The sequence below is a fragment of the Pseudomonas piscis genome (genome assembly GCF_009380155.1).
GTDB classification, from domain to species: Bacteria; Pseudomonadota; Gammaproteobacteria; order Pseudomonadales; family Pseudomonadaceae; genus Aquipseudomonas; species Aquipseudomonas piscis.
Window position 1 is genome coordinate 113,416 of the sequence record NZ_WHUV01000001.1, and the last position, 452,297, is coordinate 565,712.

Below are 452,297 nucleotides of genomic sequence, written 5' to 3' on the forward strand. Positions count from 1 at the left end.
CCTGCGCGGCCAGAACCTGCTGGGCTACCGCCACTACAGCGACGACGTGGTCAAGGCCTTCGTGGCCAAGGCGGCGGTCAACGGCATCGACGTGTTCCGCATCTTCGACGCCATGAACGACGTGCGTAACCTGCGCGTGGCTATCGAAGCGGTGAAGGCCGCCGGCAAGCACGCCCAGGGCACCATCGCCTACACCACCAGCCCGGTGCACACCATCGAGGCCTTCGTGGCCCAGGCCAAGCAGATGGAAGCCATGGGTTGCGACTCGGTGGCGATCAAGGACATGGCTGGCCTGCTGACGCCGTTCGCCACTGGCGAGCTGGTCAAGGCGCTGAAGGCCGAGCAGTCGCTGCCGGTGTTCATCCATTCCCACGACACCGCCGGCCTGGCCGCCATGTGCCAGCTCAAGGCGGTGGAAAACGGCGCCGACCATATCGACACCGCCATCTCCAGCTTCGCCTGGGGCACCAGCCACCCGGGCACCGAGTCCATGGTCGCGGCCCTAAAAGGCAGTGAGTTCGACACCGGCCTGGACCTGGAACTGCTGCAGGAGATCGGCCTGTACTTCTATGCCGTGCGCAAGAAGTACCACCAGTTCGAGAGCGAGTTCACCGCAGTGGACACCCGGGTACAGGTCAACCAGGTGCCGGGCGGGATGATTTCCAACCTGGCCAACCAGCTCAAGGAGCAGGGCGCCCTCAACCGCATGAACGAAGTGCTGGCGGAAATCCCGCGGGTGCGCCACGACCTGGGCTATCCGCCGCTGGTGACCCCGACTTCGCAGATCGTCGGCACCCAGGCGTTCTTCAACGTGCTGGCCGGCGAGCGCTACAAGACCATCACCAACGAGGTGAAGCTGTACCTGCAGGGCGGCTACGGCAAGGCTCCGGGCGAGGTCGACGAGAAACTGCGGCGCCAGGCCATCGGCAGCGAAGAAGTCATCGACGTGCGCCCGGCCGACCTGCTGAAGCCGGAAATGACCAAACTGCGTGGCGAGATCGGCGCATTGGCCAAGTCCGAAGAGGATGTGCTGACCTACGCGATGTTCCCCGACATCGGGCGCAAGTTCCTCGAGGAACGTGAAGCCGGGACCCTGGTGCCGGAAGTCCTGCTGCCGATCCCCGAGGCCGGTGGCGTCAGCAAGCCGGGCGGCGAGGGTGTGCCGACTGAGTTCGTCATCGACGTCCACGGCGAGACCTACCGCGTCGACATCACCGGTGTCGGCGTCAAGGCCGAAGGCAAGCGCCACTTCTACCTGTCCATCGACGGCATGCCGGAAGAAGTGGTGTTCGAGCCGCTCAACGAGTTCGTCGGCGGCGGCAGCAGCAAGCGCAAGCAAGCCAGCGCGCCAGGCCACGTCAGTACCACCATGCCGGGCAACATCGTCGATGTACTGGTAAAGGAAGGCGACGTGGTCAAGGCCGGCCAGGCCGTGCTGATCACCGAAGCCATGAAGATGGAGACCGAAGTCCAGGCGGCCATCGCCGGCAAGGTCGTGGCCATCCATGTGGCCAAGGGCGACCGGGTCAACCCGGGCGAGATCCTGATCGAGATCGAAGGCTGATCCACGGCCTTCATCTGCAACGCTTTACCTCGGGGAGGCTACGGCCTCCCTTTTTTTTGCCTGTCATTCGGGGCTACGACTCTCGGTCTGGTCGTGGGCCGCCATGGACTCCGCTGTGCTTGCGGGCGCTTTCGGCGAATTCAGTAAGTGCATTTAAATGCAGATTTATTCTCGATTATTGTTGTATATACGCATTAAAATGCATGTTTACACCGATCAGCATGATAAGAGTGCATTAAATTGCAGGTAATAAGATGTATCGGCTGACGCTGCAACTCTACCGTTCGGGGGCATGGGCCGACGCCATGACCCTCTGCTTCGACAAGCCCGAGGAGGGCTTCAACAGCCCGTGCAGCTTCGGTTATGTGCGGCAGTATCTGGTGGATAACCTGGAGTCGGTCGCCAGTCCGTTGGCCTGCTCGGTCAGTGGGTCGCTGCCCCTGGGCTGGGAGCCGATACGCGAATCCCGGGCTCCGGCATTTCTCTATGACATTGCCCCGGCCGGTGATGCCCGGCGTTTCTTGCTCGGCCAGATCGGTCGCGAGTGCCCTGCGGGTGTCGCTGCCGAGCTGTTCCTGTTGGCTCGGGCGACCGCCGCGCCCATCGGTCATCTGCGCATCAAGGAATCCCTGGTCGGTTTGGCCGGGCGGCCCTTGCAAGGGTTTTCCCGGGAGGCGGTGGTGGCCGGCGACCAACGTTTCGTCGAGTACATGCATGAGCAGGGCGCAGCCAGGGGCGCCGGTGGCGAGGCTCCCAAGCTGTTGCTGACACAGAGCCGGGCCGGCTTGCTGTATCCCGATGCACTGCTGGAGGATGCCGCTGCAGCCCAGCATTGGCTGGTCAAGTTCCCTCGTAACCGGGCCGCCCAGAACGACTGCGACATCCTCAGGAGCGAGTTTCACTACTACCGCGCCTTGCAGCAGCTGGACATCGAGACCGTTCCTGCGGCCGGCCTGGCCCTGGAGGAGGGACACGTGCCCAGCTTGTGGCTGCCGCGTTTCGACCGTTGTGTCGGCCCGGCTGGCGTCGAGCGCCTGGCGCTGGAGTCGATCTATTCGCTGGCAGGGTTGGTGGGCTACGACCAGGGCATGCGCCATACCGAAGTGCTGGGGACCCTTGCCGAGCTATGGCGAGCGGCGGGGCAGGAGGCCTCGATCCCCGAGCTGGTGGCCGACTACCTGCGCCGGGAGCTGATCAACAAGATCCTCGGCAATCCCCATAACCATGGGCGCAATATCGCGGTGATCCGCGGTGAAGACGGCGTGCGCCTGGCGCCGATCCATGACCTGGCCCCCATGGTGATGGATACCGCGGGAATTGCCCGCGCCACCAAGTGGCCCGGACGCATGGAAGTGGCCGGAGAGGTGGACTGGCGCCTGGTCTGTGCCAGCCTGCGGCCGTTGCTCGATCCTGAGTTGGCCCTGGCGCGCCTGCGCGTGGATGCCGAGCGCCTGCGCGCCCTGCCGGACCTGCTCGATGCCGGAGGCCTGCCGGCGGCCACCATGAACCATCCAGGTGTCCACCTGCGTCACCTGGACCGACGCCTGCAAGAGTGGGGATTGCGATGAGTACGGCCCTGGACGAACGCGCTGGATTGATCGACGACATCCAGCAGGAGCTGGCCACCGGCCGCTTGCCGCTCGGCGATGCGGTACGACGCCTGCGCACCGAGGTCACCGGGCTGCACCAGAGCCAGTTCGCCAAGATGTGCCGGATTTCCTTGCGGACCCTGGTGCACATCGAGCATGGCGACGGCAATCCGACCCTCAAGTCGCTGAACGCGGTGTTCAAGCCCTTCGGCATGCAGATGGGAGTGGTGAAGGTGCAGCGCGCCAGCCGCGCCCGAGCCTTGCCAGGCGATTGAGGACACCCGCTGCGCATGGGGCGCGGCGGGTACCGTTCATTGCCCCGGGATCTGCTCCCGGCACTGCGCCAGGCTCCTGAGTTGCCCGTGCGGGTCCTGGTTGGCATCGCCCAGCCACTGCTCGAAACCCCTGGCGATGGCCGGCCATTCCGAGTCCAGGATCGAGAACCAGGCGGTGTCGCGATTCTGCCCCTTGGCCACCATGTGCTGGCGGAACACCCCCTCGAAGCTGAAGCCCAGGCGCTCGGCCGCATAGCGCGAACGGGCATTGGCGTTGTTGCACTTCCATTCCAGGCGCCGGTAACCCATGGCGAAGGCCTCCCGGGCCAGCAGGTACACCGCCTCGGTGCTCTTGGGCGAGCGCTGCATCGGTGCGCCGAAGGTCACGTGGCCGATCTCGATGCGACCGTGGGCCGGGACGATGGACATCAGGCTGAGCACACCCTGGGCCTGGCCTGTGGCGAGATCGATCACGGTGAAGAAGTACGGGTCGCTGCTGCGTTCATGGCCTGCCAGCCAGGCGTCGAAGGCCGGGCGCTCGGGGTAGGGGCCGTAGGGCAGGAAGTCCCAGAGCACAGGGTCGGCGTCCGGGCCTTGCAAGGCCTGGAACAGCTCATCGCCATGGCGCGCCGGATCGAGTTTCTCCAGGCGGATGAAGCGCCCTTGCAAGAGGGTGGCCGAAGGGGCGGGGACGCCTTGCCAATCGGTGAGGGAAGTCGACATTCAATGGCTCCTTGGCAGGTTCACAGAGGTTTGCGGAACTGGATGAAGCCCGGGCGCTCGGCGATGCGCTCGTAGAGTCGGATGGCCGTGGCGTTGGTTTCGTGGGTCAACCAGTGGACCTTGGCGCAACCGTCCTGCTTGGCCTGGGCGTAGACGAACTCGATCAGCTTGCGACCGACCCCGGTACCGCGCTGTTGCGGGGCCACCAGCAAGTCTTGCAGGTAGCAGGCGTTCTCGATGCTCCAGTTGGAGCGATGGTAGATGAAATGCACCAGGCCCACGGCGCGTTCGCCATCCCAGGCCAGGGCGGCATGGGTCGGCTCGCTGGCATCCAGCAAGCGCTGCCAGGTGCTCTGGGTCACGGCATCCGCCAGTTCGGTCTCGTAGAACCGCAGGTAGGCCTGCCACAGGGGCAGCCAGGCGGCGTGGTCGGCGGCGGTGACGGTGCGGATCTGGATCTGGCTCATGAAGGCTCCTTGATTGTTGAAGTATTAGCGCATCAGGTGGGATAGCTGCTGGTCGCGCAGGTCGGTGCTGGCCGCCAGGCCCTCGCGGACCCCGGCCATGTCCCGGGCGTCACGGTTCTGGCTGAGCTTGCGCTTGCCCTCCAGGCGCTGGATCGGCAGGGCGAAACCGACGATGGCCTTGAGCATGCCGTCGATGTAGTCGGCGGGGGCGTCCTCGACCTTCCAGGGTTGCTGGCGGCCAGCTTCGTGGCGCTCGGTGAGGGCCCCGACCAGCTTGAGCAGGCGCTGCGGGTCGTGGAACACCTCGGCCTGGCCGTAGGCATGCACCGCCACGTAGTTCCAGGTCGGGACCACCTTGCCGTGTTCGGCCTTGCTCGGATAGAACGACGGGCTGACGTAGGCATCGCCGCCTTCGAAGATCACCAGCGCCTCGGCACCGGCAGCCAGCTCCGCGCATTGCGGATTGGCCTTGGCCAGGTGGCCGTAGAGGGTGCCATCGGCCCCTTGGCCGGCCTCCAGCAGCAGCGGCAGGTGGCTGGCCTGCAGGCCCAGGGCGCCGTAGGTCACCAGGGTTGCCAGGCGGCAATCATGGATCACCTGGTGCAGGCGGGAGAGGTCTTGGTCAGCGAAAGCGCGAGGTAGGTACATGTGGAAAATCCTTGGCGATTGGCTGCATCCTAGGCAGGCTAATGGTTCATGGTAAGAGCCATTTCCGTTCTATTTCATAGGTCCAATTCCCTGGGTGTGCGCCAATGAACAGTGCCTTGCCTCCGCTGTCCTTCAACCCTGCCGGCATCGTGCTGGACCGCCGCCAGGGCCTCAGCCGCCAGCTCTACCAGGCCCTGAGCCAGCGGGTGCTGGACGGGCGCCTGGCTGGCGGTACGCGCTTGCCGGCCAGCCGTGAACTGGCCAGCGCCCTGGGCCTCTCGCGCAACAGCGTGGTCCGGGCCTACGACCAGCTGTATGCCGAGGGCTTTATCGAAGCACGGGTCGGCGACGGCACCTACGTGGCCCAGTTGCCGCAAACCCGATTGCCGGCCAAGAAATTATCCACAAAAGTATCCACAGGCTTTTCAACAGGCTTACCCACAGACTTATCCACAAAATCCGTCGATTTACCTGTGGTTACATCCAGTGGATTGGTCTCAAACAGCACTTTGCAGCGCCTGCAAAAACATCATCTGAGCACCCATCCCAGCGGTCCGCCCCGAGCATTCCGGGTCGGCGTGCCGGCCTTCGACCTGTTCCCGTTCGAGGTCTGGGCCAAGCTGAATGCGGCTTTCTGGCGCAAGCCAGAGTTACGCCACCTGTGCTATGGCGATTCGGCTGGCGAGGCGCGCCTGCGCAGCATGATCGCCGCCTACCTGCGCAGTACCCGGGGCCTGCAATGTACGGCTGAACAAATTGTGATCACCAGTGGCGCGCAACAGGGCATCAGCCTTTGTGCACAACTGCTGGTGGAGCCCGGCGACCCCGTGGCTGTGGAAAACCCGGGCTACCGCGCCGCCGGCCACGCCTTCGCCATGGCCGGTGCGCAACTGCACGGCGTGGCAGTGGACCAGGAGGGCATCGATTGCCGCCAGCTGGAACGACTGCAGAATTGCCGTGTGGCCTATGTCACGCCGGCCCACCAGTACCCCACCGGGGTGGTCATGAGCCTGGCCCGGCGTCTGGAGTTGCTGGCTTGGGCCGAGCGGACCCAGGGCTGGGTGGTCGAGGACGACTACGACGGCGAGTACCGCTACAGCGGTGCACCCCTGGCGCCCCTGGCGGCCCTGGATCGCCAGGGGCGGGTGATCTATGTCGGCACCTTCGGCAAGGTGGCCTTTCCGGCGCTGCGCCTGGGTTACCTGGTGTTGCCGCCGCACCTGGTACAGGCTTGTGTGCGGCTGCGGGCAGTGGAAATGCGCCACTCGGAAGTCAGTACCCAAGCGGTGATGGCCGAGTTCATGGCCGCCGGGCATTTCCAGCGGCATATCCGGCGCATGCGGCGCGCGGCCCTGAGCCGGCGCAATACCCTGCTCGAAGCCTGGCCCGAGGCCATCGACGGGGTCGGGCCGCTGCCCGGGGTGACCGCAGGGCTGCACCTGACGGTGCGCGTCGACAGTCTGGCCCGGGAGCAGGAACTGCAGGCCCAGGCCGCCAGCGTCGATGTCGAGGTCAGCGCCCTGAGCCGTTACTGGTTGCCGGACAGCGTGACGCCCGAGGACCAGCGGGCCGGCCTGGTGCTGGGGTTCGCGGCGGTGCCGGAGGCCGAGATCCGCGCCGCCGTGGCGCGCCTGCGCCGGGCCTGGCGGGTTTGACGGGTATACTGGGCGGCATTTCCCTGTCCGAGACGCCCTATGAGCCAGTCCCTTTCCCTGGCGCCTGAACGCAAGTTCGGCGCGCCGTTGTTCGCCTTGCTGCTCCTGGTGGCCGGCGCCCTGTTCCTGCAAGTGGAGGTGGGCGCGCGCCAGGTATTGCTGTTGCTCCTGGGGGCGGCCCTGGGTCTGACCCTCTACCACGCGGCGTTCGGCTTCACCTCGGCCTGGCGGGTGTTCATCCGTGATCGGCGTGGCGCGGGTCTGCGCGTGCAAATGGTCATGCTGGCGCTGGCGGTGCTGCTGTTCTTCCCGGCCCTGGGGGCCGGCACGCTGTTCGGCCAACCGGTGACCGGGCTGGTGGCGCCGGCCGGGGTATCGGTGATCTTCGGGGCCTTCATCTTCGGCATCGGCATGCAGCTGGGCGGCGGTTGCGCGTCCGGCACCCTGTTTACCGTTGGTGGCGGCAACGCGCGGATGCTGGTGACCCTGGCGTTCTTCATCTGCGGCTCGCTGATCGCCACCCATCATGTGGACTGGTGGTTCGCCCTGCCTTCGCTGCCGCCGATCTCCATCGTCCAGAGCTTCGGCGTGGGGCCGGCCCTGGGCTTGAGCCTGTGCCTGTTCGCCCTGATCGCGATGCTGACCCAGGTCCTGGAAAAACGCCGCCATGGCAGCCTCGAAGCGCCCGTGGGCAGTACGCACCAGGGCTGGCGGCGCTTGCTGCGCGGTCCTTGGCCGCTGGTCTGGGGCGCGGTGGCCCTGGCTCTGCTGAACTTCGCCACCCTGGCCCTGGCGGGGCGGCCATGGGGCATCACTTCGGCATTCGCGCTGTGGGGAGCCAAGCTCGCTGGCGGGCTGGGCCTGGATGTCAGCCAGTGGGTGTTCTGGCAAGGCGCGGCGAATGCCAAGGCCCTGGCGGCCCCGGTATGGCAAGACATCACCAGCGTCATGGACATCGGCATCGTCCTGGGGGCCTTGCTGGCCGCCGGCCTGGCGGGACGCTTCGCCCCGAGCCTGAGGATTCCCACCCGGTCCCTGGTGGCGGCGGTGATCGGCGGCTTGCTGCTGGGCTACGGTTCGCGCCTGGCCTATGGCTGCAACATCGGCGCCTATTTCAGTGGCATCGCCTCCGGCAGCCTGCACGGCTGGTTGTGGCTGGTGGCGGCCTTCATCGGCAATGGCGTGGGGGTACGGTTGCGGCCCTGGTTCTTCGCCGAGGAACGGGCGCCCCAGGGCCTGACCGGCTGCTGATGGCTGGTGGCGGCGAGGGAGCTTGCTCCCGCGCGGTCGTGTAGCACTCGTGAATCGGTTCTTGCGGGATGTCAGGTGCAGGCGGGTAGCCGGCCTTGGCTTGCTGCGCAATCCGCTGCGAGCAAGCCACAGGGGGTAATGATCAGGTGCCCGACTTGATCTTGGTCCAGGCCCGGGTCCGCGCCCGCTCGGCATCACGGGGCAGCGGCTGCAGCGTATACAGGGTGCTCATGGCCGCGGCCGTCGGATACAGGTTGGGGTTGTTGCGGATCGAAGGGGCCACCAGCTCGGTGGCGTCCTTGTTCGGGTTCGGGTATCCGACAAAGTCGCTGACCGGGGCAATCACCTGGGGTTGCAGCAGATAGTTGATGAAGGTGTAGGCGTCTTCCGGGTTCTTCGCGCCCTTGGGGATCGCCAGCATGTCGAACCAGATCGGCGCGCCTTCCTTGGGCAGGCGCATGTCCACGGTCACGCCGTTCTTGGCTTCCCGGGCACGGTTGGCGGCCTGTGAGAAGCTCCCCGAGTAGCCCACCGCCACGCAGATGTCGCCATTGGCGATGTCGGCCATGTACTTGGACGAGTGGAAGTAGGTGATGTAGGGGCGGATCTTCATCAGCAGCGCCTCGGCCTTTTCGTAGTCCGCCGGCTTCTGGCTGTTGGGATCCAGGCCCAGGTGCTGCAGGGCCAGGGGCAGGATCTCCGACGGCGAATCCAGCAGCGCTACGCCGCACTGCTTGAGCTTGCTGATGTTCTCCTCCTTGAAGATCAGGTCCCAGCTGTCCACCGGCGCTTGCTCGCCCAGGGCCGCCTTGACCTTGTCCGGGTTGAAGCCGATCAGGATGGTGCCGTACATGTAGGGCACGGCGAAGCGGTTACCCGGGTCGTTGGCCTCGATCAGCTGCATCAGCTTGGGGTCCAGGTGGTTCCAGTTGGGCAGCTTGGCGCGGTCCAGGGGCTGGAACACCCCGGCCTCGATCTGCTTGGCCAGGAACACGTTGGACGGCACCACCACGTCATACCCTGAGTTGCCGGTGAGCAGCTTGGCCTCCAGGGCTTCGTTGGTATCGAAGATGTCGTACACCAGCTTGACCTGGCTGTTCTGCGCCTTGAAGTCTTCCAGGGCTTTGGGGGTGATGTAGTCGAACCAGTTGTACACCCGCAGGGTGCGCTCCTCGGCGTGGGCGGCGGTGCCCAGCAGGCAGGCGCACAGGGCGGGAGCGATGAGGCGTTGGAGTCTTGGCATGTTGCGGGTTCCTTACTGGGCGCTCTGGAAGCCTTCGAGTACGTTGACGGCGTTGATGCCGATTTCCGCGACTGCATAACCGCCTTCCATGACGAACAGCGTCGGTTTGCCGAGGGCAGCGATGCGCTTGCCCATGGCCAGGTAGTCCGGGCTGTCGAGCTTGAACTGCGAGATCGGGTCTTCCTTGAAGGTGTCGACCCCCAGGGACACCACGATGACATCGGCGCCGTAGCGCTCGATTTCCCCACAGGCCTGCTCCAGGGCCGCACTCCAGGCCTCCCAGCCGCTGCCGGCGGCCAGCGGGTAGTTGAAGTTGTAGCCTTCACCGGCGCCTTCGCCGCACTCGTCGGCATACCCCAGGAAGAACGGGAACTCGGCTTCCGGATGGCCGTGGATCGAGGTGAAGAGCACGTCGCTGCGCTCGTAGAAGATCGACTGGGTGCCGTTGCCATGGTGGTAGTCGACATCGAGGATCGCCACCTTGCCATGGCCCTGGTCGAGGAAGGCTTGGGCGGCGATGGCGGCGTTGTTCAGGTAGCAGTAGCCGCCCATCAGGTCGCTGGCGGCGTGATGTCCCGGTGGCCGGCACAGGGCGAAGGCGCTGTGGGCGCCGCGCTGGACCACCGCCTGGGCGGTCAGGGCAACTTGCGCCGCGCTGTAGGCTGCTTGCCAGGTGCCGGCGGTGATCGGCGCGCCGCCGTCGAAGCTGTAGTAGCCGAGCTGGCCGTGCAGGCTGCTGGGGATCACGCTGCGCAGGGTGCGCGCCGGCCAGGTGTAGGGCAGCAGGTCGCCGTCGATGCCCTTGGCTGCCCAACGCTCCCAGGCGCCCTTGAAGAACTCCAGGTACTCGCGGCTGTGGACGCGCTGGATCGGCTCCAGGCCGAAATCCTTGGGCGCCTCCACCGGCCCCAGGTTGCGGTACTTCACTCGGTCCAGCACGTGGTCGGCCCGTGAGGGCATTTCGAAGCAGGGCATCAGTTGCCCGTCTATCAGTTCGCAACGGCCATGGTGCAGGTGGTGATCGTCCGAGTAGATCGTCAGCATTTTCTTGTTCTCCGCAGGCTGATTCGGTGGCTCACAGTCTTGCGGGGCGCGGGGTTTTGGAGAACGGCGGGAACGGCCAAAAGAGGATCGATATGGCCAGATTGCGTGACCGAAATTCGCCCCTGGAAGGGGCATGGCGCCCCATTGCGGGGCGCCACGTGTTTCAGCCTGCGGGCGCTGCCGGCACGAAGCGTTGCAGGACCTGGAGCATGTCCTCGCGTTTTTTCCGGGCGATGGCCTCCAGCAGCAGGGCGTAGCCTTTTTTCTCGCAGCGCTGGCCGACATTCGGGTCGGCGCCTTTTTCCAGCAACAGGGTGAAGACCTCCAGGGTGTCTTGCTGGCTGACGACGCGCGACGTGTCGTCGGCGGAGATCTTGTCGGCCAGTAAAGTCAGCAGGCTCTGCCCCATGGGCTGGTTGTAGCAGGTACCCCCGCCATAGCTCAGGTTGAGGTTGGCACCGGCGTTGATCAACAGCTTCATGGCCGGATAGTTGTTGCCCCAGAAGGCCCGGTACAGAGCGGTTTCCTGGTCTTTTGCGGTGCGCAGGTCCAGGTTCTGCGGGTGTTGCAGCAGCCAGGTGAAGCCCTTGAGGTTGCGCTCCTGCTCCGCCAGTTGCATCAGCGGAGTGCGGCCTTGGTAATCCTGTTCGTCAATGGCGACCCCGGCTTGCAGCAGGAACTTCAAGCGTCCGCCCTGTTCGAGGTCGGGGTCATCCTTGAGGTCGCGGCGCATGGCCAGCATGGCCAGGGTGCTCCAGCGATACTGGCCGCTGGTATGGGCGCCGTTGGCCAGCAACAGCCGGGCGATCTCCAGGTGCGGGGCATCCAGGGCATGCAGCAGGGCGCTGCGGCCGTCCTCGGCCATGACTTCGCCGCTGACGCCACTGGCCAGCAGGCGCTTTACCTCGGCTTCGTCACCGGCGTCCGCAGCGGCCACCAACGGCCAGAAGCCCTGGCACGCCTGTGGGTTGGCAGATTGCAGGCCCAGGCGCTGGAGCACCCGGGGCGGGATGCTCATCTGGCGTTGCAGGCGCATGCCGCAATACAGCCGATAACCTTCGATGGCCCGGCCCTGGGGAATGTTGTCCAGGGGCCGCTGTTCGAACAGCGCCCAGTCCAGGTCGGCCAGGTTGAGGTAGGTCGGCATGCGCGACATGTCTCGGCGCAGCACCTCCACCAGCCAGCCGCGGGCGACCTTCAGCTGGCCGGCCTCGCTGGCCCAGTAGGCGATGTCGTTGAGCAGGCCGGGGTATTCGCTGTGGTCGGTGGCGATGCTGCGGTAGTCATGAACCGCGAAGAAGTCCTCCACCTGGCGGAGCCCCGGCCCTTTGTCCTTGGCCTTGCGCAATTGCGCGTGGAGTTGGCGGAACTGCTTCCAGACAGCGTCCGCGTCCGCTGGCGGGACATAGGCCTTGAGGGTGATCGGGCCACCGCCGCTGTCGAAAGGCCGGAACCACGGTGGAAACTTCTGCAGGGCTTGCAGCCATTGCTGTCCGGTTTCGTCGCTGATGGGCTGCAACGGCGTGAAGTCCATCTGCGTCAGGTCCTGGCGATGACTGATGGCCAGCAGCGTGCGCTGGGGATCGCGCTGGTCGATCAGCAGGTAGCGCTGGCTGAGGTTCCATTGCGGCGGCACCGAACAGTCGAAGTCCAGGGGCGTCAGGGTGATGCCGGTATCCAGGGTATTGCTGGGTGGCCAGTTGTCCGTGACCTGGATGTCATTGTCCGGCGACACGCAGTTGCGCAGATCTTCCGGGCTGAACAGCGCTATAGGCGGCGACTTGTAGATGCGCTGCCGGTAATCCAGGTCCTGGTAGGCGTTGAGGTAGAACAGCCCGCGATACTGGCTCAGCACGATCCGCGCCGGCAGCTTGGCCAGGCCCGGCAGCGGGAAGGGCTTGATCTGCAGGGTGGCCGTTTCCGGCTCGTCGAGGGCGAAGTGGCTGGACATCTCCCACCACTTGAATTTCGCCAGGTCGAATGCCTGGGCGACGGGGGCTGCGGCGAGCATCAGCAGCGCCAGGCCGATTCGACGAAGGCCGATATGCCTGGCGGTGCTGCCTGTGGATAGATTCAACGTTGCCGTCCCTTGCCGGTATGAAAGGCCGGCAATGTAATGCAATTGGCGCCTTCATGCCGGGGTTTGTGTCAGGGCCGGAACTGGCTCGGCGCCACGCCGCTCCAGCGGATGAAGGCATGGCGAAAGCTTGCGGTCTCGCTGAAGCCCAGGGCTTCGGCGATGCGGTAGATCGGCAACTGGTCTTCGCAGAGCATCTGCTTGGCTCGCTCGAAGCGCAGTTCGTCCAGCAGTTCCTGGTAGCTGCAGCCCAGGTCCTTGAGGTGCCGACGCAGGGTCCGGGCCGAGCAGTTCATCTGTTCCGCCAATCCGTCCAGGCCGGGAGCGGCGTCCAGCTGCGCCGCCAGCAACTGGCGGATGCGCCCGAGCCAGGCCTGGCGTCCGGTGAACTCGGTGTTCTGCTTGCGACAGCGCTCGGCCATGGCCTGGTGGGTGATGGCATCCGCCAGGGGCAGCGGTTGGTCGAGCCAGCGCCGGTCGAAGGCGAAGGCATTGCTGGCGGCATCGAACTCTAGGGGGCAGTCGAAGCGTTCGCGATAACGAGCCTGGTAGTCCGGTGCCGGGTAGTCGAAGCGCGCGCCGATCAGCGGCAGCGGATGCCCCAGCAGGTCGTCGCAGATGACCTTCATCGAGACCAGGCAGAACTCGGTGTTGAACGCCGCCAGGGCCGGGCATTCGCGATAGTCGGCGGCCGTCAGCCAGATACGCGGTCCGTCGGCTTCCAGGGTCAGCTCGAAAAGTGTTCCCATCAGCGCCGGATAGCGCAGCGCCAGGCGCAAAGCGTCACCTAAGGTGGCACTGGTGAGCAGCGCGTAGCCGAGCATGCCGTAGGACGACACATGCATGCGCCGGCCCAGTTCCAGGCCGATATCGCGCTGCAAGGCCACGGCATTGGCGCACACCAGCATCTCCTGGCTGGTGGTGATGCGGGTGTCGGCGCGGCTCAGGTCGGTGGGGTTTATACCGCTGCCGGCCAACAACGCGCCGCCGTCCTGACCCTGGTCCTTGAAGGTGTTGAGGATCAGGGAAACCGCATTGAGGGTGGTGAGGTGCGAGTGCAGCATGCGCAGATTCCGACCAGGGAAAGACCCTTGACCGGAGCAAGTTGCATGCCGCCTTCGACAGGACCTGCGGTTTTCCAGCCAGCGGCATGGGGCATTTCGGGCGTTGCGTGGTTAGTGACTTGGCGCTTTGATTGGTGCAACCTGCCTGTCATTCACCGCCGGAGGTGGCGGTGCAGCAACCTCGATAAAGGATTATGTATGACCCTCACTCCTGCGCGTTCCCTGCTCCTGGTGTCCGGCTTGCTCCTGAGTTCGCTGTGCCTGGCCGAGACTGGGCCAGGCAGCGAAAGCACCCTCAAGGACTCTGCCAAGTCAGCCGTCTCGTCAGCCATTTCGGCAGGCAAGAACCTCTTGGGTGGCGTCAGCGAAGGCGTGCTCGATGGTCGCCAATCGGCGCAAGGCGTCGACGGCGCCTCGATCATTTCCTCCCGCGAGCAAATGAAGGGCCGTGTCGACGTCCAGGTATTGAAGACCGAAGCCGTCGGCGACAGCTTCAACGTCACCCTGGGCTTCAAGAACAGCAGCGACAGCCAGTTGCGGCTGATCAACCTCAAGCAGACCGGTGCCCTGCTGGCGATCGACCAGGACGGTTATGCCAACAACCTGACTGTCAGCCTCGACAACCCGGATGAAGTCACCATCCCGGCCAAGGCGGCAGTGCGGCAGAAGTTCGTGTTCGAAGGGCCGATCGAGAGTTCGAGCTCGGTGCGGGTCTGGGGCCAGGATTACTCGGTCAAGAAGTAACCTGGCCGTCACCCTCTGTTCGTCATCGAGCCGGCAGCTAGCGCAGTAGCTACCGGCTCCCGAGCCTGAGCTTCAGCTCAGCTCGCCACACAGGTCCAGTTCGACCAGGCGCCGTACCTCGGCGGCCGGCAACCCGGCGCCCAGCAGGGCATCGAGCTTGCCGAAGGCGGCTTCGCGGGTCATGCCGCCGCCGGACAGCACGCCCACGCCGCGCAGGCGGCTGCCGGCCTCGTAGATATCCAGCTCGACCCCGCCTTCATGGCACTGGGTTACCGCCACTACGACGATGCCCTGGTCCTGGGCGCGCTTGAGGCTGGCCAGGAACGCCGGGTTGTCGCTGGGGCCGGTGCCGCTGCCGAAGCACTCCAGCACCAGGCCCTGGATGCCGCTGGCGAGCACGCCATCGAGTACTTCGGCGCCGATACCGGGGAACAGTGGCAGCACGCCGACCTTGGCCGGCTGCCGGGCCTGGCGGTAGCCCAGGCTTGGCGGGATGGCCTCGACCTGGGTGCCGCCACCCTTGCGCCGCAAGGCGGCGAACGGGTGCCGGCCGAAGCTGCGGATCTTCGCGCAGCGGGTCGGTGCCAGCAGCTCGCCATGGAAGTACAACTGCACGCCGGGCGCCAGGCCACGGCCGAGAGCCAGCAGGGCGCCGCTGAGGTTTTCCCAGGCATCGCTGTCGGGCACGCCGGCCGGCAGCATCGAACCGGTGAACAGCACCCGTGCCGGCAGGCCCAGCAACTGGAAGCTCATGGCCGCGGCGCTGTAGGCCAGGGTGTCGGTGCCATGCAGGATCAGCACGCTGTCGCAGCCCTCGCTCTCGACGGCCTCGACCACCGCTTCGCGCAGGCGCTGCCAGTACTCGGGGGTCATGTTGGCGCTGTCGATCAGCGGCGCCATTTCACGAAAGCGCCAGGCCGGTACCGGCAGGTCGGGACGGGTGTCGAGGTAGTCGCGCATCCGGGCTTCGAAGCCGGACGCCGGGGCCAGCCCGTCGGCACTGGCCTGCATGCCGATGGTGCCACCGGTGTAGAGCACCATGACGTGCTGGGCGGCAGGGTAGGTCGAAGGGTTCATGGGATTCTCCGAAACGGTGAGTTCTTGTGGGAGCGGGCAAGCCCGCTCGCACATTTATCGAACTGTAACCGACGGGTGCAGAGGATGCGCCCGTCGTTCACCCGTCAGCGTTGCGCTGTGGGCGCGCCTTGCGGCTCGGCCTGGGCGGCGGCCGCAGGTTCGGCGGGCCAGGCCTTCAGGTCCAGGTCCAGGTCGGCGAATTTGCGCGAGTCGAACACAGGCTGGTCGACGCCGGCGCGGCGCTGCTCGTCGTAGTCGCGCATCACGCGCATGCCGACCTTGAACAGCATGGCCAGGGCCACCAGGTTGACGAAGGCCAGGCAGGTCATGGTGATGTCGGCGAAGGCGAACACGGTCGACAGGTCCTGCATCGAACCCCATACCACCAGCGCCAGCACCAGGCCGCGGAACAGCATCAGCACGGTGCGGTTGCGGGTGAGGAACTGCAGGCTGTTCTCGCCCAGGTAGTAGTTGTAGAGGATGCAGGTGAAGACGAACAGCGACAGCGCGACGCTGACGAACAGGCGACCCCAGTCACCGACCACGGCAGCCAGCGAGTTCTGGGTCAGGACGATGCCGTCGCCTTCGAAGCCCGGGGTGTAGAAGCCCGACAGCAGGATCAGCAGTGCGGTGCAGGTGCAGATCACGAAGGTGTCGAGGAACACGCTGAAGGCCTGGACCACGCCCTGGGCGCCCGGGTGCTGCACGGCGGCCACGGCGGCGACGTTCGGCGCACTGCCCAGGCCCGCTTCGTTGGCGAACACGCCACGCTTCACGCCCATGACGATGGCGCTGCCGAGCAGGCCGCCGAAGGCCGGGTCGAGGCCGAAGGCGCTCTTGATGATGGTCTCCAGCATGGCCGGCACTTGTTCGATCTGGGTGCCGATCACGTACAGGGTCACGGCGATGTAGGCCAGGGTCTTGATCGGGACCAGCAGGTCGGACACCGCGGCGATGCGCTTGATGCCGCCGATGAAGGTGATGGCCAGCAGCAGCGCCAGGACGATGCCGGTGTGGCTAGGGTCGAAGGCAAAGGCGTCCTGCAGCGAGTGGGTCACGGTGTAGGACTGCAGGCCGATGAAGGCGAAGCCGTAGGTGACCAGCAGCAGGATGGAGAACACCACCGCCATGCCTTTGAGCTTCAGGCCGTGCTGGATGTAGTAGGCCGGGCCGCCGCGGTACAGGCCGTCGCCGTCGGCGCGCTTGTAGACCTGGGCCAGGGTGCATTCGAAGAAGCTGCTGGACATGCCCACCAGTGCGGTCACCCACATCCAGAACACGGCGCCCGGACCGCCCAGGGTCACGGCGATGCCGACGCCCGCGATGTTGCCTGCGCCCACCCGGCCGGCGAGGCTGAGCATCAGCGCCTGGAACGAGCTGAGCTGGCCGCCGCTGCTTTTCAGGCTGTCGCGGAACACCGCGAACATATGGAGGAAGTGGCGCAATTGAACGAAACGCGAGCGGATCGTGAAGTAGCCGCCGAGCCCGACAATGAGCACGATCAGCACTTTCCCTGAGAGGAAGTCGTTGATGACTTCGAGCATGGAGTATTCCTCGCTGTTTTTTGTGTAGGCAAAAGCAGAGTGGACAGAAACACCTTGTTACACCGCTGATTGCACGCACGGCAAAGCGGTGGGGCGAGTGTTCGTCCCGGTTCTCTATTCGCGGGTTGTTATTAGTTCGGGTTTCCCGTGGGTTGGAGCCTCGTTACCGACGGCTGTCCACGCGAAGAGGGGGCGCACTATACCGGTGCGAGGGCTTGCCGTCTGCATATAGCGCGTCGAACCGAGGAACGGCAGGAGGGCGGGAGGCTGAATCGGTTCTTGTAGCGGCGGGCTTGGCCTGGCCTGCAGAAGCCCGGGACAGGGCCCTCTGGCGGCTGACGGAGCGGTCACGGTCGTCGGTCGCGTGAGCTTTGAAAAGGCGACAGAAGGGCGATTTTTGTGCTGTTTTAGCGATTGTTTACCGATTTTGTTCCGGTGCTTGCCAAGGCGTCGGTTACTTGTCGAGCCAGGTTGGGGGCGGGATACGGCTGATCAATAGTTCCATGTTCATGGTCGCAGCTTCAGGCCGGGAATTGTTCGAGGTGCTCTTGCACCCACTGCACCAGGCGTTCGTCCAGCTGGGGCAGGTGTTGGCGATAGGCGTCCTGGCAGGCGCAGAACCCTGGGTCCTGGTTGATCAGGTTCGTCAATTCGATTGGGGCTGTTGCGGGCATGTGTACAGCGCGTAGGTGGTCTTGGCGCTGGCTGGCCTGCTCCAGGCTATCGGCGAGGGCATGTTGTTGGAGCTGGCGAAATTGGGCGAGGGCTTCGGGCAGGTGGAAGTGCAGGGCGCTATCGAAGCCTTCCCAGCTTTCGTAGGCCAGCCACTCGTGGAGCACCATGAAGCAGCGCAGTGCTGGAGGCAGTTGCGCCAGCTGGTCGAAGTCCAGCCAGTACTGGCGGGGCAATGCCTGGGCGGTTTCGATGGCCTGGGCGATCAGGTCCACGGCCTGGCCCGGGTCCCGATGATGCTTGCGCAGGATGCGCTGGGTCAGGGTGAAGCGCGCTTCTTCTATAGCGTGCAGGGCGCGGCTCAGGTCGTAACCGGTGTTGAGCAGTTGTTCCCTGGCTTGCTCGGGGGGCAGGCCGGATTTGTCTACCAGCACCTGCAACAGCTCGGACTTGTAGAGCTCGGCGGCTTGTTGAGGGTTGCCTGCACAGCGGGCGAGCAGGGCTTGGGCGTGACGCAGGCCGATGGGGAGCAGGGCGCGTAGCTGTTGCAGGGCCTGGGTGGAGGTCGGGTCCATCGACTGTGCTGCCTCGGGGGTGGAGCGGCGGATTATCCACCGTGTTGGCCGATTGTGCTTGGTCAAAACCTGGATCGGTGGCCGTCGCCGCATGCGCGCAGCGTTCTTGCCGAGGGAATCGCGGTACCTGGTTTGCGGCCACTGCGGTGCCGTTCGCAGCCTCGCGCGCTTGGCAGCGGCTACAGGATCGAGGCACGGTTGGGGGCGGGCGAGTGCCGTGGCAGGGAAAATCCCAGGCAAAAAAAAGGGCCTGGAGACGAATCTCCAAGCCCTCAAAAGGTGAGAGGTGTCTAGTCCCTCAACCTGGTGAGCGGTGTTGCATGTTTCGGTGTCGCAGCGGTTACGCCTTCAGCGGAACCAGGCGCGGGGCAATCATGTTTTCCGGACGCAGGATGTCGTCGAGCATGGCGTCGTCCAGCAGGCCTTCTTCGCGAACCAGTTCCAGCACGCCGCGGCCGCTTTCCAGGGCGATGCGGGCGATACGGGTGGCGTTCTCGTAGCCGATGTACGGGTTCAGCGCGGTGACCAGGCCGATGGAGTGCTCAACCAGCTCGCGGCAACGGGTTTCGTTGGCGGTGATGCCGGTGATGCAGTGCTCGCGCAGCATGTCCATGGCGCGTTGCAGCAGGCGGATCGAGTCGAAGATCTTGAAGGCGATCAGCGGCTCCATCACGTTCAGTTGCAACTGGCCGCCTTCGGCCGCGATGGTCAGGGCCAGGTCGTTGCCGATGATCTGGAACGCCACCTGGTTGACCGCTTCCGGGATAACCGGGTTGACCTTGCCGGGCATGATCGAGCTGCCGGGCTGGCGCGCTGGCAGGTTGATCTCGTTGATGCCGGTACGCGGGCCGCTGGACAGCAGGCGCAGGTCGTTGCAGATCTTCGACAGCTTGACCGCGGTGCGCTTGAGCATGCCGGAGAACAGCACGAAGGCGCCCATGTCGGAGGTGGCTTCGATCAGGTCGGCCGCCGGGACCAGCGGTTGGCCGCTGATGGTGGCCAGGCGTTGCACGGCCAGGTTCTGGTAGCGCGGGTCGGCGTTGATGCCGGTGCCGATGGCGGTACCGCCCAGGTTGACTTCGGTCAGCACTTCCGGCGCCAGGGTCTTCAGGCGGGCCAGGTCTTCACCCAGGGTGGTGGCGAAGGCGTGGAACTCCTGGCCGAGGGTCATCGGCACGGCGTCTTGCAGCTGGGTACGGCCCATTTTCAGGACGTGGCTGAACTCTTCACCCTTGGCGGCGAACGACTGGATCAGGCTGTCGAGGCTGGCCAGCAGTGCGTCGTGACCCAGCAGCAGACCCAGGCGGATCGCGGTCGGGTAGGCGTCGTTGGTCGACTGCGCCATGTTCACGTCGTTGTTCGGGTGCAGGTACTGGTATTCGCCCTTGCTGTGGCCCATGGCCTCCAGCGCGATGTTGGCGATGACTTCGTTGGCATTCATGTTGGTCGAAGTGCCAGCGCCGCCCTGGATCATGTCCACCACGAACTCTTCGTGGAAGTCGCCGCGGATCAGGCGGGCGCAGGCCTCGCTGATGGCCGCATGCTTGGCCTCGCTCAGGTGACCCAGTTCGCGGTTGGCGTCAGCAGCTGCCTGCTTGACCATCGCCAGGGCCACGACCAGTTTTGGGTAATGCGAGATCGGAACGCCCGAGAGGCGGAAGTTGTTTACCGCTCGCAGGGTCTGGATGCCGTAATACGCTTGAGCCGGTACTTCGAGTACGCCAAGCAGATCTTTTTCTGTGCGGAAAGATGCAGCGGAGGACATGACGGAAATCATCTCGGTAGGGACCCGGTCAGTGCCGGGAGCGCTGCGAATCCTAGGGCTAAGGGAAATTTTGGGCCAATGCTGTTAAACACTGGCCTATGCATATTCGGCATAATGCCCGTGTGACGCCGCGTTGCCGGCAAGCGTGTGACCTAAAATGGTGCGTGTCCGGGAGGACGTGATGAATCTGGAAAGCAAATGGCTCGAGGACTTCAGTGCCCTGGCCGCCACCCGTAGCTTCTCGCAGGCCGCCGAGCGCCGCTTCGTGACCCAGCCAGCGTTCAGCCGGCGCATCCGCAGCCTGGAGGCCGCCCTGGGCCTGACCTTGGTCAATCGCTCGCGCACGCCGGTGGAGCTTACGGCCGCCGGCCAACTGTTCCTGGTGACGGCGCGCACTGTGGTCGAGCAGCTCGGCGAGGTAGTGCGCCATTTGCACCACCTGGAAGGCGGGCAGGGCGAGGTGATGCAGGTGGCGGCGGCCCACTCCCTGGCCCTGGGCTTCTTCCCGCGCTGGATCGCGCAACTGCGCAACGAGGGCCTGAACATTGCCACTCGGCTGGTGGCGACCAACGTCGGCGATGCGGTGCACGCCCTGCGTGAAGGCGGCTGCGACCTGATGCTGGCTTTCTATGACCCGGATGCAGCCTTGCAGATGGATTCGGAAATCTTCCCTTCGCTGCACCTGGGGCACACCGAGATGCTTCCGGTCTGCGCCGCCGACGCCCAGGGCAAGCCGCTGTTCGACCTGGAGGGCGAAGCCAGCGTGCCGTTGCTGGCCTACAGCGCGGGGGCCTTCCTCGGGCGTTCGGTCAATCTGCTGCTGCGCCAGCGCAACCTGCGTTTCACTACCGTTTATGAGACCGCCATGGCCGATAGCCTCAAGAGCATGGCCCTGGAAGGCCTGGGCATCGCCTGGGTCCCCCAGTTGAGCGTGCGCGCCGAGCTGGCCCGGGGCGAGCTGGTGGTGTGCGGTGGTGCGCAATGGCACGTGCCGCTGGAGATCCGCCTGTACCGCTGCGCCCTGGTGCGCAAGGCCAACGTGCGCCTGCTGTGGCGCAAGCTCGAGAGCGCTGCGGGGCAGGGCACGAGCAACCCATGACCTTGACCTGGCGAGCCTGCGACAAGGCCCGCAGGGCCTTCAGGCAGGTGGCCGGCTGGACCTTTTCTGCGGTCGCTGCGCGCCCTTGCGCAGCCTGCGGCAGCCGCTACGAGAAACCGCCAAGGCCGCAGGGATTTCCAATGCGGGCCGGCTGACTTCAAAGTCAATAAAACCGGGGCTTTGGGCAAAAAAGGCCAGGGTGTCGCAGGTGGTCGGTGAGCGTGCGTTGCGAACATTTTTTTGGGTATACTGCGCGGCCTCCAGCCGGTTCGCCTGGCTAGAATTCGTACAACAAGCCACGCCATTCGCGTGGCTTGTTGTTTTTTGACGCGCCTGCGGGCGCCCAGAGAGAAAGAGGCACGACGATGAGTGCACTGGTTGGCGTGATCATGGGCTCCAAGTCCGATTGGTCCACCCTTAGCCACACCGCGGATATGCTGGACAAGCTCGGCATTCCCTACGAGGTGAAGGTGGTTTCTGCACACCGCACCCCGGACCTGCTGTTCCAGTACGCCGAAGAAGCCGAGTCGCGCGGCATCGAGGTGATCATCGCCGGCGCCGGTGGCGCGGCCCACTTGCCGGGCATGTGCGCGGCCAAGACCCACCTGCCGGTGCTGGGCGTGCCGGTGCAGTCCTCGATGCTCTCGGGCGTGGATTCGCTGCTGTCGATCGTGCAGATGCCCGCTGGCATCCCGGTGGCGACCCTGGCCATCGGCAAGGCCGGTGCGATCAACGCCGCCCTGCTCTCGGCGAGCATCCTGGGCGCCAAGCACCCGCAGTTCCATGCGGTGCTGAAAAAATTCCGTGCTGAACAGACAGACAGCGTCCTGGACAATCCAGACCCGCGCGTCGCCTGAGGTCGTTGACGATGAAGATCGGTGTAATCGGTGGCGGCCAGCTGGGCCGCATGTTGGCCCTGGCGGGAACCCCGCTGGGAATGAACTTCGCTTTCCTCGACCCGGCGCCGGATGCCTGCGCAGCCGCCCTGGGCGAACACCTGCGGGCCGATTACGGCGACCAGGACCACCTGCGCCAGCTGGCCGACGAGGTGGACCTGGTGACCTTCGAATTCGAGAGCGTGCCGGCCGAGACCGTGGCCTTCCTGTCGCAATTCGTGCCGGTCTACCCGAGCGCCGAGGCGCTGCGCATCGCCCGTGACCGCTGGTTCGAGAAGAGCATGTTCAAGGACCTGGGGATTCCCACCCCCGAGTTCGCCGACATCCAGTCCCAGGCCGACCTGGACGCCGCAGTGGCGCGCATCGGCCTGCCGGCGGTGCTCAAGACCCGGACCCTGGGCTACGACGGCAAGGGCCAGAAGGTCCTGCGCAGCGCTGCCGATGTCGAGGGCACCTTCGCCGAGCTGGGCAGCGTGCCGTGCCTGCTGGAAGGCTTCGTGCCGTTCACTGGCGAAGTCTCGCTGATCGCCGTGCGTGCCCGTGATGGCGAGACCCGTTTCTACCCACTGGTGCACAACACCCACGACAGCGGCATCCTGCGCCTGTCGGTGGCCAGCAGCGATCACCCGTTGCAGGCGCTGGCCGAGGATTACTCCAGCCGCGTGCTCAAGCAACTGGACTACGTGGGTGTGATGGCGTTCGAGTTCTTCGAGGTGGACGGCGGCCTGAAGGCCAACGAAATCGCCCCGCGGGTGCACAACTCCGGGCACTGGACCACCGAAGGCAGCCAGTGCAGCCAGTTCGAGAACCACCTGCGGGCGGTTGCCGGCCTGCCGCTGGGTTCCACCGCCAAGGTGGGCGAAAGCGCGATGATCAACTTCATCGGCGAAGTACCGCCGGTGGACCAGGTGATCAGCATCGACGACTGCCATCTGCATCACTACGGCAAGGCCTTCAAGGCCGGGCGCAAGGTCGGCCATGCCAACCTGCGCTGCGCCGACCAGGCGACCCTGCAGGCGCAGATCCTCAAGGTCCAGGCGCTGGTCGCCAAGTAACAAATCCACCGGCTGGCGGGAACCTTCGTTTCCCGCCGTTCTCTGATAGCAGGATGCCAAGGCGCTGACTAGGCTTTGGTTTACCCACTCCTACAGAGGAACAGCCATGGGCATTATCGGAACCATTTTCATCGGCTTGATCGTTGGTCTGCTGGCGCGTTTCCTCAAGCCGGGAGACGACAGCATGGGCTGGATCATGACCATCCTGCTGGGTATCGGCGGTTCGCTGGCGGCCACCTACGGCGGCCAGGCGCTGGGTATCTACCAGGCTGGCCAAGGTGCCGGTTTCTTCGGTGCGCTGGTGGGCGCGATCGTGCTCCTGGTGATCTACGGCTTCATCAAGAAGAACTGAGCCGGTGCGTCGGTCCCCCTTCGCCGCTCGTGCGGAGGGGGCGATTTTCTTCATCTGAAACTTCAACGCAGCCCATGGTTTGGGCACTAGAATGCCCGCCTTCTTCCGTCCTTTCTCTTGACCGAGCCCCACCCTCATGCGTCGTCTCTTGTTGACCCTCGTTCTGCTGGGCTGCGGCCTGGCCCAGGCTGCCGAACTGCCGGAAACCGACTGGCTGGAACTGATGCCCAAATCGGACCAGAAAGCCCTGGAGCAGATGCCGGAAATCGATCACAACTCGCCTGAAGCCAACGGCACCTTCACCCAGAAAGGTGGCTTGAAGCAGAGCAAGGGCCTACCGGCAGTGATGTATTCGACCAAGACCGTGGCGGCCATGAACGGCAAGCAGATCCGCATCGGTGGCTACCCGGTGCCATTGGAGGCCGATGCCAAGGGTCACAGCACGCTGTTCTTCCTGGTGCCATACCCGGGGGCCTGCATCCACGTGCCGCCACCGCCGCCCAACCAGCTGGTGCTGGTGCGTTTTCCCAAGGGCGTGAAGCTCGATGATATCTACACCCCGCTGTGGGTGACCGGCACCCTGAAGGTCGAGAAGGTCAGCAACGACCTGGCGGACGCCGCTTACGCCCTGGACGCGGCGAAGGTGCGGGTAGTGCAGGATTCGGATCTGTAGCCGATAGGAACCGTAGCGAGGGAGCAAGCTCCCTCGCTACGCCCTGCCTGAACACCGGGCCCATCAGCGCAATCGTGGATCAGAGCGCGACGCTGTCGATGCTCACGCTCAAGGTATGGCTGGCGCCGGGAGCCAGGGTCACGATGTCATCCATCACGTTGGCGGTCTCGATGCACAGCATGCGCTGCCAGCCATCGTCGGCCATGTCACTGAACTGCGCGGCGCGACCGATCCATGGGTTCCAGATCACTGCGGTGCGCGAGCCCTGGCTGGCCAGGCGGATGCGCCGCTGCCACTGCGGGTCGATGATCGCCAACTGCGCCGGCGCACCCAGGTAGATGCGGTCGGTCTCCCCGGCAAAATGCAGGTCGCCGTCCTGGCGCTTGGTCGTCCAGTCTTCCAGGGTCTCGATGTAGTCCAGCCCGTCCACGCCCTCGACATGCACCTGGCGCACGTCGCTGACCGCGAAGTAGCTGTGCAGCGCCTGGCTGATGCTGACGCTTTGATTGCCCAGGTTGTAGCTGCTCAGGCTGATGTGCAGTTGCTGGTCGAGGCGGATGAGCAAGCTGGGTTCCACCTGGTGCGGCCAGCCGGGAAAACCTCCGGCGGGGCAGGGCAGGCGCAAGCGCACCAGCAGGCTGTCGCCTTCGCTCTCGATGCCTTGCAGTTCCCAGTCGGTGGCGCGTACCAGGCCGTGGGCCGGTGCCGCGTCGTCGCCCTGGCGCATGGCCTGCACGCTTTGCGGGTTGCGTGGCAGGTTGCCGAACCACGGCCAGCACACCGGAACGCCGGCGCGGATGTTCTTGCCGGTCTTGAACTGCGCTTCTTCGTTCAGCCAGATCAGCGGCGGTTGCCCGGCCACCTGGTAGCTGAGGATGTGCGCGCCCTGCTGGGCCACCAGCAGTTCGGCATCGCCGTGGCGGATGCGCCAGCAGTTCAGTTGGTCCAGTTGTACTGTTTCAACGTGGGGCGTAGGCATGGTGGTTCTCGTTCAGAAGGCTTGGGCTGCCATGGACTTCCAGGCAGCCTGCGGGTTCAACGTGCCCTGGGCGGGACCGAGCGGGTACGACCGCTGCCGTCGATGGCGACGAACACGAATACCGCCTCGGTGACCTTGCGCCACTCGCTGGACAGCGGATCGTCGCTCCACACTTCCACCATCATCTGGATCGAGCTGCGGCCGATCTCCAGGGTCTGGGTGTAGAAGGACAATTGCGCGCCGACGGCCACCGGTACCAGGAACGCCATGCGATCGATGGCCACGGTGGCTACCCGGCCACCGGCGACGCGACTGGCCATGGCGGTGCCCGCCAGGTCCATCTGGGCCACCAGCCAGCCACCGAAAATATCGCCGAAACCGTTGGTTTCACGTGGCAGGGCGGTGATTTGCAGGGCCAGGTCGCCTTGCGGGATTGGATCTTCTTGTTCGAGCTCTATCATGCCGAGGGGCCTCTGACCCGTGACGCTTCATGGGTACTTCAGGTGAATAGCCGTCTTCAGGAAAAACGATTCAGCCCGAACATACTACGTTCGTCACGTTCTTTCGAAGGCGTGCTAGCGGGAAACTCTGCGAAACCGGCTGCTCATGCACAGGAAGAAGCATTGCGCGCCGGGCACTTGGAGTGGGGCATGCACTGGTGTTCCTGTCTGGTCTTGCTGGCGCCGGGCGGTTGCCGACGGTCATGAGTACAACGACGTTTTCGCACAACAACCCTTGCCGGGAGCGGCTTTGCGCGCCGGGCCCTGCGAGTATATCGGTCGATAGACTCCGCGACGACCCGTCTGGTTCGCAATTTTGTGCGTCATTTGTGCGTCGCTGTGTAGGCATTCGAACAATTTGCTATCGTGCCGAACCTGCCAGGCCCCAACCAGAGCTGTTGCGGCTTCCAGAACCAACTAATAAGAGAAGCCCCTTGCCATGACCACTGTGCCCTCCAGCGCCGCGCAAGCAGCGCCTCCCGCTCGTCCCTTGACTCGTAGTGACTACAAGACTCTTTCGCTGTCCGCCCTGGGCGGCGCGCTGGAGTTCTATGACTTCATCATCTTCGTGTTCTTCGCCACCGTGGTGGGCAAGCTGTTCTTCCCGGCGGACATGCCCGAATGGCTGCGCCTGATGCAGACCTTCGGCATCTTCGCCGCGGGCTACCTGGCCCGACCCCTGGGCGGGATCGTCATGGCCCACTTCGGCGACCTGCTGGGGCGCAAGAAGATGTTCACCCTGAGCATCTTCATGATGGCGGTGCCGACCCTGATCATGGGCCTGCTGCCCACCTACGAGCAGATCGGCCTGTGGGCACCGGTGCTGCTGTTGCTGATGCGGGTGATCCAGGGTGCGGCCATCGGTGGTGAAGTGCCCGGGGCCTGGGTGTTCGTTTCCGAGCACGTACCGGCGCGGCACATCGGCTATGCCTGCGGCACCCTGACCTCGGGGCTGACTGCCGGCATCCTCCTGGGTTCACTGGTGGCCACGGCCATCAACAGCATCTATACCCCGGAAGACGTGGCGGCCTATGCCTGGCGCGTGCCGTTCCTGCTGGGCGGGGTGTTCGGCCTGTTCTCGGTGTACCTGCGCCGCCTGCTCCACGAGACCCCGGTATTCGCCGAGCTGCAATTGCGCAAGGCCCTGGCCGAGGAGCTGCCGCTGCGGGCGGTGCTGCGTGACCATCGCGGCGCGATCCTGATCTCCATGCTGCTGACCTGGCTGCTGTCGGCCGGGATCATCGTGGTGATCCTGATGACCCCCACCGTGCTGCAGACGGTCTACAAGTTCTCGGCCATCACCGCCCTCGAGGCCAACAGCCTGGCCATCGTGTTCCTGAGCCTGGGTTGTGTGCTGTTCGGCAGCCTGGCCGACCGTTTCGGCGCCGGGCGGGTATTCGTCTTCGGCAGCCTGCTGTTGCTGGCCTCGTCCTGGGTCTTCTACCACGTGCTGCAGGACAACCCGCACCTGCTGTTCCCGCTCTACGCCCTGACCGGCCTGTGCGTCGGCCTCGTCGGCGCGGTGCCCTACGTGATGGTCCGGGCCTTCCCGGCGGCGGTGCGCTTCAGCGGCCTGTCGTTCTCCTACAACCTGGCCTACGCGATCTTCGGCGGGCTGACGCCGATGGTGGTGACCTGGATGCTCAAGAGCAGCCCCATGGCGCCGGCCTACTACGTAGCGATCATCTGCTGCATCGGCCTGCTTTCGGGGCTGTATCTGTGGAAAAAGGACCGCTGAAACCTGCAGTCGTACCTGCATGAACGGCGCGCTGCGGCGCTTGTGAAAAAAAGGCCGGCTCGCGGGTATCGCGATGCTGGCCTTTCATCTAATTGTCATATTCCGGACATAGAGTGTTCACACGGCCTACAGATACTTGGCCCCGACTTAACACACCCTATCTGCTAGGAGTAAGGCATGAAACTGAAGCGTTTGATGGCGGCAATGACCTTCGTCGCCGCTGGCGTTGCGACTGCCCACGCGGTTGCCGCTGTCGACCCTGCTATCCCGAGCTACACCAAGACCACTGGTGTGTCGGGCAACCTGTCCAGCGTCGGTTCCGATACCCTGGCCAACCTGATGACCCTGTGGGCCGAGCACTACAAGAAAGAATATCCGAACGTAAACATCCAGATTCAGGCCGCTGGCTCCGCCACCGCGCCACCCGCGCTGACCGAGGGCACCTCCAACCTGGGCCCTATGAGCCGCAAGATGAAGGACACCGAGCTGGCCGCCTTCGAACAGAAGTACGGCTACAAGCCAACCGCCATCCCGGTTGCCGTGGACGCCCTGGCCGTATTCGTGCACAAGGACAACCCGATCCAGCACCTGACCATGGAACAGGTCGACGCGATCTTCTCCTCGACCCGCCTGTGCGGTGCCAAGGAAGAAGTGAAGACCTGGGGCGACCTGGGCGTGAAGGGCGACCTGGCCAACAAGCCAGTGCAGCTGTTCGGTCGCAACTCGGTATCCGGCACCTACGGCTACTTCAAGGAAGAAGCCCTGTGCAAAGGCGACTACAAGCCTAACGTCAACGAGCAGCCAGGTTCGGCTTCGGTCGTGCAGTCCATCAGCTCCTCGCTGAACGGCATCGGCTACTCGGGCATCGGCTACAAGACCGCCAGCGTGAAGACCGTGGCCCTGGCCAAGAAAGGCAGCAGCGACTTCATCGAAGACACCGAAGAAAACGCCCTGAACGGCAAGTACCCGCTGTCGCGCTTCCTGTACGTCTACGTCAACAAGGCCCCGAACAAGCCTCTGGCCCCGCTGGAAGCCGAGTTCGTGAAGCTGGTCCTGTCCAAGCAGGGTCAGGAAGTGGTCGTGAAGGACGGTTACATCCCACTGCCAGCCAAAGTCGCCGCCAAGGCCCTGGCTGACCTGGGTCTGAAAGAGGGCGCATAAGCCGCCGCCGAAGGTCCGGCCTGGCCGGACCTTCTTGCAGCAGCCGGCCACTGGGTCAACCGCCCCGGCCGGCTCCTGCCACCTCCATTTTCTGTCCGCTGCCGGCCCAGCCATGCGGCGGATTTGTTGCGTCACTGCATTGTCATCTTTCTGTCATACAGGATCGCTAGGGTGTGCGCATGAATGATCTGGCCAATTCCACCATGACTACGACTTCTCCCCCCAAGCGCATTGACTTCAATACGCCTGAATTGCAACGCAAGCGCCGCATCCGCGCGCTCAAGGATCGCCTGACCCGTTGGTACGTCCTCGTCGGCGGCCTGGCCGTCCTGGCGGCGATTACCCTGATCTTCTTCTTCCTGGCCTATGTCGTCGCCCCGCTGTTCCAGGGCGCCGAGCTGACCTCCAAGGACCCCCTGACGCCTGCCTGGATGCAAGACGCCGGCAAGCCCCTGATGTTCTCCCTGGAAGAGCAGAACCAGGTCGGCATGCGCGTGTCCGACAAGGGTCAGGCGCTGTTCTTCGATATCGATAACGGCGCCGAGCTGCGCAAGGTCGACCTGCCGATCCCGGCGGGCACCAGCGTCACCTCCATCGGCAAGGACCAGCCCGGTATTCCCATGGTGGTGGTCGGCTTGTCCAACGGCCAGGCCCTGGTGTTCCGCCACACCTACAAAGTCAGCTACCCGGATGGCAAGAAGACCATCTCCCCGGCGATCGAATACCCTTACGGCGAAGCCCCGATCACCCTCAACGCAGAAGGCGGCGCGCTGGAGCACGTCAACCTCAACGCCAGCGATACCACGCTGGTGCTGGCCGGTTCCACCGGCTCGCAGCTGCATGTGCTGAAGCTCTCGCGCGAAGAAAACATGATGACCGGCGAGGTCACCAGCGAGCAGAGCGCCATCGACCTGCCGCAGATGACCGAACCGGTCAAGGCCATGTACATCGACCCACGCCAGCAGTGGCTGTACGTGATCAACGGTCGCGCCCAGGCCGACGTCTTCAGCCTGCGGGACAAGAGCCTCAACGGTCGCTACAAGCTGCTGGAAGACGCCAACACCGAAGTCACCGCCAGTGCCCAATTGGTGGGCGGTATCTCGTTGATCATCGGTACTTCCAAAGGTGGCCTGGCCCAGTGGTTCATGGCCCGCGACCCGGACGGCGAGCTGCGCCTGAAGCAGATCCGCACCTTCCAGATGGGTACCGCGCCCATCGTCGAAATCACCGCCGAAGAGCGCCGCAAGGGTTTCGTCGCCCTGGACGCCGCCGGCAAGCTCGGGGTCTTCCACAGCACCGCCCACCGCACCCTGCTGGTGGACCAGGTGGTGGATGGCCAGGGCCTGTTCGGCCTGTCGCCTCGCGCCAACCGGGTGATCGTCGAGGCCGGTGGCAAGCTGCAACCCCTGGTGCTGGACAACCCGCACCCGGAAGTGTCCTGGAGCGCGCTGTGGAGCAAGGTCTGGTACGAGAACTACGACGAGCCCAAGTACGTCTGGCAGTCCACGGCGGCCAACACTGACTTCGAGCCCAAGCTGAGCCTGTCGCCGCTGACCTTCGGCACCTTGAAGGCCGCCTTCTACGCCATGCTGCTGGCGGCCCCGCTGGCCGTGGCCGCGGCGATCTACACCGCCTACTTCATGGCCCCCGGCATGCGCCGCAAGGTCAAGCCGGTGATCGAGCTGATGGAGGCGATGCCGACGGTGATCCTCGGCTTCTTCGCCGGCCTGTTCCTGGCGCCCTATGTCGAAGGCCACCTGCCGGGCATCTTCAGCCTGCTGGTGCTGCTGCCGATCGGCATCCTGGTGGCCGGCTTCACCTGGAGCCGCCTGCCCGAGTCCCTGCGCCTGAAGGTGCCGGACGGCTGGGAGAGCGCGATCCTGATCCCGGTGATCATCCTGGTCGGTTTCCTCTCGCTGTACCTGAGCCCGTTCATGGAGAACTGGTTCTTCGGCGGCGACATGCGCATGTGGATCTCCCACGACTTAGGCATCACCTACGACCAGCGCAACGCCCTGGTGGTGGGCCTGGCCATGGGCTTCGCGGTGATCCCGAACATCTACTCCATCGCCGAAGACGCCGTGTTCAGTGTGCCCCGTGGCCTGACCCTGGGCTCCCTGGCCCTGGGCGCCACCCCATGGCAGACCATGACCCGCGTGGTGATTCTCACCGCCAGCCCGGGCATCTTCTCGGCCCTGATGATCGGCATGGGCCGCGCCGTGGGCGAGACCATGATCGTGCTGATGGCCACCGGCAACACCCCGGTCATGGAAATGAACCTGTTCGAAGGCCTGCGCACCCTGGCGGCCAACGTCGCGGTGGAAATGCCGGAGTCGGAAGTCGGCGGCAGCCACTACCGCGTGCTGTTCCTCTCGGCGCTGGTGCTGCTGTTGTTCACCTTCATCATGAACACCCTCGCCGAGCTGATCCGTCAGCGTCTGCGCAAGAAATACTCGTCGCTTTAAGAAAGGTAGAAGTCTGTGAAACAGAACTCCCTCAAAGACTGGTTCAAGAGCGGCGCCCCCGGCGTCTGGATCAGCGGTGGCGCAGTGTCCATCGCGGTCATCATGACCATCGGCCTGCTGGCAGTGATCGCCGTGCGCGGCCTGGGCCACTTCTGGCCGGCGGACCTGGTGCATGCCAGCTACGACGTGCCTGGCCAGGCCAATCACCTGGTCGTCGGTGAAGTGGTGCAGAAGGAAGAAGTGCCCCGGGCCCGCCTGAAGAGTGCCGGCTTGCCGGTGCCCGACCAGGGCCCCGAGTTCATGACCCGCGAGTTGCTCAAGGTGGGCAACCGCGACCTGAACGGCAGCGACTTCACCTGGATCGTCGGCGAATGGCTGACCAACCAGAGCTACCCCAAGGAACTGATGGCCATCGAGCGCCGTGAGTGGGGCAACTTCTACGGCTACCTGGTCAACGTCAAGGAAAACGGCAAGGTGGTCGCCGAGGGCGAAGCCGCCTGGCCCGAGCTGCAGGCGCGGATCGACCGGGTGAACAAGCTGGCGACCCAGCTCAAGACCCTGGAGAAGTCCGACATCGGTGCGATCAACGCCGGCCTGGAGCGCATCCGCCTGCACGGTCGCAAGCTGGAGCTGGCTGGCAAGCTGGACGCCGCCGCCCAGGCCGACATGGATGCCGAGCGCGCCGAACTCAACGCCCGCTACCAGGACATCGAGGCCCGCCTGAGCGAGCTGCATACCCAGTTCAACCGCGACAGCCTGACCGCCCGCGATGCCAACGGCAAGGAAGTGGAGATCGGCCTGGGCAAGGTGGTGCATGCCTACCAGCCGAACGCCATGGGCACCTTCACCAAGGTTGGCTTCTACTTCAGCAAGGTCTGGGAATTCCTCAGCGACGATCCACGGGAAGCCAACACCGAGGGCGGGATCTTCCCGGCCATCTTCGGCACCGTGATGATGACCCTGATCATGGCCATGATTGTCACGCCGTTCGGCGTGCTGGCGGCGGTCTACCTGCGTGAATACGCCAAGCAGAACGCCCTGACCCGGGTAATCCGCATCGCCGTGAACAACCTGGCGGGCGTACCGGCCATCGTCTACGGCGTGTTCGGCCTGGGCTTCTTCGTCTACGTGCTGGGCGGGTCCCTGGACCGCCTGTTCTTCCCTGAGGCACTGCCGGCGCCGACCTTCGGTACCCCGGGCCTGCTCTGGGCATCCCTGACCCTGGCGCTGCTGGCGGTACCGGTGGTGATCGTGGCCACCGAGGAAGGCCTGGCGCGGATCCCGCGGACCGTGCGCGAAGGCTCCCTGGCCCTGGGCGCGACCAAGGCCGAGACCCTGTGGAAGATCGTCCTGCCCATGGCCAGCCCGGCGATGATGACCGGCATGATCCTCGCCGTGGCCCGTGCCGCCGGCGAAGTGGCGCCGCTGATGCTGGTGGGTGTGGTGAAGCTGGCGCCGTCGCTGCCGGTGGATGGCAACTACCCGTACCTGCACCTGGATCAGAAGATCATGCACCTGGGCTTCCATATCTACGACGTCGGCTTCCAGAGCCCCAACGTCGAGGCCGCGCGGCCGCTGGTGTACGCCACCGCGTTGCTGCTGGTACTGGTGATCGCCGTGCTCAACCTGTCGGCGGTATGGATCCGTAACCACCTGCGCGAGAAGTACAAGGCGCTGGACAGCTAAAGCCATTAGCCACAAGCGGCAAGCTACAAGCCGCTTTTGCTCAAAACTTGCGGCTTGCAGCTAGAAGCTTGCAGCTACGAACGGAGTGAGACCCATGCAACACGAAACCCATACCCACGGCATCAACATGTCCGCCCTGGGTCGCGACAAGCAGAGCCTGAGCCTGGAGCAGGAAACCGTGGCGATCGAAGTGCCCGGCCTGAGCCTGTTCTACGGCGAGAAGCAAGCGCTGTTCGACGTCAGCATGAACATTCCCAAGCAGCGCGTGACCGCCTTCATCGGCCCGTCCGGCTGCGGCAAGTCGACCCTGCTGCGCACCTTCAACCGCATGAACGACCTGGTGGACGGTTGCCGCGTGGAAGGCGCCATCAACCTGTACGGCAACAACATCTACCGCAAGGGCGAGGATGTGGCCGAGCTGCGTCGTCGGGTGGGCATGGTGTTCCAGAAGCCCAACCCGTTCCCCAAGACCATCTACGAGAACGTGGTCTATGGCCTGCGCATCCAGGGCATCAACAAGAAGCGCGTGCTCGACGAAGCGGTGGAGTGGGCGCTCAAGGGCGCGGCCCTGTGGGATGAGGTCAAGGACCGCCTGCACGACTCGGCCCTGGGCCTGTCCGGTGGTCAGCAGCAGCGCCTGGTGATCGCCCGGACCATCGCCGTGGAACCGGAAGTGCTGCTGCTGGACGAACCCTGCTCGGCCCTGGACCCGATCTCGACCCTGAAGGTCGAGGAACTGATCTACGAGCTCAAGTCCAAGTTCACCATCGTCATCGTGACCCACAACATGCAGCAGGCGGCGCGGGTCTCGGACTACACCGCGTTCATGTACATGGGCAAACTGGTGGAATTCGGCGACACCGACACCCTGTTCACCAACCCGGCCAAGAAACAGACCGAAGACTACATCACCGGACGCTATGGCTAGGAGCAGCTACAAGCCGCAAGCTTCAAGCGGCAAGACAGAAGCGGTAGGCGATATCCGGATCAATATTTAACTGCTTGAAGCTTGCGGCTTGAAGCTTGCAACTTTCGCGGAGCGAACCATGATTTCGAAGGAAGGCTTAACCCATCACATCTCTCAGCAGTTCAATGCCGAGCTGGAAGAGGTGCGCAGCCACCTGCTGGCCATGGGCGGGCTGGTGGAGAAACAAGTCAATGACGCCGTCACCGCACTGATCGAGGCCGACTCCGGGCTGGCCCAGCAAGTGCGCGAGATCGACGAGCAGATCAACCAGATGGAGCGCAACATCGACGAGGAGTGCCTGCGCATCCTCGCCCGGCGCCAGCCTGCGGCTTCCGACCTGCGCCTGATCATCAGCATCTCCAAGTCGGTGATCGACCTGGAGCGCATCGGCGACGAAGCCACCAAGATCGCCCGCCGGGCCATCCAGCTGTGCGAGGAGGGCGAGGCCCCGCGTGGCTACGTCGAAGTGCGGCATATCGGCGACCAGGTGCGCAACATGGTGCGTGACGCGCTGGACGCCTTCGCCCGGTTCGACGCCGAACTGGCCCTGTCGGTAGCCCAGTACGACAAGATCATCGACCGCGAGTACAAGACCGCGCTGCGCGAGCTGGCCACCTACATGATGGAAGACCCGCGCTCTATCTCGCGGGTTTTGAGCATCATCTGGGTATTGCGCTCGCTGGAGCGGATCGGCGATCACGCGCGCAACATCTCCGCGCTGGTGATCTACCTGGTGCGTGGCACCGATGTGCGCCACCTGGGCCTCAAGCGCATGAAGGAAGAAGTTGAAGGACCGGCTGGCGATTCGGCTAATGTTCCGGGTGAAGCTGACGATAATTAAGATTGCCCGAGAAGAGCGCCCGGCCTTTTGGCCGGGCGTTTTTGTTTGCGGTCCTTGAATTCGAAAAGCAGCACCCGCGAACGAAAAGTCCCGGCGTGACTGAAGAGTTTTGGCAAAGTGCCATCAGCCAGCGTTATGCTTGCCGGGATTTTTAGAGGGGTGGTCGATGAGTAAGGTAAGTGTGTTGGTGGTGGACGACGCGTCGTTCATTCGTGACCTGGTGAAGAAGTGCCTGCGCAACTACTTCCCCGGCATCAAGATCGAAGACGCGGTCAACGGGAAGAAGGCCCAGGCGATGCTCGCCCGCGAAGCCTTCGACCTGGTCCTGTGCGATTGGGAAATGCCGGAAATGTCCGGCCTGGAACTGCTGACCTGGTGCCGTGGCCAGGAAGCGCTCAAGGCCATGCCGTTCGTCATGGTGACCAGCCGGGGCGACAAGGAAAACGTGGTGCAGGCGATCCAGGCCGGGGTTTCCGGCTATGTCAGCAAGCCCTTCACCAACGAACAGCTGCTGACCAAGGTCAAGCAGGCGCTGAACAAGGTCGGCAAGCTCGACACCCTGATGAACAGCGCTCCGACCAAGATGAACTCCGCCTTTGGCAACGATTCCCTGAGCGCCCTGACCGGCGGCAAGGCCGAGGTGGTCGCCCCGGCTGCCCGGCCAGCCGCTCCGGCAGCCGCTGCAGCCCCGGCTGCGGCGCCATCCCGTGGTCTGCTCAACAGCCCACCGGTCAAGGCACCTGCCGCCGCCGCTGCCGCCAGTGGCGGCCGTGGCCAGGGCCAACTGCGCCTGCCTGGCGGCACCCAGCCTTGCGTGATCAAGGCCCTGAGCATCAAGGAAGCGCTGTTGGTGGTGAAGCGCACCGATAACCTGCCGCAGGTGCTGGACAGCGCAGTATTGGATCTGGAGCAGGGCGAGAACGCCGAAGTGGCCCGGCTCAATGGCTACCTGCATGCGGTAGTGGCGCACGAACCGAAGCCCGACAGCGATTGGCTGCAGCTGACCTTCCGTTTCGTCGACCAGGATGCGCAGAAGCTGGACTACATCTCGCGCCTGATCGCCCGCGGCACCGCGCAGAAGCACTTCGTTCCAGGCGCGGGCTGATCCTCGCCGACCGCTTCGCTGTAGGAACTGCCAAGCCCGCTCCTACAGCGAAGCGCAAATCTGCTGAAAACACTTTTCCACGCCGATTTTCTGCCAGCCACCCAGGCCAGCGGCTGCGTTATTCCCCAATCCCGCCAACAATCCGCACCTTCGGCTGCAACCCCCAGGGCACAGGGGCTTGGCCATTCCTCCCGCCACCTTCCGCCGTACGTCTGATTAACTGTCCTGCACTTGATTTATATCTATTTGGATATAAATTGCCGGAAGCGCTCTACCTGATTCACCCTTTGCAGCCATGCGTTGAAACAACCCCGTGCGGCCAGCCCTGGCAGTCTTGATTAGCCTTGTTCCTGGTCACTGACAGGAGAAGTTCGATGCCCAGGCACAAGGATGTGGTGTTTGTCGGGAGAGCGCTGCGGGATCTCAGGGCATTCCCTGAAGATGCCCGTCGGGCTGCCGGGTTTCAGCTGGATCTGCTGCAGCAGGGCGAACAGCCCTACGATTGCAGGCCGGTGAAAACCATCGGCCCGAGTGTCTTCGAAATCAGGATTCATGAAGATTCAGGGGCGTTTCGGGTGTTTTATGTGGTCAGGCGGCCTGCAGCCATCTATGTGCTGCACGCGGTGCGCAAGACTACCCGCAAGACCGAAGCGCGGGATATCGAGCTGGCTCGTGCCAGATTTCAGCAAGCAGGTTCATGCCATGACTGACCAACAGATCAACCCGCGCTTTGCCAGCGTCTGGGATGCCCTTGAAGCCACCCCCCAGGAGGCCGCCAACATGCGCCTGCGGGCCAAGCTGATGCTGGAGCTGGGCAAGACCGTGCAGGCCTGGGGGCTGTCGCAGAAGGAGGCGGCCAAGCGTCTCAACATCACCCAGCCCAGGCTCAACGATGTGCTTAGCGGCAGGATCAACAAGTTCTCCCTCGATGCGCTGGTCAACCTCTGCGAGGCCGCGCAACTGGGGGTGGAGATCCGCTTCGACGTGGGCGGCATTGGGCCCCTGGCACCCGCCTGATTCATACAAGCTCCATATCAGGCTGCTAGCATGGTTTTTCCCCTGCCAAGAAACTGCTCAATGTTCGTACGCCTGCTGTTCCTCTGCGGCTTGTCCATGGTCGCCAGCTCGCTGGCGGCGATGACGGTCTACAAGTCCGTCGACGCCGACGGCGTGGTGTCCTACAGCGACCGGCCTTCGCCGGGAGCGCAGGCGTTCGTGTTCCGCGATCGCATGGAGGAACACCTGGAGCGCCAGGTGCGGCTGGATATCCAGAAACACAGGGGCGTGGATGCGCTGTACGTGCGCAACGACCTGCATGGGCCGGTGGAGGTGGAGCTGGGGTTCGCCAGCCTGAGCAACGTCAGCGGCGCGCCGGCGCAGCCGATCCGCCGGGTGCTGCCAGCCCGCAGCAGGCAGCGTCTGGCGCTCTTGACGGCGACCCGGGCCGGCCAGCCCTTGAGCTATGTCCCAAGGTTTCGTTACTCCCTGGGCGACCCGGGAGGAGCCGTGCAGGCCTACCGCTACCCCTTGCCCTGGCGGGGCGGGCCGTTTCGCCTGACCCAGGGCGCCAACGGCCAGTACAGCCATTCCAGCCCCAAGAGCCGTTATGCGATGGACATCGCCATGCCGGTGGGTACGCCGATCATCGCGGCCCGAGGTGGGATGGTGGTCAAGACCGAGAACGCCCAGAGCGGTCGGGGCGACAACCCGGCCGGCAACTTCGTCCGGGTGCTGCACGACGACGGCACCATGGGCGTGTACCTGCATCTCAAGCAAGGTTCGGTGAGCGTGCGCGAGGGCCAGCGGGTGGCGGTGGGCAGCCCGCTGGGGCTGTCGGGCAATACCGGCAACAGCAGCGGGCCGCACCTGCACTTCGTGGTGCAGCGCAATACCGGGTTGGGGCTGGTGTCGATTCCCTATCAGTTCGACCAGCCCCTGGGGGATTTACCGAACTTCGCCCTGGGCAATAAATAGGGCGTGAGTGGCCGGCCGGCTCGCACAGGAGCCGACCGGTGCGGGCTCGATCAGTCGAGCATCAGGACCTTGGCCAGGATGATCTTCGGTCCCTTCATCTTCTTGATGATGATGCGCAGGCCTTCGACTTCCAGCACTTCTTCCTCTTCAGGCACCCGTTTCAGGGTCTCGTACACCAGGCCCGCGAGGGTTTCGGCCTCGATATGGTCCAGGTCGATGCCCAGCAGGCGCTCGACTTTGAACAGCGGGGTGTCGCCGCGTACCAGCAGCTTGCCCGGCTGGTAGGCGAGGATGCCGCGCTCGGTCTTGCGGTGTTCGTCCTGGATGTCGCCCACCAGCACTTCCAGCACGTCTTCCATGGTCAGGTAGCCGATCACCTTGCCGTCGGCTTCCTCCACCAGGGCGAAGTGCGAGCCGCCCTTGCGGAACTGCTCCAGCAGCTGGGACAACGGCATGTGCCGGGATACTCGCTCCAGCGGGCGGGTCAGCTCGGCCAGGTTGAACGACGCCGGGATATGGTCCAGCGCCGCCAGCTCCAGCAGCAGGTCCTTGATGTGCAGCAGGCCGACGAACTCGTTGCGCTCGCTGTCGTAGACCGGGTAGCGGCTGAACTTGTGGCGGCGGAACAGCGCCAGGACTTCCTTGAGCGGCGCCGTGGACTCGACGCTGATCAAGTCTTCCCGGGAGTTGGCCCAGTCCACCACTTCCAGCTCGCCCATCTCCACCGCCGAGGCCAGTACCCGCATGCCTTGGTCGCTGGGGTCCTGGCCACGGCTGGAGTGCAGGATCAGCTTGAGCTCTTCACGGCTGTAGTGGTGCTCGTGGTGCGGGCCGGGCTCGCCCTGGCCGGCGATGCGCAGAATGGTGTTGGCGCTGGCGTTGAGCAGGTAGATGGCCGGGTACATCAGCCAGTAGAACAGGTACAGCGGTACCGCCGTCCATAGCGACAGCAGCTCTGGCTTGCGGATCGCCCAGGACTTGGGCGCCAGCTCGCCGACCACGATGTGCAGGTAGGAAATGATGAAGAACGCGGTGAAGAACGATACGCCGCGGATTACTTCCGCAGAGTTGACGCCCACGGCGCCCAGCAGCGGTTCCAGCAGGTGGGCGAAGGCCGGCTCGCCGACCCAGCCCAGGCCCAGGGAGGCCAGGGTGATGCCCAGCTGGCAGGCCGACAGGTAGGCGTCCAGCTGGCTGTGTACGGTGCGCAGGATCTGCCCGCGCCAGCCGTTCTTGTGGGCGATGGCCTCGACCCGGGTCGAGCGCAGCTTGACCATGGCGAACTCGGCGGCCACGAAGAAGCCGTTGAGCAGGACCAGAAGCAGAGCGAAGACAATCATGCCGAAGTCGGCGAACAGAGACGCGAGGGTAAAACCAGGGGAAGGGTCCATGATGGGGTTTTGCGGATTCCATGTATTCGAAAAGAGGGTGACACGGTGCCTGGAGGGCAGGCACAAGCTACGCAATGTAGCGGCTGACAGGGCGGTTGCCTAGGGGGCAGGCCGCTGTCAGCGCTGGTCGGTCAGGCTGGCGATGCGGATTTTCTTCATCTGGGCCGGGGCGAAATGGCAGGTGAAGGTGCTGCCATGGCCCAGCACGCTGCTGATCTCCAGGCGGGCGCGGTGGCGCAGCAGCACATGCTTGACGATGGCCAGGCCCAGGCCGGTGCCACCGGTATTGGAGTTGCGGCTGGAGTCGACTCGGTAGAAGCGTTCGGTCAGGCGCGGCAGGTGCTTGCTGTCGATGCCGATCCCGGAATCCTGCACGCTCAGGTGCGCACCCTGTTCGTCGCCCCACCAGCGGATGCGGATATTGCCTTCGGCCGGGGTGTACTTCACCGCGTTGAACACCAGGTTGGAGAAAGCGCTGCGCAGTTCGGCCTCGCTGCCCTTGAGCAGTACCGAGGCATCGGCTTCCAGGGTGATGTGCTGGTTGCGTTCGCCGGACAACGCCTGGGCATCGCTCTTGATCGATTGCAGCAGCGTGTCGATGGGCACCGGATGGTTGTCCGAGGGGTAGTCGGTGGCCTCCAGCTTGGCCAGCAGCAGCAGGTCGTTGAGCAGGGTCTGCATGCGCCCGCCTTGCTGCTGCATCTGCTGCAGGGCGCGGCTCCAACGCGGGTTCACCTCGTCGACGTTGTCCAGCAGGGTCTCCAGGTAGCCGCAGATCACCGTCAGCGGCGTGCGCAGCTCGTGGGACACGTTGGCGATGAAGTCCTTGCGCATCTGCTCCAGCTGGTGGATGCGGGTGACGTCGCGCACCAGCATCAGGTGCTCGTTGTTGCCGTAGCGGGTGATGTACAGCTGGATGCGCACGCGGTCGTTGGCCGGGGAGGGGATCTCCAGCGGCTCGGCGTAGTTGTCCTGCTCGAAGTATTCCTTGAAGCGTGGATGACGCACCAGGTTGGTCACCGGCTGGCCGCTGTCCTGGGGCGTCTTGAGGCCCAGCAGGGTTTCGGCGGCGCGGTTCCACCATTCCAGGTTGCCGTCGCTGTCGAGCATGATCACCGCATCCTTGAGCGCCGCGGTGGACTCCTGGACGCGGTCGATCACCGCTTGCAGGCGCCCACGGACCCGCTGGTCGCGGCGTTGCAGGTGGTAGATGCTGTCGAACACCTCGCCCCACAGGCCGTAGCCATCGGGTGGCGCTTCGTCGGGCTGGTGCAGGCGCAGCCATTCGTGCAGGCGCAACAGCTGCTTGAGGGTCCAGGCCAGGTAGATCCCCAGGCCGGCGGCCAGGCTCCAGCCGTAGTAGCCGCTGACCAGCCCCACCAGCAGGCAGCCGGTAAGCAACAGCAACATGTGGCGAATCAGGGTGCCATGCCAGTTTTGATTCACAATCGGTCCTTCGGACGGTGAAAAGTTTCAAGCTGCAAGCTGCAAGCTGCAAGTCAAAGCAGACGGCTTCCTACTTGCCGCTTGTAGCTGGCAGCTTGCAACCGCTTTCAACCTTTGGTTGAAAACCGATACCCGGTGCCGCGCACGGTTTGTACCAGATTTTCGTAGGCATCCCCCAGTGCCTTGCGCAGCCGGCGGATATGCACGTCCACGGTGCGCTCCTCGACGTACACATTGCCGCCCCAGACCTGGTCCAGCAGCTGGCCACGGGTATAGGCGCGCTCCTGGTGGGTCATGAAGAACTGCAGCAGGCGGTATTCGGTGGGGCCCATTTCCGCCGGCTTGCCGTCGATGGTCACCCGGTGGCTGATGGGGTCCAGCAGCAAGCCGCCGACTTCGATGGGAGCCTCGCCGTCGGACGGGCCGGCGCGGCGCAGCACGGCCTTGAGCCGGGCCACCAGCTCGCGGGGGGAGAACGGCTTGGTGATGTAGTCGTCGGCGCCGACCTCCAGGCCCTGGATCTTGTTGTCCTCTTCGCCCTTGGCGGTGAGCATGATGATCGGGATGTCGCCGGTCAGCTCGTCACGCTTGAGGCGGCGCGCCAGCTCGATGCCCGAGGTTCCAGGGAGCATCCAGTCCAGCAGGATCAGGTCCGGCTTGCGGTCGACGATGATGGCATGCGCCTGCTGGGAGTTCTCTGCCTCCATGCAGTCATAGCCGGCCATTTCCAACGCAACGGCGATCATCTCGCGAATGGGCGCTTCGTCGTCAACGATCAGAATGCTTCTGCCAACCATGCTTGAACCTCTTGTCATTCAACTGTCTTGCGCCGCATTAGATAACGGAATTATTGCAGTCGTGTGACAGTATTTCAGGTCGCGGGGCGTGGCGCAGCTTCCTCGACTAAGCTTGGGGTCCGATTCCTGACAACCACAAAAGAAGGTTTCCATGACTCTGTTCAAGCAATCCCTGAAAGTCCTGCTGGTGGGCGCCGCCCTGGCCCTGCCGACCCTGGCCCTGGCCGCCGAGCCGGCGATGAGCAAGGACGGCATGCTGGTGGATCACAAGGGCATGACTCTCTACACCTTCGCCAAGGATGCCGATGGCAAGTCCATGTGCAACGACAAGTGCGCCGCCAACTGGCCGCCGCTGATGGCCGAGGCCGGCGACAAGGCCGAAGGCAAGTGGACGGTGATCAAGCGCGACGACGGCAAGATGCAGTGGGCCTATGACGGCAAGCCGCTGTATGGCTTCGTGATGGACAAGAAGGCCGGCGACATGACCGGCGAAGGCAAGATGGACGGCGCCTGGAAGGTCGCCAAGCAGTAACCCCACCTGTGGCGGCTACAGGTCCTGTAGCCGCTGCTGGGCCCGCGAAGCTGCGCAAAAGGCCCGTGGGGCCTTGCCTGGCGGTCCGGTCGAACCCCTGGCGGCCTCTCAAGTGCGCTGTGTCCCTTCAGGCCCAAGTCTGATCGCGGCCCGAGCCTTCGGCAGCGGCTATACGGCCCTAGCGCAGGGCGTAGTCCAGGACCACGCCGATGAAGATCGCCATGCCCGCCCAGTGGTTGTGCAGGAAGGCCTTGAAGCATTTCATCCGGTCGCGATCCCGGGTGTACCAGAATTCCCAGGCGAAGCATGCCGCCGCCACTACCAGGCCCAGGTGGAACCAGCCCCCCAGGTCGAACCGCGCGCCCGCCAGCAGCAGGCAGGCCAGGGACAGGCCCTGCAGGGTAAGGATGATCACCCGGTCGGCCTCGGCGAACAGGATCGCCGTGGATTTCACGCCGATCTTGAGGTCGTCGTCGCGGTCGGTCATGGCGTAGTAGGTGTCGTAGCCCACCGTCCACAGCAGGTTGGCGATGTACAGCAACCACGCCGTCGCCGGCAGTTGGCCGTCCTGGGCGGTGAACGTCATCAGGATGCCCCAGGAGTAAGCCGCCCCCAGCACCACCTGCGGGTAATAGGTGTAGCGCTTCATGAAGGGGTAGCAGGCGGCCAAGGCCAGGGCGCCGAACGACAACCAGACGGTGGTGGCGTTGGTGCACAGCACCAGCAGGAAGGCCGTACCCATGAGCACCGCGAACAACACCAGGGCCTCCTTGGCGCTGACCTTGCCGGTGGCCAGCGGACGCTGGTCGGTGCGCTTGACCTGGCCGTCGACCTTGCGGTCGGCGAAGTCGTTGATCGCGCAACCGCCGGCCCGGGTCAGGACCACGCCGAGGCCGAAGATCAGCACATGGCCCAGGGATGGCGCGCCCTTGGCCGCGATCCACAGGGCGCTCAGGGTCGGCCACAGCAGCAGGTAGATGCCGATGGGCTTGTCCATGCGGGTCAGTTGCAGGAAATCCCAGGTCCGCGGGTGCAGGCGGTTCAGGGACTGGAGCAGGCGCAGGTACATCAGCAAGCCTCCGATTGGGTCTCTATGGCGTGCCACAGCCCGGGCAGGAAGACCTCGGCCACCAACAGGCTAAGAGGCCCGCGATCGAAGCGCGAGCGCCGGCCCCACAGGTCGCTGGCAGCGACCTGGGTGGGCAGCCACGGCTGGGGATAGCGGCAGACTTCGATGGGCTGGCGGGTGAAGGCTTCGTCGCAGAACAGCAACTCGCCCAGGGACCGGCTGCCCAGTTCGTCGATGTTCAGCCCGCCGTCTTCGAGGGCACTGCGGGCGGCCACGCTGCGGGCGAATACCCAGGCCTCGCCATGCCCGCGCAAGTACACCTCGCGGACCCAGCCCTGGCTGTACTCGGGCAGGCCCAGGGCCGCGCACTCGTCGCTGCGCAGGGTTTGCCATTGTTCCACCAGCGGCGTGACGCTGAAGCCATTGTTGGACAGGCGAGTCAGGCGTCGGGTCAGCGATCCTTCGTCGAACAGCCAGTTGGCGACCAGTGCGCCGGGAACAGGGGACAGACGGCTTTGCACCAGCCAGGTCGGGGCCGGCGCGGGGGGCATTGAGTGCGGCACGGTGGTTCGTTATTGGCAGCAAATGAGGCGGCGAGCTTAGCACGGCCACCGGTGGTTTTGATTGACCGGGGACGCCAGGCGGCACGAACGTGCTTGCATCTGCCGGTAGCGACCAGTAAAAAACCCCAGTGCCGGAAGCTGATCAGCGTGGGGACCTTCCAGAGTCGACCCATCGACCGCCCCGCCGGCAAAGCCTGAATGCTCGAGGATATGCATCGATGAAGAAGTGGCAGTGTGTGGTCTGTGGCTTGATCTACAACGAAGCGGAAGGTTGGCCGGACGACGGTATCGCACCGGGCACCCGTTGGGAGGACGTGCCTGAAGACTGGCTCTGCCCGGATTGTGGCGTGAGCAAGACCGACTTCGAAATGATCGAGATCGCTTGATCGACTTTTGCAGACAATGACCAATAACAAGGAGCAGGGAATGAGCGCACCGGTAGTGATCGTAGGGACGGGCCTGGCGGGGTACAACCTGGCCCGGGAATTTCGCAAGCTCGACGGCGACACGCCGCTGCTGCTGATCACCGCCGATGACGGTCGTTCCTACTCCAAGCCGATGCTCTCCACCGGCTTCGGCAAGAACAAGGACGCCGATGGCCTGAGCATGGCCGAGCCCGGCGCCATGGCCGAGCAGCTCAAGGCCGAGGTGCGCACCCATACCCGGATCAGCGGCATCGACCCGGGCCACAAGCGCCTGTGGATCGGCGAGGAAGCGGTGGTCTATCGCGACCTGGTCCTGGCCTGGGGCGCCGAGACCGTGCGGGTGCCGGTGCAGGGCGATGCCGGCGAGCTGATCTTCCCGATCAACGACCTGGAAGACTATGCGCGCTTTCGGGCCGCCGCAGCCGGCAAGCGCCGGGTGCTGCTGCTGGGAGCCGGCCTGATCGGCTGCGAGTTCGCCAACGACCTGATCCTCGGTGGCTACGAGGTGGACCTGGTGGCGCCTTGCGAGCAGATCATGCCGACCCTGTTGCCTGCGGCGGCAGCGGCGGCGGTCCAGGCCGGCCTGGAAAGCCTGGGCGCGCGCTTCCACCTGGGCCCGGTGCTCAACCGCCTGCAACGCAATGCCGACGGCCTGGAGGCCCATCTGTCCGATGGCCAGGTGATCATCTGCGACCTGGTGGTCTCGGCCATCGGCCTGCGTCCGCGCATCGACCTGGCCGCCGCTGCCGGGCTGATGGTCAATCGCGGCGTCGTGGTGGACCGCGAGCTCAAGACGTCCCACTCCAATATCTACGCCCTGGGCGACTGCGCCGAGGTCGATGGCCTGAACCTGCTGTATGTGCTGCCGCTGATGAGCTGCGCCCGGGCCCTGGCGCAGACCCTGGCCGGCAACCCGACTGCGGTCAGCTATGGCCCGATGCCGATCACCGTCAAGACCCCGGTCTGCCCGCTGGTGGTGTCGCCGCCACCACGGGGCATGGAAGGCGTCTGGACCGCCGAAGGGCAGGGCGCCGACGTTCGGGCCCTGTGCCGCGACGCCAGCGGCCAGTTGCTGGGCTATGCCCTGACCGGGGCCGCGGTGATGGAAAAACTGGCCCTGAACAAGGAGCTTCCGGCGCTGCTGGCCTGAATACCGGTCGTTCTGTCGGAATAACCGGGTTTTTGCCTTCACAAAGCTCGCCGGGAGACTGGCGCCACTCTCCAGCGCGTGCCATCCTCACTCCCGTCTGCCGCAGTGTAGAGCCTGCGGCGCCTTGGGCGCTGTTCCCGTGAACAGCACGGACATAACAACAAAAAACCGTCAAAGAGGCTTCACACTATGCGTAAACCAGAACTCGCCGCAGCCATTGCTGAAAAAGCAGACCTGACCAAAGAGCAAGCCAACCGCGTGCTCAACGCCATCCTCGAGGAAATCACCGGGGCCCTGCATCGCAAAGACAGCGTCACCCTGGTCGGTTTTGGCACCTTCCTGCAACGTCATCGTGGCGCCCGTACCGGCAAGAACCCGCAGACCGGCGAGCCGGTGAAGATCAAGGCCAGCAACACCGTGGCATTCAAGCCTGGCAAATCGCTGAAAGACAGCGTCAATCCATAAGCATTGAGTGCTCTCCCGCCAGCGGGGGCGCACAGGGGGAAATAGGCACGCCGAGCGCATCGGGTGCCTATTTTTTTGCCTGCCACAAATCGCAGGCTTGGCTTGCGAAGGCCTGTGGGCGTGGCTAGGATGCCCGCCTGTTTGCGTCGCGACCCAAGGCCAAGGATGACCCGTTCGATCAACAATTCCCCGCTATCGACCGACCTGCTGCGCCGTCTGTTCGTCCCGGCCTGCGTCGCCGGTTTCCTGGCCCTGGGCCTGCCGTCGGCTCTGGCCGGCAGCCAGCCGCGCCTGGAACAGATTGGCTATCGCGAGGCCCTCAGCTGGTTCCACAGCCAGAAGTACGACGACACCGGCTCCTGGATCTGCGGTTACTCCCTGGCTCGCGAAGACTACAGCGTGGCGCCCAAGGCCCCGCGCTTGTTGGTGGAGGTGGCGCAGCGTTTTCTCTACCTCAAGACCGGCGGCCAGTTGCTGGAGCTCACGGGCGCGGTGCAAAGCCCGGAGCGTAGCGAGTACCAGAATCTGGGCGCGGGTATCCGGATCACCCTGGACATTCTCAAGCGCAACAATTTCAGCGAGTACCAGGAGTCCCACGATCGCCAGGTGCTGGCACGCATCGAAATCAACGATCAGGTCCAGACCCTGACCCTCAAGGGGCAATCATGCGGCACCTGAACCTGGCCGGCCTTGGCCTGCTGATCGCTTGCAGCGTTTTTTCCGTCCAGGCCGATGAGTCGGCTCCGGGCCAGGGCTGCTACGGCTACCTCACCGAGATGGTGCGTAGCAGTGATTATCCCTACCGTGACTTCACCACCCCGGACAAGCTCGAGCTGCTGGTCGATCGGGATGATGGCCAGCAGTTGAGCCTGCAGCTGTTCTATGAAACCTCCGGTAGCGGGATCATCGGCTGGGTCCGTTATGACGTGGCGCGACAAGCCTTGTGGAACGTCACCATCGATCCCGAGGAACCTCAAGCCCTGACGTTCGATCGGCGCTTGGCCAAGGCCTATGCATCCTGCCTGGATGCGCGCTGAGCCCTGGCCGTGCATCAGCACGGACGATGCTGTGTTAGTTCAAAGTTGCCGACGGGTTCCTTGATTGTTACCGGGCATTGCTTGAAGATTTGCCGCAGAACGACCCTCCCTTTTCAGCATGGAACGCCAGCCCTTGTCCTCTTACCGTCTCCAAGAAGCCGATCTCGACATTCCTGACGCCTGGCAGGACCAGAGCATCAACATCTTCAAGCTGCCCGCGGTCGGCGGTGCCCAGGAAGCCAGTTTCGTCATCAGCCGCGACCCGAGCCAGGGCGACGCCTCCTTCAGCGACTACGTAGCCCGGCAACTGAGCAGCGCCGAGCAGCAACTGCCAGGCTTCAGCCTGATCAAGCGCTGGGACTTCGACATGCACGGCCACGCCGCCGTGTTGCTGGACTACAGCTGGAAGCGCGAAGGCCGCGAGCTGATGCTGCGCCAGGTGTTTATCGAACGTAAGCCGGCGGTGTTGATCACCACCTTGACCACCACGGTCAACGATATGCCCCATCACGAGCCCGCCTGGAAGCAGGCCATGCAGAGCCTCAAGCCCGTGCCATCCGTGGCCTGATGACAAAGGCCAGGTAGTACGCGATGGATATGTTGGCAGCTGCACGCCTGGGGGATGAGATCGCCCATGGTTTTGGTGTCGCGGCAATGGTGGCCGGAGCCGTCGTCGGAGCCTTGATCGGGGCTGCGGTCGTCGCCGCTACCGTGGCCACCGGTGGTGTGGCCCTGGCGATCATGGCCGGTTCGATTGCCGCTGGCGGCTTGTCGATGTTCCAGATCGTCAAGGGGCTGAGCACCATCTTCAACCTGCCCGAACCCAGCACGGGGGTGCTGGTAGAGGGCAGCTTCAATGTCTATATCAACCGGCGCAACGCCATGCGCGCCGGGCAGGACCACTCGTCCTCGTGCAGCGGCCTGCCGCTGAACCATCCCATCTGGCCCTTTCCGGTATTGATCGCCGAAGGCAGCGCCAAGGTCACCATCAATGGCAAGCCGGCGGGCCGGCTGCAAAGCAAGATGGTGTGTGGCGCCCATATCAAGACGGGTAGCGAGAACACCTTCATTGGCGGACCGACGGTGCAGGTGGCCTTCGTGCTGGATATCGAGGGTTGGTTGCACAGCGGGCTCGAGATCCTCGGGCTGGTGGCGCTGGGGGCCGGCCTGGTGGTGGCAGCCATGGCCGGGCTGGCGTCGCTGGCCGGGTTCGTGGTGATCGGCGGTGCCATGATGGGGGGCATGGAGTTGCTGGGGCTGCTGGGCGACAGGCTGGGTCCGGGTTATCGCGACCTGCTGCAGGGTGTGGCCGGCATGGCGCTGCTGGGCTTGAGCCCGAAGATGGTGAAGAGCATCGAGGCGCCTCAGTTCAAGCCGGGCTTCAGCGAGGCGGACATCCTTGCCATTCCCAAGTACGATCGCCCCGATCCGTCCACCTACCTGAATCCGCGCTTCATTTCCCAGCACCTGGCCAAGTTCGACAAGGGCGCCTCGCGCCTGATGACCAAGGCCAACCTGGACAAGTACGGCATTGGCCAGAAGGACGGTACCTCATTCATTTCCCCCAGGCACGAGATCGACCAACTCCTGGCCAGGACCAAGGGCGACAAGCAGGCATTGGCGGATGCACTGGGTCTGCCGGAGAAGTTCTTCGAATCCGGTGGCGAGCTGGTGCGCATCGACCTGCCCAACCCCCGGGACCTGAACTTGCGCATTCCCTCGGGTAACGAGGCGGGAGCCAATGCCGACTGGATACCCGGTGGTAAGCTGCCCGAGGGGACCAGCGAAGCGGTAATCGATGCCGGGGGCCTCAAGACCAGCGACCTGGACTGGAAAATCCTCAACTTCTAAGGACCCACATGAAATTCAAAGATCTGTTCGTAAGCCGTGAAGAAATGTTCTCGATGGGCATCGAAGAAGTTTCCGGGCAGTACTACGTCTCCTTCCCGGTCAGCAACGGCATGGTCGATTACGAGGAGTACTACGCCATTGATCGGGCGACTTTCGAGTTGTTCGAGAGGGATATGCAGGCCGCGCTGGAATTCGTCACCCGCGCCCGGAAGCAGGAGCTGGACCAGTTGCTGATCATCAAGCCGGGCAAGAAGCGCGGTACGGCGATCTAACCCGGCATCTGCCGGGCTTCAGGCATTGTTGCGATAGGGTACGAAACGTCGTTCGGCGCTGTAGAGCCCCAGCCCCTTGTCGCCCCTGAAGCCCGCGTCGATCAGGCTGTCGGCCAGGGCCGCTCTGATCAGCAGGTCCCCGGACTCCGGCTCCCGGGCGATCTGGCCCATTTGCGGGGCGGCTTGAAGAAACCAGGTCTTGTTGAAGTAGAGCAGGGTGCCATCGTCGTCCCGCTCCGCTTCGGAGCGCGCGTGGTCTACGGCATTGACGAGCTTGATGGCATTGACGATGTAGTAGGGCTGGCTGACTTCCTGGGCGTCGGCAATGAGGCTCAGGGGCTGGATCAACTGGATATCGGCTCCCGCATGCTGGGTGAGAAAGTCCGCCAGCCGAGCTGAAACCAGGGGAACGGCCCCCAGCAGCCACAGGCAATCGTGCTCCAGCAGTTTCTTCGTCTTGCACTGGAAAAACACCGGCGGCTTGTCCATCGCCTCTGGGTGCGGCTGCCCGGCGAGCAGGGCCAGGTAGTCGAAGCTCGACCCAGGGGTTTCATAGGCACCGCTATCGACGTCGTAGGAACCGATCAGTTTCGGGTTGTATTGGGGCGGCGGTTTCCAGCTCAAGATCATCTTCTATCCCTAATCGTAATAGGCTCCGGAGTGATCAGGCGTCCTACATTCGGCCCATAGAAGCGGTTGAGCCAGCGGGATAGTCGACTAACAGGCGTACTACGCCACCAATCGCACGACCTTCGAGCGGTTTGAAAATGCGCTGGCCTTTGTCAGTGGCCGTCGTCGAACCTGATGCACTGGCATCGGCCTATTTAACGAACGTGGCATTGATGTCTTTGAGGCTATGGCTGTAGTGCTTCTTCTTCGGATGGAAGTAGACCTCTTTCAGGCTTTTGGAGGCCAGCAGCGGGCTCATGTCGCCGTCTTTCAGGTCCCAGAATTGCAGTGTTCTCAGGTGCTCCATTTTCGGGGTAAACGACACCGACTCGAGCTCGGAAATGAACACGTCCTCAAGAGTCTTGTTTTCCGACAGGAATCCGTAGTCCCGTAACTGGCTGCATTTTTCGACATGCAGGGTCTTCAGGCTCTTGAGCGCGTTGATGGCGCTGATATCGAGCATCTTCGGGCTGTGCTGGATTTGAATCGATGCCAGCTTGTCCAGTCTCTCGATGCCGGTCAGTCGCTCGATGCTGCCGCCGCTGATTCTCAGTTCCTGCAGAGCGGTGAGCCTCGAGAGAAACCTGCAGTCCTGGTTCTTCACTGCCACCAGCAACAGGTGCTTGAGTTGGGGCAGTTCCAGGGGCTCCAACGCTTCGTCGGCGCCGGTAATGTAGAGCGTCTCCAGGCTGGGCAGTCGCGAGAAGTCGATATGTTCCTTGAGGTAGGGGATCGATAGCAGCCTCAGTTGCGGCAACGAGTACAGCGGGCTCAAGTCGACCTGCCTCAGGTCGATGTCATCCGACAGATCCAGCGATTGCACGCTGCTGTACCCGTCCAGCGCACGCAAGTCCAGCGGCGTACTTTTGGCTTTGGCAGAGCCCATGACCCGGAGGTTGGCGTAGCCCTTCTTGCTGGCGTACTCGATGCCTGCGGCGAACTGGTGGGCTGGTATTTCCAGTGCGTCTATGTCTTCGTTGTAGCTGAAATTCTTCATTACTTACTCCCACATGATCCGGATTTCTTGAACTTGTTGTCCAACTTCGCGGCCAGCCTGTTCACTTTGCGCTGGGTCTTGGCATCCGCAGCTTCGTAATATTTTTTGCCTGGCGAGTTGATATTCGGGCTGTTGGCGAACTTCGCCGAGTTGCGTGCGTTGTACTTCTGCATCAGGCGATGCTCCACCATAAAGCCCATCTTGCTGTCGCCGAAGTCCAGATGGGCAAACTGCGTGGCATTGGCTTTGCCCTTGATGCGAGCGAGCATCGAGCTGTTCATGCGGGTCACCGGGCCCTTGCCGATGTAGGAGATCTTGCCGTTGGTGAAGATGTAGGTGCCTGTCCAGCCGAACGGATCAAAATACGTCAGCGGGTTGGGGCCGTAAGTGTAAAGGTTCAGGCCGCCTTCGAGCCCGATGGGATCGGGGCTGATATAGCGGCCGATATCCGGGTCGTAGAAGCGGAACGTGTTGTAGTACAGCCCCGTTTCACGGTCATGGTACTGACCTTGAAAACGCAGGTTCTGTTCCTCGAGGTAATAGGGCTCGCGCTCTTCTTTGGCAATATTCCCCCAAACCCGGTAACGGGCCTGCCAAACGCTGTGCCCATCTGTTTCCGTCAACTGCTGTGGCAGACCACTGAGATCGTTGTGATAGTGCCGGACCTTCTGCAGGGCGCCCGTACCATCGATCCTGGCCAGCACTTCGAAGCCATCGTCGACATACAGATAGAGGCTGGTAGTGCTGTTGCGCTGCTCTTGCAGCAAGCGCAAGCCATCCCAGGCGAAGCGGGTTTCGCCCAGTAGATAGCCTTGAGCGTCATGTTCGGTTTTCTGGATGCGGCGACCCAGGGGGTCGTAGCTCATTCTTACCGTTGTTTCCCGCTGGCCGGCTTGATTGCGCACCTCTATCAGGCGGTGTTCGGCGTCATAGCGCATGTGCTGTATCAGCTGGCCGGCGCTGCGCTTCTCGATCAGCCGGCCAAAGTCGTCATAACGCAAACGCTTGTCCTGGAACACGCGCTGTTGGTTATGCAGGACTGATCCGGGCGTGGCCGATTGGCCATCCAGCAGGTTGGCGGCAGCGTCGTAGGCAAAGGTTTCGGTATGGCCCAGGACATTGTCCTGGCTGGCGATAATGCGTTCGCTTGCATCGTAGTGATACAGCTGGTGGTACCCGCCGCCTGGGCGCTGTTCGAGCCGGCCAATGAGATTGTCGGCAGGGTCATACTCAAAGTGCTTGCGCACTGGCGCCGGCAACGCCGCAGGCTGCTGGGTCGGACGTTGCAGGCGTGAGCGCAAGCGTCCGGCGCGATCATATTCGCTGAGGGTCGTGAGGTGGCCCTGGGTCCGTAGCACTTCGCGGTGTAGGCGATCTCGCCCAAAGTCGCTGATTACCTGGCCGTCCACATTGATTTGGTGCAGGTGGCCGCTACCGTAGTACAGGCGGTTGATCCAGCGCTCATCAGGCAACTGGCTCTGGCATAGGTTGCCCAGTTCGTCGTAGTGATGTTGCAAGCAACCGACCGCACTCTGTTCCTCCAGCAACTGGCCAAGGGCGTCATAGGTGAAGGATAGGGTCTGCGACTGCTGGTCCTGGTCGGTAAAGACCACGCGTGTCAGTTGATCCAGTAGGTCATGCTGATACTCGGTCAATCCATCGGCGGTGACCTTGGCGAGAATCCGGCCCACGGCATCGCGTTCCAGGCGATGGACGATCCTCGGCTGCTCCACGTTGCCCCCGGGGGCTGGCAGATACTCCACGCCTACTACATTGTCCAGTACGTCATAGTGGTACTGCTGCACGCTGCCATTGAGGTCTTGTTGCCGGGTCAGCCGATCCCCGGCATCCCAGGCAAATCGGTAGCTTTCGGCGTTTTCGTTGCTGAGCGCCTGAAGACGGCCGTAGGAGTCGTAGCTGAACTGCACCCGGCGCCCATGGGCGTCGATGCGCACCTGAAGCTGGCCTTGTCGATCATACTGATAGTGGGTGGCGTGCCCGGCTGGGTCGATGTATCCCGTCAGTTGGCCGCTGTGGTCCCGCAGGAACTGCTCGACGCGACCGTCCGCGAGCTGGTTGCGCAGCAAGCGCCCACGAGCGTCGTGCTGATAGACCGTCTGTTCGCCCATGGCGTCAGTGATGGCCTGCAGATAACCACGGGGGTCATAGCTGAAGTGGGTCGGATAGCCGGAGCAATCGGTGAACCGCAGTAATTGCCCCAGGTCGTTCCACTGCAGATGCTTGGTTTTTCCGCTGGCATCGGTGATCTCGACCATTCGGCCCTGGCTGTCGTAGCGATAGCGGGTGGCATGGCCCAGAGGGTCGGTTTCACTGATGCAATTGCCGCGTGGATCGTAGTCGTAGGTCCAGCTGTTGCCGGCGGCGTCGGTTTCGATTCGCGGTAGCGACCAATGCTCCAGCCAAAGGGTCGACTCCCGCCTACCGAGGGGATCGAGGGTTTCGCTGAGGTTGCCGGCTTCGTCGTAACTGAGCTGGAATTGTCCGCCCAGAGGGTCCGTTGCGCCGAGTAGCTGACGTTCGTCATTCCATTGGAACTGCCAGGTCTGCCCGAGGTTGTCGGTGTATCCGGTGATTTGGTGCTGTTTGTCCCAGATTCGGGTGCTCTGGCGTTGCAGGCCATCCTCGATCCGAGTGATGCCCGCCTGCAAGTCATAGTCAAAGCGGTACTCTTCACCATTGTCGGTCCAGTGCCGGACCACGCGCCATTCGACGTCGTCAATCTGCGCCCACTGATAGAAGCAGCGCAGCCCACTGGGCAGTTGGTGCTCCACCATGCGCCTGCCTTCGTAGGCAAAGCGTCGCTGTACGTGTTGGCTGGCGTCCTGCACCTGAGCCAGATCGCCATTGGCGTCATAAGCGTAACGGGCGAGGATTTCCCGCTGCTGGTCCGGGTACAAGCGCTCTATCTGTTGGACCCGGCGAGGCCATTGCGCGTTGTAAATCAGTTCGACCTGAACCAGATCGAAGGTATCTCGCAGGCGGATCAACTGCCCGAGCGGGTCATAGTCGAGGTAAATGCGGTTGTCGTTGCGATCGCCGAACTGGCTCAGGCGCAGCCGCGAGCCTTGCACGGGATCGGGCTCGAAAAGACGGTACAGGCCGTTGTTGCTCTCAATCAGCAACTGACCGTTGCCGTTGCGCCTTACACTCAGTCCCTCGCCTGGGCTGAAGGCTGCCTCGCCCAAGGCAATCGAGCCCATGTCGATACGCCGGCCCTGCTCATCGAGGTATACCAGGTGTTCGCCGCCCTCGGGGTGGGGCTCGATCAGCACGCTAATTTCGTAAGGTACACTCCAGCCGCTACCGAACAGCCCGTCGCGGCGCTGATCGAGGCTGTTGTAGAAGCGCTGCCAGTCGATGGGTAGGAGGCCCGGCAGAACAAAGTCCATGTCTGTGGCACCACCCAGGACCTTGGCCCCGGTCGCGGCATGCACCGGGTTTGGCGAGCCCGCCACGGCATTGGTCAGGGCTCCCACGGCCTGGCTGACCACAAACGAGTTGACCCCCGCCAACAACATGCAGGGTAGGTTGGCCTTGAAGTTGCCCTTGCCGCCCTTGAGCATCATTAGCACGGTAATCGCCAGGCCTATCCCTGGGGTCTTGCCGCTGCGGATCTCGCGCACCACCACCGAGCCACCGCCGATGGATACGTTGGACGACACCATGCCGGCAGAGACCACCTTGGCATCGCAAGTGCTGCGATCGCCGCTGCGCACGGCCGGCTGGCCGTTGATGGTGACCTTTTCCGAGCCTTCGGCCAGAAACTGCGGCGGCATCGGCGGGTGCTTGGTGCACGTCACTAGGTCCAGCGGCTTGGGTTCTGTACCGGGGGCGGGGGTGGCGACGGTAGGGCGCCACATCTGCGAAAAGAAGCCTTTGGCCATGTCCAGGAAGCCGGGTTCCGCTTCCTCCGGCCCCGGTGGCTCGCTGGCGGGCTCCTGGCTTTCCGGGGTACCCGATGGCGGGGCAGGAGGTGGTGCCGTACCGGCGGCCCGTGCGGCCGGAATGTTATTGGTCAGGGTGTTGGTGGAGCCGCTGAGGACGGTGGCCTGCACGGAGGGCGGAAACAGCGCGTCGCCTATCCAGTCGCACATCTTCGTCAGGCCTTTATCAGCCCCGGTCTTGCTCATTGCCAACCCGACGATCACCCCCACTACGGCGCCCAGCAGGCAAGCCCCGAGGCCGCCAGTGGCCACGGTGATGCCGGTTGCGGCCACCACGGCGGCAGTGGCCAGTGCGGTAATTGCAATGTTGGCGGCGACCTCCAGCACACCGCTGAGGATGTCGGCCATCACCGAGGTGTGTTCGAGTCCGTCACCCAGGCGTGCGGCCCACAGAAGCGCGTCAGACATGCCAGAGGCTCATCATCAAGGTGTGTCGAAGTTCAGGGACTGCTTGATGGTGGCCCAGTGCGCGGCGTCGCTATCGCCCAGCGGTTGTGCCTTGACGTAGCTGAGGGCAAGCATCTTGTGGGTACCGGGCAGGACCAGGGCCAGTTGGTACTGAAAGACTTGCTCGCTGCCCTTGTTGAACTGGCTGCGCAGTTCCAGAGCATCGACCTCCTGGGCGCTGCCCACGCGAACAGCCACGCCGGGTTGGTAACGCAGTTCCTGAACCTGTTGCTCGAGTTTCTTGAGCTGGCTGTCGAAGCTGCTCTGCAGGGTTTCGTCCTTGGCTAGCTGGCTGCGGCTGACGATCAGAGAAGTACCCAGCTCCGGAAACTTGAGGATGTTGATCGACGCGTCCAGTAGCTCGCTTGGCGGCAAGGCGAACTGAAATTCATTGATACGGTAGGTCATGGCGCTGGGTTCTCGTTAGGTGTTGCCCTGGGGCTTGGGAAACATGGCTTCGACGCTAGCATCAATGCTGCCCTTGACGCCCTGGCCCTCAGGCGTCGCGCCGGCACCGCCGCCGTTGTTCAGATGCAGCACGCCGCCGGTATTGAATTCGGCATCGCCAGAGGCATAAAAGCTGATCTGCTTACCGCTCAGGTTGATCTGGCCACTGGCGTTCAACTCCAGCACGCTTTCGCCACAGACCAGACGCAGGTTTTCGCCGACCTCGATGACATAGCTCTGGCTGATGCTATCGGTCTTTTTGCCGCCGACCACCAGCACGTCGAGCTCCTTCACCGCACGCAGGCGAGCGGAGCCGATGGTCACTGTCTCATCGCGGCCAATGCTCTTGACCCGATCATTGCCCACCGAGTGGCTCTCGTTGACCTCGACCACGATGTCCTGGTTGCGCTCTGCATGGATGTACAGCTGCTCGGCGCCCTTCTTGTCCTCCATGCGGATTTCGTTGAAGTTGGCCGGCGAGCCGCCCTTGCTCGAGCGGCTCTTCATGCCGCTCTGGGTGGCGTTGGCCGGCAGGTCGTAGGGCACGCTCTGCTCGGCGTTGTATACGCGGCCGGTGATGATCGGCCGGTCGGGGTCACCCTCGAGGAAACTGACGATGACTTCCTGGCCGATGCGCGGGATCTGCATCGAGCCCCAGTTCTTGCCGGCCCAGGCCTGGGACACGCGGATCCAGCAGGAGCTGTTTTCGTTGGACTGGTCATGGCGATCCCAGTGGAAGTGCACCTTGACCCGGCCGTACTGGTCGGTCCAGATCTCCTCGCCGGAAGGACCCACCACCCGTGCGGTCTGCGGGCCCTGGACCAGCGGCTTGTGGGTGCTGGAAAGGGGCCGGAAGCTCTGCTGGGAGTCGATGCAGGTCAGGTGGCTTTCGAACTGCGCGCCACCGCCGCCGCCACCGCTCTCCAGGCTTTCCTGGACCACGTAGTAGCGGATGCCGACGATCAGGTACTCGCGGTTCTGGTCCTGGCGGCTGAAACCGGTGAGGCTGAACAGGTTGCCCACTCCCAGGCCACGGGCGTTGCCGCTGAGCTCGATGCGCTCGTGCAGGCTTTGCAGGGCCTCGATGCGGGTCTGCGCATAGTGCTCGCCGTCGCTGCTCTGCACGTAGGTGCCGGGATAGTCGTACAGCGGGTAGTCGCCGGCGGTGTGCGGGCGCGGCATGGCCGAGCGTACGTCGATTCGCGCGCTGGGCCGCTGGAAGTCGTAGTCGTTGAGCTCCAGGGAGCCGGGCTGGACTTCCTGGGCCAGGTGCCAGTCGAAGATGTGGTCGCGCTCGCGCTGCTGTTCATCACGCGGGTAGTAGGGCACCGAGGCGTAGCCGGGCACGCTGCTGTGGGCACCGTAGGCGTCGGCGAGCACCAGCACATGGCGGTCCTTCTCGTGGCGGAAGAAGTAGTAGATGCCTTCCTGCTCCATCAACCGGCTGACGAAATCGAAGCTGGTCTCGCGGTACTGCACGCAGTATTCCCACTCGCGGTAGGGACGGCTCAGGGCGTCTTCGAAATCCGAGAAACCCAGGTCGCGGAACACCTGCTTGATGATCTGCGGAATGCTCAGGTTCTGGAAAATCCGGCAGTCGGAGGTGCGGCTGAGCAACCACAGCCAGGGTCGCAGCGTCACCTGGTAGCTGGCGAACTGGCCGGTGTCGACGTTCTGGCTGCAACGCGCCACGATGCCGTGGAAATGCCGCTGGCCGCCGCCGTCCAGTTGCACGCTCAAGCCCATGGGCTTGCCCAGCAGCTGGTTGAGGTCGATGGCCGCGTCGCTGGAAGTCAGCTGCAGCTGGTAGTCGAACAGGCGCCCCAGCTCCTCGCCGCCGCCCATGCTCTTGAGCAGTAGGACATCCGGGCCCAGGGGGCAGTTGACCTGCGCCAGTCGTGTGGATTGCTGAAATAGCATCGTCAGTCTCGTTGAGGGGGAAAGCAGCGGCAAGCTGCAAGTTGCTGGCTACAAGCCTGCCGCTGATGCTTAGTTTGGCTCGCTGAAGTCGTAGTGCAGTTCGTTGTCCCGCTGGCTGATGCGCACTCCGGCCAGGGCCTTGCCTTCGAGCATGCGCGTGAGGAACTCGCGGCTCATGTCCGGCAGCAGGCTGTTGGTCAGGATGGCGTCGATCATGCGGCCACCGCTTTCGGTCTCGGTGCAACGCGAGACAATCAGATCGATGACGGCATCGTCGAAGTCGAAGCCCACCTTGTGGGTGCTCTCCACGCGCTTCTTGATCCGCCCCAGTTGCAGGCGGGTGATGGCCTTGAGCATCTCGTCGCTCAGCGGGTAATAGGGGATGGTCACCAGGCGGCCCAGCAGCGCCGGCGGGAAGATCTCCAGCAGCGGCTGGCGCAGGGCCTTGGCGATCTCTTCCGGCTCCGGCACGTCCTGCGGGTTCTTGCAGACATCGGCGATCAGCTCGGTACCCGCGTTGGTGGTGAGCAGGATCAGGGTGTTCTTGAAGTCGATCATGCGGCCTTCGCCGTCTTCCATGACGCCCTTGTCGAATACCTGGAAGAACATCTCGTGCACGTCCGGGTGGGCTTTTTCCACTTCATCCAGCAGCACCACGCTGTAGGGCTTGCGCCGCACCGCTTCGGTCAGCACGCCGCCTTCGCCGTAGCCGACGTAGCCGGGCGGGGCGCCCTTGAGGGTGGACACGGTGTGGGCTTCCTGGAACTCGCTCATGTTGATGGTGATGACGTTCTGCTCGCCGCCGTACATGGCTTCAGCCAGGGCCAGGGCAGTCTCGGTCTTGCCCACCCCGGAGGTGCCGGCCAGCATGAACACGCCGATCGGCTTGTTGGGGTTGTCCAGCCCCGCGCGGGAAGTCTGGATGCGCTTGGCGATCATCTGCAGGGCGTGGTCCTGGCCGATGATGCGCTTCTTCAGGTGCTGGTCGAGGTTGAGCACGGTCTCGATTTCGTTGCGGGCCATGCGACCCACAGGAATCCCGGTCCAGTCGGCCACCACCGAGGCCACCGCCTGGTAGTCCACGGTCGGCAGGATCAGTGGGTTCTCGCCCTGCAGGGCGCTGAGGCGTTGTTGCAGGTCCACCAGCTTCTCGCGCAGGCCATGGCCTTCATCGCCCGCATCGCTGTCCACCAGGCCGACGTTCTCGCGCAGTTGGGCACGGGTGGCCAGCAACTCGTCCACCAGGGTCTTTTCTTCGCTCCAGCGGCTTTCCAGCTCGGCCAGGCGCTCACGCTCGGCGGCCAGCAGGTTCTCGCTGTTGACCTGGCGCTGGCCGATGGCGACGCCGATCGCCTGTTCCCGGGCGATGATCTGCAGCTCGGTTTCCAGGGCCTCGATGCGCCGGCGGCTGTCGTCCACTTCGGCCGGCACCGCATGCAGGCTGATGGCGACCCGGGCGCAGGCGGTGTCCAGCAGGCTCACCGACTTGTCCGGCAACTGGCGCGCCGGGATGTAGCGATGGGACAGCTTGACCGCCGCCTCCAGGGCTTCGTCGAGGATCTGCACCTGGTGGTGCTGTTCCATGGTCGAGGCCACGCCGCGCATCATCAACAGCGCCTTGTCTTCCGACGGCTCGGCCACTTGCACCACCTGGAAGCGCCGGGTCAGGGCCGGGTCCTTCTCGATGTGCTTCTTGTACTCGGCCCAGGTGGTGGCGGCCACGGTGCGCAGGGTGCCGCGGGCCAGGGCCGGCTTGAGCAGGTTGGCCGCGTCGCCGGTGCCGGCGGCGCCACCGGCACCGACCAGGGTGTGGGCTTCGTCGATGAACAGGATGATCGGCTTGGGCGAAGCCTGGACGTCCTCGATGACCTGGCGCAGGCGCTGTTCGAACTCGCCCTTCATGCTGGCGCCAGCCTGCAGCAGGCCGACATCGAGGCTACGCAGTTCGACGTCCTTGAGCGCCGGTGGCACGTCGCCGGCGACGATGCGCAGGGCGAAACCCTCGACCACGGCGGTCTTGCCCACCCCGGCCTCGCCGGTGAGGATCGGGTTGTTCTGCCGGCGGCGCATGAGGATGTCCACCAGCTGGCGGATCTCTTCGTCACGGCCGACGATGGGGTCGAGCTTGCCGCTGCGGGCCTGTTCGGTCAGGTCCACGGTGAAGCGCTTGAGGGCTTCCTGCTTGCCCAGGGCGCTGGGGGCCATGGCGCCGCTGGCTTCGCCGGGCACCGCGCCGGCATTGAAGCCGTCGCTGGCGGCCAGGGCATTTTCCGGCGAGTCGCCGATGTATTCGTCGAAGCGTTCGGCCAGGGTCTCGACCTTGATCTTGTCGAACTCCTTGGACAACCCCAGCAGCGCATGGCGCAGGCTTGGGGTCTTGAGGATGCCGATCACCAGGTAGCCGGTGCGCACCTGGCTTTCGCCGAACATCAGGCTGCCGTAGACCCAACCGCGCTCCACCGCTTCCTCGACGTGGGACGACAGGTCGGTGATCGAGGTCGAGCCTCGGGGCAGGCGGTCCAGGGCCTCGGTCAGGTCCTTGGCCAGGCGCGCCGGCTCCAGGTTGAACTGGCGGATGATGCGGTGCAGGTCCGAGTCCTGCAGCTGCAGCAACTGGTGGAACCAGTGGGCCAGCTCCACATAGGGGTTGCCCCGCAACTTGCAGAAGACCGTGGCGGCTTCGATGGCTTTGTAGGCAACGCTGTTGAGTTTGCCGAACAGCGCCGCGCGACTGATTTCACCCATGCTCTGTGCTCCTTGGTGTTTGTGAGGTAGTGGCCTGATCGGCGTAGTGCCGGGCCAGAATGAGGTCTTCGGCATCGCTGCCGGGGCGCCCGAGCCAGGTGTTGAAGCCCAGGCGCTGGCGGCCGTCGAGTTGCAGTTTGGGGACCTCGTCCTTGCGCAGGACCAGGTTCAGGTCCCAGTCCAGTTCGTGGCCCAGGTATTCGGCGACCCAGGCCACCAGTTCCTTGAACTGCTGGCCGTCGGGGAGCATCCCCAGGTAGTCGTCCAGCTTCAGCGGGCCGAGGCGGATGCGGAATTTGTGCTGGCGATCCCAGACATGGCTGCCCAGGCAGAAGTCCACTCCCAGCTGGTGGGCCTGGACCCCGACCCGGCTGCGCTCGGGCAACTCCAGCCACTGGCCGACGTATTCCTCGATCGCCACCGGCAGGCCGAAATACTCGCCGATGATCGCCCGCAGGCCATCGGGGTAGCGGGTTTGGGCCGAGAGGTGGCCGCTGTAGTGCAGCTTGGCGGTGTCGGCGATCAGCCCCTGCTTGAGCAGGCTTTGCATGCCGCGCCCGCTCAAGGCCGCCAGGCGCGCCGACCAGTAGTCGTCGTCCGGGCGGTCGTGGCTGACCGTTGGCCGGGCTTCGGCCCAGGCGCGATAGAACAGGCTCAGCAGGCGATGGTGGAACACGTCCAGGAAGCGCTTGCTGGTGCTGTCGGCGTTGTTGCGCTGGCGCTCGCGCACGTATTCGGTGAAGTGCAGCGGCATCGGCCCGTTGGGCCCGCCCAGGCCGAAGAAGAACTGTTCCAGGCGGGTGCTGGCGCCATCGTTGCCGGGGGTGACCGAAGCCAGGGTCGCCGGGGCGAAGGTGCAATCGGCCTGCTGGCCCAGGCGCAGCGGATCGTCCGCCAGGCGCAGGGAGTGACCGAAGCGCGGCAGTTGCGGCGACAGGCATTCGATACGCCGCAGGGCCTGGAAGAAATCGTACTCCCAGGGCTCGGCGTGCATCGCCGCCAGCGTATTCAAAGAGTCGGACGACGTCCGGGCTTGGCTTTCCATCGCATGATCTCGCCGCGTTCGGTGGTACGGATCACCGTTTCGGTAAAACTGTTGATCGACACGTAGCGTGCCAGGAAGCGTTCGAACACTGCCCCGAGCAGGAACACCCCGGTGCCGCGAAACGCGTTTTCATCGAATTCCAGGGTGATCTCCAGGCCCCGTCCGAAGACGATCGGCCCGGGCATCGGCAGGCGTCGGGTCACCGCCTTGCTGCTGACTTCGCGCAGGCCTTCGATCTGCAGTTGCAGGGCCGCGTCGTTGCTGTCGCCATACAAGCGCAGCAATTCGCGCAGGGCCGCCGCGCCCTGGCCCTGCTCGCTCAGCGACAGGTAGTTCAGCGACAACTGGCTGATCAGGCGCCAGGCCTTGCCGTCATGGGCGTGGCTGGGACGTGGCCGGCTCGGTCCGGCCAGGCAGCGGATGGCCTGCACCGGAGCGCTGTCGGCCAGGGTGAAGTCGGTCTTGCCGCTGCCCACGTTCATGAACAGCGGCAGGTCGCGGTTGGTGCACAGGGCGCTGACCCCGAGCTGGCGCAGGTCATGGCGATAGGGTGCCTGCTGGCTGTCCACCAGGCTGACGAAGGATTCGCTGCCGATGTAGGTCGAGCGCGGGCCGTTGCGGCGTTGATCGCTGGACAACACCCGGGGCTCGCGCCGCAGGATGTAGTAGGCCTGGTCGCGGCCGTAGCGTGACGGGTCGCGCACCGCATAGAACGGCAGGAACGGCTGCTCCGGCCCGGTGCCGTGGCCGCTGAGGGTACTCAGCGAGTGCACTTCATAGTCCATCGGCCGGGTACGGTCGGCGATCACATGGTGCTCGTTGACCCGGTCGGACAAGTGGATACGGTCCAGGCGCTTGGGAAACAGGTTGATCGCCGGGGTGCAGAAGGGCACGAACTGGTTGCTGCCGACGCTGCCTTCCAGGCTCTGTTCGAAGCGCTCGAACAGCACGATCAGCTCCAGCTCCTGGCCGGTGCAACGCTGTACCGCGCGGCCCAGCTGGGCGAACTCGACGAACAGGAAGCGGTTGGGCAGGGCGAAGTATTCCTGCAGCAGGCGATAGCCCTGGAACGCCTGGGGCACCACCGGCAGCGCCGCGTCGCGGTCGTCGAAACCCCGCGAGCGCAGGGCGTCCTGGGGCAGGCGTTCGACCCAGTCGCCACCCGGAGCCCGGGCGAAGATCGCGCAAGCGTTGCCCAGCAGTTGTTCGTAGAGACGGAACGGCAGCTCGTCGTTGCCGTTCAGGTACAGCGGCAGCTCGTCCAGGGCCAGGCTGCAAAATGGCAGCTCGGCGCCGGTGCGCAGGGTCAGGCGCAGCCCGGCCTTGGCCTTGGGCTCGCTGGCGGCCAGGCGCCCGAGCACCGCCGAGGGGTTGCCGAAGTATTCGGCCTGGCTCACCTGCAGCGGCCACAGGGTCACCGGGTGGGCGGTGCGGTATTCGCAGCAGGTCTGGGTGTCGCGACCCAGGGCCGCGCGCAGGCTGGTGCCACGCTCCAGGGTGAAGCCGCTGCCCAGGCTGCCTTCATCGGGATCGGCCTGCAGTTGCACCACGGTCATCGACGGGGTCGGCGCCAGGTAGTGCGGGTAGGCGATCTCCAGCAGGTTATGGGTGAAGGTCGGGTATTCGGCATCGAGCTTGAGTTGCACCCGTGCCGCCAGGTAGGCGAAGCCTTCCAGCAGGCGCTCGACATACGGGTCGGCGCAGTCCATGCCTGACAGGGTCAGGCGGCTGGCGATCTTCGGGTATTCCTTGGCGAACTCCGCGGCGCTCTCGCGCACGTGGTGCAGTTCCTGGTTGTACAGGTCCAGCAGGCGCGGGTTCATGAGCGCCTCCGGGAGTCGCCCTGGACCACCCGGACATGTCCGGATTCCAGGTCCATGTCGGTTTGCAGCAACAGGCGCAGGGGCATCGGCTGCGCCCACAGGTCGCCTTCGATCTCGAAACTCAGGGCGTTGTGGTTCATCTCGCCAGGCGCGGTGCGCGCACGGACCCGCAAGGTGTTGCGCAGGATCCGCGGTTCGAAGGTGGCGATGGCCTGGTGGATCAGGTTCTCCAGGGCCGGTATATCGATGCTCGACGCGCTGTACCCGGCCAGGGCCGGCAGGCCGTAGTTGACCACCGAGGTGCCGGCGGGGGTGTGCAGGGTGGCATCGGCTTCGAGCAATGAGGTGGTATTGAGCAGCCAGGCGAGATCGCGCAGGACCGAGGCCTTGAGCTGGCTCAGGGACAGGACGCGCTTGTCCGGGCTTTCTTTCAGGTTGCCGGGTTCGTCGTCGGTCAGACGATCCAGCAGGGAAGGTTGCAAGCGATCGCGGGCGGCGATGTCGGTTACCACGGGGTTCGCTCCAGGATCGGATTGCGCAGGCAGGACGTCAGGAAAATGAATGCAGCCTCAAAACGCGCCAACCTGTAGCCGCTGTCGCAGGCCACGAGACCCGGGACGTTGCCCGGGCCGGTTGCCTGCGATGCGGCCGCAGTGGATCAGCGCTTGGTGTTCGAGCGGATGTTCCAGCCGTACTTGATCGGGCCGCCGTCCTTGGTGCCGTCGGCTTTCTGCGGCTGGTACTCGACCGCCACCTGGGCGAAGTTCAGGGTGATGTTTTCGGTCAGGCGATCATCGCTGCCCGAACCGCCGGTGCTCAGGGAAGTGATCAGCACTTCTTCCAGGTCGATGATCATGTACTCGACCTGGCTTTCACCGCCGGCCTTGCGCACGGTCAGGCGCACCTTGTCGATGTGCTTGCCGCTGGAGCAATGCATCATCAGGTTCGGCGAAGCCTTGTCGACGTACTTGGTCAGCGACAGGTCCTGGATGTTGACCTTGCCCGCGCCGCCGCCACCGCCTACGTGCATGTTGCCGGACTGGGACATGCCCCAGCTCCAGTTCAGCACGTCGATTTCGTCCTTGTGGGCTTTGTCCATGGACTCGCCCTTGATGTCACCGATCTTGATGAAAATATCAACAGCCATGTTTTCTCCCTGTGTGGCCCTTGCCACGATGTTTGTTCAGCTTGGCGGCCGCTGCCGGCGTTCGGGCAGTGGCCGCTAGTTGGGGGTGTCAGGCGCCTTTTGCCGATGGCAGCTTGGAAACCAGGCGCAGCGAAACGGTCAGTCCTTCGAGCTGGTAGTGCGGGCGCAGGAAGAACTTGGAGTTGTAGTAGCCCGGGTTGCCTTCGACTTCCTCGACCACCACTTCCGCCGCGGCCAGCGGGTGCTGGGCCTTGGTGGTCTCGGTGGAGTGCGCCGGGTCGCCATCGACGTAGTTGAGGATCCAGTCCTGCAACCAGCGCTGCATCTCGTCCTTCTCTTTGAAGGAGCCGATCTTGTCGCGCACGATGCACTTGAGGTAGTGGGCGAAGCGGCAGGTGGCGAACAGGTACGGCAGGCGCGCGGCCAGGTTGGCGTTGGCGGTGGCGTCCGGATCGTCGTACTCGGCCGGTTTCTGCAGCGACTGGGCGCCGATGAAGGCCGCAAAGTCGGTGTTCTTCTTGTGCAGCAGCGGCATGAAGCCGTTCTTGGCCAGTTCCGCCTCGCGCCGGTCGGAGATGGCGATCTCGGTCGGGCACTTCATGTCCACGCCACCGTCGTCGGTGGGGAAGGTGTGCGCCGGCAGGTTCTCTACCTCGCCGCCGGACTCCACGCCGCGGATCCGCGAGCACCAGCCGAAATGCTTGAACGAACGGTTGATGTTCACCGCCATGGCGTAGGCCGCGTTGGCCCAGGTGTACTTGGAGCTGTCGGCGCCGTCGGTGTTCTCTTCGAAGGCGAAGGCTTCCACCGGGTCGGTCTTGGCGCCGTAAGGCAGGCGTGCCAGGAAGCGCGGCATGGTCAGGCCGATGTAGCGCGAGTCTTCCGATTCACGCAGGGAGCGCCAGCCGGCGTATTCCGGGGTGGTGAAGATCTTGGTCAGGTCCCGTGGGTTGGACAGTTCCTGCCACGAGCCCATGCCCATCACGGTCGGCGAAGCCGCGGAGATGAACGGCGCGTGCATGGCCGCGCAGACCTTGGACAGCTCGCCCAGCAGCTCGACATCCGGTGGCGACTGGTCGAAGTAGTAGTCGCCCACCAGGCAGCCGTAGGGCTCGCCGCCGAACTGGCCGTATTCCTCTTCGTACATCTTCTTGAACATCGGGCTCTGGTCCCAGGCCGTGCCCTTGAATTTCTTCAGGGTCTTGTGCAGCTCCGGCTTGGAGATGTTGAGCACGCGGATCTTCAGTTGCTCGTCGGTCTCGGTGTTGTTGACCAGGTAGTGCAGGCCGCGCCAGGCGCTTTCCAGCTGCTGGAATTCCGGGTGATGGATCACCTGGTTGACCTGGGCGGTGAGCTTGGCGTCGATGGCCGCGATGATCGACTCGATCGACTTGATCGCGTCGTTGGACACCAGGTCGGTCTGCGCCAGGGCCTGTTCGGCCAGGGTGCGGACCGCGGTTTCCACGGCTTCGCGAGCGCGTTCGGTCTTGGGCTTGAACTCTTGCAGCAGCAGCGAGGCGAATTCGCTGGCCTGTTCGGTGGCGCCGGGTTGGGCCTGATTGTCACGCATCAATTCGGTCATGATCGTTGGTCCTGATTAAGCGTTAGGCTCGGAGTCCACAGGCTTTGGCGCACTCGCCAGGGCCTGGAGCAACGCCGGATCCTTGATGGCTTTCATGATGATTTCTTCGGCGCCGGTCTTGCCGTCCATGTAGGTCAGCAGGTTGGCCAGCTGGGTACGGGCTTCCAGCAGCTGGTTCAGCGAGTCGACCTTGCGCGCCACCGCCGCAGGGCTGAAGTCGTCCATGCTCTCGAAGGTGATGTCCAGGCTCAGGTTGCCTTCGCCGGTCAGCTCGTTGGGCACGTGGAACGCCACCCGTGGCTTCATCGCCTTGAGGCGCGAGTCGAAGTTGTCGACGTCGATTTCCAGGAACTTGCGGTCGGCCACGGCGGCCAGGGGCTCGGCCGGCTTGCCCGCCAGATCGGCCATGACACCCATGACGAAGGGCAGCTGGACCTTTTTCTCGGCGCCGTAGAGTTCGACGTCGTATTCGATCTGTACCCGGGGCGCGCGGTTGCGCGCGATGAACTTCTGAGAACTTTGCTTCGCCACGTTGTGCTCCTGGTCGCTGCTGCGACGGTGTTGGCGTCGGTCGGTGATTGCCGTTGACGTTACTGTTCGGTCCGTCCGCGATTAGTCGGATTCGGGGCCGCGCAGGTTTTCAAATTGGGACATGCCGTCGGGGATCAGATTGCGCACGATGGCCGCGAAGTCGGCGTTGACCAGGTTCTTGGCCCGGTTGAGCAACACCGGCAACGGGCTCGAAGGCTCGTGGCGGCTGTAGTAGGCCAGCAGCCGGTCGAGGCTGCGCAGCACGTCGTCGCGGCTGTTGATCTCCCCCGAAACCCGGGGCTGGGCCGGCGCCGTGGGGGCGCTGGGCTCTTGGCCGGGTGCTGGCTCGACCTCGGCTTCGGCGGGGCTGTCGGCCGCCTGCGGAGCGTGCTGGCCCAGCACCTGCAACGCCAGGCGCAGCGGTTGCTTGAGGGCGCTGAGGTCCACGCCACTGGCGGAGCCGACCTGTTCGCTGACCTGCTTTTCGATGGACTCGACCGCCGAGCGAGCGCTGCTCAAGGCGTGGCGAATGGCATCCAGGTGCTCCGGGTCGCTGTCTTGCAGCGCGCCGGCCAGATGGTCGGAGCCCAGGCTCTCCCCGGAAAAATGCTGCAAGCCGGCCGCATTCAGGGCGGCCCGCACGCTGACCGGGCCGAAGGTCCGGGAACGGGTGAGGATGGCGTCGCGCAGCAGGCCGATGGTGGTATCGGAAGCCAGGCCGGCGAGGGCGTTGATACGGACGGTAGGGTCGTTGTCGTCGTCGGCGTCCAGGCGTGGATGCAGTTGCTCCCAGTAGTCGCGCAACAGGCCGTCGATCAGCTCGAGGCTGGTGGCCAGGCCCGGCAGGCCTTCGAGGGCCAGGGTGCTCTGGAGCAGGAAATGGGTGATGCGCAGGTCCTTGCTGCGAGACAGCAAGTCCAGGCTCTGCTGCTGGATGCCGCGCCACTCCGGCGGTTCGGCCGGAAGGATCGAGTCGCCCATGCTGCGCTCGGGCTGGCCCTGGGCGGACCGCTCCAGATGCAAGAAATCCGCGTCGTATTCCAGGTCTTCGCCACAAGGCGAAGTTGCTGAAATCGCAGCGAGCAACATCGGTACATCCACCTGGTTCGATCTCCCTATCGGCCTGCAGGACAGTCAGGCAGTTAATGCGCTAGTTAATTGTGAACTCGCGCACATTTCTTGGTTTATATAGACTCGTTGATACTAGTGAGCCATCATCCGTGTTCAAGAAGTTGTGCATTTTTGGTGTAGTAGTTGTGCCTTGTCAAGGTAAGCTATTCGGCCTGCATGACAGTGTTATGTCGCCTTAATTGACCCCTTGACCGGTGGGTCAGACTTTGGCGGGAAGAAAGGCTTTTGTCATCTGTGTCGGTTAAGTTGAGCGGACGTGCTGTGAACTGCGCGATTTAAGGGATTTTTGCGGGTTTTTCATCTTTTTACGGAACTTTTTACCCAACGCCGGTTCGCACGCGGAAGTACAGCAAGGAGGCGCGATGTCGCTGTGTTTGACTATCACTAGTTATCATAAGATTACCCCCGGTCAATGCCCTGAGAAACTAATGGACCAGGGAATGATGGCAATTGGCCGTAGTTCTGATAACGACTGGGTACTTCCCGATCCCGAGCGCTTAGTCTCTGCGCGACATTGCGTCATCCAATACAAGGATGGTCGCTATTATTTGACCGATAACAGTACTAATGGTGTGGAGTTAGTCCGCGCCGGTATCCGCATGCGTCGAGGCGCCAGCGAGCTGCTGGAAGATGGCGAAGTCATTCGGATCGGCGATTACGAGATCAGCGCGCGAATCGATTTCAGCATGAGCCGGTCCCAGGCCGAGGCTTTCGCCGGGGACAACGCCAACAGCTTCGAGGCGCTGATGGGTCGCCAGGCGGCGCCGCCGACGCCGATCGAGCCGATCTCCATGGCGCCGGTGGCGCACTTCCAGGGCGCTTCGGCCCAGGACACTTTTCCCGATCTGTTCGACTTCCTGGCCCCGGGCGCGACCCCGCCGGCGACCCAGCCCGACCATGTCCCTGCCGAGCAGCACGACTTCCGGCCGCCGACGCCTACCGCCATTCCCCAGCCGCTGCCCCAGGTGCCGCCGGTGGCGCCAGCGCCCCAAGGGGTGGGGATGATCCCGGAAGACTGGGACCTGTTCGCCGAGACGCCGTCCAGGCCGGCACCCGCACCGCTGCCCGAGGCCGCCCCGCCAGTGCCGCCGGCAGCGACGCCGTTCCCTGATATCGGCGAGTTCGCCACGCCATTCGAGGAGCCGCAACCGCAACCCGTGGCCGTTGCGCCAGTCGCACCTGTTGCACCTGTTGCACCTGTTGCACCTGTTGCACCTGTTGCACCTGTTGCACCTGTTGCCGCCCCGGTCGCCCCGGTCGCTTCGCCGGCCACCGCGCCAGCCAGCGAGCCGGTGCCGCAAACCGACCTGCTGCAAGCGTTCCTGCGTGGCGCTGGCCTGGAGCATTTGCGTATCGATCCGCAACAGGCCGCGGCGCAGATGGAAAGCCTGGGCCGCAGTTATCGGCTGATGGTCGAGGGGCTGATCGACGTGTTGCGTGCCCGCAGTAGCCTCAAGGGCGAATTTCGCATGCAGCAGACGATGATCCGCCCGGTGGAGAACAACCCGCTGAAGTTCGCGCCGAATGTCGACGAGGCGATGCTTTTGCTGCTGCGTCACAGCAGCCAGGCGTTCATGGCCCCGGACCAGGCGGTGCAGGACAGCTTCGACGATTTGCGCGCCCACCAGCTGGCGGTCATGGCCGGCGTGGAAGCGGCCATCAAGCACCTGCTCGGGCGTTTCGAGCCCAGCGAACTGGAAGCCCGCATGAGCAAGCCCGGCGGCCTGGGCAACCTCTTCGGCGGTTCGCGCCAGGCGCAGAACTGGCAGCAGTTCACCGCGCTCTACAAGCAGATTTCCCAGGAGGCCCAGGATGATTTCCAGGACCTCTTCGGTCGCGAGTTCAGTCGCGCCTACGAAGAACACACCCACCGGTTGCGCCGCTCCTGAGCGCCCCTGGAAACCCCCAGACACGGATACACGGACAGCTGACACGTCATTGAGGACGCAGGATGATTCAACGATTACTGACATTGGTCGCCATGCTGGTACTGGCGGCTTGTGCCAAGGACACCCCGCCACCAGCGGCCGATCCGGCCAAGGACGGTCCCGGCGCCACTTCGGTGGAGCTGCATTTCCAGGCCACGCCCGGGCTCAATCCCAGCCCTGACGGCAGCAGCACGCCGGTGCGGGTACGGATCTTCGAACTGAAGAACCCGGCGGCCTTCATGCGTGCCGATTACTTCGCCCTGGCGGAACGCGCCCCGGCGACCCTCGGCCCCGACCTGATCGACCAGGATGAAGTGCTGGTGCAGCCGGGCGATCAGTTCACCCTCAAGCGCACCCTGGACCCGGCCACCCGCCAGGTCGGCTTGCTGGTGGGCTTTCGCGAGATCGACCGGGCCCAGTGGCGGGTCAGCGTCAATACCGCAGCACACCTGAACAACGCATATCAGATCAGCCTCGACCTGCGCGCGGTCAGCGCCGAACTCGCGGCGTCCCCATCCAGCCCCGCCCAATAGGCAATCGGAGCAACCATGTCCTGGAACAATCGAGTGGTCTGGTCGGAAGGCATGTTCATTGGAACCCAGCACTTCCAGCAGCACGACCGTTACCTGGAGAACCTCATCGACGCTCGCAGCCGTCCGCTGGCGACCGGCGCCTGGGGGTTTTCCGAGCTGCGTATCGACCAGGGCCTGCTGGCCCAGGGCAAGCTGGCGATCATCAGCGCCCGTGGCCTGTTGCCCGACGGCACGCCGTTCAACATTCCCCATGACGACCTGGCGCCGAGCCCGCTGAGCATCGACGACAACTTGCGCGATGGCCTGGTGTACCTGGCCCTGCCGCTCAAGCGCGCGGGCGCCCGGGACACCGTGGACGAAGGCGAGGAGCTGGGCGGGGCGCGCTACCTCAGCCAGGTGCGCGAGGTGCGTGACGATAACGCCGCCTTCGAAAACCGCGCACCGGTGGCCGTGGGGTCACGGGCCCTGCGCCTGCTCACGGCCCAGGACGGCTTGAGCGACTACGCCGCCGTCGGCGTGGTGCGGATCAAGGAAAAGCGTGCCGACCGCGCCCTGGTGCTGGACGACAGCTACATCCCGCCGTTGCTGGATGTGGCGGCTTCCAAGCCGTTGAGCGCCTTTCGCAGCGAACTGCTGGGGCTGCTGCACCAGCGTGGCGAGGCCCTGGCCGGACGCGTGGTGGCCTCGGGGGCCGGTGGCGCTTCGGAAATCGCCGACTTCATGCTGTTGCAACTGGTCAACCGCGCACAGCCGTTGATCAGCCACCTGAACCAGATCAGCCCGCTGCATCCGGAGCGCTTTTACAGCGAACTGGTGGGCCTGGCCGGCGAGTTCTCGACCTTTTCCAACAGCAGCCGGCGTCCGGCGGAGTACCCGCAGTACCAGCATGACGAGCTGGCGCTGAGCTACGCCCCGGTCATGCAGGCGCTGCGCGAGGCCCTGTCGATGCTGATCGACAGCAAGGCCACGCCGATCCCGATCGTCGAGAAGGCCTACGGCGTGCACGTGGCGATGCTGGCCGACCGGACCTTGCTGGACAACGCCAGCTTCATCCTGGTGGTGCGCGCCGACGTGCCCGGCGAGACCCTGCGCGGGCGTTTCGCCCAGCAGAGCAAGGTCGGTTCGGTGGAGCACATCCGCGACCTGGTCAACCTGCAACTGCCGGGCATCGGCCTGCTGCCGCTGCCGGTGGCGCCACGCCAGTTGCCGTATCACGCGGGTTCGACCTACTACGAACTCGATCGCGGCAGCGAGCACTGGAAGCAGCTGGCCCATTCCGGTGGTTTCGCCTTCCACGTCGCAGGGGAATTCCCGGGGTTGAACCTGGCCTTCTGGGCCATTCGAGGATAAGTCGCGATGCATCCGTTCGACGATTCGGCAGGGCAGCCGTCCCCGGCCAACGACCGCACCCAATTCATGCCGCGCCCCGGTGGTCGCGCGCCCGAGCCCGGACGCCCGGCAGCCGCTCCGGCGCCCTCGCTGGCGATGCCGGCGGCGCCGCTGGCTTCCGGCCAGGCCCAGGGCCTGAACCCCCTTGAGAGCGCTGCTGGCCCGTTGCTGGCATTGCTCACCCGCCTGCGCAGCACCCTGGCGCATCCGGCGCCGGCCAGCCTGAGGGCGCAACTGCTGGCCTACCTGCGCCAGTTCGAGGAGCGTGCCGAGGCCGCTGGCGTACCGCGCAACGATGTGTTGCTGGCCCGCTATGCGCTGTGTACCGCCCTGGACGAGGCGGTGCTGAGCACGCCTTGGGGCAGCACCAGCGACTGGGGCAAGCAGAGCCTGTTGATCACCGTGCACAACGAGGCCTGGGGCGGCGAGAAGGTGTTCCAGCTGCTGGAGCACTGCCTGCAGAGCCCGCGCGAGCGTTTGTACCTGCTGGAGCTTTTGTACCTGTGCATGTGCCTGGGTTTCGAAGGCCGCTATCGGGTGATGATCGACGGTCGCAGCCAGCTCGAGGCCCTGCGCGAGCGTACTGCGGCGACCATTCGCAGCGCCCGTGGCGAACATGAGCGCGAGCTGTCGCCCCACTGGCGCGGAGTGACCGTGGCCCGGGACCGCCTGGCCCAGTTCATGCCGCCCTGGGTCGGCATCGCCATCGGTGTGGCGTTGCTGCTGGCCCTGCTGTTCGGCCTGCGCCTGAAGCTGGCGGCGGATGCCGAGCCGGTGTTCAAGAACATTCATGCCCTGGGCGAGATCCCGGTGCAGACCCTGGACCGTCCGGTGATCCAGCCCAAGGTGGTGGAGCGTCCGCGCCTTTCCGGGTTCCTGGCCGACGATATCCGTGCCGGGCGCGTGGCGGTGGAAGACACCGCCGACCGCTCGGTGGTGACCATCCGTGGCGACGAGCTGTTCGCTTCCGCCAGCGCCAGCATCCGCGACGAGTACCAGCCGTTGATGCTGCGCATCGCCGATGCCGTGCGCAAGGTCAAGGGCCAGGTACGGATCACCGGCCATAGCGACAATCGGCCGATCGCCACCCTGCGCTTCCCCTCCAACTGGAAGCTGTCCCAGGCCCGCGCCGAATCGGTGCAGGAGATCCTCGTGGCGAAGACCGGGCAACCGGCACGCTTCAGCGCCGAAGGTCGCAGCGATACCGAACCGCTGGCCACCAATGCCACTGCCGAAGGGCGGGCGCGTAATCGTCGGGTAGAAATCAGCGTATTGGCGGAGGGGGTCGAGTGAAGGCGTTTTTCAGTTTTGTGATTCGCTGGGTGATCCCGCTGCTGGGCCTGATCGCCCTGAGCCTGATCATCTGGTTCATCGGCCCGCTGCTGGAGTTCCTGGTGCCGGAAGGCCGGCGCTGGGCCCTGATCATCTTCATCTTCGCGGTGTGGATCGCCTACCGGGTGTTTCGCATCATCCAGGCCCGCCGGCATGCGGCCAAGGTCTTGCAGAGCCTGGCGGCCGACACGCCACCGGACCCGGACAGCCTGGCCACCGCCGAGGAGCTGGCGGCCCTGCGCCAGCGCATGGACGAGGCCCTGGTGCTGCTGAAGAAGGCCAAGCTCGGCGGTGACGAGAGGCGCAACCTCTACGAACTGCCGTGGTACGTGATCATCGGTCCGCCTGGCTCGGGCAAGACCACTGCGCTGGTCAACTCCGGCCTGCACTTTCCGCTGGCGGCACAATTGGGTGCAGGCGCCGTGCGTGGTGTCGGCGGTACCCGCAATTGCGACTGGTGGTTCACCGACCAGGCCGTGCTGCTGGACACTGCGGGCCGCTACACCACCCAGGACAGCCATGCGAATGTGGACAAGGCGGCCTGGCTGGGCTTCCTCGACCTGCTCAAGACCCAGCGCTCGCGCCGCCCCATCGATGGTGCCTTCGTGGCCATCAGCCTGTCCGACTTGCTGTTGGGCAGCGAAGCGGAGCGGGCGGCCCACGCCGCGGCGATCCGCCTGCGCATCCAGGAGCTGTATACCCAGCTGGGCGTGCGTTTCCCGATCTACCTGATGCTGACCAAGTTGGACCTGGTGCCAGGCTTCATGGAGTTCTTCGACTCCCTGAGCAAGGAAGAGCGAGCCCAGGTCTGGGGCATGACCTTCGCCCTGGACGATGGCAAGGGCAGCGACAGCCCCCTGGCGCACTTGCCGGCGGAGCTGGCGGCCCTGGAGCAGCGCCTCAACGAACGCCTGGTGGAGCGCCTGCAACAGGAGCGCGACCCGGCACGGCGCGACCTGATCTACGGGTTCCCGCAGCAGTTCGCGGCGCTCAAGGAGTCCTTGCAGGGCTTCCTCGAAGGCGTGTTCAAGCCCAATGCCTTCGAAGAGCGGGTGCTGCTGCGCGGGGTGTACTTCACCAGCGGCACCCAGGAAGGCAGCCCCATCGACCGCCTGATCGGCGCCATGGCCCAGAGCATGAACCTGGACCGCCAGCACCTGGCGCGCCAGACCGGCACTGGCCGCAGCTACTTCATCGAGAAGCTGTTCAGTGCCGTGGCTTTCGCCGAGCGCGGGCTGGTGGGGGTCAACCCCAAGGTCGAGCGTCGGCGCAAATGGATCGCCCGTGGCGCCCTGGCCGCCAGCGTGGCCCTGGTGCTGGTGGTCGGCACCCTGTGGATCGTCAGCTACCGGGCCAACCAGAGCTATATCGCCCAGGTCGACCAGCGCGTGGCGCCGGTGCGCCAGGGCGTGCAGAACCTCAGCCCGGCCCAGCGCGATGTGCTGGCGGTGCTGCCGCTGCTCAACGCGACCCGCAACCTGGCCGGCGATGCCCCGGGCTGGGCCGAGGGTCTTGGCCTGTACCAGGGCGATATGCTCGAGGCCGAGTCCGCCAGCGTCTATCGCAAGCTGCTGGTGGCGGTGTTCGCCCCACGGTTGATGACCCGCATCGAAGAACAACTGCACAGCGGCGGCAACTCGGACTTCCTCTACGAGGGGCTCAAGGCTTACCTGATGCTGGCTGACAACGAGCATTACGATGCCGACTTCATCAAGGCCTGGATCACCCTGGACTGGGACCAGACCCTGTCCCGCGAGCTGCCGCCCGACCAGCGCCAGGCCCTGACCGGGCACTTGCAGGCGTTGTTCGAGAAGCATCCGCCCAATGCCCGCCTGGACCAGCGCCTGATCGACGACCTGCGTCGCCAGCTGCAGCAGTTGCCGGTGGCCCAGCGGGTCTACGACCGGGTCAAGCGCGCCAAGCTGCCGGCCGGCGTGCCGGACTTTCGCCTGAGCGAAGCCGGTGGCCGCGATGCGGCGCTGGTGTTCACGCGCAAGAGTGGCAAGCCATTGAGCGAACCCCTGAGCGGGCTGTTCACCGCCAAGGGTTATCGCGAGGGCTTCCTGCTGGCCAGCGTCAACCAGGCCGGCACCCTGGCCGAGGAGCAGTGGGTGCTGGGCCGCGACCAGGCCGAGCAGCAGAACGTCGCCAGCCTGGCCGCCGATGTGCGCCGCCTGTATTTCCAGGACTACCTGCGCCAGTGGGACGCGCTGCTGGCCGACATCGACTTCGTGCCGATCACCAGCGTGGCCCAGGCCGCCGACGTGCTGCGGATCATCTCCGGTCCCACCTCGCCGTTGAAAAAACTGCTGGTGGCGGTATCCAGGGAAACCGACCTGCAACAGGAAGAACGCCTGCTGGCGGCCCAGGGCCAGAAGGTCGAGGGCGGGGTCGACCAGCTCAAGCAGCGCCTGGGTTCGCTCCTGGGCCAGGAGCAGGCAGCGGGTCCGGCGGCCGTGGCCAGCGAAGACCCGGTGAGCCTGCACTTCGCTGACCTGATCAGCCTGGTGAGCAAGGGCGAGGGTGAGCCGGCGGCCATCGATGGCCTGCTGGCGGACATGAACGCCCTGTACGTGCAGGTCAGCGCCATGGTCGGCGCCAGCGGCGATGCGCTGCTGGGCGAAGCCAAGAACCAGGCCAGCGCCGCCGCGGCCCGGGTCAGCCTGACCGCCGCGCGCCAGCCGCCAGTGGTCCAGGGATTGGTCAAGTCGGTGGTCGGTTCCACCACCAACACCATGATGGGCGGGGTGCGCAACCAGTTGAACGCGGCCTGGGTCAGTGAGGTGGTGAATGTCTACCGCCAGTCCCTGAGCGGGCGCTACCCGATGTCGCCGGGCAGTTCGCGGGATGCGACCCTGGAGGACTTCGGCCAGTTCTTCGGTGCGGGCGGGGTGATGGACAGCTACTTCCGCAAGTACCTGCAGCCCTACGTCAACACCTCCACTGCCACCTGGAGCTGGCAGCCGGGAGCGGCGCAGAAGCTGGGGATTTCCCCCGGGGTGTTGCAGACCTTCCAGCGTGCTTCGAACATCCGCGATGCGTTCTTCCGCTCCAGCGGCGGCACCCAGCCGGCCGTGCGCTTCGAGCTCAAGCCGGTGGAGATGGACGCCAATATCAGCCAGTTCCTGCTCGACCTGGATGGCCAGCAACTGAGCTACGACCACGGCCCGAGCCGGCCGGTGGCCATGCAGTGGCCGAACCCGGGAAGCATCGGCGTGGTGCGCCTGTCGATCATGCCGCCGTCGGCCAGCGGGCGTTCGGGGATCACCCTGGACGGCCCCTGGGCCTGGTTCCGCCTGCTGGAGCAATCGGACCTTTCCGCCACCAACTCGCCGGACCGCTTCAACCTGCGGTTGCGGGTCGATGGCGCGAGCATTTCCTATGAGCTGCGTGCCAGCAGCGCCTTCAACCCGTTCAAGAGCCGGGTGCTCAGCGGCTTCAGCCTGCCGGAGCGGCTATGACGGCGCCCGGCCTGTACGGCAAGCTGGCCAGCCGTGGCGACTTCGTCAGCCGTGGCCTGCCGCAGAGCTTCATCGGCCCCTGGGACAGCTGGCTGGCGGCGGGTTTGCTGGCCAGCCAGAACGCCATGGGCGAGCACTGGCTCAACGCCTATCTGGTCAGCCCGTTGTGGCGTTTCGCCCTGGCCCCGGGCCTGTGCGGGCCCCAGGCGGCGGTCGGGGTGGTGATGCCGAGCATCGACCGGGTCGGGCGCTATTTCCCCCTGACGGTCGCCGCGCTGCTGGAGCCCGGCGAAGACCTGGCCTCGCTGGTGAGCGGCCCGGACCAGTGGTTCGAACAGGTGGAGGAGCTGTTGCTGGCAACCCTCGACGAGGGCGCCAGTTTCGAGACTCTGGAAGAAGGCTTGCAGGGCCTGGGGGCGCCGCTCGCGGCACCACGGGCCGAGGGCAGCCATTACGCCGGCCTGCAACGCTTCTACGTGAATGACCCACAGGCCCGGAGCGCGGTTCTCGCCGCCCTGGCCCTGGACGGGTCGAGTGTCTGGTGGGGACGTGGCTCGCAGTACATCAGTCCGATGCTGCTGCGTTGCCAGGGGCTGCCGCCAGCCAGTGATTTTGGGCAATTTCTGCTCGGGCAAGAGGGTGCCGTCTAAATGCGTTCAGCGCCACAACTGTCCTACCAGTCCGCCAGCTACAGCCATGTCGGCATGGTGCGGAAAATCAATGAAGACGCCTGGCTCGAAGCCCCGGAAACCGGCCTCTGGCTGGTGGCCGACGGCATGGGCGGGCACGCCGCCGGCGACTACGTCAGCAGCCTGATCGTCGATAGCCTGCGCGCGGTGCCGGGCGGCGACAGCCTGGAACACTACGTCGCGGCGTTGCGCAATGCCCTGGCGGCGGTGAATGCCGCGGTGCGCGAGGAAACCGCCAACCGTGGCGTGACCATGATGGGCAGCACCGTGGTGCTGCTGGCGGTACGCGGCGACCAGGCGGTGTGCCTGTGGGCTGGCGACAGCCGCCTGTACCGGCTGCGTGACGAGCAACTGGAGGGCATCTCCCGGGATCACAGCTACGTCCAGGACCTGCAGGACAGCGGCCTGCTCAGCGAGGCCGAGGCGCGGGTTCATCCGCGGGCCAACATCGTCACCCGTGCCATTGGTGTCGAGGCCCAGCTGGAGCTGTCCCAGGTCGACCTGCAAGTGCAGGCCGGCGATACCTTCCTGCTGTGCAGCGATGGCCTGAACAAGACCGCCGAGGACTTCGAGCTGCGCGACGTGCTCAGTCACAACGAGCCCAACGATGTGGTGCGCAGCCTGATCCACCTGGGCCTGACCCGGGGTGCGCCGGACAACATCACCGCGATCGTGATCAAGGCCGCAGGACACTGACCATGGACATTCTGATTCCCGGCTTCGATATCCAGGGCGAGATTGGCGAAGGCGCCATGGCCAGCGTGTACCTGGCGACCCAGCGCTCCCTGGAGCGCAAGGTGGCGCTCAAGGTCATGGCTGCCTCGCTGGCCGCCGACCCGAGCTTCTGTGAGCGCTTCCTGCGCGAGGGCAAGACCCTGGCGCGGCTGTCCCACCCGCACACCGTGACCATCCACGACATCGGCAATGTCGGCGAGCTGTACTACATGGCCATGGAGTACCTGCCCAACGGCACGCTCAAGGAGCGCATCGCCGCCGGGCTGACCCCGGAGCAGGGCCTGACCTACATCCGCCAGATCGCTTCGGCCCTGGGTTATGCCCACGCCCAGGGGTTGGTGCACCGTGACGTCAAGCCGGCCAACATCCTGTTCCGCGCCGATGGCACGGCGGTACTCTCGGACTTCGGCATCGCCAAGTCCCTGGATGATCGCACCCAGTTCACCCAGGCCGGCTTCGCCGTCGGCACTCCGAGCTACATGAGCCCCGAGCAGGCCCGTGGCCAGGACATCGACGGCCGCGCCGACCTCTATGCCCTGGGCGTGGTGCTGTACGAAATCCTCGTCGGCAAGCTGCCGTACAACGGCACCGATGCCTTGTCCACGGCCCTGGCCCACCTCACCGAACCGTTGCCGGAGCTACCGGTGCACCACGGCCGCTACCAGCACATCCTGGGCAAGCTGCTGGCCAAGGACCCGGCGGAGCGCTACCCGGATGCCGCAGCCTTGCTGGCGGCCCTGGACAACCTGCCGGCGGCGGCCCCGGAGGTCGAGGCGACGCTGATCCAGCCGTTGCCCTTGCCGCCCCTGGAGGTGCCCGCGGGCAACGACCTGGCCGGGCTGACCCCGGTCTCCATCGAAATTCCCCGGCAGGCCCCGCAACCGGCCCCGCGCCAGGAGCCGCGTCCGGAACCTGTGGCGCAGCCCCAGCGCGTCTCCAGCCTGCCGCCCCAGGGCGCCGAGCCGACCGGGCAGCGGCGTGGCCCGGTGCTGGCCCTGGCCGGCGTGGCCGTGGCGGTAGCCCTGGCCGTGGCTGGTGGTGGCTATTGGTGGTTGTCCGGGGACAGCCCGCAGCCAGCGCCCAAGACCGTGGCCGGCACCCCGGCCTCCGGTAGCGGCAGCACGTCCAGCGTGGCGCCGCCGGTGAACCAGCCCGTGGCGAGCGATGCCGATGGCGGCCAGCGGCCGTTGCTGATGGCGGGCAAGAAGACCCTGTTCCAGCGAGTGCTGAGCAAGCCTGGGGCGAGTTTCTCCAGCGAGCCCGGAGCTGCCCCGGGCGCGGCGGTGCCGGCGTTCTCGGTGTTGTACGTGTACCAGCGCAAGAGCCTCGACGGCCGCACCTGGTTGCGCCTGGGCGCGGCCAGCGATGGTCGCAGCGCCGGTTGGCTGCCTGAGGACCAGGTCAGCGACTGGAAGCAGAGCCTGGTGCTCAAGTTCACAGAGCGCTCCGGGCGGGCGCCGGTGATGTTCGTGCGCCAGGCCAGCCAGTTGGAACGCCTGCTGGCCGATCCTGCGGCGGCCAAGAACCTGCTGCTCAATGCGCAGAAGAATCCCCAGGACGACCAGCAGGTGCTGGCCCTGGAACCCAATGCCAGCGCGGTGCCCCAGGACCAGTTCTACCTGCTGCCGATCTTCGACGCCAAGGAGAGCTTCGACGAGAACGGCCAGCCGGTGCAGTTGCTCAATGTCGCTTCCATCGACCCGGGCAACAGCCCGCAGAGCATCAGCGACAACGCCGGCAAGCGCCTGCCGGTGAATACTGCGCCAGCCGCCGGTGACGCGTTTCGCACCGCCGTGGTGCTGGTGGTGGATACCTCGGTGTCGATGCAGCCCTACATCGACCGGGTCCGCGATGTGGTGCATGAGCTGCAAGGCAAGCTGGCCGCGCGCGGCGAGCTGGACAGCGTCAGCTTCGGCCTGGTGGGCTTTCGCAACAACATCAAGAAGACCCCGGGCCTTGAATATGTCGCCAAGACCCTGGTGACCCTGGACCAGGGCCGCGATCCCCAGCGGTTCCAGGAGCTGGTGAGCCAGGTCAAGGCCACCAGCGTGTCCAGCCACTCGTTCAACGAAGATGCCTTCGCCGGGATCATGCAGGCAGTGGAGGGCATGGACTGGAAGGGCTACGGCGGCCGCCTGATCCTGCTGGTCAGCGATGCCGGCGCCCTGCGCAAGAACGATCCCTACAGCCGGACCCAGATGAACGAGGCCGAAGTGCGCCAGGCGGCCCTGGGCAAGCAGATCAAGATCTATGCCCTGCACCTGCGCTCCGATGCCGGCAAGAAGAACCACGCCCAGGCCGAGACCCAATACCGGGTGCTGACCGCCGACGCCAACCCGAAGATCGGCGACCTGTACATCCCGGTACCCGGTGGCGACGTGGGCAAGTTCGGCGAGCGGGTCGACGAGATCGGCACGGTGTTCGCCGACCTGGTGCACCAGGTGCGCAGCAACCAGGAGCAGGCCGTCCCGCTGCTGGCGGCGAGCCCGAGCATCGCCGAGAAGTCGGCGGCCATCGGCTACGCCATGCACATGGATTTCCTCGGGCACAAATCCGCCAGCCAGGCGCCGCAACTGGTCAGCGCCTGGACCGCCGACCGCGACCTGACCAACCCGGCGCTGCCGGCGTTCCAGGTCTGCGTGATGCTCACCAAGCTGCAGCTCAACGACTTGCAGCAGTCGCTGAAATTAATCGTCGACGCGGCGCGCAAGACCCAGACCTCGCCCAAGGATTTCTTCCAGGAAATCGCCAGCGCCAGTGCCTACATGAGCCGCGACCCGGCAGCCCTGCGCAAGGGCGGCAATCTCGCCGATGGCGGCGTGCTGGGGGAATACCTGGAAGGCCTGCCGTATCGCAGCAAGTCGCTGAACATGACCCAGGACCTGTGGTTGTCGTTGAGCGTGGCCGAACAGGAAGACTTCATCGACGAACTGGATTCGAAGATCCGTCTCTACGAGACCTTCCACAACGACCTGGCCAACTGGGTGCGCTTCGGCGATGCCGAGCCGGGTGATGCCCTGTACCGCGTTCCCTTGTCGACCCTGCCCTGATGCTGAACCTTCTGGATGTGCGCAAGAGCCGCGGCGAGGGACGCCAACGCTACAGCCTGGTGATCCCCAGGCTGCAATTGCGCGCGGGCGACCAGTTGGCGGTGGTGGGCCCCAGCGGCTGCGGCAAGAGCACCTTGCTCGACCTGCTGGCGCTGGTGCTGGCCCCGGATTCGAGCCGGCGCTTCGATTTCGCCCCGGACCGGGAAACCCTCGATATCGCCGGGATCTGGAAGCAGGCCGGGCACAGCGCCCTGGCCGAGCTGCGCAGCCGGCACCTGGGTTATGTGCTGCAGACCGGCGGCTTGCTGGGGTTTCTCGATGTGCGGGGCAACATCAGCCTGCCGCGCAAGATGCTGGGCCTGGCCGACGAGGGCATTCCCCGGCGCCTGGCCGAGCGCCTGGAGATCGTCGACCAGCTCCACAAGAAACCCGTCGACCTCTCGGTGGGCCAGCGCCAGCGGGTCAGTTGCGCCCGGGCCCTGGCCCATGGTCCGCAGGTGCTGCTGGCGGACGAACCGACCGCGGCCCTGGACCCGTTGAATGCCCAGCGGGTGATGCAACTGCTGGTGCAACAGGCGCGGGACCAGCAGCTGTGCTGCGTGGTGGCGACCCACGATGAGCCGCTGGCGCGGGCCAATGGCTTGCAGATCCGGCGTATCGCCTGCCAGCGCGATGTCGATGGCGGCGTGACCGCGACCCTCGGGGAGGCGTGCTGATGCGTGCAGCCCTGATCGCGGCGCTGGCCTGGCAGGACTACCGGGCCGATACCTGGCTTTCGGCCTGCTCGGTGCTGGCCCTGGTGGCGGTGATCGCGCCGTTGCTGGTGCTGTTCGGACTCAAGTTCGGCCTGGTCAGCAGCCTGACCGAGCGCCTGGAGAAGGACCCGGCGGTGCGCGAGGTCATCCCCTTGGGTGGTGGTCGCTTCAATGCCGCGTTCATTGCCGAACTGCGCCAGCGCCCGGACGTGGCGTTCGCCTTGCCCAGGACCCGGCAGATCGCCGCCACGGCGGAGTTGGCGCGAGGCGAGGGGGATGTTGGCCTGACCGTGGAAATGCTGCCTACCGCGCCTACCGACCCCTTGCTGGGGTCGTTGCCGGCATTGCAAGGCATGAACGGGGTGGTGCTCAGCCGTACCGCCGCCGAGAAACTCGGGGCCCGGCCTGGGGATTGGCTGCAGGCCAGTTTCGGCCGCCAGGTGGCCGGGCGCAGCGAGGTGCAGCGGACCCGGGTCCAGGTCGAGGGCGTGTTGCCCCTGGAGGCTTTTGCCCGCGATGCCTTGCTGGCGCCGCTGGAGTTGCTGGAGGCCGCCGAGGACTATCGCGACGGCCGTGCGGTGCTGGCCATGGGCTGGGCCGGTGGCGCCCCGACCCAGGCCGGGCAGCGGGTGTACCCGGCGTTTCGCCTGTATGCACGCAGCCTCGACGATGTCGAGCCGCTGCGCCGCTATTTCGCCGAGCGCGGCCTGCTGGTGTCGACCCAGGCCCAGACCATCGCCCAGGTGCAGTCGTTGAGCCGCAACTTGTCGATCGTGTTCTGGATCATCGCCGGGCTGGCTCTGGCCGGGGCCTTCGCGGCGATCTTCGCGGGCGCCCTGGCGGCGGTGGAGCGCAAGCGCCGCGAGCTGTCGGTGCTGCGCCTGCTGGGTTTTTCCACCGGGGCTCTGCTGCTGTTCGTGGTGGCCCAGGCGCTGTACAGCGCCGCTTTCGCCGCCGTGCTGAGCGGCGTGTTGTATGCCCTGGCCCAGGCCGGGCTGAATCATTTGTTCATGCAGGTGCCGGGCGAGTACGCCAGCCATCTGCTGCCGGGCCACTTCGGCCTGGCCCTGTTGGCGACGCTGGGCGTCAGCACCCTGGCCGCCGCGCTGGGCGGCTGGCGGGTGGCGCGCATTGAAGCCTGTGAAGGAATTCGCGATGTATAAGTTGATCAGCGCCGTGCTGGCCATGACCCTGGCCGGGGGCGCGTGGGCCGATGAACCCGGCAACAAGATGGATAACCCCAAGCCCCTGGCCGGCGATGTCAGCCTGCCGTTGCCATGCGATGGCGAGATGGTGTTCCGCTACGTCTACGTGCTGGCCCAGGGCACCCTGGATGACCGCGAGATCAACCTCGGCTATCCCTTCGCCGAGGGCGAGAGCGGCTACCAGCAGTCGTTCATTTCCGGCTACCGGCGGGACTACATCAACGGCCAGTTCACCCTCAAGGACTTGCCGGGCCCCTGGGCCAAGACCATCGGCCCGCTGCTGCCCAAGGCCGGCACCGGGGTGCCGCTCAAGCCGATGATGTACTTCATCGGCAAGTACGAGGTCACGGCTCGCCAGTACGCCCAGGTGATGGCCCAGGCCCAGTCCCTGGCCAGCGGCGAACCGGCCCCGGCCTGCGAGGCGCCGCAAGGCATGCAGGGGCGCCTGCCCAAGGTCAAGCTGTCGCGCTTCGAGGCCGAGCGCTTCGCCGCTGTGTACAGCGCCTGGCTGATGAAGAACCATCGCGATCTGCTGCCGGTCAGCGGGCGTGGCGGCTCCGCCGAGGACGGCGGCCTGGGCTTCGTGCGCCTGCCCACCGAAGTGGAGTGGGAATACGCTGCCCGTGGCGGCCAGGCGGTGAGCCGCCAGGAGCTGGAAGGCCGGCTGTTCCCAAGGCGCGTGGAGGGCAGCGAGAGTGATGGCCCGCTGGGCGATTGGGCGGTGTTCAACCAGGTGGCTGGCGGTACCGGCCAGGCGGCACGACTGATGCCCATCGGCACCAAGCTGCCCAACCCCATCGGCCTGTTCGACGTGATCGGCAACGCCGCGGAGATGGTCCAGGAGTCCTTCCAGCTGGTGCACGCCGGCCGGCGCCAGGGCACCTATGGTGGTTTCGTGGTCAAGGGCGGCAACTACCTGGAGGGCGAGGGCACGTTGTTCACCGGCATGCGTCGCGAATACCCGTTGTTCGCCGCCGACGGCACCGAGCAGAGCAACGAGACCACCGGCTTCCGGGTGGCCATCGGGGCGCTGTCGGCGCCGCGCTCGCGCTACAAGGAACTGTTCGCCCAATGGCAGAAGGAAGGGCGCCTGGCGTCCCTGACCGACGCCATCGACGACGCCCAGGATCCGACCAAGCGCCTGGACAGCATCATCGCCGCCAGCGTCGACCCACGGCTACAGGCCGAGCTGGGGCTGGTCAACGAAGAGCTCAAGCGCAACGTTTCGCTGATCGCCCAACAGCGCGAGGAAGCGGCGGGCAACCTGATCCAGTCCTCGGCGCTGGTGGCCGAGACGATCAACAACTACAACATTCGCCTGACCAACCTGAAAAAGAGCCAGCAGCAAGCCCTCGATGCCAAGGACGAGCCCAGCGCCAAGCTGTTCGCCGAAGCCATCGACAACGGCCGCAGCGCCCTGGACGGGGCGGTGGCGATCTATATCGACAACCTGGCCACGGGCACCCGTTACACCGACGCGGTGATCCAGGCGCAATTTCAACGGATCAAGGAAGAGCTCAATCGCAAGCCGGTGCTCGGCAAGAGCCTGGTGACGCGCGCTACGTTATTCGTTCGCCATGTCGGGGACTACCGCCAGAAACAGCGGGCCGACCCGGCGACGATTTTGAAGGAACTGCTCGCATCGACCGGTCAGAAGTCGTGACCGGCCGCTGTCTGTCGAGCCTGGAGGATCTCGGACGACCTTGAGTCGCGCCGAGTTGGTCAAACTTAATCGAGATCACGAACATGCTTTTTTCCCGCAACCCATTTGCTTCAACGTCCAAGCGTCACCTGCTGTTGGTTGCCGCCGGGTTCAGCACCGTATTGACCGGTTGCGCGACCTCTCCGGTGTCCAAGGTGGCCTCCACCACCAAGGTCGAGTACTACCCGAGCTGCTACGAGCCGGTGCAGCACCTGCGTACCACTGATTCGGACATGACCAAGTCGGTCGTCACCGGCGCTGCCCTGGGCGCTGCTGGCGGTGCCTTGCTCGGGGTTCTTGCCGGTGGTGAGAATCGCGGTCGCAACGCGGCCATCGGCGCCGCCGGTGGTGCCCTGGCTGGCGGTGCTGCCGGCTATTACACCGAACGCCAGAAGCAGATCGCCGATGACAACCAGCGCATCGCGTCCTACGCCACTGACGTCAACAAGAGCGTGGCCGACATCGACCGCAGCACCGCTTATGCCCGTGCTTCGCAGACGTGCTACCAGCGCGCCTTCGACAGCCTGATCAGCGCGCGCAAGGCCAACAGCATCAATGACGTGGAAGGGCGCAAGCGCCTGGCGGAAATCGTCAGCGGGCTGAAGGAGTCCAACGACCTGATCACCGCGGTGAACGGTCGGGCCAGCGAGGACCTGAGCAAGTACAACCAGGCCTATGAGCAAGACCTGCAGCAGGTGGGCGTGCAGCGCACCGACGTGGTCAAGGTCGCCGCCGCCGATACCACTCCAGTGACCACCACCGGCAAAGGCAAGGGCAAAGGCAAAACCCCTCCGAAGGCGAAGCTGCCAGTGGTGCCCAAGGAAGCGGTGAGCACCGAGAAGTCGATGCAGCAGGCCAAGACCAAGCAGGCCGAGAGCAATAAGGTGGCCACCACCGGCCAGACCCAGGTCAACAGCATGTGCAAGAACCCGGACCTGGGCGACTGGGCACCGGTACCTTGCCCGAACGTCTGAGTCAGTGATTGTCTGACAAGATGTAGCGATAAGCGCTGAACGCCAGGCGATCTTCGAGCAATCGAACGGATCGGCTGGCGCTCGGCGAGTTACAGGTTACACTGCGCCGGCCATCCAATAATTCCACTGAGGCGCCGCGCATGAAATTTCGTTTTCTCCTCTGGGTGCTTGGCCTGTTGATGGGCAAAGCCAGTCGCAACAATCCCGCTTTCCAGCAACAGTTGGGCGACAAGGAGCTGGTTTTCCAGCTGCAGACGCTCGATGGCAAGGTTGCTCGGCATTTCTTCGTCAAGGACCAGCGTGTCACCAGTCGTTCGGGGTTCTATCCCGAGCCGGCGTTCGCCATCGCCTTCAAGGACGCGGCGTACGGCTTTGCCACCATGCAGGCGAAGAACAAGCAACTGGCATTCATGACCGGGATCCAGGACAAGTCGATCCAGATCAAGGGCAATCCGGCGCTGGTGATCTGGTTCCAGGGGCTGACCAAGTACCTGAAGCCCAAGAAGTCCAAGCCCAAGGCTTGAGGCGTTCGACGCGACAGTCGGCGGCAGGGCCGCGACCGGTCGCAGGAGATGATCCGGAAGGGATTCTGCAGGCCGCAAGGGCCTGCAGAAAGACTCAGGCCTGGCTGAATTGCGAGGCCAGTTCGCGCAGCAACACCTCGGCTTCAAGCACCTTGCTCACCACATCCTCGGCCTTGTCGCGACTGAGCCCCAGGCGTTCGAACAGGGCCTCGGGAATCTCTTCGCGGGGGCCGGAGCCGATACCCCGACTACGCAGCAGGCGCACTGCCAGGCAGACCAGGTTCGGGTACTCGGCATAGGCGCCGTCGTAGCTCGGGTCGTGCTGGAAGCGCAGGGCGGTGCACAACTCGTCCGGCATGTCCCAGTAGCGCATCAGCCAGGAGCCGATCTGCTCGCGACTGATGCCCAGCAGGTGCTGCTCGATGTAGCTGTGGCACAGGTGCGGGTTGACCTCCAGGTGCCGGCAGATCAGCGAGAAGTGCGGCGGGAACACATGGGCCAGCAGCAGGTAGCCGAAGTTGTGCAGCAGGCCGGCGAGGTAGGTCAGGCCGGCTTCAGGGCGCTGGGCCCGGGGCATGGCGCGGGTCAGGCCCTCGATCACCGCGGCGGTGTAGATCGACTGCTGCCAGTACGGCGTGGCGTGCTGCGGCTGGTCCTTGGGCAGGCTCAGGGTCTTGCCCAGGGCCAGGCCCAGGGCGAGGTTGATCACCAGGTCGAAGCCGAGCACGCGGACGATGGCGTCTTCCACCGAGCGGATCTTGCCCGGCGAGGCGTAGTAGGGCGATGCCGCCCAGCTCACCACCTGCGCGGCCAGTGCCGGGTCGGTTTCCACTACCCCGGTGATGTCGTCGATGGTGGCGTTGGGGTCGACCCGCAGCTTGATGATCTTCTGTGCGGTTTCCGCCAGGGGCGGGATCTCGATGGTGGCTTCCAGGCGCTGCTGGATGCGCCGGGCGGTGAAGGCCTGCATCGCCTGGGAGATTTCCTCGCGGTCATCGTCCGGGCGGTCGAGGTTGGGCCGGATGCTGCTCAGGGACTCGCCGAAGGTACCGGCGCTGGCCTTGCTGAGCATGCCCTTGAAGTCTTCGCGAGTGATTTCCAGCAGCACACCCGGCTCGCCCGAGTGGATCAGCAGGCTGGGCTCGTGCAGCAGGCTTTCTTCGTACAGGCAGGGCGAGCTGGTCAGGGCCGGCAGGCCAGGCAGCAGGCTCAGGCTGTGCTTGCCGAGCATGCGCTCCAGGCGTTCGGTGGAGACCGAGCGCAAGCGTCGGCCGGTGAGCTCGGCGAGGCGGTTCAGGTCCAGCAACTGGCTCTGTGGGAACAGCACCATCAGGGCGCCGACGGCGTCATCGAGCAACACCGCCTGGACTTTGCGCGAGGCGGGCAGTTCGGGGCGGTCGATGACTTCGTTATAGCCGATGGCCAGCTTGCCGAGCAGCAACCGGATGACAGATGGCGCGTGCGGGGTTGCAGTGGCGAGGGCAACTTCTGTCATGGCGTGGTATCCGTTTTTCTACAATGTGACCAGTATAACCAGCTTGGTCATTCCAATGGTTCACTAACTGAGGCTTGGTTCACACTTGACCGTATTGCTGGCCGTGGCGCAACCAGCGCTCCAGCAGCGGGCTGACGTGGGTCGGCCAGCGCTCCAGCAGTGCCTGGGCGGCGTCGCGTACGGCGGGCAGCAAGTCGGCATCGCGCATCAGGTCGGCGACCTTGAACTGCAGCAGGCCGGTCTGCCGGGTGCCGAGCATTTCCCCCGGGCCGCGCAATTCCAGATCCTTTTCGGCGATGACGAAGCCGTCGTTGGTTTCACGCATGATGCCCAGGCGTTGACGACCGATTTGTGAAAGCGGTGGATGGTAGAGCAGCACGCAGTGGCTGGCGGCGCTGCCACGGCCGACCCGGCCGCGCAATTGGTGCAGTTGCGCCAGGCCCAGGCGTTCCGGGTTCTCGATGATCATCAGGCTGGCATTGGGCACGTCGACCCCGACCTCGATCACCGTGGTGGCCACCAGCAGTTGCAGGTTGCCGGCCTTGAATTCGGCCATGACCGCGGCTTTTTCCGGCGCCTTCATGCGGCCGTGGATCAGCCCCACCCGCAGTTCGCCGAGGGCGCTGGAGAGGTCCTCGTAGGTGGTCTCGGCGGCTTGGCAGGTGAGCTCCTCGGATTCCTCGATCAGGGTGCAGACCCAATAGGCCTGGCGTCCCTCGGCACAGGCGGCGCGCACTCGCTCGATCACCTCGATACGCCGGCTATCGGTCACCAGCACGGTGTTCACCGGAGTACGCCCCGGCGGCAATTCGTCGAGGATCGAGGTGTCCAGGTCGGCATAGGCGCTCATGGCCAGGGTCCGGGGAATGGGCGTGGCGGTCATGATCAACTGGTGCGGGCAAAGCCGGCCGCCCACGCCTTTCTGGCGCAGGGCCAGGCGCTGCTGGACGCCGAAGCGGTGTTGTTCGTCGATGATCACCAGGGCCAGGTTCTTGAATTGCACTTCGTCCTGGAACAGTGCGTGGGTACCCACCACCATGGGCGCGCCGGCGGCGATCTGTTCCAGGGCGGCGCTGCGGCTCTTGCCCTTGAGCTTGCCGGCCAGCCAGGCGACTTCCAGGCCCAGCGGCTCCAGCCAGCGCTTGAAGGTGATGAAGTGCTGTTCGGCGAGGATCTCGGTGGGCGCCATCAGCGCCACCTGGTAGCCGGCCTCCAGCGCTTGCAGGGCCGCCAGGGCGGCGACCACGGTCTTGCCGGCGCCGACGTCACCCTGGATCAGCCTCAGCATGGGTTCGGGCTGGCTCAGGTCGTAGGCGATCTCGTTGCCTACTCGCTGCTGGGCGCCGGTGGGAGCGAAGCCCAGGTTCTTCAGGTAGCGGGCCGGCAGCTTCTTGGCCACTGGCAGCACCGGCGCGCGTTGGGAGCGCTGGCTGTCGCGCAGGCGCTGCTGGGACAACTGGTGGGTCAGCAGCTCTTCGAAGGCCAGGCGGTGCTGGGCCCAGTGATGACCCAGGGCCAGCTCATCGACATCGGCGTCGGCCGGTGGGTGGTGCAGGTAGCGGATCGCGTCGTCCAGGGGCGCCAACTGATAGTCCCGGGCCAGCTCCTCGGGCAGCCAGTCCGGCAGGCTGCGGGGGCCGAGCATGGCCAGGCTCTGCTGGCAGAGCATGCGCAGGCGCTGTTGGGTCAGGCCTTCGGTGAGCGGGTAGATGGGGGTCAGGGTCTGGTCCACCGGCGGTGGTTCGTCGCCGCTGATGGCGCGGTATTCAGGGTGGTAGATCTCCAGCCCCGAGGCGCCCGGGCGAGCCTCCCCGTAGCAACGTACCCGGGTGCCACGCTTGAGGCCTTCCTTCTGGGCGTTGCTGAAGTGGTAGAAGCGCAGGCTCAGGCCGCCGGTACCGTCCTGCAAGCGCACCAGCAGGCTGCGGCGCTTGCCCATGACCACGTCGGCGCCGCTGACGGTACCTTCGACCACCGCATCCTGGCCCGGGCGCAGGGCGCCGATGGGGACCACGCGGGTACGGTCCTGATAGCGCAGGGGCAGGTGGAACAGCACGTCCTGGAGGTTTTCCAGGCCGACCTTGGCCAGCTTCTCGGCCATGGCTTCGCCGACGCCCTTGAGCGCCGTCACCGGCACCTTCGACAACTCGGTCATGGTGACGGCTTAACTGGCGACGGGCGGCTTGGCCACGGAGCACAGGCGGATCGAGTCGGCGAGGATCTCGATGGCCTTGGGCCGCGGGAAGCTCGCGCGCCAGGCAATGGCCACGGTGCGAAATGGTGCCGGCGGGGTCAGCGGACGGACCTCGATGACCCCGGGGGCGTAGTGGTGGCTGTCCACCGCCGACAGCGGCAGGATCGAGACGCCCAGGCCCGAGGCGACCATGTGGCGGATGGTTTCCAGCGAGCTGGACTCCACGGTGGTGTGCTTGGCGCCGTCGTTGCCCTTGGTCAGGGTCGGGCAGGCTTCCAGGACCTGGTCGCGGAAGCAGTGGCCTTCACCCAGCAGCAACAGGCTCTTGTCGTTGAGCAGGCTGGCGTCGATGGTTTCCTTGCGGGTCCAGGAGTGGTCGCTGGGCATCAGCACATAGAAGGGTTCGTCGTACAGCGGCAGGGTCAGCACATCGGCTTCGTTGAACGGCAGGGCGATGATGATCGCGTCCAGCTCGCCGTTGCGCAGCTTGTCGCGCAGCACGTGGGTGAAGTTTTCCTCGATGTACAGCGGCATCTGCGGGGCGACCCGGTGCAGCTGTGGAATCAGGTGGGGGAACAGGTACGGGCCGACGGTATAGATGGCGCCGACCTTGAGGGGGGCGGTCAGCTGGTTCTTGCCGGCCTGGGCCAGCTCACGGATACCCTGGGCCTGCTCCAGGACCTTCTGCGCCTGGGCGACGATGGTTTCGCCTACCGGTGTCAGGCGCACGGCGCTCTTGCTGCGCTCGAAGATCAGCACGCCGAGTTCGTCCTCGAGCTTCTTCACGCCGACCGAGAGGGTGGGCTGGCTGACGTGGCAACGCTCGGCGGCATGGCCGAAATGCTGCTCCTGGGCAAGGGTAACGATGTAGCGCAGTTCTGTAAGGGTCATAGCGGGCGTCCGTGAGGTTGCGGCCAAGCATAACGGCTGCAATCGATAGACGCACGTTATCAGACTGAGGGAGGAGTGCGACACCCGCCAATGCCTGTGTCGGACGGGTTGTTGAATGCGAAGGGCACCCTGCGGTGCCCTTGCCTTGGATCAGCGGCGGCCGCGGCTGCGGTCGATCTCGTAGTTGTACGAGGCGGTGATTTCCACGCTGCCGTTGTTGAGCATGTCGGCGGGTGGCTTGGGCAGCGGTTGGGCGCGACGGATCATGTCCAGGGTGGCGCGATCCAGGTCGGCATTGCCTGAACGCCCGACCAGCTCGTAGGACAGTACCTTGCCTTCGGCATCCACCACGAAGCGCAGGGAGTTGGTGCCTTCCTTACCGCGTCGCTGGGCTTCGCTCGGGTAGCGCTTGTACTTGGCCAGGTGCGCCTGCAGCTCGCCCTGCCAGTTGGCCTTGGCGGCCGCCTGGGCTGGCGATGGACCCGGGGTCGCCGGTGCCGGGTTGCTCGACGTTGCCGGTGTCACCGGAGCGTCGCTGGGCTTTTCGTCAGAAGGTTTTTCCTTCGGCGGCTCCGGCTTTTCCACTGGCTTTGGTGGTTGTGGCTTGGGCTTCTGCTTGACCGGCTTGGGCACCGAGATGGTGGGCTTGGGCGCTTCGGCGAGTTTGGGCAGCGGCAGCTCTTCCACCGGAGCCGGTGGTTGTGGCGGGGTCACCACTTTCGGTGGTGCCGGAGGAGGCGGCACAGGGGCAGGCGCCAATTCGACCACCATGGCTTGGGGTGGAATGGGCATCGGCTGTGGCTTGGACCAGTTGAGGGCGAGTGCGATCGCCGCCGCGTGGACGCCCAGCACCACGGCCAGGCTACCGCTGTAACGCGTCAGTCTTTGGCGCGTCGTGATCATTTCTTGGCTGCCGTCTCGAGTCCGACCAGGCCGACCTTCAGATAGCCGGCCGCACGCAGGGTGTCCATCACGCTCATCAGGTCGCCGTAGTCAACGCCTTTGTCGGCCTGGAAGAAGATCGTGGTGTCCTTCTTGCCTTGGGTCTTGGCGTCGAGGGCGGCGCCCAGGGTCTCGGCCTTGATCTCGTCTTCGCCGAGGAACAGACGCTGGTCGGCCTTGACGCTGAGGAACACCGGTTTCTCAGGGCGCGGCGCCGGCTTGGCGCTGGAGGCGGGGAGGTCGACCTTGATGTCCACGGTGGCCAGGGGAGCGGCCACCATGAAGATGATCAGTAGCACCAGCATCACGTCGATGAACGGCGTAACGTTGATCTCGTGGTTTTCGGCCAGGTCGTCGCCTGCCCCTTCCTTCAAATGCAAGCCCATGGCCGATTACCCCACTTTCACCATGTGCGGTTGTGCGGAACGCTCGCCTGGTTGGTGGTCCAGGTCGCGGCTGACCAGCAGCAGGACTTCAGCCGAAGCGTCGGTCACCTGGGCCTTGTAGCCGGTGATGGAGCGGGCGAAGACGTTGTAGATCACCACTGCCGGAATCGCGGCGACCAGACCCAGGGCGGTGGCCAGCAGGGCTTCGGCGATGCCCGGAGCAACCACGGCGAGGTTGGTGGTCTGGGTTTTGGCGATGCCGATGAAGCTGTTCATGATGCCCCACACGGTACCGAACAGGCCGACGAAGGGGGCGGTGGATCCGATGGTGGCCAGCACGCCGGTGCCGCTGCTCATGTTGCGGCCGCAGGCGGCTACCAGACGCTCCAGACGGAAGCTTACGCGCTCCTTGATGCCTTCTTTCTCACGGCTATTGGCCGACAGGCGCATTTCTTCCAGGGCGTCGTGAACCAGCAGGTTGGTCAGCGTGCCTTGCTTGGTTGCGCTGGCGCTGGCTTCCTTGAGGTTGGTGGCCTTCTTCAGGGCAGCGATTTCATGGCGCAGGCGGCGCTTGGCGCCCATCAGCTCGAAGCCTTTGGCGATCCAGATGGTCCAGGTGATGATCGAGGCGATGGCCAGGCCGATCATCACCAGTTTCACGATGATATCGGCGTTCTGGTACATGCCCCAGGGCGACAGGTCGTGGGCCATGCCCAGGGTGTTGTCGGCTTCCAGGACTTCGGGGAGGTCCTGGGCGGCTACTGGCTGGCCTTCGACCGGAGCTTGTTCGTCGTTTGCCGCAGCTGCGGCGGGAGCCGTGGCAGGTGCTGCCGGATCGGTGGCTGGGTGCTCGGCGACCGGTGCGGAGGTGGCTGGAGCCGGGGCTGGTGCGTGCTGGTCGGCCCAGGCTGCGGTCGGGGCCAGCAGCAGGCTGCACAGCAGCGCGGCGGCTGCGCCCATGGTGCGCAGCGGGCTTGGGCGTGTGGTTGGCGAGACGGAGAATGGGTTGCTTGTCATGCTGGCCGGACCTGAGAGGAGAATAGGGTGAATGTCCTTCTAGGCCTCGCAGGGCCGAGAACAAAATGGGCGGTCATTATTGCAAGTAATTCTTGTTAACAGAAGTAATAGAGTATCTTTTTTTCTTCGATTGCTAGCCGTTCGTCCACTGCGAAAGCTAGGCTTGACCTTTGTGCAAGGAGTTTTCTGATGTCTGCCCCCTCTATTCTGATCGCCGGTTGCGGCGATGTCGGAAGTCGCCTGGCGACTCAACTGTTGGCCGAACAATGGCGAGTCCACGGCTTGCGTCGTACGGTGTCGCATTTGCCCCAGGGTGTGCTTGGCGTCGCCGGCGATTTGTTCAGCGAGCAGTGCCCTTCGGACTGGCCCCGGGAGCCCCTGGACTACCTGGTGTATTGCGCCGCGGCCACCGAGCATGATGAGGCCGGGTATCGCGCCGCCTACGTCGAGGGGTTGCAGCACGTGCTGGGCTGGCTCAAGCAGCACGGCCAGCGCCCCAAGCGCCTGTTGTTCGTGTCCAGCAGCAGCGTCTACGAACAGAAGGATGGCGAGTGGATCGATGAAAGCTCTCCCGCCGAGGCCAATGCCTACTCCGGACGCCTGATGCTGGAGGCGGAGCAAGTGGCCTTAAATAGTGGAGTTCCCGCCAGCCGGGTGCGCCTGACCGGCATCTATGGTCCGGGCCGCGAGTGGCTGTTGACCCAGGTGCGTCGGGGTTATCGGGTGGCGGTGGAGCCGCCTTTGTATGGCAACCGTATCCACGCCGACGATGCCGCCGGCCTGCTGGCCTGCCTGCTCAAGGCCGATCACGCGGGGGTAGTGCTGGAGGATTGCTACATTGGCGTGGACGATGCGCCTGCGCCGCTGGCAGAGGTGGTCGGCTGGCTGCGCGAGTACCTGGGAGTGACGGAATGGGCGGCGGACTCCAGCGTCCGGCGCACCGGGAGCAAACGTTGCAGCAACGCCCGGGCGAAGGCCCTGGGGTGGGTGCCACGCTATCCTAGCTATCGCGAGGGGTATGCGGCGATTCTTGAAGGGCAGGACTGAGGCAAGCCTTCTGGCTTGTCGCCTGCGCCAAGGCCGGGGCCGGCTCCCGAGGGGAGCCGCTACCGCTAAGGCGCAAGGCCTTGCGGGCCTTGTCACCGACTGCGGCAGCGGTCACCGGCGAATTACTGCTTCTCCAGCAGCCACTGCTGGTTGCCCGGGGTCAGCGATGGAACCTCGTCCGCCAGGGCGGTATTGACCGCCTGGAAGATCTCCAGTTGCTGATCCTTGCGCACGAAGATCCAGGAGTTGCCACGGCCATTGAGTTGCAGCCAGATGCTGTCGTTGCCGCCGCTCATCGAGGCGCAGTCGCCGGCCAGGCACAGGGCATAGCGGTCCACGCCCGGCAGGCCTTGTACTGCGCCGTCGGCCTGGAACTCCACGCCGTTGCCTAGGCCAGGTCCGTTGACGATCTTCCATTTGCCGCCCAGGTACGCCGAGTACAGGGCGCGCTCGAAGTTGGCGCCCAGGGGCGCGCCTTCGGGGGCTGGCTCCTTGGGGCGGTCGAAGACTTGCTCGGGTTCGTTGTCGTTGGCGACCTGGAGCAGGCGCTTGCCGTTGCGCTTGAGTTCGGTAGGGGTGCTGCCGTAGACCTCGATCTTGGCGGAGTCGGTGCTTTCGCTGGGCAGTTTGCCTTCGACGGTCTCGAAACCATTGGTGTAGCGGGCCTGGCCGGCCTTGGTGTTGATCTCCCACTCCAGGGTCGGGCCATTGGCCTGGAGGGCTTCACGCAAAGGTCCGCCCTTGGAGGCGGCGTCGATCGCTACCTGATTGATCCAGATGCCGCCGACATCGTGTTTGGCGGGGTCGCTGGCACAGCCGCCGAGCATTGCGGCGAGCAGCGAAACAGCTAGCGCTTTGCGCATGATGAAATCCTTTCAGAACGAAAACGGCGCGGCCTGGACGGCCGCGCCGAGGGTGTCACTCGATGACCAGAATGGCATCCATTTCGACCTGCGCGCCCTTTGGCAGGGCGGCCACGCCGATGGCGGCGCGAGCTGGGTAGGGCTGTTCGAAGTACTTGCCCATGATCTCGTTGACCTTGGCGAAGTGGCTCAGGTCGGTGAGGAAGATGTTCAGCTTGACGATGTCCTTGAACGAGCCACCAGCAGCCTCGGCGACCGACTTGAGGTTCTCGAACACCTGGACGGTCTGGGCTTCGAAGCCTTCGACCAGTTCCATGGTCTTTGGATCCAGCGGGATCTGGCCCGACATGTAGACGGTGTTGCCAGCCTTGATCGCCTGGGAGTAGGTGCCGATGGCGGCCGGGGCCTTGTCGCTGGTAATAACGGTCTTGGTCATGAATGACTCCTTGTAATGGGCGGGCTTTGAGGCGGGTTAGGCACGCATGCGGGTGATGCGGATGACTCCGATCAGGGCGCGCAGTTTCTTGATCACGCGGGCCAGGTGCACGCGATCGTGCACGCTGACCACCAGTTGGACCACGCTGATGCGGCCATCGCGTTCGTCCATGCTGATTTTCTCGATGTTGCCGTCGGCGGCGTTGACGCTGCTGGCCAGCAGGGCGATCAGGCCACGCTGATGCTCCAGCTCGACGCGCAGTTCGACGTTGAACTCGCCGGTGACATCCTTGGCCCAGGAAAGCTGGATGCATTTTTCCGGGTTGTGGCGGATTTCACTGATGTTGCGGCAGTTTTCCAGGTGCACCACCATCCCTTTGCCGGCCGACAGGTGGCCGACGATGGGGTCGCCCGGGATCGGTGTGCAGCATTTGGCATAGCTCAGCACCAGGCCTTCGGTGCCGCGGATGGCTAGTGGGCCTTCCGGGCTCGGTAGCTGTTCGCCCTCGCCCAGCAGGCGGCGGGCCACGACGTAGGCCATGCGGTTGCCCAGGCCGATGTCTTCCAGCAGGTCTTCGATCAGTTCCAGGCGGTATTCGTGGAGGATCGCCTGGATCCGCTCGGCCGGGATTTTCTCCAGGGCGCTGTCGAAGCCGTTGAGCACCTTGTTCAGCAGGCGCTCGCCGAGGCTGATGGACTCGGAGCGACGTTGCAGCTTGAGGGCATGGCGGATGTGGGTGCGGGCCTTGCCGGTGACCACGAAGTTGAGCCAGGCCGGGTTCGGCCGAGCTCCCGGGGCGCTGACGATTTCCACGGTCGAGCCACTTTGCAGCGGTTCGGACAGTGGCGCCAGGCGGCGATTGATGCGGCAGGCGATGCAGCTGTTGCCCACGTCGGTGTGCACCGCGTAGGCGAAGTCGACCGCCGTGGAGCCCTTGGGCAGCTCCATGATCCGGCCCTTGGGCGTGAAGACGTAGACCTCGTCCGGGAACAGGTCGATCTTCACGCTCTCGATGAATTCCAGGGAGTTGCCGGCCCGTTGCTGCATCTCCAGGACGCCCTTGACCCATTGGCGGGCGCGGGCGTGGGTGCCCTTGGGCTGCTCGTCGCCGCTGGACTTGTACAGCCAGTGGGCGGCGATGCCGTTGTTGGCCATCTCTTCCATTTCGCGGGTGCGGATCTGGATCTCGATCGGAACCCCGTGCATGCCGAACAGCGTGGTATGCAGCGACTGGTAGCCGTTGGCCTTGGGAATCGCGATGTAGTCCTTGAAGCGCCCGGGCAGCGGCTTGTACAGGTTGTGCACGGCGCCGAGCACGCGATAGCAGGTATCGACCTTGTCGACGATGATCCGGAACGCGTAGACATCCATGATCTCGTTGAAGGCCCGGCGCTTGCCGCGCATCTTCTTGTAGATACCGTAGAGGTGCTTCTGGCGGCCGCTGACTTCGCCCTGGATGCCGTCGATGGCCAGGCAGTGGCCCAGGGACTCTTCGATCTTGTTGACGATTTCCTTGCGGTTGCCCCGGGCGCGCTTGACCGCCTGGTAGATCCGCGCGGAACGCATCGGGTGCATGGCCTTGAAGCCCAGGTCCTCGAACTCGATGCGCACGGTATGCATGCCCAGGCGGTTGGCAATGGGTGCGTAGATTTCCAGGGTTTCCTTGGCGATCCGCCGGCGTTTCTCGCCGGACAGCACTTCCAGGGTGCGCATGTTGTGCAGGCGGTCGGCCAGCTTGACCAGGATCACGCGGATATCGCGAGCCATGGCCATGGCCATCTTCTGGAAGTTCTCGGCCTGGGCTTCGGCCTTGGTCTCGAAGTTCATCTGGGTCAGTTTGCTGACCCCGTCGACCAGTTCGGCCACGGTCTCGCCGAACTGGGCGCTGAGCGCTTCCTTGGCGATGCCGGTGTCTTCGATCACGTCATGCAGCATCGCGGCCATCAGGCTCTGATGGTCCATGTGCATGTCGGCAAGAATGTTCGCTACCGCCAGTGGGTGCGTGACGTACGCCTCGCCGCTGCGACGGCGTTGACCGTCATGGGCTTGTTCGGCGTAGAAATACGCTCGGCGGACCAGGTTCACCTGGTCCGTGCCGAGATAGGTCGATAAGCGATCGGCGAGGGCGTCTATGCTCGGCATGATGTCTCCTGCCGTAGGCTGTGATCCCGCGCCGTGCTACGTCGACCAGGCATAGGCTCAGACGGCCTCGTTGGACTCGTCCTCGAAAGCAGCGAAAAGCGGCTCGTCTTCGACGATCTCGGCTTCGGCGATGGCTGCATAGTCGATCAGGCCTTCAGCGATTTCGCGCAGGGCGACAACGGTAGGCTTGTCGTTTTCCCATGCTACTTTCGGCTCTTTGCCGCCGGTGGCCAACTGGCGGGCACGCTTGGTAGAGAGCATGACCAGCTCAAAGCGGTTATCCACGTGTTCTAGGCAGTCTTCAACGGTTACGCGGGCCATGGTCTTCCTCGTAGCAAATGCAATAAGCGCGGTGCCCGGATGGGCGAGCGGACTCAACAGTTTAAAAAATCACCAGCGTTTAGGGAAGCGCTGATTTTTTGACCAAGCCCTTCAACGCGCTGCAGGCACCAATGTAAAGCGCTTGCAGCGGTTTTGGGAAGTGCTGTTTTCAACCCAGCAATTCAGCCAGCAATTTGCCGAAACGCTGTTGCTGGCGCTTCTGCTGCAACTGGTTGGTGCGGAAAATCGCTTTCAGGTCGTCCAGGGCATGGGCGAAGTCGTCGTTGATGATCAGGTAGTCGTAGTCGACGTAGTGGCTCATCTCGCTGACCGCTTCACGCATCCGGCCTTCGATGATCTCGTCGCTGTCCTGGCCGCGATTGGTCAGGCGCTGGCGCAAGGCTTGCTGGGATGGCGGCAGGATGAAGATCGAGCGGGCCTGGGGCATCAGCTTGCGCACCTGCTCGGCGCCTTGCCAGTCGATTTCCAGGATCAGGTCGTGGCCTTCGTCCAGGGTTTGCTGCAGATGGCTCTGGGAGGTCCCGTAGAGGTTGCCGAACACCTCGGCGCGCTCGAGGAAGTCGCCGTGCTCGATCATCCGCACGAACTCTTCGCGCTCGACGAAGTGGTAGTTCACCCCGTTGGTCTCGCCCGGGCGCATGGCGCGGGTAGTGTGGGAGATAGAGACGCGGATGCTGGCATCGGCGTCGATCAGGGCCTTGACCAGGCTGGTCTTGCCCGCGCCCGAGGGGGCGGAAATGATGTACAGGGTGCCGGTGCTGTGGGTCATGTCAGTTGCCTTACTCAATGTTCTGCACTTGTTCGCGCATCTGCTCGATCAACACCTTGAGGTTGACCGCAGCCTGGGTGCTGCGCGGGTCGAAGGCCTTGGAGCCCAGTGTGTTGGCTTCGCGATTGAGCTCCTGCATCAGGAAGTCCAGGCGCCGGCCGGCGGCGCCGCCGGACTTGAGTACACGGCGAACTTCGATGATGTGGGTGCTCAGGCGATCCAGTTCTTCGGCGACGTCGCTCTTCTGCGCCAGCAGGACCATCTCCTGCTCGAGACGGGTCGGGTCCAGCTCGGCTTGCATGTCGGCGAAGCGATCGAGGATCTTCTGCCGCTGCGTCGCGAGCATCTGTGGAACCAGTTCGCGCAGAGTCGCCACGTCTTCTTCTATAGAGGACAGGCGCTCGTCGATCAGTCGGGCCAGCTCGGCGCCTTCGCGCTCGCGGCCACTCTTCAATTCCTTCAGGCCTTGGTTGAACAGCGCCAGGGCGTCGTTGTTCAGGGCCTGCGGGTCGTTGGCATCCGCGACCAGGACTCCGGGCCAGGCCAGGACTTCCAGGGGGTTGAGCGCGGCTGGTTGCTTGATCAGGCCGGCAACGGACTCGGCGGCGGCCACCAGCTGCGCTGCGCGCTCGCGGTCGACCTGCAGCGACTTGCCGGTGGTTTCCTCGGTGAAGCGCAGGGTGCACTCGACCTTGCCTCGCGACAAGCCCTGGCGCAGGGCCTCGCGGACCGCGCCTTCCAGGTCGCGAAAGGCTTCAGGCAGGCGCAGGTGCGGTTCCAGGTAGCGACTGTTGACCGAGCGCAATTCCCAGCTCAGGGTGCCTTGGGTGCCGGCCCGTTCTACCCGGGCGAAGGCGGTCATGCTGTGCACCATGGAGGTCCCTCCGATTCAGCGCCGGCGCCAACCATGAATGGATTGGGTGGGCTGATAGTGATGAATTAAAGCCGACAGGCTGCGAAGGCGCAGGATTGTAGCGCAGTGCGGTGGGAGCCCCCAAACCCTGGCGTGGGCTCATAGTGACAGGGCTTTGCCGGGGCAAATTGACCTTTGGCGGTTTTTGGTCTGCCCTGGCGCGGTCGCGGGCCTTATAATGTTCGGCAGTTTTCCGTCCTCGTACAGGTGTTCCTCTATGAAACGTCCAAGTGGTCGCGCTGCCGATCAGCTTCGCTCGATCCGCATCACCCGCAACTACACCAAACACGCCGAGGGATCCGTACTGGTCGAGTTTGGCGATACCAAAGTGATTTGCACGGTCAGCGTCGAGAACGGCGTGCCGCGCTTTCTCAAGGGCCAGGGCCAGGGTTGGCTGACCGCCGAATACGGCATGCTGCCGCGCTCCACCGGTGAACGTAACCAGCGCGAAGCCAGCCGTGGCAAGCAGGGCGGCCGGACCCTGGAGATCCAGCGCTTGATCGGCCGTTCGCTGCGTGCTGCGCTGGACATGTCCAAACTTGGCGACATCACCTTGTATGTCGATTGCGATGTGATCCAGGCCGATGGCGGCACCCGTACCGCATCCATCACTGGCGCCATGGTGGCCCTGGTGGACGCCCTGAAAGTGATCAAGAAGCGTGGTGGCCTCAAGGGTGGTGACCCGCTCAAGCAGATGATCGCCGCGGTCTCGGTGGGCATGTACCAGGGCGAGCCGGTGCTGGACCTGGACTATCTTGAAGATTCGGCGGCTGAAACCGACCTCAACGTGGTGATGACCAGCACCGGTGGTTTCATCGAGGTCCAGGGCACTGCCGAAGGCGCGCCGTTCCAGCCGGCCGAACTGAATGCGATGCTGGCCTTGGCCCAGCAGGGCATGACCGAGATCTTCCAACTGCAACAGGCCGCCCTCGCCGATTGATCCAGGCGGCCATGGCAAGGAGAGCGTTATGAGTGATGAGCAACTTCCGCTGCCTACGCCGAGCCATGAGGTTCGGCAATGGGCGATGTTCTGTCACCTGTCTGCCTTGCTGGGGCTGTGGATTCCGTTCGGTACGCTGATCGGGCCGCTGATCCTCTGGCAGATGAAGCGCGAGACCGATCCCTTCATCGACGCCCAGGGCAAGGAGGCGTTGAACTTCCAGTTGACGGTCGCCATTGCCTCGGCGGTGTGCTTCCTGCTGATGTTCGTGCTGATCGGCTTCGTCCTGTTCGGGCTGCTGGCGTTGGGCGCCCTGGTGCTGACCATCATCGGCGGCGTCAAGGCCGGGGAGGGCGTGCCTTATCGGTATCCCTTCACCTGGCGGCTGGTCAAGTAGATCGAGCGAGCACAAAAAAGCCGACACTGATGTCGGCTTTTTTGTGGGGTATGCAAGGGTGCTTAGATGGTCAGCGTCCAGTCATAGTCCACGATCAGCGGTGCGTGCTGCGAGAAGCGCGGCTGGCGCGGCAGGCGCGCGCTGCGTACGAAGCGCCGCAGGCCGGGAGTCAGCAGCTGGTAGTCGAAGCGCCAGCCCAGGTTGAGCATCTCGGCCTGCTCGTTGTCCGGCCACCAGCTGTACTGGTCGCCTTCACGGCTGACTTCGCGCAGGGCATCGACATAACCCATGTTGCCGATGATCTCGTCCATCCAGGCGCGTTCGGGCGCCAGGAAGCCCGGAGACTGCTGGCTGTCGCGCCAGTTCTTGATGTCCAGCTTCTGTTGCGCCACGTACAACGAGCCACAGTAGATGTACTCGCGCCGCTTGCGCCGCTGCTTGTCCAGGTAACGGGCGAAGTCGTCCATTAACTTGAACTTCTGGTTCAAGTCTTCATCGCCGTTCTGCCCTGATGGAAGCAGCAAGGTCGCGATGCTGACCTTGTCGAAATCGGCTTGCAGGTAGCGCCCGTAACGATCGGCTGTTTCAAAGCCGAGGCCGCTGATGACCGCCTTCGGCTGCAACCGCGAGTACAAAGCCACGCCACCTTGGGCGGGAACTTCGGCATCGCAGGCATAAAGGAAGTAGCCATCCAGTTGGAAGGCTGGGTCGTCCAGTTCAAAGGCGGAGGCGCGGGTGTCCTGCAGGCAGATGACGTCGGCATTCTGTGCCTGCAGCCAACTGAGCAAACCGCGCTCGACTGCAGCCTGAATACCATTGACGTTCACACTGATGATCCGCATAAATGGCCCCAAAAATCACGTGCGTGTATGATACCCGAGCTCTACCTAATTAGCTAAATCCGTGGTATCTGGGGTTTTTTCATGCAGGCGTATCAGCGCGATTTCATTCGTTTTGCCATCGATCGCGGGGTTTTGCGCTTCGGTGAGTTCACCCTGAAGTCCGGGCGTACCAGCCCCTACTTCTTCAATGCCGGCCTGTTCAACAGCGGCACGGCCCTGGCCCAGCTGGGGCGTTTCTATGCTGCGGCGATCGTCGACAGCGGCATTTCCTTCGATGTGCTGTTCGGGCCGGCCTACAAGGGCATTCCCCTGGCTGCGGCGACCGCAGTCGCCCTGGCCGAGCATCACCAGCGCGACCTGCCCTGGTGCTTCAACCGCAAGGAAGCCAAGGCCCATGGCGAGGGTGGCAGCCTGGTGGGCGCGCCGTTGACCGGCGATGTGCTGATCATCGATGACGTGATCACTGCCGGTACGGCCATTCGTGAAGTCATGCAGATCATCGGCTCCCAGGACGGCGCCAGGGCGGCCGGCGTATTGATCGCCCTGAACCGCCAGGAGCGCGGTAACGGCGAGCTGTCGGCGATCCAGGAAGTCGAGCGCGACTTCGGCATCCCGGTGGTAAGCATCGTCTCGCTGAACCAGGTCCTGGAGTTCCTGGCGGACGATCCGCAGCTCAAGCAGCACCTGCCGGCGGTGGAAGCCTATCGCGCGCAATTCGGCGTCTGAGTATTGCTGCGAGGCCTGTCCGTGATAGCGGCCTGCCTGGTGCGCCGATATCGCGGACAAGCTCAGCACCTGCAGAAGACGCAAAAAAAGACCCCGCCAGGCCAAGCCCGGCGGGGTCTTTTTCATTGCTGCTTTAAGGGCGCTTGCGATTGCTGATCAGGGTGCCCACGCCGGTGTCGGTGAAGATCTCCAGCAGGATCGCGTTGGGCACGCGACCATCGATGATCAGCGAGCTGCCCACGCCGCCCTGTACTGCTTCCAGGGCGCAGCGGATCTTCGGCAGCATGCCGCCGTAGATGGTGCCGTCGGCGATCAGCTCGTCCACTTGCTGGGTGCTCAGGCCGGTCAAGACCTTGCCCGACTTGTCCATCAGGCCGGCGATGTTGGTCAGCAGCATCAGCTTCTCGGCTTTCAGGGCCTCGGCCACCTTGCCAGCCACCAGGTCGGCGTTGATGTTGTAGGACTCGCCATTGGCGCCCACGCCGATCGGTGCGATCACCGGGATGAAATCACCCTTGACCAGCAGGTTCAGCAGGTCGGTATTGATCCCTTCCACTTCGCCCACATGGCCGATGTCGATGATTTCCGGAGTGGTCATTTCCGGCGTCTGGCGGGTCACGGTGAGCTTCTTGGCCCGGATCAGCTCGGCATCCTTGCCGGTCAGGCCGATGGCGCTGCCGCCATGGCGGTTGATCAGGTTGACGATGTCCTTGTTCACCTGGCCACCGAGGACCATCTCCACCACGTCCATGGTCTGCGCATCGGTCACGCGCATGCCATCGACGAAGTGGCTTTCGATCGACAGGCGCTTGAGCAGGTCGCCGATTTGCGGTCCACCGCCGTGTACTACCACCGGGTTTATCCCTACAGCCTTCATCAACACGATGTCGCGGGCGAAGCCGGTTTTCAGCTCCTCGCTTTCCATAGCGTTGCCGCCGTACTTGATCACCAGGGTCTTGCCGACATAACGGCGGATATAAGGCAGCGCTTCGGATAGGACCTTGGCGGTATTGGCGGCGGCGTCGCGTTCGATGGTCATTCAGGGCTCCGGTGCTTCAAACAATCAAAACGGTAGTTGGAGATCAGGTGCAACACGTTTCAGTTGGACATGGAACACGTCCTTAATCCGCTGCAGTTCGGCTGCATTGTCAGCCTCGAAGCGCAGCACCAGCACAGGGGTGGTATTGGAGGCGCGAACCAGTCCCCAGCCCTTGGCATAGTCGACTCGCACCCCGTCAATGGTGGTCAGGTTGGCACCCTCGCCCCACTGTGCGTCGTGCAAGGCATCAATGATGCTGAATTTGCTCTCTTCGGTCACATGGATATTGATTTCCGGCGTGGAAATATCGTTCGGGAAGGTGGCGAACAACTCTTCCGAAGTGGTTTTTTCCTTGCTGAGGATCTCCAGCAGGCGTGCCGCGCTGTAGATACCGTCATCGAAACCGAACCAGCGCTCCTTGAAGAACACATGGCCGCTCATCTCGCCAGCCAGCAGGGCGCCGGTCTGCTTCATTTTCTTCTTGATCAACGAGTGACCGGTTTTCCACATTAGCGGACGGCCGCCATATTCCTTGATCAGTGGAACCAGGCGCCGGGTGCATTTGACGTCGAAGATGATTTCCGCATCCGGATTGCGCGCCACCACATCCTTGGCGAAGAGCATCAGCAGGCGATCGGGGAAGACGATGCTGCCGGTGTTGGTCACTACCCCGACCCGGTCGCCATCGCCGTCGAAGGCCAGGCCCAGGTCGGCCCCGGTTTCCTTGACCTTGGCGATCAGGTCCTCGAGGTTCTCGGGTTTGCCCGGGTCCGGGTGGTGGTTGGGGAAGTTGCCATCCACCTCGCAGAACAGCGGGATGACTTCGCAGTTCAGGGCCTCGATCAGTTGCGGGGCAATGACTCCGGCAGCGCCGTTGCCGCAATCGACCACCACCTTCATGCGACGGGCCAGCTTCACGTCCCGGGTGATCTCCTCGAGATAGCGCGGCAGGATATCGACCTTGGTGACACTGCCCTGGGCGCTGCTCAGGTTGTTGCTCTTGAGGCGCTCGTGCAGGGCCTGGATCTGTTCGTTGGCCAGGGTGTCGCCAGCGATGACGATCTTGAAGCCGTTGTAGTTCGACGGGTTGTGGCTGCCGGTGAGCATCACCCCGGATTTGCCAGCCAGTACGTTGGCTGCGTAGTACAAGGCCGGGGTCGGAACCAGGCCGACATCGCTGACGTGGCAGCCGCTGTCATGCAGGCCCTGGATCAGCTGGGCCACCAATTCTGGCCCGGACAGGCGGCCGTCACGGCCCACGCAAACGTTGGGTTCGCCCTGGGCCAGGCTCTGGGAGCCAATGGCGCGGCCGATCCAGTAGGCGGTTTCGGCGTTCAGGGTTTCGGGTACAACGCCACGGATGTCGTAGGCTCGGAAGATGCTGTCGGGAAGTTTCGGGGCGACTTTGGCTGCGGTGCTCATCACTGAGGGTGCTCCATCTGAAGGGGGTGCAGTACGGCCGTGGAATGACAGGCCGGCAGGCTCAAACTGAAGGGTATGACGGCGTTTTCAGCATAGAGTTCGTACTGCGAAAGTGCCATCCGGGGGCTATGACCGGTGTGCCATCACCTCCGGAGCCGGGGCAGGCAGGGCAGAATCGCTGGCAATGGCCGGCGACCGTTCATCCTGAAATTTCCCAGGTGAGATGAACGGGCCGGGCAGGGCGCCCGGCCCGCAGCCAGCCTCAATGGCTGCCGGAGTGGCCGAAACCGCCAGCACCGCGCTGGCTCTCATCGAACGCCTCGACCACCTCGAAGTGGGCCTGGACCACAGGTACCAGCACCAGCTGGGCGATACGCTCGCCGACAGCGATGTTGAAGGCACTCTGGCCTCGGTTCCAGCAGGACACCATCAGTTCGCCCTGGTAGTCCGAGTCGATCAGGCCCACGAGGTTACCCAGCACGATGCCGTGTTTGTGGCCCAGGCCGGAGCGAGGCAGGATCAGGGCGGCCAGGCCCGGGTCGCCGATGTAGACCGACAGGCCAGTAGGGATCAGCAAGGTCTGGCCCGGTTCCAGTACGGTGTCTTCCTTGAGCATGGCGCGCAGGTCGAGGCCGGCGGAGCCTGGCGTGGCGTACTGCGGCAGGGGGAATTCGCTACCGATGCGTGGGTCGAGGATCTTGGCTTGTAAAGCGTGCATGCGAGTTAAACCTGGTTCAGCCGTTCGGCGATGAAGGAGATCAGCTGGCGGGCAATCTTGCCCTTGCTGGTCTGGGCGAAGAGGGTTGCGTGCAACTCTCGGTCAATCACGCTGCAGGCGTTTTCCTCGCTGTTGAAGCCAATGCTCGGGTTGGCCACGTCGTTGGCGACGATCAGGTCGAGGTTCTTGTCCTTCAGTTTGCGTGCAGCGTAGTCGAGCAGGTGTTCGGTCTCGGCGGCGAAGCCGACGCTGAATGGGCGGTCAGGACGGGTGGCGATGGTGGCCAGGATGTCCGGGTTGCGCACCATTTGCAGCAGCAGGCCGTCACCGTTCGTAGGGTCTTTCTTTAATTTCTGTGGGGCAACGACTTCCGGGCGGTAATCCGCGACCGCCGCAGAGGCGATGAAAATGTCGCATGGAATGGCCGCCTCGCAGGCCGCGAGCATGTCGCGAGCGCTGACGACGTCGATCCGCGTGACTCGGTCGGGGGTTGGCAGGTGCACCGGTCCGGTGATCAGGGTGACCCGGGCGCCGGCTTCGACGGCGGCCTCGGCCAGGGCGAAGCCCATTTTCCCTGAGCTATGGTTGGTGATGTAGCGCACCGGGTCGATGTTTTCCTGGGTCGGCCCGGCGGTGATCAGTACATGCTTGCCGGTCAGGGCCTGGTGCTGGAAGCAATCGGCGGCGCACAGTGCCAGGTCGTTGGCTTCGAGCATGCGACCCAGGCCGACATCGCCGCAGGCCTGGCTGCCGGAGGCCGGGCCGAATACTCGCAGGCCGCGGCTCTGCAGGAGCTGGGTGTTGGCTTGGGTGGCAGGATCGCGCCACATGGCTTGGTTCATGGCCGGGGCGATGGCCACGGTGGCGTCGGTGGCCAGGACCAGGGTGGTCAGCAGGTCATCGGCGATGCCCTGGGCCAGGCGGGCGATCAGGTCGGCCGTGGCCGGGGCGATCAGCACCAGGTCGGCCCACTTGGCCAGCTCGATATGGCCCATGGCGGCTTCGGCCGCCGGGTCCAGCAGGTCGAGGTGGACCGGATGCCCGGAGAGGGCCTGGAGGGTCAGCGGGGTGATGAATTCACAGCCGCCCCGGGTCATGACCACGCGCACTTCGGCGCCCTGGTCGAGGAGTCGGCGAACCAGCTCCGCGCTCTTGTAGGCGGCAATGCCGCCACCGACGCCGAGCACGATGCGTTTGCGATACAGCCGCTGCATAGGCCTGTCTTTCCGTTCAGAGATTACTGCGTGGAGTTCCCCTCCCCAGGTGAAATACCACGCAAAAAAGAGGGGGCTAAGATAGCACAGCGTCCGCCATGGAACAGCGGCGCCATGCACAGGGAGGTGTGATGAGCATTCGTGATTGGCCCGCGGCGGAGCGCCCGCGGGAACGGCTTCTGGAGCAGGGCGCGCTCAGCCTTTCCGATGCCGAGTTGCTGGCGATCTTCCTGCGTACCGGTATCGCCGGCAGGAGCGCGGTCGACCTGGCCCGGCTGCTGTTGCAGCGTTTTGGCAGCTTGCGCAGCCTGTTGGAGGCGGACCAGCTGACCTTTACCCGCCAGCCGGGGTTGGGGCCGGCCAAATATGCGCAGTTGCAGGCCGTGCTGGAAATGGCCCGGCGCAACCTCGCGCAGGAGCTGCATCGGCACTCCGCGTTGGAAAACCCACTGGTGGTGCGCGATTACCTGAAGTCGATGCTGCGGCACGAACCCCATGAGGTGTTCGGCTGCCTGTTCCTGGACACCAAGCATCGGGTCCTGGCGTTCGAGATCCTGTTCCATGGCTCGATCGATAGCACGACGGTGCATCCGCGCCAGGTGATCAAGCGCACCCTGGCCCACAACGCCGCGGCGGTGATCCTCTGCCACAACCACCCGTCGGGCATTTCCGATCCCAGCCCTGCGGACCGGGTGGTCACCCGGCGCTTGCAGCAGGCATTGGAGCTGATCGATGTCAGGGTGCTGGATCACTTCATCATCGGCGAGGGTGATCCGCTGTCGATGGCCGAGTACGGCTGGCTCTGAACCCGAGGCAAGCCCGCTACCCCGGGGCTTGCCATGGTGGGTAGGGGGAGGCTAGCGGAGGCTGACCTTGGAGTAGTCCTGGCGGCCGAAGGGGCTTACCTGGTAGCCCTGGACCTGCTTGCGAGCCAGGGCGAAGGCGGTCGGGTGGGCCAGGGGCAGCCATAGCGCCTGCTGCTGGATCTGGGTCTGGGCCTGCTGGTACAGCTTGCTGCGCACGCCTTGCTCGCTGGTGGTCTTGCCCGCGGTGATCAGCTTGTCCAGGTTCTGGTCGCAATAGCGGGCGAAGTTGGTCCCGGACTTGACTGCCGCGCAGGTGAACTGTGGCGAGAGGAAGTTATCCGGGTCGCCGTTGTCGCCGGCCCAGCCCATGAACAGCAGGTCGTGCTCGCCAGCCTTGGCCCGGCGGATCAGTTCGCCCCATTCGATCACGCGGATCTCTGCCTGGATCCCCACCTGGGCCAGGTCCGACTGGAGCATTTGTGCGCCCAGGCTCGGGTTGGGGTTGAGCAGGCTGCCGGAAGGGCGGGTCCAGATGGTGGTCTGGAAGCCGCTCTTGAGCCCGGCCTTGGCCAGGAGCTGGCGGGCTTTTTCAGGATCGAAGGCGTAGCCCGGCAGTTCCTTGGCGTAGCTCCAGGTGTTGGGCGGGTAGGGGCCATTGGCCGCTTCGGCAGTACCTTCGAAGACCGCCTTGAGGTAGTTGGCCTTGTCGAATGCCAGGTTGATCGCCTGGCGCACCTCGGGTTTATCCAGTGGCGGGTGCTGGCTGTTGATGGCGACGAAGGCGGTCATGAAGGCCGCGGTGTGCTCGACCTTCAGGGCTGGGTCGGCGCTGGCGGCCTGGACATCCAGGGGCTTGGGCGACAAGGCGATCTGGCATTCGTTGCGCCGCAGTTTCTGCAGGCGCACGTTGGCATCCGGAGTGATGGCGAAGATCAGCGTGTCCACCGCCGGCTTGCCGGCGAAGTAGTCGCGGTTGGCCTTGTAGCGGATCGCGGCGTCCTTCTGGAAGCGGCCGAAGATGAACGGCCCGCTGCCGATCGGTTGGCTGTTGAGCTTTTCCGGGGTGCCGGCCTTGAGCAGCTGGTCGGCGTATTCCGCGGAATAGATCGAGGCGAAACCCATGCTCAAGGTGGCGAGGAAGGTGGAGTCGGCATGGTCCAGGGTGAAGCGCACGGTCAGCGGGTCCAGGGCGTCGATCTTCCTGATCAGGCCGGGAAGCTGCAGGGACTGAGCGTGGGGGAAGCCGCTCTGGGCCACCTGGTGCCAGGGGTTGGCCGGGTCGAGCATGCGTTCGAAGCTGAACTTGACGTCCTCGGCGGTCATCTCGCGGCTGGGGCTGAAGTATTCGGTGCGGTGGAATTTCACCTTCGGATGCAGCTTGAACACATAGGTCAGCCCATCGGACGAAATCTCCCAGCTGTCGGCCAGGCTGGGGACAACCTTGCCGCTGCTGGCATCGAACTCCACCAGGCGATTCATCAATACATCGGCGGAAGCGTTGGTGGTGGTCAGCGAGTTGTATTGCACCACGTCGAAGCCTTCCGGGCTGGCTTCGGTGCAGACGCTCAGCGCGGCGGCCTGGGCCAATGGGCTCAGGAGGGGGGCGAGCAGGAGCGGGAGGGCGGCAAGACGCATGGTCGGGTTCCTTGTGCAGATCGAAAGCCCATCTGCGAGTGCAGTCTGGAATTGCCTTACCCTAGTGACCTCGTGGGAAAATGACTATCCCTTTCGTACCGTCCAACTGCCACCTGGAGGCTGCCTGTGGGCCTGCTGGAGGGTTGCCCTGCAGTGTTGGCGGCGTCTGGAAAGTATTCAGCGACGAGTGGTCATTTTCTGCGGTAGCCTTTGCCGCAGGCGTCCGGCGCAAGAAAATCAGCACTTTTCATCATCCCGAGCGCAGCGGCTGTTGTTGCTATGGGGTCTTTCTGGTATAAAGCAGCGCTCTTTTCTAGGGGCCCGGTTCCTTGCACCTGCAGGCGTAGCCGGTAAGACCCTAAAGAAACGCGGCGCCTGGCGCCAAATGACTGAGAGATTAAGCGGCCAACCCATGCCGGGTTGGGCATGTGGTTTTAGAGGGCTGAGGCATGTCTAGAGTCTGTCAAGTTACCGGTAAGGGTCCGGTGACTGGGAATAACATTTCCCACGCAAACAACAAAACCCGTCGTCGTTTCCTGCCGAACCTGCAGCATCACCGCTTCTGGGTTGAGTCCGAGAAACGTTTCGTGCGTCTGCGCGTATCTGCCAAAGGCATGCGTATCATCGACAAGCGCGGTATCGACGCCGTTCTGGTCGACATCCGTCGCGATGGCGGCAAGGTTTAAGGGAGCTAATCATGCGTGAATTGATTCGTTTGATCTCGAGCGCCGGTACTGGTCACTTCTACACTACCGACAAGAACAAGCGTACTACTCCGGACAAAATCGAGATCAAGAAATACGATCCGGTTGTTCGTAAGCACGTGATCTACAAAGAAGGCAAAATCAAGTAATTGATTTTTCTTCTGACAAAAAAACCCGCCTTCAAGCGGGTTTTTTTGTGCCTGCGATTCAGGATTTCTGTTCGAAGGCCACGTAGACCTTGCGGCAGGGTTCCAGCACTTCCCAGGTGCCCCTGAAGCCGGCAGGGATCACGAAACGGTCGCCCGCGCGCAGGGTCTTGGCGTTGCCGTCGTTGTCGCGCAGGACCGACACGCCCTGCAGGATCTCGCAGTATTCATGCTCGGTGAAGTTCACCGTCCACTGGCCTACGGCGCCTTCCCAGATCCCTGCATTGAGTTGGCCGCAGGGGCTGGCGTAGTGGTTGAGCACCGCTTGCTCGGGGTCGCCCTTGAGGATCTTTTCTGCGGCGGGCCGATAGCGTTCGACCTCGGTGGCGGCCTGGCTGAAGTCGACGACGTTGTGGATGCTCATTGCTGGATTCCCCCGTGATTACGGCGCGAGTGGCTATGAAGGGCAGAGTCTATGTTTATTAAAATGCACATAGCAATCCGGTTTGCCCGGGCTCTGTCAAATATATTGAAAGTACCGGTCCCGCTGGTTTAGGGTGGCGAGTGCCTCGGGCCGAAGACAGGCTGGCCGGGCAGAATTCTTCAAGAGTGCCAGCGTCGTTCGCGTGGCGCTTGCATCCACAACAAGAGGAGGCTACTCGCATGACCACCCTGACTCGTGCCGACTGGGAACAACGCGCCCGGGAACTGAAGATCGAAGGCCGCGCCTATATCAACGGTGAATACACCGCTTCGGTTTCCAATCAAACCTTCGAATGCATCAGCCCGGTAGACGGTCGTGTGCTGGCCACCATCGCCAGCTGCGATGCGGCAGACGCCCAGCGCGCGGTGGAAAATGCCCGCGCCACCTTCAACTCCGGTGCCTGGTCGCGCCTGGCCCCGGCCAAGCGCAAATCGGTGATGATCCGTTTCGCCGGCCTGCTCAAGCAGCACGCCCAGGAACTGGCCCTCCTGGAAACCCTGGACATGGGCAAGCCCATCACCGACTCCCTGGAGATCGACGTTCCCGGCGCCGCGCAGGCCCTGAGCTGGAGCGGCGAGGCCATCGACAAGATCTACGACGAAGTCGCCGCCACTCCCCATGACCAGCTTGGCCTGGTCACCCGTGAGCCAGTGGGCGTGGTCGCGGCCATCGTGCCGTGGAACTTCCCGCTGATGATGGCCTGCTGGAAGCTGGGGCCGGCGTTGTCCACCGGCAACTCGATAATCCTCAAGCCGTCGGAGAAATCGCCACTGACCGCGATTCGTATCGCTGCCCTGGCGGTTGAAGCCGGCATTCCCGCCGGTGTGTTCAACGTGCTGCCAGGCTACGGCCATACCGTCGGCAAGGCCCTGGCCCTGCACATGGACGTGGACACCCTGGTGTTCACCGGCTCCACCAAGATCGCCAAGCAGCTGCTGGTGTACTCCGGCGAGTCGAACATGAAACGCGTCTGGCTCGAGGCCGGCGGCAAGAGTCCGAACATCGTGTTCGCCGATGCCCCCGACCTGCAGGCCGCCGCCGAATCCGCAGCCAGTGCCATCGCCTTCAACCAGGGCGAAGTCTGCACCGCCGGCTCCCGCCTGCTGGTGGAGCGCTCCATCAAGGACAAGTTCCTGCCCATGGTGCTGGAGGCCCTCAAGGCCTGGAAACCGGGCAACCCGCTGGACCCGGCCACCAATGTCGGGGCCCTGGTGGATAGCCAGCAGATGAACACCGTGCTGTCCTACATCGAGGCTGGCCACGCCGACGGCGCCAAGCTGCTGGTCGGCGGCAAGCGCACCCTTGAGGAAACCGGCGGCACCTACGTCGAGCCGACGATCTTCGACGGCGTCAGCAACGCCATGAAGATCGCCCAGGAAGAGATCTTCGGCCCGGTGCTGTCGGTCATCACCTTCGACACTGCGGAAGAAGCGATCCAGATCGCCAACGATACCCCTTACGGGCTGGCGGCAGCGGTGTGGACCGCGAACATCTCCAAGGCCCACCAGGCTGCCCGGGCCTTGCGCGCCGGCAGTGTTTGGGTCAACCAGTACGACGGTGGCGACATGACCGCGCCGTTCGGTGGCTTCAAGCAATCGGGCAACGGCCGTGACAAGTCGTTGCACGCATTCGACAAGTACACCGAGCTGAAGGCGACCTGGATCAAGCTCTGAGTCCTTTGTGTCCAGCCCGTCCCTGAAGGGGCGGGCGATCGTAGCGCAGCCGGGCTTTCCGCAAGGGAAGTCCGGCTGTGTTGTCTGTGCCTTGCAGAACAATGATCCACAGGAGCGTGGAAATGCGTTGGGCGACCTATTTCGCCGTTTTGTCCGCTGTCCTGAGCGTGGGCCTGGCCCTGGGCATGACCATGCCGCTGGTGTCCTTCCGCCTCGAAGGCTGGGGCTACGGGCCCTTTGCCATCGGCGTGGTCGCGGCGATGCCGGCTATCGGTGTATTGCTTGGGGCGAAGATTTCCAATCGCCTGGCGGCCCGCCTTGGCACCGCCAGCCTGATGCGCCTGTGCCTGTGGGCGGGGGCGGTGTCCATCGGCTTGCTGGCGCTGTTGCCCAGCTACCCGGTGTGGCTGGTGCTGCGGCTGATCCTGGGCATGGTGCTGACCATCATCTTCGTGCTCGGGGAAAGCTGGATCAACCAGCTGGTTGTGGAGCAGTGGCGCGGGCGCCTGGTGGCGCTGTATGGCAGCGGCTACGCCCTGAGCCAGCTGGCCGGACCCTTGCTGCTGGGAGTGTTGGGCACCGAGCATGACTACGGCTTCTGGGTGTCGGTCGGCCTGTTGGCGGTGGCGCCCTTGTTCTTGCTGGGCCGCAGCGGCGCCCCGGCCACCGAGTCGTGCAGCGTGACCCTGGTGGGCCTCTGGCACTTCTGCAAGGCATTGCCGGCGATTGGCTGGGCGGTGGCGCTGTTCGCCACCTTCGAGGCGCTGATCCTCACCCTGTTGCCGGTGTATTGCCTGAGCCAGGGTTTCAGCGAGGACATCGCCCTGGCGATGGTCAGTACCGTGGTGGTGGGCGATGCCCTGCTGCAACTGCCGATCGGCGCCCTGGCCGACCGGATATCGCGCCGTGGGTTGTTCACCGGCTGCGCGGTGATCCTGCTGTGTTCCAGCCTGGCCATTCCGCTGCTGCTGGATAATCGCTGGCTGATCTGGCCGCTGTGGGTGCTGTTCGGCGCCAGCGCCGGCGGCTTGTTCACCCTGTCGCTGATCCTGATCGGCGAGCGCTATCGCGACGATGCACTGGTGCGGGCCAATGCCCATGTGGCCCAGCTCTGGGGGATCGGCTGCCTGGTCGGTCCCCTGGTGGCGGGAGCGGGCAGCCAGTGGGTCAGCGGCCATGCCATGTTGCTGCTGGTGGCGGCCGGTGCCTTCGGGTTGCTGCTCCTGCTGCTGCGTCCAGGCGCCTTCGGTAGCCCCCAGGCCCAGCCCTCGTAGTGGCTAGAGCATGCGTTCCAGGCCGATGCGGGTGCTCAGCCAGGCGTTGATCCGGCGCCACCAGCTGCCAGGCTCTTGATCCAGGCTGTGCAGCCGGCCCTGGTCCTCGGTGACCCAGGTCAGCTTGCCATCCTCCAGCCTGACCTCGTAGCTCAGGGCCGGGGCCATCCCCTGCCGGGCCAGCTCGCGTACGTGCCAGGCCAGCTCCGGACTGTCCACCAGCACCCCGACCTCGGTGTTCCACAGCACTGAGCGCGGGTCGAAATTGAACGAGCCGATGAAGCTCTTGCGCTGGTCGAAGATCATCGCCTTGCTGTGCAGGCTGGAGTCCGAGCCATGGATGGAGCCACCGTGAAACAGCCTGGGCCCGCTGCCGCCGCGCTCTCCAGGCTGGCGTCGCAGCTCGTAGAGCTTGACCCCGTGCTCCAGCAGTGCCTTGCGATAGGGTGCGTAGCCGCCATGCACCACCGGGACATCGGTGGCTTCCAGGGAGTTGGTCAGCAAGCTCACCGCGACCCCGGCATCGGCGCGGCCCGTCAGGTACACCAGGCCGGACTGGCCGGGGACGAAGTAGGCCGAGACCATGATCAGCTCCTGGCTCACGCGCCGTAGTTCCGGTGCCAGCTGGGTGGTCAGCAACAGTTGCGGATCGGGGTCGCCCTTGGCCAGGACCTTGGCCGGCGCGTCCCACAGGGCCTGGTTCCAGGCCCAGATCAGTTCCCTGCGCCAGAGCTCCATGCGCGGCTGGGTCTGGTAGGCCATCAGCTGTCGATACAGCGCCTGGTTCTGCCGGCGACTGTCCTGCAGCGATTGCTCCAGGCGTAGCCGGGTGTTGTCCAGGTCGTTGGCCGACGGGGCCCGGGACAGGAACTCATCCACCGGCTTGCTCAGAGCGCTGTTCCAGTATTGGTCGAAGCTGTGGCCCAACTGCTCGGCCACCGGGCCGACGCTGAGCATGTCGATGTCGGTGAAGTTCAGGTTGGGCTCGGCATCGAAGTACTCATCCCCCAGGTTGCGCCCACCGACGATGGCCACGCTGTTGTCGGCCAGCCACAGCTTGTTGTGCATCCGCCGATGTTGCTGCGAAAGGTTGAACAGGCGGCCCATGGAGCGGGTGAGGACGGTGCTGCGCCCCAGGTGCAGGGGGTTGAACAGGCGGATCTGGATCTGCGGGTGGGCCGCCAGGGTGGCGATGATCTGGTCCAGGCCGTCGCTGGTGGTGTCGTCCAGCAAGATGCGCACCCGCACGCCGCGATCGGCGGCCTTGAGCAGTTCGTCCACCAGCATCCGTGTGCTGATGCCGTCGTGGACGATGTAGTACTGCAGGTCGAGGCTGCTTTGCGCCCGGCGAATCAATTCGGCGCGGGCCATGAATGCCTCGGTGCTGTTGGGCAGCAGGCGGAAGCCCGAGCGCCCTTGGTAGGGAGCGGCCTGGGCCTTGATCGATTGAGCGAACGCCGAGTCAGTGGCGGCCAGGGCCTGGCTGGGCCGGGGTGGCGTTTGTGGAGTGGCGCAGCCGCCGAGCCCGAGGCCCAGCAGCAGAAGCAAGGAGAACGCCTGTTTACGGCTCAAGTCGGGTCATCTCGTATCACTGCACGGGGTACATGCCTGGCTTGGGACGAAAGGGGCAGGCGTCAGTCCTGGATGTCGCTGAGTAGCTGGCTGGCCGCGGCGCCGACCTTGCGTACCGCATCCTCGATCTGCGGGGTTGGCTTGGCAGCGTAGTTCATCCGCAGGCAATTGCGGTATTTGCCCGAGGCGGAAAAGATGCTGCCCACGGCGATCTGCACCCCCTGGTCCAGCAGGATGCGGTTGAGCTTCAGAGAGTCGAAGCGCTCGGGAAGTTCGATCCACAGCAGGAAGCTGCCTTGCGGGCGGCTGGCGCGGGTGCCGGCGGGAAAGTAGCGGCTGACCCAGTCCAGCATCAGGTCGCGGTTGCGCTGGTACTGGTTGCGCATCTTGCGCAGGTGGGGCTCGAAATGGCCGCCCTTGAGGAACTCGGCGATGGCCACCTGGGGCTGCGGAGCCGTGGAGCCGGTGCTGATGTACTTCATGTGCAGCACCCGTTCCAGGTAGCGCCCGGGGGCTACCCAGCCGATGCGCAGGCCCGGCGCCAGGGTTTTCGAGAACGAACTGCACAGCAGCACGCGGCCATCATCGTCGAAGGACTTGATGGTCCGTGGGCGCGGGTAGGTGTAGGCCAGTTCGCCATACACATCGTCCTCGATGATCGCCACGTCGAAGCGCTGGGCCAGGGTCAGCAAGGCGCGCTTGCGCTGCTCGGGCATGATGTAGCCCAGAGGGTTGTTGCAGTTCGGGGTCAACTGTATGGCCTTGATCGGCCACTGCTCCAGGGCCAGCTCCAGGGCTTCCAGGCTGATGCCGCTGACCGGGTCGGTGGGGATCTCCAGGGCCTTCATGCCCAGGCCCTTGAGGGTCTGCATGGCGCCGTGGAAGCTTGGCGAGTCCACGGCGACGATATCCCCGGGCTGGCAGATGGCGCGGATGCTGGTGGACAGCGCTTCATGGCAACCGGTGGTGATCACCAGGTCGTTGGCACCCACCTGGCAGCCTGAATCCAGCATCAACCGCGCGACCTGCTCGCGCAGCTCCAGCACGCCGTAGATGTTGTCGTAATGCAGGCCGGGCATGTCCTGGCGGCGGCTGAGCCGGGCCAGGGCCCGCAGCAGCGGCTTCATGGTCGGCGTGGTGATATCCGGCATGCCGCGTCCCAGCTGTACCACATCTTTGCGCGGCACCGCGCGAACCAGCTCCAGTACCTGGTCCCACTGGGAAATCTCCACCGGCCGCTGGGCCGGGCGGCCCACTGCGGGCAGGGCCGGCAGCTCGCGGCTGGGCGGCACGAAATACCCCGATTTGGGCTTGGGCATCGCCAGGCCGTTGTCCTCGAGCAGGCGATAGGCCTGCTGCACCGTGCTCAGGCTGACTCCATGCTCGAGGCTCAAGGCACGCACCGACGGCAGCCGGTCGCCGGGTCGGTAGAAGCCCTGTTCGATGCGGGTGCCCAGGAGTTCGGCGAGATTCACATAGAGGGTCATGCTGTTGCCTCGTAGTGGTGGGCGTGAGGACCGGTACAGATCGGCAAAAAATCCAGGATTCAGCAGGATTCTGGCTAAATCTGTATGGAGTTAATACAGATGCTTTGGCTCTGTATCGGTTTTTGCTTGCCACGCATCATGTCGGCTCATGGCAACTTGAGCAACAGGAGCGATGCAGATGAGCGGCTTGAGCGATGTGCGGCTGTCGTTACACAGTCAGGAACTGGTGGCGGAGCAGGAACAGGCAGTGGAGCGAGCATCGTCCCGTTCCGCGCCTTCCGGCCTTGGCCGCTGGGGCTTGTACTGGCATCGGCTGAGCACGCGCAGGGCCCTGCTGGAGATGCCGGCCGAGCAGTTGCGGGATATCGGCCTGAGCCCTGACGAAGCACGGGAAGAAGGGCTCAAGCCCTTCTGGCGGCGGTAGCGGCGCTTGCCTGCCAGGGGCCCTTGGCCCTGGCAGCGGGGAAGGTTCCTGGTGTTCAGGCCAGCTCTTTCAGGCGATGCCAGAGCATGCCCAGGGCCAGCAATGGCGAACGCAGGTGCTTGCCGCCGGGGAAGGTGATGTGCGGCACCTTGTCGAACAGGTCGAACCCCCCACCGTGCTGGCCGCTGATGGCTTCGCCCAACAGCTTGCCCGCCAGGTGCGTGGCATTCACTCCATGGCCCGAGTAGGCCTGGGCGTAATACACATTGGGCTGGTCCTTGAGCCGGCCGATCTGCGGCAGGCGGTTGGCGCCGATGCCGATCATCCCGCCCCACTGGTAGTCGATCTTCACGGCGGACAGCTGCGGGAACACGTCCAGCATCTTCGGTCGCATGTAGGCGGCGATATCCTTGGGGTCGCGCCCGGAGTAGTGGCAGGCGCCACCGAACAGCAGGCGCCGGTCGGCCGAGAGCCGGTAGTAGTCCAGGGCCACTCGCTGGTCGCAGACGGCCATGTTCTGTGGCAACAGCTCTTGGGCCTGGTCCGGGCTCAGGGGCTCGGTGGCGATGATGTAGCTGCCGGCCGGCAGGACCTTGCCGCCCAGTTGCGGATTGAGGTCGTTGAGATAGGCGTTGCAGCCCAGCACCAGGGTCTTGGCGCGCACCGTGCCGCGGGCCGCATGCACCTTGACCTCGGCCCCGTAGTCGATGCGGGTCACGCACGAATGTTCGAACAGGCGCACCCCCAGCCGTTGGGCGGCCTGGGCCTCGCCCAGGGCCAGGTTCAGCGGGTGCAGGTGGCCGGAGCCCATGTCGACCAGGCCGCCGACGTAGCGCTTGGAGCCCACCACGCTGTGCATTTCGCTGGCCTGCAGCAGGCGGGTCTCGTGGCGATAGCCAAGGCTGCGCAGTTCCTCGGCTTCTTCGGCAAAGCCTTCGAGCTCGGCGGGTTTGTTGGCCAGGTCGCAGTAACCCCAGGTCAGGTCGCAAGGGATCTGGAAACGCTCGATGCGCTGGCGGACGATCTCCACCGCCTCCAGGCCCATGAGTTTCATCTGCCGCACGCCTTCGCTGCCGATCACCTTGGTGAACTGCTCCAGGCCGTGGCCGACGCCGCGAATCAATTGCCCGCCATTGCGCCCACTGGCGCCCCAGCCGATTTGCCGGGCTTCCAGCAGAACCACGCTGAGGCCGCGCTCGGCCAGTTCCAGCGCGGTGTTGAGCCCCGAGAAGCCGCCGCCGACCACGCATACGTCCGCGACCTGCTCGCCGGCCAGGGCCGGATAGTCCGGTTGTGGCAGGCTGCTGGCGGCGTAATAGGAAGCGGGGTGCCGGTCGCTGGCGGCGTACTGGAGGCTGGCGGGCATGAAGGGCGTCGTCCTGATCGGGTCTGGAAAATGCACGGAGGATAATCCGCGCCTTTCCGGCGGGGCAACCGCAGGGCGGTCGGCGCTGACCTGGCGGGTGGATTTGAGGCAGAATCCACAGCCGTCCACGTGCCTGTAGGCCTTTTAATGAGCTGTAACCGCCAGATCGTCCGTAGCCTGCGCCAGCAGATTCCCTCCTTCGAGTGCGTGCCTGGCTGCCACGACTGCTGCGGCCCGGTCACCACGTCGCCGGAGGAGATGTCCCGCCTGCCACGCAAGACCGCCGCCGAGCAGGACGCGGCCATGGCGGCGCTGGACTGTGTGCACCTGGGCCCCGAGGGATGCACGGTGTATGACGAGCGACCGCTGATCTGCCGCCTCTTCGGCACCACGTCGAGCCTGCCGTGCCCCAATGGCCGGCGCCCGGTGGAGCTGATCCATCCGCAGGTCGAGAAGCAGATCCACGACTACATGGCCAGCCAGCGCCAGGTGCTGGTCTAGCAGGCTGTTGAAAATCTACCTGCGTTGCCATCGCTGCGTTGAAAACAGGCTGGTGCGCCAGCCCGGTCAAAATGCTCACTTACCACTCGTAAACCGCGCTTTTTCGCCTTGCGCTAGCTGCCTCGCCTACGTTTTTCAACGGCCTGCTAGCCTTCAGTCGGGAATCGGCAGGCTCAGGCTTTCCTTCACTTCCTCCATCACGATGTAGCTCTTGGATTCGCGCACGTGGGGCAGCTTGAGCAGGATGTCGCCCAGCAGCTTGCGATACGAGGCCATCTCCGAGATCCGTGCCTTGACCAGGTAGTCGAAGTCGCCGGAGACCAGGTGGCACTCCAGCACGTGGGGCAGCTTGAGCACCGCCCGGCGGAACTCTTCGAAGGTGTCGCCGGACTTGTAGTCCAGGCTGATCTCGACGAAGACCAGCAGGCTGCCCTTCAGATGCTGCGGGTTGAGGCGGGCGTTGTAGCCCATGATGATCCCTTCGCGTTCCAGGCGCCGTACCCGCTCGGTGCAGGGGGTGGTGGAGAGGCCGACCCGTTCCCCCAGCTCGGTGAAGGAAATGCGTCCGTCGGCCTGCAGGATGCGCAAGATGTTGCGGTCGATCTTGTCCAGGGCGCGGCGGGTCTGGTGGTTGGTTCTCATAGGGGATGCCCCTCCGTGAAAAGCGATATTGCCGAGAATTCTCGCCAAATATAGGCGGTTATATAGTGAAAATCACTGCCTGATGTTTCTTACACTGCGCGCATCTTTGCTTCGAATAACAATCGGCGGCGGTCAGCCGCGATGAGGATATGAAAATGCGCGTTCTGGTCTTGGGCAGTGGCGTTATCGGAACCACCAGTGCCTATTATCTGGCTCAAGCCGGATTCGAAGTGACCGTGGTGGACCGTCAGCCTGCCGTTGCCATGGAAACCAGCTTCGCCAACGCCGGCCAGGTGTCGCCTGGCTATGCCTCGCCATGGGCCGCCCCGGGCGTTCCGCTCAAGGCCATCAAGTGGCTGCTGCAACGCCACGCCCCGCTGGCGATCAAGGCCACCGCCAACGTCGATCAATACCTGTGGATGGCGCAGATGCTGCGCAACTGCACCGCCAGCCGCTATGCCGTGAACAAAGAGCGCATGGTGCGCCTGTCCGAATACAGCCGCGACTGCCTCGACGAACTGCGGGCGGAAACCGGCATCGCATATGAAGGTCGCAGCCTGGGCACCACCCAGCTGTTCCGTACCCAGGCGCAACTGGACGGTGCGGCCAAGGACATCGCCGTGCTCAAGGAGTCCGGCGTGCCTTTCGAACTGCTGGACCGCGACGGCATCGCCCGGGTCGAGCCGGCCCTGGCCAGCGTCACCAACATCCTCGCCGGTGCCCTGCGCCTGCCCAACGACCAGACCGGCGACTGCCAGATGTTCACCACCCGCCTGGCGGAAATGGCCGTCAAGCTGGGCGTCGAGTTCCGCTTCGGCCAGGACATCCAGCGCCTGGACTTCGCCGGCGACCGGCTCAACGGCGTGTGGATCGACGGCAAGCTGGAAACCGCCGATCGCTACGTGCTGGCCCTGGGCAGCTACTCGCCGCAATTGCTCAAGCCGCTGGGCATCAAGGCGCCGGTGTATCCGCTCAAGGGCTACTCCCTGACCGTGCCGATCACCAACTCGGCGATGGCCCCGACGTCCACCATCCTGGACGAAACCTACAAGGTCGCGATCACCCGTTTCGACAACCGTATCCGGGTCGGCGGCATGGCCGAGATCGCCGGTTTCGACCTGTCGTTGAACCCGCGCCGGCGTGAAACGCTGGAGATGATCGTCAACGACCTCTATCCTCAGGGCGGCGACCTGTCCCAGGCCAGCTTCTGGACCGGGCTGCGTCCCACCACCCCGGATGGCACGCCGATCGTCGGCGCCACGCCGTATCGCAACCTGTTCTTGAACACCGGCCACGGTACGCTCGGCTGGACCATGGCCTGCGGTTCGGGCCGCCTGCTGGCGGACCTGATGGCCAAGAAGAAGCCGCAGATCAGTGCCGAAGGCCTCGACATTTCCCGTTATGGCAACCCTCAGGAGTCAGCTAAACATGTCAATCCAGCGCCAGCTCACCAATGAGCGCATGAGCCAGATCGTTGTTCACGGCGGTACCGTCTACCTGGCCGGACAGGTCGGGGACAACCTGCAGGCCGGGATTGAGCAACAGACCCGGGAAACCCTGGCCAGCATCGAGCGCTTGCTGGACCTGGCCGGCACCGACAAGACCCGGCTGTTGTCGGTGACCATCTACCTGAAGGACATCGATGCCCATTTCGAAGGCATGAACAGTGTCTGGGACCAGTGGCTGCCCAAGGGCGTGGCACCGGCCCGGGCCACCGTCGAGGCCAAGCTCTGCGAGCCGGAAATCCTCGTCGAGCTGTCGGTAGTGGCCGCCCTGCCTTAAACGAAAAGATCCCTCTCCCGGTGCCGGTGGCGGTTCTGCGCCATCCAGCACCGGTTTTTATTCCCATGACCGCCTAGAAGTCTGCCGCCATGCGTCCTGCCCGTGCCCTGATCGATCTCCAAGCCCTGCGTCACAACTATCAACTGGCCCGCGAAGTCTCGGGTGCCCGTGCCCTCGCGGTGATCAAGGCCGATGCCTATGGCCATGGCGCGGTGCGCTGCGCCCAGGCCCTGGAGGATTGCGCCGACGGTTTTGCCGTGGCCTGCATCGAGGAAGCCCTGGAGCTGCGCGCCGCGGGCATTGGCGCGCCCGTGTTGTTGCTGGAAGGGTTCTTCGAGGCGTCGGAGCTGGCGCTGATCATCGAGCATGATTTCTGGTGCGTGGTGCACTCGCTGTGGCAGCTGGAGGCCATCGAGCAAGCGAGCCTGGCCAAGCCGCTGACGGTCTGGCTCAAGCTGGACTCGGGCATGCACCGGGTCGGCCTGCACCCCAAGGACTATCAGGACGCCTACCAGCGGCTGCAGGCCAGCGGCAAGGTCGAGAAGATCGTGCTGATGAGCCACTTCGCCCGTGCCGACGAATTGCATTGCACCAGCAGCACCGAGCAGATCGCGGTATTCGAAGCGGCCCGCGAGGGCCTTGGGGCCGAGGTCAGCCTGCGCAACTCGCCGGCGCTGATGGGTTGGCCGAGTGCGCCCAGCGACTGGGTGCGCCCGGGCATCATGCTCTACGGGGCGACGCCGTTCGAAGAGGCCAACTCGCTGGCCGAGCGCCTGCAACCGGTGATGACCCTGGAGTCCAAGGTCATCTGCGTGCGTGAGCTGCCTGCCGGCGAGCCCATCGGCTACGGCGCCAAGTTCATCACCGACAAGCCGATGCGGATCGGCGTGGTCGCCATGGGTTACGCCGACGGCTATCCGCGCCATGCGCCCACCGGTACCCCGGTACTGGTGGCCGGCCAGCGCAGCCGCCTGCTGGGCAGGGTTTCCATGGACATGCTGTGTGTCGATTTGACGGACGTGCCCGAGGCCGGCCTGGGCTCGACCGTGGAACTGTGGGGCAAGAACATCCTGGCCAGCGAGGTCGCCCTGGCGGCCGATACCATTCCCTACCAGTTCTTCTGCAACCTGCGGCGGGTGCCGCTGGTGTACAGCGAGGGCTGAGTTTCCGGGGCCTGCACCGAAAGTCGCCTATCCTGGGGGAATCCGGGGCAAGTGTTGTAAATACTGAACGCTGTCGCCATGATAACGCTCGATTACAACAACGCCTGATTCCCGCCTAGGAGACTGCCGTATTGGACGTCGGTGAACGACTGCAATCCATCCGTAAACTGAAGGGTTTGTCCCAGCGTGAACTCGCCAAGCGCGCGGGCGTCACCAACAGCACCATTTCAATGATCGAGAAGAACAGCGTCAGTCCTTCGATCAGCTCGTTGCGCAAGGTGCTGGGCGGCATCCCCATGTCCATGGTGGAGTTCTTTTCCGAGGAAGTTCTCCAGGAGACTCCTTCGCAGATCGTCTATAAAGCCCACGAACTGATCGACATCTCCGATGGCGCCGTGACCATGAAGCTGGTGGGGCGCGCACGCCCGAGCCGCGCCATTGCCTTTCTCAACGAGATCTACCCGCCGGGCGCCGACACCGGTGAGGAGATGCTCACCCATGACGGCGAAGAAACCGGGATCCTGCTCGAAGGTCGCCTGGAACTGGTGGTAGGCCTGGAAACCTTCATCCTCGAGGCCGGTGACAGCTACTATTTCGAAAGCACCAAGCCCCATCGTTTCCGTAATCCGTTCGATGCGCCGGCGCGACTAATCAGCGCAGCCACGCCAGCGAATTTCTAGACCAAGAGGCGTCCTGCAAGGCTTGCAGCGAGGCCCCAGCGACATTTCGCCGCGATCAAGACCCCTTCGACTTTGGGGTTGTTTCAGTGTGGCGGGCTAACCGTTATACTTTCGCCCGCCTGCGAAACCGTGGCCGCAGGCGTGACTAGCCACCATTGAGGGTGTACGCGTGAACCTAATTATGAAAATGCTGGCCGCACCAGCAACCGTATTGGCCCTTTGGGCAGTCAGCGCTCAAGCTGCGACCAATGACGATATCGCCAAGCGCCTCGAGCCCGTTGGCCAGGTCTGTGTCCAGGGTCAGGAATGCAAGGGGATGGAAGTCGCTGCCTCCGCAGGCGGTGGCGGTGGCGCCAAGTCGCCGGACGACGTGATCGCCAAGCACTGCAACGCTTGCCACGGCAGCGGCCTGCTGGGCGCACCGAAGATCGGCGATACCGCTGCCTGGAAAGAGCGTGCCGATCACCAGGGCGGCCTCGATGGCATCCTGGCCAAGGCGATTACCGGCATCAATGCCATGCCTCCTAAAGGCACCTGCGCCGACTGCTCCGATGAGGAGCTCAAGGGCGCGATCCAGAAGATGTCCGGCCTGAAATAAGCGGTCATCTGCAGCGAAAAAGCCGCTTGCGAGCGGCTTTTTTGTGGGCGCGATTTGACCTGCGCCCTGTTCAATGCAGCAAACTCCCGGCAAGCTCGGTCCAACCCCAATTCACGGACGGTTCCTGGAGGGTCAGATGCTGCAATCCTGTTCCATCGAGCAGGCGGTGGATGAAGTACTCGCCCGCTTGCCGCAACACATCCACATGGGCATGCCCCTGGGGCTGGGCAAACCCAATCGGTTCGCCAATGCCCTGTACCGGCGCATCGCCCAGTTGCCCGAGCGCCAACTGACCATCTACACCGCCCTGAGCCTGGGGCGCCCGGCCCTGGGTGATGGCTTGCAGCGGCGGTTTCTCGAACCCTTCGTCGAGCGGGTGTTCGGCGACTATCCCGAGCTGGACTTCCTCGCCGACCTGCACCGCGACAGCCTGCCGGCCAACATCCGCGTCGAGCAGTTCTTCATGCAGCCCGGCAGCCTGCTGCACAGCGCGGCGGCGCAACAGGACTACGTCAGCAGCAACTACAGCCATGCGGCCCGGGACATCAATGCCGCCGGCCTGAACCTGGTGGCCCAACTGGTGGCCCGCGATCCGCAGCGGCCTGGCCAGCTGAGCCTGAGCTGCAACCCGGACATCACCCTGGACATGCTGCCGCTGATCGCCAAGCGCCGCGCTGCCGGAGAGACCATCCTGATCCTCGGCCAGGTCCATGCGGACCTGCCCTACATGCCGGGCGACGCTGAAGTCCAGGCGAGGGACTTCGACCTGCTGATCGACGAAGAAGAGCGCAGCACGCTGTTTTCCACGCCGAACATGCCGGTGGGCGTGCAAGACCATTGCATCGGCCTGCACGCCAGTACCCTGGTGCGCGATGGCGGCACCCTGCAGATCGGCATTGGCTCCATGGGCGATGCGCTGACCGCCGCCTTGCTGGCGCGCCAGGCGGACAACCAGGGCTACCGTGCCTTGCTGGCGGACTTGCAGGTGGCTCATTGGCAGCCGCTGATCGATCGCGAGGGCGGCGTCGCGCCATTTGCCCAGGGGCTCTATGGTTGCAGCGAGATGTTCGTCAACGGCTTGCTGGCCCTGGCCGATGCCGGGATCGTGCGGCGCAAGGTCTACCCGAGCCAGGAGCTGCAGGAACAGGCCAATGCCGGAACCCTGGACCCCTCCACGCCGGGCGGGGTTGCGATCCATGGCGGCTTCTTCCTCGGGCCGCGCAGCTTCTACCAGCGCCTGCGCGAGCTGCCCAAGGAGCGGCTCGCGGAGTTCAACATGAGCGCCATCAGCTACATCAACGAGCTGTATGGCCATGAGGAGCTCAAGCGCCTGCAACGTCGCGATGCGCGCTTCATCAACAGCGCGTTCACCATGACCCTGCTGGGCGCTGCGGTGTCCGACCAATTGCAGGGCGGGCGGGTGTTGAGCGGCGTGGGCGGGCAGTACAACTTCGTGGTCCAGGGCCATGCCCTGGCGGATGCCCGTTCGGTGCTGATCCTGCGCAGTTGGCGGGAGTCGGCAGGGGAGGTCAGTTCCAACATCGTCTGGGAGTACGGCCATTGCACCATCCCGCGGCACCTGCGGGACATCGTCATCACCGAGTACGGGATCGCCGATCTGCGGGGCAAGTCCGATGCGAAGGTGATCGAGGCGTTGCTCAACATCAGCGATTCACGTTTCCAGCCCGGGCTGATGGAGCAGGCACAGAAAGCCGGCAAGTTGCCCAGGGACTTCCGCCTGGATCCGCGCTTTGCCGATAACACTCCGCAGCGCTTGCTGGACATACAGGCGCGCCATCGCCACCTGTTTCCAGAGTATCCGCTGGGCAGTGATTTCACCGCCCAGGAGCGCGACTTGCTGCGGGCGCTGAACTGGCTCAAGAGCAAGTTCAAGCTCAGCGAGATCCTCGAGCTGGGCAAGGCGGCCTTCGACGCGCCGGAGCCCGAGGCATTTCCCGAGCACCTGGAGCGCATGGGGCTGGAGCAACCCGAGGGCCTGCGTGAAGACCTGTACCAGCGCTTGTTGCTGGCCGGCCTGCAGGCCACTCGTCAGCCGTGAGCCTGGCGCCGGGTCACTCGATGAAAGTGACCACGCCGCCGGCCAGGGATTTGACCCGCGCCAGGGATTCCACGCGGTAGCCCTGGGAGTCCAGTTCGGCGCGGCCGCCCTGGAAGGATTTCTCGATCACGATGCCCAGGCCGGCCACGGTGGCGCCGGCCTGCTTGATGATCGAGATCAGGGCCTGGGAGGCCTTGCCGTTGGCCAGGAAGTCGTCGATGACCAGCACGCGGTCGCTGCTGGTCAGGTGCCGTGGCGAGATGGCCACGGTGCTTTCCACTTGCTTGGTGAAGGAGTAGACGGTGGCCGAGAGCAGGTTCTCGGTCAGGGTCAGGGACTGGTGCTTGCGGGCGAAGATCACCGGTACACCCAGGTTCAGGCCGGTCATGACCGCAGGAGCGATGCCGGAGGCCTCGATGGTCACGATCTTGGTGATGCCCGAGTCCTTGAACAGCCTGGCGAATTCGTCGCCGATCAATTTCATCAACTGCGGATCGATCTGATGGTTCAGAAAGGCGTCGACTTTCAGTACTTGATCGGAAAGCACGATGCCTTCTTCGCGAATTTTCTGGTGCAGTGCTTCCACGGAGCTTCCTCTGATGGCCACTTTGGGGCCAAGGGTCTGTTGAAAAATAGTCGATTTTACCGCTTTAGCATCGCGCGTATATCGGCCAAAGCGTTGTTGCCGCGAACGGCCTTGACCTCGATCGGCGTGTCGTCGTTGCCTTCCCAGGCCAGGTCGTCCGGAGGCAGTTCGTCGAGAAAGCGGCTTGGCGCGCAGTCGATGATTTCGCCGTACTGCTTGCGCTTGGCCGCGAAGGTGAAGGCCAGGGTCTGGCGCGCGCGGGTGATGCCCACGTAGGCCAGGCGTCGCTCCTCCTCGATGGTATCGGCTTCGATACTGGAGCGATGGGGGAGGATTTCCTCTTCCATGCCCATGATGAACACGTAGGGAAACTCCAGGCCCTTGGAGGCGTGCAGGGTCATCATCTGTACCCCTTCGGCGCCGTCTTCCTCTTCCTGCTGGCGTTCCAGCATGTCCCGCAGGACCAGCTTGCCGATGGCGTCCTCGACGGTCATCTCGCCGTCTTCGTCTTTTTCCAGGGTGTTCTTCAGGGCCTCGACAAGGAACCAGACGTTGCCCATCCGGTAGTCCGCGGCCTTGTCGCTGGAGCTGTTGGTGCGCAGCCAGTTCTCATAGTCGATGTCCATGATCATGCTGCGCAGGGCGCCGATCGGATCCTCGCCGGCGCATTGTTCGCGGACCCGGTCCATGAAGCGCTTGAAGCGTGCCAGGCGGTCGGTGAAGCGGCTGTCCAGGTGCTCGCCCAGGCCGATTTCCTCGGTGGCGGCGTACATGGAGATACCGCGTCCGGTGGCGTAGTTGCCGAGTTTCTCCAGGGTCGTGGAGCCGATTTCCCGGCGCGGCACGTTGATCACCCGCAGGAAGGCGTTGTCGTCATCGGGGTTCACGATCAGGCGGAAGTAGGCCATCAGGTCCTTCACTTCCTGGCGGCCGAAGAAGCTGTTGCCGCCGGACAGGCGATAAGGCACCTGGTGGTGCTGCAGCTTCAGCTCGATCAGCTTGGCCTGGTAGTTGCCCCGGTAGAGGATCGCGAAATCGCTGTAGGGACGGTTGGTGCGCAAGTGCAGGGTGAGGATTTCCATGGCCACCCGCTCGGCCTCGGCGTCCTCGTTCTTGCAGCGAATCACGCGGATCTCGTCGCCGTGGCCCATCTCGCTCCACAGCTGCTTTTCGAATTCGTGGGGGTTGTTGGAGATCAGCACGTTGGCGCAGCGCAGGATGCGGCTGGTGGAGCGGTAGTTCTGCTCCAGCATCACCACTTTCAAGGACGGGTAGTCGTCCTTGAGCAGCATCAGGTTTTCCGGGCGCGCGCCGCGCCAGGCATAGATCGACTGGTCGTCGTCGCCTACCACGGTGAACTGGTTGCGCGTGCCGATGAGCATCTTCACCAGCAGATACTGGCTGGCGTTGGTGTCCTGGTATTCGTCCACCAGCAGGTAGCGCACCTTGTTCTGCCACTTCTCGAGGATGTCGGCGTGCTCCTCGAACAGCTTCACCGGCAGCAGGATCAGGTCGTCGAAGTCCACCGCGTTGAACGCCTTGAGCGTGCGCTGGTAGTGGGTGTAGACGATGGCCGCGGTCTGCTCCTTGGGGTTGCGCGCGTTTTCCAGGGCCTGGGCGGGCAGGATCAGGTCGTTCTTCCAGGCGCCGATCATGTTCTTGATCTCGTCGACGCCGTCGTCCCCGGAGTACTCCTTCTGCATGATGTCGGTCATCAGGGCCTTGACGTCGGTCTCGTCGAAGATCGAGAAGCCCGGCTTGTAGCCCAGCCGCACATGCTCCTTGCGGATGATGTTCAGGCCCAGGTTGTGGAAGGTCGACACGGTCAGGCCGCGACCCTCGCCGCTGCGCAGCAGGGTGCCGACCCGCTCCTTCATTTCCCGTGCCGCCTTGTTGGTGAAGGTCATGGCGACGATGTACTGGGCGCGGATCCCGCAGTTCTGGATCAGGTGGGCGATCTTGCGGGTGATCACGCTGGTCTTGCCGGAGCCTGCACCGGCGAGCACCAAAAGAGGGCCGCCGACGTAGTTCACGGCTTCTTGCTGCCGGGGATTGAGTCGGGACATGACGGTAAAAAGGGATCGGTTGCGAAAAGGGCGGGCATTTTAACAGGATGAACGGATTCTGCTGCGTCTCTCCGACTTGTGACGCATAACGCTATCTAAATTTGCCGGTTTTGATACTTTCCCGCAGGATGCGCGCTAAATATGCGTCTAATGTTCGAATTAGAGCGGTACAAGAAATTGCGTATGATAATCAATATCAATTGATATTGTCCTTTTGCGCGCCATAATGCCCGCCGCCAACTTTTTTGCAGAGTCTAGGGAGCTAGCTTGTCCAAGCCTGTCGAACCCTTGCGTGTGCTGCTACTGGCCCTCGAGCCGGTATGGACAGCGTTGTTGCGCGAGTGTGTCGCTCCGTTGGGAGACTCGGTGGTATTGATCAACGCTCCCAGTTGGGAGTCGGTCAGCCGACTGTTCGAAGATGATCGCAACGCGGTCCTGTTGACCATTCCACAACTGCAGCCCGGACCCGGGCGTTGCAGCCTGCCCACGATCCTGTTGCTGGACCAGGAGCCCACGGTGACGCCGGTGGGGGCCAGCGACTGGCTGGTGGGTTCGAGCCTGAGCACCGACGCCTTGCGTCGTTGCCTGCGCCATGTGCGCGAGCGCGGAGTGCTGGAGAACACCTTGCAGCGCCTGGCCGAGCAGGACCCCTTGACCGGCATCGCCAACCGCCAGGGTTTCCAGACGCTGCTGGCGGCGCGCCTGGTGGAAAACGACGGGCGCGGCCTGGCCCTGGGTCATCTGGACCTGGACAACTTTCGCCACGCCAACGATGCCCTGGGCCATCAGGCCGGTGACCGGCTGATCCTGCAGGTGGTCTCGCGGCTCAAGAGCCAGCTGGAGGCCGGTGACCAGCTGGCGCGCCTGGGCAGCGATGAGTTCGCCTTGCTGATCGATACCCGCCGCGCTCCACAGCGCGCCGAATGGATGGCCGAACGCATCACCGAAGCCATGGCCGAACCCTATTGGATCGATGGTGAAAGCCTGTTGATCGGCTGCAGCCTGGGGATCGCCCACGCTCGCGCCAACGCCGGTGCCGACCCGCTGATGTGGCATGCGCACATCGCCATGCAGCAGGCCAAGAGCACCCAGGGCTGCACCTTTCATATCTTCAACGAGCGGATCAACCGCAACGCGCGCAGCCTGGCCGACCTGGAAAGCGAGCTGCGCCGGGCCCTGCGCCGTGATGAGCTGGAGCTGCACTACCAGCCGCGGCTGAACCTGCATGACGGCAAGATCGTCGGCCTCGAGGCCCTGGTGCGCTGGCGCCATGGCGAACGCGGCCTGTTACCGCCCAGCGAGTTCGTGCCCCTGGCCGAGCAGAGCGGACTGATCGTGCCCCTGGGCTACTGGGTCATTTCCCGCGCCCTGCGGGATATGCAAGCCCTGCGCGAGCGCGGGCTGGAGCCGCTGCACATGGCGGTCAACTTGTCGTTTCGCCAGTTCCAGGACAGCCAGCTGCTGTCGACGCTGGGGCGCTTGATCGCCGAGCATGGGGTGCAAGCGCAGTGGCTGGAGTTCGAGCTGACCGAAACCGCCGTGATGCGCCGCAGCGACCTGGTGAAGCAGACCATGGACGCCCTGGGGCGGCTGGGCGTGCGCTTTTCCCTGGACGACTTCGGTACCGGTTTCTCTTCGTTCGTGCACCTCAACAGCCTGCCGATCGCCCTGCTCAAGGTGGACAAGAGCTTTGTCGGCGGCATGGAGCAGCGCGAGGAAAACCGCAAGCTGGTCCACGCGATGATCAACCTGGCGCACAACCTCAACCTGGAGGTGGTGGCCGAAGGCGTGGAGACCGCCGAGCAACTGGCGCTGTTGCGCGACTTCGGCTGCGACCAGGCCCAGGGCTACCTGATCAGCAAGCCGCTGCCGCTGGCCGAGCTGGTGGAGTACCTGACCTTCGGCAACAGCCAGCACGCGCTCCACGAAGAAGTGGTCTGAGCCAGGGGCTCACTCGGGCTGCAGGTCCATGGCCGGCGTCGCCCCCTCGCGCTTGATCATGCGCCGCATCCGCCACTCGAACGCCAGGGTCAGGCTGATGGCGGCGCAAGCCAGGCCCAGGGCCAGGCCCCACCAGACGCCGGTCGGCCCCCAGCCCAGGGTGAAGGCCATCAGCCAGGCCGAAGGCGCGCCAATCAGCCAGTAGCAGCCCAGGCCCACCAGGAAGGTGGTCTTGGCATCCTTGAGGCCGCGGATCGCTCCCATGGCGATGGTCTGGGTGCCATCGAACAGCTCGAACCAGGCCGCCACCGCCAGCAGGCTCACCGCCAGATGGATCACCGGGGCGAAGGCCGGGTCGTTGTGATCCAGGAACAGTCCGATCAACTGGTTCGGCAGCAGCCAGAACACCGCCGCGAATCCCAGCATCACCACTGCGCCGAAAGCGATGCCGACCCTGCCTGCCAGGCGCGCGTCCAGCAATTGCCCGGCCCCGTAGTGCTGGCCGATGCGCATGGTGATGGCGTACGAGACTCCCGCCGGGACCATGAACGCCACCGAGACGATCTGCAGGGCGATCTGGTGCGCCGCCAGCTGGGTGCTCCCCATGGTGCCCATGCACAGCGCGGCGAAGGCGAACAACCCGACTTCCACGGCATAGGTGCCACCGATAGGCAGGCCCAGGCGCCACAGCTCCTGCAGGTAGCGGGTGTTGATCCGCGACAGCCCCTGGCGTAGCGGGTAGGCGGCATAGGCCGGGTGACGCTTGATGTGCCAGGCCAGGGCCACGGCCATGCAGTTGGCGACGATGGCGGTGACCAGGCCGATGCCCACCAGCCCGAGCTTGGGCAGGCCGAACATGCCGGTGATCAGCGCGTAGTTGAGCAGGAAGTTGGCGACCGTGCCGCACAGGCTGATGACCATCACTGGCGTGGCCCGGCCGATGGCGCTGGTGAAGCCGCGCAAGGCCATGAAGCTCAGGTAGCCGGGCAGGGCGAAGGGCAGGATCAGCAGGAACTGGCCGGCGGCCTGGACGTTACTTTCGGTCTGGCCGAACAGCAACAGCACTGGCTTGAGGTTCCACAGCAGCAGGCCGGCCACCAGGGCCATCAGCCAGGCCAGCCACACGCCGGCCTGGGTCAGGCGCGTGGCGCCCTCGATGTCGCCAGCGCCATGCCGGATCGCCACCAGGGTACCCACCGCGGCGATCACCCCGATGCAGAAGATCGAGACGAAAGAATAGCTGGCCGCCCCCAGGCTGCCGCCGGCCAGGGCCTCGGGGCTCAGGCGAGCCATCATCAGGGTGTCGGTGAGGACCATCAGCATGTGCGCCAGCTGCGAGGCGATCAACGGCCCCGCCAGCCGCAGGATGGCCCAGAGTTCGGTACGTGCAGGATGCTGCATGGTCATCAGGCTCGATCAGGTGGATATCGGTAGAGGCGCTGATTCTCGGCGCTCTTGGCCCGTTGCACAAAGCGATAAATATACTTGCTCGCATGATAAAAACTCATGCGAAGCGCTTTCTGGTAGCGTGGCGTCATTGCGCTGCCGGAGCCCGAGCATGTCCCGCCGTCTACCTCCTCTCTACGCCTTGCGGGCCTTCGAGGCCGCCGCCCGGCACAGTTCGTTCACCCGGGCCGCCGAAGAGCTGTCGATCACCCAGAGCGCCGTCAGCCGGCACATCCGTACCCTGGAAGAACACTTCGCCTGCCGATTGTTCCAGCGTAGCGGACGCAACCTGCTGTTGACCGAAGCGGCCCGCCTGCTGTTGCCGGGCGTGCGTGAAGGGTTCGCAGCCCTGGAACGGGCGTGCAGCATCCTGCACGGTGAAGATGGCATCCTGCGCATGAAGGCGCCGTCGACCCTGACCATGCGCTGGCTGCTGGCGCGGCTCAGTCGTTTCCGCCACTTGCAGCCGGGCAACGAAGTGCAGCTCACCAGTGCCTGGATGGATGTGGACTCGGTGGATTTCAACCAGGAGCCTTTCGACTGTGCGGTACTGCTGAGCAACGGCCACTTTCCCGCCGACTGGGAGTCCAGCTGCCTGTTCCCGGAACTGCTGATCCCGGTGGGCGCGCCGAACCTGCTCAACGACCAGCCCTGGGATGCGGCGCGCCTGGCGAGCGCCGAGTTGCTGCACCCGACCCCGGACCGTCGCGACTGGCGCAGTTGGCTCGAACAGATGGGGCTGGCCGACCGGGTTTCGCTCAAGGGCGGACAGGTGTTCGACACCCTGGAGCTTGGGATGATCGCTGCGGCACGGGGCTACGGTGTGTCCATGGGCGATCTGCTGATGGTGGCCGAGGACGTGGCCCAGGGGCGCTTGAGCCTGCCCTGGCCGACGGCGGTGGCCAGTGGCCTGCACTACTATCTGGTATGGCCCAGGACCCGGCCCGGCGGCGAGCGCCTGCGGCGCCTGAGCGACTTCCTGCAAGGGGAGGTTGCGGCCATGCAGCTGCCCCAGGTGGAGCGTCTGGGCTGAAACGTTGAAGCTCCCGGTTGGCGGGGCTGGAGATATATCCTTGCAAGCCGCTCAAGTATTGCCGGGCGCCGCCGAATCCTGGGATATGGAACCAGCGTTCAGGAAGGTCCTAACTCACTAGAAAAACTTGGAATTATTGCTGCCGAGCGTGCCACTTGATCAGGATGATCCGCCTTCTCGGCCAGGAGCCATCATGTCCCAACCCCGTGCCCGGATAGCCTCCCAGCTAGGGCTAGCCCTTGCCCTGGTACTCGCCCTGGTGATCAGCGGCAGCACCCTGTTTGCCTTGCGTTCGCTGGATTCGGCGAACCTCGATACCCGCGAAGAACACCTGGCCAGCGAAGCCCGCCTGCTGGCCGACCAACTCAACACCTTCCATGGCAGCCTGCGCGAGAGTACCCAGCGCCTGAGCGGCTTGTTCGAGAACCGCTTTCGCAGTGGCCTGAGCGTGCATCCCGACGAGCCGGTGACCGTCGCCGGGGTGCAGACTCCTGGCTTGCACCTGGGCAATGTGGTGCTGAACAACAACTTCGATGAAGTGGATGGGTTCAAGCAGATGACCGCCGGGGTCGCGACCCTGTTCGTGCGCAGCGGCGACGATTTCATCCGTGTCAGCACCTCCCTGAGCAAGCAGGATGGCAGCCGCGCCATCGGCACCCTGCTCGACCACGCCCATCCGGCCTACCAGAAGCTCATGGCCGGGCAGGGCTACGTTGGCCGGGCGCTGCTGTTCGAGCGCTTCTACATGACCCAGTACACCCCGGTGACGGACCGCAGTGGCCGAGTGATCGCCGTGTTGTTCGTGGGTTTCGACTACACCGACGCGCAGAACGCGCAGTTCGCCAATCTCAAGCGCTTCCGCATCGGCCAGAGCGGCTCCCTGGCCCTGCTCGACGAACAGCACAAGTGGCTGGTGCCGCCGGCCGGCGTGCAGGCCCTGGACCAGGCAGCGCAGGTCCTGGTAGACGCGGCGAAGGAGCCGGGCAAGGGGCGTTTCTGGAGCGATGGTGGCGAGGACTTCTACAGTCTGGCGATGCCTTTCGCCGATGGCCCCTGGTCGGTGGTGGCGAGCATGCCCAAGTCCGAGATCCGCCAGGTGACCTGGAGCGTGGGGCTGCGCCTGGTGATCGGCAGCCTTTTGGCGATGCTGCTGGCGGTGGGCGCCACGGTGTGGTTGCTGCGTAGCAAGCTGGCGCCCCTGGGCGACCTGGTGCGCCAGGCCCAGGCCCTGGGCGGTGGTGATCTGAGCGCGCGGCTGAATGTTTCCAGCCACGATGAGATCGGCCAACTGGCCCGCAGCTTCAACCAGATGGGCGAGGCCTTGTCGACCATGGTCGAGCACATCCGCCGCTCCGCCACCGAGGTCAGTGGCCGGGCCCAGGCGCTGTCCGGGCTGTCCAGCGGTGCCTACGAAGGCATGGAGCAGCAGTCCGGGGAAATCACCAGCATGGCCGGGGCCGTGGAGCAGTTCAGCGCCACGTCGCTGAACATCGCCGACAACATGGGCAGCACCCAGCGCCTGGCCGAGGAGAACGCCGAGCAGACCCATATCGGCCGCGAGTCCATGGAACAGGCTTCGTCGTCCCTGGAACAGATCGCCGGGGCCCTGGGCAGCACCGCGGCGGTGATCGACACCCTGGGCCAGCGCTCCGAGGAAATCGGCGGGATCGTCGGGGTCATCACCGCCATCGCCGACCAGACCAACCTGCTGGCCCTCAACGCAGCCATCGAGGCGGCCCGTGCCGGGGAGCAGGGGCGGGGCTTCGCGGTGGTGGCCGACGAGGTACGCAACCTGGCTTCGCGTACCCGCGAGGCCACCGCGCAAATCTCGCAGATGATCAGCAGCATCCAGCAGGAAACCGGCAATGCCATCCAGACCATGGAGCAGGGCAACCGCCTGATGCAGGAAGGTTTGTCACGCAACGCCGGAGTGGCCGCGGCGCTGGCCTTGATCGACGAGCAGAGCCAGAGTGCCGGCGAGCAATTCGCCGCCATCACCACCGCGACCCAGGAGCAGAGCAGTACGGCCACGGTCCTGAGCCGCAACCTGCAGAGCATCGCCCAGGCCAACAGCGAACAGCGTGAGGTGGTGTCCAACCTGGCGGTTACCGCACGCGAGCTGGAGGCCCTGGCCGCCGACCTGCGCCACGAGGTCGATCGCTTCCGTTGACGGCACCTGCCCTCCGGCCTGGCGTTGGAGGGCGCTGGTTGCAATGACGCATGATTGGACTAAAACAGATGAGCGGTTGATTGCCCTTCAAGGACTTACCTTTCAGCAGGAGCAAGCATGACTCGTCTATCCCGTTTCGTTCCCCCTCTATTGGCTGTGTCGACGCTTTTGCTCGGCCACGCAGCCTTCGGCCAGGAAAGCCCGGCGTTCATCGCCCCGGCAGCCTGGAACACACCGTTCAACCGCATTGCCCAGGTGGCCTGCCACAACTGCTATGAAAAGCAGTACGCAGGCACCTTCAGCAGTGTGCTCGACAGTGTGCGTACCCTGGAGCTGGACTTCTGGGACCAGCGCGACGCGGCCACCGGAGGCTCGCCACGGCATTGGTTCGTGCGGCATAACCCGGGCACCCTGTTCCAGTCCGGCAACGACAATAACTGCACGGGCGATGGCACCGGCAAGAACGACCTGGAAGCCTGCCTGAACGACATCAAGAACTGGAGCGACGGCCATCCGGGGCATTTCCCCATCACCGTGATCCTGGACAAGAAGCAGGGCTGGTCAAAAGCCAGTTCCGGGCGCACGCCGCAGGATTTCGACGATCTGGTGAGCCGGATCTTCCAGGGCAAGCTCTATACCCCTCAGGACCTGGCGAGCTCCATCGGCAGCAGTGCCGGGGCCTTGCAGAAGAACCTCAAGGGCAAGGACTGGCCCACCGCCAGCCAGTTGCAGGGCAAGGTTTTGCTGGTGCTCAACCACTCCGAGAACCAGAAGCTCTCGCAGTACGCCGAGGCCCGGACCTCCAGTGCCAAGGTGTTCATCTCCCCGGTCACCAATGGCCAGAACGATGTCAGCGGCAAGGTCAGTGGCATGTCCGACCAGTCATCGGGCTACGTGGCCATGAACAACATGGGCAAGGGCGACAAGAAGTGGGCGGCCCAGGCCTTTGCCTACAGCCATATCGGCCGGGTCTGGGGTGACGACGGGGTGTCCTTCGCCCAGCACATCGCCGAGCAGGTCAACCTGTCGGCGTACTACAAGTTCGCCGACCAGGGGGACGGTGGTGTGCGCATCCGGCCGTTCTGAGGCTTATTGGAGTTCGGTGGAGTCGCCGAGCCCCGGATCCACGCGCTTGCCGATATCCCGCAGGCGCGCCAACTGGTCGACCATGCTCGGCGCTTCGTCGATGCTGCTGACGAAGGTCCACAGGTAGGTCATGACTGCGTACACATGGCCGGCCTTGACCTCGGGTGACAGCGACAGCTGGGTGATGGCGATCACGAACAGCACTGCCGCCACCACGCCGAGGAACAGGTAGGCCGTGGCTTCCCGGTCCGAGAGCCAGATCCGCAGCCGCGACAGCAGGCGGTAGTGGCGCTGCAGGGATTGGGCACCGACCCTGGCCACCAGGCCGATTTCCTTTTCCAGGCGGTTGTTCAGGCGCTCGTGCAACTGCTGGTTGCGCCGGGCGAAACGCGGCAGCAACACCACGCACAGCACCAGCGCCACCAGGCAGGCCAGGCCGATCCAGGGTTCGATGGCCAACAGCATCACCGCCGCACCGATGATCGAGACCAGGGCGGTGGCGATGATCGGCACGTGCTTCTCGAAGAAGTCGACGAACTCCCGGGCCAGCACCACCCGCGCCGCCGCGGTCGAGGTGTTCTGCTGTTGCTGGCGCTGGTTGAGGATCACCGGTACGGCCAGGTCCGCATAGATGCGGGTGAAGGTCCGGGTATCCACGGCCCGCCGCGCCGCGCCGACGATCCAGAAACCCAGCACCACCATGGCGTAGACCAGGGCGTGGGTGGTATCGCCACGCAGGATCGAGTCCACCGCGAACCCGGCGAACAGCGGGTAGGCCAGCAGCAGGGCGTTCTCCAGGGCCACCAGCGACAAGGTGACGAACAGCTTGCCTGGATAGGCGCGAGCGATGGCCTTGAGGGTCTGGCCGGCGGACTGCTGGCCGAGTTTCTGGGTGGGATCCGCGATGGCGGGGCGAGTGACGACAGACATGACTGCACCACGAATGAGATAACGGTTAATATTGAGCGAGTGCTCAATTATCCTTGAGCGATCGCTCAAAATGCAAGTGCCGGTCATCCCGGCACCAAGAGGTTCGATTGCCGATGTCCCGTAACGACCGAAAGGACCAGATCATCGGCGCAGCCCTGGAACTGTTTCACAGCAAGGGTTTCGCCGAGGTTTCCACCCGTGACCTGGCCGAGCATGCCGGCCTGTCCCGTAGCCACATCTACCACTACTTCAGCGACTTCAAGGAACTGCGCCGCGAGGCCTTCGTGCGTTTCGCCGATGGCCAGTTGGCGGCGGTGGAGGGCCTGGTGCGCGATGCGCAACCGGCCGAGGCCCTGCGAATATTTCTCCTCGATTGCCTGACGGACTCCAACTCCGTCGGTTGGGGGCTGTGGCTCGATGCCTGGGATGAAGCCATGCACGACGCCGAGCTGGCCGAGGTCTACCTGCGAATCAATGGCCAGTGGCAGGCGTTGCTGGCATCGATCATCGCCGCTGGCGTCCAGGCCCAGGTGTTTCGCTGCGCGGATGCCGGGCGGGCGGCGCGGCAGATCTTCGCCCTGGCCATGGGCTACACCGACGATCTGCTGCTGCAGGCTTCAGCTGCGGCGCAACAGGCCGCGTTGGCGGAGGTCATGGAGGTTGCCGGGTTGCTGCTGGGTTTGGATGACTGAACCTTCAACCGCTGCCGTGGCGATAATGCAGTGCCTCCGCCAGGTGCTCGCGGCCGATGGCGGTGGCCTGTTCCAGGTCGGCCAGGGTCCGGGCCACCTTGAGCAGGCGGTGGGCCGCGCGCAGCGACAGGCCGAGGTTCTCGCAGGCTGCTTCCAGCCAGCGCTCGTCGGTTGTGGATAACCTGCAATGGCGCGCCAGGCCGGGCAGGTCGAGCAGGGCGTTGGTGCAGCCCTGGCGCCGCAGTTGCAGGTCGCGCGCACAGGCCACCAGGTCGGCGGCGCTGGCACTGTCGTTACCCGGTTGCGGCGCGGGGTTCAGGGCCGTGGCCTCGCGGGCGACGGTCAGGTGCAGGTCGATGCGATCCAGCAGCGGGCCGGAGAGCTTGTTGCGATAGCGCTGGATCTGCTCCGGCGTGCAACGGCAGCGGCCACTGGGTTCGCCCAGGTATCCACAGGGGCAGGGGTTCATCGCCGCCACCAACTGGAAGCGTGCTGGAAACTGGACCCGCTCGCGGGCCCGGGCGATGACGATCTGCCCGGATTCCATGGGCTCGCGCAGAACCTCCAGGACCTTGCGGTCGAACTCCGGTAGCTCGTCGAGAAACAGCACGCCATGGTGGGCCATGGTGATTTCCCCGGGCTGCGGTTTCGAGCCACCGCCCACCAGAGCCGCGCTCGACGCCGAGTGGTGGGGTTGGCGGAACGGGCGCTGTGGCCAGTGGTCCAGCGGGGCGGGGCTGCTCACCGACTGGATGGCTGCTACCTCAAGGGCCTCGTGTTCTTGCAGCGGTGGCAGCAGGCCGGGCAGGCGGCTGGCCAACAGGGTCTTGCCGGTGCCGGGCGGGCCGCAGAACAGCAGGTTGTGGGCCCCGGCCGCAGCCACCAGCAGGGCCCGCTTGGCGGCCAGCTGGCCCTGGACGTCGCGCAGGTCGGGGTAGGGCGCGCGGTCATGGGGCAGGCCCTGGCTGACGCAGGCCGGGATCGGCGCCTGCCCGTTGAGATGGGCCGCCGCCTCCAGCAAATGGTCGACCGCGATCACGCTCAGGCCCGAGGCCAGGCAGGCTTCCTCGGCATTGGCCCGGGGCACCAGCAAGGCATGGCCGGCATCCCGTGCTGCCAGGGCCGCCGGCAGCACGCCGCGCACCGGGCGCACGGCCCCGGACAACGCCAACTCGCCCAGGCACTCGACGCGGTCCAGCGCCGTGGCCGGTAGTTGCTGGCTGGCCGCAAGGATGCCCAGGGCGATCGCCAGGTCGAAGCGTCCACCGTCCTTGGGCAGGTCGGCGGGAGCCAGGTTGAGGGTGATGCGCCGGGCGGGGAAGTCGAAGCCTGCGTTGAGGATCGCGCTGCGGACCCGGTCCTTGCTTTCCTTGACCGCGGTTTCGGGCAGCCCCACCAGGGTCAGGCTCGGCAGGCCGTTGGCCAGGTGCACTTCGACACTGACGGCCGGAGCCTGTACGCCCATCTGGGCGCGGCTGTGGATGATGGCCAGGGACATGCGACGTTCTTCCTTGCAGCGGCGGGAACCGCATCCTGCGGTGTTGCAAGGATAGGCGAGGGGGGCAGCGCGAGCGCTGGGCAATGCAGACAGGATGTGTCGCCGGCCTGTCCTTCAGCCTTGATGAAGGCGCGCGGCCGGCGAGGAGGGTGTCAGCTCATTGATCCTTCGGCTCAAGCCTGGCTTCCAGCTCGGCGACCTTGGCTTCCAGGCTTTCCAGGCGGGCCCGGGTGCGCGCCAGGACCACCATCTGGCTGTCGAATTCTTCCCGGCTGACCAGGTCCAGCTTGCTGAAGCCGCTTTGCAGCAGGGCCTTGAACTGGCTTTCGATTTCGTTGCGCGGCAGGGGAGTTTCGCCGCTGAACAAGCGCGAGGCATGGCCGCTCAGGGCGTCGAGGAGATCTTTGGGGGCGAGCATGGGAATGTCCTGAATAGCTGATGGGCCGCAGTGTATCACGCACGAACCGAGGGCTTGGCGCCGCCCGGCCTGCACGTTTTTTGCGCATCGGGCCGCAACCGCGCGCACCGTTATCGTGCGTATCGGTGGCGGGTTTTCCCGCCCCTGGCCGCGGGCCGCGGGCAACTTCATGAAATCGCTGGTGTTTCCCGACCTGGCAAGCTTTCTGCTTAGACCCTGGTGACCCATGCACTGATGCAGTCGCTGTGACGAATGCAGTGCGACCGACGAAACGGGGAGTGTTTCGTCAGGGCGGCTAGCGTCGGTCCGGCTGAGGAGGGCCGACGATGCGTTACAAAGCCAGGCACTGCGCTTAGACTTGAGTCGGGTTTGTTTTCCTGGGGCAAGTCCACCAATTCGGGAGAGAGTTTCATGAAGCTAGTCACCGCCATCATCAAGCCGTTCAAGTTGGACGACGTGCGCGAGTCGCTGTCCGAAATCGGCGTGCAGGGCATTACCGTCACCGAGGTCAAGGGCTTCGGTCGGCAGAAGGGCCATACCGAGCTGTACCGCGGCGCGGAATACGTGGTCGATTTCCTGCCCAAGGTGAAGATCGATGTCGCCATCGACGACAAGGATCTGGACCGGGTCATCGAGGCCATCACCAAGGCTGCCAACACCGGCAAGATCGGTGACGGCAAGATCTTCGTGGTCAATCTGGAACAGGCTATTCGCATCCGTACCGGCGAAACCGATACCGACGCAATCTAAGCCGCCCCAAACCCAACGCCCCAGGAGAAAACAACATGACTCTGCGTAAATTCGCAGGGCTAGGAGCCCTTTTGCCCCTCGTAATGCCTGGCTTGGCCATGGCGGCAGACGAAGCGGCTGCTCCAGTCCTCAATTCCGGCGACACCGCCTGGATGCTCACCTCCACCGCCCTGGTACTGTTCATGACCATCCCCGGGCTGGCGCTGTTCTACGGTGGCATGGTGCGGTCCAAGAACATTCTTTCGGTGATGATGCAGTGCTTCGCCATCACTGGCCTGGTGACTGTCCTGTGGTTCATCTATGGCTACAGCATCGCGTTCGACACCAGCGGGATGGAAGCTGGCGTGGTCAACCTCAATTCCTTCGTCGGCGGCCTGTCCAAGGCCTTCCTCGCCGGTATCACCCCGGCCAGCGTGACCGGTCCGGCAGCGCTGTTCCCCGAGGCGGTGTTCGTCACCTTCCAGATGACCTTCGCCATCATCACTCCGGCGCTGATCGTCGGTGCTTTCGCCGAGCGGATGAAGTTCTCGGCGATGCTGATCTTCATGGGCATCTGGTTCACCGTGGTCTATGCGCCCATTGCGCACATGGTCTGGAGCGGTCCGGGTTCGCTGATGGGCGACTGGGGCGTGCTGGATTTCGCCGGCGGCACCGTAGTCCATATCAACGCCGGTATCGCCGGCCTGGTCTGCTGCCTGGTGCTGGGCAAGCGCAAGGGCTTCCCGACCACGCCAATGGCCCCGCACAACCTCGGCTACACCCTGATGGGCGCGGCGATGCTGTGGATCGGCTGGTTCGGCTTCAACGCCGGTTCCGCCGCAGCGGCCAATGGCACTGCCGGCATGGCCATGCTGGTGACCCAGATCGCTACCGCTGCCGCGGCCCTGGGCTGGATGTTTGCCGAGTGGCTCACCCACGGTAAACCCAGCGCCCTGGGGATCGCCTCGGGCGTGGTGGCAGGCCTGGTGGCGATCACTCCGGCGGCCGGTACCGTCGGCCCGATGGGGGCCCTGGTCATCGGCCTGACGGCGGGTGTGGTGTGCTTCTTCTGCGCGACCAGCCTCAAGCGCAAGCTGGGGTATGACGACTCCCTGGATGCCTTCGGCGTGCATGGCATTGGCGGCATTCTCGGAGCGATCCTGACCGGGGTCTTCGCCGCCCCGGCCCTGGGTGGCTTCGGCACCGTGACCGACGTTGCCGCGCAGGTCTGGGTCCAGGCCAAGGGTGTGGGCCTGACCGTGATCTACACCGCCGTGGCGACCTTCATCATCCTCAAGGTGCTGGATGCGATCATCGGCCTGCGGGTGACCGAGGAAGAAGAGGCTGTCGGCCTCGACCTGGCCCAGCACAATGAGCGCGGTTACAACCTGTAAGCACCCTGCTCGAAAAAGCCCGGCTTCGGCCGGGCATTTTTTTGCCTGGTGCTTGTCATTGAGGAAGGCTGAAAGGTTTTTATGATGAGCCTTGGCAGGTTTGCCAGACGATTTTTAGTAGGGCAAATGCTTACACTAAAGCAGGATTATTCGGCGCTTTGTTTTTTTCCTGAGCGCGCTAGAATGCGCGCCGAAGCGTGGAGATAGGTATGTGGCAACAGACCCTGATTACCCTGCGGGCCAGGCCCCGGGGCTTTCACCTGGTAACGGACGAGTTGCTCGCCGGCTTGCCTGAGTTGAAGGCATATCGAGTCGGACTGCTGCACTTGTTGCTGCAACATACCTCGGCCTCGTTGACCGTCAACGAGAATGCCGACCCGGCGGTCCGACGCGACTTCGAACGTTTCTTCAATACCCTGGTGCCCCAAGGCATGAGCGGGTACGAACACAACGACGAAGGCGCGGACGACCTCCCGGCCCACTTCAAGGCCAGTTTGCTAGGCTGTCAGCTGACTTTGCCGATCTCGGCGGGCCGGCTGGCGTTGGGCACCTGGCAAGGTGTTTACCTGGGCGAGCACCGTGATCACGGCGGTGCTCGTAAAGTCCTTGTCACCTTGCAGGGTGATAAGGCATAAGCCGCTGAGTATCAGTGGATGTTGATTTTTTCCGGCAGCCTTCGACAGATGGCCGAGCTGGGCTATAACTAATCTGCTTTTCGCAAGTCATGAGGTAGAACATGAGCGACGATGATCTGGAAAACGACGACCTCGAAGTAGGTGACGAAGACGATACCGAAGAAGGTCTTGAAGCGGCCGCCGAAGATGTGGCGGAAGACGATGGCGGTGATGCTCCCGCTCCGACCGCCAAAGGCAAGTCCAAGGCCGCTGTCTCGGTAGACGAGCTGCCGAGTGTCGAAGCCAAGAACAAGGAGCGCGATGCACTGGCGCGTGCCATGGAAGAATTTCTGGCCCGTGGCGGTAAAGTGCAGGAAGTCGAGGCCAACGTGGTCGCCGACCCGCCCAAGAAGCCTGATAACAAGTACGGCAGCCGGCCTATCTGAGCCTTGCTACTTGCTTGCTGAAAAAACCCGCCGTCGCTGCGGGTTTTTTCATGCCGGTGTAAAGAGCGGGCGGGCGTCTAGAGGGATTTCCAGCGTCCCAGCAGCGCGGGTAGTTCGGTCAGGCTGCGGATCTGCGCATCGGGTGCGCGTTCGGCTTCCCAGGCCTTGCCGCCCGGGTTGAACCAGATGGCGCGCAAGCCGGCCTGCTGGGCGCCGGCAATGTCGTCGCCCGGGTGGTCACCGATATGCACCGCGGTGTCGGCACTGGCGCCGCCGCGCTGCAGGGCCTCCTGGAACAGCCGGGCATCGGGCTTGGCGATGCCGATATCCTCGGCGCACAGGGCGAACTGGAAATAGTCCGCCAGGCCCAGGCGACGCACGTCGGCATTGCCGTTGGTGACCACTCCCAGGGCGAAGTGATTGGCCAGGGCCTCCAGGGTCGGTTGCACCTCGGGGAAGATGTCCAGCTGGTGCCGGGCGTGCAGGAACACTTCGAAGCCCTCTGCGGCCAGCCGGCTGGCCTCAGCCTGTTCATATCCCGCTTCCTCCAGTGCATGGAACAGCACGCGCCGGCGCAAGGCGCTGATCCGGTGCTTGAGCTCGGGCTCGCGCTCCAGCACTTGCGCGCGGATCGCCCACAGGTGCTCCACCGGCACGCCGCCCAGGTCTGGGGCATGTTCGGCCAGCCACTGGCGCAGGGTGGCCTCGGCGCTGACGATCACCGGAGCGGTGTCCCACAAGGTGTCGTCGAGATCGAAGGTGATCAGCTTGATGGTCATTGTTCACCGCCTTTGTTGCGTTTGGCCCGTGGATGGGCGCTGTCGTAGACCGCGGCCAGGTGCTGGAAGTCCAGGTGGGTATAGATCTGCGTGGTCTTGATGTCCGAATGACCCAGCAGCTCCTGCACGGCGCGCAAGTCCTGGGAGGACTCCAGCAGGTGGCTGGCGAAGGAGTGGCGCAACATATGCGGGTGCAGGTTCTGCCCCAGCTCGCGCTCGCCCGCGGCCTTGACCCGCAGCTGGATGGCCCGGGGGCCGAGACGCCGGCCTTTCTGGCTGACGAACAGGGCGCCGTCCGGCGGGTTGCTCAAGGCCCGCAGTGGCAGCCACAGCGCCAGGGCCTCGCGGGCTTTGCGGCCCACCGGCAGGACCCGGGTCTTGCTGCCCTTGCCGTGGACCTGCACCAGGCCGTCGGCCAGGTCCAACTGCGCAAGATCCAGGCTGGTCAGCTCGGACAGGCGCAATCCGCAGGAATAGAACAGCTCCAGGATCGCCTGGTCGCGGTGGGCCAGGAAGTCGTCTTCCACCGCGCCATCGAGCAGTTGCAGGGCCCGGTCGGTATCCAGGGTCTTGGGCAGCCGCCGCTCGCCCTTGGGCGGCGCCAGGCCGTTGGCCGGGTCGTGCTCGCACAACCCTTCGCGATTCAGGTAGTGATACAGCCCGCGTACCGCGGACAACAGCCGGGCCAGGCTGCGGGAGGACTGCCCCTGCTGGTGCAGGCGTACGATCAGGCTGCGCAGGCCCTGGATATCCAGGTCGACCCAGCTGCGTATCTGCTGCTTCTCGCAGAACCCCAGCACTTTGCCAAGATCGCGGCGGTAGGCCTCCAGGGTGTGGGGCGACACCTGGCGCTCACTGCGCAGGTGCGCGCAGTAGGCGTCCAGTTGTCCTTGCATGCTCAGCGGACCGAGCGCAGGGAGTGGGTGAAGCGCGGCAGTACGTGGCCGGTGACTTCGGCGATGTAGTTGAGGAACAGGGTGCCCACCGAACTCTTGTAGTGCTGTGGATCGCGGCTGGCGATGGCCAGTACGCCGTGCATGCCCTGGTGCGCCAGGGCCACCACTGCAGTGGAGCCGATCTGCTTGCGCTGTTCTTCGCCGAACAGGAAGTCCAGCTCATGCTCGCGCAGGCTGCCGCTGACGCTCTTGCCTTCGGACAACAAGCCGCCGATGGCGCCCTGGGCCTCGGCTGCCGATACCCAGCGGCCCACCGGCATGGGGTTGTCGCTGAACAGGATCAGGCTGACGAAAGGCACCTGGAACTCCTGGCGCAGGCTGTCCTCGACGCTCATCACCACTTCTTCGAGGCTGGTGGCGTCCAGCAGCGCGAGGATCAGGCGCCGGGTCTTGTCGAATAGCCGGTCGTTGTCCCGGGCCACGTCCATCAGTTGCGACAGGCGATGGCGCATCTCGATGTTGCGCTCGCGCAGGATCTTCATCTGCCGCTCCACCAGCGAGACGGTATCGCCGCGCTGGTGGGGAATGCGCAAGGCCGGAAGCAGTTCTTCGTGGGCGACGAAGAAGTCCGGGTGCGCCTCCAGGTAGGCGGCGACGGCCGCCGCTTCCAGGTTCTGCGCGGGGGATTCGTCGGGCGTTGTGCTGGGAACCTGCGGCTGGTCGGTCATGGATTTCGCTCACTCATAGACGCACCTGTCCTTCGTATACGCGTACTGCCGGGCCGGTCATCAGCACCGGTTGGCCAGGGCCTGCCCATTCGATGGACAGGCGTCCGCCCGGCAGGTCGATCAATAGCGGCGAATCCATCCACCCCTGGCTGATCGCGGCCACTGCGGCTGCGCAGGCGCCGGTCCCGCAGGCCTGGGTTTCCCCGGCGCCACGTTCCCACACCCGCAATTGCGCGCGCTGGCGATCCAGGACCTGGAGAAAACCGACATTGACCCGGGCCGGGAAGCGCGGGTGGTGCTCGATCTTCGGGCCCAGCTCGTGGACCGGTGCGCTGTTGATGTCATCGACCCGCAGCACCGCATGGGGGTTGCCCATGGAGACGGCGGCCAGCTCGACCTGGCGTCCGTCGACCTCCAGGGCATAGCTGGTGGCCTGGGCTGGCGCCTGGAACGGGATATCGGCCGGCACCAGGCGTGGCGGGCCCATGTCGACGCTGATCTGGCCGTCGTTGCGCACGTCGAGCTCGATCACGCCGCTCTTGGTCTCCACGCGGATCCGGCGCTTGGTGGTCAGGCGCTTGTCCAGTACGAACCGGGCGAAGCAGCGCGCACCGTTGCCGCATTGCTCCACCTCGGAACCATCGGAATTGAAGATCCGATAGCGGAAATCCACATCCGGGTTGGTCGGGGCCTCGACGATCAACAACTGGTCGAAACCAATCCCGGTATTGCGATCCCCCCATTGCTTGGCGTGCTTGGGTTGGATGTGCGCGTGCTGGCTGACCAGGTCGAGAACCATGAAGTCATTGCCCAGGCCGTGCATCTTGGTAAAACGCAGCAGCATGGTCTTACTCCGGCAGCAGGCTTTCGCCAGCGAATAACTCGGCCACCGTTTCGCGGCGACGCACTTGCACAGCCTGGTCGCCATCGACCAGTACTTCGGCGGCACGGCCGCGGGTGTTGTAGTTAGAGCTCATGACGAAACCATAGGCGCCGGCGGAATGCACGGCCAGCAGGTCACCTTCGGCCAGGGCCAGCGAGCGTTCCTTGGCGAGGAAATCGCCGGTTTCGCAGATCGGGCCGACGATGTCGTAGGTACGGGGTTCGGCATCCCGGGGCCGGACGGCGCTGACATCCATCCAGGCCTGGTACAGCGCCGGGCGGATCAGGTCGTTCATGGCGCCGTCGACGATGGCGAAGTCTTTGTGTTCGGTGTGCTTGAGGTATTCCACGCGGGTCAGCAGCACGCCGGCGTTGGCGACGATGAAGCGGCCCGGCTCGAACACCAGGGCCAGGTCGCGCCCGGCCAGGCGCTCGCGTACCGCCTTGACGTAGTCGGCGGCCAACGGTGGCTCTTCGTCGCGATAACGCACGCCCAGGCCGCCACCGAGGTCGATGTGGCGCAGGTAGATACCGCATTCGGCGAGGCGATCCACCAGGTCCAGCAGGCGGTCCAGGGCATCGATGAAGGGCGCCAGGGTGGTCAGTTGCGAACCGATGTGGCAGTCGACCCCGACGATCTCCAGGTTGGGCAGCTGTGCCGCGCGGATGTACACATCCTCGGCGGCGGCGATGGCGATGCCGAACTTGTTTTCCTTGAGGCCGGTGGAAATGTACGGATGGGTGCCGGCATCGACATCGGGGTTGACCCGCAGCGACACCGGGGCGCGCACGCCCAGCTCGGCGGCCACCTGTTGCAGGCGCTCCAGTTCCTCGGCGGATTCGACGTTGAAGCAGTGGACGCCCACTTCCAGGGCGCGGCGCATGTCGTCACGGGTCTTGCCGACGCCAGAGAAGACGACCTTGTCGGCCTGGCCGCCGGCAGCCAGCACTCGTTCCAGTTCGCCACCGGAGACGATGTCGAAGCCGGCGCCCAGGCGCGCCAGGACATTGAGCACTCCCAGGTTGGAGTTGGCTTTCACCGCGAAGCAGACCAGGTGCGGCATGCCGGCAAGAGCGTCGGCATAGGCCTGGTACTGGGCTTCGATATGCGCCCGGGAATAGACGTAGGTGGGCGTACCGAAACGCTCGGCAATGGCGGACAGGGCTACGCCTTCCGCGAACAGCTCGCCGTCGCGGTAGTTGAAAGCGTCCATGGCGGGCCCTTAGTAGGTGTCGTAGGTGTCGTGCTTGTGCGCCTTGGACTGCTCTTCAGGGGATTTGCTGTCGTCAGGCAGGTACAGCGGGCCTTTCTGGCCGCAGGCGGTTACAAGGCAGGCAACCGCGACGAGCGCAGCAAGGGCGGAGATCAGGCGCTTCATGGCGAAATCCTTGAGAATGCGTAAATTGCGCCCGAGTATACCGGCCACCCGGCAGCTTGCCTATGCAAGGCAAATCTCGCCGGGGGAGCCTTCGTCAACGGCTGCGGGGCCTGCCGGAGGATTGGTCGCCCCGGGTGGCTGCAGGTTCTGTATCCTTTGCATTCACCGGGAGGCGCCCGTATCTTGCGGCGCTTGAGCGTGACTAGACACTTTTCGAGGTTCCCGCAATGAGTTTGACCGAAGCCCGTTTCCACGACCTGGTGGACGCCACCCAGCAGGCGCTGGAGGATATTTTCGATGAGAGCGACCTGGACATCGACCTGGAAAGCTCGGCCGGCGTGCTCACCGTCAAGTTCGACAACGCCAGCCAGGTGATCTTCAGTCGCCAGGAGCCCCTGCGCCAGTTATGGCTGGCCGCGCGCTCCGGTGGTTTCCACTTCGACTACGACGAAGAAAGCGAACGCTGGGTGTGCGACAAGAGTGCCGAGCAACTGGGCGAGATGCTCGAGCGCATCGTCTTCGAGCAGGCCGACATCAAGCTCGAGTTCGACGGGCTCTGAGTCGTGAGCCAGAGCCCTGCGGTTCGCCCGCCCAAGCCGCTCTACAGCAACGTCAGCCCCGCCGTGGGTTCGCCATGCATCAGCCTGTGCCGCCTTGATGAGGAAAAGGTCTGTCGCGGCTGTTTCCGGCATGTGGAGGACATCCGCGAATGGCGCTCGGCCGACGACGAGCGTCGCCGGGTGATCTGCGCCCAGGCACTGCAGCGTAAACAGGTCGCTGCACCGGGGGACCTGTAGCGTATATCCGCACGGTTTGTTTATTGCGAATGCTGTGATAGTGTCCGACTTCGCCTCGCTACCTCGAGGCCGGTGAGAACCCCGTCTTATTTGGCGGGGTTTTGCTTTTTTGTGCAGAAAAAACAGGAGTCAGCCAGGATCATGAGTACTGCACCATCCATCATCCTTACCCGCCTTGACGTACAGCGTCTGGAGCGCCTGATCGATAGTCTGGACGACTCGCTGCCAGGCGTCATTGCCTTGCAAGCCGAGCTGGATCGCGCCGAAACGCTGGTGGGTCACGATGAGGTTCCGGCCGGTGTCGTCACCATGAACTCGCGAGTGCACTGCCGTGAAGAAAGCAGTGGCAAGGACTATCACCTGACCCTGGTCTATCCACAGGATGCCAATGCCGACGAAGGCAAGATCTCTATCCTGGCGCCGGTGGGCAGTGCGCTGCTGGGCTTGCAGGTCGGTCAATACATCGACTGGCCGGCCCCGGGCGGCAAGACCCTGAAACTGACCTTGCTGGAAGTCGAATACCAGCCGGAAGCCGCAGGCGACTTCCACCTCTGATACCTGCCTAGACCTGCTCCAGCGCCTCGTTCAGGGCCCGCTCCAGGCTGGCCTTGTAACGCAGGTAGAGAATGCTCGAGCTTTGCCCATCACCGAGCAGGCCGGACAGGTCCAGGTCGGTGATGTAGCAACGGTAGCGTTCCGGTTCGCGACGTTGCTCGACGATTTCCTGGACCACCGCACTGAACAGCTGGTCGCCATATTCCAGTTCGGAAAACTCCCGTTGATTGCAGTACAGCGAGACTTGCACCTGCCCCGGTGCGGCCTTGCCGATGATCGCCTGCACGTCGTAGAACCCCTTGTCGATCGGGGTCAGCGGCGCGGGGCGAGCCTCTACCCGGCGCGCCCTGCCCGTGCCTGACGGCAATATCTGGAAATAGAGTGTATCCAGAGGTTTCTCGCCGGGGCTGTTGTCCATGGGCAACAGGGCCTCGCGGCGGTAGAGGATCGATTGCAAGAAGCGCTGCAGTGGCACCAGCAAGCTCTGTTCGTCGTGGTAAGGCAGGGTCTGCTGCCATAGGGCGTTGTGCTCATCCAGGACATACAGCTCGGCCTGGTTCTCGACGATCCGGTAGAACACCTGGATGCAGTCCGGCTGGCCCATGGGCAGGACCAGCGCCAGGTCGTGCTCCTCCAGGGCCATGGGGTCCAGGTGCAGCGGGCTGTAGCGGGTTTGCTCCTGCCCCAGGTACTCCAGCAGCGCCGCGGGGGTGGCCATGGCACGGTGCCGGACTTGCCCAGGCAGCAGTTCGAGGACGTGATAGTGCTGCTGCACCTGGATCAGGTAGCGGTAGTTGAGCTGGCTGAGCAGCAGGTCTTGCGCGGTCTCGAACAATTCCTCCACCCGGCGTGCGATGAACTGCGCGCGGTTGTGGCAGAAACAGCGGACCCGCAACCGTGGCTGAGGCCCCGACGGCAGGTTGTTGAGGTAGTCGCGCAGGCACTCGAGCAGCGCATGTTCGCCATCGTGGCGGCCCACCATGACCTCGTTCCAGCTGTTGAGTGTGACCTGGTCCAGGGTCAGCACCAGGTTCTCGCGCACCCCGGCATAGCTCAGTGAGTCGGTGCGCTCGGTGGTCATGTGGATGTTCAGCTCGCGATGGTGCTTGAGCGGGTCCACTGCGACGTTCACCAGCACCAGCACCTCGCTGGGGACGCTGGCATGCAGCAACTGGTCCTCACTGACAGTGTTCAGCGGCAGGGCCACGGTCTGTTGCAGGCTGCCCAGCAGGTTGAACAGCTCGAACTCGCTGAGGTCGCTGCTGCCGGGGTGCAGGGCCAGGCGGGTGCTGCTGTCGATGACGCCGTTGCGATGGCACCAGGTGAGCAACTCCACCAACTCGCGACTGCGCTTGATCGGCGCGAAGTGCTCCCACTCCAGGGCCGTCAGGTTGCCGTTGTACAGGCCCCAGTGGGTTTGGCCGGGCTCCTTGCGGTTCGGCGACTGCACCAGGGTCAGGGTGTCTTCGGCCAGGTCCGGGGCGATGCCCGGGTTGATGAATTCGATTTTTCCGGCCTTGCGTTCGAAGGCCGCGTACAGGCGCCGTCCCAGCACGTTCAGGTCGCGCTTATTGATCAGGCTGGCGGCCTGTTCGGTACGGGCGAACTGGGTCAGGAAGCGATAGCTGTAGTTCAGTTCGTTGACCAGGGAGCGCCGCTCGGCGCCGACCTGGCGCACCTTCCACTGGCTGCGGCTGTCGAGCAGGGCCAGCTGGCGCTGGTCCCATCCCCATTCTTCGGCCAGGCGCTCCAGCAGCGCCCGCTGCCAGCTCGTATTGCGGGCGCCGTTGCCGGTAGTCAGCTTGCGGTTGACCTTGAGATACAGGCTGCGGCGCACCAGCTCCAGGCGCTCGGGTTCGCCGCGGGCCTTGAGGTATTCCTCGATACGCCGGTAGACCACGATGTAGGGGTCCAGCTCATCCAGGTCCAGGCGGTTGGCGAACACCGCCTGCTTGAAGCGCAGGCTCAGGCACTGGACCCGAGGGTGCTCGCTGGCGTAGACCTCGATCAGCAGCAGCTTGAGCACCGACTTGTAGGGCGACTCGATGCCCTTGAACAGCTGCCAGAGCCCCGCGCCGATGAATTCCCCCGGGGGAATGCGCGCCATGTGCCCCAGGTCGAGGTTTTCCTCGGCGGGCACGAAGCGCTTGGACAACAGCGTATGGATGTACTGCTCGTAGCGCGATTCCTCGTACACCGGCACCAGCCACCAGAGCGGCGTACGTCCGGCGAGCCAAATGGCGGTGCGATAGAACTCGTCCAGCAGCAGGTAGTGCTGGGTGGTGCCGCAGTCGTCAGAGCTCAGCTGGGTGTCGCGTTCGCCGCGGACGAAGCGGCTCGGATCGATGAGGAAGAAATGCGCTTCGGCGCCCTGGCCTTCGGCCCAGGCCTCCAGCAGTTGGCATTTCTTCTGTAGTTCGGCCAGTTCGTTCTCGTCCAGGTCCGGGGCATGGCAGACCCAGACGTCCATGTCGCTCTGGTCGGCCTGGGCCAGGGTGCCCAGGCTGCCCATCAGGAACAGTCCATGGATCGGTCGTGGCGGGTTGCCGTGGCGGGCCTTGTAGGAAAAGGAGCGAGTCAGGCGCTGGGCTTCGGCCAGTACCTGGGGATCGGGTTCGTAGTTGGACAAGCCCGCTGGCGTCGCCCCGGAGACGTAGCCGGGCAGCAGCGGGTGATTGACGTGGAAGAACAGCGGCAGCAGGTTGAGGACCAGTTGCTGGCGCGCCGACAGCCCCTCCATCGCCCGGGCCATGCGTCCTTCGTTGAGGGTCAGAAAGCGCGCGCGAAGTTGGCTGAGAACCTTGCGGTCGATTCCTTCATCCAGGTCGGGACGGATTTCATGGGTATGGGGCATTTCAAGCGGGGCTCGAACGTGGCGAGGTTCAGGGTCGGGGGCAGTTTACCGGCAGACGGGGCTGAGCCTTAAGCTGATTTTATTTTTTGACGCCGGATTTCTAACGCATTGGCGCGAGACGGCCTACGGAATCCCGACAGACGGGAGTCCCGCAGGCCCGGGAAGACTTCAGGCGGTTTCAGCGACGGTGAGGATGGTCAGCAGGCCCTGGGCATGCTCGGCGGCGTCGCGGCCAAGGCTGGTGAGGTAGCCGCCATCGGGCTGGGTGATCAGCTCCTTGGTGTACAGGCGCTTGGCAGCAGCGATGGCGGAAGGGGCGGCGGTCTGATGGATCTTCAGGCCTTCCTGGGAGCTGTCCAGGTTGAACAGTGCGAGGATTTCCAGTTCGGCAACCAACTCAGGGGTATACGACATAAGGACTCCAGACTTTCTAGGAATGAAAGGTCAGCGTTCTTAAGGTGACCGCACGGCGGCGGTGTGTCCAGCGTTCGCTGAGTTCTTTTGCGGCCCGGGACAGCGGTGTTTGGCCGCAGGGTGGTTGCAGTGTAGCCAGCGGCTGGAAGGTTGGTGGGGCACCGCATGAGGTGGCGCCCCGGCAAGCGAGGGTCACTGCTTCTCGGGAGGCAGCTGCGGCAGGGCCCGCAGGGCGGTTTCGTACCACTGGGTGTCGAAGGGGCGGTCTTCTTCGAGGATTGCATCGATCTCGATCGCCAGGACATGAGCCATCAGGTTGAGGATTTCTTCCCGCTCGTAGCCCACCAGGGTCAGCTTGTTGAACGTGGCCTTGGCCGCTGGCGGGTTGTCGCTGGCGATCTGGTTCTCGATCGCCTCGATCAGGGTGTTTTCGGCGAACTCTTCTTCGTCGTTGTCGATATCGGTTGGCTCGCTCATGGCAGGCTCCTCAAGGAAAGGCGCCAGTCTACCCGGATTCCGGGGCCGGGTGCTTGGCGGCCGGAGGGTTAAGCTTCTATGAAACAGCCGACCCCGCGCGGCCTGGAGGCAATGGAATGTTCAAGCTTTATGGGTTCGCCATCAGCAACTACTACAACATGGTCAAGTTGGCGCTGCTGGAAAAGGGCCTGCCCTTCGAAGAGGTGCTGTTCTACGCCGGACAGAGTCCCGAGGCCCTGGCCATCAGCCCCCGGGGCAAGGTGCCGGTGCTGGAGGTGGAGCAGGGTTTCATCAGCGAGACCAGCGTGATCCTCGATTACCTGGAGCAGGTCCGGCCCGAACCTGCGCTGGTGCCGAAGGAGCCTTTCGAGCGGGCCAGGGTGCTTTCGCTGGCCCGGGAAATCGAGCTGTACATCGAATTGCCGGCCCGCGCCTGTTTTCCCGAAGCGTTCTTTGGCGTGAGCGTGCCCGAGGCGATCAAGGAGAAGGCCGGGATCGAGCTGCTGCAGGGGTTCGCCGCGTTACAGCGCCATGCCCGGTTCGATCCTTACGTGGCGGGCAGCGACTTGAGCATCGCCGATCTGTATTTCCAGTACAGCGTGAGCCTTGCCCTGGTGGTTGGGGACAAGCTGTTCGGGATCGATTTCCTGGCCCGGATGCCCGAGGCCAGGGCGCTGTTGCAGCGCCTGGAACAACGCCCCCACGCTCGGCGCATCGCCGCCGACAAGGCTGCGCTGATGACCGCGCGAAGAGGCTGAAGGCGTGCCCGCCCGGGCGCTGGCCAGGGCGGCACGGGTGGGGCTTAGCGGCTGCCCAGCAGGGCCTGGCCGCGAGCCACGGCGGCGCGGACCTGGGCCGGTGCGGTACCGCCGATGTGGTTGCGGGCGTTGACCGAGCCTTCCAGGGTCAGCACGGCGAAAACGTCCTGGTCGATCTGGTCGCTGAACTTGCGCAGTTCCTCCAGGCTCATCTCGGCCAGGTCCTTGCCGGTGTCCACGCCGTATTTCACCGCATGGCCGACGATTTCGTGGCAGTCACGGAACGGCAGGCCACGACGCACCAGGTAGTCGGCTAGGTCGGTGGCGGTGGAGAAACCACGCAGCGCCGCTTCGCGCATGATGGCGTGCTTGGGCTTGATGGCCGGGATCATGTCGGCGAAGGCACGCAGCGAGTCGCGCAGTGTGTCGGCGGCGTCGAACAGCGGCTCCTTGTCTTCCTGGTTGTCCTTGTTGTAGGCCAGCGGCTGGCCCTTCATCAGGGTCAGCAGGCCCATCAGCGCGCCGAACACCCGGCCGCTCTTGCCGCGCACCAGTTCCGGCACGTCGGGGTTCTTCTTCTGCGGCATGATCGAGCTGCCGGTGCAGAAGCGATCGGGCAGGTCGATGAACTGGAACTGGGCGCTGGTCCACAACACCAGCTCTTCGGAGAAGCGCGACAGGTGCATCATTGCCACGCTGGCGGCGGCGCAGAATTCGATGGCGAAGTCACGGTCCGACACGCTGTCCAGGGAGTTGCCGCCCACGGCCTCGAAGCCCAGCAACTGGCAGGTCAGCTCGCGATCGATCGGGTAGGTGGTGCCAGCCAGCGCGGCGCTGCCCAGGGGCATGCGGTTGGTGCGCTTGCGGCAGTCCACCAGGCGCTCGTAGTCACGGCTGAGCATTTCGAACCAGGCCAGCATGTGGTGGCCGAAGGTCACCGGCTGGGCGGTCTGCAGGTGGGTGAAGCCGGGCATGATGCTGTCGGCTTCGCGCTCGGCCAGCTCCAGCAGGCCTTTCTGCAGGCGGGTGATCTCGCCCAGGATCAGGTCGATCTCGTCGCGCAGCCACAGGCGGATATCGGTGGCCACCTGGTCGTTGCGGCTACGGCCGGTGTGCAGCTTCTTGCCGGTGATGCCGATGCGGTCGGTCAGGCGCGCCTCGATGTTCATGTGCACGTCTTCCAGGTCCACGCGCCAGTCGAAGCTGCCGGCTTCGATCTCGCCCTGGATGGTCTTCAGCCCGTCGATGATGCTGTCGCGCTCGGCGTCGGTGAGCACGCCGACCTTGGCCAGCATCGTGGCGTGGGCGATCGAGCCCATGATGTCGTGGCGATACAGGCGCTGGTCGAAATTGACAGAGGCGGTGAAGCGGGCGACGAAGGCGTCGACGGGTTCACTGAAGCGGCCGCCCCAGGACTGATTGGTCTTGTCAGTGCTCATGAATTCGCTCGTGATCTGCTGAAGGAAGATGGCATAAAAAACAGGCGCCGATGATAGCAGGGTTGCCCGGGCTGTCGCTGGCACTGGTCGGCAGCTTTTTACCTGCGACCCCAGGACCGCTTGCCGCCGGCCCGGGCGGCGCGGAGACTGGAACCGGTGCGCCTGGACGAGGTCGGTTGCCTGAGTGCCGAAGGTGATATCGATCAAACGATATTTATCGATTGAGCAATATCGTCTTGGCAACCGTCTACAGTTGGACAAGAGGCACGGCGCAATCGCCTGGCATCCCTGTGGGGCGCCGCGATGGGCCGGCCATCGAGTTCATAACCGCGCAGGGCCATGCAACCCGTCCACTAAACGAGACGAGTGCGGCCAGGTTGGGCGCCGGCCACAAACGAGGGGGGCTTAGTGTTGAGTTCCAGCATTCCCTGCGACCTTGTCGCGCATCCAGCGGCCCGACGCGGCATCGGGCAGGTACGGGTAAATATTGGTGCCCGACTTGCGGCACTTTTTGGCCTTCGCACTAGTCTTAGCGTGGATCGCCGTGACGGACGTCACTCCACCTGTCTACGCTATCCTTGTGCGAGACTCACGCAGGAATCCAGCGCAATATGAATGTCCTGATCGTTGATGACGAACCCCAAGCCCGCGAGCGCCTGAGCCGTATGGTCGGCGAGCTCGAGGGATACAGTGTCCTGGAGCCCAGCGCCACCAATGGCGAAGAGGCATTGAGCCTGATCGACAGCCTGAAGCCGGATATCGTCCTGCTCGATGTGCGGATGCCAGGCCTGGACGGCCTGCAGGTCGCCGGCAAGTTGTGCGAGCGCGAAACGCCTCCGGCGCTGGTGTTCTGCGCGGCTCCGGATGAATTCGCCCTCGAGGCGTTCAATGACAGCAGCGTGGTCCACCTGGTCAAGCCGGTGCGCCCCGAGCTGTTGCTGGAAGCGTTGAAGAAGGCCGAGAAACCCACCCGCGTGCAGCTGGCCGCCCTGACCCGGCCTGCAGCGGAAACCGGCAGCGGCCCGCGAAGCCATATCAGTGCCCGTACCCGCAAGGGCATCGAGCTGATTCCCCTGGGCCAGGTGGTGTATTTCATTGCTGACCACAAGTACGTGACCTTGCGCCACGAGAGCGGCGAAGTGTTGCTGGATGAACCGCTCAAGGCCCTTGAAGACGAGTTCGGCGAGCGCTTCGTGCGTATCCACCGCAATGCCCTGGTGGCCCGCGAGCGTATCGAGCGCCTGCAACGAACGCCCTTGGGGCACTTCCAGCTGTACCTCAAGGGTCTCAATGGTGACGCGCTGATCGTCAGCCGGCGTCATGTGGCTGGCGTGCGCAAGATGATGCAACAGCTCTAGGGCGCTGGACGGAGCCTGCCAGCAAGGAAGCTTGGCAGCGAGAGGGCACCAGGTTCCTGATACAAGTCAAAGCTGCTTTGGCTGAGCTGTTATCATCTGCCGTATTTATTCAGTACGGATTGATCCATGTCCTCTCGCGAAATCCGCATCGCTACCCGCAAAAGTGCCTTGGCCTTGTGGCAGGCCGAATACGTCAAAGCCCGCCTGCAGGAGGCCCATCCAGGTCTTGTCGTGACCCTGGTGCCCATGGTCAGCCGTGGCGACAAGCTGCTGGACTCGCCACTGTCGAAAATCGGCGGCAAGGGCCTGTTCGTCAAGGAGCTGGAGACTGCCCTGCTGGAGAACCAGGCCGATATCGCCGTGCACTCGATGAAAGACGTGCCCATGGACTTTCCCGAAGGCCTGGGCCTGTTCTGCATCTGCGAACGTGAAGACCCGCGCGATGCCTTCGTCTCCAATACCTACGCCAGCCTCGAGCAGCTGCCGGCCGGCAGCGTGGTCGGCACCTCCAGCCTGCGCCGCCAGGCCCAGTTGCTGGCTCGCCGCCCTGACCTGCAGATCCGCTTCCTGCGGGGCAACGTCAATACCCGCCTGGCCAAGCTGGATGCCGGCGAGTACGACGCGATCATCCTGGCCGCTGCGGGCCTGATCCGCCTGGGCTTCGAAGACCGCATCCGTTCCTCCATCAGCGTCGAAGACAGCCTGCCCGCCGGTGGCCAGGGCGCGGTCGGTATCGAGTGCCGTAGTGCCGACAGCGAGATCCATGCGCTGCTGGCGCCCCTGCACCATGCCGACACCGCCAGCCGGGTGACCGCCGAGCGGGCGTTGAACAAGCACTTGAATGGTGGCTGCCAGGTGCCGATCGCCTGCTACGCCGTGCTCGAAGGCGACCAGCTCTGGCTGCGTGGCCTGGTGGGCGAGCCCAGCGGTGGTGTGTTGCTCAGCGCCGAGGCCCGGGCTCCACGAGCCAGTGCGGCCGAGTTGGGTGTGCAAGTGGCTGACGACCTGCTGGCCCAGGGCGCTGGCGATATCCTGCGCGCGGTCTATGGCGAGGCGGGCCAGGAGTGACTGGTTGGCGCCTGCTGCTGACCCGGCCGGCCGAGGATTGCGCTGCACTGGCGGCGATCTTGGCCGAGGCCGGAGTGGCCAGCGCCAGCCTGCCGTTGCTGGAGATCCAGCCCTTGCCCGTGACCCAGGCACAGCGTTCGACCCTGCTCGAGCTGGATCGTTACTGCGCGGTGATCGTGGTCAGCAAGCCGGCAGCCAACCTCGGTCTTGAGCTGCTGCGCCAGTATTGGCCGCAGCCTCCGGCCCAGGGCTGGTTCTGCGTGGGTGCCGGCACCGGCCAGATCCTCGCGGATGCCGGGCTGCCGGTGTTCTATCCCCAGGCCGGCGACGACAGCGAGGCCTTGCTTGAACTTCCCCAGTTGCGCGAGGCTATCGGCCAGCCAGAACCCAGGGTGTTGATCGTGCGGGGCGAGGGTGGTCGCGAACTGCTCTCCGAGCGCTTGCGCAGTCAAGGTGCTAGTGTCGATTATCTGGAACTCTACCGCCGTTGCCTGCCGCACTATGCCGAGGATGTGCTGCTGCGGCGGATCCAGGGGGAACGCTTGAACGGGCTGGTGGTCAGCAGTGGACAGGGTTTCAGCCACCTGCAGCAGTTGGCCGGCCAGGCCTGGCCGCAGTTGGCGAAGATGCCGTTGTTTGTTCCAAGCCCTCGGGTCGCCGAGATGGCGCGCGCCGCCGGGGCGGAAATAGTTGTGGATTGCCGCGGCGCCAGTGCCGCGGCTTTGCTAACGGCGTTACGGGAGCATCCCGTGCCCGTTCTCTAAACGCAAAGGATGGATACGTGAGCGAAACAGCCTTGCCTAAAGATGAACTCCAGCCGGTGCCCGAGACGCCGGCGCAACCCACGACCCCAGCCGTTGAGCGTCGTGGCAACGGGTTGGCGATACTGGCCCTGCTGCTGGGGGCGGCAGGGGTCGCTGTTGGTGGCTGGGGAGTCTGGCAGGTGCGCAACCTGCAGACCAACAACCAACAACAGTTGAGCCAATTGCAGGCACTGGGCGACCAGGCCCAGAGCTTCAAGCTCAGTGAGCAGCGCCTGAGCTCGCGACTGGAACAACTGCCCGCGGCCGATGAGCTGGAAGACCGCCGCCGCCTGGTAACGCAATTGCAAGGCGACCAGCAGCGCCTGAGCCAGCGCCTGGAGACAGTGCTCGGCGCCAGTCGCAAGGACTGGCGCCTGGCCGAGGCCGAGCACCTGTTGCGCCTGGCCAGCCTGCGCTTGTCGGCCCTGCAGGACATCAGCAGTGCCCAGGCCCTGGTCCAGGGTGCCGACGATATCCTGCGCGAGCAGAACGACCCGGGCGCCTTCGCCGCTCGCGAGCAACTGGCCAAGAGCCTGGCAGCCTTGCGCAGCACCGAGCAGCCGGATCGTACGGGCCTGTTCCTGCAATTGGGCGCCCTGCGTGACCAGGTACTGGAACTCAGCGCCGTGGCGCCGGAATACAAGGACCGGGGAGATTCGCTGCTGGGACTCACCGCCGACGGCGACGGCGCCAGCCGTTGGGCGCAGTGGTGGGACCAGGTTTCCCGCTACTTCCGCATCGATTTCAATGCCGACAAGAACATCCGTCCGCTGCTGGCCGGCCAGGGCCTGACCCAGGTACGCCTGGCCCTCAGCCTGGCGCTGGAACAGGCGCAATGGGCGGCGCTCAACGGCCAGGCGGCGGTCTATACCCAGGCCCTGACCGAAGCTCGTGACGTGCTGACCGGCAACTTCAACCAGGACAATCCGCAGAGCAAGATCATGCTCGAGCGCCTGGCCGAACTGGGCAAACAGCCGGTGACCGTGGTCACCCCGGACCTGGCCAAGACCCTGAGCACGGTCCAGGCCTACCTGGAGCGGCGTAGCCTCAGCGTCGAGGAATCGGTCAAGCCCCTGGCCAAGCCTGCGGCGAACACCGCCCGGGAGACCAGCCCATGAAGCGCGCCTATGTGATCGTCCTGCTGCTGATCGCCGCGATCGGCCTGCTGGGATTGGCCATTGCCGAACACCCGGGCTACGTACTGATCGCCTACAGCAACTTCCGCTATGAATCGAGCTTGTGGGCGACCCTGGCCCTGGTGGCGTTGGTATGGCTGGTGATCTGGGGCATCAAGCTGCTGGTTGAGCTGGTGATGGTTTCCGGCGGTGTGGTCAACCCCTGGTCGCGCCGCAATCGCAGCCGCCGGGTGCAGATCGCCATCGAGCAAGGCCAGATGGACCTTGCCGAAGGACGCTGGGCCAGCGCCCAGAAGCACCTGCACCGTGCCGCCGAGGCCGAGCGCCAACCGCTGTTGTATTACCTCGGCGCGGCCCGGGCGGCCAACGAGCAAGGCCACTACGAAGAGTGCGATAGCCTGCTGGAGCGGGCGCTCACCCGCCAGCCCCAGGCTGAATTGGCCGTTGCCCTGAGCCACGCCCAATTGCAGACCGACCGGGGCGACACCGAAGGTGCGCTGACCACCCTGCAAGCCATGCATGAGCGCCATCCCCATAGCGTCCAGGTCTTGCGTCAACTGCAGCGCCTGCACCAACAGCGTGGCGACTGGCCGGCGCTGATCCGCCTGTTGCCGGAGCTGCGCAAAGGCAAGGCCTTGCCGGCCAGCGAGTTGCAGGAGCTGGAGCGCCGCGCCTGGGGCGAGAACCTGGGGCTGGCCGCGCGCCGTGAAGAAGACCAGGCCACGTCCTTGCAGTCGCTCAACCGCTCCTGGCAGCAATTGACCGCCGCCCAACGTCAGGAGCCACAACTGGTGTTGGCCTATGCCGAGCAGTTGCGCCAGCTGGGTGCCGGGGCCGAAGCCGAGGAGACGCTGCGCACGGCGATCAAGCGCAAGTATGAAAGCCACCTGGCGCGGCTGTATGGCCTGGTGCGTGGCAGCGACCCTGCGCGTCAGTTGCAAACGGCCGAGCACTGGCTCAAGGAACATGCGGATGATCCGGGGCTGCTGCTGACCCTGGGCCGCCTGAGCTTGCAGAACAGCCTCTGGGGCAAGGCCCGCGACTACCTGGAGAGCAGCCTGCGCCTGGAGCGCAATCCCGAAGCCTGCGCCGAACTCGCCCGCCTGCTGGCACAGCTGGGAGATACCGAGCGCAGCAACCAGCTGTTCCAGGAGGGCCTGGGATTACTGGACGAGCGCCTGTTGGCCGCTCCCTTGCCGGTCCCGGCACGGGCCTGACGCAACTTGGGCCGGTTGCCTGTCGCGGGCAACCGGCCTTTTTACACTCCGCTTGCCCAGCCACAGCCGATCGGTCTTCGAGCGGACATGGCTTGGCGCTCCTTGAAAGGAGCGAGCGCTTTCTCTACCGTGGCTGCCTGTTTCTTCCGTTGCGGATATCCCATGTCGCTGGCCGGCTCTCGCTCGCTGTTCTCCCTGGTGTTCCTGGTGGGGGCCTTTGCCTCGTGGGCGGCCTTCAACCTGCAAGCCGGAGGTGGCCTGGAGTCGTGCCCGCTGTGGAGCGTGCAGCGCGGGCTGATGCTGCTGCTCGCCGGCACCAACCTGCTGGCTGCGCTGCAAGGGCCCATGCGCTGGGGGCGCCCTTTGTACTGGGGGCTGAACCTGCTGCTGGGAGTGTTGGGGGTGATCACCGCAGGGCGCCATGTACTGCTGCAGAACATTCCTTCCGAGCAATTGCTGGCGTGTCTGCCGGACATGCCATTCATGCTGCGCCACCTATCTTGGTGGCAAGCGCTGCAATTGGTCTTCATGGGGACCGCGGACTGCGCAGAGGTTTCCTGGACCCTGCTCGACATGAGCCTGCCGGAGTGGAGCCTGCTGTTTTTCCTGCTGGTCCTGGCCTTGAGCGGTTATCGCCTGCAACGCTCGCTACGGGCCGCGCGCCAGGCTGCAGCGTTGCCCTGAGTCAGTGTTTGGCGGGGGACAGCGGATTAAACGCTTGTATGAACTTTATCTCCTGCGTACCTTGAAGCTGTTGTCGTGCGGGCATAATCTGGCCCGCACCTGTCACTCTAATTCGCTTGCTCGATGCTGTTGCGCCTGACCTGATCCAGGGTCTCCATGGGGGACGGCGGTCAATGGCATGACCCTTGAGGGAAGAGAGATCACCATGCTCGAAAGTTGTCAGAATGCTCAGGAACGTTGGGGTGGAGTTCATCTGCTGATCGACCGCTGGTTGCAGGCGCGTCATGAACTGGTTCGAGCCTATGATGTGCTGGGCGCCGAACCCGAGGCGCTGAGCAAGAGCAAGAAACCCCTGCAAGAGTTCTGCGGAATCCTGGTGGATTATGTCTCCGCCGGACATTTTGAAATCTACGAACAGCTGACCAGCGAAGCCAAGGCCTTTGGTGACAAGCGCGGTCTGGAGCTGGCCGACACCCTCTACCCGCGCATCGACGTGATCACCGAGAAGCTCCTGGCCTTCAACGACCTGTGCGACGCCGGACAATGCGTGGCGCAAAAATTCAAGGAGCTGGGTGGCCTGCTGCACGAGCGCTTCGAGCTTGAAGATTGCCTGATCGAAGTACTGCACAACGCCCACAAGCAGGAGACGGTGGCCCAGGCCTGAGAGCCGGTCCGCCGGTACATGAAACGGCACGCCAAGGCGTGCCGTTTTCGTTTCCGGGTTTCAGCCGGCGACAGCCAGCAATTCGATCTCGAACACCAGTGGCGTGTAGGGCGCGATCAGGTCGCCGGCGCCTTCGGTGCCATAGGCCTGGCTGGATGGAATCACCAGGCGCCAGCGGGCGCCGGTAGGCATCTGCGCCAGGGCGCTGCGCCAGCCGGCGATCACGCTGTCCAGGCGGAACCACTGCGGCTGCCGGGCTTCGTCGAACACGGTGCCATCGGGCAGGCGGCCGGTGTAGCGCACCTGGACCGAGCCGTTGGGGTTGGGTTTTGTACCATTGCCGGGAGCCAGCTCAGTAAGCAGGATGCCGTCCGCCAGCTGGCGAACCCCGGGCCTGGCCTTTTCCTCGTCGAGAAAACGTCGTTCGTTTTCCAGTGCGGCTTCGATCTGCGACTTGGCCGATTGCTCGCTGATCTGCGCGTCGTGCTGGGTGAGGATCTGCTCGATGCGCTCGTTCTTGAGCGCCAGCGGCTTGCCGCGATATGCAGCTTTCAAACCCTCCACCAGGGCCTGGATCTGCAGGTCCGGAACTTCGTCGCGCAGCCGTTCGCCGAGGCTCGCACCGAGGCTGTAGGCAAGATCGTGGGCGTCGTCGGGCGGCGGTTCGGCGGTGGCGTGGGCCAACGGCAAGAACAGGCTCAAGGACAAAAACAGGTAACGCGACATGGGCACTCTCCGGCCTGAGTAGCGGTGGATTATGCCAGCGACGAAGCGCTCGTTGGTGGGCAACTTCCAGGGCGGCGAAGAACATTTTCGATCGGCTGCAACGCGCGGCTTTCGATACTGTCAACATGGCCTAGCGGCGGTAACAGCAGAGGTCTAGTATGAGCCGCAACTCACGTCAGCCAGGAGGTAAACCATGTCGGCCAATAAGAAGCCTGTAAATACTCCGTTGCACTTGCTCCAACAGCTGTCGGGCAGCTTGCTCGAACACTTGGAAAACGCTTGTTCCCAAGCCCTGGCCGATGCTGAAAAACTGCTCGCCAAGCTGGAGAAACAACGAGGCAAGGCCCAGGAAAAACTGCACAAGTCGCGCACCAAACTGCAAGACGCCGCTGCAGCTGGCAAAGCCAAGGCACAAGCCAAGGCCAAGGCCGCAGCGCAAGAACTCGAAGAGTTGCTGGACGCACTGAAAGAGCGTCAGGCACAAACCCGCAGCTACATCCTGCAACTCAAGCGCGATGCCCAGGAAAGCCTGAAGCTGGCCCAGGGCGTTGGCAAGGTGAAGGAAGCCGCCGCCAAGGCGCTGACCACTCGTGATGCCAAGCCAGTTGTGGTCGCCGCGAAAAAGCCGGCCGCCAAGCCAGCGGCTAAACCTGCCGCCAAGGCCGCCGCGAAACCAGCAACCAAACCGGCTGCCAAGGCTGCTGCGAAACCTGCCGCCAAGCCGGCAGCAAAACCCGCTGCCAAACCAGCACCGGCCAAGACTGCCGCAGCCAAACCTGCTGCGAAGCCAGCAGCCAAGCCTGTCGCCGCCAAGCCAGCGGCTAAACCAGCTGCCAAGGCCGCCGCGAAACCAGCCGTCAAGCCCGCTGCCAAACCGGCAGCCAAGCCCGCACCGGCCAGGACTGCCGCTGCCAAGCCAGCTGCAGCCAAGCCCGCTGCCAAACCAGCTGCGGCCAAGGCGCCAGTGAAGGCTGCGGCCAAACCGGCAGCCAAGCCAACTGCTGCGGCCAAGCCTGCTGCATCTTCGGCAGCCAAGCCTGCTGCCGCCAAACCTGCGGCCAAGCCCGCAGCGAAGAAGCCAGCCGCCAAACCTGCGGCCGCCAAGCCAGCTACCAAGCCAGCCGCCAAACCCGCTGCACCAGCCGCCAAGCCAGCCGCGGCAGCTCCAACCCCAGCGGCTTCGCCGGCTCCCGCGGCGACAAGCGCTCCGGCAGCTGCTCCAGCGACCCCGGCCGCCAGCACCCCCTCCAGCGCTTCCTAAGCGCTAGCCACCGCGGCGCTCAGCACCTGCAGTGCGCCGCGGTCGGTGGCTCCGTCCGCCAGTCCTTCCAGCCAGTCGTCCAGGCTCCCGGCCTGGTCTGCGGGCCAGTCCCGTACCTGCTCCTGCAAGCGCAACAGCAACCGGCGCTCGGCTTCCAGTTCCAGTGACTTGAGCTGCTCGCGCAGCGTGCCCAGGTCGGTATCGGTGGTTGCCGCCGTGCGCCAATCAATGCGCAACGCCCGCAGTGGTCGGATCACGTCTCGCTGCCATGGCCCGGCCAGCGCCATGAGCCGCGCCAGGCGCTGGCCATCGCACTTCACGCCGCGCCAGCCAAGCCAGGCGCCGCAGAGCAGCAGGCAGACATCGGCGCCGTCGTCCTGCAAGCGCAGGCAGGCTTCCTGCACGCCGGGCAGGGCATAGGTCTTGAGGGAAAAACTCCACAGGTCCGAGGACATAGTGCTACTCGCGCCAGTTGCGAGCGAAGCTGGTAGACTCCGCCGCCATTATGATTCGACTTCAGAACCTGACTTTACAGCGTGGTCCGCAACGTCTGCTAGAAGACGCCGAGCTGACCCTGCACGCCGGCCAGAAAGCCGGCCTGATCGGTGCCAATGGTGCCGGCAAATCCAGCCTGTTCGCCTTGCTGCGCGGTGAGCTGCATCCGGATTCGGGTGACTGCTTCCTGCCCGCCGATTGGCGTATCGCCCACATGCGCCAGGAGGTCGATACCCTCGAGCGCCTGGCCGTGGACTATGTGCTCGATGGCGACCTGCGCCTGCGAGAGGTGCAGCGCGACCTGGCCGCCGCCGAAGCGGCCCAGGACGGTGCCGCCCAGGCCCGCCTGCACGCCGAGCTCGACAGCGCCGATGGCTATACCGCCGATGCCCGGGCGCGCAAGCTGCTGGCCGGGCTGGGGTTCACCAACGAGCAGATGGATCGCCAGGTCGGCGACTTCTCCGGGGGCTGGCGGATGCGCCTGAACCTGGCCCAGGCCCTGATGTGCCCATCGGATCTGTTGCTGCTCGACGAGCCCACCAACCACCTGGACCTGGACGCGATCCTCTGGCTGGAAGACTGGCTCAAGGGGTATCCCGGTACCTTGCTGCTGATTTCCCACGATCGCGATTTCCTCGATGCCGTGGTCGACCATGTGGCCCATGTCGAGCAGCGCAAGCTCACCCTCTATCGCGGTGGCTACAGTGCCTTCGAGCGTGCCCGGGCCGAACGCCTGGCCCAGCAGCAGCAAGCCTACGAGAAGCAGCAGGCGCAGCGTGCGCACATGGAGAAGTACATCGCCCGCTTCAAGGCCCAGGCCACCAAGGCCCGCCAGGCCCAGAGCCGGATCAAGGCCCTGGAGCGCATGGAGGAGCTGTCGGCGGCCCACGTCGATTCGCCTTTCGACTTCGTGTTCCGTGAGTCGCAGAAGATCTCCAGCCCACTGCTCGACCTGTCCGATGCTCGTCTGGGCTATGGCGACAAGACGGTGTTGGAGAAGGTCAAGCTGCAGCTCACTCCGGGAGCGCGGATCGGCCTGCTGGGCCCCAACGGTGCTGGCAAGTCGACCCTGATCAAGAACCTCTCCGGCGAGCTGGCGCCGTTGGCCGGGCGCCTGACCCGGGGCGAGAACACCGTGGTCGGCTATTTCGCCCAGCACCAGCTGGACTCCCTGGATTCCAAGGCCAGCCCGCTGCTGCACTTGCAACGCCTGGCGCCCACCGAGCGTGAGCAGACCCTGCGCGACTTCCTCGGCGGGTTCGACTTCCGGGGGGCACGTATCGACGAGCCGGTGCTGAATTTCTCCGGTGGCGAAAAGGCCCGGCTGGCCCTGGCGCTGATCGCCTGGGATCGCCCCAACCTGCTGCTGCTCGACGAACCGACCAACCACCTGGACCTGGAGATGCGCCTGGCCCTGACCATGGCCCTGCAAGAGTTCAGCGGTGCGGTACTGGTGGTCTCCCACGATCGCCACCTGCTCAAGAGCACCACCGACAACTTCCTGCTGGTGGCCGACGGCAAGGTCGAGGAGTTCGACGGCGACCTGGATGACTACGCCCGCTGGCTGGTGGACTACCGCCTGCGCAGCGCGCCAGCCAGTAGTGCGCCGGTGAACGCCGACAAGACCGACAAGAAGGCCCAGCGCCAGGCCGCCGCGGCCCTGCGCCAGCAACTGGCACCGCACAAGCGCGAGGCCGAGAAGCTCGAGGCCGAGCTGGGCAAGGTCCATGCTCGCCTGGCGCAGATCGAGGCCAGCCTTGGCGACAGCGAGCTGTATGAAGCGGCCCGCAAGGATGAGCTGCGCGACCTGCTGGCCGAGCAGGCCAAGCTCAAGATCCGCGAGTCCGAGCTGGAAGAAGCCTGGATGGAAGCCCTGGAGCTGCTGGAGAGCATGCAGGCGGAGCTGGAGGCGTTGTCCTGATGGAGACCCTGCAACTGCCGTTGCCGGCGCAGTGGATCGGCCCGTTGTGGCTTGGCGTGCAGATCCTGCTGATCCTCCTGGCGGGCTACCTGGCCCAGCGTTTCGTGGCCCGTGGCCTGACCCGCCTGGGCCAGCGCTATCCATTCCCGCCGCAGTTGCTGATGCCCCTGCGTGGAGGGCTGCGCTGGCTGATCATGGGCAGCGCGGTGATCTTCGTGCTGGAGCGCCTGGGCGTATCGGCCACGGTATTGTGGACCGCCCTGTCCGGTTTCGTCGCGGTGGCGGCCGTGGCGTTCTTCGCCATGTGGAGCGTGCTCTCCAACCTGCTGTGCGCGATCCTGATCTTCACCGTCGGCCCGTTTCGCCTGGGCGATGTGGTGGAGCTGGTGGATACCCTCGACAAGCCGGGAATCAAGGGCCGGGTGGTGGCCATCAACCTGCTCTACACCACCCTGATCGAACCCGAGGAGGCCGGTACCGGCAGCGCCATGGTGCAGGTGCCCAATAGCCTGTTCTTCCAGCGCTCGGTGCGCCGTTGGCGTGGCACTGATGTGCTGCCTGTGGGGCTCGACGAGACGTAGCCGGCCATAGCCCGTTCGCTGTGGCCGTTGCCGAAGTCCGCGAGCAGCAGCGGCCCTTGGCCAGGCCCGCATCACTTCCCGATAAAAAAACATGGTCAGCCACGGATCGGAGGATTAGCTTAGGCAGTCACGTCCAATTCGATCCGAGGTGTGCGATGGTGCTTGAGACATGGCTGGCGTTCTTCGCCGCCAGTTGGGTAATCAGTCTTTCTCCGGGAGCCGGCGCGATCGCGTCGATGTCCTGTGGCCTGCAATACGGCTTCTGGCGTGGTTACTGGAACGCCCTGGGACTGCAACTGGGCCTGGCCATGCAGATCGCCATCGTCGCCGCGGGTGTCGGCGCGATCCTGGCGGCTTCCGCCACGGCCTTCTATGCCATCAAGTGGTTCGGCGTGGCCTACCTGGTGTACCTGGCGGTCAAGCAATGGCGCTCCGTACCCAGCGATCTTAGCGACGACGCAGCCATCCGGCCGATCGGCAAGCCCCTGGCCCTGGTGTTCCGCGGGTTCCTGGTGAACATCAGCAACCCCAAGGCGCTGGTGTTCATGCTGGCGGTACTGCCGCAGTTCATCGACCCCCACGCCCCCCTGCTCAAGCAGTACCTGATCCTCGGCGCCACCATGATCGTCGTCGACCTGATCGTCATGGCCGGCTATACCGGGCTGGCTTCCAAGGTCCTGCGCCTGTTGCGCACCCCGGTCCAGCAGCGGCGCATGAACCGTACCTTCGCCGGCCTGTTCCTGGGCGCGGCGGGCTTGTTGGCGACGATCCGCAAGGCTGCGGTCTAGCTGCCCCGGCCATAAAAAAGGCGACCTGCGGGTCGCCTTTTTCATTGCCTGCCTGCTCAGCGCAGGATCACCGGAGCGGTGTCTGCCGGCAGGTTGTTGCGGGTCGGCGCCTGGCCCTGGGGCGCGTAGCCGCCGCGGCCCAGTTGCTCGGCCATCTGCCGGGTGACGTCCTCGCCCAGGGCCTTGGAGACTTCGCGCACCACCCGTGGACGGTTCAGCGAGACACGAATGTCGCGGCTGTTCACCAGCTTGGTGTCCTGGCCTTCGCCCATGGCGGTGAACGCCGAGGTGATCTCGAAGGTGCGGGTGTTGATCAGGCTGAAATCCGCCACCAGGGTCAGGCCCAGGATCGCTGAGTAGCTGTTGGTTTCAGCAATCTCGTTGATGTCCTGGGTGAAGTCGATATCCGACACCGTGCCGAACAGCACGTAGTCGGCGCCCTTGAAGTTACCGGCCTTGATGCGCTTGATCACGTCGTAGACGTTGGCCTTGGACGCCTCGGTGTGGGGCGAGCCCTGCACCAGCTGGAACATCCCGGACTTGAGGATCCCGCCCTTGATGTCACCGGTGAACTTGCGCAGCTCGCCTTCCTCGATGTAGCTGGTGCTGGCTTCCAGCTCGTTGTAGCTGGATGAGCCACTGGCGCTGTAGTAGCCCTCGCGGTAGTTCTGCTGGGCCGAGACCACGTGGATGTATTCCTGCACACGTTCCTGGTAGGCCAGGTCCATGACTGCGACTTTGGGGGCCGCCTGCGCACCGAATGCGCAGGCCAGGGCCAGGATGCCGATCCATGCACGCATTGCTTAGCGCTCCGTGGTCTTGCGGATCTCTTTTTCGTCCATCCATTCAGCCAGACCGCTTTCGACGTCGATCAGTTGCAGGCTGAATTTGTAGAAGACGTCCTTGTAGTCGCTGCTGCGCTTGACGATGGAGCTGATGGAGCCCTCGAGGCGGTACTTGGCGGCGATCATGTTGCCGGTCTTGGCCACGCTGGACTTCTTGTACAGGCCGCTCTGGTTCTGCAGCTTGAGCTGGTCGACCTGGCTCTGCATGGCGTTGTTGTCGCTGGCGAAGCGGGCAGTGCCGGACTTCATCAGCTGGGTCTTGATCGACGTGGTGATCTCGCGGGTGTCGATGTATTCGCTGGTCTTGTTCTTCACGTCGTAGACCTGCACCACTGGGCGACCCTGGAGGATGCCGGACTGGGCCAGGGAGCGGGTCATGGATTCGGCGATCATCTGCAGGTCGGTGGAGCCGAACTCGTTGGTCACCAGTTCCACGGCCTTGCTGTCGCCGTAGCTGATGTTCTTGCCGCCCAGGACCGGGGAGTTGTTGGCGCAGCCGCTGGCCAGCAGGGCGGCCACGGCGAGGAAGGAAAAGCGTGCAAACATGGAAGTGCTCTCTTGATCGGGTTCAGGGACGACTTATTGGGTTTTGACTTCCAGGCGGAAGTCGGTGGCCTTGGGTACCGGGGCGATGGCCGGCAGGAAGCTGGCCTGGGAGCCGTACAGGTTGAAGACTTTCCAGCTTTCTTCATCGGCGACCGGGAAGCCGTCGTCGCCCAGCCAGGCAAAGCGGTAGTACATGGCCTTGTTGCTGCGGCTGGTGTTGTTCAGCGCCACCTTGACCGTCAGGAAGCCGTTCTCACGGGCGACCCGCATCGCACCGACGGTGATGTCGTCGAACTTGCCCATCACCACCACCTTGCTGGCGGCGCTGCCGGGGGCGGGAGGTGGTGGGGTGGCGCAGCCGGCCAGGAGGGCCAGGGCAGCGACGGCGAGAAGTTTCAAGCGCATGGGATGCTCCGCTCAGGGACGTTGGTTGCTGGCCATGTTCTGGCCGACGTTGTTCGGGATGACGTGGGCGGCCAGGCCGCTGCTGAACACCTGGTTGCCGACCACGCGCAGGGCGATCACCTGGTAGCGCTGGTCGACCTTGACCAGCACCTGGGTGCCGCCCAGGGCGCTGGGCAGGCTGAGCCTGTGCTCGCCCTGCTTGAGGCGCAGGCGTGTCACCTGGGTGGCGTCCGGCAGGGTGCGCCAGGTGCGGGTGTCGGCGCCTTCGGTGATGGCCGAGGCCAGGCCCACGGCGAGGCCGGCCAGGGGGTTGGCCTCGTTCAGGTTCTTTTGCGCGACGCCACGGGTCACGGCGCGCACGGTGGTGCGCAGGATGATGCCCGGCATGTCGTCGCGCAGGGCGCGGCGGGACATGGCAGTGGTGCTGTTGAGCAGGGTCAGGTCCTGCTGCCGGTCGTCGATGCCGATCTGGGCGAAGGCCTGGGTCGAGGTGTCGGCCTTGATCACCGGGAACGACAGCGGGGTGATCACCAGCTTGTCGTGGATCGGGATGGGCAGGGGGATGCGCACCGAGTCGCGGGCCGGGGCCAGGCCGCTCTGCACCACGATCAGCACTTCGCTTTCATCCGCTGCCAGGGCCGCTGGCGCCGGTGGGCGGACCGGGGTCTTGGCCGCGACCTTGCGTTTGTTCTTGCCCGAAGCCTTGGCTGGAGCCTCGGCCTGTACCGGTTCCACCGGGGCGTCCAGGTTCAGCAGGGCCTGTTCCAGCAGCGGTGTGTTGGGGCGCAACTCGGCGGCCTTGCGGTAACCGGGGGCCGCCAGGTCCTTCTCGCCCAGGGCCTCGTAGACGAAGCCCGCCAGGTAGTGGCTGAAGGCGCTCTGGTAGCTGTTCTTCAGGTTGGTCACTTCCGGGGCGTCGAGGGCGGCCACCGGGTAGCCCTGGAGGTCCTTGTACTGGGTCTTGATTCCTTGCTTCTCGGCTTCGTCCTCGCGCTTGAGGTATTCCTTGTCCCGCAGTTCGGCGATCACCGCTTCGCGTTCGTGGGTCTTCTTGATCGCCATGCGGGCGCCGTCGAAGTCGTTGCTGGCCAGCAGGTTCATGGCCATCTGGGTGGTCAGCATGACCTTTTCGTAGTCGTAGCCTTCGTAGCGGCGGACCTTGTCGTTGATCAGGAAACTACCGAACTGGGCCAGGTATTTCTCGCTGTCGAACTTGACCGAGTCTTCCCAGTTGCCCACCACTTGGTCGGCGTGGCCCCAGGCTGCCTGGCTGCCGGCCAGGTCGCCCTTGGCGCGCAGCAGTTCACCCTTTTCGAAGTAGTAGAGCAGGTCCTTGTCTTCACCCTGGTTGTTCTTTTCCAGCAGGGTCAGGGCGGCATCGAGGTTGCCGGCGCGCAGCTGCTGATTGGTTTCCTGGAGTTCGCTGTCGTAGCTGCGAAAGACCGAACAGCCGGCAAGCAGAGTGATTGCGCCGAGCGCAACCGTGGTGAGGGCGCGGGATGCCATGGGTACTTCTTCTTCCCTGAATGAAACAGCCTGGCTGCGGGTCGGGCTGGACGAACCCTCTGGCAGGAAAGCTGGGCACCTGCCAATTCCTCATTAAAAGAGGAGCTTAAATAGCGACTCGCGATAACGAGGGCGCGGCATTATAGACATCGGACCTGGCGCTGTAATGGCTTTTTAACGTTGTCTTGATTGGTGATTGCCAGTATCGGGCAACGACTTGCGGAGATCTTCGACGCGCAGTTGTGGGCTGTTGCGGCAGGCAGTGCAGAGGAAGCGTGAGCTTGTCGATGCTGAAACGCTTGATCGGCAATAGATGCCGACAATTTGCGTTAACCCGCTGAGTACCTGTGCCGGTGCCGTCGGCCTGGCCACGAGGCTGCACAAGAAACAGCAGAGGAGGAACCGCAGGGCTAGTGCTTGCGGGCTGAAGATGTTTCAGAGGGCCGATAACCCTTGAGTGAAACCGATTGGAAGGGAACAATATGTTACTTCGTATTTCCCTTTGAGAATCATTCATGACTGCCCCTTCCCGTTTACTGGCGCTGCTGGTACTGCCGGTACTGGTGTTCTGCAGCTCCAACCTCCTGGCCGATACCGTCGATGGCGCGCCCAAGGCCTTGCATTTGCTGGACTACATCGGCGCGGACTACCCGGCCACGGTGGCGGACGGCAAGGTCATCGATGAGTCCGAGTACCGTGAGCAGGTGGAGTTTCTCGGGGTCTTGCAGGGGTTGATCGCCGACTTGCCAGCCAAGCCGGAGAAGGCCGAGCTGGAGCAGGGCATCACCAGCTTGCGCAAGGCGGTCGCCGACCGTGTGGATGGCGGCCAGGTAGCGCATCAGGCGCGGCAGATGGGCGCTCGGCTGGCGGTGGCCTACGAGGTCAGCCAGGCCCCGGTCATCACCCCGGATCCTTCCCGTGGAGCGCCGTTGTACGCCCAGCACTGTTCGGTATGCCATGGCCAGCAAGGGGCCGGTGACGGTCCGGCGGGCCTGGGCATGACGCCGCCGCCGGCCAACCTGCGGGATACCGAGCGCCTGGATCGCCTGAGCCTGTACGCCATCTACAACACCTTGGGACTGGGAGTGGAGGGCACCGACATGCCGTCCTTCGCCGATCAGCTGGATGACCGCCAGCGTTGGGACCTGGCGACCTACATTGCCGGCTTCAGCGCCGATCCGGCAGCGGCCAAGGGCGAGCAGGACTTCAACTTGGCGGACCTGGCCCGGCAGACCCCGGGCGAGATCCTGGCCGCCCAGGGGGCACGGGCCGCGGCGACATTCCGGGCCCAGCGGGCCCAGCCACCGCAGGTCAAGCGCGGTCCGGGGCAATTGCTGGACTACACCGCGTCGACCCTGGACAAGAGCCTCGCGGCCTATCGCAACGGCGATCGTGAGCAGGCCTACGATCTTTCGGTGGCAGCGTACCTGGAAGGGTTCGAGCTGGTGGAAAGCTCCCTGGACAACGTCGACGCCGCCGTGCGCAAGGACACCGAGAAAGCCCTGATGGCCTACCGTCAGTCGCTGCAGGATGGGCTGGCGGTGGAACAGGCGGAGCAGCGCCTGGACGCAGCCAAGACCAAGCTCAAAGAGTCCGCGGAACTGCTGGGCGGCGACAGCCTGAGCTGGTCCCTGAGCTTCATCTCCGGCTTGCTGATCCTGCTGCGCGAGGGCCTGGAAGCCATCCTGGTACTGGCGGCGATCCTCGCCTTCCTGCGCAACACCGGCCAGCAGTCGGCGGTACGCAGCGTCAACGTCGGCTGGGGCCTGGCCCTGTTGGCCGGCCTGGGAACCTGGGCCCTGGCGGCCTATGTGATCGATGTCAGCGGTTCCCAGCGCGAGTTGCTGGAAGGCGCCACCGCGCTGTTCGCCAGCGTGATGGTGCTGTGGCTCGGAGTGTGGATGCACGACCGCCGGCACGCGGCGGCCTGGCAGGACTACATCAAGAGCAGCCTGGTGGGCGGCGGCGGTCGCTTCGGGTTCGCCGTGCTGGCGTTCTTCTCGGTCTACCGCGAGCTGTTCGAAGTGATCCTGTTTTACGAAACCCTATGGCTGCAGGCCGGTCCAGCCGGGCACAACGCGGTGCTGGCCGGTGGCGGCACCGCCCTGGTGCTGCTGGTGGGCCTGGCCTGGGTGATCCTGCGGGGTTCGGCCAAGCTGCCCCTGGCGCTGTTCTTCAGCATCAACGCCGCATTGCTGTGCGCCTTGTCGGTGGTCTTCGCCGGCCATGGCGTCAAGGCGCTGCAGGAAGCGGGGATCTTCGGTACCCGGCCGGTGCCGTTCTTTGACTTCGACTGGCTGGGCATCCATGCCGACGCCTACTCGCTGGGGGCTCAGGCCGTGGCGATCGTGGCGATCGCGGTACTCTACAGCCGCAGCCGGATGAGCGAGAAGCGCCGCCTGCAGGCCTCCTGAACCGAGGCCTGACCCTCGCGGGCAAGTCGCTCCTACAGTGGCTTGCCCGTTTTGCATTGTGTAAGGAGAAGATTCGATGCGTGTCTGGATCGATGCCGACGCTTGTCCCAAGGCGGCCAAGGAGCAAGTGGTGCGCTTTGCTCTCAAGCGCCAGTTCGAGGTGCTGCTGGTGGCGGGGCAGCCGCAGATCAAGCCGCCGTTCGCCTGCGTCAAGCTCATCGTGGTGCCCAGTGGCCCGGATGCCGCGGACGACTACCTGGTGGAGCACGCGGTGCCCGGCGAGCTGGTGATCTGCAGCGACGTGCCCTTGGCCGACCGGCTGGTGAAAAAGGGCGTGGCGGCCCTCGACCCACGGGGCAAGGAGTTCGATGCGCAGAACATGGGCGAGCGCCTGGCGGTACGCAACCTGTTTACCGACTTGCGGGAGCAGGGCCAGGTCAGCGGCGGGCAAGCGCCCTATGGGGATCGGGAGAAGCAGGCGTTCGCCAATGCCCTGGACCGGATCCTGACCAGGCTGGCGCGCCAGGGCTGATGCGGCGGGGGAGCACGCGCTCCCCGGCCGTTGGCGTAGTTGTTACTGCTGGCCTTCGTGGGTCAGTTCCAATACCCGGTCCACCAGCTTGTTGATGCCGGCGGCGGCCTGGCTGATGGACTGCGCCAGCATGTAGGCCGGAGTGGTCACCAGCTTGCGGGCCTTGTCCTCGATGATCTCGTCCACCGCGCACTCGGCATGGTTGGCGCCCATCTTGCCCAGGGCTGCGGCGGTGTCGACATCGTTGCCGATGGTGCACGTCACGCCGGGGCCATAGATCTTGGCGGCCATGGCCGGGGCGATGCACATCAGGCCCACCGGCTTGCCGGCTTCGGCGAAGGCTTCGGCCAGGGCCAGGACATCGGCCTGGACCGAGCAGGCCGCGCCTTCGGTGGCGAAGCTGGAGAGGTTCTTGGCGGCGCCGAAGCCCCCGGGAACGATCAGCGCGTCGAAGTCCTCGACCTTGGCCTCGCGCAGGTCCTTGACCTCGCCGCGGGCGATGCGCGCCGATTCCACCAGGACGTTGCGGGTCTCGGGCATGGTGTCCCCGGTCAGGTGGTTGAGTACGTGCATCTGCGGGATGTCCGGGGCGAAGCACTGCACCTGGGCGCCACGCTGGTCGAGGCGCAGCAGGGTGATCACGCTTTCATGGATCTCGGCGCCGTCGAAGACTCCGCAACCGGAAAGGATCACTGCAACTTTTTTGCTCATGGGTTTTCTCCAGGTTCATCGCGCTAAATGTCCGGCAGTTTGTCACCAGTCGCCGCAGAGGGGTATCACGATCGGGCCGGGATTTTTCCAGGCGCGTCGAGCAGCGGCCATACCGTCTTGGAAAACCGTTGGGTGCGCGAGTTCAGGAGTTCGAGGAGTAGGGCGGTTCGAGGAATCGAGAGTCGCGGCGCCCATGTCCAGGCGCCGCGTAGGGGCCGCTTACTCGGCCGGCTTGTTGTGCTGCTCGGCTTGTTCGGCTTCGTAGATCTGCTTGGCCAGGCGGGCATTCTTGAAGCGCCGCCGCAGCCACAGGCAGAAGCCCAGGACCAGCAGGGCGCCCAGGACCCACAGCTCGTACTTCTTGATGCTGCCGAGCATGCCTTCCATGACGGCGCCGAAGTGGAAGGCTGCCTGCGCCAGGGCCACCGCCCAGATCGCCGCGCCAATGCCGTTGAGCAGCAGGTAGCGTCCCGGCGGATAGCCGGACAGGCCAATGGCCACCGGCATCACGGTACGCAGGCCGTAGACGAAGCGGAAGCTCAACACCCAGATGTCCGGGTGCTTGCGAATGTGCTCCAGTGCCCGGTCGCCCATCATCTGCCAGCGCGGCCTGCGCGCCAGCAACTTGCGGCCATGCTTGCGCCCCAGGAAGTACCACAGCTGGTCACCGGCATAGCTGCCGAAGAAGGCAACCACCATCACCAGGTTGATATCCATGTATCCACGGAACGCGAGAAACCCGGCTAGAACCAGAATGGTCTCGCCTTCGAAGAACGTGCCGAGAAAGAGGGCGAAGTAGCCGAAATCCTGAAGAAATTGTTGGAGCATTGTCTGGATGCTGGCGAAATGAACGCGCAGCCTACCCCTTCGACGGCGTTGGGGAAAGTATCGAAATGTGTCTCGACGTGAACATTTCCCCTCAATGACAATGTGTGTTGCTGTCGGTCAACAGCTTGAGCATAACTGTCATCTGTTCGTCATAATGCCCGCTTATAACTGTCACGCTCGCCCGCCAGCGCGGGCCATGGAGTCCGTCGTGAGCTTTACTCCCGCCAATCGTCTGTTTCCGGCCACTCGTCTGCGGCGTAACCGTCGCGATGACTTTTCCCGACGTCTGGTGCGCGAGAATCGCTTGAGCGTGGACGACCTGATCCTGCCGGTGTTCGTGCTCGACGGCGAGAATCGCCGTGAGGCGGTGGCCTCGATGCCGGGCGTCGAGCGCCTGAGCGTCGACCTGCTGCTGGAAGAGGCGGCGCACTGGGTCGAGCTGGGGATTCCCGCCCTGGCCCTATTCCCGGTGACGCCCGGGGAACTCAAGTCCCTGGACGCTGCCGAAGCCTGGAACCCGGATGGCATCGCCCAGCGTGCCACCCGTGCCTTGCGCGAACGCTTCCCGCACCTCGGGGTGATCACCGACGTCGCCCTGGACCCGTTCACCACCCACGGCCAGGACGGCATTCTCGACGCACAGGGCTACGTGCAGAACGACGTCACGGTCGATGCCCTGGTGCGCCAGGCCCTGTCCCACGCCGAAGCCGGCGCCCAGGTGGTGGCACCCTCGGACATGATGGACGGTCGTGTCCAGGCGATCCGCGAGGCGCTGGAGCTGGCGGGTCATGTCAACGTGCGGATCATGGCCTATTCGGCCAAGTACGCCAGCGCCTACTACGGGCCTTTCCGCGATGCGGTGGGGTCGGCGCTGAACCTGGGCAAGGCCGACAAGGCCTCGTACCAGATGGACCCGGCCAATGCCGAGGAAGCCCTGCATGAAGTGGCGGGGGACCTGGCCGAAGGCGCGGACATGGTCATGGTCAAGCCGGGGATGCCTTACCTGGACATCCTCTGGCGGGTCAAGGACGCCTTCAAGGTGCCGACCTTCGTCTACCAGGTCAGCGGCGAGTACGCCATGCACATGGCGGCGATCCAGAATGGATGGTTGGCCGAGGGGGTCGTTCTCGAGTCCCTGACTGCTTTTAAACGTGCAGGTGCCGATGGCATCCTGACTTACTTTGCCGTTCGTGCTGCTCAATTGTTACGAGAGCAAAAATAGCCCTCCCAGGAACACGCGATGAATACCGAAGGACTCACAGAAGTTGCCGTAAAAGAAGCCCAGCCAGTGGTCGAGCAAGTAGCCGAGACCCCGCCGGAGCTGGAGCCCGTTCCCGCGGCCCCGGCCGCCGAGGCGCAACCGGTGCCGGCCATCGTCATCCCCAACCTGGACGACAGCAGCCTGTACATCCACCGCGAGCTGTCGCAACTGCAATTCAACATCCGCGTGCTGGAGCAGGCGCTGGACGAGTCCTATCCACTGCTGGAGCGCCTGAAGTTCCTGCTGATCTTCTCCAGCAACCTGGACGAGTTCTTCGAGATCCGGGTCGCCGGCCTGAAGAAGCAGATCACCTTCGCCCGTGAACAGGCTGGCGCCGACGGCCTGCAACCGCACCAGGCGCTGGCACGCATCAGCGACCTGGTGCACGGTCATGTGGATCGTCAGTACGCGATCCTCAACGACATCCTGTTGCCGGAGCTGGAGAAGCACCAGATCCGCTTCATCCGTCGTCGCTACTGGACCGCCAAGCTCAAGACCTGGGTCCGTCGCTACTTTCGCGACGAGATCGCGCCGATCATCACCCCCATCGGCCTGGACCCGACGCACCCCTTCCCGCTGCTGGTGAACAAGAGCCTGAACTTCATCGTCGAGCTGGAAGGCATCGACGCTTTCGGCCGCGACTCGGGCCTTGCGATCATCCCGGCCCCGCGCCTGTTGCCGCGGATCATCCGGGTGCCGGAAGAGGTGGGCGGCCCTGGCGACAACTATGTGTTCCTGTCGTCGATGATCCATGCCCATGCCGATGACCTGTTCCAGGGCATGAAGGTAAAAGGCTGCTATCAGTTCCGCCTGACTCGAAACGCCGACCTGGCACTGGATTCCGAGGATGTCGAGGACCTGGCCCGTGCCCTGCGCGGCGAGCTGTTCTCCCGCCGCTACGGCGACGCGGTGCGCCTGGAAGTGGCCGATACCTGTCCCAAGCACCTGTCGGACTACCTGCTCAAGCAGTTCAACCTGCACGAGACCGAGCTCTACCAGGTCAATGGCCCGGTGAACCTCACGCGCCTGTTCAGCATCACTGGCCTGGACAGCCATCCGGAGCTGCAGCACCCGCCGTTCACCCCGCAGATTCCCAAGCTGTTGCAGAACAGCGAGAACATCTTCAGCGTCATCAGCAAGCAGGACATCCTGCTGCTGCATCCCTTCGAGTCCTTCACCCCGGTGATCGACCTGCTGCGCCAGGCCGCCAAGGACCCCCACGTGCTGGCGGTGCGCCAGACCCTGTACCGCTCCGGGGCCAACTCGGAGATCGTCGACGCCCTGGTGGATGCGGCGCGCAACGGCAAGGAGGTCACCGCGGTGATCGAACTGCGCGCGCGCTTCGACGAGGAGTCCAACCTGCAGATGGCCAGCCGCCTGCAAGCGGCCGGCGCGGTGGTGATCTACGGCGTGGTGGGCTTCAAGACCCACGCCAAGATGATGCTGATCCTGCGGCGCGAGCAGGGCGAGATCGTGCGTTATGCGCACCTGGGCACGGGTAACTACCACGCGGCCAATGCCCGCCTGTACACCGACTACAGCCTGCTCACCTCTGACGACGCCTTGTGCGAGGACGTCGGCAAGCTGTTCAGCCAGCTGATCGGCATGGGCAAGACCCTGCGCATGAAGAAGCTCTTGCATGCGCCGTTCACCCTGAAGAAGGGCATGCTCGACATGATCGCCCGGGAGACCCAGTTCGCCCTGGACGGCAAGCCGGCGCACATCATCGCCAAGTTCAACTCGCTGACCGATCCGAAGATCATCCGCGCGCTGTACAAGGCCAGCCAGTCCGGCGTGCGCATCGACCTGGTGGTGCGTGGCATGTGCTGCCTGCGCCCGGGGATCGCCGGGGTGTCGCACAACATCCACGTGCGCTCGATCATCGGGCGCTTCCTGGAGCACACCCGGGTGTTCTACTTCCTCAACGGCGGCGAAGAGCAGATGTTCCTGTCCAGTGCCGACTGGATGGAGCGCAACCTCGACAAGCGGGTCGAGACCTGCTTCCCGGTGGAGGGCAAGAAGCTGATCCTGCGGGTCAAGAAGGAGCTGGAGAGTTATCTCACCGATAACACCCACAGCTGGAGCCTGCAGTCCGACGGGCGCTATGTGCGCAACACGCCGACCGGCAACCAGAACCCACGCAGTGCCCAGGCTACCTTGCTGGAGCGCCTTGGCAGCCCGGTCTTGCCGGTGCGCTAGGTTCAGCCGGCGCCAATGAAAAAGGCCAGCCCGAGTGATCGGGCTGGCCTTTTTGTTTGCCCGGTGCCGGGCTCAGCTGACGTTGAGTACGATGCCGACCCGGGTCAGCCACTCGGCCTCGAGGGCGAAGTCCGCCTGGGTCAGCTGGTTTTCATCCAGCCAGTTGGCCGGGAACTTCACGTCCAGCTGGTCGCCGTTGGCGCTGAGCTGCACCTGGGGCATCTGCTGGGTACCGCGGATGTGGTGGAACAGGATGGCGAAGCGCAGCAGCACGCAGAGACGGATCAGCTTGATGCCGTCGTCGCCGAACTCGGCGAACTTCTCCTTGGGAATATTGCGGCGGTGACCGCGTACCAGCAGGGCCAGCATTTGCTGGTCCTCACGGGAGAAGCCAGCCAGGTCCGAGTGTTCGATCAGGTAGGCGCCGTGCTTGTGGTAGTGATAGTGGGCGATATCCAGGCCCACTTCATGCACCTTGGCGGCCCAGCCCAGCAGCTCGCGCCAGATGCCGTCTTCCAGGTCCCAGTCGGCCGCCACCTGGTCGAAGGAGCGCAGGGCCTTGCCTTCGACCCGCGAAGCCTGTTCCAGGTCCACGTGGTAGCGCTCCATCAGCGAGCCCAAGGTGCGCTCGCGGACGTCTTCATGGTGATGACGGCCCAGCAGGTCGTAGAGCACGCCTTCGCGCAGGGCGCCTTCGCAGTGATCCATGCGCTGCAATTCCAGGGCATCGAAGATCGCCTCGAGGATCGCCAGGCCAGCAGGGAAGATGGCCCGGCGGTCGGGCTTGATGCCTTCGAAGTCGATTTTGTCGACGTCGCCGAGCTTGAACAGCTTGCGCTTGAGCCAGGCCAGGCCTTCGACGTTGATCTCGCCGCTGCCCTGGCCGCCGGCCTTGAGGGCCAGGCCGATGGCGCGAATGGTGCCGGAGGAGCCGATGGCTTCATCCCAGGTCAGGCGATGCAGCGCATGTTCGATGCTCATGATTTCCAGGCGTGCGGCGGTATAGGCCTGGGCGTAGCGGGCCGGGGTGATCTTGCCGTCGCGGAAATAGCGTTGGGTGAAGCTCACGCAGCCCATCTGCAGGCTTTCGCGCAGCAGGGGCTCGAAGCGCTGGCCAATGATGAACTCGGTGCTGCCGCCGCCGATGTCGGCCACCAGGCGCTTGCCGGGGGTGTCAGCGAGGGTATGGGAAACCCCGAGGTAGATCAGGCGCGCTTCTTCACGTCCGGAGATGACTTCCACCGGGTGGCCGAGGATCTCTTCGGCCCGGCGGATGAACTCGCCGCGGTTGCGGGCTTCGCGCAGGGCGTTGGTGCCGACGATGCGCACGGTGCCCTGGGGCATGCCGTTGATCAGCTGGGCGAAACGCTTGAGGCAGTCGAGCCCGCGTTGCATGGATTCTTCGTTGAGCTGGCGCTCTTCATTGATGCCGGCAGCCAGCTGAACCTTTTCACCCAACCGCTCGAGAATGCGGATTTCACCGTTCCGGGCCTTGGCCACGACCATGTGAAAGCTGTTGGAGCCCAGATCGATCGCGGCGATCAGGGACAGATTCTTGGCTTGGGATTGGGGCATGGCTGGGGGTCTCGGTCGATAACCTCGCCATCCTGCCACGATCAACGGCTCGCGCCAACGCGCAGTGGCCAATGCGTTGATTCATCGCATCAAACCTTGCGCCAGCCGGCATTCCCAGATGTGCCATGAGGGACTTGAGAGCGCTGGTGCTACCGCTCATCCGGTCGATATCCGTGCGCAGGATTGCCCGAAGGGCGCCTGGGCCGCGTTGAAAGGCACATGTAGCGGCCTCGACGACATTAATAGGAGATGCCGCACGAAGTTGTCCCGGCTTTTATAGGCATCGGTGGAATTCTCGCTTTGCGCCGGGCTGAGCTATACCCAAACTCAAGGGGCACCATAGTGAGAGTCAATCACCTGCGGCTTCCTGAACGCAGGAAGGGCAGATATGATGGGCCACGTTTTTTTGCTTACAACCTGGAGAATTCCATGAGCAGCGATCTCATCAAACACGTCAGCGACGCCAGCTTCGAGGCCGATGTACTCAAGGCCGAAGGCGCTGTACTGGTCGACTACTGGGCTGAGTGGTGCGGCCCATGCAAAATGATCGCTCCGGTTCTGGACGAAATTGCCGAGACCTACAAGGGCAAGCTCACCGTTGCCAAACTGAACATCGACGAGAACCAGGAAACCCCGGCCAAGCATGGCGTACGTGGTATCCCGACCCTGATGCTGTTCAAGAACGGTAACGTTGAAGCCACCAAGGTCGGTGCGCTGTCGAAGTCGCAACTGGCGGCTTTCCTCGACGCCAACATCTGAACCTCGGTTTCAGCATGTTAGAAAAGGCCCCGCAAAATGCGGGGCTTTTTCGTAATTGAGGGCTAGACGCTCCGAAACTCAGGTGTTACATTCGGCCCCGCACTGGTTTCTCCAGTGCCCCCTGCAAGCCGTCGCCGACGCTCTCCTTTTCGAATAAGTACGCGATCCTGTCGCCTTCTCCGCGGCGCGGCCTCATTAAGCCAAAAGCTTAATTTCCCCCTCTATAAATGATTACGTCATTCCTATATGAATCTGACTGAACTCAAGCAAAAGCCGATTACCGAACTGCTCGAATTGGCCGAACAGATGGGCATAGAAAATATGGCCCGTTCGCGCAAGCAGGACGTGATTTTCTCCCTGCTGAAAAAGCACGCGAAAAGCGGTGAGGAAATCTCCGGTGATGGCGTGCTGGAGATCCTCCAGGACGGCTTCGGCTTCCTTCGCTCCTCCGATGCCTCCTACCTGGCCGGGCCGGACGATATCTACGTGTCGCCAAGCCAGATCCGTCGCTTCAACTTGCGCACCGGTGACACCATCGTTGGCAAGATCCGCCCTCCGAAGGAAGGCGAGCGTTACTTCGCGCTGCTCAAGGTCGATACCATCAACTACGACCGCCCCGAGAACGCCAAGAACAAGATCCTGTTCGAGAACTTGACCCCGCTGTTCCCCAACGATCGTCTGAAGATGGAAGCCGGCAACGGTTCCACCGAAGATCTCACCGGCCGTGTCATCGACCTGTGCGCGCCGATCGGCAAGGGCCAGCGTGGCCTGATCGTCGCTCCGCCGAAAGCGGGTAAAACGATCATGCTGCAGAACATTGCGGCCAACATCACCCGCAACAACCCCGAGTGCCACCTGATCGTCCTGCTGATCGACGAGCGTCCGGAAGAAGTGACCGAGATGCAGCGCACCGTGCGTGGCGAAGTGGTCGCCTCCACCTTCGACGAGCCGCCAACCCGCCACGTGCAAGTGGCCGAGATGGTGATCGAGAAGGCCAAGCGCCTGGTCGAGCACAAGAAGGACGTGGTGATCCTGCTGGACTCCATCACCCGCCTGGCCCGTGCCTACAACACCGTGATCCCGAGCTCCGGCAAGGTCCTGACCGGTGGTGTCGATGCCCACGCCCTGGAGAAACCCAAGCGTTTCTTCGGCGCCGCGCGGAACATCGAGGAAGGCGGCTCGCTGACCATCATCGCTACCGCGCTGGTCGAGACCGGCTCGAAGATGGACGAAGTGATCTACGAAGAGTTCAAGGGTACCGGCAACATGGAACTGCCCCTGGACCGTCGTATCGCCGAGAAGCGCGTATTCCCGGCCATCAACATCAACAAGTCCGGTACCCGCCGCGAAGAGCTGCTGACGGCCGACGACGAGCTGCAGCGCATGTGGATCCTGCGCAAGCTGCTGCATCCGATGGATGAAGTCGCCGCCATCGAGTTCCTGGTCGACAAGCTGAAGCAGACCAAGACCAACGATGAATTCTTCTTGTCGATGAAGCGCAAGTAACATCAGCGGGTCGAGCGAAAGCCGGGGCAACCCGGCTTTTTGCTGTCTGCACTTTGGCCATTGCGGCCTGAACGGCGCTACACTCTGCACCCCGACCGATACGGCCAACACGAGGCTCTTGCATGCAGTATCGCGATTTGCGCGACTTCATTCGTGGCCTGGAACAGCGCGGTGAACTCAAGCGCATCCAGGTTCCCATCTCTCCTGTCCTGGAAATGACCGAAGTCTGCGACCGCACCCTGCGCGCCAAGGGCCCGGCGCTGCTGTTCGAAAAACCCACGGGTTTCGACATCCCGGTGCTGGGCAACCTGTTCGGCACCCCCGAGCGGGTGGCCATGGGCATGGGCGCCGAGTCCACCGACGAATTGCGCGAGATCGGCAAGCTGCTGGCCTTCCTCAAGGAACCCGAGCCGCCCAAGGGCCTGAAGGATGCCTGGTCCAAGCTGCCGATCTTCAAGAAGGTCGTGTCGATGGCGCCGAAGGTGGTCAAGGACGCGGTGTGCCAGGAAGTGGTGGTCGAGGGCGACGATGTCGACCTTTCGCAGTTGCCGATCCAGCATTGCTGGCCGGGCGACGTGGCACCGCTGATCACTTGGGGCCTGACGGTGACCCGCGGACCGAACAAGGACCGGCAAAACCTGGGCATCTATCGGCAACAGGTGATTGGGCGCAACAAGGTGATCATGCGCTGGTTGAGCCACCGTGGCGGCGCGCTGGATTACCGCGAGTGGTGCGAAAAGCACCCGGGCCAGCCATTCCCGGTTTCCGTGGCCCTGGGGGCCGACCCGGCCACCATCCTCGGTGCCGTGACCCCGGTACCGGACACCCTGTCCGAATATGCCTTCGCCGGCCTGCTGCGGGGTAACCGCACCGAACTGGTGAAGTGTCGGGGCAATGACCTGCAGGTCCCAGCCACCGCCGAGATCATCCTCGAGGGCGTGATCCATCCGGGCGAAATGGCCCCGGAAGGCCCCTATGGCGACCACACCGGCTACTACAACGAAGTGGACAGCTTCCCGGTGTTCACCGTGGAACGCATCACCCATCGCACCAAGCCGATCTACCACAGCACCTACACCGGGCGTCCGCCGGATGAGCCGGCGATCCTCGGCGTGGCGCTCAACGAAGTGTTCGTGCCGATCCTGCAGAAGCAATTCCCGGAGATCACCGACTTCTACCTGCCGCCCGAGGGCTGCTCGTACCGCATGGCGGTGGTGACCATGAAGAAGCAGTACCCGGGCCACGCCAAGCGCGTAATGCTCGGCGTGTGGTCGTTCCTGCGACAGTTCATGTACACCAAGTTCGTTATCGTCACCGACGACGATATCAACGCCAGGGACTGGAACGACGTGATCTGGGCCATCACCACGCGCATGGACCCCAAGCGCGACACGGTGATGATCGACAACACCCCGATCGACTACCTCGACTTCGCCTCGCCGGTATCCGGCCTGGGTTCGAAGATGGGGCTGGACGCCACTCACAAGTGGCCCGGAGAAACCACCAGAGAGTGGGGACGGGTCATCGTCAAGGATGAGGCGGTCACCCGCCGGATCGATGCCATCTGGAATCAATTAGGAATAGATTGATGCGTGTAACCTTGCAGCCCTCCGGAGCGGTGCTAGAGACACTGCCCGGCGAGCGTATTCTCGATGCGGCGAGGCGCCTGGGCTATGACTGCCCCCAGAGCTGCCGCAATGGCAACTGTCACGTCTGTGCTGCCCTGTTGGTGGAAGGCAGCGTGCGGCAGGCCGGCGATGTGCGTGACCACGGCGAGTTCTACACTTGTATCGCGGAGCCGCTGCAAGACTGCATCGTGTTGTGGGACGGCGTCCTTGCGCTGGGAGAGTTGCCGGTGCGCAGCCTGTCGTGTCAGCTCGTTGAATGCCTGGAAGTCGGCGGTGATGTCTGGCGGGTCCGGCTGCGGGCGCCGGCGGGCAAGCCGCCGCGCTACCACGCCGGCCAATATTTGCTGCTGGAGCGGGACAACGGCGAGAAGTCGGCGTTTTCCCTGGCCTCGGCGCCTCACTGCGGGCGTGACCTGGAGCTGCATGTGCTGGCCCGGGAAAACAGCGCGCAAAGCCTGATGGAACAACTGCAGCGCAACGGCATGGCCCGGGTCGAGTTGCCGTTTGGCGACACCCACCTGGCCGAGCTGCCCGATGGTCCGCTGGTGTTGATCGCCGCTGGCACCGGCATGGCGCAGATGCACAGCTTGATCGAGCATTGCCGGGCCAAGGGTTTCAAGCATCCGGTGCACTTGTATTGGGGGGTACGCCGGCCCGAGGACTTCTACCAGCTGGAGCACTGGGACCAGTGGCAGCAACTGCCCAATCTCTACCTGCACAAGGTGGTCAGCGACCTGTGTGGCTGGGAAGGGCGCTGCGGCATGCTGCATGAGGCCGTGAGCGAGGACATCGACGACCTGTCGTCGGTGCATGTCTATGCCAGCGGTTCGCCGGCGATGATCTACGCCACCCTCGACGCCCTGGTGAGCGCCGGCATGGACGCCCACCAGATGCGTGCGGATGTGTTCGCCTACGCTCCGCGGTCCTGATCCTGCCGACCCTGTACCGTGCGTTATAACTTGCTATATAGCCCATCGATATTTATCTAATTTGATAAATATCGGTAGGTTATATACCTGTCCTTCAAGTTAAGTAGCCTTGGTTATTTTTACTTAACTTGCCTTGTAACTTATGTGTCTTGTAGTTACTGCCGGGCGTTCTATTAAGTAACTTCTTTCTCGCGGGGAGCTGAACGCTATTCGCCATGACCGCCCTTGAATCCAGCTACCTGAACCTGGCTTACCCTCCGCGTCTCGATCTCGGGCCGCAGCTGACCCACGAACAACTTCGCAGCTCCATGCAAGCCACCATGGCCCGCCATCAGGGCGGGCCGGTCTGGTTGTTCGCCTACGGTTCGCTGATCTGGCGTCCGGAGTGCTCGGCGGTCGAACGGGTACGCGGGCGGGTACATGGTTATCACCGGGGCCTGTATTTGTGGTCCCACGAGCACCGGGGGACGCCCGAGCTGCCGGGCCTGGTCTTCGGCCTGGACCGTGGCGGCTCCTGCAGCGGTTTCGCCTACCGATTGTCGGAAGAGTGCCTGGAAGATTCGTTGTATGCGCTGTGGCAGCGGGAAATGCCTTATCCCTCCTACCGCCCGCACTGGCTCAACTGCCGCCTCGAAGACGGCAACCAGGTCCAGGCGCTGGGGTTCGTGCTGGAGCGGCACCTGCCCAGCTACGCCGGCAACCTGCCGGACCACGTGCTGAACCAGGTGTTCGAGAGCGCCTGCGGGCGCTACGGCACCACCCGCGACTATGTCGAGCAGACGGTCCATGCCCTGCGCAGCCACGCCATGCCGGATCGCAATCTGGAGGCGCGGCTCAAGCGTTGCAAGGCCTGCTGAGGGCGTAGCTCCTGTCGGCTCAGCGCACCTGCACCACCACCTTGCCCACGGCCTTGCGCTGGCCGAGGTCGTCGATGGCCCGGGCCGCCTCGGCCAGGGGATAGACTTGCGACACCAAGGGCTTGAGCTTGCCTTCGGCGTGCCAGGCGAACAGTTGCTGGAAGTTCGCCGCGTTGTCTTGGGGCTGGCGCTGGGCGAAGGAGCCCCAGAACACGCCTACCACCGCAGCACCCTTGAGCAGGGCCAGGTTCACCGGCAGCTCGGGGATGCGCCCGCTGGCGAATCCCACCACCAGCAGCCGGCCGTTCCAGGCGATGGAACGGATGGCCTGGTCGAATAGGTCGCCGCCCACCGGGTCGTAGATCACATCGGCGCCATTGCCGCCTGTCAGGCGCTTGATCTCGTCCTTGAGGCTGGCCTCGTTGTAGTTGATCAATTCGTCGGCACCGGCGGCCTTGGCCACGGCGAGTTTCTCGGCGCTGCTGGCGGCGGCGATCACCCGGGCCCCCATGGCCTTGCCGATCTCCACCGCTGCCAGGCCCACGCCACCTGAAGCGCCGAGCACCAGCAGGGTTTCGCCGGGCTGCAGGTTGCCCCGTTGCTTGAGGGCATGCATCGAGGTGCCGTAGGTCATGCTGAAGGCCGCGGCGGTGTTGAAGTCCATGGCCTGGGGAATCGGCAGCACGTTATAGCCCGGCACCGCCACCTGTTCGGCGAAGCTGCCCCAGCCGGTCAGGGCCATGACCCGGTCGCCGGCCTTGAGATGGCTGACCTTCTCGCCCACTGCACTGACCACGCCGGCCGCCTCGCCACCCGGAGAGAAGGGGAACGGTGGCTTGAACTGGTACTTGCCCTCGATGATCAGGGTGTCCGGGAAGTTGACCCCGGCGGCATGTACGTCCAGCAGGATCTCGTTCTTCTTCGGCACTGGGCTTGCGACCTCTTCCAGCACCAGCGTTTCGGCAGGGCCGAAGACTTTGCACAGCACGGCTTTCATCAGGGCTATTCCTTTGGGAGTGGTGGCCGATAAGTGTAGGAGTGTGAACCAGGTGGTCAACGAGCATGCCCGGCCCTGATAACCAGCCATAAGCTTGTGCTTGGGCTCAGGCTGGCGGGCCTTTATGCTAGGCCGCAAACCGGATTAAGGAGCGAATTGTGAAAGCGTGGATCATGTTGCTGCTGGCCCTCTCCCTGCCTGTGGCAGCGATGGCCGAAGAGGCTAAAGAAGGCGAAGCGCCGAAAGTCAGCTACATCAGCCTGACTCCGCCCTTCGTGGGCAACTACGGCCTGGATGGCGGCCCCAAGCTCAAGGTCTACAAGGCCGACGTGGCCCTGCGGGTGACCGGCGACCCGGCGGCCCAGGCGGTCAAGGCCAATGAGCCGCTGATCCGCAACCAGCTGGTGGCGCTGTTCGCCCAGCAGACCGCCGAGACCATGAACAATGTCGAGGCCAAGGAAAAACTGCGCCAGGAAGCCCTCAAGCAGGTGCAACAGGTGATGAACGACGAGACCGGCAAGCCGGTGGTCGAGGACCTGCTGTTCAACAACCTGATCATCCAGTAATGCTGGACCCGTAGGCGCGAGGCTTGCCCGCGATAGCGATATCGCGACCCCCGCCAGATTCCAGCCTTAAGGCTGATCGCGAGCAAGCTTCGCTCCTGCATGTCGGCGTCCCGAGGCAACCTCAGGACGCCAGGCTCTTGCGAAACCGCGCCAGGGCGATGGTGAAGAACGCCAGGCCAATCGCACCCAGGGCCAGCAGGTCGGGCCAGACCACGCTGACGCCGGCGTCGCGGAACAGGATCGCCGCGCTCAAGCTGACGAAATGCGTCGATGGCGAACCCTGCATCACCCATTGCAACCACTGCGGCATGCTGTCCAGCGGTGTACTGCCGCCGGATAACAACAGCATCGGAATGATCACCGGGATCGCCAGCAGGCCGAACTGCGGGGTCGAGCGGGCCAAAGTGGCGAGGAAGATGCCCAGGGCCGTGCTGGCGAACAGATAGAGCGCGGTGACTATCAGGAACAAGCCCAGGGAGCCGGCCAGCGGCACGCCCAGCAACCCTTTGACGACCACTTCCAGCGATATCCAGGTGCACAGCACCACCACCAGCATGTTGCTCCAGATTTTCGCCAGCATGATCTCCAGGGCTGTGAGCGGCAGCACCAGCAAGTGATCGAGAGTACCGTGCTCGCGTTCGCGCAGCAGCGCGGTGCCGGTGAGCACGATGGCCAGGATGGTGATGTTGTTGACGATCTGGATCACCGCCAGGAACCAGCCGCCCTGCAGGTTGGTGTTGAACAGCGCGCGGGTGGTCAGCAGGGCCGGGGCCTTGGCGGGTGTGTCTCCCTGGCCGGCGTAGTCGAGCAGCTCGCGCTGGAAGATCCGGCCGATGTAGCCCGCCCCCATGAAGGCCTGGCTCATGGCGGTGGCGTCGACGTTGACCTGTACCGCCGGCTGGCGCCCGGCCAGCAGGTCGTTCTGGAAGTTGGCCGGGACGTTGATCACGAAGGTGTACTGGCCGCTGTCCAGCACGGCGTCCAGCCGGTCGTAGGGCAGGGTTGCCGGGACCTGGAATTCCGGCGGTTGCAGGGACTCCCCCAGCAGGCGCGACAGCGCGCTATGGTCCTCGTCCACCAGGGCCACGCTGGCGTTGTGCACGCCTATCACCGAGCCGGCGGCTGGCAGGTAGATGGCCACGGTGAAGGCGTACATCAGGAACAGCAACAGTACGCTGTCATGGCGCAGGCTGGTGAGTTCCTTGAGGCCCAGGCGCAGGATATGGGCAAGCCGGTTCATCAGACCTCCTGCTTTTTCAACATGACCAGGCTCAGCCCAGTGAAGCCGAGGAAGAACCCCACCAGCGCCAGGCACTGGGGCCAGAGTTCACGCACGTCCAGGGCCTTGGTGAAGGTACCGACCGCGATGTCGAGGAAGTAGCCCGCGGGGAACAGCTGGCCCATGATCGCCGCCGAACCGTCCAGGGACGAGCGCGGCACGATCAGCCCGGAGAACTGGATGGTCGGCAGGCTGGTGATGATCATGGTGCCCAGGATCGCCGCGATCTGGGTGCGGGTGAAGGCCGAGATCAGCAGGCCCATGCTGGTGGTGGCCAGCACGTACAGCACCCCGCCCAGGGCCAGGGTCAGGCCGCTGCCCTTGAACGGTACGCCGAACAGCCAGCGGTTCATGGCCACCAGCAGCCCCAGGTTGATCAGGCTGACAGCCAGGTATGGCGCCTGCTTGCCCAGGAGGAACTCCAGGCGCGTCAGTGGTGTGGCGTAGAAGTTGGTGATCGAACCCAGCTCCTTCTCGCGGACGATGCCCAAGGCGGTGAGCATGGCCGGGATGAACGCCAGGATCAGCGCCATGACGCCGGGGCCGATGGCGTTCACGCTGACCACGTCCTGGTTGTAGCGGAAGCGGGTTTCCAGCTTGGCCGCAGGTCGTGAGTTGCGCGGCAGGCTGCTGTGCTCCGCCAGCAGTTCCAGGTTGCCCTGGTGCACGGCCTCGACATAGTTGCGGCTGGTCTCCGCGCGAAACGGCATGCCACCGTCGAGCCAGGCGGCGACCACGGGCTGGCGCCCGGCATAGAGGTCGCGGCCGAAGCCGGGAGGGATTTCCAGGGCCAGCTTGATCTCCGAGCGTTGCAAGCGCCGGTGCAGCTCGGCGGAGTTGCGGATCGTCGGTTTTTCCTCGAAGTAGCGTGAGCTGCGGAAGGCTTCCAGGTAGGCGCGGCTTTGCGGGGTCTGGTCCTGGTCGTAGACGGCGAAGGCCAGCTTCTCCACATCCAGGGAAATACCGTAGCCGAAGATCACCATCATGAAGATCGCTCCGAGCAGGGCGAACCCCAGGCGCACCCGGTCGCGCAGCAGTTCCTTGCCTTCGCGGGTGGCCACCGCCAGCAACCGCGCCAGGCTCAGGCCCGAGTGCACGGGGGCGCTGGCCGCAGCCGGGGCTGCTGGTTCCGGCTGGGAGGGAGGTGGAGTGTCCGGGGCGCCCTGGGCGTCTTCCAGGCAGCGCACGAAGGCCGCTTCCAGGGTCTCGCCGGCGTACTGGCGCTGCAGCGCCTCTGGGGTATCGCAGGCCAGTACCTTGCCGGCGTGCATCAGGGAAATGCGGTCGCAGCGCTGGGCTTCGTTCATGAAGTGGGTGGACAGGAAGATGGTCACGCCCTGTTCCCGGGACAGCTCCACCAGCAGGCGCCAGAAATCGTCGCGGGCCGCCGGGTCGACCCCGGACGTGGGCTCGTCGAGGATCAGTACTTCCGGCCGGTGCAGCACCGCCACCGCCAGCGACAGGCGCTGGCGCAAACCCAGGGGCAGGGCGCCGGACTGCTGCTCGGCGATTGCGCCCAGGTCGAAGCGCTGGATCAGTTCCTCGATGCGCGGGCCGCTCTGGTCCTTGGGCAAGTCGAACAGGCGGGCGTGCAGCTCCAGGTTCTGGCGCACGCTGAGCTCGCCGTACAGCGAGAAGCTCTGGGACATGAAGCCGACCCGCTTGCGGGTGGCCAGGTCCTTGGCATTCACCGGGTTGCCCAGCAGTTTGGCGCTGCCCTCGGTGGCCGGCATCAGCCCGGTGAGAACCTTCATGGTGGTGGTCTTGCCGCAGCCGTTGGAGCCTAGGAAGCCGAAGATCTCCCCGCGGCCGATGGCGAAGCTGACCTTGTTCACGGCGGTGAAGTCGCCGAAGCGCAGGGTCAGTTCATGGGCCTCGATGGCGATGTCCTGGTTGGCGCTGGAGCGGGGCGGGATCACCAGCGGCGGATTGTCCTGGCCGCCGTCGCCCTGGAAGTGGGTGAAGGCGTCGTCCAGCTTGCCGCTGGCGGTGACCTTGGCCAGCTCCTGGCTCAGGCCCTGGGCGATCAACCGGCCGCGATCGAGCATCAGGCAATGCTCGAACTGCTCGGCTTCCTCCATGTAGGCGGTGGCCACCAGCAGCGTCAGCTGTGGTCGTTGCTGGCGCACGTCCTCCACCAGTTCCCAGAAGCGTCGGCGCGAGAGCGGGTCGACGCCGGTGGTCGGTTCGTCGAGGATCAAAAGGTCCGGCTCGTGGATCAGTGCGCAACACAGGCCGAGCTTCTGTTTCATCCCGCCTGACAGCTTGCCGGCCGGGCGCTCGGCGAAGCGCAGCAGGTCGGTGGCCAGCAGCAGGCTGTGCATGCGCTGCGCGCATTCCTTGGCGGGCAGGCCGAACAGGGTGGCGAAGAAGCGGATGTTCTCGCTGATGGACAGCTCGGGGTACAGGTTGCCGCCCAGGCCCTGGGGCATGAAGGCGATGCGCGGATAGAGGCTGCTGCGGTGGCGCCGCTGGGTGATGTCGCCCCCGAGTACCTGGAGCTGGCCCTGCTGGAGTTTCTTGACCCCGGCGATCAGCCCCAGCAGGCTCGACTTGCCGGCGCCATCCGGACCGATCAGGCCGCAACGGGTACCTGCCGGCAGGCTGAAGGCGATATCGACCAGGGCCTGTTGCGGACCATAGCGATGAGCGATGCCGGTCGCTTGCAGCGCCAGGCCGCTCATTGCAGGTTAGCCGGCCAGTCCACGGGGGCGGTGCGCACGTAACCGGCACCGGGCATGCCCGGCTTGGCTTGTGGCACGGCGGCGGGTTGGGTCAGGCGCACCTTGACCCGGAACACCAGTTTCTGGCGTTCGTCGCGGGTCTCCACTTCCTTGGGGGTGAACTGGGACTTGGCCGCGACGAAGTTGATCTTCGCCGGTAGTGGCTGGTTGGGCAGGCCGTCGAGCAGCAGGCGTGCTTCATCGCCCACGGTCAGGCGCCCGGCGACGGAGGCGGGCAGGTAGAGGTTCATGTACTGGTCGTTGGGATCGATCAGCAGCAGCACCCGGCCACCCGCGCCCAGGACCTCGCCGGGTTCGGCCAGGCGCAGTTGGATGATGCCGTCGATGGGCGCGCGCAGGCTGCTGTCGTCGATTTCGCTGATGAGCTGGGCCACCTGGGCCTGGGCGGCGCCGATGGCGGCCTTGACCGAGGCGACCTGGGCCTGGGCCGCCAGCACTGCCGCGTTGCCGGTGCTCAGGCGGGCTTGCTGCTGGTCGATGATCTGCTGGCTGGCGAAGCCGCGACGGAACAGCTCCTGGGAGCGCTTGAGTTCCTGGTTGGCCAGTAGCAGTTCGCTCTGGCGCAGTTGCACATTGGCTTCGGCGGCAGAGAGGTTTTCCCGGGCCCTGGCCACTTCGGCCTCGGCCTGGGTGCGCTGGGCTTCCAGGGTCCGGGTATCCATGCGTGCCAGCAGTTGGCCCTGGAGCACCTTGTCGCCCTCATGGACTCGCACTTCGGCCAGGCGCCCCGGGATCTTGCTGGCGATCTGCACCTCGGTGGCCTCCAGGCGGCCGTTGCCCATGCTCAAGCCTTCGGGCAGGCGGTCCTGGAGGGACTTCCAGTAGCCGAAACCACCGGCAGCGAGCAATAGGATCAAGAGGGAAACAGCGAAAACACGGGAGGAACGGCGGTTCTTCGACATGGGGTCTGCGTCCTGCGGCTATAGCGTCCTAGTCTGACGAACCTCAAGCCTGGACCGCTTGATGCTCGTCAAATGTAAAGGGCGCTAGCCTAACCTCAATGTTTGCAGGCTGCATGATGGACGTGACAAAAAACCGGCAACGCTGCCATGGCTTGCATGGCCATGGCGTGCGCGGGGATCAGCGCAGCGCGAGCACCGCCGCCCACTGCTCGGCGGATACGGGCATCACCGAGAGGCGGCTGCCTTTGTGCACCAGGGGCATCTCGGCAAGGGCTGCCTGCTGCTTGAGGTAGTCCAGGCGCAGGACCTTGCCGAAGGTCTGCACATGGGCCACGTCGATGGCGCTCCAGGCGTTCTTCTCGGCGCTGGACTTGGGATCGAAATAGACGCTGTCCGGCTCCAGGGCGGTGGGGTCCGGGTAGGCAGCCTTGACGATCCGGCCAATCCCGGCGATGCCCGGCTCGGGGCAGCTGGAATGGTAGAAGAAGAACTCGTCGCCCTCGGCCATGGCCCGCAGGAAGTTGCGTGCCTGGTAGTTGCGCACGCCATCCCAGCGCGCCTGGCCGAGTGCCTGCAGGCCTTCGATGGAGAGCTCGTCCGGCTCGGATTTCATCAGCCAATAGGCCATGTGCTTGCCCTCCGACAAGGTGGGTGAACGGGTGATCTGGCAATTTTATGACAAACCGACGGTCGGTTGACGCCAGCATTTGCGTGTCGGTTCACGTTATCGCAAAATGCCGGGATTTTAAGCTTGACGCTGCCGCATGGCTGGTTATGGATGCCGTGCCGCCAGCGTGTGTGATGTGCCTGAGGGGGGGCAATCGATGAAACGCCAACCGGATTTGCTATGGATTTTGGTTATTTTGTTCGGTTTGGGCGTTGTGACCACCGGTTATGCACAGAGCCTATGGGCCAGCAAGACCGATGCTCCGGTCGAGATCGCACAACAGCAGCAACCTCTCAAGCGCTGAGTCAGCGTCGATAGAATGCGGCGCCTAGCGGGCGCCGTACCATCCCCGATCGGTCACCGTGCCCTGCAGCGGCACATCCCAGCTGGCCTGATCCAGTTTTCCAACTTTCTGGCATTCATGGGCCAGCCCCAGCAGCTTCGGCTTGCGCCATGTTTTCCGGCGCGCCAGATAGGCCAGGCTGCGGTCGTAGAATCCACCGCCCATCCCCAGGCGTCCGCCCTCTTCATCGAACCCCACCAACGGTAACAGCACCAGGTCCAGGGCCCAGACCTTGCGTTGGCGGGCGACATTGATTTTGGGTTCGAGAATGCGAAAGCGATTGGGCCGCAGCTGCTCGCCCGGACGAAGGCGCTGGAAGACCATCTTGGTACGTGGCCAGGCGCTGAGGACCGGCAGGTAGGTGGCCTTGCCCCGGCGCTGGGCGGCGCGCAACAGCAGGCGCGGGTCGATTTCACCATCGGTGGGGAGGTACAGCGATAGATGTCGCGCGCGGCGAAATACCGGATCCTGCGCCAGCTGTCGATACAAGCCACGGGCGGCCTGGCGCTGCTGGGCGGGTGTCAGGGCGCGACGGGCTTTGCGCAGCATGCGGCGAAGTTGCGGGCGGGAGGGCGGCGCAGGTGCGGTCATGGAGGAGGCTTTGCAAGTCGGGATGGCAGGACAGCCTACCCGGAAAAACCAATGCCAGCATGGATAACTGGCATTGATCGATGATTCAGGCTCCCCAGGCGAACCGCTGTCGACTTAGCCCTTGAACCCGAGAGTTCAAGGCGGGAGATGCAGCAGGCTTTAAGGCTTTCCGTCTAGCGGACATGCACACCAGCCCAACGTGCAACTTCCAGGGTAGTGCAAATCGGCTCAGGGACATCGCCAACTGGCAAGCACCCCAGGGAGTGGCGGGAGTATAACGCAACCGCTGTCAGGAATCAGCCTTGCTTGCGTCCGATTCTGTCGCCAGGACCAGATCGACCCGCTCCAGCAGGTCGCGTACCTGTTCGCGGGTGGTCGTGCTGGCCTGCACGTCCGGGCGCTCCTGGCGATGCAGCAGGTCGTGGGTGATGTTCAGGGCGGCCATGACTGCAATCCGGTCGGCGCCGATGACCTTGCCGCTGCTGCGGATCTCGCGCATCTTGCCGTCCAGGTAGCGGGCGGCGCTCACCAGATTGCTGCGTTCTTCCTGGGGGCAGATGATCGAATATTCTTTGTCGAGGATCTGCACGGTAACGCTATTGCTTGAACTCATGAGTCTTGCTCCAGGGCCTTGAGGCGCGAAATCATCGATTCGACCTTACGCCGGGCGATTTCGTTTTTTTCAATGAGGTGCGCGCGTTCCTCGCGCCAGGTCTTTTCCTGAGCTAGTAAGAGTGCGTTTTGACTCTTTAGTTGCTCGACCCGGGTAATCAGCAGTTCGAGTCTGGCCATCAGTGCGTGCAGGTCGGTGTCTTCCATTGTGTCCCACTGAATTTGATCTGATGAGTGGCAACTGGCAGGACAGCAGCCGGCGCATCCGGTGCTGTCCGCTCGGCGAACTGTCCGTCGCCCAAGGCCCCGCGCACCGTTGTGACAGGGCGCAAGGCACAACGCGACGCTAGCAATGAGTGATGACACGCCCTACGATACAAGGCCTTCATTCTAGACATTGCGCCGCTTGGCGCCTAGCTGCCCATGCCCATTCAGAACTCCCCTTACGATGCCTTCGCCACCCTGCTCAGCAGCAGCGGTCATTCTGTTTCTCCCGCCGAACTGCACGGCCTGTTACTGGGGCGCAGTTGCGCCGGCGCCGGCTTTGAAGTCGACGGCTGGCTGGTGGACGCTGCCGAGCTGCTCGAAGGCGAACCTCAGGAAAACGTACGCAACGCCTTGATTGGCCTGCAGGAAATGGTCAAGGGCGAGCTCACCAGCGACGACATGACCGTGGTCCTGCTGCTGCCCAGCGACGATGCTCCGCTGGCCCAGCGCGCCACCGCCCTTGGCCAGTGGTGCCAGGGTTTCCTCTCCGGTTTCGGCCTCAACTTCCGCGACAGCAGTGCCCTGAGCACCGAAGGTACGGAAGTGTTGCAGGACCTTGCAGCCATCGCCCAGGTCCAGGACGCGCTGGAAGAATCCGACGACGGTGAGAACGACTACATGGAAGTGATGGAGTACCTGCGGGTCGCGCCACTTCTGCTGTTCACCGAAACCAACAAGGCCGGCGCACCGGCTGCCAAGCCTTCTCTGCATTGACCTGACAGGGACCCGGGCCTGCCCATGATCCATATCCCGAAAGCTGAATACAGCCGGCGCCGCAAGGCGCTCATGGCGCAGATGGAGCCCAACAGCATCGCGATCCTGCCGGCGGCGGCCGTGGCCATTCGCAATCGCGACGTGGAGCACGTCTACCGCCAGGACAGCGACTTCCAGTACCTCAGTGGCTTTCCCGAGCCACAGGCGGTGATCGTGCTGATGCCCGGTCGCGAGCATGGCGAGTACGTGCTGTTCTGCCGCGAGCGCAATGCCGAGCGCGAGCTCTGGGATGGCCTGCGGGCCGGCCAGGAGGGGGCGATCCGCGACTATGGCGCGGACGATGCCTTTCCCATCACCGATATCGACGACATCCTCCCGGGGCTGATCGAGGGGCGCGACCGGGTCTATTCGGCCATGGGCAGCAACCCCGAGTTCGACCGGCACCTGATGGAATGGATCAACGTGATCCGTTCCAAGGCCCACCTGGGTGCCCAGCCACCGAACGAATTCGTTGCCCTGGATCATCTGCTGCACGACATGCGCCTGTATAAATCGGCGGCGGAAGTGAAGGTGATGCGCGAGGCCGCGCGGATCTCCGCCCAGGCGCATATCCGTGCGATGCAGGCCAGCCGTGCCGGCCTGTACGAATACAGCCTGGAGGCCGAGCTGGACTACGAGTTCCGCAAGGGCGGGGCGAAGATGCCGGCCTACGGGTCCATCGTTGCGGCTGGACGCAACGGTTGCATCCTGCACTACCAGCAGAATGATGCCGTGCTCAAGGACGGCGACCTGGTGCTGATCGACGCCGGCTGTGAAATCGACTGCTATGCCAGCGACATCACCCGCACCTGGCCGGTCAATGGCCGGTTCTCGCCGGAGCAGAAGGCGATCTACGAGCTGGTGCTGGCCGCCCAGGAGGCTGCCTTCGTCGAGATCGCCCCGGACAAGCACTGGAACCAGGCCCACGAAGCGACGGTCCGGGTGATCACCGCTGGCCTGGTGGAGTTGGGCCTGCTGGAGGGCGCTGTCGACGACTTGATCGCCAGCGAAGCCTACAAGGCGTTCTACATGCACCGCGCCGGGCACTGGCTGGGCATGGATGTACACGATGTCGGCGAGTACAAGGTCGGCGGCGAGTGGCGGGTGCTGGAGGTCGGCATGGCGCTGACCGTAGAGCCGGGGATCTACATTTCCCCGGACAACCAGCAAGTGGCGAAGAAGTGGCGCGGCATTGGCGTGCGCATCGAGGACGACGTGGTAGTGACCAAGCAGGGCTGTGAAATTCTGACAGGCGGCGTGCCCAAGAGCGTCGCCGAGATCGAGGCGCTGATGGCCGCGGCCCGGGGCCAGGCGTCATGAGTCGGGTCAATCTCGCCATCATCGGTGGCGGCCTGGTCGGCGCCAGCCTGGCCCTGGCCCTGCAAGCGGGCGCCAAGGCCCGGGGCTGGAAGATCGTGCTGATCGAACCCTTCGCTCCTGGCGACAGTTTCCAGCCCAGCTATGACGCACGCTCCTCGGCGCTGTCCTTCGGCGCGCGGCAGATCTACCAGCGCCTGGACCTGTGGCAGGCAATTTCCCGGCGCGCCGAGCCGATCAAGCAGATCCATGTGTCCGACCGTGGCCGTTTCTCCACTGCGCGGCTGTCGGCCATGGAAGAGGGCGTCCCGGCCCTGGGTTACGTAGTGGAGAACGCCTGGCTCGGCCAGTGCCTGTGGCAGGGGCTGGACCAGGACGTGATCAGCTGGCGCTGCCCGGCGGAAGTCACCCGCCTGGAGCCCCTGGAAGGCGGCTACCGCCTGACCCTGGATGACGAGACCACCCTGGAATGCGACCTTGCGGTGTTGGCCGATGGCGGTCGTTCCAGCCTGCGCGAGCAGCTGGGCATCGGGGTTCGCAAGCGCCCTTACAACCAGAGTGCGCTGATCGCCAACATCACCCCCAGCGAAGCCCACGGCGGCATGGCCTTCGAGCGCTTCACCGACGACGGGCCCATGGCCTTGTTGCCGCTGCCGGAAAACCGCTGCGCGCTGGTCTGGACCCGCCAGGGCATGGATGCGCAGCGCCTGGCCGCGCTGGACGAACGCGGCTTCCTCAGCGAATTGCAGGGAGTGTTCGGTTATCGCCTGGGCACTCTCAAGCAAGTGGGCGCCCGGCACCTGTACCCGCTTTCCCTGGTGGAGGCCGAGGAGCAAGTGCGCCCGCACCTGGTGGTGCTGGGCAACGCCGCCCACAGCCTGCACCCGATTGCCGGCCAGGGATTCAACCTGTCCCTGCGCGACGCCCAGGCCCTGGCCGATGCCCTGCTCGGCAGCGAACGCACGCCGGGTGATTTCTCGGTACTGCAGGCCTATCGCGAGCGCCAGCGCCTGGACCAGGACCTGACCGTGGGCTTTTCCGACCAGGTCACGCGGCTGTTCGGCAGCAAGCTGCCGCTACTGTCGGTAGGGCGCAACCTCGGCTTGCTGGGCCTGGATCTGCTACCGCCGGCCAAGCGCTGGTTCGCTCGCCAGGCCATGGGCCTGGGTGTTCGCCCGGATGCGTGACTGGTTGGCCCGGCGTGTCGGCAAGGCACGCCTATTGCGTTGGGTGTTGAATCTGTACCCACCCTACTTCGGCGCAGGAGTACGGATTCGCCACATCTCCGCGGACTTTCGCGAGGCACGGGTGTCCATGGGCCTGGGCTGGTACAACCGCAACTATGTCGGCACCCAGTTCGGCGGCAGCCTGTATTCGATGGTGGACCCGTTCTTCATGTTGATGCTGATGGAAAACCTGGGACGCGACTACATCGTCTGGGACAAGGCCGCGGCCATCGACTTCATCGCACCGGGCAAGGGCCCGGTGTTCGCCCGGTTCAGCATCGACCAGGACCTGATCGACCAGATCCGCCAGCACACCGCTGCCGGAGAAAAGTACCTGCCGCAGTTGCAGGTCGAGATTCACGATGGCTCCGGCACCCTGGTGGCGCGGGTCGACAAAACCCTTTATGTGCGGCTCAAGCCGCAAGCGAGACAGGCCTAAAGCATGGAAATGCGCGCAGATGTGCTGATTGTCGGAGCCGGCATGGTCGGCAGTGCCCTGGCCCTGGCGTTGCAGGGCAGTGGCCTGGAAGTGCTGCTGCTCGACGGTGGTTCCCTGAGTGTCAAACCTTTCGACCAGCAGGCGCCGTTCGAGCCCCGGGTCAGTGCGCTGTCGGCGGCCAGCCAGCGGATCCTGCAGCGCCTCGGCGCCTGGGACGGCATAGCCCGGCGCCGTAGCAGTCCCTACCGCGACATGCAGGTCTGGGATGGCAGCGGCACCGGCCAGATCCACTTCTCGGCGGCCAGCGTGCATGCCGAGGTATTGGGGCATATCGTCGAGAACCGAGTGGTCCAGGATGCCTTGCTCGAACGCCTGCATGAGTGCGATATCGGTTTGCTGGCCGATGCCCGGCTGGAGCAGATGCGCCGTTCCGGCGACGACTGGCTGCTGACCCTGGCCGACGGCCGGAGCCTGCGGGCGCCGCTGGTGGTGGCCGCCGACGGTGCCAACTCGGCGGTGCGCCGCCTCACCGGTTGCGCTACGCGGGAGTGGGATTACCTGCACCACGCCATCGTCACCAGCGTGCGCAGCAGCCAGCTCCACCAGCTGACGGCCTGGCAACGCTTCACCGACACCGGCCCGCTGGCCTTTTTACCCCTGGTGCGGGATGGGCAGCACGACTGGTGCTCCATCGTCTGGTCCACCACGCCCACCGAGGCCGAACGCCTGATGGCCCTGGACGACGCAAGCTTCTGCGCCGAGCTGGAACGGGCTTTCGAGGGGCGCCTGGGCCAGGTGCTTGGCGCCGATCCACGGCTTTGCGTGCCGCTGCGCCAGCGCCATGCCAAGCGCTACGTGGCCGAGGGCTTGGCGCTGATCGGCGATGCGGCCCACACCATCCATCCGCTGGCGGGGCAGGGGGTCAACCTGGGGTTCCTCGATGCGGCGGTACTGGCCCAGGTGTTGCTGGAGGCCGCCGGACGTGGCGAGCGCCTGGCCGAGGTCAAGGTGCTGAGCCGTTTCGAGCGCAAGCGCATGCCCCACAACCTGGCGCTGATGGCCGCCATGGAGGGCTTCGAGCGTTTGTTCCAGGCCGATCCGTTGCCGCTGCGCTGGTTGCGCAACACCGGGCTGAAGGTGGTCGACCAGATGCCCGAGGCCAAGGCCCTATTCGTGCGCCAGGCACTGGGCTTGAGTGGCGACTTGCCGGAGTTGGCCCGGGCCGAGTGATCCGGATCCAGGGAGGTGCCTGCCGATGACGAGCAGGCGCCGCCGCACAGGGCAAGGCTTCCCGCGCAACATCTGGTTACTGCTCGGCTCCGGGTTCGGTTGAGCCAGCAAATGGGAGTCCTTATCATTTCGCCTCACTTTGCATACGAGAGACTGCTCCCATGTTGGCACCGAAGCGTCTACTGACCGCCCTGGCACTCACCCTCATCGCCGGCACCGCCCAGGCCGCCGACGAAGTGGTGGTCTACTCCTCCCGTATCGACGAGCTGATCAAGCCGGTGTTCGATGCCTACACCCAGAAGACCGGGGTGAAGATCAAGTTCATCACCGACAAGGAAGCGCCGCTGATGCAGCGCATCAAGGCCGAGGGCGAGAACGCCACCGCCGACCTGCTGCTGACCGTGGACGCCGGCAACCTCTGGCAGGCCGAGCAGATGGGCATCCTGCAGCCCTTCACCTCCAAGATCATCGACAGCAACATTCCCCTGCAATACCGCTCTTCCAGCCACGCCTGGACCGGCCTGAGCCTGCGGGCGCGGACCCTGGCCTACTCCACCGAGCGGGTCAAACCGGGCGAGCTGACCACCTACGAGGCCCTGGCCGGCAAGCAGTGGGAAGGCCGCCTGTGCCTGCGCACCGCGAAGAAGGTCTACAACCAGTCGCTGACTGCCACGCTGATCGAGACCCACGGCGCGGACAAGACCGAGGAAATCCTCAAGGGCTGGGTCAACAACCTGTCCACCGATGTGTTCTCCGACGACATCGCCGTGCTGGAAGCGATCAATGCCGGCCAGTGCGACGTGGGTATCGTCAACACCTACTACTACGGCCGCCTGCACAAGCAGAAGCCGAACCTGGCGGTGAAACTGTTCTGGCCGAACCAGGGCGATCGCGGAGTGCACGTCAACCTGTCGGGAATCGGCCTGACCAAGCATGCACCGCATCCGGAGGCCGCCAAGGCGCTGGTGGAATGGATGACCACCCCTGAAGCGCAGAAGATCTTCGCCGACGTCAACCAGGAGTTCCCGGCCAACCCGGCGGTGGCGCCGTCTGCCGAAGTCGCCAGCTGGGGCAAGTTCGTGGCCGATACCCTGCCGGTGGAAATCGCCGGCAAGCGCCAGGCCGAGGCCATCCGCCTGATGGACCGCGCGGGCTGGAACTGAGCCTGCCGTTATACTGCGCCCCGCTTTTGCGGGGCGTTTTCTTTAGCGGCTGGGCTTTTTGTGGCGAGGGAGCTTGCTTGCGCTTCAGTGCGCAGCGCCGGCAAAGCCTGATTTCGTGATTCAACTGTCGGAACGGGTTTGCAGCCCTTGGGGCGGCCAAGTCGCCAGCGGGAGCAAGCTCCCTCGCCATGCGTGTCTTGCACAAGTATTTTTGTCTGCTCAATCTGCCTGAGAGTTTTTTGTGGCCCATCCCGCCCAACGTCGTTGGTATCCCCTGGTCTTTGCCGTCGCGGCCCTGGTCCTGCTGCCGCTGAGCGTACTGCTGTTTTCCTGGCAGGCGGTCGACCAACAGATCTGGTCCCACCTGTGGGAGACCCAGATGCCGCGCCTGCTCGGCAATACCCTGACTCTGGTGCTCGGGGTCGGCGTCGGAGTCACGTTGCTGGGGGTGAGCCTGGCCTGGCTCACCAGCCTCTGCGAGTTCCCGGGGCGGCGCTGGCTGGACTGGGCGCTGATGCTGCCGTTCGCGATCCCGGCCTATGTGCTGGCCTTCGTCTTCGTCGGCCTGCTGGACTTTTCCGGGCCGGTGCAAAGCCTGTTGCGGGAGTGGTTCGGCAGTGGCCTGAGGCTGCCCAGGGTGCGCTCCACCGGCGGGGTCATCCTGGTGCTGGTGCTGGTGTTCTACCCCTACGTCTACCTGCTGGCGCGCAGTGCCTTCCTGGCCCAGGGCAAGGGCTTGATGGAGGCCGCGCGGGTGCTCGGGCAATCGCCCTGGCAGGCCTTCTGGCGCGTGGCCCTGCCCATGGCCCGACCGGCCATCGGCGCCGGCGTGGCCCTGGCGTTGATGGAGACCCTGGCGGACTTCGGCGCGGTGGCGGTGTTCAACTTCGATACCTTCACCACTGCCATCTACAAGACCTGGTACGGCTTCTTCAGCCTGTCCAGCGCCGCACAGTTGGCCAGCCTGTTGCTGCTGGCGGTGATGCTGGTGCTGTACGGCGAGCGGCGTGCCCGGGGCGCCAGCCGTACCGGCAACGAGCGCCCTCGGGGCAAGGCCCTGTACCAGCTGCGGGGATTCAAGGCACTGGCGGCCAGCGGCTGGTGCCTGCTGGTGTTCGCCTGCGCCTTCGTGATTCCGCTGCTGCAACTGCTGGCGTGGTTCTGGCAGCGCGGGCGCTTCGACCTGGACGAGCGCTACGCCGGCCTGATCGTCCACACCTTGTACCTGGGAGGCATGGCGGCGCTGATCACGGTCAGCGTGGCCTTGTTGCTGGCCTTCGCCCGGCGCCTGGCGCCGACCCGGGGCATCCAGGCGGGTGTCAGCCTGGCCAACCTGGGCTACGCCTTGCCGGGGTCGGTGCTGGCGGTGTCGATCATGTTGGCCTTCAGCTACCTGGACCGCGAACTGGTGATCCCGCTGTCCGGCTGGCTGGGCGGAGCGGGCAAGCCCTTGTTGCTGGGCAGCCTCTGCGCCTTGTTGCTGGCCTACCTGGTGCGTTTCATCGCCGTGGCCTATGGCCCCCTGGAAACAAGCCTGGAGCGCATCCGTCCGTCACTGCCGGAAGCCGCCCGCAGCCTGGGAGTCGGTGGCCCGCGACTGTTTTTCAAAGTGTATCTGCCGCTGCTGCTACCCGGGACCTTGAGCGCCGCCCTGCTGGTGTTCGTCGATGTGCTCAAGGAAATGCCCGCCACCTTGCTGATGCGCCCGTTCGGCTGGGACACCCTGGCGGTGCGGATCTTCGAAATGACCAGTGAGGGAGAGTGGGCGCGGGCCTCGTTGCCGGCCCTGACCCTGGTGCTGGTGGGACTGTTGCCGGTGATCGGCCTGATCCGTCGCTCGGCCCATCGAATCGGTTAGGTGTCAGCCCGCCACCTTGCGGCTACAATGCGCGGCATTCGGTGCGGTCTGTTGTTTGGCCGGGACGCTGGAACCGGCTGGGAGCCATGTATTCCAAGGCTTTCACCTTTGCAGCGCCAGGCCGCACCCTCGCCACGCCCGGAAGGAGAAACCCATGGGACAGCGTACGCCTCTGTATGACCTGCATCTCGCCCTCGGCGCGAAAATGGTCGATTTTGGCGGTTGGGATATGCCCTTGCATTACGGCTCGCAAGTCGAGGAACACCATCAGGTGCGCCGGGATTGTGGAGTGTTCGATGTATCCCACATGACCGTGATCGATGTCGACGGCGACCAGGCCAAGGCCTGGCTCCAGCACTTGCTGGCCAATGACGTCGAACGCCTGCAAAGCCCCGGCCAGGCCTTGTACAGCGCCATGCTCAACGAGCAGGGCGGCATCGTCGACGACATGATCGTCTACCGCCTCCAAGACAGTTATCGCCTGGTGGTCAACGCCGCGACCCGCCAGCAAGACCTGGCCTGGATGCAGTCCCGACTGGGAGACTTCCAGGTCCGGCTGCGCGAGCGGGCGGAACTGGCCATGCTGGCGATCCAGGGACCCCAGGCGCGCCAGCGCATCGCCGAACTGGTGAGCCAGCCCCGGGCCACCCTGATCCAGCAACTCAAGCCTTTCGAAGGCCGTGTCGACGGTGACTGGTTCATCGCCCGCACCGGCTACACCGGTGAAGATGGCCTGGAGATCGTCCTGCCCGCCGAACAGGCGCCGGCCTTTTTCAACGACCTGGTGGGCGCGGGCATCTCGCCCATCGGCCTTGGCGCCCGTGACACCCTGCGCCTGGAGGCCGGCATGAACCTCTATGGCCAGGATATCCACCAGCAGGTTTCACCCCTGGCAGCGAACATGGCCTGGAGCATCGCCTGGGAGCCGGCCACGCGCCAGTTCATCGGGCGTGCCGCCCTGGAAGCCGAGCGGGCGGGCGGAATACAGCACAAGCTGGTGGGCCTGGTGCTCGAGGAACGTGGCGTCTTGCGGGCGCACCAGGTGGTACGCATCGCCGATGTTGGCGAAGGTGAGATCACCAGTGGTAGTTTCTCCCCTACGCTGAGCAAGTCGATTGCCCTGGCGCGAGTACCGATGGCCACCGGCGATCGGGCCGAAGTGGAAATCCGTGGCAAGTGGTACCCGGTGCGGGTAGTCAAACCGACCTTCGTGCGCCATGGCAAAACCTTGATCTAACATTTTTGCAGCCGGCATTGCGCCGCTGTTCATTTCTTCTTGAGGACACAGAACATGAGCGATATCCCTGCCCACCTGCGTTTTGCCGAAAGCCACGAGTGGGCCCGCCTGGAAGCCGACGGCAGCGTGACCGTGGGTATTAGCGACCACGCCCAGCAAGCCCTGGGCGATGTGGTATTCGTCGAGCTGACCGAAGTCGGCCAGGTGTTCGGCGCAGGGGACCAGGCCGGCGTGGTGGAGTCGGTCAAGGCCGCTTCGGACATCTACGCCCCGGTGGCCGGTGAAGTGATCGAAGTCAACGAGGAGCTGAGCGCCAGCCCCGAGTTGCTCAACAGCGAGCCCTACGACGCCTGGATCTTCAAGCTCAAGCCGGCCAACCCGGCGGACCTGGAAAAACTGCTGGACGCCGCAGGCTACAAGGCCTCCATCGGCGAATAAGGCATACGCGGCCGGTCCCCGAGCGGGCCGGCCGCGAGCCCCTTACCTCTGCAACACCTCTTTGACCGCGGCTACCGCGCGCTCCACATCGCTCTTGTCCATCGCCGTGAACATCGGCAACGACACGATCAGGCGTCCCACCCGTTCCGCTACCGGGAACATTCCTTCCTTGAAGCCGCGCTCGCGGTACAGGCTCAACAGGTGAATCGGCGGATAGTGATAGCCGATGCCGATACCCCGTTGCTGCATCTGCTCCATGAACGTGGCGCGGGCCGGCTGGCCATCCTGGCGCTCGGGCAAGACCAACTGGAACAGATGCCAGTTACTGTTGCTGAAGTCCGCCGGTGGCAGCTGGGCGCCGTAGCGCTCCTGGAAATCGCTGCCAAAGCATTCGAAATAGTGCCGGGCCAGCTCGCGACGGTGGGTGGTGATCGCCTCGATATGGGCGAACTGCCCGAGGCCGATGGCCGCGGCGACGTCGGTCATGTTGAACTTGCCGCCCAGCACATCCACGTCCAGGCCGTCGTGGCCGCTGCGGGTCACCCCTTGCAGGCGGTACTTCTCGGCCAGGCGCACTTCTTCCGGGGTATTGAGCACCAGGCAGCCACCTTCGGAGCAGGTGACGTTCTTGTTGGCCTGGAAGCTGAACGACACGAAGTCGCCGCCGGCGCCGATGCGCTGGCCGTTCCAGCTGGAGCCCAGGGCCTGGGCGGCGTCCTCCACCACCCGCAGGCCATGCTTGCTGGCCAGGGCGTAGAGGCGGTCCATGTCCAGCGGCAGGCCGGCCAGGTACACCGGGATGATGGCCTTGGTGCGCGGGGTGATGGCGGCCTCGACCTGGTTCAGGTCGAGGTTGCGGGTCACCGGGTCGATGTCGGCGAACACCGGCGTGGCGCCCACTTCGAGAATCACGTTGGCGGTGGCTACCCAGGAGATCGGCGTGGTGATCACTTCGTCGCCCGGGCCGATGCCGGCGATGCGCAGGGCGATCTCCATGGTGCAGGTGCCGGAGTTGAAGGTCCGCACGGTGCGGCCGCCGAAGAACTGCGAAAGCTGCGTCTCGAAGGCCTGGACCTTGGGACCGCTGGTGATCCAGCCCGAGCGCAGCACCTCGCCGACGGCGGCGATGGTGGGTTCATCGATGGTGGGTTTGGAGAACGGCAGGAAGGGCAGTTGGCTCATGACGATGGGACACCCGATAAGCGGACGCTGGGAACATGGATTGAGGCGCGCCGGGGCGCGCGCTGACGCCCAGCATGATGGTCCCGAATGCCTCGGGACGCCAGAGCGCCGAGGGGCAAAATCGGCTGCTATGCTGCTTGGCACCCTGTCGCATCGACGCTGAGCGCCGTTCATCGGAGAGAGACTGCCATGCCATCCCTGACCCAGCTACGTGAGCCCAATGCATTTCTCGACCGGCACCTGGGACCCGATTCCCAGGAGCAGCAAGCCATGCTTGCCAGCCTCGGGCTCGGCAGCCGGGTCGAGCTGATCGAGCAGACGGTACCGCCAGCCATTCGCTTCAATCGTGCCCTGGACCTGCCGCCGGCCCTCGACGAGACGGCGGCCCTGGCGCGGCTCAAGGGCTATGCGGCGCAGAACCAGGTCTGGACCAGCCTGATCGGCATGGGTTACCACGGCACCCGCACGCCCAACGTGATCCTGCGCAACGTGCTGGAAAACCCCGGCTGGTATACCGCCTATACCCCTTACCAGCCGGAGATCGCCCAGGGTCGGCTCGAGGCGCTGCTGAATTTCCAGCAGATGACCATCGACCTCACCGGCCTCGACCTGGCCAATGCCTCGCTGCTGGACGAAGCCACTGCTGCGGCCGAGGCCATGGCCATGGCCAGTCGTGTGGCCAAGTCCGGGAGCAAGCGGTTCTTCGTCGACGAACATTGCCATCCGCAGACCATCTCGGTGGTGCGGACCCGGGCCGAGGGCTTCGGCTTCGAGCTGGTGGTCGATAGTCTCGACAAGCTTTCCGAGCACGAGGTCTTCGGCGCCTTGTTGCAGTACCCGGATACTCACGGCGAGATCCGCGACCTGCGGCCGCTGATCGATCAATTGCATGCCCGCCAGGCCCTGGCTTGCGTCGCCACCGACCTGCTCAGCCTGTTGCTGCTGGCCCCGCCTGGCGAGCTGGGCGCGGACGTGGTGCTGGGCTCGTCCCAGCGCTTTGGCGTGCCCATGGGCTACGGTGGCCCCCACGCGGCGTTCTTCGCCTGCCGCGACGAGTACAAGCGGGCCATGCCCGGGCGCATCATCGGCGTGTCCCGCGATGCCCGGGGCCAGGTGGCCCTGCGCATGGCGTTGCAGACCCGCGAGCAGCACATCCGCCGCGAGAAGGCCAACTCCAACATCTGTACCGCCCAGGTACTGCTGGCCAACATCGCTGCTTTCTATGCGGTGTACCACGGCCCCAAGGGGCTCAAGCGCATCGCCCAGCGGGTGCATCGGCTGACCTGCATTCTCGCTGCGGGGCTGGAGCGCCATGGCATCGTCCGGGTCAACCGGCACTTCTTCGATACCCTGACCCTGGAGGTGGGCGGCAGCCAGACCGCGATCATCGAGAGCGCCAGGGCCCAGCGGATCAACTTGCGGATCCTCGGCCGTGGCCGGCTGGGCCTGAGCCTCGACGAGACCTGCGACGAAACCACCGTCGCCCGGTTGTGGGATGTGTTCCTGGGGGCCGACCATGGCCTGGACGTAGCCGTGCTGGATGCCGAGGAGCTGGAGTCCGGCGTGCCCGATGAGCTGCTGCGCCGCAGCCCGGTGCTGGGGCATCCGGTGTTCAGCGCCCATCACAGCGAGACGCGGATGCTGCGTTATCTCAAGCAGCTGGAGAACAAGGACCTGGCGCTCAACCAGTCGATGATTCCCCTGGGCTCTTGCACCATGAAGCTCAACGCCAGCAGCGAGATGATCCCCATCACCTGGCCGGAGTTCGCCGACCTGCATCCCTTCGCGCCCCGGGAGCAGGCCGCCGGCTACAGCTTGATGATCGACGAACTGGAGCGCTGGCTGTGCGCGATCACCGGTTTCGATGCCATCTGCATGCAGCCCAACTCCGGGGCCCAGGGCGAATATGCCGGGCTTTTGGCCATCCGCCGCTACCACGAGAGCCGGCACCAGGGACAACGGCACATCTGCCTGATCCCGGCCTCGGCCCATGGCACCAACCCGGCCTCGGCGCAGATGGCGGGGATGCAGGTGGTGATCGTCGAGTGCGACGAGGCCGGCAACGTCGATCTGGCGGACCTGGCGGCCAAGGCTGCGCAAGCCGGCGAGCGCTTGTCCTGCCTGATGGCGACCTACCCCTCGACCCATGGGGTCTATGAAGAAGGCATCCGCCAGATCTGCGAAGTCGTCCACAGCCATGGCGGCCAGGTATACATGGACGGCGCCAACCTCAATGCCCAGGTGGGCCTGGCCCGGCCCGCGGACATCGGCGCCGACGTCTCGCACATGAACCTGCACAAGACTTTCTGCATTCCCCACGGCGGCGGTGGCCCGGGCATGGGGCCGATTGGCGTGCGCGCGCACCTGGCGCCCTTCGTCGCCAACCACCCGGTGGTGCCGATCGATGGCCCGTTGCCCCAGAACGACGCGGTCAGCGCCGCGCCCTGGGGCAGCGCGAGCATCCTGCCCATCAGCTGGATGTACATCGCCATGATGGGGCCGCAGCTGGCCGATGCCAGCGAGGTGGCGATCCTCGCCGCCAACTACCTGGCTACCCAGCTCAGCGGCGCCTTCCCGGTGCTCTACAGCGGGCGCAACGGGCGGGTGGCCCATGAGTGCATCCTCGACCTGCGGCCCTTGAAGGCGTTGACCGGGATTACCGAGGAGGACGTGGCCAAGCGCCTGATGGATTACGGCTTCCATGCGCCGACCATGTCGTTCCCGGTGCCGGGCACGCTGATGGTCGAGCCCACGGAGAGTGAGTCCAAGGTCGAGCTGGACCGGTTTGTCGAAGCCATGCTGAGCATTCGCGCCGAGATCGCCCAGGTCCAGGAGGGCCAGTGGCCGGCCGAGGACAATCCGCTCAAGGGCGCGCCCCATACCTTGGCCGATATCACTGGCGCCTGGACGCGGGCCTACAGCATCGAGCAGGCGGTCTTGCCCAGCGCCCATGTGCGGGCCCACAAGTACTGGCCGGCGGTGAACCGGGTGGACAATGTCTACGGCGACCGCAATCTCTTCTGCGCCTGCGTACCGGTGGACGCCTACCGCTGAGCCGGTTGCCAGGCCGACCGTGCAGCCTGGGCGCGGGTCCGACGCGGCTGGGCGTCGAGAGGGTACAGGTGCAGCAGTTCTTCCTCGACGACCTGGTTGCTCAGGCCCAGCTCCAGTTCCGGGCAATCCAGGTCCAGCCAGTCGCCATGTTGCAGTTGCAGTTCGCTTTCGCGGCGGCTGGCGCTGTGGAACACATAGTGGACCATGCCCGGCTGCAGGAACTGTTCGTGCTGTTCGAGGAAGGCCTGGGAGTACTTGCGAATCGCCCCCCAGGCCTGCTGGTCGAGGCGGTAGCTGAGGTAGGACAGCTGCGCACCCTGGCGCTCGACCCGGACGTTGAGCGACAGGCTGCCCTGCAGCTCGCCGAGGATCAGCGCCGGGGTGATCGCGCAGTGGCGCAGGCGCGACTGCGCGCAGGAGCTGGCGTCCTGGCGGCTCAGCAGCGGGTCGCGGATGTCATGGCCGAGGCTGAAGCCTACGAACCGCAGCTGGCCGAAATGATCCACCAGGTACACGCAGACCACCCCGGGTTGGCTGGCGATGCTCAGGGCGTGATAGGGAACCGCCAGTGGCTCGCCGTCGGTCTTGAGCAGGCTGCCGTTGCCCTTGTAGAACCAGCCCTGGTGGGTGTGCTGGGTATTGAGAGTGACTTCGCTGACCTGGGCCAGCAGGCTGTCGCTGGGCTTGAGGGGCGGGCGCAACGGGCCTTCCTGGCGCCCGTCGGCGGCGAGTTGGGGATGGGCCGGCAGGCTGCGCAGGTGCTCGCTCCAGCCCAGGTGCCGCCGGGCGCAGAACTGCAGGGTCTCGTACAGCCCGCCATGTTCGGAGAGCGCCCGCACACTGCGGCCATTGTGCAAATCGAACAGCCCGATGGCGCGCTGGTCCTTGTGGCAGACATCCAGCAACAGCAGGTAATCATCCATGATTCTCTAGTCCTCAATCGGCAAGGGGGCGGGAAGGCAAGGGGCGTGGCTCGAGGCTCGGCGTGCGGCCGGGCTCGAGGGCGCTTTCCTTGAGCAGCAACGACAGCAGCAGGCCGGCCAGGCTGCCGCTCAGGGCGACATACAGGATCGACGGCAGGCCGAAATGGGTGGCGGCGAACCCGGCCACCGCCGGCGACAGCCCGCCACCGAGGATCTCGCCGAAGCCCACGACTATCCCGGTCGCGGTGGGCAGCAGGGCAGCGGGCACCGACTCGCTGGTCAGCGGGCCGACGGTCATGCAGATCAGGCTGAAGTTGAAGAACGACAGCAGGAACAGCAGCAGGAACAGCAACCAGGGAATGGCCGGGCTGACGATCAGCAGGCCGACCAGGGTGCTGCTGGTCATGAAGCACACCGAGACCACCGGCTTGCGCCCCAGGCGATCGGACATCCCGGGGATGATCAGCTGGCCGATGAAACCGCCCAGGCCGATGGCCGAGATGATGAAGGCCATGGACAGGGTTTCCAGGTGCAGGTAGTCGGTCAGGTAGCTGGGCAGCATGGCGCAGAGCACGAACTGGCAGGTGAGGATGCAGAACATGATCAGGATGTTCAGGCTCACGTTGCCGCTCTTGAAGGCTGCCAGCCAACGCGTCCCGGCATGGCCGCAGGCTTGTTCGGCGGTGGATGCCGGCTGTGGCCGGTAGACCTTCCACAGGTAGGCGGCCAGCACCAGGCCCGGCAGCGAGATGATGGCGAATACGGCGCGCCAGGAGCCGGTCATCTGCAGCAGGCTGGCGGCGATCAGCGGGCCCAGGCACAGGCCGAGAATCGGGAACAGCGCTTGCTGGATCCCCAGGTTCAGCCCGCGTCGGCCGGGGCGCGACACTTCGTTGGTGACGATGATGCTGGTGGGCGTGAAGGCACCCTCGCAGATGCCCATCAGCCCGCGCAGGATCACCAGACCCAGCACGCCGGTGGCCAGCGCGGAAAAACCGGACAGCAAGGACAGGACGGTGATGGACACCACCAGCACGCGGCGGGTGCCCAGGCGCTCGATCACGCTGCCCATGCCCAGGGCCGACAGGCCCCAGGTGAAGGCCAGCGCGGCGGACAGGTAGCCTAGGTCCTGATAGTCAAGGTGCAGGTCATGCATGATCACCGGGAACAGCGGCAGGATGATGAAGCGATCCAGCCCCACCAGCCCGAAGCTCAATGACAGCAATAGCACCATGGATCTTTCGTAGCGGCTGTTGGCCGCCGTGATTGGCATTCCAGTGTTCATCGCTCAGCTTCCTTGGCAAACCATGAACTCGGCGCGAAGCGCCGTGGAGGGTGCGGCCTGGCGCTGCCTTGTAGCCCGGCAGCGTCAGGTCGCACAGACGCGGGGTGTCACATCAGGCGGTCCACTGGCCGACCGCCATCTCCGCGGTGAAGCCCGGGCCGAAGGCCGCCAGCAGGCCGATATCGCCCTTGTTCAGGTTGGAATCGAACTGGCGCTTGAGGACGTCGAACACCACCACGCTGGCGATGTTGCCGGCCTCGGACAGGCTGCTGCGCGATTGCGAGACGCGGTTCGACGCCAGGTCCAGGTGCATCACCAGTTCGTCGAGGATCTTGCGGCCGCCGGTGTGGAAGATGAAGAAGTCGTTGTGCGCGCAGTTCTGCTCGAAGCTCTCGTAGTTGAGGCGCTCCATGACCGGTGCCACGTCCTTGATGGAGTTCATCACCGCCTTGTCGAGGGTGAAGTGGAAGCCGGTGTCCTTCACGTCGTACTTGATGTAGTGCTCGCTCTTGGGCAGGAAGTACGATTCGGTCTTCTTGATCTTGAAGCCGCCGGCCTGGTCGTCGGCGCGCAGCACGCAGGCCGATACCGCATCGCCGAACAGCGCCGCCGAGATGAAGGCGTGCAGCTTGGTGTCGTCCGGCTGATAGCACAGCGAGGAGAACTCCAGGGACACGATCAGCACGTGGTTGCGCGCATCGAGGCTGGCGAAATCGTTGGCCCGGTTGATCGCCGCGGCACCGGCCACGCAGCCCAGCTGGGCGATCGGCAGCTGCACGGTGGAGGTGGGCAGGCCCAGGTCGTTGATCAGGTGCGCGGTCAGCGACGGCATCATGAAGCCGGTGCAGGAAGTGACGATCACCATGCGGATGTCGCTGATCTGCAGCCCGGCATTCTCGATAGCCTGGCGTGCGGCGGCCGACGACATCTGCCGTGCTTCACGCTCGTAGACGATGCTGCGGTGAGTGAAGCCGGTGTGCACCGCCAGCTCGTCGATCGGCAGCACCAGGTGGCGCTCGTTGACCTCGGTGTTGGCGATCATGCGCTTGGCCAGGGCCATGCGTGGGTGGTCGGCGTGCAGGCCTTCCAGGTGATCGACCATCTGCTGCTGGGTGATCTTGTGTTTCGGAAACATTACGTGTGGGAGGCAAAGAGTAGACATGACCAATCCTTGGCTGTATTCAGGCCAATAAGTAAGTGTTGGGGAGTGTCCCCGTTAATAGGCAATAGAATTCATAGAGCCCAAGCAAACCGGGGCCCAAGGGCCACTTCCAGAACTGAAGTTGCCGCTGATGTAACTTTTAAGTTGGATTTTATTTTTATGGCTTACTTCAAGGTGCCTTTTGGCAAGGCACCTTGAGCAACAAGTTATTTATCCAGAACGAACTTGTAGGCGTACTGCCAGGCCAGGTTGCTTTCGCGCACGTGCTTGCGCACCACCATGCGCACCGGCGCGCCGACCTTCAGTTGCTGGGCATCGCAGACATCGACGATTTCCGAGGCGATCACCAGGCCGTCGTCCAGGCGGACCATGGCCATGCAGCGCGGTACGGTCTCGCCGTAACCCATGGCCGCCAGGATCGGGTTGTCGGCGTGGGCCATGACCTCGATCTTGCCGGTGCGGGCGCAACGATAGGGTTTCACGCTCATGGAGTTGCAAGCGCCGCAGACCGTACGCCGGGGGAAGAAGATCTCGTTGCACTCTTCGCACTGGCTGCCTTCGAGGCGGTACTTGCCACCATGCTCGCGCCATTCGCGGAGCATGCTGGCGGTGGTCATTCTGTGGATCTGTTCTGGGTACATGGACATGGTCCGGGCTCCTTAGTCGTTCGAGAGGACAATCACCGAGTTGTGCGCCGCATAACCGCCAAGGTTCTGCGACACGCCGATGCGCGCGCCCTTGACCTGGTTGTCGGCTTCACCCCTCAGCTGCCGGAACAGCTCGGTGATGTGCAGGATGCCGTCGCAGCCGGACGCATGGCCGCGGCCGATGTTGCCGCCGTCGGTGTTCAGTGGCAGCTGGCCGTCCAGGGCGATGCCGCCTTCGAGAACGAAGTCGCCAGCCTGGCCCTTGCCGCAGACGCCCATGGATTCCATCTGGATCAGGCCGGCGCCGAGCAGGTCGTAGACCTGGGCGACGTCGATGTCCTTGGGGGTGATCCCGGCTTTCTTATAGGCAATCTCCGCGCAAGCGATGGAGTTGGCCGAGACGGCCATGCCCACGTCCTTGGGCAGGCCCGGGTGGTGCAGGGTCGGGTTGTGGAAGCGGGTACCGAAGTAGTGGGAAACCCCGGTATAGGCGCAACCCCGCACGAACACCGGTTTGTCGGTGTACTTGTGGGCCAGGTGTTCGGCGACCAGGATCGCGCAGCCACTGGCTTCGCCCCAGGCCAGCATCGAGCCGCAGGCTTCGCTGTTCTTCAGCGCTTCGAGGGTCGGGATCGCCTGGCCATAGCGGGTGGCGGTAGGGGTGTTGTGCGCATAGATGCGCATCTGCCGGCCAAAGGTGGCCAGGACGTCGGCTTCGCGGCCGGCATAACCGAACTTCTGGAAGTACTCGGCGGTCGCCAGGGCGAAAGCGTCGGTGTGGGAGATGCCGAGGAAGTAGTCGTACTCGCACTCGGTACTGGAACCGATGTATTCGGCATAGTTGAAGTGGTCGGTCATCTTCTCGAAACCGCCGCACAGGACGATGTCGTACTCCCCGGAAGCCACCATCTGATGGCCCATCTGGAAGGATACCGAGCTGCTGGTGCAGTTGGCGGTGCTCATGAAGGTCGGCGCCGGGCTGATCCCCAGGGCGTCGGAAATGGTCGGGCCCAGGCCGCCATATTCGGAGATGCCTTCACCGTGATAACCATAGGCAACGCCCTGGATTTCGCGGGGATGCATCTTGGCATCCTTGATGGCCTTGTAGGCGGACTCGACGATCATTTCCTTGAACGTCTGCCGAACTCGTGAACTACCGGGCTTCGGCGTATAAGCAGCCGAAACTATTGCAACACGACGTGCGCACATGTACATGCTCCTTGCGTAGACAGGCGTAATCAGAGATAGGCGGTCAGGGCGTAGTCAGCCCGCAGGTACTTGAACTCGTACTTGATGGACGTGCCGTAATCGACATAGGTCTTGTCCTCGAGCAGTTGGCGCAGCGGCTTGTTGCGCTTCTGGTACTGCCCGATGGCGTCGGTGACGGTCAGGGCGATGGCGTCGCTGCCGGCGCCGAAACCGTAGGACACCATGAGGATCTTCTGCCCCGGACGGGCCTGGTCCAGGACGTTGATCAGGCCCAGCAGCGGGCTGGCTGCCCCGGTATCACCGACGCTGCCGGCGTAGATGCCCGGTTCGATCTGCTTGGCGTTGAAGCCTAGGTGCTTGCCCAGGGAGTAGGGCGTGGACACCAGGTTCTGCTGGAACACCACGTAGTCGTAGTCGGCGGCGCTGGTGTGCAGCTTGGCCATCAGCCCTTCGGCGGCGCGGCGGGTCTGGTCTTCCAGGCCGATGCTGTTCTTGTCCGAACCCAGGCCCATCCCGGAACGAATGTAGCGATCGCCCTGGGGGCGGATGTTGTCGGCGATGTCGGCGGCGCAAGAGAAGCTGCCATCGAATTCGGCGATGACATTCTCGGTGCCGACCAGCAGCGCAGCGGCGCCGGCGCCGGCATAGGATTCGGTCAGGTCGCCGGGAGCGGTGTTGCGGTTGATGGTGTCGGCGCCAATGGCCAGGGCGCTGCCGGTCATGCCCGAGGCCACCAGGGCCTGGCAGATCTGCAGGGCGGAGGTACCGGATTTGCCGGCGAACTGGATGTCGGCGCAATAGGCGTCGTAGCCGCTGCCGAGCATTTCCAGGATGATCGAGGCCGAGGCCCGCGAGTCATAGGGGTTGGTGCAGGTTCCCAGGTACAGGGCCTGGAGTTCATGGCCGGGGACTTTGTCCAGGGCCCGCTGCGCTGCCAGTACGCCGAGGGTGATGACATCTTCATCCGGCTGCAGCACGGCTCTTTCGGTGACGCCCAGGTTCTCCTCGACCAGCTTCAGGTCGGTGTTCTTCCAGACGTTGATGACTTCCTGCACTTTGAGGCGGCAGACCGGAATGCCCGCGCCATAGCTGACTATGCCTACTTTTTTCACGTTCATTTTCCTCTTGATTCCATTCTCTTCAGAAAACTGGGGCGTGCCTGCTTCAGGAGCAGTCTTGAAACATACGGAAAACTGTTTTGCTGCCTTCAGCTGGCCGGCGTCATGCAAACCCGCGAAGTAGAGCGGTTCCTCTATAGAAGAAAGCCATACGAAAGCAGTTTTTTTTTCACCTCGTTATGTTATAATACGGAACGTTTCGTTTAATAAGAATCTTGGGCGATCTCGGCTCTTGAAAGCAAAAGATCGAGGCCTTGAATTCGAAGCTGTATTTGCCTAAGCCCCCGTAATATCTGGTTATTAGGCAATAATTAAAAAATCTAGATGGATCGGTACAAGAAATTCGTAGATCTCTTTAGAATGAAACGAAACGGACCGTTTCATTTCGATTCGGGGGAATCCTATACCCTGCGTTGCGTTTGTCAAGCGCCCTGCCTGGAGATTTTTTTATCGTGGCTCGTACACCATCTCGCAGCTCCATCGGCTCTTTGCGAAGTCCTCATACTCATAAAGCCATCCTCACTTCCACCATCGAAATCCTCAAGGAATGCGGCTATTCCGGGCTCAGTATCGAGTCTGTGGCTCGTCGAGCCGGTGCCAGCAAACCGACGATTTACCGCTGGTGGACGAACAAGGCGGCGTTGATCGCAGAAGTCTACGAAAACGAGAGCGAACAAGTCAGAAAGACTCCTGATCTCGGCTCGTTCAAGAAAGATCTCGATTTTTTGCTGCACAATCTCTGGAAAGTCTGGAGAGAAACCATTTGCGGAGAGGCTTTCCGTTGCGTGATAGCTGAAGCGCAACTGGATCCAGCAACATTGATCCAGCTCAAGGATCAGTTCATGGAGCGCAGGAGGGAGTTGCCAAGAAAGCTGGTGGAAAATGCCATCAGCAATGGTGAGTTGCCCAAGGACACCAATCGTGAATTGTTGCTCGATATGATCTTCGGTTTTTGCTGGTATCGACTGCTGACCGAGCAGTTGACGATGGAGCAGGACATCGAGGAGTTCACTTCCATGTTGATCAACGGTGTTTGCCCTGGTGCACAACGTTGATTCATTCCAACCAATGAGCCCGCGAATATCGCGGGCTCATTGGTTTAGTACTTCAAGCTGAAGGTTTCGCGAACTCCCGATACAGGTCCGGAAGAAAGCTGGCTAGGTGGTTGAACTCGCACATGTCGTGTACGGCGAATTCATAGGCCAGGGTTTCCAGTTCGGTGGCACCCAGGCCGTTTTCCTCCAGGATGGCCGCCGCCTTGTCTGCCCCGGGAAAACGGGCCATCGAAGGATGCGCGCCGATCCAGTAGCGGCTGGTCAGGTACATGCCGCCCGGCACTTCCTTGAACAAGTGCACCATCAATGACACCGGAACCTGTGGATGATCGGCCAGGCTCATCAGGGCGCTGACGCTGCCGTCGATCTTCGCTTCGCGATAAAGATCGGGGTCCAGGCCCAGCTTGCTTGGCTCCTGGAAGTCGATATGCAGGTGCATCAGGCGGTCGCCGACATACTCGGAAGCGCAGAAGGTGTTGCCATATAGCCGTTCTTCGAAGCTCAAGGATTCGTCGCACAGGCGCTGATGGTTCACGCAGGGGTTGCTCACATGGGCGTAGGGGAACCACAGGGTGTAGCGCTCCGACTCCAGCGGGTGCCACATGAACCACCACTTGAACATGTCGGCTGTGCAGTTGGGAAAGAACTTGCGGCTTTGCACATAGGCCATCGGCCCCGGCAGCAGGGCATAGCCGGACTCCTCGCTGACGAAGTCCGGATCGAGCAGGCGGTTGATGTCCTCGATGCTCGGGGTGAGGGTGTCCTTCAGGGGCATGGGGCCTTGCTGGATCTTGCGCACCGCGGACAGCGGCACCTGCATGTCCCCGCGAAAGTACTTGGCATAGGGCTTGTTCCTGACCTCCGCCTGGTTGTGCAGGAACAGCTTCTGCATGGGCAGGGAGAAGTAGGTGAAGGGGGTCATGACGCGTGCTTCCATGCTGATATCCTTTGGCTGAATAGACGAGTAGCCGCCACTTCACAGCAACCTTGGATCCTGGTTGAACGAGAAACTGGCGCTTTGTAGCTAAGCAGTCCATAAACAAAAGTCAAATTTGAATTTAACTTAGTGAGGAGCTCATGGTCGTTCCCGTTTCCCCGCAGGCAGCTGTAGCTCGTGCACCGCGCCAGGATGGCCAGGCGACTCGCCAGCAGATTCTGGAGATGGCCGGACAACTGTTTGCCGAGCTGGGGTATGCCAATACCACCAGCAAGCAGATCTGCGAGAGTTCCAGGGCCAACAATGCGTCGGTCAATTATCACTTCGAGAACAAGGACGGCCTGTATCGGGCGGTGCTGCGCGAAGCCCATGATCGCCTGGTTGGAATAGAAACCATGATCAGCCTGAGCGAGAGCCAGCAAAGCCCTGAAGACAAGCTGCGGGCGATCATCACCATGCTGATCGAGGGTCTTGGGAGTGCCCGCCAGGGCTGGGCCTTGAAGGTGCTGACCCGCGAGCTGCTGTCGCCCTCTTCGGTCCTGCCCGAGGTGCTCGAGGAGCAGGCCTTCCCGAAGGCGCTGATCGTGCGCACCATCCTTGGCCAGATCATGCAGCGCTCGCCCGACGATCCAGCCACCTTGCGCTGTGCGGTCAACGTATTCGCGCCCTGCCTGTTCCTGCTGATCGCCCATGGCCAGTTACAGCGCAATGTGCTGCCCGGCTTGCAGCTCGATCCGCCCGAGTTGATCGAACACATGATGAGCTACGCGCTGGCCGGTTTGCAGGCGGTGTCCCGGACTGCCAAGACCGGCTAGGAATTGGCCTGGCAAAAAAACGCCGACCTTGTGGTCGGCGTTTGCTGTCGGCCATCCCTGGGACGATCCTTACTCCTGGGCGACGGCGTTCTTCGCCAGGATGGCGTTGGCCAATTCCATGTCGCTGGCCTGCAGGCCAGGGTTCTCGGCGCGGACCTTCTGGATCGCGGCCTCCAGGTACGGGCCGCGGATGCTGCCCTGGCTGGCGACGAAGCTGCCAGCGTCGTCCTGGGCGGCGACGATCAGCTTGTGGTCCTTGAAGGTCAGGTAGGTGGAACCTGTGGTCGCACCGGAGGAAATGACGTTACGCCAGAAGGTGTCGGCCATTGCCGAACCTACGGGGAGCGACAGCAGGGCAATTGTGACGACAGCTGTTTTCAGACGCATGATGGGTGACTCCGACTAGGGGGGAACTACAGGGTTTGATTCTAGTTTCCCCGGTCGAGTTCCGTGACTGTTCAGTCGAGATTTTCGACCAGCAGGATCGCCCCTTCCTGGCCCACCACCCGGACCCGCGCGCCTTCCGGGGCGTCGGCACCCTTGGCGATCCAGACGCCATCGGCAACCTTGATCCGGCCCCGGCCGTTGACGATCGCCTGATGCACCACGAAGGTCTTGCCGATCAGCTCGCGCCCCCGCAGGTTGAGGTTCGGCTGGTCGCTGGCGCGGATCGCGCTGCGCTGGCGTCGCCACCAGTACAGGGCCGTCAGCAGCGACAGCAGGCCGAATAGCAGCAATTGAACTTCCCACGCCAGGCTCGGGACCAGGAACGCCAGGACCCCCACGCAAATCGCCGCGAGGCCGATCCATAGCAGGTAGCCGCCGGCACCGAACACCTCGAAGATCAACAGGACGGTGCCCAGGGCCAGCCAGTCCCAGAACGACAGTGCTTGCAGGAATGCCGACATGACGCTTGCCTCAGGTCTTCTTGCCGTCGAAGGTGGCCTTGACGATCTCGCTGATGCCGCCCACCGCGCCGATTACCTGGCTGGCCTCCAGCGGCATCAGGATCACCTTGCTGTTGTTGGCCGAGGCCAGCTTGCCCAGGGTATCGACGTATTTCTGCGCCACGAAGTAGTTGATCGCCTGGACGTTGCCGCTGGCGATGGCTGCGGACACCACCTGGGTCGCCCGGGCCTCGGCCTCGGCCTGGCGCTCTCGGGCTTCGGACTCGAGGAAGGCCGCCTGGCGCTCGCCCTCGGCTTCCAGGATCTGTGCCTGCTTCTTGCCCTCGGCGGTAAGGATGGCCGCCGCCCGCAGGCCCTCGGCCTCGAGGATTTGCGCACGCTTGACCCGTTCGGCCTTCATCTGTCCGGACATGGCGGCCATCAGGTCGGCCGGCGGGCTGATGTCCTTGATCTCGATACGGGTGATCTTGATCCCCCAGGGCGCGGTGGCTTCGTCCACGGTCTTCAGCAGTTTCTCGTTGATCGCGTCACGTTGGCTGAGCATCGCGTCCAGTTCCATGGAGCCCAGCACGGTGCGGATGTTGGTCTGCAACAGGTTGCGCACGGCATGCTCGAGGTTGTTGACCTCATAGGCGGCCTGGGCGGTGTTGACCACCTGGAAGAAGCACACCGCGTCGATCTGCACCGTGGCGTTGTCGGATGTGATGACCTCCTGGGGCGGGATGTCCAGGACATTCTCCATGACGTTGAGCTTGCGCCCGATACGGTCCATCACCGGGATGATGATGTTCAGCCCCGGCTTGAGGGTGGTGGTGTAGCGGCCGAAACGCTCCACGGTCCACTGGTAGCCCTGTGGCACTACCTTGAAGCCCATGAACACCAGGGCCACGGCCAGGCCCACGAAAAGTAGCAGCACGCTTGTGATCTGCATCAGGCTCACCTGTTCACTGTTGGTTCATGGGACCGGCCTCGGCTTCACAGCTGGAAGCGCGTGACCGAGGTCTGCAGGGTGGCTACCGAACTCTCCATCTGTTCCACGGTGAGGCTCAGGTCACGCATGGCCTGGCTATTGCGCCGGGCCACTTCACTGATCATTTCCACCCGCTGGGCGACTTCGCTGCTGGCCTTGGATTGTTCGCCGATGGTGTGGGAGATCTCCTGGACCATCAGCGCCGAGCGCTGGGCGCCCTGGCGGATCTCATTGATCGAGGTGCCCGCCTGCTGGGCCATGTTCACCCCGTCGTTCACCCGGCTGACTCCTGTCTGCATGCTGCTGACCGCTTGCTCGGTGGTTTCCCGGATACGCTGGATCATGCTGGTGATCTCCTGGGTCGATTGCGCGGTACGTGCCGCCAGGTTGCGGACCTCGTCGGCGACCACGGCGAAGCCGCGTCCGGCCTCGCCGGCCCTGGCGGCCTCGATGGCGGCGTTGAGCGCCAACAGGTTGGTTTGTTCGGCGATGCTGTTGATCACCTGGATGATCGAGTGGATTTCTTCGGAGGATTGGCCCAGGGCGGTAATGCTTTCAGAGGACTGGTTGACCGCCTCGGCAATCTGGCTCATGCCGTCCACCACCCCGAGTATCACTTGGCCGCCGCTGCCGGCCAGGGATTCGGACTGGGCCGAGATGCTCTGGGCATTACGCGCATGTTCGGCGACCTGGGCGATGTTGCTGATCATCTGCTCCATGGCCGCCGCCATGTTGGTGGCGCCATCGGCCTGCTCGCTGGCGCCGTCGGCGATGTTCGACGAGGTACCGCTGAGGCTGTGGGAGCGGCCACGCAGTTCCTCGCTTTCATGGCGGATGGTGGTGATCATCCGCCGCAGGTTGTCCTGCATTTCGCCCAGGGCCTGTTGCAGCTGGCCGGCTTCGTCGTGGCTGTCGACGCTGATGCTGCGGGTCAGGTCGCCCTGGGCAATGGCCCGGGCCGTGGCCACTGACTTCTCCAGGGGCTTGAGCACGCGGTTGAGCAGTCGCCGGGTCAGCAGGCACAGGGCCAGGGCGGCGCACAGGCTGCCACCGATCAGCCAGCCGGCGGCCTGGCGCACGGCCGTTTCGCTACGGTCGCGGGTTTGCGCGCTGCTGGCTTCGATCTTGCTGCTCAGTGCCTCGTTGCGGGTTTCCACTTCCGTGAATCGCTGGGAAAACTCCGCCATCTGCAGGCGTGCGGCCTGGGGATCCTTGAGGGCCAGCCCGGCAATGTCCTGGGCGGCCCGGATGTAGTTCTCCAGCACCGGCTGCAGTTCGGCGATGGCCTCGCGGATATCCGGCGCCAAGGGCAGCCGGGCATTCTCGGCCAGGGACTTGCGGAACCAGTCGCCGTGCTCGCGCAGGCTGTCGCGCACCTCGTTGCCCGCCGCTTCGTCACCGGGCTGGCTACTCAGCGCTTGCAGCACATCGGCCCGCAGGGCGTCATGCATCATGTCGGCTTCCAGGTGGTTGCGCAGGGCGCTGGCATTGAGTTCGTTGTCATGCAGGGCGCTGGCCAGGCGCGACTGGCCCCAGAGGCCGATACCGGCCACCAGGGCGATAGCCAGTAGGCTGATGGCCCCTGAAGTGATCATGTTGTGGCGGATGTTCATGCCCGGCTCCCTGCACGTTTCGGCTGTGCCTAAAGCGTAGTCCAGCCCTTGGGGCGCGCCCTCGTGGCACTATCAGGACTCGTTACAGGGCGTGACCCGCAGGGCTTCCTCCAGGCTGGTCAGCCCTTGCGTCACCTTCTGTGCGGCTGCCAGGCGCAGGCTGCGCATGCCGTCGGCAGCGGCTAGGCGGCGCAGCCCGGACAGGTCGAGGTCTGGTTGGATCAGGGGCCTCAAGGCATCGTTCAAGCGCATGATTTCGTAGATCCCGACCCGCCCGCGGTAGCCGGTGCCCCGGCACTCGGCGCAGCCAATGGCGCGGTGGGCGTGCAGGGACGCCGGCAGTCGTTCGGCCGGGGCCAGGCTGCGCCATTGATCCGCGTCGAGAACCACCGGTTGCTTACAGTGCCGGCACAGGGTGCGCACCAGGCGCTGGGCCATGACCCCGAGCAGCGTGGCCTTGATCAAGTAGTGCGGTACGCCCAGTTCCAGCAGGCGGCTGATGGCGCCCGGGGCATCGTTGGTATGCAGGGTGGACAGCACCAGGTGTCCGGTGAGGGCGGCCTGGATGGCCATCTCGGCGGTTTCCAGGTCGCGGATCTCGCCGATCATGATGATGTCCGGATCCTGGCGCAGCAGCGCACGCACACCGCTGGAGAAGCCCAGGTCGATGTTGTGCTGGACCTGCATCTGGTTGAAGGACGGCTCGATCATCTCGATCGGGTCCTCGATGGTGCACAGGTTGATCTGGGGCGTGGCCAGCTTCTTCAGGGTGGCGTAGAGGGTGCTGGTCTTGCCCGAGCCGGTGGGGCCGGTGACCAGGATGATGCCGTGGGCCTGGGCGGTCATGGCCTGCCAGCACGCCAGGTCCTCGGCGGCGAAACCCAGCTGGTCGAAGTCCCTGAGCAGGACCTGGGGATCGAAGATGCGCATCACCAGTTTCTCGCCGAAGGCGGTGGGCAGGGTCGAGAGCCGCAGCTCGACGGCGTTGCCCTCGGGAGTGAGGGTCTTGATCCGGCCATCCTGGGGCTTGCGACGTTCCGCGACGTTCATCCGGCCCAGGCTCTTGAGTCGGCTGACGATGGCCTGGGTCACGTGGGGTTCGAAGGCATAGACCTCGTGCAGCAGGCCGTCGATGCGCAAGCGCAGGTTGCCCTGTTCACGCCGAGGTTCGATATGGATATCGCTGGCTCGCTGTGCGAAGGCGTATTGCAGCAGCCAGTCGACGATATTGACGATGTGGGCGTCGTCGGCATCCGGCGCCTGGCCGCTGTTGCCTGGTTTGAGCAACTGCTCGAAGTTGCCGGGGCCGTTGCCCCGATGTTCGTTGCTGGCGCCGCTGACCGACCTGGCAAGGCGATAGAACTCCAGGGTCAGGTGACGGATCTGCGCCGGGCTGGCCAGCACCCGCCGCACGGAGCGCTTCAGGGCATGGGCCAGGTCGGCTTCCCAGGCGCTGACATAGGGCTGGGCGCTGGCCACGGTCACGCTCAGGGTATCCACGGCGATGGCGAGGATCCCGTGTCGCTGGGCGAACGCCCGGGACATCAGCGGGGTGATGGCGGCTGCATCGATCTGCAGTGGGTCGAGGCGTAGATAGGGCTGGCCGGCTTCCTGGGCGAGCCAGGCGGTGAGGCTGTCCAGGTCCAGCTGGCGGCCCGGCCGATGCAGGTCTGGCAACTGCTGTTCGGCAATGTTTTCCAGCGGGTGCCGGGGTTCTCCGATGTCATGTTGCCTTGCCGCCATGACCTGCCCGGCGGCTTCCTGGCTGATCCGCCCCTGGGCCTGCAAGTCGCGCAGCAGCTTGCCCAGCTCCAGCTTGCGATCCCGGGGCAGATGGTTGGCACCCATGGGGTTCTCCCTGCTCGTGGTCGAGAGCCGACCGGAACAGCCAAGGGTAGCCCCCGGGTAGCGTCGGGGCGGCCAGCCAAGGGTTGCAGGATTTTGCCGGCTTCAGCCAGCGGCTTGCAGGCGCATGGGTTCCAGTTGTTGCAGCTCGACCGAGCAGACGCACACCAGGTTGCGCAGTTTTTCGGCAATCACTCCGGCGCGATGCCAGCTCAAGCCTGCAAGCTCCACTTCCATGTGCAGCATATCGTCCTGCTGTTGCATCGAGATCCGTTGTGGCACCAGGAACTGCAAGGCGAAATGGTTGAGGACCCGGCACAGCACATCGGCTTCGGCGTCGGCTGCCAACTGGTACTGCACGCGGCAATGGGCCTGGCTAGGGCTCCAGACATCAGGACGGGGCGAGGGGCCAAAGGCGGTGTCGAGCGAGGGCATGGTGGTCTCCAATTCAATGGAGAAATTTTTACATTCGGTTTCGGGTATTTCTTATCTAAGATTGATCATTATTCAAATTTATTGAATTGAAATATTCGCTATTTAACTAATTTGGAGATTATTCATGCATAGCGAGCTGGACGCCTATGACCGCCGGATTCTCGCCCTCTTGCAGGAAGATGCCTCGCTATCCAGCGCGCAGATCGCCGAGCAGGTGGGATTGTCGCAGTCGCCATGCTGGCGGCGGATCCAGCGTTTGAAGGAGGAAGGGGTGATTCGCGGCCAGGTGACCTTGCTGGATCGCAAGAAGATCGGGCTGAACACGCAGATCTTTGCCGAGATCAAGCTCAATGCCCACGGCCGCTCCAACTTCACCGAGTTCACCGAAGCGATCCGTGGTTTCCCGGAAGTGCTGGAGTGCTACGTGCTGATGGGAGCGGTGGACTTCTTGCTGCGGGTGGTGGCGGCAGACATCGAGGCCTACGAGCGCTTCTTCTTCGAGAAGCTGTCCATGGTGCCGGGTATCCAAGAGGTGAACTCGATCGTTGCCCTGTCGGAGATCAAGTCCACCACCAGCCTGCCGCTGCTGCGCTGATCACATGCGCAGCAGGGTCTTCCAGGCACGGTTCTGGAAGACCGCGATGGCTTGCTGCTTGCGTGCCGCCAGGGCTTCGTCGCTGATCGGCTCGTTGGCCAGCTGCGCCAGCTTGTTCAGCTCACCATAGAGGCGGTCCAGCTCGGAGATCTCCAGCACGCTGCGGGCGTGGTGCAGCCAGGCCTGGATGCGCTCGATGCGCGGCAGTTGCTCGGCCAGGTCCTCGGGTTGCTGCTGGTAGCGCGGCAATTGCAGGGAAGTGGCTTCTTCGGCCAGCAGGCGTGGCAGCCAGCTGTCCAGGCGCGCGGCACCCTGGCGATTGCCCCGGGTGTTGCGCTCGGCGGTCCAGGCCCGGGCCAGCAGCCAGCGCGAGGTATTCAGCGAGAACAGGCCCCAGCGCACGTCTTGCAGTTCTTCGATGAACTGTTCCGGAGCGGCCTTGCGCACGTCTTCGTCATCGAGGCCGGCTTGTACCAGCGGACGCCAGTCTTCGAGCAGCGCGTCCAGGGCGCTGCGCAGTTCGGCAGTGGACTGGCGTGGCGCTGCCTGGCCCAGGCTGCTGGCCAGGGCGCGCAATTCGGCGAGGTTTTCCACCCAATCCTGCAGCAGGCGCCAGTGGCCGTTGAAGCGGTACTGTTCGGCCAGGCGCTGGCTGCTGCCCAGCAGGTGCCAGGCCAGGGCAGCGAAGGCTTCGTCCAGCGATGTTTCGGCAGTCAGTTGCGGGGCCGGCAGGCTCAGGGTGTAGCTGCCGGCATCGAACAGACGGTAGCCACGCTCGGCCTTGCTGATATCGCAGGGCATCAGCGGCAGGGTCATGGCCAGTTCCGAGGCCAGTTCCAGCAGGGCGGCCGGTTCGCCTTCGCGCAGTTCCAGCTCCAGCTCGCAGATCTCTTCCTTGTGCTTGCCGGCGACCACCTGGCCCAGGTCCAGGGCCGCTTCGATCACCACCTTGGCCTTGCCGCGACCCCAGGCGATTTCCGCGCGCTCGCGGACGAAATCGGTGGTGAACATCGGCTTGAGGGTCTTCTTGTCCAGCTCGGCCAGGGCTTCGGGCCAACATTGATCGTCGAGCTTCTTCAGGTCGAGCTTGGCCTTGGGTAGCTGCCAGTCGTACTCGTTGCGTACGGACAGGCCGGCGATGCTCTGGCCACGAGTCTTGAGGGTCTGGATCACCACGTCGCCATCGCGGCGCAGGCGCAGGGCCACCTTGGCCTGGGCCAGGTCGCGGTCCGGGCTGTCGAAGTACTGGTTCATCAGTTCACGGCGTTCCCAGCCACTTTTGTTGCGTTTCTTCAGCAGCGGGTGCTCGCGCAGGGCGGCGAGGGTCTCGCGGCTGGCGCGGAGTTTGATTTCGGTTTCTTTCTGCATGGCCGGACAATCCAGGATCGGGAGCGCAGCCGGGGAAGAGTTGGCTGCCAAGGTCGTGCAGTGTACAGGACAAGGCGTCGACAGGTGCCGCCGCGGTTCCTTCGGCGGGGCAACAGCCCCTATGATGGGCTTCGTCTTGGACATTCCGGAGCCCGCCCATGCCATTGCCATCGATGAAGGATCAATTCGCCGCGTTGATCGCCGCCCCTTCGGTGAGCTGCACCCAGCCCGCTCTGGACCAGTCCAACCGGCCAGTCATCGACCTGCTCGCCGCTTGGCTCGGCGACCTGGGTTTTGCCTGCGACATCCAGCAGGTCAGCCCCGGCAAGTTCAACCTGCTGGCCAGCTTCGGCAGTGGTCCTGGCGGCCTGGTGCTGTCCGGACACAGCGACACGGTGCCCTTCGACGCCGCGCTGTGGCAGACCGACCCACTGAAGCTGACCGAGGTCGACGGGCGCTGGGTCGGCCTTGGCAGCTGCGACATGAAGGGCTTCTTCGCCCTGGCCATCGAGGCGGTGCGGCCGTTGCTCGAACAACCGTTCAAGCAGCCGTTGCTGATCCTGGCCACCTGCGATGAGGAAAGCTCCATGGCCGGAGCCCGGGCCCTGGCGGATGCCGGGCGGCCCCTGGGGCGCGCGGCGGTGATCGGCGAGCCCACCGGGCTCAAGCCGATCCGCCTGCACAAGGGGGTGATGATGGAGCGTATCGACATCCTCGGGCGCAGCGGCCATTCGTCGGATCCGAGCCTGGGGCACAGTGCCCTGGAGGCCATGCACGATGCCATCGGCGAACTGCGTGGCCTGCGCCTGCAGTGGCAGCGTGAGTTTCGCAATCCGCAATTTGGCGTGCCACAGCCGACCCTGAACTTCGGCTGCATCCACGGTGGCGACAACCCCAACCGTATCTGTGGCCAGTGTTCGCTGGAGTTCGACCTGCGGCCCCTGCCGGGTATGGACCCGCAAGCCCTGCGCGAGGCGATCCGGCAGAAGCTCAGGCCTGTGGCCGAACGGCACGAAGTGCAGATCGACTATGCGCCGCTGTTTCCTGCCGTTCCACCGTTCGAGCAGCCTGAGGACGCCGAGCTGGTGCGAGTGGCGGAGCGCTTGACCGGGCATCGTGCCGAAGCAGTGGCGTTCGGCACCGAAGCGCCTTATCTTCAGCGCCTTGGTTGCCAGACCCTGGTCCTTGGCCCGGGGGATATCGCCTGTGCCCACCAGCCGGGGGAGTACCTGGAAATGTCACGCTTGCAGCCTACCGTGCATCTATTACGGGAATTGATTGAACATTACTGCCTGAAGCCGGCCCAATTTCAGTAAATTGCCGTCGTCCCTGTCCGTACCCATGAGGAGAGTAAGCGTGTCGCCAAGCCTGTTCCGACGATAACCATCAGCCCGCTGTGCGTTTTCCGTTTCGTCCTTCCATAGGCTGCTTTTTATTTACAGGCTCAGGTTCATGCCCGAATACGTCAATTGGCTCCGCCACGCGTCTCCCTACATCAATGCCCACCGCGACTGCACCTTCGTGGTCATGCTGCCCGGCGACGGTGTTGAACATCCCAACTTCGGCAATATCGTCCACGACCTGGTGCTGCTGCACAGCCTGGGAGTGCGTCTGGTGCTGGTGCATGGTTCCCGTCCGCAGATCGAATCACGCCTTGCCGCCCGCGGCCTGACTCCGCATTACCACCACGGGATGCGGATCACCGATGCCGCCACCCTGGAGTGCGTGATCGACGCCGTGGGCCAACTGCGCATCGCCATCGAAGCGCGCCTGTCCATGGACATGGCCTCCTCGCCGATGCAGGGCTCGCGGCTGCGGGTCGCCAGCGGCAACCTGGTGACCGCGCGGCCGATCGGCGTGCTCGAAGGCGTCGACTACCACCACACCGGCGAGGTGCGCCGGGTCGATCGCAAGGGTATCAACCGCCTGCTGGACGAGCGTTCCATCGTCCTGTTGTCGCCCCTGGGATATTCGCCCACCGGGGAAACCTTCAACCTGGCCTGTGAAGATGTCGCCACTCGCGCGGCCATCGACCTGGGCGCCGACAAACTGTTGCTGTTCGGGGCTGATCCGGGCCTGCTGGACGAGAGCGGCAAGCTGGTGCGTGAACTGCGTCCGCAGCAGGTTCCGGCTCATTTGCAGCGCCTGGGCGCCAACTACCAGGCCGAGCTGCTGGATGCAGCGGCCGAGGCTTGCCGGGGTGGGGTAGGGCGCAGCCATATCGTCAGCTATGCCGAGGATGGCGCCTTGCTGACCGAACTGTTCACCCGCGATGGCGGTGGCACCCTGGTGGCCCAGGAGCAGTTCGAGCGTGTGCGCGAAGCGGCGATCGAGGATGTCGGCGGCCTGCTGGACCTGATCAGCCCGCTGGAAGAGCAGGGCATCCTGGTGCGCCGTTCCCGCGAGGTGCTGGAGCGGGAGATCGAGCAGTTCAGCGTGGTTGAGCGCGAGGGCATGATCATCGCCTGCGCCGCGTTGTACCAGATCGCCGATTCCGACGCTGGCGAGCTGGCCTGCCTGGCGGTGAGCCCGGAGTATCGGCACGGCAAGCGTGGTGATGAACTGCTGGAAAGAATCGAGGCCCGGGCCCGGGCCCAGGGACTCAAGACCCTGTTCGTGCTCACCACGCGCACGGCCCACTGGTTCCGTGAGCGGGGCTTCGCGCCCAGCAGTGTGGAGCGCCTGCCATCGGCGCGGGCCTCGCTGTACAACTACCAGCGCAATTCGAAGATCTTCGAAAAAGCCCTCTGAAATCCTTCCTTCTGCTACACCAGCGCCGCGGTTCGATCATGGGATCGGATCGCGGCGCTGTGTATTTCAGAATAATTTCATTTCGATACTAAAACTGTAACAAATTGACGGGAGGATAGGCTCTTAGCCATGATTGCGTCGCTTTTTTGATCCCTTATGACGTTATTCATTGATCTGGCTAAGGGTCTGGAAGAGAGAGCGGCGGGAAAATATTTTTCAGGAATGGGCTCGCGAGGGTCTACGCTGGAGCTTTTGGCTGACGGATGGCGAGCTTTATTCCTGAAGGGTATGAGAAAGAATGGAATAATTCTTTTTGGGTTTATGAGTTATTCATTAACCTGCATGGACCAAATAACTGCGATTAGACATTGGTCGAAGACACAGATCGTTACGATTGACTTGTCAGTCACGGTCTGGCGCTAATCGCACATCTATGGCACTCGGGCGTATCGATCTGGGGCCAGGAACCACAAGAATTAGAAAACGAGAGGAGCGATACATGAACAAGTCCACCTTGGCCCTGGCTGTGGCCGTAGGGGTTTTGGCGCAGCAGGCAGGCGCCGCTGGTTTCATCGAGGACAGCAAGGCCACTCTGGGGCTGCGTAACTTCTATATCAATACCGATAACCGTGATAGTGAGGCCAATAGCGCGGCTAACAAAAAGGCAGGCGTTCAGAGCAAGAACGAAGAGTGGGGTCAAGGCTTCCAGCTCAACTTCACTTCCGGTTATACCGAAGGCACCGTCGGCTTCGGTCTCGACGCAATCGGCCTGCTGGGCATCAAGCTGGATTCGGGTGGCGGCACTAACGGCGCTACTGCCACTTCCTATGGCGGCACTATCTTCCCGAGCAAGTCCAATGGCGAAGCAGTTGATAACTACTCCAGCTTGGGCCTGACCGCCAAGGCCAAGATCTCGCAAACCGAGCTGAAGCTGGGCACCCTGCAGCCAAAACTGCCGGTTATCGTGACCAACGATGGCCGTATGCTGCCGCAGACTTGGCAAGGTGGTCAGATCACTTCTAGCGACATCAAGGATCTGACACTGATCGGTGGTCAGATTGAGCACGTGAAGGGTCGTAACTCCAGCAACAATGAGCAACTGTCGATTGGTGGCGCGAATGCTCGCGTGGCCAACAGCAACAAGTTCATCTATGCCGGTGGTGACTATAAAATCACCAAAGACCTTACTGCTCAGTACTACTACGGCAATCTGGAAGAGTTCTACAAGCAGCACTTCCTCGGCCTGGTTCATAACTGGGCCATTGGCCCTGGTGTCCTCAAGTCTGACCTGCGTTACTTCCACAGCTCGGATGACGGCGCAAACTCCAATACTCCGGCCTACTACAGCAACGGCAACTACACCGGTATGCCTAGTGGTAAAGGTAAGGTTGATAACAACCTCTACAGCGGCCTGTTCCTGTATTCCCTGGAAGGTCACACCTTCGGTGGTGGTTACCAGGTCAGCAACGGCAGCAGTGACTTCCCTTGGCTGAACCAGGGTGACGGCTCGTCCAACTACACCATCACCGATATGCAGATCCAGAAGTTCGGTCGTGCCGGCGAACGCACTTGGCAAGCTCGCTACTCTTATGACTTTGCCAAGGTTGGTCTTCCTGGCCTGACAGCAGGAGTGATCTATCTGCGTGGCAACAACATCGATACTGTGGCTAGCAACGGTAAAGAAAGTGGTTCCGGTCGTACTGAGTGGGAACGCGACCTGACCGTAGCCTACGTAATTCCGGAAGGCCCGCTGAAGAACCTGGGCCTGACCTGGAAGAACGCCATGTGGCGTAACGACATTCCGGGCCAGCGCGACCAGGACGAAAACCGCCTGATCGTCAGCTACTCGATCCCGCTGCTGTAATCGGCAATAAAAAACCTCGCCCGGCGCAATGCCGGGCGAGGCTTCGTTCCAAGTCAGGCCCACCCCCGTGAGCCCTTCCTGAATTCCCCTCTTTCTTGCAGCTACTCAAGGCCTTCTCGAACCTTGTGGCCAAGAGTGTTCCCGGCCTGTTCGCGAGTCCAGTGAAGAGATTTTTAATATTCATTTTCGATCTTAATAAATCGATATTTATTCTTTTTAAATAAACTGCGCCCCAGGCAGAGTAGCGTCATCACGCACTCACAGGAGCAGCACCCATGAGCCTCAGACTGGGCGACATCGCCCCCGACTTCGAACAGGATTCCAGTGCCGGCAAGATTCGTTTCCACGAGTGGCTGGGCGATAGCTGGGGCGTGCTGTTTTCCCATCCGGCGGACTTCACCCCGGTTTGCACCACCGAGCTGGGTTTTACCGCCAAGCTCAAGGACGAGTTCGCCCAGCGCGGGGTCAAGGCCATTGCCCTGTCGGTGGACCCGGTGGATTCCCATCACCGCTGGATCGAGGACATCAACGAGACCCAGGACACCCGGGTCAACTTCCCGATCCTGGCCGACGCCGACCGCAAGGTCTCGGACCTCTACGACCTGATCCATCCCAATGCCAGCGACACCCTGACCGTGCGCTCGCTGTTCATCATCGACCCGAACAAGAAAATCCGCCTGACCATCACCTACCCGGCCAGCACCGGGCGCAATTTCCACGAGATCCTGCGAGTGATCGACTCGCTGCAACTCACCGACAACTACAAGGTGGCCACCCCGGCCAACTGGCAGGACGGTGACGAAGTGGTGATCGTGCCGTCCCTCAAGGACGAAGAGGAAATCAAGCGGCGTTTTCCAAAAGGCTATCGCGCGGTGAAGCCCTACCTGCGGCTGACTCCACAACCCAACCGTTGAGGCGCGTGACAGATCCACAAAGCAGGGGTTTTCAGGCCGTTTCGACGGCCTTTTTTTTGGCCTGCGAAACGGTGTTCCTTATATTCATATAAGGAATAAACAAATGAAAAAATAAGATTTATGGATATAAAAATAGACTGTTAAGGTCTGCTCAGTCCGGTGAGATCGCATCCCGCGAATCGCCCCAATCGCTCAAGGAATCCCTGCATGCTGGTGGTCTCTCTCGGTGGCAGTCCCAGCCAACGCTCCCGTTCCGGGGTGCTGCTGGAGTTGGCCAGGCGCTGGTTGCAGCAGCAGGGCGTGGAGGTGGTCAGCTACCAGGTGCGGGATTTCCCCGCCGAAGACCTGCTCCATGCCCGCTTCGACAGCCCCAGGATCATCGACCTGCTGCAGCAGATCGAACAGGCCGATGGTTTGTTGATCGCTACCCCGGTGTACAAGGCGTCTTTCTCCGGAGCGCTCAAGACCCTGCTCGACCTGCTGCCCGAGCGCGCCTTGCACCACAAGGTGGTGCTGCCCATGGCCACCGGTGGCAGCATCGCCCATATGCTGGCGGTGGATTACGCCTTGAAACCGGTGCTGTCGGCGCTCAAGGCCCAGGAAATGCTGCAGGGCATCTTTGCCGAGGACAGTCAGATCGCCTATGGCGAAGGCAGCGCCCAGCCACAATTGGCCGAGGCCCTGGAGCAGCGCCTGCGTGAAGCCCTGGAGCAGTTCCACAGCGCCCTGGCGCGCCGACCCAGGCCGCTGGACCCGGGCCTGCTGAACGAGCGCCTGCTCAGTGCTCGCTGGAGTATCTGAGCTACACCCCTGATTTGCATCACTGGCCTTACTCGCCCGCCAACGGGCAAGCAGGTGCAGCCATAACCCAAGAGCCAAAAGGAGAGCGCCATGCGCCCTGTCATTTTGCGCCGTGGTCTGGTCGCTCTGTTTGCTGCGGCTGTGTCCTTCGGTGCCATTGTCCAAGCCCAGGCCGAGACCCTGCGTATCGGTTATCAGAAGTACGGCACCCTGGTCCTGCTCAAGGCCAAGGGCTCCCTGGAGAAGCGCCTGGCCCAGCAAGGTGTCGACGTGCAGTGGACCGAGTTTCCCGGTGGTCCGCAACTGCTGGAGGGGCTGAACGTCGGCTCCATCGACTTCGGCGTGACCGGCGAGACCCCCCCAGTGTTCGCCCAGGCTGCTGGCGCCGACCTGCTCTACGTGGCCTATGAGCCGCCGGCGCCCCTGAGCGAAGCGATCCTGGTGCCCAAGGACTCGCCGATCCGCTCGGTGCAGGAGCTCAAGGGCAAGAAAGTGGTGCTGAACAAAGGCTCCAACGTCCATTACTTGCTGGTCCGCGCCCTGGAAGATGCCGGCCTGAAGTACAGCGACATCCAGACTGTGTTCTTGCCTCCGGCCGATGCCCGCGCCGCTTTCGAGCGTGGCAGCGTCGATGCCTGGGTGATCTGGGACCCATACCAGGCCGCCGCCGAACAGCAGCTGCAAGCGCGAACCCTGCGTGATGGCAGTGGCATCGTCGACAACCATCAGTTCTACCTGGCCACCAAGCCCTATGCGCAACAGCACCCTGAGGTGATCAAGACCCTGGTAGAGGAAGTGCGGGCGGTGGGCGAGTGGTCCAGGGCCAACCCGCAGGAGGTCACCCAACAGGTGGCGCCGCTGCTGGGCCTGTCCCCCGAGATCACCCTGACCTCGGTCAAGCGCCAGGGCTACGGCGCAGGCTTCCTGACCCCGGAAGTGATCGCCGCACAACAGAAAATCGCCGACAGCTTCTACCAGCTCAAGCTGATTCCCAAGCCCCTGAACATCAAAGACGTGATCTGGACGCCCGGCGCCGCCGTGGCCAAAGCGCCGTAACCCGACCCCTTAGGAGACCACTCCATGAGCCTCAATATCTTCTGGTTCCTGCCTACCCACGGCGACGGCCATTACCTTGGCACCGCCGAAGGCGCCCGCGCCGTCGATCATGGTTACCTGCAGCAGATCGCCCAGGCCGCCGACCGCCTGGGTTTCGGTGGCGTGCTGATCCCTACCGGGCGCTCCTGCGAGGATTCCTGGCTGGTGGCGGCCTCGCTGATTCCAGTGACCCAGCGCCTGAAATTCCTGGTGGCCCTGCGCCCCGGGATCATTTCCCCGACGGTGGCGGCGCGCCAGGCGGCGACCCTGGACCGACTGTCCGGCGGGCGGGCGCTGTTCAACCTGGTGACGGGTGGCGACCCCGACGAGCTGGCCGGCGATGGCTTGTTCCTCGACCATGAAGAGCGCTACCAGGCTTCGGTGGAGTTCACCCGGATCTGGCGTCGGGTACTGGAAGGCGAGACCGTCGACTACGACGGCCAGCACATCAGCGTGAAGGGCGCCAAGCTGCTCTATCCACCCTTGCAGCAACCGCGTCCGCCGCTGTATTTCGGTGGCTCTTCGGAGGCGGCCCAGGACCTGGCCGCCGAACAGGTGGACATGGTGCTGACCTGGGGCGAGCCGCCCGCCGCCGTGGCCGAGAAGATCCGCCAAGTACGGGAAAAGGCCGCTCGGCAAGGGCGCAGCGTGCGCTTCGGCATTCGGCTGCACGTGATCGTGCGCGAAACCAACGAAGAGGCCTGGAAAGCCGCGGACAAACTCATCTCCCACCTGGATGACGAGACCATCGCTCGAGCCCAGGCATCCCTGGCGCGCTTCGACTCTGTGGGCCAGCAGCGTATGGCGGCCCTGCACGGCGGTCGTCGCGACAAGCTGGAAGTCAGCCCCAACCTCTGGGCCGGCGTCGGCCTGGTGCGCGGTGGCGCTGGCACCGCCCTGGTAGGCGACGGGCCTACGGTGGCGGCGCGGATGCAGGAGTACGCGGACCTGGGGATCGATACCTTCATCTTCTCCGGTTATCCGCATCTGGAAGAGTCCTATCGGGTGGCCGAACTGCTGTTCCCGCACCTGGACATCGAGCGGCCCAAGCTGCCGGAGGCTGCCGGTTACGTCAGCCCGTTCGGCGAGATGGTGGCCAACGACATCATCCCCAAAGCCGCGTCCCAGAGCTGAGGTGCGGCCATGAACGGAGAACGCATAGTGCAACGGTTGGCGCCCTGGGTGCTGCCGCTGCTGTTGCTCGCGGTGTGGCAGCTGGCGGTTTCGGCCGGCTGGCTGTCGACGCGCATCCTGCCGGCACCCAGCGCGGTGATCGAGGCCGGGGCCAACCTGATCCGCAGCGGCGATATCTGGACCCACCTGGCCATCAGCGGCTGGCGCGCCGGGCTGGGCTTCCTGATCGGCGGCGGCATCGGCCTGGCGCTGGGCTTCATCACCGGCCTGTCGAAATGGGGCGAGCGCCTGCTGGACAGCTCGGTGCAGATGATCCGCAACGTGCCGCACCTGGCGCTGATCCCGTTGGTGATCCTGTGGTTCGGCATCAATGAGTCGGCGAAGATCTTCCTGGTCGCCCTGGGGACCTTGTTCCCGATCTACCTCAACACTTACCACGGCATCCGCAACGTCGATCCGGCACTGGTGGAAATGTCCCGCAGCTATGGGCTGTCGGGCTTCGCCCTGTTTCGCCAGGTGATCCTGCCCGGTGCCTTGCCTTCGATCCTGGTGGGGGTGCGCTTCGCCCTGGGTTTCATGTGGCTGACCTTGATCGTCGCCGAGACCATTTCCGCCAGTTCCGGTATCGGCTACCTGGCGATGAATGCCCGGGAGTTCCTGCAGACCGACGTGGTGGTGCTGGCCATCGTCATGTACGCCGTGCTGGGCAAACTCGCGGACCTTGCCGCGCGTGGCCTGGAGCGGGTCTGGCTGCGTTGGCACCCGGCCTACCAGGTCGCCAGGGGAGGTGCGCAATGACTGCCCAGCAACCGCCGCGGCTGCTGCGGGGCATCCCGCTGGCGGTGCGCAAGCTGCAGAAGACCTTCGGCTCGCGGCAGGTGCTGCGGGAAATCGACTTGCACATTCCCGCTGGCCAGTTCGTCGCGGTGGTGGGGCGCAGCGGCTGTGGCAAGAGCACCTTGCTGCGCTTGCTGGCCGGCCTCGACCAGCCCAGCGCTGGCCAGTTGCTGGCTGGCGCCGCGCCGCTGGCCGAGGCTCGCGAGGACACCCGGTTGATGTTCCAGGACGCGCGCCTGCTGCCCTGGAAGAAGGTGATCGACAACGTCGGGCTCGGACTCAAGGGCAACTGGCGGCCCCAGGCCCTGGAGGCCCTGGAGGCGGTGGGCCTGGCGGATCGGGCCAATGAATGGCCGGCGGCCTTGTCCGGTGGCCAGAAGCAGCGCGTCGCCCTGGCCCGGGCGCTGATCCATCAACCACGGCTGTTGCTGCTGGATGAGCCGCTGGGGGCCCTGGATGCCCTGACCCGGATCGAGATGCAGCAGTTGATCGAGCGCTTGTGGCAGCAGCATGGCTTCACCGTGCTGCTGGTGACCCACGATGTCAGCGAAGCGGTGGCGATCGCCGATCGGGTGATCCTGATCGAAGACGGCGAGGTCGGCCTGGACCTGCACGTAGAGCTGCCGCGCCCGCGAGTGCGAGGTTCCCATCGCCTGGCGGCGCTGGAGACCGAAGTGCTCAATCGCGTGTTGTCATTGCCCGGGTCGCCGCCCGAGCCGGAACCCGTTTCACCTTTGCCCACGCAGTTGCGTTGGGCGCTCTAGAGCAGCGGCAAGCAAGAGTGTCGTGCTTGGGCTTGCAGCTGACCGCTTGAAACTTGCAGTTCTGTTTTTCGACCCCAGGAGAAATACCATGACCATCAAAGCCATCAACGTTCGCAACCAGTTCAAGGGCACCATCAAGGAAATCGTCGAGGGTGATGTACTGTCGGAAATCGACGTGCAGACCGCTTCCGGCATTGTCACTTCGGTGATCACCACGCGCTCGGTCAAGGAGTTGGAACTGTCCATCGGCAGTGAAGTGATCGCCTTCGTGAAGTCCACCGAGGTCTCGATCGCCAAGTTGTGAATGCTGCCGTAGACAGCCCCGGAGGGTACGAGCCCTGCGGGGCTTTTTTCATGGACGCTGTAAATACCGGTCAGATTTGATACTTTCCCTGCTTTCGCACGGCCTGAACAGTACAGACATGACAACAAAGCAGGGTCCAAACGCAGGGTACCTGGAGTTCGATCGCGACCGTTGGGCCGCTCTCCGGGCCGGGGAACCCATGAGCCTGGCACCGTCCGAGATGGAGACGCTGACCAGCCCGACCCAGCCCATGGCGCCCGAGGAGGTGAGGCAGATCCTGCTTCCTTTGTCGCGCCTGCTGCATTTGCACGCAACCCGGGTGCAGGCATTGAAGGCGCCGCAGGCCGGGGCCAGGGTGCCCTATGTGATCGGCGTGTCCGGTAGTGTCGCGGTGGGCAAGAGCAGCTTTGCCCGGGTCCTGGCAGCATTGCTGGCCTACTGGCCAGGCAAGCCCAATGTGCACTTGGTGACCACCGATTCGTTCCTTTTTCCCCTGGCCACCCTGCAGGAAAAGAACATCCTGCACCGCAAGGGGTTTCCCGAGTCCTACGACGAACCGCTGTTCCTGGAGTTCCTGCAGGCGGTGTGCCGGCGCGGCGAGACTGCGCAGATTCCCATCTACTCCCATGTCCGCTACGACATCCTGGCCGATGAAACGCAGTCGGTGGAGGCGCCGGACATCGTCATCCTCGAAGGCCTGAATGTCCTGCAGGGCGCGCAAGGGCAGGGCCTGCATGCCCTGGACTTCATCGACTTCTCGATCTATGTCGACGCCGCGCCGCAAGCCATCAAGACCTGGTACCTGGAGCGCTTCGTCTACCTGAAGAACACCGCGTTCCAGTCGGCGGATTCCTACTTCAACAAGTTCAAGGGGCTCTCCGACCCCGAGGCCCTGGCCATGGCGTCCGATACCTGGGACCGGGTGAACCTGAAGAACCTCGTCGAGAACATCCTGCCCACCCGGGAGCGGGCCAACCTGATCATCCACAAGACCGTGGACCACCACATCGACAAGCTGCTGCTGCGCCAGGTCTGAAGTTCAGGTCCGGCTTCAGGGCTGCGTAGAGCGCTTGGGCAGGTAGGGCGGCAGGTACAGGCCCAGGTAGGCGTCGAATACCCGCATGCCTTCCTCGGCCATGCGGGCAGTGATTTGCCCGTGCTGCTGCACCGAGCGTGCGTAGACCCGATCGCCCAGCTCCATGGCCAGGGCGAACACGTCCACATCCCGGGGCAGTGCAGGTAGTTCGAAGTGCCGGTCGAACAGCTGGAGCATCAGCTCACCCAACTCCAGGTCATGCTGGCGGTCGGCCTGGGTCACCTCGGTGAGGCCGTGTTGCGCCAGGATCAACTGGCGGGCCGCGGCGTCTTCGTCGTAGATGGCCAGCATGCGCTGCTCCACCAGGCGTGACAGATCCCGCCAACTGGTGAGCTGGCCGTGGTCGATGGGGGCCTGGAGGCAGGCGCGGAACGCAGCGTGGACATCGGCGGTGAGGGCTTCCAGCAGGGACGGGACGCTGGCGAAGAAGTGATAGACCGATGAGGGTGGAATCTGCGCCCTTTCGGCCACGCTGTAGATCGACAGGCTGGCCACGCCCTCGGCGGCCAGCAGGGTGCGGGCGGCGTCGAGTATCGAGTCGATCCGGGCCTGGCTGCGAGCCTGGGGCTTGCGAAGGGGGGCGGTGCGGGTCATCGGGGTCTCCTGTTGGACAGCCGGCATTGTACGCCAGGGCGCTGTTTCCTGTAGCGGCAGGCATGAGCCACGATCACGTATCACGGGCATAAAAAAACGCCGCGAGCCTTGGGCTACGCGGCGTTCTTGGCTGCCGACCGTTCAGACGGTGTGCAGGTACCAGTTGTACTCGAGGTCGGAGATGGAGTGCTCGAACTCCTCCAGCTCGCTTTCCTTGCACGCGACGAAGATGTCGATGTACTTCGGATCGATGTACTTGTTGAGGATCTCGCTGTCGTCCAGCTCGCGCAGGGCATCGCGCAGGTTGTTCGGCAGGCTCTGCTCAACCTGTTCGTAGGCGTTACCCTCGATTGGCGTGCTTGGCTCGACCTTGTTGGTCAGGCCGTGGTGCACGCCCGCCAGGACGGCAGCCATCAGCAGGTAGGGGTTGGCATCGGCGCCGGCTACCCGGTGCTCGATACGTACCGCGTCCGGTGCACCAGTCGGTACGCGCAGCGCTACGGTACGGTTGTCCAGGCCCCAGCTCGGCGCGTTCGGCACGTAGAACTGGGCGCCGAAACGCCGGTACGAGTTGACGTTCGGGCACAGGAACGCCATCGACGCTGGCAGGGTCTCGAGCACACCGCCGATCGCGTGACGCAGCGCGGCGTTCTGCTCGGGATCCTCGCTGGTGAAGATGTTCTTGCCATCCTTGTCCAGCACCGAGATATGGACGTGCAGACCATTGCCCGCCTGGCCTGGATAAGGCTTGGCCATGAAGGTGGTGTCCATTTCATGGTCGTAGGCGATGTTCTTGATCAGGCGCTTGAGCAGTACTGCGTAATCGCAGGCCTTGAGCGGGTCGGCGACGTGGTGCAGGTTGACTTCGAACTGCGCCGGGGCGCTTTCCTTGACGATGGCGTCGGCCGGGATGCCTTGTTCCTTGGCGCCTTCGAGGATGTCCTGCAGGCAATCGACATATTCGTCGAGGTCGTCGATCAGGTAGACCTGGGTCGATTGCGGGCGCTTGCCGGAGATCGGCGAGCGTGGAGGCTGTGGACGGCCGTTCACGTTCTCCTGGTCGATCAGGTAGAACTCCAGTTCGAACGCGGCGCAGATGGTCAGGCCCAGTTCGTCGAACTTGCTCACTACCTGGCGCAGCACTTCACGGGGGTCGGCGAAGAACGGCTCGCCTTCCAGCTCGTGCATGGTCATCAGCAGCTGTGCGGTGGGGCGCTTCTGCCAGGGTTCGTTGGAGAGCGTGTCGGGGATCGGATAGCAGATCCGGTCGGCGTCACCGATATCCAGGCCCAGGCCGGTGCTTTCCACCGTGGAGCCGTTGATATCCAGAGCAAAGAGGGAAGCCGGGAGGTTGATGCCTTTTTCGTAAACCTTGTGGAGGCTGGTGCGTTCGATGCGCTTGCCGCGCACCACACCATTCATATCCGCAATCAGAAGGTCGACGTACAGAACCTCAGGATGTTCCTTAAGGAACGCGTTCGCTTCGTTAAGCTGAACGGCACGCGGGGGTACCGACATGATGCAACACCTTTGTTGTTAAAAATATCAATCATTGATCTTTTCTGGTTTCAGTCAACCCGAACGGCATGCCGAAGTCAAGCGAGGCCTTTTTTGCCCTAATAAAGGGCTGGCGGGGCATTTTTGCAGTAAAACAGGGCGCTTTTATGGGCTCTGCCACCCTGCCTGCCCCAGGCTTGAGTGAGCTGTGTTGTATCTTTTACAGGGGTGTTGTGTAAAAAAATGAACAAGGCTAAGCTCGGCTCAAACCCATAACATCAATAATACCGGGGTGTTTCATGTCTCGCCGGCCGTTAATCGGCGTCACCGCCTGCTCCAGGCAGATCGGTCTGCACGCTTACCACATCAGTGGCGACGAGTATGTCCAGGCAGTGGCCACCGCGGCCCAGGGCCTGCCGGTGATCCTCCCATCCCTGGCTCCATTGTTGGCACCGTCCGATATTCTGGACGGACTGGACGGTATCCTCTTTACCGGCTCCCCTTCCAATATCGAACCTTTCCATTATCAGGGCCAGGCCAGCGCGCCGGGCACTGCTCATGATTCTGCACGGGACGCCGCCACCTTGCCGCTGCTCCAGGCCGCCGTCGAGGCCGGGGTCCCGGTGCTGGGCATCTGCCGCGGATTCCAGGAAATGAACGTCGCCCTGGGCGGCAGCCTGCACCAGAACGTGCACCAGGTGCCGCCGTTCATGGACCACCGCCATGCGGATGAACCCGGCCAGCCCCTGGATGACTGGTACGCCCCGGCCCATGAACTGCATGTCGAGGCTGGTGGTGTGTTGGCCGACCTGGGCCTGCCGCAAACCCTGCAGGTCAATTCCATCCATGCCCAGGGCGTGGAGCGTCTGGCTCCGGGCTTGCGGGTCGAGGCGCGTGCTCCGGACGGGCTGGTCGAGGCGATTTCCGTCGATAGGAGCAAGGCTTTTGCTTTGGGGGTGCAATGGCACCCCGAATGGCAGGTAAGCTGCAATCCTCACTACCTGGCCATCTTCCAGGCTTTTGGTGATGCCTGCCGCGAGCGGGCAAAACAGCGCGACGCCGAAGCGTCACACAACGCCTGACTTAATAGAGAGTCAGGAAACTCAGCCTAGAGGCATTTATGAGTACCAACCTCGACCAGCTCACCGATTGGTTGAAAGACCACAAGATCACAGAAGTCGAATGCTTGATCGGCGACTTGACCGGCATCACCCGGGGCAAGATCTCGCCGACCAACAAGTTCATCGCCGAAAAAGGCATGCGCCTGCCCGAGAGCGTGCTGCTGCAGACCGTGACTGGCGACTATGTCGAAGACGACATCTATTACGAACTGCTGGACCCGGCGGACATCGACATGATCTGCCGCCCGGACCATAACGCGGTGTACCTGGTGCCCTGGGCCATCGAGCCCACCGCCCAGGTGATCCACGACACCTACGACAAGCAAGGCAACCCCATCGAGCTGTCGCCTCGCAACGTGCTCAAGAAGGTCCTCAAACTCTATGCCGACCATGGCTGGCAGCCGATCGTGGCGCCGGAAATGGAGTTCTACCTGACCAAGCGCAGCGACGACCCCGACTACCCGCTGCAGCCGCCGGTGGGCCGCTCCGGGCGTCCGGAAACCGGGCGCCAGTCGTTCTCCATCGAGGCCGCCAACGAATTCGACCCGCTGTTCGAGGACGTCTACGACTGGTGCGAGTTGCAGGAGCTGGATCTCGACACCCTGATCCACGAGGACGGCACGGCGCAGATGGAGATCAACTTCCGTCACGGCGACGCGCTGTCCCTGGCCGACCAGATCCTGGTGTTCAAGCGCACCATGCGCGAAGCGGCGCTCAAGCATGATGTGGCCGCCACCTTCATGGCCAAGCCGATGACCGGCGAGCCGGGCAGCGCCATGCACCTGCACCAGAGCATCGTCGACATCAGCACCGGCAAGAACGTCTTCTCCAACGACGACGGGACCATGAGCCAGCTGTTCCTCAACCATATCGGCGGCTTGCAGAAGTTCATCCCCGAGTTGCTGCCGCTGTTCGCCCCCAACGTCAACTCGTTCCGCCGCTTCCTGCCCGATACCTCGGCGCCGGTGAACGTCGAGTGGGGCGAGGAAAACCGCACCGTGGGCCTGCGGGTGCCAGATGCCGGACCGCAGAACCGCCGGGTGGAAAACCGCCTGCCGGGTGCCGATGCCAACCCCTACCTGGCTATTGCCGCCAGCCTGTTGTGCGGCTTCATCGGCATGGTCGAAGGGCACAATCCGAGCGCGCCAGTGGTGGGCCGTGGTTACGAGCGCCGCAACCTGCGCCTGCCGCTGACCATCGAGGACGCCCTGGAACGCATGGAAAACAGCAAGACCATCGAGAAGTACCTGGGCCACAAGTTCATCACCGGCTACGTCGCGGTCAAGCGAGCCGAGCATGAAAACTTCAAGCGCGTGATCAGTTCCTGGGAGAGGGAGTTCCTGTTGTTCGCCGTCTGACACGCCAGGCGCCGCTGCCCGTCGGTGGCGCCTTCACTGATACCAAGGAGACATTGATGACTCATAAAAACCCGCAAACCCGCGAGTGGCAAACCCTCAGCAGTGATCACCACCTGGCACCCTTCAGCGACTTCAACCAGTTGAAGGAGAAGGGGCCGCGGATCATCACCCATGCCAAGGGTGTGTACCTGTGGGACAGTGAAGGCAACCAGATCCTCGACGGCATGGCCGGCCTGTGGTGCGTGGCCGTAGGTTACGGCCGCGATGAACTGGCCGAAGTGGCCAGCAAGCAGATGCGCGAACTGCCGTACTACAACCTGTTCTTCCAGACCGCCCACCCGCCGGCGCTGGAGCTGGCCAAGGCGATCATCGACGTCGCGCCCAAAGGCATGAGCCACGTGTTCTTCACCGGCTCCGGCTCCGAGGGCAACGACACCGTGCTGCGCATGGTCCGTCACTACTGGGCGCTCAAGGGCAAGCCGAAGAAGCAGACCATCATCGGCCGTATCAACGGCTACCACGGCTCCACGGTGGCCGGCGCCAGCCTGGGCGGCATGAGCGGCATGCACGAGCAGGGTGGCTTGCCGATCCCGGGTATCGTGCATATCCCGCAGCCATACTGGTTCGGCGAAGGCGGCGACATGACGCCGGATGAGTTCGGTGTGTGGGCTGCCGAGCAACTAGAGAAGAAAATCCTCGAAGTCGGCGAAGACAACGTCGCGGCCTTCATCGCCGAGCCGATCCAGGGCGCGGGCGGTGTGATCATCCCGCCGGAAACCTACTGGCCGAAGATCAAGGAAATCCTCGCCAAGTACGAAATCCTCTTCGTCGCCGACGAAGTGATCTGTGGTTTCGGCCGTACCGGCCAGTGGTTCGGCTCCGACTACTACGACCTTGCACCTGACCTCATGACCATCGCCAAGGGCCTGACCTCCGGTTACATCCCCATGGGCGGTGTGGTCGTGCGTGACACCGTGGCCAAGGTGCTCAGCGAGGGCGGTGATTTCAACCACGGCTTCACCTATTCCGGCCACCCGGTGGCAGCGGCGGTGGGCCTGGAAAACATCCGCATCCTGCGCGAAGAGAAAATCGTCGAGAAGGTGCATGAGCAGACGGCACCGTATTTGCAGAAGCGTTTGCGCGAGCTCAGCGACCACCCGCTGGTGGGCGAAGTTCGCGGCCTGGGCATGCTGGGTGCGATCGAACTGGTCAAGGACAAGGCTACCCGGGCGCGTTACGAAGGTCGGGGCGTGGGCATGATCTGCCGGCAGTTCTGCTTCGACAACGGCCTGATCATGCGTGCCGTGGGCGACACCATGATCATCGCCCCGTCGCTGGTGATCAGCGAGGCGGAAATCGACGAGCTGGTGGCCAAGGCGCGCAAGTGCCTGGACCTGACCTTGAGTGCGCTGCAGGGCTGAGTGCTAGGCTTTGAGCGCAGTGCTTGCGGGCACTGCGCGCGAAGCGGATATAAAGGCCGGAACGTGCCTTGAAAGCCGGCCTTGGATCTTGCCAGACTAGCCGCCGTTTTCAGTGGTCCCGGACAGTGGCACCCGGCAGCGGGTCACCGAGAATGTGCTTAAAAAGAACAATTGGAGCATTACGCATGAAGGCATTAGGTATGAAGTTAGCTGGCAAGACCCTCCTCGCCATGTCCCTGATGGGCGTGATGGCGACGGCGGCACAAGCGGACGATAAAGTGCTGCACGTCTACAACTGGTCCGACTACATCGCGCCAGACACCATCAAGAAATTTGAAGCCGAATCCGGCATCAAAGTGGTCTATGACGTGTTCGACAGCAACGAAACCCTGGAAGCCAAGTTGCTGGCCGGCAAGTCCGGCTACGACGTGGTAGTGCCTTCCAACAACTTCCTGGCCAAGCAGATCAAGGCTGGTGTGTACCAGGAACTGGATAAATCCAAGTTGCCGAACTGGAAGAACCTCAACGAATCGCTGCTCAAGGCGGTATCGGTGAGCGACCCGGGCAACAAGCATGCCTTCCCTTACATGTGGGGCTCGATCGGCATCGGCTTCAACGCCGAGAAGGTCAAGGCCGCACTGGGTGCCGACGCTCCGACCAACTCCTGGGACCTGCTGTTCAAGCCGGAGAACGCCGAGAAGCTGAAGTCTTGCGGCATCAGCTTCCTCGATTCGCCGACCGAGATGATCCCGGTAGCGCTGCATTACCTGGGCTATCCGACTGACAGCCAGGACAAGAAGCAACTGGACGAGGCCGAGAAGCTGTTCCTCAAGATCCGTCCTTCGATCGGCTATTTCCACTCTTCCAAGTACATCTCGGACCTGGCCAACGGCAACATCTGCGTGGCCGTCGGCTACTCGGGTGACATCTACCAGGCCAAGGCCCGCGCCGCCGAGGCCGGTGACAAGGTCAAGGTCAGCTACAACATTCCCAAGGAAGGTGCTGGCAGCTTCTACGACATGGTCGCCATTCCCAAGGATGCGGAAAACGTCGAGGGTGCCTACAAGTTCATGACCTTCCTGCAGAAGCCGGAAATCATGGCCGAGATCACCAACGCCGTGCGTTTCCCCAACGGTAACGCGGCCGCGACCCCTCTGGTCGATAAAGACATCACCAGCGACCCGGGCGTCTACCCACCTGCCGATGTCCAGGCCAAGCTGTACGCGATCGCCGACCTGCCGGCCGCGACCCAGCGCATCCTGACCCGCAGCTGGACCAAGATCAAATCCGGTAAATAAGCCGATTTGCAGCGATACCTGTTGCCGTCGTCATGGCGAGGGCGGTAACAGGAAACAATTAAATGACAGAAAGTTTTGCTGGATTGGTTTATCGAGGGTAAGTTGCGCGCCGGTTTTGTTGCTGGGCAGCTTGGGGGCTGTCAGGTAGCGCGGGGCAACTTTGGCCCAACTATTCAAGAGGACCTCCACTTGCCTACTACTTTATTTCGCAAAGCCATGCTGGCCGCCGCCAGCCTGACGCTGGTGGCAAGCGCCCAGGCGGCATCGACCGTGCATATTTATAACTGGTCCGACTACATCGGTCAGAACACCCTGTCTGAGTTTGAAAAGACCACGGGTATCAAGCCGCTGTATGACGTATTCGATTCCAATGAAACCCTGGAAGGCAAGTTGCTGGCCGGTCGCACCGGCTACGACGTGGTAGTGCCGTCCAACCACTTCCTGGGCAAGCAGATCAAGGCCGGGGCGTTCCAGAAGCTCGACAAGAGCCTGTTGCCCAACTACGCCAACCTCGACCCGAAGTTGCTCAAGCGCCTCGAGGTCAACGATCCGGGCAACCAGTACGCAGTGCCCTACCTGTGGGGCACCAACGGCATCGGCTACAACGTCGATAAAGTGAAGGCCGCCCTGGGGGTGGAGAAGATCGACTCCTGGAGCGTTCTGTTCGAGCCGGAGAACATCAAGAAACTCAGCAGCTGCGGCGTGGCCTTCCTCGATTCCGCCGACGAAATGATGCTCACGGTGCTCAACTACATGGGCCTGGATCCCAACAGCACCAACCCCCAGGACTACAAGAAGGCCGAGGCCAAGCTCCTGGCGGTACGTCCCTACGTGACCTACTTCCATTCGTCCAAGTACATCTCGGACCTGGCCAACGGCAATATCTGCGTGGCCGTCGGCTTTTCCGGCGACGTGTTCCAGGCCCGGGCCCGGGCAGCCGATGCCGGCAAGGGCGTGAACATCGCCTACACCATTCCCAAGGAAGGCGGCGCCCTGTGGTTCGACATGCTGGCCATTCCCAAGGACTCGAGCAACGTCAAGGAGGCTCACGCCTTCATCAACTATTTGCTGCAACCTGAGGTGATCGCCCAGGTCAGTGATTATGTCGGTTATGCCAACCCCAACCCCGGGTCGGACAAGTTGATGGACCAGTCCATCCGCACCGATGAAGCGGTTTATCCACCGCAGGCCGTGCTCGACAAGACTTACGTGTCCATAGAGTTGCCAGCCAGTATCCAACGCTTGATGAACCGCAGCTGGACCAAGGTCAAGACGGGTAAATAGTTCTACAGGCTCAAACTATCCGGGACCCGTCCACCAGGGGCGGGCTGAAAATTTTGTTGGGAGTTTCGCAAATGGCAGTTGCCTCCGGCGCCTATAAGAAAGCCCTCGAGGGCGACCAGACACCCAAGCAGGTGCTGGTCAAGATCGACCGGGTCACGAAGAAGTTCGACGAGACGGTGGCCGTGGACGATGTGTCCCTGGAGATCAAGAAAGGCGAGATCTTCGCCCTGCTGGGCGGCTCCGGTTCGGGCAAGTCCACCTTGTTGCGCATGCTGGCCGGCTTCGAGCGGCCTACCGAGGGCCGGATCTTCCTCGATGGCGTGGACATCACCGACATGCCGCCCTACGAGCGGCCGATCAACATGATGTTCCAGTCCTATGCGCTGTTCCCGCACATGACCGTGGCCCAGAACATCGCCTTCGGCCTCAAGCAGGACAAGATCCCTTCGGCGGAGATCGACGCCCGGGTGGCGGAGATGCTCAAGCTGGTGCAAATGAGCCAGTACGCCAAGCGCAAGCCGCACCAGCTCTCCGGCGGCCAGCGCCAGCGCGTGGCCCTGGCCCGCTCCCTGGCCAAGCGACCCAAGCTGCTGCTTCTCGACGAGCCCATGGGCGCCCTGGACAAGAAGCTGCGCTCGCAGATGCAACTGGAGCTGGTGGAGATCATCGAGCGCGTGGGCGTGACCTGCGTGATGGTGACCCACGACCAGGAAGAGGCCATGACCATGGCCGAGCGCATCGCCATCATGCACCTGGGCTGGATCGCCCAGATCGGCAGCCCGATCGATATCTACGAGACCCCGGTCAGCCGCCTGGTCTGCGAGTTCATCGGCAACGTCAACATCTTCGAGGGCGAAGTGGTGGACGATGCCGAAGGCCATGCCTTGATCACTTGCAAGGACGTGGACCGCAACATCTACGTCGGCCACGGCATCAGCACCTCGGTCCAGGACAAGTCGGTGACCTACGCCATCCGCCCGGAAAAACTCCTGGTGACCGCCGAGATGCCGACCTGCGAGTACAACTGGTCCAGTGGCAAGGTCCACGACATCGCCTACCTGGGCGGCCACTCGGTGTTCTACGTCGAGCTGCCGAGCGGCAAGCTGGTGCAATCCTTCGTCGCCAACGCCGAGCGCCGCGGGGCGCGGCCGACCTGGGGTGACCAGGTCTACGTGTGGTGGGAAGACGACAGCGGCGTGGTACTGCGCTCATGAACATGCGAAAGCTCAAGCGCCGACTCGACCGAATAATTCCCGGAGGCCGCCAGCTGGTCATCGGGATCCCGTTCATCTGGCTGTTCCTGTTCTTCATGCTGCCGTTCTTCATCGTCCTGAAGATCAGCTTCGCCGAAGCGGACGTGGCCATCCCGCCGTACACCGAGATCTACAGCTACGTCGACCAGAAGCTGCAGATCCTGCTGAACCTGGGCAACTACGCGATGCTCGGGGACGACGAGCTGTACATCGCCGCCTACCTCGGCTCGCTGAAGATGGCATTCATCAGCACCATCCTTTGCCTGCTGATCGGCTACCCGATGGCCTATGCCATCGCCAGTGCCCGTAAGGAAATGCAGACCGTACTGGTGCTGCTGATCATGATGCCGACCTGGACCGCGATCCTGATCCGCGTCTATGCCTGGATGGGCATCCTCAGCAACAACGGCCTGCTCAATGGCTTCCTGATGTCCATGGGCTGGATCAGCGAGCCGCTGCAGATTCTCAACACCAACACCGCGGTGTACATCGGCGTGGTCTATTCCTACCTGCCGTTCATGGTGCTGCCGCTGTACGCCAACCTGGTCAAGCACGACCCGAGCCTGCTGGAAGCCGCCGCCGACCTGGGGTCGGGGACTTTCAACAGTTTCTGGAGGATCACCGTACCGCTGTCCAAGAACGGCATCATCGCCGGCTGCATGCTGGTGTTCATCCCGGTGGTGGGCGAGTTCGTGATTCCTGAGTTGCTCGGCGGTCCGGAGACCCTGATGATCGGCAAGGTGCTGTGGCAGGAGTTCTTCAACAACCGCGACTGGCCGGTGGCCTCGGCCCTGGCGGTGGTGATGCTGGCGATCCTGATCGTGCCGATCATCCTGTTCAACCGTAGCCAGGCCAAAGAAATGGAGGCCAAGGAATGAAGCGCTTCAGTTTCTCCAACTTGATGCTGGTCCTGGGCCTGCTGTTCATCTACCTGCCGATGCTGATCCTGGTGATCTACTCGTTCAACGCCTCGCGGCTGGTGACGGTGTGGGGTGGCTGGTCGGTCAGCTGGTATGTCGGCCTGCTGGACAACACCCAGCTGATGGGCTCGGTGCTGCGCTCCCTGGAAATCGCCTGCTACACCGCCGTGGCGGCAGTGGCCCTGGGCACCCTGGCGGCGTTCGTCATGACCCGGATCAGCCGCTTCAAGGGGCGTACCCTGTTCGGCGGCCTGGTCACCGCGCCACTGGTGATGCCCGAGGTGATCACCGGCCTGTCGCTGTTGCTGCTGTTCGTGGCCATGGCCCAGGCCATCGGCTGGCCCCAGGAACGTGGCATCGCCACCATCTGGATCGCCCATACCACCTTCTGTGCCGCCTACGTGGCGGTGGTGGTGTCGGCGCGCCTGCGCGAGCTTGACCTGTCCATCGAGGAAGCGGCCATGGACCTGGGCGCGCGGCCGTTCAAGGTGTTCTTCCTGATCACCATCCCGATGATCGCGCCGTCCCTGGCGGCGGGCGGCATGATGTCCTTCGCCCTGTCGCTGGACGACCTGGTGCTGGCCAGCTTCGTGTCCGGTCCGGGCTCCACCACCTTGCCGATGGAAGTCTTCTCGGCGGTGCGCCTGGGGGTCAAGCCGGAGATCAACGCCGTGGCCAGCCTGATTTTGCTGGCGGTATCGCTGGTGACCTTCCTGGTCTGGTTCTTCAGCCGGCGCGCCGAGGAGGCCCGCAAGCGGGCGATCCAGCAAGCCATCGAAGAGAGCGCCGCCGACTCCTGGAAACAGCCGGACGTGCGCCGGCCCAAGGCGCCGCAAGCCGCTTGAGCCTGTTGCAATAGCACAACGCCCCTTTCCAGGGGCGTTGTGGTTTCTGGCCTCGTGTCCTGGCTCAGGAAACCCAGGGCGAGCGGCGAATCACTTCGACGAAGTTCGTCGGCTGGAACCCAGGCTGCTGGTCGGCCAGGACATCGGTCTTGACGTTGCCGAAGGTGGTCTGCGGCCGATGGCGCAGGCCGTCGGCGAATGCGCAGATGATGCACTCCTTGAAACCTTCGCCCCGGGGATGGGCATGCACCACCGCCTCGCGCTGGGCGCTGGGGAAGGCCGTGTAGTCGATGCCCAGGACGTCCATCTCGACCCCGGCTGTGACCAGGGCCACGGTGGGGCGCAGGTACTGGGGGATGCCGGGAGTGGTATGCAGGGCGATGGACAGCCAGACTTGCTCGATATCGTCGTCGCTCAGCCCGTAGGGCTTGAGGAAGTCCCGGGCGGCATTGGCGCCGTCGACTTCGAAGCGCTGGTCGTCGCTGCGGTGGCCGGGCACCAGGCCCAGGTCGTGGAACATCGCGCCGACGTACAGCAGCTGTGGGTCGTATTGCAGCTGGCGGCGTTCGCCGCTCAGGGCGCCGAACAGGAATACCCGGCGCGAGTGGTGGTAGAGCAAATCGGATTCGATATCGCGAATGTAGTCGGTGGTGGCCCGGGCCAGGGCGCTGTCGGGAATCTTGATCCCGGCGATGGTGGAGCTCATGGGGCGGTCCTCGTGGCGGGCGCCGTGCTGGCGCTGGAGCCCAGAGTCTGTGCCTGGCCAGGCATGGGGACAATCGATCCGGGGCTGCGATCCGGGCCAACCTGGGGGCATTTACGGCCATGGGCTGTCGCCTCGGGGGCCTGGTTGCGACAATCCAGCGTCGGGCCCGCCTGCCCGGCCCATAGAAGAAGGTGCGTGCCATGGCCAGATCCGTTGCCATCCTGGTGTTTCCCGGTGTCCAGGCCCTCGATGTGACGGGCCCCATGGACGTATTTTGCGAGGCCAATCGGTTCTTGCCGGTCGAAGACCATTACCACCTGGAGGTGATCGGGCTCCAGGCCGGCGCGCAGGTTTGCTCCAACGGCCTGGTGCTGCAGGCCCGGCGCTCCTTCGAGGAGGCTGTGGAAGCCTTCGACCTGTTGCTGGTGGCGGGTGGGCCGCAAGTCCCCGGCAGCGACTTCGGTCCGATCTTCGACGCCTGGCTGCGCGGGGCTTGTGCCCGGGCCGCGGGCTTCGGTTCGATCTGCAACGGCGCGTTCATCCTGGCTCGGGCGGGCCTGCTGGAGGGACGCACGGTGACCACCCACTGGAACGATGCGCCGGCGCTCGCGACCTTGTATCCCTCGACCCGGGTCGAGGTCGACCGCCTGTATGTCGAGGACGACAGGTTGTTCACCTCGGCGGGGGTTACTGCCGGCATCGACCTGTCGTTGTATCTGCTGGCCAAGGACCGGGGCGCCGAGGTGGCCTTGAACGTGGCCAAGCGCCTGGTGGTGTTCACCCAACGCGCCGGAGGCCAGTCGCAGTTCAGCCCGTTCCTGCTGCCCCAGGCTACAGCCACTTCCGTCGTGGCCCAGGTCCAGCAACATGTGCTGGATCACCTGCAGGACAACCTGAGCATCGGCGAGCTGGCGCGTGCGGCGCACATGAGCCCACGCAACTTTTCCCGGGTCTTTGTCCGTGAGGCTGGAATAACCCCTGCAGAGTTCGTCGAGCGGGCGCGGGTAGATGCCGCTCGGGCGCTGCTGGAGCGCTCGTCGGCGCCGCTCAAGACCCTGGCCTATCGCTGCGGATTTCGCGATGCCCAGCACCTGCTCCGTGTGTTCAAGCGCCGCCTGGGGCTGACCCCGCAGCAGTTCCGGGCGAACTTCGCCCCGCCGTCCTGGTAGCCAGCGGCGGCTACCAGGGCGCCTGGTTCAGGGGCGGCGGGCCGGTAGCAGTTTCAGGGTGCTGCGGGTGTTGGCGGTGACTTCCTCTTCGCTGAAGTGCGCCTGCTGGTAAACCCCTTCGATATAGGCTTCGGCCTGATCGTCATAGTGCTTGTCGAACAGCACACCGCTCTGGCCGACCGGATTGATGGTCAGGCTATGGGCCGGGTCGGCGAAGTCGATGATGCGCCGGGTCGAAGGGCCGTAGACCACCGCCCAGGGTGCCGGGCCGATCTTGCTGGTGAGGTTGTTCGGTACCTCATGGCTGCCGGGAGCCTCCAGCGGCCCGACGTTGAACACGCGGTCCAGGGGCTTCTGCATGCCCAGCGGGTGGCCATGGGTCAGGGTGTGGGCACTGCCCCAGCGCCATTGCGCCGGGTTTGGCCCGAGGGTGCGCTTGAGGTGGTCGATGCTCGCGCGCCAGGCTTGCTTCACCGTATCGGCACGGCTTTCCCGCTGCGCTGTGGTGCGGTCGTCCCACCAGGGCGAGTCAGGGTCTGCCGCCAGGCGCGGCAGGGCGGCGTCCACCACCCGGGCCTGGATCAGGGCGTCGAAATAGGCATCGCCGAGCTTCTCATGGAAAGTCGCCCGGGCCAGTTCGAACAGGAACTGGTTGAACAGGGTGGCGCTGGTGGATTCCAGCGGATAGTCACCCTGCCATTGCGCCAGTTGCTCCACCAGCTTGAGTTCCTCGGGGGCTACGACCACTTCGCGCAGCACTGGCAGCAAAGGCGCCAACAAGCGCGGACCGTAGGCGGTGGTGGTGCCCAGTTGCAGCTTCTGGGTGTTCTCCAGATCCCACTTCAGCGTCTTGTCGCTGAGCTGGCGATCCAGCTGCTGGCCCCGGTCGGGCAGGTTGTAGTAACCGGGAATCTCCATGCCGGTGGGGGAGGTCGGCTGGAAGTTGGCCGAGACGATGTAGCCCCGGGCCGGGTTTTCTTCCTGGGGGTTGGCGCTGAAGGGGTAGAAGCCGTCCTTGTCCGCCAGGGCGGTGCTGCCATCGAGGATGAAGGTCGGCTTGGCTCCGGCCGGGCGCTTGGGCAGCAGGGCGGCGGCCCACCAGCCGATATCGCCCTTGGCATTGGCCCAGACGATGTTCAGTCCCGGCGCATGGACCTTGGCCGCGGCCGCCCGGACCTTGGGCAGGGTGTCGGCGCGATTGAGCTGGTAGAAGCCGTCGAGGATCGGGTTGGGCGTCTCCAGGAATCCCCACCACATGGCGATCGGGGCCTTGCCCACGGTGCTGCCGAGCATGTCGTTGATGATCGGGCCATGGGGCGACTGGCGCAGGGTCAGGGTCACCGGCGCCTGGCCCTTGACGGCGATCTGCTGCTCGCTGCTGATCAGGTCCACCCATTGGTCATGGAACCAGACCTGGTTGGGGTTCTCCGGGTTGACCTTCTCGGCGATCAGGTCGAGATCGTCGTTCTGGAACATGGTCAGGCTCCAGCCGAAGTCCAGGTTGTGGCCCAGGAAGGCAAACGGCACCAGCGCCTGGTAGTGGCCGTAGAGATCGAAGCCCGGGGCCGAGAGCTGGGCTTCGTACCACACCGATGGCAGCGAGTAGCGGATATGCGGGTCGCCGGCCAGCAGCGGGCGGCCGCTCTTGGTCCGGCTACCGGACACGGCCCAGGCGTTGCTGCCTTCGAATTGTGGCAGGCCGGCGTCGGCCAGGGCCTGCTGGCTCAGGTGGCCGATTTTCGCCAGGTCCTGCCAGTCGATGGCGGCCAGGTGCGGCGTGGCTGGGGTCTTGCCGTTGGCCAGGACGCCCTTGGGCTGCCACTCCAGGTCGAACACCTTCAGGTAGTCGTTGCCCAGCTGGTCACGGATATAGGTCATCAGCGGTTCGGTACGAAACGCCATGGCGAAGCTGTAGGCCATGAAACCGGCGACGCTGACGGTGTCTTCGGCGGTGAAGGGTCGCTTCTGGATGCCCAGGATGTCGAACTCCATGGGCCGTGGGTGGCTGTCCTGATACTGGTTGATACCGTCCAGGTAGGCTTGCAGGGCTTGCCAGGCGGGAGACTGGCGGTCGAGCCCGGCCACGTAGCTGTCGGCTCGCTCGCGGATGCGCAGGCTGCGAAACAGCTTGTCGGTGTCCAGCAGCTTGGGTCCGAGAACCTCGGCCAGCTCGCCACGGGACAGGCGGCGCAGCACTTCCATCTGGAACAGCCGGTCCTGGGCATGCACGTAGCCCAGGGTGCGGTACAGGTCGGTTTCGTTCTCCGCACGGATATGCGGTACGCCGCGCTCGTCGTAGCGCACCGTGGCCGAGCCCTGCAGGCCGCTGAGCTCCACCTGGCCCTGACGCACCGGCTGCTTGCTGTACAGGTAGCCGCCGAGGCCCAGCAACAGGGCGAGGATCAACACGGCGACGACGGTGAGGCTGCGTTTCATGCGGGCTCCTTGCTGCGTTGTTATGTTCGGTGCCGCCCTGGTCGGGCAGCAGACATGTAACACATATGGCCTGCGGTGCGCAGGAGGCAGTCCTCGATTAGTCGCGAATGCCTTGCTCGGTGCCGTTGGCCCATGGGCAATAGCAGCCGACCGCCAGGGTATGGGTGGCGCTGACCGCTCGCTCTTCTTGCAAGGCCTGGAGGATGGGCTCGATGAAGCTGTTGCTGGAGTTGCAGGTCAAGCCTTCGCTGTAGGGGCCGAAGTAGGCCAGCTTGCCGTTGCGGTCCCAGATCGCCACGGCGGGGCTGGCGGGGACCTGCTCGGCGCCGGGCAGGTGCTCCAGGGACTTGAGGCGCTCCAGGGTGACCGGCAACTGGCCGTGGCTGCCGGCCTTGCGCACCGAATAGAACTCCACGCCCCGTGGGCCGTAGGTTTCGATCAGTTCGGCCAGGTGCTGCTGGTTGCCGACGTTGCAAGGGCAGGCCGGGTCCCAGAAGTGCACCAGGCGGATCGCCCCCGGTCCGGCGAGTTCGGCAGGCAGTTGCAATGGATCGCCGGAGAACATCGCCGTGTGCTCGCTGAAGGCCCGCAGGTAGCGACCCTGGAACCAGTCGTAGGCACTCCACAGCACCACGGCGCAGATCAGGACGAGCAGGCTGGCGAGCAGGGATGTGCGGTAGGGCTGGCGCATGGAGATAGGTCCTCGAAGGTCGCGTAGCTTGCCATGCTTGCCGCGACAGATGAATATCGCAGGCCCATAAAGCCCGTTTTGCCCTGGTGTCCCTGTTTTGCAAACCTCCATGCCTACGATCTTCGACCCCGACCTCCTGCGTGCCAGCCTGCAACCCCTGGCGGCTGGCCAGCCGCTGTCGGCCCAGGGCCAGGCCTACCAGCGCTTCTACGGGCTGGATTTCGCCGGCCGCGCCCGGGTGCCGCGCAGTCGCCTGGGGCGCTTCCAGGTGGATGGCTATGAGGTGGTCGCCCAGGCCTGGTGGCCGGAGCGACCTCGGGCGACGCTGTTCCTGTTCCATGGTTTCTACGATCACATGGGCTTGTACCGGCATGTGATCGAGTGGGCACTGCAGCGCGACTTCGTGGTGATTTCCTGCGACCTGCCTGGGCATGGACTGTCCAGCGGCGAGCGCGCCAGCATCGACGATTTCGCGGTGTACCAGCGAGTATTGCAGGGCCTGTTCGAGCAGGCGCGGACCCTGGAATTGCCCCAGCCCTGGCACCTGTTCGGGCAGAGCACCGGCGGGGCGATCGTCATCGACCACCTGCTGCACCAGGGCGCCCAGAGCCCGGCCCAGGGCCAGGTGATCTTGCTTTCGCCACTGGTGCGGCCACGGGCCTGGGGCTGGTCGCTGCTCAGCTACTACCTGTTGCGGCCCTTCGTCAGCGGCATTGCCCGGCGTTTCAGCGAGAACTCCAACGACCACGACTTCCTCGCCTTCCTCCAGGCCGACCCCTTGCAGCCCCAGCGCCTGCCGACGGCCTGGGTCGGTGCGCTGGCGCGCTGGATCAAGCGGCTGGAGGCGGCCCCGCGCAGCGACCGGCAGCCGGTGATCGTGCAGGGGCAGGCGGACATGACTGTGGATTGGCAGCACAACCTGCAAGTGATCCGCAGCAAGTTCAGCGCACCCGAGGTGCTGATGCTGCCGGAAGCGCGGCACCACCTGGCCAACGAGGTGCCGCTGTACCGCGACCAGTATTTCGCCTTCCTGACCCGGCACGTTTGAGTTCCGGGAGTGAACCTGCCTTGGAGTGGCGCAGGCGCTGGCATAGGCTGCGAACGCCCCGAAGGGCCGCAGGGTTCTCAAGATCGCTGGAGGTTTGGCGGATGATTGCCTGGCAAGGTCCTGCGGCTCTTTGCGCAGCCCTGCAGGCTTGGTAGCGGCTACAGGTGGGTGGCCGGGTCAGGGAGCCAGGCTGGAGGTGCTCTGGCCCACCGCCAGGCCGGCGCGGATCGCGGCCAGGGCCGCCTGGTAATAGGCCTTGCCTTCGGCTGATTCGGCAAAAGTGGCGAACTCTTCCAGTTCCGTGTCGGACAGGTCCCGGTAGACGTACAGCAGGGTGTTGTTCAGGTCATTGCCGATCTGCTGCATCAGGCGCTGGCGCTGGCCATTGAGCATGCCCTGGGCCTGGCCGTTGCCCAGCAAACCGGGAATCATCTGGCTCAGGCTGTCGGCGGCGACTCCGGCAATGGCCAGGCTGACTTCCGCACCGGCTTCGCGGGCGGGCAGGGCCTGGGCCAGGTGGCCGATGATCAATTGGCGATTGTCGCTGGCCTGCATCTTCGGCAAGCCCTGGGCGTTCTTGGCCAACTGGTCGCGACGGGTGGCCAGCAGCTCGGCGGCGACGATCTTGCGGCCCAGGGGCGACTGGAAAAAGGCCAGGGCCGGAGCGGGGTCGGCCAGGTTCTGGCGCAACTGCTCCTCGGCGCGGCGATCCACCGACTGGGGCGCGAAGCGCTGGTTGCTGTTATCCACCAGGGCCTGGTAGACCGCTGGCGGCAGGCTGTTCTGGTAGCGCTGCTGGGCGGCGTTGAGGGCATCGCTGAAATGCGCGCGCTGCTCTGCCCAACCGGCGACCTTGTACAACTGGTCGTGGCTGTCTGCCCAGGCAGGCAAGGTGCAGAACATCAACAGTGAGAAAAGCAAACGACGCATAAGGACTCCTGTCAGCAGGCGACTATTCTCCGGGGCAAGGCGGTAGTTGTCGAGAATTCGTATCAGATGAAGTCATGGTTCCAGGCACCTTGGAAAAAAAGCTGAATCTGCCGCCCTGCGGCTCTGTCAGATTTATCTGCGGCTGGATACTATGCGCGCCATGCACATACCCTCTGATCATCCGCTGTTGTTGAGCATCGTCGACGACCTGGCCGCCCGTGGCTGGTCGCAGCAGGATATTTTCCTGCCTGAGGCTCTGACCCTCGACCTGGCTGCGGAGTGCCGTAAACGCGCCGCCGAAGGCGAACTGGCTCCAGCGGCGGTCGGGCGCGGGGTTGCCCAGGAAATCCGCGAGGGTATCCGCGGCGACCATATCCAATGGCTCGAGCCCGGCCAGGCCGAGGCCAGCGACGCCTACCTGGCGCTCATGGATAGCCTGCGCGAAGCCTTGAACCGTGGCCTGTTCCTTGGCTTGGAGGATTTCGAGTGCCATTTCGCGATGTATCCGCCGGGTGCTTTCTACAAGCGCCATGTGGACCGCTTTCGCGACGACGACCGGCGCATGGTGTCGGCGGTGATCTACCTCAACTCGCAATGGCTGCCCGAGCATGGCGGGCAATTGCGCATGTACCTGCAGGACCAGGAGCAGCACGATGTCGACCCGCTCGGCGGCCGGCTGGTGGTGTTCCTCTCCGGCGAATTGCCCCATGAAGTCCTGCCCGCGACCCGGGAGCGCCTGTCCCTGACCGGCTGGTTCCGGCGCCGTGGCAACGAGCCGTTCTGAGGATGCACAAGATCCTGGTCAGCCGCTGCCTTTTGGGCCACCGCGTACGCTACGACGGCGGCGCCAGTGGCCCTTTCGATCAATTGGCGACCTGGCAGCAGGAGGGGCGGGTGGTGGCCCTGTGCCCGGAAGTGGCTGGCGGCTTGCCGACACCACGGGCCGCGGCGGAGATCCCGGGTGGCCAGGGCGTCGATGTGCTGGAGGGGCGGGCGCCGGTGATGACCACGGCTGGTGACGACGTCAGCGCCGAGTTCCTCTCCGGGGCCCGGCAGGCTTTGGCCCTGGTGGAAAAGCACGGTATCCGTATTGCCGTGCTCAAGGCCAACAGCCCGTCCTGCGGCAACCTCTGGACCTATGACGGCACGTTCAGCGGTGCCAAGGTCCCGGGTGAGGGGGTTACCGCCGCCTTGCTCAAGCAGCACGGGGTGCAGGTCTTCAGCGAACTGCAGCTGCTCGAGGCTGCCAGCGCCCTCGCTGCATTGTCCTCGTAGCCGCTGTCGAGCTTTAGCGAGGCGACGGTGGTGACTACAGGTGAGATCTATTGCTCGGCGTCGCCCTTGGGCGGTTTGCTGGCGTCCATGCCGAACCATTTCTCCGACAGGGCCATCAGCCGCCCATCCGCCTTGATCCGCTGCAAGGCGCTATCCAGGCTGGCGCGGAACGCCGGATTGCCTTTCTGGAAAGGAATCGCCAGGCTCAGGGTCGGTCCCACCTTGGCGCCTTCCTTCACTGGCAGGCGACTGTCGCGAATCGCATAGGGGATCAGCAGGCGGTCGCTGATGGCGGCGTCGATCTGCTTGTCCGCCACATCCTTGATCGGCTGTTGGGCATCGGCATAGCTACGCAGGTTGATGCCTTCGACGGTCCGTGCCTGGTCGACGAACTGGCTGCCCTGGGCCACGCCCAGGGCCCGGCCGCGCAGGGATTGCAGGGAGAACAGCGGGCGTTGCTCCTCCTTGCGTACGATCAGCTGGGCGCTGGAGTAGCTGTAGGGCTCGCTGAAGTCGAAACGATCCTTGAGCTCCGGTGTCACTGCTATGTGGTTGATGGCCACGTCGAACCTGCCGCTTTCGACGCCGGGCAGCAACTCGTCGGTGTCGGTCACCACGAAGTCCGCACGCACGTCCAGTTCGCTGGCCAGCAACTGCCCCAGTTCGACTTCGAAGCCGCTGAGCTTGCCGTCATCCTTGAAATTGAAGGGTGGGGTATCGGCTTCAAGGGCAATACGCAGTTCCCCGCGGTCATTGATGTCATCCATCAACTCGGCGTGGACGCAGGTGCTCGCTAGGGGCAGCAAAAGTATCAGGCCAGGCAGGAAACGCATGGTCACTCCTTGAATTCATGTGAGCGATGCGCTGTTCAGGCTCGCTTTGCTAAGGTGTTGAGTGCCTTCGACAACGAACAGCCACAAAGTTGTCATAACCGTAAAAGAATTGCGGAAAAACTGGAGAAGATAATGAAAAAGTATATGTCTTGCGCGGCCCTGGCGGGTTTGTTGCTGGGAGCCTCGATGCTCGCCGGCGCAGCTGAAATTCCTCGTACGCAGGCACCTGCCGGTGCCAAGGTGTCCATTGTTTCCCCGGCTGACGGAGCAACCGTGGACAAGACCTTCAAGGTCAAGTTCGGGGTCGAGGGCATCGCCCTGGCGCCAGCAGGCGACCAGACCGCCAACACTGGCCATCACCACCTGCTGATCGACGTCGACCAGCTGCCGGCCGAGAACATGCCGATTCCGATGGATGCCAACCACCTGCACTTCGGCAAGGCCCAGACCGAGACCGAAGTGACCCTGGCCCCGGGCAAGCACACCCTGCAACTGGAGCTGGGGGACAAGAACCACGTGCCGTTCGACCCGGTGATCGTTTCGAAGAAGATCACAGTGACCGTGAAATAAGCGTAAACGCCGCACAAAAAAAGGGAGCCCATCAAGGCTCCCTTTTTTGTACGGCTAACTACAAGGCTGCAGCTACAAACCAGGGCGGGCCCTTGCTTGCCGCTTGAGACTTGCCGCTTGCAGCTGCTGTCAGAACAGCACGCGGCAGCGGATGGTGCCGTTGATGTGTTGCAGCTTCTCTTGCGCCAGGTCCGAGTACTCGGCGTCGACGTCGATCACCACGTAGCCGACCTTTTCGTTGGTCTGCAGGAACTGGCCGGAGATGTTGATGCCATTTTCCGCGAAGACCTTGTTGATCTCGCTCATCACGCCCGGGATGTTCTCGTGGATGTGCAACAGGCGGTGCTTGCCAGGGTGGGCAGGCAGGGCCACTTCCGGGAAGTTGACCGAGGACACCGAGGTGCCGTTGTCGCTGTACTTGACCAGCTTCTCGGCCACTTCCAGGCCGATGTTGGCCTGGGCTTCGGCGGTGGAACCACCGATGTGCGGGGTCAGGATCACGTTGTCCAGGCCACGCAGCGGGCTTTCGAACTCTTCGTCGTTGGAACGTGGCTCGACCGGGAATACGTCGATGGCCGCGCCGATCAGGTGCTTGTCCTTGATCGCGTCCGCCAGGGCGTCCAGCTCGACCACGGTGCCGCGTGCAGCGTTGATCAGGATGCCGCCCTTCTTGATGGCGCGGATTTCCTTCTCGCCGATCATCCACTGGGTCGCCGCGGTTTCCGGCACGTGCAGGGTGACGATATCGGACATGCCCAGCAGCTCGTGCAGGTTGCCGACCTGGGTCGCGTTGCCCAGTGGCAGCTTGGTCACGGTGTCATAGAAGAACACCTGCATGCCCAGGCCCTCGGCCAGGACCGACAGTTGGGTACCAATGGAGCCATAACCGACGATGCCCAGCTTCTTGCCGCGGATCTCGAAGGAGTTGGCTGCGCTCTTGATCCAGCCGCCGCGGTGGCAGGAGGCGTTTTTCTCGGGGATACCGCGCAACAGCAGGATGGCCTCGGCCAGTACCAGCTCGGCGACCGAGCGGGTGTTGGAGTAAGGCGCGTTGAACACCGCGATGCCGCGCTCGCGGGCCGCGGACAGGTCAACCTGGTTGGTGCCGATGCAGAAGCAGCCCACCGCGACCAGTTTCTTCGCGTGGTCGAAGATCTCTTCGGTCAATTGGGTGCGGGAGCGAATACCGATGAAGTGTGCATCGGCGATCTTTTCCTTGAGCTGGGCTTCCGGCAGAGAACTGGTGAGGTACTCGATGCTGGTGTAGCCGGCGGCCTTGAGCACGTCGACAGCGGATTGGTGGACGCCTTCGAGGAGAAGGAACTTGATCTTGCTCTTATCGAGAGAAGTCTTGCTCATCTGCGTAAACCTGTGTCCCGGAGAAAAATGGCAGGGAAGTGGACAGCTTGAGCTGACCTGGGCGGCGCGCGGCCGACACCGCAGAAGGCCCTTGGGCACTCTTCTGCGGGGGCGGTATGCTAGCATACGCGCCCCGCTAAACACTCATTCCTGCGACGTGAAGCGTTCTCAGGATGACCATGAATTGTTCGAGAGTTCTGTCGATGACCAATCCTGCCCTGATTGATGAGCTGAAGACCCTGGTTGAGCCCGGCAAGGTGCTGACCGACGCTGACTCGCTGAATGCCTACGGCAAGGATTGGACCAAGCACTTCGCCCCCGCCCCGACCGCCATCGTGTTCCCCAAGACCATCGAACAGGTCCAGGCCATCGTCCGCTGGGCCAATCAGCACAAGGTAGCGCTGGTGCCTTCGGGCGGTCGTACCGGGCTTTCGGCGGCAGCGGTAGCCGCCAACGGCGAGGTGGTGGTGGCCTTCGACTACATGAACCAGATTCTCGACCTGAACCTGACCGACCGCACCGCGGTATGCCAGCCAGGCGTGGTCACCGAGCAGCTGCAGAACCTGGCGGAAGACAACGGCCTGTACTATCCGGTGGACTTCGCATCGGCAGGTTCCAGCCAGATTGGCGGCAATATCGGTACCAATGCCGGCGGGATCAAGGTCATTCGCTACGGCATGACCCGTAACTGGGTGGCTGGCATGAAGGTGGTCACCGGCAAGGGCGACCTGCTGGAACTGAACCGCGACCTGATCAAGAACGCCACCGGCTATGACCTGCGCCAGCTGTTCATCGGCGCCGAGGGCACCCTGGGTTTCGTGGTCGAGGCCACCATGCGTCTGGACCGGGCGCCGAAGAACCTCACTGCCATGGTCCTGGGCACGCCTGACTTCGACTCGATCATGCCGGTGCTGCATGCATTCCAGGGCAAGGTCGACCTGACGGCTTTCGAATTCTTCTCCGACAAGGCGCTGGCCAAGGTTCTGGCCCGCGGCGACGTACCGGCGCCATTCGAATCGCAATGCCCGTTCTATGCCCTGCTGGAGTTCGAGGCCACCACCGAGGAAGTGGCCAACCAGGCCCTGGAGACCTTCGAGCATTGCGTCGAGCAGGGCTGGGTCCTGGATGGCGTGATGAGCCAGAGCGAAACCCAGTTGCAGAACCTGTGGAAGCTGCGCGAGTACATCTCCGAGACCATCTCCCACTGGACCCCGTACAAGAACGACATCTCGGTCACCGTGTCCAAGGTGCCGGCATTCCTCCAGGAAATCGACGCCATCGTCGGCAAGCACTACCCGGACTTCGAGATCGTCTGGTTCGGCCACATCGGCGACGGCAACCTGCACCTGAACATCCTCAAGCCGGAAAACCTGAGCAAGGACGAGTTCTTCGCCAAGTGCGCCACGGTCAACAAGTGGGTGTTCGAAACCGTCGAGAAGCACAATGGTTCGATCTCCGCCGAACACGGCGTGGGCATGACCAAGCGCGACTACCTGACCTATAGCCGCTCGCCGGTGGAAATCGAGTACATGAAGGCCGTCAAGGCGGTCTTCGACCCGAACGGCATCATGAACCCGGGCAAGATCTTCGCTGCTTGAGTCCGGGCAGCCCTGAACACGCGTACGAACAGGAGTCGGTAATGAGCTATCAGCACCAGTATGTCGACGGTACCCGGATTCATTTTCCCCTGGGCAAGGTGGTATGCATCGGCCGCAACTACGCCGAGCACGCCAAGGAACTGGACAACCCGGTTCCCACCGAGCCGCTGCTGTTCATCAAGCCGGGCAGCTGCGTCGTGCCTCTGGAGGGTGGTTTTGCCATTCCCAGCGAGCGTGGCTCGGTGCATTACGAAGCCGAGATCGCGGTATTGATCGGCAAGCCGCTGTCCCCCAAGCCCAGCCGTGAAGAGGTGCTGGATGCCATTTCCGGCTTCGCCCCGGCCCTGGACCTGACCCTGCGCGACAAGCAGGCCGAGCTCAAGGCCAAGGGCCTGCCCTGGGAAATCGCCAAGTCGTTCGACGGCGCGGCGGTGATCGCGCCTTTCGTGGTGAGCAGCACCTTCGCCGACCTGACCGACATCGGCATTCGCCTGACCATCAATGGCGAGGTACGCCAGGATGGCAACAGCAGCATCATGCTCAACCCCATAGTGCCGATGATCCAGTACATGGCCGGCTGCTTTTCCCTGCAGGCCGGCGACGTGATCCTCACAGGTACTCCGGTGGGTGTCGGCCCGCTGAATGTCGGTGACGAACTGATCCTGGAACTGCCGGGCGCCAGCCGTTTCACCAGCACCGTCCGTTGATCGGAAACTTTCTGCGAGGGCACCAAAAAACCGGACATCTCGCAGAAAGCCTCCCGCGCTTTTACCGTTTTTTCACATTTGTTCCGGATAATTCTCGGGTTCATGGTTCGCAGCGCTCAAATTTGCGTGCTATCACCTATGGCCGAGTTTCTGGAATCTGTGAAATGGATGCCCAACCTCTGACCAAAATCCACACTCCCCGCCGTTTGCGACTGCGCATGCGCTGGTATTCCTGGCTGTTGCTGGTCGGGGTGATCAGCTATGGCCTGGCCAGCATCATGCACTGGGACGACCGCGGCGTGCTCTGGGTGCAGGAAGGTTTCGTCACTCCGGCAGAGCGCAGTGCCAGTATCTGGCTGCCGGCCTATCGGGCGGTGATCGATGCCAAGTTGATGCCTGGCCTGGAGCGCGACGAAGCCTCCGACCTGTCCTACAACCCCAGGACCAAGACGCTGTTCTCGGTAATGGGCAAGCACCCGTTCCTGGTGGAACTGAGCCTGCAGGGCGATGTTCTGCGCAAGATCCCGCTGGTGGGCTGGAGCAATCCGGAAGGAGTGACGGTCATGGAGGATGGCTTGATGGCCATCGTTGATGAGCGCGAGCATTCGCTGGTGATCGTCAAGGTCGATGGCTCCACCAGCCAGTTGAACATCGCCGACTTCCCCAAATACGACCTGGGTCCTTCGGAAGACCAGAACAAGGCTTTCGAAGCCGTGGCCTGGGACCCGCGCAAGCAGCAGTTGCTGCTGGGCGAAGAGCGGCCGCCGGCGCTGTTCACCTGGAGCAGCGACGGTCGTGTGCTCAAGGGCGACAAGCAAAGACTACCTAGCGACGAGCTCGACCTGCGCAACTTGTCGGCCCTGGGTATCGATCCGCGTACCGGTCACACCCTGGTGCTGTCGGCCGAGTCGCATTTGCTGCTGGAGCTGGACGAGCAGGGCGAGCAAGTCAGCTTCATGACCCTGCTGGGTGGTTTCAACGGCCTGAAGAACACCATCCCCCGCGCCGAAGGCGTGGCCATGGACGAGGCGGGCAACCTGTACATGGTCAGCGAGTCCAACCTGTTCTACCGCTTCGAGAAACGCTGAACACTGGGCCCGGACGTTGTCCGGGTCGTGCCGATTAAGCTTGAATTCAGGCGTCGGTGATATTCATGGGACCGTCCTGTATTCGAGCTTGCCTGCCATGTATCGCCTGAGTCGTGTCCATCCCCTCTATCTGCTCCTTGGTCTTGTAGTCGTGTTGCTGGCGGCATTCGCCCACAACCATCGGCTGTGGCAGCGCGCCTGGTTCGACTGGCAGGCCTACTGGCAAGTGACTGATCCGCATTCACTGGGGCTGGGCGACTACCGGGTGGTGCGCGAGGCCCAGCCCATCGAGGGCCTGGACGATGTTTCGGCGCTGACCTACGACCCGCTGCGTAACAGCCTGTTCACCGTGACCAACAAGCAACCCGAGCTGATCGAGCTGTCCCTGGATGGGCAGGTGCTGCGACGCATCGCCCTCGTGGGGTTCGCCGATCCCGAGGCGGTGGAATTCATCAGTGCCGGTACCTATGTGATCAGCGATGAGCGCCAGCAGCGGTTGATCAAGATCCATCTGCAGGACGACACCCAGGTAGTGGATGCGGCGCAGTCCGAGCAGGTGACCCTCGGTGTGCACCTGGGCGGCAACAAGGGATTCGAGGGCTTGGCCTACGACTCCCGGAGCAAGCGCCTGTTCGTCGCCAAGGAGCGTGATCCGATGCTGATCTACGAAGTGCAGGGGTTTCCCGGCAGCGAGCCGGGCACGCCCTATGGCATGCACGTGGTGAACAATCCCAAGCGGGATGCCGCGCTGTTCGTGCGTGATCTTTCCAGCCTGCAATACGATGAGCGCAGCGGCCACTTGCTGGCGTTGTCGGATGAGTCGCGCCTGGTGCTGGAGCTGGACGCCCAGGGGCGCCCCTTGAGCACCCTGGCGCTGGGCAAGGGCCGCCAGGGCCTGGACCGGGCCGTGCCCCAGGCCGAGGGTATCGCCATGGACGATGAAGGCACGTTGTACCTGGTCAGCGAACCGAACCTGTTCTACGTCTTCAAGAAACCCGCGCGCTAGTTCGGGTGTTGCCGGGATTGGCTCGCCACAGCGGCCAATCCGGCAGGGGGGTGCGTGATCAGGCCTTGAGGGTCTGTACGCCTTCGGCGGTGCCCAGCAGCAGCACGTCGGCGGGCCGGGCGGCGAACAGGCCGTTGGTGACCACGCCGACGATGGCGTTGATCTGGCTTTCCAGCTCCACCGGGTTGCTGATCTGCATGTTGTGCACGTCGAGGATGATGTTGCCGTTGTCGGTGATCACGCCTTCGCGGTACACCGGATCGCCGCCCAGCTTCACCAGCTCGCGCGCCACGTGGCTGCGGGCCATCGGGATCACTTCCACTGGCAGCGGGAAAGCGCCCAGCACCGGGACCAGCTTGCTGGCATCGGCGATGCAGATGAAGGTCTTGGCCACGGCCGCGACGATCTTCTCGCGGGTCAGGGCCGCGCCACCGCCCTTGATCAGGTTCAGGTGCGCATCGCTTTCGTCGGCGCCGTCGATGTAGAACTCCAGCTCGCTGACGGTGTTGAGTTCATACACCGGGATGCCGTGGCCCTTGAGGCGCGCGGCGGTGGCTTCGGAACTGGCCACGGCGCCATCGAAGGCGCCCTTGTGCCGGGCCAGGGCGTCGATGAAGCAGTTGGCGGTGGAGCCGGTGCCGACCCCGACGATGCTCTTGTCGTCGAGTTTCGGCAGGATGAGGTCGACAGCGGCCTGGGCGACGGCCTGTTTGAGTTGATCCTGGGTCATGCGGGCTCCGAAGCGGGCAGGGGGGCACAAAGCCCGGCATTATAGGCGTCGGCGCCGGCCAGGTCATTGCCCGTCTGGCCACTCGCCCGGCGGCGTTGCCCACAGGGCCCGCAGGCAGGCTAAAACCTCTGGATTCGTGTGGTCGCCCGGGCAAACGCTGGGTTAGACTCCTTGGCCCTGCCCAACCCGCTCAGTGATGCTTTCCGATGCTCGAACAGTACGTAAAGAAGATCCTCACCTCGCGCGTTTATGACGTTGCCGTGGAAACCCCATTGCAGACCGCCCGCCAGCTCTCCGAGCGGCTGGGCAACCAGGTCTGGCTCAAGCGCGAAGACTTGCAGCCGGTGTTCTCGTTCAAGATCCGTGGCGCCTACAACAAGCTGACCCAGCTCACCGACGCCGAGCGCGCCCGTGGCGTGGTCACCGCATCGGCGGGCAACCATGCCCAGGGCCTGGCCCTGGCTGCCAAGGTGCTGGGGGTCAAGGCCACCATCGTGATGCCCAAGACCACTCCCGAGATCAAGGTCGAAGGCGTGCGTTCCCGTGGCGGCAAGGTAGTGCTGCATGGCGATACCTTCCCCGAGGCGCTGGCCTATTCGCTGAAACTGGTGGACGAGAAGGGCTACGTCTACATCCATCCTTATGACGATCCCCACACCATTGCCGGGCAGGGCACGGTGGCGATGGAGATCCTGCGCCAGCATCCCGGTCCGCTGGATGCGATCTTCGTACCGGTCGGTGGCGGCGGCTTGATCGCCGGCATCGCCGCTTACGTGAAGTACCTGCGTCCGGAGATCCGGGTCATCGGTGTCGAGCCGGACGATTCCAACTGCCTGCAAATGGCCATGGCCGCCGGCGAGCGGGTGGTGTTGCCGACCGTGGGCATCTTCGCCGATGGCGTGGCCGTGGCGCAGATCGGCCAGCACACCTTCGATATCTGCAAGGACCACGTCGACGAGGTGATCACCGTCAGCACCGACGAGATCTGTGCGGCAATCAAGGATATCTACGACGATACCCGCTCGATCACCGAGCCTGCCGGTGCACTCGGCGTGGCGGGGATCAAGAAGTACGTCGAGCAGCGCGGCATCACCGGGCAGACCCTGGTGGCCATCGATTCCGGCGCCAACGTCAACTTCGACCGTCTGCGCCACGTGGCCGAGCGCGCCGAGCTGGGTGAGGGTCGCGAAGCCATCATCGCCGTGACCATTCCCGAGCAGCCCGGCAGCTTCAAGGCGTTCTGCGAGGCGGTGGGCAAGCGCCAGATCACCGAATTCAACTACCGCTACAACACCGGCAGCGAGGCGCATATCTTCGTTGGCGTGCAGACCCACCCGGAAAGCGATCCGCGCAGTGCCCTGATCGCCAACCTGAGCGAGCAGGGCTTCCCGGTGATCGACCTGACCGACAACGAGCTGGCCAAGCTGCATATCCGCTACATGGTCGGCGGCCGGGCGGAGAAGGTCAGCGATGAGCTGGTGCTGCGCTTCGAGTTCCCGGAGCGTCCGGGTGCCTTGTTCAACTTCCTCAACAAACTGGGCGGGCGCTGGAACATTTCCATGTTCCACTACCGCAACCACGGCGCGGCAGATGGGCGCGTGGTCGCCGGCCTGCAGGTGCCGGCCGAGGAGCGCCACCTGGTGCCGGCGGCCCTGGAGCAGATCGGTTATCCGTACTGGGACGAAAGCGACAACCCCGCCTACCAGCTGTTCCTCGGCTGAGCGGCTACGCTGAGGATCGAGGCCTTAAGGACGCGAGAATATGGAAACGCTGACCACGCTCAAGACACTTCATGTACTGGCCACGGTGCTGCTGCTGGGCAGTGCGCTGGGCCTGGCGATCTGGGTCTGGCGCCTGCGTCGCCAGGGTGACGCGACCGTCTATAGCCGGGTACTGCACCGTCCGGGCCTGTTCGGCTGGCTGCTGCTGGCCCTGGGCCTGGTGACCCTGCCGTTCACCGGTTGGTGGCTGGTGCACCTGGTGGGCTGGCCGCTGGGGCAGACCTGGGTCCTGGGCTCCAGTGTGCTCTACACCCTCGGGGCGCTGGCCTGGCTATGGCTGATGGTGCGCCTCAATCGCCTGCGCGTGGCCAAGGCCGCCAGTGGCCTGGCCTTTACCCTGGTCCTGGCGGTCTTCAGCGCCCTGTGCTTCGTCACTATTGCCGGCCTCATGGGGGCCAAGCCGGTCTGACCCGGCTTTAAGGATCGCCATGAAGGTCGTTCTGGTGGGGGCCACGGGGTTCGTTGGCCGTCATCTGCTGGCAGCGTTGCACGCCGCCGGTCATCAATTGATCGCTACCAGTCGCCAGCCACAACCTCGGGGTTTGCCCGGGGTGCAGTGGCTGCAACTGGATCTGGATCGCCTCGGTCGTGAGCCCGGTTCGTTCGAGCTGCCGGCTGATACCGACCTGCTGATCAATGCCGCCGGGTTGCTGAGCAATGATCCCCAGGCCCTGAGCCTGACCCAGGACCTGGGCACGCGGGCGCTGTTCGACCTGGCTGCGGCCCGTGGTGCCCGGGTGCTACAGATTTCCGCGTTGGGCGCCGGCACCCAGCCCCGGGTGCCATTCCTGGCGAGCAAGGCCATGGCGGACGATTATCTGCTGGGCCTTAATATTCCGGCAGTAGTGCTGCGCCCGTCATTGGTGCTCGGTGCCGGGGGCGCCAGCAGTGGCTGGCTGGCGCGATTGTCGCCCTGGCCGCTGATTCCGCTGCTGTCCTCCCAGGCGCGGATGCAACCCCTGCATGTGGATGACTTGAGCGCCGCAGTGCTGGCGCTGCTGCGGCACTGGCCGCAAGAGTCCATGGTCTTGCCGCTGGTCGGCCCGGAGCGGATGACCATGGGGCAATTGCTCGATCGCCTGCGGGCAGCCCAGGGCTGGGCGCCAGCCCGTTACCTGCAACTGCCGGGACCGCTCCTGAGCCTGGCCGCGCTGCTGGGCGAGCGCCTGGGTTGGCGGGCCTTGAGCCGGCAAAGCTTGAGCATGGCGCGGCAGGACAACCTGGCGGACCCCGAGTTGCTGGCATCGGTCTGTGGTTATCACGCCGCGCCGTTGGCGACGCGCTTGCAGGATTGGCCCCAGGCCGGACAGACCACCCAGTGGGTGCTGAGGCCGTTGTTGTTGGCAGTGATGGTGTTGATCTGGCTGGGCACGGCGGCGGTGTGCATCGGCCCCGGCTACGACTGGGGCCTGCGGATCATGGCCGAGGCCGGGGTGCAGGGCGCCTGGGCGGTGCTGGCGGTGATCGGCGGTTCGCTCTGCGACGCAGTACTGGGCGTCGGCCTGCTGCTGCGACGCTGGCGCCGGCGGGCCATGCAGGCGCAATTGCTGCTGATGCTCGGCTACACGCTGATCATCAGCCTGATCCTGCCGCATTTCTGGTTTGACCCTTATGCCGCCGTCGCCAAGAACCTGGTGCTGATGGTGGCAACCCTTTGGCTGTTGTGGACCGAACCTCGTCGATGAGCGCTTACCTGCTGCTGAAAACCCTGCATATCCTGTCTTCCACCGTGCTCTTCGGCCTGGGTGCCGGGTCGGCCTACTACGCCTTGCGGGCCTGGCGCAGTGGCCAGGTGCAGGTGATCGCCGTGACCTTCAAGCACCTGGTGTTCGCCGACTGGGCCTTCACCGCGACCACAGCGGTGTTCCAGCCGCTGAGCGGGCTGGGTTTGATCCACTTGGCGGGGTGGTCGATCCAGCAGTCCTGGCTGATGTGGAGCCTGGGGCTCTATGTACTGGCGGGGGTGTGCTGGCTGCCGGTGGTCTGGCTGCAGATCCGGGTGCACAAGATGGCTGAACAAGCCTTGCGCGATGGGACGCCGATGCCGATGCGCGCCACTCTCTATATGCGCTGGTGGTTCGCCCTGGGCTGGCCGGCTTTCCTGGCCTTCATGGCGATCTTCTACCTGATGGTGGCCAAGCCGGCCTGAACCCCATGAGCGGCCCCGGACCGCAGTGTGGCCCGGGGCGCCGCTTCAGTCGCGCAGGCTGATTACCTGCCAGCCGCGTTGCTGGGCTTCGGCGCGCAGGTTGGGGTCAGGGTCGACGGCCACCGGGGTGGTCACCTGTTCCAGCAGCGGCAGGTCGTTCATCGAGTCGCTGTAGAAATAGCTGTCTTGCAGGTCGTGGCCGGTTTCCTCCAGCCAGCGCTGCAGGCGGGTCACCTTGCCCTCGCGAAAGCACGGGACGTCGGTGCTGCGGCCGGTGTAGCGACCGTCCTGCATCTCGCACTCGGTGGCGATCAGGGTTTCCACGCCCAGGCGCTCGGCGATCGGCGCGGTGACGAAGCGGTTAGTGGCGGTGATGATCACCAGCTTGTCGCCGGCCTCGCGGTGCCGGGCCAGCAGGGCCAGGGCCTTGGGCAGCAGGATCGGCTCGATGCAGTCGCGCATGTAGTCGCGATGCCATTGGGCGAGCACGTCCATTTCGGTGCGACCGAGGATTTCCAGGCAGAAGTTCAGGTAGGCGGCGTTGTCGAGCTTGCCGGCCAGGTAGTCCTGGTAGAACTCGTCGTTGCGGGTCTTGTAGGCCACCGGATCGAGGTGGCCCTTTTCGCACAGATAGTCGCCCCAGGCGTGGTCGCTGTCGCCGCCCAGGAGGGTGTTGTCCAAGTCGAATAAAGCCAGACGCATTGCGGTTACTCACTGAAAAGTCTTGGAAAAGGTCCTCAGAATACGGTCTTTTCACAAGAGTGCACATAAGCTTGGCAGCCTCGTTGCTGCATTCCCAAGCTTTATGGAACAATGCGGCGACATGCGTTTGCGAGGTTGTAGCCGTGATCGACCCCGATGGTTTTCGCCCCAATGTCGGGATCATTCTGACGAATGATGCCGGCCAGGTGCTATGGGCTCGCCGTATCAATCAAGATGCCTGGCAGTTTCCCCAAGGCGGCATCAACCCCGACGAGACGCCGGAAGACGCTCTTTATCGCGAGTTGAACGAAGAAGTGGGCCTGGAGCGCGAAGATGTGCAAATTCTCGCCTGCACCCGTGGCTGGTTGCGCTATCGTTTGCCGCAGCGCCTGGTAAGGACCCACAGCCAACCGCTGTGCATCGGCCAAAAGCAGAAGTGGTTTCTCTTGCGCCTGATCTCCAACGAGCAGCGGGTGCGGATGGACTTGACCGGTAAACCGGAATTCGATGGCTGGCGTTGGGTCAGTTATTGGTACCCGTTGGGCCAGGTGGTGACATTCAAGCGCGAAGTGTATCGCCGCGCTCTCAAAGAGCTTGCCCCGCGCCTTCTAGTGCGCGACTGACGACGGAGTTCGACCCCGAGCCATGCTCAATACGCTGCGCAAGATCGTCCAGGAAGTTAACTCCGCCAAGGATCTCAAGACGGCGTTGGGGATCATTGTCTTGCGCGTCAAAGAGGCCATGGGCAGCCAGGTCTGCTCGGTCTATCTGCTGGACCCGGAAACCAACCGTTTCGTGCTGATGGCCACCGAAGGCCTGAACAAGCGTTCCATCGGCAAGGTCAGCATGGCTCCCAACGAAGGCCTGGTGGGCCTGGTAGGCACCCGGGAAGAACCCCTCAACCTGGAAAACGCCGCCGATCACCCCCGCTATCGCTACTTCGCCGAGACTGGCGAGGAGCGCTACGCTTCCTTCCTCGGGGCGCCGATCATCCACCACCGGCGGGTGGTCGGGGTCCTGGTCATCCAACAGAAGGAACGCCGCCAGTTCGACGAGGGCGAAGAAGCCTTCCTGGTGACCATGAGCGCCCAGCTGGCCGGGGTTATCGCCCATGCCGAGGCCACCGGCTCGATCCGTGGCCTGGGACGCCAGGGCAAGGGCATCCAGGAAGCCAAGTTCGTCGGTGTGCCGGGTTCTCCCGGGGCCGCGGTGGGCAGTGCGGTGGTGATGTTGCCGCCGGCCGACCTGGACGTGGTGCCGGACAAGCACATCACCGATATCGACGCCGAGCTGACGCTGTTCAAGAGCGCCCTGGAAGGGGTGCGCGCCGACATGCGGGCGCTGTCGGAAAAACTCGCTACCCAGCTGCGCCCCGAAGAGCGGGCGCTGTTCGACGTCTACCTGATGATGCTCGACGACGCTTCGCTGGGCAGCGAGGTCAAGGCGGTGATCCGCACCGGGCAATGGGCCCAGGGCGCACTGCGCCAGGTGGTCAGCGATCACGTCAACCGCTTCGAACTGATGGACGACGCCTACCTGCGTGAGCGCGCATCGGACGTCAAGGACCTGGGCCGGCGGCTCCTGGCCTACCTCCAGGAGGAGCGCCAGCAGACCCTGGTCTACCCCGACAACACCATCCTGGTCAGCGAAGAGCTGACCCCAGCCATGCTCGGCGAAGTGCCCGAGGGCAAGCTGGTGGGCCTGGTCTCGGTGCTGGGGTCGGGCAACTCCCACGTGGCGATCCTGGCCCGGGCCATGGGCATCCCGACGGTGATGGGCCTGGTCGACCTGCCGTATTCCAAGGTCGACGGCATCCAGATGATCGTCGACGGCTACCATGGCGAGGTCTACACCAACCCCAGCGACGTGCTGCGCAAGCAGTTCGCCGATGTGGTGGAAGAGGAGCGGCAACTGGCCCAGGGCCTGGATGCGCTGCGCGACCAGCCATGCGTGACCCCCGATGGCCACCGCATGCCGTTGTGGGTCAACACCGGCCTGCTGGCCGACGTGGCCCGGGCGCAGAAGCGTGGCGCCGAGGGCGTGGGCCTGTACCGCACCGAAGTGCCGTTCATGATCAACCAGCGCTTCCCCAGCGAAAAGGAACAGCTGGCGATCTATCGCGAGCAGCTGGCGTCCTTCCATCCGCAACCGGTGACCATGCGCAGCCTGGACATCGGCGGCGATAAATCGCTGTCCTATTTCCCGATCAAGGAAGACAACCCGTTCCTGGGCTGGCGCGGCATCCGCGTGACCCTCGACCATCCGGAGATCTTCCTGGTGCAGGCCCGGGCCATGCTCAAGGCCAGCGAGGGCCTGAACAACCTGCGCATCCTGCTGCCGATGATCTCCGGCATCCACGAGCTGGAAGAAGCCTTGCACCTGATCCACCGGGCCTGGGGCGAGGTGCGCGACGAAGGTACCGACGTGCCGATGCCGCCGGTGGGAGTGATGATCGAAATTCCCGCGGCGGTCTACCAGACCAAGGAGCTGGCGCGCCAGGTGGACTTCCTGTCGGTGGGCTCCAACGACCTGACCCAGTACCTGCTGGCGGTGGACCGCAACAACCCGCGGGTGGCCGACCTCTACGACTATCTGCACCCGGCGGTATTGCAGGCGTTGCAGACCGTGGTCCGCGATGCCCACGCCGAAGGCAAGCCGGTGAGCATTTGTGGCGAAATGGCCGGCGACCCGGCCGCTGCGGTGCTGCTGATGGCCATGGGTTTCGACAGCCTGTCGATGAACGCCACCAACCTGCCGAAGGTGAAGTGGATGCTGCGCCAGATCAGCATGACCAAGGCCAGGGAACTGCTGGATGAGATGATGACCATCGACAACCCGCAAGTTATCCACAGTTCGTTGCAGCTGGCGCTGAAGAAGCTCGGCCTGGCGCGCATGATCAACCCCGCGTCCAACAAGACCCTCTAGTGGGCGCGCCGGTCCCTCGGGACCGGTCGCCGGCTGCGCCTCAAATCTTCAGTTCTATCTCTCCCAGGTGCCCGCCATAGGGGCCGAAACTGCGCTCGACCAGATGCCGGGAACCGTCGGCGTGGACGATCAGCGCAGTACTGGCGCGGGTGCCGTAGCTGGGGCTGGCAATGAAGACGCTCGACAGCAGGCTCTCGGTGGCCAGGCCCACGCCGGTGTCCGGCAAGTCGGCGAAAGGCGCGGTCTGCGGATCGCCCAGTAACGCCAGCAGCGCTTGGGGCTGCGGGTCGTGCAGGACTTCCCGGAGCGCCGCCTTGGCCTTGAGCAGCTTGGGCCAGGGGGTGTCGAGGCCAGCGTTGGACAGGCCATAGACACCGGCCTCCAACTGGCGCGGCTCCGCGTCCTGGGCGTTGTAGTGCCAGAGCTGCTCTGCGGTGCCCAGCAACAGGTTGAAACCAGCGTACTCCAGGGAGCGGCCCACTACGTCGCGCAGGTATTCGTCCAGGTCGATGGTGCCGGCCAGGAAGCGCGCCACCAGTTCCCCGCGGGAGCGACGTGCCGGAGGCTGGTGCGGGTTGCGGATATTGGTCAGGGCGGCGAAGCGCCCGTCGGCGCCGACCCCGAGCCAGGTGCCGCCGGCTTCAAGATCGCGCCCGGCGTGGACCTGCGGTAATTCCGGCCATTGCGCCAGGGGCAGGCTGGGCCGGGCATAGAACTCGTCGCGGTTGGCCGCGACGATCAGTGGCTGGGCATGACCCGGCCGCCAGGCAAAGACAATCAAGCACATGAAGGTGGCCCCCTGTGTGTTTCTGCCCACTTTACGCACAGAACCGGCGGGTATCCATCGTCAGCTGGTGGAGTCCCGGGCCGTGCATCCGTTACCATGCCGGACTCATTTTTGGATGCTCCCATGGAATTTCTGCTCTATCTGCTCTTGGGCGCCTGTGCGGGCGTGCTGGCCGGGCTGTTCGGCGTCGGCGGCGGAATCATCATCGTTCCGGTGCTGGTGTTCAGCTTCACCCTGCAAGGTTTCGACGCCTCGGTGCTGACCCACCTGGCGGTGGGCACCTCCCTGGCCAGCATCATCTTCACCTCCATCAACTCGGTCCGCGAACACCATCGCCGGGGCGCTGTGCGCTGGCCGATATTCGCCTGGATGACCCTGGGCATCCTCATGGGCGCCGGTTTCGGGGCGCTGACGGCGGAAGCGATTTCCGGCCCGCACCTGCAGAAGATCATCGGTGTGTTCGCCCTGGTGATCGCCATGCAAATGGCCCTGGAGCTCAAGCCCAAGGCCAGCCGCGAGGTTCCCGGCAAGTTCGGCCTGACCGCCGCCGGTGGCGTGATCGGCTGGGCGTCGGCGATCTTCGGCATCGGTGGTGGCTCGCTGACGGTGCCGTTTCTCACTTGGCGCAGCGTGCCGATGCAGCAGGCGGTGGCCACGTCCTCGGCCTGCGGTTTGCCCATCGCCCTGGCCAGTGCATTAAGTTTCATGATTCTGGGCTGGCATGATCCCCTGTTGCCGGCTCATAGTCTGGGTTTCGTCTACCTGCCTGCGTTGCTGGGCATCGCCCTGACCAGCATGGTGTTCGCCCGTATCGGCGCGCGCCTGGCCCACAAATTGTCACCGCGACTGTTGAAGCGGATGTTCGCCGCGCTGCTGTTTTGCGTCGGGGTCAGCTTCCTGTTCTGAGTCGTGACGCAATCCTGGCTTAATCCTGGCGTGACAGTTTCGCCCGGGAACCAAGTCCCAACCCTTACGAGGAGTCGTAATGCTGCCTTACCCGCAGATTGATCCGGTGGCCGTGGCCATCGGTCCGCTGAAAATCCACTGGTACGGCCTGATGTACCTGATCGGCATCGGCGGTGCCTGGTTGCTGGCGTCGCGCCGGCTGAACCGCTTCGATCCGACCTGGACCAAGGAAAAGCTCTCGGACCTGGTGTTCTGGCTGTCCATGGGCGTGATCGTCGGCGGGCGCCTGGGCTACGTGCTGTTCTACGACCTGAGTGCCTACTTGGCCAACCCGACCCTGATCTTCGAAGTATGGAAGGGCGGCATGTCGTTCCACGGCGGTTTCATCGGGGTGATGCTGGCGGCCTGGTGGTTCGGCAAGCGCAACAACAAGACCTTCTTCGAACTGATGGACTTCGTCGCACCCATGGTGCCGATCGGCCTGGGCGCCGGGCGCATCGGCAACTTCATCAACGCCGAGCTGTGGGGCAAGGCCACCGACCTGCCCTGGGCCATGGTGTTCCCGCCCTTCAGCGACCCGGCCCAGTTGCCGCGCCATCCGTCGCAGCTGTACCAGTTCGCCCTGGAAGGCGTGGCGCTGTTCCTGATCCTCTGGTTGTTCTCGCGCAAGCCGCGCCCGACTATGGCGGTCTCCGGGATGTTCGCGCTGTTCTATGGGATCTTCCGGTTCATCGTCGAATTCGTGCGGGTGCCGGATGCCCAGCTGGGCTACCTGGCATGGAACTGGCTGACCATGGGTCAGATTCTGTGCGTGCCGATGATCCTCGGTGGCCTCGGACTGATCTGGCTGGCTTATCATCGCGCTCCGGCCAAGAGCGCCGCGCAATAAATTCGAATCCCGGGACGCAGGTCCCGGGTTCAAGGATGCAGGTAACTCATGAAGCAATATCTTGATCTGGTGGCCCACGTCATCAACAACGGCACCAAGCAGGCCAATCGCACGGGTGTGAACACCATCAGCTTCCCCGGGGCGATGCTGCGCTACGACCTCAAGGAAGGCTTCCCGGCCATCACCACGCGCAAGATGGCGTTCAAGTCGGCCATCGGCGAAATGGTCGGCTTCCTGCGCGGTGTGAACAACGCCGCCGAGTTCCGTGCCCTGGGCTGCAAGGTCTGGGACCAGAACGCCAACGAAAACGCCCAGTGGCTGGCCAACCCGTTCCGCCAGGGCGAGGACGACCTGGGCGAGATCTACGGCGTGCAGTGGCGCAAGTGGCCGGCCTACAAGCAGATCAAGGTCGCCAACCAGGCTGCCATCGAGTTGGCGCTGAGCCAGGGCTACCGGCAGATCGCCGCGGGAGAGGAAGAGGGCGAGGCCTACGTGGTGCTGTACAAGGCCATCGACCAGGTGCGCCAATGCGTCGACACCATCATCAACGACCCGGGCAGCCGGCGGATCCTGTTCCATGGCTGGAACTGCGCGCAACTGGATGAAATGGCCCTGCCGCCATGCCACCTGCTGTACCAGTTCCATCCGAATGTCGAGACCCGGGAAATTTCCCTGACCCTCTACATCCGCTCCAACGACCTGGGCCTGGGTACGCCGTTCAACCTCACCGAGGGCGCGGCGCTGCTGAGCCTGATCGGCCGCCTGACCGGCTATACCCCACGTTGGTTCACCTATTTCATCGGTGATGCCCACGTCTACGAAAACCACCTGGACATGCTCAACGAACAGCTCAAGCGCAAGCCGTTCCCGATGCCCAAGCTGGTGATTTCCGACCGGGTGCCGGAGTTCGCCAAGACTGGCGTGTACCAGCCGGAGTGGCTGGAACTGATCGAGCCGAGCGACTTCTCCCTGGAAGGCTATGAGCACCATGCGCCGATGACCGCGCCCATGGCGGTCTGATCGTCCCCCGCGTCACCTGAGGCCGTGCGCTGGATATCGCCCGGCCCTGTCGCTTTTCCCTGTTGTCTTCATCGAGCCTGCCCGGAATTTGCTCCGGGCATCGCCGTGCCTGGTGGGCGACTATGCTCCTGGAACCGGCGCTCTCTTTGCCTTCTGAACGCGAGCCACCGAATGGAAGAACTCAACCGCAGCCTGTTCCTGGTCATCAATGCCAGTGCCGAAGCATCGCTGCCCATGCGCGACCTGGCGCTGTTCATGGCGCAATGGCTGGTCCTGGCCGTGCCATTGCTGCTGTTACTGTTCTGGGTTTTCGGCGACCGGCGCCAACGGATGATCGTCCTGCTGGCGACCCTGAGCATTGTTCTGGCCTTGGCCAGCAACCTGGTGATCCGCGGCCTGTGGTTCCACCCGCGGCCGTTCATGCTGGAGCTGGGGCAGAACTTCCTGGCCCATGCCCCCGGCGCGTCCTTCCCCAGCGATCACGCCAGCGGCATGTTCGCCATGGGCTTCGCGCTGCTGCTGGCGTCCCTGCGCAAGACCGGCCTGGTGATGCTGGCCCTGGCGGTGCTGGTGGGCTGGGCAAGGATCTACCTCGGAGTGCACTTCCCGCTGGATATCCTCGGTGGTTGCCTGGTGGGGCTGGGGAGTGCCTGGCTGGTGCGCCGGTACAGCGTGTGGCGGCAGCTGGACCAGCGCCTGCTGGCGCTGCTGGAAGGGATCTACCTGCGCATGCTGCCGCGGCGCCACGGCTCCTGAGAGCCGCGCGCCTGGCGGGCGGGCTCAATGACCGTGGCTGCGGCCAACGTGGGATGGCTCGGTTTCGCTGGGAACCACCGAGCCACTGACCTCCAGGCGCTGGAGGATGCCGCAAGGCTCAAGGTCCGGCTCCTCGCCGCAGCGCTGGCGCAGGTCCACCAATTGTTCCTGCAGGGCCAGAAGGCCATCGATCCGCGCCTTGACGTGGTGGATGTGCTCATCGATCAGGGCATTGACACTGGCGCACTGGTCCTGGGGGCTGTCCCGCAGGTTCAGCAGGCTGCGGATCTCCTCGAGGGTCATGTCCAGGCTGCGGCAGTTGCGGATGAAGGTCAGCCGCTCGCCATGGGCCTGGGTGTAGAGGCGGTAGTTGCCCTCACTGCGGGCCGGTTCCGGTAGCAGGCCCTCGCGCTCGTAGTAACGGATGGTCTCGACCTGGCAGTCGGTGAGTTTCGCCAATTCGCCAATCTTCATCGCCGTCGTCTCCCATTGGGTGCTTGACCCTATAGTGGCTACAGGGTGTTCACTTGGCAACAAGCACCTTTTCATATGGAAGCGACCCGATGAGCGATTCTCTCCATAACCCACGCAAGCCCGACGCCCAGCAAGCCCATGCTGGCCACGATCACGATCACGATCACAGCCATGCCCCTGCCGCCGTGGGCAAGCTGCAACCGCTCAAGCCCCACGAGCATGCCAGCCATGGCGGTTCCTGCTGTGGTTCTGCGGCTGTCGCACCATCCCGGGTGGTCCTGGGCGAGGCGTCGGGCGCCGGTGCGCGTTCGAGCAGCTTTCGCATCGAGGCCATGGATTGCCCCACCGAACAGACCCTGATCCAGAACAAGCTGGGCAAGCTGGCCGGGATCCAGGCCCTGGAGTTCAACCTGATCAACCGGGTACTGGGCGTGACCCACGACCTGCCGAACACTGCGCCGATCGTCGAGGCCATCAAGTCCCTCGGCATGCATGCCGAACCCCTGGAGGCAGGGAGCGATAGCCAGCCTGCCAGTGCGCAGCCGGTGAAGAAACCCTGGTGGCCCCTGGCGCTGTCCGGCGTCGGGGCGCTGGCTGCCGAAGTCATTCACTTCACCAGTGCCGGGCCGGATTGGCTGGTGGCGCTGGTGGCCCTGGTCTCGATCCTCAGCGGCGGGTTGGGCACCTACAAGAAGGGCTGGATCGCCCTGAAGAACCGCAACCTCAACATCAATGCGCTGATGAGCATCGCCGTGACCGGCGCGGTGCTGATCGGCCAGTGGCCAGAGGCGGCCATGGTGATGTTCCTGTTCACCGTGGCCGAGTTGATCGAGGCTCGCTCCCTGGACCGCGCGCGCAATGCCATCAGTGGCCTGATGCAGATGACTCCGGAACAGGTCACGGTGCAGCAGAACGATGGCAGCTGGCGTGAACAAGAGGCGAAAAGCGTCGAGCTGGGGGCACTGGTACGGGTGCGTCCCGGTGAGCGCATCGGCCTGGACGGCGAGGTGACCAGTGGCAGCTCCACCATCGACCAGGCACCGATCACCGGTGAAAGCCTGCCGGTGGAAAAGACCGTGGGCGACAAGGTGTTCGCCGGCACCATCAACCAGGCCGGCGCCCTGGAATACCGGGTCACCGCTGCGGCCAACAACTCGACCCTGGCGCGGATCATCCACGCCGTGGAACAGGCCCAGGGAGCACGGGCGCCGACCCAGCGCTTCGTCGATAGCTTCTCGAAGATCTATACCCCGGCGGTGTTCGCCTTCGCCCTGGCGGTGGCGCTGATTCCCCCGCTGCTCATGGGCGGCCTGTGGTTCGACTGGATCTACCGCGCCCTGGTGCTGCTGGTGGTGGCCTGCCCATGCGCCCTGGTGATCTCGACCCCGGTGAGCATCGTCAGCGGCCTGGCCGCCGCGGCGCGCAAGGGCATCCTGGTCAAGGGCGGGGTCTATCTGGAAGGTGGCTACAAGCTGGATTACCTGGCCCTGGACAAGACCGGCACCATTACCCATGGCAAGCCGGTGCAGACCGACTTCCTGCCCCTGGACCCGCTGGCCAACGACAGCGCCCCGGCCCTGGCCGCCAACCTGGCTGGCCGTTCCGATCACCCGGTGTCCCTGGCTATCGCCCAGGCGGCTGTGGATAAACAGCTGGCCATGCACCCTGTGGATAACTTCGCGGCCCTGGCCGGCCGTGGCGTACGCGGTGAAATCGACGGCCAGTTGTACCACCTGGGCAACCACCGCCTGGTGGAGGAGTTGGGCCTGTGCTCGCCAGCTTTGGAAGAAAAGCTCTTCGCCCTGGAGAAGCAAGGCAAGACCGTGGTCCTGCTGCTGGACAGCAAGGGCCCGCTGGCGCTGTTCGCGGTGGCCGATACGGTCAAGGAGTCCAGTCGCGAGGCGATTCAGCAGTTGCACGAGCTGGGCATCAAGACCCTGATGCTCACCGGCGACAACCCCCACACCGCCAAGGCCATCGCCGCCCAGGTGGGTATCGACCAGGCCCGGGGCGACCTGTTGCCCACCGACAAGCTGCAAGCCATCGAGGACCTGTATGCCCAGGGGCACCGGGTGGGCATGGTGGGTGACGGCATCAACGATGCCCCGGCCCTGGCCCGGGCGGAGATCGGCTTCGCCATGGCGGCCGCCGGCACCGATACCGCCATCGAGACTGCGGATGTTGCGCTGATGGACGACGATCTGCGCAAGATCCCGGCTTTCATCCGCCTGTCGCGCCAGACTTCGGCAGTGCTCAAGCAAAATATCGCCCTGGCCTTGGTCATCAAGGCGATCTTTCTTGGGGTAACCTTTGCCGGGTTGGCCACCATGTGGATGGCCGTGTTCGCCGACATGGGGGTCAGCCTGTTGGTGGTGTTCAACGGCCTGCGCCTGCTGCGCAAATAGGACACCGTAGCTGCAAGCAACTGAGGGGGAATCAGAGTGATGAACTCACGCGCACCGGCTTCAGCTTGCGGCTTGCCGCTGAAAGCTTGCAGCTGCGGTAAGCCGTCATGCTGAGTGCCGAGCTGAAGGCTTTCTACATGGTCGCCCGCCTGGGCAGCATCACCCAGGCGGCGAAGAAGCTCGGCCTCAGCCAGCCTACGGTGACCACCCAGATCCGCAACCTGGAAAGCCAGTACTCGGTGGAGCTGTTCTACCGTGGTGGCCGGCGCCTGAGCCTGAGCGACGAGGGCGCGCGCCTGTTGCCGATGGTCAAGGAGCTGTTGCAGAAGGAGGCCGATATCGAGTTCTTCCTGCGTAACAGCGGGCAGGTTCAGGGCACGTTGCGCATTGCCGCCACGGCGCCGTACTACATCCTCGACCTGGTGAAGACCTTCCGCCAGCACCTGCCCCAAGTGGAGGTGGCGGTGGAAATCGGCAACTCCCAGCAGGTGCTGGAGGCCCTGGAGGAATACCGCGTCGACGTGGCTGCATCCTCGCAATTGCTGGAGGACTCGCGGCTGGTGCGCCGGGTGCTGGGCAGCGATCCGCTGGTGCTGGCGGTGCATCGCAACCATCCGTTGGCGGCCCTGGAACATGTGCCGCTCAGCGCCCTGGCCGGCCATACCCTGCTGATGCGCGAGCCGGGTTCCACCACCCGCAGCCTCACTGAAGAGCTGCTCAAGAGCGCCAACGTCGGGTTTGGCCCGCTGCTGGAGATTGGCAGTCGTGAATCGATCCGCGAGGCGGTGCTGCGCAATATCGGCATCAGCATCATCGCCCGCCAGGAAGTGCCCCACGACCCGCAGCTCAAGGTGCTGACCATCGAGCATGCGCCGCAGATCGCCGAATACCTGTACTGCCTCAAGGAGCGCAAGAATGCCCGCCTGCCGGCAGCCTTCCTCGGCCTGGCCCAGGAAATGGCCGGCTGTTGAAATCACCATCCTGGCGTGGGAGCCAGGTTCTTGCCCGATGTGGGATTGGCCCAGTCTTGCTCCCTGCCCATGGAGCAACCCAAATCTGCCAATACCCCTATCGGCAACTTTTACCTGATTGCCATAAGACCTACGCATTCGTTCCCTAGGATGGCCTGCATCTGCCAGATGAGGTCCGTCCATGAACAACTCCCCCGCAACCGCCCTGAGCAACCCTGGCTCGCCGATGAAGGTGCGCGGCATCCAGAAGCGCTTCGGTGCCTTCACTGCCCTGGACAACGTATCCCTGGACGTGGCTGCCGGCGAGCTGGTGTGCCTGCTGGGGCCGTCGGGTTGCGGCAAGACCACCTTGTTGCGCTGCATCGCCGGCCTGGAGCGCCAGGATGCGGGCGAGTTGTACCTGGGCCAGCGTGACGTCTCGAACCTGGCGCCGCAGGCTCGGGACTACGGCATCCTGTTCCAGTCCTATGCGCTGTTCCCCAACCTCACGGTGGAGGCCAACATTGCCTATGGCCTGGCCGGCAGTGGCCGTGACGAAGCCCGCAAGCGCGTGGCGCAGATGCTCGAGCTGGTGGGCCTGACCGGCAGCGAGAAGAAATACCCCGGCCAGTTGTCCGGTGGCCAGCAGCAGCGCGTGGCCCTGGCTCGGGCCCTGGCCCCTTCGCCGTCGCTGTTGTTGCTGGACGAGCCGATGTCGGCCCTCGACGCCCGCGTGCGCGAGCACCTGTGCACCGAACTGCGCCAGCTGCAGCGGCGCTTGGGCATCACCACCCTGATGGTGACCCACAACCAGGACGAGGCCATGTTGATGGCCGACCGCATTGCCGTGATGAACAACGGCAAGGTCGAGCAGTACGCCACGCCCCAGGAAATCTACGACCGTCCGGCCACGCCGTTCGTCGCCGAGTTCGTCGGCCAAGGCAACTGGCTGCCCTTCAGTCGCAGCAGCCATAGCCATGCCCAGGTGGGCGGGATGAACCTGCGCCTGGCCGACGACTCGGCCAAGGCCGCCTCGGGGCGCCTGTTCTGCCGTCCGGAGGCCATCAGCGTGAACCCGCCGGTGCATGAGGAAAACCTGTTCCCGGCCAAGGTCCGCGAGATCACCTTCCTCGGCAACCGCTGCCGCATGAGTTTCGAACTCAACCAGTTGCCGGGGCATCCGCTGCTGGCGGAGCTGGCACCGGAGGCCATGCCGCGCCTGGGAGCCCAGGACATCTGGGTGGCCCTGCCACCGCGCAGCCTGCAGGTGTTTGCCTGAGATGGCCGTCGAAATGTCCCTGCCGCTACCCGCCAAACGTGCGCGCCAGGTTTCCCGTGCCGAGATCGGCGATCGAGTGTTCGTCATCGGCGGCAAGGTTTTGCTGCTGGTGTTGCTGGGGGTAGCGGTGCTGCTACCGCTGCTGGCGATCTTCTGGCGCGGTTTCAGTGCCGAGGCCGGGCAGGGCGGTGGCTGGCTGGCCGCCCGCGAACTGGTCACTAGCGCCAACTTCCACTGGCTGCTGGGCAACAGCCTGAAAGTCTCCCTGAGCGTGGCCGCCATCGTCGTGCCCCTGGCCTACCTGTTCGCCTACGCCCTGCAACGTACCTTGATCCCCGGCAAGGGCATCTGGCGTGGCCTGTCGCTGCTGCCCTTGATGGCGCCGTCGATGCTGCCGGGCATTGCCCTGGTCTACCTGTTCGGCAACCAGGGCCTGCTGCGCGGGTTGTTCGCCGACAACATCTACGGCTTCTGGGGCATCGTCCTGGGCGAGGTGATCTACACCTTTCCCCATGCCCTGATGATCCTGCTGTCGGCGCTGTCCCTGGCCGATGCGCGGCTGTTCGATGCCGCCTCGAGCATGGGCGCGAGCCCGGCCAAGGCGTTTCGCAGCATCACCTGGCCGGCCACCCGGCAAGCGGTGTTCGCCGCGTTCTGCCTGGTGTTCACCCTGACCATCACCGATTTCGGGGTGCCGGTGGTGGTGGGCGGCGACTACCAGGTGCTGGCCCTGGAGGCCTACAAGGCCGTGGTGGGGCAGCAACAGTTCGGCCGTGGTGCCCTGATCGGCATGGTGCTGCTGGTACCGGCCCTGTTGAGCTTCGGCGTCGATGCCTGGTTGCGCCGGCGCCATGGCGACTCCATGAGCGGCCGGGCCCAGGTGTTCAAACCGGCGCCCTCGCGGCTGCGTGATGGCTGCTACCTGGCCATCGTGCTGCTGATCTGCGCGGCGCTGCTGCTGGTGTTCGGCATGGCGGTGTACTCATCGCTGGTGAAGTTCTGGCCCTATAACCTGTCCCTGTCGCTGAACCACTACCAGTTCGACGAAACCGCCGGCGGTGGCTGGCTGGCCTATCGCAACAGCCTGACCATGGCCCTGTGCACGGCGCTGATCGGCAGCGTGGTGATCTTCACCGGCGCCTACCTGATGGAGAAGACCAGCGGCCAGCGCGGCTTGAACCTGGTCCTGCGCATGCTCAGCTTCGTGCCCATGGCAGTGCCCGGGCTGGTGCTGGGCCTGGGCTACGTCTTCTTCTTCAATCTCAACGGCAACCCGCTGCATGTGTTCTACGGCAGCATGGCGCTGCTGGTGGTGTGCACCATCGCCCACTACCTGACCACCGCGCAGATGACCGCCACCACCGCCCTGCGCCAGCTGGATGCGGAGTTCGAGGCGGCGGCGCTGTCGCTCAAGGCGCCGCTGTACCGCCATTACCTGCGGGTCACGGTGCCGATCTGCCTGCCGGCGCTGCTGGACATCGTGCGCTACCTGTTCGTTTCGGCCATGACCACGGTTTCGGCGGCGATCTTCCTCTACAGCCCCGACACCATCCTGGCCGCCGTGGCCGTGCTGAACATGGACGACGCCGGCAACGTCGGCGGCGCCGCGGCGATGTCGACCCTGATCCTGTTCACCTCGATTGGCGTGTCGCTGCTCCTGGCCGCTGCTTCGCGCGGCCTGCTGCGTCGCTCCCAGGCCTGGCGCCAGACCGCGCCCGGCCACTGAATTCACCCAACCACCCACGATCCGTACTCACCAAGGAACCGCACCATGTTCAAGCCTCTGGCTCTTGCCGCTTCTGTCCTCTGCGCTGTCAGCCTGAACGCCTTTGCTGCGAAGACCGAGCTGACGGTCTACACCGCCCTCGAAGCCGAGCAGCTGAAGTCCTACAAGCAGGCCTTCGAGCAGGCCAACCCGGATATCGAGATCAAGTGGGTACGTGATTCCACCGGGATCATTACCGCCAAGCTGCTGGCCGAGAAGGATCGCCCGCAGGCCGATGCGGTCTGGGGCCTGGCGGCCTCCAGCCTGGCGATCCTCGACCAGCAAGGCATGCTGCAGAACTATGCGCCCAAGGACCTGGGCAAGATCGGCGGCAACTACCGCGACGCCGCCAACCCGCCGGCCTGGGTTGGCATGGACGTGTGGGCCGCCACCATCTGCTTCAACACCGTGGAAGCCCAGAAGCAGGGGCTGAGCAAGCCGGTGAGCTGGCAAGACCTGACCAAGCCCGAGTACAAGGGCAAGATCGTCATGCCTAACCCGGCCTCCTCGGGCACCGGTTTCCTCGATGTCAGCGCCTGGCTGCAGACCTTCGGCGAGAAGCAGGGCTGGAAGTACATGGACGACTTGCACCAGAACATCGGCCAGTACGTCCATTCCGGCTCCAAGCCGTGCAAGCTGGCCGCCGCCGGCGAGTTCCCCATCGGCATTTCCTTCGAATACCCGGCCGTGCAGCTCAAGCGCAAGGGCGCGCCGCTGGACATCGTACTGCCCAAGGAAGGCCTGGGCTGGGAAATCGAGGCAACTGCGGTGATCAAGGGCACCGCCCACGAGGACGCGGCCAAGAAGCTCGCCGACTTCTCCGCCAGCCCGGCAGCCATGGAGCTGTACAAGGAAAACTTCGCCGTGCTGGCCCAGCCGGGCATCGCCAAGCCACAGACCGAACTGCCGGCGGACTACGAGCAACGCCTGATCAAGAACGACTTCGCCTGGGCTTCGAAGAACCGCGACGAGATCCTCGCCGAGTGGCGCAAGCGTTATGACGGCAAGTCGGAGAAGGTCGCCGCGCAATAACGACAGGTACTTGCCGTGGCGGGGGAGCTTGCTCCCTCGCCATAACCAACGAGACATGAACATGACCAACCACAGCGATCTGCTGATCGTCGGCGCCGGCATCCTGGGCCTGTCCCACGCCTATGCGGCGGCCAAGCGCGGTTTGCGGGTGCGAGTATTCGAGCGCAGCGCGATCCCCCAAGGGGCGTCGGTGCGCAACTTCGGCCAGGCCCTGGTGACCGGCCAGCCGCCGGGCACCATGCTCGAGCTGGCCAGGGCCAGCCGGGAGATCTGGGCCGACTGGCAGCAACTGGCCGGGCTGCAGCTCAAGCGCAATGGTTCTTACCTGTTCGCCCGCACGGAGGCCGAGGAGCAACTGCTAGAGGCCTTCTGCGCCGGGCGTGCGCGGGAGCATGGCTATCGGGTCGAGCTGTTGCAGGGGGCGGCGCTCAACGATCTGTACGGCGGCCAGTTCCGTCATCACCGCGCTGCTTTGCATGGCCTGGACGACCAGCAGCTGTATTCGCGCGAAGCGCTGCCGATGCTGATCGACTACTTGCGCCGGGACCTGGGCGTGCAGTTCCACTTTTCGACCCTGGTGCGCGATATCGAGCCAGGCCTGCTGCGCAGCACCGCCGGGACCTTCCAGGCATCGCGCATCCTGCTGTGCTCGGGGCACGACTACCAGACCCTGCTGGCCGAGCAGATCGCCGTCCTGCAGCCGCAGATCTGCCGCCTGCAAATGTTGCGCGCCCGGCCCCAGGTCAACCTGAACCTTCAGCATGCCCTGCTCACCGGCCTGAGTTGCGTGCACTACGGCGCCTTCGCCGACCTGCCCGAGGCGAAGGCGGTACAGGCGCAGATCCTGCGCGAAGCTGCGCATCTGCATGAGCACGGTATCCACCTGCTGATCAGTCCGACGCCTTATGGCGAGCTGATCATCGGCGATTCCCATGACTACGGCAGCAATCCGTCGCCTTTCAACAGCGAACAGGTGGACAGCTGGCTGCTGGAGCTGGCCGAGCAGACCCTGGGCTGCAAGGTCCAGGTGGTGGAGCGCTGGCAGGGTGTCTATGGCGCCCGTGGACCGGGGCCGTTTTCGTTCCTGCAAGCGATGCCCGGGGTGCATGCGGCGTTGATGCACACTGGCGTCGGCATGAGCGTCGGCCCGGCGCTGGCCGAGCGCAACATCGCGCAGTTGCTGGAGGAAGCCTGATGGACCGCGAGCGGGCGATCGCCGAGGTTTTCGGCCTGTACGAGCGTTTTGGCGACCATGATTACATCGGCGAGCCGATCTCGCAGATCGAGCATATGTCCCAGGCCGCGCAGCTGGCTCTGGCCGAAGGGCATGACGATGAAGTGGTGCTGGCGGCGTTCTTCCACGATATCGGGCATATCTGCCAGCAGGATGCCGAGAACATGGGTGGTTTTGGCGTGGTCAGCCATGAGCGGTTGGGGGCCGACTACCTGCGCCGGGCCGGTTTCAGCGAGCGTATGGCGAAGCTGGTGGAGTACCACGTGCAGGCCAAGCGCTACCTGACCTTCAAGGAGCCGGGGTATTTCCAGCGCCTGAGCGAGGCCAGTCGCCGCACCCTGGAGTACCAGGGCGGGGTGATGACGGCCGAGGAAGCCGCGGCATTCGAGCAGGACCCGCTGTGTGCGCTGAGCTTGCGCCTGCGCCAGTGGGACGAGCAGGCCAAGCAGGAGTGGGTGCCGGTGATAGACCTGCAGATTCTCAAGGACAAGGCCGCGGCCCTGCTCCAGCCCTTGTAGCCGCTGCCGAGCGTGCGAGGCTGCGACAAGGCCGCAGGCCTGCAGCGATCCTGCGGTCCTCGTGGCCCTGCGGGCCATGCGCAGCCTGCGGCAGCGGCTACACGGAGGATTACAGGTCCTGGGCCAGGATTTCGATCTGCTCCTGGCGTTCGGCCTGTTCCTGGCGTTTGCCGGGGTTGAGGGATGACCACTGCGGGTGGGCCCGGGCCTTGCCCAGGGCTTGCGGCAGCTTGCCCTCGCGCCAGCTTTTATCCTCGGGGGTGGCCAGCTGGATGCTCTCCAGCGCTGCGTGCCCGCGCAGGTCCAGGGCCTGCACCAGCTGCTTCTGACGCAGGGCCAGCAGGCGCAGCACGCTGTCGTCCACGGTCAGCTCGCGCTGGCCCTTGAGCTTGCCCAACAGGCGGTTGCCATAGCTGCGGGCGGTCTGCAGGGCGCCACCGGCGATGGCCCCGGCGATGGCTGCCGCGCCCAGGGTCAGGCCACCCACCAGCAGGTCCACCCCGGCCCCGGCCGCCGCGCCAGCGGCGATCCCGCCCCCGACCCGGACTCCCAACTGCTTGAGGGTTTCAGGGTTGAACAGATCATCGCCCCAGCGCCCGTCCAGCAATGGCAGGTCGCTGGCGCAGGCATCCTGGGGCCGGAAGGCGTACAGCTTGAGCAAGGCCTCGACGCAGCGTTGCTCTCGCTGGCGTACGTCCTGGCGCAGGCTGGCGATGGCCTGGCGCTCCTGCTCGGCGTCGCTGGCCACGCCGCGCCGGCAAGCCGCGCAATCCACCAGCAACTCGGCGATCAGTCGGGCCGCGCTGTGGCGGCGTGCCAGGCGCTGGGCCTGCTGGTCGTCGGTCAAGCGCTGCAGCGCCGGGCGGGCCTGTTCGAGCAACAGCCCGAGGCTTTCGTACAGGCGCCGTTCGCCGTCCTCCGGCGGGGCCACGCTGTCGAACCGCACCAAGGCGTGCAGCCCCAGGCGGGCCAGGGCTTCGCGCCAGTCGCCCTCGCGCTGGGTGGCGCTGCTGACGAAGTTCAGCACCGGCAACAGCGGTTTGCCGCAACCGGCCAGCACTTCCAGTTCGTCGCGGTACTTGGCCAGGACCGGTTCCCGGGCATCGATCACGTACAGCCCGGCGTCCGAGGCCAGCAGCTGGCGCAGGACCTTGGCTTCCTGCTCGAAGCGCTGGCGCGCCTCGCTGCCATCGAGAAAGCGAGCCAGGCGCGCCGGGCCATCCAGGCGCTCGCCGGGACGCTCCAGGCGTTCCAGGTAGTCCAGCAGGGCGATGGCGTCTTCCAGGCCCGGGGTGTCATAGAGTTCCAGCAGCGGCTGGCCATCCACCGACAGCCGCGCGCCTTCCACGTGGCGGGTGGTGCTGGGGCGATGGGATACCTCGCCAAACTCCACATCCCGGGTCAGGGTGCGCAGCAGCGAGGTCTTGCCGACGTTGGTGTGGCCGACCACCGCCAGTGTCAGCGGCCGGGTGCGGGTATCAGTCATGGCCGGTCTCCAGCCAGTTGAAGGGCGCGCAGTCGGCGAACGGCAGTTGCAGTCGCTCCAGGGCGGCGTGCCAGTCGCCCAGGCGCTCGGCGTCCAGGGCCTGGCCGGCCGGGGCCTGCAGCAACCAGATGCGGGTGGCGCCGGCATTGCGGGCCAGTTCGGCGATCAACCCCAGGCTACCGCGGTCGGGCGAGCGCCGAGGGTCGCAGGCGATCAGCAGGCGGGCAGGGGGGAAGCGGCTCATCTGCTCCAGCAGGCGGTGGCGCGATTCGCGGTTGTCGAGGATCCCGGCGTCCTTGATCGCTTCGGGCAACTGCGGCGGCCAGGTGCGTTGGTCGTCCAGCTCGATGGCCACCAGCAAGGCGCCGCTGCTGTCCAGGCCGCTGCTGCCGCCGGCGATCTGATGCAGGTGTTCTGGCGCCAGGTCGTTGACCCCCAGGCGCTCGCTGCTGGGCATCAGGCGCTCGCGCAGCTGGGCGTAGCCGGGCAGCTTGAGGTCCAGTTGCAGGCGGGCCCGGCCGTGGACCCAGCGCCAGCGGCACAGCAGCATCAGCACCAGGCGCGGCAGTACGCCGTAGATCACCAGCGACGCCACCAGCCACACCGCCCAGGACTGGCGCACCAGCTCGGTGTTGTAGACGTCCCGGGTACTGGCCTGGATCATTTCCACGGTCGGTACGCCGAAGCCCAGGGCCCGAGGGCCGGCACTCAGGAAGTTGGTGATCGAGACGAAGGCGTCGGACCCCAGCAAGGTGCTCTCCCAGACGAAGTCGTAGCGATGGGTAATCAGTTGCGCCAGCAGCATGCTCATGGCGCTGAGCAGGGCCAGCAGCCACAGGCCGTGGACCAGGGTGCCCAGGGCCCAGCGGTTGAGCTTGTGGCGTTGCAGCAGGAGCAGCAGCGCCGGCGGCAACTGGGCGGCCTTGGCATCGCGCGAGCACTTTTCACTGAGCCACAGCCACAGGCGGCCCAGCCCGGAGTCATGGCCGCCGAACAGCAGCAACCCGGCCAGCCAGCCCAGCAGCAGGAGCAGGTTGATCCCCAGCAGGCTGCCCAGGGCCCAGAACACATTCACCGGCTCGCGGGTGTCGCCCAGGGCGCTGAAAGCCAGGCCGGCCCCGCTGAGGACCGCCAGCACCGCCAGGACCAGGAAGGCCAGGCGTGCCCCTTGCCACCAGTGCAGCAGCGCGCTGTCCAAGCCGTCGCGCCGGGCCAGCCACAGGGCCCGGGCCTGGATCCGGCTGGCCAGGTCGCCACCCTGTTGCCGGGCCACGCGGTTGGCTTCCTGGTCATCCAGGGGGCCGGCGTGTTCCTCGCGCAGGCGCACGGTTTCGGTCAGCCACAGTCGTTGCAGGGGAGTCATTGCAGTCACGCGTCATTCCATCGCTCAAGAGTGCGCTGAGCATAACTGCTGCAGCGTTGGTCGGGTTGGATAGCGGGGATTCGCCGTGGGGCGGGAACAGATCCCCGGCCCTCTGGTATGCTCGCCGGCATGAAAAAATCACTCCCTCTGAGCCTGATCGCGGCACTCGCTGAAAACCGCGTGATCGGCATCGACAACAGCATGCCCTGGCACCTGCCGGGGGATTTCAAGTACTTCAAGGCCACGACCCTGGGCAAGCCGATCATCATGGGGCGCAAGACCTGGGACTCCCTTGGCCGGCCGTTGCCCGGGCGGTTGAACATCGTGGTCAGTCGTCAGACCGATCTGGCGCTCGAAGGTGCCGAGGTGTACCCGTCGCTGGAAGCCGCAGTGGTGCGCGCCGAGCAATGGGCCCTGGAGCAGGGTGCGAGCGAGCTGATGCTGATCGGTGGCGCGCAGCTCTACACCCAGGGCCTGGAACAGGCGGATCGCCTGTACCTGACGCGGGTGGCCTTGAGCCCGCAAGGGGATGCGTGGTTCCCAGAGTTCGATGAACAGCGCTGGAAGCTGGTGTCCGACCAGCCCAACCCGGCGCAAGGCGACAAGCCGGCCTACAGCTTCGAAGTCTGGGAGCGAGCCTGAGTTGTAGCCGCTGCCGAGCCTGCGAGGCTGCATAAAGGTCCGCAGGACCTTCGGCGATTCCGATGCCCCATGGCCCTGCGGGCCATGCGCAGCCTGCGGCAGCGGCTACCCTGAACCCCGGCTCAGGCGTGGGCCAGGTCTTCGTGCTCGTCGGCGTCCAGCAGGGCTTTGTCGGTCTGTCCCATCGCCTGGCTGGTGATGGCGCCGGCGGTCATCGAACCGCTGACGTTCAGCGCGGTGCGTCCCATGTCGATCAGTGGCTCCACCGAGATCAGCAGGGCCACCAGGGACACCGGCAGGCCCATGGCCGGCAGCACGATCAGCGCGGCGAAGGTAGCGCCGCCGCCGACTCCGGCCACACCGGCCGAACTCAAGGTCACGATGGCCACCAGGGTGGCGATCCACAGCGGGTCCAGCGGGTTGATGCCTACGGTCGGGGCGACCATCACCGCCAGCATGGCCGGGTACAGGCCGGCGCAGCCGTTCTGGCCGATGGTGGCGCCGAACGAGGCGGCGAAGCTGGCGATGGACTGCGGGATGCCCAGGCGCCGGGTCTGCGCCTCGATGCTCAGGGGAATGCTCGCGGCGCTGGAGCGGCTGGTGAAGGCGAAGGTCAGCACCGGCCAGACCTTGCGGAAGAAGCGCAACGGGTTGATCCCGGCCAGGGCGACCAGCAGGCCGTGGACCACGAACATCAGGCCCAGGCCGATATAGGACACCACCACGAAGCTGCCCAGCTTGATGATGTCCTGCAGGTTGGAGCCCGCCACTACCTTGGTCATCAAGGCCAGCACGCCGTAGGGCGTGAGCTTCATTACCAGGCGCACCAGGCGCATCACCCAGGCTTGCAGGGTGTCGATGGCATTGAGCACCTTCTGGCCTTTATCGGCGTCGTCCTTGAACAGTTGCAATGCTGCAACGCCCAGGAACGCGGCGAAGATCACCACGCTGATGATCGAGGTCGGCTTGGCCCGGGCCAGGTCGGCGAAGGGGTTCTGCGGGATGAACGACAGCAGCAACTGCGGCACGTTGAGGTCGGCGACCTTGCCGGCGTAGTCGCTCTGGATCACTTGCAGGCGAGCCAGTTCCTGGGTTCCGGCCACCAGCCCTTCGGCGCTCAGGCCGAACAGGTTGGTCAGGCCGATGCCGATCAGGGCCGCGATGGCCGTGGTGAACAGCAAGGTGCCGATGGTCAGGAAGCTGATCTTGCCCAGGGACGAGGCGTTGTGCAGGCGGGCCACGGCGCTGAGGATCGAGGCGAACACCAGCGGGATCACGATCATTTGCAGCAACTGCACATAACCATTGCCCACCAGGTCGAACCAGCCGATGGAGGCCTTGAGGACCGGGTTGCCGGCACCGTAGATGCTGTGCAGGGCGATACCGAACACCACGCCCAGCACCAGTGCCAGCAGGACCTTCTTGGCCAGGCTCCAGGTGGTGTGGCGGGTTTGTGCCAGGCCCAGCAGCAGGGCCAGGAACACCAGCAGGTTGAGGATCAGCGGCAGATTCATTGGGGCTCCGGTAAACGTGTGCCAATCGCGGCTCGGGGCGATTGCGAACCGGCAAGCCTAACAGCTTGAAATCTATTGAATTAATAACGATATCGCATGGCGACCGTCGTTTTTGGAATAAGCCGGTGGCGCTATAGCACATGTGGTTGGCGCTGATGGGACGCGAAAAGTCGCGTACAGACGAGAACTGTCACAAGGATTTGTTAGCGTCGATGACTTTCACCCAGGGAGAAATCGCCGATGAAATTCGCACCCAAACTGCTCGCCGCCGCCCTTTGCCTGGGCCTCGCCGGCCAGGTTTTCGCCACCGAGTTGAAGCACTGGCCGCAAGAACAGGCCAAGCAGCTGGAGGCGATGATCGCGGCCAACGCCAACAAGGGTAACTACGCGGTGTTCGACATGGACAACACCAGCTACCGCTACGACCTGGAAGAAGCCCTGCTGCCCTACCTGGAGAACAAGGGCCTGATTACCCGCGACAAGCTCGACCCATCGCTGAAGCTGATCCCGTTCAAGGACACGGCCGAGCACAAGGAGAGCCTGTTCAGCTACTACTACCGGCTCTGCGAGATCGACGACATGGTCTGCTACCCCTGGGTCGCCCAGGTGTTCGCAGGCTTCACCCTCAAGGAGCTCAAGGGCCATGTGGATGAGCTGATGGCTTCCGGCAAGCCGGTATCGAGCACCTACTACGACGGCGATGCGGTGAAGACCATCGAGGTCAACCCGCCCAAGGTCTTCACCGGCCAGGCCGAGCTGTACAACAAGCTGATGGAGAACGGCATCGAGGTCTACGTGATGACCGCCGCCTCCGAGGAGCTGGTGCGCATGGTCGCCGCGGACCCCAAGTACGGCTACAACGTCAAGCCGCAGAACGTCATTGGCGTCACCACCCTGCTCAAGGACCGCAAGACCGGGGCCCTGACCACCGCCCGCAAGCAGATCGCCGAAGGCAAGTATGACCAGCAGGCCAACCTTGGCCTGGAGCTGACGCCCTACCTGTGGACTCCGGCCACCTGGATGGCTGGCAAGCACGCGGCGATCCTGACCTATATCGATGAGTGGAAGAAGCCGGTGCTGGTGGGTGGCGACACTCCCACCAGCGATGGCTACATGCTGTTCCACGATGTGGACGTGGCCAAGGGCGGCATCCACCTGTGGATCAACCGCAAGGACAAGTACATGAACCAGCTCAACGGCATGATCGCCAAGCACGCCGCGGCCCAGGCCAAGGAAGGGCTGGCGGTGACCGCTGACAAGAACTGGGTGATCGTCAAGCCCGAAGACATCCAGTAAGCCAGCCTGCGCCCAGTGGCACGGCCCCGCCCGGGGTGTTTGTGCCACTGGGGGCAAGGACGCCTGCCAGGGCCCCGCGGGCCTTGGCCGGGGGAATGTTTCAACTTGTGACAGTCAAAGCCCCTCTGCCATAATCGCGCCCGTTTCCACTCCTCCCGCCTGCTCTCCCTGTGCCGGGCCATGCCCCGTCTGCACGTAATGGACTACGTTGTGAGCTATCTCTCGATCGAATTCGGCTTCTGCTTCATCCTGTTCTTCGTCCTGTATTGGGGCCTGGGCTTCAGCCTGCGCTTGCAGAACGTCCTGCTGCTGGCCGCCAGCTACGCCATCCTGGCCAGCTTCAGCCTGAACTTCCTCTATATCCTGCTGGGCTATACCACCCTGGTGTACTTGCTGGGCCTGCTCAGCCAGCGGTATCCCGGACGTGGCTGGGTCAACGGGCTGATGCTGTTGCTGGTGCTGGGGGCGTTCTACCTGTTCAAGTACCAGGACTTCTTCACCAGCAGCGTACAGAACGCCTTTGCCCAGTTCGGCGTGGAAGTGTCGCTGCCGCTGCTGGAAGTGCTGCTGCCGGTGGGGCTGTCGTTCTATGCGTTCCATTCGGTCAGCTACCTGGTGTCGATCCACCGGCGCGAGCTGAAGGCCGGCTCGCCGTTCGACCTGGCGCTGTACCTGGCGTTCTTCCCCAGCCTGATCGCCGGACCGGTGAACCGGGCGGTGCCGATGCTCGGGCAGATCAACCCGCCGCAACTGCGCCAGGTGCTGGAGCCGCAACGGGCGCTGGGGCTGATCGCGGTGGCGGTGGTCAAGCTGTTCTTCCTCAGCTCGTGGCTGGCCAACGAGTGGGTCGACCCGGTCTTCGACAGCCCGGTGGCCTACTCCGCCGAGCAGATCCTGCGGGCGGTCTACGGTTATTCGTTCCTGATCTATTTCAACTTCAGCGGCTACACCGACCTGGTGACCGGCATTGCCCTGCTGCTGGGTTTCCGCCTGCCGGAGAACTTCAACTACCCCTATGCGGCGCGCAACCTCAAGGAGTTCTGGGGCCGCTGGCACATCAGCCTGTCGACCTTCATCCGCGACTACGTGTACATCCCCCTGGGAGGCAACCGGGGGCCGGTCTGGCGCGGCAACCTGAACATGCTGCTGGCGATGCTGATCTCCGGCCTGTGGCACGGCGCCAGTGCCAACTTCATCATCTGGGGCGCGCTGCACGGCGTCGGCCTGGCGCTGTACAAGCTGTGCAGCCCGCTGCTGGCCCGCGGACCGCGCTGGATCGGCTCCGACCTGGCGGCGCGCTTGCTGACCTTCCACTACGTGGCGCTGGCCTGGATCTTCTTCCGCTGCGCGACCCTGTCCGATGCCCTGGACATGCTCAGCGGCCTGGGCGGGCTGTCCCTGGCCGGGTTGGCCGGCAGTGCCCTGTCGCTGCTGGGCTGCCTGTTGTTCGTGGCGTTCTACCCACGGATCGTGGCGTTGCTGCGCCGCTTGTTCGAGGCTGCCACCGGCTTGCCGTGGCTGCTGTATCCAGTGCCGCTGGGCCTGTTCATCTGCGTGGTCATCTTTGCCTCTCCATCGGGCGTGCCGGGGTTCATCTATGCCAGTTTCTAAGCCTTCACCCTTGTCGATCAGCCTGGGCAGCGCGGCCAAGGTGTTCTATGCGTTGCTGGTGACCAGCCTGTTGCTGGTGTGGTTCAACCAGCAGTCGATCCGCCTGTATTGCCAGCAGAAGTACCACGAGAGCTGCGAGATCCCCGGCCTGGCGCAGAACCCGCAGTGGCGTTTCGGCGCGCAGCTCAACCAGGCCCTGGAAAACGCCCGGGTGGCCTTCGTCGACAGCTTCGTCGGCCAGGCCGAGCTGAACCTGGTGGCCGAGGTCCAGGCGGCGCCCGAGCCGGAACCTGCCGCACCAGCGCCGCAGGCCAAGCAGCCGGCAGCGGCGCACCAGGCTCCGGCAGCCAACGCCCATCCGGTCGCGCATCAGGCGCCGGTCGCTGCGCCGCCAGCGGTGGCCGTGGCGCCTGTGGCCAGCCAGCCGCCCAAGGTCGCGCAGGGAAGCATCGCGCCGCTGATGGTCAGCCTGGGCACTGGCGACGAGGTGTTTTTCGTCGGTGACTCGTTGATGCAGGGCGTGGCGCCACACATGGCCAACACCTTGCGCAAGCGCTACAACGTCAAGAGCCTGAACCTGAGCAAGCAGAGTACCGGCCTTGCCTACCCGAGCTTCTTCAACTGGCCCAAGACCGTTGAAAGCACCCTGGCCAGCAACCCCAACATCCGCCTGATGGTGATCTTCCTCGGCCCCAACGACCCTTGGGACATGCCCGAGGTCAAGGGCAAGCCCTTCCTGCGCTTCAAGACCCCGGACTGGGAGGAGGCCTATCGCCGGCGTGTCGATTCGATCCTCGACACCGCCCAGGCGCACAATGTGCAAGTGATCTGGGTCGGGCCGCCGAACATGGAGAAGGCCAAGCTGTCTACGGCCATGGCCTACCTGAGCGAGCTGTACAAGGGCCAGATCGAGCAGTATCACCAGCACTTCGTGTCGGCCAACGAGATTCTCGGCTACCGCCACGACGAGTTTTCCTACTACCGCATCAATGGCGACGGGCAGAAGATCAAGACCCGGGTCGATGACGGTATCCACTTCACCACTACTGGGCAGAAGCTCATCGCCGAGCGCGTGATCTCGATGATCAACTTCCCCAGCCAACAATTGACGGAGCATTGAGATGGGGCGTTTGCAAGGTATTGCGCTGTTGCTGGGCATCACCTTGCTGAGCAGTTGCAGCCCGACCACCGAGGTCCAGGCCACTCCTGCCTCGGCACTGGCCAGGCCTGGTGCGGGCCAGAAGAAGTTGGTCACCCCCGGCAGCGATCCGAACCTGGCGCTGCTGGCACGCAAGTTCAGTACTTCCAACCGTACGCCGATCAACATCGTGCAGCTGGGCGACTCGCATACCGCGGCCGACCTGTTCAGCGGCGAACTGCGCCGCCTGCTGCAGGCGCAGTACGGTGATGGTGGCATCGGCTTCGTGGCGGCGACCCCGGTGCCCGGCACGCGCTACGAGCGAGTGATCCTCAGTGCGGCCAAGCGCCAGTGGTCGCTGGTGTCGGCGCGCAACCAGCAGAGCACGCAGTTTCCCCTGGGTGGCTACCTGTCGCTGCCGCAGACCCCGGGAGCCCGGGTGCACATCGCCGAGCGCCAGCCGAGCAACCAGCAATACCGCATCTCGGCCTTGTACCAGGCGTCCAGCAACAGCACCCTGACCGCGCGGGACAACCTCAACAAGGGCAGCCGCATGCTGGCCGCCACTGGCGGGCAATGGCGCCTGAGCCCGCCGTTCAACAACCTGACCCTGCCTTTGGACCTGAGCGTGGCCAACAGCCAGGGCCTGGCCCTGGGCGGTTGGAACATCCTCGGGCAGAAGAGCGCCGGGGTGATCTATTCCGCCCTGGGCATCAACGGCGCGCGCCTGGATGTGCTGGACAAGTGGCAGCCCGGCTGGCTGGAGGCCCTCAAGGCCTTGCGTCCGGACATGGTGGTGCTGGCCTACGGCACCAACGAGGCTTTCGACGACGATATCGATCTGCAGTTGTATCGCAGCCAGTTGCAGGAGAAGGTCGCGCTGCTGCGCAAGAACCTGCCCAAGACGGTGATCCTGCTGGTGGGTCCGCCGGATTCGATCAAGCGGCGCAATGCCGGCAGTTGCGCTGCCTCGCAGCCGCAGCCGCTGCGCCAGATCATCCAGATCCAGAAGGACGTGGCCAAGACCAGCCGCACGCTGTTCTGGGACTGGCAGGCGTTCATGGGCGGCGATTGCTCCATCAGCCAGTGGCAGGCCAGCGACCTGGCGCGCAACGACCTGATCCACCTGACCGCCGATGGCTATCGCAAGAGTGCCGACGGCTTGTACCGCTTCCTGCGTGGGCAGTTGGGCGAACGCATGCCCTGAGCCTGCACTGGCGCAAGGCAAAAAAATGCCCCGCACATGGCGGGGCATTTTCATTTGCCGGTGGTGATCACAGGCTGTCGAGCAGGGCCTTGTTGCGGACCGCGCCCTTGTCGGCGCTGGTGGCCAGCAGGGCATAGGCCTTCAGGGCGGTGGTCACCTTGCGTGGACGCACCTCCGCCGGCTTCCAGCCCTTCTTGTCCTGCTCGATTCGGCGGGCCGCCAGTTCCTCGTCGCTGACCAGCAGGTTGATCGAACGGTTGGGGATGTCGATCAGCACCTTGTCGCCATCCTTGACCAGGCCGATGGCACCGCCGGCGGCGGCTTCCGGCGAAGCATGACCGATGGACAGGCCCGAGGTGCCGCCGGAGAAGCGGCCGTCGGTGAGCAGGGCGCAGGCCTTGCCCAGGCCCTTGGACTTCAGGTACGAGGTCGGGTACAGCATTTCCTGCATGCCCGGGCCGCCCTTGGGGCCTTCGTAGCGGATGATCACGATGTCGCCTTCCTTCACCTCGTCGGCGAGGATGCCGCGCACCGCGCTGTCCTGGCTTTCGAAGATCTTGGCGTTGCCTTCGAACACGTGGATCGACTCGTCGACACCGGCGGTCTTCACCACGCAGCCGTCCAGGGCGATGTTGCCGTACAGCACGGCCAGGCCGCCTTCTTGGGAATAGGCGTGCTCGACGCTGCGGATGCAACCGTTCTCGCGGTCGTCGTCCAGGGTTTCCCAGCGGGTCGACTGGCTGAAGGCGGTCTGGGTCGGGATCCCGGCCGGGCCTGCCTTGAAGAAGGTGTGCACGGCCTCGTCATCGGTCTGGGTGATGTCCCACTTGGCGATGGCTTCCTCCATGCTGGCGCTGTGCACGGTCGGCAGGTCGGTGTGCAGCAGGCCGCCACGGGCCAGCGAACCGAGGATGCTGAAGATGCCGCCGGCGCGGTGCACGTCTTCCATGTGGTACTTCTGGATGTTCGGCGCCACCTTGCACAGCTGCGGCACCTTGCGCGACAGGCGATCGATGTCGCGCAGGTCGAACTCGACTTCGCCCTCCTGGGCGGCGGCCAGCAGGTGCAGGATGGTGTTGGTCGAGCCGCCCATGGCGATGTCCAGCATCATTGCGTTCTCGAACGCCTTGAAGTTGGCGATGCTGCGCGGCAGCACGGACTCGTCGTTCTCGCCGTAGTAGCGCTGGCACAGCTCGACGATGGTGCGGCCGGCCTGCAGGAACAGCTGTTCGCGGTCGGCGTGGGTGGCCAGGGTCGAACCGTTACCCGGCAGGGCGAGGCCCAGGGCTTCGGTCAGGCAGTTCATGGAGTTGGCGGTGAACATGCCGGAGCACGAACCGCAGGTCGGGCAGGCGCTGCGTTCGTACTCCGCGACCTTCTCGTCAGAAGCGCTGGAGTCGGCGGCGATGACCATGGCGTCCACCAGGTCCAGGCCGTGGGAGGCGAGCTTGGTCTTGCCGGCTTCCATCGGCCCGCCGGAGACGAAGATCACCGGGATGTTCAGGCGCAGGGCGGCCATCAGCATGCCGGGGGTGATCTTGTCGCAGTTGGAGATGCAGACGATGGCGTCGGCGCAGTGGGCGTTGACCATGTATTCCACGGAGTCGGCGATGATTTCGCGGCTGGGCAGCGAATACAGCATGCCGTCGTGGCCCATGGCGATGCCGTCGTCCACGGCGATGGTGTTGAATTCCTTGGCCACGCCACCGGCGCGTTCGATTTCGCGGGCGACCAGCTGGCCCAGGTCCTTCAGGTGCACATGGCCCGGGACGAACTGGGTGAAGGAGTTGGCAACGGCGATGATCGGCTTCTTGAAGTCGGCATCTTTCATCCCCGTGGCGCGCCACAGGGCGCGGGCACCGGCCATGTTGCGACCGTGGGTGGACGTTTTCGAACGGTAATCAGGCATGAAGCACTCCAGGCGGCTAATCAGGTGACAAATGGGGAGTGAGCTTCTACTGACCTCGGGAACACTCAGAAATGGCCGTGTGTCCGAAGCTGCCGATGACCTCGCGGGATCGCCGCGAGACTCAGCCTGAGCTCATAAACCCGCCGGGGATGACTGGCGATGAATACGCCCGATTCTACACCGCTGGCGTCAGGAAGGAATGCCGTGGCCGCTCTGCGGTTTCGATCGTTCTGCACGCGACCGCAGCCCGGCCCTTGCTTTAGACTCGCGGCCTTTGGATCACATGCCAATGGAACTGGAATGCTCGCTTCTTTTCGCTCCTTGAGGTTGTACCTGGTGGTTGGCGCGGTGCAGGGCATCGTGCTGATGTGGTTGCTGCTCCATAGCGGCTGGAACTCCGGCGCCATGGCAGTGCTGGCTGCTGCCGTGCTGGCGGGCGGCACCACCTTGCAATTGCAGGGCGAGCAGTGGCGGCGGCTGCGCAGTTGGGTCGCCGTGCTGCTGGTTGGGCTGTTCTCGGCAGCGCTGGCGCTGGCATGCCAGGTGCTGCCCGGGACCCTGCTGGTGGTGTGTGGCATCGCTGCTGGGCTGTTGGTGATCGCGTTAGTGGGCGCCACCTTGGCCCAGGATGGCCCCCGGTTGGGGCGACGCCTGCTGGAAAACGGCCTGTGGCTGCTGCTGGCGTTGCCGTGGCCCTGGCTGGCGCAGAAGCTGTTCAAGCTCTGGCTTGCCTATCGGCACCTGGACCCCTTCAAGAGCGAGGTGCTGGCGCTGGCCTTCTTTGCCGGCCCGCCCCTGGCGTTCTCGGTTGCACTGTTTCTCGGCCAGTCATGGCGCGCCAGGGGGCTCAGGCGCAAGCCCGTTGATTGTGCCGGTTGACCAGGCTGTTCAGGCCCAGGGCGCTGGTGCTGAGCACCAGGAAGCACAGGCCCAGGGCCATGGCCAGGTTATCGCTGGCCAGGTTGATGAAGCCGCTTATCAGGCCGCCACAGGTGAAGATGATCATGTTGCCGGCCGAGGCCGAGGTCCCTGCGTTCTGCGGAAACAGGCCCATGGCCCGGGACGTGGCGACCGGCCGGGTGATAGTCGTGCCTGCGGTGCAGACGATCATCGGTAGCAGTACGCTGCTGGCGCTCGGTTCGAAGCGCTGGAGAAACAGCATCAGCAGCCCGGACAGGGCGATCAGCAACAAGCCGGCGATGATCTGGGTGCTGGCCCGCAGGTGCCGGTTCATCGCTCCGGCGGCGAACCCGCCCAGGATATAGGCCGCGCCGTATAGCAGGAGCACCAGGGAATACTGGTAGGGCGAGAGCTGCAACTGCTCCATGAAGATGATCGGCGAGGTGACGATGAACGAGAAATGGCAGGCAAAGGCCAGCGCCGAGATCAGCCAGTAGCCCACGAAGCGCGGCTCCGCGCAGACCAGCCGGTAGGCGGCGAAGATATTGCGCTGGCGGCCCTTGGCCGTGCCCGGGGTGTTTTCCAGCAGCAGCCAGGCCATGAGGATCACCAGCAGGCCGATGGTCGCGAACACCTCGAAGCTGCCTTGCCAGCCGAGTCGTTCCTGCAGCCAGGTGCCGAACAGCGGGGACAGGGAAATGAAGATCCCGCTGGCGGTGACCATGGCGATGCGCAGGCGTTCCTGCTCCTTGCCTTCGAACAAGTCCTGGACCAGGGCCTGGGATAGAACGAAGCAACCGCAACCCATGGCCTGGACCACGCGGAAGAACAGGAACCACGAGTATTGGCTGGCGACGACGCAGCCGGCCGCGCCGACCAGGGCCACGCTCATGCCCCCCAGTAACAGCTTCTTGCGGCCCAGGGAGTCCGATAGCGGGCCAACCAGCATCAGGGAAAAGGACAGACCGATGGCGAACAGGCTGACGGACAGCGCGATGTCGGCGCTCGACGTCTGGAAACGTTCGGCCAGGGCAGGAAAGGAGGGCAGGATGACATCCAGCGGAAAGACTCCCAGCAGGGTCATGGTCATCAACAGGATGATGGCCGAGGTCTTCTGCGTGGCGTTGGATGCGTGGCCCATGATGCGGGGTTCTCAGTCCTTGAGGTGGTCCCGAGGATCGAGTCGTGGCCCGGCAAAGTCAATGGATGGCGCTGGCCATTCCCGTCGTCGACGGCAATGGCCAGCCGGCCGGCCTCAGCTGTTGGGCAGCAGGCGGCAGGTGATGCTCTTGATGTAGCGGGTTTCCGGGATGGCCGGGTGCACCGGGTGATCCGGGCCCTGGCCGCCGCGCTCGAGCAGTTGGATGTTGCGATCCAGGTGGCGGGCGCTGGTCAGCAGGATGTTCTGCAGGTCGTCCTCGGGCAGGTGCATCGAGCACGAGGCGCTGACCAGGATGCCGTCCTTGGTCAGCAGGCGCATGGCCTGCTCGTTGAGGCGGCGGTAGGCGCCTTCGCCGTTCTTCAGGTCCTTCTTGCGCTTGATGAAGGCGGGCGGGTCGGCAACGATCACGTCGAAGCGCTCTTCGGCGGCCTTGAGTTCCTTGAGGGCCTCGAATACATCGCCTTCGATGCAGGTGAGCTTGTCGGCGATGCCGTTCAGCGCGGCGTTGCGTTCCACGCCATCGAGGGCGAAGCCCGAAGCGTCGACGCAGAACACTTCGCTGGCGCCGAACGCACCGGCCTGCACGCCCCAACCACCGATATAGCTGAACAGGTCCAGCACGCGCTTGCCCTTGACGTAGGGCGCCAGGCGCGCGCGGTTCATGCGGTGGTCGTAGAACCAGCCGGTCTTCTGGCCTTCCATCACCGGGGCTTCGAACTTCACGCCGTTCTCTTCCAGGGCCACCCACTCCGGCACCACGCCGAACACCGTGTCGACGTAGCGCTCCAGGCCTTCGGCGTCACGGGCGGCGGAGTCGTTCTTGAACAGGATGCCGCTGGGCTTGAGCACCTGGACCAGGGCGGCGATCACGTCGTCCTTGTGGCGTTCCATGGTGGCCGAGGCCAGCTGCACCACCAGGATGTCGCCGAAACGATCCACCACCAGGCCTGGCAGCAGGTCGGAGTCGCCGTACACCAGGCGGTAGAAGGGCTTGTCGAACAGCCGCTCGCGCAGGGACAGGGCCACGTTCAGGCGGTGCACCAGCAGCGACTTGTCCAGGGCCAGCTTGGCATCGCGCGACAGCAGGCGAGCGCAGATCAGGTTGTTGGGGCTCATGGCGACGATGCCCAGGGGCTTGCCACCGGCAGCTTCCAGCAGCGCCTGGTCGCCTGCCTTGAAGCCGTGCAGGGGAGTGGCGGCTACATCGATCTCGTTGCTGTAGACCCACAGGTGGCCGGCGCGCAGGCGGCGGTCGGCGTTGGCTTTGAGGCGCAGGCTTGGCAGGGACATGACGTCGCTCCGGAAAAAAGGGCGCGATTATACCCCTTCGTAGGCGTTCGGTGATGGCCATTGGACCTGCGGCTAAATGCGCAAGGTAAAGTTCCTGTCGGTTTGCCCAACATTGCCGAGATAGGGGGTAGAATCGCCGCCTGACCCAGAGTGTGTACTTATGTCCCAAGAGCTATCCGCCGAACAGATTCAACAGGCCCTGCAAGGCATCAGTGTGCCGCCCCAGCCGCAGATCATGGTGGATCTGCAGATGGAGCAGTACATGCCCGATCCCGACCTCGAGGTGATCGCCAAGCTGATCTCCCAGGATCCTGGCCTGTCTGGCGCGCTGCTGAAGATCGTCAACTCGCCCTATTACGGGCTGAGCAACAAGATCGCTTCGATCCAGCGTGCGGTGAACCTCCTGGGCAGCCGCTCGATCATCAACCTGATCAACGCGCAGTCGATCAAGGGCGAGATGAGCGACGAGACCATCGTCACTCTCAACCGCTTCTGGGACACCGCCCAGGACGTGGCCATGACCTGCCTGACCCTGGCCAAGCGCACCGGCGCCCAGGCCGTGGACGAGGCCTATGCGCTGGGCCTGTTCCATGACTGCGGCGTGCCGCTGATGCTCAAGCGCTTCCCCGACTACATGACCGTGCTGGAAGAAGCCTATGGCAGTGCCGGGCCCGAACAGCGGGTAGTGGATACCGAGAACCGGGTCTTCAACACCAACCATGCGGTGGTCGGCTACTACACGGCCAAGTCCTGGCGCCTGCCGGAGCACGTGACCATCGCCATCGCCAACCATCACAACGCCCTGGCGATCTTCAGCGACGAGTCCTCGCGTAACAGCCAGTTGAAGAACCTGCTGGCGATTCTGAAGATGGCCGAGCACATCTGCTCCTCGTACCGGGTACTGGGCAACCAGGTCGTAGACCATGAATGGAACAGCATCGGCCACCTGGTCCTCGATTATGTCGGCCTGTCGGACTACGACTTCGAGAACCTCAAGGAAACCGTGCGCGAACTGGGCGCCCACTGATGCCTGAACTCCCCGAGGTCGAAACCACCCGGCGCGGGATAGCGCCGCACCTGGAAGGCCAGAAGGTCAGCCGGGTGATCGTCCGTGACCGGCGCCTGCGCTGGCCGATCCCCGAGGACCTGGACATACGCCTGTCCGGGCAGCGGATCGTCCAGGTCGACCGTCGGGCCAAGTACCTGTTGATCAATGCCGAAGTCGGCACCCTGATCAGCCACTTGGGCATGTCGGGCAACCTGCGGTTGGTGGAAGTCGGCCTGCCAGCGGCCAAGCATGAGCATGTGGATATCGAACTGGAGTCGGGGCTGGCCCTGCGCTACACCGATCCACGGCGCTTTGGCGCCATGCTCTGGAGCCTTGACCCGTTGAACCACGAGTTGCTTTCGCGGCTGGGTCCGGAGCCACTGACTGACCTGTTCGACGGCGAGCGCCTGTTCCAGATGTCCCGCGGGCGTTCCATGGCGGTCAAGCCGTTCATCATGGACAACGCGGTGGTGGTGGGGGTGGGCAACATCTACGCCACAGAAGCCTTGTTCGCCGCGGGCATCGACCCACGCCGCGAGGCCAAGGGCATTTCCCGGGCGCGCTATTTGAGGCTGGCGATCGAGATCAAGCGGATCCTGGCGGCGGCCATCTTGCAGGGTGGCACCACCTTGCGCGACTTCATCGGCGGCGATGGCCAGCCCGGCTACTTCCAGCAGGAACTGTTCGTCTACGGGCGAGGCGGGGAGCACTGCAAGGTCTGCGGCACGGGATTGCGCGAAATCAAGCTGGGCCAACGCGCCAGCGTCTACTGCCCACGCTGCCAGAGCTGATCCCGGCGTTACTGGCGGCGCGGCCAGCATCCATCCTGTCGCGCCCTGGCAAGCGCCGGGGCCGCCAGGGCTCCTGGCGGATCAGGCCTTGCCGGTGATCTTGCGATACTTGGCCATCAGCTCTTCTTCGGTTTCCGGACGGTTCTCGTCCAGGGGAATGCAATCCACCGGGCACACCTGCTGGCACTGCGGCTCGTCGTAGTGGCCGACGCACTGAGTGCACAGGTTCGGATCGATGACGTAGATCTCTTCGCCTTGGGAAATGGCCGCGTTGGGGCACTCGGGTTCGCAGACGTCGCAGTTGATGCAATCGTCGGTGATGATCAGGGACATGGGGTACTCCGGCCTGGGCGGCGGGCCCGGGCATGTAGAAACGAATGCGCGCAATTGTGCCGTATTGACGCCCGCAGTGCACGCGGGCGCGATGGCTGACACCGGGCGCAGGCCCCCTTGGCGGGGGCCAGATGGCTTATTTCTTGAAGCGCAGGGTCAAGGCTTCGGCGACCGCCGGATGGACGAATTTGGTGATATCGCCCCCCAGGGCCGCGATTTCCCGGACCAGCGTCGAGGAAATGAACGAATAGCGCTCGGACGGGGTGAGGAACAGGCTTTCCACATCCGGAGCCAGCTGGCGGTTCATGTTGGCCAGTTGGAATTCGTATTCGAAATCCGAAACGGCCCGCAGGCCGCGCAGGAAGACATTGGCGTTCTGCTCCTTGGCGAAATGCGCCAATAGCGTCGAAAAGCCCACGACTTCAACGTTGGGCAGGTGCTTGGTCACCTCTCGCGCCAGCTCCACGCGCTGTTCCAGGGGGAAGAGCGGGTTTTTCTTGGGGCTGGCGGCGACGGCGATGATCACGTGGTCGAACAGCCGCGAGGCGCGTTCGACCAGATCGCCGTGGCCCTTGGTAATCGGGTCGAAGGTTCCTGGGTACAGCACTCGGTTCATCGCGTCGTCCTGGCGGGAATCCGTTGGGGAATCGGATGGTATCGCAGCCTTTCCGGTCGGCCAAGTCGCCTTTTGGAGTACAAGTCCCCGCGGACATCATCGATACCGAGCCTCATCACGCGGTTTTCAAGCGCTCGGCCAGGGCCGTGGCCAGCTGTGCGGTCAAGCCGTACACCGACAGCTGCGGGTTGGCGCCGATGCTGGTGGGGAACAGCGAGCCGTCATGGATCGACAGGTTACGCAACTGGTGGTGGCGGCCAAGGCTGTCGGCTACGGCGACCTTCGGGTCCTGGCCCATGGCGCAGCCGCCCATCACGTGGGCGCTGCCCAGGCGGGTGCGGTATAGGGCCAGTTCCAGGCCGTCGATCTGGCTGCGGACCTCGGCCAGGGTCTTGGCGAACCGTGCATCGCTGTGCAGCGGCTTGACTGCCTTGGCGCCGCCGGCGAACTGGATCTCGGCCATGCTGTGGAAGGCCCGGCGCAGGCCGTCCCAGGCATAGGGTGAGACCTGGTAGTCGAGCACCGGGCTGCCGTCGCCGCGCAGTTCGACGTTGCCGCCGGTGCTATCGGGATGAAAGCCGTCCCGCAGCAGGGCCAGCATGGCGTGGGTATGGGGCAGTTGCTCCATGGTCAGGCCGCTCTGGGGGCCGAAACCGCCCAGCAGGGTGCTGGCCAGGGCGGGTTGCAGCGGCGGTACCTCGAGTTTGTAGGCCATCTTGCCGGTGGTGCCGTCCTGCCATTGGAAATGGTCGGAATAGATCGATTGCGGCGCGCCGTAGAAAGGGTTGATCACCTCGTCGAACTGTCCGGCGGAGAAGTTCACCAGGTGCAGGAACGTACGCTTGCCCAGGCGCGAATGCGGGTCTGGGGCATCGGAGCGCAGCAGCAGGGCCGGGCTGTTGATGCCGCCGCCGGACAGTACGTAGTGCTTGGCCTTGACCATGATCTTGCGGCCGGTGGGTGCCACGCAGCGAGCGTCCATGGCCAGGCATTGCAGGCCGGTGACCCGGTCGCCATCGAGTTGCAGGCGATCGGCGCGGGCCAGGTACAGCAGTTCGCCGCCTTTCTCCAGGGTCGCCGGGATAGTGGTCACCAGCATCGACTGCTTGGCGTTGGTCGGGCAGCCCAGGCCGCAGTAGCCCAGGTTCCAGCAGCCGCGTACGTTGCGCGGGATCACGTGCCAGCTGTAGCCCAGGGCTTCGCAGCCCTTGCGGATCACGTCGTTGTTGGCGTTGGGTGGCATGACCCAGGGCGCGACTCCCAGGCGCTGCTCCATCTTCTCGAACCAGGGGGCCATTTCGGCCGAGCTGTGGCCCACCACGCCATGCTCCCGGGCCCAGTGCTCGAGGGTCGGGTCGGGGGTGCGGAAGCTCGAGGTCCAGTTGATCAGGGTGGTGCCGCCTACGGCGCGCCCCTGGAGGATGGTGATGGCGCCGTCCTTGCTCATGCGCCCGATACCTTCCTGGTACAGGCTGGTGTAGGCCTGGTCCTCGAGCATCTTGAAGTCGTCGCTGGTCTTGAGCGGGCCTTCTTCGATCAGCAGCACCTTGTAGCCCGCGGCACTGAGGATCTCGGCCGTGGTACCGCCCCCGGCACCACTGCCGACGATGGCGACATCGGCCTCCAGGGTCAGGTCCTGCTCCAGTTGCGAGCCGTTGTAGGTTTTCCAGCCACGAGTCAGGCCTTCGCGAAACAGATCAGGTACAGGCATATCGGGTGCTCTCTTATTATCGATGTCGTGGCGCAACGGCACGGTAGCCGCGTCTCTCCCGGGCGCAGCCAGTGCCAACGGCTGGCTGGGTCAGACCTTGGGTGGCCCGGGGTAGCCGCAGTGGGCCCAGGACTCGGGGCGGGTATACCAGGCCATCATCACCAGTTGCAGCAGCGAGGCGTGGCCCATGCGCAGCAGCGACAGGTAGCTGTTTTCCCAGCGACTGAGGAAGTTGCGGATGTCCTCGGCGCTGGCGTTCTCCCAACTGCCCCAGATTCCCGTCAGTGGTCCACGGGTCACGGCCATGCCCAGCACGTCGAACAGTTGCTGGGTCAGCTTGAGCATCTCCGGAGATAAATGGTTGAGGGCGTTGTCCAGGTTTACCAGGGCACCGTCGACGGCAGCGGACATCCTGTCCACTGCCACGGCACCTTCGAGCATCACTGGGATCAACGCCCTCAGAAACGGCAATTCATTGCTGCGCAAAATGGCATAGCCGTTGGCCGGTGTGCTGGCGGAGCAACCGCTAAGGCTGGCGCCAAGGCCGGCGGTGGCCAGGAAGGCACTGGCGCAGAGGCCGATTTTCAGCAGGCCGCGCCGCGACAGCGCGGGTGTTTCAGACAGGCTAGGGGTCATTGTTGTTATTACCCTGCGATCGACTGGTTGAAAAATCTCGAGCAGCGACTGCGCTGGCAATCGCTGCGGTTTCAAGGCTCCTAGCGGATGAACAGCTTCTGGATCAGTTTCTGGATCGACTTGCCGTAGGGTGGGTAGATCAGGCGGGCGGCGTTGAAGCGCTGCTTGATGAACACCCCCTTGGCCTTGCTGAAGGTCAGGAAGCCCTCGTGGCCGTGATAGTGACCCATGCCGGAAGGGCCGATGCCACCGAAAGGCAGGTCATCCTGGGTCACGTGCAGCAACGTGTCGTTCATGCAGGCGCCGCCGGAGTGGGTTTCGGTGAGGACCCGCTGCTGTTCGGCCTTGTCGTAGCCGAAGTAGTACAGCGCCAGGGGCCGAGGCCGCTCGGTGACATAGGCCAGGGCCTGGTCCAGGGTCTTGTAGGGCACGATGGGCAGGATCGGACCGAAGATCTCGTCCTGCATCACCGTCATGTCGTCGCTGACATTGAGCAGCAGGCTATGGGGCAGGCGGCGTTCCTGCCCCTGGTCGAACAGCGGCACCAACTGCGCGCCTTTGCTGGTGGCGTCGCTCAGGTAGCCGTTGAGCCGCGAGAGCTGGCGCTGGTTGATGATCGCGGTGTAGTCGGGGTTGTCCACCAGGGTCGGGAAGAACCCACGCACCACCTGGCGATAAGTGTCGACGAAGGCCTCCACACGGTCCTCCGGTACCAGCACGTAGTCCGGGGCGACGCAGGTCTGGCCGGCGTTCATGGTCTTGCCGAAGGCGATGCGCTCGGCGGCGTCCTTGAGTGGCACGGTATGGGAGACGATGGCCGGGGACTTGCCGCCCAGCTCCAGGGTCACCGGGGTCAGGTTCTCTGCCGCGGCGCGCATCACATGCTTGCCGATGCTGGTGGCGCCGGTGAACAGCAGGTGATCGAAGCGCAGCTTGGAGAAGGCCATGCCCACTTCCGCCTCGCCCAGGACTACGCAGACCAGGTCTTCGGGGAAGATCCGCGCCAGCAGTTGCTTGAGCAGCAGGCCGGTGGCGGGGGTCGACTCGCTGAGCTTGAGCATGACCCGGTTGCCGGCGGCCAGGGCGCCGGTCAGCGGTCCCATGCACAGGAACAGCGGGTAGTTCCAGGGCACGATGATGCCCACAACGCCCAGGGGCTGGTAGATCACCTTGGCCGAGGCTGGCTGGAAGGCCATGCCGACGGCGCGGCGGGAGGGTTTCATCCAGCGCTTGAGGTGCTTGCGGGCATAGTGGATGCCATGCAGGCTGGGCATGATTTCCGCCAGCAGGGTTTCATCGGCGCTGCGGTTGCTGAAGTCCTGGCTGATGGCGTCGATCAGCGCCTGGCGTTCGGTGTTGAGCAAGTCCTGCAAGGCCTTGAGCCATTGGTCGCGCTGGGCGGCTGGCGGCATCGGATGGGCGGCATAGGCCCGGCGCTGAGCTTCGAACAGCTCGAGCAGCCCGTCCTGTTGCTGGAGGGAATCCTGAAGGTAGGCGATCTCGGCAGACATGATCGGGCTCCGAATTTTGTGAGGTGGCTAGTTTTTTAGAGCTTATACTCTAGATTGTCAATTGCTCCTCCCGTGCCGGTGTCGATTTATCCCCAGGGGGATAGGTCGTAAAATGTCCCCAGTCTTCCGAATAAAGCCCGTATCCATGGCCCCACGTATAAAAACCCGCGAGCGCATCGTCCAGTTCAGCCTCGAGCTCTTCAACCAGCAGGGCGAACGCAACGTCAGCACCAACCATATTGCGGCGCATATGGAGATCTCCCCGGGCAACCTGTACTACCACTTCCCCAACAAGCAGGCGATCATCGCCGTGCTCTTCGCCGAATACGAAAGCCTGGTGGACAGCTTCCTGCGTCCACCGCCCGGGCGTGCCGCCACCGTGGAGGACAAGCGCTACTACCTGCAGGCCCTGCTGGCGGCCATGTGGCGCTACCGCTTCCTGCACCGCGACCTGGAGCACCTGCTGGACAGCGATCCCGACCTGGCGGCGCGTTACCGGCGCTTTTCCCAACGCTGCCTGATCCAGGGCATGGCCATCTACGGGCGTTTCGTCGACGCCGGGATCATCGCCATGGACAGGGTGCAGATCGAATCCCTGACCCTCAATGCCTGGATCATCCTCACCTCCTGGGTGCGGTTCCTGTGCACCACCCGCGAGAACTCCACCCACCTGAGTGAAGAAGCGATCAAGCGTGGTGTCTACCAGGTGCTGGTCCTGGAGGCCGGTTTCGTCACTGAGCAGGCGCGGGGCGAGGTCAACAAACTGTTCGAAGAGTTTTACGTGCCCCTGGCCCAAGCCTTGGAAGAAGTGCAGTAGGATCAAGCCTTCGACACTTATTCACAGGAGCCCGCTATGCCCCTCGCGCAATTGATCAGCCCGCTAGCCCTGGACCAGAAGAGACAGCAGCCCGGCCTGGTGATCCTGGATTGTCGCTTTGCCCTGGAAGACCCGGACTACGGGCAACGCAGCTATGCCGAGGGGCACCTGGCCGGGGCGCATTTCGCCGACTTGAACCGGGACCTGAGCGGACCTGTGGTCAAGGGTGCGACCGGCCGGCACCCGCTGCCGGACCCGGCCCGGCTGGTGGAGCGCCTGCAAGCCTGGGGGATCGATAACGACAGCGAGATCGTGCTGTATGACGATGGCCCCGGCGCTTATGCCGCCCGCGCCTGGTGGCTGCTGGCCTGGTTGGGCAAGCGTGATGGGGTGTTCATCCTCGATGGCGGCCTCAAGGCCTGGCACGCCGCGGGCCTGCCCCTGAGCCTGGATCCGCCGCCTGCCGTCCAAGGTCACTTCAGCGGCCAGCCGGACTCGCACCTGCTGCTGGACGCGGCGCACTTGCAACAGCGCTTGGGCCAATCGGATCTGACCCTGCTGGACGCCCGGGCCCTGCCGCGTTTTCGTGGCGACGTGGAGCCTATCGATCCGGTGGCCGGGCACATTCCCGGCGCGCAGTGCGCGGCGTTCACCGACAACCTGGGCAGTGATGGGCGTTTCCTGCCGGTGGAGCAGCTCAAGCAGCGCTTTGCCGAGAAACTCGCCGGGCGTTCGCCGGAGCAACTGGTGGCCTATTGCGGTTCAGGGGTGACGGCCTGCCACAACCTGTTCGCCCTGTGCCTGGCCGGGTACCCGCTGGCCCGCTTGTATGCCGGCTCCTGGAGCGAGTGGATCACCGACTCCCGGCGGCCTGTGGCCAATGGCGACTGAGCCCGTCGTTGCGGGCCTGACAGCCCCGGGCCGAGCGTCACTTCAACCGGGCCCAAGCCGGGTTCAGGGTGCCTGCAAGGCGCTGCGGTAGGCCGCCGGGGCGACGCCATAGACCTGCTTGAACTGCCGATTCAGATGGCTCTGGTCGGCAAACCCCAGTTGGGTCGCCACCTCCAGCGGCAGGCAGCCGTCGCGCAGCAGGGCCCGGGCCTTGGCGATGCGCTGCTGCATCAGCCAAGTGTGGGGCGGAATCCCAGTGGCGCGGCGGAATACCCGGGCAAAGTGAAATGGCGACAGGTTCACCGCCGCCGCCAGCTCTTCCAGCGATGGCGGTTCAGCCAGCTGGGTGCGCAGCAGTTCCTTGGCTTGCACTATGGCCCGATGTTCCTGCCCCGGTTCGCGGGGCGCCTTGACCCTGGCATGGCGTTGCAGCAGCAGGAGCAGCATTTCCCGCCACAGGGTCTGTTGCTGCAGGGCGGTGGCCGGGCTTTCCAGCAAGTGATGCAGGTGCACGAAGCCCTTGACCAGGTCCGGGTCGCGGTACAGCGTCGCGCCGAATGCCGGCAAGGTGCCGCTGGGTAGCTCCAGTTCATCCAGCAGCCCCAGTACCTGCCGGTTATCCGGGTAGAAGGCCCGGTACAACCAGCCGTCCTCGGTGCCCTTGGCCCCGGTATGCAGTTCATCGGGGTTGATCAGCACCAGGGTGCCGCTGCCCGCCAGGTGTTCGGCGCCCCGATAGCGGTAGCGCTGGGCGCCGGCCATGATCATGCCGATCACGAAGCCGTCATGCACATGGGGTACGAAGCGGTGCTCGATGTAGCGCGCGGACAGCAACTCGACCCCGGTCAGGGGCGCGGTCTGCCAGAAGCGGATCGACTCCCGGGACGACTTATCCATGGCGGCCCAGGCCTGCCAGCCATTGGGGAATCCGGCGCTCCAGATAGTAGCCGGGCTGCTTGAGGGTACCGTCGACGAAACCCACGTGGCCGCCCTTGGCCTGCAGCTCGAAGCGGGTGCTGGCCGACAGTTCGCTGGCTTCGGGCAGGCTGTGGGGGAACACGAATGGGTCGTCGGTGGCCTGGATGATCAGGGTCGGCGTGCGGATTTCCCCAAGGAAATAGCGGCTGGAGGCACGCCGGTAATAGTCCTGGGCATCGGCAAAGCCATGCAGCGGCGCGGTGACCCGGCCATCGAAGTCCCAGAAGGTGCGCATCCGCGTCAGCGGGCCCAACTGCGCCAGGGTCGCCAGGCCTTCATGGCGGCCGTCGTGCTGGAACTGGCGCTGCTTGTCCTTGATGTAGGCCAGCATCTCGCGCATGAAGTGCGCCTGGTAGATCCGCGAAAACCCCTGGCCGATGCGATCGGCACACTGGTCCAGGCGAAATGGCACCGACACTGCGGTGGCGCCTTGCAGGAAACTGGCGCTACCGGTTTCCCCCAGGTACTTGAGCAGCACGTTGCCACCCAGGGAGTAACCCACCGCATACAGCGGCGCCTGGGGGCGCTTGGCCCGCAGGTGGGCGATGGCTGCGGCCAGGTCTTCGCTGGCGCCGGAGTGATAGCTGCGTGGCAACAGGTTGGGCTCGCCGGAGCAGCCACGCCAGTTCAGTGCCGCACTGGCCCAGCCCTGGGCCGCCAGGGCTTGCTGCAGGCCGGCCACATAGTGCGAGCTGGAGGAGCCGGTCAGGCCATGCAACACCAGCACCAGCGGTGCCTCGGCGCTATGGGGGCCGTGCCAGTCCAGGTCGAGGAAGTCGCCATCGTCCAGCCACAGGCGCTCGCGCTGGTGCTGTAGCGCGGTGGCCGGACGCCACAGCGGGCCCCACAGGGTCTGCAGGTGCGGATTGCCTAGGCCGAAGGCGGGGATGAAGCGATCTGGCGAGTCGGGCACGGGGAGTATCTCGATGCAGCGGTGCGCGGCCCGGCCGGGCCGCGCACCTTGTTCCGGCCGGCGTTAGCCGGCGTTGTCTGCCATACGTTGCCACAAGGAGTAATACACCTGCCCGGATTTTTGTTCACGGTGCAGGCGCCAGCGCATCGGCAGGCCCAGGGAGGAAGGGGCGGCCTCGCTTTCGGTGTAGATCCAGGCGTCGTCCGCCAGCCAGCCGCGCTCTTCCAGCAGGGCGCAGGCGGCGGGCAGCAGGTCTTGGTGGAAGGGCGGGTCGAGGAACGCCAGGTCGAAGGCGCTCGCCGGCTGGGTCTCCAGGTAGCGCAGGGCGTCGGCGGTCTGCACTTGAGCGACGGTGCAGCGCAGGGTGCCCAGGTGCTCGCGCAGGCTGGATACCGCGACGCTGCTGTTGTCCAGGGCCAGACCACTGGCGGCGCCACGGGACAGGGCCTCGAGGAATACCGCGCCGCTGCCGGCGAACAGGTCGATCACCTTGGCTCCGGGCACGTAGGGCGCGAGCCAGTTGAACAGGGTCTCGCGCACCCGGTCCGGGGTCGGGCGCAATCCCGGCAGGTCGGGGAAGCTCAGCTTGCGGCTGCGCCACTCGCCGCCAATGATGCGCAGCTGGCCCACGCCGTTGTGTGGGTTGTGGGCGGGTTTCTTGGTGGGACGGGCTGGACGGGCCATCAGTGCTCCGGAACCCCGAGCGGCTGCTCGGCGGGTTTGTCAGTAGGGGGCGGCAACGGCTTCTGGGCGACGGTCGGACCGGCGCTGACGATCACCATCTTGTCGACGCTCAAGTGTTTGTTCATGGCGGCCTTGACCTGCTCCACGGTCAGCGCCTGGGATTGGCGCATGAAGTCTTCCAGGTAGCTCAACGGCAGATTGTAGAAGCCCATGGCGCCCAGCTGGCCGACGATATCGGCGTTGCTGGCGGTGGATAGCGGGAAGCTGCCGGCCAGTTCACGTTTGGCGTCGTCCAGTTCTTTCTGGGTCGGGCCGTTCTTCAGGTAGTCGGCGAATACGTCTTGCACCAGCTTGAGGGTGCCTTCGCTCATCTCGGCGCGGGTCTGCAGGTTGATCATGAACGGGCCACGAACCTGCATCGGGGTGAAGCCGGAGTAGACGCCGTAGGTCAGGCCGCGCTTCTCGCGGACTTCGCTCATCAGCCGGGTACCGAAACCACCGCCGCCAAGGATCTGGTTGCCCAGGGAGACCGCAGCGTAGTCCGGGTCGTCACGGTCGATCCCCAGTTGCGCCAGCAGCAGGTTGGTCTGGGTCGAAGGGAACTCGATATGGCCGATGCTGGCCTTGGGTTCGCTGGGTTGGGCGATCTTGGCCAGGGCCGGGCCCTTGGGCAGGGCGGCGGAGACCTGGGTGGCAATCGCCTCGGCATCGCTGCGCGAGAGGTCGCCGACCAGCGCGATCACCACGTTGCCGGCGGCGTAGGCCTTGGCATGGAAGGCCTTGAGCTGGGTCAGGCTGATGGCCGGAATGCTCTGGGCATTGCCGTCGCTGGCGTGGCCATAGGGGTGGGCCCCGTACAGGCGCTTCATCAGTTCCAGGCTGGCCAGCTTGCCGGGGTTCTGCTTCTGGTACTCGAAGCCGGCGAGCATCTGGTTCTTGATCCGTGCCAGGGAGTCGGCCGGGAAGGTCGGCTTGCCCACCACCTCGGCGAACAGCTTGAGGGCCGGTTCACGCTTGTCGGTGGCGCTCAGGCTGCGCAGCGAAGCCACGGCCATGTCCTTGTAGGCACCGTTGCCGAAGTCCGCGCCCAGGCCTTCGAAGCCACGGGCGATGGCGCCGACGTCCTTGCCGGCCACGCCTTCGTTGAGCATGGCGTTGGTCAGCAGGGCCAGACCCGGGGCGTCGCCGTCCTGGCTGCTGCCGGCGGAAAAGATCAGGCGCATGTCGAACATCGGCAATTCACGGGCTTCGACGAACAATACCTTGGCGCCTTCGGCGGTGTTCCAGGTCTGCACATTGAGATTGCGATGGCTGGGAGCCTTGCCGTCCAGTTCGGCCAGGGACTGCAGCTTCTGGCTGCTCTTGGCGTTGTCCAGGGCCTGGCTGGCGTTGCTTTCGCCGGAGCGCGACAGGTACAGGCCGCCGGCGGTGATCAGCGCCACCAGCGCGGCGCCCAGCAGGATCGGCGAAGCATTCTTGCGCTTAGTCATGAGCGGATTCCTCAGGCAGTACGTGGGCCACGCTCATACGTTCCCGGGTGAAATAGGTGCGTGCAGCCTTCTGGATATCTTCCGGGGTCACGCTTTGCAGCTCGGCAAGCTCGGTGTCCATCAGCTTCCACGACAGACCGACGGTTTCCAGCTGACCGATGGCGGTGGCCTGGCTGGTGATCGAGTCGCGTTCGTAGACCAGGCCGGCGATCACTTGGGCGCGCACGCGCTCCAGTTCCTCGGCGGAAGGCGGGGTGGTCTTCAACTGGTCCAGCAGACGCCACAACCCGGCTTCGGCCTGGGCGATGGTTTTCTTCTTCTGGCTGTTGGGGGTGGCCGACAGCATGAACAGACTGTCGCCGCGGGTGTAGGCGTCGTAATTGGAGGAACCGCCGGACAGCAGCTCTTCGCCGCGCTCCAGCTGGGTCGGGATACGCGCGCTGTAGCCGCCGTCCAGCAAGGCCGAGGCCAGGCGCAGGGCGTTGACCGCGCGCTTGTCTTCGGCGGTGGCGATGCTTGGCACGTTGAAGGCCAGCATCAGGCTTGGCAGCTGTGTCTTCACGTGCAGGGTGATCAGGCGCTCGCCTGGCTCGGCCAGCTCCATGGGGATCTTCGCTGGCGGTACGTCACGCTTGGGAATCGCGCCGAAGTAGCGCTGAGCCAGGGCCTTGACCTCGTCCGGGGTGACGTCGCCGACCACTACCAGGGTGGCGTTGTTGGGCACATACCAGGACTGGTACCAGTGACGCAGTTCCTCGACCTTCATCCGGTTCAGGTCGGCCATCCAGCCGATGGTCGGCGTGTGGTAGCCGCTGGCAGGGTAGGCCATGGCCTTGAAGCGCTCGTAGGCCTTGGACATGGGCTTGTCGTCGGTGCGCAGGCGGCGCTCTTCCTTGATCACCTCGATCTCGCGGCTGAACTCGTCGGCCGGCAGGCGCAGGCTGGCCATGCGATCGGCCTCCAGCTCCAGGGCCACGCCCAGGCGGTCACGGGCCAGAACCTGGTAGTAGGCGGTGAAGTCGTCGCTGGTGAAGGCGTTCTCCTCGGCGCCCAGGTCCCGCAGGATCAACGAGGCTTCGCCGGGGCCGACCTTCTCGCTGCCCTTGAACATCATGTGTTCCAGGGCGTGGGACAGGCCGGTCTGGCCCGGGGTTTCGTAGCTGGAGCCGACCTTGTACCAGACCTGGGAGACCACCACCGGGGCGCGATGGTCCTCGCGGACCACGACCTTCAGGCCGTTGTCGAGGGTGAATTCGTGGGTGGGTTGCGGATCGGCAGCCAGGGCTGCAAGAGGCAGACAAACTGTGCTGAGCAGCAGGCCTGCGGCGCGGCGGGCTAGAGCATTCATTCGTTTTTAAACCTGTTGGGCTGCCCGCTGGGTATGGGCCTGCGGGCGAGAGGTTGGGGCGTGTCGCCATTCATTGCCAGGCCGGGCCTTGCGGGTGGCCACGCGGTACTGGTAATGAGGGGTGACACGCCCTAGGATACTGATCCGTTTTACTGGCGGCCACGCCTATCAGGTTCTCGCGGGTCAGCAATAACTTGATCGGGTTGTATGAGTTACCGGCAATAATCCTTGATTTATCAGCTAAAATTCGACGTTTCGCCGATTTTGCCGCTCCAGTCCTTTAGTAAAATCGATCCTTGAGATGCTTCCGAGCATTTCGACAACATGTTGCGCGTGAACAAGCTGGATGAAACATAGTCTGTTCTGCATCGAATATTTATTTACCGAGGCGCCTGCTGGCGCATCGCTACCTTGAGATAGCCGTCTCCATGTTTGGTTCCAACGACGACAAAAAGACTCCAGCCGCGGCTGGCGAGAAGAAAGGCCTGTTCGGGTGGCTGCGCAAGAAGCCGCAGGAACCCGTCGTCCAGCAGCCACCAGTGCCGGCCGAGCCGGTAGCGGCTCCAGTCATCGAGCCGGCGCCGAGTGTCGCCCCGGTCGAGCCTATGGCCGCGCCGCTCGCCGAACCGCTGGCGCAACCCCAGGCCCAGCCCCATTCGTCCGCGCCGGTCGCCCCCGACCTGCCCCTGACGCCGAACCCAGAGCACAAACCCTGGCTGACCTTGCCGGTGGCCGAGGAGCCCGTGGCGCTGGTGGAGGACGTCCAGGCCGAGCATGTGACGCCGGTGATTCCGGCCGTGGCTCCGGCACCTGAGCCAGTGGCCGAGGCCCCGGTAGTCGCTGCTGTGGCTGAAGAGGCGCCTGTTGCCCCGGTGTTCGTCGCCCCCGAGCCTGTTGCTCCTGCTCCTGCTCCTGCTCCTGCTCCTGCTCCTGCTCCTGCTCCTGCTCCTGCTCCTGCTCCTGCTCCTGCTCCTGCTCCTGCTCCTGCTCCTGCTCCTGCTCCTGCTCCTGCTCCTGTCGCGGAGCCGGTAGCGGCCGTCGAACCGGAGCCGGCGGTCGAGCCGGTTCGTTCCGGCGAGGAGAGCAAGGTCGGTTTCTTCGCCCGCCTCAAGCAAGGCCTGTCCAAGACCAGCGCCAGCATCGGCGAGGGCATGGCCAGCCTGTTCCTGGGCAAGAAAGCCATCGACGACGAACTGCTCGAGGACCTGGAGACCCGCCTGCTGACCGCCGACGTCGGGGTCGAGGCCACTTCGGTGATCATCCAGAACCTGACCCAGAAGGTGGCGCGCAAGCAGCTCACCGACTCCGACGCGCTGTACGCCTCGCTGCAAGCCGAGCTGGCCGGCATGCTCAAGCCGGTGGAGCAGCCGCTGAAAATCGTGGCGCAGAACAAGCCATTCGTGATCCTGGTGGTCGGCGTCAACGGCGCCGGCAAGACCACCACCATCGGCAAGCTGGCCAAGAAGCTCCAACTGGAAGGCAAGAAGGTCATGCTGGCCGCTGGCGACACCTTCCGCGCCGCGGCGGTGGAGCAACTGCAGGTCTGGGGCGAGCGCAACAAGATCCCGGTGATCGCCCAGCACACCGGGGCCGACTCGGCCTCAGTGATTTTCGACGCCGTGCAGGCCGCCAAGGCCCGCGGTATCGACGTGCTGATCGCCGATACGGCGGGGCGCCTGCACACCAAGGACAACCTGATGGAAGAACTGAAGAAGGTTCGTCGGGTTATCGGCAAGCTGGATGCCGACGCGCCCCATGAGGTGCTGCTGGTGCTGGACGCCGGTACCGGCCAGAACGCCATCAACCAGGCCAAGCAGTTCAACCAGACCGTGGAGCTGACCGGCCTGGCCCTGACCAAGCTCGATGGCACCGCCAAGGGCGGCGTGATCTTCGCCCTGGCCAAGCAGTTCGGCCTGCCGATCCGCTACATCGGTGTCGGCGAAGGCATCGACGACTTGCGCACCTTTGAAGCAGAACCCTTTGTCCAGGCACTGTTTGCCGAGCGGGAGCGTTCATGATTCGTTTCGAACAGGTCGGTAAGCGCTATCCCAATGGTCACGTTGGCCTGCATGAGCTGAGCTTTCGTGTCCGGCGCGGCGAATTCCTGTTCGTCACCGGCCATTCCGGCGCCGGTAAAAGCACCCTGCTGCGCCTGTTGCTGGCCATGGAGCGCCCGACTTCGGGCAAGCTGCTGCTGGCCGGCCAGGACCTGGGACAGATCAGCAATGCGCAGATCCCGTTCCTGCGCCGGCAGATCGGCGTGGTGTTCCAGAACCACCAGCTGCTGTTCGATCGTACGGTCTTCAACAACGTGGCCCTGCCGCTGCAGATCCTCGGCCTGTCCAAGGCCGAGATCGCCAAGCGCGTAGACTCGGCCCTGGAGCGCGTGGCCTTGTCGGACAAGGCCGAGCTCTACCCGGGCGACCTGTCCACCGGCCAGCAGCAGCGGGTCGGCATCGCTCGCGCCATCGTCCACCGTCCGGCCTTGCTGCTGGCGGATGAACCCACCGGTAACCTCGACCCGCGTCTTGCGGCGGAAATCATGGGCGTATTCGAAGATATCAACCGTCTGGGCACCAGCGTGCTGATCGCCAGCCACGACCTGGCCCTGATTGCCCGTATGCGTCATCGCATGCTGACCCTGCAACGTGGCCGCCTGATCGGCGATGGGGAGGCCGGCGTATGAGTGCCACCCGTACCCCTAAAGTGGCGGAGCGCGTGGCGCCCAAGGCCTCCGAGGCACCGCCGCCGAAGAAAAAACGTGACGAAGACGATGGTCCCGACTTCGGTACCTTGCTGCACGCCTGGATCGAAAGCCATCGCGCCAGCCTGCTGGACAGCCTGCGGCGCCTGGGCAAGCAGCCGATCGGCAGCTTCTTCACCTGCCTGGTGATGGCCGTGGCCTTGAGCCTGCCCATGGGCCTGTCGCTGCTGCTCAACAACATCGAGCGCCTGGGCGGCTCCTGGCAGCGGGCAGCGCAGATCTCGCTGTACCTGGAACTGGGGGCATCGGCCAGCGAGGGCGAGAGCCTCAGCGAACAGATCAAGGGCCTGCCGGGCGTGGCGGATGCCGAATTCATCAGCAAGGAAAAGGCTCTGGAAGAGTTCCAGCAGCAGTCCGGGCTGGGCGAAGCCTTGCGCGAGCTGCCGCATAATCCGCTGCCGGGCGTGGTCCTGGTCACGCCGCAGGAAGTGGACAAGACCACCCTGGAGGCCCTGCGCCAGCGCCTGGCGGAAATGCCCAAGGTGCAATTGGCCCAGCTGGACCTGGTCTGGGTCGAGCGATTGGCGGCGATCCTCAAGCTTGGCGATCGTTTTGTCTTCGGCCTGACGGTGCTGCTGGTTTCCGCATTACTTTTGGTGATAGGCAATACCATTCGTCTTCATATTGAAAACCGCCGCACGGAGATCGAAGTGATTAAACTCGTCGGCGGCACAGACAGCTATGTGCGACGTCCTTTCCTATACATGGGCGCGCTGTATGGCTTCGGTGCGGGGATCTTGTCCTGGGGTGTCCTGGCCTTCGGCCTGGACTGGTTGAACGATGCGGTAGTGGGCCTGGCAGGCCTCTACGGCAGCGATTTCGCCCTGGCGGGGGTACCTGTCGCCGACGGTCTGTCGCTCTTGCTAGGGGCGGTGCTGTTGGGTTATATCGGTGCGTGGATTGCGGTGGCCCGCCACCTGAGGGAGCTGGCACCGAAGTAGTGTCTTTTTGCTTGTATTGACCTTTCAGCGTTCATGGGAACTTGTTTAGCGGTTTCCGGTCAATTTTCGCAGTGCTGAACTGCACGAGTTATGTGAGTCGGAGGTTTTTTCGTATGACCACTTCTTTGCAACCTGCTTACGCATTGGTTCCAGGCGCAAACCTGGAGGCCTATGTGCACACGGTGAACAGCATTCCATTGCTGACGCCGGAGCAGGAGCGTGAACTGGCCGAGAGTCTCTACTATGAGCAGGATCTTGAGGCAGCTCGGCAGATGGTGCTTGCCCACCTGCGTTTTGTCGTACATATCGCCCGCAGCTATTCCGGCTACGGGCTGGCCCAGGCCGACCTGATCCAGGAAGGCAACGTTGGCCTGATGAAAGCCGTGAAGCGCTTCAATCCCGAGATGGGCGTGCGCCTGGTGTCCTTTGCCGTGCACTGGATCAAGGCAGAAATCCACGAGTTCATCCTGCGCAACTGGCGGATCGTCAAGGTCGCGACCACCAAGGCCCAGCGCAAGCTGTTCTTCAACCTGCGCAGCCAGAAGAAACGCCTGGCCTGGCTGAACAACGAGGAAGTCCATCGCGTGGCGGAAAGCCTTGGCGTGGAGCCGCGTGAAGTGCGGGAGATGGAAAGTCGCCTGACCGGCCAGGACATGGCCTTCGATCCGGCTGCCGAAGCCGATGACGACAGCGCTTTCCAGTCGCCGGCCAACTACCTGGAAGATCACCGCTACGATCCGGCGTTGCAGCTGGAAGACGCTGACTGGAGCGACAACTCCACCAGCAACCTGCATGAAGCGTTGCAAGTGCTGGACGAGCGTAGCCGCGACATTCTCTATCAGCGCTGGCTGGCTGAAGAGAAGGCAACGCTGCATGACCTGGCGCAGAAGTACAACGTTTCCGCCGAGCGGATCCGCCAGCTGGAAAAGAGCGCAATGAACAAGCTGAAGCTGTCCATTGCCGCCTAAGCGCAAGCCAGGCCACAAGCCAAACGCCCCGAGATGATCGGGGCGTTTTTGTTTGTGCCTTGATGTTCTACTCGGCCCAGGGCGCCCGGCGTGATTCGTCCAGGCGATTGAGGTAGTCGGCCCCGCCCAGTTGGCTCATCTGCCGCCGGATCCAACCGGCACGCTGGAGCACGTAGGTACTGGGGCGAGCTGCGCTCCAGACCCGGGGGTTGGGCAGGACCGCCGCCAGCAGACTGGCTTGCTGGCGACTGAGATTGGCGGCGCTGACGCCGAAGTGATGGCGTGCGGCGGCTTCGGCGCCGAACACGCCTTCATCCCACTCCGCACTGTTGAGATAGATCTCGAGAATCCGCTGCTTCGGCCAGAGCACCTCGATCAGGGCGGTGAACCAGGCTTCCAGTCCCTTGCGCAAGTAACTGCGGCCGGACCACAAGAACAGATTCTTCGACACTTGCTGGCTCAAGGTGCTGGCGCCGCGGATCTTGCCGCCGCGTTCGTTGTAGGCCAGGGCTGCCTGGATGGCGTCGAAGTCGAAACCCCAGTGCTCGGGGAATTTCTGGTCTTCGCTGGCGATCACCGCGACCTTGAGGTTATCGGAGATCTCGTCCCAGGGTTTCCAACTGCGCTGCAGGTCGATGGGGTCGCCGTCGACCCAGGACTCGATCTTGCGCTCCACCATCAAGGCCGTGCCTGGTGGCGGTATGAAACGCAACAGCAGCACCAGCGCGATGCTGCCGACGACGAACCACTTCAAGGCTTTTACCAGACGACGAAACAGATAACGCAGCATAGAGATGGCTTGGCCGAACCGTTTGAGCGCGCCATTATACAGACCCTTTGCGCGGAATCTGACTGGAGTTCCCCATGTTGCGTGGCTTCCTGATGCTGGCTGCTTTCTTCGGTTTCACCGGGGTGGGCCTGGGTGCTTTCGCCGCCCACGGCCTGAAGAATCGCCTCAGCGCCGAGTACCTGGCCATTTTTCACACGGGAGTCACTTACCAGCTGGTGCACTGCCTGGCCTTGTTCGGTGTGGCGCTGCTGGCCACCCAGGTGCCGGGGCGCCTGGTGACGTGGGCGGGAGCGGCCTTCACCCTGGGCATCCTGTTGTTTTCCGGCAGCCTGTACCTGCTGACCCTGACCGGTATCGGCAAGCTGGGCATCATCACTCCGCTTGGCGGCGTAGCCTTCCTTGCCGGCTGGTTGCTGCTGGGGCTTGCCGCCTGGCGCCTACAGGCGGCGGCCTGACGCTTGTAGCTGACCTTTAGGTCATGATCGGGCTAGAATGCTGGCCCCTAAAAAGTGATGGCGGCCTCGAGCATGCGCATTCAGTTGAACGGTGAATCCTTTGAATTGCCCGATGGCTCGACCGTCGCGGCCCTGCTGACGCGCCTGGACCTGACCGGGCGGCGGATCGCGGTAGAGCTCAATATGGATATCGTTCCGCGCAGCCAGCACGCTGAAACGTCCCTCAACGAGGGTGACCAGGTGGAAGTGGTCCACGCCATCGGCGGCGGCTAGCCAGCAACTGCCGCGCCCGGCGGCGCCGCGCTGAAGCCGCCCACAATGCCCAGCCAGTCGGCTGGCCTTGCATTGGCGCCTGTTCTGCCTTTCCTGTGCGCTACCTGCCCGTAGCGTTCGGTCTACCAAAGAATTCTGCAAGAACCTCACCCCAACAGAGGATTTCCGATGAGCAACGTTCGTAGTGACAAGCCTTTCGTCCTGGCCGGTCGGACGTACCAGTCGCGTTTGCTGGTAGGTACCGGCAAGTACCGCGACCTGGAAGAAACCCGCCTGGCCATCGAGGCCTCCGGAGCCGAGATCGTGACCGTCGCCGTGCGCCGGACCAACATCGGCCAGAATCCGGGCGAACCGAACCTGCTGGATGTCCTGCCGCCGGATCGCTACACCATCTTGCCCAACACCGCCGGTTGCTATGACGCGGTGGAGGCCGTGCGTACCTGCCGCCTGGCCCGCGAGCTGCTCGATGGCCACAACCTGGTGAAGCTGGAAGTCCTGGCCGACCAGAAGACCCTGTTCCCCAACGTGCTGGAAACCCTCAAGGCCGCCGAAGTGCTGGTCAAGGAAGGTTTCGACGTGATGGTCTACACCAGCGACGACCCGATCATCGCTCGCCAGTTGGCGGAAATGGGCTGCATCGCGGTCATGCCCCTGGCTGGCCTGATCGGTACCGGGCTGGGAATCTGCAACCCCTACAACCTGCAGATCATCCTCGAAGAAGCCAAGGTCCCGGTACTGGTGGATGCTGGTGTCGGCACCGCTTCCGATGCCACCATCGCCATGGAGCTGGGTTGCGAGGCGGTGCTGATGAACTCGGCCATCGCCCATGCACAGCAGCCGGTACTGATGGCCGAAGCCATGAAACACGCGATTGTCGCGGGCCGCCTGGCGTACCTCGCCGGTCGCATGCCGAAGAAACTCTATGCCAGCGCATCCTCGCCGCTGGATGGTCTGATCAAGTAAGAGCCATTGATGACTGAATCAAACGACACGCCAATCCAGCCGGAAGCTGGCGACGAACGCCAGCACCGCCGTATCAAGAGCTTCGTGATGCGTGCCGGACGCATGACCGAAGGCCAGCAACGCGGCCTGGATCAGGGCGCCCCGCTGTATGTGCTGCCCCTGGCCGATGCCCCGGTGGATTACGACCAGGTGTTCGGCCGTTCGGCGCCGCGCTCCCTGGAAATCGGCTTCGGCATGGGCCACTCGCTGCTGGAGATGGCCGCGGCAGCCCCGGAGCAGGATTTCATCGGCGTGGAGGTCCACCGTCCGGGCGTCGGCGCGCTGCTCAATGGCGTGCTGACCCAGGGGCTGACCAACCTGCGGGTCTACGACTGCGACGCCATCGAAGTGCTCAACCGCTGTGTGGCCGATAACAGCCTCGATCGTCTGATGCTGTTCTTCCCCGATCCCTGGCACAAGAGCCGGCACCACAAGCGTCGTATCGTCCAGGCGTCCTTCGCCGAGCTGGTGCGCAGCAAGCTCAAGGTCGGCGGTATCCTGCACATGGCCACCGACTGGGAGCCCTATGCCGAGTACATGCTGGAAGTGATGAACGTCGCCCCGGGCTACCGCAACCTGGCCGAGGACGGCAAGTGCGTGCCGCGTCCGGCCGAGCGTCCGATCACCAAGTTCGAGCGTCGCGGCGAACGCCTGGGCCATGGCGTCTGGGACCTGAAGTTCGAGAAGCTCGACTGACCTGCCGCCCCTCTTCCCAAGGGGCTCTTGCCGGGCCCTGCAATGGCCCGGTCGCTAAACCTCGGTGATGCAGCTGGCCGGCACCTGGTCGGTCAGCCACACGCCATTCTCCGCCTGGTAGAACTTGCAGTCCCGGGCCTGCATGGCCTGGGTATCGATCTGCAGCACCACCACCTGGCCGTAGCGCTGGCCCACCGAACGGGCAGTGTCAGGGTCCTGGGACAGGTGCACGTGATGGCGCGAGCCTGGAATCAGGCCCTTCCGGTTGATTGAATCCATGAAGCGCGTGGCAGTGCCGTGATAGAGCACCGCGGGCGGCTGGCGTTCTTCCAGTTGCAGCTGTACGGCCTTGTTGGAGTGGCCCTGGGCGGCGCGAATGCGCTGACCGTCGGCCGACAGGGTGAAGCGTTTTTTGTCGTTGTCGCGGACTACCTGCTCGATCAGTTCCCGAGTCAGTGGCCGGCCCTCGCTGGCCGCGCCGGCGATCAGCGCGTCGATCTCTCCCCAGCCTTCACTGTCCAGCTCCAGGCCGATGGCCTGGGGCTCATGGCGCAGCACATAGCTGAGGAACTTGCTGGTGGTCTCCATGAGGCCCTTGCTCATATGCATCCTTGTTCAGTCAGGGATCCGCATCAGCGGCGATCGGCGACCACGCCGATCAGCACCAGCACCACCAGCAGCACGGGCGCCAGGCTGTAGTTGTTGAACTGGCTCAGGCCGCGGACGATCCACGGCGTGGCATAGATCAGCGCCAGGCCGCTGCCGATCATGCACAGCAGGGCCATCAACGGTACCCGCAGGGCGCCGGCGAGGCCGCCCAGGCGCGCCTCGACCCAACCCTTGATGTCGGCGCCGAACAGCACCAGCAGGCAGCCCACCAGCGCCAGGGAGATTTCCGAGAGGTTGCTGCGGCTCCAGCGGGACACGGTGGCAAGCAGGTCGAGTACCAGATCCATGTGATTTCCTTAGATCAGAAAGTATTGCAGCAGGTCGTTGAGGAACAGTTGCCCACGGGGCGTGGCCGCCAGGCGTGACGGTTCGACCTGCAACAAGCCGCTTTGTTCGGCCTGGCGCCGGCCTTCGGCGAGGCTGGCCAGCTCCAGGCCGGTGCGCTGGGCGAACAGCGCCGCATCCACGCCATCGGTGAGGCGCAGGGCGTTCATCAGGAACTCGAATGGCAGCTCATCGTTGTCCAGGGCCTTCTCGCCGGCCTTGAACGGCTTGGCCGGGTTCAGGTAGTCCTTGGGCAGGCGGGTTTTCCAAGTGCGCAGGATGCGCCCGTCCGGGTGACTGAGCTTGCCGTGGGCCCCGGCGCCGATGCCGATGAAGTCGCCGAAGCTCCAGTAGTTCAGGTTGTGTCGCGCCGCACGGTCGGGCTGGGCATAGGCCGAGACCTCGTACTGGGCGTAGCCATGCTCGGCCAGCAATGCCTGGCCGGCTTCCTGGATGTCCCACAGGATGTCGTCTTCCGGCAGGGTCGGCGGCTGGCTCCAGAACACCGTGTTGGGCTCCAGGGTCAGCTGGTACCAGGACAGGTGGGTCGGCTTCATGGCGATGGCTTGGCGCAGGTCGCCCAGGGCATCTTCCAGGGACTGGTCCGGCAGGCCGTGCATCAGGTCCAGGTTGAAGTTGTCGAACCCGGCCTGGCGCGCCATGTCGGCGGCACGCACGGCTTCGGCACCGCTGTGGATACGACCCAGGGCTTCGAGCTTCTGCTCCTGGAAGCTCTGGATGCCGATGGACAGGCGGTTGATCCCCAGGGCGCGGTAGGCGGTGAACTTCTCCTGCTCGAAGGTCCCGGGGTTGGCTTCCAGGGTGATCTCGATATCGCTGGCGAACGGGATGCGTTGCTGTACCCCGGCAAGCAGCCGGCCCAGGGCCTGGGCGCTGAACAGGCTCGGGGTGCCGCCGCCGAAGAAGATCGAGCTCAGTTCCCGGCCATGGGCGGCAGGCAGGTCCTGGTCGAGGTCGGCCAGCAGGGCGTCCACGTACTCCTCTTCCGGCAGCGTCGGGCTGGCGGCGTGGGAGTTGAAGTCGCAATAGGGGCATTTGCGTACACACCACGGGATGTGGATGTACAGCGCCAGGGGCGGCAATTGGGGCAGGGCCGGCCGGGGCGCTTGCGCGCCGCCAAGGATCAGCGGCGACGCGGCGGGATCACGGTTCATTGCAGGCCCAGGCGTTGCCGCAGGATGGCCATGGCGCGGGCGCGGTGGCTGAGCTGGTTTTTTTCCACCGGGTCCAGTTCGGCGCTGGAGCAATTGCGCTCCGGCACCCAGAACAGCGGGTCGTAGCCGAAGCCGTGTGCGCCGCTGGCGGCGGTGAGGATGCGCCCGTGCCACAGGCCTTCGCAGAGGATCGGCAGCGGGTCGTCGGCGTGGCGTACCAGGGCCAGGACGCAGACGAACTGCGCACCGCGCTGGTCCTCGGGAACCTCCTTGAGGGCTTCCAGCAGCTTGGCGTTGTTGGCCGCGTCGCCCTGGCCATCGGCGTAGCGCGCCGAATAGATGCCCGGGGCACCGCCGAGGAAGTCCACCGCCAGGCCGGAATCGTCCGCCAGGGCCGGCAGACCGGAGATGCGCGCGGCGTTGCGGGCCTTGAGGATGGCGTTCTCGACGAACGAGAGTCCGGTTTCCTCGGGCTCGATGCTGCTGAATTCGCCGATCGAGCGCAGTTGCACCGAGGCGCCGAGCATGGCCTGGAGTTCTTTGAGTTTGCCGGCGTTGTGGCTGGCCAGTACGAGTTGCGTGAGGTTCATCATTCGCCCGGGAATAGCTCTTGGTTGAAGCTGAAGCTGTTGGTATCGCCACCAGCTTGCACGCTGATGGTGAAGGTGCGGTTTTCCTGTTGTTCCACCGGGAACTGGGCGATGTAGTAGATCGCGCCCTGTTCGGTGATCTGGCGGAACTTCAGGGGAATGCTCTTGCTGGTCAGGTCCTTGACCGTGCCGCTGACCTGGCCGACCAATGGCTTGCCATCCTTGATCAGCGAAACGTTGATCACCCCCTGGTTCTTGCTGCGAACCAGCTCTGCGGCCCTGGCGATGTCAGGTTGCAAGTAGGTGGAGTTGAAGGTGTTGTAGTGCACGGTGATGTCGCCGAACACTTCCTGGCGCTCGCCCTTGATCGGGTCCGCCGCCAGGGCCGAGAGGCTCAGGCAGGCAGACAATAGAAAAGTGACCAGACGTCCCATGATCTTTCTCCTCGATGCGATGTGGGTCAAACCGCGACCTTGTGATCCTGCAGGCCGGGACTGCTGAGGCGGTAGATGCCGATCTCTCCCAACAGATTAGGCCATAGCTTACTGGCCCACCCATGGCGGTGTTGTTGATCGACCGCAAGGCGATTGATCACCCGGGCCTGGCGCTCGCGGCACAGTTCCTCGAAGTCCTCGAAGGTGCAGAAGTGGATGTTCGGCGTGTTGTACCAGGTGTACGGCATGAATTCCGACACAGGCATCCGGCCCTTGCTGGCCAGGTACCAGCGGCAGCGCCAGTGGCCGAAGTTGGGGAAGGTGATGATGCACTGGCGGCCGACCCGCAGCATCTCGTCCAGCAGCTGGTCGGGGTAGTGCACGGCTTGCAGGGCCTGGGTCATGACCACGACGTCGAAACTGTTGCTGGCGAAATTGCCCAGGCCCTTGTCCAGGTCCTGCTCGATGACGTTGATGCCCTTGGCCACGCACTGGGCGATGTTGTCGGCATCGTTCTCCAGGCCGTAGCCGGTGACTTGCTTGTGTTGCTGCAACCAGCTCAGCAGTTCGCCATTACCACAGCCCAGGTCGAGGACGCGGCTGCCGGCGGGGATCCATTCCTGGATGATTTCCAGATCGGCTCTCATCGTGTCCTCACAGCGTGATGCGGTTCATGTAGTGACCGAATGCCTGCAGGTAGCGCGGGATCGGGATCAGGAAGGCGTCGTGGCCCTGGGGTGCGTCGATCTCCAGGTAGCAGACGTCCTTGCGCGCGGCCATCAGCGCGTCCACCAGTTCCCGCGAGCGGGCCGGGGAGAAGCGCCAGTCGGTGGTGAAGGACATCACGCAGAACTTGGCGGTGGCGTTGGCGAAGGTCCTGGCCAGGTCGTCGTCGCAGTTGGCTGCCGGGTCGAAGTAGTCCAGGGCCTTGGTCATCAGCAGGTAGGTGTTGGCGTCGAAACGCCCGGAGAACTCCTCGCCCTGGTAGCGCAGGTAGCTTTCCACCTGGAATTCCACGCTGTGGAAGTCGTAGTTGAGCTTCTCGCTCTTGAGCCCGCGGCCGAATTTCTCGCCCATGGAGTCGTCGGACAGGTAGGTGATGTGCCCCACCATCCGCGCCAGCATCAGCCCACGCTTGGGGACCACCTGGTGTTCCTGGAAGGAGCCGCCGTGGAACTCCGGATCGGTGAGGATCGCCTGGCGCGCAACTTCGTTGAAGGCGATGTTCTGCGCCGACAGCTTGGGCGCAGAGGCGATGGCCAGGCAATGCCGGACCCGGTCCGGGTAGGTGATGGTCCATTGCAGCGCCTGCATGCCCCCGAGGCTGCCGCCGATCACCGCGGCCCACTGGGCGATGCCCAGGCGGTCGGCCAGGCGGGCCTGGCTGTGCACCCAGTCTTCCACGGTCAGTACCGGGAAATCGGCGCCGAACGGCCGGCCGGTCTCCGGGTTGAGGCTGCTGGGGCCGGTGGAGCCATTGCAACCACCGAGGTTGTTGAGGCTGACCACGAAGAACTTGTTGGTGTCGATCGGCTTGCCCGGGCCGATGCAGCTGTCCCACCAGCCGGGCTTGCGATCTTCTGGGCTGTGGTAGCCGGCCGCATGGTGGTGGCCCGACAAGGCATGGCAGATCAGCACCGCGTTGCTGGCGCTGGCGTTGAGCTGGCCGTAGGTTTCGTAGATCAGGTCGTAGGCCGGTAGCGAGCGGCCGCAGGCCAGGGCCAGGGGCTCGTTGAAGTGCGCAACCTGAGGTGTGACCAGACCAACGGAATCGGCGGGAAAGGCAGTTGGCATCGACCCTGCTCTCATTCAAATGAGGCGTAAGTCTAAAGACCGCTGTGTCCAGCGGCAAGCAAAGCCCGGGCCTGGATTTGGCTGCTGGAAAGGAAGGCCTGCGAATCAGGCCGGACGTGCCAGGCCCGGTAGCTCGGGGAGTTTCTTCGGCGCTAGCAGGCGCACCCGCTTCTGCCGGTTCAACTCACCGCTGACCAGGCTGACATGGCTCTTGGGGATGCCGAAGGCCTTGGCCAGGAACGCCATCAGGTGCGCGTTGGCCTTGCCTTCGACGGGCGGGGCGGTGAGGCGGATCTTCAGCCGATCGCCATGCAGGCCAGCGAACTCATCGCTGCTGGCCTTGGGCTGCAGGTGGCAATCGAGCAACAGGTCGTCGCCGTCCCAGCGGAAGTAGCTCATCAGATCAGCCCGAACAGCTCGCGGGGCATGAAGGCGTAGTACGCCAGGCGCGGGATCAGCCCCTGTTGCAGCAGCTGGATCACCAGGAACGCCAGGATCGGCGAGATGTCCAGGCCACCCAGGTTCGGCACGATGCGGCGGAACGGCGCCAGCAGCGGCTCGCTCAATTGGTAGGCCAGCTCGGCGCCGGGGCTCTGGCTGCCAGGCGCGACCCAGGACAGGATCACGCTGATGATCATGGCGAAGAACCAGATCTTGAGGAACAGCGCGAAGATGCCGATCGGCGCCCAGATCAGCAGCCCCAGCACGTTGAAGGGGATGCCGTAGAGGGTCAGGACGATGGCGAACAGCACCATCTGCACCACCAGGGCCAGCACCAGCGAGGACATGTCCAGGCCGAACATGCTGGGGATCACCCGGCGTAGCGGCTTGAGCAGCGGCTGGGTGGCCCGCACGATGAACTGGCTGATGGGGTTGTAGAAGTTGGCCCGCACCGCTTGCAGCATGAAGCGCAGCAGGACGACCAGCAGGTACAGGCTGCCCAGGGTCTGGATCACCAGGATGGCAGCGTCGTTGAGTCCGAACATATCGATTCCTTTGTAGGGGCGAATTAGCGGCCGAGTTGTTCGGCCATTTCCGCCGAACGGTGCGCGGCGGCACCCAATGCTTTTTCCACCAGGGCCTCGAACCCGTCGGCCTGGAACGACTTGATCGCCGCTTCCGTGGTGCCGGCCGGCGAGGTCACGCGACGGCGCAGCTCGGCGGCGTCGACATCGCTGGAAACCGCCATGTGGGCAGCGCCCAGGGCGGTCTGCAAGGTCAGTTGGGCGGCGGTTTCCCGTGGCAGGCCGAGTTTCTCTCCGGCGGCGGTCATGGCCTCGATCAGCAGGAAGAAGTACGCGGGGCCGCTACCGGAGACCGCGGTTACCGCATCCAGTTGCTGCTCCTGTTCCAGCCACAGGGCGGTGCCCACGGCGGACAGCAGTTCTTCGGCCTGGTGGCGCTGCTCGGCGCTCACCCGGTCGGTGGCATACAGGCCGCTGACGCCCTGGCGCAGCAAGGCCGGGGTATTGGGCATGCAGCGCACGATCGGCTGCTCGCCCAGCCAGGCGCCCATGCTCGAGCAGGTGATGCCGGCGGCGATGGAGACCACAAGTTGCCCGGGTTGCAGGCTCGGACGCAGGGTCTCGCACACCGCCTTCATCGCCTGGGGCTTGACCGCCAGGACGATCACATCGACCCCGGCAATGGCTTCGGCGTTGTCGGCAAAAACCTGGATGCCGTGTTCGGCGGCCACCTTGGCCCGGGTTTCGGCGCCAGGGTCACTGGCGCGGATCTGCGAGGCGTCCAGGCCCTTGGCCCGTAGGCCGCCGATGAGACTGGCCGCCATGTTGCCGGCACCGATAAAAGCGATACGAGTCGTATTCATGACAGGTCCTTATCAGGGGTCAGGGCCAGTCCCTCAGGACTGGCTGTAGTCGCGGGCGCCAAACAGCGCGGTACCGATCCGCACCCAGGTGGCGCCTTGGGCAATGGCCGCTTCGAGATCGTGGCTCATGCCCATGGATAGAGTGTCCACGGGCAGTTCGAGACTGTCCCGCAGGTGGTTGTTCAGGTTCTGTACCGCAGCAAACGCAGCGTGTTGGGCCGCAGGATCCTCGGTGGGTTCGGGAATCGCCATCAGCCCGCGCAGGCGTAGGCGTGGCAAGGCAGCGATGGCGCGGGCCAGCTCCGGCAACTCGGCGGGCGTGCAGCCGGACTTGCTGGCTTCGCCACTGACATTGACCTGGAGGCAGATGTTCAGTGGCGGCAGTTCGGCCGGGCGTTGCTCGGAGAGGCGTTGGGCGATTTTCAGGCGGTCCACGGAATGCACCCAGTCAAAGTGTTCGGCGATGGCGCGAGTCTTGTTCGACTGAATGGGGCCGATGAAGTGCCAACTCAAGGGCAGGTCGGCCAGTTCCTGTTGCTTGCCCAGGGCTTCTTGCAGGTAGTTCTCGCCGAAATCGCGCAAGCCGGCGGCATGGGCCTCGCGCAACGCGGCGGCGGGCTTGGTCTTGCTCACGGCCAGCAACTGGACGCTGTCCGGGGCCCGCTGTGCGGCCTGGCAGGCGCTGCGGATGCGCTCGGCTACCTGGGCGATGTTGTCTGCTATCGTGGACATTCGATTCCGTCTCAAAAGTATCTGCGGCCGGGCGCCTGCGAACCGGGCCGCCACCTGCCGCGTGAATCCACCAGTCCCTGCCTGCCGATCGGCCCGAGTCACGCTCCTGGGCCGCGCCGGGCATTGTCCGGCACCAGGCAGCCGGGCTGCTGGCTGCGCACGGGTCTGAAGCTCGCGGCATTCTACTGGAATTGGGGGGCACTATGGACATCACCGAATTGCTGCTGTCGAGCGTCTCGCGCGGGGCTTCCGACCTGCATCTGTCCGCTGGGCTGGCGCCGTTGCTACGCATCGATGGCGATATCTGCCCTCTGGATGGGCCGGTGCTGGATGCGTCCCAGGTGCTGGCGTTGATCCATGAGCTGATGAGCGAGTCGCAGCGCAAGGCCTTCGCCAGCCAGCAGGACCTGGATTTCGCCCATGAACTGCCCGGGGTGGCCAGGTTTCGCGTCAATGCGTTCCAGCATGCCCGTGGTGCGGGAGCGGTGCTGCGGTTGATTCCTGCGCGGGTGCAGAGCCTGGAAGAGCTCGGGCTGGGGCCGGTATTCCGGCAGATCAGCGAGTTGCCCCGGGGGCTGGTGCTGGTGACCGGTCCCACCGGCAGCGGCAAGTCCACCACCCTGGCGGCGATGGTCGACCACCTGAACCGGACCCGCCGCCAGCACATCCTGACCATCGAGGACCCCATCGAATTCATCCACCCGCCGCAAGGTTGCCTGGTGCACCAGCGTGAAGTGGCCCGCGATACCCAGAGCTTCGCCACGGCCTTGCGCGCGGCCCTGCGCGAGGACCCGGATGTGATCCTGCTGGGCGAGCTGCGGGACCTGGAGACCATCCGCCTGGCGCTCACCGCTGCGGAAACCGGGCACCTGGTGCTCGCCACCCTGCACACCTCGTCGGCGGCCAAGACCATCGATCGCTTGGTGGATGTGTTTCCGGGAGAGGAGAAGGCCCTGGTGCGCTCGATGCTGGCCGAGTCATTGCAGGCGGTGATCGCCCAGGTACTGCTCAAGCGCATCGGGGGTGGAAGGGTGGCGGCCCACGAGATCATGCTGGGCACCGCAGCGATCCGTAACCTGATCCGCGAGGACAAGGTGGCGCAGATGTATTCGGCGATCCAGACTGGCGGGGCCCAGGGCATGCAGACCCTGGACATGAGCCTGAAGGCATTGCTGGCAAAGGGCTTGATCAGTCGCGAACAGGCGCGGGAAAAGGCACGAATGCCCCAGAGCCTGTGAGGGGAGGGCAAGCGCCGCCAGGCTGGCCTGGCGGCGAAGCGGGATCAGCGCTGGACGACCCGCAGGGTCTTCTGTTCCTTGGGCAGGACCCGCTTGGCAACCACGTAGTGATTGTCCCAGTAGGGTTTCTTCAAGGTGTCGATGGTGACCGACTTGCCGCGCCGCGGAGCGTGGATGAAACGATCGTTGCCCAGGTAGATGGCTACATGGTTGACCTTGCGGCTCTTGATGTTGAAGAACAGCAGGTCGCCCGGCTTGAGATCCTTGCGCTCGACCTTCTGCCCATGGCCGCTGGCCATGGCGTTGGAAGTGCGTGGCAGATCCACGGCGGCGACGTCATTGAAGGCGTATTTCACCAGGCCGCTGCAGTCGAAACCCTTGCTCGGGCTGCTGCCGCCCCAGCGATAAGGCGTGCCCAGGGCGTTGACGGCGCGGCTGAGGACGTTGCTGCTTTGCTTGGCGCCCATCTGGGGTACCAGCTTGCTGTCGACCTTGGCCAGTTGGGTGGAGTGCCGGCTCGTGGTCTTATGCTTGGCCGAGACCGTCGAAACATGGGATTTCGGGGTGTAGCCGTTGATGTTGGGAAGTCGTTGCTCACGGTTGGTGGCGTGGGCGGCCAGTGGCATTAATAGGCAAATGGTCAGCCATGTCTTGATAAATGGACGCATTAGGCAAGGCTCTTATTGATTAGCGCGCAACTTTATAACAGCTTTCAGGTCACTTCCGAGGCCGTTTGTCGACTAGACCTTGGGGTCAACTTCGGCAAAGAGGCGGCAACTTGACGCAGAAAACCGTCAGAAGTCAGGCAACACAAGGCTTTGGCGAAAGAGAAGGTAGCATCGACCACACGTCGAGCGCCTGTAAAAAAGTCACAAAGTTTTTGAGAAAATTTATCTATCACCCGCCAAGAGGCATTTGATGAACAGCTATCGCCAGGATTCCGCGACCCACGACACCCACAGCAAGGTGATCGGCTACCTGCTCTGGATATTCGGTTTTACCGGTGCCCACCGCTTCTATTACGGCAAGCCGGTGACCGGGACCCTCTGGTTCTTCACCTTCGGCCTGCTGGGCATCGGCTGGCTGATCGACCTGTTCCTGATTCCTTCCATGGATCGGGAGGCGGACCTGCGGTTTACCGCCGGTCCATTGGAATACAGCGTGGCCTGGATACTCCTGACCTTCCTCGGGGTGTTCGGCGTGCACCGCATGTACCAGGGCAAATGGCTGAGCGGGGTGCTCTACCTGTTCACCGGTGGCTTGTTCTTCATCGGGGTGCTGTATGACTTCTGGACCCTGAACGACCAGGTCTCCCTGGAGAACGCCAAGCGCCGTTGATCCCGTCATCGGCGCCGGCGGTGATGGCTGATGTAGCGCCTGGCGCAATGCGGGCGGCCCCTTCGGAGCCGTTCGCAGCCTGCGCCAGCGGCTACAGGATCAATCAGCCCTGATGGCTGATATGGCCATCCACCAGGGTGTAGCGCACTGCGCCCGGCAGGCTGTGGCCAAGGAACGGGCAGTTCTCGCCACGGGACAGCCAGCGCTCGCCGGCCACGGTGGAGCTGGCCGGGTCGAACAGCACTAGGTCGGCCGGGCCACCCACCGTCAGTTTGCCGGCCGGCAGGCGCAGGGCGTCGGCCGGGCCGGCGCTCAGGCGGGCCATCAGGGTCGGCAGGTCCAGCAGGCCGTCCTGCACCAGGGTCAGGGCCAGCGGCAGCAGCAGCTCGACGCTGCTGATACCTGGTTCGGTAGCGCCGAACGGAGCCAGCTTGGCATCGCGCTCATGGGGCTGGTGATGGCTGGCGATGGCTTGTACCACACCGGATTTAATTGCGGCGCGCAGGGCCTCGCGGTCGGCGTGCGAACGCAGGGGCGGCTGGACGTGATACAGGCTGGAGAAGTCGATCAGTGCCTCATCGGTCAGGATCAACTGATACAGGGCGACATCGGCGGTGACCGGCAGGCCGCGGGCCTGGGCCTGGGCGATCAGTTCCACGCCGCGGGCGCTGGTCAGCTGGCTGAAGTGCGCGCGCACCCCGCTTTGCTCCACCAGCAGCAGATCCCGGGCCAGGGCCACGGTCTCGGCGCTTTCGGGAATCCCCGGCAGGCCGAGGAAGCTGGCGGTGGCGCCTTCATGGGCCAGGCCGCCTTCGGCCAGGTCGCGGTCCTGGGAATGGAAGATCACCGTCAGGTCGAAGGTGGCGGCGTATTCCAGGGCGCGGCACAGGGTGCGGGTGCTGCGAAAGCCCTCCAGGCCGTTGCCGAAGGCCACGCAACCGGCATCGCGCAGGGCGATCAGCTCGGCCAGTTGCTCGCCGTCCAGGCCCTTGCTCAGGGCGCCGATCGGGAACACCTTGCTGTTGCCGGCTTCGCGCGCGCGGTCGAGGATCAACTCGGCCACCGCCGAGGTGTCCAGCACCGGCTTGGTGCGTGGCGGGCAGCACAGGCTGGTGACGCCACCGGCAGCGGCGGCGCGGGTTTCGCTGGCGATGCTGCCCTTGCGGCTGTAGCCCGGCTCACGCAGGGCGACGTTCAGGTCCACCAGGCCGGGGGCGGCCACCAGGCCCTTGCCGTCGATCACGGTGACGGCGTTGAAACCTTCCGGGGCGGCGCCGATGGCGGCGATCTTGCCGGCTTCCAGATGCAGATCGGTAACTTGATCCAGGCCGCTGCTTGGATCGATGACGCGGGCGCCGAGAATGCTGAGCTTCACTGGGCGTTCTCCTGCTCGAATTGTCGCTGGGCGGTCTGCCCGCTCATGGCCATGGACAGTACGGCCATGCGCACTGCGATGCCGTAGGTCACTTGGTTGAGGATCACCGAGTGGGGACCGTCGGCCACCGCCGACTCGATCTCCACGCCACGGTTGATCGGGCCCGGGTGCATGACGATGGCGTCGGGCTTGGCGCCGGCCAGGCGCGCGGTGGTCAGGCCGAACAGGCGGTAGAACTCGCCCTCGCTGGGCAGCAGGCCGCCCTGCATGCGCTCGCGTTGCAGGCGCAGCATGATCACCACATCGACGTCTTTCAGGCCTTCGGCCATGTCGGTGTAGACCTTCACCCCGTACTGCTCGATGCCGATGGGCAGCAAGGTCTTGGGCGCGATCACGCGGATATCCGGGCAGCCCAGGGTCTTGAGCGCCAGCATGTTCGAACGAGCGACCCGCGAGTGCAGGATGTCGCCGACGATGGCCACCGAGAGGTTCTCGAAGCCGCCCTTGTGCCGGCGGATGGTCAGCATGTCGAGCATGCCCTGGGTCGGGTGGGCGTGGCGGCCGTCGCCGCCGTTGATGATCGCCACCTGCGGGCACACGTGTTCGGCGATGAAGTGCGCGGCGCCGGAATCGCCGTGGCGCACCACGAACATGTCGGCGGCCATGGCCTCGAGATTGCGCAGGGTGTCGAGCAGGGTTTCACCCTTGCTCGCCGAGGAGGTGGACACGTTCAGGGTGATCACGTCCGCCGACAGTCGCTGGGCAGCCAGTTCGAAGGTGGTGCGGGTGCGGGTGGAGTTCTCGAAGAACACGTTGCACACGGTCTTGCCGCGTAGCAGCGGGACTTTCTTCACCGCCCGGGCGCCGACTTCGAGGAAGGAGTCGGCAGTGTCGAGGATTTCCGTCAGCAGCTCGCGGTTCAGGCCGTCGAGGGAGAGGAAGTGGCGCAGCTGGCCCTGATCGTTGAGCTGCAGCGGGCGCTTGGCGTCTAGAGGCGTCATCGCAATGGACTCTTTAAAAGGGCAGGTTTAGAGGGCGAGGTCTTGGAGCTCGAGTTGAAGCGGCGCAGGACCGGACAATTTTACCCGCTCGTGGGTCGCCAGCGACAGGGTCGCACCCACCACATTCGGCCGGATCGGCAGTTCGGCGGCGTTCAGGTCCAGCAGGCAGACCAGGGTCACGCTGGCCGGGCGGCCGTAGTCGAACAGCTCGTTGAGGGCGGCGCGGATGGTCCGGCCGCTCATCAGTACGTCATCGATCAGCACCAGGTGCTGGCCTTCGATCTCGAACGGCAGCTCGGACGGGCGCACTTGAGGATGCAGGCCGTTCTGGCTGAAGTCATCGCGGTAGAAGGAAACGTCCAGGGTGCCCAGGGGCGCGTCGCTGCCCAGGGCTTCCAGCAGCGCCTGGGCGACCCAGACACCGCCGGTACGGATACCGATGAAGCGAGGCTCGTTGATGGCGCGCTGGGCCAGGTGGGCTTTGAGATCGATGGCCATCTGGCTGATCAGGGCGGCGGGATTGGGCAGGCTCATGGTGGCTCCTTCGTGGGCTCGCGCCTTGTTGTCCGATAGCGGGGCGCGGTGACTTGGAACCTGCCCGGGATCTGCTGCGCTTGGCTCATGGGGCGTTGCAAGTGGCTTCGAAATGCTCATTTAGGTGCCTAAACTCCGCTTTCTGCGCCATTCCTGACTCGCCCGAGCATCGCTCGCTGGATCGTTGGCAGGTTCTTGTGGCTGGTGTCGGGCCAGGAGGCGCGCAGCCGCAGGCCGCGCATCCTCAGGATTCGGGGTTGCTAGGTATTCAGCAGCGTGGCGTTCTCGTCAAGCCAGCCCTGCAGCAGCAGGGCGGCGGCAATGGCGTCCACCGGGTTGTCGCGGTAGCTGCCTTTCTGGCCGCCCCGGGCCAGGCGTTCGCCCTTGGCCTCGAAGGTGGTCAGGCGTTCGTCGTGGGTATAGAAGGGCACGTTGAAGCGGCCGTTCAGGCGCCGGGCGAACTTCTCGGCGCGCTGGCACATCTCGCTCGGGGTGCCGTCCATGTTCAGGGGCAGGCCCACCACCACCGCATCGGGTTGCCATTCCTTGAACAGGGCCTCGACCTGGTTCCAGTCCGGCACGCCATTCTGGGCCTTCAAGGTGCACAGCTCGCGGGCCTGGCCAGTGATGGCCTGGCCCACGGCGACGCCGATTTGCCGGGTGCCGTAGTCGAAGCCCAGGATCAGTCGCAAGGCCATCAGGCGTGGCCCGCCTGGCTAGTGAGCAGGTTGAGGTTGACCCCCAGGTGACGGGCGGCCGCTTCCAGGCGCAGTTCGCTGCTGGTGTTGAACAGGATGTCGGCGTCGAACGGGCAGGTCAGCCAGGCGTTATCGGCCAGCTCGGCTTCCAGTTGCCCGGCTTCCCAGCCGGCGTAGCCCAGGGCGATCAGGTTCTTGCTCGGACCCACGCCGTCGGCGATGGCGAACAAGACATCCTGGGAGGTCGACAGCGAGACGCCATCGAGCTCCACCGTGGCCTGGTAGATCGGGCCGCTGGGGTGCAGGACGAAGCCGCGATCGGTCTGCACCGGCCCACCGCTGAAGATCGGCACGTGCTGGCACAGCAGCGACGGGTCTTCGTCAGGGCGCAGTTGCTCCAGGATATCGGCCAGGCTCAGGTCCTGCGGGCGGTTGATCACCAGCCCCATGGCGCCATTGGCGTTGTGCTCGACGATGTAGGTCAAGGTCTGGGCAAAGTTCGGGTCGGCCATGTGCGGCATGGCGATCAGGAAATGATGCTTGAGGTAGCTGGGGCTGACGTTTTTCATGAGCGCTAGTGTGGCGGCGGCGGGCCCGGCTGACAAGCTGGCGATGCGCCCGCAAGCTGGGGCGTGGCGCTGGCCGGACGGTCAGTTGCTGGACAGCTTGTCGCCCCGGGCGAAGCGCCAGGTGCGGATGATTTCCAGGCGGTCGATGTCCGACAGGTCGCCGGTGAAGGGGGCGAATGGCGCGGCCAGGCGCACGATGCGCTGGGCGGCCTGGTCCAGCAGTGGCTGGCCGGAAGACTCCAGTACCAGCACTTCATACAGCGAACCGTCGCGGTTGATCGACACCATCAACCGCAGGTTGCCGTAGATCTGTTTGCGCCGGGCTTCCTCGGGGTAGTTGAGGTTGCCGATGCGCTCGACCTTCTTGCGCCATTCGTCCTTGTACCAGGCGCCCTTGTCACGCATGGTCGAGGCCGCGCTCAGGCGGTGGATCCGTGGGCGCTTGGCATACAGCTGCTGTTCGTTGGCCAGTTCGGCCTCCAGGCTGGAGATCTCGCTGGACAGCTGCGAGCTGTCGAACGATGGCACGTCGGCCTTGGGCGTCGGTTCGCGCTTGACCTCTTCGCGTTGGGTCACGGTCTTCTTCGGCTTCGGCGCGGTGGTGGCCACGGCCGCCTTGGGCGCGGCCTCCTTGACCTGCGGCTTGACCGACGGTGGCGGCACGACCTTTTTCACCGAGTTGTCCTGGAAGGGCGCTACTTCGGTGGTCTTGGGAATGGCCTTCTTGTCCAGGGTGCCGCTGCCCTGCTGGTGGTCCTGGGCCAGGAAGTCGGCCTTCTTGGGCTTGGTCTCGCTCTTGAAGGTGGCCAGGGTGATTTCCAGGGTCTTGCTGATCTGCTGGGGCTCGGCGAAGGAAAAGCTCAGGCCGAGGATCAGCACCAGGTGCAGGAGCGCCGCGAGGAACAGGGTGAATCCCAGGCGATCGGCCGCGCGGACGCCACCATGGGCCAGCTCGGGTGGCAGGTCGGACGTAAGGCTCATTGGCAGTTCGACATCACAGCAGGCATTGCACAACCAACATCACGGTTTCACAGGCGGCGCATGATAACGCAATGTTGGTTTCAAGCTGTAAGCCTCAAGCTTCAAGCGACAAGCTGCATGTGACGTACGTCAAGCTTGTGGCTTGTTGCTTGCGGCTTGCAGTTTCTGCTCGATGGCATCCATCAGCATTGCGCCGATGTTGGTGCCGAAGGCGTTGTCGATTTCGCGGATGCAGGTCGGGCTGGTGACGTTGATTTCCGTCAGGTGCTCGCCGATCACATCGAGGCCGACGAACAGCAAGCCCTTGGCCCGCAGGGTCGGGCCGACCTGGGCGGCGATCCAGCGATCCTTGTCGCTCAGCGGGCGGGCTTCGCCACGACCGCCGGCGGCCAGGTTGCCCCGGGTTTCGCCGGCAGCCGGAATCCGCGCCAGGCAATAGGGTACCGGCTCGCCGTCGATCATCAGGATGCGCTTGTCGCCGTCCTTGATCGCTGGCAGGTAGGCCTGGGCCATGATCTGCTGGCTGCCCAGCACGGTCAGGGTCTCCAGGATCACCGACAGGTTCGGGTCGCCCGCGCGGTGGCGGAAGATCGAGGTGCCGCCCATGCCGTCCAGGGGCTTGAGGATCACGTCGCCATGCTGGGCGGCGAACTCGCGCAGGACGTCGGCGCGGCGGCTGACCACCGTGGGCGGGGTGCACTGCGGGAACAGCGTGGCGAACAGCTTTTCATTGCAGTCGCGCAGGCTCTGGGGCTTGTTGACCACCAGCACGCCGGCGCTCTCGGCCTGCTCCAGCAGGTAGGTGGAGTAGACGAACTCCATGTCGAAGGGCGGATCCTTGCGCATCAGGATCACGTCCAGGTCGCTCAGCGGGCTGTCGATCTCGTCTTCCAGCGCGAACCATTTCTGTGGGTCGGCGAAGACCTGCAGTGGGCGCATGCGGGCCCGGGCCACGCCGGTGCCCTGGTAGAGATCGCGCTGCTCCATATAGAAGAGGCTCCAGCCGCGTTCCTGGGCGGCCAGCAACATGGCCAGCGAGCTGTCCTTTTTATAGGAGATGCTGGCGATAGGGTCCATGACAATCCCGACGCGAACGCTCATGGGGCGGATTCCTTCAATCAAATGGGTGGAAGCAGGCTGGGGTCGGTCGCTGTCCGGTGACGGGCCGGCGTTGCCGGGCAAACGGGAACAGCTCCTGAAAGTGGCGTCAGAGTGGCGCTGACAGAGACCTGGGTCAAGGAAAAACCACAGCCCTGCGTAGTCCATGGATTGCAGGGGGGAGAGTGTGCTAAAAAGGCTCGCATGCCGGGCCGGGGCCTTGAAGTTCAAGGGTTTGGGGCATTGGCCAGCGGTACCCGATCAAATCGATTCGCTGGGGCGACGGTAGAGCAGACATGGAACAGCAATCCAACGCCTTGAAGGTGATGGTGATCGACGACTCGAAGACGATTCGCCGCACGGCCGAGATGCTGCTGAAGAACGTCGGCTGCGAGGTCATCACCGCGGTGGATGGCTTCGAAGCCCTGGCCAAGATCGTCGACCACCACCCCGGGATCATCTTCGTCGACATCATGATGCCGCGCCTCGACGGTTATCAGACCTGTGCGCTGGTCAAGAACAACAGCGCGTTCAAGTCCACTCCCGTGATCATGCTGTCCTCCAAGGACGGGCTGTTCGACAAGGCCAAGGGCCGCATCGTCGGCTCCGACCAGTTTTTGACCAAACCCTTCAGCAAGGAAGAACTGCTCAGCGCGATCAGGGCCCATGTCCCGGACTTCGTCGCGCTTGCGCCACAGTAGACACGCACAGCGGCGCCCGGTCAGTGGACCGCGCGCCTATACCGTATGGGGAAGACCATGGCTCGTATCCTGATCGTCGATGACTCGCCGACCGAAATGTACAAACTCACCGGCATGCTGGAGAAGCACGGCCACGAAGTGCTCAAGGCCGAGAATGGCGCCGACGGCGTGGCCCTGGCCCGGGAAGAGAAGCCCGATGCAGTGCTGATGGACATCGTCATGCCTGGCCTCAACGGCTTCCAGGCCACCCGCCAGTTGACCAAGGATGCCGAGACCAGCCACATCCCGGTGATCATCATCACCACCAAGGATCAGGAAACCGACAAGGTCTGGGGCACCCGCCAGGGCGCCAGGGACTACCTGACCAAGCCGGTGGAAGAAGAGACCCTGATCAAGACCCTGAACAACGTCCTGGCCGGCTGATCGCCCGCGCCATGAGCGAATCCCGGACCGCCTTCGAGCTGCTGCTGGAGATCGACCAGCGCTGCCGCCTGCTGGCCGCCGACCTGCCATCCCAGGAAACCCGCCAGCACAGCTGGAGCGGCATCGGTTTTCGCCTGGGCAGCCGCTGGTACGTGGCGGCCATGGGCGAGGTCAGCGAAGTCCTGCACGAGCCGCGCCATACCCTGTTGCCGGGGGTCAAACCCTGGGTCCGGGGCGTGGCCAACCTGCGCGGGCGGCTGCTGCCGATCATGGACCTGTGCGCATTCCTCGGCCACGAGCTGTCGCCCTTGCGCCTGCAGCGGCGGGTGCTCGTGGTGGAATACAAGGAACTGTTCGTTGGCCTTCTGGTGGATGAAGTGGCGGGCCTCAAGCATTTTGCCCAGGACACCCTGGAGCCTGGCGTCGGCGATTTTGCCGACACCGCGATCAATCCCTACCTGCAGGGGCAGTTTCGCCGCGAGCAGATCTGGCAAGTGTTCAGCCCCTTCGCCCTGGCGCGCTCGCCGGGCTTCCTGGAGGTGGCGGCGTGAACGGCGCCCCGGCGCCTGCATTACCCGTTCGCAGTACCACGGCAGGCCCAGGCCTTCCTGGATCAATCCACGCCGCCTGGCTGTCCCGGGCGACCGAATGCGGGAACACCCGCTCGCCACAGGCCTGACCGATGACCAAAGCCAAACCCGGCAAGCCCCAGGAAGGCTCCCGCAGCCGCTCGCAGATCATCGTGCTGTTCATCGCGCTGATCGTGTTCATCATGTTGCTGTTCGCCAACTTCGCCTACCTCAATACCCAGGCCACCTACGACAAGCAGTACATCGGCCATGCCGGCGAGCTGCGGGTGCTGTCCCAGCGCATCGCCAAGAACGCCACCGAGGCCGCGGCCGGCAAGGCGGCCGCGTTCAAGCTTCTGGGTGATGCACGCAATGATTTTGCCCAGCGCTGGGGTTACCTGAAGAAGGGCGACCCGGCCACCGGCCTGCCGGGCGCCCCGGTGGCGCTGCGCCAGGAGATGCACGCGGTGCAGCTGGACTGGGAAAAACTGCTGAAGAACGCCGACGCGATCCTCGCCAGCGAGCAGACGGTGCTGTCGTTGCACCAGGTGGCCGCGACCCTGGCCGAGACCGTGCCGCAGTTGCAGGTGGAATACGAGAAGGTGGTGGAGATCCTCCTCCAGCGCGGCGCCCCGGCCAGCCAGGTGGCCATGGCCCAGCGCCAGTCGTTGCTGGCCGAGCGGATCCTCGGTGCGGTCAACACCGTGCTGGCCGGGGACGAGAATGCCGTGCAGGCCGCCGATGCCTTCGGCCGCGACGCCGCCCGCTTCGGCCAGGTGCTCAACGGCATGCTGCAAGGCAACCCGGGATTGAAGATCAGCCAGGTCGAGGACCCTGATGCCAGGGCGCGGCTGACGGAGATCTCCGAGCTGTTCGAGTTCGTCTCCGGCTCCGTGGACGAAATCCTCGAAACCTCCCCCGAGCTGTTCCAGGTGCGTGAGTCGGCGAGCAATATCTTCAGCCTGTCCCAGACCCTGCTGGACGAAGCCTCGCGCCTGGCCATCGGTTTCGAGAACCTGGCCGGCAGCCGCAAGCTGGACACCATCGGCGGTTATGTCCTGGGCCTGCTGGCCCTGGCCTCGGTCATCCTCATCGGCCTGGTGATGGTTCGCGAGACCAACCGCCAGCTGCGCGAGACCGCAGAGAAGAACGAACGCAACCAGAACGCGATCATGCGCCTGCTGGACGAGATCGAGGACCTGGCCGACGGCGACCTGACGGTGACCGCCTCGGTGACCGAGGACTTCACCGGGACCATCGCCGACTCCATCAACTATTCCGTCGACCAGCTGCGCGACCTGGTGGCCACCATCAACCTCACCGCCGGCCAGGTGGCGGGCGCAGTGCAGGAAACCCAGACCACCGCCATGCAGTTGGCCGAAGCCTCCGAGCACCAGGCGCAGCAGATTTCCGAAGCCTCCACGGCGATCAACGAAATGGCCCAATCCATCGACCAGGTATCGGCCAACGCCGCCGAGTCCTCGGCGGTGGCCGAGCGTTCGGTGGAGATCGCCAACAAAGGCAACGAGGTGGTGCACAACACCATCCACGGCATGGACAACATCCGCGAGCAGATCCAGGACACCGCCAAGCGGATCAAGCGTCTTGGCGAGTCTTCCCAGGAGATCGGCGATATCGTCAGCCTGATCGACGATATTGCCGACCAGACCAACATCCTGGCCTTGAATGCGGCCATCCAGGCATCCATGGCCGGTGATGCCGGTCGCGGTTTTGCCGTGGTGGCCGACGAGGTACAGCGGCTGGCGGAACGTTCCTCGGCGGCGACCCGGCAGATCGAGACCCTGGTCCGGGCGATCCAGACCGACACCAACGAAGCGGTGATCTCCATGGAGCAGACCACCACCGAAGTGGTGCGCGGGGCACGCCTGGCGCAGGATGCCGGAGTGGCGCTGGAGGAGATCGAAGGCGTATCCAAGACCCTGGCGGCGCTGATCCAGAGCATCTCCAACGCGGCCCAGCAGCAGACTTCCTCGGCCGGGCAGATTTCCCTGACCATGAACGTGATCCAGCAGATCACCTCGCAGACCTCGTCCGGCTCCACGGCGACCGCCGAAAGCATCGGCAACCTGGCGAAGATGGCCAGCCAGCTGCGCCGCTCGGTTTCCGGCTTCACCCTGCCGGCGACCCGGGCGCCTGCCTCCAATGACAACCGCTGACTGAAACAAGGCTTTGACTGGAGTGGTTATGGTTGATCGGCACGACTACGTGGCCCTGGAATGGGTCAAGGGCGCAATTGCCGAAACCCTGAAGCTGGCGTATCAGGCGCTGGAGCATTTGGCCGAGGATCCCCGGGCGCCAGATGCCCTCGAGCAATGCCTGGAAGGCATCCATCAGGTCCACGGCAGCTTGCAGATGGCGGAGTTCTACGGCGCGGCGCTGCTGGCCGAAGAGATGGAAAAGCTCGCCCTGGCCCTGCAGCAGGAGCGCGTGGCCCAGCGCGACGAAGCCCTGCGCCTGTTGCGCCAGGCCATTGGCCAGTTGCCGCAGTACCTGGACCGGGTGCAGAGCGCGCGTCGCGACCTGCCACTGGTGGTGCTGCCATTGCTCAACGACCTGCGCAGTGCCCGCGGCGAGAGCTTGCTCTCGGAAACCAGCCTGTTCAGCCCGCAGTTGCCCAGCCTGCCGCCGCTGAGCGACAAGGCCCTGGCGGCGCTGGAGCCCCAGGAACTGGCGACCCAGTTGCGCAAGTTGCGGCATATGCTGCAAACCGCCCTGGTGGACCTGCTGCGCGAGCAGGATGACGAAATCAGCCTCGGGCACATGGCCAAGGTCTTCGAACGCCTGGAAGCCCTGTGCCAGGATGCGCCGCTGGCCCCCTTGTGGCATATCGCCTCGGCGCTGGTGGAAGGCATGCGCCAGGGCGTGGTTGCCAACAGCCCGGCGGTGCGCAGCCTGCTCAAGGATGCCGACAAGGAACTCAAGCGCCTGCAAGAGCAGGGCATGCCCGGGGTCAACCGGGCCGCCCCCGAGGAGCTGCTCAAGAGCCTGCTGTTCTATATCGCCAAGGCGCGCCATCCCACCCCATTGATGCTGACCATGAAAGAACGTTACGGACTGGACGATGCATTGCCCGACAGCGCAGTGGTCGATGAAGAGCGGGCGCGCATGGCCGGCCCCGACCGCGATGCCTTGCGCTCGGTGCTGACCGCAGTGTGCGACGGCCTGGTGCGGGTCAAGGAACGCCTGGACCTGTTCGTGCGCAGCGACCGCCAGCATGCCGATGACCTGGATGGCCTGCTCGCGCCGCTGCGGCAGATCGCCGACACCCTGGCAGTGCTGGGTTTCGGCCAGCCGCGCAAGGTGATCATCGACCAGTTGGCGGTGATCCAGAGCCTGGCCCAGGGCCAGCGCGCCCCCGACGACGCGGTGCTGATGGACGTGGCCGGGGCGCTGCTGTACGTCGAGGCTACCCTGGCAGGCATGGCCGGCACCGTGGAGCCGGAGAGCCGCGAGGAAAGCCGCCTGCCCACCACCGACCTGACCCAGATCCACCAACTGGTGATCAAGGAGTCGCGGGCCTGCCTGCAACAGGCCAAGGAGCTGTTGCTCGAGTCCATCGAGGCCGATTGGGAGCATGAGCCGTTGTTGGCCCTGCCCGAGCTACTGACCCAGGTGCGCGGAGCCCTGGCGATGATCCCCTTGCCCCGGGCGGCAGGGCTGCTGCAGGCCTGCAATGCTTTTATCGGCGAGCGGCTACTGACGGCCAGGGCCCTGCCGGACTGGCAGCAGCTGGATCACCTGGCGGACGTGATCGCCAGCCTGGACTACTACCTGGAACGCTTGAACGAAGACCCCGAGACACCGGGAGAAAAGATCCTCGACATCGCCCAGCAGGGGCTCTTGGCCCTGGGGTATGCGCCGCAGGTCCAGGCACCGCTGCCGGCGCACGAAGAGCAGGCGCTGACGCTGGCGGACGATCCCCAGGTCGCGCAGTCCCTGGCCGACGCTCTGGCCGCGCCGGTTTCGCTTCTCAATCCGCCGGCCCTGAGCACCCCGGGCAGCCTGCTGCCGCCGCCGGCGGGCGAGGCGCCGGTGGACGACGAGCTGCGCGAAGTCTTCCTCGAGGAAACCGAGGAAGTGCTGGAGATGCTCCGCGAGTACCTGCCGCGCTGGGAGGCCGATCCCCAGGGCCGGTCCGCCCTGAGCGAGTTGCGCCGGGCCTTCCATACCCTCAAGGGCAGCGGGCGGATGGTCCGGGCCCTGGTGCTGGGTGAGCTGGCCTGGGCGGTGGAGAATCTGCTCAACCGGGTGCTGGAGCACAGCGTGGAACCCAGTGTCCAGGTGCGCCAGCTGGTGGGCGATACCCTGGGCCTGCTGCCGGAGCTGATCACCGAGTACGCCGCCCATGCCCAACGCCAGCGTGACGATGTCGACCGCCTGGCGGCCCGGGCCCATGCCCTGGCCAGCGGCGCCACGCCCACGGCGCCGCGCGACGATGCCCTGGACCCGCAGTTGCTGGAGATCTTCCGTGCCGAGGCCCAGACCCACCTGGACAGCGTCAACCGTTTCCTCGACCAGGCCGCCGAACAATTGCCGTTGCAGGCCAGCGATGCCCTGCAGCGGGCCTTGCACACCCTCAAGGGCAGCGCCTCGATGGCCGGCGTGTGGCCGATCGCCGAGCTGGCCGGCCCTTTCGACCAGCTGGCACGGGAGTATCGAGCCCACCTGATACCCCTGGACCTGGACGAGGTAGAGCTGCTGCTGGAGGCCGAGGGCTTGCTGCGCAAGGGCCTGCGCCAACTGGACAGCACGCCGCTGGCGCCCATCGACGGCGCCCGGGCCCTGGCCGGACGAGCCCTGGCCCTGCTCGGCGAACGCCTGGAAGCCCTGCTCGATGCTCCGGACAGCGCGCTGCGGGCCAAGCGCGACCCGCAACTGATCAACGACTTCCTGGCCCAGGGCATGGACATCCTGCTGGATGCCGAAACCCTGTTGTTGCGCTGGCAACAACATCCCGGCGAGCGCCAGGAACTCAACGACCTGTTGGATGAGCTGACCACCCTGGGCGAAGGCGCGCACCTGGCCGACCTGCAGCCGGTGGATGAACTGTGCGAAGCCTTGCTCGACCTGTACGGCGCGGTGGAAGAAAGCAGCCTGGCGGTCAGCGAGCGCTTTTTCCACGAGGCCCAGGGCGCCCATGAGGCGCTGATCAACATGCTCGACGAACTGGCCGCGGGCCAGGAAGTCAGCCCGCAGCCCGAGCGGCTCCGGGCCTTGCGTGCGCTGCTGGATGAAAGCCTGGATCCGTCCGCCACCGGCTTGGTCAAGAGCGATGGCAGCCGGGCCCTGAGCATCAGCGAGCTGGGCGCTGCTACCGCGGGCCTTGCGCAACAGGCGTCGCAGGAGGCCGATGACGAGCTGGTGGAAATCTTCCTCGAGGAAGCGGTGGACATCCTCGACAGCGCCGACCAGGCCCTGCAACGCTGGCTGTCCGATCCGGAAAACGGCGCGCCGCTGTCCTCCCTGCAACGGGACATGCACACCCTCAAGGGCGGTGCGCGGATGGCCGAGGTGGCGCCGGTGGCGGAACTGGCCCAGGAGCTGGAGTCGCTGTATGAAGGCTTGGTGGATCGTCGCTACAGCCATGGCCAGCCCCTGGGCCTGCTGCTGCGTGGCAGCCATGAGCAACTGGCGGTACTGCTCCAGCAGTTGCAGGGCCAGCGACCGCTGGACGACTCCCGGGCCCAGGTCGAGGCGCTGCGCAGCTATCGGCAGCAGGCCAGTGGCCCTGGCGAGAGCGTGGCCGAGAGCGAGGAGGCGGATCACTCGGCCCAGGACCCGGAGCTGCTGGAAATCTTCCTCGAGGAAGGCTTCGACATCATCGACAGTTCCGCCGCCGCCCTGAGCCGCTGGCAGGCCGACCCCCAGTCCCGCCAGGAGGTGGAGACCCTGCTGCGCGACCTGCACACCCTCAAGGGCGGCGCGCGGATGGTGGAGATCAGCGCCATCGGCGACCTGGCCCACGAGCTGGAGTTTCTCTTCGAAGGCTTGTCTGCCGGTTTGCTGCAACCCAGCCCGGTACTCTTCACCCTGTTGCAGAAGAGCCACGACCGCCTGGCCCAGATGCTCGACGCCGCCCGGGCCGGGCAACCGATCGAGGCCGCTCGCAAGCTCATCGATGCCATCCACGACCTGAGCCATCCCCGGGTGCCGGCGACCTCGACCCCGGAGCTGGCCGCGCCGCCCGGCAAACCCGAGCCGGTCGCGCCGCAGCCGGAGGTGGCGGCCGGGGCCGACATGGTCAAGGTCTCGGCGGAGCTGCTGGATGACCTGGTGAACCTGGCCGGGGAGACCTCGATTTTTCGCGGCCGCATCGAACAACAGGTCAACGACGCCCGGGTGGCGCTGACCGAGATGGAAACCACCATCGAGCGGATCCGCGATCAGTTGCGCCGCCTGGATACCGAGACCCAGGGCCGGATCCTCAGCCGCCAGCAGGTGGAGGCCGAGCGCCTGGGCTACGAAGAATTCGACCCGCTGGAGATGGACCGCCATTCCCAGCTGCAACAGCTATCCCGGGCCTTGTTCGAGTCGGCCTCGGACCTGCTGGATCTCAAGGACACCCTCGACCGGCGCAACCATGATGCTGCCGACCTGCTGCAACAACAGGGACGCATCAACACCGAGTTGCAAGAAGGCCTGATGCGTACCCGCATGGTGCCGTTCGAGCGCATGGTGCCGCGCTTGCGGCGTATCGTGCGCCAGGTGGCCGAAGAGCTGGGCAAGGATGTGGAGTTCGTGGTTGGCAACGCCGAAGGCGAAATGGATCGCAATGTCCTGGAGCGCATGGTCGCGCCCCTCGAGCACATGCTGCGCAACGCCGTCGACCACGGCCTGGAGTCCGCCCAGGCGCGGCGCGCGGCGGGCAAGCCGGAGCAGGGGCGGATCACCCTGGATCTGTCCCGCGAGGGCGGCGATATCGTCTTCGACATGCGTGACGACGGCGCCGGCGTACCCCTGGAGGCCGTGCGCAAGAAGGCCATCAAGCGTGGCCTGCTGGACCCGCAGGCGCAGGTCAGCGACCGCGAGGTGCTGCAGTTCATCATGCAGCCGGGGTTTTCCACCGCCGAGAAGATCACCCAGATCTCCGGGCGTGGCGTGGGCATGGACGTGGTCCACGAGGAAGTGCGCCAGCTGGGCGGCAGCATGAGCATCGACTCGATAGCCGGCAAGGGCGTGCACTTTCGCATCCGCCTGCCGTTCACCGTTTCGGTCAACCGGGCGCTGATGGTCCAGTGCGGCGAGGAGCAATATGCGATCCCGCTCAACACCGTGGACGGCATCGTGCGGGTCATGCCGGGAGAACTGGACGCCTATTACCAGCTCGACCCGCCGCGCTACGAATACGCCGGCCAGTGCTACCAGCTGTGCTACCTGGGCGAACTGTTGCACACCGTGCCGCGGCCCAAGCTGCTGGGCCAGGTCCAGGCACTGCCGGTGTTGCTGGTGCAATGCAACGAACAGCTGATCGCGGTGCAGGTGGATGCCACCTTCGGTACCCGGGAAATCGTGGTCAAGAGCCTGGGGCCGCAGTTCGCCGCGGTCCAGGGGCTGTCCGGGGCGACCATCCTCGGCGATGGCCGGGTGGTGCTGATCCTCGACCTGCTGGCCCATATCCGCGCCCGCCAGGACCAGCCGCCGCAGCCCCGGGCGCCTGGCGGTGATGGTGCCGGCGAGGCGCAGCCGCCCCGGCCGATGCTGGTGCTGGTGGTGGACGACTCGGTGACCGTGCGCAAGGTCACCAGCCGCCTGCTGGAGCGCCATGGCATGAGCGTGCTGACCGCCAAGGACGGGGTCGATGCCATGGCCTTGCTGGCCGAGCACACCCCGGACCTGATGCTGCTGGATATCGAGATGCCGCGCATGGATGGCTTCGAAGTGGCGATCCAGGTGCGCAACGACCCGCGCCTGCAGCACTTGCCGATCATCATGATCACCTCGCGCACCGGCCAGAAACACCGCGACCGGGCCATGGCCATCGGCGTCAACGACTACCTCGGCAAGCCCTATCAAGAGTCGGTGCTGCTGGAAAGCATCGCCCTGTGGAGCAAGAACCATGCTTGACCATCGCGCCAGCACCCTCACCGGGTTGTTGCTGCCCCTGGCCGACCGCACCCTGATCCTGCCCAACGTGGCGGTGGCCGAGCTGATCGACTACCAGCAGGGACGCTTCGACCTGGATTCGCCACCCTGGTACCTGGGGCGAGTGCTGTGGCGCGACCGGCAGATCGCGCTGGTCAGCTTCGAGGCGGCCTGTGGCAACCCCACGGTGATCGGCGAGCGAGCGCGAATCGTCGTGCTCAATGCCCTGGGCGGGCGCCCGGAGCTGAAGTTCATCGCCTTGCTGGTGCAGGGCATCCCGCGCTCCTGCAAGCTCGACAGCCAGCTGAGCTATGTCGACGTGCCCCTGGCCTCCCTGGAGAAAGCCGCGGTGCAGGTCGCCGAGCAGGTGGCCAGGGTGCCGGACCTGCCGGCCCTTGAGGAACTGCTGGTGGAGGCCGGGCTGGCGCCTTAGGCCTCGGCCGCCAGCAGGCGGTCGCGAACTTCCATCAGGGCATAACCCAGCAGGTTGAGCCCGCGCCACTGTTCCGGGCGCTCGGCCTTGGCGTCGTCGGCTGCCAGGCCGATGCCCCAGACCCGGTCCACCGGGCTGGCTTCCACCAGCACCTTGTGGCGGGTGCACCGCAGGAAGTGCCCCAGCTCGGGGTGCTGGCTGAACTTGGCCAGGTTGCCCTGGACCACGATGTCGAAGCGGGCGGCCTGCCAGCGGGTGTCGTCGAAATCGCGCACTTCACGACCCAGGTGCTTGGCATAGGCGGGAGGGCCGGCCTGGAGGATGCGGGCATGGGTTTCGTGATCTTCGAACAGCAGCGCCTTGCCGGCCATCATGAAGTGTTCGGCGGTGGGGTAGTGGACGCCTTCGACCTCGAAGCCGGCGTCGAACCACTGGCTGAAGCAGCTCTGGGAAACCCGTCCGTCCCGGGGCGGCTGGTGGCCCCAGAACATCAGGTAGTCGGGCTTGAGGCCGCGTTGTAGTTGCTCCAGCAAGTCCTGGTTGGAGCGAATCGGTGTGTCCATGCTGACTCTCATCATGTGTTCCGGCCATTGAGCGGCCAATCCGACGGGCATTGTGTACCGGGTGCCGGGAGGGATGCCATCGCCGGGTGGTATGAAGATTGTTAAGTCGCGCCAGTAATGCGCCGGACCGGAACCGGCCGGCGAATCGTTACGCTTGGCGTAACTTTCCCACTCCGAGCTTGATTGATGCCCGCCGGGCTTCGCTCCTATGGTGGCTGCCACGACAGCGAACCTGTGGAGCGAGCATGACAACGACAATATCTCCCGACCCGCGCTGGTCGCGGCGGCGCAGCGAGAAGCAGCGGCGCCTCGAGCAGGTGCGGGCCATCGCCGATGGCGTGGTGTTGCCGACCGACAAGATCGTCGCGGCGCTGGAGGCGCTGATCCTGCCCGGCGACCGGGTGGTGCTGGAGGGCAACAACCAGAAGCAGGCGGACTTTCTTTCCCGGTCCCTGGCCAAGGTCGATCCGGCCAGGCTCCACGACCTGCACATGATCATGCCCAGCGTCGGCCGCGCCGAGCACCTGGACCTGTTCGAACGTGGCATCGCCCGCAAGCTCGACTTTTCCTTCGCCGGCACCCAGAGCCTGCGCATCAGTCAGTTGCTCGAAGACGGGCTGCTGGAGATCGGTGCCATCCATACCTACATCGAACTCTATGCCCGGCTGGTGGTGGACCTGACGCCCAACGTGGTGCTGTGCGCTGGTTTCATGGCCGACCGCGCCGGCAACATCTACACCGGCCCCAGTACCGAGGACACCCCAGCGCTGGTGGAGCCGGCGGCCTTCAGCGATGGCATCGTCATCGTCCAGGTCAACCAGCTGGTGGACGACGTCAGCGAGTTGCCCCGGGTGGATATCCCGGCCTCCTGGGTGGACTTCGTGGTGGTGGCCGACCAGCCGTTCTACATCGAGCCGCTGTTCACCCGCGATCCCCGGCACATCAAGCCGGTGCACGTACTGATGGCGATGATGGCGATCCGTGGCATCTACGAGAAGCACAACGTGCAATCGCTGAACCACGGCATCGGCTTCAATACCGCAGCCATCGAGCTGATCCTGCCCACCTACGGCGAGTCCCTGGGGCTCAAGGGCAAGATCTGCCGCAACTGGACCCTCAATCCCCATCCGACCCTGATCCCGGCCATCGAAAGCGGCTGGGTGGACAGCGTGCATTGTTTCGGCACCGAACTGGGCATGGAAAACTACATCGCCGCCCGTCCCGATGTGTTCTTCACCGGCCGCGACGGCTCCCTGCGCTCCAACCGGATGTTCTGCCAGCTGGCCGGGCAATACGCGGTGGACCTGTTCATCGGCGCCACCTTGCAGGTGGATGGCGACGGCCATTCCTCCACCGTGACCCGTGGCCGCCTGGCCGGTTTCGGTGGGGCGCCGAACATGGGCCACGATCCTCGCGGCCGGCGCCATGGCACCCCGGCCTGGCTGGACATGCGCCTGGACCAGGGCGCGGCGCCGCAGGCCCTGCTGGAGCGGGGCAAGAAGCTGGTGGTGCAGATGGTCGAGACCTTCCAGGAGGGCGGCAAACCGACCTTCGTCGACACCCTGGACGCGGTGGACGTAGCGAAGAAAAGCGGCATGCCCCTGGCGCCGATCATGATCTATGGCGACGACGTCACCCACCTGCTCACCGAAGAAGGCATCGCCTACCTGTACAAGGCCCGCACCCTGGAAGAGCGCCGGGCGATGATCGCCGCCGTGGCTGGAGTCACCGCCATCGGCCTGCGGCATGACCCCAGGGATACCCAGCGCATGCGCCGCGAGGGCCTGGTTGCCTTGCCCGAGGACCTGGGCATTCGCCGCACCGACGCCAGCCGCGAGTTGCTGGCGGCCAAGAGCATCGCCGATCTGGTGCAGTGGTCTGGCGGCCTGTATCACCCACCTGCCAAGTTCAGGAGCTGGTAATGCACGCATTCAACCTGCAATCCCGACCCCTGGGGCTGGCCGAGCGCCTGGCGGACCTGGCGGTGGACGCGCTGATCGACGAGGCCGACCTCTCGCCCAAGCCGGCCCTGGTGGATCGCCGTGGCAATGGCGCTCACAGTGACCTGCACCTGGGCCTGATGCACGCCTCGGCCCTGAGCCTGTGGCCGGCCTTCAAGGACATGGCCGAAGCCGCGCAACAACTCGCCCGTATCGACTTGCCGCTGCGCGAAGCCTTGGGGCGCAGCGGTCGCGAAGGTGAGCGGGCGATGCTGGTCACCACCGGCGGGGTCAACACCCATCGCGGGGCGATCTGGGCCCTGGGCCTGCTGGTGGCCGCCGCCGCCCTGGAACCTGGCTCCAGGGCGGCCGGCAGCGTCGCCTGGCGCGCCGCGCGCCTGGCGCTGCTGGAAGACCGGCATGCGCCACGGCCCTTGAGCCATGGTGCCCAGGTGGCGCAGCGCTACGGCGTAGGCGGCGCCCGGGAGGAGGCCCAGCAGGGCTTTCCTGCGGTGCTGCAATGGGGCCTGCCGCAACTGCGGCGCAGTCGTGCCCGGGGCCATGGCGAGCAGAACGCCCGGCTCGATGCGCTGCTGGCGATCATGACCCGGCTGGCCGACACCTGCGTGCTCTACCGCGCGGGCGAAGCGGGCCTGCGGGCCATGCAGGATGGCGCCCGGGCGGTGCTGGAGGCCGGTGGCAGCGCCAGCCTCGCCGGACGTCGGCGCCTGCACCAGCTGGACCTGCAACTTCTGACCTTGAATGCCTCGCCCGGTGGCGCCGCCGACCTGCTGGCCGCCTGCTTGCTGCTCGACCGGATCGAGGCCGCCGCCGACCAGGGAGCGAACTGATGGAAACCTTGTCCTTTGAATTTCCCGCCGGCCCTTCTGGCCGCGGCCGTGCGCTGGTGGGCTGTGTCGGCTCCGGCGACCTCGAAGTACTGCTGGAACCGGCACCGGCCGGCACCTTGAAGATCCAGGTCCAGACCTCGGTCAACGGCAGCGCCGCACGCTGGCAGCACCTGTTCCAACGCATGTTCGCCGGGCAGACGCCACCGGCGCTGCTGATCGACATCCATGACTTCGGCGCCACCCCGGGGGTGGTGCGCCTACGCCTTGAACAGGGCCTGGAGGAAATCGCCCATGACTGACAGCGCACGCTTGCTCGACCAGCACAGCTTCGTCGAACTGGGGGCCCGGCAGCGGGCCCGGGCGTTGCTGGACGCCGGCACCTTTCGCGAACTGCTCGACCCTTTCCAGCGCGTCATGTCGCCCTGGCTGCCGCGCCAGGGCGTGGTGCCCCAGGCCGATGATGGGGTGGTGATCGCCAAGGGCAGCATCGCCGGGTTGCCGGTGGTGATCGCTGCCATCGAAGGCGCATTCCAGGGCGGCAGCCTCGGCGAGGTGGGCGGGGCGAAGATCGCCGGCGCCCTTGAGCTGGCGGCCGAGGACAACCGCCAGGGCATCGCCACCCGTGCCGTGTTGCTGCTGGAAACCGGCGGTGTGCGGTTGCAGGAGGCCAACCTGGGGTTGGCGGCGATCGCCGATATCCATGCCGCGATCGTCGACCTGCGCCAATACCAACCGGTGATCGGCGTAGTGGCTGGCAGCGTTGGCTGCTTCGGTGGCATGTCGATCGCCGCCGGCCTGTGCAGCTACCTGCTGGTGACCCAAGAAGCGCGGCTGGGCCTGAACGGCCCGCAGGTGATCGAGCAGGAAGCCGGGATCGAGGAGTACGACGCCCGCGACCGGCCTTTCATCTGGAGCCTGACCGGCGGCGAGCAGCGTTTCGCCAGCGGCCTGGTGGATCGCTATGTGGCCGATGACGTGGCGCAGATCCAGGCCCAGGTTCGCGAATTGCTGGCCCTCGGCCTGCCCGAGCGGCAACGCAGCCACCAGGCCGAACACTATCTGCAATGTCTGGCCCGCCTGGACACGACGGCGCAAATCGATGCGGCGACGGTTCGCGATCTGTATCAAGGAGACCGTTCATGAGTGCAAGTTCTTTGCGGGGCCAGAACTGGTTCAACGCCCTGAAGGACGGCGCCGCTTCGGTGGCCGGCCTGCCGCCGTCGCTGCGGGTGGCCGATGGTGAACTGGCGGGGCAGTCGGCTCGTTTTATCGCTGTGGTGGCCGACCCGGAGAATCGTTTTCCCCGCGCCCGCCAGGGCGAGGTCGGCCTGCTGGAGGGCTGGGGCCTGGCCAAAGCGGTGGATGAAGTGATCGACGCCGACCGCGATCAGCCCCACAAGCGAGCACTGATTGCCATTGTCGATGTACCGAGCCAGGCCTATGGCCGGCGCGAAGAAGCCCTGGGCATCCACCAGGCCCTGGCTGGCGCTGCCGACAGCTACGCCCGGGCCCGCCTGGCGGGGCATCCGGTGATCGGCTTGCTGGTGGGCAAGGCCATGTCCGGGGCGTTCCTGGCCCACGGCTACCAGGCCAACCGGCTGATCGCCCTGCGCGACCCGGGCGTGATGGTGCACGCCATGGGCAAGGCCTCGGCGGCGCGGGTCACACTGCGCAGCGTCGAGGAACTGGAAGCCCTGGCCGCCAGCGTGCCGCCCATGGCCTACGACATCGACAGCTATGCCGGCCTGGGCCTCTTGTGGAAAACCCTGTCGGTGGAGCGCATCGAACAACCGACCCCCCAGGACCTGGACCAGGTCAGTGGGTGCCTGCTGCAAGCCATTGCCGATGTACGGGCCGCTGGCGTTGGGCTCGAAGGGCGCCTGGGGGCGGCGAACCGTGAGGCCTCGAGCCGGGTCCGCCAACTGCTGCGGGAGCAATGGTGAGCGCTTGCTCCCCCTGGCTGCCCCATGACCTGCTGTGGGGCATGGAGCCCGGGCAACTGGCGGCCGATGCGCCGGAGTGGGCGCGGCAGGTGCTGGAGCAGGGGCAGCCGGTGGTGGTGCGCCGGGCAGTGAGCGCTGCCGGTTCGATCGCCGTGGGGCTGCGTGGCCCGTCCCGGGAGCAGCGCTACCCGGCGTTGCTGGCGCTGGACGCGGTGCAGCGTGGAGTCCGCCCGGAGGCGTTGCGCCACGTGCCCTGGAGCCGTGCCTGGCCGGCGCTCCAGGCCCTGGACCAGTTGCGTGGCCCGCTGGACGCCCTGGGGCTGGCCTGGGGCGTGGGCGGCAGCGCCGGCTTCGAGCTGGCCAGCGGAGTTGGTGCATTGCACCAAGGCAGCGACCTGGATTTGATCCTCCGGGCGCCTGAGCCGCTGTCCCGGGTACGGGCCCGGGAGCTGCTGGCACTGCTCGATGGCGCCGTGTGCCGGGTCGACCTGCAATTGCAACTGCCGGCCGGGGGCCTGGCCTTGCGTGAGTGGGCCGGGAGCGCCTCGCGGGTATTGCTCAAGAGCGCCAGCGGAGCGCGGCTGGTGCGCGATCCCTGGTGCCCAGGGGAGTTGGCGGCATGAGCAGCTTGCTGGTGTTCCCGGGCCAGGGGGCGCAGCAGCCGGGGATGCTCCAGCGACTGCCCGAGCGGCCGGAAGTCGTGGCCTGCCTGCGCGAGGCCAGCGATGTGCTGGGGCAGGACGTACTGGGCCTGGACTCGCCCCAGGCCCTGGCCGGGACCCGGGCGGTGCAGCTGTGCCTGCTGATTGCCGGGGTGGCCTGTGCCCGGACCCTGTTGCACGCGGATTGTCCGGTGGACTACGTAGCGGGTCTGTCCATCGGCGCCTATCCGGCGGCGGTGGTGGCCGGGGCCCTGGATTTCGCCGATGCCCTGCGCCTGGTGAGCTTGCGCGGGGAGCTGATGCAGCAGGCTTATCCACAGGGCTACGGCATGACCGCGCTGATGGGCCTGGACCTGGGCACGGTGGAGGCGTTGCTGGCCCAGGTCCACAGCCCGCAAAGGCCGGTGTACCTGGCCAATATCAATGCCGACACCCAGGTGGTGATCGCCGGCAGCGAGGCGGCGATGCAGGCCGTGGCCGAACTGGCCCGGGCATGTGGCGCCGGGGTGGCCAGGCGCCTGGTGGTCAGCGTGCCGTCCCATTGCCCATTGCTGGAGCAGCCGGCCCAACGGCTGGCCGAGGCATTCGCCAGGGTGCCGATGGAGCCGCCCCGGCTGGGGTACCTGAGCGGTAGCCGCGCGCGGCCATTGCGCACGGTGGAGCAATTGCGCGACGACCTGGCCTTCAACATGTGCCGGCTGGTGGATTGGCGCGGCACCGTGCAGGGCGCCTATGAGCGCGGCGTACGGTTGCAGATCGAATTGCCGCCCGGGGCGGTGCTCAGCGGCTTGGCGCGCCGGGTGTTCGAGCAGGGCTCGGTGATCGCCTTCGATGGCGCCCGCCCGGACACCTTGCAGGCGCTATTGCGCGAGGAGGGCCGCCGCGACCGATAGAACCGCGACCCAGGCTGGCGAAGCACAAGAACAACAACTTCGACGATGCACTGCGAGGACAACGACAATGATTATCTATGGTGTGGCATTGCTGGCGATCTGCACGCTGGCGGGAGTGATTATCGGCGACATGCTCGGCGTGTTGCTGGGGGTGAAGTCCAACGTCGGCGGGGTCGGCATCGCCATGATCCTGCTGATCTGCGCGCGCTTGTGGATGCAGCGCCATGGCGGCATGACCAAGGACTGTGAAATGGGCGTCGGCTTCTGGGGCGCCCTGTACATCCCTGTGGTGGTGGCCATGGCTGCCCAGCAGAACGTGGTCACCGCGCTGCATGGCGGACCGGTGGCGGTGCTGGCGGCCATCGGCTCGGTGCTGGTGTGCGGCTGCACCATCGCCCTGATCAGCCGGACCCACAAGGGCGATCCGCTACCGCAGGAATCGGGCATCGAAGCCGCACCGGCGGGAGGGCGCTGAAATGTGGGACTTGATCGAGAAAGGCCTGGAGCACAACGGCCTGGTCACCGCCTTCGCCTTCGTTGGCGTGATCATGTGGGTCTCGGTGCTGCTGTCCCGGCACCTGACCTTCGGTCGCGTGCATGGATCGGCCATCGCCATCGTGATTGGCCTGGCCCTGGCCTGGGTCGGCGGCACCCTGACCGGCGGCCAGAAAGGCCTGGCGGACCTGGCGCTGTTTTCCGGCATCGGCCTGATGGGCGGCGCCATGCTGCGGGATTTCGCCATCGTCGCCACGGCCTTCGAAGTCCAGGCCACCGAGGCCCGCAAGGCCGGGCTGATCGGCGCGGTGGCGCTGCTGCTGGGCACGGTGCTGCCGTTCATCGTCGGGGCGAGCATCGCCTGGAGCTTTGGTTATCGCGATGCGGTGAGCATGACCACCATCGGTGCCGGCGCCGTGACCTACATCGTCGGCCCGGTGACCGGCGCGGCCATCGGCGCCAGCTCCGATGTGGTGGCGCTGTCGATCGCCACCGGCCTGATCAAGGCGATCCTGGTGATGGTGGGCACGCCCATGGCAGCCCGCTGGATGGGCCTGGACAACCCGCGTTCGGCCATGGTGTTCGGTGGCTTGGCCGGGACCGTCAGTGGGGTCACCGCCGGGCTTGCGGCCACCGATCGGCGCCTGGTGCCTTACGGTGCGCTGACGGCGACCTTCCATACTGGATTGGGGTGCTTGCTGGGGCCGTCGTTGCTGTTTTTCATCGTGCGCGGGCTGGTGGGCTGATCTGACCTGGCGTCATCGCGGGCAAGTTGGATCGCCGCTTGCCCGCGATTGCGTCTTATGACCCCCGCGAATACATCCGGCATTCGGCCAGCAGCGCCAGCAGGTTCGGGTCGCGCTCCTTGGCCCTGAGGAACACCACGCCGATATGTTGTTGCAGGCGGTAGCGCGCCTGCAGCGGTATCAGCTTCACGCGGTTCTCGTAGACTGCGGCGATCCTGCCCGGCAGCAGCGCATAACCCACCCCTGAGCTGACCATGCTCAGCAGGGTGAAGATATCGTTGACCTGCATCGCCACCTTCGGCTCGAACCCCGCCTGCTTGAACACCCGCACGCCGTCCTGGTGGGTGGCGAAACCCTGGGTGAGGGTGATGAACGTAGCGTCGCGTACAGCCGCCAGATCCACTTCGCGCTCTTGGGCGAAGGGCGAGTCGGCCGGGGTGGCGAGGAAGATATCGTCGGAGAACAACGGCAGCTGTTCGCAGTCCGGATCGCTGACGCTGTCGTCCAGGGATACCAGGATCGCATCCACTTCCATGTTCTTGAGCTTGTACAACAGGTCGATGTTGGAGCCCAGGATCAGGTCGATATTCAGCTCGCTGCGCCGCAGCTTCAGGCCCATGATCAGTTGCGGCACGGTTTTCACGGTCAGGGAGTAAAGTGCGCCGAGCTTGAAACGTTCTGCCGAGAAACCAGCGGCTTCCCGGGTCAGGCGCACGCTCTCGACCACATCCTGCACCAGCTTCTGCGCTCGCTCTTCCAGCACATAGGCGCTTTCCAGCGGAGTCAGGTTGCGTCCCTCGTGCTTGAACAGCGGGCAGCGCAGGGCGTTTTCCAGGGAGTGGATGGCCCGGTGCACGCTGACATTGCTGGTTTGCAGTTCGCTGGCGGCGCGAGCCAGGTTGCCGGTGCGCATGAAGGCCAGAAACACTTCGAGTTTCTTGAGGGTCAACTCTTCGTCGATGAGCATGGTCCGGACTCTGGTGGCGAGGGTCCGATGATGCCCGATGAGTCGTCATGTGACCGCTGGTTTTTTCAGCGGCGCGCCCCAATGGACATATTGCGCTTGCACACTGCAGGCGCGGGCCCGTCGCTGGCCTTGCGGTCGAACGCAGCGGCCCGCAGAGGGTCTGCTGGGATGGTTGTGGATGTTTTCAGGGTGGCTGATCGATGTATCACGGAGAAAGACTCAACGCCTGGACCCACCTCTTGGGGGCGGTCGCGGCGTTTATCGGCGGTATCTGGCTGGTGGTGCTGGCCAGCCTCGACGGCAGCCCGTGGAAGATCGTCGGGGTGGCGATCTATGCCTTCACCTTACTGGTGCTCTATAGCGTGTCCACGGTCTACCACAGCGTGCGTGGACGGGCGAAGAACATCATGCAGAAGGTCGATCACTTCTCGATCTACCTGCTGATCGCCGGCAGCTATACACCGTTCTGCCTGGTGACCTTGCGCGGGCCCTGGGGCTGGACCCTGTTCGGCATCGTCTGGGGCCTGGCCTTGATCGGCATCCTGCAGGAGATCAAGCCGCGCTCCGAAGCGCGGGTCCTGTCCATCGTGATCTACGCGGTGATGGGCTGGATCGTGCTGGTGGCGGTCAAGCCGCTGCTGGCGGCCCTGGGACCGGCGGGTTTCACCTGGCTGGCGGCGGGCGGGGTGCTGTACACCGTGGGGATCATCTTCTTCGCCCTCGACAACCGCCTGCGCCACGCCCACGGCATCTGGCACCTGTTCGTCATCGCCGGCAGCCTGCTGCACTTCGTCGCCATCCTGTTCTATGTGTTGTGATCGGCACGCCTCATCGTTCCGCGCGGGTAGCCTTGTTCCTGCAGGTACGGTGATCCCTGTGTGGGAGCGCAGCTTGCTCGCGATGAGGTCCTGACCGGTCGCCTCAATCGGCGGCCATCAACCGATCCAGTTGCTCCTGGGCCTGCCCGCCAAAGATCTCCAGCAAGCTGCTCAAGGTATGGGGCGGCGGTTCGGCGGCCCGGCTCACGGCATACAGGGTGATGGGCAGCGACGGGCTCAGGGGGCGGATCGCGGTGCTGGCCGAGGAGGCGCCCAGAGCGGTGAAGGGATCGATCAGCGCCAGGCCGGCGCCGGACTCCACCATGGCCCGGGCCAGGGAATAGGTCTGCACCGCGATGCTCACCCGTGGCGGTGGTTCCACGGCCTTGAGATAACCATCGAGCCGGGCCGACAGCGGGTCGGCGCTGCTCAGGCCGATCAGCGGTGCGTCTGCCAACTCTTGCAGCGCCAGGGGCTGGCCCAGGCTGCCATCGGGCCAATAGCCGCGTGGGGCCAGGGCCACCAGCACGCCCTGGGCCAGGGCCTGGCCGTTCAGGCCGGGGTGATCCGGCCGTTGCAGGGTCAGGGCCACATCGATTTCGCGCATCAGCAGGTTCTGCACCAGTTCGCGGCTGTGGGCGCTGGACAGCTCGCAGAGGCTGTCCGGGTAGCGCCGGGTCCATTCGCTGATGGCCGGCGGCAGCAAGGCCAGGGCCAGGGCCGGGGTGGCGCCGATGCGCAGGCTGTGGCCCGGCGCCCGGCGCAGGTTCTGGGCCAGGCGCCGCACGCCTTGCAGGCTCTCGCTGACCTTGTCCACTTCCCGTTCCAGCTCCAGGGCTTCCGGGGTCGGTTGCAGCTTGCCGCGTACCCGCAGGAACAGCGGGAAACCCAGCTGCAGCTCGGCGTGCTGCAATACCTTGGTCACCGCCGGCTGCGAGACGTGCAGCAGTTGCGCGGCACCGCTGATGGAGCCGGTCTGGCGGATGGCCTGGAAAATCTCGATATGGCGAAGGCGCATGGCAAGTCCATAACCTTTGTTTATGGGTGGTCCATCTTTATTCATTGTCCGGCGCCTGTCACCTGCCCCTAACCTTGGGCCATCGAACATCAGCTCAGAGGGCAGTCATGGGTCAGCGGGTTTGCATCATCGGTGGTGGCGTCATCGGCCTGGCCAGCGCCTATGCCCTGGTCCGCCAGGGCCTGGAGGTGACCCTGGTGGAAGCCCAGGACAGCCTGGGCAGCCAGACCAGCTTCGCCAACGGCGGCCAGCTCTCCTATCGCTACGTGGCGCCGCTGGCCGATGCCGGCGTGCCCTGGCAGGCCCTGGGCTGGATGCTCAAGGGCGATTCGCCGCTGCGCCTGCGGCCACGCCTGGACCCGGCGCAGTGGCGCTGGCTGGCGGGGTTCCTGGGGGCTTGCCGGCACTCGGTGAACCAGCGCAATGGCGCCCATTTGCTGCGCCTGGCACTGCTCAGCCAGGAGACCCTCAAGACCTGGCGCGAAGCCGACGGCCTGACGGACTTCGACTGGCGGCGCAACGGCAAGCTGGTGACCTTCCGTGACGCCGGCAGCTTCGAGCACGCCCGGCACAACCTGTCCGACCCGCGCCAGCAGCAGGTGCTGACGGGGGCCGAATGCGCCAGCCTGGAGCCGGCCCTGGGCGACGCGCCCTTCATCGGTGGCATCTATACCCCGGACGAAGAGGTGGCCGACTGTCATGCCTTCTGCCAGCAGCTGGCGGCGCGCCTGCAGGCGTCCGGACGCTGCGAGATCCTTCTCGGGCAGCGAGTGCGCGGCATCCGGCACCAGGGCGACCGGGTGCAGGCCATCGACCTGGACGAGCGCCAGCTGGCGGTGGACCACCTGGTGCTGGCTGCCGGGCACCGCAGCCCCGAGTTGCAGCTGCCCGGGCTCAAGTTGCCGCTGTACCCGCTCAAGGGCTACAGCCTCAGCGCGCCCATCGGCCCGCAGCACCGAGCGCCGGAAATCAGCATCACCGACTACAACCGCAAGATCGTCTACGCGCGGATCGGCCAACAGCTACGGGTGGCGGCCATGGTCGATATCGTCGGCTTCGACCCGGCCCCGGACCCCGGGCGCCTGGGCCTGCTGCGGCGCCAGGCGGCGCAGACCTTCGCCCATGCCGGCGATTACCAGGCCGCCGTGGAATGGGCTGGCATGCGCCCGGCGACCCCCAGCGGCGTGCCGCTGGTGGGAGGCACCGCCTACCGCAACCTGTGGCTCAACCTCGGCCATGGCGCGCTGGGTTTCACCCTGGCCTGTGGCAGCGGCCAGTTGCTGGGCGAACTGATCGGCCAGCGTCCCACCAGTATCGACATGCAGGGCCTGGCGCCACGCGCCGCCTGAGTCATCACCAGGAGTGTTTCCAATGAGTATCCAGCGTCTGCATAGCAACAACCGCCTGAGTGGCGCCGTGACCTTCGCCGAACTGGTGTTCCTTTCCGGCCAGGTGCCGGGGGCCAGCCAGGACATCGCCGGGCAGACCCGCGAGGTCCTGGAGAAGATCGATGCACTGCTGGCCGAGGTCGGCAGCGACAAGGATCACGTGCTCAACGCCACCATCTACCTCAAGGACATCCAGGCGGATTTCGCCGGCATGAACGAGGTGTGGTCGGCCTGGCTGTCCCCCGGCCAGGCACCGGCGCGCACCACTTTGCAGGCGGCCCTGGCGCGCCCGGAAATCCTCGTCGAAATCAGTATCATCGCCACCCGTCGCTGAAGCGCCTTCAACCCCAACGGAGAATAACAATGCACAAGATCACGTTGCTCGGCTGCACCCTGGGCCTGCTGTTCAGCGCCATGGCCCAGGCCAATGAGGCACCCCTGGAGGGAACCCTGGCCAAGATCGCCAACAGCGCCAGTATTACCTTGGGTTATCGCGATGCCTCGGTGCCGTTTTCCTACGTGGGGGACAACAGCGGCAAGCCCATGGGTTATTCCGTGGAGCTGGCGGGCAAGGTGGTGGAGCGCATCCAGCAGCAGCTGCAGCTGCCCAAGCTGGCGGTGAAGTACAACCTGGTGACCTCCCAGACCCGCATCCCGCTGGTGCAGAACGGCACCGTGGACCTGGAGTGCGGCTCCACCGGGGTGACGGCCGAGCGCCAGAAGCAGGTGGCCTTCTCCTATGGCTTCATCTACGTCAAGGGCCAGTTGCTGACCGCCAAGGACAGCGGGATCAAGAGCTTCGCCGACCTGCGGGGCAAGAACGTGGTGACCACCGCTGGCACCACCAACGAGCGCTTTCTCAAGAGCTACAACGTCGAGCACAAGATCGATATGTTCGTGATCAGCGCCAAGGACCACGGCGAAGCCTTCCAGATGCTCCAGTCGGGGCGCGCGGCGGCGTTCTACATGGACGATGCGCTGCTCTACGGCGAGCGGGCCAAGGCCCGTGATCCGCACAACTGGATCGTGGTGGGCGAGGAGCAGTCGCGGGAGATCTACAGCTGCATGGTGCGCAAGGACGACCCGCAGTTCCTGGCCCTGGTCAACACCGCCCTGGCGGACCTGTATCGCTCCGGCGAGATCAACGGGATCTACCAGCGCTGGTTCGAGCAGCCGATCCCGCCCAAGGGGCTGAACCTGGAATTCCCCATGACCAGCGAGCTGAAGGCGATCATCGCCAAGCCCACCAGCGATCCGGTGCAGTAAACGCCGCACCGGGATCGGGGTTGCTGCTGGTCGGCTTCTTGTAGGAGCCAGGCTTGCCGGCGATGGGCGTCGGTGTGTCAGGCAACGGCGGGAACGGGCTAGAAGTCGCCCCAGAGCTGCTGGGCCACGGCCAGGGCCACCACCGGCGCGGTTTCCGTACGCAGTACCCGTGGACCCAGGCGCGCCGGCAGGAAACCGGCGCCCTGGGCCTGTTCGACTTCGGCGTCGGACAGGCCGCCCTCGGGGCCGATCAGGAAGGCCAGGGTCTCCGGGCGGGCGTGGCTTTCCAGTGGCTGGGCCACCGGGTGCAGCACCAGCTTGAGGTCGGCAGCGGTCTGTTTGAGCCAGTCCGCCAGCAACAGCGGCGGGTGGATCACCGGGACCTTGGAGCGCCCGCACTGCTCGCAGGCGCTGATGGCCACCTGGCGCCAATGCAGCAGGCGCTTGTCGGCCCGTTCATCCTTGAGGCGCACCTCGCAGCGCTCGCTGAAGATCGGGGTGATCTGGTCGACACCCAGCTCGGTGGCTTTCTGGATCGCCCAATCCATGCGCTCGCCACGGGACAGGCCCTGGCCCAGGTGGATGCGCAGCGGCGACTCGGGCTGGCCGGCGAAGCTCTCGTCGAGGCCGATCCGCACGCGCTTCTTGCCCACCTCCACCAGGGTGCCGCGAAACTCCTGCCCCGAACCGTCGAACACCTGCAACGCATCGCCCTCGGCCATGCGCAGTACCCGTGCGATGTAGTGGGCCTGGGCTTCGGGCAGCTCGTGCTCGCCAAGGCTCAGGGGGGTGTCGATAAAGAAGCGGGACAATCTCATCTGCAGTCTCTGTTGAAGTCGGATCGATGGGGTGTGCGGGTGCGTGGCCTGTGCGGCCACGCTCGGGCGGGCCTCAGCCCGGATCGCGAAAATCCGGGTGGAAGTCCTTGGGCACCGCCATGCTGACGCTGTCCCGGGTGGCGATGTCGATGCCTTCGCTGGCCACTTCGGCGAGGAAGTCGATCTGCTCCGGAGTGATCACATAGGGCGGCAGGAAGTACACCACACTGCCCAGCGGACGCAGCAGGGCGCCACGGCTCAGGGCGTGCTCGAAGACCTTCAGGCCACGGCGTTCCTGCCAGGGGTAGGCGGCCTTGCTGGCCTTGTCCTGGACCATCTCGATGGCCAGCGCCATGCCGGTCTGGCGGATCTCGGCGACGTGGGCGTGGTCGGCCAGGTGTGCGGTGGCGCTGGCCATGCGCGCGGCCAGGGCCTGGTTGGCCTGGATCACGTTGTCCTGTTCGAAGATATCCAGGGTCGCCAGCGCTGCGGCACAGGCCAGCGGGTTGCCGGTGTAGCTGTGGGAGTGGAGGAAGGCTCGCAGGGTCGGGTAGTCGTCGTAGAACGCCTGGTACACCTTGTCGGTGGTCAGGCAGGCGGCCAGGGGCAGGTAGCCGCCGGTCAGGGCCTTGGACAGGCACAGGAAGTCCGGGCGGATGCCGGCTTGCTCGCAGGCGAACATGGTGCCGGTGCGGCCGAAGCCCACGGCGATCTCGTCGTGGATCAGGTGCACGTCGTAGCGATCGCAAGCCTCGCGCAGCAGCTTGAGGTACACCGGGTGGTACATGCGCATGCCGCCAGCGCCCTGGATCAGCGGCTCGACGATCACCGCCGAGATCGTCTCGTGGTGTTCGGCCAGGGTCTGTTCCATGGCGGCGAACATGTTGCGCGAGTGCTCTTCCCAGCCCATGCCTTCAGGGCGGTGGTAGCAGTCGGGGCTGGGCACCTTGATGGTGTCCAGCAGCAGCGCCTTGTAGGTCTCGGTGAACAGCGGCACGTCGCCCACCGACATGGCGGCGATGGTCTCGCCGTGGTAGCTGTTGGTCAGGGTGACGAAGCGCTTCTTCGCCGGTTTGCCGGTGTTCTGCCAGTAGTGGAAGCTCATCTTCAGCGCCACTTCGATGCACGACGAGCCGTTGTCGGCGTAGAACACCCGGTCCAGCCCGGCGGGGGTCATGGCCACCAGGCGCTCGGACAGCTCGATCGCCGGCTGGTGGCTGAAACCGGCCAGGATCACATGCTCCAGCTGGTCGACCTGGTCCTTGATGCGCTGGTTGATGCGCGGGTTGGCGTGGCCGAACACGTTGACCCACCAGGAACTGACCGCATCCAGGTAGCGCTTGCCCTCGAAATCTTCCAGCCAGACACCTTCACCCCGCCGGATCGGGATCAACGGCAGTTGTTCGTGGTCTTTCATCTGGGTGCAGGGATGCCACAACACCGCGAGATCGCGTTGCATCCACTGGTTATTCAGGCCCATGTAAAGTCTCCTGGAGGTGCTCGCAAAAAGGCGCGGGCAAACGATCGGGCAAGCCTATGCAATGCATGGCCGTGGGACAACCTATTGTGCGAGGTGGCGCCGCAGGTGTGGCGCACCCTGGGCAAAGACGCCGGTGAAGGAGGTCAAGGCACTGGAACGGGGGACCGGCCCGCAGAGGAACTCGAGGGACTTAATCTTTACTTAACTCGCTCGGTACAGACTATCGATCGTATTTCTCGATATTTCAAAGCGAAAATTTCCGCTTTAATTCGATAGGTAAATCGATAGTCTTGGCCAGCGTTTCTTACAGGATGCAACACAATGCAGTTACGTAATTCTTCTTCGCGCTACGGCTGGGTAAGCATTGTTCTGCACTGGGGCGTGGCCCTGGCGGTATTCGGACTGTTTGCCCTGGGCCTGTGGATGGTCGGCCTGGACTACTACAGTACCTGGCGCAAAGACGCGCCGGACCTGCACAAGAGCATTGGCTTGACGCTGTTTGCGATCATGCTGCTGCGGGTGCTGTGGCGGTTCGTCAGCCCACCGCCGCCGGCCCCGGCCAATCATGGCCGCCTGACCCGACTGGGCGCCAAGCTGGGACATGCGTTCCTCTACCTGGGCCTGTTCGCGGTGATGATCGCCGGTTACCTGATCTCCACCGCAGATGGCGTGGGTATCCCGGTATTCGGCTTGTTCGAAGTTCCTGCCCTGGTATCCGGACTGCCGGACCAGGCAGATGTGGCAGGTGTGGTGCATTTGTACCTGGCCTGGGTGCTGGTAGTCTTTGCCGGCATCCATGGACTGGCTGCATTGAAGCACCACTTTATCGATCGTGATGCGACCCTCACCCGTATGCTGGGCCGCAAAGCCTGATGTTCAACCTTGACTCGAAAGGAATAGAAAGCATGTTGAAAAAGACTCTCGCCGCTCTGGCAATCGGATCTGCTGTATTGGCGGCCGGTCAGGTAATGGCAGCGGACTACGTGATCGACAAGGAAGGCCAGCACGCCTTCGTCGACTTCAAGATCAGCCACCTGGGCTACAGCTTCATCACCGGTACCTTCAAGGATCTGGACGGCAAGTTCAGCTTCGATGCGGCCAAGCCGGAAGACGCCAAGATCGAAGTCAACGTGCGCACCGCCAGCGTGTTCACCAACCACGCCGAGCGTGACAAGCACATCACCAGCAAGGATTTCCTGGACGCTGGCAAGTTTGCCGACGCCAAGTTCGTCTCCACCAGCGTCAAGCCAACCGGCAAGAACGCCGATGGCAAGCTGACCGCTGACGTGGCCGGCGATCTGACCCTGCACGGCGTGACCAAGCCTGTAGTAGTCAAGGCCACCTTCCTGGGTGAAGGCAAGGATCCATGGGGCGGCTACCGCGCTGGCTTCGAAGGCACCACCAGCATCAATCGCCAGGACTTCGGCAAGATGATGGACCTGGGCCCGGCGTCCAACAACGTCGACCTGTACATCACCTTCGAAGGTGTGAAGGCCAAGTAATGCTTCGCCTGTAGCTGCCGCCGCCGTGGGCGCTACCGCACCCATGGCACGCACAAGAAAACGCCCCTGGCCCAAGAACCAGGGGCGTTTTGCATTACAGCTCGCTTAGCGGTTGCGCGTCAGCAGGGCCGGTTTTTCGCCCCGTGGGCGGCTTGGCAACTGCTCCAGTTGCTCAGGCGTCGGGAAACGATCGACCTTGGACTCCTTGTGCATGATCTTCGGCTGGTTGCTCCGTGGATTCTGCACTGCGGGTTCCTGGCGGCCTTGATCGTCACGGCCCGGACGGCGATTGCGCGACTCGTCGCGACGACCCTGGCCATCACGGGAAGCACCACTGCGCTGGCCGTTGCGTTTGGCCGGCGTGCCACCGTTGCTGTTGCTGGTTCCGCCACCACTGCGCGGGTTGCCATTGCGACCCTGGCCGCCGTTGCGCTGCCCACTGCCAGCAGTGCCTTGGCCCTGGCCCGGGGTTCCGGGGCGGCGGCCGCGACCTTGCTGGTTGCCCTTGTTCTGGTATGGGCTGACGTAGTCGGCGCGGTTGCCGAAGTTGTCCACGTCGTCATCGAGGAACTCGTCCGGCGCCCGTTCTGGACGTGGGGCAGGTTGACGCTGTTCACGCGGCGCGGCGTTCTCGCGAGGCTTCTGCTCGCGAGCCTGGCGTTCGCCACGGGCCGGCTTGTCCTTGCCGCCCTTGTCCTTGCCCTTGTCCTTGCGACCACCGCCGCCACCGCCGCCGTTGGGGTTGTCGCCACGGGGCGCGCGAGCGTTGCGCGAGTTGCGGGTGTCCGGACGCTCGCGCACTTCCGGTTTCTCGGCTTCCACCGCGCTGGCATCGAAGCCCATCAGGTCGCCGTCGGCGATCTTCTGCTTGGTCATGCGCTCGATGCTCTTGAGCAGCTTCTCTTCGTCGGGGGCCACCAGGGAGATGGCCTCGCCCGAACGACCGGCCCGGCCAGTACGGCCGATACGGTGCACGTAGTCTTCATCGACGTTGGGCAGTTCGAAGTTGACCACATGGGGCAGTTGGTCGATGTCCAGGCCACGGGCGGCGATGTCGGTCGCCACCAGGATCCGTACTTCGCCGGCCTTGAAGTCGGCCAGGGCCTTGGTACGGGCGTTCTGGCTCTTGTTGCCGTGGATCGCCATGGCGCTCAGGCCATGTTTGTCCAGGTATTCGGCCAGGCGGTTGGCACCGTGCTTGGTGCGGGTGAACACCAGGACCTGTTCCCAGGCGCCAGCGGTGATCAGGTGCGCCAGCAGCGCGCGCTTGTGGCTGGCCGGCAGGCGGAAGACCCGCTGCTCGATGCGCTCCACCGTGGTGTTCGGCGGGGTGACCTCGATGCGCTCGGGGTCGTGCAGCAGCTTGCTGGCCAGGTCCGTGATGTCCTTGGAGAAGGTCGCGGAGAACAGCAGGTTCTGGCGCTTGGCCGGGAGGCGGGCGAGGACCTTCTTGACGTCATGGACGAAGCCCATGTCGAGCATGCGGTCGGCTTCGTCCAGGACCAGGATTTCCACGTGGGACAGGTCGATGCTGCCCTGGCCGGCCAGGTCCAGCAGGCGGCCGGGGCAGGCCACCAGCACGTCGACGCCACGGGCCATGGCCTGGACCTGCGGGTTCATGCCGACGCCGCCGAAGATGCAGGCGCTGACGAACTTCAGGTCGCGGGCGTACAGCTTGAAGCTGTCGTGCACCTGCGCGGCCAGTTCGCGAGTCGGGGTCAGGACCAGGACGCGAGGCTGGCGCGGGCCGTGACGCTGGGATTTGTCCGGATGACCATTGGGAAACAGCCGCTCCAAAATCGGGAGGGCGAAACCGCCGGTTTTACCAGTACCTGTCTGTGCCGCGACCATCAGATCGCGACCTTGCAACACGGCGGGAATGGCCCGCTGTTGCACCGGAGTAGGCTGGGTATAGCCGGCTGCTTCGATGGCGCCGACTAAAGCCTCGGAGAGACCGAGGGAAGCAAAGGACATGAGTAATCCTGTTTTAGTGAGGGCTTGGCCCAAAGGGATGATCTTGCCGGGCGCGAATGGCGTTCAAGAGGACGCAATCCCGTCCGGTCCTGCTGGCCTGGGAAAACATCCACCAAGGGCTCGCGCGGGCCGGTCGGCTGCGCCGTAGCGGGGTGGAGATGCCTTGAACAGGGTCCAGCGTCCGGGCGTGAGCCTGGCGGGAGGCCGGAGTATAACAGAGCATTCAGTGTGCGCTGCTTTCCTGCTGCTCAACGGTTTTTTCTGATTCACGGGTCGAAGACGACCTGACAGGCGGCAGGGTGGGTTCCGCCCCGTACCTGGCGCTCAGCGCGGCATAGGCCGGTTCGCGCTTGAAACGCTTGAGTTCTGCGGCGAAGCGCTGCACCAGCAGGTCCATGCCAGCCTGGCGGCGTACTGCCAGGTATTGTTGCTGGCGGCTGATGACCAGGGGGTTCTGGCTGATCTGGTCGCGGATGCCGAGGGTGTCCAGCAGATGCTGGCCGACCCGCTTGTCGGTGATCAGCAGGTCGATCCGGCCCAACAGCAATTTGCCGAAGTTGGCCTCGTGGGTGGGGGCGGGTTCGCGGTTGAACAGCGTGGAGTTGCTGAAGTCTTCGCTGTACAGGTAGCCAGGGGAGGTGCCGATGGTCAGGCCCTTGAGCTCGTCCAGGTGCTTGAACGGATGGGGCCGGCGGTTGGCGTAGAACATCACGAACTCGACTTCCGATAGCGCCTCGCTGGGGTAGAGCAGGGTGCTGTCGCGCTCGTCGCTGTGGAAGATATCCAGGGCGCCGTCGGCCTGGCCGGTTTCCAGCATCGCCAGGCAGCGCTTCCAGGGCAGGAATTGCCACTGCACCTCGATGCCCAGGCGTTGGAAGACGATGGCGGTGGTCTCGTAGTCCAGTCCCAGGGATTTGCCGTTTTCCTCGTAGACATAGGGGGCCCAGGGTTCGGTGACGATGCGCAGCGTCTCGCCATGGGCGGCAAGGCTCAGGCAAGCGTAGATAAGGGCTGTCAGCAACCGGGCAATGACGGACATTGCTGGAGAGTACGCCGAGAGATCATGCAAATGCTAGGGGTAGTTCCAGGCGCTCTAGATCAGGCCTGGCGCGGGTAGGGAGGCCCCGGTTGGCACCGGGGCCGGTGTTGCCCTGCCGGTCAGCGGGGCAGCTTCAGGTTGTCCCAGATCGCCAGGCTCGGTTCCGCCTGGTTCAGGGTGTAGAAGTGCAGCCCTGGGGCGCCGCCTTGCAGCAGGCGTTCGCACATCTCGCTGATGACCTGTGTACCGAAGGCCTGGATGCTGGCGCTGTCGTCACCATAGGCTTCCAGCTGCTTGCGGATCCAGCGCGGGATCTCGGCGCCGCAGGCGTCGGAGAAGCGCGCCAGCTTGCTGTAGTTGGTGATCGGCATGATGCCCGGCACGATCGGGATACTCACGCCCAGTTTCTGCACGCGCTCGACGAAGTAGAAGTAGCTGTCGGCGTTGAAGAAGTACTGGGTGATCGCGCTGTCGGCACCGGCGTTGGCCTTGCGTACGAAGTTCTGCAGGTCGTCCTCGAAGTTGTGCGCTTGCGGGTGCATTTCCGGATAGGCGGCGACTTCGATGTGGAAATGACTGCCGGTTTCTTCACGAATGAAGTTCACCAGGTCATTGGCGTGACGCAGTTCGCCGCTGGCCATGCCCATGCCCGAAGGCAGGTCGCCGCGCAGGGCGACGATACGCTTGATGCCGGCTGCCTGGTATTGCTGCAGCAAGTCGCGCAGGTCGTCCTTGCTATCGCCAACGCAGGACAGGTGCGGTGCCGAAGGGACTTTCACCTCGCTCTCCAGCTGCAGCACGGTGTTGACCGTACGATCGCGGGTCGAGCCGCCAGCGCCATAGGTGCAGGAGAAGAAGTCGGGGTTGTAGCCGGCCAGCTGACGGGCAGTGGCAAGCAGTTTTTCATGCCCAGCATCGGTCTTGGTGGGGAAGAACTCGAAGCTGTAGCGACGGTCTTGGGACATGGAGGGGACCTCCAGCTACAAGCTGCAAGCTGCAAGCTGCAAGAAAAGCGGAGATGCGCTCGTCTCTTGTGCCTGGAGCCTGGAGCCTGACACTGTTTTGGCAAATTGGGGCGAAGCCGTGGGCTTCGTGCGGCAAGGTCGGCTTTTGGCCTTTACTTGCCGCTTGAAGCTCAAGGCTTGCAGCTGCTCTTAGTACCGGTAAGCGTCCGGCTTGAACGGGCCTTCGACGGTCACGCCGATGTAGTCGGCCTGCTGCTTGGTCAGTTGAGTGACCACGCCACCGAAGCCGCGGACCATTTCCAGGGCCACTTCTTCGTCGAGTTTCTTGGGCAGCACTTCAACGGTCAGGCGCTCGGCTTTCTGGGCTGGCGACAGGTCGGCGTACTTCTGGCCGAACAGGAAGATCTGGGCCAGGACCTGGTTGGCGAACGAGCCGTCCATGATGCGGCTTGGGTGACCGGTGGCGTTGCCCAGGTTCACCAGGCGGCCTTCGGCCAGCAGGATCAGGTAGTCGTCGTTCTGTGGATCGAAATCGCCGTGGCCGGTACGGTGGATCTTGTGTACCTGAGGCTTCACTTCTTCCCATGCCCAGTTCTTGCGCATGAAGGCGGTGTCGATTTCGTTGTCGAAGTGACCGATGTTGCAGACCACGGCGCGCTTCTTCAGGGCCTTGAGCATGTTGGCGTCGCAAACATTGACGTTGCCGGTGGTGGTCACGATCAGGTCGATCTTGCCCAGCAGGTCCTTGTTGGTGCTCGCTTCGGTACCGTCGTTGATACCGTCGATGAACGGCGAGACCAGCTCGAAACCGTCCATGCAGGCCTGCATGGCGCAGATCGGGTCGACTTCGGTGACCTTGACGATCATGCCTTCCTGACGCAGGGACTGGGCCGAGCCCTTGCCCACGTCACCGTAGCCGATCACCAGGGCTTGCTTGCCGGACAGCAGGTGGTCGGTACCACGCTTGATGGCGTCGTTCAGGCTGTGACGGCAGCCGTACTTGTTGTCGTTCTTGCTCTTGGTCACCGAGTCGTTGACGTTGATCGCAGGAACCTTCAGCTCGCCCTTGGCCAGCATGTCCAGCAGGCGGTGCACGCCAGTGGTGGTTTCTTCGGTCACGCCGTGGACGCGCTCCAGGACAGCCGGGTACTTCTTGTGCAGCAGTTCGGTCAGGTCGCCGCCGTCGTCGAGGATCATGTTGGCGTCCCAAGGCTTGCCGTCCTTGAGGATGGTCTGCTCCAGGCACCACTCGTACTCTTGCTCGGTCTCGCCTTTCCAGGCGAAGACCGGGATGCCGGCGGCGGCAATGGATGCAGCGGCCTGGTCCTGGGTCGAGAAGATGTTGCAGGACGACCAGCGAACCTCGGCGCCCAGGGCAACCAGGGTCTCGATCAGCACGGCGGTCTGGATGGTCATGTGGATGCAGCCGAGGATCTTCGCGCCCTTGAGCGGTTGTTCGGCCAGGTACTTGCGACGCAGACCCATCAGGGCTGGCATTTCCGATTCAGCGATGATGGTTTCGCGGCGGCCCCAGGCAGCCAGGGAAATGTCGGCGACTTTGTAATCGGTAAAATCTGCAGGCGTGTTGACAGCGCTCATGAAGAGCCTCCATTCGTAATGTGCGAATGGGCGCCGTTGTGCGTTTAGTGTCCGTATGGGAAGTCCCGTACCGACAACGCCCCATCCGAGCCTGACAGGCCGAGCCTGCTGCAGCGCCCCTCGGACAGGTGGCGGGAAAACGGTATCAAGGGTAGATGACCGTTTCGAAACGGTGGCGATTATAGCGACCTGAGCCAGACTTCCCAAAGTGTTTCTGTCGCCTGGATGAAGTTCCTCAATCGAGACCATAGTCGAGGTTGCGTAGAGCGAGGCTGCCCGCTCTGCCATCATGCCGGGCATCAAATGGCAGGACGGTCAGGAGTGAACATGAATTTCCACACCCGCAAGTGGGTAAAACCCGAAGACCTCAACCCCAATGGCACGCTGTTCGGTGGCAGCCTGCTGCGCTGGATCGACGAAGAAGCGGCGATCTACGCCATCGTCCAGTTGGGTAACCAGCGCGTGGTCACCAAGTACATTTCGGAAATCAACTTCGTCAGCGCCTCGCGCCAGGGCGACATCATCGAACTGGGTATCACCGCCACCGAGTTCGGGCGTACCTCCATCACCCTGACTTGCGAAGTGCGCAACAAGATCACTCGCAAGTCGATCCTCACGGTGGAGAAAATGGTCTTCGTCAACCTGGGAGAGGACGGCTTGCCGGCCCCTCACGGTCGCACCGAGATCAAGTACGTCAAGGATCAGTTCAAGGACGACGAGCCCGGCGCCTGAGCCGGCTCGGGTGTACGCGGCAGGCAGATTGGCCTGCCGCGTGCGACGGCCCGTGGATCAGTGGGCTTCGGCCTTGCCTGCCGGCGCCTCGTTGGTGACGTGGCGCACCAGCTTGCCGATGGTCAGGCCCTGCAGCAGGATCGACGACAACACCACGATGTAGGTGATGCTCAGCACCAGGTCCCGCTCCGGCCCCAGGGGCAGGGCCAGCGCCAGCGCCACCGAGACACCGCCGCGCAGGCCGCCCCAGGTCAGCACGCGGATGGTGCCCCGGGGCACGCTGCGCCAGCGGCGCAACAGCAGGATCGCCGGGGCCACGGTAAGCAGGCGCGAGGCCACGATGGCCAACGCCAAAAGGCTGGCCGCCGCCAGGTGCAGCCAGTTGAATGGCAGCAGCAACAGCTCCAGGCCGATCAGGGCGAACAGCAGCGCGTTGAGCATGTCATCGAGCAATTCCCAGAAACCATCCAGGTAGCGCCGGGTCATGTCGTTCATCGCCAGGTTGCGTCCCAGGTTGCCGATGATCAGGCCCGCCACCACCATCGCGATGGGTGCCGAGACATGGATCTCGCTGGCCATGGCCGACCCACCGATCACCAGGGCCAGGGTCAGCATCACTTCGATCTGGTGCTGCTCGATGCTCTTGATCATCAGGTACACCAGGTAGCCGATCAGGCCGCCGAACAGCACGCCGCCAATGGCCTCATGCACAAACAGCCAGGCAGTGGCGCCTACGGTGGGGGTTTCGCCCAGTTGCGCGATGCCCAGCAGCACGGTGAACACCACGACCGCCGTACCGTCGTTGAACAGCGATTCGCCGACGATGGTGGTCTTCAACGGCTTGGAGGCATTGGCGGTACGCAGCACGCCCAGCACCGCGATCGGATCGGTTGGCGAGATCAGCGCGCCGAACAGCAGGCAGTAGAGGAAGCTCACGTGCCAGCCGAACAGGCCGAAGATCCAGTAGGCCAGGCTGCCGATGACGAAGGTGGCGATCAGCACCCCGACCGTCGCCAGCAGGCCGATGGGCCAGCGATAGCTGCGCAGGTCGTTGAGGTTGACGTGCAGGGCGCCGGCGAACAGCAGGAACGACAGCATCCAGTTCATCAGCAGGTCGCCGAAGTCGATCTTGCCGATCAGTTCTTCGACATGTTCTTCCAGGCCGGGGTAGCCCAGGTAGGTCAGCCCCTGCAGCAGCAGGGAGAACAGCAGGGCGGTGACCATCACGCCAATGGTCGGTGGCAGGCCGATGAAACGGAAATTGACGTAGGTCAGCAGGGTCGTCAGGCAGATAAAGGCAGCGACAAGTTCAAGCATCCGGACTCCTTTGGATGATCGTGGAAAATAGCCTGAAGTCGTTCAGGCCAAGGGTTTGATGTCCCGGTGCCGTCCAGGGGCACAGTGGCGACGAGGCAAGTTGCCATCAGGCATGGCGGTAATCGACACATTGACCACGTCGAAGCGGCGATGTTGCAGTCCCGGGGACAAACTCGGCCCCATGTCCATGCGGACGAACTCGCCGCCTACCCGGCCAAAAGTGTCGATGCTCCGTGCAACCGAGGCGGGCGGCATGCGAGGATCGCCGCTTCGCGATGATGTTCAGGCAGGGAGACGAGGTGCTGGCGACAACTCTGGTTCTGATGGCGGCGCTGTTGCATGCGGCATGGAACACGCTGATCAAGTTCAGTGGCGAGCGGCTGCTGGTGGTGGCCTGCATGGACAGCGTGGCCTTGCTGTTCGTGGTCGGCATGCTGTTCTTCCTGCAATGGCCGCCCCAGGAACTCTGGCCCTGGATCTTCGCTTCCGCGGCTTTCGAACTCTTGTATCGCTACCTGTTGATCCAGGCTTACCGAGTGGGGGACCTGGGATTGGTCTACCCGCTGATGCGTGGCCTTTCGCCCCTGGTGGTGCTGGCACTGACCCTGGGGTTCGGTGGCGAAGCCCTGAGCACCCAGCAGATCCTCGGCATCTTGCTGATCCCCTTCGGCATGCTGTGCCTGCTCTGGCAGGGCGGAGGAGGGGCGCGCCTGCCCTGGAGCATGCTGCCGGTAGTGGCCCTGATCGGCCTGTGCATCGGTTGCTACACCTTCATCGACGGCCAGGCCCTGCGCCGCTGGGCACACCCGTTGGACTACCTGACCTGGGTCACGTTGCTCAGCGCCTGGCCTTTTCCCCTGGTGGCGGTGGTCTGGAAGCGCCCGGCCTTCGCCCTGTTCTGGCGTGAACAATGGCGCCTGGGGCTGAGCGTCGGCTTCTGCGTGCTGTTCAGCTACGCTCTGGTGCTTTGGGCCATGCAGTTGGGCTCTATCGCCGAAGCGGCGGCCTTGCGTGAAATCAGTGTGATTCTGGTGGTGCTGTTCGGCATGCGCTACCTGAAGGAACCCTTCGGCCGGCCAAGGCTGATGGCCTGTGGCCTGGTGCTGATCGGCATGTTGGTGATGAAGCTGTGAGCACTCCCTAAAACTCTAAAAAAGGATTTACGTTATGACTGTCGCGTTCTGGTGTGTATTGATCGCAATCGCCCTGCCATACCTGTGCACCGCCATCGCCAAGGGCGCTGGCAACTACGGGCTCCGGCACAACCATGATCCACGGGGCTTCCTGAGTACCCTGGAGGGTCTGCCAAAGCGTGCGCATTGCGCACAGCTCAATGGCTTCGAGGTGACTCCGGCTTTTGCCGCCGCAGTGATCATTGCCCATGTGGCGGGCAACGCCGAGCTGGTGACCATCAACGTGCTGGCGGTGCTGTTCATCACCAGTCGCCTGCTGTACATGATCTGCTACCTGGCGGATTGGGCAGTGCTGCGTTCTTTGGTGTGGTTCGTGGGCATGGGGCTGATCGCCAGCTTCTTCTTCGTCTCTATCTGAGGCTGGCCGGGCTTGTCGACGCCCAGGTCGACAAGCTGGTTCCGGCTGGAGGCGTTACGGAGTATTGGCGACTTGCGGCACCTGGGGCAGCGGCATGTCCTTGGGCCAGAGCATCCAGATCTGGCCTGGTTGCTTCATGTCGCCGGCCAGTTGCCCGGCTGCATCGCCAGTTCCCCAGAACAGGTCGGCGCGCACTTCCCCGGTGATCGCGCCGCCGGTGTCCTGGGCTGCAACCGGGCGTACCAGGCTGCTGCCGTCGGGGCGGGTGGTGGATAACCACAGCAGGCTGCCCAGGGGAATCACCTTGCGGTCCACGGCGACGCTGTAGCCCGAGGTCAGGGGCACGTTCAGGGAGCCGCGCGGCCCTTCGTTGCTGTCCGGGTTGCGGTTGAAGAACACATAGCTCGGGTTGCTGCCCAGCAGCTCGGGAATCCGCGCCGGGTGGGCCTTGGCCCAGGCAGCGATGGTGCCCATGGTCACTTCTTCCTTCTTCAGTTCGCCTTGCTCCACCAGCCAGCGACCGATAGGCCGGTACGGGTGGCCGTTCTGGTCGGCATAACCGATACGCAGTTGGCGACCATCGTCCAGCTGGATCCTGCCCGAACCCTGGATCTGCAGGAATTGCAGGTCCATGGGGTCGGTCAGCCAGGCGATCACCGGCGCCTTGACGCCCTGGGCCTCGATGGTCGCGGCATCGTCGTAGGGCTTGAGCACCCGGCCTTCGAGCCGTCCCCGCAGGCGCTTGCCCTTGAGTTCGGGATAGAGGCTGTCCAGGGCGACCACGATCATGTCGTCCGGCACGCCATACACTGGTACGTTGGCCGTCTTGGTCTGGGCCAGGCTGCCGGGATACACCGGCTCGTAGTAGCCCGTGATCAGGCCCGTGGTGCTGCCGCTGCCCGAGCGCAGGCCGTAGACCTGCAGGCGTTCCTTGAGAAAACCACGGATCGCCTCGGGGCTCTGGGGCACGTTGGCCGCGGCGGCGCAGGTGGCGCCCCACACCGGATCGGTCTTGAGCCGGGTGCAGGCGCTGCGCCAGGAGCCGAAGCCAGCCAGCAGGTCGTTGTCGGCTACTGCGGGCAGCGCCTCCCAGGGGGCGCTGTTGTAGGTGGCCAGGGCGTGGGTCTGTGGCTGAGAGGGGGGCTGTTCAGTGTCGCCGCCGTTGCAACCGGCGAGCAGCGCCAGGGCCGGGACGGTCCAGAACCAGTGGCGGCACCAGCGGGGAAAACTCGGGTTCATGCTGTGTTTCCTTGGGGGGACGTCCCGCATTCATGGCGGAGGACAACCCATATTATTAATAGGGCTATTGGTCTTTGTCCGGGAGGCGAGGATACTGGCCGCCGTTTTCCGTGACCTGACCTGAAGCCACCATGACGTTAAAAAGACTCTCTGTTGTATTGCTGGCCTGCCTGACGCTTTCCGCCTGCGGTGGGGTCGATCCCAATTCTCCCCTGGGCCAGCGCAAGGCGATCTTCAAGCAGATGCTCAAGACCGGCGAAGACCTGGGAGGCATGCTCCGCGGACGCATCCCGTTCGACGGTGCGCGTTTCGCCGAGGGCGCAGTGAAGCTCGACAACCTGTCCCACGAGCCCTGGAAGCACTTCCCTGCGGTCAAGGAAGAAGACCACACCAGCGCCACCGATGATGTCTGGCGCCGGCAGGCACGCTTCCAGGAGCTGGCCCGGGTCCTGGAGGCAGCCACCGGTGAACTGGTGGTCGCCAGCCAGGTCCAGCCCTACAAGGCCAGCAACCTTGGCCCGGCGGTGCAGAAGGTCGAGGACGCCTGTAGCGCCTGCCACAAAGAGTTTCGTAATCACTGATCCCGGCCGGGCAAAGCCCTGGCAGGGATGCCGGGGCTCCTCGTCATGTCGGGGCAGTGCCCGACCTACTTGTCCAGATCGTCCAGGGCTTGCTGCAGTTCCTTGCGGGATTCGGCGAGCTTGTCCTTGCGCTTGTTGATCTTCTCCGAGTCGCCCTTCTTCATGGCCTTTTCCAGGTCGGCCTGGCGGCGGCTGACTTCGTGCTTGGCGTCGAGGACCTTGTTTTCCCGCTCTTTCTTCAGCGAGGCGTCGGTGCAATGGGTGGTGACTTCATTCAGTGCGCGTTCCAGGCCGGCCTGCTGATCGCTGTTGCCGTGGGCCTTGGCTTGTTCGATCTGGGTCGTGATGGCCTGGCGCTTGGCGGCGCAGCCGGTCAGTTCGGGTGTTTGCTCGTTGGCCAACAGTGGCGCGCTCATCAAGCCGCATAGGGTCAGGGCTGCGAGCGAAGGAAAGATGTTCATTGACGGCTCCAGGTGAAAAAGATCAAAAAATAACCAATGAAGTAATACTGGGGCGTGCCGGAATGGGCTGTTGGAGCCCATTTCGGACCAGGTGGTTCAATACCCGACCCAGGTGAGCGACTAAAAACCTTCGACGCCGGCGTCATTCAGGGTGGCACGCAAGGCCAGCACCTGCGGGTCGCGAAAGAACGCTGCCAGTCGCTCTGCGCGCTCCACCCCAACCTCGGCTTCTTGTTGCCAGTCCAGGCTGCTCTTGAGTGCCAGCGCCTGCCATGGCCCGCCCAGGTCGGCCGCGCCACTGGGCGGCAAGCCCAGGGCCTTCAGCCAAAGCGCGAAGGGTCGCCGCCTGGCGTTGTGCAGGCTTTCGAGCAGGCGTGCGCTGCTGCGTTCGCCGAAGCCGGCCATGTTAACAAGCTCTGCCTGGTCGAGGGTCAACCAATCCAGCAGGCTCTTGATTCGCCCCGCTTGGACCAGTCGTACCCAGGTTTGCTCGCCGACATGCTCCAGGTTCAGGGCCTGCTTGCCACTGAGCCAGGTCAGGCGTGCCAGGAACTGGCTCTCGCATCCGGGGGAGGGTTGCCAGCAGCTCAGCGCGTGGAAGTCGCTCTGCACCGGCGCCTGGAGCGGTGGACGCTGCGGTGCCCTGAGGACCACGTCATCCAGGCGGGGAATGGTCAGGCCGGCGAGACTGACGGCCACCTGGTCGCCGGGGAGGATGTCCAGCTCGCGCCAGCGGCGTAGCGAGCCAGCGCTTACCCGGCGGATCTGCCGATCGTCGAGTGTGACCGGTTCGATGTGCAGCAGTGGTGTGATGCGCCCGGTGCGACCGACGCGAAACTCTACCTCGCGGACATTGGCCAAGGCCTGGATGTAAGGGTACTTCCAGGCGGCGATCCAGTGCGGGTTCCGGGCCTGCCATCGTTCGGCCGCGGGGCGTCGGCCCAGGCGCAGGATGATTCCGTCGCTGGCGAAGGGTAGCGCCGAGCGGTACCAGTGTTCGCGCCAATGCTGGGCCGCGTCGAAGTTGGCGATCCTGCGGCTGTATTCGCGGCCTTCGGTAAAACCCAGCTTGGCCAACTGCTCCAGGCGTTCATCCATCGCTTGTGGCCCTTGTGGCCAATCCCAGACGAACAAGCCGATTTGTGCCGCGGCATCGGGTTCCAGGTGTTTGCGGGCCATCCAGCCCGCCACTCGGCTACGGGCATTGCGGCTGCCGGCCCGGGCCTGCACGTGGCCCTCCAGGCGCTGGTACAGCTCACCCTGGAGCAACAGGTCCACGGGCTGCGGTAACTGTTGGGGAATGGCCGGGATCTGCCGGGCCACGCTGCTCCAGTCGTGGCCCTGCTGACCATCGCCCCGACTCAGTGCCTGGTGCAAGCGGCCCTTGCGGTAGATCAGGCTCACGGCCACGCCGTCGATCTTGGGCTGCACCCAGACTTCCCGACGGTTGCGCAACCAGAGTCGCACGGCGTCGGCGCCCGGGAGCTTTTCCACTCCGGTATGGGGCACCGGGTGAGCGATATTGCCGCGGGCGCTGGCCAGCGGACGGGATCTGGCCTGGGGCGCGAGGGGGAAGCAGCTTTGCAGCGTATCCAGGCGCTGGCGGGCCTGATCGTAGAGTTCATCGGCAACCAGCGCCTGGCCGTCCCGGTGATAGCTGGTATCCCAGCGCTGGAGCTGTTGGTGCAGGGTAGTGATCTCCACGTCGGCCCGGGTTGTCGGCCAGTCCGGGCAATGGGCCTGGGTCGACAGCGGGATGAAGATCGTCAGCAGGAGCAGTCTTGGCAGCATGGCGAGCGTCCTTGCCCGGAAAGGTCATGCTCAAAGGTTAGGTGCGGTGATGCGGGACGGGCGGGGCAGGTGTTTACCGGTTGTTTCCCGGTCGGTCCGGCAGGTGGTCCGGACGGCGACTTTGGTTGTAAGGCAGGGAATATGGAGGCAGGAGGGAGAAATCCGTGGGTACAAAAAAGCCCCGCCGGCATAGCCGGGCGGGGCCTTGGTGACGCGGGAAGGCTTACAGGCCGGCGGCGGCGCGCAAGGCCTCGGCGCGGTCGGTTTTTTCCCAGGTGAAGGTGGAGAAGGTGTCTTCGCCCACGGTCTTGGTTTCCGGAGTGCGGCCGAAGTGGCCGTAGGCTGCGGTTTCCTGGTACATCGGGTGCAGCAGGTCGAGCATGGTGGTGATCGCGTAAGGACGCAGGTCGAAGTGCTCGCGTACCAGCTTGATGATCTTGTCATCGCTGATCTTGCCGGTGCCGAAGGTGTTCAGCGAGATCGAAGTCGGCTGGGCGACGCCGATGGCGTAGGACACCTGGATCTCGCAACGCTCGGCCAGGCCGGCGGCGACGATGTTCTTGGCCACGTAGCGACCGGCGTAGGCTGCCGAACGGTCGACCTTGGATGGGTCCTTGCCGGAGAACGCGCCGCCGCCGTGGCGAGCCATGCCGCCGTAGCTGTCGACGATGATCTTGCGGCCGGTCAGGCCGCAGTCGCCCACTGGGCCGCCGATGATGAACTGGCCGGTCGGGTTGATGTGGAACTGGGTGTCCTTGTGCAGCAGCTCGGCTGGCAGCACGTGCTTGACGATCAGTTCCATCACGCCTTCACGCAGGTCGTTGTAGGAGACTTCCGGGTTGTGCTGGGTCGACAGCACCACCGCATCGATGCCGACCACGATGCCGTTTTCATAGCGGCAGGTGACCTGGGACTTGGCATCCGGGCGCAGCCATGGCAGCAGGCCCGATTTGCGGGCCTCGGCCTGGCGCTGCACCAGCTGGTGGGAGAACGCGATCGGGGCTGGCATCAGTGCCGAGGTTTCGTTGCTGGCGTAGCCGAACATCAGGCCCTGGTCGCCTGCGCCCTGGTCTTCAGGCTTGGCGCGGTCGACGCCCTGGTTGATGTCAGGGGACTGCTTGCCGATGATGTTCATCACGCCGCAGGTGGCGCCGTCGAAGCCGACGTCGGAGCTGGTGTAGCCGATTTCGCAGATGACGTCGCGGACGATCTGCTCCAGGTCGACCCAGGCGCTGGTGGTCACTTCGCCAGCAACGATGGCGACACCGGTCTTGACCAGGGTTTCAACCGCTACGCGGGCGTGCTTGTCCTGGGCGATGATAGCGTCCAGCACCGCATCGGAAATCTGGTCAGCGATTTTATCCGGATGCCCTTCGGACACGGACTCGGAGGTGAAAAGGGAGTATTCGCTCATCTCGACGGTTTCCTAAATTTACCGATGGTGAGTGTCGCCAGCCGGTCGCTGAAAATGGCGGACCTGGATCTGGAAACCATTACGTAAGCCTACATAGAGGCTTTCCCCGGGAGTCAGTCCCGCAGCGGTGGCCCAACGGGCCAGATCATCTTGTTCGAACCCTAGCCAGAGATCGCCACAGGCTTCTTTGGCCCAGCTCTGGTTATGGCTGCACAAGTCTGTCACCAGCAGGCTACCGCCTGCTTGCAGCAATTGCGCCATCTGCTTGAGTGCTTCGGCTGGCGCCGCGAAATGGTGCAGGACCATGTTCAGCACCACGCAGTCGGCCTTGAGTGGCATGCCTTTCAATGCATCGGCCAATTGCAGGCTGACGTTAGCCAGCGCTTCGCGCTCGCACAACTGGCGTGCCAGCTCCAGCATCGCCGGGCTGTTGTCCAGGGCGGTTACCTGGGCAAAGCGCCGGGCCAGCTCGGGGAGGAATCCGCCGTCGCCGGGACCGACCTCGATGGCTGTGGCTTCTGGCTTGAAGCTCAATTTGTCCAATAGCGCCAAGACGCTTTCGCGGTACTGCGTCAGTCCTGCGATCAGGTCCTGTTGGGCGCGGAATTTCTCCGCCACCCGGGAAAAGAAGTCTTCGCTGGCAGCGGCCCGTTGTCCGTGGACCAGGCCGATCCGCGACTGGACTTCGACCGGCAAGGGCAATTGGTCGACTTCATCCAGCAGCGCCGCATGCAACTTGCCACCCAGCAGTTCGGTGTGGGGCAAGGCGCGGCGGTAGAAGATCGCATTGCCTTCGCGGCGGGTGGCCACCAGCCCGGCCTGGGCCAGGACCTTCAGGTGATGGCTCATGCCCGACTGGCCGATGGCGAAGATCTGCGCCAACTCCAGTACGCCGAAGGAATCGTTGCTCAGGGCACGTAATACGTTCAGCCGTAACGGATCGCCGCCGGCCTTGCACAGGGCGGCCAGATCGTCGCAATCGTCATGGCGAATGTTGGATACATGCAGGTTCATGGGAGCGCAGTCTAGTGGCGCCCGAAACAGCCCGCAAGGCCAATATCAAAAAGTTTTGATATTGAGCTGTGCGAGGGCGATCCAGGGCTGTCGCCAGCCAGGATGGGGAACGGTGTCGGGGTTTGCCTGGTCGATTGAGTGGTTAGCCGTAGGAAAAACGTGCTTGAGTAACTATCTGTCATTGCCCCCGCCAGACGCCTGAGGGAAAATGCAGGCCTTTTTTCCGTTTTGTTTTGTCCAATCTTCAGGAGATCAGCGATGCCAAGCCGTCGTGAGCGTGCCAACGCCATTCGTGCCCTCAGCATGGATGCCGTGCAAAAAGCCAACAGCGGCCATCCGGGTGCCCCCATGGGTATGGCGGATATCGCCGAAGTACTTTGGCGTGACTACCTCAAGCACAACCCGAGCAATCCGTCCTTCGCCGACCGTGACCGCTTCGTGCTGTCCAACGGTCATGGCTCGATGCTGATCTACTCGCTGCTGCACCTGACCGGCTACGATCTTTCGATCGACGACCTGAAGAATTTCCGCCAACTGCACAGCCGTACCCCGGGCCACCCGGAATTCGGCTACACCCCGGGTGTGGAGACCACCACTGGCCCACTGGGTCAGGGCCTGGCCAATGCCGTGGGCTTCGCCCTGGCGGAAAAAGTCCTGGCGGCGCAGTTCAACCGTCCCGGTCACAACATCGTCGATCACCACACCTATGTGTTCCTGGGTGATGGCTGCATGATGGAAGGCATTTCCCACGAAGTCGCGTCCCTGGCCGGCACCCTGGGCCTGGGCAAGCTGATCGCCTTCTACGATGACAACGGCATTTCCATCGACGGCGAGGTCGAAGGCTGGTTCACCGACGACACGCCCAAGCGTTTCGAAGCCTACAACTGGCAAGTGATCCGCAACGTCGACGGCCACGATCCGGAAGAGATCAAGACCGCCATCGAGACCGCGCGCAAGAGCCCGCTGCCAACCCTGATCTGCTGCAAGACCACCATCGGTTTCGGTTCGCCGAACAAGCAGGGCAAGGAAGACTGCCACGGCGCGCCACTGGGCGCCGAGGAAATCGCCCTGACCCGCGAAGCCCTGAAGTGGAACCACGGTCCGTTCGAAATCCCTGCCGACATCTATGCCGAGTGGGATGCCAAGGAAGCCGGTCGCGCTGTTGAAGCCGAGTGGGACCAGCGTTTCGCCGCTTACTCCGCAGCCTTCCCGACCGAGGCCAACGAACTGGTACGGCGCCTGGCCGGTGACCTGCCGGCGGACTTCGCCGCCAAGGCCGACGCCTACATCGCCGAAGTGGCGGCCAAGGGCGAGACCATCGCCAGCCGCAAGGCCAGCCAGAACACCCTGAACGCCTTCGGTCCATTGCTGCCTGAGTTCCTCGGCGGTTCGGCGGACCTGGCCGGCTCCAACCTGACCCTGTGGAAAGGCTGCAAGGGCGTCAGTGCCGAGGATGCCAGCGGCAACTACATGTACTACGGCGTACGCGAGTTCGGCATGACCGCCATCATGAACGGTGTTGCCCTGCACGGTGGCCTGGTGCCTTACGGCGCGACCTTCCTGATGTTCATGGAATACGCCCGTAACGCGGTGCGCATGTCGGCGCTGATGAAGCAACGCGTCATCCACGTCTACACCCACGACTCCATCGGCCTGGGCGAAGACGGCCCGACCCACCAGCCTATCGAGCAACTGACCAGCCTGCGCAGCACGCCGAACCTCGACACCTGGCGTCCAGCCGACGCCGTGGAATCGGCGGTGTCCTGGAAGCACGCGCTGGAGCGCAAGGACGGTCCTTCGGCGTTGATCTTCTCTCGCCAGAACCTGCAGCACCAAACCCGTGATGCCGGTCAGATCGCCGATATCAGCCGCGGTGGTTATGTGTTGAAGGACTGTGCAGGCGAGCCTGAGCTGATCCTGATCGCCACCGGTTCGGAAGTGGGCCTGGCGGTGCAGGCTTTCGACAAGCTGACCGAGCAGGGCCGCAAGGTGCGTGTGGTATCCATGCCGTGCACCAGTGTGTTCGATGCCCAGGATGCAGGCTACAAGCAGTCGGTCCTGCCGCTGCAGGTCGGTGCGCGGATCGCCATCGAAGCCGCCCATGCCGACTTCTGGTACAAGTACGTGGGTCTGGAAGGCCGCGTGATCGGCATGACCACCTACGGTGAGTCGGCGCCTGCGCCTGCACTGTTCGAAGAGTTCGGCTTCACCCTGGACAACATCCTGGGCCAGGCCGAAGAGCTGCTGGAAGACTGAGAAAAGCACGTGGTGGCCTGTCCACCAAAGTCGCAAGCGGGGGCTGGTTTACCGGCCCCCGCTTGCGAGTGCGTATAACAAGTTCGTCTGCCGTGCCTGATCGAGAACCCCATGTCCCAATCGCGTCCTTATAAAGTTGCACTCAACGGCTACGGCCGGATTGGTCGTTGCGTCTTGCGTGCTCTGTTCGAGCGAGGGGCTGCGGCCGGGTTCGAGATCGTGGCCATCAACGACCTGGCCGACATGGCCAGCGTCGAATACCTGACACGCTTCGACTCCACCCATGGCCGGTTTCCCGGCGAGGTGACAGTCGATGGCGATTGTCTGCATATCAATGGCAACTGCGTGAAGGTGTTGCGCAGTGCCACTCCCGAAGGCATCGACTGGGCAGCCCTGGACATCGACCTGGTGCTGGAATGCTCCGGTGCCTATCACACCCGTGAGGACGGCCAGCGCTTCCTCGCTGCCGGCGCGCCGCGGGTGTTGTTCTCCCAGCCGATGGCCAGCGAGGCGGATGTCGACGCCACCATCGTCTACGGGGTGAACCAGGATTGCCTGAGCGGCGATGAGCTGCTGGTGTCCAACGCGTCTTGCACCACCAACTGCGGCGTGCCCTTGCTGCGCCTGCTGGACCAGGCCATCGGCCTGGAGTATGTGTCCATCACCACTATCCACTCGGCGATGAACGACCAGCCGGTGATCGATGCCTATCACCACGAGGACCTGCGCCGCACCCGCTCGGCGTTCCAGTCGGTGATCCCGGTGTCCACTGGCCTGGCCCGGGGCATCGAGCGCCTGCTGCCGGAACTTGCCGGGCGAATCCAGGCCAAAGCGGTACGGGTACCGACGGTCAACGTGTCCTGCCTGGATATCACCATGCAGACGGTCAGCGACACCGATGCCGCCGAGGTCAACCGGATCCTGCGCGAGGCCGCCACCAGCGGTCCGCTCAAGGGCCTGCTGGCCTATACCGAATTGCCGCACGCCAGCTGCGATTTCAACCATGACCCCCATTCGGCGATCGTCGATGCCAGTCAGACCCGCGTTTCCGGCCCCCGGCTGGTGAACATCCTGGCCTGGTTCGACAACGAATGGGGTTTTGCCAACCGGATGCTGGACGTTGCGGGCCATTACCTGCAAACAGCCGCTCCACTCTCTGCTTCTAATATTCAGTAACCCAGGAATTGCGACCCATGACCGTGTTGAAGATGACCGACCTCGATCTGCAAGGTAAGCGCGTGCTGATCCGCGAAGACCTCAACGTCCCAGTCAAGGACGGTGTAGTCACCAGCGACGCGCGGATCCTGGCTTCGCTGCCGACCATCAAGCTGGCCCTGGAGAAAGGCGCGGCGGTGATGGTCTGCTCGCACCTGGGCCGTCCGACTGAAGGCGAGTTTTCGGCTGAGAACAGCCTCAAGCCGGTGGCTGACTACCTGAGCCGCGCCCTGGGCCGCGAAGTGCCGCTGGTAGCCGACTACCTGGGTGGTGTCGAGGTCAAGGCCGGCGACGTCGTGCTGTTCGAGAACGTACGTTTCAACAAGGGCGAGAAAAAGAACGCCGATGAGCTGGCCCAGCAATACGCCGCCCTGTGCGACGTGTTCGTGATGGATGCCTTCGGTACCGCCCACCGGGCCGAGGGTTCGACCCACGGCGTGGCCAAGTTCGCCAAGGTGCCGGCGGCAGGCCCGTTGCTGGCGGCCGAGCTGGATGCCCTGGGCAAGGCCCTGGATACCCCGGCCAAGCCGATGGCGGCGATCGTCGCCGGTTCCAAGGTGTCCACCAAGCTGGACGTGCTCAACAGCCTGAGCGAGGTCTGCGACCAGCTGATCGTCGGCGGCGGCATCGCCAATACCTTCCTGGCCGCTGCCGGCCATCCGGTGGGCAAGTCGCTGTACGAGCCGGACCTGCTGGACACCGCCCGTGCCATCGCCGCCAAGGTCAGCGTGCCACTGCCAGTGGACGTGGTGGTGGCCAAGGAGTTCGCCGAGAGCGCCGCGGCCACGGTCAAGGCGATCGCCGACGTGGCGGCCGACGACATGATCCTGGACATCGGCCCGCAAACCGCTGCGCAATTCGCGCAACTGCTCAAGTCGTCCAAGACCATCCTCTGGAACGGTCCGGTGGGTGTGTTCGAGTTCGACCAGTTCGGCAATGGCACCAAGGTCCTGGCCCAGGCGATCGCCGATAGCACGGCGTTCTCCATCGCTGGCGGTGGCGACACCCTGGCGGCCATCGACAAGTATGGCGTGGCCCAGCAGATCTCCTACATTTCTACCGGTGGTGGCGCCTTCCTCGAATTCGTCGAGGGCAAGGTGCTGCCGGCGGTCGAAGTCCTGGAAGCCCGGGCCAAGGCCTGAGACTGCCATTGGCCGGGCAAAGGAGTGTTCTGATGGTCAAGACGTTGCCATTGCTGCTTGCCGTAGCATGGCTCGCGGGGTGCTCCGGCACTTCGCCGGGCCAGCCTGCGGATGCGGCCCAGAGGCCAGGGCAAGGTTGCTACCAGGCCGACTGGCAGGCCGAGACGGCACCGGTGATCAACAAGCGCCTGGGGCCTGAAGGCTTGGAGAAATACGAGACTCCGACAAGGACCCGGGAACAGGGTTGCCCTTGACGGGTCAGATTGGATAACGCGACGCGCCGGGCCCCGGGGTCCGGCCGAGGAACATCGATGAAAGCTTTGATCGCCGTGGCGATGCTGGGGCTGCTTGGCGGTTGCGCCGACTTGCACTTGCTCAAGTCGCCGAGCACCGACAACTGGACCACCTGGGTCTGCGACAGCCAGGCCCAGGTGCTCTGGCGCTACACCGACGACAGCCGCAAGGCCGTCGACGTGCGCCTGGGAGGCGACGACCAGGTACGCCGCTTGAAACTCGAGCCTAGCGGTTCGGGGTCGTTGTACAGCGACGACATGCTGGCGTTTCACGTCAAGGGTGAGGAAGGCCTGGTCTACTGGGTCGCCACCAACGACCTGATCGGCCGCGGCTGTAAAGCGCTGTAGGCCGGGAACCGATGCTGAACCTGTAGGAGCGAAGCTTGCTCGCGGTGCTACCCGGACATTGATCATGGATGTCGCCAGGCCGACCGCCATCGCGGGCAAGCCTCGTTCCTGCGGGGACGCAGGGCTCTTGAAATTGATGAAGTAACGAATCCGCAGGCCGGGCTGACCCCCGATCTGCAATCACTTGAATAGCAGTCGCCGCTACGGCAGGCTTGCACGATTAACGACCCTCGACCGGGAGAGACACACACAATGGCACTCATCAGCATGCGCCAGATGCTGGACCACGCAGCCGAGTTCGGCTATGGCGTTCCAGCCTTCAACGTCAACAACCTTGAGCAGATGCGCGCCATCATGGAAGCCGCTGACAAGACTGACTCCCCGGTGATCGTCCAGGCTTCCGCCGGTGCCCGCAAATACGCCGGCGCCCCGTTCCTGCGCCACCTGATCCTGGCTGCCATCGAAGAGTTCCCGCACATTCCGGTGTGCATGCACCAGGACCACGGCACCAGCCCTGACGTCTGCCAGCGCTCGATCCAGCTGGGCTTCAGCTCGGTGATGATGGACGGTTCCCTGGGTGAAGACGGCAAGACCCCGACCGACTACGAGTACAACGTCCGCGTGACCCAGCAGACCGTGGCCATGGCCCACGCCTGTGGCGTGTCGGTAGAGGGCGAGCTGGGCTGCCTGGGTTCCCTGGAAACCGGCATGGCCGGTGAAGAAGACGGTATCGGCGCCGAAGGCGTGCTGGACCACAGCCAGATGCTGACCGATCCGGAAGAGGCCGCCGACTTCGTCAAGAAGACCCAGGTCGACGCCCTGGCCATCGCCATCGGTACCAGCCACGGTGCCTACAAGTTCACCAAGCCGCCTACCGGCGACGTGCTGGCCATCGACCGCATCAAGGAAATCCACAAGCGCATCCCCAACACCCACCTGGTGATGCACGGTTCGTCCTCGGTACCGCAAGAGTGGCTGGCGATCATCAACCAGTACGGTGGCGACATCAAGGAAACCTACGGCGTGCCGGTCGAGGAGATCGTCGAAGGCATCAAGCACGGCGTGCGCAAGGTCAACATCGATACCGACCTGCGCCTGGCATCCACCGGTGCCATGCGCCGCCTGATGGCCACCAACCCGAGCGAGTTCGACCCACGCAAGTTCTTCGGCGCCACCGTGACTGCCATGCGCGACGTGTGCATCGCTCGCTACGAAGCCTTCGGCACCGCAGGTAATGCCTCGAAGATCAAGCCGATCTCCCTGGAAGGCATGTTCCAGCGTTACCTCAAGGGTGAGCTGAACGCCAAGGTCAACTAAGCCTCGGTCGCCTACGAAAAAGCCCGCAGCGATGCGGGCTTTTTTGTGCCTGCGTGCCGGCTCAGCTCTTGTTGTGGTCGATGTCCAGCTTGGAGAAGGTCACCTTGCCACCTTCGCTGGTGTAGCCGCTGTTGTCCTGCACATAGACCCCGGCCTTGAAGTACAGCGGTTTGTCACGCCAGGCAGCGCCCAGCCGGGTGTCCCAGCGGTAGCCGGCGGCGCTGATGCCCAGGACACCGCCCGGGCTCAGATGGATCAGGTAGGAAAACCTCCGGTCCATGGGCACGTTCTTGGCGATGCCGATGACCCGGGACCGGGTGTCCTCCGGGCGCATGCGCACCTTGGCCACGATGTTGCCGCGCCCCTGACTGGCCTTGTACTGGTATTCCAGCTTCACCAGCGGCCGGGTGCTGTTGTACGCATGGATCTGGCCGATGACGATCTTGCCCGAGGAGGGCACCTGGTTCACTGCCAGGGTGGCCTGCAGCAGGTTGTCGGCCTCGGGGTAGGTCCAGTTGCGCAAGGTGCCGTTGGCATAGGTCTCGCGCAGCTCGGTGCGTGGATAGATGGCGTTCTCGGTCTTCGAGCCGGTGACTGGCGACCAGAAGAACAAGGTGCCGGAATCGGCATGGAAGTATTGGTTCTTGAAACCCTTGACCAGGGTCGGGGTATCGATGGTGGCCGGCGGGCTGCCGACGGGAACGCTGAGGTTCCAGGTTGCCAGGTCGATCATGGGGAAGGTTCCGCAAAAGTGTACCGGGCGCAGCTGGGCGAAGGCTCCAGACCGCGCTTCTCGGGTGTTTTTTAGCCCTCGCAAGGATGTTCCAGCAAGCGCCGTACGGCGGAAAAATGACGCCAGTGAAGTGTCCAGGTGCCATATTCATGGATTGCAATGCGGCAGAACTGTGACCGTTAGTCGGGAGCAGGGGCCATTGGCGGAGTGATGGCTCCATGACAGCTTCTGCTTTTGAATATCCGGGTCTAGAGTGAAACCTCAGTTTTTGTCAGGTTTTCTCACCAGTTCAGTCTTATTACAGACAAGAGAAGCAGCATGGAATGCGTGCAACCGGAGACAGCCGAGGGCCACTCCACTCTTCTGATCGTCGATGACTACCCCGAGAACCTCCTGAGCATGCGCGCGCTGTTGCAGCGCCAGGATTGGCGGGTAATGACCGCCGCCTCGGGTGTCGAGGCCCTCAGTCTGTTGCTGGAGCATGAGGTGGACCTGGTCCTGCTCGACGTGCAGATGCCGGGCATGGATGGTTTCGAAGTGGCCCGCCTGATGCGCGGCAGCCAGCGCACGCGCCTGACCCCGATCATCTTCCTCACCGCCAACGAGCAATCCCAGGATGCCGTGATCAAGGGGTATGCCAACGGTGCGGTGGACTACCTGTTCAAGCCCTTCGATCCGCAGATCCTCAAGCCCAAGGTCCAGGCGTTGCTGGAACACCAGCGCAACCGCCGGGCCCTGCAGCACCTGAGTCATGACCTGGAGCAGGCCCGGGCCTTCAATGCCTCGGTGTTGGACAACGCCGCCGAGGGCATCCTGGTGGTGGACGAGGAGGGGCGGATACGCTTCGCCAACCCCGCGGTGTCGCGCTTGCTCAATGCCCAGGTGAAAGATCTGGTGGGCTCGGCCTTCCTCGATTACCTGCAGAATCCCCATGTCCCGGACTGGCACGTGTCCGAGTTGTACGCCAGTTATCGCCGGGGCGAAACCTTCCGCCTGCATGACGCCCTGCTGCGCACCGTCCCCGGCCAGCAGATCAGCGTGGCGTTGTCCTGCGCCCCGCTGCCCAGCGAGCAGAAGGCCATGGTGGTGACCCTGCTGGACATGTCCGAGGTGCGGCACCTGCATCAGCAGCTGGAATACCAGGCGGTCACCGATCCCTTGACCGGGCTGCTCAATCGCCGGGGTTTCTACCAGACAGTGGAGAGCATCCTGTTGCGCAGTGACCGCTCGGGAAAGTCCCTGGTCCTGCTGTACCTGGATCTGGACGGCTTCAAGCGGGTCAACGACTCCCTCGGCCATGACGCCGGCGACCGGATACTGCGCTGGGTCTCGGAACAGCTGAAGGAGGGCCTGCACTCGTTCGACATCATCGGGCGCATGGGGGGCGACGAGTTCACCGCCTTGCTGGAGCTGGGATTTCCCGAGCAGGCGGCGAAAGTCGCCGAACGGTTGATCGAGCGCTTGTCCATCACCCAGCAGATCGATGGCATGGACGTGGTCCTGGGAGCCAGCATCGGCATCGCCATCTACCCCGACTGCGGTTCCAACCTGGATGGCCTGCTGCGGGCCGCGGACATTGCCATGTACGAGGCCAAGCGTGCCGGCCGCCAGCAGTATCGCTATTACGACCACGAGATGAACGGCCGCGCGCGGTCCCGGTTGATGCTCGAGGAAAGCGTGCGCAGTGCGGTGGAGCGCAAGGAATTCACCATGGTGTACCAGCCCCAGGTGGCGATCGCCGATGGTCGCCTGCGTGGTTTCGAAGCCCTGCTGCGCTGGCGCCACCCCAGTGTCGGCGATGTGCCGCCGGGGCTGTTCCTGCCGCTGCTGGAAGAGGCGCGGCTGATCAGTCTCCTGGGCAGCTGGATCTACCAGCAGGGCGCTGCGCAGCGCAAGGATTGGGAGCAGGTGTTCAGCCCCGAGCTGGTGCTGAGCGTCAGTCTCAGCGCGACCCAGTTCAGCATGCCCAACCTTTCGGCCGAGCTGCGCCAGGTGCTGCTGCGCAACGGCCTGCAACCGCGTCAGCTGGAGGTCGAGGTCACCGAGGCGGCGCTGACCCAGAACCTGGGAGAGACCCGCAAGCAATTGCAGCAATTGCACCAGCTGGGCGTGCGCGTGGCCCTCGACGACTTCGGCTCGGGCAGTTGCTGCCTGGCCTTCTTGCGTGACCTGCAACTGGATACCCTCAAGCTCGACCGGCACCTGATCGCCCGGTTGCTGACTTCACCGCGGGACGCTGCGATCGCCCGCTGCGTGATCGACCTGTGCAAGCAATTCGGGCTGCTGGTGATCGCCGAAGGCGTGGAGACTCTCGAGCAATACCATTGGCTCAAGGACAACGGTTGCGAATACGTCCAGGGTTTCCTGGTGGCGCGACCCTTGACCGCCGGCAGCGCCAGCCAGTTCGTCCAGCCCTTCGACTGGAGCGCGCTACAGGCCTGAATTCGCTAAACTGGCGACCCTTGCCCCTGGCGTCGCCGTTGCCCATGACCGTATTGAAATACCTCCAGGCCTATCCAGTCGCCCTGCAAGAACAGGTGCGCCAGCTGATCGACGAAGACCGCCTGGGCGAGTACCTGGAGCGGCGTTATCCACACAAGCACGGTGTGCAGAGCGACAAGGCCCTGTACAGCTATGCCCTGGAGCTGAAGCAGGAATACCTGCGCAACGCGCCGGCCATCGACAAGGTGCTGTTCGACAACCGCCTGGACCTGACCCATCGCGCCCTGGGCCTGCACACCACGGTGTCGCGGGTACAGGGAGGCAAGCTCAAGGCCAAGAAAGAGATCCGCATCGCCTCGCTGTTCAAGGAGGCGGCGCCCGAGTTCCTGCGCATGATCGTGGTCCACGAGTTGGCGCACTTCAAGGAATCGGACCACAACAAGGCGTTCTACAAGCTCTGCGAGCATATGCTGCCGGGCTATCACCAGCTGGAGTTCGACCTGCGGGTCTACCTCACCTGGCGCGACCTGCAAGCCAAGGCGGGCGCGCCACACTAGCAAGGAGTGGGCGATGGATGTGAGCAAGACCAAGAGCAGTTTCTACCGCCGGCTGTACGTGGCGTACTTGATCGACAGTGGCCTGGCCAGCAGCGTGCCGGCCTTGACCGAACTCACGGGCATGCCCCGGCGCACCGCCCAGGACACCATCGCCGCCCTGGCCGACCTGGACATCGTCTGCCAGTTCGAACAGCAGGACGGCGCCCGCAACCACGCCGGGCATTACCGGATCCACAGCTGGGGGGCCATCGACAAGGCCTGGATCGAACCCAACCTGGGCCAGATCAAGACCGTGCTGGGTTATCCCTGAGCCTCAGCTACGGCGCATGCCGATGTGCGGGATATCGTCTTCCAGATACTCCTCGCCCACCACGCTGAACCCATAGCGGCCGTAGTAGGCCTGCAGGTGGGCCTGGGCCGAGAGATAGATCGGTGTCTCGGGCCAGTGCCGCTGCGCCTGTTTCAGGGCCTGCTCCATCAGCGTATGCCCCAGGCCCTGGCCCCGTGCCTGCTCGGCGATCACCACGCGGCCGATCACCACGTCGCCGCCCTGGGAGATCGGGTCCAGCAGGCGCAGGTAGGCCACCAGGCGGTCACCGTCCCAGGCCATCAGGTGGCAGGTGTCGCCTTCCAGGTCACGGCCGTCGACTTCCTGGTAGGGGCATTTCTGTTCCACGACGAAGACTTCGGTACGCAGTTGCAAGATGGCGTAGAGCTGTTCCTTGCCCAGATCGGTGTGGTGTTTGCAGACCCATTCGATGGTCATTTTCTTATCCTGTGAAAAGAGCTGCGCGAAATACTAAGCACATCGCCAACGGATGTCTTGTCGACAGGTGTATGGAGTTTGTTTCTGTGAGATGGGTCAAAATGCCATTACTCCGTTCACTGGTTTTTCCCTTCTTTGTGTAATCTGTTTTGCAAGTCCTGTGCATTGGCTGTGATGAGCTAATGTTAGGACCTGGGTGGTCGCTGCATGGGCCCTCGAGTGTAGGCTGGAACGCGCTGGGCCCTGCGCCCGCTAAGGATCTTCAAGCATGCTGCGATTGCATCGGGCTTTGGCTTTGATCGGATTGCTGTTGCTGGGCCAGGGCGCTTCTGCAGAGAAGTTGCGGCTGGTCGCTGATGCCTGGCCTCCGTTTACCGACTCGACCCTGGTCAATGGCGGGGTGGCCACCGATATCGTCAGTACCGCGTTGGCCCGCGCGGGTTATGCCAGCGAGTTCGAGCAGGTGCCCTGGGCCCGGGCGCTGCTGGGGATCGGCGAGGGCCGCTACGACGTCCTGGTCAATGCCTGGTACAACGACGAACGCACCCGCCTGGGGCAGTTCTCCGCCGAGTACCTGGTCAACCGCATCCGCTTCCTCAAGCGCAAGGACGCTCCACTGGAGTACCTCAACCTCAAGCAGTTGCACGAGTACCCGATCGCCGTGGTGCGCGGCTACGCCTACTCCTCTGAATTCGACAACGATTCGGACTTGCAGAAAGTGCCGGTGCACAACTTCGCCATGGCCGTGCGCATGCTGGCGGCGGACCGGGTCAAGCTGACCCTGGAAGATGAATACGTCGCCCGTTACTACCTGGCCCGGGAGTCGCCCCGGGTGCGCAATGCGGTGGAGTTCCTGCCCAAGCCCTTGAGCGAGAACAGCCTGCATATCCTGGTGAGCCTGAAGAACCCCGAGCATGCGCAGATCGTCGCCAAGTTCGATCGCGAGATCGCCGCCATGAAGGCCGACGGCAGCTACGCCCGGTTGCTTCGCCAGCACGGCATGTAGCAGGCCGGTTGCCATCGCTGCGTTGAAAACAAGCTGAAAATGCTCATTTGCCACTCGTAATCTGCGCATTTTCGCCTGTTTTTGCCTGGCGCTGACTGCCTCGCCTACGTTTTCAACGGCCTGCTAAAAGCGCCGGCAAGCTTCCCGGGACCGTCGGAGCCGTTACCTTGGCGCTCGCGGTTTCAGGCCGGCGCTTGCTCTGTGCCTTTGATCAGGTGGGCCGCCAGGGTCCGCAGCGGGCCCAGCTGGCGGCAGATCAATCCCAGCTGGGTCTGTACCAGGCGCTGCTCTTCATCGATTTCATCCGGCATCTGTTCCAGCTCGTTGGCCAGGGCTTCCTCGGCGTCGCTCTGGATGGCGATCGGGGTCCTGCTGGCCAGGCCCTGGGCGATCTCGTCGATACTGGCCGCCAGGCTGCTGCCGGCACCGCCGATCAGGTGCTCGCGGACTTCCTCCGGCAGTTGGGTGCCACGGTGCGCGCCCAGGCCCGAGAGGTAGCTGAGCAGGGTGTGGGACAGCACCAGAAAGCGGAAGCCCACGTCTGCCTCCTTGCGAAAGTGCCCGGGCTCCATGAGCATGTTGGCCAGGGTGGTGGACAGCGCCGCATCGGCGTTGTGGGCGTTGCGTCGGGCCAGGCGGTAGGCCAGGTCGTCGCTCTTGCCGGCGGCGTACTGCTGCATGATCTGGCGCAGGTAGATGCTGTTGCACGCCAGGGTGTTGGCCAGTACCTGGTTCAGGCGCCGACCCTGCCAGTCCGGCAGGAACAGGAACACCGCCAGCCCGGCGATCAGGCTGCCCAGCAGGGTATCGAACAGCCGTGGCAGGAACAGCCCATAACCGTCGCCCACCTGGTTGAAGCAAAACAGCACCATCAGGGTGATGGCGGCGGTGGCCAGGGTGTAGCGGGTGGTGCGGTTGGCGAAGAACACCACGCCGGCGGCAATGGCGAACAGCGACTGCACCAGCGGGTTGGGGAACAGGTCGAACAGCGCCCAGGCGATGGTCAGGCCGATGGCCGTGCCGATGATCCGCTGGCCCAGCTTGCGCCGGGTGGCGCCGTAGTTGGGCTGGCAGACGAACAGCGTGGTGAGGATGATCCAGTAGCCCTGGGACGGGTGGATCAGGTGCACCATGCCGTAGCCGATACTCAGCGCCAGGGGCAGGCGCAGGGCATGGCGAAACAGCAGCGAAGTGGGTGTCAGCTGGGTGCGCAGGCGGGTCCAGACGTCCTTGAGGTTGCGCGGCGAGCGGTCCAGCAGGCTGCTGTCGGTGGCATCGGCCAGGGCATCGGGGTTGCTGGCATCGCTGAGCAGGCGGTCGAGGGTGCCGAGGTTGGCGGCCAGCGCCCGCAGCGAGCGTAGCAGCCCGCGCCAGGCCGGGTTGCTCTGGATGCGCAGGTGTTCCAGCGAGGCTTGCAGGTCGCTCAGGGCTTCGGCGAAGCCGGAGTCGTAGACGAACGGCTGGCGCATCTGGATCGATTCCGCCAGGGCCCGGCAGGCCTTGCCTTGCTGGCGCAGCAGGCGCTGGCAGCGGAACAGCACGTCGCTGTGGAAGAAGGCGTCGGCCAGGGCGTTGTAGGGGTAGTGCGAGGAGCTGGCGCGCTCATGGATGTCCTGGGCCAGGAAGTACAGCTTCAGGTAGCGGCTGACCTTCGACCCCGGGCGGCCGTTGCCGACCCGGTGCAGGATGATTTCCTTGGCACTGTTGAGCGCGGCCACCACCTTGCCGTTCTGCCGCGCCAGCTCCAGGCGCCGGGCTTCCACGTCCAGCTGGCGAATCGGCTCGAACAGCGACGACTTGAGCTTGAGGTAGTAGCCCAGCTCGCGAAACAGCCGGGCCAGGCTCTGCTGCACCGGCTGGTTGGAAAACATCGCCTGCCACAGCACCGAGAGCAGGCCGTACCAGGCGGCGCCGGCCACCAGCAGCACCGGCTCGTGCCAGAAGTCGATCACCGCGCCGCCGCGCTGGTCGACGCCGATCATGGTGTAGACCGAGAGGATCAGGGTCGCCGAGGCGATGGCGCCATAGCGCTCGCCCAGGGCGCCGAGCATGGTCAGGCCGAAGCCGGCCAGGGCCAGGGCGATAGCGAAGATCCAGGGGTAGGGGAACAGCAATTCCACCGACAGCGCGGCGATGCTGAAGCACACCAGGGTCACCGCCAGGGCATTGAGTCGGCCTTGCCAGCTGTCGTCGGTTTCCGCCAGGGCGCTGGCGATGACGCCGAGGAACAGCGGGATCAGCAAGCTCATCTCGTCCTGGTACCAGCACAGCGCCATGCTGCCGGTCAGGGCGATGAATACCCGCACGCTGTAGCTGAATTTATCCAGCGCCCAGAGGCGGCGCAGGGATTGGCGAAAAGAAGTCGATGACATGGATTGGGAGGAGCCTTCCGGGCGATGCCGCTAAATTGAGCCAGTATTGACGACGGCGCAATGCCGCCGTCACATCCGCCAGCAAATTCTGTTCCCGGCGATGTTCCTCGGCCCCTGCCGGCGCCAAGGGCCGGCGCGGCTTCAGGCGTACTGCGCCGCCGCGTAGCCCGAGGCCCAGGCCCACTGGAAGTTGAAACCGCCCAGGTGGCCGCTGACATCCAGCACTTCGCCAATGAAATACAGTCCCGGGCTCTTCAGCGATTCCATGGTCTTGGACGAGACTTCACGGGTGTCGACCCCGCCCAGGGTCACTTCGGCGGTGCGGTAGCCTTCGGTGCCTGCCGGTACCAGCTGCCAGTTGCCGAGCTTGTCGGCGACCTCCGCCAGCTCGGCGGGGGTGTACTGCTTCATCGGCTTGGAGGCGAACCAGTGATCGGCCAGGAGGCCGGCCATCTTCTTGGTGAAGATCTCCCCCAGCAGGGTCTTGAGTTCGCTGTTGGGGCGCTCGGCCTGCTGCTGTTGCAGCCAGCCCAGGGCATCGTGGTCCGGCAGCAGGTTGATCTCGATGCTGTCGCCAGGCTGCCAGTACGAGGAAATCTGCAGGATCGCCGGGCCGCTGAGGCCACGGTGGGTGAACAGGATGTTCTCGCGAAAGCTCTGGCCGTTGCAGCTCACCAGGCAGTCCACCGAGGTTCCGGACAGCTCGCCGCACAGCTCCTTGAGCTGGTCGGTGATGGTGAAGGGCACCAGCCCGGCACGGGTCGGCAGCAGCTCATGGCCGAACTGCCTGGCCACCTGGTAGCCGAAGCCGGTGGCCCCCAGGGTCGGGATCGACAGGCCGCCGGTGGCTATCACCAGGGACTGGCAGCGCACCTGGCCCAGGGTGGTCTGCAGCAGGTAGCCCGACTCCAGTTTCTCGATCTGCTGGATCGAGGTGTCCAGGCGCAGCTCGACCCCGGCCTGGTCGCATTCGGCCAGGAGCATGGCGAGGATGTCGCTGGACTTGTTGTCGCAAAACAGCTGGCCGAGCTTCTTCTCGTGGTAGGGCACGCCATGCTTGGCCACCAGGCCGATGAAATCCCACTGGGTGTAGCGGGCCAGGGCCGACTTGCAGAAGTGCGGGTTCTGCGACAGGAAGTTGGCCGGCTCGGTGTACATGTTGGTGAAGTTGCAGCGCCCGCCACCGGACATCAGGATCTTCTTCCCGGCCTTGTTGGCATGGTCCAGCAACAGCACCTGGCGCCCACGGCCAGCGGCGGTCAGGGCGCACATCAAGCCGGCGGCGCCGGCGCCGATGATCACGACTTCGGTAGAGCGCAAAACGGTGTCCTCGAGAGTGCAGGCAAATGAACCTGTAGCCGCTGCCGAAGGCTGCGACAAGCCCCGCAGGGGCTCCACGGCCTCAACAGCGGCGCCTCCTTCGGAGACGTTCGCAGCCTGCGGCAGCGGCTACAGATCGAGCGGGTGGGTTACAGGATACGTACGCGCAGCGAACGGCCCTTGATCTTGCCGCTATTGAGGCGTTGCAGGGCCTGCTTGGCGATGCCGCGCTCCACGGCCACGTAGGCCTGGAAGTCGAAGATCGCGATCTTGCCGACCTGGGCGCCGGGGATGCCGGCCTCGCCGGTCAGCGCGCCGAGGATATCGCCCGGGCGTACCTTGTCCTTGCGCCCGGCGGCGATGCACAGGGTGCTCATGGCCGGCAGCAGCGGGCCGCCGCCCTTGCTCTTCAGGCCGTCGATCTGCTCCCAGTTCAGCGGCGCCTTCTGCAACTGTTCGATGGCCTGGGCACGGTGGGCCTCGGACGGCGACACCAGGCTGATGGCGATGCCTTTCTCGCCGGCGCGACCGGTACGGCCGACCCGGTGGATGTGGATTTCCGAATCCCGCGCCAGCTCGACGTTGATCACCATGTCCAGGGCGTCGATATCCAGGCCCCGGGCGGCGACATCGGTAGCTACCAGTACCGAGGTACTGCGGTTGGCGAACATTGCCAGCACCTGGTCGCGGTCGCGCTGTTCCAGGTCACCGTGCAGGCCCACTGCAGACATGCCCTTGGCGGTCAGGTGGTCGACGGTTTCCTGCACTTGCTGCTTGGTGAAGCAGAAGGCCACGCAAGACTGCGGGCGGAAGTGGTTGAGCACCTTGACCACCGCATCCATGCGATCTTCCGGGGAGATTTCGTAGAAGTGCTGTTCGATCTGGCTGTCGCTGTGCAGCGTCTCGACTTTTACCTGTTGCGGATCGCGCATGAACTTCGACGCCAGCTGCTTGATGCCCACCGGGTAGGTGGCGGAGAACAGCAGGGTCTGCCGGCGTGCCGGGGTCTGGCCGATGATGGCTTCGATGGCATCGTAGAAGCCCATGTCGAGCATGCGGTCGGCTTCGTCGAGCACCAGGGTGTTGAGGCCGTCGAGTTTCAGCGTGCCCTTGTCCAGGTGCTGGGAAATGCGTCCCGGGGTGCCGACGATGATGTGGGCGCCATGCTCCAGCGAAGCGATCTGCGGGCCGAAGGGCACGCCGCCGCAGAGGGTCAGGACCTTGATGTTGTCCTCGGCGCGGGCCAGGCGGCGCAGCTCCTTGGCGACCTGGTCGGCGAGCTCGCGGGTCGGGCACATCACCAGGGCCTGGCAGCCGAAGTAGCGCGGGTTGATCGGGTTCAGCAGGCCGATGCCGAAGGCCGCGGTCTTGCCGCTGCCGGTCTTGGCCTGGGCGATCAGGTCCAGGCCCTTGAGGATCACCGGCAAGCTTTGCGCCTGGATCGGCGTCATCTGGGCATACCCGAGGGAGTCGAGGTTGGCCAGCATGGCGGCAGACAGGGGCAAGGTATTGAAAGCGGTGGCGATGGTGGTCACGGGACGGGCCTGCAAAACAAAATGTCGCGCAGTGTATCAGCCCCGCTCCCCCTTCCTGCAATTTCTGGACGAAAAGTAGCCAGGACTTTCCATGGCTCCTACGGGGAGATGGTCAATCAGTGCTCGATATGCTCCTGGACCTTGCGCGTCCTGCGGCCATCGTTGGGCGACAACTGGAGGAAGATCGCCGCCGCCAGCATGGCCATGAGGCCCACGGTGAGGAAGGTCAGCTGGAAGGCGCCGAGCACCGTGTCGCCGCCATCGCTGTCCATGGATGCGGTGAAGCCGCCCAGCAGCGCCCCGGCGCAGGCCACCCCCAGGCTCAGGGACAGTTGCGCCACCACCGACAACAGGCTGTTGCCACTGCTGGCGGCGGCATCGTCGAGGTCGATCAGGGTCACGGTGTTCATCGCCGTGAACTGCAGCGAGTTGATCGCCCCCAGCACCGCCAGCATGCCCAGCAGCAGCGGGTAGGGCGTCTGCTCGCTGACCAGGCCCATGCTCGCCAGCATCAGGCCCAGGGCCAGGGTGTTGCCGGTGAGCACCAGACGATAGCCCAGGCGCTCGATCAGCGGTCGGGCAATGGACTTGGCGAGCATCGCCGCGGCCGCCAGGGGCAGCATGCTCATGCCGGCCTGGGACGGTGAGTAGCCCAGGGCCACTTGCAGCAGCAAGGGCACCAGGAACGGCAGGGCGCCGCTGCCCAGGCGGGCGAACAGGTTGCCGAGGATGCCCACGGCGAAGGTCCGCACCTTGAACAACGACGGGGCGAACAGCGGATCGGCGATATGCCCGGCACGCAACCAGTAGGCCGCCAGGCAAGCCAGGCCGGCGAACAGCAGCAACATCACCCGCAGGTGCGGCAGGTGCAGTTCGCCCAGGCCTTCCATGGCGATGGTGATCAGCACCATCGCCGCGCCGAACAGCAAGAAGCCCAGGCCGTCGAAGCGGGTGCGTTCGCTGCCGCGCAGGTCGGGGATGAAGCGCCACACCGCGTAGCAGCCGATGGCGCCTACCGGCAGGTTGATCAGGAAGATCCAGTGCCAGGTCAGGTACTGCACCATCCAGCCGCCCATGGTCGGACCGATCAGCGGGCCCAGCAGCCCGGGAATGGTGATGAAACCCATGATCCGCACCAGTTCCGAACGCGGGTAGGCGCGCAGCACCACCAGCCGCCCCACCGGCAGCATCAGCGCGCCGCCCAGGCCCTGGATCACCCGGGCCGCCACCAGCATGCCCAGGGAACCGGAAAGGGCGCACAGCAACGAGCCGACGCTGAACAGCAAGATCGCGCCGAAGAAGATGTTGCGGGTGCCGAAGCGATCGGCGATCCAGCCCGAGGCCGGGATCAGCAGCGCCACGGTGAGCATGTAGGCGATGACCACGCCCTGCATGCGCAACGGGTCTTCGGCCAGGTCCCTGGCCATGGCCGGCAGCGCGGTATTGAGGATGGTGCCGTCCAGGGACTGCATGAAGAAGGCGATGGCCACTACCCACGGCAGCCAGCGGATAGTAGTGGCATCGAGTGGCGGACGTTCGGGCATGGGACCTCAACAACGACAGAGGTAGGTTGCAAGCTTCGAGTTGCAAGCTTGTGGCTTGCAACTCTAGGCCGATTTTACAAGGTTAGCGTCAGGCGGCTGACCAGTGCCCCGGGCAGATGCATCGACGCGGTCTGGCGCTGGCCGTAGGTGCTGGCCGAGAGCAGCAGCTCGCGTTGTTCGGTGAGCGCCTCGAGCTGCGAGCCCAGCAGGCTGTAGACGCTGTCGTCGAAGCGCATGGTGCTCACTGGCGCCTGGATCTCGCCGTTCTCCACCCAGAAGGTGGCGAAGCGGGTCATGCCGGTCAGGCGCGCTGCAGGCAGGTCCGAGTAGTTCAGGTACCACAGGTTGCTGATGTACAGCCCGGTGCCCAATTGCCTGAGGATGTCCTGCTGGGCCAACTGGCCGGCGGCCATGTCCAGGGCGCTGGGGTATTCGCCGCTGCCGGCGCCGTTGGCGGTCAGGCCATATTCGGCGGCGCTGCGCGAGTTGATCAGGCGCGCCTCGGCGGCGCCACTGGCGATCAGCGCCAGGTCGCTGCGCGGGTAGCCCTCGTCGGAAAACGCCGGGCTCAGGGAGCCGCTGACCTGCTCGCGTACCGATACCAGCGGGCTCAGGTTCGCGTCACCGGCATAGAGTTTCTGCAGGGCGCTGTGCTTGCTGGCGATGGACTGGGCCGAGAAGCTGCCCCAGGCCAGCATGCCCATGATCTCCTCCAGGGCCGCCGGGGCCAGGTAGGCGCGGTATTGACCGGGGGCCAGGGTCCGCAGCGGCCGGCCGAGGAACTCCAGTTGCCGGCGGGCCTGGTCGAAGCGCTGGGCGAAGGCGTCGCTGTTCCAGGCGTGTCCGGCGTAGCTGGCCTTCACCGCCTCGCCATTGTCGTGGAACAGGCTGAAGTCGAAGTTGAAGCTGTTGGCCTGGTGCCAACCGAAGGCGCCGCTGGAGCTGGCGAAACCACGGCTGATGGGGCCGGCGGCATAGATGCCGACCAGATCCAGGCCCGCGGCGGCGCGACCGATTTCCTCCACCACCTGCTCGCTGCCTGGCAGCGGATGGCTTTGCTCATGCTGGGACTGCCAGTGGGTGTGGTTGAGCATCAGGTAAGGGTCGGCCGGCAGCAGCGGGAGGGTTTCACGCAGTTGTTGCAGGCCCTCGGCCAGGCGCTGGCGGTCCACCTCGGGATCGTTGGCCAGGGTGATGTCGAGGTCGGCGTGGCGGCCATCGTCGATCAGCTTGAAGGTCAGGCTGGCCTGCTGCACCTGCCCGGCCTGGCGTACCTTGGCATGGTTGAAGCGGATGAACTCCGAGGCTTCGGCAGCGTAGCTCAGGGTGAATTGTTCCGACCCGCGGATCTCGTCCTTGAGCCATTGCACCAGCGTCTTGAACTGCTGGGCCTGATTGGTCGCGCTGGTCATCAGGCATCTCCTCCGAATACGTCGATCTTGCTGAATACACAGGCTGGCGAGGCGTGGCCAACGCGGATCACCTGGTTGGGTTCGCCCTTGCCGCAGTTGGGCGTGCCCAGGACCTGGAAGGTGCCACGGTTGCCGACGGCGCTGAGGTTGCGCCAGAACTGCGCGGAAATGCCCCGGTAGTTGGGGTTCTTCACCACGCCCTTGAGTTCGCCGTTCTCGATCAACTGGCCCCATTCGCAGCCGAACTGGAACTTGTTGCGCGCATCGTCGATGGACCAGGAGCGGTTGGTGGACATCAGGATGCCGTGCTCGATCCCGCCGATCAGCTGTTCCAGGGACTGCTCGCCAGGCTCGATGTTGAGGTTGGCCATGCGGTCGATGGGCGCGCGGTTCCAGCTGCTGGCGCGGCTGTTGGCAACGCCGTCCAGGCCACTGCGGTACTGCGACAGGGCGCCGCCCAGGGGGCGTACCAGCAACCCTTCGCGGATCAGGAACTGCTTGCTGGCGGCGGTGCCTTCGTCGTCATGGCCATAGCTGGCCAGCTCCTCGGGGATGTCCGGGTCGAAGGTCACGTTGAGCAGCCGCGAGCCGTATTGCAGGTGGCCGAAGTCCGCCTGTTTGACGAAGCTGGTGCCTGCGTAGTTGCGCTCATCGCCAAGGATGCGGTCCAGCTCCAGGGGATGGCCGATGGACTCGTGGATCTGCAGCATCATCTGGTCCGGCATCAGCAGCAGGTCCCGCGGGCCTTGGGGCGTGTTGGGAGCCAGCAGAAGTTGCAGGGCCTGCTCGGCGACCCGGGGCGCGGCGCCCAGCAGGCCGCAGCGGCTGATCACGTCGCCCGCGCCCTGCTGGCCGAAATTCTCCCGGCCCAGGCTGCGGGTCTGGCTGTCGTTGCCGTCGTAGGCGGTGACGTCCAGGCCCGGGTAGACGAAACGCTGGGCCTGGCGCAACTCGGCTCCGGCGCTGTTGAGGTAGATCTGCTCGACCTGGGTCACGCCGATCCCTACCTGCCAGTTCACCAGGCGCTCGTCCTTGGGAACCGAAGCCGATTCGTCGCCCAGCAGTTGGTAGCAATCGCTCAGGGACGGGAAGGGCTGTTCGAGATTGGGCGAGAAATAATCGGCGCGGTGGCTGGAGACCGGTTGTTCGCGCAGGTCCAGCAGGGCGTGGGCGGCGATCACCCGGGCTTGCCGTTCGGCGCGGTCCAGGGCCGCCTGCAAGCCGCCTGGCGACAGGTCGTTGGTGGCGGCATAGGCCTCTACCCCAGCGACTCGCACGGTCAGCATCGCGCCTTCGTCGCGGCCCAGCCTGGGCGGTTCGGCGACATTCTTGCGTACCGACAGGTACTGGTCTGATTCGCGCACGTAGCGCAGGGAAAAGAACTCGGCGCCCGTGCGCAAGGCAGCGAAGCGCTGCTTGAGCTGGGGGTGAAAGTCGAACATGGATGACCTCCTTGTGAAGAGCAGGGGCTTGCGGGTCTTATCGACGGCGGGCCGGCTCCTACAGGTATAGGTCGCGCAGGGCTCGGGATAAAGTCCGTGGAACGCAGGGGGTGCAGCGGATGGGCAGACTGTAGCGGTTGCCTGTGGCTGCGATCAAGGACGCAGGCCGTGCAATGAACAGAAGGGGAGAGGGCGGGAAATCCAAGGAAATGGCGCCGGCCATTGCGGCCGGCGCCAATCGTGCTTACTGCGCGTTCGCGGCTACGTCGCGTACAGGCTTGCCACGTACCGGGGCTTCGCCGGCCACGTAGTAGGCAGCCTTGCTGCGCGGCAGCGGCTGGCGGCCACGGATCTTGTCGGCGATTTTCTCGGCCATCATGATCGTCGGCGCGTTGAGGTTGCCGGTGGTGATGATCGGCATGATCGAGGCATCCACCACACGCAGGCCCTGCATGCCGTGCACGCGACCCTGGCCATCGACCACGGCCATGTCGTCAGTACCCATCTTGCATGAGCAGGATGGGTGGAACGCGGTCTCGGCGTGCTCGCGGATGAATGTGTCCAGCTGTTCATCGGTCTGCACTTCGATGCCGGGGCTGATCTCGCGGCCGCGGTAGGCGTCCAGTGCCGGCTGCTGCATGATTTCGCGGGTCAGGCGGATGCCGTCGCGGAATTCCTGCCAGTCCTGCTCGGTGGCCATGTAGTTGAACAGGATGCTCGGGTGCTGGCGCGGGTCTTTCGACTTGGCCTGCACGCGGCCACGGCTCGGCGAGCGCATGGAGCCCATGTGGGCCTGGAAGCCGTGTTCCTTCACGCCGTTGGAGCCGTTGTAGTTAATCGCTACCGGCAGGAAGTGGTACTGGATGTTCGGCCATTCGAACTCTTCGCGAGTACGGATGAAACCACCGGCTTCGAACTGGTTGCTGGCGCCGATGCCGGTGCCCTTGAACAGCCACTGCGCGCCGATGGCCGGCTGGTTCCACCACAGCAGCGATGGGTACAGCGATACCGGCTGGGTGCACGCGTATTGCAGGTACAGCTCCAGGTGGTCCTGCAGGTTCTCACCGACGCCTGGCAGGTCGTGGACCACCGGGATGTCCAGGCTTTCCAGCAGGGCGCGCGGGCCGACGCCGGAGCGTTGCAGCAGCTGTGGCGAAGCGATGGCGCCGGAGCTGACGATGACTTCCTTGCGCGCACGGGCTTCCACGCGCTCTTCGGTGCTGCCTTGCAGGTAGCTCACGCCTACGGCGCGCTTGCCTTCGAACAGGACCTTGTCGGTCAGGGCGTGGGTGACGATGGTCAGGGTGGAGCGCTTCTTGGACACGTCCAGGTAACCGCGGGCGGTGCTGGAGCGACGGCCTTCAGGGGTCACGGTGCGGTCCATCGGACCGAAGCCTTCCTGCTGGTAGCCGTTGAGGTCTTCGGTACGCGGGTAACCGGCCTGTACGCCGGCCTCGACCATGGCGTGGAACAGCGGGTTGTTGCCAGCCTTGGGCGTGGTCACTCGCACCGGGCCTTCGCCACCGTGGTAGTCGTTAGGGCCGATGTCGCGGGTTTCGGCCTTGCGGAAGTACGGCAGGCAGTCCAGGTACGACCAGTCTTCCAGGCCTGGCAGCTTGGCCCAGCCGTCGTAATCCATGGCGTTGCCACGGATGTAGCACATGCCGTTGATCAGCGAGGAGCCGCCCAGGCCCTTGCCACGGCCACATTCCATGCGGCGGCCGTCCATGTGCGGCTCTGGATCGGTCTCATAGGCCCAGTTGTAGCGACGGCCTTGCAGGGGGAACGCCAGTGCCGCAGGCATCTGGGTACGGAAATCGAAACGATAGTCCGGGCCGCCGGCTTCCAGCAGCAGGACGGTGACGCCTTCGTCTTCGGTCAGACGGGTCGCCAGGGTGTTACCGGCAGAGCCGGCACCAACGATGATGTAGTCGTATTCTTGGGCCATTGGAGCCTCCGTGGAGAGCTGCAAGCCTCAAGCTTCAAGCTGCGAGAAAAGGCAGCGAAGCGGGCTTGGCATTGAATGAGGGGCAGGCGGCAAGCCGGGCTAATGCCTTGGCTTGCCGCTGATAGCTAGCTACTTGCCGCTGCTCAGAATACTGAGCTGTAGTCGCCCAGCTCGACCTGCACCGACTTGATGCGGGTGAAGTTGTTCAGCGAGCTGATGCCGTTCTCACGGCCCACACCCGACTGCTTGTAGCCGCCGACTGGCATCTTGGCGTCGGACTCGCCCCAGGCGTTGATCCAGCAGATACCGGCTTCGAGCTGGTGGATGATGCGGTGGGCGCGGTTCAGATCGCGGGTGACGATACCGGCGGCCAGGCCGAAGTCGGTGTCGTTGGCACGACGGATCACTTCTTCTTCGGTCTCGTAGGTGAGGATGCTCATCACTGGGCCGAAGATTTCTTCACGGACGATGGTCATGTCGTCGGTGCAGTCGGTGAACACGGTTGGTGCCACGAAGGCGCCCTTGGCGAATTCGCCATCGGTCAGGCGCTCGCCGCCGCACAGTACGCGGGCACCTTCTTCCTTGCCCTTGGCGATGTAGCCCAGCACGTTCTCCATGTGGGCGAAGCTCACCAGCGGACCGAAGTTGGTGTTCTCGTTCTCTGGGTTACCGACGCGGATGCGGGCAACGCGTTCGGCGATCTTGGCTTCGAAAGCAGCCTTCAGATGGCTCGGTACGAACACGCGAGTGCCGTTGGTGCAAACCTGGCCCGAGCTGTAGAAGTTGGCCATCATCGCGGTGTCGGCGGCGCGATCCAGGTCGGCGTCGTCGCAGATGATCAGCGGCGACTTGCCGCCCAGTTCCATGGTCACTTCCTTGAGCGAGGAGCTCGAAGCGCTGGCCATGACTTTCTTGCCGGTGTCGGTGCCGCCGGTGAAGGAGACTTTCTCGATGCGCGGGTGCTCGGTCAGCCAGGTGCCGACTTCACGGCCGCTGCCGGTCAGGACGTTGAACACGCCAGCCGGTACGCCAGCCTCGGTGTAGATCTCGGCCAGTTTCAGGGTGGTCAGCGAAGTCACTTCGCTGGGCTTGAAGATCATCGCGTTGCCAGCGGCCAGGGCCGGGGCGGATTTCCACAGGGCGATCTGGATCGGGTAGTTCCAGGCGCCGATACCGGCGACCACGCCCAGTGGCTCGCGGCGGGTGTAGACGAAGGAAGTGTCGCGCAGCGGGATCTGCTCGCCTTCGATGGCCGGTACCAGGCCTGCGTAGTATTCCAGCACGTCGGCGCCGGTGACGATGTCGACGTACTTGGTTTCGGAGTAGGCCTTGCCGGTATCCAGGGTTTCCAGGGCGGCCAGCTCGTCGTTGCGCTCACGCAGGATGTCCACGGCGCGACGCAGGATGCGCGAACGCTCCATGGCGGTCATGGCGGCCCAGATCTTCTGACCTTTTTCGGCGCTGACCACGGCGCGTTCCACATCTTCCTTGGTCGCACGTTGCACTTGTGCGAGAACTTCACCGTTGGCCGGGTTGATGGCATCGAAGGTGGCGTCGCTGCCGGCATCGGTGTAGCCGCCGTCGATGTAGAGTTTTTGCAGTTCAAAACGGGCCATAGTGTCCTCGCAAGTGCATTGAGTTATGGGCTTGGCCACCGAGCGTGCCCTTGGATTCGGGCGCGCTGATCAGTGGCGTGCAGAGGCCGAGCGTCTTGGTTGTGCTCTAGCGCTCCTGCTTAGCCAGTTGTAGATCCATGTATTCGTAAGCAATCCGTATCGCCTGGTCGGTGTCGAATGCATCACCCGACAGGGCGCCACGCAGCCACAAGCCGTCGATCAAGGCCGCCAGGCCGCGGGCTGCCTTGCGCGCATGGTAGAGCGGCAGGACGCGGCGGAACTGGCAGCACAGGTTGGAATACAAGCGGTGGTCGTTGATCCGCTGCAACCTGTGCAAATCGGGCTGGTGCATGCTGGAAGCCCAGAAGGCCAACCAGGTTTTCATTGCCGGGCCGTTCACCTGGCTGGCATCGAAGTTGCCCTCGATGATCACCTTCAGATGAGCGCGCGGACTGTCGTCCGTCAGGGCCTGGCGGCGTGCTCTGACGCCTTCGTTGAGCATGCTCATGATGTAACCCATCGTCGCTGCGATCAGGCCGTTCTTGTCCCGAAAGTAGTGACTGATGATGCCGTTCGACACTCCGGCCAAACGGGCGATCAGCGCAATGCTGGCGTCCCCCATCCCGACCTGATCGACCGCTTGTAGCGTGGCTTCGATCAACTGCTGGCGGCGTATGGGTTGCATACCGACCTTGGGCATCTGCTACCTCTCCTTAGGCCCGCCGGCAGACGCATGACGGCTGTCGGCTTGCGGGCCAGTCTATTTTGTTTTGATTGAACGTTCAATCAACAAAGAATAAGATCTGCGACAAATCGTCGCTGCCTACGGATTCTTCCCGCATGTAGATGGCGGAAAACGACCTCCGAAAAAGACCGCACCCCAGGGATGGCATGGCGTGAACCGGTAAGGACGGACGTGTTGAATGGGCAAGACGCTTCAGGCCTGACGCCGAACCAGCGGTTCGAGTCGAGGCCGGGGACGCTGGTTCGCAACGCAGCCGCCGTGGGTCCGGGCTTTTTTCGGGGTGTCTTTATATCACCCGACGATCGGCTGCCAACTAACCGATTGGTCGGGTGCCGTGTTGCCTTGTGTCCTTCTCTCGCACTGCCTGGAGCATCTGTGCAATGAGTTCTGCCTCTCTTATAAAGACCCCGCCGGAAAAGGTGCGGGTCAACGGTTGGGTGTTCTACACCTCGACCGCGCTGATCCTGTTGTTGACTGCGATCCTGATCATCGCCCCGCAAGAGGCCGGCAAAATGCTGGACGTTGCCCAGGCATGGTTGTCCCGCAGTTTCGGCTGGTACTACATGTTGGTGATCGCCGCCTACCTGGTGTTCGTGGTGGGCTTGGCGTTCTCTTCCTACGGCAAGCTCAAGCTGGGGACCAAGCAAGACACCCCGGACTTCAGCTATGGCGCCTGGGCCGGGATGCTGTTCTCGTCCGGCATCGGCATCTCGCTGCTGTACTTCGGTGCGTCCGAGCCCCTGGACCACTACTTCAATCCGCCCGAAGGCGTGCCAGCCAGCAACCAGGCCGCGCGCCAGGCGCTGCAACTGACGTTCCTGCACTGGGGCCTGCACGGCTGGGCGATCTATGCCCTGGTGGGCCTGGCGGTGGCGTACTTCGCCTACCGGCATAACCAGCCACTGGCCCTGCGTTCGGCGCTGTACCCGCTGGTGGGCGAGCGCTGGGTCAAGGGCGCGGCCGGCCACGCGGTGGACGGTTTCGGCATGTTCGTGACCCTGCTGGGCCTGGTGACCAACCTGGGCATCGGCTCGATGCAGGTATCGTCCGGCCTGGAAAACCTGTTCGGCATGGAGCACAGCAACACCAACCTGCTGATCGTGATCATCGTCATGAGCACGGTGGCCACCATCGCCGCAGTGTCCGGGGTGGAGAACGGCATTCGCCGCCTGTCCAACCTGAACATCGTGCTGTTCAGCGGCTTGCTGATCTTCGTCCTGCTGTTCGGCCCGACCCTGCACCTGCTCAACGGCTTCGTGCAGAACATCGGCGACTACCTCAACGGCGTGGTGCTCAAGACGTTCGACCTCTATGTGTATGAAGGCGACAGCGCCAAGTCCGATCGCTGGCTGGGCCTGTGGACCCTGTTCTACTGGGCCTGGTGGATTTCCTGGGCACCTTTCGTGGGCATGTTCATCGCTCGTATTTCCCGTGGCCGCACCGTGCGCGAGCTGGTGGCTGGCGTACTGCTGATCCCGCTGGGCTTCACCCTGGCCTGGCTGTCGATCTTCGGCAACTCGGCCCTGGACCTGGTGCTCAACCAGGGCGCGGTGGAACTGGGCAAGACCGCCCTGGAACAGCCGTCCATGGCCATCTACCAGTTGCTCGAGCATTACCCGGCGTCGAAGATCGTCATCGGTGTGTCGATCTTCGTGGGCTTCGTGTTGTTCCTGACCCCGGCCGACTCCGGCGCGGTGATGATGGCCAACCTGTCCTGCAAGGGCGGCAACGTCGACGAAGACGCCCCGCACTGGCTGCGGATCTTCTGGTCGGTCGTGATCACCCTGGTGACCGTCGGCCTGCTGTTCGCCGGTAACTTCCAGGCCATGCAGACCATGGTGGTGCTGGCTGGCCTGCCGTTCTCGGTGGTGCTGGTGTGCTTCATGTTCGGCCTGTACAAGGCCATGGCCCAGGACACCCGGGTCGAGCAGGAACAAGCGGAACTGGCGGCCCGCGGCCGTCGCGGTTTCAGCGAGCGCCTGACCCAACTGGACCTGCAGCCGACCCAGGCAGTGGTCCAGCGCTTCATGGACAAGCACGTGACCCCGGCGCTGGAAGAGGCCGCGACCCAGTTGCGCAACCAGGGGCTGGATGTGCAGACCCTGCTGGGCAAGTCCAAGCGCTGCATGGGTGTACGGATCGAGATGGAAGAGGGCAACCCTTTCGTCTATGAGGTGAGCCTGGACGGTTACCTGGCGGCGCCGAGCGAATCGGCCGATGCGCCGGAAGAGCGTGCACGCTACTACCGTGCCGAGGTCTACCTGCACAACGGCAGCCAGGAGTACGACCTGATGGGTTTCACCCAGGAGCAGATCACCCGTGACGTGCTCGATCAGTTCGAAAGCCATCGGCAACTCCTGGGCCGGGTCTACAGCTAAGTCCTGAAGTAGACGCGGGCCCGGGCTCACCGGGTACCGCGTCGCCCGCGAAGCGATGTGTGGCGCACCGCTACATCCGCTCTTGCAACAGGTGCAATTCGCACCTCTATTCCCGCTCAAACGACAACGCCGCGACCTGAGTCGCGGCGTTGTCGTTTGCGGCCATCAGCCCAGGTTCTTGCCGAGCAGCGCGTGGTAGAGCTCGCTGTCGCCGAGGATCCCCACCACCTTATGGTTATCGTGGAGCACCAGCTTGTTGCCGGTCTGGTAGCGGATCTGCAGGGCCTCGCGCATGCCGATACTGGAATCCACCAGGGTCGGGCGCCGGCCCAGCTCTTCCACCGATTGCCCCGGCACCCAGTTCTGCAGGTCCAGTTGCGAGCCGTTGCGCCGGGCGCCCTTGATGGTGTTGCCCTCGGCCAGGTCCAGCCAGGAGTCGCCACCCGGGTCCAGGCACACCGAGCCGTTGACCCGCTTGCAGTTGTCCAGGCTGCGCATCAGGCTGCGCCCGCACAGTACGTTCAACGGGTTGGTATGGGCGACGAAGGTGCGCACGTAGTCATCCGCCGGGTTGAGCACGATCTCTTCGGGCTTGCTGTACTGGATGATCCGCCCGTCCTTCATGATGGCGATGCGGCTGCCCAGTTTCAGGGCTTCGTCCAGGTCGTGGCTGACGAACACGATAGTCTTGTTCAGCTTGCGCTGCAGCTCCAGCAACTCGTCCTGCAGGCCCTGGCGAATCAGCGGATCGAGGGCCGAGAAGGGCTCGTCCATCAGCAGGATGTCGGCATCCATGGCCAGGGCACGGGCCAGGCCCACGCGTTGCTGCATGCCACCGGACAGTTCGTCCGGCTTCTTGTTGCGCCACTGGGTCAGGCCCACCAGCTCCAGCTTCTCGTCCACCAGCTTGCGCCGCTCCTTCTCGGGGCGGCCCTGCATCTCCAGGCCGAAGCTGATGTTCTCGCGCACCGTCAGCCAGGGCATCAGGGCGAACTTCTGGAACACCATGGCGATGCGCTTGGTGCGCATCATCTTCAATTCCGCCGGAGTGCAGTGGGCGATATCGATGTGCTTGCCTTCGTGTTCGACGAACAACTTGCCGCGGCTCACGGTATTGAGGCCGTTGATGCAGCGCAGCAGGCTCGACTTGCCCGAGCCGGACAGGCCCATCAGCACGCAGATCTCGCCCTTGTTGATGTCCAGGTTGGCCTTTTCCACGCCGACCACCAGGCCGGTCTGCTTGAGGATCTGCTCGCGGGTCTGGCCCTTGTCCAGTAGTGCCAGGGCCTCGCGCGGCTTGTTGGAGAAGATGACGTCGACGTCTTCGAAACGAATGATGCTCATGCCTCACCCCTTGCCGGCAGTTCCGGCTGCTTGCAGATACGGTCGAGCATGATTGCCAGCAACACGATCGCCAGGCCCGCTTCGAAGCCCAGGGAGATATCGGCGGTGTTCAGTGCGTTGACCACGGGTTTGCCCAGGCCGTCGGCGCCCACCAGGGCCGCGATCACCACCATCGACAACGACAGCATGATGCACTGGGTCACGCCGGCGGCGATGCTCGGCATCGCGTGGGGCAGTTCGATCCGGGTCAGCAACTGGCGCCGCGAGCAGCCAAAGGCCTTGCCGGCATCCAGCAGCTCTTGCGGCACGTCGCAGATGCCCAGGTAGGTGAGGCGGATCGGCGCGGCGATGGCGAACACCACGGTGGAAATCAGCCCCGGGACCACGCCCAGGCCGAACAGGGTCAGGGTCGGGATCAGGTAGACGAAGGTCGGCACGGTCTGCATCAGGTCCAGCACCGGGCGCATGGCGGTGTAGAACATCGGCTTGTGCGCGGCGAGGATGCCCAGCGGCACGCCGATGACCACGCAGACCAGGGTGGCGAAGGTCACCTGGGCCAGGGTCTCCATGGTTTCCTGCCAGTACCCCAGGTTGAGGATCAGCAGGAAGGACAGCACGACGAATACGGTCAGGCCCCATTTGCGCTGGATCATGTGCGCCAGCAGGGCAATCAGGCCGATCAGGGCCAGGGGGTTGAACCAGGTCAGCGCGAAGGTCACGCCGTGAATCATGGCCTCAAGGGTGGTGGCGATCGCATCGAAGATGCTGGCGCCGTGTTTCGTCAGCCACTCGACGAAGGCCGCGATGTACTGGCCCAGGGGGATTTTCTGATCAGTGAGCATGGTAATGAACGTCCGCATGCAATGGAAAAACAGCCCGGGCGGGCCAGCCCGCCCGGCGTCAGCGACTTACTGGGCAAGCTTGGCTTTGACGGCCTCCAGGCCTGGTTTGCCATCGATGGTGGTCACGCCGGCGAGCCAGGTGTCGAGTACCTCGGGGTTTTTCTTGAGCCAGGCCTTGGCGGCCGCGTCAGGCTTCATCTTGTCGTCCAGCACGTTGCCCATCAGGGTGCTTTCCATGTTCAGGGTGAACGACAGGTTCTTCAGCAGTTGCCCGACATTGCTGCACTCCTGGACGTAGCCCTTGCGGGTGTTGGTGTAGATGGTCGCCTGGCCGAAGTTGGGACCGAAGAACTCATCGCCACCGGTCAGGTACTTCATCTTGAAGCGGGTGTTCATCGGGTGCGGTTCCCAGCCCAGGAACACCACCGCGGTGTCGCGGCGCTGGGCGCGCTCGACCTGGCTCAGCATGCCCGCCTCGCTGGATTCGACCACCTTGAAGCCGGCGTCCTTCAGGCCGAAGGCGTTCTTGTCGATCATGCTCTGGATGGTGCGGTTGCCGTCGTTACCCGGCTCGATGCCGTAGATCTTGCCGTCCAGCTCGGTCTTGAACTTGGCGATGTCGGCGAAGTCCTTGAGGCCCTTGTCATACAGCGCCTGGGGCACCGCCAGGGTGTACTTGGCGTTCTCCAGGTTGGCGCGCACGGTCTCCACGGTGCCGGCATCGCGATACTGCTTGATGTCGTTTTCCATGGTCGGCATCCAGTTGCCGAGGAATACGTCCATGTTCTTGCCGTCGGCCAGGGACTTGTAGGTCACCGGCACGGAAATCATCGTGGTCTTGGTCTTGTAGCCCAGGGCGTTGAGCACGACGCTGGTGGTGGCGGTGGTTACGGTGATATCGGTCCAGCCGACATCGGAGAAGTTCACGGTACTGCATTGCGCCGGTTCTGCGGCCTGTGCCAGGAACGGCAGACTCAGCATGGCGGCCAGCAACAACGAGGGGGAACCTTTCATAGAGGGGGGACTCCTGGATGTTCTTCTTGGCGGCGTTCGGACCGCGCTTATTGAGTGTGGCGGTTGGTGTGTCGGGAACAGCTCTACCACCGTGCCTTGCAATCGAGTCGAGACTGATCATGTACCAGTGAAAATCTGTCGCCTACCGGGTGCGTCGTATCCAGTACAGGGAGGGTCGCATCCAGTGTCGGTGAGGTCGCATCCAGCGTTTTTGCGCAGTTTTTCCTGCGTCCGGGCGGCAAAAACGCCCGAATCCGACCCTGGCGCCTGGCGGCGTTGGTGGGCATGAGCGAGTCGGTGTCAGACGTCGGCAAACCCGGCAAAAGCCCGATGATGCGCCCTTCTCGGCGGATTGCAGCTTGAGCGTAGCAGCTCCGTCAGTGGGCGTTTTCGGCGCCCGGACTGTGCTCATCGAGGAGTTATCCAGGCATGGCTATCAGTGTGTTCGACCTGTTCAAAATCGGTATCGGCCCCTCCAGTTCCCATACCGTCGGCCCCATGCGCGCCGCCGCGCTGTTCGTCCAGGCCCTGGGCCAACGGCAGCAGCTGGAGCAGGTGCGGCGGATCGAGGTACGGCTGTACGGGTCGTTGTCGGCCACCGGCATCGGCCATGGCAGCGATAACGCGGTGATCATGGGCCTGATGGGCGAATGGCCGGACGCGATCGACCCGTCGCTGATCGGCACCCGCATCGACTTGCTGCGGGAAACGTCCACCTTGCTGCTGGACGGGCGCCTGCCGCTGCCGTTCGTCTGGTCCCGGGACATGCTCCTGCTGGAGCAGAACCTGCCGTTCCATCCCAATGCCATGACCCTGGTGGCCGAAGGCGAGGGCGGGGAACTGCATCGCGGTACTTATTATTCGGTGGGCGGCGGTTTCGTCGTCGACCAGGCCCAGGCCGACAGCGGTGTGGCGGACCTGGACCGCAGCGAACTGCCCTATGATTTCTCCAGCGCGGTAGAGCTGCTCGAACTGTGCCGCAGGCACAACCTGCGGGTGGCCGAGCTGATGCTGGCCAACGAGAAGACCTGGCGCTCGGAGGAAGAAATCCGCAGCGGGTTGATGGCGCTCTGGCGGGCCATGCAGGACTGCGTGGAACAAGGCCTCAAGCACGAAGGCACGCTGCCGGGCGGGCTCAATGTACGGCGCCGGGCGGCCAAGCTGCACCGAAGCCTGCAGGAGTTGAACAAGCCCAATGTGATCGGCTCGACCCTGAGCGCCATGGAGTGGGTCAACCTCTATGCCCTGGCGGTCAACGAAGAGAACGCCGCCGGCGGGCGCATGGTCACCGCGCCCACCAATGGTGCGGCGGGGATCATCCCGGCGGTGCTGCACTACTTCATGAAGTTCAGCGAGGAGGTGACCGACGCCAACGTGGTGGACTTCTTCCTCGGTGCGGCGGCCATCGGCATCCTGTGCAAGAAGAACGCCTCCATCTCCGGTGCCGAGGTCGGTTGCCAGGGCGAGGTCGGTTCGGCCTGTGCCATGGCGGCGGCAGGCCTGGCGGAGATTCTCGGCGCCAGCCCCGAGCAGTTGTGCAACGCCGCCGAGATCGGCCTGGAGCACAACCTCGGCCTGACCTGCGACCCGGTGGGCGGGCTGGTGCAGGTGCCCTGCATCGAGCGCAACGCGATCGCCGCGGTGAAGGCGATCAATGCCGCGCAGATGGCCCTGCGGGGCGATGGCCAGCACTTCATTTCCCTGGACCGGGTGATCCGCACCATGCGCGATACCGGGGCCGACATGCACGACAAGTACAAGGAAACCTCCCGCGGCGGCCTGGCGGTCAGCGCCGTGGAGTGCTGAGCCGCCAGCCGCTGCGCGCAAACGGCCCATCGGCGCGGGAGGACGCCACCTTTTAGCGCGTCGTGATTAGACAAGTGGCCCACGGGGCCAGCGGACATTCCCGTTCGTCGGCCCGTTGCGCTTTGAGTGACACTCGGCTGTGGCCTGCACGCGCGACGGCTCTACGAGTGCTACCTAACTGCTCACCGTCCTCGGTCGGCATCCGCCGGCCTTCCCCCGCGCACTGCTTATCCGCACTCAGGCAAGGGCTATATAGACACGTCGCGACGTCGTTTTCAGGAGTTATTGAATGCCCATTCAACTTTAGGCATGGCAATTGCTCTGTGATGACCAAGCCGGTTTCCATCGAGGGACGGGCACCAATAAAAAGAGCCTCCGCCTGAGGCCATCACCCGCTTTGTGTGAGGAGATATCGCGATGACGTCGTTCAACTCCGGGGCCCAACCCCAGAACCGTGCGCCTCAATCCATCGGTTTCTTGCTGCTGGATAATTTCACGCTGATTTCCCTGGCCTCCGCAGTCGAACCACTGCGCATGGCCAACCAACTGTCCGGTCGCGAGCTGTATCGCTGGACCACCCTCAGCGTCGATGGCGGCCAGGTCTGGGCCAGTGATGGCCTGCAAATCACCCCCGACGCCTCCATGCACAAGGCTCCCAGCCTGGATACCGTGATCGTCTGCGGCGGCATCGGCATCCAGCGCACCGTCACTCGCGAACATGTGTCCTGGCTGCAGAGCCAGGCCCGCCAGTCCCGGCGCCTCGGCGCGGTGTGCACCGGCAGCTGGGCCCTGGCCTGCGCCGGCCTGCTGGACGGCTTCGATTGCAGCGTGCACTGGGAATGCCTGGCGGCGATGCAGGAAGCCTTCCCCCGGGTGGCCATGAGCACCCGGCTGTTCACCCTCGATCGCAACCGCTTCACCAGCTCCGGCGGCACCGCGCCGCTGGACATGATGCTGCACCTGATCAGCCGCGATCACGGCCGCGAGCTGTCGGCGGCGATCTCGGAGATGTTCGTCTACGAGCGCATCCGCAACGAGCAGGACCACCAGCGCGTGCCGCTCAAGCACATGCTCGGCACCAACCAGCCCAAGCTGCAGGAAATCGTCGCGCTGATGGAAGCCAACCTGGAGGAGCCGATCGACCTCGACGAACTGGCGGTGTACGTCGCGGTATCGCGCCGGCAGCTGGAGCGCCTGTTCCAGAAGTACCTGCACTGCTCGCCATCGCGCTACTACCTCAAGCTGCGCTTGATCCGGGCCCGGCAACTGCTCAAGCAGACGCCGATGTCGATCATCGAAGTGGCCTCGGTCTGTGGTTTCGTCTCCACCCCGCACTTCTCCAAGTGCTACCGCGAGTATTTCGGCATTCCGCCACGGGACGAGCGCATCGGCTCCAACACCACCCAGCAGGTGGCGATGATGCCGCTGCCCCAGGCCATGGTCCTGGCGCCACTGTCGGGGCCGCTGTCGGCCCTGAGCCAGGCACGCAACGAGTCGACCTTCGCCAGCGTGCGACTCTAGGCGCGGTTGCAGGCAGCCCCGGTCACAGGGCTTTCTTGAAGTACACCACGCGCTCGGTTTCCTCGAAGCCAAGCGCGCGGTGCAGGGCGTGGCTGACCAGGTTGTCCAGGCTGGCGTCCGAGGCGATTTCCACGCAGCCCTGCTGCCGTCCCCATTGACTGACCTGTTCGATCAGGCGCTGGGCCGTGCCCTGGCGCCGGTGCTCGGGAGCGACGTAGATACCTTCCAGAAACACCACCGGCGAGCTGTCGGTGCCATTGACGTAGTCGTGGCGCAACGACGCCTCGGCCAGGCCCAGTGTTTCACCGTCGGCGGCCTGGGCCAGCCAGCAGCCGTAGCGTGCGGGCTCGGCGAGCATCTGGCGAATTTCTTCCTGGTGTTCCTCGGGTGGGCAGTGGGGCCACAGGCCCAGGCGCAATTGCAGCCAATGGCCGGGATCGGCGGCTTGGCCGGGCAGGATACGGATCATGGGCGGTTGCCTGTGCAGTACAAAGAGGTGCGTACTCTAGCAACCGGCCCACGGCCCTGGGGCGATTCAGGCGCGTTTTTGCTGTTGGTACTCGGCCAGGGCCGGCAGCAACTGGCGATCGATGGCCTGGCGCACGGCAGGAAGAATGGTCGCGTTGCCGGTGAGCATCTGCTCGACCATGCCCTTGAGGGCCTTGGCCCGGGCATCGCTCAGCCCCCGAACCGCACATTCGCAGGCCTGCTCGGCACTGGCGCCTGCGGGCATCTCGAAACCCAGGGCCCGGAGTTGCCCCAGCAGGTCGTCCTGGTCAATCAAATCCGCATGCATCATGGCGCTTGTCCTTGTTCAGGGAGTGGAGTCGCCAGCCGATTCTGGTAGGGCGTCCGGGTGGCGGCAAGGGCAGATTGTCGCGATGGCCCGTTTACCTATGAACAGGTCGTTTTCGGCTAAGTCGGCCCCGTGGACTTGCCTGAATGCCTCGCCGCCAGGTCGCAGAAACCGTCACTGCAAACGTCGACCACAGGTATCCTGCACCAGCGACCGACGGGTGGCCGCCGATCCGCAAACCATGGAGCAGGAATCGATGAAAGTGCTGCTAGCAGGGGCCCTGGCATGGGGGTTTTCCAGTGGGGCCTGGGCGGGCCCAGAGTGTGCCGACTTTCTGCGGGCCGACGCCGATCCTCCTAAGGTCCTCGAGTTTGTCGGTTGTGAGTCCGTGCCCCAGGAGCAGGGCGCGCCGTTGATCGCCGCCTACCGAGTCGAAGGCCGGCATGCCCACGCAGTGGAGCGTTACCTGCAGCGCCTCACCGGGGACATGAGCGACTTGAAGTTCGTCTGCTGTGGCTGGGAGACCCAGGGCTCCAGCTCCTATCGGAGCCTGGCCAGCGGCCGCCGCTACGAGCTGGGCATGGGTTCCGAAGAAACGCCCTATAACCGCCGGGAAGACTGGGACAAGATCGGTTACTTCCATGTGAGGGTAGTGCTGTACACCGAGGAGCCTTGAAGCGTCCGCGATGGCCCTTTTACCTATGGGCAGGTCGCATTCGGCTAATCGGCGCCCGGGCAGAGTGGGCAGACTGGAGCCAGCTAACGGCAGAACGGTTTGGTCACCTTCTCACCGCAGCTCCTCAGCAGTAGTCCCTGCCTCGATCCTGTCACGGCTTGATCGGGGCTTTTTTATGCGCTTGGCGGTTATGCGATAGTGCGCCTGGTTCAACTTTCGCGAGATTGCCCATGGATGAGGAAGCGCCAGTGTCGGACAAGGTACTGAACAAGCTGATCGAGACGATTTCCAACGGCTGCGGCCACCTGTACCGGCCCATCGGCCTGCGTCGTGATGCCGATGCCCAGGCCTATAGCGTGCTGAAGCTGGGCCAGGCCACGACCGAAGCGGAAATCCAGCGTGAAGAGGCGTTGCTGGCGGCGGACCACCAGCGCCGTTCGGTGATGCTCCAGCATGAGGAAGAGCTGGCCCGGCGCAGCGCCAAGCGCAGGTTGCACCAGGAGCTGTTGAAGCAGGAAAACCTCGAGCGGATCTTTGCCCAGGCCCTGGAAAACCCTCCCGAGTCGGCGGACGAGCAAAGTGTCGACCAGGATTGGCTGACCGACTTCGTCGAGCGTGCGCAGAAGATCTCCTCGCAGCAGATGCAGGCGCTCTGGGCCAGGATCCTGTCCCTGGAAGTGGGCAATCCGGGCAGTTTTTCCGTGCGTGCGATGGACGTTCTCAAGAGCATGACCGCCGCCGAAGCGAACGCTTTTCGCAAGTTGTGCGCGATCGCCAGCAAGCTGGGCAAGGGCAGTGCCCCGGTGGTCCTGGTCAATGGCCGACGCAAGCTGCGCTGGTTCAATGCCCTGGCAGACATCGATTTTCAAGACCTGGAATTGCACCGCTGTGGCATTCCCCTTACAGACCAGCTCGCACTCCAGGCACTGGGCCTGATCCATGCCAAGGAACTGTGCATTTCCGATCTGCCAGCGGCCACCGTGCTGGATTTCGACCTCTACTCGAAGTCCTTGCGGGTTGAAGTGTTGAAGAACAAGTCGACCCTGGCCTTCATCAACTTCACCGGCGTGGGCGCCGAGCTTTACCAGCTCGTGGATGAGGAGGTGAACCCCAAGTACGTCGAGTTGCTCCAGGACAAGTTGCAGAAGGTCGCCAAGGTCGAACTGATCGACCGTCCCTGAGCGTTGGCCGCTCAGCGTTGCAGCACCAGGATCCTGGACAGCAGTTCGTCACGGTCGATGTAGCAGCCCTGGAAGTGCCGGGCGCCACTGGCCGGGTCGAAAGCATTGCGCGCATGCAGGGTACGTCGATTGTCGAAGCACCACAGCTGCCCCGGTTCCAGGCGCCGCACCAGGCGAAAGCGCGCCTGGCGGGTCAGGGCGATCAGGTTTCGATAGGCGTGGTACAGGCGGGGCATCTGTTCTGGTGGTGCATCGAAGGGGGCGCGCAGGAAGTTGGCCATGCGGATCTCCGCCACCTGGCCCAGGGCGTCCAGGGCGATGATCGGCGCCAGGCAGCGATAGTCGCTGTGGCGATCCTTGTTGCGAAATTCCACGGGGATTTCGCTCAGGGTGCGAAACGCCTCGGGGTCTTCCCGGCGCAGGGCCTCGGCGATGGCGAAACCGTCGACGAAGATGCTCTCGCCGCCCGCCGCGTCGTTCACCAGGCAGTGCAGGAACTGCAAGCCCGGTTGCAGCTCGCGAGTGGGCAGGTCGCTGTGCAGCGGCAGGTTGAAGGCGGTGTAGGCATTGCTGTCGGCATCGGCCTTGGATTGCACGTTGAACAGCACGCCGAAGTTGCTTTCACGGATGAACGAGATCCGTCGGGCAATCGCTGCCAGCGCCCCGGGTTCGGTCGGCGCCCCCCGGACCTGGGTCAGGCCGATATCGCGCACCGCCAACAGCCATTGCAACAACGCCTGGGGATCGTCCATCACCGCCTGGTATTCGAAGACCGGCAGTTGCAGGCTGTTGTCCCATAACCGGCTGTGGGCCCTGGCCACGCGGCGCTCCTCCCGCGACTGCGGGTCATAGGCGTGGGCCCGCAACCAGCCTGGGTCGAAACGGCTCTGGTGGCCATCCTGCCAGATCACTTGCAGGCAACCCTGGTGGTCGATTTGCGCGCTGGAGCACGCCAGGTCCTCGGGCACATCGAGGATCTCCAGCACCTGCTCGCGGGTCACCGGATAGACGCATTGGGGGCAGGAGCAGTTGTCCCGCAGCCAGGGGTGGTGGAAGGGGCTCCAGCGACCGTCGGCCCACTGCACCAGGACCTGGTCCGGCAAGGCCTGGACGGTGGCCAGCGCGCTGATCAACGGATAGCTGCGGTAGTCGGCAAAGGCGGCGGTGTGCACGGCGATCTCCTTTTCGGGTTGGGGGTTACTTCTGCGCGGGCAGGCCGATCACCCGGCCGATCCAGGCCGGAGGTGGCAGGTCCGCCTGTGCGGTTTGCAGGGCCGCAAGCCGTTGCCGCACGGCGTCGGTGAACGGCGCCGAATGCGGCCCGGCGAGGTCGACGTGGAGCAGCATCTGTTCGTTGCCGGCCAGCTCCCGGGCGTCATCGGCCTGGTGCAGGCTGTGGTACAGGTGCAGGCGCTTGTGGTCGTGGCCGATGATCTGGGTGCGTACTTGCACCTCGGTGCCGAGCTTCACTTCGTGGAGGTAGTTCAGGTGCAGTTCCAGGGTGAACAGCGAGTGGCCGCTGGCCTCACGGTTGTCGCTGTCCAGCCCCAGGCAGTCCATCAGGGCATCGGTGGCGTAGCTGAAGATCAGCAGGTAGAAGGCGTCGCGCAAGTGGCCGTTGTAGTCGACCCAGTCGGCGCTGATGCGGGTGTTGTAGGTAGTCAGTGCAGGCATGGCAGGGGCTCGGGCAAGGGGCAGTGGAATCCCGGGGCCGCTGCCGAAGGCTCCAAGGCGCCCGGCAGTGGCTTGCAGGAGGCGTTATTCGCTGAAACTCATGCCGTGCCTGGCCTTGGTGTCCTTCACCGCCTCCAGCACCGCCAGCAGGCAGTCGTCGCGATAGCGCTCCAGGGCGGCGATGCTGTGCGTGCCCAACTGCTCGGCGGTGCCTTCGACCACGTCGTCGATCAGCTTGTCGGTCAGCTCCGGGGCCGGCAGGTAGGTCCAGGGCAGTTGCAGCGCCGGGCCGAACTGGGCCATGAAGTGGCGCATGCCGGCATCCCCGCCCGCCAGGGTGTAGGTGAGGAAGGTGCCCATGAATGACCAGCGCAGGCCGGCGCCAAAGCGGATCGCATCGTCGATCTCGCCGGTGCTCGCCACCCCGTCGTTGACCAGGTGCAGGGCTTCGCGCCACAGGGCCTCGAGCAGGCGGTCGGCGATGAACCCCGGAACCTCCTTGCGCACGTGCAACGGGCGCATGCCCAGGGATTGGTAGACCTGGATCGCCGCTTGCACGGCCTCTGGCGCGGTGCGCTTGCCGCCCACCACCTCCACCAGCGGCAGCAGGTACACCGGGTTGAACGGGTGGCCCACCACGCAGCGTTCCGGGTGGGTCGAGCCTTCGTAGAATTCGCTGGGCAGCAGCCCCGAGGTGCTGGAGCCGATCAGCGCATCGGGCTTGGCCGCCGCACTGATCTTGCTGTGCAGCTCCAGCTTGAGTTCCAGGCGTTCCGGGGCGCTTTCCTGGATGAAGTCCGCGTCACGCACGCATTCCTCGATGGTCGCCACGAAACGCAGGCGGTCCTGGGAGGCACCGGGCGCCAGGCCGTTCTGCTGCAGTGCGCCCCAGGCATTGGCCACCCGCTGGCGCAACGCTGCCTCGGCGCCTGGAGCCGGGTCCCAGGCCACCACGTCCAGGCCATGGGCCAGGGCGCGGGCTACCCAGCCGCTGCCGATCACGCCACTGCCCAGGGCAGCGAAGGTCTTGATGTCGGTGATAAAACGCATGGCAATGTCCTGATGGTCAAAAAATGGAGGTATCTGTAGCCGCTGCCGAGCCTGCGAGGCTGCGTCCGGCGGCTTAGCCGTCGTGAAGCCGGACGGCGCGGTGTGCCAGGTAACCCATGGTTGCTGTTGTGGCGGCTGTGTTGCCGCCGTGCGCAGCCTTGTACAAGGCCGGAATGGTCAGCCGCGCTTGTTCAGGCCCATCTTCCGGCGGCCCTCGGCCGGAGTCAGGACCCGTGCTCCCAGGCGGCTGAGGATCTCGCTGGCGCGCTCCACCAACTGGCCGTTGGTTGCCAGCACGCCCTTGTCCAGCCACAGGTTGTCTTCCAGGCCGACTCGCACGTTGCCGCCCAGCAGCACGGCCTGGGCGGCCATCGGCATCTGCATGCGGCCGATGCCGAAGCCGGCCCAGACCACGTCCGGCGGCAGGTTGTCGACCATGGCCTTCATGGTGGTGGTATCGGCCGGGGCGCCCCAGGGAATGCCCAGGCATAGCTGGAACAGCGGGTCGTCCAGCAGGCCTTCCTTGATCATCTGCTTGGCGAACCACAGGTGGCCGGTATCGAAGATCTCCAGCTCGGCCTTCACCCCCAGTTCCTGGATACGCTTGGCGCCGGCCCGCAGTTGGGCCGGGGTCGAGACGTAGATGGTGTCGCCGTCGCCGAAATTCAGGGTGCCGCAGTCCAGGGTGCAGATCTCCGGCAGCAGCGCCTCGACGTGGGCCAGGCGCGCCAGCGGGCCGACCAGGTCGGTATTGGGGCCGAACTCGGTGGGGCGTTCCCCCGGGCCGATCTCCAGGTCGCCGCCCATGCCGGCGGTGAGGTTGACGATGATGTCGACGTCGGCTTCGCGGATGCGCTCCATGACTTCGCGGTACAGCGCCACATCGCGGCTGAACTTGCCGGTCTGCGGATCGCGGACGTGGCAGTGGACCACGGTGGCCCCGGCCTTGGCGGCTTCTACCGCGGCGGCGGCGATCTGCTTGGGGGTGATGGGTACATGGGGACTCTTGGCGGTGGTATCGCCGGCCCCGGTGAGTGCGCAAGTGATGATGACGTCGTGGTTCATGGTGCAATTTCCTTACAGGCGTGTTTGCTGGGGGCGTGGCGCTGCCGTGCGCGGCCCTGGCGGGCGGCGCGAGGGCACAGGTCTTCAGGTCATTGGCGGGTCAGTTGCAGGTGCTCGATGGCCGGCTTGCCGTCGAAGGTGGTCACCCCGTCGAGCCAGCGCTGCTGGTCTTGCGGGTGATCCTTGAGCCACTGCCGGGCGGATTCCAGGGCGTCCTTGTGGTCCAGCAGCGGCTGCATCATGCGGCTCTCGTCCTCGGCGCTGAAGGTCAGGTTGGCCAGCAGCCGGCTGACATTGGGGCACTGTTGGGCATAGCTGGGGGCCGTGACCGTCCAGACCGTGGCCCGGCCTTCATCGGGCCCCAGGGCGTTGTCGCTGCCGGAGAGGTAGGTCATCTGCACGTTGACGTTCATCGGGTGCGGCGCCCAGCCGAAGAACACCACCGCCTCCTTGCGCCGTACCGCGCGGTCCACCGCGGCGAGCATGCCGGCCTCGCTGGACTCCACCAGCTGGAACTTGCCGAGGCCGAACTGGTTCTTGGCGATCATCGCCTTGATCTGGGTATTGGCGCCGGAGCCGGGCTCGATGCCGTAGATCTTGCCGCCCAGCTCCTTCTCGAAGCGGGCGATGTCGGCGAAGCTCTTCAGGCCCTTGTCCGCCAGGTAAGTGGGCACGGCGAGGGTGGCGCGGGCATCTTTCAGGCTGGGCTGGTCGAGGACCTTGACCTGGCCGGCCTCGACGAACGGGGTGATGGTCTGGGTCATCAGCGGGTTCCAGTAGCCCAGGAACAGGTCCAGGCGCTGGTCGCGGATGCCGGCGAAGATGATCTGCTGCGAGGCGCTGGTCTGCTTGGTCTTGTAGCCGAGGCCGTCGAGCAGGACCTGGGCCATGGCGCTGGTGGCGATCACGTCGGTCCAGTTGACCACGCCCAGGCGCACGTTCTGGCAACTGGCGGCATCGGCGGCCATGGTTCCGGAGCTGAACAGGAGGGTACCGCTAAGAGCCAGGACGCAACGGCTGATCAGTCGTTTCATGAGGGTTTCCTCGGCAGGTCGTTATTGTGGGCCCGGCGTCTTCGTGCGCCGGTGATGCCACGTTACGCAGCTGGCGGGTTGCGAAAACGCACAGCGGCGACCGGCTCTTGCACTGCAGCGACCTCGCGTCTTGAAGCCACCCGGGAAACGGCGTATCACAATGGCCACGCCGCCCGTCCTCCGAGTGCGTCCCATGTCCCAGGATTTCTACTTCTTGCTGTTGCCGGGGTTCTCGGCCATCGGCTTCATCTCGGCCATCGAGCCTTTGCGGGTGGCCAACCGCTTTCGCGGCGGGCTGTATCGCTGGCATGTGTTGAGTGTGGATGGCGGGGCGGTGCTGGCCAGCAACGGCATGTCGGTCAACGCCGATGCCGCGCTGGAGCCGTTGAAGAAGGGCGCTACCTTGCTGGTGGTGGCCGGGTTCGAGCCGCTGCGGTCCTTCGGTGCGGCCCTGGAGCACTGGCTGCGGCGCCTGGATGGGGAAGGGGTGACCCTGGGCGGGATCGACACCGGTAGCGTGGTGCTGGCCGAGGCCGGGCTGCTGGAAGGGCACCGGGTGGCCCTGCACTGGGAAGCGATCGACGCCTTCAAGGAGTCTTATCCACAGCTGAGCGTCACCCAGGAACTGTTCGAGATCGACCGCCGGCGCATCAGCTCGGCTGGCGGCACGGCGTCCATCGACATGATGCTCGACCTGATCGGCCAGGCCCACGGCCCGCAGTTGGCGATCCAGGTCAGCGAGCAGTTCGTGCTGGGGCGCATCCGTCCGCGCAAGGACCACCAGCGCATGGAGGTCGCCAGCCGCTACGGCATCAACAACAAGAAACTGGTGCAGGTGATCGGCGAGATGGAGCGGCACAGCGAGCCGCCCCTGAGCACCCTGGCCCTGGCCGAGTCGGTGAAAATCACCCGGCGCCAGTTGGAGCGCCTGTTCCGCCTGCACCTCAACGACACGCCGAGCAATTTCTACCTCGGGCTGCGCCTGGACAAGGCCCGCCAGTTATTGCGCCAGAGCGACCTGAGCGTGCTGGAAGTGAGCATCGCCTGCGGTTTCGAATCGCCGTCCTACTTCACCCGCAGCTACCGCGCGCGGTTCACTCGCTGCCCCCGGGAGGACCGACAACACAGCCAGAAGGCCTGAGAGCCTGTCCACGATCTGCTGCGCTTAGCCCATGGGGCGTTAAAAAAGGCTTTGAAATGCTCAATCAGGACCCTGAATTGCGCTTTCTCAGGCATTTTTGCCTGGCCTGAACGTCGCTCGCTAGACCTTGAGCAGGCTCTGAGCTGCCCTGTTGGTGGGCGCGAAGCGGGCGCGCGATGCAGGCAACCCATAGGGTCAGGCCGTACGCCATCGCGGGCCAGTCGGATCGCCGCCCGCTCGCTTCTACAGATACGCGGACTACTTCTTCAGCAGCGCCGCGCAGGCTGCCTTGTAGGCCTCGTGCTGGTACTTGTTGAGGCTCGCCGGCAGCTCGTAGCCGTGCTTTTTGTGCTGGGCGGTGAGGGTCTGGGGCGACAGCAGGGTCACCTCGCAATTCTCCAGCAACTGGAACACGCCCTCGATCTTGAAGGTGGTGGGGCCACCGGCGAACTCGCCTTTCTTGCTGCGCTTCTTGATGGCGATCCGGGTGATGCCCTGCTCGCGGACAAAATCCCGCACCTGGGCGGCGAAGGTGCGCACGTTGGCCGCTTCATCGTCATCTTCCAGGGCGATCTTCTTCACGGCGATGGCCTGGTGTTCAAGCGTGCCGCCTTGCAGGGAGGCGAGGGCGAAGATGGCTTCGCTGCCCTTGATCTCGATACCGCAAATGCTCATGGGGAATCCTTGTGAAAGTCGTTGGCTGGCGCGCAGCTTACAGCTCCAGCTGGTCGGCGCGAATGCCGAATGCCGAATGCCGCGGCGCGGCCGAGACTTGTATTTCCTCCACGACAGAAGCTTGTCCCTTTGTTGCCCCTCTCTCTAGCGGGCGGGTGGCGGTCCGCGACGGTCCACTTCGTACACCCGGCTGTGCAGCAGGCGCTCCTTGAGCCAGGTACCGGCCTGGCCCAGGGGGCTTTGGCGTGCCCAGAGCAGATCGACGCCTATCTGCCAGTCGCCGTGGAACGGGTCGGCCAGGTGCAGTTCCACCAGTTCGCCCCTGGCCAGCTCGCGCTGGACCAGTTGCCGGGGCAGGGCGGCCCAGCCGAGCCCGGCACGCAGCATTTCCAGCAGTGCGTGCTGGTCCTGTACCTGCCACAACCGCAGGCAACGCAGGTACTCGCTGCTGGGGGGCTGCTGGCTGGGCAGGCTGGAGGCGCACAGGCGCCGGTGCTGCTGCAAATCGTCGGCGCTCAGAGGGTTGCGCTGCGCCAGGGGATGATCCGGGCGGCAGGCATGCACCAGGTGCAAGCGGCCCACTTGCTGGAACTCCAGCGCCTGGGGATAACCAGGCGCTGAGGGGGCCAGGCCGAGTGCTGCCTCACCCCGGGCTACCAGTTCACTGGCACTGCTGGAGTGAGGCTGGCGCAGCAGCAGGTCAACCTGGGGGAAAGCCTGCTCGAACTCGCGCAGCAGCGGCAGCAGTGGGCCGCAAGGGGCCTGGATCGCCAGCGTCAGTTGCGGCTCCGGCTCCTGGGACAAGCCATCGGCGCTGGCTTGCAGGTCCTGGCAGCGTTCCAGCACCGCCTCGGCCTGCAGCAGGATTTTCCGACCAGTGGCGGTCAACGCCGGGCTGCGAGTGCTGCGGTCGAACAGCTCCACCTTCAGGTCGTCCTCCAGGTTGGCGATGGCCAGGCTGACGGTGGACTGGGTCTTGCCCAGCCGGCGCGCGGCGGCCGAGAACGAGCCGGTGCGGGCGGCCTGGACGAACATCTGCAGCTGATCCAGTGAAAAATCCATGGTGTCCCCCAATCCCTGGGCAAGAGCCCCTGGCCCTGCGTTGAACAGGCTGGCAGTCCAGGCTTTGCAGGGTATTCAAGCACAGCCTTGCGGCTCGCGAAGGGGCGGGGACGCTGGCGCGTCCCCGGATCGGCGCCAGGGGATCACTCCTGGGTGATGGACTCGATGAACTCCGAACGCTCGTCGCTCATGCGCGCCAGGCAATCGTTGCTGGCGATGTTGTAGGCCTTGCTGCCGGGCTTGGCCGGGAAGGATTCCACGGCGCAGTCGGCGTCGCGCTGCTTCTGCCACAGCTGCTGGGCGTTCTTGACCTTGGCGGTGATGTCGCCCAACTGGGCCTTGTCGTTGCCATACAAAGTGCCCAGGCGTTCCAGCAGGCTCTGCACGTTGTCATTGAGCAGTTGCTCGGCGGTGGTCCTGTTATAGGTCGCGCACTCCAGGGTCTGCACGTCGTTTTCCACGCCGTCGCAGGGCGAGCCGTCGGCCTCTTCGGCAGCCTGGGCGCCGCTCGCCAGCAGTATCAGGGCCAGGAAGATCGGTTTCTTCATTGCAGCGCTGCCTCTAATCCGGTGAAGCCTTGGTTGAAGCGGCGAATTCTGGCCCAAGGTTCGAGCAAAGAACAGAGCCTGCCCCGGGCCGCGTGAAAACTCCCGCCCAGGCCCAGCAGGCGATGCCCTCCCAGGCCCCTGGGCTGTGCTTTCGCGCCTGTTCGTGTCTGCTCTGGCGCGGTTTTCGCGGAGCCTGGCATGGCGCTTCGTCGGCGCTTGACGCTTTCGGCAAACCCCCTGTCGTTTTTGCACCGGGGCGCCCTGGTCCTCAGGCATATGCTGGCCCCAAAGCGCCGGCAGACGATTCGGCGCAGGAATCGCCAGATAAAAGGGGACAGCCTGATGAGCCCAGCCGAACTGCACGCCGACAGCATCGTTATCGACGGATTGATCATCGCCAAATGGAACCGCGAACTGTTCGAGGACATGCGCAAGGGCGGCCTGACCGCAGCCAACTGCACGGTGTCGGTCTGGGAGGGCTTCAAGGCCACCGTCGACCAGATCGCCGCCAGCCAGAAGCTGATCCGCGACAACAGCGACCTGGTGATGCCGGTGCGCACCACCGCCGACATCCGCAAGGCCAAGGAACTGGGCAAGACCGGCATCCTCTTCGGCTTCCAGAACGCCCACGCCTTCGAGGACCAGATCGCCTACGTGGACGTGTTCAAGCAGTTGGGCGTGGGCATCGTGCAGATGTGCTACAACACCCAGAACCTGGTGGGCACCGGCTGCTACGAGCGCGACGGCGGGCTGTCGGGTTTCGGCCGCGAGATCGTCGCCGAGATGAACCGCGTCGGCATCATGTGCGACCTGTCCCACGTCGGCTCCAAGACCAGCGAGGAAGTCATCCTCGAATCGAAGAAGCCGGTCTGCTACTCCCATTGCCTGCCTTCGGGCCTGAAAGAACACCCGCGCAACAAGTCCGATGCCGAACTGAAGTTCATCGCCGACCACGGCGGCTTCGTCGGCGTGACCATGTTCGCGCCGTTCCTGGCCAAGGGCATCGACTCGACCATCGACGACTATGCCGAGGCCATCGAGTACACCATGAACATCGTCGGTGAAGACGCCATCGGCATCGGCACCGACTTCACCCAGGGCCACGGCCAGGACTTCTTCGAGTACCTGACCCACGACAAGGGCTACGCCCGGCGCCTGACCAACTTCGGCAAGATCATCAACCCGCTGGGCATCCGTACCGTGGGCGAATTCCCCAACCTCACCGAGACCCTGCTCAAGCGCGGCCACTCCGAGCGCGTGGTGCGCAAGATCATGGGCGAGAACTGGGTGAATGTACTCAAGGACGTCTGGGGCGAGTGATGAACACCCCCGGAGCCTGCTGCGCCCACCGATAGCAGCGTCGCGTCCTCGCGACAGGCTCGCCGTACATGCGTACTGCCCTCGCCTGTCGCTGCGGGACTCCTTGCTCTCGGTGTGCTCACGACGGCTCCAGCGGTATTCACGCGAATTTTTTCCATGCAAAGCCAAGGCTTTGCCAAGCCAAGAATGAATTTCTGGAGTCAAGTTTCCATGGCCAAGATCGCCCCGCAACTGCCCATCGAAGTCGACAGCGAGACCGGCGTCTGGACGTCCGATGCCCTGCCGATGCTGTACGTGCCGCGGCATTTCTTCGTCAACAACCACATGGGCATCGAGGAAGTGCTGGGTGCCGACGCCTATGCCGAGATCCTCTACAAGGCCGGCTACAAGTCCGCCTGGCACTGGTGCGAGAAAGAAGCCCAATGCCATGGCCTGGAAGGCGTGGCGGTGTTCGAGCACTACATGAAGCGTCTCTCCCAGCGCGGCTGGGGCCTGTTCAAGATCCAGGACATCGACCTCGACCAGGGCACCGCCAGCGTCAAGCTCGAGCACTCGGCCTTCGTCTACGTCTACGGCAAGTGCGGGCGCAAGGTGGACTACATGTTCACCGGCTGGTTCGCCGGCGCCATGGACCAGATCCTGGCGGCCCGTGGCAGCAAGATCCGCACCGTGGCAGAGCAAGTCTACGGTGGTTCCGAAGAAGGGCACGACGACGGCCTGTTCGTCGTCAAAGCGTTGTAAGCGGAGTTCAAGACAATGGCTTTCGAAGCGATGTTCCAGCCGATCCAGATCGGCAAACTGACCATCCGCAACCGCGTGCTCAGTACCGCCCACGCCGAGGTCTACGCCACCGACGGCGGCATGACCACCGAGCGCTACGTGAAGTACTACGAGGAAAAGGCCAAGGGCGGCATCGGCCTGGCGATCTGCGGTGGCTCCTCGGTGGTGGCCATCGACAGCCCCCAGGAATGGTGGAGCTCGGTGAACCTGTCCACCGACCGCATCATCCCGCACTTCCAGAACCTCTCCGACGCCATGCACAAGCACGGCGCCAAGATCATGATCCAGATTACCCACATGGGCCGGCGCTCGCGCTGGGACGGCTTCAACTGGCCGACCCTGATGTCGCCGTCCGGGGTCCGTGAGCCGGTGCACCGCGCCACCTGCAAGACCATCGAGGTGGAAGAAATCTGGCGAGTGATCGGCAACTACGCCCAAGCCGCCCGTCGCGCCAAGGAAGGTGGCCTGGACGGCGTGGAGCTGTCGGCGGTGCACCAGCACATGATCGACCAGTTCTGGAGCCCGCGGGTCAACAAGCGGACCGACGAATGGGGAGGCACCTTCGAGAAGCGCATGCGCTTCGGCCTGGAGGTGCTCAAGGCGGTGCGCGCCGAGGTCGGCGACGATTTCTGTGTCGGCATGCGCATCTGCGGCGACGAATTCCACCCCGATGGCCTGTCCCACGAGGACATGAAGCAGATCGCCAAGTACTACGACGACACCGGCATGCTCGACTTCCTCGGCGTGGTCGGTTCCGGTTGCGACACCCACAACACCCTGGCCAACGTCATCCCCAACATGAGCTTCCCGCCGGAGCCGTTCCTGCACCTGGCGGCGGGCATCAAGGAAGTGGTCAAGGTCCCGGTGCTGCACGCGCAGAACATCAAGGACCCGAACCAGGCCACGCGCATCCTCGAGGGCGGCTACGTCGACATGGTCGGCATGACCCGCGCGCACATGGCCGACCCGCACCTGATCGCCAAGATCAAGATGGGCCAGATCGACCAGATCAAGCAGTGCGTGGGTGCCAACTACTGCATCGACCGCCAGTACCAGGGCCTGGACGTGCTGTGCATCCAGAACGCCGCCACTTCCCGTGAATACATGGGCGTGCCGCACATCATCGAGAAGACCAACGGCGCCAAGCGCAAGGTGGTGGTGGTCGGCGCCGGTCCTGCGGGCATGGAGGCTGCCCGGGTGGCGGCCGAGCGCGGCCACGACGTAACCCTGTTCGAGAAGAAAGAGGCGATCGGCGGACAGATCACCACCGCCTCCAAGGCTCCGCAGCGCGACCAGATCGCCGGCATCACCCGCTGGTACCAACTGGAGCTGGCGCGGCTGAAGGTCGACCTGCGCCTGGGTACCGCGGCGGACGCGGCGACCATCCTCGACCTGCGCCCCGACGTGGTGGTGCTGGCGGTGGGTGGCCATCCGTTCATCGAGCAGAACGAACACTGGGGCGCCGCCGAAGGGCTGGTGGTCAGCAGCTGGGACATCCTCGATGGCCGGGTCGCTCCGGGCAAGAACGTGCTGGTGTACGACACCATCTGCGAATTCACCGGGATGTCGGTCGCCGACTACCTGGCCGACAAGGGCTCGCAGGTGGAGATCGTCACCGATGACATCAAGCCCGGCATCGCCATCGGCGGCACCTCGTTCCCCACCTACTACCGCAGCCTGTACCCCAAGGAAGTGATCATGACCGGGGACCTGACCCTGGAGAAGGTCTACCGCGAGGGCGACAAGCTGGTGGCGGTACTGGAGAACGAATACACCGGCGCCCGCGAGGAGCGGGTGGTGGACCAGGTGGTGGTGGAGAACGGCGTGCGCCCCGACGAGGCGCTGTACTACGGGCTCAAGGACGGCTCGCGCAACAAGGGCCAGATCGACGTCGAGGCGTTGTTCGCGATCAAGCCGCAGCCTTGCCTGGGCGAAGCGGGCGACGGCTACCTGCTGTTCCGCATCGGCGATTGCGTGTCCCAGCGCAACACCCATGCCGCGATCTACGACGCCCTGCGCCTGTGCAAGGACTTTTGACGGCAGCGACAAGTTTCAAGCTGCAAGCGGCAAGTTGAAGCAGGTGTTCGGCAGTGCTTTTGCTTGTCGCTTGCCCCTGGCGTTCTGTAAGGACTTTTAGCCGCCGTTGCAGGTTTTGAGCGGCCAGCCAGAGCGAATGCTCAGCCTTGTTTTTTCTTGCCGCTTGAAGCTAGCCGCTTGCAGCTGACCTTAAGGTGACTGTGATGTTGAATACCCTTCTTCCCATCCTGCTGTTCGCTGCCCTGGGCCTGGCGGTCCTCGGCGCGTTGCGGCGCGCGGCCATGTGGCGCCGGGGGCGAGCCTCCAAGGTCGACCTGGTCGGCGGCCTGCTGGCCATGCCCCGGCGCTACATGGTGGACCTGCACCATGTGGTGGCCCGCGACAAGTACATCGCCAACACCCACGTGGCCACCGCCGGTGGCGCTGTGGCTTCCATCGTCCTGGCGCTGCTGGTGCACGGCTTCGGCCTGCACAACCGCGTGCTGGCCTATGCCTTGCTGCTGATGTCGGCGCTGATGTTCGTGGGGGCGATCTTCGTCTACCGGCGTCGGCGCAACCCGCCGTCGCGCTTGTCCAAGGGCCCGTGGATGCGCCTGCCCAAGAGCCTGCTGGCGTTTTCCGCGAGCTTCTTCCTGGTGACCCTGCCGGTGGCCGGGATCCTCCCCGAGCAGTTCGGTGGCTGGCTGCTGGCGGCGATCCTCGCGCTGGGCGTGCTCTGGGGTGTGTCGGAGCTGTTCCTCGGCATGACCTGGGGCGGGCCGATGAAACACGCCTTCGCCGGTGCCCTGCACCTGGCCTGGCACCGGCGTGCCGAACGCTTCGGCGGCGGTCGCTCCACCGGCCTCAAGCCGCTGGACCTGGAAGACCCCAGCGCGCCCCTGGGCGTGGAGAAACCCGTGGACTTCACCTGGAACCAGCTGCTGGGCTTCGATGCCTGCGTGCAGTGCGGCAAGTGCGAGGCGGCTTGCCCGGCCTTCGCCGCCGGCCAGCCGCTGAACCCCAAGAAGCTGATCCAGGACATGGTCGTCGGCCTGGCCGGTGGCAGCGATGCCCACTTCGCCGGCAGCCCCTATCCGTCCCTCGACGGTCGCGGCCAGCCGCTGGGCGAACACCACGGTGGCCCGCACCTGCCGATCGTCGCGCTGCAGGGCAAGGCCCTGGTGGATGCCGAGACTCTGTGGTCGTGCACCACCTGCCGGGCCTGCGTCGAGGAATGCCCGATGATGATCGAGCACGTCGATGCCATCGTCGACATGCGCCGCCACCTGACCCTGGAAAAAGGCGCCACGCCGAACAAGGGCGCCGAGGTGCTGGAGAACCTGATCGCCACCGACAACCCGGGCGGTTTCAACCCCGGGGGGCGGATGAACTGGGCGGCCGACCTCAACCTCAAGCTGCTGCCTGAAGTGAAGAGCACCGAGGTGCTGTTCTGGGTCGGCGACGGCGCCTTCGACATGCGCAACCAGCGTACCCTGCGGGCCTTCGTCAAGGTGCTGAAGGCCGCGGGCGTGGATTTCGCCGTGCTGGGCCTGGAAGAACGCGACAGTGGCGACGTGGCCCGGCGCCTGGGCGACGAGGCGACCTTCCAGCAACTGGCTCGGCGCAATATCCAGACCCTGGCCAAGTACCAGTTCCAGCGCATCGTCACCTGCGATCCCCACAGCTTCCATGTGCTGAAAAACGAATACGGCGCCCTGGGCGGTGACTACCAGGTACAGCACCACAGCACCTACATCGCCGAGCTGATCGCCGCCGGCCAACTCGATCTTGGCCGGCACAAGGGTGGCAGCGTGACCTATCACGACCCCTGCTATCTGGGCCGCTACAACGGTGAGTACGAAGCCCCGCGCCAGGTGCTGCGCGCCCTGGGGATCGAGGTCAAGGAAATGCAGCGCGCGGGTTTGCGCTCCCGCTGTTGTGGCGGTGGCGGTGGTGCGCCGATCACCGACATTCCCGGCAAGCAGCGGATTCCCGACATGCGCATGGAGGACATCCGCGAGACCGGCGCCGAGCTGGTGGCGGTGGGTTGTCCGCAATGCACGGCAATGCTCGAAGGGGTGGTGGAGCCCCGGCCGATGATCAAGGACATCGCCGAACTGGTGGCCGAGGCCCTGCTGGAAAGCGCGGCCCCGAGCAAGGCACCAGTGGTGAAAGCCGAACCTGCGGAGGTGCACTGATGAGCGAGATTATCCGCCGCGATCCCCGCGCCGAATGGATCGCCCGCAACCGCCTGCACCCGCTGCATGCGGCCATGCAACCGGCGCAGCACAGCTGGATGGGCCCCAATGGCCTGGTGCGCAAGAACCCCCACGGCATGGGTTTCGTCGGCCCCAACGGGCTCAAGCGCATCGATCGCAGCGGCGCCCAGCAAGGTGGCAGCAGCCACAAGCGCACGGCGGCGGTCGAGGTGCAACTACCGCTGCACCAGCTGGCGCAGCCAGCGTTCTACATCAACGTGGTGCCGGACATGGTCGGCGGCCGCCTGAGCAGCCACGACCGCGACTTGCTGGGCCTGGCCCGGCAACTGGCTGGCCAGGACGGCGCGGTGCTGGCGGTGGTGTTCGGCGAGCACAAGGAATCGAATTTCGCCACGGCCGGGGTCGACCGCCTGCTGGTGCTGCCGGGCAGCGAGTTCGACGGTTATGCACCGGAGCAACGGGTCCAGGGCCTGCGGGCTGTGGATAACCAGTTCAACCCGCGCCATTGGCTGCTGCCCGACAGCCGCAGTGGCGGTGGCGAATTGGGCCGGCGTTTTGCCGCGGCCCTGGGCGAACGCCCGGCGACCCGGGTCTGGCAGGTCAAGGAAGGGCAATGCATCGGCCGCGCCGGTGCGGGCCTGGAGGATCTGGCACGGCCTCTGCCACGGCTGATCCTGGCGGCGGCCGAATGTGCCGAGCCGGTCAGCGAAACCCGTCACGAAGCCTTGCCGGTGGAGTTATCCACAAGCGTGGCCCGCAGCCTGGCACGAATCGAGGATCTGGGCGCAGTGGCGGTGGACCCGGCGGCGATTCCCATGGCCGAGGCCGAGTTCATCCTGTCCGGGGGCAACGGGGTCAAGGACTGGGCACTGTTCCATCGCGCGGCCCAGGCCCTGGGGGCCACCGAGGGCGCCTCGCGGGTGGCGGTGGACGACGGCTTCATGCCCCGCGACCGCCAGGTGGGGGCCACCGGTACCTGGGTGACCGCGCGGGTCTACGTGGCTGTGGGGATCTCCGGGGCGATCCAGCACCTGCAGGGCATCGGCGCTTGCGACAAGGTGGTGGCGATCAACATGGACCCGGGCTGCGACATGATCAAGCGCGCCGACCTGGCGGTGATCGGCGACAGCGCCGCGATCCTCGAGGCGCTGATCGCCGCCGTCGAAGCCTACCGCAGCGCCGCCAAGCGCGATGCGGCTTGAGGGAACCCTTATGAACAGCAACGTGATCAGCCTGGTCTCCATCGGCGCGCATCCGACCTCCGGTCGGCCACGGCGTGCCGAACAGGATGCCCGGGCCGTGGAACTGGGCCTGCAATTGGCCGGTGGACAACTGCAGGTGCTGCACGCCGGCGACGCCGCCGAGCCGGCCCTGCGCGCCTACCTGGGCATGGGCCTGGAGCAATTGCATGTATTGGAGCAGCCGGCCGGCGCCGATGCCTTGCCAGCCTTGGCCCAGTACCTGCGCCATGCCGGGGCCCAGGTGGTGTTGACCGGCAGCCAGGCGGAAACCGGTGAAGGCTCGGGCATGCTGCCGTTCCTGCTGGCCGAGAACCTGGGCTGGCCGCTGGTGGTGGGGCTGGCCGAGGTGGAATCCCTGGAAGATGGCGTGGCCCATGTGCTGCAAGCCTTGCCCCGGGGCCAGCGGCGTCGGCTCAAGGTGCGCCTGCCGTTCCTCGCCACTGTGGATAACGCCGCGCCCAAGCCTCGCCAGAGTGCCTATGGCCCGGCACGGCGCGGGATGTTGCGCGCCGACCAGGTCATGGTGGTGGAGGACGAGTTGTTCACCGGCGCCAGCCTGCAGCCGGCCAGGCCAAGGCCCAAGCGCTTGAAGGTGATCAAGGCCAAGAGCGGCGCCGACCGCATGAAGGCCGCCACCGCCAAGGCCAGCGGCGGTACCGGCCAGGTACTCAAGGAGGTCAGCGCGCAAGCCGGGGCCGAGGCCATCTTCAAGTTGTTGCTGGAGGAAGGGGTGCTCCGCTAGGGCTGCACCGGTCGTACTAGCGCTATTGTGAGCAATCGAGCGTCGACCGGCTGCTCCTGCGGGGGCCTGGCTTGCAGTCCAGTTTGCACGGTTACTCACAATCCCTGTGCGCGGCTCTGTGGATAAGATGTTCGCGCCTTGCTCCAGCCCATGCAGAACAAGCCCCGCAGCCATCTGTACGAAATTTGATCAGGCTAACTTGTGGTTTTTCCTGGCTTTTTTCCGCGGTGTCGGACTCATCAGGGGGCAGTTGTGCACAGCAGTTGCCCCCAAAGTCTGTTGGCGCTTTTGTGGATAAGATGTTCGCTCAGGGCTGTAGCCCTTGCAGGACAAGGCTTGGCGCGAACTGATCAAAAAACACCCAAATCGTGATCCTGGCCCTGTCCTGGCGCTTGCAAGGCGGAATTTTCCTGGCCTGGAGGGCTTTTCCACAGAAATCGCGGGCAGCGGCTGTAGTTGCCCCCAAAGTCTGTTGGCCGATCTGTGGATAAGGTGTTCGCCTCGCGCTGTAGGCCATGTACAGCAAGGCTTACAGGGTTTTGTTCAAAAAATGATCAGGAGCGTGTCAAACGCTTGTTTTTGCCTAACCCATGGATTTTCCTGGGAATCCCCGAGGAAATATCCCCATCCCCGGTGCACTTGCCCACAATTGCTGTGGGCCAAGGTGTGGATAAGTTGTTCGCCAACCGCTACGGGCCTTGTAATTCATAGCGTGTACGGCAATAGATCAAATTTCATACAGTTCTAATGCCCGCCTTGACAGTGGCAAGCGGCCTGACTTGACTGATGCCACTGGGACCGGTTCGTCACTTATCCACATCCGGTCCAGGGAGCGCAGGCAATGGATTGTCGTTCATCACAGGCTTCCAGCAGCGGGACCTTCCCCCGGCGCACCCGCCGCCGTGCCGCCAACCAGCGCGCACGTCTATAGCCCCAGCGGCTGTTCGATCCCGACCCTGATTTTCCACGGTTTGCGTTTCTGGCGCAGCGGCCGGTCCGTGCGGCTGCCTGCGTGATCGGCTTCACCTGAAGGAAGCGGCCATGAGAGTCGCCCCATCTGCCTGAGAGGAACCCCGCCATGACTCGGATCGCCACCCCCATCAGCGAGATCCAGGAACACTACGACGTCGTCGTCATCGGCTCCGGCTATGGCGGCGGCATCGCCGCTTCGCGATTGTCCCGGGCCGGGCGCCGGGTGTGCCTGCTGGAGCGTGGGCGGGAGATTCGCCCCGGGGAGTTTCCCAACACCCTGGTCAGCGCCACCGAGGAATTGCAGGTGCACGATCCCGATGGGCATATCGGTTCGCGCACCGGCTTGTTCGACCTGCATGTCAACGCCCAGCAGAACGTGGTGGTGGGTTGTGGCCTGGGCGGCACTTCGTTGATCAACGCCAACGTCGCCCTGGAACCCGAGCCCGGGGTATTCGACGACCCACGCTGGCCCCAGGCGGTGCGCGACCACCGCGATACCTTGCTCAAGCAAGGCTTCGCCCTGGCCCGGGAGATGCTCAAGCCCAATCCCTATCCCGATTCGGCGCCGGCCCTGGACAAGCTCAAGGCGCACCGCAAGTCTGCGGACTACCTCAAGCAGGGCGCGCATTTCTACAAGCCGCCGATCAACGTGACCTTCAACAAGCTGCCCAACAACCTCAACCATGTCGGGGTCGAGCAACTGCCCTGCAACCAATGCGGCGACTGCGTCTCGGGCTGTAACAACAAGGCCAAGAACACCACCTTGATGAACTATCTGCCCGACGCCTGTAACCATGGCGCCGAGATTTTCTGCCAGGCCCAGGTGCGCCACCTGGAGCGCGACGGCGACGGCTGGATCGTGCACTTCCAGTACCTGGACAGCGGTCGCGAGAAGTTCTCGGCGCCGACCCTGTTCGTCAAGGCCGATATCGTCGTGCTGTCCGCCGGCACCCTGGGTTCCACCGAGATCCTCCTGCGTTCGCGGGCCAAGGGCCTGGCCACTTCGGCCCAACTGGGCGAGCACATGAGCGGCAACGGCGACATCCTCGGTTTTGGCCACAACTGCGAGCAACCGATCAACGGCATCGGCTTCGGCACTCACCCGGCCAGCGAGTTGAAACCCGTGGGCCCATGCATCACCTCGGTGATCGACATGCGCACCGAAGGCGACCGCACCAGCCGCATGGTCATCGAGGAGGGCTCGATCCCTGGCGCCCTCGGCCAGGCCATGGTGCCGAGCATGGCGCTGTTCGCCAGCACCCTGGGCCAGGCCACCGACAACAGCTTGAGCGGCAAGCTGGGCTACAAGGAGCGCGAGGCCGAAAGCTTTTTGCGCGGGCCCTACCATGGCGCCCTGCACAACATGCAGACCTACCTGATCATGAGCCACGACAACGGTCGCGGGCGCATGCTGCTGGACGCCCAGGACCAGTTGCGCATCGACTGGCCGGGGGTGGGCGAGCAACCCAACGTGGTGCTGGGCAACGAGCGCCTGCACCAGAGCACCCGCGCCCTGGGCGGGGTCTGGGTGGAGAACCCGATCTGGACCAAGCTGCTCAAGCACAGCATCGTCTCGGTCCATCCCCTGGGCGGCTGCGTGATGGGCGAGGACGCGGGCCAGGGCGTGGTCAACCACAAGGGCCAGGTGTTCAGCGGCACCCAGGGCACCGATGTCTATCCCGGGCTCTATGTGGCCGATGGCGCGGTGATCCCTACCTCCCTGGCGGTCAATCCACTGCTGACCATCTCGGCGGTGAGCGAGCGCACCATGCAACTGCTGGCCGAGGATCGCGGCTGGAAGATCGACTACCGCCTGCCCTCGGCCCCTGGCAAGCCGGCTGCGGCGCCGACCCTGGGCGTGCAGTTCACCGAGACCATGAAGGGTTTCTTCTCCACGGCCTTCACCCAGCCCCAGGGCACCGACCTGGCGCTCTATCAAGCAGCGGCCAAGCGCGGCGAAGAACAGAACTCGTCCATCGAGTTCACCCTGACCATCACCGCCGCCGACCTCAACCGGATGATCAAGGAGCCCGAGCACGCCGCAACGCTGGTGGGCACCCTGGAGGCGCCGATGCTGTCGCCTCAGCCTTTGGTGGCCAGCCATGGGGTGTTCAACCTGTTCGAGCAATACCAGCAGCAAGTGGGCGTGCGGCACATGAACTACGACATGCGCCTTTGCGCCGAGGACGGTAGCGACTATTACTTCAGCGCCTTCAAGACCGTGCCCGAGGACCACGGCGTGCTGAACATCTGGCCCGATACCAGCACCCTCTACGTGACCCTGTACCGGGGCCAGGACAAGAATGGGCCGGTGCTGGGCTCGGGAGTGATGCACATCCAGCCTGCGGATTTCGCCCGGCAGATGACCACCATGAAGGTGCTCAACGCCCGCAACGAGCGTGAGCGCATCGAGGCCCTGGCGCGTTTCGGCAAGTTCTTCGCCGGGATTCTCTGGGAAAGCTACGGTGGGGTGTTCGCCGGCGATATCTACTTCAATCCCGACGCTCCGCCGCGGGTCAAGCGGCCGCTGGCCGCGCCGGTGCCGAGCGTGCAGTTCTTCGAGACCGAAGACCACGTGCAACTGCGCCTGACCCGCTACCGGGCCGGCGGCAAGGGCCCGGTGATGCTGGTCCATGGCCTGGGCGTGGGTTCCAACATCTTCTCCACCGACACCATCCAGACCAACTTGCTGGAGTACCTGTGCAAGTACGGCTATGACGTCTGGCTCCTGGATTTCCGGGTCAGCATCCTGTTGCCGGCCAGCAAGCAGGAATGCAATGGCGACCAGATCGCCGCCTACGACTTCAAGGCCGCCATCGCCCAGGTCCGCGAGGCCACCGGCGCCCGGGACGTGCAATGCGTGGTGCACTGCTATGGCGCCACCACCTTCTTCATGTCGCTGCTGGCGGGCCTGGAGCATGTGCGTTCGGTGGTCTGCTCGCAGATCGCCGCCGACACCGTGGTGGCCACCGCCACCGGGATCAAGGCCGGGCTGCACTTGCCGGGCATGCTCGACGCCATCGGCATCAAGTCGCTGACGGCCTATGCCGACAGCAAGGAAAGCTGGTTCAACAAGCTCTACGACAAGGCGCTCAACGGTTATGCGCGGATCGAGGCCCAGGGCTATTGCACCAACCCGGTGTGCCATCGCATCACCTTCATGTACGCCTCGCTGTATCGCCACGACACCCTCAACCAGAACCTGCACGACAACCTGCACGAGCTGTTCGGCGAGTCCAACATCCAGACCTTCGAGCACCTGGCGCTGATCTGCCGCAAGGGCCACCTGGTGGACTTCAAGGGACATGACGTCTACATGCCGCATTTCGATCGGCTGAAGCTGCCGATCTGCTTCATCAGCGGCGCCGACAACCAGTGCTACCTGCCGCTGAGCACCCAGAAGACCTACGAGCGCCTGTGCCAGTTGCATGGCCCCGAGTTGTTCAGCCGGCATGTGGTGCCGGGCTACGGGCATATCGACTGCATCTTCGGCCAGAACGCGGTGGTGGATGTGTACCCGCTGATCCTCGCGCACCTGGAGAAAACCGCCCTGGGTTGAGCGTCCCGGTACGCTCGGCAACCGCGGCTTCAGGGATATCCAGGCGAGGGTGAAAGGGATGAACGTATATATCCGCTGGTTCCAACGCTTCATCTGGCTGGGCATCGCCATGAACATGGTGTTCGCCCTGCCGGCGTTGTTCGCCCCGGCCTTGCTGACCGCCGTGGTCGGCCTGCCGCCGGTGCTGTCCGATCCCTGGTTGGAGAACGCCGGCATGCTGCTGGTGGGCATCAGCCTGTTCTACATGCCCTCGGGCTTCAATGCGCCGCGCTACGTGGTGCATTCCTGGCTCTGCGTGCTGTCGCGGCTGGTGGCGGTGGTGTTCTGGATCTACCTGATCGACACCAGCAACCAGTCCCAGGTGTTCGTGCCCATGCTCATGGGCGACCTGGGCATGTTCCTGGTGCTGGGCATCTTGCTGTACCTGGGCAGTGCCCCGGCCAATCGGCCCTGGGCCCTGCTCAAGGCCGGGCTGCACGCCGGGTGCCAGGGCTGGGAGAGTCGGTGGCGGCGGCAGGGCTTTCGCGTGGCGACCCTGCTGGTACTGCTGGTCCTGGGGCTGGTGGGTTATGCAACCTGGGTCAACATGCTGCGCGAGGTGCCGCAACCGCCGGAAGCCTCCGACGAGGATCACTTCAAGTACGCGGCCATCGGCCTGGGGATCGAGGCGCGGATTCCCTACTACCTGTTCGCCGTGCTGCCGCAGCTGTGCCCGGAGAAGATGCCCCGGGCCGGTGGCTACGAGGTCTTCGGCTTCCTCTATGAAAATGGCCGCGACCTGCCGGTGGGCATGGCCAAGCGGCAGCTGGGCTACCCGACGGTGGAGCCCAACTGCGCCCTGTGCCATACCGGGGCCTACCGGGCCAGTACCGGCGATGTGTCCCAGGTGGTGCCCACCGCCCCGGCCAACCTGATGCAGCTCCAGGCCTTCCAGTGGTTCGCCTACGATTGCGCCAGCGATCCGAAATTCACCATCGATGCGCTGATGAACGCGATCAACGCCAAGTTCCAGTTGGGCCTGGTCGAGCGCCTGTACAACCGCTACCTGATCATGCCCATGGCCAAGAGCGCGCTGCTCAAGCAGAAGCAGGCCTATGCCTGGCAGAAACTGCGGCCGGCGCAGGGGCCGGGGCGCACCGACACCTTCAACCCGACCAAGATGGTGGTGTTCGGTTTCCCCGACGACTCCACCATCGGCACCGTGGACCTGCCGCAGATCTGGAACCAGAAGCCCCGGGAGTCGATGTACCTGCACTGGGATGGCAACAACAACCAGATCCGCGAGCGCAACTACGCCGCGGCGATGGCCGTGGGGGCGACGCCGGAGTCGGTGTTGCCGGCAAGCTTCAATCGGGTCACCAACTGGCTGCTGGGGCACAAGCCGCCGGCCTGGCCGTTCGCCATCGACCAGGCCAAGGTGGCCCAGGGCAAACCGCTGTGGGAGGCCAATTGCGCCGGTTGCCATGATTTCGGCAAGGCCGACACCGGCCAGGTGACCACCGATATCCAGGTATTGGGCACCGACCCGCATCGCCTGGATTCCTTCACCACCGGGTTGGTCCAGGCCTTCCACGGCTTCAAGAAACCGCCCTTCGACTTTGGCGCCTATCGCAAGACCCAGAGCTACAGCAACACGCCCACCGATGGCATCTGGCTGCGCGCGCCCTACCTGCACAACGGCTCGGTACCCAGCCTGTGGGACCTGCTGCAGGCGCCGGAGCAACGGCCCCAGGTGTTCTACACCGGCTCGGATATCTACGACCCGCAGAAGGTCGGGTTCATCACCAGCGGTCCGGCGCCGAAAGGGCCGGCCTACTTCAAGTACGACACCCGCCTGGAAGGCAACGGCAATGGCGGCCACCTGTACGGCACGCAGCTTTCCGAGCAGCAGAAATGGCAGTTGATCGAATACATGAAGACCCTGTGAGGCGAGCAACCCGTGCCGCCGCAGGACTATCAGGAGGGATACCGCTATGTCACTGGCAAGTAGTCTGGAACATGAATTCGACCGGGTGAAAGCCCAGGTCGATGGCCTGGTCGCCCGGTTCGACCTGGCCTGGAAAAAACTGCGCAACCAGCTCGAGCCCAAGGAGCTGCAAGCCATCCTCGACCTGGTACAGCGCGCCCACGACCAGGCGCAATACGCCATCGCCCACGGTGACTTGCCGCCGGGCCAGCCGCCGGTGCCCTGGGAGCTGGCCCATGGCATGTCGGTGTTGCACCTGGGGGCGGCCCAGCCCCTGCCGCAATCGGTGGACCAGCTGGCGACCCAGGTGCTCAAGGACGGCAGCCTGCTGGGCTGTCGCAAGTGGGAACTGCTGGACCTGAAGTGGAGCGAAGCCCTGGTGGCCTGGATCGAGAACCTGCGCGACCACGCCACCTTCGGCACCACCCCGGCGCTGCTGGAAATCCCCGATGAGGTCCTGCTGGACCTGGCCGGGGATTGGGGCACCGGCTACTTCGAGCCCCAGTCGGCGGCGCAGCGGGTGGCCGACCTGATCACAGCGGACCAGCCGCAGGTGACCATCCACCTGGGGGATGTGTACTACGCCGGCACCGACAGCGATGAAAAGAACAACCTGGCGTCCTGGCCCATGGGCAGCAAGGCCTCGTTCAGCCTCAACTCCAACCATGAGATGTACAGCGGTGCCCATGGTTACTTCGACGAGATCCAGACGCTGTTCCCGGACCAGCAGGACACCAGCTACTTCGCCCTGTTCAATACCCACTGGCTGGTCATCGGCCTGGACAGCGCCTACGCCTCCGATGAGATGCAGCTGTACATGGACGGCAACCTCAATGCCGTCCAGGAACAATGGCTCAGCGATTTGATGGCCAGCCACGGCCAGGGCCGCAAGATCATCCTGCTCAGCCATCACCAGGGCCTGGACATCACCGGCAAGACCCCGACCGCGCTGTATGGGCAGGTGTGCAAGGCCCTGGGCAACCGCGCGCCGGACTATTGGTACTGGGGGCACCTGCACAACGGCATTTTCTACGCATCCAGGACCGATCCCCAGGGCATGGGGGTGATGAATGGGCGTTGCGTCGGCCACGGGGCGATCCCCTATGGCGATGCCAGCGAGCTGGATGGCGCGCCCGGGGTGTTGTGGTCGGAAACCCAGAAGGCCGGTGATGCCAACTACCCGCTGCGGGTGCTCAATGGTTATGCCCGGGTGAAACTGCAGGGCGCGCAGATCACCGAGCAGTTCGTCAGCGAGAAAGGCACGGTGCGCTGGCCCCTGGTCTGATACCACGGGTGTGGCGGCTACAGAGGTGAATCTGTAGCCGCTGCCGAGCTTGCCAGGCCGTCAGGGTCTGCGGGCGGGCGCAGTTCAGCCGGTGACCGGTACGCCCTTGAGGTAGGGCGCCGGTTCGGCGCCGAGGTTGTTGAGCAGGCGCTCGCTGTACCAGTCGATGAAGTTGACCACGCCGAACTCGTAGGTCTTGGAGTAGGGCCCGGGCTGGTAGGCGGTGGAGTTGATGCCGCGCTGGTTCTCCTCGGCCAGGCGCCGGTCCTGGTCGTTGGTGGCGTCCCACACCTGGCGCATGCGCTCCACGTCGTAGTCCACGCCTTCCACGGCGTCCTTGTGCACCAGCCACTTGGTGGTGACCATGGTTTCCTGGGCGCTGATCGGCCACACCGTGAACACGATGATGTGGTCGCCCATGCAGTGGTTCCACGAATGGGGCAGGTGCAGGATGCGCATCGAACCCAGGTCCGGGTTCTTGATCCGGCCCATGAGTTTCTTGCAGCCCTGCTTGCCGTCCAGAGTCATGGACACGGTGCCCTTGAGCAGCGGCATGCGCACGATACGGTTGCGCAGGCCGAAGCTGGCGTGGGCGTAGGGGATCTTCTCGGCTTCCCAGGCGGCGGCGGAGGCCGCTACGTGGTCCTTGAAGGCCTGGTCGGCCCGTGGGTCGGTGACGTCGTCCCATTCCAGCAGGGTTTTGAGCAGTTCCGGGTGCGAGGCATTGCAGTGGTAGCACTCGCGGTTGTTCTCCAGCACCAGTTTCCAGTTGGCCTTTTCCATCAAGGTGGTGGTGATCGCCACCTTGGTGTTCTCCATGTCGTAGGGCTCCATGTAGTGGGCCAGGGTCGCCAGGAAGTCATCGATGGCCGGCGGGTTCTCGGCCAGCGAGATGAAGATGTAGCCGCCGGCGGTCTTCACCTGCACCGGCTTGAGGCTGTACTGCTTCATGTCGAAGTCGGCGCCCATCTCGGTGCCGGCGAACAGCAGGCGGCCGTCCACTTCGTAGGTCCACTGGTGGTAGGGGCAGACCAGCTTGGCCACCTTGCCCTTGTCGCTGGTGCACAAGCGCGAGCCACGGTGCCGGCAGACGTTGTGGAAGGCGTGGACCACGCCATCGGCGCCGCGGATGACGATGATCGGGTTCTTGCCGATCTGCAGGGTGATGAAGTTGCCCTTGGTGGGAATCTCCGAGGTCATGCCGGCGATCAGCCATTCCTTGTGGAAGATCTCCTGCATGTCGATTTCGAACAGCCTTTGGTCGCAGTAGAAGGGTTGCGGCAGGGAGAAGGTCCGCTCGCGTTCCTGCAGCATCTGCGCGGTGGCCTTGCGTGCGGGTTCCAGTGGATCGCCCAGGCTCAGGGTGGTGACGTCCATCGTTCAGGTCCTCATGGCCGTTCGGTGCGGCCGGCGTATTAGGGAGTGGCTACGGTCGGTGCTACGCAAGTCACGAAAAAGCAGCTGTTGTCGTGGGGCCGAGTGTGGGTCCGCAGGCGCCGCGAACCTTATCCATGGGCGACATGGCCCAATCTGTTCCCGACGCCGTAGGCCCTGTAGCCGGGGCCTGGTCGCGATAAGCATGTGAATGTCGCGGATAGGTAAACAGGCCCTGGGCGCCTTACGCAGAATCGCTGGCAAGACGCCGACAGTCGGCCGTGGAGAACAGCATGTCCAACACCTTCCTCAACCCGGTAACCACCCAGACCTGGGCCAATGGTCGTCACATCGTCCGTTGCGTCAAAGTCATCCAGGAAACCTGGGACGTACGGACCTTCTGCTTCATGGCCGACCAGCCGATCATGTTCTTCTTCAAGCCGGGGCAGTTCGTCACCCTGGAGCTGGAGATCGAAGGCCAGCCGGTGATGCGCTCCTACACCATCTCCAGTTCGCCGTCGGTGCCCTACAGCTTCTCGGTGACCATCAAGCGCGTGCCCGGCGGCAAGGTCTCCAACCACCTGCACGACACCCTGCACGAGGGCCAGGAGCTGGCGGTACACGGGCCGGTGGGGTTGTTCAACGCCATCGACTTCCCCAACCCGAAGATCCTCTACCTCAGCGGCGGGGTCGGCATCACTCCGGTGATGTCCATGGCGCGCTGGTTCTACGACACCAACGCCAATGTCGACATGGTGTTCATCCACAGCGCCCGCTCGCCCAAGGACATCATCTACCACCGCGAGCTGGAGCACATGGCCTCGCGGATCGACAACTTCAGCCTGCACCTGATCTGCGAGCGCCATGGCCTGGGCGAGCCCTGGGCCGGTTATCGCGGCTATCTCAACCACAAGATGCTGGAGCTGATGGCGCCGGACTTCCTCGAGCGGGAGGTGTTCTGCTGCGGCCCCACGCCCTACATGCACGCGGTCAAGCGCCTGCTGGAGGCCGCCGGCTTCGACATGACCCGCTACCACGAGGAGTCGTTCGGCGCGACGCCGGCCGATGCCCGGGCCGATGCGGTGGAGCAGGCCGAGCAGGCCGCCGAGGCACCGGAGGTGGATGCCGCCGACCTGCACCAGGTGGAGTTCACCGCCTCGGGCAAGAGCATTCGCGTGGCCCCGGGGGAGACCGTGCATGCGGCGGCTGCCAAGCTTGGCCTGATGATCCCCAAGGCCTGCGGCATGGGCATCTGCGGCACTTGCAAGGTACTCAAGCTGGGGGGCGAGGTGGAGATGGAACACAACGGCGGGATCACCGAGGAAGACGAAGCCGAAGGCTACATCCTGTCGTGCTGCAGCGTGCCCAAGGGCGATGTGCGCGTGGAGTTCTGATCGGCTTTCGTGGCGCGGGAGCAAACTGCCTCGCCACAGGCGGCTCGCTCTCGCAACCGGGCCTTGGGCTCAATACAACGCCGGGCGGCGGTCCAGGTGCACATGGTTATGTTCACTGATGGACTTGTGCCAGGCCTGGCCCAGGTCCAGCTCCGCCAGCAGCAACTGTGCGCCGGCTTGGCGCTCTCGGCCGGCCAGCGGATAGCCATCGGCGTCGACGATGGTCGAGCCGCCGACCCAGTCCACTCCACGTTCCTCGCCACAGCGGTCGCAGGCGGCGATGAACATCCGGTTGACCGCCGCATTGGCCTGCACCCGGACCATCTCCGCCGGCCGTTCGCCGGCCGGTCGCGGCCCGTTGGGCCAGTTCACCGGCGCGCACAGCAGCGCCGCCCCGGCCAGTGCCGGCAGGCGCACCCACTCGGGAAACTCCAGGTCGTAGCAGATCATCACGGCGATCGGCCCAAAGCGCGTGGCCACCACCGGCGGTGGCTCGTTGCCGGGGGTGAAGATCAGGTTCTCGCCATCCCACAGGTGGGCCTTGCGGTACAGGGTCAGCGTTCCTTCCGGCTCGACCAGGGCCGCGCTGTTGGCCACCTGGCCTTGCTCCAGGCGCTCGCAGAAGCCACCGACGATGACCACCTGCAGCTCTGCGGCCAACGCCTTCCACAGGCTAAGGGTGGGGCCGTCCAGGGGCTCCGAGAGGGCCAGGGCCTCCTGCCGGTCATGGAACAGGTAGCCGCTCTGCACCAGCTCCGGCAGCACCACCACCTGGGCGCCCCGGGCGGCGGCTTGGCGGATCGCCGTGGCGCCGAGCTCGCGGTTGTAGTCCAGCTCGCCGATGCGTGGCGCCAGTTGCTGGCAGGCTACTTTCAAGGTGCTCGGGGTATTCATCGGGCCGCTCCTTCCAGGGTTCGTTCGCTGGCCTGGATGGCGCGTTCTTCAGCGGCCAGGTCCAGGTTGCGGGTCAGGGCCCAGTAGACCAGCCCGGCCACCGCCAGGCCGATCACGAAGGCGATGTCGGCGCCGCCCAGGGCCAGGGACAGTGGGCCCTGGTAGAAGCTCAGGGACATGAACGGCACCATCGCCAGCAGGCCGAGGAAGTACGCGGTGAGCCCGGCGGCGGACCAGCGGCCATAGATGCCGGCGGGGTTGAAGATGTCGCTGATGGCGTAGTGGCCTTTGCGTACCAGGTAGAAGTCCGCCAGGTTCACGGCGGTCCAGGGCACCAGGAAGTACAGCATCAGCAGCACGAAGGTGTTGAAGCTGCCCAGGTAGCTCTCGGGAATGTTCAGGGCGATCAGGAAGATCACCGCCGCCACCAGCAGGATCCCGGCGACCCGGCTCTTGAGGTCGGGCTTGATTGACTTGAAGCCGTCGATGGCGCTGATGCCGGTGAGCATGGCGCCGTAGCAGTTGACCGCCATGATGCCCACCAGCGCCGGCACCGCGATCAGCACGGTGAAGGTGCCGAAGCCCGGGATCAACCGGTTGCCGACGTCGCGCACGCTGGCGATGGCGTCCGGCGATGGCAGGGCCGAGGCCAGGAACGCGCCCAGGGACATCAGCCACAGGGCCGAGCCGGCGGCGCCCAGGTAGGTCCAGAAAATCACCTGGCGCGACGGCGTCTGGTGCGGCAGGTAGCGCGAGTAGTCGGAGACGTACACCGAATAGCTGATCTGGTAGCCGGCGGCGGCCGACAGCTGGATCAGGAACGCCGACCAGGAAAAGTGCGCATCGGCCACCGCCGAGTCGGCTTGCAGGGTCATCAGGGCGCTGACGGTGAGCACCGCGAACACGCTGATCATCACGTAGGTCAGCCAGCGCTGCACGCTGTGCAGCAGGTCGTGGCCGACCACCGCGATCAGCACCGCGATGGCGATCATCAGCGAGTACCAGGGCGCCCGGGCGCCGGGGATCACGGTGTTGATGGCGTCGGTGGCCAGGATCACGTTGAACACGTTGAAGCCGATGTAGACGAACACCACGGCGGTGAAGGGCACGATGGCGCCACGCAGGCCGAACTGGGCGCGGGACTGGATCATCTGCGGCAGGCCCATGCGTGGCCCCTGGTTGGCATGGAAGGCCATGCAGAAGGTGCCCAGGCACACGCCGATGACGATGGCCAGGATCGCGTATTGCAGGGCCAGGCCCAGGGCCGCGCCGGTGAAGCCGGTGACCATGGTGGTGAGCACGAAGTTGCCGGTGAACCAGAACGGGCCCTGGTGCCAGACCTTGCCATGGCGCTCGTTGCGCGGCACATAGTCGATGGAGCGGGTTTCGATCTTGAGGGACGCAGGCGGGGCTTTCGCGGTAGCGCAGGAGGTGGTCGTCATGGGGCGGTGCCTTTGTTTTTATAGGACGACCCCGGAGTCTCTGATATAGGACGCGGATATTGAATCAGTGAAGGCAAATAATCAGTTCAGGAATTTGTGAACTGATGACCGGCCCCGCGCAGGGGCCGGCTCTTGAACGAGACGCGGGCTGTCTCGCCAGGCGCGTGGGTCAGGCGCTCATCACGGTGCGGATGTCCGCCGCCAGCTCGCGCACGCGCTCTTCCTCGGTGTCCCAGGAGCACATGAAGCGCGCGCCGCCCTTGCCGATGAAGGTGTAGAAGCGCCAGCCCCGGGCGGTCAGCGCCGCAATGGCCGGTTCCGAAAGTTGCAGGAACACGCCGTTGGCCTGCACCGGGAACATCAGTTCCACGCCGGGGATATCTTCCACCAGCTTGGCCAGCAGTTGCGCGCAGTGGTTGGCGTGGTGGCCGTACTTGAGCCAGGCATCGTTTTCCAGCAGGCCGACCCAGGGCGCCGAGAGGAAGCGCATCTTCGAGGCCAGCTGGCCAGCCTGCTTGCAGCGGTAGTCGAAGTCTTCGGCCAGCTTGTGGTTGAAGAACAGGATCGCCTCACCCACCGCCATGCCGTTCTTGGTGCCGCCGAAGCACAGCACGTCGACCCCGGCCTTCCAGGTCAGGTCCGCCGGCGAGCAGCCGAGGAAGGCGCAGGCGTTGGAGAACCGCGCGCCGTCCATGTGCAGGTTCAGGCCCAGTTCCTTGCAGGTGTCGCTGATGGCGCGCACTTCTTGCGGGGTGTAGACGCTGCCGACCTCGGTGGCCTGGGTCAGGGTCACGACCCGAGGCTTGGGGTAGTGGATGTCCTGGCGCTTGAGGGCCACTTCGCGGATCGAGGCCGGGGTGATCTTGCCGTTCTCGGTGCCGGCGATCAGCAGCTTGGAGCCGTTGGAGAAAAATTCCGGGGCGCCGCATTCGTCGGTCTCGACGTGGGCGGTTTCCGAGCAGATCACGCTGTGATAGCTCTGGCACAGCGACGACAGGGCCAGGGAGTTGGCGGCGGTGCCGTTGAAGGCGAAGAACACTTCGCAGTCGGTCTCGAACAGGCGGCGGAAATGATCCGCCGCGCGGGCGGTCCACTGGTCGTCGCCGTAGGCGCGGTCGTGGCCATGGTTGGCCTGTTCCATGGCGGCCCAGGCCTCGGGGCAGATACCGGAGTAGTTGTCGCTGGCGAATTGTTGGCTCTTGTCGGTCATGGCCGGCTTCCGTATGAGAGGGTTCCGTGGTCGATTATGGTGCGCACTTTACCCAAGAATAACGGCCCCGCACACGCTCTGTTAGCGGGTAATAATGCATGGCACATGAGGATTTATGCGTGACGCGATGTTGACGCCCGCCCCCTTGCAGCGCGACGGCGCACTGGATGCGTTGAAGTGGCTGGCGCTGTTGAGCATGGTCCTGGACCACTTGCGCTATGTGGGCCTGGAGCTGGACTGGCTGTATGTGCCCGGACGCCTGGCGTTTCCCTGGTTCTGCCTGGCGATGGCGGCCAATCTTTGGCGCGTCGGCGCTGCGCGGCGGCCCGGGCAGTGGAGCTACCTGGGTTGGCTGCTGGCCTTCAGCGGGCTCAGTGAAATTCCCTACCGGTTGTTCGTTCCCGAGCCCGACACCCTGAACGTGCTGCCGACCCTGGCCCTGGGGTTGCTGGTGGCGCGGGGCTGGCAGCGGCGTAGCGGTCTTGACCTGGTTTTGGGGGTGGTGGCCCTGGGGCTGGCGGTGGGGTTTTCGCGGTGGCTGATGTTCGGTGCGTTCGGGGTGCTGCTGCCATTGGCCTTGCTGTTGGTGCTGCGTCGGCCCTGGTATTTCGCCGTGCTGCCGGGGGTGGTGTGCCTGGCGGGCAATCAGTGGGAGGTGCTGTTTGCGGCGGTGCGCCTGGGTAATCCGCTGGCGGGTTGGGGGGTGGTCGCTTGCCTGCTGGCGCCGGGGCTGGGGATGTGGCTATTGCGGGGGATGTGTGGTGGAGGGTGGGTGCCGGCGATGCGGCGGTGGGCCTATTTGTTGTATCCGGGGCATTTTTTGTTGTTGTTGGGGGTGAGGCAGGTGTTGGAGGGCGTTGCGCCATGAGGATGCTCCGCACCCTGTCGGGGGCGGAGCGTATTCGGTTCAGGCCTGGAGCCGCCAGCCCATCACGCCTAGCAGGTCGCAACTGTCGCGCAGGAGGATAGCGGCGACGTGGGCGATGTGTTGCAGGTCGGTGTGGTCGGCGTGTTTCAGCTCGGTGCGCGAGAGGCTTTCGAACAGCTGGGTGATGGCCAGCAAGCGGGTGGTGCCGTTGGCGTGGAGGACGTCCAGTGGGGCGGTTTTGTCGATGAACAGGCAGGGGATGGTGCAGTCGATACCGGTGATGGGGATGTATTGATGAGTCATGGCGAAGGCTCCGTCGTAGATAAGAGGAGCTGCCCAGTCGTCTTCAAACGAAAAGGTGGCAGCTGTACGCGGGTTGGCGAACCGACTCAGCTACGAGCAGTAGGATCGGCAGATCCGGAGATCTCCCGCGTACAGCCGCCATAACACATCGCCGCGACCATAGAGGCTCGACGGTAAGCGGTGCAAGCGTGTCTGCTCTTAGCTGAGTTCCAGGTCGCCAAACCCGGTCGCCGTTTGGGCGAATGGGGAGCATGGGGGGAGGGGGTGTGGGCGGCAAGCCAGACGGTTCTGCAAGTTTTGTAGGATCGGCCTTGGGGCTTGGCGGCCTGGTAGCCG

General features: G+C 64.5%; 418 protein-coding genes, 1 other RNA gene, 3 pseudogenes and 1 riboswitch (1 of these 423 running past the window's edge). Of the genes and pseudogenes, 226 read left to right on the forward strand and 196 right to left on the reverse strand.

Features of this window, described 5'->3' with window-relative positions:
- The 3 genes from oadA to GDH07_RS00520 all read left to right on the forward strand — a co-directional run.
- Positions 1-1,564, forward strand: partial view of a sodium-extruding oxaloacetate decarboxylase subunit alpha gene (gene oadA, locus GDH07_RS00510; RefSeq protein WP_022641939.1) — the 3' portion only. 245 nt of this gene lie to the left of the window's left edge; 1,564 of the gene's 1,809 nt are visible here — the last part of the coding sequence; its start codon lies beyond the left edge, outside the window; it ends in the stop codon at positions 1,562-1,564.
- A 305-nt stretch (positions 1,565-1,869) separates the two neighbouring features.
- The gene (locus GDH07_RS00515; RefSeq protein ID WP_152897278.1) at positions 1,870-3,132 is read left to right on the forward strand and encodes a HipA domain-containing protein; all 1,263 of its coding nucleotides are present in this window, start codon (positions 1,870-1,872) and stop codon (positions 3,130-3,132) included.
- The gene (locus GDH07_RS00520) at positions 3,129-3,428 is read left to right on the forward strand and encodes a helix-turn-helix domain-containing protein (RefSeq protein WP_022641937.1); all 300 of its coding nucleotides are present in this window, start codon (positions 3,129-3,131) and stop codon (positions 3,426-3,428) included. Before GDH07_RS00515 ends, GDH07_RS00520 begins: the two co-directional genes overlap by 4 nt.
- A 36-nt stretch (positions 3,429-3,464) precedes the next feature.
- Here the strand turns inward: GDH07_RS00520 and GDH07_RS00525 are convergent, their stop codons facing one another.
- From GDH07_RS00525 to GDH07_RS00535, 3 genes are read right to left on the reverse strand one after another with little or no spacing between them, the layout of a single operon-like run.
- Positions 3,465-4,151 carry a GNAT family N-acetyltransferase gene (locus tag GDH07_RS00525; RefSeq protein ID WP_085594085.1) on the reverse strand — a complete coding sequence of 229 codons (687 nt, stop codon included), beginning with the start codon at positions 4,149-4,151 and terminating at the stop codon, positions 3,465-3,467.
- A gap of 20 nt (positions 4,152-4,171) precedes the next feature.
- Positions 4,172-4,618 carry a GNAT family N-acetyltransferase gene (locus tag GDH07_RS00530; RefSeq protein ID WP_152896467.1) on the reverse strand — a complete coding sequence of 149 codons (447 nt, stop codon included), beginning with the start codon at positions 4,616-4,618 and terminating at the stop codon, positions 4,172-4,174.
- A 24-nt stretch (positions 4,619-4,642) separates the two neighbouring features.
- Positions 4,643-5,266, reverse strand: coding sequence for an FMN-binding negative transcriptional regulator (locus GDH07_RS00535; protein WP_152896468.1), 624 nt, complete (start codon positions 5,264-5,266; stop codon positions 4,643-4,645).
- A gap of 104 nt (positions 5,267-5,370) precedes the next feature.
- Here GDH07_RS00535 and pdxR point away from each other — a divergent pair, with 104 nt between their 5' ends.
- Together pdxR and GDH07_RS00545 are read left to right on the forward strand one after the other, a co-directional pair.
- Complete coding sequence (gene pdxR / locus GDH07_RS00540; RefSeq protein WP_152896469.1) at positions 5,371-6,921, forward strand: MocR-like pyridoxine biosynthesis transcription factor PdxR; 1,551 nt, start codon at positions 5,371-5,373, stop codon at positions 6,919-6,921.
- A gap of 39 nt (positions 6,922-6,960) precedes the next feature.
- Entirely contained in the window at positions 6,961-8,172 is a 1,212-nt protein-coding gene (locus tag GDH07_RS00545; RefSeq protein ID WP_152896470.1) for a YeeE/YedE family protein, read from the forward strand.
- A 142-nt stretch (positions 8,173-8,314) separates the two neighbouring features.
- Here the strand turns inward: GDH07_RS00545 and GDH07_RS00550 are convergent, their stop codons facing one another.
- The 4 genes from GDH07_RS00550 to GDH07_RS00565 form a co-directional block, all read right to left on the reverse strand.
- Positions 8,315-9,415 (reverse strand): polyamine ABC transporter substrate-binding protein, encoded by a 1,101-nt coding sequence (locus GDH07_RS00550; RefSeq protein ID WP_152896471.1) that lies wholly within the window; start codon positions 9,413-9,415, stop codon positions 8,315-8,317.
- A gap of 12 nt (positions 9,416-9,427) precedes the next feature.
- Positions 9,428-10,459 carry a histone deacetylase family protein gene (locus GDH07_RS00555; RefSeq protein ID WP_152896472.1) on the reverse strand — a complete coding sequence of 344 codons (1,032 nt, stop codon included), beginning with the start codon at positions 10,457-10,459 and terminating at the stop codon, positions 9,428-9,430.
- Between the two features lie 163 nt (positions 10,460-10,622).
- Positions 10,623-12,536: an ankyrin repeat domain-containing protein gene (locus tag GDH07_RS00560; RefSeq protein ID WP_425502081.1), complete on the reverse strand. Its 1,914-nt coding sequence runs from the start codon at positions 12,534-12,536 to the stop codon at positions 10,623-10,625.
- 71 nt (positions 12,537-12,607) lie between these two features.
- Positions 12,608-13,600: an AraC family transcriptional regulator gene (locus GDH07_RS00565; protein ID WP_152896473.1), complete on the reverse strand. Its 993-nt coding sequence runs from the start codon at positions 13,598-13,600 to the stop codon at positions 12,608-12,610.
- A 198-nt stretch (positions 13,601-13,798) separates the two neighbouring features.
- Between GDH07_RS00565 and GDH07_RS00570 the strand changes: the two genes are divergently transcribed.
- Positions 13,799-14,344: a hypothetical protein gene (locus GDH07_RS00570; RefSeq protein WP_246195893.1), complete on the forward strand. Its 546-nt coding sequence runs from the start codon at positions 13,799-13,801 to the stop codon at positions 14,342-14,344.
- Between the two features lie 72 nt (positions 14,345-14,416).
- Here GDH07_RS00570 and GDH07_RS00575 read toward each other — a convergent pair whose 3' ends face one another.
- From GDH07_RS00575 to aspA, 4 genes are all read right to left on the reverse strand, one after another.
- Positions 14,417-15,421: an asparaginase gene (locus GDH07_RS00575; RefSeq protein ID WP_152896475.1), complete on the reverse strand. Its 1,005-nt coding sequence runs from the start codon at positions 15,419-15,421 to the stop codon at positions 14,417-14,419.
- A 104-nt stretch (positions 15,422-15,525) separates the two neighbouring features.
- On the reverse strand, positions 15,526-16,965 hold the full coding sequence (locus GDH07_RS00580) for an alanine/glycine:cation symporter family protein (RefSeq protein ID WP_152896476.1): 1,440 nt from the start codon (positions 16,963-16,965) through the stop codon (positions 15,526-15,528).
- A 521-nt stretch (positions 16,966-17,486) separates the two neighbouring features.
- Complete coding sequence (locus GDH07_RS00585) at positions 17,487-18,212, reverse strand: hypothetical protein (protein WP_152896477.1); 726 nt, start codon at positions 18,210-18,212, stop codon at positions 17,487-17,489.
- Positions 18,213-18,552: 340 nt separating this feature from the next.
- Positions 18,553-19,977 carry an aspartate ammonia-lyase gene (aspA, locus tag GDH07_RS00590; protein ID WP_068578453.1) on the reverse strand — a complete coding sequence of 475 codons (1,425 nt, stop codon included), beginning with the start codon at positions 19,975-19,977 and terminating at the stop codon, positions 18,553-18,555.
- A 181-nt stretch (positions 19,978-20,158) separates the two neighbouring features.
- On the opposite strand from aspA, the gene GDH07_RS00595 reads away from it, so the two are divergent.
- From GDH07_RS00595 to GDH07_RS00615, 5 genes are all read left to right on the forward strand, one after another.
- Positions 20,159-21,076 (forward strand): LysR substrate-binding domain-containing protein, encoded by a 918-nt coding sequence (locus tag GDH07_RS00595; protein ID WP_152896478.1) that lies wholly within the window; start codon positions 20,159-20,161, stop codon positions 21,074-21,076.
- A gap of 365 nt (positions 21,077-21,441) precedes the next feature.
- On the forward strand, positions 21,442-21,933 hold the full coding sequence (gene purE / locus GDH07_RS00600; protein ID WP_022641919.1) for a 5-(carboxyamino)imidazole ribonucleotide mutase: 492 nt from the start codon (positions 21,442-21,444) through the stop codon (positions 21,931-21,933).
- Positions 21,934-21,944: 11 nt separating this feature from the next.
- The gene (locus GDH07_RS00605; RefSeq protein ID WP_022641918.1) at positions 21,945-23,027 is read left to right on the forward strand and encodes a 5-(carboxyamino)imidazole ribonucleotide synthase; all 1,083 of its coding nucleotides are present in this window, start codon (positions 21,945-21,947) and stop codon (positions 23,025-23,027) included.
- A gap of 106 nt (positions 23,028-23,133) precedes the next feature.
- A complete protein-coding gene (locus tag GDH07_RS00610) occupies positions 23,134-23,379 on the forward strand; it encodes a GlsB/YeaQ/YmgE family stress response membrane protein (protein WP_022641917.1) in 246 nt (81 codons plus the stop codon).
- A 136-nt stretch (positions 23,380-23,515) separates the two neighbouring features.
- The gene (locus GDH07_RS00615; RefSeq protein ID WP_031320732.1) at positions 23,516-24,052 is read left to right on the forward strand and encodes a DUF3299 domain-containing protein; all 537 of its coding nucleotides are present in this window, start codon (positions 23,516-23,518) and stop codon (positions 24,050-24,052) included.
- Positions 24,053-24,131: 79 nt separating this feature from the next.
- Here GDH07_RS00615 and GDH07_RS00620 read toward each other — a convergent pair whose 3' ends face one another.
- Both GDH07_RS00620 and GDH07_RS00625 read right to left on the reverse strand, forming a co-directional pair.
- Complete coding sequence (locus GDH07_RS00620; RefSeq protein WP_152896479.1) at positions 24,132-25,031, reverse strand: D-hexose-6-phosphate mutarotase; 900 nt, start codon at positions 25,029-25,031, stop codon at positions 24,132-24,134.
- Between the two features lie 56 nt (positions 25,032-25,087).
- The gene (locus GDH07_RS00625; RefSeq protein WP_003229628.1) at positions 25,088-25,492 is read right to left on the reverse strand and encodes an acyl-CoA thioesterase; all 405 of its coding nucleotides are present in this window, start codon (positions 25,490-25,492) and stop codon (positions 25,088-25,090) included.
- Positions 25,493-25,979: 487 nt separating this feature from the next.
- Between GDH07_RS00625 and GDH07_RS00630 the strand changes: the two genes are divergently transcribed.
- The 10 genes from GDH07_RS00630 (at position 25,980) to GDH07_RS00675 (ending at position 37,468) form a co-directional block, all read left to right on the forward strand.
- Positions 25,980-27,269, forward strand: coding sequence for an MFS transporter (locus GDH07_RS00630; RefSeq protein WP_343038208.1), 1,290 nt, complete (start codon positions 25,980-25,982; stop codon positions 27,267-27,269).
- Positions 27,270-27,446: 177 nt separating this feature from the next.
- Complete coding sequence (locus GDH07_RS00635) at positions 27,447-28,430, forward strand: phosphate ABC transporter substrate-binding protein PstS (protein ID WP_022641895.1); 984 nt, start codon at positions 27,447-27,449, stop codon at positions 28,428-28,430.
- A gap of 179 nt (positions 28,431-28,609) precedes the next feature.
- The gene (locus GDH07_RS00640; RefSeq protein WP_022641894.1) at positions 28,610-30,895 is read left to right on the forward strand and encodes an ABC transporter permease subunit; all 2,286 of its coding nucleotides are present in this window, start codon (positions 28,610-28,612) and stop codon (positions 30,893-30,895) included.
- 15 nt (positions 30,896-30,910) lie between these two features.
- Positions 30,911-32,581 (forward strand): phosphate ABC transporter permease PstA, encoded by a 1,671-nt coding sequence (gene pstA, locus GDH07_RS00645; RefSeq protein ID WP_022641893.1) that lies wholly within the window; start codon positions 30,911-30,913, stop codon positions 32,579-32,581.
- Positions 32,582-32,675: 94 nt separating this feature from the next.
- Positions 32,676-33,509, forward strand: coding sequence for a phosphate ABC transporter ATP-binding protein PstB (pstB, locus tag GDH07_RS00650; protein WP_016964959.1), 834 nt, complete (start codon positions 32,676-32,678; stop codon positions 33,507-33,509).
- A gap of 118 nt (positions 33,510-33,627) precedes the next feature.
- Positions 33,628-34,389 carry a phosphate signaling complex protein PhoU gene (phoU, locus tag GDH07_RS00655; protein ID WP_022641892.1) on the forward strand — a complete coding sequence of 254 codons (762 nt, stop codon included), beginning with the start codon at positions 33,628-33,630 and terminating at the stop codon, positions 34,387-34,389.
- Between the two features lie 166 nt (positions 34,390-34,555).
- The gene (locus GDH07_RS00660; protein WP_152896481.1) at positions 34,556-35,494 is read left to right on the forward strand and encodes a response regulator; all 939 of its coding nucleotides are present in this window, start codon (positions 34,556-34,558) and stop codon (positions 35,492-35,494) included.
- Positions 35,495-35,868: 374 nt separating this feature from the next.
- Positions 35,869-36,204 (forward strand): type II toxin-antitoxin system RelE/ParE family toxin, encoded by a 336-nt coding sequence (locus GDH07_RS00665; protein ID WP_152896482.1) that lies wholly within the window; start codon positions 35,869-35,871, stop codon positions 36,202-36,204.
- Positions 36,197-36,511, forward strand: coding sequence for a helix-turn-helix domain-containing protein (locus GDH07_RS00670; protein WP_022641888.1), 315 nt, complete (start codon positions 36,197-36,199; stop codon positions 36,509-36,511). The genes GDH07_RS00665 and GDH07_RS00670 overlap by 8 nt, the downstream gene beginning before the upstream one ends.
- A 60-nt stretch (positions 36,512-36,571) precedes the next feature.
- Complete coding sequence (locus GDH07_RS00675) at positions 36,572-37,468, forward strand: peptidoglycan DD-metalloendopeptidase family protein (protein ID WP_152896483.1); 897 nt, start codon at positions 36,572-36,574, stop codon at positions 37,466-37,468.
- Positions 37,469-37,518: 50 nt separating this feature from the next.
- On the opposite strand, the gene GDH07_RS00680 is transcribed toward GDH07_RS00675, so the two are convergent.
- The 3 genes from GDH07_RS00680 to phoB all read right to left on the reverse strand — a co-directional run bounded on the left by GDH07_RS00680 (position 37,519) and on the right by phoB (position 41,102).
- Positions 37,519-38,859 (reverse strand): hemolysin family protein, encoded by a 1,341-nt coding sequence (locus GDH07_RS00680; RefSeq protein ID WP_022641886.1) that lies wholly within the window; start codon positions 38,857-38,859, stop codon positions 37,519-37,521.
- A gap of 117 nt (positions 38,860-38,976) precedes the next feature.
- Positions 38,977-40,269 carry a phosphate regulon sensor histidine kinase PhoR gene (gene phoR / locus GDH07_RS00685; RefSeq protein WP_152897280.1) on the reverse strand — a complete coding sequence of 431 codons (1,293 nt, stop codon included), beginning with the start codon at positions 40,267-40,269 and terminating at the stop codon, positions 38,977-38,979.
- A 143-nt stretch (positions 40,270-40,412) separates the two neighbouring features.
- A complete protein-coding gene (gene phoB / locus GDH07_RS00690; RefSeq protein ID WP_022641884.1) occupies positions 40,413-41,102 on the reverse strand; it encodes a phosphate regulon transcriptional regulator PhoB in 690 nt (229 codons plus the stop codon).
- A gap of 151 nt (positions 41,103-41,253) precedes the next feature.
- Between phoB and GDH07_RS00695 the strand changes: the two genes are divergently transcribed.
- Positions 41,254-41,634: a COG4315 family predicted lipoprotein gene (locus GDH07_RS00695; RefSeq protein ID WP_085594157.1), complete on the forward strand. Its 381-nt coding sequence runs from the start codon at positions 41,254-41,256 to the stop codon at positions 41,632-41,634.
- Between the two features lie 178 nt (positions 41,635-41,812).
- On the opposite strand, the gene ubiA is transcribed toward GDH07_RS00695, so the two are convergent.
- Complete coding sequence (gene ubiA / locus GDH07_RS00700) at positions 41,813-42,703, reverse strand: 4-hydroxybenzoate octaprenyltransferase (RefSeq protein ID WP_053133571.1); 891 nt, start codon at positions 42,701-42,703, stop codon at positions 41,813-41,815.
- On the reverse strand, positions 42,703-43,266 hold the full coding sequence (locus GDH07_RS00705) for a chorismate--pyruvate lyase family protein (RefSeq protein WP_343038057.1): 564 nt from the start codon (positions 43,264-43,266) through the stop codon (positions 42,703-42,705). The genes ubiA and GDH07_RS00705 overlap by 1 nt, the downstream gene beginning before the upstream one ends.
- A 218-nt stretch (positions 43,267-43,484) precedes the next feature.
- On the opposite strand from GDH07_RS00705, the gene GDH07_RS00710 reads away from it, so the two are divergent.
- From GDH07_RS00710 to GDH07_RS00745, 8 genes are all read left to right on the forward strand, one after another.
- Positions 43,485-43,652 (forward strand): rubredoxin, encoded by a 168-nt coding sequence (locus GDH07_RS00710; RefSeq protein ID WP_022641880.1) that lies wholly within the window; start codon positions 43,485-43,487, stop codon positions 43,650-43,652.
- A 40-nt stretch (positions 43,653-43,692) separates the two neighbouring features.
- On the forward strand, positions 43,693-44,841 hold the full coding sequence (locus tag GDH07_RS00715) for an FAD-dependent oxidoreductase (RefSeq protein WP_022641879.1): 1,149 nt from the start codon (positions 43,693-43,695) through the stop codon (positions 44,839-44,841).
- A 189-nt stretch (positions 44,842-45,030) separates the two neighbouring features.
- A complete protein-coding gene (locus GDH07_RS00720; RefSeq protein WP_011064269.1) occupies positions 45,031-45,306 on the forward strand; it encodes an HU family DNA-binding protein in 276 nt (91 codons plus the stop codon).
- 165 nt (positions 45,307-45,471) lie between these two features.
- A complete protein-coding gene (locus tag GDH07_RS00725; RefSeq protein ID WP_053133574.1) occupies positions 45,472-45,984 on the forward strand; it encodes a hypothetical protein in 513 nt (170 codons plus the stop codon).
- On the forward strand, positions 45,972-46,343 hold the full coding sequence (locus GDH07_RS00730) for a hypothetical protein (RefSeq protein ID WP_152896484.1): 372 nt from the start codon (positions 45,972-45,974) through the stop codon (positions 46,341-46,343). The genes GDH07_RS00725 and GDH07_RS00730 overlap by 13 nt, the downstream gene beginning before the upstream one ends.
- Before the next feature lie 133 nt (positions 46,344-46,476).
- Positions 46,477-46,911 carry a DcrB-related protein gene (locus GDH07_RS00735; RefSeq protein ID WP_152896485.1) on the forward strand — a complete coding sequence of 145 codons (435 nt, stop codon included), beginning with the start codon at positions 46,477-46,479 and terminating at the stop codon, positions 46,909-46,911.
- Positions 46,912-46,934: 23 nt separating this feature from the next.
- The gene (locus GDH07_RS32210) at positions 46,935-48,194 is read left to right on the forward strand and encodes a PAAR domain-containing protein (protein ID WP_178124002.1); all 1,260 of its coding nucleotides are present in this window, start codon (positions 46,935-46,937) and stop codon (positions 48,192-48,194) included.
- An 8-nt stretch (positions 48,195-48,202) separates the two neighbouring features.
- On the forward strand, positions 48,203-48,466 hold the full coding sequence (locus tag GDH07_RS00745; RefSeq protein ID WP_152896486.1) for a hypothetical protein: 264 nt from the start codon (positions 48,203-48,205) through the stop codon (positions 48,464-48,466).
- An 18-nt stretch (positions 48,467-48,484) separates the two neighbouring features.
- On the opposite strand, the gene GDH07_RS00750 is transcribed toward GDH07_RS00745, so the two are convergent.
- The 13 genes from GDH07_RS00750 to tssA all read right to left on the reverse strand — a co-directional run bounded on the left by GDH07_RS00750 (position 48,485) and on the right by tssA (position 66,885).
- Complete coding sequence (locus tag GDH07_RS00750; RefSeq protein ID WP_152896487.1) at positions 48,485-49,096, reverse strand: imm11 family protein; 612 nt, start codon at positions 49,094-49,096, stop codon at positions 48,485-48,487.
- Between the two features lie 190 nt (positions 49,097-49,286).
- Complete coding sequence (locus GDH07_RS00755) at positions 49,287-50,132, reverse strand: leucine-rich repeat domain-containing protein (protein WP_152896488.1); 846 nt, start codon at positions 50,130-50,132, stop codon at positions 49,287-49,289.
- Positions 50,132-54,505, reverse strand: coding sequence for an RHS repeat-associated core domain-containing protein (locus GDH07_RS00760; RefSeq protein ID WP_152896489.1), 4,374 nt, complete (start codon positions 54,503-54,505; stop codon positions 50,132-50,134). Before GDH07_RS00760 ends, GDH07_RS00755 begins: the two co-directional genes overlap by 1 nt.
- Before the next feature lie 15 nt (positions 54,506-54,520).
- Complete coding sequence (locus tag GDH07_RS00765) at positions 54,521-54,952, reverse strand: DcrB-related protein (protein WP_152896490.1); 432 nt, start codon at positions 54,950-54,952, stop codon at positions 54,521-54,523.
- Positions 54,953-54,967: 15 nt separating this feature from the next.
- Complete coding sequence (locus GDH07_RS00770) at positions 54,968-56,911, reverse strand: type VI secretion system Vgr family protein (RefSeq protein ID WP_152896491.1); 1,944 nt, start codon at positions 56,909-56,911, stop codon at positions 54,968-54,970.
- Between the two features lie 69 nt (positions 56,912-56,980).
- The gene (gene tssH / locus GDH07_RS00775) at positions 56,981-59,656 is read right to left on the reverse strand and encodes a type VI secretion system ATPase TssH (protein WP_053133593.1); all 2,676 of its coding nucleotides are present in this window, start codon (positions 59,654-59,656) and stop codon (positions 56,981-56,983) included.
- A complete protein-coding gene (gene tssG, locus GDH07_RS00780) occupies positions 59,649-60,701 on the reverse strand; it encodes a type VI secretion system baseplate subunit TssG (protein ID WP_085594175.1) in 1,053 nt (350 codons plus the stop codon). Before tssG ends, tssH begins: the two co-directional genes overlap by 8 nt.
- A complete protein-coding gene (tssF, locus tag GDH07_RS00785; protein WP_022641872.1) occupies positions 60,665-62,524 on the reverse strand; it encodes a type VI secretion system baseplate subunit TssF in 1,860 nt (619 codons plus the stop codon). The genes tssG and tssF overlap by 37 nt, the downstream gene beginning before the upstream one ends.
- Entirely contained in the window at positions 62,521-63,036 is a 516-nt protein-coding gene (gene tssE / locus GDH07_RS00790) for a type VI secretion system baseplate subunit TssE (protein ID WP_022641871.1), read from the reverse strand. Before tssE ends, tssF begins: the two co-directional genes overlap by 4 nt.
- Positions 63,037-63,182: 146 nt before the next feature.
- A complete protein-coding gene (locus tag GDH07_RS00795) occupies positions 63,183-63,671 on the reverse strand; it encodes an Hcp family type VI secretion system effector (RefSeq protein ID WP_022641870.1) in 489 nt (162 codons plus the stop codon).
- Between the two features lie 88 nt (positions 63,672-63,759).
- Positions 63,760-65,253, reverse strand: a complete 1,494-nt coding sequence (gene tssC / locus GDH07_RS00800; RefSeq protein ID WP_022641869.1) for a type VI secretion system contractile sheath large subunit — start codon at positions 65,251-65,253, stop codon at positions 63,760-63,762.
- 15 nt (positions 65,254-65,268) lie between these two features.
- Positions 65,269-65,784: a type VI secretion system contractile sheath small subunit gene (gene tssB, locus GDH07_RS00805; RefSeq protein WP_022641868.1), complete on the reverse strand. Its 516-nt coding sequence runs from the start codon at positions 65,782-65,784 to the stop codon at positions 65,269-65,271.
- Between the two features lie 81 nt (positions 65,785-65,865).
- Complete coding sequence (tssA, locus tag GDH07_RS00810) at positions 65,866-66,885, reverse strand: type VI secretion system protein TssA (RefSeq protein WP_053133595.1); 1,020 nt, start codon at positions 66,883-66,885, stop codon at positions 65,866-65,868.
- 392 nt (positions 66,886-67,277) lie between these two features.
- Here tssA and tagH point away from each other — a divergent pair, with 392 nt between their 5' ends.
- From tagH to GDH07_RS00875, 13 genes are all read left to right on the forward strand, one after another.
- A complete protein-coding gene (gene tagH, locus GDH07_RS00815) occupies positions 67,278-68,804 on the forward strand; it encodes a type VI secretion system-associated FHA domain protein TagH (protein WP_152896494.1) in 1,527 nt (508 codons plus the stop codon).
- Between the two features lie 62 nt (positions 68,805-68,866).
- Positions 68,867-69,376 carry a type VI secretion system lipoprotein TssJ gene (gene tssJ / locus GDH07_RS00820; RefSeq protein WP_031320709.1) on the forward strand — a complete coding sequence of 170 codons (510 nt, stop codon included), beginning with the start codon at positions 68,867-68,869 and terminating at the stop codon, positions 69,374-69,376.
- Between the two features lie 15 nt (positions 69,377-69,391).
- Entirely contained in the window at positions 69,392-70,726 is a 1,335-nt protein-coding gene (gene tssK, locus GDH07_RS00825; protein WP_085594185.1) for a type VI secretion system baseplate subunit TssK, read from the forward strand.
- A 6-nt stretch (positions 70,727-70,732) separates the two neighbouring features.
- Entirely contained in the window at positions 70,733-72,058 is a 1,326-nt protein-coding gene (locus tag GDH07_RS00830) for a DotU family type VI secretion system protein (protein ID WP_053133602.1), read from the forward strand.
- The gene (gene tssM, locus GDH07_RS00835; RefSeq protein ID WP_053133605.1) at positions 72,055-75,558 is read left to right on the forward strand and encodes a type VI secretion system membrane subunit TssM; all 3,504 of its coding nucleotides are present in this window, start codon (positions 72,055-72,057) and stop codon (positions 75,556-75,558) included. Before GDH07_RS00830 ends, tssM begins: the two co-directional genes overlap by 4 nt.
- Positions 75,555-76,208 (forward strand): type VI secretion system-associated protein TagF, encoded by a 654-nt coding sequence (gene tagF / locus GDH07_RS00840; RefSeq protein WP_152896495.1) that lies wholly within the window; start codon positions 75,555-75,557, stop codon positions 76,206-76,208. The genes tssM and tagF overlap by 4 nt, the downstream gene beginning before the upstream one ends.
- Positions 76,209-76,943, forward strand: coding sequence for a PP2C family protein-serine/threonine phosphatase (locus GDH07_RS00845; RefSeq protein ID WP_022641861.1), 735 nt, complete (start codon positions 76,209-76,211; stop codon positions 76,941-76,943).
- Positions 76,944-76,945: 2 nt separating this feature from the next.
- A complete protein-coding gene (locus tag GDH07_RS00850; RefSeq protein WP_152896496.1) occupies positions 76,946-80,032 on the forward strand; it encodes a serine/threonine-protein kinase in 3,087 nt (1,028 codons plus the stop codon).
- Positions 80,032-80,748: an ABC transporter ATP-binding protein gene (locus GDH07_RS00855; RefSeq protein WP_152896497.1), complete on the forward strand. Its 717-nt coding sequence runs from the start codon at positions 80,032-80,034 to the stop codon at positions 80,746-80,748. The genes GDH07_RS00850 and GDH07_RS00855 overlap by 1 nt, the downstream gene beginning before the upstream one ends.
- Positions 80,748-81,950 (forward strand): ABC transporter permease, encoded by a 1,203-nt coding sequence (locus GDH07_RS00860; protein WP_152896498.1) that lies wholly within the window; start codon positions 80,748-80,750, stop codon positions 81,948-81,950. Before GDH07_RS00855 ends, GDH07_RS00860 begins: the two co-directional genes overlap by 1 nt.
- A complete protein-coding gene (locus GDH07_RS00865) occupies positions 81,943-83,655 on the forward strand; it encodes a formylglycine-generating enzyme family protein (RefSeq protein WP_152896499.1) in 1,713 nt (570 codons plus the stop codon). Before GDH07_RS00860 ends, GDH07_RS00865 begins: the two co-directional genes overlap by 8 nt.
- Positions 83,656-83,738: 83 nt before the next feature.
- Complete coding sequence (tagQ, locus tag GDH07_RS00870; protein ID WP_022641857.1) at positions 83,739-84,668, forward strand: type VI secretion system-associated lipoprotein TagQ; 930 nt, start codon at positions 83,739-83,741, stop codon at positions 84,666-84,668.
- Between the two features lie 140 nt (positions 84,669-84,808).
- Complete coding sequence (locus GDH07_RS00875; protein WP_022641855.1) at positions 84,809-85,192, forward strand: hypothetical protein; 384 nt, start codon at positions 84,809-84,811, stop codon at positions 85,190-85,192.
- Between the two features lie 94 nt (positions 85,193-85,286).
- On the opposite strand, the gene GDH07_RS00880 is transcribed toward GDH07_RS00875, so the two are convergent.
- From GDH07_RS00880 to exbB, 6 genes are all read right to left on the reverse strand, one after another.
- Positions 85,287-86,687, reverse strand: a complete 1,401-nt coding sequence (locus GDH07_RS00880) for an aminoacyl-tRNA deacylase and HDOD domain-containing protein (protein WP_053133622.1) — start codon at positions 86,685-86,687, stop codon at positions 85,287-85,289.
- Positions 86,688-86,766: 79 nt separating this feature from the next.
- Positions 86,767-88,842 (reverse strand): ATP-dependent DNA helicase RecG, encoded by a 2,076-nt coding sequence (gene recG / locus GDH07_RS00885; protein WP_022641854.1) that lies wholly within the window; start codon positions 88,840-88,842, stop codon positions 86,767-86,769.
- 9 nt (positions 88,843-88,851) lie between these two features.
- Positions 88,852-89,772: a hydrogen peroxide-inducible genes activator gene (locus tag GDH07_RS00890; protein ID WP_022641853.1), complete on the reverse strand. Its 921-nt coding sequence runs from the start codon at positions 89,770-89,772 to the stop codon at positions 88,852-88,854.
- A gap of 150 nt (positions 89,773-89,922) precedes the next feature.
- Positions 89,923-90,675 (reverse strand): energy transducer TonB family protein, encoded by a 753-nt coding sequence (locus GDH07_RS00895; protein WP_085594204.1) that lies wholly within the window; start codon positions 90,673-90,675, stop codon positions 89,923-89,925.
- Positions 90,672-91,100 (reverse strand): TonB system transport protein ExbD, encoded by a 429-nt coding sequence (exbD, locus tag GDH07_RS00900; RefSeq protein WP_152896500.1) that lies wholly within the window; start codon positions 91,098-91,100, stop codon positions 90,672-90,674. The genes GDH07_RS00895 and exbD overlap by 4 nt, the downstream gene beginning before the upstream one ends.
- A 6-nt stretch (positions 91,101-91,106) precedes the next feature.
- Positions 91,107-92,117, reverse strand: coding sequence for a tonB-system energizer ExbB (gene exbB, locus GDH07_RS00905; RefSeq protein ID WP_152896501.1), 1,011 nt, complete (start codon positions 92,115-92,117; stop codon positions 91,107-91,109).
- A gap of 189 nt (positions 92,118-92,306) precedes the next feature.
- Here exbB and GDH07_RS00910 point away from each other — a divergent pair, with 189 nt between their 5' ends.
- Positions 92,307-93,164 (forward strand): NAD-dependent epimerase/dehydratase family protein, encoded by an 858-nt coding sequence (locus GDH07_RS00910; protein WP_152896502.1) that lies wholly within the window; start codon positions 92,307-92,309, stop codon positions 93,162-93,164.
- Positions 93,165-93,286: 122 nt separating this feature from the next.
- Here the strand turns inward: GDH07_RS00910 and GDH07_RS00915 are convergent, their stop codons facing one another.
- The 6 genes from GDH07_RS00915 to GDH07_RS00940 all read right to left on the reverse strand — a co-directional run bounded on the left by GDH07_RS00915 (position 93,287) and on the right by GDH07_RS00940 (position 98,590).
- On the reverse strand, positions 93,287-94,027 hold the full coding sequence (locus GDH07_RS00915) for a hypothetical protein (protein WP_022641847.1): 741 nt from the start codon (positions 94,025-94,027) through the stop codon (positions 93,287-93,289).
- A gap of 55 nt (positions 94,028-94,082) precedes the next feature.
- A complete protein-coding gene (locus GDH07_RS00920; protein ID WP_003176922.1) occupies positions 94,083-94,463 on the reverse strand; it encodes a RidA family protein in 381 nt (126 codons plus the stop codon).
- A 36-nt stretch (positions 94,464-94,499) separates the two neighbouring features.
- A complete protein-coding gene (spoT, locus tag GDH07_RS00925; protein WP_022641846.1) occupies positions 94,500-96,605 on the reverse strand; it encodes a bifunctional GTP diphosphokinase/guanosine-3',5'-bis pyrophosphate 3'-pyrophosphohydrolase in 2,106 nt (701 codons plus the stop codon).
- Between the two features lie 57 nt (positions 96,606-96,662).
- The gene (rpoZ, locus tag GDH07_RS00930; RefSeq protein ID WP_007921129.1) at positions 96,663-96,926 is read right to left on the reverse strand and encodes a DNA-directed RNA polymerase subunit omega; all 264 of its coding nucleotides are present in this window, start codon (positions 96,924-96,926) and stop codon (positions 96,663-96,665) included.
- Positions 96,927-97,095: 169 nt separating this feature from the next.
- Positions 97,096-97,716 carry a guanylate kinase gene (gmk, locus tag GDH07_RS00935; RefSeq protein WP_022641844.1) on the reverse strand — a complete coding sequence of 207 codons (621 nt, stop codon included), beginning with the start codon at positions 97,714-97,716 and terminating at the stop codon, positions 97,096-97,098.
- A gap of 10 nt (positions 97,717-97,726) precedes the next feature.
- Positions 97,727-98,590 carry a YicC/YloC family endoribonuclease gene (locus GDH07_RS00940; protein ID WP_152896503.1) on the reverse strand — a complete coding sequence of 288 codons (864 nt, stop codon included), beginning with the start codon at positions 98,588-98,590 and terminating at the stop codon, positions 97,727-97,729.
- Between the two features lie 256 nt (positions 98,591-98,846).
- Between GDH07_RS00940 and rph the strand changes: the two genes are divergently transcribed.
- The gene (rph, locus tag GDH07_RS00945; protein ID WP_022641842.1) at positions 98,847-99,569 is read left to right on the forward strand and encodes a ribonuclease PH; all 723 of its coding nucleotides are present in this window, start codon (positions 98,847-98,849) and stop codon (positions 99,567-99,569) included.
- 28 nt (positions 99,570-99,597) lie between these two features.
- Positions 99,598-99,966: a DUF4870 domain-containing protein gene (locus tag GDH07_RS00950; RefSeq protein WP_085594216.1), complete on the forward strand. Its 369-nt coding sequence runs from the start codon at positions 99,598-99,600 to the stop codon at positions 99,964-99,966.
- Positions 99,967-100,028: 62 nt separating this feature from the next.
- On the opposite strand, the gene GDH07_RS00955 is transcribed toward GDH07_RS00950, so the two are convergent.
- Positions 100,029-100,808, reverse strand: coding sequence for an exodeoxyribonuclease III (locus GDH07_RS00955; RefSeq protein WP_011064227.1), 780 nt, complete (start codon positions 100,806-100,808; stop codon positions 100,029-100,031).
- 81 nt (positions 100,809-100,889) lie between these two features.
- Here GDH07_RS00955 and pyrE point away from each other — a divergent pair, with 81 nt between their 5' ends.
- Positions 100,890-101,534, forward strand: coding sequence for an orotate phosphoribosyltransferase (gene pyrE, locus GDH07_RS00960; protein WP_022641841.1), 645 nt, complete (start codon positions 100,890-100,892; stop codon positions 101,532-101,534).
- Between the two features lie 133 nt (positions 101,535-101,667).
- Here the strand turns inward: pyrE and argB are convergent, their stop codons facing one another.
- The 4 genes and pseudogenes from argB to coaBC form a co-directional block, all read right to left on the reverse strand.
- Positions 101,668-102,573, reverse strand: coding sequence for an acetylglutamate kinase (gene argB / locus GDH07_RS00965; protein ID WP_022641840.1), 906 nt, complete (start codon positions 102,571-102,573; stop codon positions 101,668-101,670).
- A gap of 24 nt (positions 102,574-102,597) precedes the next feature.
- Positions 102,598-103,998: pseudogene (locus GDH07_RS00970) on the reverse strand (phosphomannomutase/phosphoglucomutase); the annotation flags it as partial.
- A 259-nt stretch (positions 103,999-104,257) separates the two neighbouring features.
- On the reverse strand, positions 104,258-104,713 hold the full coding sequence (gene dut / locus GDH07_RS00975; RefSeq protein ID WP_022641837.1) for a dUTP diphosphatase: 456 nt from the start codon (positions 104,711-104,713) through the stop codon (positions 104,258-104,260).
- 5 nt (positions 104,714-104,718) lie between these two features.
- Entirely contained in the window at positions 104,719-105,927 is a 1,209-nt protein-coding gene (gene coaBC / locus GDH07_RS00980) for a bifunctional phosphopantothenoylcysteine decarboxylase/phosphopantothenate--cysteine ligase CoaBC (protein WP_022641836.1), read from the reverse strand.
- A 131-nt stretch (positions 105,928-106,058) separates the two neighbouring features.
- Here coaBC and radC point away from each other — a divergent pair, with 131 nt between their 5' ends.
- Positions 106,059-106,733, forward strand: a complete 675-nt coding sequence (radC, locus tag GDH07_RS00985; RefSeq protein ID WP_053133645.1) for a RadC family protein — start codon at positions 106,059-106,061, stop codon at positions 106,731-106,733.
- Positions 106,734-106,784: 51 nt separating this feature from the next.
- Here the strand turns inward: radC and GDH07_RS00990 are convergent, their stop codons facing one another.
- Positions 106,785-108,368 (reverse strand): ABC transporter substrate-binding protein, encoded by a 1,584-nt coding sequence (locus GDH07_RS00990; protein WP_085594223.1) that lies wholly within the window; start codon positions 108,366-108,368, stop codon positions 106,785-106,787.
- A 449-nt stretch (positions 108,369-108,817) separates the two neighbouring features.
- Between GDH07_RS00990 and rpmB the strand changes: the two genes are divergently transcribed.
- Both rpmB and rpmG read left to right on the forward strand, forming a co-directional pair.
- On the forward strand, positions 108,818-109,054 hold the full coding sequence (gene rpmB, locus GDH07_RS00995) for a 50S ribosomal protein L28 (RefSeq protein ID WP_031320695.1): 237 nt from the start codon (positions 108,818-108,820) through the stop codon (positions 109,052-109,054).
- An 11-nt stretch (positions 109,055-109,065) separates the two neighbouring features.
- Complete coding sequence (gene rpmG, locus GDH07_RS01000; protein WP_003177274.1) at positions 109,066-109,221, forward strand: 50S ribosomal protein L33; 156 nt, start codon at positions 109,066-109,068, stop codon at positions 109,219-109,221.
- A gap of 58 nt (positions 109,222-109,279) precedes the next feature.
- On the opposite strand, the gene GDH07_RS01005 is transcribed toward rpmG, so the two are convergent.
- Positions 109,280-109,642, reverse strand: coding sequence for a cupin domain-containing protein (locus tag GDH07_RS01005; RefSeq protein WP_152896504.1), 363 nt, complete (start codon positions 109,640-109,642; stop codon positions 109,280-109,282).
- Positions 109,643-109,881: 239 nt separating this feature from the next.
- Between GDH07_RS01005 and GDH07_RS01010 the strand changes: the two genes are divergently transcribed.
- A complete protein-coding gene (locus GDH07_RS01010; protein WP_022641831.1) occupies positions 109,882-111,375 on the forward strand; it encodes an aldehyde dehydrogenase in 1,494 nt (497 codons plus the stop codon).
- 122 nt (positions 111,376-111,497) lie between these two features.
- Positions 111,498-112,649: an MFS transporter gene (locus GDH07_RS01015; RefSeq protein WP_085594225.1), complete on the forward strand. Its 1,152-nt coding sequence runs from the start codon at positions 111,498-111,500 to the stop codon at positions 112,647-112,649.
- A gap of 3 nt (positions 112,650-112,652) precedes the next feature.
- Here GDH07_RS01015 and GDH07_RS01020 read toward each other — a convergent pair whose 3' ends face one another.
- Complete coding sequence (locus tag GDH07_RS01020) at positions 112,653-114,221, reverse strand: phospholipase D family protein (RefSeq protein WP_152896505.1); 1,569 nt, start codon at positions 114,219-114,221, stop codon at positions 112,653-112,655.
- Positions 114,222-114,283: 62 nt separating this feature from the next.
- Positions 114,284-115,708 carry an aminotransferase-like domain-containing protein gene (locus tag GDH07_RS01025; protein ID WP_022641828.1) on the reverse strand — a complete coding sequence of 475 codons (1,425 nt, stop codon included), beginning with the start codon at positions 115,706-115,708 and terminating at the stop codon, positions 114,284-114,286.
- Positions 115,709-115,886: 178 nt separating this feature from the next.
- Here GDH07_RS01025 and GDH07_RS01030 point away from each other — a divergent pair, with 178 nt between their 5' ends.
- A complete protein-coding gene (locus GDH07_RS01030; protein ID WP_053133659.1) occupies positions 115,887-116,132 on the forward strand; it encodes a DUF1127 domain-containing protein in 246 nt (81 codons plus the stop codon).
- A gap of 55 nt (positions 116,133-116,187) precedes the next feature.
- Here the strand turns inward: GDH07_RS01030 and GDH07_RS01035 are convergent, their stop codons facing one another.
- Positions 116,188-117,498, reverse strand: a complete 1,311-nt coding sequence (locus tag GDH07_RS01035) for an NAD(P)/FAD-dependent oxidoreductase (protein ID WP_152896506.1) — start codon at positions 117,496-117,498, stop codon at positions 116,188-116,190.
- A 147-nt stretch (positions 117,499-117,645) separates the two neighbouring features.
- Between GDH07_RS01035 and GDH07_RS01040 the strand changes: the two genes are divergently transcribed.
- Positions 117,646-117,999, forward strand: coding sequence for a YkgJ family cysteine cluster protein (locus GDH07_RS01040; RefSeq protein ID WP_022641826.1), 354 nt, complete (start codon positions 117,646-117,648; stop codon positions 117,997-117,999).
- Between the two features lie 153 nt (positions 118,000-118,152).
- On the opposite strand, the gene GDH07_RS01045 is transcribed toward GDH07_RS01040, so the two are convergent.
- Complete coding sequence (locus GDH07_RS01045) at positions 118,153-118,641, reverse strand: Lrp/AsnC ligand binding domain-containing protein (RefSeq protein WP_011064210.1); 489 nt, start codon at positions 118,639-118,641, stop codon at positions 118,153-118,155.
- Between the two features lie 155 nt (positions 118,642-118,796).
- Here GDH07_RS01045 and dadA point away from each other — a divergent pair, with 155 nt between their 5' ends.
- The 6 genes from dadA (at position 118,797) to GDH07_RS01075 (ending at position 124,923) form a co-directional block, all read left to right on the forward strand.
- Positions 118,797-120,098 (forward strand): D-amino acid dehydrogenase, encoded by a 1,302-nt coding sequence (gene dadA / locus GDH07_RS01050; RefSeq protein ID WP_053133665.1) that lies wholly within the window; start codon positions 118,797-118,799, stop codon positions 120,096-120,098.
- Positions 120,070-120,423: a RidA family protein gene (locus tag GDH07_RS01055; RefSeq protein WP_022641824.1), complete on the forward strand. Its 354-nt coding sequence runs from the start codon at positions 120,070-120,072 to the stop codon at positions 120,421-120,423. The genes dadA and GDH07_RS01055 overlap by 29 nt, the downstream gene beginning before the upstream one ends.
- Positions 120,424-120,512: 89 nt before the next feature.
- Positions 120,513-121,586, forward strand: coding sequence for an alanine racemase (alr, locus tag GDH07_RS01060; protein WP_152896507.1), 1,074 nt, complete (start codon positions 120,513-120,515; stop codon positions 121,584-121,586).
- A gap of 131 nt (positions 121,587-121,717) precedes the next feature.
- Positions 121,718-122,266, forward strand: a complete 549-nt coding sequence (locus tag GDH07_RS01065; protein ID WP_053133672.1) for a cupin domain-containing protein — start codon at positions 121,718-121,720, stop codon at positions 122,264-122,266.
- A gap of 181 nt (positions 122,267-122,447) precedes the next feature.
- Entirely contained in the window at positions 122,448-122,864 is a 417-nt protein-coding gene (locus GDH07_RS01070) for a c-type cytochrome (protein WP_031320691.1), read from the forward strand.
- 136 nt (positions 122,865-123,000) lie between these two features.
- A complete protein-coding gene (locus GDH07_RS01075; protein ID WP_152896508.1) occupies positions 123,001-124,923 on the forward strand; it encodes an acetyl-CoA hydrolase/transferase C-terminal domain-containing protein in 1,923 nt (640 codons plus the stop codon).
- Positions 124,924-124,936: 13 nt separating this feature from the next.
- Here the strand turns inward: GDH07_RS01075 and GDH07_RS01080 are convergent, their stop codons facing one another.
- A complete protein-coding gene (locus tag GDH07_RS01080) occupies positions 124,937-125,509 on the reverse strand; it encodes a xanthine phosphoribosyltransferase (protein WP_022641819.1) in 573 nt (190 codons plus the stop codon).
- Between the two features lie 56 nt (positions 125,510-125,565).
- Positions 125,566-127,575 (reverse strand): DNA helicase Rep, encoded by a 2,010-nt coding sequence (rep, locus tag GDH07_RS01085; RefSeq protein ID WP_152896509.1) that lies wholly within the window; start codon positions 127,573-127,575, stop codon positions 125,566-125,568.
- A gap of 267 nt (positions 127,576-127,842) precedes the next feature.
- Between rep and GDH07_RS01090 the strand changes: the two genes are divergently transcribed.
- Positions 127,843-129,516, forward strand: coding sequence for a putative bifunctional diguanylate cyclase/phosphodiesterase (locus tag GDH07_RS01090; protein WP_152896510.1), 1,674 nt, complete (start codon positions 127,843-127,845; stop codon positions 129,514-129,516).
- 9 nt (positions 129,517-129,525) lie between these two features.
- On the opposite strand, the gene GDH07_RS01095 is transcribed toward GDH07_RS01090, so the two are convergent.
- A complete protein-coding gene (locus GDH07_RS01095; protein WP_172681657.1) occupies positions 129,526-130,917 on the reverse strand; it encodes a NorM family multidrug efflux MATE transporter in 1,392 nt (463 codons plus the stop codon).
- A 157-nt stretch (positions 130,918-131,074) separates the two neighbouring features.
- On the opposite strand from GDH07_RS01095, the gene GDH07_RS01100 reads away from it, so the two are divergent.
- The 4 genes and pseudogenes from GDH07_RS01100 to GDH07_RS01110 all read left to right on the forward strand — a co-directional run bounded on the left by GDH07_RS01100 (position 131,075) and on the right by GDH07_RS01110 (position 135,251).
- Positions 131,075-131,995: a LysR substrate-binding domain-containing protein gene (locus GDH07_RS01100; RefSeq protein ID WP_152896511.1), complete on the forward strand. Its 921-nt coding sequence runs from the start codon at positions 131,075-131,077 to the stop codon at positions 131,993-131,995.
- Between the two features lie 193 nt (positions 131,996-132,188).
- A pseudogene (locus GDH07_RS32780) lies at positions 132,189-133,262 on the forward strand (Cache 3/Cache 2 fusion domain-containing protein); the annotation flags it as partial.
- Between the two features lie 180 nt (positions 133,263-133,442).
- Positions 133,443-134,165, forward strand: a complete 723-nt coding sequence (locus GDH07_RS32785) for a methyl-accepting chemotaxis protein (protein WP_371857886.1) — start codon at positions 133,443-133,445, stop codon at positions 134,163-134,165.
- A gap of 117 nt (positions 134,166-134,282) precedes the next feature.
- Positions 134,283-135,251, forward strand: coding sequence for a Ca2+-dependent phosphoinositide-specific phospholipase C (locus tag GDH07_RS01110; RefSeq protein ID WP_031320689.1), 969 nt, complete (start codon positions 134,283-134,285; stop codon positions 135,249-135,251).
- A gap of 3 nt (positions 135,252-135,254) precedes the next feature.
- On the opposite strand, the gene GDH07_RS01115 is transcribed toward GDH07_RS01110, so the two are convergent.
- Complete coding sequence (locus GDH07_RS01115) at positions 135,255-136,268, reverse strand: ABC transporter six-transmembrane domain-containing protein (protein WP_152896512.1); 1,014 nt, start codon at positions 136,266-136,268, stop codon at positions 135,255-135,257.
- Positions 136,269-136,294: 26 nt separating this feature from the next.
- On the opposite strand from GDH07_RS01115, the gene GDH07_RS01120 reads away from it, so the two are divergent.
- Positions 136,295-136,873, forward strand: coding sequence for a TetR/AcrR family transcriptional regulator (locus GDH07_RS01120; RefSeq protein ID WP_152896513.1), 579 nt, complete (start codon positions 136,295-136,297; stop codon positions 136,871-136,873).
- Between the two features lie 4 nt (positions 136,874-136,877).
- Here GDH07_RS01120 and GDH07_RS01125 read toward each other — a convergent pair whose 3' ends face one another.
- Both GDH07_RS01125 and GDH07_RS01130 read right to left on the reverse strand, forming a co-directional pair.
- Complete coding sequence (locus GDH07_RS01125) at positions 136,878-138,371, reverse strand: YifB family Mg chelatase-like AAA ATPase (protein ID WP_152896514.1); 1,494 nt, start codon at positions 138,369-138,371, stop codon at positions 136,878-136,880.
- Positions 138,372-138,528: 157 nt separating this feature from the next.
- Positions 138,529-138,789: an accessory factor UbiK family protein gene (locus GDH07_RS01130; protein ID WP_022641805.1), complete on the reverse strand. Its 261-nt coding sequence runs from the start codon at positions 138,787-138,789 to the stop codon at positions 138,529-138,531.
- A 411-nt stretch (positions 138,790-139,200) separates the two neighbouring features.
- Here GDH07_RS01130 and glnK point away from each other — a divergent pair, with 411 nt between their 5' ends.
- The 4 genes from glnK to sutA all read left to right on the forward strand — a co-directional run bounded on the left by glnK (position 139,201) and on the right by sutA (position 141,972).
- A complete protein-coding gene (gene glnK / locus GDH07_RS01135; protein ID WP_002555808.1) occupies positions 139,201-139,539 on the forward strand; it encodes a P-II family nitrogen regulator in 339 nt (112 codons plus the stop codon).
- Positions 139,540-139,574: 35 nt separating this feature from the next.
- The gene (locus GDH07_RS01140; protein WP_152896515.1) at positions 139,575-140,912 is read left to right on the forward strand and encodes an ammonium transporter; all 1,338 of its coding nucleotides are present in this window, start codon (positions 139,575-139,577) and stop codon (positions 140,910-140,912) included.
- 209 nt (positions 140,913-141,121) lie between these two features.
- Complete coding sequence (locus GDH07_RS01145) at positions 141,122-141,547, forward strand: secondary thiamine-phosphate synthase enzyme YjbQ (RefSeq protein WP_022641803.1); 426 nt, start codon at positions 141,122-141,124, stop codon at positions 141,545-141,547.
- Between the two features lie 101 nt (positions 141,548-141,648).
- Positions 141,649-141,972, forward strand: coding sequence for a transcriptional regulator SutA (gene sutA, locus GDH07_RS01150; RefSeq protein WP_022641802.1), 324 nt, complete (start codon positions 141,649-141,651; stop codon positions 141,970-141,972).
- A gap of 77 nt (positions 141,973-142,049) precedes the next feature.
- Here the strand turns inward: sutA and GDH07_RS01155 are convergent, their stop codons facing one another.
- Genes GDH07_RS01155 through lptM form a run of 6 tightly spaced genes read right to left on the reverse strand, consistent with a single transcriptional unit; the run spans position 142,050 to position 146,636 of the window.
- Positions 142,050-142,751, reverse strand: a complete 702-nt coding sequence (locus GDH07_RS01155) for an HAD family hydrolase (RefSeq protein ID WP_053133693.1) — start codon at positions 142,749-142,751, stop codon at positions 142,050-142,052.
- On the reverse strand, positions 142,748-143,647 hold the full coding sequence (xerC, locus tag GDH07_RS01160; RefSeq protein ID WP_022641800.1) for a tyrosine recombinase XerC: 900 nt from the start codon (positions 143,645-143,647) through the stop codon (positions 142,748-142,750). The genes GDH07_RS01155 and xerC overlap by 4 nt, the downstream gene beginning before the upstream one ends.
- 2 nt (positions 143,648-143,649) lie before the next feature.
- Positions 143,650-144,375, reverse strand: coding sequence for a DUF484 family protein (locus GDH07_RS01165; protein WP_152896516.1), 726 nt, complete (start codon positions 144,373-144,375; stop codon positions 143,650-143,652).
- A gap of 13 nt (positions 144,376-144,388) precedes the next feature.
- Positions 144,389-145,219, reverse strand: coding sequence for a diaminopimelate epimerase (gene dapF / locus GDH07_RS01170; protein ID WP_022641798.1), 831 nt, complete (start codon positions 145,217-145,219; stop codon positions 144,389-144,391).
- A 4-nt stretch (positions 145,220-145,223) separates the two neighbouring features.
- Positions 145,224-146,471 (reverse strand): diaminopimelate decarboxylase, encoded by a 1,248-nt coding sequence (lysA, locus tag GDH07_RS01175; protein WP_053133699.1) that lies wholly within the window; start codon positions 146,469-146,471, stop codon positions 145,224-145,226.
- 9 nt (positions 146,472-146,480) lie between these two features.
- On the reverse strand, positions 146,481-146,636 hold the full coding sequence (lptM, locus tag GDH07_RS01180; protein WP_022641796.1) for an LPS translocon maturation chaperone LptM: 156 nt from the start codon (positions 146,634-146,636) through the stop codon (positions 146,481-146,483).
- Positions 146,637-146,863: 227 nt separating this feature from the next.
- Between lptM and cyaY the strand changes: the two genes are divergently transcribed.
- The 3 genes from cyaY to rnk all read left to right on the forward strand — a co-directional run bounded on the left by cyaY (position 146,864) and on the right by rnk (position 147,988).
- Positions 146,864-147,196 (forward strand): iron donor protein CyaY, encoded by a 333-nt coding sequence (gene cyaY, locus GDH07_RS01185; protein ID WP_053133702.1) that lies wholly within the window; start codon positions 146,864-146,866, stop codon positions 147,194-147,196.
- 3 nt (positions 147,197-147,199) lie between these two features.
- Positions 147,200-147,433, forward strand: coding sequence for a DUF1289 domain-containing protein (locus GDH07_RS01190; protein WP_343038069.1), 234 nt, complete (start codon positions 147,200-147,202; stop codon positions 147,431-147,433).
- 141 nt (positions 147,434-147,574) lie between these two features.
- Positions 147,575-147,988, forward strand: a complete 414-nt coding sequence (rnk, locus tag GDH07_RS01195) for a nucleoside diphosphate kinase regulator (RefSeq protein ID WP_022641793.1) — start codon at positions 147,575-147,577, stop codon at positions 147,986-147,988.
- A gap of 7 nt (positions 147,989-147,995) precedes the next feature.
- Here rnk and GDH07_RS01200 read toward each other — a convergent pair whose 3' ends face one another.
- The 3 genes from GDH07_RS01200 to GDH07_RS01210 all read right to left on the reverse strand — a co-directional run bounded on the left by GDH07_RS01200 (position 147,996) and on the right by GDH07_RS01210 (position 151,733).
- Entirely contained in the window at positions 147,996-150,842 is a 2,847-nt protein-coding gene (locus GDH07_RS01200) for a class I adenylate cyclase (protein ID WP_152896517.1), read from the reverse strand.
- Between the two features lie 168 nt (positions 150,843-151,010).
- Complete coding sequence (locus tag GDH07_RS01205) at positions 151,011-151,256, reverse strand: TIGR02647 family protein (RefSeq protein ID WP_152896518.1); 246 nt, start codon at positions 151,254-151,256, stop codon at positions 151,011-151,013.
- 192 nt (positions 151,257-151,448) lie between these two features.
- Complete coding sequence (locus GDH07_RS01210; RefSeq protein ID WP_022641790.1) at positions 151,449-151,733, reverse strand: hypothetical protein; 285 nt, start codon at positions 151,731-151,733, stop codon at positions 151,449-151,451.
- A gap of 116 nt (positions 151,734-151,849) precedes the next feature.
- On the opposite strand from GDH07_RS01210, the gene GDH07_RS01215 reads away from it, so the two are divergent.
- Entirely contained in the window at positions 151,850-152,491 is a 642-nt protein-coding gene (locus tag GDH07_RS01215) for a glutathione S-transferase family protein (RefSeq protein WP_022641789.1), read from the forward strand.
- A gap of 44 nt (positions 152,492-152,535) precedes the next feature.
- Here GDH07_RS01215 and argH read toward each other — a convergent pair whose 3' ends face one another.
- Entirely contained in the window at positions 152,536-153,930 is a 1,395-nt protein-coding gene (gene argH, locus GDH07_RS01220) for an argininosuccinate lyase (RefSeq protein WP_152896519.1), read from the reverse strand.
- Between the two features lie 611 nt (positions 153,931-154,541).
- On the opposite strand from argH, the gene GDH07_RS01235 reads away from it, so the two are divergent.
- From GDH07_RS01235 to GDH07_RS01265, 7 genes are all read left to right on the forward strand, one after another.
- Positions 154,542-155,288 (forward strand): LytR/AlgR family response regulator transcription factor, encoded by a 747-nt coding sequence (locus tag GDH07_RS01235; RefSeq protein WP_053133708.1) that lies wholly within the window; start codon positions 154,542-154,544, stop codon positions 155,286-155,288.
- A gap of 126 nt (positions 155,289-155,414) precedes the next feature.
- Entirely contained in the window at positions 155,415-156,356 is a 942-nt protein-coding gene (gene hemC / locus GDH07_RS01240; protein ID WP_022641788.1) for a hydroxymethylbilane synthase, read from the forward strand.
- Complete coding sequence (locus GDH07_RS01245) at positions 156,353-157,120, forward strand: uroporphyrinogen-III synthase (RefSeq protein ID WP_343038071.1); 768 nt, start codon at positions 156,353-156,355, stop codon at positions 157,118-157,120. Before hemC ends, GDH07_RS01245 begins: the two co-directional genes overlap by 4 nt.
- 17 nt (positions 157,121-157,137) lie before the next feature.
- Positions 157,138-158,277, forward strand: coding sequence for a uroporphyrinogen-III C-methyltransferase (locus GDH07_RS01250; protein ID WP_343038073.1), 1,140 nt, complete (start codon positions 157,138-157,140; stop codon positions 158,275-158,277).
- Positions 158,274-159,512, forward strand: a complete 1,239-nt coding sequence (locus GDH07_RS01255) for a heme biosynthesis protein HemY (RefSeq protein ID WP_053133715.1) — start codon at positions 158,274-158,276, stop codon at positions 159,510-159,512. The genes GDH07_RS01250 and GDH07_RS01255 overlap by 4 nt, the downstream gene beginning before the upstream one ends.
- Positions 159,513-159,674: 162 nt before the next feature.
- Positions 159,675-160,196, forward strand: a complete 522-nt coding sequence (locus GDH07_RS01260; RefSeq protein WP_152896521.1) for a disulfide bond formation protein B — start codon at positions 159,675-159,677, stop codon at positions 160,194-160,196.
- 205 nt (positions 160,197-160,401) lie between these two features.
- The gene (locus tag GDH07_RS01265; protein WP_022641784.1) at positions 160,402-160,860 is read left to right on the forward strand and encodes an Rsd/AlgQ family anti-sigma factor; all 459 of its coding nucleotides are present in this window, start codon (positions 160,402-160,404) and stop codon (positions 160,858-160,860) included.
- A gap of 60 nt (positions 160,861-160,920) precedes the next feature.
- Here GDH07_RS01265 and GDH07_RS01270 read toward each other — a convergent pair whose 3' ends face one another.
- Entirely contained in the window at positions 160,921-161,586 is a 666-nt protein-coding gene (locus tag GDH07_RS01270) for an FKBP-type peptidyl-prolyl cis-trans isomerase (RefSeq protein WP_152896522.1), read from the reverse strand.
- A gap of 193 nt (positions 161,587-161,779) precedes the next feature.
- On the opposite strand from GDH07_RS01270, the gene GDH07_RS01275 reads away from it, so the two are divergent.
- On the forward strand, positions 161,780-162,847 hold the full coding sequence (locus GDH07_RS01275; RefSeq protein ID WP_152896523.1) for an AlgP family protein: 1,068 nt from the start codon (positions 161,780-161,782) through the stop codon (positions 162,845-162,847).
- Here the strand turns inward: GDH07_RS01275 and GDH07_RS01280 are convergent.
- Positions 162,844-163,302, reverse strand: a complete 459-nt coding sequence (locus GDH07_RS01280) for a TIGR02444 family protein (RefSeq protein ID WP_152896524.1) — start codon at positions 163,300-163,302, stop codon at positions 162,844-162,846. The two genes, GDH07_RS01275 and GDH07_RS01280, sit on opposite strands and share 4 nt — an antisense overlap.
- Positions 163,303-163,352: 50 nt before the next feature.
- Between GDH07_RS01280 and GDH07_RS01285 the strand changes: the two genes are divergently transcribed.
- The 3 genes from GDH07_RS01285 to GDH07_RS01295 all read left to right on the forward strand — a co-directional run bounded on the left by GDH07_RS01285 (position 163,353) and on the right by GDH07_RS01295 (position 166,632).
- On the forward strand, positions 163,353-165,263 hold the full coding sequence (locus GDH07_RS01285) for an ATP-binding cassette domain-containing protein (RefSeq protein WP_152896525.1): 1,911 nt from the start codon (positions 163,353-163,355) through the stop codon (positions 165,261-165,263).
- Positions 165,263-165,844, forward strand: coding sequence for a mechanosensitive ion channel family protein (locus GDH07_RS01290; RefSeq protein ID WP_022641777.1), 582 nt, complete (start codon positions 165,263-165,265; stop codon positions 165,842-165,844). The genes GDH07_RS01285 and GDH07_RS01290 overlap by 1 nt, the downstream gene beginning before the upstream one ends.
- 155 nt (positions 165,845-165,999) lie before the next feature.
- Positions 166,000-166,632 (forward strand): LysE family transporter, encoded by a 633-nt coding sequence (locus GDH07_RS01295; RefSeq protein WP_031320684.1) that lies wholly within the window; start codon positions 166,000-166,002, stop codon positions 166,630-166,632.
- 56 nt (positions 166,633-166,688) lie between these two features.
- Here GDH07_RS01295 and GDH07_RS01300 read toward each other — a convergent pair whose 3' ends face one another.
- The 4 genes from GDH07_RS01300 to GDH07_RS01315 are packed head-to-tail and all read right to left on the reverse strand — an operon-like array spanning position 166,689 to position 169,934.
- Positions 166,689-167,432: a hypothetical protein gene (locus GDH07_RS01300; protein ID WP_022641775.1), complete on the reverse strand. Its 744-nt coding sequence runs from the start codon at positions 167,430-167,432 to the stop codon at positions 166,689-166,691.
- A gap of 3 nt (positions 167,433-167,435) precedes the next feature.
- A complete protein-coding gene (gene lpoB, locus GDH07_RS01305; RefSeq protein WP_022641774.1) occupies positions 167,436-168,023 on the reverse strand; it encodes a penicillin-binding protein activator LpoB in 588 nt (195 codons plus the stop codon).
- Between the two features lie 33 nt (positions 168,024-168,056).
- The gene (locus tag GDH07_RS01310; RefSeq protein ID WP_022641773.1) at positions 168,057-168,428 is read right to left on the reverse strand and encodes a YcfL family putative periplasmic lipoprotein; all 372 of its coding nucleotides are present in this window, start codon (positions 168,426-168,428) and stop codon (positions 168,057-168,059) included.
- Positions 168,429-168,440: 12 nt separating this feature from the next.
- On the reverse strand, positions 168,441-169,934 hold the full coding sequence (locus GDH07_RS01315) for a COG3014 family protein (RefSeq protein ID WP_152896526.1): 1,494 nt from the start codon (positions 169,932-169,934) through the stop codon (positions 168,441-168,443).
- A 515-nt stretch (positions 169,935-170,449) separates the two neighbouring features.
- On the opposite strand from GDH07_RS01315, the gene GDH07_RS01320 reads away from it, so the two are divergent.
- Together GDH07_RS01320 and GDH07_RS01325 are read left to right on the forward strand one after the other, a co-directional pair.
- Positions 170,450-172,348, forward strand: coding sequence for an FTR1 family protein (locus tag GDH07_RS01320; protein WP_152896527.1), 1,899 nt, complete (start codon positions 170,450-170,452; stop codon positions 172,346-172,348).
- A gap of 76 nt (positions 172,349-172,424) precedes the next feature.
- Positions 172,425-172,880 (forward strand): YaiI/YqxD family protein, encoded by a 456-nt coding sequence (locus GDH07_RS01325; RefSeq protein ID WP_022641771.1) that lies wholly within the window; start codon positions 172,425-172,427, stop codon positions 172,878-172,880.
- 42 nt (positions 172,881-172,922) lie between these two features.
- Here GDH07_RS01325 and elbB read toward each other — a convergent pair whose 3' ends face one another.
- Positions 172,923-173,591 (reverse strand): isoprenoid biosynthesis glyoxalase ElbB, encoded by a 669-nt coding sequence (gene elbB, locus GDH07_RS01330; RefSeq protein ID WP_022641770.1) that lies wholly within the window; start codon positions 173,589-173,591, stop codon positions 172,923-172,925.
- 219 nt (positions 173,592-173,810) lie between these two features.
- Positions 173,811-174,419: a DedA family protein gene (locus GDH07_RS01335; protein ID WP_053133727.1), complete on the reverse strand. Its 609-nt coding sequence runs from the start codon at positions 174,417-174,419 to the stop codon at positions 173,811-173,813.
- Positions 174,420-174,627: 208 nt separating this feature from the next.
- Here GDH07_RS01335 and hemB point away from each other — a divergent pair, with 208 nt between their 5' ends.
- Complete coding sequence (hemB, locus tag GDH07_RS01340; protein WP_343038075.1) at positions 174,628-175,641, forward strand: porphobilinogen synthase; 1,014 nt, start codon at positions 174,628-174,630, stop codon at positions 175,639-175,641.
- A gap of 18 nt (positions 175,642-175,659) precedes the next feature.
- Positions 175,660-177,879, forward strand: coding sequence for a polyphosphate kinase 1 (gene ppk1 / locus GDH07_RS01345; RefSeq protein ID WP_152896529.1), 2,220 nt, complete (start codon positions 175,660-175,662; stop codon positions 177,877-177,879).
- Between the two features lie 72 nt (positions 177,880-177,951).
- Here ppk1 and ppx read toward each other — a convergent pair whose 3' ends face one another.
- Positions 177,952-179,454: an exopolyphosphatase gene (ppx, locus tag GDH07_RS01350; RefSeq protein ID WP_053133736.1), complete on the reverse strand. Its 1,503-nt coding sequence runs from the start codon at positions 179,452-179,454 to the stop codon at positions 177,952-177,954.
- 429 nt (positions 179,455-179,883) lie between these two features.
- On the opposite strand from ppx, the gene trxA reads away from it, so the two are divergent.
- The 5 genes from trxA to GDH07_RS01375 all read left to right on the forward strand — a co-directional run bounded on the left by trxA (position 179,884) and on the right by GDH07_RS01375 (position 185,133).
- Positions 179,884-180,213, forward strand: coding sequence for a thioredoxin TrxA (gene trxA / locus GDH07_RS01355; RefSeq protein WP_003206727.1), 330 nt, complete (start codon positions 179,884-179,886; stop codon positions 180,211-180,213).
- Positions 180,214-180,459: 246 nt separating this feature from the next.
- Positions 180,460-181,719: a transcription termination factor Rho gene (gene rho / locus GDH07_RS01360; RefSeq protein ID WP_022641764.1), complete on the forward strand. Its 1,260-nt coding sequence runs from the start codon at positions 180,460-180,462 to the stop codon at positions 181,717-181,719.
- 122 nt (positions 181,720-181,841) lie between these two features.
- Positions 181,842-183,308 carry a 4-hydroxy-3-polyprenylbenzoate decarboxylase gene (gene ubiD / locus GDH07_RS01365; RefSeq protein WP_022641763.1) on the forward strand — a complete coding sequence of 489 codons (1,467 nt, stop codon included), beginning with the start codon at positions 181,842-181,844 and terminating at the stop codon, positions 183,306-183,308.
- Positions 183,308-184,276: a CDP-6-deoxy-delta-3,4-glucoseen reductase gene (locus tag GDH07_RS01370; protein ID WP_022641762.1), complete on the forward strand. Its 969-nt coding sequence runs from the start codon at positions 183,308-183,310 to the stop codon at positions 184,274-184,276. The genes ubiD and GDH07_RS01370 overlap by 1 nt, the downstream gene beginning before the upstream one ends.
- Positions 184,277-184,491: 215 nt before the next feature.
- Entirely contained in the window at positions 184,492-185,133 is a 642-nt protein-coding gene (locus GDH07_RS01375; RefSeq protein ID WP_022641761.1) for a gamma-glutamylcyclotransferase, read from the forward strand.
- 19 nt (positions 185,134-185,152) lie between these two features.
- Here GDH07_RS01375 and GDH07_RS01380 read toward each other — a convergent pair whose 3' ends face one another.
- On the reverse strand, positions 185,153-186,130 hold the full coding sequence (locus tag GDH07_RS01380; RefSeq protein ID WP_022641760.1) for an NADPH:quinone oxidoreductase family protein: 978 nt from the start codon (positions 186,128-186,130) through the stop codon (positions 185,153-185,155).
- Between the two features lie 158 nt (positions 186,131-186,288).
- Here GDH07_RS01380 and GDH07_RS01385 point away from each other — a divergent pair, with 158 nt between their 5' ends.
- Positions 186,289-186,696 (forward strand): flagellar basal body-associated protein FliL, encoded by a 408-nt coding sequence (locus GDH07_RS01385; protein WP_022641759.1) that lies wholly within the window; start codon positions 186,289-186,291, stop codon positions 186,694-186,696.
- Between the two features lie 121 nt (positions 186,697-186,817).
- On the opposite strand, the gene GDH07_RS01390 is transcribed toward GDH07_RS01385, so the two are convergent.
- The 4 genes from GDH07_RS01390 to GDH07_RS01405 all read right to left on the reverse strand — a co-directional run bounded on the left by GDH07_RS01390 (position 186,818) and on the right by GDH07_RS01405 (position 192,249).
- Positions 186,818-187,936, reverse strand: a complete 1,119-nt coding sequence (locus tag GDH07_RS01390; RefSeq protein ID WP_152896530.1) for an ABC transporter permease — start codon at positions 187,934-187,936, stop codon at positions 186,818-186,820.
- On the reverse strand, positions 187,936-190,659 hold the full coding sequence (gene rbbA / locus GDH07_RS01395) for a ribosome-associated ATPase/putative transporter RbbA (RefSeq protein WP_152896531.1): 2,724 nt from the start codon (positions 190,657-190,659) through the stop codon (positions 187,936-187,938). Before rbbA ends, GDH07_RS01390 begins: the two co-directional genes overlap by 1 nt.
- Positions 190,656-191,621, reverse strand: a complete 966-nt coding sequence (locus GDH07_RS01400) for an HlyD family secretion protein (protein WP_152896532.1) — start codon at positions 191,619-191,621, stop codon at positions 190,656-190,658. Before GDH07_RS01400 ends, rbbA begins: the two co-directional genes overlap by 4 nt.
- 178 nt (positions 191,622-191,799) lie before the next feature.
- Positions 191,800-192,249 (reverse strand): EVE domain-containing protein, encoded by a 450-nt coding sequence (locus GDH07_RS01405; protein ID WP_152896533.1) that lies wholly within the window; start codon positions 192,247-192,249, stop codon positions 191,800-191,802.
- Between the two features lie 196 nt (positions 192,250-192,445).
- On the opposite strand from GDH07_RS01405, the gene GDH07_RS32215 reads away from it, so the two are divergent.
- Positions 192,446-192,592 (forward strand): hypothetical protein, encoded by a 147-nt coding sequence (locus tag GDH07_RS32215; RefSeq protein WP_164485043.1) that lies wholly within the window; start codon positions 192,446-192,448, stop codon positions 192,590-192,592.
- Positions 192,593-192,616: 24 nt separating this feature from the next.
- Here GDH07_RS32215 and GDH07_RS01410 read toward each other — a convergent pair whose 3' ends face one another.
- From GDH07_RS01410 to GDH07_RS01425, 4 genes are all read right to left on the reverse strand, one after another.
- Positions 192,617-193,222, reverse strand: coding sequence for a 5-formyltetrahydrofolate cyclo-ligase (locus GDH07_RS01410; RefSeq protein WP_053133747.1), 606 nt, complete (start codon positions 193,220-193,222; stop codon positions 192,617-192,619).
- Positions 193,223-193,309: 87 nt separating this feature from the next.
- Positions 193,310-193,488, reverse strand: a non-coding RNA gene (ssrS, locus tag GDH07_RS01415) — 6S RNA.
- Positions 193,489-193,511: 23 nt separating this feature from the next.
- Positions 193,512-193,835: a cell division protein ZapA gene (locus GDH07_RS01420; RefSeq protein WP_022641752.1), complete on the reverse strand. Its 324-nt coding sequence runs from the start codon at positions 193,833-193,835 to the stop codon at positions 193,512-193,514.
- Complete coding sequence (locus tag GDH07_RS01425; protein ID WP_011064144.1) at positions 193,832-194,041, reverse strand: TIGR02449 family protein; 210 nt, start codon at positions 194,039-194,041, stop codon at positions 193,832-193,834. The genes GDH07_RS01420 and GDH07_RS01425 overlap by 4 nt, the downstream gene beginning before the upstream one ends.
- Before the next feature lie 216 nt (positions 194,042-194,257).
- Between GDH07_RS01425 and GDH07_RS01430 the strand changes: the two genes are divergently transcribed.
- From GDH07_RS01430 to gcvH, 9 genes are all read left to right on the forward strand, one after another.
- On the forward strand, positions 194,258-194,815 hold the full coding sequence (locus GDH07_RS01430) for a YecA/YgfB family protein (protein ID WP_022641750.1): 558 nt from the start codon (positions 194,258-194,260) through the stop codon (positions 194,813-194,815).
- Between the two features lie 24 nt (positions 194,816-194,839).
- Entirely contained in the window at positions 194,840-196,174 is a 1,335-nt protein-coding gene (pepP, locus tag GDH07_RS01435) for a Xaa-Pro aminopeptidase (RefSeq protein WP_152896534.1), read from the forward strand.
- Positions 196,171-197,358, forward strand: coding sequence for a 2-octaprenyl-6-methoxyphenyl hydroxylase (gene ubiH / locus GDH07_RS01440; RefSeq protein ID WP_152896535.1), 1,188 nt, complete (start codon positions 196,171-196,173; stop codon positions 197,356-197,358). The genes pepP and ubiH overlap by 4 nt, the downstream gene beginning before the upstream one ends.
- On the forward strand, positions 197,351-197,836 hold the full coding sequence (locus GDH07_RS01445) for a DUF4442 domain-containing protein (RefSeq protein ID WP_152896536.1): 486 nt from the start codon (positions 197,351-197,353) through the stop codon (positions 197,834-197,836). The genes ubiH and GDH07_RS01445 overlap by 8 nt, the downstream gene beginning before the upstream one ends.
- A 9-nt stretch (positions 197,837-197,845) precedes the next feature.
- Positions 197,846-199,066, forward strand: a complete 1,221-nt coding sequence (locus GDH07_RS01450; RefSeq protein WP_178124022.1) for a 2-octaprenyl-3-methyl-6-methoxy-1,4-benzoquinol hydroxylase — start codon at positions 197,846-197,848, stop codon at positions 199,064-199,066.
- Positions 199,067-199,227: 161 nt separating this feature from the next.
- Positions 199,228-200,229: an extracellular solute-binding protein gene (locus GDH07_RS01455; protein ID WP_152896538.1), complete on the forward strand. Its 1,002-nt coding sequence runs from the start codon at positions 199,228-199,230 to the stop codon at positions 200,227-200,229.
- A 241-nt stretch (positions 200,230-200,470) separates the two neighbouring features.
- Complete coding sequence (locus tag GDH07_RS01460; RefSeq protein ID WP_022641744.1) at positions 200,471-202,087, forward strand: ABC transporter permease; 1,617 nt, start codon at positions 200,471-200,473, stop codon at positions 202,085-202,087.
- 154 nt (positions 202,088-202,241) lie between these two features.
- Positions 202,242-203,324 carry a glycine cleavage system aminomethyltransferase GcvT gene (gene gcvT, locus GDH07_RS01465; protein ID WP_085594323.1) on the forward strand — a complete coding sequence of 361 codons (1,083 nt, stop codon included), beginning with the start codon at positions 202,242-202,244 and terminating at the stop codon, positions 203,322-203,324.
- Between the two features lie 54 nt (positions 203,325-203,378).
- The gene (gene gcvH, locus GDH07_RS01470; RefSeq protein ID WP_022641742.1) at positions 203,379-203,762 is read left to right on the forward strand and encodes a glycine cleavage system protein GcvH; all 384 of its coding nucleotides are present in this window, start codon (positions 203,379-203,381) and stop codon (positions 203,760-203,762) included.
- Positions 203,763-203,804: 42 nt separating this feature from the next.
- Here the strand turns inward: gcvH and GDH07_RS01475 are convergent, their stop codons facing one another.
- Positions 203,805-204,944 (reverse strand): DegT/DnrJ/EryC1/StrS family aminotransferase, encoded by a 1,140-nt coding sequence (locus tag GDH07_RS01475; RefSeq protein ID WP_152896539.1) that lies wholly within the window; start codon positions 204,942-204,944, stop codon positions 203,805-203,807.
- Positions 204,945-205,133: 189 nt separating this feature from the next.
- On the opposite strand from GDH07_RS01475, the gene gcvP reads away from it, so the two are divergent.
- The gene (gene gcvP, locus GDH07_RS01480; RefSeq protein ID WP_152896540.1) at positions 205,134-207,998 is read left to right on the forward strand and encodes an aminomethyl-transferring glycine dehydrogenase; all 2,865 of its coding nucleotides are present in this window, start codon (positions 205,134-205,136) and stop codon (positions 207,996-207,998) included.
- On the opposite strand, the gene GDH07_RS01485 is transcribed toward gcvP, so the two are convergent.
- From GDH07_RS01485 to GDH07_RS01510, 6 genes are all read right to left on the reverse strand, one after another.
- Positions 207,989-208,921, reverse strand: a complete 933-nt coding sequence (locus tag GDH07_RS01485; RefSeq protein ID WP_152896541.1) for a fumarylacetoacetate hydrolase — start codon at positions 208,919-208,921, stop codon at positions 207,989-207,991. The genes gcvP and GDH07_RS01485 overlap by 10 nt on opposite strands.
- A gap of 13 nt (positions 208,922-208,934) precedes the next feature.
- Complete coding sequence (locus GDH07_RS01490) at positions 208,935-210,206, reverse strand: MFS transporter (protein WP_246195895.1); 1,272 nt, start codon at positions 210,204-210,206, stop codon at positions 208,935-208,937.
- A 112-nt stretch (positions 210,207-210,318) separates the two neighbouring features.
- The gene (locus GDH07_RS01495) at positions 210,319-211,368 is read right to left on the reverse strand and encodes a type III polyketide synthase (RefSeq protein ID WP_031320680.1); all 1,050 of its coding nucleotides are present in this window, start codon (positions 211,366-211,368) and stop codon (positions 210,319-210,321) included.
- Between the two features lie 206 nt (positions 211,369-211,574).
- On the reverse strand, positions 211,575-212,015 hold the full coding sequence (locus GDH07_RS01500) for a Zn-ribbon domain-containing OB-fold protein (protein WP_053133774.1): 441 nt from the start codon (positions 212,013-212,015) through the stop codon (positions 211,575-211,577).
- Between the two features lie 12 nt (positions 212,016-212,027).
- Complete coding sequence (locus tag GDH07_RS01505; RefSeq protein WP_031320678.1) at positions 212,028-213,224, reverse strand: thiolase family protein; 1,197 nt, start codon at positions 213,222-213,224, stop codon at positions 212,028-212,030.
- A gap of 29 nt (positions 213,225-213,253) precedes the next feature.
- Entirely contained in the window at positions 213,254-214,342 is a 1,089-nt protein-coding gene (locus GDH07_RS01510; RefSeq protein ID WP_053133777.1) for a hydroxymethylglutaryl-CoA synthase, read from the reverse strand.
- Positions 214,343-214,794: 452 nt separating this feature from the next.
- Between GDH07_RS01510 and GDH07_RS01515 the strand changes: the two genes are divergently transcribed.
- On the forward strand, positions 214,795-215,397 hold the full coding sequence (locus GDH07_RS01515) for a TetR/AcrR family transcriptional regulator (protein WP_031320677.1): 603 nt from the start codon (positions 214,795-214,797) through the stop codon (positions 215,395-215,397).
- A gap of 52 nt (positions 215,398-215,449) precedes the next feature.
- Here the strand turns inward: GDH07_RS01515 and phlG are convergent, their stop codons facing one another.
- On the reverse strand, positions 215,450-216,334 hold the full coding sequence (phlG, locus tag GDH07_RS01520) for a 2,4-diacetylphloroglucinol hydrolase (protein WP_152896542.1): 885 nt from the start codon (positions 216,332-216,334) through the stop codon (positions 215,450-215,452).
- 140 nt (positions 216,335-216,474) lie between these two features.
- Between phlG and GDH07_RS01525 the strand changes: the two genes are divergently transcribed.
- Positions 216,475-217,149 carry a TetR/AcrR family transcriptional regulator gene (locus GDH07_RS01525; protein WP_031320676.1) on the forward strand — a complete coding sequence of 225 codons (675 nt, stop codon included), beginning with the start codon at positions 216,475-216,477 and terminating at the stop codon, positions 217,147-217,149.
- A 69-nt stretch (positions 217,150-217,218) separates the two neighbouring features.
- Here GDH07_RS01525 and GDH07_RS01530 read toward each other — a convergent pair whose 3' ends face one another.
- The 7 genes and pseudogenes from GDH07_RS01530 to GDH07_RS01555 all read right to left on the reverse strand — a co-directional run bounded on the left by GDH07_RS01530 (position 217,219) and on the right by GDH07_RS01555 (position 222,920).
- Positions 217,219-217,536: a DUF2388 domain-containing protein gene (locus GDH07_RS01530; RefSeq protein WP_031320675.1), complete on the reverse strand. Its 318-nt coding sequence runs from the start codon at positions 217,534-217,536 to the stop codon at positions 217,219-217,221.
- A gap of 71 nt (positions 217,537-217,607) precedes the next feature.
- Entirely contained in the window at positions 217,608-218,057 is a 450-nt protein-coding gene (locus GDH07_RS01535; protein ID WP_085594339.1) for an NfeD family protein, read from the reverse strand.
- A gap of 10 nt (positions 218,058-218,067) precedes the next feature.
- The gene (locus GDH07_RS01540) at positions 218,068-218,988 is read right to left on the reverse strand and encodes an SPFH domain-containing protein (RefSeq protein ID WP_022641726.1); all 921 of its coding nucleotides are present in this window, start codon (positions 218,986-218,988) and stop codon (positions 218,068-218,070) included.
- Between the two features lie 44 nt (positions 218,989-219,032).
- On the reverse strand, positions 219,033-219,896 hold the full coding sequence (locus GDH07_RS32790) for a methyl-accepting chemotaxis protein (RefSeq protein WP_425502104.1): 864 nt from the start codon (positions 219,894-219,896) through the stop codon (positions 219,033-219,035).
- Positions 219,888-220,640, reverse strand: a pseudogene (locus tag GDH07_RS32795) (HAMP domain-containing protein); the annotation flags it as partial. The gene GDH07_RS32790 and the pseudogene GDH07_RS32795, both read right to left, overlap by 9 nt.
- A 72-nt stretch (positions 220,641-220,712) precedes the next feature.
- Positions 220,713-222,488, reverse strand: coding sequence for a type IV pilus assembly ATPase TfpB (tfpB, locus tag GDH07_RS01550; RefSeq protein ID WP_152896544.1), 1,776 nt, complete (start codon positions 222,486-222,488; stop codon positions 220,713-220,715).
- 102 nt (positions 222,489-222,590) lie between these two features.
- Positions 222,591-222,920 carry a hypothetical protein gene (locus GDH07_RS01555; RefSeq protein ID WP_085594345.1) on the reverse strand — a complete coding sequence of 110 codons (330 nt, stop codon included), beginning with the start codon at positions 222,918-222,920 and terminating at the stop codon, positions 222,591-222,593.
- 124 nt (positions 222,921-223,044) lie between these two features.
- On the opposite strand from GDH07_RS01555, the gene GDH07_RS01560 reads away from it, so the two are divergent.
- Positions 223,045-223,515: an Lrp/AsnC family transcriptional regulator gene (locus tag GDH07_RS01560; protein WP_085594347.1), complete on the forward strand. Its 471-nt coding sequence runs from the start codon at positions 223,045-223,047 to the stop codon at positions 223,513-223,515.
- On the opposite strand, the gene GDH07_RS01565 is transcribed toward GDH07_RS01560, so the two are convergent.
- Complete coding sequence (locus GDH07_RS01565) at positions 223,516-224,883, reverse strand: CYTH domain-containing protein (protein WP_152896545.1); 1,368 nt, start codon at positions 224,881-224,883, stop codon at positions 223,516-223,518.
- A gap of 158 nt (positions 224,884-225,041) precedes the next feature.
- Here GDH07_RS01565 and argE point away from each other — a divergent pair, with 158 nt between their 5' ends.
- The 11 genes from argE to coaA all read left to right on the forward strand — a co-directional run bounded on the left by argE (position 225,042) and on the right by coaA (position 236,383).
- Positions 225,042-226,199, forward strand: a complete 1,158-nt coding sequence (gene argE / locus GDH07_RS01570) for an acetylornithine deacetylase (protein ID WP_103325910.1) — start codon at positions 225,042-225,044, stop codon at positions 226,197-226,199.
- 136 nt (positions 226,200-226,335) lie between these two features.
- Positions 226,336-227,634: an amino-acid N-acetyltransferase gene (gene argA, locus GDH07_RS01575; RefSeq protein ID WP_053133808.1), complete on the forward strand. Its 1,299-nt coding sequence runs from the start codon at positions 226,336-226,338 to the stop codon at positions 227,632-227,634.
- A gap of 499 nt (positions 227,635-228,133) precedes the next feature.
- A complete protein-coding gene (locus GDH07_RS01580; protein WP_152896546.1) occupies positions 228,134-229,498 on the forward strand; it encodes an OprD family porin in 1,365 nt (454 codons plus the stop codon).
- A gap of 275 nt (positions 229,499-229,773) precedes the next feature.
- Complete coding sequence (locus GDH07_RS01585; protein WP_022641715.1) at positions 229,774-230,412, forward strand: peroxiredoxin; 639 nt, start codon at positions 229,774-229,776, stop codon at positions 230,410-230,412.
- A gap of 207 nt (positions 230,413-230,619) precedes the next feature.
- Positions 230,620-231,213 carry an NADPH-dependent FMN reductase gene (gene ssuE, locus GDH07_RS01590; RefSeq protein WP_022641714.1) on the forward strand — a complete coding sequence of 198 codons (594 nt, stop codon included), beginning with the start codon at positions 230,620-230,622 and terminating at the stop codon, positions 231,211-231,213.
- A gap of 90 nt (positions 231,214-231,303) precedes the next feature.
- Positions 231,304-232,269: a sulfonate ABC transporter substrate-binding protein gene (locus tag GDH07_RS01595; RefSeq protein ID WP_053133817.1), complete on the forward strand. Its 966-nt coding sequence runs from the start codon at positions 231,304-231,306 to the stop codon at positions 232,267-232,269.
- A 24-nt stretch (positions 232,270-232,293) separates the two neighbouring features.
- Positions 232,294-233,442: an FMNH2-dependent alkanesulfonate monooxygenase gene (gene ssuD, locus GDH07_RS01600; RefSeq protein WP_152896547.1), complete on the forward strand. Its 1,149-nt coding sequence runs from the start codon at positions 232,294-232,296 to the stop codon at positions 233,440-233,442.
- Between the two features lie 9 nt (positions 233,443-233,451).
- Positions 233,452-234,240, forward strand: coding sequence for an aliphatic sulfonate ABC transporter permease SsuC (gene ssuC / locus GDH07_RS01605; RefSeq protein ID WP_152896548.1), 789 nt, complete (start codon positions 233,452-233,454; stop codon positions 234,238-234,240).
- Positions 234,237-235,043, forward strand: a complete 807-nt coding sequence (gene ssuB / locus GDH07_RS01610) for an aliphatic sulfonates ABC transporter ATP-binding protein (protein ID WP_022641710.1) — start codon at positions 234,237-234,239, stop codon at positions 235,041-235,043. The genes ssuC and ssuB overlap by 4 nt, the downstream gene beginning before the upstream one ends.
- A gap of 88 nt (positions 235,044-235,131) precedes the next feature.
- Positions 235,132-235,347 (forward strand): TOBE domain-containing protein, encoded by a 216-nt coding sequence (locus tag GDH07_RS01615; protein ID WP_011064106.1) that lies wholly within the window; start codon positions 235,132-235,134, stop codon positions 235,345-235,347.
- Between the two features lie 118 nt (positions 235,348-235,465).
- Entirely contained in the window at positions 235,466-236,383 is a 918-nt protein-coding gene (coaA, locus tag GDH07_RS01620; RefSeq protein WP_053133820.1) for a type I pantothenate kinase, read from the forward strand.
- Between the two features lie 15 nt (positions 236,384-236,398).
- On the opposite strand, the gene GDH07_RS01625 is transcribed toward coaA, so the two are convergent.
- Together GDH07_RS01625 and GDH07_RS01630 are read right to left on the reverse strand one after the other, a co-directional pair.
- Positions 236,399-237,037, reverse strand: coding sequence for a TetR/AcrR family transcriptional regulator (locus tag GDH07_RS01625; RefSeq protein ID WP_152896549.1), 639 nt, complete (start codon positions 237,035-237,037; stop codon positions 236,399-236,401).
- Positions 237,038-237,178: 141 nt separating this feature from the next.
- Entirely contained in the window at positions 237,179-238,555 is a 1,377-nt protein-coding gene (locus GDH07_RS01630; RefSeq protein WP_053133826.1) for a glutamine synthetase family protein, read from the reverse strand.
- Between the two features lie 278 nt (positions 238,556-238,833).
- On the opposite strand from GDH07_RS01630, the gene GDH07_RS01635 reads away from it, so the two are divergent.
- From GDH07_RS01635 to GDH07_RS01670, 8 genes are all read left to right on the forward strand, one after another.
- A complete protein-coding gene (locus GDH07_RS01635) occupies positions 238,834-239,616 on the forward strand; it encodes a gamma-glutamyl-gamma-aminobutyrate hydrolase family protein (protein WP_022641708.1) in 783 nt (260 codons plus the stop codon).
- A gap of 38 nt (positions 239,617-239,654) precedes the next feature.
- Positions 239,655-241,013 (forward strand): glutamine synthetase family protein, encoded by a 1,359-nt coding sequence (locus GDH07_RS01640; RefSeq protein WP_022641707.1) that lies wholly within the window; start codon positions 239,655-239,657, stop codon positions 241,011-241,013.
- A 56-nt stretch (positions 241,014-241,069) separates the two neighbouring features.
- Positions 241,070-242,434, forward strand: a complete 1,365-nt coding sequence (locus tag GDH07_RS01645) for an aspartate aminotransferase family protein (RefSeq protein WP_022641706.1) — start codon at positions 241,070-241,072, stop codon at positions 242,432-242,434.
- 200 nt (positions 242,435-242,634) lie between these two features.
- A complete protein-coding gene (locus GDH07_RS01650; RefSeq protein ID WP_022641705.1) occupies positions 242,635-243,732 on the forward strand; it encodes a polyamine ABC transporter substrate-binding protein in 1,098 nt (365 codons plus the stop codon).
- Positions 243,733-243,921: 189 nt separating this feature from the next.
- Complete coding sequence (locus GDH07_RS01655) at positions 243,922-245,016, forward strand: polyamine ABC transporter substrate-binding protein (protein ID WP_031320673.1); 1,095 nt, start codon at positions 243,922-243,924, stop codon at positions 245,014-245,016.
- Between the two features lie 71 nt (positions 245,017-245,087).
- Entirely contained in the window at positions 245,088-246,230 is a 1,143-nt protein-coding gene (locus GDH07_RS01660) for an ABC transporter ATP-binding protein (RefSeq protein ID WP_053133831.1), read from the forward strand.
- Positions 246,227-247,147 carry an ABC transporter permease subunit gene (locus GDH07_RS01665; protein WP_022641702.1) on the forward strand — a complete coding sequence of 307 codons (921 nt, stop codon included), beginning with the start codon at positions 246,227-246,229 and terminating at the stop codon, positions 247,145-247,147. Before GDH07_RS01660 ends, GDH07_RS01665 begins: the two co-directional genes overlap by 4 nt.
- Positions 247,144-248,034 carry an ABC transporter permease subunit gene (locus GDH07_RS01670; protein ID WP_022641701.1) on the forward strand — a complete coding sequence of 297 codons (891 nt, stop codon included), beginning with the start codon at positions 247,144-247,146 and terminating at the stop codon, positions 248,032-248,034. Before GDH07_RS01665 ends, GDH07_RS01670 begins: the two co-directional genes overlap by 4 nt.
- A 64-nt stretch (positions 248,035-248,098) precedes the next feature.
- Here the strand turns inward: GDH07_RS01670 and GDH07_RS01675 are convergent, their stop codons facing one another.
- Positions 248,099-248,740 carry an HD domain-containing protein gene (locus tag GDH07_RS01675; RefSeq protein ID WP_022641700.1) on the reverse strand — a complete coding sequence of 214 codons (642 nt, stop codon included), beginning with the start codon at positions 248,738-248,740 and terminating at the stop codon, positions 248,099-248,101.
- A 200-nt stretch (positions 248,741-248,940) separates the two neighbouring features.
- On the opposite strand from GDH07_RS01675, the gene GDH07_RS01680 reads away from it, so the two are divergent.
- Positions 248,941-249,909 (forward strand): GlxA family transcriptional regulator, encoded by a 969-nt coding sequence (locus tag GDH07_RS01680; protein ID WP_152896550.1) that lies wholly within the window; start codon positions 248,941-248,943, stop codon positions 249,907-249,909.
- A gap of 27 nt (positions 249,910-249,936) precedes the next feature.
- On the opposite strand, the gene GDH07_RS01685 is transcribed toward GDH07_RS01680, so the two are convergent.
- The gene (locus tag GDH07_RS01685; RefSeq protein ID WP_152896551.1) at positions 249,937-252,345 is read right to left on the reverse strand and encodes a penicillin acylase family protein; all 2,409 of its coding nucleotides are present in this window, start codon (positions 252,343-252,345) and stop codon (positions 249,937-249,939) included.
- A 97-nt stretch (positions 252,346-252,442) separates the two neighbouring features.
- The gene (locus GDH07_RS01690) at positions 252,443-253,036 is read right to left on the reverse strand and encodes a DUF6436 domain-containing protein (protein ID WP_085594374.1); all 594 of its coding nucleotides are present in this window, start codon (positions 253,034-253,036) and stop codon (positions 252,443-252,445) included.
- Between the two features lie 109 nt (positions 253,037-253,145).
- On the opposite strand from GDH07_RS01690, the gene bipL reads away from it, so the two are divergent.
- Positions 253,146-254,084, forward strand: coding sequence for a phospholipase BipL (gene bipL / locus GDH07_RS01695; RefSeq protein ID WP_152896552.1), 939 nt, complete (start codon positions 253,146-253,148; stop codon positions 254,082-254,084).
- Between the two features lie 177 nt (positions 254,085-254,261).
- Here the strand turns inward: bipL and GDH07_RS01700 are convergent, their stop codons facing one another.
- Positions 254,262-255,014, reverse strand: coding sequence for a DUF2059 domain-containing protein (locus GDH07_RS01700; RefSeq protein ID WP_022641695.1), 753 nt, complete (start codon positions 255,012-255,014; stop codon positions 254,262-254,264).
- 151 nt (positions 255,015-255,165) lie between these two features.
- Here GDH07_RS01700 and GDH07_RS01705 point away from each other — a divergent pair, with 151 nt between their 5' ends.
- The gene (locus GDH07_RS01705; RefSeq protein ID WP_022641694.1) at positions 255,166-255,798 is read left to right on the forward strand and encodes a 2OG-Fe(II) oxygenase; all 633 of its coding nucleotides are present in this window, start codon (positions 255,166-255,168) and stop codon (positions 255,796-255,798) included.
- A gap of 2 nt (positions 255,799-255,800) precedes the next feature.
- Complete coding sequence (locus GDH07_RS01710) at positions 255,801-256,289, forward strand: 2-thiouracil desulfurase family protein (protein ID WP_152896553.1); 489 nt, start codon at positions 255,801-255,803, stop codon at positions 256,287-256,289.
- Positions 256,290-256,336: 47 nt separating this feature from the next.
- Here the strand turns inward: GDH07_RS01710 and GDH07_RS01715 are convergent, their stop codons facing one another.
- Positions 256,337-257,122 (reverse strand): transporter substrate-binding domain-containing protein, encoded by a 786-nt coding sequence (locus tag GDH07_RS01715; protein WP_022641692.1) that lies wholly within the window; start codon positions 257,120-257,122, stop codon positions 256,337-256,339.
- Positions 257,123-257,254: 132 nt separating this feature from the next.
- Between GDH07_RS01715 and GDH07_RS01720 the strand changes: the two genes are divergently transcribed.
- A complete protein-coding gene (locus tag GDH07_RS01720) occupies positions 257,255-257,692 on the forward strand; it encodes a DUF4399 domain-containing protein (protein ID WP_022641691.1) in 438 nt (145 codons plus the stop codon).
- Positions 257,693-257,821: 129 nt separating this feature from the next.
- Here the strand turns inward: GDH07_RS01720 and serA are convergent, their stop codons facing one another.
- The gene (gene serA / locus GDH07_RS01725; protein WP_022641690.1) at positions 257,822-259,051 is read right to left on the reverse strand and encodes a phosphoglycerate dehydrogenase; all 1,230 of its coding nucleotides are present in this window, start codon (positions 259,049-259,051) and stop codon (positions 257,822-257,824) included.
- 203 nt (positions 259,052-259,254) lie between these two features.
- On the opposite strand from serA, the gene GDH07_RS01735 reads away from it, so the two are divergent.
- The 4 genes from GDH07_RS01735 to GDH07_RS01750 all read left to right on the forward strand — a co-directional run bounded on the left by GDH07_RS01735 (position 259,255) and on the right by GDH07_RS01750 (position 263,450).
- Positions 259,255-260,649 carry an FAD-binding oxidoreductase gene (locus GDH07_RS01735; protein ID WP_152896554.1) on the forward strand — a complete coding sequence of 465 codons (1,395 nt, stop codon included), beginning with the start codon at positions 259,255-259,257 and terminating at the stop codon, positions 260,647-260,649.
- 41 nt (positions 260,650-260,690) lie between these two features.
- Positions 260,691-261,356 (forward strand): fumarylacetoacetate hydrolase family protein, encoded by a 666-nt coding sequence (locus tag GDH07_RS01740; RefSeq protein ID WP_152896555.1) that lies wholly within the window; start codon positions 260,691-260,693, stop codon positions 261,354-261,356.
- A gap of 164 nt (positions 261,357-261,520) precedes the next feature.
- Positions 261,521-262,444, forward strand: coding sequence for an SdiA-regulated domain-containing protein (locus GDH07_RS01745; RefSeq protein ID WP_152896556.1), 924 nt, complete (start codon positions 261,521-261,523; stop codon positions 262,442-262,444).
- Between the two features lie 97 nt (positions 262,445-262,541).
- Positions 262,542-263,450 (forward strand): SdiA-regulated domain-containing protein, encoded by a 909-nt coding sequence (locus tag GDH07_RS01750; protein ID WP_152896557.1) that lies wholly within the window; start codon positions 262,542-262,544, stop codon positions 263,448-263,450.
- A 58-nt stretch (positions 263,451-263,508) separates the two neighbouring features.
- Here GDH07_RS01750 and rpiA read toward each other — a convergent pair whose 3' ends face one another.
- Entirely contained in the window at positions 263,509-264,180 is a 672-nt protein-coding gene (gene rpiA, locus GDH07_RS01755; RefSeq protein ID WP_152896558.1) for a ribose-5-phosphate isomerase RpiA, read from the reverse strand.
- Positions 264,181-264,386: 206 nt separating this feature from the next.
- Here rpiA and ilvA point away from each other — a divergent pair, with 206 nt between their 5' ends.
- From ilvA to GDH07_RS01775, 4 genes are read left to right on the forward strand one after another with little or no spacing between them, the layout of a single operon-like run.
- Positions 264,387-265,901 (forward strand): threonine ammonia-lyase, biosynthetic, encoded by a 1,515-nt coding sequence (ilvA, locus tag GDH07_RS01760; protein WP_022641684.1) that lies wholly within the window; start codon positions 264,387-264,389, stop codon positions 265,899-265,901.
- Between the two features lie 40 nt (positions 265,902-265,941).
- Complete coding sequence (locus GDH07_RS01765; protein ID WP_022641683.1) at positions 265,942-266,370, forward strand: DUF2269 family protein; 429 nt, start codon at positions 265,942-265,944, stop codon at positions 266,368-266,370.
- Positions 266,371-266,389: 19 nt separating this feature from the next.
- The gene (locus GDH07_RS01770) at positions 266,390-267,646 is read left to right on the forward strand and encodes an SDR family oxidoreductase (RefSeq protein ID WP_152896559.1); all 1,257 of its coding nucleotides are present in this window, start codon (positions 266,390-266,392) and stop codon (positions 267,644-267,646) included.
- Complete coding sequence (locus GDH07_RS01775) at positions 267,643-268,110, forward strand: DUF2269 family protein (protein ID WP_022641681.1); 468 nt, start codon at positions 267,643-267,645, stop codon at positions 268,108-268,110. The genes GDH07_RS01770 and GDH07_RS01775 overlap by 4 nt, the downstream gene beginning before the upstream one ends.
- A gap of 45 nt (positions 268,111-268,155) precedes the next feature.
- Here GDH07_RS01775 and GDH07_RS01780 read toward each other — a convergent pair whose 3' ends face one another.
- Positions 268,156-268,812, reverse strand: coding sequence for a histidinol-phosphatase (locus GDH07_RS01780; RefSeq protein ID WP_022641680.1), 657 nt, complete (start codon positions 268,810-268,812; stop codon positions 268,156-268,158).
- Between the two features lie 143 nt (positions 268,813-268,955).
- On the opposite strand from GDH07_RS01780, the gene GDH07_RS01785 reads away from it, so the two are divergent.
- Both GDH07_RS01785 and ptsP read left to right on the forward strand, forming a co-directional pair.
- Complete coding sequence (locus GDH07_RS01785) at positions 268,956-269,435, forward strand: RNA pyrophosphohydrolase (RefSeq protein WP_011064073.1); 480 nt, start codon at positions 268,956-268,958, stop codon at positions 269,433-269,435.
- A 22-nt stretch (positions 269,436-269,457) separates the two neighbouring features.
- Positions 269,458-271,737: a phosphoenolpyruvate--protein phosphotransferase gene (gene ptsP, locus GDH07_RS01790; RefSeq protein ID WP_022641678.1), complete on the forward strand. Its 2,280-nt coding sequence runs from the start codon at positions 269,458-269,460 to the stop codon at positions 271,735-271,737.
- A 40-nt stretch (positions 271,738-271,777) separates the two neighbouring features.
- Here the strand turns inward: ptsP and GDH07_RS01795 are convergent, their stop codons facing one another.
- The gene (locus GDH07_RS01795) at positions 271,778-272,524 is read right to left on the reverse strand and encodes an NRDE family protein (protein ID WP_152896560.1); all 747 of its coding nucleotides are present in this window, start codon (positions 272,522-272,524) and stop codon (positions 271,778-271,780) included.
- 123 nt (positions 272,525-272,647) lie between these two features.
- On the opposite strand from GDH07_RS01795, the gene GDH07_RS01800 reads away from it, so the two are divergent.
- The 4 genes from GDH07_RS01800 to GDH07_RS01815 all read left to right on the forward strand — a co-directional run bounded on the left by GDH07_RS01800 (position 272,648) and on the right by GDH07_RS01815 (position 276,095).
- A complete protein-coding gene (locus GDH07_RS01800; RefSeq protein WP_022641676.1) occupies positions 272,648-273,430 on the forward strand; it encodes a sulfite exporter TauE/SafE family protein in 783 nt (260 codons plus the stop codon).
- A 79-nt stretch (positions 273,431-273,509) separates the two neighbouring features.
- Positions 273,510-274,319, forward strand: coding sequence for a prolipoprotein diacylglyceryl transferase (lgt, locus tag GDH07_RS01805; protein WP_022641675.1), 810 nt, complete (start codon positions 273,510-273,512; stop codon positions 274,317-274,319).
- A gap of 48 nt (positions 274,320-274,367) precedes the next feature.
- On the forward strand, positions 274,368-275,339 hold the full coding sequence (locus GDH07_RS01810; RefSeq protein ID WP_152896561.1) for a thymidylate synthase: 972 nt from the start codon (positions 274,368-274,370) through the stop codon (positions 275,337-275,339).
- Between the two features lie 171 nt (positions 275,340-275,510).
- A complete protein-coding gene (locus GDH07_RS01815; protein ID WP_103325895.1) occupies positions 275,511-276,095 on the forward strand; it encodes an undecaprenyl-diphosphatase in 585 nt (194 codons plus the stop codon).
- Between the two features lie 24 nt (positions 276,096-276,119).
- Here the strand turns inward: GDH07_RS01815 and cadR are convergent, their stop codons facing one another.
- The gene (gene cadR / locus GDH07_RS01820; protein ID WP_053133863.1) at positions 276,120-276,569 is read right to left on the reverse strand and encodes a Cd(II)/Pb(II)-responsive transcriptional regulator; all 450 of its coding nucleotides are present in this window, start codon (positions 276,567-276,569) and stop codon (positions 276,120-276,122) included.
- Positions 276,570-276,658: 89 nt separating this feature from the next.
- Here cadR and GDH07_RS01825 point away from each other — a divergent pair, with 89 nt between their 5' ends.
- From GDH07_RS01825 to GDH07_RS01855, 7 genes are all read left to right on the forward strand, one after another.
- Positions 276,659-278,974, forward strand: coding sequence for a heavy metal translocating P-type ATPase (locus tag GDH07_RS01825; RefSeq protein WP_152896562.1), 2,316 nt, complete (start codon positions 276,659-276,661; stop codon positions 278,972-278,974).
- A gap of 107 nt (positions 278,975-279,081) precedes the next feature.
- Positions 279,082-279,945 (forward strand): LysR family transcriptional regulator, encoded by an 864-nt coding sequence (locus GDH07_RS01830; RefSeq protein WP_022641670.1) that lies wholly within the window; start codon positions 279,082-279,084, stop codon positions 279,943-279,945.
- Between the two features lie 181 nt (positions 279,946-280,126).
- On the forward strand, positions 280,127-281,203 hold the full coding sequence (locus GDH07_RS01835; protein ID WP_152896563.1) for a putative 2-aminoethylphosphonate ABC transporter ATP-binding protein: 1,077 nt from the start codon (positions 280,127-280,129) through the stop codon (positions 281,201-281,203).
- Position 281,204: 1 nt separating this feature from the next.
- Complete coding sequence (locus GDH07_RS01840) at positions 281,205-282,929, forward strand: putative 2-aminoethylphosphonate ABC transporter permease subunit (RefSeq protein ID WP_152896564.1); 1,725 nt, start codon at positions 281,205-281,207, stop codon at positions 282,927-282,929.
- A gap of 45 nt (positions 282,930-282,974) precedes the next feature.
- Positions 282,975-284,000: a putative 2-aminoethylphosphonate ABC transporter substrate-binding protein gene (locus tag GDH07_RS01845; RefSeq protein ID WP_022641667.1), complete on the forward strand. Its 1,026-nt coding sequence runs from the start codon at positions 282,975-282,977 to the stop codon at positions 283,998-284,000.
- Between the two features lie 61 nt (positions 284,001-284,061).
- On the forward strand, positions 284,062-285,195 hold the full coding sequence (locus tag GDH07_RS01850; protein ID WP_152896565.1) for a TIGR03364 family FAD-dependent oxidoreductase: 1,134 nt from the start codon (positions 284,062-284,064) through the stop codon (positions 285,193-285,195).
- On the forward strand, positions 285,195-285,752 hold the full coding sequence (locus GDH07_RS01855; protein WP_152896566.1) for a phosphonate degradation HD-domain oxygenase: 558 nt from the start codon (positions 285,195-285,197) through the stop codon (positions 285,750-285,752). Before GDH07_RS01850 ends, GDH07_RS01855 begins: the two co-directional genes overlap by 1 nt.
- 109 nt (positions 285,753-285,861) lie before the next feature.
- Here GDH07_RS01855 and GDH07_RS01860 read toward each other — a convergent pair whose 3' ends face one another.
- Positions 285,862-287,238: a GTPase/DUF3482 domain-containing protein gene (locus GDH07_RS01860; protein WP_152896567.1), complete on the reverse strand. Its 1,377-nt coding sequence runs from the start codon at positions 287,236-287,238 to the stop codon at positions 285,862-285,864.
- A complete protein-coding gene (locus GDH07_RS01865; RefSeq protein ID WP_343038081.1) occupies positions 287,231-288,610 on the reverse strand; it encodes a DUF2868 domain-containing protein in 1,380 nt (459 codons plus the stop codon). Before GDH07_RS01865 ends, GDH07_RS01860 begins: the two co-directional genes overlap by 8 nt.
- Before the next feature lie 120 nt (positions 288,611-288,730).
- On the opposite strand from GDH07_RS01865, the gene GDH07_RS01870 reads away from it, so the two are divergent.
- On the forward strand, positions 288,731-289,243 hold the full coding sequence (locus tag GDH07_RS01870) for a dihydrofolate reductase (RefSeq protein ID WP_152896568.1): 513 nt from the start codon (positions 288,731-288,733) through the stop codon (positions 289,241-289,243).
- A gap of 122 nt (positions 289,244-289,365) precedes the next feature.
- Here the strand turns inward: GDH07_RS01870 and GDH07_RS01875 are convergent, their stop codons facing one another.
- Positions 289,366-290,757: an L-cystine transporter gene (locus GDH07_RS01875; protein ID WP_022641662.1), complete on the reverse strand. Its 1,392-nt coding sequence runs from the start codon at positions 290,755-290,757 to the stop codon at positions 289,366-289,368.
- Positions 290,758-290,997: 240 nt separating this feature from the next.
- Here GDH07_RS01875 and GDH07_RS01880 point away from each other — a divergent pair, with 240 nt between their 5' ends.
- The 4 genes from GDH07_RS01880 to GDH07_RS01895 all read left to right on the forward strand — a co-directional run bounded on the left by GDH07_RS01880 (position 290,998) and on the right by GDH07_RS01895 (position 296,009).
- Entirely contained in the window at positions 290,998-292,053 is a 1,056-nt protein-coding gene (locus GDH07_RS01880; protein WP_022641661.1) for an HAD family hydrolase, read from the forward strand.
- 210 nt (positions 292,054-292,263) lie between these two features.
- Positions 292,264-293,664 carry an MBOAT family O-acyltransferase gene (locus GDH07_RS01885; protein ID WP_343038083.1) on the forward strand — a complete coding sequence of 467 codons (1,401 nt, stop codon included), beginning with the start codon at positions 292,264-292,266 and terminating at the stop codon, positions 293,662-293,664.
- Positions 293,651-294,784 carry an SGNH/GDSL hydrolase family protein gene (locus tag GDH07_RS01890; RefSeq protein WP_053133903.1) on the forward strand — a complete coding sequence of 378 codons (1,134 nt, stop codon included), beginning with the start codon at positions 293,651-293,653 and terminating at the stop codon, positions 294,782-294,784. The genes GDH07_RS01885 and GDH07_RS01890 overlap by 14 nt, the downstream gene beginning before the upstream one ends.
- Before the next feature lies 1 nt (position 294,785).
- Positions 294,786-296,009, forward strand: coding sequence for an SGNH/GDSL hydrolase family protein (locus GDH07_RS01895; protein WP_085594421.1), 1,224 nt, complete (start codon positions 294,786-294,788; stop codon positions 296,007-296,009).
- Positions 296,010-296,076: 67 nt separating this feature from the next.
- Here GDH07_RS01895 and ilvD read toward each other — a convergent pair whose 3' ends face one another.
- Positions 296,077-297,918, reverse strand: a complete 1,842-nt coding sequence (ilvD, locus tag GDH07_RS01900; protein WP_022641657.1) for a dihydroxy-acid dehydratase — start codon at positions 297,916-297,918, stop codon at positions 296,077-296,079.
- A gap of 300 nt (positions 297,919-298,218) precedes the next feature.
- Between ilvD and GDH07_RS01905 the strand changes: the two genes are divergently transcribed.
- The gene (locus GDH07_RS01905) at positions 298,219-298,797 is read left to right on the forward strand and encodes a hypothetical protein (protein ID WP_152896569.1); all 579 of its coding nucleotides are present in this window, start codon (positions 298,219-298,221) and stop codon (positions 298,795-298,797) included.
- Here GDH07_RS01905 and GDH07_RS01910 read toward each other — a convergent pair.
- Together GDH07_RS01910 and GDH07_RS01915 are read right to left on the reverse strand one after the other, a co-directional pair.
- On the reverse strand, positions 298,766-299,959 hold the full coding sequence (locus tag GDH07_RS01910; RefSeq protein ID WP_152896570.1) for an MFS transporter: 1,194 nt from the start codon (positions 299,957-299,959) through the stop codon (positions 298,766-298,768). The genes GDH07_RS01905 and GDH07_RS01910 overlap by 32 nt on opposite strands.
- Before the next feature lie 114 nt (positions 299,960-300,073).
- Positions 300,074-301,270, reverse strand: a complete 1,197-nt coding sequence (locus GDH07_RS01915) for a class I SAM-dependent rRNA methyltransferase (RefSeq protein ID WP_022641654.1) — start codon at positions 301,268-301,270, stop codon at positions 300,074-300,076.
- A 214-nt stretch (positions 301,271-301,484) separates the two neighbouring features.
- Between GDH07_RS01915 and GDH07_RS01920 the strand changes: the two genes are divergently transcribed.
- Positions 301,485-302,297 (forward strand): HDOD domain-containing protein, encoded by an 813-nt coding sequence (locus GDH07_RS01920; protein WP_177409180.1) that lies wholly within the window; start codon positions 301,485-301,487, stop codon positions 302,295-302,297.
- A complete protein-coding gene (mutM, locus tag GDH07_RS01925; protein ID WP_022641652.1) occupies positions 302,297-303,109 on the forward strand; it encodes a bifunctional DNA-formamidopyrimidine glycosylase/DNA-(apurinic or apyrimidinic site) lyase in 813 nt (270 codons plus the stop codon). Before GDH07_RS01920 ends, mutM begins: the two co-directional genes overlap by 1 nt.
- An 81-nt stretch (positions 303,110-303,190) precedes the next feature.
- On the opposite strand, the gene GDH07_RS01930 is transcribed toward mutM, so the two are convergent.
- The 5 genes from GDH07_RS01930 to GDH07_RS01950 form a co-directional block, all read right to left on the reverse strand.
- On the reverse strand, positions 303,191-303,442 hold the full coding sequence (locus GDH07_RS01930; protein ID WP_016963552.1) for a YfhL family 4Fe-4S dicluster ferredoxin: 252 nt from the start codon (positions 303,440-303,442) through the stop codon (positions 303,191-303,193).
- A gap of 136 nt (positions 303,443-303,578) precedes the next feature.
- Positions 303,579-304,058, reverse strand: coding sequence for a pantetheine-phosphate adenylyltransferase (gene coaD, locus GDH07_RS01935; protein WP_022641651.1), 480 nt, complete (start codon positions 304,056-304,058; stop codon positions 303,579-303,581).
- A 115-nt stretch (positions 304,059-304,173) separates the two neighbouring features.
- The gene (locus GDH07_RS01940) at positions 304,174-305,769 is read right to left on the reverse strand and encodes a GMC family oxidoreductase (protein ID WP_022641650.1); all 1,596 of its coding nucleotides are present in this window, start codon (positions 305,767-305,769) and stop codon (positions 304,174-304,176) included.
- A gap of 90 nt (positions 305,770-305,859) precedes the next feature.
- Positions 305,860-306,405 carry a hypothetical protein gene (locus GDH07_RS01945; protein ID WP_053133918.1) on the reverse strand — a complete coding sequence of 182 codons (546 nt, stop codon included), beginning with the start codon at positions 306,403-306,405 and terminating at the stop codon, positions 305,860-305,862.
- An 80-nt stretch (positions 306,406-306,485) separates the two neighbouring features.
- A complete protein-coding gene (locus GDH07_RS01950) occupies positions 306,486-307,916 on the reverse strand; it encodes a coniferyl aldehyde dehydrogenase (protein ID WP_085594433.1) in 1,431 nt (476 codons plus the stop codon).
- Positions 307,917-308,061: 145 nt separating this feature from the next.
- On the opposite strand from GDH07_RS01950, the gene GDH07_RS01955 reads away from it, so the two are divergent.
- Entirely contained in the window at positions 308,062-308,733 is a 672-nt protein-coding gene (locus GDH07_RS01955) for a TetR/AcrR family transcriptional regulator (protein ID WP_022641646.1), read from the forward strand.
- Between the two features lie 36 nt (positions 308,734-308,769).
- Positions 308,770-309,624 carry a sulfurtransferase gene (locus GDH07_RS01960; protein ID WP_152896571.1) on the forward strand — a complete coding sequence of 285 codons (855 nt, stop codon included), beginning with the start codon at positions 308,770-308,772 and terminating at the stop codon, positions 309,622-309,624.
- A 63-nt stretch (positions 309,625-309,687) separates the two neighbouring features.
- Here the strand turns inward: GDH07_RS01960 and GDH07_RS01965 are convergent, their stop codons facing one another.
- The 5 genes from GDH07_RS01965 to GDH07_RS01985 all read right to left on the reverse strand — a co-directional run bounded on the left by GDH07_RS01965 (position 309,688) and on the right by GDH07_RS01985 (position 315,037).
- Positions 309,688-310,521 carry an AraC family transcriptional regulator gene (locus GDH07_RS01965; RefSeq protein WP_053133922.1) on the reverse strand — a complete coding sequence of 278 codons (834 nt, stop codon included), beginning with the start codon at positions 310,519-310,521 and terminating at the stop codon, positions 309,688-309,690.
- Positions 310,514-311,515 (reverse strand): hydrolase, encoded by a 1,002-nt coding sequence (locus tag GDH07_RS01970; protein ID WP_343038087.1) that lies wholly within the window; start codon positions 311,513-311,515, stop codon positions 310,514-310,516. The genes GDH07_RS01965 and GDH07_RS01970 overlap by 8 nt, the downstream gene beginning before the upstream one ends.
- A gap of 63 nt (positions 311,516-311,578) precedes the next feature.
- Positions 311,579-312,199 carry a 16S rRNA (guanine(966)-N(2))-methyltransferase RsmD gene (gene rsmD / locus GDH07_RS01975; protein ID WP_085594437.1) on the reverse strand — a complete coding sequence of 207 codons (621 nt, stop codon included), beginning with the start codon at positions 312,197-312,199 and terminating at the stop codon, positions 311,579-311,581.
- Positions 312,199-313,689 carry a M16 family metallopeptidase gene (locus tag GDH07_RS01980; RefSeq protein WP_022641641.1) on the reverse strand — a complete coding sequence of 497 codons (1,491 nt, stop codon included), beginning with the start codon at positions 313,687-313,689 and terminating at the stop codon, positions 312,199-312,201. Before GDH07_RS01980 ends, rsmD begins: the two co-directional genes overlap by 1 nt.
- Positions 313,682-315,037 (reverse strand): M16 family metallopeptidase, encoded by a 1,356-nt coding sequence (locus GDH07_RS01985; protein ID WP_022641640.1) that lies wholly within the window; start codon positions 315,035-315,037, stop codon positions 313,682-313,684. Before GDH07_RS01985 ends, GDH07_RS01980 begins: the two co-directional genes overlap by 8 nt.
- A gap of 428 nt (positions 315,038-315,465) precedes the next feature.
- On the opposite strand from GDH07_RS01985, the gene ftsY reads away from it, so the two are divergent.
- The 4 genes from ftsY (at position 315,466) to rpoH (ending at position 319,710) form a co-directional block, all read left to right on the forward strand.
- Positions 315,466-317,055: a signal recognition particle-docking protein FtsY gene (gene ftsY / locus GDH07_RS01990; RefSeq protein WP_152896572.1), complete on the forward strand. Its 1,590-nt coding sequence runs from the start codon at positions 315,466-315,468 to the stop codon at positions 317,053-317,055.
- Positions 317,052-317,723 (forward strand): cell division ATP-binding protein FtsE, encoded by a 672-nt coding sequence (ftsE, locus tag GDH07_RS01995; protein ID WP_022641638.1) that lies wholly within the window; start codon positions 317,052-317,054, stop codon positions 317,721-317,723. The genes ftsY and ftsE overlap by 4 nt, the downstream gene beginning before the upstream one ends.
- Entirely contained in the window at positions 317,720-318,742 is a 1,023-nt protein-coding gene (ftsX, locus tag GDH07_RS02000; RefSeq protein ID WP_022641637.1) for a permease-like cell division protein FtsX, read from the forward strand. The genes ftsE and ftsX overlap by 4 nt, the downstream gene beginning before the upstream one ends.
- A gap of 113 nt (positions 318,743-318,855) precedes the next feature.
- Positions 318,856-319,710, forward strand: coding sequence for an RNA polymerase sigma factor RpoH (gene rpoH / locus GDH07_RS02005; protein ID WP_031320666.1), 855 nt, complete (start codon positions 318,856-318,858; stop codon positions 319,708-319,710).
- 67 nt (positions 319,711-319,777) lie between these two features.
- Here rpoH and mtgA read toward each other — a convergent pair whose 3' ends face one another.
- Positions 319,778-320,500 carry a monofunctional biosynthetic peptidoglycan transglycosylase gene (gene mtgA, locus GDH07_RS02010; protein ID WP_022641635.1) on the reverse strand — a complete coding sequence of 241 codons (723 nt, stop codon included), beginning with the start codon at positions 320,498-320,500 and terminating at the stop codon, positions 319,778-319,780.
- A gap of 74 nt (positions 320,501-320,574) precedes the next feature.
- On the opposite strand from mtgA, the gene GDH07_RS02015 reads away from it, so the two are divergent.
- The 4 genes from GDH07_RS02015 to trmB all read left to right on the forward strand — a co-directional run bounded on the left by GDH07_RS02015 (position 320,575) and on the right by trmB (position 322,926).
- Entirely contained in the window at positions 320,575-320,955 is a 381-nt protein-coding gene (locus GDH07_RS02015) for a DUF423 domain-containing protein (RefSeq protein ID WP_022641634.1), read from the forward strand.
- Between the two features lie 72 nt (positions 320,956-321,027).
- Entirely contained in the window at positions 321,028-321,228 is a 201-nt protein-coding gene (thiS, locus tag GDH07_RS02020; protein WP_083456935.1) for a sulfur carrier protein ThiS, read from the forward strand.
- 168 nt (positions 321,229-321,396) lie between these two features.
- Positions 321,397-322,191 (forward strand): thiazole synthase, encoded by a 795-nt coding sequence (locus GDH07_RS02025; protein WP_022641632.1) that lies wholly within the window; start codon positions 321,397-321,399, stop codon positions 322,189-322,191.
- Positions 322,192-322,200: 9 nt separating this feature from the next.
- On the forward strand, positions 322,201-322,926 hold the full coding sequence (trmB, locus tag GDH07_RS02030) for a tRNA (guanosine(46)-N7)-methyltransferase TrmB (RefSeq protein ID WP_022641631.1): 726 nt from the start codon (positions 322,201-322,203) through the stop codon (positions 322,924-322,926).
- A 54-nt stretch (positions 322,927-322,980) separates the two neighbouring features.
- Here the strand turns inward: trmB and GDH07_RS02035 are convergent, their stop codons facing one another.
- From GDH07_RS02035 to GDH07_RS02085, 11 genes are all read right to left on the reverse strand, one after another.
- Positions 322,981-323,529, reverse strand: a complete 549-nt coding sequence (locus GDH07_RS02035) for an RNA 2'-phosphotransferase (RefSeq protein ID WP_152896573.1) — start codon at positions 323,527-323,529, stop codon at positions 322,981-322,983.
- Between the two features lie 29 nt (positions 323,530-323,558).
- The gene (locus tag GDH07_RS02040) at positions 323,559-323,882 is read right to left on the reverse strand and encodes a DUF3392 domain-containing protein (RefSeq protein ID WP_022641629.1); all 324 of its coding nucleotides are present in this window, start codon (positions 323,880-323,882) and stop codon (positions 323,559-323,561) included.
- Positions 323,883-323,891: 9 nt separating this feature from the next.
- Positions 323,892-325,094, reverse strand: coding sequence for a radical SAM family heme chaperone HemW (hemW, locus tag GDH07_RS02045; RefSeq protein WP_152896574.1), 1,203 nt, complete (start codon positions 325,092-325,094; stop codon positions 323,892-323,894).
- Complete coding sequence (rdgB, locus tag GDH07_RS02050) at positions 325,091-325,687, reverse strand: RdgB/HAM1 family non-canonical purine NTP pyrophosphatase (protein ID WP_178124003.1); 597 nt, start codon at positions 325,685-325,687, stop codon at positions 325,091-325,093. Before rdgB ends, hemW begins: the two co-directional genes overlap by 4 nt.
- The gene (locus GDH07_RS02055; protein WP_031320665.1) at positions 325,684-326,118 is read right to left on the reverse strand and encodes a DUF4426 domain-containing protein; all 435 of its coding nucleotides are present in this window, start codon (positions 326,116-326,118) and stop codon (positions 325,684-325,686) included. Before GDH07_RS02055 ends, rdgB begins: the two co-directional genes overlap by 4 nt.
- 26 nt (positions 326,119-326,144) lie before the next feature.
- Complete coding sequence (gene metW / locus GDH07_RS02060; RefSeq protein WP_022641625.1) at positions 326,145-326,765, reverse strand: methionine biosynthesis protein MetW; 621 nt, start codon at positions 326,763-326,765, stop codon at positions 326,145-326,147.
- Between the two features lie 7 nt (positions 326,766-326,772).
- Positions 326,773-327,912 (reverse strand): homoserine O-succinyltransferase MetX, encoded by a 1,140-nt coding sequence (gene metX, locus GDH07_RS02065; protein ID WP_085594456.1) that lies wholly within the window; start codon positions 327,910-327,912, stop codon positions 326,773-326,775.
- A gap of 105 nt (positions 327,913-328,017) precedes the next feature.
- Positions 328,018-328,311 carry a DUF167 domain-containing protein gene (locus tag GDH07_RS02070; RefSeq protein WP_022641624.1) on the reverse strand — a complete coding sequence of 98 codons (294 nt, stop codon included), beginning with the start codon at positions 328,309-328,311 and terminating at the stop codon, positions 328,018-328,020.
- Positions 328,311-328,898, reverse strand: a complete 588-nt coding sequence (locus tag GDH07_RS02075; protein WP_022641623.1) for a YggT family protein — start codon at positions 328,896-328,898, stop codon at positions 328,311-328,313. Before GDH07_RS02075 ends, GDH07_RS02070 begins: the two co-directional genes overlap by 1 nt.
- Positions 328,899-328,921: 23 nt before the next feature.
- Positions 328,922-329,740: a pyrroline-5-carboxylate reductase gene (gene proC / locus GDH07_RS02080; protein ID WP_152896576.1), complete on the reverse strand. Its 819-nt coding sequence runs from the start codon at positions 329,738-329,740 to the stop codon at positions 328,922-328,924.
- A 33-nt stretch (positions 329,741-329,773) separates the two neighbouring features.
- Entirely contained in the window at positions 329,774-330,472 is a 699-nt protein-coding gene (locus GDH07_RS02085) for a YggS family pyridoxal phosphate-dependent enzyme (protein ID WP_053133950.1), read from the reverse strand.
- Between the two features lie 203 nt (positions 330,473-330,675).
- Here GDH07_RS02085 and GDH07_RS02090 point away from each other — a divergent pair, with 203 nt between their 5' ends.
- Positions 330,676-331,710 carry a type IV pilus twitching motility protein PilT gene (locus tag GDH07_RS02090; RefSeq protein WP_152896577.1) on the forward strand — a complete coding sequence of 345 codons (1,035 nt, stop codon included), beginning with the start codon at positions 330,676-330,678 and terminating at the stop codon, positions 331,708-331,710.
- Between the two features lie 44 nt (positions 331,711-331,754).
- Here GDH07_RS02090 and GDH07_RS02095 read toward each other — a convergent pair whose 3' ends face one another.
- Positions 331,755-332,378, reverse strand: a complete 624-nt coding sequence (locus GDH07_RS02095; RefSeq protein WP_031320664.1) for a C40 family peptidase — start codon at positions 332,376-332,378, stop codon at positions 331,755-331,757.
- Between the two features lie 250 nt (positions 332,379-332,628).
- Between GDH07_RS02095 and GDH07_RS02100 the strand changes: the two genes are divergently transcribed.
- Entirely contained in the window at positions 332,629-333,048 is a 420-nt protein-coding gene (locus tag GDH07_RS02100) for an NINE protein (protein ID WP_022641619.1), read from the forward strand.
- A gap of 103 nt (positions 333,049-333,151) precedes the next feature.
- Here the strand turns inward: GDH07_RS02100 and GDH07_RS02105 are convergent, their stop codons facing one another.
- From GDH07_RS02105 to gshB, 7 genes are all read right to left on the reverse strand, one after another.
- Positions 333,152-334,423, reverse strand: a complete 1,272-nt coding sequence (locus GDH07_RS02105; RefSeq protein ID WP_343038091.1) for a dihydroorotase — start codon at positions 334,421-334,423, stop codon at positions 333,152-333,154.
- Positions 334,420-335,424: an aspartate carbamoyltransferase catalytic subunit gene (locus GDH07_RS02110; RefSeq protein WP_022641617.1), complete on the reverse strand. Its 1,005-nt coding sequence runs from the start codon at positions 335,422-335,424 to the stop codon at positions 334,420-334,422. The genes GDH07_RS02105 and GDH07_RS02110 overlap by 4 nt, the downstream gene beginning before the upstream one ends.
- A gap of 27 nt (positions 335,425-335,451) precedes the next feature.
- Positions 335,452-335,958, reverse strand: a complete 507-nt coding sequence (gene pyrR, locus GDH07_RS02115) for a bifunctional pyr operon transcriptional regulator/uracil phosphoribosyltransferase PyrR (RefSeq protein WP_053133958.1) — start codon at positions 335,956-335,958, stop codon at positions 335,452-335,454.
- Between the two features lie 260 nt (positions 335,959-336,218).
- The gene (gene ruvX, locus GDH07_RS02120; RefSeq protein ID WP_022641615.1) at positions 336,219-336,656 is read right to left on the reverse strand and encodes a Holliday junction resolvase RuvX; all 438 of its coding nucleotides are present in this window, start codon (positions 336,654-336,656) and stop codon (positions 336,219-336,221) included.
- Positions 336,656-337,225 (reverse strand): YqgE/AlgH family protein, encoded by a 570-nt coding sequence (locus tag GDH07_RS02125; RefSeq protein ID WP_152896578.1) that lies wholly within the window; start codon positions 337,223-337,225, stop codon positions 336,656-336,658. Before GDH07_RS02125 ends, ruvX begins: the two co-directional genes overlap by 1 nt.
- Positions 337,226-337,306: 81 nt before the next feature.
- Complete coding sequence (locus tag GDH07_RS02130) at positions 337,307-338,206, reverse strand: energy transducer TonB (RefSeq protein ID WP_152896579.1); 900 nt, start codon at positions 338,204-338,206, stop codon at positions 337,307-337,309.
- A gap of 129 nt (positions 338,207-338,335) precedes the next feature.
- Positions 338,336-339,307: a glutathione synthase gene (gene gshB / locus GDH07_RS02135; RefSeq protein WP_152896580.1), complete on the reverse strand. Its 972-nt coding sequence runs from the start codon at positions 339,305-339,307 to the stop codon at positions 338,336-338,338.
- A gap of 293 nt (positions 339,308-339,600) precedes the next feature.
- On the opposite strand from gshB, the gene pilG reads away from it, so the two are divergent.
- The 6 genes from pilG to GDH07_RS02165 all read left to right on the forward strand — a co-directional run bounded on the left by pilG (position 339,601) and on the right by GDH07_RS02165 (position 349,533).
- On the forward strand, positions 339,601-340,005 hold the full coding sequence (pilG, locus tag GDH07_RS02140) for a twitching motility response regulator PilG (protein ID WP_022641612.1): 405 nt from the start codon (positions 339,601-339,603) through the stop codon (positions 340,003-340,005).
- A gap of 57 nt (positions 340,006-340,062) precedes the next feature.
- The gene (gene pilH, locus GDH07_RS02145; RefSeq protein ID WP_022641611.1) at positions 340,063-340,428 is read left to right on the forward strand and encodes a twitching motility response regulator PilH; all 366 of its coding nucleotides are present in this window, start codon (positions 340,063-340,065) and stop codon (positions 340,426-340,428) included.
- A gap of 11 nt (positions 340,429-340,439) precedes the next feature.
- Positions 340,440-340,979 carry a chemotaxis protein CheW gene (locus GDH07_RS02150; RefSeq protein WP_022641610.1) on the forward strand — a complete coding sequence of 180 codons (540 nt, stop codon included), beginning with the start codon at positions 340,440-340,442 and terminating at the stop codon, positions 340,977-340,979.
- Between the two features lie 131 nt (positions 340,980-341,110).
- Positions 341,111-343,174 (forward strand): methyl-accepting chemotaxis protein, encoded by a 2,064-nt coding sequence (locus GDH07_RS02155; RefSeq protein ID WP_053133969.1) that lies wholly within the window; start codon positions 341,111-341,113, stop codon positions 343,172-343,174.
- A gap of 28 nt (positions 343,175-343,202) precedes the next feature.
- Positions 343,203-349,082 (forward strand): Hpt domain-containing protein, encoded by a 5,880-nt coding sequence (locus GDH07_RS02160; protein ID WP_152896581.1) that lies wholly within the window; start codon positions 343,203-343,205, stop codon positions 349,080-349,082.
- On the forward strand, positions 349,075-349,533 hold the full coding sequence (locus tag GDH07_RS02165; protein WP_022641607.1) for a chemotaxis protein CheW: 459 nt from the start codon (positions 349,075-349,077) through the stop codon (positions 349,531-349,533). The genes GDH07_RS02160 and GDH07_RS02165 overlap by 8 nt, the downstream gene beginning before the upstream one ends.
- Here GDH07_RS02165 and ybiA read toward each other — a convergent pair.
- A complete protein-coding gene (gene ybiA / locus GDH07_RS02170; protein ID WP_152896582.1) occupies positions 349,530-350,096 on the reverse strand; it encodes a riboflavin biosynthesis intermediates N-glycosidase in 567 nt (188 codons plus the stop codon). The genes GDH07_RS02165 and ybiA overlap by 4 nt on opposite strands.
- Before the next feature lie 245 nt (positions 350,097-350,341).
- Here ybiA and mdcA point away from each other — a divergent pair, with 245 nt between their 5' ends.
- The 9 genes from mdcA (at position 350,342) to madM (ending at position 357,626) form a co-directional block, all read left to right on the forward strand.
- Positions 350,342-352,018 carry a malonate decarboxylase subunit alpha gene (gene mdcA / locus GDH07_RS02175; RefSeq protein ID WP_152896583.1) on the forward strand — a complete coding sequence of 559 codons (1,677 nt, stop codon included), beginning with the start codon at positions 350,342-350,344 and terminating at the stop codon, positions 352,016-352,018.
- Positions 352,018-352,887, forward strand: a complete 870-nt coding sequence (locus GDH07_RS02180; RefSeq protein WP_152896584.1) for a triphosphoribosyl-dephospho-CoA synthase — start codon at positions 352,018-352,020, stop codon at positions 352,885-352,887. Before mdcA ends, GDH07_RS02180 begins: the two co-directional genes overlap by 1 nt.
- Positions 352,887-353,186 carry a malonate decarboxylase subunit delta gene (locus GDH07_RS02185; RefSeq protein ID WP_022641603.1) on the forward strand — a complete coding sequence of 100 codons (300 nt, stop codon included), beginning with the start codon at positions 352,887-352,889 and terminating at the stop codon, positions 353,184-353,186. Before GDH07_RS02180 ends, GDH07_RS02185 begins: the two co-directional genes overlap by 1 nt.
- Positions 353,179-354,030 (forward strand): biotin-independent malonate decarboxylase subunit beta, encoded by an 852-nt coding sequence (locus tag GDH07_RS02190; protein ID WP_152896585.1) that lies wholly within the window; start codon positions 353,179-353,181, stop codon positions 354,028-354,030. Before GDH07_RS02185 ends, GDH07_RS02190 begins: the two co-directional genes overlap by 8 nt.
- On the forward strand, positions 354,027-354,830 hold the full coding sequence (mdcE, locus tag GDH07_RS02195; RefSeq protein ID WP_152896586.1) for a biotin-independent malonate decarboxylase subunit gamma: 804 nt from the start codon (positions 354,027-354,029) through the stop codon (positions 354,828-354,830). Before GDH07_RS02190 ends, mdcE begins: the two co-directional genes overlap by 4 nt.
- Complete coding sequence (locus GDH07_RS02200) at positions 354,827-355,453, forward strand: malonate decarboxylase holo-ACP synthase (RefSeq protein ID WP_343038094.1); 627 nt, start codon at positions 354,827-354,829, stop codon at positions 355,451-355,453. Before mdcE ends, GDH07_RS02200 begins: the two co-directional genes overlap by 4 nt.
- On the forward strand, positions 355,450-356,385 hold the full coding sequence (mdcH, locus tag GDH07_RS02205) for a malonate decarboxylase subunit epsilon (protein ID WP_152896588.1): 936 nt from the start codon (positions 355,450-355,452) through the stop codon (positions 356,383-356,385). The genes GDH07_RS02200 and mdcH overlap by 4 nt, the downstream gene beginning before the upstream one ends.
- Before the next feature lie 67 nt (positions 356,386-356,452).
- Complete coding sequence (gene madL, locus GDH07_RS02210) at positions 356,453-356,860, forward strand: malonate transporter subunit MadL (protein WP_085594489.1); 408 nt, start codon at positions 356,453-356,455, stop codon at positions 356,858-356,860.
- Between the two features lies 1 nt (position 356,861).
- The gene (gene madM / locus GDH07_RS02215; RefSeq protein WP_022641596.1) at positions 356,862-357,626 is read left to right on the forward strand and encodes a malonate transporter subunit MadM; all 765 of its coding nucleotides are present in this window, start codon (positions 356,862-356,864) and stop codon (positions 357,624-357,626) included.
- Positions 357,627-357,681: 55 nt separating this feature from the next.
- On the opposite strand, the gene GDH07_RS02220 is transcribed toward madM, so the two are convergent.
- Positions 357,682-358,593 carry a LysR family transcriptional regulator gene (locus tag GDH07_RS02220; RefSeq protein WP_022641595.1) on the reverse strand — a complete coding sequence of 304 codons (912 nt, stop codon included), beginning with the start codon at positions 358,591-358,593 and terminating at the stop codon, positions 357,682-357,684.
- Positions 358,594-358,793: 200 nt separating this feature from the next.
- Here GDH07_RS02220 and trhA point away from each other — a divergent pair, with 200 nt between their 5' ends.
- On the forward strand, positions 358,794-359,411 hold the full coding sequence (trhA, locus tag GDH07_RS02225; RefSeq protein WP_031320660.1) for a PAQR family membrane homeostasis protein TrhA: 618 nt from the start codon (positions 358,794-358,796) through the stop codon (positions 359,409-359,411).
- Positions 359,412-359,514: 103 nt separating this feature from the next.
- Here the strand turns inward: trhA and GDH07_RS02230 are convergent, their stop codons facing one another.
- Positions 359,515-360,429 (reverse strand): LysR family transcriptional regulator, encoded by a 915-nt coding sequence (locus tag GDH07_RS02230; protein ID WP_022641593.1) that lies wholly within the window; start codon positions 360,427-360,429, stop codon positions 359,515-359,517.
- Between the two features lie 62 nt (positions 360,430-360,491).
- Here GDH07_RS02230 and GDH07_RS02235 point away from each other — a divergent pair, with 62 nt between their 5' ends.
- From GDH07_RS02235 to GDH07_RS02245, 3 genes are read left to right on the forward strand one after another with little or no spacing between them, the layout of a single operon-like run.
- Entirely contained in the window at positions 360,492-361,778 is a 1,287-nt protein-coding gene (locus GDH07_RS02235) for a D-amino acid dehydrogenase (protein WP_152897294.1), read from the forward strand.
- Between the two features lie 22 nt (positions 361,779-361,800).
- Positions 361,801-362,151 carry a RidA family protein gene (locus tag GDH07_RS02240; protein ID WP_022641591.1) on the forward strand — a complete coding sequence of 117 codons (351 nt, stop codon included), beginning with the start codon at positions 361,801-361,803 and terminating at the stop codon, positions 362,149-362,151.
- Between the two features lie 29 nt (positions 362,152-362,180).
- A complete protein-coding gene (locus tag GDH07_RS02245) occupies positions 362,181-363,083 on the forward strand; it encodes a transporter substrate-binding domain-containing protein (RefSeq protein WP_103325372.1) in 903 nt (300 codons plus the stop codon).
- Positions 363,084-363,181: 98 nt separating this feature from the next.
- Here the strand turns inward: GDH07_RS02245 and GDH07_RS02250 are convergent, their stop codons facing one another.
- A complete protein-coding gene (locus GDH07_RS02250) occupies positions 363,182-363,901 on the reverse strand; it encodes a 16S rRNA (uracil(1498)-N(3))-methyltransferase (protein ID WP_152896589.1) in 720 nt (239 codons plus the stop codon).
- A 73-nt stretch (positions 363,902-363,974) separates the two neighbouring features.
- Positions 363,975-365,381 carry an adenosylmethionine--8-amino-7-oxononanoate transaminase gene (locus GDH07_RS02255; RefSeq protein WP_053133992.1) on the reverse strand — a complete coding sequence of 469 codons (1,407 nt, stop codon included), beginning with the start codon at positions 365,379-365,381 and terminating at the stop codon, positions 363,975-363,977.
- A gap of 321 nt (positions 365,382-365,702) precedes the next feature.
- On the opposite strand from GDH07_RS02255, the gene GDH07_RS02260 reads away from it, so the two are divergent.
- Together GDH07_RS02260 and GDH07_RS02265 are read left to right on the forward strand one after the other, a co-directional pair.
- Positions 365,703-366,254: a cytochrome b gene (locus tag GDH07_RS02260; protein WP_022641588.1), complete on the forward strand. Its 552-nt coding sequence runs from the start codon at positions 365,703-365,705 to the stop codon at positions 366,252-366,254.
- Positions 366,255-366,286: 32 nt separating this feature from the next.
- Entirely contained in the window at positions 366,287-366,883 is a 597-nt protein-coding gene (locus GDH07_RS02265; protein WP_031320659.1) for a YceI family protein, read from the forward strand.
- Between the two features lie 105 nt (positions 366,884-366,988).
- Here the strand turns inward: GDH07_RS02265 and rhlE2 are convergent, their stop codons facing one another.
- From rhlE2 to ahcY, 4 genes are all read right to left on the reverse strand, one after another.
- A complete protein-coding gene (gene rhlE2 / locus GDH07_RS02270; protein ID WP_152896590.1) occupies positions 366,989-368,857 on the reverse strand; it encodes an RNA helicase RhlE2 in 1,869 nt (622 codons plus the stop codon).
- 223 nt (positions 368,858-369,080) lie between these two features.
- Positions 369,081-369,896 carry a substrate-binding periplasmic protein gene (locus GDH07_RS02275; RefSeq protein ID WP_152896591.1) on the reverse strand — a complete coding sequence of 272 codons (816 nt, stop codon included), beginning with the start codon at positions 369,894-369,896 and terminating at the stop codon, positions 369,081-369,083.
- 119 nt (positions 369,897-370,015) lie between these two features.
- The gene (gene metF, locus GDH07_RS02280; RefSeq protein WP_152896592.1) at positions 370,016-370,861 is read right to left on the reverse strand and encodes a methylenetetrahydrofolate reductase [NAD(P)H]; all 846 of its coding nucleotides are present in this window, start codon (positions 370,859-370,861) and stop codon (positions 370,016-370,018) included.
- Positions 370,862-371,050: 189 nt separating this feature from the next.
- Positions 371,051-372,460, reverse strand: a complete 1,410-nt coding sequence (ahcY, locus tag GDH07_RS02285; protein WP_152896593.1) for an adenosylhomocysteinase — start codon at positions 372,458-372,460, stop codon at positions 371,051-371,053.
- Between the two features lie 21 nt (positions 372,461-372,481).
- A riboswitch (S-adenosyl-L-homocysteine riboswitch) is annotated at positions 372,482-372,588 on the reverse strand.
- Between the two features lie 199 nt (positions 372,589-372,787).
- Between ahcY and GDH07_RS02290 the strand changes: the two genes are divergently transcribed.
- Positions 372,788-373,192 (forward strand): acyl-CoA thioesterase, encoded by a 405-nt coding sequence (locus GDH07_RS02290; protein ID WP_022641582.1) that lies wholly within the window; start codon positions 372,788-372,790, stop codon positions 373,190-373,192.
- Between the two features lie 57 nt (positions 373,193-373,249).
- Here the strand turns inward: GDH07_RS02290 and GDH07_RS02295 are convergent, their stop codons facing one another.
- Entirely contained in the window at positions 373,250-374,509 is a 1,260-nt protein-coding gene (locus GDH07_RS02295) for a cation:proton antiporter (protein WP_085594515.1), read from the reverse strand.
- Positions 374,510-374,808: 299 nt separating this feature from the next.
- Here GDH07_RS02295 and GDH07_RS02300 point away from each other — a divergent pair, with 299 nt between their 5' ends.
- Both GDH07_RS02300 and GDH07_RS02305 read left to right on the forward strand, forming a co-directional pair.
- Positions 374,809-375,642, forward strand: coding sequence for an EamA family transporter (locus tag GDH07_RS02300; protein WP_343038096.1), 834 nt, complete (start codon positions 374,809-374,811; stop codon positions 375,640-375,642).
- Positions 375,643-375,676: 34 nt separating this feature from the next.
- A complete protein-coding gene (locus GDH07_RS02305) occupies positions 375,677-376,060 on the forward strand; it encodes an MAPEG family protein (protein WP_053133995.1) in 384 nt (127 codons plus the stop codon).
- A gap of 54 nt (positions 376,061-376,114) precedes the next feature.
- On the opposite strand, the gene mltA is transcribed toward GDH07_RS02305, so the two are convergent.
- Complete coding sequence (mltA, locus tag GDH07_RS02310; RefSeq protein ID WP_152896594.1) at positions 376,115-377,299, reverse strand: murein transglycosylase A; 1,185 nt, start codon at positions 377,297-377,299, stop codon at positions 376,115-376,117.
- Between the two features lie 131 nt (positions 377,300-377,430).
- Between mltA and GDH07_RS02315 the strand changes: the two genes are divergently transcribed.
- On the forward strand, positions 377,431-377,880 hold the full coding sequence (locus GDH07_RS02315) for a c-type cytochrome (protein WP_031320657.1): 450 nt from the start codon (positions 377,431-377,433) through the stop codon (positions 377,878-377,880).
- Between the two features lie 65 nt (positions 377,881-377,945).
- On the opposite strand, the gene GDH07_RS02320 is transcribed toward GDH07_RS02315, so the two are convergent.
- The 4 genes from GDH07_RS02320 to GDH07_RS02335 form a co-directional block, all read right to left on the reverse strand.
- Positions 377,946-378,341 carry a DUF1090 domain-containing protein gene (locus GDH07_RS02320; protein ID WP_022641576.1) on the reverse strand — a complete coding sequence of 132 codons (396 nt, stop codon included), beginning with the start codon at positions 378,339-378,341 and terminating at the stop codon, positions 377,946-377,948.
- Between the two features lie 120 nt (positions 378,342-378,461).
- Positions 378,462-380,132, reverse strand: a complete 1,671-nt coding sequence (gene ligB, locus GDH07_RS02325; RefSeq protein ID WP_152896595.1) for an NAD-dependent DNA ligase LigB — start codon at positions 380,130-380,132, stop codon at positions 378,462-378,464.
- Between the two features lie 223 nt (positions 380,133-380,355).
- Positions 380,356-381,546, reverse strand: coding sequence for a methionine adenosyltransferase (gene metK, locus GDH07_RS02330; RefSeq protein ID WP_152896596.1), 1,191 nt, complete (start codon positions 381,544-381,546; stop codon positions 380,356-380,358).
- Between the two features lie 18 nt (positions 381,547-381,564).
- Positions 381,565-382,560, reverse strand: coding sequence for an ArsR/SmtB family transcription factor (locus GDH07_RS02335; RefSeq protein WP_053134009.1), 996 nt, complete (start codon positions 382,558-382,560; stop codon positions 381,565-381,567).
- Positions 382,561-382,818: 258 nt separating this feature from the next.
- Between GDH07_RS02335 and tkt the strand changes: the two genes are divergently transcribed.
- The 6 genes from tkt (at position 382,819) to fba (ending at position 389,131) form a co-directional block, all read left to right on the forward strand.
- Positions 382,819-384,816, forward strand: coding sequence for a transketolase (gene tkt / locus GDH07_RS02340; RefSeq protein ID WP_022641573.1), 1,998 nt, complete (start codon positions 382,819-382,821; stop codon positions 384,814-384,816).
- Positions 384,817-384,927: 111 nt separating this feature from the next.
- Positions 384,928-385,992, forward strand: a complete 1,065-nt coding sequence (epd, locus tag GDH07_RS02345; protein WP_152896597.1) for an erythrose-4-phosphate dehydrogenase — start codon at positions 384,928-384,930, stop codon at positions 385,990-385,992.
- 17 nt (positions 385,993-386,009) lie between these two features.
- On the forward strand, positions 386,010-387,173 hold the full coding sequence (locus tag GDH07_RS02350) for a phosphoglycerate kinase (protein WP_152896598.1): 1,164 nt from the start codon (positions 386,010-386,012) through the stop codon (positions 387,171-387,173).
- A 32-nt stretch (positions 387,174-387,205) separates the two neighbouring features.
- Positions 387,206-387,427 carry a hypothetical protein gene (locus tag GDH07_RS02355; RefSeq protein WP_152896599.1) on the forward strand — a complete coding sequence of 74 codons (222 nt, stop codon included), beginning with the start codon at positions 387,206-387,208 and terminating at the stop codon, positions 387,425-387,427.
- Between the two features lie 57 nt (positions 387,428-387,484).
- Positions 387,485-387,814: an MliC family protein gene (locus tag GDH07_RS02360; protein WP_152896600.1), complete on the forward strand. Its 330-nt coding sequence runs from the start codon at positions 387,485-387,487 to the stop codon at positions 387,812-387,814.
- Between the two features lie 252 nt (positions 387,815-388,066).
- Positions 388,067-389,131, forward strand: coding sequence for a class II fructose-bisphosphate aldolase (gene fba, locus GDH07_RS02365; protein ID WP_022641550.1), 1,065 nt, complete (start codon positions 388,067-388,069; stop codon positions 389,129-389,131).
- 61 nt (positions 389,132-389,192) lie between these two features.
- Here the strand turns inward: fba and GDH07_RS02370 are convergent, their stop codons facing one another.
- Positions 389,193-389,864 (reverse strand): polysaccharide lyase family 7 protein, encoded by a 672-nt coding sequence (locus GDH07_RS02370; protein ID WP_152896601.1) that lies wholly within the window; start codon positions 389,862-389,864, stop codon positions 389,193-389,195.
- 318 nt (positions 389,865-390,182) lie between these two features.
- Between GDH07_RS02370 and GDH07_RS02375 the strand changes: the two genes are divergently transcribed.
- The 3 genes from GDH07_RS02375 to GDH07_RS02385 are packed head-to-tail and all read left to right on the forward strand — an operon-like array spanning position 390,183 to position 393,173.
- The gene (locus tag GDH07_RS02375; RefSeq protein ID WP_152896602.1) at positions 390,183-392,306 is read left to right on the forward strand and encodes a putative bifunctional diguanylate cyclase/phosphodiesterase; all 2,124 of its coding nucleotides are present in this window, start codon (positions 390,183-390,185) and stop codon (positions 392,304-392,306) included.
- Positions 392,307-392,350: 44 nt separating this feature from the next.
- Complete coding sequence (locus tag GDH07_RS02380; protein WP_053134110.1) at positions 392,351-392,863, forward strand: M48 metallopeptidase family protein; 513 nt, start codon at positions 392,351-392,353, stop codon at positions 392,861-392,863.
- A 13-nt stretch (positions 392,864-392,876) separates the two neighbouring features.
- On the forward strand, positions 392,877-393,173 hold the full coding sequence (locus tag GDH07_RS02385; protein WP_085594538.1) for a winged helix-turn-helix domain-containing protein: 297 nt from the start codon (positions 392,877-392,879) through the stop codon (positions 393,171-393,173).
- A 3-nt stretch (positions 393,174-393,176) separates the two neighbouring features.
- Here the strand turns inward: GDH07_RS02385 and GDH07_RS02390 are convergent, their stop codons facing one another.
- A complete protein-coding gene (locus GDH07_RS02390) occupies positions 393,177-393,629 on the reverse strand; it encodes a GNAT family N-acetyltransferase (protein WP_022641545.1) in 453 nt (150 codons plus the stop codon).
- Positions 393,630-393,897: 268 nt separating this feature from the next.
- Here GDH07_RS02390 and GDH07_RS02395 point away from each other — a divergent pair, with 268 nt between their 5' ends.
- Positions 393,898-394,635, forward strand: a complete 738-nt coding sequence (locus GDH07_RS02395; RefSeq protein WP_022641544.1) for a substrate-binding periplasmic protein — start codon at positions 393,898-393,900, stop codon at positions 394,633-394,635.
- A 182-nt stretch (positions 394,636-394,817) separates the two neighbouring features.
- Here the strand turns inward: GDH07_RS02395 and yccS are convergent, their stop codons facing one another.
- The 9 genes from yccS to betI form a co-directional block, all read right to left on the reverse strand.
- On the reverse strand, positions 394,818-397,007 hold the full coding sequence (yccS, locus tag GDH07_RS02400) for a YccS family putative transporter (RefSeq protein ID WP_152896603.1): 2,190 nt from the start codon (positions 397,005-397,007) through the stop codon (positions 394,818-394,820).
- A gap of 141 nt (positions 397,008-397,148) precedes the next feature.
- A complete protein-coding gene (locus GDH07_RS02405; protein ID WP_053134023.1) occupies positions 397,149-398,327 on the reverse strand; it encodes a BaiN/RdsA family NAD(P)/FAD-dependent oxidoreductase in 1,179 nt (392 codons plus the stop codon).
- 149 nt (positions 398,328-398,476) lie between these two features.
- Positions 398,477-399,814, reverse strand: coding sequence for an ATP-dependent RNA helicase DbpA (gene dbpA, locus GDH07_RS02410; protein WP_246195921.1), 1,338 nt, complete (start codon positions 399,812-399,814; stop codon positions 398,477-398,479).
- Between the two features lie 164 nt (positions 399,815-399,978).
- Positions 399,979-401,406, reverse strand: coding sequence for a multidrug transporter subunit MdtD (gene mdtD / locus GDH07_RS02415; protein WP_022641541.1), 1,428 nt, complete (start codon positions 401,404-401,406; stop codon positions 399,979-399,981).
- A gap of 74 nt (positions 401,407-401,480) precedes the next feature.
- Positions 401,481-402,818 carry a TldD/PmbA family protein gene (locus GDH07_RS02420; RefSeq protein WP_152896605.1) on the reverse strand — a complete coding sequence of 446 codons (1,338 nt, stop codon included), beginning with the start codon at positions 402,816-402,818 and terminating at the stop codon, positions 401,481-401,483.
- Positions 402,818-404,260, reverse strand: coding sequence for a TldD/PmbA family protein (locus GDH07_RS02425; RefSeq protein WP_053134032.1), 1,443 nt, complete (start codon positions 404,258-404,260; stop codon positions 402,818-402,820). The genes GDH07_RS02420 and GDH07_RS02425 overlap by 1 nt, the downstream gene beginning before the upstream one ends.
- Positions 404,261-404,504: 244 nt before the next feature.
- A complete protein-coding gene (gene betA / locus GDH07_RS02430) occupies positions 404,505-406,208 on the reverse strand; it encodes a choline dehydrogenase (RefSeq protein ID WP_022641537.1) in 1,704 nt (567 codons plus the stop codon).
- Between the two features lie 143 nt (positions 406,209-406,351).
- Positions 406,352-407,824: a betaine-aldehyde dehydrogenase gene (betB, locus tag GDH07_RS02435; protein WP_022641536.1), complete on the reverse strand. Its 1,473-nt coding sequence runs from the start codon at positions 407,822-407,824 to the stop codon at positions 406,352-406,354.
- Between the two features lie 106 nt (positions 407,825-407,930).
- Positions 407,931-408,524, reverse strand: coding sequence for a transcriptional regulator BetI (betI, locus tag GDH07_RS02440; protein WP_022641535.1), 594 nt, complete (start codon positions 408,522-408,524; stop codon positions 407,931-407,933).
- Positions 408,525-408,949: 425 nt separating this feature from the next.
- On the opposite strand from betI, the gene betT reads away from it, so the two are divergent.
- Complete coding sequence (betT, locus tag GDH07_RS02450) at positions 408,950-410,947, forward strand: choline BCCT transporter BetT (protein ID WP_031320648.1); 1,998 nt, start codon at positions 408,950-408,952, stop codon at positions 410,945-410,947.
- Positions 410,948-411,112: 165 nt separating this feature from the next.
- On the opposite strand, the gene choV is transcribed toward betT, so the two are convergent.
- The 3 genes from choV to GDH07_RS02465 all read right to left on the reverse strand — a co-directional run bounded on the left by choV (position 411,113) and on the right by GDH07_RS02465 (position 414,147).
- A complete protein-coding gene (gene choV, locus GDH07_RS02455) occupies positions 411,113-412,291 on the reverse strand; it encodes a choline ABC transporter ATP-binding protein (RefSeq protein WP_053134036.1) in 1,179 nt (392 codons plus the stop codon).
- Positions 412,288-413,133: a choline ABC transporter permease subunit gene (gene choW / locus GDH07_RS02460; protein WP_022641532.1), complete on the reverse strand. Its 846-nt coding sequence runs from the start codon at positions 413,131-413,133 to the stop codon at positions 412,288-412,290. Before choW ends, choV begins: the two co-directional genes overlap by 4 nt.
- 66 nt (positions 413,134-413,199) lie before the next feature.
- Positions 413,200-414,147 (reverse strand): choline ABC transporter substrate-binding protein, encoded by a 948-nt coding sequence (locus tag GDH07_RS02465; protein WP_022641531.1) that lies wholly within the window; start codon positions 414,145-414,147, stop codon positions 413,200-413,202.
- Positions 414,148-414,576: 429 nt separating this feature from the next.
- On the opposite strand from GDH07_RS02465, the gene GDH07_RS02470 reads away from it, so the two are divergent.
- Together GDH07_RS02470 and gbdR are read left to right on the forward strand one after the other, a co-directional pair.
- Positions 414,577-415,953 (forward strand): L-serine ammonia-lyase, encoded by a 1,377-nt coding sequence (locus tag GDH07_RS02470; protein WP_152896606.1) that lies wholly within the window; start codon positions 414,577-414,579, stop codon positions 415,951-415,953.
- Between the two features lie 417 nt (positions 415,954-416,370).
- The gene (gene gbdR, locus GDH07_RS02475) at positions 416,371-417,474 is read left to right on the forward strand and encodes a choline metabolism transcriptional regulator GbdR (RefSeq protein ID WP_022641528.1); all 1,104 of its coding nucleotides are present in this window, start codon (positions 416,371-416,373) and stop codon (positions 417,472-417,474) included.
- 22 nt (positions 417,475-417,496) lie between these two features.
- On the opposite strand, the gene aac(6') is transcribed toward gbdR, so the two are convergent.
- Together aac(6') and GDH07_RS02485 are read right to left on the reverse strand one after the other, a co-directional pair.
- Positions 417,497-417,943, reverse strand: a complete 447-nt coding sequence (aac(6'), locus tag GDH07_RS02480; RefSeq protein WP_152896607.1) for an aminoglycoside 6'-N-acetyltransferase — start codon at positions 417,941-417,943, stop codon at positions 417,497-417,499.
- Between the two features lie 66 nt (positions 417,944-418,009).
- Entirely contained in the window at positions 418,010-418,273 is a 264-nt protein-coding gene (locus GDH07_RS02485; protein ID WP_015637320.1) for a hypothetical protein, read from the reverse strand.
- Positions 418,274-418,526: 253 nt separating this feature from the next.
- On the opposite strand from GDH07_RS02485, the gene GDH07_RS02490 reads away from it, so the two are divergent.
- Both GDH07_RS02490 and GDH07_RS02495 read left to right on the forward strand, forming a co-directional pair.
- Positions 418,527-418,946 carry a DUF4952 domain-containing protein gene (locus GDH07_RS02490; protein ID WP_022641526.1) on the forward strand — a complete coding sequence of 140 codons (420 nt, stop codon included), beginning with the start codon at positions 418,527-418,529 and terminating at the stop codon, positions 418,944-418,946.
- A 230-nt stretch (positions 418,947-419,176) separates the two neighbouring features.
- A complete protein-coding gene (locus GDH07_RS02495) occupies positions 419,177-420,127 on the forward strand; it encodes a TIGR03899 family protein (protein WP_152896608.1) in 951 nt (316 codons plus the stop codon).
- Positions 420,128-420,138: 11 nt separating this feature from the next.
- Here GDH07_RS02495 and GDH07_RS02500 read toward each other — a convergent pair whose 3' ends face one another.
- The 5 genes from GDH07_RS02500 to GDH07_RS02520 form a co-directional block, all read right to left on the reverse strand.
- Positions 420,139-421,299: a gamma-butyrobetaine dioxygenase gene (locus tag GDH07_RS02500; protein ID WP_343038103.1), complete on the reverse strand. Its 1,161-nt coding sequence runs from the start codon at positions 421,297-421,299 to the stop codon at positions 420,139-420,141.
- 25 nt (positions 421,300-421,324) lie between these two features.
- Positions 421,325-421,801, reverse strand: a complete 477-nt coding sequence (locus GDH07_RS02505; RefSeq protein WP_152896609.1) for a thioesterase family protein — start codon at positions 421,799-421,801, stop codon at positions 421,325-421,327.
- 84 nt (positions 421,802-421,885) lie between these two features.
- A complete protein-coding gene (locus GDH07_RS02510) occupies positions 421,886-422,851 on the reverse strand; it encodes an L-carnitine dehydrogenase (RefSeq protein ID WP_152896610.1) in 966 nt (321 codons plus the stop codon).
- Positions 422,852-423,028: 177 nt separating this feature from the next.
- Positions 423,029-423,916 carry a 3-dehydrocarnitine:acetyl-CoA trimethylamine transferase CdhC gene (gene cdhC / locus GDH07_RS02515; protein ID WP_085594572.1) on the reverse strand — a complete coding sequence of 296 codons (888 nt, stop codon included), beginning with the start codon at positions 423,914-423,916 and terminating at the stop codon, positions 423,029-423,031.
- A gap of 89 nt (positions 423,917-424,005) precedes the next feature.
- Positions 424,006-424,950 carry a choline ABC transporter substrate-binding protein gene (locus GDH07_RS02520; protein ID WP_085594574.1) on the reverse strand — a complete coding sequence of 315 codons (945 nt, stop codon included), beginning with the start codon at positions 424,948-424,950 and terminating at the stop codon, positions 424,006-424,008.
- A gap of 193 nt (positions 424,951-425,143) precedes the next feature.
- Here GDH07_RS02520 and GDH07_RS02525 point away from each other — a divergent pair, with 193 nt between their 5' ends.
- Positions 425,144-426,091, forward strand: coding sequence for a GlxA family transcriptional regulator (locus GDH07_RS02525; RefSeq protein WP_152896611.1), 948 nt, complete (start codon positions 425,144-425,146; stop codon positions 426,089-426,091).
- Positions 426,092-426,349: 258 nt separating this feature from the next.
- On the opposite strand, the gene GDH07_RS02530 is transcribed toward GDH07_RS02525, so the two are convergent.
- The 3 genes from GDH07_RS02530 to GDH07_RS02540 all read right to left on the reverse strand — a co-directional run bounded on the left by GDH07_RS02530 (position 426,350) and on the right by GDH07_RS02540 (position 428,376).
- Positions 426,350-426,766, reverse strand: a complete 417-nt coding sequence (locus GDH07_RS02530) for a DUF3010 family protein (protein WP_022641519.1) — start codon at positions 426,764-426,766, stop codon at positions 426,350-426,352.
- Between the two features lie 144 nt (positions 426,767-426,910).
- Positions 426,911-427,828, reverse strand: coding sequence for a LysR family transcriptional regulator (locus tag GDH07_RS02535; protein WP_152896612.1), 918 nt, complete (start codon positions 427,826-427,828; stop codon positions 426,911-426,913).
- Positions 427,829-427,971: 143 nt separating this feature from the next.
- Entirely contained in the window at positions 427,972-428,376 is a 405-nt protein-coding gene (locus tag GDH07_RS02540; protein ID WP_152896613.1) for a lysozyme inhibitor LprI family protein, read from the reverse strand.
- 342 nt (positions 428,377-428,718) lie between these two features.
- On the opposite strand from GDH07_RS02540, the gene GDH07_RS02550 reads away from it, so the two are divergent.
- From GDH07_RS02550 to GDH07_RS02590, 9 genes are all read left to right on the forward strand, one after another.
- Entirely contained in the window at positions 428,719-429,696 is a 978-nt protein-coding gene (locus GDH07_RS02550; protein ID WP_009682902.1) for a dipeptidase, read from the forward strand.
- A 210-nt stretch (positions 429,697-429,906) separates the two neighbouring features.
- Positions 429,907-430,437 carry a DUF5943 domain-containing protein gene (locus tag GDH07_RS02555; protein ID WP_022641515.1) on the forward strand — a complete coding sequence of 177 codons (531 nt, stop codon included), beginning with the start codon at positions 429,907-429,909 and terminating at the stop codon, positions 430,435-430,437.
- Positions 430,438-430,452: 15 nt separating this feature from the next.
- Positions 430,453-432,513, forward strand: coding sequence for a dimethylglycine demethylation protein DgcA (dgcA, locus tag GDH07_RS02560; RefSeq protein WP_152896615.1), 2,061 nt, complete (start codon positions 430,453-430,455; stop codon positions 432,511-432,513).
- A 203-nt stretch (positions 432,514-432,716) separates the two neighbouring features.
- The gene (gene dgcB / locus GDH07_RS02565) at positions 432,717-434,690 is read left to right on the forward strand and encodes a dimethylglycine demethylation protein DgcB (RefSeq protein WP_152896616.1); all 1,974 of its coding nucleotides are present in this window, start codon (positions 432,717-432,719) and stop codon (positions 434,688-434,690) included.
- A complete protein-coding gene (etfA, locus tag GDH07_RS02570; RefSeq protein WP_152896617.1) occupies positions 434,690-435,913 on the forward strand; it encodes an electron transfer flavoprotein subunit alpha in 1,224 nt (407 codons plus the stop codon). Before dgcB ends, etfA begins: the two co-directional genes overlap by 1 nt.
- A 10-nt stretch (positions 435,914-435,923) precedes the next feature.
- Positions 435,924-436,694 carry an electron transfer flavoprotein subunit beta gene (gene etfB / locus GDH07_RS02575; protein ID WP_152896618.1) on the forward strand — a complete coding sequence of 257 codons (771 nt, stop codon included), beginning with the start codon at positions 435,924-435,926 and terminating at the stop codon, positions 436,692-436,694.
- A 1,078-nt stretch (positions 436,695-437,772) separates the two neighbouring features.
- A complete protein-coding gene (locus GDH07_RS02580) occupies positions 437,773-441,225 on the forward strand; it encodes an alpha/beta fold hydrolase (protein WP_152896619.1) in 3,453 nt (1,150 codons plus the stop codon).
- 58 nt (positions 441,226-441,283) lie between these two features.
- Entirely contained in the window at positions 441,284-443,152 is a 1,869-nt protein-coding gene (locus tag GDH07_RS02585; RefSeq protein ID WP_152896620.1) for a c-type cytochrome, read from the forward strand.
- Between the two features lie 46 nt (positions 443,153-443,198).
- Positions 443,199-444,476, forward strand: coding sequence for a metallophosphoesterase family protein (locus tag GDH07_RS02590; RefSeq protein ID WP_022641509.1), 1,278 nt, complete (start codon positions 443,199-443,201; stop codon positions 444,474-444,476).
- An 84-nt stretch (positions 444,477-444,560) separates the two neighbouring features.
- Here the strand turns inward: GDH07_RS02590 and gbcA are convergent, their stop codons facing one another.
- The gene (gbcA, locus tag GDH07_RS02595) at positions 444,561-445,853 is read right to left on the reverse strand and encodes a glycine-betaine demethylase subunit GbcA (RefSeq protein WP_022641508.1); all 1,293 of its coding nucleotides are present in this window, start codon (positions 445,851-445,853) and stop codon (positions 444,561-444,563) included.
- Between the two features lie 290 nt (positions 445,854-446,143).
- Here gbcA and gbcB point away from each other — a divergent pair, with 290 nt between their 5' ends.
- A complete protein-coding gene (gbcB, locus tag GDH07_RS02605) occupies positions 446,144-447,244 on the forward strand; it encodes a glycine-betaine demethylase subunit GbcB (protein ID WP_022641507.1) in 1,101 nt (366 codons plus the stop codon).
- 69 nt (positions 447,245-447,313) lie between these two features.
- On the opposite strand, the gene GDH07_RS02610 is transcribed toward gbcB, so the two are convergent.
- The 3 genes from GDH07_RS02610 to GDH07_RS02620 all read right to left on the reverse strand — a co-directional run bounded on the left by GDH07_RS02610 (position 447,314) and on the right by GDH07_RS02620 (position 450,790).
- A complete protein-coding gene (locus GDH07_RS02610; protein WP_022641506.1) occupies positions 447,314-448,138 on the reverse strand; it encodes a nitrilase-related carbon-nitrogen hydrolase in 825 nt (274 codons plus the stop codon).
- Complete coding sequence (locus GDH07_RS02615) at positions 448,135-449,580, reverse strand: purine-cytosine permease family protein (RefSeq protein ID WP_053134078.1); 1,446 nt, start codon at positions 449,578-449,580, stop codon at positions 448,135-448,137. Before GDH07_RS02615 ends, GDH07_RS02610 begins: the two co-directional genes overlap by 4 nt.
- Before the next feature lie 169 nt (positions 449,581-449,749).
- The gene (locus GDH07_RS02620) at positions 449,750-450,790 is read right to left on the reverse strand and encodes a threonine aldolase family protein (RefSeq protein ID WP_022641505.1); all 1,041 of its coding nucleotides are present in this window, start codon (positions 450,788-450,790) and stop codon (positions 449,750-449,752) included.
- 115 nt (positions 450,791-450,905) lie between these two features.
- Here GDH07_RS02620 and GDH07_RS02625 point away from each other — a divergent pair, with 115 nt between their 5' ends.
- Positions 450,906-451,658 (forward strand): TraX family protein, encoded by a 753-nt coding sequence (locus tag GDH07_RS02625; RefSeq protein WP_152896621.1) that lies wholly within the window; start codon positions 450,906-450,908, stop codon positions 451,656-451,658.
- A gap of 39 nt (positions 451,659-451,697) precedes the next feature.
- Here the strand turns inward: GDH07_RS02625 and GDH07_RS02630 are convergent, their stop codons facing one another.
- The gene (locus tag GDH07_RS02630; protein WP_053134083.1) at positions 451,698-451,961 is read right to left on the reverse strand and encodes a hypothetical protein; all 264 of its coding nucleotides are present in this window, start codon (positions 451,959-451,961) and stop codon (positions 451,698-451,700) included.
- Positions 451,962-452,297 lie beyond the last annotated feature (336 nt).

Coding starts and splice junctions, on each gene's coding strand:
- GDH07_RS00515 (WP_152897278.1), top strand. CDS start 1,870: ATGACCCTCTGCTTCGACAAGCCCGAGGAGGGCTTCAACAGCCCGTGC.
- GDH07_RS00520 (WP_022641937.1), top strand. CDS start 3,129: ATGAGTACGGCCCTGGACGAACGCGCTGGATTGATCGACGACATCCAG.
- GDH07_RS00525 (WP_085594085.1), bottom strand. CDS start 4,151: ATGTCGACTTCCCTCACCGATTGGCAAGGCGTCCCCGCCCCTTCGGCC.
- GDH07_RS00530 (WP_152896467.1), bottom strand. CDS start 4,618: ATGAGCCAGATCCAGATCCGCACCGTCACCGCCGCCGACCACGCCGCC.
- GDH07_RS00535 (WP_152896468.1), bottom strand. CDS start 5,266: ATGTACCTACCTCGCGCTTTCGCTGACCAAGACCTCTCCCGCCTGCAC.
- pdxR (WP_152896469.1), top strand. CDS start 5,371: ATGAACAGTGCCTTGCCTCCGCTGTCCTTCAACCCTGCCGGCATCGTG.
- GDH07_RS00545 (WP_152896470.1), top strand. CDS start 6,961: ATGAGCCAGTCCCTTTCCCTGGCGCCTGAACGCAAGTTCGGCGCGCCG.
- GDH07_RS00550 (WP_152896471.1), bottom strand. CDS start 9,415: ATGCCAAGACTCCAACGCCTCATCGCTCCCGCCCTGTGCGCCTGCCTG.
- GDH07_RS00555 (WP_152896472.1), bottom strand. CDS start 10,459: ATGCTGACGATCTACTCGGACGATCACCACCTGCACCATGGCCGTTGC.
- GDH07_RS00565 (WP_152896473.1), bottom strand. CDS start 13,600: ATGCTGCACTCGCACCTCACCACCCTCAATGCGGTTTCCCTGATCCTC.
- GDH07_RS00570 (WP_246195893.1), top strand. CDS start 13,799: ATGACCCTCACTCCTGCGCGTTCCCTGCTCCTGGTGTCCGGCTTGCTC.
- GDH07_RS00575 (WP_152896475.1), bottom strand. CDS start 15,421: ATGAACCCTTCGACCTACCCTGCCGCCCAGCACGTCATGGTGCTCTAC.
- GDH07_RS00580 (WP_152896476.1), bottom strand. CDS start 16,965: ATGCTCGAAGTCATCAACGACTTCCTCTCAGGGAAAGTGCTGATCGTG.
- GDH07_RS00585 (WP_152896477.1), bottom strand. CDS start 18,212: ATGGACCCGACCTCCACCCAGGCCCTGCAACAGCTACGCGCCCTGCTC.
- aspA (WP_068578453.1), bottom strand. CDS start 19,977: ATGTCCTCCGCTGCATCTTTCCGCACAGAAAAAGATCTGCTTGGCGTA.
- GDH07_RS00595 (WP_152896478.1), top strand. CDS start 20,159: ATGAATCTGGAAAGCAAATGGCTCGAGGACTTCAGTGCCCTGGCCGCC.
- purE (WP_022641919.1), top strand. CDS start 21,442: ATGAGTGCACTGGTTGGCGTGATCATGGGCTCCAAGTCCGATTGGTCC.
- GDH07_RS00605 (WP_022641918.1), top strand. CDS start 21,945: ATGAAGATCGGTGTAATCGGTGGCGGCCAGCTGGGCCGCATGTTGGCC.
- GDH07_RS00610 (WP_022641917.1), top strand. CDS start 23,134: ATGGGCATTATCGGAACCATTTTCATCGGCTTGATCGTTGGTCTGCTG.
- GDH07_RS00615 (WP_031320732.1), top strand. CDS start 23,516: ATGCGTCGTCTCTTGTTGACCCTCGTTCTGCTGGGCTGCGGCCTGGCC.
- GDH07_RS00620 (WP_152896479.1), bottom strand. CDS start 25,031: ATGCCTACGCCCCACGTTGAAACAGTACAACTGGACCAACTGAACTGC.
- GDH07_RS00625 (WP_003229628.1), bottom strand. CDS start 25,492: ATGATAGAGCTCGAACAAGAAGATCCAATCCCGCAAGGCGACCTGGCC.
- GDH07_RS00635 (WP_022641895.1), top strand. CDS start 27,447: ATGAAACTGAAGCGTTTGATGGCGGCAATGACCTTCGTCGCCGCTGGC.
- GDH07_RS00640 (WP_022641894.1), top strand. CDS start 28,610: ATGAATGATCTGGCCAATTCCACCATGACTACGACTTCTCCCCCCAAG.
- pstB (WP_016964959.1), top strand. CDS start 32,676: ATGCAACACGAAACCCATACCCACGGCATCAACATGTCCGCCCTGGGT.
- phoU (WP_022641892.1), top strand. CDS start 33,628: ATGATTTCGAAGGAAGGCTTAACCCATCACATCTCTCAGCAGTTCAAT.
- GDH07_RS00660 (WP_152896481.1), top strand. CDS start 34,556: ATGAGTAAGGTAAGTGTGTTGGTGGTGGACGACGCGTCGTTCATTCGT.
- GDH07_RS00665 (WP_152896482.1), top strand. CDS start 35,869: ATGCCCAGGCACAAGGATGTGGTGTTTGTCGGGAGAGCGCTGCGGGAT.
- GDH07_RS00670 (WP_022641888.1), top strand. CDS start 36,197: ATGACTGACCAACAGATCAACCCGCGCTTTGCCAGCGTCTGGGATGCC.
- GDH07_RS00675 (WP_152896483.1), top strand. CDS start 36,572: ATGTTCGTACGCCTGCTGTTCCTCTGCGGCTTGTCCATGGTCGCCAGC.
- GDH07_RS00680 (WP_022641886.1), bottom strand. CDS start 38,859: ATGGACCCTTCCCCTGGTTTTACCCTCGCGTCTCTGTTCGCCGACTTC.
- phoR (WP_152897280.1), bottom strand. CDS start 40,269: ATGTTGCTGTTGCTTACCGGCTGCCTGCTGGTGGGGCTGGTCAGCGGC.
- phoB (WP_022641884.1), bottom strand. CDS start 41,102: ATGGTTGGCAGAAGCATTCTGATCGTTGACGACGAAGCGCCCATTCGC.
- GDH07_RS00695 (WP_085594157.1), top strand. CDS start 41,254: ATGACTCTGTTCAAGCAATCCCTGAAAGTCCTGCTGGTGGGCGCCGCC.
- ubiA (WP_053133571.1), bottom strand. CDS start 42,703: ATGTACCTGCGCCTGCTCCAGTCCCTGAACCGCCTGCACCCGCGGACC.
- GDH07_RS00710 (WP_022641880.1), top strand. CDS start 43,485: ATGAAGAAGTGGCAGTGTGTGGTCTGTGGCTTGATCTACAACGAAGCG.
- GDH07_RS00715 (WP_022641879.1), top strand. CDS start 43,693: ATGAGCGCACCGGTAGTGATCGTAGGGACGGGCCTGGCGGGGTACAAC.
- GDH07_RS00720 (WP_011064269.1), top strand. CDS start 45,031: ATGCGTAAACCAGAACTCGCCGCAGCCATTGCTGAAAAAGCAGACCTG.
- GDH07_RS00725 (WP_053133574.1), top strand. CDS start 45,472: ATGACCCGTTCGATCAACAATTCCCCGCTATCGACCGACCTGCTGCGC.
- GDH07_RS00730 (WP_152896484.1), top strand. CDS start 45,972: ATGCGGCACCTGAACCTGGCCGGCCTTGGCCTGCTGATCGCTTGCAGC.
- GDH07_RS32210 (WP_178124002.1), top strand. CDS start 46,935: ATGGATATGTTGGCAGCTGCACGCCTGGGGGATGAGATCGCCCATGGT.
- GDH07_RS00745 (WP_152896486.1), top strand. CDS start 48,203: ATGAAATTCAAAGATCTGTTCGTAAGCCGTGAAGAAATGTTCTCGATG.
- GDH07_RS00750 (WP_152896487.1), bottom strand. CDS start 49,096: ATGATCTTGAGCTGGAAACCGCCGCCCCAATACAACCCGAAACTGATC.
- GDH07_RS00755 (WP_152896488.1), bottom strand. CDS start 50,132: ATGAAGAATTTCAGCTACAACGAAGACATAGACGCACTGGAAATACCA.
- GDH07_RS00760 (WP_152896489.1), bottom strand. CDS start 54,505: ATGTCTGACGCGCTTCTGTGGGCCGCACGCCTGGGTGACGGACTCGAA.
- GDH07_RS00765 (WP_152896490.1), bottom strand. CDS start 54,952: ATGACCTACCGTATCAATGAATTTCAGTTCGCCTTGCCGCCAAGCGAG.
- GDH07_RS00770 (WP_152896491.1), bottom strand. CDS start 56,911: ATGCTATTTCAGCAATCCACACGACTGGCGCAGGTCAACTGCCCCCTG.
- tssH (WP_053133593.1), bottom strand. CDS start 59,656: ATGGGTGAAATCAGTCGCGCGGCGCTGTTCGGCAAACTCAACAGCGTT.
- tssG (WP_085594175.1), bottom strand. CDS start 60,701: ATGGAAAGCCAAGCCCGGACGTCGTCCGACTCTTTGAATACGCTGGCG.
- tssF (WP_022641872.1), bottom strand. CDS start 62,524: ATGAACCCGCGCCTGCTGGACCTGTACAACCAGGAACTGCACCACGTG.
- GDH07_RS00795 (WP_022641870.1), bottom strand. CDS start 63,671: ATGGCTGTTGATATTTTCATCAAGATCGGTGACATCAAGGGCGAGTCC.
- tssC (WP_022641869.1), bottom strand. CDS start 65,253: ATGACCGAATTGATGCGTGACAATCAGGCCCAACCCGGCGCCACCGAA.
- tagH (WP_152896494.1), top strand. CDS start 67,278: ATGTCGCTGTGTTTGACTATCACTAGTTATCATAAGATTACCCCCGGT.
- tssJ (WP_031320709.1), top strand. CDS start 68,867: ATGATTCAACGATTACTGACATTGGTCGCCATGCTGGTACTGGCGGCT.
- tssK (WP_085594185.1), top strand. CDS start 69,392: ATGTCCTGGAACAATCGAGTGGTCTGGTCGGAAGGCATGTTCATTGGA.
- GDH07_RS00830 (WP_053133602.1), top strand. CDS start 70,733: ATGCATCCGTTCGACGATTCGGCAGGGCAGCCGTCCCCGGCCAACGAC.
- tagF (WP_152896495.1), top strand. CDS start 75,555: ATGACGGCGCCCGGCCTGTACGGCAAGCTGGCCAGCCGTGGCGACTTC.
- GDH07_RS00845 (WP_022641861.1), top strand. CDS start 76,209: ATGCGTTCAGCGCCACAACTGTCCTACCAGTCCGCCAGCTACAGCCAT.
- GDH07_RS00850 (WP_152896496.1), top strand. CDS start 76,946: ATGGACATTCTGATTCCCGGCTTCGATATCCAGGGCGAGATTGGCGAA.
- GDH07_RS00855 (WP_152896497.1), top strand. CDS start 80,032: ATGCTGAACCTTCTGGATGTGCGCAAGAGCCGCGGCGAGGGACGCCAA.
- GDH07_RS00860 (WP_152896498.1), top strand. CDS start 80,748: ATGCGTGCAGCCCTGATCGCGGCGCTGGCCTGGCAGGACTACCGGGCC.
- GDH07_RS00865 (WP_152896499.1), top strand. CDS start 81,943: ATGTATAAGTTGATCAGCGCCGTGCTGGCCATGACCCTGGCCGGGGGC.
- tagQ (WP_022641857.1), top strand. CDS start 83,739: ATGCTTTTTTCCCGCAACCCATTTGCTTCAACGTCCAAGCGTCACCTG.
- GDH07_RS00875 (WP_022641855.1), top strand. CDS start 84,809: ATGAAATTTCGTTTTCTCCTCTGGGTGCTTGGCCTGTTGATGGGCAAA.
- GDH07_RS00880 (WP_053133622.1), bottom strand. CDS start 86,687: ATGACAGAAGTTGCCCTCGCCACTGCAACCCCGCACGCGCCATCTGTC.
- recG (WP_022641854.1), bottom strand. CDS start 88,842: ATGACCGAGTTGTCGAAGGTGCCGGTGACGGCGCTCAAGGGCGTCGGC.
- GDH07_RS00890 (WP_022641853.1), bottom strand. CDS start 89,772: ATGACCCTTACAGAACTGCGCTACATCGTTACCCTTGCCCAGGAGCAG.
- GDH07_RS00895 (WP_085594204.1), bottom strand. CDS start 90,675: ATGATCACGACGCGCCAAAGACTGACGCGTTACAGCGGTAGCCTGGCC.
- exbD (WP_152896500.1), bottom strand. CDS start 91,100: ATGGGCTTGCATTTGAAGGAAGGGGCAGGCGACGACCTGGCCGAAAAC.
- exbB (WP_152896501.1), bottom strand. CDS start 92,117: ATGACAAGCAACCCATTCTCCGTCTCGCCAACCACACGCCCAAGCCCG.
- GDH07_RS00910 (WP_152896502.1), top strand. CDS start 92,307: ATGTCTGCCCCCTCTATTCTGATCGCCGGTTGCGGCGATGTCGGAAGT.
- GDH07_RS00915 (WP_022641847.1), bottom strand. CDS start 94,027: ATGCGCAAAGCGCTAGCTGTTTCGCTGCTCGCCGCAATGCTCGGCGGC.
- GDH07_RS00920 (WP_003176922.1), bottom strand. CDS start 94,463: ATGACCAAGACCGTTATTACCAGCGACAAGGCCCCGGCCGCCATCGGC.
- spoT (WP_022641846.1), bottom strand. CDS start 96,605: ATGCCGAGCATAGACGCCCTCGCCGATCGCTTATCGACCTATCTCGGC.
- rpoZ (WP_007921129.1), bottom strand. CDS start 96,926: ATGGCCCGCGTAACCGTTGAAGACTGCCTAGAACACGTGGATAACCGC.
- gmk (WP_022641844.1), bottom strand. CDS start 97,716: ATGACCCACAGCACCGGCACCCTGTACATCATTTCCGCCCCCTCGGGC.
- GDH07_RS00940 (WP_152896503.1), bottom strand. CDS start 98,590: ATGGTGCACAGCATGACCGCCTTCGCCCGGGTAGAACGGGCCGGCACC.
- rph (WP_022641842.1), top strand. CDS start 98,847: ATGAAACGTCCAAGTGGTCGCGCTGCCGATCAGCTTCGCTCGATCCGC.
- GDH07_RS00950 (WP_085594216.1), top strand. CDS start 99,598: ATGAGTGATGAGCAACTTCCGCTGCCTACGCCGAGCCATGAGGTTCGG.
- GDH07_RS00955 (WP_011064227.1), bottom strand. CDS start 100,808: ATGCGGATCATCAGTGTGAACGTCAATGGTATTCAGGCTGCAGTCGAG.
- pyrE (WP_022641841.1), top strand. CDS start 100,890: ATGCAGGCGTATCAGCGCGATTTCATTCGTTTTGCCATCGATCGCGGG.
- argB (WP_022641840.1), bottom strand. CDS start 102,573: ATGACCATCGAACGCGACGCCGCCGCCAATACCGCCAAGGTCCTATCC.
- dut (WP_022641837.1), bottom strand. CDS start 104,713: ATGCACGCTTTACAAGCCAAGATCCTCGACCCACGCATCGGTAGCGAA.
- coaBC (WP_022641836.1), bottom strand. CDS start 105,927: ATGCAGCGGCTGTATCGCAAACGCATCGTGCTCGGCGTCGGTGGCGGC.
- radC (WP_053133645.1), top strand. CDS start 106,059: ATGAGCATTCGTGATTGGCCCGCGGCGGAGCGCCCGCGGGAACGGCTT.
- GDH07_RS00990 (WP_085594223.1), bottom strand. CDS start 108,368: ATGCGTCTTGCCGCCCTCCCGCTCCTGCTCGCCCCCCTCCTGAGCCCA.
- rpmB (WP_031320695.1), top strand. CDS start 108,818: ATGTCTAGAGTCTGTCAAGTTACCGGTAAGGGTCCGGTGACTGGGAAT.
- rpmG (WP_003177274.1), top strand. CDS start 109,066: ATGCGTGAATTGATTCGTTTGATCTCGAGCGCCGGTACTGGTCACTTC.
- GDH07_RS01005 (WP_152896504.1), bottom strand. CDS start 109,642: ATGAGCATCCACAACGTCGTCGACTTCAGCCAGGCCGCCACCGAGGTC.
- GDH07_RS01010 (WP_022641831.1), top strand. CDS start 109,882: ATGACCACCCTGACTCGTGCCGACTGGGAACAACGCGCCCGGGAACTG.
- GDH07_RS01015 (WP_085594225.1), top strand. CDS start 111,498: ATGCGTTGGGCGACCTATTTCGCCGTTTTGTCCGCTGTCCTGAGCGTG.
- GDH07_RS01025 (WP_022641828.1), bottom strand. CDS start 115,708: ATGACCCTCTATGTGAATCTCGCCGAACTCCTGGGCACCCGCATCGAA.
- GDH07_RS01030 (WP_053133659.1), top strand. CDS start 115,887: ATGAGCGGCTTGAGCGATGTGCGGCTGTCGTTACACAGTCAGGAACTG.
- GDH07_RS01035 (WP_152896506.1), bottom strand. CDS start 117,498: ATGCCCGCCAGCCTCCAGTACGCCGCCAGCGACCGGCACCCCGCTTCC.
- GDH07_RS01040 (WP_022641826.1), top strand. CDS start 117,646: ATGAGCTGTAACCGCCAGATCGTCCGTAGCCTGCGCCAGCAGATTCCC.
- GDH07_RS01045 (WP_011064210.1), bottom strand. CDS start 118,641: ATGAGAACCAACCACCAGACCCGCCGCGCCCTGGACAAGATCGACCGC.
- dadA (WP_053133665.1), top strand. CDS start 118,797: ATGCGCGTTCTGGTCTTGGGCAGTGGCGTTATCGGAACCACCAGTGCC.
- GDH07_RS01055 (WP_022641824.1), top strand. CDS start 120,070: ATGTCAATCCAGCGCCAGCTCACCAATGAGCGCATGAGCCAGATCGTT.
- alr (WP_152896507.1), top strand. CDS start 120,513: ATGCGTCCTGCCCGTGCCCTGATCGATCTCCAAGCCCTGCGTCACAAC.
- GDH07_RS01070 (WP_031320691.1), top strand. CDS start 122,448: ATGAAAATGCTGGCCGCACCAGCAACCGTATTGGCCCTTTGGGCAGTC.
- GDH07_RS01075 (WP_152896508.1), top strand. CDS start 123,001: ATGCTGCAATCCTGTTCCATCGAGCAGGCGGTGGATGAAGTACTCGCC.
- rep (WP_152896509.1), bottom strand. CDS start 127,575: ATGTCCCGACTCAATCCCCGGCAGCAAGAAGCCGTGAACTACGTCGGC.
- GDH07_RS01095 (WP_172681657.1), bottom strand. CDS start 130,917: ATGCAGCATCCTGCACGTACCGAACTCTGGGCCATCCTGCGGCTGGCG.
- GDH07_RS01100 (WP_152896511.1), top strand. CDS start 131,075: ATGTCCCGCCGTCTACCTCCTCTCTACGCCTTGCGGGCCTTCGAGGCC.
- GDH07_RS32785 (WP_371857886.1), top strand. CDS start 133,443: ATGGCCGGGGCCGTGGAGCAGTTCAGCGCCACGTCGCTGAACATCGCC.
- GDH07_RS01110 (WP_031320689.1), top strand. CDS start 134,283: ATGACTCGTCTATCCCGTTTCGTTCCCCCTCTATTGGCTGTGTCGACG.
- GDH07_RS01115 (WP_152896512.1), bottom strand. CDS start 136,268: ATGACCGGCACTTGCATTTTGAGCGATCGCTCAAGGATAATTGAGCAC.
- GDH07_RS01120 (WP_152896513.1), top strand. CDS start 136,295: ATGTCCCGTAACGACCGAAAGGACCAGATCATCGGCGCAGCCCTGGAA.
- GDH07_RS01125 (WP_152896514.1), bottom strand. CDS start 138,371: ATGTCCCTGGCCATCATCCACAGCCGCGCCCAGATGGGCGTACAGGCT.
- GDH07_RS01130 (WP_022641805.1), bottom strand. CDS start 138,789: ATGCTCGCCCCCAAAGATCTCCTCGACGCCCTGAGCGGCCATGCCTCG.
- glnK (WP_002555808.1), top strand. CDS start 139,201: ATGAAGCTAGTCACCGCCATCATCAAGCCGTTCAAGTTGGACGACGTG.
- GDH07_RS01140 (WP_152896515.1), top strand. CDS start 139,575: ATGACTCTGCGTAAATTCGCAGGGCTAGGAGCCCTTTTGCCCCTCGTA.
- GDH07_RS01145 (WP_022641803.1), top strand. CDS start 141,122: ATGTGGCAACAGACCCTGATTACCCTGCGGGCCAGGCCCCGGGGCTTT.
- sutA (WP_022641802.1), top strand. CDS start 141,649: ATGAGCGACGATGATCTGGAAAACGACGACCTCGAAGTAGGTGACGAA.
- GDH07_RS01155 (WP_053133693.1), bottom strand. CDS start 142,751: ATGACCATCAAGCTGATCACCTTCGATCTCGACGACACCTTGTGGGAC.
- xerC (WP_022641800.1), bottom strand. CDS start 143,647: ATGCAAGGACAACTGGACGCCTACTGCGCGCACCTGCGCAGTGAGCGC.
- GDH07_RS01165 (WP_152896516.1), bottom strand. CDS start 144,375: ATGACCGACCAGCCGCAGGTTCCCAGCACAACGCCCGACGAATCCCCC.
- dapF (WP_022641798.1), bottom strand. CDS start 145,219: ATGCTGCTGCGTTTTACCAAGATGCACGGCCTGGGCAATGACTTCATG.
- lysA (WP_053133699.1), bottom strand. CDS start 146,471: ATGGACGCTTTCAACTACCGCGACGGCGAGCTGTTCGCGGAAGGCGTA.
- lptM (WP_022641796.1), bottom strand. CDS start 146,636: ATGAAGCGCCTGATCTCCGCCCTTGCTGCGCTCGTCGCGGTTGCCTGC.
- cyaY (WP_053133702.1), top strand. CDS start 146,864: ATGAGTTTGACCGAAGCCCGTTTCCACGACCTGGTGGACGCCACCCAG.
- rnk (WP_022641793.1), top strand. CDS start 147,575: ATGAGTACTGCACCATCCATCATCCTTACCCGCCTTGACGTACAGCGT.
- GDH07_RS01200 (WP_152896517.1), bottom strand. CDS start 150,842: ATGCCCCATACCCATGAAATCCGTCCCGACCTGGATGAAGGAATCGAC.
- GDH07_RS01205 (WP_152896518.1), bottom strand. CDS start 151,256: ATGTCGTATACCCCTGAGTTGGTTGCCGAACTGGAAATCCTCGCACTG.
- GDH07_RS01210 (WP_022641790.1), bottom strand. CDS start 151,733: ATGAGCGAGCCAACCGATATCGACAACGACGAAGAAGAGTTCGCCGAA.
- GDH07_RS01215 (WP_022641789.1), top strand. CDS start 151,850: ATGTTCAAGCTTTATGGGTTCGCCATCAGCAACTACTACAACATGGTC.
- argH (WP_152896519.1), bottom strand. CDS start 153,930: ATGAGCACTGACAAGACCAATCAGTCCTGGGGCGGCCGCTTCAGTGAA.
- GDH07_RS01235 (WP_053133708.1), top strand. CDS start 154,542: ATGAATGTCCTGATCGTTGATGACGAACCCCAAGCCCGCGAGCGCCTG.
- hemC (WP_022641788.1), top strand. CDS start 155,415: ATGTCCTCTCGCGAAATCCGCATCGCTACCCGCAAAAGTGCCTTGGCC.
- GDH07_RS01255 (WP_053133715.1), top strand. CDS start 158,274: ATGAAGCGCGCCTATGTGATCGTCCTGCTGCTGATCGCCGCGATCGGC.
- GDH07_RS01260 (WP_152896521.1), top strand. CDS start 159,675: ATGTCGCTGGCCGGCTCTCGCTCGCTGTTCTCCCTGGTGTTCCTGGTG.
- GDH07_RS01265 (WP_022641784.1), top strand. CDS start 160,402: ATGCTCGAAAGTTGTCAGAATGCTCAGGAACGTTGGGGTGGAGTTCAT.
- GDH07_RS01270 (WP_152896522.1), bottom strand. CDS start 161,586: ATGTCGCGTTACCTGTTTTTGTCCTTGAGCCTGTTCTTGCCGTTGGCC.
- GDH07_RS01275 (WP_152896523.1), top strand. CDS start 161,780: ATGTCGGCCAATAAGAAGCCTGTAAATACTCCGTTGCACTTGCTCCAA.
- GDH07_RS01280 (WP_152896524.1), bottom strand. CDS start 163,302: ATGTCCTCGGACCTGTGGAGTTTTTCCCTCAAGACCTATGCCCTGCCC.
- GDH07_RS01285 (WP_152896525.1), top strand. CDS start 163,353: ATGATTCGACTTCAGAACCTGACTTTACAGCGTGGTCCGCAACGTCTG.
- GDH07_RS01290 (WP_022641777.1), top strand. CDS start 165,263: ATGGAGACCCTGCAACTGCCGTTGCCGGCGCAGTGGATCGGCCCGTTG.
- GDH07_RS01295 (WP_031320684.1), top strand. CDS start 166,000: ATGGTGCTTGAGACATGGCTGGCGTTCTTCGCCGCCAGTTGGGTAATC.
- GDH07_RS01300 (WP_022641775.1), bottom strand. CDS start 167,432: ATGCGTGCATGGATCGGCATCCTGGCCCTGGCCTGCGCATTCGGTGCG.
- lpoB (WP_022641774.1), bottom strand. CDS start 168,023: ATGTTTGCACGCTTTTCCTTCCTCGCCGTGGCCGCCCTGCTGGCCAGC.
- GDH07_RS01310 (WP_022641773.1), bottom strand. CDS start 168,428: ATGCGCTTGAAACTTCTCGCCGTCGCTGCCCTGGCCCTCCTGGCCGGC.
- GDH07_RS01315 (WP_152896526.1), bottom strand. CDS start 169,934: ATGGCATCCCGCGCCCTCACCACGGTTGCGCTCGGCGCAATCACTCTG.
- GDH07_RS01320 (WP_152896527.1), top strand. CDS start 170,450: ATGACTGCCCCTTCCCGTTTACTGGCGCTGCTGGTACTGCCGGTACTG.
- GDH07_RS01325 (WP_022641771.1), top strand. CDS start 172,425: ATGCGTGTCTGGATCGATGCCGACGCTTGTCCCAAGGCGGCCAAGGAG.
- elbB (WP_022641770.1), bottom strand. CDS start 173,591: ATGAGCAAAAAAGTTGCAGTGATCCTTTCCGGTTGCGGAGTCTTCGAC.
- GDH07_RS01335 (WP_053133727.1), bottom strand. CDS start 174,419: ATGCTCCAACAATTTCTTCAGGATTTCGGCTACTTCGCCCTCTTTCTC.
- ppk1 (WP_152896529.1), top strand. CDS start 175,660: ATGAATACCGAAGGACTCACAGAAGTTGCCGTAAAAGAAGCCCAGCCA.
- ppx (WP_053133736.1), bottom strand. CDS start 179,454: ATGCCCCAATCCCAAGCCAAGAATCTGTCCCTGATCGCCGCGATCGAT.
- trxA (WP_003206727.1), top strand. CDS start 179,884: ATGAGCAGCGATCTCATCAAACACGTCAGCGACGCCAGCTTCGAGGCC.
- rho (WP_022641764.1), top strand. CDS start 180,460: ATGAATCTGACTGAACTCAAGCAAAAGCCGATTACCGAACTGCTCGAA.
- ubiD (WP_022641763.1), top strand. CDS start 181,842: ATGCAGTATCGCGATTTGCGCGACTTCATTCGTGGCCTGGAACAGCGC.
- GDH07_RS01370 (WP_022641762.1), top strand. CDS start 183,308: ATGCGTGTAACCTTGCAGCCCTCCGGAGCGGTGCTAGAGACACTGCCC.
- GDH07_RS01375 (WP_022641761.1), top strand. CDS start 184,492: ATGACCGCCCTTGAATCCAGCTACCTGAACCTGGCTTACCCTCCGCGT.
- GDH07_RS01380 (WP_022641760.1), bottom strand. CDS start 186,130: ATGAAAGCCGTGCTGTGCAAAGTCTTCGGCCCTGCCGAAACGCTGGTG.
- GDH07_RS01390 (WP_152896530.1), bottom strand. CDS start 187,936: ATGAACCGGCTTGCCCATATCCTGCGCCTGGGCCTCAAGGAACTCACC.
- rbbA (WP_152896531.1), bottom strand. CDS start 190,659: ATGAGCGGCCTGGCGCTGCAAGCGACCGGCATCGCTCATCGCTATGGT.
- GDH07_RS01400 (WP_152896532.1), bottom strand. CDS start 191,621: ATGTCGAAGAACCGCCGTTCCTCCCGTGTTTTCGCTGTTTCCCTCTTG.
- GDH07_RS01405 (WP_152896533.1), bottom strand. CDS start 192,249: ATGGCCTATTGGCTGATGAAATCCGAGCCGGACGAGCTCTCCATCGAA.
- GDH07_RS32215 (WP_164485043.1), top strand. CDS start 192,446: ATGAAACGCCAACCGGATTTGCTATGGATTTTGGTTATTTTGTTCGGT.
- GDH07_RS01410 (WP_053133747.1), bottom strand. CDS start 193,222: ATGACCGCACCTGCGCCGCCCTCCCGCCCGCAACTTCGCCGCATGCTG.
- GDH07_RS01420 (WP_022641752.1), bottom strand. CDS start 193,835: ATGAGTTCAAGCAATAGCGTTACCGTGCAGATCCTCGACAAAGAATAT.
- GDH07_RS01425 (WP_011064144.1), bottom strand. CDS start 194,041: ATGGAAGACACCGACCTGCACGCACTGATGGCCAGACTCGAACTGCTG.
- GDH07_RS01430 (WP_022641750.1), top strand. CDS start 194,258: ATGCCCATTCAGAACTCCCCTTACGATGCCTTCGCCACCCTGCTCAGC.
- pepP (WP_152896534.1), top strand. CDS start 194,840: ATGATCCATATCCCGAAAGCTGAATACAGCCGGCGCCGCAAGGCGCTC.
- ubiH (WP_152896535.1), top strand. CDS start 196,171: ATGAGTCGGGTCAATCTCGCCATCATCGGTGGCGGCCTGGTCGGCGCC.
- GDH07_RS01445 (WP_152896536.1), top strand. CDS start 197,351: ATGCGTGACTGGTTGGCCCGGCGTGTCGGCAAGGCACGCCTATTGCGT.
- GDH07_RS01450 (WP_178124022.1), top strand. CDS start 197,846: ATGCGCGCAGATGTGCTGATTGTCGGAGCCGGCATGGTCGGCAGTGCC.
- GDH07_RS01455 (WP_152896538.1), top strand. CDS start 199,228: ATGTTGGCACCGAAGCGTCTACTGACCGCCCTGGCACTCACCCTCATC.
- gcvT (WP_085594323.1), top strand. CDS start 202,242: ATGGGACAGCGTACGCCTCTGTATGACCTGCATCTCGCCCTCGGCGCG.
- gcvH (WP_022641742.1), top strand. CDS start 203,379: ATGAGCGATATCCCTGCCCACCTGCGTTTTGCCGAAAGCCACGAGTGG.
- GDH07_RS01475 (WP_152896539.1), bottom strand. CDS start 204,944: ATGAGCCAACTGCCCTTCCTGCCGTTCTCCAAACCCACCATCGATGAA.
- gcvP (WP_152896540.1), top strand. CDS start 205,134: ATGCCATCCCTGACCCAGCTACGTGAGCCCAATGCATTTCTCGACCGG.
- GDH07_RS01485 (WP_152896541.1), bottom strand. CDS start 208,921: ATGGATGATTACCTGCTGTTGCTGGATGTCTGCCACAAGGACCAGCGC.
- GDH07_RS01490 (WP_246195895.1), bottom strand. CDS start 210,206: ATGAACACTGGAATGCCAATCACGGCGGCCAACAGCCGCTACGAAAGA.
- GDH07_RS01495 (WP_031320680.1), bottom strand. CDS start 211,368: ATGTCTACTCTTTGCCTCCCACACGTAATGTTTCCGAAACACAAGATC.
- GDH07_RS01500 (WP_053133774.1), bottom strand. CDS start 212,015: ATGTCCATGTACCCAGAACAGATCCACAGAATGACCACCGCCAGCATG.
- GDH07_RS01505 (WP_031320678.1), bottom strand. CDS start 213,224: ATGTGCGCACGTCGTGTTGCAATAGTTTCGGCTGCTTATACGCCGAAG.
- GDH07_RS01510 (WP_053133777.1), bottom strand. CDS start 214,342: ATGAACGTGAAAAAAGTAGGCATAGTCAGCTATGGCGCGGGCATTCCG.
- phlG (WP_152896542.1), bottom strand. CDS start 216,334: ATGGAAGCACGCGTCATGACCCCCTTCACCTACTTCTCCCTGCCCATG.
- GDH07_RS01525 (WP_031320676.1), top strand. CDS start 216,475: ATGGTCGTTCCCGTTTCCCCGCAGGCAGCTGTAGCTCGTGCACCGCGC.
- GDH07_RS01530 (WP_031320675.1), bottom strand. CDS start 217,536: ATGCGTCTGAAAACAGCTGTCGTCACAATTGCCCTGCTGTCGCTCCCC.
- GDH07_RS01535 (WP_085594339.1), bottom strand. CDS start 218,057: ATGTCGGCATTCCTGCAAGCACTGTCGTTCTGGGACTGGCTGGCCCTG.
- GDH07_RS01540 (WP_022641726.1), bottom strand. CDS start 218,988: ATGCAGATCACAAGCGTGCTGCTACTTTTCGTGGGCCTGGCCGTGGCC.
- GDH07_RS32790 (WP_425502104.1), bottom strand. CDS start 219,896: ATGCAGGACAACCTGCGGCGGATGATCACCACCATCCGCCATGAAAGC.
- tfpB (WP_152896544.1), bottom strand. CDS start 222,488: ATGGGTGCCAACCATCTGCCCCGGGATCGCAAGCTGGAGCTGGGCAAG.
- GDH07_RS01555 (WP_085594345.1), bottom strand. CDS start 222,920: ATGCCCTCGCTCGACACCGCCTTTGGCCCCTCGCCCCGTCCTGATGTC.
- GDH07_RS01560 (WP_085594347.1), top strand. CDS start 223,045: ATGCATAGCGAGCTGGACGCCTATGACCGCCGGATTCTCGCCCTCTTG.
- GDH07_RS01565 (WP_152896545.1), bottom strand. CDS start 224,883: ATGCAGAAAGAAACCGAAATCAAACTCCGCGCCAGCCGCGAGACCCTC.
- argE (WP_103325910.1), top strand. CDS start 225,042: ATGCCATTGCCATCGATGAAGGATCAATTCGCCGCGTTGATCGCCGCC.
- argA (WP_053133808.1), top strand. CDS start 226,336: ATGCCCGAATACGTCAATTGGCTCCGCCACGCGTCTCCCTACATCAAT.
- GDH07_RS01580 (WP_152896546.1), top strand. CDS start 228,134: ATGAACAAGTCCACCTTGGCCCTGGCTGTGGCCGTAGGGGTTTTGGCG.
- GDH07_RS01585 (WP_022641715.1), top strand. CDS start 229,774: ATGAGCCTCAGACTGGGCGACATCGCCCCCGACTTCGAACAGGATTCC.
- ssuE (WP_022641714.1), top strand. CDS start 230,620: ATGCTGGTGGTCTCTCTCGGTGGCAGTCCCAGCCAACGCTCCCGTTCC.
- GDH07_RS01595 (WP_053133817.1), top strand. CDS start 231,304: ATGCGCCCTGTCATTTTGCGCCGTGGTCTGGTCGCTCTGTTTGCTGCG.
- ssuD (WP_152896547.1), top strand. CDS start 232,294: ATGAGCCTCAATATCTTCTGGTTCCTGCCTACCCACGGCGACGGCCAT.
- ssuC (WP_152896548.1), top strand. CDS start 233,452: ATGAACGGAGAACGCATAGTGCAACGGTTGGCGCCCTGGGTGCTGCCG.
- ssuB (WP_022641710.1), top strand. CDS start 234,237: ATGACTGCCCAGCAACCGCCGCGGCTGCTGCGGGGCATCCCGCTGGCG.
- GDH07_RS01615 (WP_011064106.1), top strand. CDS start 235,132: ATGACCATCAAAGCCATCAACGTTCGCAACCAGTTCAAGGGCACCATC.
- coaA (WP_053133820.1), top strand. CDS start 235,466: ATGACAACAAAGCAGGGTCCAAACGCAGGGTACCTGGAGTTCGATCGC.
- GDH07_RS01625 (WP_152896549.1), bottom strand. CDS start 237,037: ATGACCCGCACCGCCCCCCTTCGCAAGCCCCAGGCTCGCAGCCAGGCC.
- GDH07_RS01630 (WP_053133826.1), bottom strand. CDS start 238,555: ATGTCGGTACCCCCGCGTGCCGTTCAGCTTAACGAAGCGAACGCGTTC.
- GDH07_RS01635 (WP_022641708.1), top strand. CDS start 238,834: ATGTCTCGCCGGCCGTTAATCGGCGTCACCGCCTGCTCCAGGCAGATC.
- GDH07_RS01640 (WP_022641707.1), top strand. CDS start 239,655: ATGAGTACCAACCTCGACCAGCTCACCGATTGGTTGAAAGACCACAAG.
- GDH07_RS01645 (WP_022641706.1), top strand. CDS start 241,070: ATGACTCATAAAAACCCGCAAACCCGCGAGTGGCAAACCCTCAGCAGT.
- GDH07_RS01650 (WP_022641705.1), top strand. CDS start 242,635: ATGAAGTTAGCTGGCAAGACCCTCCTCGCCATGTCCCTGATGGGCGTG.
- GDH07_RS01660 (WP_053133831.1), top strand. CDS start 245,088: ATGGCAGTTGCCTCCGGCGCCTATAAGAAAGCCCTCGAGGGCGACCAG.
- GDH07_RS01665 (WP_022641702.1), top strand. CDS start 246,227: ATGAACATGCGAAAGCTCAAGCGCCGACTCGACCGAATAATTCCCGGA.
- GDH07_RS01670 (WP_022641701.1), top strand. CDS start 247,144: ATGAAGCGCTTCAGTTTCTCCAACTTGATGCTGGTCCTGGGCCTGCTG.
- GDH07_RS01675 (WP_022641700.1), bottom strand. CDS start 248,740: ATGAGCTCCACCATCGCCGGGATCAAGATTCCCGACAGCGCCCTGGCC.
- GDH07_RS01680 (WP_152896550.1), top strand. CDS start 248,941: ATGGCCAGATCCGTTGCCATCCTGGTGTTTCCCGGTGTCCAGGCCCTC.
- GDH07_RS01685 (WP_152896551.1), bottom strand. CDS start 252,345: ATGAAACGCAGCCTCACCGTCGTCGCCGTGTTGATCCTCGCCCTGTTG.
- GDH07_RS01690 (WP_085594374.1), bottom strand. CDS start 253,036: ATGCGCCAGCCCTACCGCACATCCCTGCTCGCCAGCCTGCTCGTCCTG.
- bipL (WP_152896552.1), top strand. CDS start 253,146: ATGCCTACGATCTTCGACCCCGACCTCCTGCGTGCCAGCCTGCAACCC.
- GDH07_RS01700 (WP_022641695.1), bottom strand. CDS start 255,014: ATGCGTCGTTTGCTTTTCTCACTGTTGATGTTCTGCACCTTGCCTGCC.
- GDH07_RS01705 (WP_022641694.1), top strand. CDS start 255,166: ATGCGCGCCATGCACATACCCTCTGATCATCCGCTGTTGTTGAGCATC.
- GDH07_RS01710 (WP_152896553.1), top strand. CDS start 255,801: ATGCACAAGATCCTGGTCAGCCGCTGCCTTTTGGGCCACCGCGTACGC.
- GDH07_RS01715 (WP_022641692.1), bottom strand. CDS start 257,122: ATGCGTTTCCTGCCTGGCCTGATACTTTTGCTGCCCCTAGCGAGCACC.
- GDH07_RS01720 (WP_022641691.1), top strand. CDS start 257,255: ATGAAAAAGTATATGTCTTGCGCGGCCCTGGCGGGTTTGTTGCTGGGA.
- serA (WP_022641690.1), bottom strand. CDS start 259,051: ATGAGCAAGACTTCTCTCGATAAGAGCAAGATCAAGTTCCTTCTCCTC.
- GDH07_RS01735 (WP_152896554.1), top strand. CDS start 259,255: ATGACCAATCCTGCCCTGATTGATGAGCTGAAGACCCTGGTTGAGCCC.
- GDH07_RS01740 (WP_152896555.1), top strand. CDS start 260,691: ATGAGCTATCAGCACCAGTATGTCGACGGTACCCGGATTCATTTTCCC.
- GDH07_RS01745 (WP_152896556.1), top strand. CDS start 261,521: ATGGATGCCCAACCTCTGACCAAAATCCACACTCCCCGCCGTTTGCGA.
- GDH07_RS01750 (WP_152896557.1), top strand. CDS start 262,542: ATGTATCGCCTGAGTCGTGTCCATCCCCTCTATCTGCTCCTTGGTCTT.
- rpiA (WP_152896558.1), bottom strand. CDS start 264,180: ATGACCCAGGATCAACTCAAACAGGCCGTCGCCCAGGCCGCTGTCGAC.
- ilvA (WP_022641684.1), top strand. CDS start 264,387: ATGCTCGAACAGTACGTAAAGAAGATCCTCACCTCGCGCGTTTATGAC.
- GDH07_RS01765 (WP_022641683.1), top strand. CDS start 265,942: ATGGAAACGCTGACCACGCTCAAGACACTTCATGTACTGGCCACGGTG.
- GDH07_RS01770 (WP_152896559.1), top strand. CDS start 266,390: ATGAAGGTCGTTCTGGTGGGGGCCACGGGGTTCGTTGGCCGTCATCTG.
- GDH07_RS01775 (WP_022641681.1), top strand. CDS start 267,643: ATGAGCGCTTACCTGCTGCTGAAAACCCTGCATATCCTGTCTTCCACC.
- GDH07_RS01780 (WP_022641680.1), bottom strand. CDS start 268,812: ATGCGTCTGGCTTTATTCGACTTGGACAACACCCTCCTGGGCGGCGAC.
- ptsP (WP_022641678.1), top strand. CDS start 269,458: ATGCTCAATACGCTGCGCAAGATCGTCCAGGAAGTTAACTCCGCCAAG.
- GDH07_RS01795 (WP_152896560.1), bottom strand. CDS start 272,524: ATGTGCTTGATTGTCTTTGCCTGGCGGCCGGGTCATGCCCAGCCACTG.
- GDH07_RS01800 (WP_022641676.1), top strand. CDS start 272,648: ATGGAATTTCTGCTCTATCTGCTCTTGGGCGCCTGTGCGGGCGTGCTG.
- lgt (WP_022641675.1), top strand. CDS start 273,510: ATGCTGCCTTACCCGCAGATTGATCCGGTGGCCGTGGCCATCGGTCCG.
- GDH07_RS01810 (WP_152896561.1), top strand. CDS start 274,368: ATGAAGCAATATCTTGATCTGGTGGCCCACGTCATCAACAACGGCACC.
- GDH07_RS01815 (WP_103325895.1), top strand. CDS start 275,511: ATGGAAGAACTCAACCGCAGCCTGTTCCTGGTCATCAATGCCAGTGCC.
- cadR (WP_053133863.1), bottom strand. CDS start 276,569: ATGAAGATTGGCGAATTGGCGAAACTCACCGACTGCCAGGTCGAGACC.
- GDH07_RS01825 (WP_152896562.1), top strand. CDS start 276,659: ATGAGCGATTCTCTCCATAACCCACGCAAGCCCGACGCCCAGCAAGCC.
- GDH07_RS01830 (WP_022641670.1), top strand. CDS start 279,082: ATGCTGAGTGCCGAGCTGAAGGCTTTCTACATGGTCGCCCGCCTGGGC.
- GDH07_RS01835 (WP_152896563.1), top strand. CDS start 280,127: ATGAACAACTCCCCCGCAACCGCCCTGAGCAACCCTGGCTCGCCGATG.
- GDH07_RS01840 (WP_152896564.1), top strand. CDS start 281,205: ATGGCCGTCGAAATGTCCCTGCCGCTACCCGCCAAACGTGCGCGCCAG.
- GDH07_RS01845 (WP_022641667.1), top strand. CDS start 282,975: ATGTTCAAGCCTCTGGCTCTTGCCGCTTCTGTCCTCTGCGCTGTCAGC.
- GDH07_RS01850 (WP_152896565.1), top strand. CDS start 284,062: ATGACCAACCACAGCGATCTGCTGATCGTCGGCGCCGGCATCCTGGGC.
- GDH07_RS01855 (WP_152896566.1), top strand. CDS start 285,195: ATGGACCGCGAGCGGGCGATCGCCGAGGTTTTCGGCCTGTACGAGCGT.
- GDH07_RS01860 (WP_152896567.1), bottom strand. CDS start 287,238: ATGACTGATACCCGCACCCGGCCGCTGACACTGGCGGTGGTCGGCCAC.
- GDH07_RS01870 (WP_152896568.1), top strand. CDS start 288,731: ATGAAAAAATCACTCCCTCTGAGCCTGATCGCGGCACTCGCTGAAAAC.
- GDH07_RS01875 (WP_022641662.1), bottom strand. CDS start 290,757: ATGAATCTGCCGCTGATCCTCAACCTGCTGGTGTTCCTGGCCCTGCTG.
- GDH07_RS01880 (WP_022641661.1), top strand. CDS start 290,998: ATGAAATTCGCACCCAAACTGCTCGCCGCCGCCCTTTGCCTGGGCCTC.
- GDH07_RS01890 (WP_053133903.1), top strand. CDS start 293,651: ATGCCAGTTTCTAAGCCTTCACCCTTGTCGATCAGCCTGGGCAGCGCG.
- GDH07_RS01895 (WP_085594421.1), top strand. CDS start 294,786: ATGGGGCGTTTGCAAGGTATTGCGCTGTTGCTGGGCATCACCTTGCTG.
- ilvD (WP_022641657.1), bottom strand. CDS start 297,918: ATGCCTGATTACCGTTCGAAAACGTCCACCCACGGTCGCAACATGGCC.
- GDH07_RS01905 (WP_152896569.1), top strand. CDS start 298,219: ATGCTCGCTTCTTTTCGCTCCTTGAGGTTGTACCTGGTGGTTGGCGCG.
- GDH07_RS01910 (WP_152896570.1), bottom strand. CDS start 299,959: ATGGGCCACGCATCCAACGCCACGCAGAAGACCTCGGCCATCATCCTG.
- GDH07_RS01915 (WP_022641654.1), bottom strand. CDS start 301,270: ATGTCCCTGCCAAGCCTGCGCCTCAAAGCCAACGCCGACCGCCGCCTG.
- mutM (WP_022641652.1), top strand. CDS start 302,297: ATGCCTGAACTCCCCGAGGTCGAAACCACCCGGCGCGGGATAGCGCCG.
- GDH07_RS01930 (WP_016963552.1), bottom strand. CDS start 303,442: ATGTCCCTGATCATCACCGACGATTGCATCAACTGCGACGTCTGCGAA.
- coaD (WP_022641651.1), bottom strand. CDS start 304,058: ATGAACCGAGTGCTGTACCCAGGAACCTTCGACCCGATTACCAAGGGC.
- GDH07_RS01940 (WP_022641650.1), bottom strand. CDS start 305,769: ATGCCTGTACCTGATCTGTTTCGCGAAGGCCTGACTCGTGGCTGGAAA.
- GDH07_RS01945 (WP_053133918.1), bottom strand. CDS start 306,405: ATGACCCCTAGCCTGTCTGAAACACCCGCGCTGTCGCGGCGCGGCCTG.
- GDH07_RS01950 (WP_085594433.1), bottom strand. CDS start 307,916: ATGTCTGCCGAGATCGCCTACCTTCAGGATTCCCTCCAGCAACAGGAC.
- GDH07_RS01955 (WP_022641646.1), top strand. CDS start 308,062: ATGGCCCCACGTATAAAAACCCGCGAGCGCATCGTCCAGTTCAGCCTC.
- GDH07_RS01960 (WP_152896571.1), top strand. CDS start 308,770: ATGCCCCTCGCGCAATTGATCAGCCCGCTAGCCCTGGACCAGAAGAGA.
- GDH07_RS01965 (WP_053133922.1), bottom strand. CDS start 310,521: ATGGATAAGTCGTCCCGGGAGTCGATCCGCTTCTGGCAGACCGCGCCC.
- rsmD (WP_085594437.1), bottom strand. CDS start 312,199: ATGGCCCGTCCAGCCCGTCCCACCAAGAAACCCGCCCACAACCCACAC.
- GDH07_RS01980 (WP_022641641.1), bottom strand. CDS start 313,689: ATGACTAAGCGCAAGAATGCTTCGCCGATCCTGCTGGGCGCCGCGCTG.
- GDH07_RS01985 (WP_022641640.1), bottom strand. CDS start 315,037: ATGAATGCTCTAGCCCGCCGCGCCGCAGGCCTGCTGCTCAGCACAGTT.
- ftsY (WP_152896572.1), top strand. CDS start 315,466: ATGTTTGGTTCCAACGACGACAAAAAGACTCCAGCCGCGGCTGGCGAG.
- ftsE (WP_022641638.1), top strand. CDS start 317,052: ATGATTCGTTTCGAACAGGTCGGTAAGCGCTATCCCAATGGTCACGTT.
- ftsX (WP_022641637.1), top strand. CDS start 317,720: ATGAGTGCCACCCGTACCCCTAAAGTGGCGGAGCGCGTGGCGCCCAAG.
- rpoH (WP_031320666.1), top strand. CDS start 318,856: ATGACCACTTCTTTGCAACCTGCTTACGCATTGGTTCCAGGCGCAAAC.
- mtgA (WP_022641635.1), bottom strand. CDS start 320,500: ATGCTGCGTTATCTGTTTCGTCGTCTGGTAAAAGCCTTGAAGTGGTTC.
- GDH07_RS02015 (WP_022641634.1), top strand. CDS start 320,575: ATGTTGCGTGGCTTCCTGATGCTGGCTGCTTTCTTCGGTTTCACCGGG.
- thiS (WP_083456935.1), top strand. CDS start 321,028: ATGCGCATTCAGTTGAACGGTGAATCCTTTGAATTGCCCGATGGCTCG.
- GDH07_RS02025 (WP_022641632.1), top strand. CDS start 321,397: ATGAGCAACGTTCGTAGTGACAAGCCTTTCGTCCTGGCCGGTCGGACG.
- trmB (WP_022641631.1), top strand. CDS start 322,201: ATGACTGAATCAAACGACACGCCAATCCAGCCGGAAGCTGGCGACGAA.
- GDH07_RS02035 (WP_152896573.1), bottom strand. CDS start 323,529: ATGAGCAAGGGCCTCATGGAGACCACCAGCAAGTTCCTCAGCTATGTG.
- GDH07_RS02040 (WP_022641629.1), bottom strand. CDS start 323,882: ATGGATCTGGTACTCGACCTGCTTGCCACCGTGTCCCGCTGGAGCCGC.
- hemW (WP_152896574.1), bottom strand. CDS start 325,094: ATGAACCGTGATCCCGCCGCGTCGCCGCTGATCCTTGGCGGCGCGCAA.
- rdgB (WP_178124003.1), bottom strand. CDS start 325,687: ATGATGAACCTCACGCAACTCGTACTGGCCAGCCACAACGCCGGCAAA.
- GDH07_RS02055 (WP_031320665.1), bottom strand. CDS start 326,118: ATGGGACGTCTGGTCACTTTTCTATTGTCTGCCTGCCTGAGCCTCTCG.
- metW (WP_022641625.1), bottom strand. CDS start 326,765: ATGAGAGCCGATCTGGAAATCATCCAGGAATGGATCCCCGCCGGCAGC.
- metX (WP_085594456.1), bottom strand. CDS start 327,912: ATGCCAACTGCCTTTCCCGCCGATTCCGTTGGTCTGGTCACACCTCAG.
- GDH07_RS02070 (WP_022641624.1), bottom strand. CDS start 328,311: ATGAGCTACTTCCGCTGGGACGGCGACGACCTGTTGCTCGATTGCCAC.
- GDH07_RS02075 (WP_022641623.1), bottom strand. CDS start 328,898: ATGTTCGGACTCAACGACGCTGCCATCCTGGTGATCCAGACCCTGGGC.
- proC (WP_152896576.1), bottom strand. CDS start 329,740: ATGAATACGACTCGTATCGCTTTTATCGGTGCCGGCAACATGGCGGCC.
- GDH07_RS02085 (WP_053133950.1), bottom strand. CDS start 330,472: ATGTCCACGATAGCAGACAACATCGCCCAGGTAGCCGAGCGCATCCGC.
- GDH07_RS02090 (WP_152896577.1), top strand. CDS start 330,676: ATGGACATCACCGAATTGCTGCTGTCGAGCGTCTCGCGCGGGGCTTCC.
- GDH07_RS02095 (WP_031320664.1), bottom strand. CDS start 332,378: ATGCGTCCATTTATCAAGACATGGCTGACCATTTGCCTATTAATGCCA.
- GDH07_RS02100 (WP_022641619.1), top strand. CDS start 332,629: ATGAACAGCTATCGCCAGGATTCCGCGACCCACGACACCCACAGCAAG.
- GDH07_RS02110 (WP_022641617.1), bottom strand. CDS start 335,424: ATGACGCCTCTAGACGCCAAGCGCCCGCTGCAGCTCAACGATCAGGGC.
- pyrR (WP_053133958.1), bottom strand. CDS start 335,958: ATGAGCCTGCCCAATCCCGCCGCCCTGATCAGCCAGATGGCCATCGAT.
- ruvX (WP_022641615.1), bottom strand. CDS start 336,656: ATGGCCTTGCGACTGATCCTGGGCTTCGACTACGGCACCCGGCAAATC.
- GDH07_RS02125 (WP_152896578.1), bottom strand. CDS start 337,225: ATGAAAAACGTCAGCCCCAGCTACCTCAAGCATCATTTCCTGATCGCC.
- GDH07_RS02130 (WP_152896579.1), bottom strand. CDS start 338,206: ATGAGCCTTACGTCCGACCTGCCACCCGAGCTGGCCCATGGTGGCGTC.
- gshB (WP_152896580.1), bottom strand. CDS start 339,307: ATGAGCGTTCGCGTCGGGATTGTCATGGACCCTATCGCCAGCATCTCC.
- pilG (WP_022641612.1), top strand. CDS start 339,601: ATGGAACAGCAATCCAACGCCTTGAAGGTGATGGTGATCGACGACTCG.
- pilH (WP_022641611.1), top strand. CDS start 340,063: ATGGCTCGTATCCTGATCGTCGATGACTCGCCGACCGAAATGTACAAA.
- GDH07_RS02150 (WP_022641610.1), top strand. CDS start 340,440: ATGAGCGAATCCCGGACCGCCTTCGAGCTGCTGCTGGAGATCGACCAG.
- GDH07_RS02155 (WP_053133969.1), top strand. CDS start 341,111: ATGACCAAAGCCAAACCCGGCAAGCCCCAGGAAGGCTCCCGCAGCCGC.
- GDH07_RS02160 (WP_152896581.1), top strand. CDS start 343,203: ATGGTTGATCGGCACGACTACGTGGCCCTGGAATGGGTCAAGGGCGCA.
- GDH07_RS02165 (WP_022641607.1), top strand. CDS start 349,075: ATGCTTGACCATCGCGCCAGCACCCTCACCGGGTTGTTGCTGCCCCTG.
- ybiA (WP_152896582.1), bottom strand. CDS start 350,096: ATGGACACACCGATTCGCTCCAACCAGGACTTGCTGGAGCAACTACAA.
- mdcA (WP_152896583.1), top strand. CDS start 350,342: ATGACAACGACAATATCTCCCGACCCGCGCTGGTCGCGGCGGCGCAGC.
- GDH07_RS02180 (WP_152896584.1), top strand. CDS start 352,018: ATGCACGCATTCAACCTGCAATCCCGACCCCTGGGGCTGGCCGAGCGC.
- GDH07_RS02185 (WP_022641603.1), top strand. CDS start 352,887: ATGGAAACCTTGTCCTTTGAATTTCCCGCCGGCCCTTCTGGCCGCGGC.
- GDH07_RS02190 (WP_152896585.1), top strand. CDS start 353,179: ATGACTGACAGCGCACGCTTGCTCGACCAGCACAGCTTCGTCGAACTG.
- mdcE (WP_152896586.1), top strand. CDS start 354,027: ATGAGTGCAAGTTCTTTGCGGGGCCAGAACTGGTTCAACGCCCTGAAG.
- mdcH (WP_152896588.1), top strand. CDS start 355,450: ATGAGCAGCTTGCTGGTGTTCCCGGGCCAGGGGGCGCAGCAGCCGGGG.
- madL (WP_085594489.1), top strand. CDS start 356,453: ATGATTATCTATGGTGTGGCATTGCTGGCGATCTGCACGCTGGCGGGA.
- madM (WP_022641596.1), top strand. CDS start 356,862: ATGTGGGACTTGATCGAGAAAGGCCTGGAGCACAACGGCCTGGTCACC.
- GDH07_RS02220 (WP_022641595.1), bottom strand. CDS start 358,593: ATGCTCATCGACGAAGAGTTGACCCTCAAGAAACTCGAAGTGTTTCTG.
- trhA (WP_031320660.1), top strand. CDS start 358,794: ATGTATCACGGAGAAAGACTCAACGCCTGGACCCACCTCTTGGGGGCG.
- GDH07_RS02230 (WP_022641593.1), bottom strand. CDS start 360,429: ATGCGCCTTCGCCATATCGAGATTTTCCAGGCCATCCGCCAGACCGGC.
- GDH07_RS02240 (WP_022641591.1), top strand. CDS start 361,801: ATGAGTATCCAGCGTCTGCATAGCAACAACCGCCTGAGTGGCGCCGTG.
- GDH07_RS02245 (WP_103325372.1), top strand. CDS start 362,181: ATGCACAAGATCACGTTGCTCGGCTGCACCCTGGGCCTGCTGTTCAGC.
- GDH07_RS02250 (WP_152896589.1), bottom strand. CDS start 363,901: ATGAGATTGTCCCGCTTCTTTATCGACACCCCCCTGAGCCTTGGCGAG.
- GDH07_RS02255 (WP_053133992.1), bottom strand. CDS start 365,381: ATGGGCCTGAATAACCAGTGGATGCAACGCGATCTCGCGGTGTTGTGG.
- GDH07_RS02260 (WP_022641588.1), top strand. CDS start 365,703: ATGCAGTTACGTAATTCTTCTTCGCGCTACGGCTGGGTAAGCATTGTT.
- GDH07_RS02265 (WP_031320659.1), top strand. CDS start 366,287: ATGTTGAAAAAGACTCTCGCCGCTCTGGCAATCGGATCTGCTGTATTG.
- rhlE2 (WP_152896590.1), bottom strand. CDS start 368,857: ATGTCCTTTGCTTCCCTCGGTCTCTCCGAGGCTTTAGTCGGCGCCATC.
- GDH07_RS02275 (WP_152896591.1), bottom strand. CDS start 369,896: ATGTCCGTCATTGCCCGGTTGCTGACAGCCCTTATCTACGCTTGCCTG.
- metF (WP_152896592.1), bottom strand. CDS start 370,861: ATGTCCCAAGACCGTCGCTACAGCTTCGAGTTCTTCCCCACCAAGACC.
- ahcY (WP_152896593.1), bottom strand. CDS start 372,460: ATGAGCGCTGTCAACACGCCTGCAGATTTTACCGATTACAAAGTCGCC.
- GDH07_RS02290 (WP_022641582.1), top strand. CDS start 372,788: ATGAATTTCCACACCCGCAAGTGGGTAAAACCCGAAGACCTCAACCCC.
- GDH07_RS02295 (WP_085594515.1), bottom strand. CDS start 374,509: ATGCTTGAACTTGTCGCTGCCTTTATCTGCCTGACGACCCTGCTGACC.
- GDH07_RS02305 (WP_053133995.1), top strand. CDS start 375,677: ATGACTGTCGCGTTCTGGTGTGTATTGATCGCAATCGCCCTGCCATAC.
- mltA (WP_152896594.1), bottom strand. CDS start 377,299: ATGAACCCGAGTTTTCCCCGCTGGTGCCGCCACTGGTTCTGGACCGTC.
- GDH07_RS02315 (WP_031320657.1), top strand. CDS start 377,431: ATGACGTTAAAAAGACTCTCTGTTGTATTGCTGGCCTGCCTGACGCTT.
- GDH07_RS02320 (WP_022641576.1), bottom strand. CDS start 378,341: ATGAACATCTTTCCTTCGCTCGCAGCCCTGACCCTATGCGGCTTGATG.
- ligB (WP_152896595.1), bottom strand. CDS start 380,132: ATGCTGCCAAGACTGCTCCTGCTGACGATCTTCATCCCGCTGTCGACC.
- metK (WP_152896596.1), bottom strand. CDS start 381,546: ATGAGCGAATACTCCCTTTTCACCTCCGAGTCCGTGTCCGAAGGGCAT.
- GDH07_RS02335 (WP_053134009.1), bottom strand. CDS start 382,560: ATGAACCTGCATGTATCCAACATTCGCCATGACGATTGCGACGATCTG.
- tkt (WP_022641573.1), top strand. CDS start 382,819: ATGCCAAGCCGTCGTGAGCGTGCCAACGCCATTCGTGCCCTCAGCATG.
- epd (WP_152896597.1), top strand. CDS start 384,928: ATGTCCCAATCGCGTCCTTATAAAGTTGCACTCAACGGCTACGGCCGG.
- GDH07_RS02350 (WP_152896598.1), top strand. CDS start 386,010: ATGACCGTGTTGAAGATGACCGACCTCGATCTGCAAGGTAAGCGCGTG.
- GDH07_RS02355 (WP_152896599.1), top strand. CDS start 387,206: ATGGTCAAGACGTTGCCATTGCTGCTTGCCGTAGCATGGCTCGCGGGG.
- GDH07_RS02360 (WP_152896600.1), top strand. CDS start 387,485: ATGAAAGCTTTGATCGCCGTGGCGATGCTGGGGCTGCTTGGCGGTTGC.
- fba (WP_022641550.1), top strand. CDS start 388,067: ATGGCACTCATCAGCATGCGCCAGATGCTGGACCACGCAGCCGAGTTC.
- GDH07_RS02370 (WP_152896601.1), bottom strand. CDS start 389,864: ATGATCGACCTGGCAACCTGGAACCTCAGCGTTCCCGTCGGCAGCCCG.
- GDH07_RS02375 (WP_152896602.1), top strand. CDS start 390,183: ATGGAATGCGTGCAACCGGAGACAGCCGAGGGCCACTCCACTCTTCTG.
- GDH07_RS02380 (WP_053134110.1), top strand. CDS start 392,351: ATGACCGTATTGAAATACCTCCAGGCCTATCCAGTCGCCCTGCAAGAA.
- GDH07_RS02385 (WP_085594538.1), top strand. CDS start 392,877: ATGGATGTGAGCAAGACCAAGAGCAGTTTCTACCGCCGGCTGTACGTG.
- GDH07_RS02390 (WP_022641545.1), bottom strand. CDS start 393,629: ATGACCATCGAATGGGTCTGCAAACACCACACCGATCTGGGCAAGGAA.
- GDH07_RS02395 (WP_022641544.1), top strand. CDS start 393,898: ATGCTGCGATTGCATCGGGCTTTGGCTTTGATCGGATTGCTGTTGCTG.
- yccS (WP_152896603.1), bottom strand. CDS start 397,007: ATGTCATCGACTTCTTTTCGCCAATCCCTGCGCCGCCTCTGGGCGCTG.
- dbpA (WP_246195921.1), bottom strand. CDS start 399,814: ATGCTGGCCAACCTCGACTCCCTCGGGTATGCCCAGATGACGCCGATC.
- mdtD (WP_022641541.1), bottom strand. CDS start 401,406: ATGCCCGAACGTCCGCCACTCGATGCCACTACTATCCGCTGGCTGCCG.
- GDH07_RS02420 (WP_152896605.1), bottom strand. CDS start 402,818: ATGACCAGCGCGACCAATCAGGCCCAGCAGTTCAAGACGCTGGTGCAA.
- GDH07_RS02425 (WP_053134032.1), bottom strand. CDS start 404,260: ATGTTCGACTTTCACCCCCAGCTCAAGCAGCGCTTCGCTGCCTTGCGC.
- betA (WP_022641537.1), bottom strand. CDS start 406,208: ATGGCCCAAGAATACGACTACATCATCGTTGGTGCCGGCTCTGCCGGT.
- betB (WP_022641536.1), bottom strand. CDS start 407,824: ATGGCCCGTTTTGAACTGCAAAAACTCTACATCGACGGCGGCTACACC.
- betI (WP_022641535.1), bottom strand. CDS start 408,524: ATGCCCAAGGTCGGTATGCAACCCATACGCCGCCAGCAGTTGATCGAA.
- betT (WP_031320648.1), top strand. CDS start 408,950: ATGAGTTCTGCCTCTCTTATAAAGACCCCGCCGGAAAAGGTGCGGGTC.
- choV (WP_053134036.1), bottom strand. CDS start 412,291: ATGAGCATCATTCGTTTCGAAGACGTCGACGTCATCTTCTCCAACAAG.
- choW (WP_022641532.1), bottom strand. CDS start 413,133: ATGCTCACTGATCAGAAAATCCCCCTGGGCCAGTACATCGCGGCCTTC.
- GDH07_RS02465 (WP_022641531.1), bottom strand. CDS start 414,147: ATGAAAGGTTCCCCCTCGTTGTTGCTGGCCGCCATGCTGAGTCTGCCG.
- GDH07_RS02470 (WP_152896606.1), top strand. CDS start 414,577: ATGGCTATCAGTGTGTTCGACCTGTTCAAAATCGGTATCGGCCCCTCC.
- gbdR (WP_022641528.1), top strand. CDS start 416,371: ATGACGTCGTTCAACTCCGGGGCCCAACCCCAGAACCGTGCGCCTCAA.
- GDH07_RS02485 (WP_015637320.1), bottom strand. CDS start 418,273: ATGATGCATGCGGATTTGATTGACCAGGACGACCTGCTGGGGCAACTC.
- GDH07_RS02490 (WP_022641526.1), top strand. CDS start 418,527: ATGAAAGTGCTGCTAGCAGGGGCCCTGGCATGGGGGTTTTCCAGTGGG.
- GDH07_RS02495 (WP_152896608.1), top strand. CDS start 419,177: ATGGATGAGGAAGCGCCAGTGTCGGACAAGGTACTGAACAAGCTGATC.
- GDH07_RS02505 (WP_152896609.1), bottom strand. CDS start 421,801: ATGCCTGCACTGACTACCTACAACACCCGCATCAGCGCCGACTGGGTC.
- GDH07_RS02510 (WP_152896610.1), bottom strand. CDS start 422,851: ATGCGTTTTATCACCGACATCAAGACCTTCGCTGCCCTGGGCAGTGGC.
- cdhC (WP_085594572.1), bottom strand. CDS start 423,916: ATGAACCACGACGTCATCATCACTTGCGCACTCACCGGGGCCGGCGAT.
- GDH07_RS02520 (WP_085594574.1), bottom strand. CDS start 424,950: ATGAAACGACTGATCAGCCGTTGCGTCCTGGCTCTTAGCGGTACCCTC.
- GDH07_RS02525 (WP_152896611.1), top strand. CDS start 425,144: ATGTCCCAGGATTTCTACTTCTTGCTGTTGCCGGGGTTCTCGGCCATC.
- GDH07_RS02530 (WP_022641519.1), bottom strand. CDS start 426,766: ATGAGCATTTGCGGTATCGAGATCAAGGGCAGCGAAGCCATCTTCGCC.
- GDH07_RS02535 (WP_152896612.1), bottom strand. CDS start 427,828: ATGGATTTTTCACTGGATCAGCTGCAGATGTTCGTCCAGGCCGCCCGC.
- GDH07_RS02540 (WP_152896613.1), bottom strand. CDS start 428,376: ATGAAGAAACCGATCTTCCTGGCCCTGATACTGCTGGCGAGCGGCGCC.
- GDH07_RS02550 (WP_009682902.1), top strand. CDS start 428,719: ATGAGCCCAGCCGAACTGCACGCCGACAGCATCGTTATCGACGGATTG.
- GDH07_RS02555 (WP_022641515.1), top strand. CDS start 429,907: ATGGCCAAGATCGCCCCGCAACTGCCCATCGAAGTCGACAGCGAGACC.
- dgcA (WP_152896615.1), top strand. CDS start 430,453: ATGGCTTTCGAAGCGATGTTCCAGCCGATCCAGATCGGCAAACTGACC.
- dgcB (WP_152896616.1), top strand. CDS start 432,717: ATGTTGAATACCCTTCTTCCCATCCTGCTGTTCGCTGCCCTGGGCCTG.
- etfA (WP_152896617.1), top strand. CDS start 434,690: ATGAGCGAGATTATCCGCCGCGATCCCCGCGCCGAATGGATCGCCCGC.
- etfB (WP_152896618.1), top strand. CDS start 435,924: ATGAACAGCAACGTGATCAGCCTGGTCTCCATCGGCGCGCATCCGACC.
- GDH07_RS02580 (WP_152896619.1), top strand. CDS start 437,773: ATGACTCGGATCGCCACCCCCATCAGCGAGATCCAGGAACACTACGAC.
- GDH07_RS02585 (WP_152896620.1), top strand. CDS start 441,284: ATGAACGTATATATCCGCTGGTTCCAACGCTTCATCTGGCTGGGCATC.
- GDH07_RS02590 (WP_022641509.1), top strand. CDS start 443,199: ATGTCACTGGCAAGTAGTCTGGAACATGAATTCGACCGGGTGAAAGCC.
- gbcA (WP_022641508.1), bottom strand. CDS start 445,853: ATGGACGTCACCACCCTGAGCCTGGGCGATCCACTGGAACCCGCACGC.
- gbcB (WP_022641507.1), top strand. CDS start 446,144: ATGTCCAACACCTTCCTCAACCCGGTAACCACCCAGACCTGGGCCAAT.
- GDH07_RS02610 (WP_022641506.1), bottom strand. CDS start 448,138: ATGAATACCCCGAGCACCTTGAAAGTAGCCTGCCAGCAACTGGCGCCA.
- GDH07_RS02615 (WP_053134078.1), bottom strand. CDS start 449,580: ATGACGACCACCTCCTGCGCTACCGCGAAAGCCCCGCCTGCGTCCCTC.
- GDH07_RS02620 (WP_022641505.1), bottom strand. CDS start 450,790: ATGACCGACAAGAGCCAACAATTCGCCAGCGACAACTACTCCGGTATC.
- GDH07_RS02625 (WP_152896621.1), top strand. CDS start 450,906: ATGCGTGACGCGATGTTGACGCCCGCCCCCTTGCAGCGCGACGGCGCA.
- GDH07_RS02630 (WP_053134083.1), bottom strand. CDS start 451,961: ATGACTCATCAATACATCCCCATCACCGGTATCGACTGCACCATCCCC.